Origin of the sequence: Pseudomonas multiresinivorans (assembly GCF_012971725.1) — a bacterium.
Classification (GTDB): domain Bacteria; phylum Pseudomonadota; class Gammaproteobacteria; order Pseudomonadales; family Pseudomonadaceae; genus Pseudomonas; species Pseudomonas multiresinivorans.
Map to the genome: position 1 here is coordinate 2,532,713 of NZ_CP048833.1, position 461,373 is coordinate 2,994,085.

Annotated in this window: 375 protein-coding genes (2 of these 375 only partly in view); 195 read left to right on the top strand and 180 right to left on the bottom strand. The window is 64.9% G+C overall.

The window, feature by feature from the left end; translation table 11 throughout:
• On the bottom strand, window positions 1–1,178 hold the 5' portion of the coding sequence (gene gabP, locus G4G71_RS11860; protein WP_169937857.1) for a GABA permease. 235 nt of this gene lie to the left of the window's left edge; only the first 1,178 of its 1,413 coding nucleotides appear in the window; its start codon is at window positions 1,176–1,178; the stop codon falls past the left edge of the window.
• Window positions 1,179–1,584: 406 nt separating this feature from the next.
• On the opposite strand from gabP, the gene G4G71_RS11865 reads away from it, so the two are divergent.
• A complete protein-coding gene (locus tag G4G71_RS11865; protein WP_169937859.1) occupies window positions 1,585–2,244 on the top strand; it encodes a glutathione S-transferase family protein in 660 nt (219 codons plus the stop codon).
• 51 nt (window positions 2,245–2,295) lie between these two features.
• Here G4G71_RS11865 and G4G71_RS11870 read toward each other — a convergent pair whose 3' ends face one another.
• From G4G71_RS11870 to G4G71_RS11895, 6 genes are all read right to left on the bottom strand, one after another.
• On the bottom strand, window positions 2,296–3,654 hold the full coding sequence (locus G4G71_RS11870) for an ATP-binding protein (RefSeq protein ID WP_169937861.1): 1,359 nt from the start codon (window positions 3,652–3,654) through the stop codon (window positions 2,296–2,298).
• A complete protein-coding gene (locus G4G71_RS11875) occupies window positions 3,630–4,295 on the bottom strand; it encodes a response regulator (RefSeq protein WP_169937863.1) in 666 nt (221 codons plus the stop codon). The genes G4G71_RS11870 and G4G71_RS11875 overlap by 25 nt, the downstream gene beginning before the upstream one ends.
• 97 nt (window positions 4,296–4,392) lie before the next feature.
• On the bottom strand, window positions 4,393–4,827 hold the full coding sequence (locus G4G71_RS11880; RefSeq protein ID WP_169937865.1) for a hypothetical protein: 435 nt from the start codon (window positions 4,825–4,827) through the stop codon (window positions 4,393–4,395).
• Between the two features lie 28 nt (window positions 4,828–4,855).
• A complete protein-coding gene (locus G4G71_RS11885; RefSeq protein ID WP_169937867.1) occupies window positions 4,856–5,623 on the bottom strand; it encodes a COG4705 family protein in 768 nt (255 codons plus the stop codon).
• A gap of 294 nt (window positions 5,624–5,917) precedes the next feature.
• Complete coding sequence (locus G4G71_RS11890) at window positions 5,918–7,411, bottom strand: aldehyde dehydrogenase family protein (protein ID WP_054907889.1); 1,494 nt, start codon at window positions 7,409–7,411, stop codon at window positions 5,918–5,920.
• 411 nt (window positions 7,412–7,822) lie between these two features.
• Window positions 7,823–9,496, bottom strand: coding sequence for an MFS transporter (locus G4G71_RS11895; RefSeq protein WP_169937869.1), 1,674 nt, complete (start codon window positions 9,494–9,496; stop codon window positions 7,823–7,825).
• A 489-nt stretch (window positions 9,497–9,985) separates the two neighbouring features.
• On the opposite strand from G4G71_RS11895, the gene ccsA reads away from it, so the two are divergent.
• The 5 genes from ccsA (at window position 9,986) to peaD (ending at window position 17,106) form a co-directional block, all read left to right on the top strand.
• Window positions 9,986–12,169 (top strand): cytochrome c biogenesis protein CcsA, encoded by a 2,184-nt coding sequence (ccsA, locus tag G4G71_RS11900; protein WP_169942619.1) that lies wholly within the window; start codon window positions 9,986–9,988, stop codon window positions 12,167–12,169.
• 340 nt (window positions 12,170–12,509) lie between these two features.
• Entirely contained in the window at window positions 12,510–14,081 is a 1,572-nt protein-coding gene (gene peaA, locus G4G71_RS11905) for a quinohemoprotein amine dehydrogenase subunit alpha (RefSeq protein ID WP_169937871.1), read from the top strand.
• Between the two features lie 76 nt (window positions 14,082–14,157).
• Entirely contained in the window at window positions 14,158–15,588 is a 1,431-nt protein-coding gene (gene peaB, locus G4G71_RS11910) for a quinohemoprotein amine dehydrogenase maturation protein (protein WP_169937873.1), read from the top strand.
• A gap of 1 nt (window position 15,589) precedes the next feature.
• On the top strand, window positions 15,590–15,913 hold the full coding sequence (gene qhpC / locus G4G71_RS11915; RefSeq protein WP_015477047.1) for a quinohemoprotein amine dehydrogenase subunit gamma: 324 nt from the start codon (window positions 15,590–15,592) through the stop codon (window positions 15,911–15,913).
• A gap of 59 nt (window positions 15,914–15,972) precedes the next feature.
• Window positions 15,973–17,106 (top strand): quinohemoprotein amine dehydrogenase subunit beta, encoded by a 1,134-nt coding sequence (gene peaD / locus G4G71_RS11920; protein ID WP_169937876.1) that lies wholly within the window; start codon window positions 15,973–15,975, stop codon window positions 17,104–17,106.
• Between the two features lie 67 nt (window positions 17,107–17,173).
• Here the strand turns inward: peaD and G4G71_RS30110 are convergent, their stop codons facing one another.
• Window positions 17,174–17,311 (bottom strand): PSPA7_2676 family Cys-rich small protein, encoded by a 138-nt coding sequence (locus G4G71_RS30110; protein WP_338110205.1) that lies wholly within the window; start codon window positions 17,309–17,311, stop codon window positions 17,174–17,176.
• A 336-nt stretch (window positions 17,312–17,647) separates the two neighbouring features.
• Between G4G71_RS30110 and G4G71_RS11925 the strand changes: the two genes are divergently transcribed.
• A complete protein-coding gene (locus G4G71_RS11925; protein ID WP_169937878.1) occupies window positions 17,648–18,454 on the top strand; it encodes an SDR family NAD(P)-dependent oxidoreductase in 807 nt (268 codons plus the stop codon).
• Window positions 18,455–18,698: 244 nt separating this feature from the next.
• Here the strand turns inward: G4G71_RS11925 and G4G71_RS11930 are convergent, their stop codons facing one another.
• The 4 genes from G4G71_RS11930 to pbpG form a co-directional block, all read right to left on the bottom strand.
• Window positions 18,699–19,265 (bottom strand): TetR/AcrR family transcriptional regulator, encoded by a 567-nt coding sequence (locus G4G71_RS11930; RefSeq protein ID WP_169937880.1) that lies wholly within the window; start codon window positions 19,263–19,265, stop codon window positions 18,699–18,701.
• 209 nt (window positions 19,266–19,474) lie between these two features.
• On the bottom strand, window positions 19,475–20,608 hold the full coding sequence (locus tag G4G71_RS11935) for a thiolase family protein (RefSeq protein ID WP_169937882.1): 1,134 nt from the start codon (window positions 20,606–20,608) through the stop codon (window positions 19,475–19,477).
• 21 nt (window positions 20,609–20,629) lie between these two features.
• On the bottom strand, window positions 20,630–21,106 hold the full coding sequence (locus tag G4G71_RS11940; RefSeq protein ID WP_082450599.1) for a PaaI family thioesterase: 477 nt from the start codon (window positions 21,104–21,106) through the stop codon (window positions 20,630–20,632).
• 223 nt (window positions 21,107–21,329) lie between these two features.
• Window positions 21,330–22,259, bottom strand: a complete 930-nt coding sequence (gene pbpG / locus G4G71_RS11945) for a D-alanyl-D-alanine endopeptidase (RefSeq protein ID WP_169937884.1) — start codon at window positions 22,257–22,259, stop codon at window positions 21,330–21,332.
• A 504-nt stretch (window positions 22,260–22,763) separates the two neighbouring features.
• Here pbpG and G4G71_RS11950 point away from each other — a divergent pair.
• From G4G71_RS11950 to G4G71_RS11980, 7 genes are all read left to right on the top strand, one after another.
• Complete coding sequence (locus G4G71_RS11950; protein WP_169937886.1) at window positions 22,764–24,443, top strand: AMP-binding protein; 1,680 nt, start codon at window positions 22,764–22,766, stop codon at window positions 24,441–24,443.
• 51 nt (window positions 24,444–24,494) lie between these two features.
• Window positions 24,495–25,511, top strand: coding sequence for an AraC family transcriptional regulator (locus G4G71_RS11955; RefSeq protein ID WP_169937888.1), 1,017 nt, complete (start codon window positions 24,495–24,497; stop codon window positions 25,509–25,511).
• 81 nt (window positions 25,512–25,592) lie between these two features.
• Window positions 25,593–27,740, top strand: a complete 2,148-nt coding sequence (locus G4G71_RS30315; protein WP_169937890.1) for a methyl-accepting chemotaxis protein — start codon at window positions 25,593–25,595, stop codon at window positions 27,738–27,740.
• Window positions 27,741–28,019: 279 nt separating this feature from the next.
• Window positions 28,020–29,684 (top strand): acyl-CoA synthetase, encoded by a 1,665-nt coding sequence (locus G4G71_RS11965; RefSeq protein ID WP_169937892.1) that lies wholly within the window; start codon window positions 28,020–28,022, stop codon window positions 29,682–29,684.
• An 18-nt stretch (window positions 29,685–29,702) separates the two neighbouring features.
• Window positions 29,703–30,473 (top strand): 3-hydroxyacyl-CoA dehydrogenase, encoded by a 771-nt coding sequence (locus tag G4G71_RS11970; protein WP_169937894.1) that lies wholly within the window; start codon window positions 29,703–29,705, stop codon window positions 30,471–30,473.
• A gap of 13 nt (window positions 30,474–30,486) precedes the next feature.
• The gene (locus G4G71_RS11975; protein ID WP_169937896.1) at window positions 30,487–31,671 is read left to right on the top strand and encodes an acetyl-CoA C-acyltransferase; all 1,185 of its coding nucleotides are present in this window, start codon (window positions 30,487–30,489) and stop codon (window positions 31,669–31,671) included.
• 10 nt (window positions 31,672–31,681) lie between these two features.
• Window positions 31,682–32,809: an acyl-CoA dehydrogenase family protein gene (locus G4G71_RS11980; RefSeq protein ID WP_045208133.1), complete on the top strand. Its 1,128-nt coding sequence runs from the start codon at window positions 31,682–31,684 to the stop codon at window positions 32,807–32,809.
• Window positions 32,810–33,069: 260 nt separating this feature from the next.
• Here G4G71_RS11980 and G4G71_RS11985 read toward each other — a convergent pair whose 3' ends face one another.
• A complete protein-coding gene (locus G4G71_RS11985) occupies window positions 33,070–34,002 on the bottom strand; it encodes a LysR family transcriptional regulator (protein WP_024765514.1) in 933 nt (310 codons plus the stop codon).
• A gap of 166 nt (window positions 34,003–34,168) precedes the next feature.
• Between G4G71_RS11985 and G4G71_RS11990 the strand changes: the two genes are divergently transcribed.
• Window positions 34,169–35,398 carry an acyl-CoA dehydrogenase gene (locus G4G71_RS11990; protein WP_169937898.1) on the top strand — a complete coding sequence of 410 codons (1,230 nt, stop codon included), beginning with the start codon at window positions 34,169–34,171 and terminating at the stop codon, window positions 35,396–35,398.
• Between the two features lie 216 nt (window positions 35,399–35,614).
• Here the strand turns inward: G4G71_RS11990 and G4G71_RS11995 are convergent, their stop codons facing one another.
• From G4G71_RS11995 to G4G71_RS12005, 3 genes are all read right to left on the bottom strand, one after another.
• On the bottom strand, window positions 35,615–35,815 hold the full coding sequence (locus G4G71_RS11995) for a hypothetical protein (protein WP_169937900.1): 201 nt from the start codon (window positions 35,813–35,815) through the stop codon (window positions 35,615–35,617).
• Entirely contained in the window at window positions 35,781–36,824 is a 1,044-nt protein-coding gene (locus G4G71_RS12000) for a TerC family protein (RefSeq protein ID WP_169937902.1), read from the bottom strand. Before G4G71_RS12000 ends, G4G71_RS11995 begins: the two co-directional genes overlap by 35 nt.
• Before the next feature lie 201 nt (window positions 36,825–37,025).
• The gene (locus G4G71_RS12005; RefSeq protein WP_169937904.1) at window positions 37,026–38,408 is read right to left on the bottom strand and encodes a substrate-binding domain-containing protein; all 1,383 of its coding nucleotides are present in this window, start codon (window positions 38,406–38,408) and stop codon (window positions 37,026–37,028) included.
• Window positions 38,409–38,605: 197 nt separating this feature from the next.
• On the opposite strand from G4G71_RS12005, the gene G4G71_RS12010 reads away from it, so the two are divergent.
• The 4 genes from G4G71_RS12010 to G4G71_RS12025 all read left to right on the top strand — a co-directional run bounded on the left by G4G71_RS12010 (window position 38,606) and on the right by G4G71_RS12025 (window position 44,022).
• A complete protein-coding gene (locus G4G71_RS12010; protein ID WP_169937906.1) occupies window positions 38,606–38,848 on the top strand; it encodes a hypothetical protein in 243 nt (80 codons plus the stop codon).
• A gap of 143 nt (window positions 38,849–38,991) precedes the next feature.
• Window positions 38,992–41,613 carry a hypothetical protein gene (locus G4G71_RS12015; protein ID WP_169937908.1) on the top strand — a complete coding sequence of 874 codons (2,622 nt, stop codon included), beginning with the start codon at window positions 38,992–38,994 and terminating at the stop codon, window positions 41,611–41,613.
• 236 nt (window positions 41,614–41,849) lie between these two features.
• Window positions 41,850–42,473, top strand: coding sequence for a response regulator transcription factor (locus tag G4G71_RS12020; protein WP_169937910.1), 624 nt, complete (start codon window positions 41,850–41,852; stop codon window positions 42,471–42,473).
• Window positions 42,474–42,810: 337 nt separating this feature from the next.
• Window positions 42,811–44,022: a hypothetical protein gene (locus G4G71_RS12025; RefSeq protein ID WP_169937912.1), complete on the top strand. Its 1,212-nt coding sequence runs from the start codon at window positions 42,811–42,813 to the stop codon at window positions 44,020–44,022.
• Between the two features lie 57 nt (window positions 44,023–44,079).
• On the opposite strand, the gene xthA is transcribed toward G4G71_RS12025, so the two are convergent.
• The gene (gene xthA, locus G4G71_RS12030; RefSeq protein ID WP_054907912.1) at window positions 44,080–44,892 is read right to left on the bottom strand and encodes an exodeoxyribonuclease III; all 813 of its coding nucleotides are present in this window, start codon (window positions 44,890–44,892) and stop codon (window positions 44,080–44,082) included.
• A 130-nt stretch (window positions 44,893–45,022) separates the two neighbouring features.
• Between xthA and G4G71_RS12035 the strand changes: the two genes are divergently transcribed.
• From G4G71_RS12035 to G4G71_RS12055, 5 genes are all read left to right on the top strand, one after another.
• The gene (locus G4G71_RS12035; RefSeq protein WP_169937914.1) at window positions 45,023–45,670 is read left to right on the top strand and encodes a GNAT family N-acetyltransferase; all 648 of its coding nucleotides are present in this window, start codon (window positions 45,023–45,025) and stop codon (window positions 45,668–45,670) included.
• 80 nt (window positions 45,671–45,750) lie between these two features.
• A complete protein-coding gene (locus G4G71_RS12040; protein ID WP_420825994.1) occupies window positions 45,751–47,478 on the top strand; it encodes an autotransporter assembly complex protein TamA in 1,728 nt (575 codons plus the stop codon).
• Window positions 47,479–47,492: 14 nt separating this feature from the next.
• Entirely contained in the window at window positions 47,493–51,158 is a 3,666-nt protein-coding gene (locus G4G71_RS12045) for a translocation/assembly module TamB domain-containing protein (RefSeq protein ID WP_169942623.1), read from the top strand.
• Between the two features lie 127 nt (window positions 51,159–51,285).
• Entirely contained in the window at window positions 51,286–54,003 is a 2,718-nt protein-coding gene (gene mgtA / locus G4G71_RS12050; protein ID WP_169937916.1) for a magnesium-translocating P-type ATPase, read from the top strand.
• Window positions 54,004–54,103: 100 nt separating this feature from the next.
• Window positions 54,104–54,904: a substrate-binding periplasmic protein gene (locus G4G71_RS12055; protein WP_240964909.1), complete on the top strand. Its 801-nt coding sequence runs from the start codon at window positions 54,104–54,106 to the stop codon at window positions 54,902–54,904.
• 2 nt (window positions 54,905–54,906) lie between these two features.
• Here the strand turns inward: G4G71_RS12055 and G4G71_RS12060 are convergent, their stop codons facing one another.
• Both G4G71_RS12060 and G4G71_RS12065 read right to left on the bottom strand, forming a co-directional pair.
• The gene (locus G4G71_RS12060; RefSeq protein WP_169937918.1) at window positions 54,907–55,374 is read right to left on the bottom strand and encodes a thermonuclease family protein; all 468 of its coding nucleotides are present in this window, start codon (window positions 55,372–55,374) and stop codon (window positions 54,907–54,909) included.
• Between the two features lie 67 nt (window positions 55,375–55,441).
• Window positions 55,442–56,434: an aldo/keto reductase gene (locus tag G4G71_RS12065; RefSeq protein WP_169937920.1), complete on the bottom strand. Its 993-nt coding sequence runs from the start codon at window positions 56,432–56,434 to the stop codon at window positions 55,442–55,444.
• Between the two features lie 115 nt (window positions 56,435–56,549).
• Here G4G71_RS12065 and G4G71_RS12070 point away from each other — a divergent pair, with 115 nt between their 5' ends.
• Together G4G71_RS12070 and G4G71_RS12075 are read left to right on the top strand one after the other, a co-directional pair.
• Window positions 56,550–57,449: a LysR family transcriptional regulator gene (locus tag G4G71_RS12070; RefSeq protein WP_169937922.1), complete on the top strand. Its 900-nt coding sequence runs from the start codon at window positions 56,550–56,552 to the stop codon at window positions 57,447–57,449.
• Between the two features lie 152 nt (window positions 57,450–57,601).
• Window positions 57,602–58,423: an alpha/beta fold hydrolase gene (locus G4G71_RS12075; protein WP_169937925.1), complete on the top strand. Its 822-nt coding sequence runs from the start codon at window positions 57,602–57,604 to the stop codon at window positions 58,421–58,423.
• A gap of 44 nt (window positions 58,424–58,467) precedes the next feature.
• Here the strand turns inward: G4G71_RS12075 and G4G71_RS12080 are convergent, their stop codons facing one another.
• From G4G71_RS12080 to G4G71_RS12150, 15 genes are all read right to left on the bottom strand, one after another.
• On the bottom strand, window positions 58,468–59,409 hold the full coding sequence (locus G4G71_RS12080; protein ID WP_169937927.1) for a hypothetical protein: 942 nt from the start codon (window positions 59,407–59,409) through the stop codon (window positions 58,468–58,470).
• Window positions 59,410–59,821: 412 nt separating this feature from the next.
• The gene (locus G4G71_RS12085; protein WP_169937929.1) at window positions 59,822–60,172 is read right to left on the bottom strand and encodes a VOC family protein; all 351 of its coding nucleotides are present in this window, start codon (window positions 60,170–60,172) and stop codon (window positions 59,822–59,824) included.
• A 39-nt stretch (window positions 60,173–60,211) separates the two neighbouring features.
• Window positions 60,212–60,721: a hypothetical protein gene (locus tag G4G71_RS12090; RefSeq protein WP_240964910.1), complete on the bottom strand. Its 510-nt coding sequence runs from the start codon at window positions 60,719–60,721 to the stop codon at window positions 60,212–60,214.
• Window positions 60,722–60,856: 135 nt separating this feature from the next.
• The gene (locus tag G4G71_RS12095) at window positions 60,857–61,501 is read right to left on the bottom strand and encodes a methionine ABC transporter permease (protein ID WP_169937933.1); all 645 of its coding nucleotides are present in this window, start codon (window positions 61,499–61,501) and stop codon (window positions 60,857–60,859) included.
• Entirely contained in the window at window positions 61,494–62,555 is a 1,062-nt protein-coding gene (locus G4G71_RS12100) for a methionine ABC transporter ATP-binding protein (protein WP_169937935.1), read from the bottom strand. The genes G4G71_RS12095 and G4G71_RS12100 overlap by 8 nt, the downstream gene beginning before the upstream one ends.
• 218 nt (window positions 62,556–62,773) lie before the next feature.
• A complete protein-coding gene (locus G4G71_RS12105; protein ID WP_169937937.1) occupies window positions 62,774–63,571 on the bottom strand; it encodes a MetQ/NlpA family ABC transporter substrate-binding protein in 798 nt (265 codons plus the stop codon).
• A 39-nt stretch (window positions 63,572–63,610) separates the two neighbouring features.
• Window positions 63,611–65,008: an LLM class flavin-dependent oxidoreductase gene (locus G4G71_RS12110; RefSeq protein WP_169937939.1), complete on the bottom strand. Its 1,398-nt coding sequence runs from the start codon at window positions 65,006–65,008 to the stop codon at window positions 63,611–63,613.
• Window positions 65,009–65,225: 217 nt separating this feature from the next.
• Window positions 65,226–66,443, bottom strand: coding sequence for an SfnB family sulfur acquisition oxidoreductase (locus tag G4G71_RS12115; protein WP_169937941.1), 1,218 nt, complete (start codon window positions 66,441–66,443; stop codon window positions 65,226–65,228).
• Between the two features lie 9 nt (window positions 66,444–66,452).
• Complete coding sequence (locus tag G4G71_RS12120) at window positions 66,453–67,688, bottom strand: SfnB family sulfur acquisition oxidoreductase (RefSeq protein ID WP_169937943.1); 1,236 nt, start codon at window positions 67,686–67,688, stop codon at window positions 66,453–66,455.
• A 177-nt stretch (window positions 67,689–67,865) separates the two neighbouring features.
• The gene (locus G4G71_RS12125) at window positions 67,866–68,636 is read right to left on the bottom strand and encodes a MetQ/NlpA family ABC transporter substrate-binding protein (RefSeq protein WP_054907928.1); all 771 of its coding nucleotides are present in this window, start codon (window positions 68,634–68,636) and stop codon (window positions 67,866–67,868) included.
• Window positions 68,637–68,764: 128 nt separating this feature from the next.
• Window positions 68,765–69,430, bottom strand: a complete 666-nt coding sequence (locus G4G71_RS12130) for a methionine ABC transporter permease (protein WP_169942627.1) — start codon at window positions 69,428–69,430, stop codon at window positions 68,765–68,767.
• A complete protein-coding gene (locus G4G71_RS12135; protein ID WP_169937945.1) occupies window positions 69,430–70,803 on the bottom strand; it encodes an LLM class flavin-dependent oxidoreductase in 1,374 nt (457 codons plus the stop codon). The genes G4G71_RS12130 and G4G71_RS12135 overlap by 1 nt, the downstream gene beginning before the upstream one ends.
• Before the next feature lie 10 nt (window positions 70,804–70,813).
• Entirely contained in the window at window positions 70,814–72,037 is a 1,224-nt protein-coding gene (locus G4G71_RS12140) for an SfnB family sulfur acquisition oxidoreductase (protein ID WP_169937947.1), read from the bottom strand.
• A gap of 491 nt (window positions 72,038–72,528) precedes the next feature.
• The gene (locus G4G71_RS12145) at window positions 72,529–73,008 is read right to left on the bottom strand and encodes a YbaK/EbsC family protein (protein WP_169937949.1); all 480 of its coding nucleotides are present in this window, start codon (window positions 73,006–73,008) and stop codon (window positions 72,529–72,531) included.
• Window positions 73,009–73,080: 72 nt separating this feature from the next.
• Complete coding sequence (locus G4G71_RS12150) at window positions 73,081–73,728, bottom strand: hypothetical protein (protein ID WP_169937951.1); 648 nt, start codon at window positions 73,726–73,728, stop codon at window positions 73,081–73,083.
• Between the two features lie 248 nt (window positions 73,729–73,976).
• Between G4G71_RS12150 and G4G71_RS12155 the strand changes: the two genes are divergently transcribed.
• Both G4G71_RS12155 and G4G71_RS12160 read left to right on the top strand, forming a co-directional pair.
• A complete protein-coding gene (locus G4G71_RS12155) occupies window positions 73,977–74,402 on the top strand; it encodes a YciI family protein (protein WP_169937953.1) in 426 nt (141 codons plus the stop codon).
• Window positions 74,403–74,419: 17 nt separating this feature from the next.
• A complete protein-coding gene (locus tag G4G71_RS12160) occupies window positions 74,420–74,836 on the top strand; it encodes a VOC family protein (RefSeq protein ID WP_054907933.1) in 417 nt (138 codons plus the stop codon).
• 89 nt (window positions 74,837–74,925) lie between these two features.
• On the opposite strand, the gene G4G71_RS12165 is transcribed toward G4G71_RS12160, so the two are convergent.
• Window positions 74,926–75,972 (bottom strand): helix-turn-helix transcriptional regulator, encoded by a 1,047-nt coding sequence (locus tag G4G71_RS12165; RefSeq protein ID WP_169937955.1) that lies wholly within the window; start codon window positions 75,970–75,972, stop codon window positions 74,926–74,928.
• A gap of 111 nt (window positions 75,973–76,083) precedes the next feature.
• Here G4G71_RS12165 and G4G71_RS12170 point away from each other — a divergent pair, with 111 nt between their 5' ends.
• Window positions 76,084–77,832, top strand: coding sequence for an amidohydrolase (locus G4G71_RS12170; protein ID WP_169937957.1), 1,749 nt, complete (start codon window positions 76,084–76,086; stop codon window positions 77,830–77,832).
• Window positions 77,829–78,752 (top strand): CobW family GTP-binding protein, encoded by a 924-nt coding sequence (locus G4G71_RS12175; RefSeq protein WP_169937959.1) that lies wholly within the window; start codon window positions 77,829–77,831, stop codon window positions 78,750–78,752. The genes G4G71_RS12170 and G4G71_RS12175 overlap by 4 nt, the downstream gene beginning before the upstream one ends.
• A 145-nt stretch (window positions 78,753–78,897) precedes the next feature.
• On the opposite strand, the gene ppnP is transcribed toward G4G71_RS12175, so the two are convergent.
• Together ppnP and G4G71_RS12185 are read right to left on the bottom strand one after the other, a co-directional pair.
• Window positions 78,898–79,179, bottom strand: a complete 282-nt coding sequence (ppnP, locus tag G4G71_RS12180) for a pyrimidine/purine nucleoside phosphorylase (protein ID WP_024765480.1) — start codon at window positions 79,177–79,179, stop codon at window positions 78,898–78,900.
• A gap of 111 nt (window positions 79,180–79,290) precedes the next feature.
• Complete coding sequence (locus G4G71_RS12185) at window positions 79,291–79,842, bottom strand: 3'-5' exonuclease (protein WP_024765479.1); 552 nt, start codon at window positions 79,840–79,842, stop codon at window positions 79,291–79,293.
• A gap of 103 nt (window positions 79,843–79,945) precedes the next feature.
• Between G4G71_RS12185 and G4G71_RS12190 the strand changes: the two genes are divergently transcribed.
• Window positions 79,946–80,818: an NAD(P)-dependent oxidoreductase gene (locus G4G71_RS12190; RefSeq protein WP_169937961.1), complete on the top strand. Its 873-nt coding sequence runs from the start codon at window positions 79,946–79,948 to the stop codon at window positions 80,816–80,818.
• Between the two features lie 72 nt (window positions 80,819–80,890).
• On the opposite strand, the gene G4G71_RS12195 is transcribed toward G4G71_RS12190, so the two are convergent.
• Window positions 80,891–81,232 carry a DMT family protein gene (locus tag G4G71_RS12195; protein WP_045208042.1) on the bottom strand — a complete coding sequence of 114 codons (342 nt, stop codon included), beginning with the start codon at window positions 81,230–81,232 and terminating at the stop codon, window positions 80,891–80,893.
• Window positions 81,233–81,302: 70 nt separating this feature from the next.
• On the opposite strand from G4G71_RS12195, the gene G4G71_RS12200 reads away from it, so the two are divergent.
• The 3 genes from G4G71_RS12200 to G4G71_RS12210 all read left to right on the top strand — a co-directional run bounded on the left by G4G71_RS12200 (window position 81,303) and on the right by G4G71_RS12210 (window position 84,562).
• Window positions 81,303–83,552 (top strand): alpha-glucosidase, encoded by a 2,250-nt coding sequence (locus tag G4G71_RS12200; RefSeq protein WP_169937963.1) that lies wholly within the window; start codon window positions 81,303–81,305, stop codon window positions 83,550–83,552.
• A 25-nt stretch (window positions 83,553–83,577) separates the two neighbouring features.
• Window positions 83,578–83,832 carry a YkgJ family cysteine cluster protein gene (locus G4G71_RS12205; RefSeq protein ID WP_054907940.1) on the top strand — a complete coding sequence of 85 codons (255 nt, stop codon included), beginning with the start codon at window positions 83,578–83,580 and terminating at the stop codon, window positions 83,830–83,832.
• Window positions 83,833–83,956: 124 nt separating this feature from the next.
• Window positions 83,957–84,562 carry an START domain-containing protein gene (locus tag G4G71_RS12210; RefSeq protein WP_089285750.1) on the top strand — a complete coding sequence of 202 codons (606 nt, stop codon included), beginning with the start codon at window positions 83,957–83,959 and terminating at the stop codon, window positions 84,560–84,562.
• A gap of 265 nt (window positions 84,563–84,827) precedes the next feature.
• Here G4G71_RS12210 and gltA read toward each other — a convergent pair whose 3' ends face one another.
• Complete coding sequence (gene gltA, locus G4G71_RS12215) at window positions 84,828–86,111, bottom strand: citrate synthase (protein ID WP_045208034.1); 1,284 nt, start codon at window positions 86,109–86,111, stop codon at window positions 84,828–84,830.
• Window positions 86,112–86,466: 355 nt separating this feature from the next.
• Here gltA and sdhC point away from each other — a divergent pair, with 355 nt between their 5' ends.
• From sdhC to G4G71_RS12270, 11 genes are all read left to right on the top strand, one after another.
• Window positions 86,467–86,853: a succinate dehydrogenase, cytochrome b556 subunit gene (gene sdhC, locus G4G71_RS12220; protein ID WP_162483999.1), complete on the top strand. Its 387-nt coding sequence runs from the start codon at window positions 86,467–86,469 to the stop codon at window positions 86,851–86,853.
• Window positions 86,847–87,215: a succinate dehydrogenase, hydrophobic membrane anchor protein gene (gene sdhD, locus G4G71_RS12225; RefSeq protein WP_024765472.1), complete on the top strand. Its 369-nt coding sequence runs from the start codon at window positions 86,847–86,849 to the stop codon at window positions 87,213–87,215. The genes sdhC and sdhD overlap by 7 nt, the downstream gene beginning before the upstream one ends.
• A 3-nt stretch (window positions 87,216–87,218) precedes the next feature.
• Window positions 87,219–88,991 carry a succinate dehydrogenase flavoprotein subunit gene (sdhA, locus tag G4G71_RS12230; protein WP_054907941.1) on the top strand — a complete coding sequence of 591 codons (1,773 nt, stop codon included), beginning with the start codon at window positions 87,219–87,221 and terminating at the stop codon, window positions 88,989–88,991.
• 11 nt (window positions 88,992–89,002) lie between these two features.
• Window positions 89,003–89,710 (top strand): succinate dehydrogenase iron-sulfur subunit, encoded by a 708-nt coding sequence (locus G4G71_RS12235; RefSeq protein WP_024765470.1) that lies wholly within the window; start codon window positions 89,003–89,005, stop codon window positions 89,708–89,710.
• A gap of 249 nt (window positions 89,711–89,959) precedes the next feature.
• Entirely contained in the window at window positions 89,960–92,791 is a 2,832-nt protein-coding gene (locus G4G71_RS12240) for a 2-oxoglutarate dehydrogenase E1 component (RefSeq protein ID WP_054907942.1), read from the top strand.
• 42 nt (window positions 92,792–92,833) lie between these two features.
• A complete protein-coding gene (gene odhB / locus G4G71_RS12245; RefSeq protein ID WP_054907943.1) occupies window positions 92,834–94,066 on the top strand; it encodes a 2-oxoglutarate dehydrogenase complex dihydrolipoyllysine-residue succinyltransferase in 1,233 nt (410 codons plus the stop codon).
• Window positions 94,067–94,147: 81 nt separating this feature from the next.
• Window positions 94,148–95,584, top strand: a complete 1,437-nt coding sequence (gene lpdA / locus G4G71_RS12250) for a dihydrolipoyl dehydrogenase (protein ID WP_169937965.1) — start codon at window positions 94,148–94,150, stop codon at window positions 95,582–95,584.
• Between the two features lie 159 nt (window positions 95,585–95,743).
• Window positions 95,744–96,910: an ADP-forming succinate--CoA ligase subunit beta gene (sucC, locus tag G4G71_RS12255; protein ID WP_015477516.1), complete on the top strand. Its 1,167-nt coding sequence runs from the start codon at window positions 95,744–95,746 to the stop codon at window positions 96,908–96,910.
• Entirely contained in the window at window positions 96,910–97,791 is an 882-nt protein-coding gene (sucD, locus tag G4G71_RS12260; protein ID WP_038803160.1) for a succinate--CoA ligase subunit alpha, read from the top strand. The genes sucC and sucD overlap by 1 nt, the downstream gene beginning before the upstream one ends.
• A gap of 483 nt (window positions 97,792–98,274) precedes the next feature.
• Window positions 98,275–99,588 (top strand): branched-chain amino acid transport system II carrier protein, encoded by a 1,314-nt coding sequence (gene brnQ / locus G4G71_RS12265; RefSeq protein WP_169937967.1) that lies wholly within the window; start codon window positions 98,275–98,277, stop codon window positions 99,586–99,588.
• A 232-nt stretch (window positions 99,589–99,820) separates the two neighbouring features.
• Window positions 99,821–101,035 (top strand): tyrosine-type recombinase/integrase, encoded by a 1,215-nt coding sequence (locus G4G71_RS12270; protein ID WP_169937969.1) that lies wholly within the window; start codon window positions 99,821–99,823, stop codon window positions 101,033–101,035.
• 29 nt (window positions 101,036–101,064) lie between these two features.
• Here G4G71_RS12270 and G4G71_RS12275 read toward each other — a convergent pair whose 3' ends face one another.
• Window positions 101,065–101,949 (bottom strand): hypothetical protein, encoded by an 885-nt coding sequence (locus G4G71_RS12275; RefSeq protein WP_169937972.1) that lies wholly within the window; start codon window positions 101,947–101,949, stop codon window positions 101,065–101,067.
• A gap of 284 nt (window positions 101,950–102,233) precedes the next feature.
• Here G4G71_RS12275 and G4G71_RS12280 point away from each other — a divergent pair, with 284 nt between their 5' ends.
• The 6 genes from G4G71_RS12280 to G4G71_RS12305 all read left to right on the top strand — a co-directional run bounded on the left by G4G71_RS12280 (window position 102,234) and on the right by G4G71_RS12305 (window position 107,933).
• Window positions 102,234–102,431: a helix-turn-helix transcriptional regulator gene (locus G4G71_RS12280; RefSeq protein ID WP_084358945.1), complete on the top strand. Its 198-nt coding sequence runs from the start codon at window positions 102,234–102,236 to the stop codon at window positions 102,429–102,431.
• Between the two features lie 213 nt (window positions 102,432–102,644).
• On the top strand, window positions 102,645–103,826 hold the full coding sequence (locus G4G71_RS12285; protein WP_169937974.1) for an SIR2 family protein: 1,182 nt from the start codon (window positions 102,645–102,647) through the stop codon (window positions 103,824–103,826).
• On the top strand, window positions 103,823–105,625 hold the full coding sequence (locus G4G71_RS12290) for an ATP-binding protein (protein ID WP_169937976.1): 1,803 nt from the start codon (window positions 103,823–103,825) through the stop codon (window positions 105,623–105,625). The genes G4G71_RS12285 and G4G71_RS12290 overlap by 4 nt, the downstream gene beginning before the upstream one ends.
• Before the next feature lie 421 nt (window positions 105,626–106,046).
• Complete coding sequence (locus tag G4G71_RS12295; protein ID WP_169937978.1) at window positions 106,047–106,709, top strand: inovirus Gp2 family protein; 663 nt, start codon at window positions 106,047–106,049, stop codon at window positions 106,707–106,709.
• A 262-nt stretch (window positions 106,710–106,971) separates the two neighbouring features.
• Complete coding sequence (locus G4G71_RS12300) at window positions 106,972–107,370, top strand: hypothetical protein (protein ID WP_169937980.1); 399 nt, start codon at window positions 106,972–106,974, stop codon at window positions 107,368–107,370.
• Window positions 107,371–107,546: 176 nt separating this feature from the next.
• Window positions 107,547–107,933 carry a hypothetical protein gene (locus G4G71_RS12305; protein WP_169937982.1) on the top strand — a complete coding sequence of 129 codons (387 nt, stop codon included), beginning with the start codon at window positions 107,547–107,549 and terminating at the stop codon, window positions 107,931–107,933.
• Between the two features lie 196 nt (window positions 107,934–108,129).
• Here G4G71_RS12305 and G4G71_RS12310 read toward each other — a convergent pair whose 3' ends face one another.
• Window positions 108,130–109,185, bottom strand: coding sequence for a hypothetical protein (locus G4G71_RS12310; RefSeq protein WP_169937984.1), 1,056 nt, complete (start codon window positions 109,183–109,185; stop codon window positions 108,130–108,132).
• A 205-nt stretch (window positions 109,186–109,390) separates the two neighbouring features.
• Between G4G71_RS12310 and G4G71_RS12315 the strand changes: the two genes are divergently transcribed.
• From G4G71_RS12315 to G4G71_RS12350, 8 genes are all read left to right on the top strand, one after another.
• Window positions 109,391–110,203, top strand: coding sequence for an SH3 domain-containing protein (locus G4G71_RS12315; RefSeq protein WP_138527024.1), 813 nt, complete (start codon window positions 109,391–109,393; stop codon window positions 110,201–110,203).
• A gap of 1,020 nt (window positions 110,204–111,223) precedes the next feature.
• A complete protein-coding gene (locus tag G4G71_RS12320; protein WP_169937986.1) occupies window positions 111,224–111,853 on the top strand; it encodes a response regulator transcription factor in 630 nt (209 codons plus the stop codon).
• A gap of 7 nt (window positions 111,854–111,860) precedes the next feature.
• Window positions 111,861–114,323, top strand: a complete 2,463-nt coding sequence (locus G4G71_RS12325; protein ID WP_169937988.1) for a response regulator — start codon at window positions 111,861–111,863, stop codon at window positions 114,321–114,323.
• Between the two features lie 76 nt (window positions 114,324–114,399).
• Window positions 114,400–116,193 carry an ATP-binding protein gene (locus G4G71_RS12330; RefSeq protein ID WP_138526958.1) on the top strand — a complete coding sequence of 598 codons (1,794 nt, stop codon included), beginning with the start codon at window positions 114,400–114,402 and terminating at the stop codon, window positions 116,191–116,193.
• Between the two features lie 198 nt (window positions 116,194–116,391).
• Window positions 116,392–116,781, top strand: a complete 390-nt coding sequence (locus G4G71_RS12335; RefSeq protein ID WP_169937990.1) for a response regulator — start codon at window positions 116,392–116,394, stop codon at window positions 116,779–116,781.
• Window positions 116,782–117,081: 300 nt separating this feature from the next.
• Window positions 117,082–117,960: a tetratricopeptide repeat protein gene (locus G4G71_RS12340; protein ID WP_169937992.1), complete on the top strand. Its 879-nt coding sequence runs from the start codon at window positions 117,082–117,084 to the stop codon at window positions 117,958–117,960.
• 63 nt (window positions 117,961–118,023) lie between these two features.
• Entirely contained in the window at window positions 118,024–123,777 is a 5,754-nt protein-coding gene (locus G4G71_RS12345; protein WP_169937994.1) for a YadA-like family protein, read from the top strand.
• 50 nt (window positions 123,778–123,827) lie between these two features.
• Window positions 123,828–124,268, top strand: coding sequence for an outer membrane protein assembly factor BamE (locus tag G4G71_RS12350; protein ID WP_169937996.1), 441 nt, complete (start codon window positions 123,828–123,830; stop codon window positions 124,266–124,268).
• Between the two features lie 315 nt (window positions 124,269–124,583).
• Here G4G71_RS12350 and G4G71_RS12355 read toward each other — a convergent pair whose 3' ends face one another.
• From G4G71_RS12355 to G4G71_RS12385, 7 genes are all read right to left on the bottom strand, one after another.
• Window positions 124,584–126,182: an arylsulfatase gene (locus tag G4G71_RS12355; RefSeq protein ID WP_138526222.1), complete on the bottom strand. Its 1,599-nt coding sequence runs from the start codon at window positions 126,180–126,182 to the stop codon at window positions 124,584–124,586.
• Between the two features lie 42 nt (window positions 126,183–126,224).
• Complete coding sequence (locus G4G71_RS12360) at window positions 126,225–127,127, bottom strand: SDR family oxidoreductase (protein ID WP_169937998.1); 903 nt, start codon at window positions 127,125–127,127, stop codon at window positions 126,225–126,227.
• Window positions 127,124–127,564 carry an acyl-CoA thioesterase gene (locus tag G4G71_RS12365; protein WP_138526224.1) on the bottom strand — a complete coding sequence of 147 codons (441 nt, stop codon included), beginning with the start codon at window positions 127,562–127,564 and terminating at the stop codon, window positions 127,124–127,126. Before G4G71_RS12365 ends, G4G71_RS12360 begins: the two co-directional genes overlap by 4 nt.
• 4 nt (window positions 127,565–127,568) lie before the next feature.
• A complete protein-coding gene (hisD, locus tag G4G71_RS12370; protein ID WP_169938000.1) occupies window positions 127,569–128,852 on the bottom strand; it encodes a histidinol dehydrogenase in 1,284 nt (427 codons plus the stop codon).
• 30 nt (window positions 128,853–128,882) lie between these two features.
• Window positions 128,883–130,187 carry an MFS transporter gene (locus tag G4G71_RS12375; RefSeq protein ID WP_169938002.1) on the bottom strand — a complete coding sequence of 435 codons (1,305 nt, stop codon included), beginning with the start codon at window positions 130,185–130,187 and terminating at the stop codon, window positions 128,883–128,885.
• Between the two features lie 55 nt (window positions 130,188–130,242).
• Window positions 130,243–131,265 (bottom strand): LacI family DNA-binding transcriptional regulator, encoded by a 1,023-nt coding sequence (locus tag G4G71_RS12380; RefSeq protein WP_138526227.1) that lies wholly within the window; start codon window positions 131,263–131,265, stop codon window positions 130,243–130,245.
• Window positions 131,266–131,398: 133 nt separating this feature from the next.
• Entirely contained in the window at window positions 131,399–133,192 is a 1,794-nt protein-coding gene (locus tag G4G71_RS12385) for an acyl-CoA dehydrogenase (RefSeq protein WP_169938003.1), read from the bottom strand.
• Window positions 133,193–133,449: 257 nt separating this feature from the next.
• On the opposite strand from G4G71_RS12385, the gene G4G71_RS12390 reads away from it, so the two are divergent.
• The 10 genes from G4G71_RS12390 (at window position 133,450) to G4G71_RS12435 (ending at window position 149,275) form a co-directional block, all read left to right on the top strand.
• Window positions 133,450–136,107 (top strand): winged helix-turn-helix domain-containing protein, encoded by a 2,658-nt coding sequence (locus tag G4G71_RS12390; RefSeq protein WP_169938006.1) that lies wholly within the window; start codon window positions 133,450–133,452, stop codon window positions 136,105–136,107.
• Window positions 136,108–136,358: 251 nt separating this feature from the next.
• Entirely contained in the window at window positions 136,359–137,501 is a 1,143-nt protein-coding gene (locus G4G71_RS12395; protein ID WP_138526229.1) for an acyl-CoA dehydrogenase family protein, read from the top strand.
• 31 nt (window positions 137,502–137,532) lie between these two features.
• Window positions 137,533–138,678: an acyl-CoA dehydrogenase family protein gene (locus G4G71_RS12400; protein WP_138526264.1), complete on the top strand. Its 1,146-nt coding sequence runs from the start codon at window positions 137,533–137,535 to the stop codon at window positions 138,676–138,678.
• Between the two features lie 56 nt (window positions 138,679–138,734).
• Window positions 138,735–140,555, top strand: coding sequence for an SDR family oxidoreductase (locus G4G71_RS30320; RefSeq protein ID WP_138526230.1), 1,821 nt, complete (start codon window positions 138,735–138,737; stop codon window positions 140,553–140,555).
• 85 nt (window positions 140,556–140,640) lie between these two features.
• Window positions 140,641–141,753, top strand: a complete 1,113-nt coding sequence (locus G4G71_RS12410; RefSeq protein WP_138526231.1) for a thiolase C-terminal domain-containing protein — start codon at window positions 140,641–140,643, stop codon at window positions 141,751–141,753.
• Between the two features lie 77 nt (window positions 141,754–141,830).
• Window positions 141,831–143,528 carry an AMP-binding protein gene (locus tag G4G71_RS12415; protein ID WP_169938008.1) on the top strand — a complete coding sequence of 566 codons (1,698 nt, stop codon included), beginning with the start codon at window positions 141,831–141,833 and terminating at the stop codon, window positions 143,526–143,528.
• A 149-nt stretch (window positions 143,529–143,677) separates the two neighbouring features.
• Window positions 143,678–144,856: a lipid-transfer protein gene (locus tag G4G71_RS12420; RefSeq protein ID WP_138526233.1), complete on the top strand. Its 1,179-nt coding sequence runs from the start codon at window positions 143,678–143,680 to the stop codon at window positions 144,854–144,856.
• Window positions 144,857–144,866: 10 nt separating this feature from the next.
• On the top strand, window positions 144,867–146,081 hold the full coding sequence (locus G4G71_RS12425; protein WP_138526234.1) for an acyl-CoA dehydrogenase family protein: 1,215 nt from the start codon (window positions 144,867–144,869) through the stop codon (window positions 146,079–146,081).
• A 15-nt stretch (window positions 146,082–146,096) separates the two neighbouring features.
• Window positions 146,097–147,272 (top strand): acyl-CoA dehydrogenase family protein, encoded by a 1,176-nt coding sequence (locus tag G4G71_RS12430; protein WP_138526235.1) that lies wholly within the window; start codon window positions 146,097–146,099, stop codon window positions 147,270–147,272.
• Window positions 147,272–149,275, top strand: coding sequence for an alkyl/aryl-sulfatase (locus G4G71_RS12435; protein ID WP_420825995.1), 2,004 nt, complete (start codon window positions 147,272–147,274; stop codon window positions 149,273–149,275). Before G4G71_RS12430 ends, G4G71_RS12435 begins: the two co-directional genes overlap by 1 nt.
• Before the next feature lie 54 nt (window positions 149,276–149,329).
• Here G4G71_RS12435 and G4G71_RS12440 read toward each other — a convergent pair whose 3' ends face one another.
• The 3 genes from G4G71_RS12440 to G4G71_RS12450 all read right to left on the bottom strand — a co-directional run bounded on the left by G4G71_RS12440 (window position 149,330) and on the right by G4G71_RS12450 (window position 153,364).
• On the bottom strand, window positions 149,330–150,391 hold the full coding sequence (locus G4G71_RS12440) for an NAD(P)-dependent alcohol dehydrogenase (RefSeq protein WP_138526236.1): 1,062 nt from the start codon (window positions 150,389–150,391) through the stop codon (window positions 149,330–149,332).
• An 80-nt stretch (window positions 150,392–150,471) separates the two neighbouring features.
• Window positions 150,472–151,929: an acyl-CoA reductase gene (locus tag G4G71_RS12445; protein WP_138526237.1), complete on the bottom strand. Its 1,458-nt coding sequence runs from the start codon at window positions 151,927–151,929 to the stop codon at window positions 150,472–150,474.
• A gap of 4 nt (window positions 151,930–151,933) precedes the next feature.
• On the bottom strand, window positions 151,934–153,364 hold the full coding sequence (locus G4G71_RS12450; RefSeq protein WP_138526238.1) for a hypothetical protein: 1,431 nt from the start codon (window positions 153,362–153,364) through the stop codon (window positions 151,934–151,936).
• A gap of 381 nt (window positions 153,365–153,745) precedes the next feature.
• Between G4G71_RS12450 and G4G71_RS12455 the strand changes: the two genes are divergently transcribed.
• From G4G71_RS12455 to G4G71_RS12465, 3 genes are read left to right on the top strand one after another with little or no spacing between them, the layout of a single operon-like run.
• The gene (locus G4G71_RS12455; RefSeq protein ID WP_138526239.1) at window positions 153,746–154,897 is read left to right on the top strand and encodes an iron-containing alcohol dehydrogenase; all 1,152 of its coding nucleotides are present in this window, start codon (window positions 153,746–153,748) and stop codon (window positions 154,895–154,897) included.
• Window positions 154,894–155,328: an acyl-CoA thioesterase gene (locus G4G71_RS12460; RefSeq protein ID WP_138526240.1), complete on the top strand. Its 435-nt coding sequence runs from the start codon at window positions 154,894–154,896 to the stop codon at window positions 155,326–155,328. Before G4G71_RS12455 ends, G4G71_RS12460 begins: the two co-directional genes overlap by 4 nt.
• Before the next feature lie 59 nt (window positions 155,329–155,387).
• Entirely contained in the window at window positions 155,388–156,074 is a 687-nt protein-coding gene (locus tag G4G71_RS12465; protein WP_138526241.1) for a TetR/AcrR family transcriptional regulator, read from the top strand.
• A gap of 61 nt (window positions 156,075–156,135) precedes the next feature.
• Here the strand turns inward: G4G71_RS12465 and G4G71_RS12470 are convergent, their stop codons facing one another.
• Both G4G71_RS12470 and G4G71_RS12475 read right to left on the bottom strand, forming a co-directional pair.
• Window positions 156,136–157,500, bottom strand: coding sequence for a DUF1329 domain-containing protein (locus G4G71_RS12470; protein ID WP_138526242.1), 1,365 nt, complete (start codon window positions 157,498–157,500; stop codon window positions 156,136–156,138).
• 15 nt (window positions 157,501–157,515) lie between these two features.
• Window positions 157,516–159,330 carry a DUF1302 domain-containing protein gene (locus G4G71_RS12475; protein ID WP_138526243.1) on the bottom strand — a complete coding sequence of 605 codons (1,815 nt, stop codon included), beginning with the start codon at window positions 159,328–159,330 and terminating at the stop codon, window positions 157,516–157,518.
• Between the two features lie 401 nt (window positions 159,331–159,731).
• On the opposite strand from G4G71_RS12475, the gene G4G71_RS12480 reads away from it, so the two are divergent.
• From G4G71_RS12480 to G4G71_RS12510, 7 genes are read left to right on the top strand one after another with little or no spacing between them, the layout of a single operon-like run.
• Window positions 159,732–160,919: a lipid-transfer protein gene (locus G4G71_RS12480; RefSeq protein WP_138526244.1), complete on the top strand. Its 1,188-nt coding sequence runs from the start codon at window positions 159,732–159,734 to the stop codon at window positions 160,917–160,919.
• 58 nt (window positions 160,920–160,977) lie between these two features.
• Window positions 160,978–161,418 carry a MaoC family dehydratase N-terminal domain-containing protein gene (locus G4G71_RS12485; RefSeq protein ID WP_138526245.1) on the top strand — a complete coding sequence of 147 codons (441 nt, stop codon included), beginning with the start codon at window positions 160,978–160,980 and terminating at the stop codon, window positions 161,416–161,418.
• Between the two features lie 10 nt (window positions 161,419–161,428).
• Window positions 161,429–161,848: a MaoC family dehydratase gene (locus G4G71_RS12490; RefSeq protein ID WP_138526246.1), complete on the top strand. Its 420-nt coding sequence runs from the start codon at window positions 161,429–161,431 to the stop codon at window positions 161,846–161,848.
• Between the two features lie 29 nt (window positions 161,849–161,877).
• On the top strand, window positions 161,878–162,705 hold the full coding sequence (locus G4G71_RS12495) for an SDR family NAD(P)-dependent oxidoreductase (RefSeq protein WP_138526247.1): 828 nt from the start codon (window positions 161,878–161,880) through the stop codon (window positions 162,703–162,705).
• Between the two features lie 53 nt (window positions 162,706–162,758).
• The gene (locus G4G71_RS12500; RefSeq protein ID WP_169938010.1) at window positions 162,759–163,337 is read left to right on the top strand and encodes a DUF2889 domain-containing protein; all 579 of its coding nucleotides are present in this window, start codon (window positions 162,759–162,761) and stop codon (window positions 163,335–163,337) included.
• A gap of 57 nt (window positions 163,338–163,394) precedes the next feature.
• Complete coding sequence (locus tag G4G71_RS12505) at window positions 163,395–164,792, top strand: DUF1254 domain-containing protein (protein ID WP_240964911.1); 1,398 nt, start codon at window positions 163,395–163,397, stop codon at window positions 164,790–164,792.
• Window positions 164,793–164,814: 22 nt separating this feature from the next.
• Entirely contained in the window at window positions 164,815–165,834 is a 1,020-nt protein-coding gene (locus G4G71_RS12510) for a DUF1254 domain-containing protein (RefSeq protein ID WP_138526250.1), read from the top strand.
• Between the two features lie 55 nt (window positions 165,835–165,889).
• Here G4G71_RS12510 and G4G71_RS12515 read toward each other — a convergent pair whose 3' ends face one another.
• The 4 genes from G4G71_RS12515 to G4G71_RS12530 form a co-directional block, all read right to left on the bottom strand.
• Window positions 165,890–167,266 (bottom strand): DUF1329 domain-containing protein, encoded by a 1,377-nt coding sequence (locus G4G71_RS12515; protein ID WP_138526251.1) that lies wholly within the window; start codon window positions 167,264–167,266, stop codon window positions 165,890–165,892.
• Window positions 167,267–167,283: 17 nt separating this feature from the next.
• A complete protein-coding gene (locus G4G71_RS12520) occupies window positions 167,284–169,050 on the bottom strand; it encodes a DUF1302 domain-containing protein (RefSeq protein ID WP_138526252.1) in 1,767 nt (588 codons plus the stop codon).
• Window positions 169,051–169,103: 53 nt separating this feature from the next.
• Window positions 169,104–169,493 (bottom strand): c-type cytochrome, encoded by a 390-nt coding sequence (locus G4G71_RS12525; protein ID WP_240201628.1) that lies wholly within the window; start codon window positions 169,491–169,493, stop codon window positions 169,104–169,106.
• Window positions 169,494–169,701: 208 nt separating this feature from the next.
• The gene (locus tag G4G71_RS12530; RefSeq protein ID WP_138526253.1) at window positions 169,702–171,150 is read right to left on the bottom strand and encodes an arylsulfatase; all 1,449 of its coding nucleotides are present in this window, start codon (window positions 171,148–171,150) and stop codon (window positions 169,702–169,704) included.
• 205 nt (window positions 171,151–171,355) lie between these two features.
• Here G4G71_RS12530 and G4G71_RS12535 point away from each other — a divergent pair, with 205 nt between their 5' ends.
• Complete coding sequence (locus G4G71_RS12535) at window positions 171,356–172,366, top strand: AraC family transcriptional regulator (protein ID WP_138526254.1); 1,011 nt, start codon at window positions 171,356–171,358, stop codon at window positions 172,364–172,366.
• Between the two features lie 42 nt (window positions 172,367–172,408).
• On the opposite strand, the gene G4G71_RS12540 is transcribed toward G4G71_RS12535, so the two are convergent.
• The 8 genes from G4G71_RS12540 to G4G71_RS12575 all read right to left on the bottom strand — a co-directional run bounded on the left by G4G71_RS12540 (window position 172,409) and on the right by G4G71_RS12575 (window position 184,406).
• Window positions 172,409–173,881: a flavin monoamine oxidase family protein gene (locus tag G4G71_RS12540; protein WP_138526255.1), complete on the bottom strand. Its 1,473-nt coding sequence runs from the start codon at window positions 173,879–173,881 to the stop codon at window positions 172,409–172,411.
• A 132-nt stretch (window positions 173,882–174,013) separates the two neighbouring features.
• Window positions 174,014–174,787 (bottom strand): SDR family NAD(P)-dependent oxidoreductase, encoded by a 774-nt coding sequence (locus tag G4G71_RS12545; RefSeq protein WP_138526256.1) that lies wholly within the window; start codon window positions 174,785–174,787, stop codon window positions 174,014–174,016.
• The gene (locus G4G71_RS12550) at window positions 174,787–175,971 is read right to left on the bottom strand and encodes an acetyl-CoA C-acyltransferase (protein WP_138526257.1); all 1,185 of its coding nucleotides are present in this window, start codon (window positions 175,969–175,971) and stop codon (window positions 174,787–174,789) included. Before G4G71_RS12550 ends, G4G71_RS12545 begins: the two co-directional genes overlap by 1 nt.
• 50 nt (window positions 175,972–176,021) lie before the next feature.
• On the bottom strand, window positions 176,022–178,133 hold the full coding sequence (locus tag G4G71_RS12555; protein ID WP_169938012.1) for a 3-hydroxyacyl-CoA dehydrogenase NAD-binding domain-containing protein: 2,112 nt from the start codon (window positions 178,131–178,133) through the stop codon (window positions 176,022–176,024).
• A 34-nt stretch (window positions 178,134–178,167) separates the two neighbouring features.
• Window positions 178,168–179,970, bottom strand: a complete 1,803-nt coding sequence (locus tag G4G71_RS12560; RefSeq protein ID WP_138526259.1) for an acyl-CoA dehydrogenase — start codon at window positions 179,968–179,970, stop codon at window positions 178,168–178,170.
• Window positions 179,971–180,399: 429 nt separating this feature from the next.
• Window positions 180,400–182,823 (bottom strand): TonB-dependent siderophore receptor, encoded by a 2,424-nt coding sequence (locus G4G71_RS12565; RefSeq protein ID WP_138526260.1) that lies wholly within the window; start codon window positions 182,821–182,823, stop codon window positions 180,400–180,402.
• Between the two features lie 96 nt (window positions 182,824–182,919).
• The gene (locus tag G4G71_RS12570; RefSeq protein WP_138526261.1) at window positions 182,920–183,894 is read right to left on the bottom strand and encodes a FecR domain-containing protein; all 975 of its coding nucleotides are present in this window, start codon (window positions 183,892–183,894) and stop codon (window positions 182,920–182,922) included.
• On the bottom strand, window positions 183,891–184,406 hold the full coding sequence (locus tag G4G71_RS12575) for a sigma-70 family RNA polymerase sigma factor (protein WP_138526262.1): 516 nt from the start codon (window positions 184,404–184,406) through the stop codon (window positions 183,891–183,893). Before G4G71_RS12575 ends, G4G71_RS12570 begins: the two co-directional genes overlap by 4 nt.
• A gap of 335 nt (window positions 184,407–184,741) precedes the next feature.
• Here G4G71_RS12575 and G4G71_RS12580 point away from each other — a divergent pair, with 335 nt between their 5' ends.
• Window positions 184,742–185,335: a hypothetical protein gene (locus G4G71_RS12580; protein WP_169938014.1), complete on the top strand. Its 594-nt coding sequence runs from the start codon at window positions 184,742–184,744 to the stop codon at window positions 185,333–185,335.
• Between the two features lie 146 nt (window positions 185,336–185,481).
• Here G4G71_RS12580 and G4G71_RS12585 read toward each other — a convergent pair whose 3' ends face one another.
• From G4G71_RS12585 to ccoN, 5 genes are all read right to left on the bottom strand, one after another.
• Window positions 185,482–186,480, bottom strand: coding sequence for an NAD(P)H-dependent flavin oxidoreductase (locus tag G4G71_RS12585; RefSeq protein WP_169938015.1), 999 nt, complete (start codon window positions 186,478–186,480; stop codon window positions 185,482–185,484).
• A 330-nt stretch (window positions 186,481–186,810) separates the two neighbouring features.
• Window positions 186,811–187,671, bottom strand: a complete 861-nt coding sequence (locus G4G71_RS12590) for a LysR family transcriptional regulator (protein WP_017516353.1) — start codon at window positions 187,669–187,671, stop codon at window positions 186,811–186,813.
• A 48-nt stretch (window positions 187,672–187,719) separates the two neighbouring features.
• Window positions 187,720–188,853, bottom strand: coding sequence for an HPP family protein (locus G4G71_RS12595; protein ID WP_138526747.1), 1,134 nt, complete (start codon window positions 188,851–188,853; stop codon window positions 187,720–187,722).
• A gap of 139 nt (window positions 188,854–188,992) precedes the next feature.
• Window positions 188,993–189,196, bottom strand: a complete 204-nt coding sequence (locus G4G71_RS12600; protein ID WP_138526748.1) for a hypothetical protein — start codon at window positions 189,194–189,196, stop codon at window positions 188,993–188,995.
• Window positions 189,197–189,206: 10 nt separating this feature from the next.
• Window positions 189,207–190,652, bottom strand: a complete 1,446-nt coding sequence (gene ccoN / locus G4G71_RS12605) for a cytochrome-c oxidase, cbb3-type subunit I (protein ID WP_138526749.1) — start codon at window positions 190,650–190,652, stop codon at window positions 189,207–189,209.
• Between the two features lie 369 nt (window positions 190,653–191,021).
• On the opposite strand from ccoN, the gene G4G71_RS12610 reads away from it, so the two are divergent.
• Window positions 191,022–191,393: a DUF6306 domain-containing protein gene (locus G4G71_RS12610; RefSeq protein ID WP_037007937.1), complete on the top strand. Its 372-nt coding sequence runs from the start codon at window positions 191,022–191,024 to the stop codon at window positions 191,391–191,393.
• Window positions 191,394–191,540: 147 nt separating this feature from the next.
• On the opposite strand, the gene G4G71_RS12615 is transcribed toward G4G71_RS12610, so the two are convergent.
• A complete protein-coding gene (locus G4G71_RS12615) occupies window positions 191,541–192,164 on the bottom strand; it encodes a Crp/Fnr family transcriptional regulator (protein ID WP_240964912.1) in 624 nt (207 codons plus the stop codon).
• 226 nt (window positions 192,165–192,390) lie between these two features.
• Here G4G71_RS12615 and G4G71_RS12620 point away from each other — a divergent pair, with 226 nt between their 5' ends.
• The 6 genes from G4G71_RS12620 to G4G71_RS12645 all read left to right on the top strand — a co-directional run bounded on the left by G4G71_RS12620 (window position 192,391) and on the right by G4G71_RS12645 (window position 198,432).
• Entirely contained in the window at window positions 192,391–193,302 is a 912-nt protein-coding gene (locus tag G4G71_RS12620; protein ID WP_169938017.1) for an ABC transporter substrate-binding protein, read from the top strand.
• Between the two features lie 10 nt (window positions 193,303–193,312).
• Window positions 193,313–194,065 carry an ABC transporter permease gene (locus tag G4G71_RS12625; protein WP_138526751.1) on the top strand — a complete coding sequence of 251 codons (753 nt, stop codon included), beginning with the start codon at window positions 193,313–193,315 and terminating at the stop codon, window positions 194,063–194,065.
• The gene (locus tag G4G71_RS12630) at window positions 194,058–194,747 is read left to right on the top strand and encodes an ATP-binding cassette domain-containing protein (RefSeq protein WP_138526752.1); all 690 of its coding nucleotides are present in this window, start codon (window positions 194,058–194,060) and stop codon (window positions 194,745–194,747) included. The genes G4G71_RS12625 and G4G71_RS12630 overlap by 8 nt, the downstream gene beginning before the upstream one ends.
• Window positions 194,744–195,187: a CopD family copper resistance protein gene (locus G4G71_RS12635; protein ID WP_138526753.1), complete on the top strand. Its 444-nt coding sequence runs from the start codon at window positions 194,744–194,746 to the stop codon at window positions 195,185–195,187. Before G4G71_RS12630 ends, G4G71_RS12635 begins: the two co-directional genes overlap by 4 nt.
• Before the next feature lie 28 nt (window positions 195,188–195,215).
• A complete protein-coding gene (locus G4G71_RS12640) occupies window positions 195,216–197,330 on the top strand; it encodes a TonB-dependent receptor family protein (protein ID WP_169938019.1) in 2,115 nt (704 codons plus the stop codon).
• Between the two features lie 706 nt (window positions 197,331–198,036).
• Complete coding sequence (locus G4G71_RS12645) at window positions 198,037–198,432, top strand: DUF4280 domain-containing protein (RefSeq protein WP_169938021.1); 396 nt, start codon at window positions 198,037–198,039, stop codon at window positions 198,430–198,432.
• A gap of 6 nt (window positions 198,433–198,438) precedes the next feature.
• On the opposite strand, the gene G4G71_RS12650 is transcribed toward G4G71_RS12645, so the two are convergent.
• The 10 genes from G4G71_RS12650 to tssB all read right to left on the bottom strand — a co-directional run bounded on the left by G4G71_RS12650 (window position 198,439) and on the right by tssB (window position 210,474).
• A complete protein-coding gene (locus G4G71_RS12650) occupies window positions 198,439–198,984 on the bottom strand; it encodes a toxin-antitoxin system YwqK family antitoxin (protein WP_169938023.1) in 546 nt (181 codons plus the stop codon).
• Window positions 198,985–198,994: 10 nt separating this feature from the next.
• On the bottom strand, window positions 198,995–200,995 hold the full coding sequence (gene tssI, locus G4G71_RS12655) for a type VI secretion system tip protein TssI/VgrG (protein ID WP_169938025.1): 2,001 nt from the start codon (window positions 200,993–200,995) through the stop codon (window positions 198,995–198,997).
• 38 nt (window positions 200,996–201,033) lie between these two features.
• A complete protein-coding gene (locus G4G71_RS12660; protein ID WP_169938027.1) occupies window positions 201,034–201,543 on the bottom strand; it encodes a hypothetical protein in 510 nt (169 codons plus the stop codon).
• A 500-nt stretch (window positions 201,544–202,043) separates the two neighbouring features.
• On the bottom strand, window positions 202,044–204,593 hold the full coding sequence (tssH, locus tag G4G71_RS12665) for a type VI secretion system ATPase TssH (RefSeq protein ID WP_169938029.1): 2,550 nt from the start codon (window positions 204,591–204,593) through the stop codon (window positions 202,044–202,046).
• Window positions 204,593–205,606, bottom strand: a complete 1,014-nt coding sequence (tssG, locus tag G4G71_RS12670; RefSeq protein WP_169938031.1) for a type VI secretion system baseplate subunit TssG — start codon at window positions 205,604–205,606, stop codon at window positions 204,593–204,595. The genes tssH and tssG overlap by 1 nt, the downstream gene beginning before the upstream one ends.
• Window positions 205,570–207,396, bottom strand: coding sequence for a type VI secretion system baseplate subunit TssF (gene tssF / locus G4G71_RS12675; RefSeq protein ID WP_169938033.1), 1,827 nt, complete (start codon window positions 207,394–207,396; stop codon window positions 205,570–205,572). Before tssF ends, tssG begins: the two co-directional genes overlap by 37 nt.
• A complete protein-coding gene (gene tssE, locus G4G71_RS12680; protein WP_169938036.1) occupies window positions 207,380–207,808 on the bottom strand; it encodes a type VI secretion system baseplate subunit TssE in 429 nt (142 codons plus the stop codon). Before tssE ends, tssF begins: the two co-directional genes overlap by 17 nt.
• Window positions 207,809–207,820: 12 nt before the next feature.
• Window positions 207,821–208,318: an Hcp family type VI secretion system effector gene (locus G4G71_RS12685; RefSeq protein ID WP_169938038.1), complete on the bottom strand. Its 498-nt coding sequence runs from the start codon at window positions 208,316–208,318 to the stop codon at window positions 207,821–207,823.
• Between the two features lie 70 nt (window positions 208,319–208,388).
• Entirely contained in the window at window positions 208,389–209,876 is a 1,488-nt protein-coding gene (tssC, locus tag G4G71_RS12690) for a type VI secretion system contractile sheath large subunit (protein ID WP_169938040.1), read from the bottom strand.
• Between the two features lie 25 nt (window positions 209,877–209,901).
• Entirely contained in the window at window positions 209,902–210,474 is a 573-nt protein-coding gene (tssB, locus tag G4G71_RS12695; protein ID WP_169938042.1) for a type VI secretion system contractile sheath small subunit, read from the bottom strand.
• Window positions 210,475–210,699: 225 nt separating this feature from the next.
• On the opposite strand from tssB, the gene G4G71_RS12700 reads away from it, so the two are divergent.
• From G4G71_RS12700 to tssA, 5 genes are read left to right on the top strand one after another with little or no spacing between them, the layout of a single operon-like run.
• Window positions 210,700–211,155, top strand: coding sequence for a type VI secretion protein (locus G4G71_RS12700; RefSeq protein WP_169938044.1), 456 nt, complete (start codon window positions 210,700–210,702; stop codon window positions 211,153–211,155).
• A 56-nt stretch (window positions 211,156–211,211) separates the two neighbouring features.
• Complete coding sequence (gene tssK / locus G4G71_RS12705; protein ID WP_169938046.1) at window positions 211,212–212,546, top strand: type VI secretion system baseplate subunit TssK; 1,335 nt, start codon at window positions 211,212–211,214, stop codon at window positions 212,544–212,546.
• 15 nt (window positions 212,547–212,561) lie between these two features.
• Window positions 212,562–213,332 (top strand): DotU family type IV/VI secretion system protein, encoded by a 771-nt coding sequence (locus G4G71_RS12710; protein ID WP_169938048.1) that lies wholly within the window; start codon window positions 212,562–212,564, stop codon window positions 213,330–213,332.
• Entirely contained in the window at window positions 213,329–217,153 is a 3,825-nt protein-coding gene (locus G4G71_RS12715) for a type VI secretion protein IcmF/TssM N-terminal domain-containing protein (RefSeq protein WP_169938050.1), read from the top strand. Before G4G71_RS12710 ends, G4G71_RS12715 begins: the two co-directional genes overlap by 4 nt.
• The gene (gene tssA, locus G4G71_RS12720; RefSeq protein WP_169938053.1) at window positions 217,150–218,208 is read left to right on the top strand and encodes a type VI secretion system protein TssA; all 1,059 of its coding nucleotides are present in this window, start codon (window positions 217,150–217,152) and stop codon (window positions 218,206–218,208) included. The genes G4G71_RS12715 and tssA overlap by 4 nt, the downstream gene beginning before the upstream one ends.
• A 190-nt stretch (window positions 218,209–218,398) precedes the next feature.
• On the opposite strand, the gene G4G71_RS12725 is transcribed toward tssA, so the two are convergent.
• On the bottom strand, window positions 218,399–219,415 hold the full coding sequence (locus tag G4G71_RS12725) for a PNPOx family protein (protein ID WP_169938055.1): 1,017 nt from the start codon (window positions 219,413–219,415) through the stop codon (window positions 218,399–218,401).
• Window positions 219,416–219,600: 185 nt separating this feature from the next.
• On the opposite strand from G4G71_RS12725, the gene G4G71_RS12730 reads away from it, so the two are divergent.
• Window positions 219,601–220,617 carry an AraC family transcriptional regulator gene (locus G4G71_RS12730; RefSeq protein WP_169938057.1) on the top strand — a complete coding sequence of 339 codons (1,017 nt, stop codon included), beginning with the start codon at window positions 219,601–219,603 and terminating at the stop codon, window positions 220,615–220,617.
• A gap of 147 nt (window positions 220,618–220,764) precedes the next feature.
• Here the strand turns inward: G4G71_RS12730 and G4G71_RS12735 are convergent, their stop codons facing one another.
• Window positions 220,765–221,751 carry a slipin family protein gene (locus tag G4G71_RS12735; RefSeq protein ID WP_169938059.1) on the bottom strand — a complete coding sequence of 329 codons (987 nt, stop codon included), beginning with the start codon at window positions 221,749–221,751 and terminating at the stop codon, window positions 220,765–220,767.
• 568 nt (window positions 221,752–222,319) lie between these two features.
• Window positions 222,320–222,826, bottom strand: coding sequence for a hypothetical protein (locus tag G4G71_RS12740; RefSeq protein WP_169938061.1), 507 nt, complete (start codon window positions 222,824–222,826; stop codon window positions 222,320–222,322).
• A gap of 209 nt (window positions 222,827–223,035) precedes the next feature.
• Between G4G71_RS12740 and G4G71_RS12745 the strand changes: the two genes are divergently transcribed.
• The 3 genes from G4G71_RS12745 to G4G71_RS12755 are packed head-to-tail and all read left to right on the top strand — an operon-like array spanning window position 223,036 to window position 223,813.
• Entirely contained in the window at window positions 223,036–223,278 is a 243-nt protein-coding gene (locus G4G71_RS12745; RefSeq protein WP_169938063.1) for a hypothetical protein, read from the top strand.
• Complete coding sequence (locus tag G4G71_RS12750; protein WP_169938065.1) at window positions 223,268–223,468, top strand: hypothetical protein; 201 nt, start codon at window positions 223,268–223,270, stop codon at window positions 223,466–223,468. Before G4G71_RS12745 ends, G4G71_RS12750 begins: the two co-directional genes overlap by 11 nt.
• Window positions 223,469–223,507: 39 nt before the next feature.
• Complete coding sequence (locus tag G4G71_RS12755; RefSeq protein ID WP_169938067.1) at window positions 223,508–223,813, top strand: hypothetical protein; 306 nt, start codon at window positions 223,508–223,510, stop codon at window positions 223,811–223,813.
• Between the two features lie 13 nt (window positions 223,814–223,826).
• Here G4G71_RS12755 and G4G71_RS12760 read toward each other — a convergent pair whose 3' ends face one another.
• On the bottom strand, window positions 223,827–224,228 hold the full coding sequence (locus G4G71_RS12760) for a response regulator (RefSeq protein ID WP_169938069.1): 402 nt from the start codon (window positions 224,226–224,228) through the stop codon (window positions 223,827–223,829).
• 96 nt (window positions 224,229–224,324) lie between these two features.
• Window positions 224,325–224,630, bottom strand: a complete 306-nt coding sequence (locus tag G4G71_RS12765; protein ID WP_169938071.1) for a hypothetical protein — start codon at window positions 224,628–224,630, stop codon at window positions 224,325–224,327.
• Between the two features lie 382 nt (window positions 224,631–225,012).
• Here G4G71_RS12765 and G4G71_RS12770 point away from each other — a divergent pair, with 382 nt between their 5' ends.
• Complete coding sequence (locus G4G71_RS12770; protein ID WP_240964913.1) at window positions 225,013–233,523, top strand: glycoside hydrolase family 94 protein; 8,511 nt, start codon at window positions 225,013–225,015, stop codon at window positions 233,521–233,523.
• 7 nt (window positions 233,524–233,530) lie between these two features.
• On the opposite strand, the gene G4G71_RS12775 is transcribed toward G4G71_RS12770, so the two are convergent.
• Window positions 233,531–234,268, bottom strand: a complete 738-nt coding sequence (locus G4G71_RS12775) for a Crp/Fnr family transcriptional regulator (protein ID WP_045217844.1) — start codon at window positions 234,266–234,268, stop codon at window positions 233,531–233,533.
• A gap of 337 nt (window positions 234,269–234,605) precedes the next feature.
• Between G4G71_RS12775 and G4G71_RS30230 the strand changes: the two genes are divergently transcribed.
• The gene (locus tag G4G71_RS30230; RefSeq protein WP_420825996.1) at window positions 234,606–234,812 is read left to right on the top strand and encodes a hypothetical protein; all 207 of its coding nucleotides are present in this window, start codon (window positions 234,606–234,608) and stop codon (window positions 234,810–234,812) included.
• A gap of 320 nt (window positions 234,813–235,132) precedes the next feature.
• On the opposite strand, the gene G4G71_RS12785 is transcribed toward G4G71_RS30230, so the two are convergent.
• Entirely contained in the window at window positions 235,133–235,342 is a 210-nt protein-coding gene (locus G4G71_RS12785) for a cold-shock protein (RefSeq protein ID WP_045217843.1), read from the bottom strand.
• Window positions 235,343–236,338: 996 nt separating this feature from the next.
• Between G4G71_RS12785 and G4G71_RS12795 the strand changes: the two genes are divergently transcribed.
• Both G4G71_RS12795 and G4G71_RS12800 read left to right on the top strand, forming a co-directional pair.
• On the top strand, window positions 236,339–237,496 hold the full coding sequence (locus tag G4G71_RS12795; protein WP_169938073.1) for a hypothetical protein: 1,158 nt from the start codon (window positions 236,339–236,341) through the stop codon (window positions 237,494–237,496).
• 856 nt (window positions 237,497–238,352) lie between these two features.
• A complete protein-coding gene (locus tag G4G71_RS12800; protein WP_169938075.1) occupies window positions 238,353–239,213 on the top strand; it encodes an SDR family NAD(P)-dependent oxidoreductase in 861 nt (286 codons plus the stop codon).
• A 202-nt stretch (window positions 239,214–239,415) separates the two neighbouring features.
• Here the strand turns inward: G4G71_RS12800 and G4G71_RS12805 are convergent, their stop codons facing one another.
• From G4G71_RS12805 to ddaH, 4 genes are all read right to left on the bottom strand, one after another.
• Entirely contained in the window at window positions 239,416–239,844 is a 429-nt protein-coding gene (locus G4G71_RS12805; protein WP_169938077.1) for a hypothetical protein, read from the bottom strand.
• A 229-nt stretch (window positions 239,845–240,073) separates the two neighbouring features.
• A complete protein-coding gene (locus tag G4G71_RS29945) occupies window positions 240,074–240,259 on the bottom strand; it encodes a helix-turn-helix domain-containing protein (RefSeq protein WP_338110207.1) in 186 nt (61 codons plus the stop codon).
• 164 nt (window positions 240,260–240,423) lie between these two features.
• On the bottom strand, window positions 240,424–241,839 hold the full coding sequence (locus G4G71_RS12815) for a basic amino acid/polyamine antiporter (RefSeq protein ID WP_169938079.1): 1,416 nt from the start codon (window positions 241,837–241,839) through the stop codon (window positions 240,424–240,426).
• A gap of 121 nt (window positions 241,840–241,960) precedes the next feature.
• On the bottom strand, window positions 241,961–242,725 hold the full coding sequence (gene ddaH, locus G4G71_RS12820) for a dimethylargininase (RefSeq protein WP_169938081.1): 765 nt from the start codon (window positions 242,723–242,725) through the stop codon (window positions 241,961–241,963).
• A 199-nt stretch (window positions 242,726–242,924) separates the two neighbouring features.
• Between ddaH and G4G71_RS12825 the strand changes: the two genes are divergently transcribed.
• A complete protein-coding gene (locus G4G71_RS12825) occupies window positions 242,925–244,313 on the top strand; it encodes a sigma-54 interaction domain-containing protein (protein ID WP_169938083.1) in 1,389 nt (462 codons plus the stop codon).
• Between the two features lie 124 nt (window positions 244,314–244,437).
• Here the strand turns inward: G4G71_RS12825 and G4G71_RS12830 are convergent, their stop codons facing one another.
• Both G4G71_RS12830 and G4G71_RS12835 read right to left on the bottom strand, forming a co-directional pair.
• Window positions 244,438–246,171 (bottom strand): ShlB/FhaC/HecB family hemolysin secretion/activation protein, encoded by a 1,734-nt coding sequence (locus tag G4G71_RS12830; protein ID WP_169938085.1) that lies wholly within the window; start codon window positions 246,169–246,171, stop codon window positions 244,438–244,440.
• Window positions 246,172–246,173: 2 nt separating this feature from the next.
• Window positions 246,174–250,217, bottom strand: a complete 4,044-nt coding sequence (locus G4G71_RS12835; protein WP_169938087.1) for an MBG domain-containing protein — start codon at window positions 250,215–250,217, stop codon at window positions 246,174–246,176.
• A 368-nt stretch (window positions 250,218–250,585) separates the two neighbouring features.
• Here G4G71_RS12835 and G4G71_RS12840 point away from each other — a divergent pair, with 368 nt between their 5' ends.
• Window positions 250,586–251,062, top strand: coding sequence for a hypothetical protein (locus G4G71_RS12840; RefSeq protein WP_169938089.1), 477 nt, complete (start codon window positions 250,586–250,588; stop codon window positions 251,060–251,062).
• Window positions 251,063–251,470: 408 nt separating this feature from the next.
• Here the strand turns inward: G4G71_RS12840 and G4G71_RS12845 are convergent, their stop codons facing one another.
• From G4G71_RS12845 to G4G71_RS12855, 3 genes are all read right to left on the bottom strand, one after another.
• On the bottom strand, window positions 251,471–253,942 hold the full coding sequence (locus G4G71_RS12845) for a TonB-dependent siderophore receptor (RefSeq protein ID WP_169938091.1): 2,472 nt from the start codon (window positions 253,940–253,942) through the stop codon (window positions 251,471–251,473).
• A gap of 113 nt (window positions 253,943–254,055) precedes the next feature.
• Window positions 254,056–255,012 carry a FecR domain-containing protein gene (locus G4G71_RS12850; RefSeq protein WP_240964914.1) on the bottom strand — a complete coding sequence of 319 codons (957 nt, stop codon included), beginning with the start codon at window positions 255,010–255,012 and terminating at the stop codon, window positions 254,056–254,058.
• Entirely contained in the window at window positions 255,009–255,518 is a 510-nt protein-coding gene (locus G4G71_RS12855) for a sigma-70 family RNA polymerase sigma factor (protein WP_054910656.1), read from the bottom strand. The genes G4G71_RS12850 and G4G71_RS12855 overlap by 4 nt, the downstream gene beginning before the upstream one ends.
• 388 nt (window positions 255,519–255,906) lie before the next feature.
• Here G4G71_RS12855 and G4G71_RS12860 point away from each other — a divergent pair, with 388 nt between their 5' ends.
• Together G4G71_RS12860 and G4G71_RS12865 are read left to right on the top strand one after the other, a co-directional pair.
• Window positions 255,907–257,679: a DUF1302 domain-containing protein gene (locus G4G71_RS12860; protein ID WP_420825997.1), complete on the top strand. Its 1,773-nt coding sequence runs from the start codon at window positions 255,907–255,909 to the stop codon at window positions 257,677–257,679.
• Between the two features lie 10 nt (window positions 257,680–257,689).
• The gene (locus tag G4G71_RS12865; protein WP_169938093.1) at window positions 257,690–259,048 is read left to right on the top strand and encodes a DUF1329 domain-containing protein; all 1,359 of its coding nucleotides are present in this window, start codon (window positions 257,690–257,692) and stop codon (window positions 259,046–259,048) included.
• 45 nt (window positions 259,049–259,093) lie between these two features.
• Here G4G71_RS12865 and G4G71_RS12870 read toward each other — a convergent pair whose 3' ends face one another.
• A complete protein-coding gene (locus G4G71_RS12870; RefSeq protein WP_169938095.1) occupies window positions 259,094–260,284 on the bottom strand; it encodes a citrate synthase in 1,191 nt (396 codons plus the stop codon).
• Window positions 260,285–260,407: 123 nt separating this feature from the next.
• On the opposite strand from G4G71_RS12870, the gene G4G71_RS12875 reads away from it, so the two are divergent.
• From G4G71_RS12875 to G4G71_RS12885, 3 genes are read left to right on the top strand one after another with little or no spacing between them, the layout of a single operon-like run.
• Window positions 260,408–261,772: an acyclic terpene utilization AtuA family protein gene (locus G4G71_RS12875; protein ID WP_169938097.1), complete on the top strand. Its 1,365-nt coding sequence runs from the start codon at window positions 260,408–260,410 to the stop codon at window positions 261,770–261,772.
• A gap of 3 nt (window positions 261,773–261,775) precedes the next feature.
• The gene (locus G4G71_RS12880; RefSeq protein ID WP_169938099.1) at window positions 261,776–262,087 is read left to right on the top strand and encodes a DUF4387 domain-containing protein; all 312 of its coding nucleotides are present in this window, start codon (window positions 261,776–261,778) and stop codon (window positions 262,085–262,087) included.
• A gap of 31 nt (window positions 262,088–262,118) precedes the next feature.
• Complete coding sequence (locus tag G4G71_RS12885) at window positions 262,119–263,414, top strand: CitMHS family transporter (protein WP_169938101.1); 1,296 nt, start codon at window positions 262,119–262,121, stop codon at window positions 263,412–263,414.
• 111 nt (window positions 263,415–263,525) lie between these two features.
• Here the strand turns inward: G4G71_RS12885 and G4G71_RS12890 are convergent, their stop codons facing one another.
• From G4G71_RS12890 to G4G71_RS12920, 7 genes are all read right to left on the bottom strand, one after another.
• Entirely contained in the window at window positions 263,526–264,881 is a 1,356-nt protein-coding gene (locus G4G71_RS12890; protein ID WP_169938103.1) for a DUF1329 domain-containing protein, read from the bottom strand.
• 14 nt (window positions 264,882–264,895) lie between these two features.
• Window positions 264,896–266,746 carry a DUF1302 domain-containing protein gene (locus G4G71_RS12895; RefSeq protein WP_169938105.1) on the bottom strand — a complete coding sequence of 617 codons (1,851 nt, stop codon included), beginning with the start codon at window positions 266,744–266,746 and terminating at the stop codon, window positions 264,896–264,898.
• Between the two features lie 113 nt (window positions 266,747–266,859).
• Window positions 266,860–267,876 carry an MBL fold metallo-hydrolase gene (locus G4G71_RS12900; protein ID WP_169938107.1) on the bottom strand — a complete coding sequence of 339 codons (1,017 nt, stop codon included), beginning with the start codon at window positions 267,874–267,876 and terminating at the stop codon, window positions 266,860–266,862.
• Between the two features lie 51 nt (window positions 267,877–267,927).
• Window positions 267,928–269,829 (bottom strand): acyl-CoA synthetase, encoded by a 1,902-nt coding sequence (locus tag G4G71_RS12905; protein ID WP_169938109.1) that lies wholly within the window; start codon window positions 269,827–269,829, stop codon window positions 267,928–267,930.
• Complete coding sequence (locus tag G4G71_RS12910) at window positions 269,829–270,782, bottom strand: fumarylacetoacetate hydrolase family protein (protein ID WP_169938111.1); 954 nt, start codon at window positions 270,780–270,782, stop codon at window positions 269,829–269,831. Before G4G71_RS12910 ends, G4G71_RS12905 begins: the two co-directional genes overlap by 1 nt.
• A gap of 75 nt (window positions 270,783–270,857) precedes the next feature.
• Window positions 270,858–271,961 (bottom strand): VOC family protein, encoded by a 1,104-nt coding sequence (locus G4G71_RS12915; RefSeq protein ID WP_169938113.1) that lies wholly within the window; start codon window positions 271,959–271,961, stop codon window positions 270,858–270,860.
• 79 nt (window positions 271,962–272,040) lie between these two features.
• The gene (locus tag G4G71_RS12920; RefSeq protein WP_169938115.1) at window positions 272,041–272,655 is read right to left on the bottom strand and encodes a TetR/AcrR family transcriptional regulator; all 615 of its coding nucleotides are present in this window, start codon (window positions 272,653–272,655) and stop codon (window positions 272,041–272,043) included.
• A gap of 253 nt (window positions 272,656–272,908) precedes the next feature.
• Here G4G71_RS12920 and G4G71_RS12925 point away from each other — a divergent pair, with 253 nt between their 5' ends.
• From G4G71_RS12925 to G4G71_RS12950, 6 genes are read left to right on the top strand one after another with little or no spacing between them, the layout of a single operon-like run.
• On the top strand, window positions 272,909–274,534 hold the full coding sequence (locus G4G71_RS12925) for a bifunctional 3-(3-hydroxy-phenyl)propionate/3-hydroxycinnamic acid hydroxylase (protein WP_169938117.1): 1,626 nt from the start codon (window positions 272,909–272,911) through the stop codon (window positions 274,532–274,534).
• Entirely contained in the window at window positions 274,531–276,177 is a 1,647-nt protein-coding gene (locus G4G71_RS12930) for an FAD-dependent monooxygenase (RefSeq protein ID WP_169938120.1), read from the top strand. Before G4G71_RS12925 ends, G4G71_RS12930 begins: the two co-directional genes overlap by 4 nt.
• Before the next feature lie 2 nt (window positions 276,178–276,179).
• Window positions 276,180–276,560, top strand: coding sequence for a hypothetical protein (locus tag G4G71_RS12935; RefSeq protein WP_169938122.1), 381 nt, complete (start codon window positions 276,180–276,182; stop codon window positions 276,558–276,560).
• A 30-nt stretch (window positions 276,561–276,590) separates the two neighbouring features.
• Window positions 276,591–277,664 carry an amidohydrolase family protein gene (locus G4G71_RS12940; RefSeq protein WP_169938124.1) on the top strand — a complete coding sequence of 358 codons (1,074 nt, stop codon included), beginning with the start codon at window positions 276,591–276,593 and terminating at the stop codon, window positions 277,662–277,664.
• Window positions 277,665–277,679: 15 nt separating this feature from the next.
• Window positions 277,680–278,873, top strand: a complete 1,194-nt coding sequence (locus G4G71_RS12945; RefSeq protein WP_240964915.1) for an amidohydrolase family protein — start codon at window positions 277,680–277,682, stop codon at window positions 278,871–278,873.
• Between the two features lie 4 nt (window positions 278,874–278,877).
• The gene (locus G4G71_RS12950) at window positions 278,878–280,107 is read left to right on the top strand and encodes an NADH:flavin oxidoreductase/NADH oxidase family protein (protein ID WP_169938126.1); all 1,230 of its coding nucleotides are present in this window, start codon (window positions 278,878–278,880) and stop codon (window positions 280,105–280,107) included.
• A gap of 6 nt (window positions 280,108–280,113) precedes the next feature.
• Here G4G71_RS12950 and G4G71_RS12955 read toward each other — a convergent pair whose 3' ends face one another.
• Both G4G71_RS12955 and G4G71_RS12960 read right to left on the bottom strand, forming a co-directional pair.
• Window positions 280,114–280,761 carry a TetR/AcrR family transcriptional regulator gene (locus G4G71_RS12955; protein ID WP_054908504.1) on the bottom strand — a complete coding sequence of 216 codons (648 nt, stop codon included), beginning with the start codon at window positions 280,759–280,761 and terminating at the stop codon, window positions 280,114–280,116.
• 64 nt (window positions 280,762–280,825) lie between these two features.
• The gene (locus G4G71_RS12960; protein WP_169938128.1) at window positions 280,826–282,406 is read right to left on the bottom strand and encodes a bifunctional 3-(3-hydroxy-phenyl)propionate/3-hydroxycinnamic acid hydroxylase; all 1,581 of its coding nucleotides are present in this window, start codon (window positions 282,404–282,406) and stop codon (window positions 280,826–280,828) included.
• A 383-nt stretch (window positions 282,407–282,789) separates the two neighbouring features.
• Between G4G71_RS12960 and G4G71_RS12965 the strand changes: the two genes are divergently transcribed.
• Window positions 282,790–283,002 (top strand): hypothetical protein, encoded by a 213-nt coding sequence (locus G4G71_RS12965; protein ID WP_169938130.1) that lies wholly within the window; start codon window positions 282,790–282,792, stop codon window positions 283,000–283,002.
• A gap of 93 nt (window positions 283,003–283,095) precedes the next feature.
• On the opposite strand, the gene G4G71_RS12970 is transcribed toward G4G71_RS12965, so the two are convergent.
• Window positions 283,096–283,839, bottom strand: coding sequence for a class I SAM-dependent DNA methyltransferase (locus G4G71_RS12970; protein ID WP_169938132.1), 744 nt, complete (start codon window positions 283,837–283,839; stop codon window positions 283,096–283,098).
• 628 nt (window positions 283,840–284,467) lie between these two features.
• Between G4G71_RS12970 and G4G71_RS12975 the strand changes: the two genes are divergently transcribed.
• Together G4G71_RS12975 and G4G71_RS12980 are read left to right on the top strand one after the other, a co-directional pair.
• A complete protein-coding gene (locus G4G71_RS12975; protein ID WP_240964916.1) occupies window positions 284,468–285,853 on the top strand; it encodes an APC family permease in 1,386 nt (461 codons plus the stop codon).
• A gap of 209 nt (window positions 285,854–286,062) precedes the next feature.
• Entirely contained in the window at window positions 286,063–287,163 is a 1,101-nt protein-coding gene (locus G4G71_RS12980) for a M14 family metallopeptidase (RefSeq protein ID WP_169938134.1), read from the top strand.
• Window positions 287,164–287,170: 7 nt separating this feature from the next.
• Here the strand turns inward: G4G71_RS12980 and G4G71_RS12985 are convergent, their stop codons facing one another.
• Window positions 287,171–288,079 (bottom strand): LysR substrate-binding domain-containing protein, encoded by a 909-nt coding sequence (locus G4G71_RS12985; RefSeq protein WP_169938136.1) that lies wholly within the window; start codon window positions 288,077–288,079, stop codon window positions 287,171–287,173.
• 158 nt (window positions 288,080–288,237) lie between these two features.
• On the opposite strand from G4G71_RS12985, the gene G4G71_RS12990 reads away from it, so the two are divergent.
• The 6 genes from G4G71_RS12990 (at window position 288,238) to mrdA (ending at window position 295,675) form a co-directional block, all read left to right on the top strand.
• Complete coding sequence (locus G4G71_RS12990) at window positions 288,238–289,536, top strand: NAD(P)/FAD-dependent oxidoreductase (protein WP_169938138.1); 1,299 nt, start codon at window positions 288,238–288,240, stop codon at window positions 289,534–289,536.
• A gap of 66 nt (window positions 289,537–289,602) precedes the next feature.
• Window positions 289,603–290,700, top strand: a complete 1,098-nt coding sequence (locus G4G71_RS12995) for a polyamine ABC transporter substrate-binding protein (protein ID WP_169938140.1) — start codon at window positions 289,603–289,605, stop codon at window positions 290,698–290,700.
• On the top strand, window positions 290,697–291,965 hold the full coding sequence (locus tag G4G71_RS13000) for an NAD(P)/FAD-dependent oxidoreductase (RefSeq protein ID WP_169938141.1): 1,269 nt from the start codon (window positions 290,697–290,699) through the stop codon (window positions 291,963–291,965). The genes G4G71_RS12995 and G4G71_RS13000 overlap by 4 nt, the downstream gene beginning before the upstream one ends.
• 52 nt (window positions 291,966–292,017) lie before the next feature.
• A complete protein-coding gene (locus G4G71_RS13005) occupies window positions 292,018–292,917 on the top strand; it encodes a DMT family transporter (RefSeq protein WP_169938143.1) in 900 nt (299 codons plus the stop codon).
• A gap of 51 nt (window positions 292,918–292,968) precedes the next feature.
• On the top strand, window positions 292,969–293,367 hold the full coding sequence (locus G4G71_RS13010) for a heme-binding protein (protein WP_169938145.1): 399 nt from the start codon (window positions 292,969–292,971) through the stop codon (window positions 293,365–293,367).
• Window positions 293,368–293,782: 415 nt separating this feature from the next.
• Entirely contained in the window at window positions 293,783–295,675 is a 1,893-nt protein-coding gene (mrdA, locus tag G4G71_RS13015) for a penicillin-binding protein 2 (protein ID WP_169938148.1), read from the top strand.
• 38 nt (window positions 295,676–295,713) lie between these two features.
• Here mrdA and G4G71_RS13020 read toward each other — a convergent pair whose 3' ends face one another.
• From G4G71_RS13020 to G4G71_RS13040, 5 genes are read right to left on the bottom strand one after another with little or no spacing between them, the layout of a single operon-like run.
• Window positions 295,714–295,935 carry a formate dehydrogenase subunit delta gene (locus G4G71_RS13020; protein ID WP_169938149.1) on the bottom strand — a complete coding sequence of 74 codons (222 nt, stop codon included), beginning with the start codon at window positions 295,933–295,935 and terminating at the stop codon, window positions 295,714–295,716.
• Window positions 295,932–298,844 carry a formate dehydrogenase subunit alpha gene (fdhF, locus tag G4G71_RS13025; protein WP_169938151.1) on the bottom strand — a complete coding sequence of 971 codons (2,913 nt, stop codon included), beginning with the start codon at window positions 298,842–298,844 and terminating at the stop codon, window positions 295,932–295,934. Before fdhF ends, G4G71_RS13020 begins: the two co-directional genes overlap by 4 nt.
• Window positions 298,841–300,400, bottom strand: coding sequence for a formate dehydrogenase beta subunit (locus G4G71_RS13030; protein ID WP_169938153.1), 1,560 nt, complete (start codon window positions 300,398–300,400; stop codon window positions 298,841–298,843). Before G4G71_RS13030 ends, fdhF begins: the two co-directional genes overlap by 4 nt.
• A complete protein-coding gene (locus tag G4G71_RS13035) occupies window positions 300,394–300,876 on the bottom strand; it encodes a formate dehydrogenase subunit gamma (RefSeq protein ID WP_169938155.1) in 483 nt (160 codons plus the stop codon). The genes G4G71_RS13030 and G4G71_RS13035 overlap by 7 nt, the downstream gene beginning before the upstream one ends.
• Window positions 300,877–301,044: a hypothetical protein gene (locus G4G71_RS13040; protein ID WP_169938157.1), complete on the bottom strand. Its 168-nt coding sequence runs from the start codon at window positions 301,042–301,044 to the stop codon at window positions 300,877–300,879.
• 217 nt (window positions 301,045–301,261) lie between these two features.
• Here G4G71_RS13040 and G4G71_RS13045 point away from each other — a divergent pair, with 217 nt between their 5' ends.
• The 5 genes from G4G71_RS13045 to G4G71_RS13065 all read left to right on the top strand — a co-directional run bounded on the left by G4G71_RS13045 (window position 301,262) and on the right by G4G71_RS13065 (window position 306,115).
• Window positions 301,262–301,627 carry a c-type cytochrome gene (locus tag G4G71_RS13045; protein ID WP_169938159.1) on the top strand — a complete coding sequence of 122 codons (366 nt, stop codon included), beginning with the start codon at window positions 301,262–301,264 and terminating at the stop codon, window positions 301,625–301,627.
• A 16-nt stretch (window positions 301,628–301,643) separates the two neighbouring features.
• Window positions 301,644–303,038, top strand: a complete 1,395-nt coding sequence (locus tag G4G71_RS13050; RefSeq protein WP_420825998.1) for a D-arabinono-1,4-lactone oxidase — start codon at window positions 301,644–301,646, stop codon at window positions 303,036–303,038.
• A gap of 85 nt (window positions 303,039–303,123) precedes the next feature.
• Window positions 303,124–304,332, top strand: a complete 1,209-nt coding sequence (locus G4G71_RS13055; protein WP_420826011.1) for a DSD1 family PLP-dependent enzyme — start codon at window positions 303,124–303,126, stop codon at window positions 304,330–304,332.
• 189 nt (window positions 304,333–304,521) lie between these two features.
• Window positions 304,522–305,565, top strand: coding sequence for an AraC family transcriptional regulator (locus tag G4G71_RS13060; protein WP_169938163.1), 1,044 nt, complete (start codon window positions 304,522–304,524; stop codon window positions 305,563–305,565).
• 97 nt (window positions 305,566–305,662) lie between these two features.
• Entirely contained in the window at window positions 305,663–306,115 is a 453-nt protein-coding gene (locus G4G71_RS13065) for a universal stress protein (protein ID WP_169938164.1), read from the top strand.
• Between the two features lie 34 nt (window positions 306,116–306,149).
• Here the strand turns inward: G4G71_RS13065 and G4G71_RS13070 are convergent, their stop codons facing one another.
• The 9 genes from G4G71_RS13070 to G4G71_RS13110 form a co-directional block, all read right to left on the bottom strand.
• Window positions 306,150–307,463 (bottom strand): LLM class flavin-dependent oxidoreductase, encoded by a 1,314-nt coding sequence (locus G4G71_RS13070; RefSeq protein ID WP_169938166.1) that lies wholly within the window; start codon window positions 307,461–307,463, stop codon window positions 306,150–306,152.
• Between the two features lie 7 nt (window positions 307,464–307,470).
• Complete coding sequence (locus G4G71_RS13075; protein WP_169938168.1) at window positions 307,471–309,798, bottom strand: TonB-dependent receptor; 2,328 nt, start codon at window positions 309,796–309,798, stop codon at window positions 307,471–307,473.
• Window positions 309,799–309,951: 153 nt separating this feature from the next.
• The gene (locus tag G4G71_RS13080) at window positions 309,952–311,004 is read right to left on the bottom strand and encodes an AraC family transcriptional regulator (protein ID WP_169938170.1); all 1,053 of its coding nucleotides are present in this window, start codon (window positions 311,002–311,004) and stop codon (window positions 309,952–309,954) included.
• 276 nt (window positions 311,005–311,280) lie between these two features.
• Window positions 311,281–312,954, bottom strand: a complete 1,674-nt coding sequence (locus G4G71_RS13085; RefSeq protein WP_169938173.1) for an arylsulfatase — start codon at window positions 312,952–312,954, stop codon at window positions 311,281–311,283.
• Between the two features lie 262 nt (window positions 312,955–313,216).
• Window positions 313,217–314,116, bottom strand: a complete 900-nt coding sequence (locus G4G71_RS13090) for an acetoacetate decarboxylase (protein WP_169938175.1) — start codon at window positions 314,114–314,116, stop codon at window positions 313,217–313,219.
• A 152-nt stretch (window positions 314,117–314,268) separates the two neighbouring features.
• Window positions 314,269–316,764, bottom strand: coding sequence for a TonB-dependent siderophore receptor (locus G4G71_RS13095; RefSeq protein ID WP_169938177.1), 2,496 nt, complete (start codon window positions 316,762–316,764; stop codon window positions 314,269–314,271).
• A 108-nt stretch (window positions 316,765–316,872) separates the two neighbouring features.
• Complete coding sequence (locus tag G4G71_RS13100) at window positions 316,873–317,814, bottom strand: FecR domain-containing protein (protein ID WP_169938179.1); 942 nt, start codon at window positions 317,812–317,814, stop codon at window positions 316,873–316,875.
• Window positions 317,811–318,296 (bottom strand): sigma-70 family RNA polymerase sigma factor, encoded by a 486-nt coding sequence (locus tag G4G71_RS13105; RefSeq protein WP_169942643.1) that lies wholly within the window; start codon window positions 318,294–318,296, stop codon window positions 317,811–317,813. The genes G4G71_RS13100 and G4G71_RS13105 overlap by 4 nt, the downstream gene beginning before the upstream one ends.
• 287 nt (window positions 318,297–318,583) lie before the next feature.
• Window positions 318,584–321,382, bottom strand: coding sequence for an ATP-binding protein (locus tag G4G71_RS13110; protein ID WP_169938181.1), 2,799 nt, complete (start codon window positions 321,380–321,382; stop codon window positions 318,584–318,586).
• 464 nt (window positions 321,383–321,846) lie between these two features.
• On the opposite strand from G4G71_RS13110, the gene G4G71_RS13115 reads away from it, so the two are divergent.
• On the top strand, window positions 321,847–322,257 hold the full coding sequence (locus tag G4G71_RS13115) for a helix-turn-helix domain-containing protein (RefSeq protein ID WP_169938184.1): 411 nt from the start codon (window positions 321,847–321,849) through the stop codon (window positions 322,255–322,257).
• Window positions 322,258–322,436: 179 nt separating this feature from the next.
• Window positions 322,437–323,066, top strand: a complete 630-nt coding sequence (gene ycaC, locus G4G71_RS13120; protein ID WP_054908536.1) for an isochorismate family cysteine hydrolase YcaC — start codon at window positions 322,437–322,439, stop codon at window positions 323,064–323,066.
• 595 nt (window positions 323,067–323,661) lie between these two features.
• Here the strand turns inward: ycaC and yghU are convergent.
• Entirely contained in the window at window positions 323,662–324,498 is an 837-nt protein-coding gene (gene yghU, locus G4G71_RS13125; protein ID WP_169938186.1) for a glutathione-dependent disulfide-bond oxidoreductase, read from the bottom strand.
• Window positions 324,499–324,752: 254 nt separating this feature from the next.
• Here yghU and G4G71_RS13130 point away from each other — a divergent pair, with 254 nt between their 5' ends.
• The 7 genes from G4G71_RS13130 to G4G71_RS13160 all read left to right on the top strand — a co-directional run bounded on the left by G4G71_RS13130 (window position 324,753) and on the right by G4G71_RS13160 (window position 333,731).
• A complete protein-coding gene (locus G4G71_RS13130) occupies window positions 324,753–326,291 on the top strand; it encodes a sugar ABC transporter ATP-binding protein (RefSeq protein WP_169938188.1) in 1,539 nt (512 codons plus the stop codon).
• Window positions 326,284–327,306, top strand: a complete 1,023-nt coding sequence (locus tag G4G71_RS13135) for an ABC transporter permease (protein WP_169938190.1) — start codon at window positions 326,284–326,286, stop codon at window positions 327,304–327,306. Before G4G71_RS13130 ends, G4G71_RS13135 begins: the two co-directional genes overlap by 8 nt.
• A gap of 28 nt (window positions 327,307–327,334) precedes the next feature.
• Complete coding sequence (locus tag G4G71_RS13140; RefSeq protein ID WP_065327432.1) at window positions 327,335–328,390, top strand: substrate-binding domain-containing protein; 1,056 nt, start codon at window positions 327,335–327,337, stop codon at window positions 328,388–328,390.
• A gap of 11 nt (window positions 328,391–328,401) precedes the next feature.
• Window positions 328,402–329,085, top strand: a complete 684-nt coding sequence (locus tag G4G71_RS13145; RefSeq protein WP_169938192.1) for a molybdopterin-dependent oxidoreductase — start codon at window positions 328,402–328,404, stop codon at window positions 329,083–329,085.
• A gap of 369 nt (window positions 329,086–329,454) precedes the next feature.
• Window positions 329,455–331,836: a TonB-dependent receptor plug domain-containing protein gene (locus G4G71_RS13150; protein ID WP_169938194.1), complete on the top strand. Its 2,382-nt coding sequence runs from the start codon at window positions 329,455–329,457 to the stop codon at window positions 331,834–331,836.
• 60 nt (window positions 331,837–331,896) lie between these two features.
• Window positions 331,897–333,273, top strand: coding sequence for an APC family permease (locus G4G71_RS13155; RefSeq protein WP_169938196.1), 1,377 nt, complete (start codon window positions 331,897–331,899; stop codon window positions 333,271–333,273).
• Window positions 333,273–333,731 carry a DUF3574 domain-containing protein gene (locus G4G71_RS13160; protein ID WP_169938198.1) on the top strand — a complete coding sequence of 153 codons (459 nt, stop codon included), beginning with the start codon at window positions 333,273–333,275 and terminating at the stop codon, window positions 333,729–333,731. The genes G4G71_RS13155 and G4G71_RS13160 overlap by 1 nt, the downstream gene beginning before the upstream one ends.
• Here the strand turns inward: G4G71_RS13160 and speE are convergent.
• Both speE and G4G71_RS13170 read right to left on the bottom strand, forming a co-directional pair.
• Entirely contained in the window at window positions 333,716–334,582 is an 867-nt protein-coding gene (gene speE / locus G4G71_RS13165) for a polyamine aminopropyltransferase (protein ID WP_169938200.1), read from the bottom strand. The two genes, G4G71_RS13160 and speE, sit on opposite strands and share 16 nt — an antisense overlap.
• A complete protein-coding gene (locus G4G71_RS13170; protein WP_169938203.1) occupies window positions 334,582–335,040 on the bottom strand; it encodes a DUF3574 domain-containing protein in 459 nt (152 codons plus the stop codon). The genes speE and G4G71_RS13170 overlap by 1 nt, the downstream gene beginning before the upstream one ends.
• Window positions 335,041–335,478: 438 nt before the next feature.
• Here G4G71_RS13170 and G4G71_RS13175 point away from each other — a divergent pair, with 438 nt between their 5' ends.
• On the top strand, window positions 335,479–335,994 hold the full coding sequence (locus tag G4G71_RS13175; protein WP_169938205.1) for a hypothetical protein: 516 nt from the start codon (window positions 335,479–335,481) through the stop codon (window positions 335,992–335,994).
• A gap of 69 nt (window positions 335,995–336,063) precedes the next feature.
• Here the strand turns inward: G4G71_RS13175 and G4G71_RS13180 are convergent, their stop codons facing one another.
• From G4G71_RS13180 to G4G71_RS13215, 8 genes are all read right to left on the bottom strand, one after another.
• Window positions 336,064–336,660: a helix-turn-helix domain-containing protein gene (locus G4G71_RS13180; RefSeq protein ID WP_169942645.1), complete on the bottom strand. Its 597-nt coding sequence runs from the start codon at window positions 336,658–336,660 to the stop codon at window positions 336,064–336,066.
• Between the two features lie 36 nt (window positions 336,661–336,696).
• Entirely contained in the window at window positions 336,697–336,858 is a 162-nt protein-coding gene (locus G4G71_RS13185) for a hypothetical protein (RefSeq protein ID WP_169938207.1), read from the bottom strand.
• A gap of 106 nt (window positions 336,859–336,964) precedes the next feature.
• Entirely contained in the window at window positions 336,965–337,711 is a 747-nt protein-coding gene (locus tag G4G71_RS13190; RefSeq protein ID WP_169938209.1) for a UTRA domain-containing protein, read from the bottom strand.
• Between the two features lie 8 nt (window positions 337,712–337,719).
• Window positions 337,720–338,313: a nicotinamide riboside transporter PnuC gene (gene pnuC, locus G4G71_RS13195; RefSeq protein WP_169938211.1), complete on the bottom strand. Its 594-nt coding sequence runs from the start codon at window positions 338,311–338,313 to the stop codon at window positions 337,720–337,722.
• Window positions 338,314–338,324: 11 nt separating this feature from the next.
• A complete protein-coding gene (locus G4G71_RS13200) occupies window positions 338,325–340,496 on the bottom strand; it encodes a TonB-dependent siderophore receptor (protein ID WP_169938213.1) in 2,172 nt (723 codons plus the stop codon).
• Window positions 340,497–340,608: 112 nt separating this feature from the next.
• The gene (locus G4G71_RS13205) at window positions 340,609–341,484 is read right to left on the bottom strand and encodes a sulfurtransferase (protein ID WP_169938215.1); all 876 of its coding nucleotides are present in this window, start codon (window positions 341,482–341,484) and stop codon (window positions 340,609–340,611) included.
• Between the two features lies 1 nt (window position 341,485).
• Window positions 341,486–342,631, bottom strand: coding sequence for a phosphotransferase enzyme family protein (locus G4G71_RS13210; RefSeq protein WP_169938217.1), 1,146 nt, complete (start codon window positions 342,629–342,631; stop codon window positions 341,486–341,488).
• A complete protein-coding gene (locus G4G71_RS13215; RefSeq protein WP_169938219.1) occupies window positions 342,628–343,548 on the bottom strand; it encodes an ABC transporter substrate-binding protein in 921 nt (306 codons plus the stop codon). Before G4G71_RS13215 ends, G4G71_RS13210 begins: the two co-directional genes overlap by 4 nt.
• Before the next feature lie 291 nt (window positions 343,549–343,839).
• On the opposite strand from G4G71_RS13215, the gene G4G71_RS13220 reads away from it, so the two are divergent.
• Entirely contained in the window at window positions 343,840–344,916 is a 1,077-nt protein-coding gene (locus tag G4G71_RS13220; RefSeq protein ID WP_169938221.1) for a sigma-54 interaction domain-containing protein, read from the top strand.
• Here the strand turns inward: G4G71_RS13220 and G4G71_RS13225 are convergent, their stop codons facing one another.
• From G4G71_RS13225 to G4G71_RS13255, 7 genes are read right to left on the bottom strand one after another with little or no spacing between them, the layout of a single operon-like run.
• The gene (locus tag G4G71_RS13225) at window positions 344,917–346,056 is read right to left on the bottom strand and encodes an LLM class flavin-dependent oxidoreductase (protein WP_240964917.1); all 1,140 of its coding nucleotides are present in this window, start codon (window positions 346,054–346,056) and stop codon (window positions 344,917–344,919) included.
• Window positions 346,046–347,086, bottom strand: a complete 1,041-nt coding sequence (locus G4G71_RS13230) for an LLM class flavin-dependent oxidoreductase (protein ID WP_169938225.1) — start codon at window positions 347,084–347,086, stop codon at window positions 346,046–346,048. The genes G4G71_RS13225 and G4G71_RS13230 overlap by 11 nt, the downstream gene beginning before the upstream one ends.
• A complete protein-coding gene (locus G4G71_RS13235) occupies window positions 347,083–348,111 on the bottom strand; it encodes an LLM class flavin-dependent oxidoreductase (protein WP_169938227.1) in 1,029 nt (342 codons plus the stop codon). Before G4G71_RS13235 ends, G4G71_RS13230 begins: the two co-directional genes overlap by 4 nt.
• On the bottom strand, window positions 348,108–349,139 hold the full coding sequence (locus G4G71_RS13240) for an LLM class flavin-dependent oxidoreductase (RefSeq protein ID WP_169938229.1): 1,032 nt from the start codon (window positions 349,137–349,139) through the stop codon (window positions 348,108–348,110). Before G4G71_RS13240 ends, G4G71_RS13235 begins: the two co-directional genes overlap by 4 nt.
• Window positions 349,136–350,080, bottom strand: a complete 945-nt coding sequence (locus G4G71_RS13245) for a 5'/3'-nucleotidase SurE (protein WP_169938232.1) — start codon at window positions 350,078–350,080, stop codon at window positions 349,136–349,138. Before G4G71_RS13245 ends, G4G71_RS13240 begins: the two co-directional genes overlap by 4 nt.
• On the bottom strand, window positions 350,077–351,411 hold the full coding sequence (locus G4G71_RS13250) for an LLM class flavin-dependent oxidoreductase (protein WP_169938234.1): 1,335 nt from the start codon (window positions 351,409–351,411) through the stop codon (window positions 350,077–350,079). Before G4G71_RS13250 ends, G4G71_RS13245 begins: the two co-directional genes overlap by 4 nt.
• Window positions 351,412–351,467: 56 nt before the next feature.
• The gene (locus G4G71_RS13255; protein WP_169938236.1) at window positions 351,468–353,915 is read right to left on the bottom strand and encodes a TonB-dependent receptor plug domain-containing protein; all 2,448 of its coding nucleotides are present in this window, start codon (window positions 353,913–353,915) and stop codon (window positions 351,468–351,470) included.
• 412 nt (window positions 353,916–354,327) lie between these two features.
• Between G4G71_RS13255 and G4G71_RS13260 the strand changes: the two genes are divergently transcribed.
• Window positions 354,328–355,320 carry a P1 family peptidase gene (locus G4G71_RS13260; RefSeq protein ID WP_169938238.1) on the top strand — a complete coding sequence of 331 codons (993 nt, stop codon included), beginning with the start codon at window positions 354,328–354,330 and terminating at the stop codon, window positions 355,318–355,320.
• Window positions 355,321–355,405: 85 nt separating this feature from the next.
• Here the strand turns inward: G4G71_RS13260 and G4G71_RS13265 are convergent, their stop codons facing one another.
• Entirely contained in the window at window positions 355,406–356,773 is a 1,368-nt protein-coding gene (locus G4G71_RS13265; RefSeq protein ID WP_169938240.1) for a tetratricopeptide repeat protein, read from the bottom strand.
• 341 nt (window positions 356,774–357,114) lie between these two features.
• On the opposite strand from G4G71_RS13265, the gene G4G71_RS13270 reads away from it, so the two are divergent.
• Genes G4G71_RS13270 through G4G71_RS13300 form a run of 7 tightly spaced genes read left to right on the top strand, consistent with a single transcriptional unit; the run spans window position 357,115 to window position 364,745 of the window.
• Window positions 357,115–358,635, top strand: a complete 1,521-nt coding sequence (locus G4G71_RS13270; protein ID WP_338110209.1) for an ABC transporter substrate-binding protein — start codon at window positions 357,115–357,117, stop codon at window positions 358,633–358,635.
• Entirely contained in the window at window positions 358,632–359,624 is a 993-nt protein-coding gene (locus G4G71_RS13275) for an ABC transporter permease (protein WP_169938244.1), read from the top strand. Before G4G71_RS13270 ends, G4G71_RS13275 begins: the two co-directional genes overlap by 4 nt.
• On the top strand, window positions 359,621–360,448 hold the full coding sequence (locus G4G71_RS13280; protein WP_169938246.1) for an ABC transporter permease: 828 nt from the start codon (window positions 359,621–359,623) through the stop codon (window positions 360,446–360,448). Before G4G71_RS13275 ends, G4G71_RS13280 begins: the two co-directional genes overlap by 4 nt.
• Window positions 360,445–362,055 carry a dipeptide ABC transporter ATP-binding protein gene (locus tag G4G71_RS13285; RefSeq protein ID WP_169938248.1) on the top strand — a complete coding sequence of 537 codons (1,611 nt, stop codon included), beginning with the start codon at window positions 360,445–360,447 and terminating at the stop codon, window positions 362,053–362,055. Before G4G71_RS13280 ends, G4G71_RS13285 begins: the two co-directional genes overlap by 4 nt.
• The gene (locus tag G4G71_RS13290; protein ID WP_205896264.1) at window positions 362,052–363,260 is read left to right on the top strand and encodes an LLM class flavin-dependent oxidoreductase; all 1,209 of its coding nucleotides are present in this window, start codon (window positions 362,052–362,054) and stop codon (window positions 363,258–363,260) included. The genes G4G71_RS13285 and G4G71_RS13290 overlap by 4 nt, the downstream gene beginning before the upstream one ends.
• Window positions 363,253–364,101, top strand: coding sequence for an alpha/beta fold hydrolase (locus tag G4G71_RS13295; protein WP_169938250.1), 849 nt, complete (start codon window positions 363,253–363,255; stop codon window positions 364,099–364,101). The genes G4G71_RS13290 and G4G71_RS13295 overlap by 8 nt, the downstream gene beginning before the upstream one ends.
• A gap of 17 nt (window positions 364,102–364,118) precedes the next feature.
• Window positions 364,119–364,745 (top strand): methylthioribulose 1-phosphate dehydratase, encoded by a 627-nt coding sequence (locus G4G71_RS13300; protein ID WP_169938252.1) that lies wholly within the window; start codon window positions 364,119–364,121, stop codon window positions 364,743–364,745.
• Here the strand turns inward: G4G71_RS13300 and G4G71_RS13305 are convergent.
• The 4 genes from G4G71_RS13305 to G4G71_RS13320 all read right to left on the bottom strand — a co-directional run bounded on the left by G4G71_RS13305 (window position 364,742) and on the right by G4G71_RS13320 (window position 370,679).
• A complete protein-coding gene (locus tag G4G71_RS13305) occupies window positions 364,742–366,211 on the bottom strand; it encodes a sensor domain-containing diguanylate cyclase (protein ID WP_169938255.1) in 1,470 nt (489 codons plus the stop codon). The genes G4G71_RS13300 and G4G71_RS13305 overlap by 4 nt on opposite strands.
• Before the next feature lie 226 nt (window positions 366,212–366,437).
• A complete protein-coding gene (locus tag G4G71_RS13310) occupies window positions 366,438–368,963 on the bottom strand; it encodes a TonB-dependent siderophore receptor (protein ID WP_169938257.1) in 2,526 nt (841 codons plus the stop codon).
• A 211-nt stretch (window positions 368,964–369,174) separates the two neighbouring features.
• On the bottom strand, window positions 369,175–370,149 hold the full coding sequence (locus G4G71_RS13315; protein WP_169938259.1) for a FecR domain-containing protein: 975 nt from the start codon (window positions 370,147–370,149) through the stop codon (window positions 369,175–369,177).
• On the bottom strand, window positions 370,146–370,679 hold the full coding sequence (locus G4G71_RS13320) for a sigma-70 family RNA polymerase sigma factor (RefSeq protein ID WP_169938261.1): 534 nt from the start codon (window positions 370,677–370,679) through the stop codon (window positions 370,146–370,148). Before G4G71_RS13320 ends, G4G71_RS13315 begins: the two co-directional genes overlap by 4 nt.
• A gap of 409 nt (window positions 370,680–371,088) precedes the next feature.
• On the opposite strand from G4G71_RS13320, the gene G4G71_RS13325 reads away from it, so the two are divergent.
• The 3 genes from G4G71_RS13325 to aguA all read left to right on the top strand — a co-directional run bounded on the left by G4G71_RS13325 (window position 371,089) and on the right by aguA (window position 374,666).
• Entirely contained in the window at window positions 371,089–371,994 is a 906-nt protein-coding gene (locus G4G71_RS13325; protein WP_169938263.1) for a hypothetical protein, read from the top strand.
• Window positions 371,995–372,420: 426 nt separating this feature from the next.
• Window positions 372,421–373,308: a LysR substrate-binding domain-containing protein gene (locus G4G71_RS13330; protein WP_169942649.1), complete on the top strand. Its 888-nt coding sequence runs from the start codon at window positions 372,421–372,423 to the stop codon at window positions 373,306–373,308.
• Between the two features lie 242 nt (window positions 373,309–373,550).
• The gene (aguA, locus tag G4G71_RS13335; protein ID WP_169938265.1) at window positions 373,551–374,666 is read left to right on the top strand and encodes an agmatine deiminase; all 1,116 of its coding nucleotides are present in this window, start codon (window positions 373,551–373,553) and stop codon (window positions 374,664–374,666) included.
• A 67-nt stretch (window positions 374,667–374,733) separates the two neighbouring features.
• Here the strand turns inward: aguA and G4G71_RS13340 are convergent, their stop codons facing one another.
• Window positions 374,734–375,915: a GGDEF domain-containing protein gene (locus tag G4G71_RS13340; RefSeq protein ID WP_169938267.1), complete on the bottom strand. Its 1,182-nt coding sequence runs from the start codon at window positions 375,913–375,915 to the stop codon at window positions 374,734–374,736.
• Between the two features lie 217 nt (window positions 375,916–376,132).
• On the opposite strand from G4G71_RS13340, the gene G4G71_RS13345 reads away from it, so the two are divergent.
• Window positions 376,133–376,396: a hypothetical protein gene (locus G4G71_RS13345; RefSeq protein ID WP_169938269.1), complete on the top strand. Its 264-nt coding sequence runs from the start codon at window positions 376,133–376,135 to the stop codon at window positions 376,394–376,396.
• A 155-nt stretch (window positions 376,397–376,551) separates the two neighbouring features.
• On the top strand, window positions 376,552–377,949 hold the full coding sequence (gene hemN, locus G4G71_RS13350; RefSeq protein WP_169938271.1) for an oxygen-independent coproporphyrinogen III oxidase: 1,398 nt from the start codon (window positions 376,552–376,554) through the stop codon (window positions 377,947–377,949).
• A 58-nt stretch (window positions 377,950–378,007) separates the two neighbouring features.
• On the opposite strand, the gene G4G71_RS13355 is transcribed toward hemN, so the two are convergent.
• Window positions 378,008–379,396 carry an aldehyde dehydrogenase family protein gene (locus tag G4G71_RS13355; RefSeq protein WP_169938273.1) on the bottom strand — a complete coding sequence of 463 codons (1,389 nt, stop codon included), beginning with the start codon at window positions 379,394–379,396 and terminating at the stop codon, window positions 378,008–378,010.
• 106 nt (window positions 379,397–379,502) lie between these two features.
• Between G4G71_RS13355 and ptrR the strand changes: the two genes are divergently transcribed.
• Window positions 379,503–380,387, top strand: a complete 885-nt coding sequence (gene ptrR / locus G4G71_RS13360; protein ID WP_169938274.1) for a putrescine utilization regulator PtrR — start codon at window positions 379,503–379,505, stop codon at window positions 380,385–380,387.
• A 255-nt stretch (window positions 380,388–380,642) separates the two neighbouring features.
• Complete coding sequence (gene fabF, locus G4G71_RS13365; protein WP_169938276.1) at window positions 380,643–381,914, top strand: beta-ketoacyl-ACP synthase II; 1,272 nt, start codon at window positions 380,643–380,645, stop codon at window positions 381,912–381,914.
• Between the two features lie 138 nt (window positions 381,915–382,052).
• Here fabF and G4G71_RS13370 read toward each other — a convergent pair whose 3' ends face one another.
• Window positions 382,053–382,841 (bottom strand): AraC family transcriptional regulator, encoded by a 789-nt coding sequence (locus G4G71_RS13370; protein ID WP_169938279.1) that lies wholly within the window; start codon window positions 382,839–382,841, stop codon window positions 382,053–382,055.
• Between the two features lie 143 nt (window positions 382,842–382,984).
• Between G4G71_RS13370 and G4G71_RS13375 the strand changes: the two genes are divergently transcribed.
• On the top strand, window positions 382,985–383,338 hold the full coding sequence (locus G4G71_RS13375) for a VOC family protein (protein WP_169938282.1): 354 nt from the start codon (window positions 382,985–382,987) through the stop codon (window positions 383,336–383,338).
• Here G4G71_RS13375 and G4G71_RS13380 read toward each other — a convergent pair.
• Window positions 383,308–384,198 carry a LysR family transcriptional regulator gene (locus tag G4G71_RS13380; RefSeq protein ID WP_169938283.1) on the bottom strand — a complete coding sequence of 297 codons (891 nt, stop codon included), beginning with the start codon at window positions 384,196–384,198 and terminating at the stop codon, window positions 383,308–383,310. The two genes, G4G71_RS13375 and G4G71_RS13380, sit on opposite strands and share 31 nt — an antisense overlap.
• Before the next feature lie 141 nt (window positions 384,199–384,339).
• Here G4G71_RS13380 and G4G71_RS13385 point away from each other — a divergent pair, with 141 nt between their 5' ends.
• Together G4G71_RS13385 and G4G71_RS13390 are read left to right on the top strand one after the other, a co-directional pair.
• Window positions 384,340–385,872 carry an MFS transporter gene (locus tag G4G71_RS13385; RefSeq protein ID WP_169938285.1) on the top strand — a complete coding sequence of 511 codons (1,533 nt, stop codon included), beginning with the start codon at window positions 384,340–384,342 and terminating at the stop codon, window positions 385,870–385,872.
• Window positions 385,873–386,025: 153 nt separating this feature from the next.
• The gene (locus tag G4G71_RS13390; RefSeq protein WP_024763757.1) at window positions 386,026–386,280 is read left to right on the top strand and encodes a hypothetical protein; all 255 of its coding nucleotides are present in this window, start codon (window positions 386,026–386,028) and stop codon (window positions 386,278–386,280) included.
• Between the two features lie 29 nt (window positions 386,281–386,309).
• On the opposite strand, the gene G4G71_RS13395 is transcribed toward G4G71_RS13390, so the two are convergent.
• Window positions 386,310–386,891: a sugar O-acetyltransferase gene (locus G4G71_RS13395; protein WP_169938287.1), complete on the bottom strand. Its 582-nt coding sequence runs from the start codon at window positions 386,889–386,891 to the stop codon at window positions 386,310–386,312.
• Between the two features lie 199 nt (window positions 386,892–387,090).
• Between G4G71_RS13395 and G4G71_RS13400 the strand changes: the two genes are divergently transcribed.
• From G4G71_RS13400 to G4G71_RS13430, 7 genes are all read left to right on the top strand, one after another.
• A complete protein-coding gene (locus G4G71_RS13400) occupies window positions 387,091–387,948 on the top strand; it encodes a MurR/RpiR family transcriptional regulator (protein WP_169938289.1) in 858 nt (285 codons plus the stop codon).
• Between the two features lie 2 nt (window positions 387,949–387,950).
• Window positions 387,951–388,592 carry a cysteine hydrolase family protein gene (locus tag G4G71_RS13405; protein WP_169938291.1) on the top strand — a complete coding sequence of 214 codons (642 nt, stop codon included), beginning with the start codon at window positions 387,951–387,953 and terminating at the stop codon, window positions 388,590–388,592.
• A gap of 15 nt (window positions 388,593–388,607) precedes the next feature.
• Window positions 388,608–389,948 (top strand): glutamine synthetase family protein, encoded by a 1,341-nt coding sequence (locus tag G4G71_RS13410; RefSeq protein ID WP_169938293.1) that lies wholly within the window; start codon window positions 388,608–388,610, stop codon window positions 389,946–389,948.
• The gene (locus tag G4G71_RS13415; RefSeq protein WP_169938295.1) at window positions 389,932–390,675 is read left to right on the top strand and encodes an N-formylglutamate amidohydrolase; all 744 of its coding nucleotides are present in this window, start codon (window positions 389,932–389,934) and stop codon (window positions 390,673–390,675) included. Before G4G71_RS13410 ends, G4G71_RS13415 begins: the two co-directional genes overlap by 17 nt.
• Before the next feature lie 113 nt (window positions 390,676–390,788).
• Window positions 390,789–392,132: an APC family permease gene (locus G4G71_RS13420; protein WP_037011583.1), complete on the top strand. Its 1,344-nt coding sequence runs from the start codon at window positions 390,789–390,791 to the stop codon at window positions 392,130–392,132.
• A 156-nt stretch (window positions 392,133–392,288) separates the two neighbouring features.
• Window positions 392,289–392,771 carry an Lrp/AsnC family transcriptional regulator gene (locus tag G4G71_RS13425; protein ID WP_024763763.1) on the top strand — a complete coding sequence of 161 codons (483 nt, stop codon included), beginning with the start codon at window positions 392,289–392,291 and terminating at the stop codon, window positions 392,769–392,771.
• A gap of 310 nt (window positions 392,772–393,081) precedes the next feature.
• Window positions 393,082–394,143: an ornithine cyclodeaminase gene (locus G4G71_RS13430; protein ID WP_169938297.1), complete on the top strand. Its 1,062-nt coding sequence runs from the start codon at window positions 393,082–393,084 to the stop codon at window positions 394,141–394,143.
• A gap of 3 nt (window positions 394,144–394,146) precedes the next feature.
• Here the strand turns inward: G4G71_RS13430 and G4G71_RS13435 are convergent, their stop codons facing one another.
• The gene (locus G4G71_RS13435) at window positions 394,147–395,085 is read right to left on the bottom strand and encodes a LysR substrate-binding domain-containing protein (RefSeq protein WP_169938299.1); all 939 of its coding nucleotides are present in this window, start codon (window positions 395,083–395,085) and stop codon (window positions 394,147–394,149) included.
• Window positions 395,086–395,215: 130 nt separating this feature from the next.
• On the opposite strand from G4G71_RS13435, the gene G4G71_RS13440 reads away from it, so the two are divergent.
• Window positions 395,216–396,799, top strand: a complete 1,584-nt coding sequence (locus G4G71_RS13440) for a zinc-binding metallopeptidase family protein (protein ID WP_169938301.1) — start codon at window positions 395,216–395,218, stop codon at window positions 396,797–396,799.
• A 138-nt stretch (window positions 396,800–396,937) separates the two neighbouring features.
• Here the strand turns inward: G4G71_RS13440 and G4G71_RS13445 are convergent, their stop codons facing one another.
• The 5 genes from G4G71_RS13445 to G4G71_RS13465 all read right to left on the bottom strand — a co-directional run bounded on the left by G4G71_RS13445 (window position 396,938) and on the right by G4G71_RS13465 (window position 402,010).
• Entirely contained in the window at window positions 396,938–397,171 is a 234-nt protein-coding gene (locus tag G4G71_RS13445; protein ID WP_169938303.1) for a hypothetical protein, read from the bottom strand.
• A gap of 15 nt (window positions 397,172–397,186) precedes the next feature.
• On the bottom strand, window positions 397,187–399,223 hold the full coding sequence (locus tag G4G71_RS13450; RefSeq protein WP_169938305.1) for a pyridoxamine 5'-phosphate oxidase family protein: 2,037 nt from the start codon (window positions 399,221–399,223) through the stop codon (window positions 397,187–397,189).
• 55 nt (window positions 399,224–399,278) lie between these two features.
• Window positions 399,279–399,902 carry a glutathione S-transferase family protein gene (locus G4G71_RS13455; protein ID WP_169938308.1) on the bottom strand — a complete coding sequence of 208 codons (624 nt, stop codon included), beginning with the start codon at window positions 399,900–399,902 and terminating at the stop codon, window positions 399,279–399,281.
• 297 nt (window positions 399,903–400,199) lie between these two features.
• Window positions 400,200–401,102: a LysR family transcriptional regulator gene (locus G4G71_RS13460; RefSeq protein ID WP_240964919.1), complete on the bottom strand. Its 903-nt coding sequence runs from the start codon at window positions 401,100–401,102 to the stop codon at window positions 400,200–400,202.
• Window positions 401,099–402,010: a LysR family transcriptional regulator gene (locus G4G71_RS13465; RefSeq protein ID WP_169938310.1), complete on the bottom strand. Its 912-nt coding sequence runs from the start codon at window positions 402,008–402,010 to the stop codon at window positions 401,099–401,101. Before G4G71_RS13465 ends, G4G71_RS13460 begins: the two co-directional genes overlap by 4 nt.
• Window positions 402,011–402,200: 190 nt before the next feature.
• Here G4G71_RS13465 and G4G71_RS13470 point away from each other — a divergent pair, with 190 nt between their 5' ends.
• Window positions 402,201–403,085, top strand: a complete 885-nt coding sequence (locus G4G71_RS13470) for a DMT family transporter (RefSeq protein ID WP_169938312.1) — start codon at window positions 402,201–402,203, stop codon at window positions 403,083–403,085.
• Window positions 403,086–403,175: 90 nt separating this feature from the next.
• Here G4G71_RS13470 and G4G71_RS13475 read toward each other — a convergent pair whose 3' ends face one another.
• Complete coding sequence (locus tag G4G71_RS13475) at window positions 403,176–403,346, bottom strand: hypothetical protein (protein ID WP_164488274.1); 171 nt, start codon at window positions 403,344–403,346, stop codon at window positions 403,176–403,178.
• Between the two features lie 282 nt (window positions 403,347–403,628).
• On the opposite strand from G4G71_RS13475, the gene G4G71_RS13480 reads away from it, so the two are divergent.
• Complete coding sequence (locus G4G71_RS13480; protein WP_024763772.1) at window positions 403,629–403,838, top strand: cold-shock protein; 210 nt, start codon at window positions 403,629–403,631, stop codon at window positions 403,836–403,838.
• Window positions 403,839–403,920: 82 nt separating this feature from the next.
• Here the strand turns inward: G4G71_RS13480 and G4G71_RS13485 are convergent, their stop codons facing one another.
• Window positions 403,921–404,310: a response regulator gene (locus tag G4G71_RS13485; protein ID WP_169938314.1), complete on the bottom strand. Its 390-nt coding sequence runs from the start codon at window positions 404,308–404,310 to the stop codon at window positions 403,921–403,923.
• A gap of 215 nt (window positions 404,311–404,525) precedes the next feature.
• On the opposite strand from G4G71_RS13485, the gene G4G71_RS13490 reads away from it, so the two are divergent.
• Together G4G71_RS13490 and G4G71_RS13495 are read left to right on the top strand one after the other, a co-directional pair.
• Complete coding sequence (locus tag G4G71_RS13490) at window positions 404,526–405,143, top strand: LysE family transporter (protein WP_169938316.1); 618 nt, start codon at window positions 404,526–404,528, stop codon at window positions 405,141–405,143.
• A 140-nt stretch (window positions 405,144–405,283) separates the two neighbouring features.
• Window positions 405,284–406,228, top strand: a complete 945-nt coding sequence (locus tag G4G71_RS13495) for a Dyp-type peroxidase (protein WP_169938318.1) — start codon at window positions 405,284–405,286, stop codon at window positions 406,226–406,228.
• Window positions 406,229–406,232: 4 nt separating this feature from the next.
• Here G4G71_RS13495 and G4G71_RS13500 read toward each other — a convergent pair whose 3' ends face one another.
• Window positions 406,233–407,138: a LysR family transcriptional regulator gene (locus tag G4G71_RS13500; protein ID WP_169938320.1), complete on the bottom strand. Its 906-nt coding sequence runs from the start codon at window positions 407,136–407,138 to the stop codon at window positions 406,233–406,235.
• A gap of 175 nt (window positions 407,139–407,313) precedes the next feature.
• On the opposite strand from G4G71_RS13500, the gene G4G71_RS13505 reads away from it, so the two are divergent.
• Both G4G71_RS13505 and G4G71_RS13510 read left to right on the top strand, forming a co-directional pair.
• Window positions 407,314–408,063, top strand: coding sequence for an SDR family NAD(P)-dependent oxidoreductase (locus tag G4G71_RS13505; RefSeq protein WP_169938322.1), 750 nt, complete (start codon window positions 407,314–407,316; stop codon window positions 408,061–408,063).
• A gap of 118 nt (window positions 408,064–408,181) precedes the next feature.
• Window positions 408,182–408,940 (top strand): class I SAM-dependent methyltransferase, encoded by a 759-nt coding sequence (locus G4G71_RS13510; RefSeq protein WP_169938324.1) that lies wholly within the window; start codon window positions 408,182–408,184, stop codon window positions 408,938–408,940.
• Window positions 408,941–408,952: 12 nt separating this feature from the next.
• Here the strand turns inward: G4G71_RS13510 and G4G71_RS13515 are convergent, their stop codons facing one another.
• Window positions 408,953–409,651 carry a phytanoyl-CoA dioxygenase family protein gene (locus tag G4G71_RS13515; RefSeq protein WP_169942653.1) on the bottom strand — a complete coding sequence of 233 codons (699 nt, stop codon included), beginning with the start codon at window positions 409,649–409,651 and terminating at the stop codon, window positions 408,953–408,955.
• Window positions 409,652–409,836: 185 nt separating this feature from the next.
• On the opposite strand from G4G71_RS13515, the gene G4G71_RS13520 reads away from it, so the two are divergent.
• The 10 genes from G4G71_RS13520 to G4G71_RS13565 all read left to right on the top strand — a co-directional run bounded on the left by G4G71_RS13520 (window position 409,837) and on the right by G4G71_RS13565 (window position 426,251).
• The gene (locus G4G71_RS13520) at window positions 409,837–410,616 is read left to right on the top strand and encodes an efflux RND transporter periplasmic adaptor subunit (protein ID WP_169938326.1); all 780 of its coding nucleotides are present in this window, start codon (window positions 409,837–409,839) and stop codon (window positions 410,614–410,616) included.
• A complete protein-coding gene (locus G4G71_RS13525; protein ID WP_169938327.1) occupies window positions 410,613–411,932 on the top strand; it encodes an efflux RND transporter periplasmic adaptor subunit in 1,320 nt (439 codons plus the stop codon). Before G4G71_RS13520 ends, G4G71_RS13525 begins: the two co-directional genes overlap by 4 nt.
• Window positions 411,933–414,026, top strand: a complete 2,094-nt coding sequence (locus tag G4G71_RS13530; protein WP_169938329.1) for a site-2 protease family protein — start codon at window positions 411,933–411,935, stop codon at window positions 414,024–414,026.
• Window positions 414,016–414,825 carry an aspartyl/asparaginyl beta-hydroxylase domain-containing protein gene (locus tag G4G71_RS13535; RefSeq protein ID WP_240964920.1) on the top strand — a complete coding sequence of 270 codons (810 nt, stop codon included), beginning with the start codon at window positions 414,016–414,018 and terminating at the stop codon, window positions 414,823–414,825. The genes G4G71_RS13530 and G4G71_RS13535 overlap by 11 nt, the downstream gene beginning before the upstream one ends.
• Window positions 414,825–415,787: a sulfotransferase family protein gene (locus tag G4G71_RS13540; RefSeq protein WP_169938331.1), complete on the top strand. Its 963-nt coding sequence runs from the start codon at window positions 414,825–414,827 to the stop codon at window positions 415,785–415,787. Before G4G71_RS13535 ends, G4G71_RS13540 begins: the two co-directional genes overlap by 1 nt.
• A 230-nt stretch (window positions 415,788–416,017) precedes the next feature.
• The gene (locus G4G71_RS13545) at window positions 416,018–416,500 is read left to right on the top strand and encodes a GNAT family N-acetyltransferase (protein WP_240964921.1); all 483 of its coding nucleotides are present in this window, start codon (window positions 416,018–416,020) and stop codon (window positions 416,498–416,500) included.
• Window positions 416,501–416,511: 11 nt separating this feature from the next.
• A complete protein-coding gene (locus tag G4G71_RS13550; RefSeq protein WP_169938335.1) occupies window positions 416,512–416,820 on the top strand; it encodes a DUF6916 family protein in 309 nt (102 codons plus the stop codon).
• Window positions 416,821–416,887: 67 nt separating this feature from the next.
• Entirely contained in the window at window positions 416,888–417,496 is a 609-nt protein-coding gene (locus tag G4G71_RS13555; RefSeq protein WP_240964922.1) for a phage tail protein, read from the top strand.
• An 80-nt stretch (window positions 417,497–417,576) separates the two neighbouring features.
• Complete coding sequence (locus G4G71_RS13560) at window positions 417,577–424,701, top strand: DUF4347 domain-containing protein (protein WP_169938337.1); 7,125 nt, start codon at window positions 417,577–417,579, stop codon at window positions 424,699–424,701.
• Window positions 424,702–424,763: 62 nt separating this feature from the next.
• On the top strand, window positions 424,764–426,251 hold the full coding sequence (locus tag G4G71_RS13565) for a TolC family protein (RefSeq protein WP_169938339.1): 1,488 nt from the start codon (window positions 424,764–424,766) through the stop codon (window positions 426,249–426,251).
• A gap of 88 nt (window positions 426,252–426,339) precedes the next feature.
• Here the strand turns inward: G4G71_RS13565 and G4G71_RS13570 are convergent, their stop codons facing one another.
• Complete coding sequence (locus tag G4G71_RS13570; RefSeq protein ID WP_169938341.1) at window positions 426,340–427,314, bottom strand: DMT family transporter; 975 nt, start codon at window positions 427,312–427,314, stop codon at window positions 426,340–426,342.
• A gap of 105 nt (window positions 427,315–427,419) precedes the next feature.
• On the opposite strand from G4G71_RS13570, the gene G4G71_RS13575 reads away from it, so the two are divergent.
• Both G4G71_RS13575 and G4G71_RS13580 read left to right on the top strand, forming a co-directional pair.
• On the top strand, window positions 427,420–428,319 hold the full coding sequence (locus G4G71_RS13575) for a LysR family transcriptional regulator (protein ID WP_169938343.1): 900 nt from the start codon (window positions 427,420–427,422) through the stop codon (window positions 428,317–428,319).
• A gap of 209 nt (window positions 428,320–428,528) precedes the next feature.
• Window positions 428,529–429,455, top strand: coding sequence for a cation diffusion facilitator family transporter (locus G4G71_RS13580; RefSeq protein WP_054908899.1), 927 nt, complete (start codon window positions 428,529–428,531; stop codon window positions 429,453–429,455).
• 45 nt (window positions 429,456–429,500) lie between these two features.
• Here G4G71_RS13580 and G4G71_RS13585 read toward each other — a convergent pair whose 3' ends face one another.
• The 6 genes from G4G71_RS13585 to G4G71_RS13610 all read right to left on the bottom strand — a co-directional run bounded on the left by G4G71_RS13585 (window position 429,501) and on the right by G4G71_RS13610 (window position 433,147).
• Window positions 429,501–429,977: a hypothetical protein gene (locus tag G4G71_RS13585; protein WP_169938345.1), complete on the bottom strand. Its 477-nt coding sequence runs from the start codon at window positions 429,975–429,977 to the stop codon at window positions 429,501–429,503.
• Between the two features lie 112 nt (window positions 429,978–430,089).
• Window positions 430,090–430,608: a hypothetical protein gene (locus tag G4G71_RS13590; RefSeq protein WP_169938347.1), complete on the bottom strand. Its 519-nt coding sequence runs from the start codon at window positions 430,606–430,608 to the stop codon at window positions 430,090–430,092.
• A gap of 91 nt (window positions 430,609–430,699) precedes the next feature.
• Window positions 430,700–430,999, bottom strand: coding sequence for a hypothetical protein (locus tag G4G71_RS13595; RefSeq protein ID WP_169938349.1), 300 nt, complete (start codon window positions 430,997–430,999; stop codon window positions 430,700–430,702).
• A 34-nt stretch (window positions 431,000–431,033) separates the two neighbouring features.
• Window positions 431,034–431,429, bottom strand: coding sequence for a hypothetical protein (locus G4G71_RS13600; RefSeq protein ID WP_045214467.1), 396 nt, complete (start codon window positions 431,427–431,429; stop codon window positions 431,034–431,036).
• On the bottom strand, window positions 431,426–432,013 hold the full coding sequence (locus G4G71_RS13605; protein ID WP_037008977.1) for a hypothetical protein: 588 nt from the start codon (window positions 432,011–432,013) through the stop codon (window positions 431,426–431,428). Before G4G71_RS13605 ends, G4G71_RS13600 begins: the two co-directional genes overlap by 4 nt.
• Window positions 432,014–432,238: 225 nt before the next feature.
• The gene (locus G4G71_RS13610) at window positions 432,239–433,147 is read right to left on the bottom strand and encodes an alpha/beta fold hydrolase (RefSeq protein WP_169938351.1); all 909 of its coding nucleotides are present in this window, start codon (window positions 433,145–433,147) and stop codon (window positions 432,239–432,241) included.
• 604 nt (window positions 433,148–433,751) lie between these two features.
• On the opposite strand from G4G71_RS13610, the gene G4G71_RS13615 reads away from it, so the two are divergent.
• Window positions 433,752–433,946 (top strand): hypothetical protein, encoded by a 195-nt coding sequence (locus G4G71_RS13615; RefSeq protein WP_169938353.1) that lies wholly within the window; start codon window positions 433,752–433,754, stop codon window positions 433,944–433,946.
• Complete coding sequence (locus tag G4G71_RS13620; RefSeq protein ID WP_169938355.1) at window positions 433,943–434,278, top strand: low molecular weight protein tyrosine phosphatase family protein; 336 nt, start codon at window positions 433,943–433,945, stop codon at window positions 434,276–434,278. The genes G4G71_RS13615 and G4G71_RS13620 overlap by 4 nt, the downstream gene beginning before the upstream one ends.
• 436 nt (window positions 434,279–434,714) lie before the next feature.
• Here the strand turns inward: G4G71_RS13620 and G4G71_RS13625 are convergent, their stop codons facing one another.
• The 5 genes from G4G71_RS13625 to G4G71_RS13645 form a co-directional block, all read right to left on the bottom strand.
• The gene (locus tag G4G71_RS13625; protein WP_169938357.1) at window positions 434,715–435,545 is read right to left on the bottom strand and encodes an alpha/beta fold hydrolase; all 831 of its coding nucleotides are present in this window, start codon (window positions 435,543–435,545) and stop codon (window positions 434,715–434,717) included.
• Window positions 435,546–435,883: 338 nt separating this feature from the next.
• Window positions 435,884–436,573, bottom strand: coding sequence for a type 1 glutamine amidotransferase domain-containing protein (locus G4G71_RS13630; protein ID WP_169938359.1), 690 nt, complete (start codon window positions 436,571–436,573; stop codon window positions 435,884–435,886).
• Window positions 436,574–436,579: 6 nt separating this feature from the next.
• On the bottom strand, window positions 436,580–437,524 hold the full coding sequence (locus G4G71_RS13635; RefSeq protein WP_169938361.1) for an NAD-dependent epimerase/dehydratase family protein: 945 nt from the start codon (window positions 437,522–437,524) through the stop codon (window positions 436,580–436,582).
• Between the two features lie 36 nt (window positions 437,525–437,560).
• The gene (locus G4G71_RS13640) at window positions 437,561–438,565 is read right to left on the bottom strand and encodes an acetoacetate decarboxylase (ADC) (protein WP_169938363.1); all 1,005 of its coding nucleotides are present in this window, start codon (window positions 438,563–438,565) and stop codon (window positions 437,561–437,563) included.
• 224 nt (window positions 438,566–438,789) lie between these two features.
• Complete coding sequence (locus G4G71_RS13645; RefSeq protein WP_169938365.1) at window positions 438,790–439,386, bottom strand: phospholipase D family nuclease; 597 nt, start codon at window positions 439,384–439,386, stop codon at window positions 438,790–438,792.
• Between the two features lie 455 nt (window positions 439,387–439,841).
• Here G4G71_RS13645 and G4G71_RS13650 point away from each other — a divergent pair, with 455 nt between their 5' ends.
• The 3 genes from G4G71_RS13650 to G4G71_RS30050 all read left to right on the top strand — a co-directional run bounded on the left by G4G71_RS13650 (window position 439,842) and on the right by G4G71_RS30050 (window position 442,130).
• Window positions 439,842–440,864, top strand: coding sequence for a GlxA family transcriptional regulator (locus G4G71_RS13650; protein ID WP_233297724.1), 1,023 nt, complete (start codon window positions 439,842–439,844; stop codon window positions 440,862–440,864).
• 116 nt (window positions 440,865–440,980) lie between these two features.
• Window positions 440,981–441,904 (top strand): 2-hydroxyacid dehydrogenase, encoded by a 924-nt coding sequence (locus tag G4G71_RS13655; protein ID WP_169938367.1) that lies wholly within the window; start codon window positions 440,981–440,983, stop codon window positions 441,902–441,904.
• A gap of 100 nt (window positions 441,905–442,004) precedes the next feature.
• Window positions 442,005–442,130, top strand: a complete 126-nt coding sequence (locus G4G71_RS30050) for a hypothetical protein (protein ID WP_256233810.1) — start codon at window positions 442,005–442,007, stop codon at window positions 442,128–442,130.
• 3 nt (window positions 442,131–442,133) lie between these two features.
• Here the strand turns inward: G4G71_RS30050 and G4G71_RS13660 are convergent, their stop codons facing one another.
• Entirely contained in the window at window positions 442,134–442,976 is an 843-nt protein-coding gene (locus G4G71_RS13660) for a LysR family transcriptional regulator (RefSeq protein WP_169938369.1), read from the bottom strand.
• A gap of 106 nt (window positions 442,977–443,082) precedes the next feature.
• Between G4G71_RS13660 and G4G71_RS13665 the strand changes: the two genes are divergently transcribed.
• Window positions 443,083–443,574 carry a DinB family protein gene (locus tag G4G71_RS13665; protein WP_169938371.1) on the top strand — a complete coding sequence of 164 codons (492 nt, stop codon included), beginning with the start codon at window positions 443,083–443,085 and terminating at the stop codon, window positions 443,572–443,574.
• 36 nt (window positions 443,575–443,610) lie between these two features.
• On the opposite strand, the gene G4G71_RS13670 is transcribed toward G4G71_RS13665, so the two are convergent.
• Complete coding sequence (locus tag G4G71_RS13670) at window positions 443,611–444,822, bottom strand: MFS transporter (RefSeq protein WP_169938373.1); 1,212 nt, start codon at window positions 444,820–444,822, stop codon at window positions 443,611–443,613.
• Between the two features lie 201 nt (window positions 444,823–445,023).
• Between G4G71_RS13670 and G4G71_RS13675 the strand changes: the two genes are divergently transcribed.
• From G4G71_RS13675 to G4G71_RS13685, 3 genes are all read left to right on the top strand, one after another.
• Window positions 445,024–445,719: an alpha/beta fold hydrolase gene (locus G4G71_RS13675; RefSeq protein WP_169938375.1), complete on the top strand. Its 696-nt coding sequence runs from the start codon at window positions 445,024–445,026 to the stop codon at window positions 445,717–445,719.
• A 54-nt stretch (window positions 445,720–445,773) separates the two neighbouring features.
• Window positions 445,774–446,166: a GFA family protein gene (locus tag G4G71_RS13680; protein WP_169938377.1), complete on the top strand. Its 393-nt coding sequence runs from the start codon at window positions 445,774–445,776 to the stop codon at window positions 446,164–446,166.
• A 129-nt stretch (window positions 446,167–446,295) separates the two neighbouring features.
• A complete protein-coding gene (locus tag G4G71_RS13685) occupies window positions 446,296–448,218 on the top strand; it encodes a tyrosine-protein phosphatase (protein ID WP_169938379.1) in 1,923 nt (640 codons plus the stop codon).
• 219 nt (window positions 448,219–448,437) lie between these two features.
• On the opposite strand, the gene G4G71_RS13690 is transcribed toward G4G71_RS13685, so the two are convergent.
• The gene (locus tag G4G71_RS13690) at window positions 448,438–449,427 is read right to left on the bottom strand and encodes an AraC family transcriptional regulator (RefSeq protein ID WP_169938380.1); all 990 of its coding nucleotides are present in this window, start codon (window positions 449,425–449,427) and stop codon (window positions 448,438–448,440) included.
• A 202-nt stretch (window positions 449,428–449,629) separates the two neighbouring features.
• Window positions 449,630–451,138 (bottom strand): winged helix-turn-helix domain-containing tetratricopeptide repeat protein, encoded by a 1,509-nt coding sequence (locus tag G4G71_RS13695; protein WP_169938382.1) that lies wholly within the window; start codon window positions 451,136–451,138, stop codon window positions 449,630–449,632.
• 105 nt (window positions 451,139–451,243) lie between these two features.
• Here G4G71_RS13695 and G4G71_RS13700 point away from each other — a divergent pair, with 105 nt between their 5' ends.
• Complete coding sequence (locus tag G4G71_RS13700; RefSeq protein ID WP_169938384.1) at window positions 451,244–451,459, top strand: DUF1127 domain-containing protein; 216 nt, start codon at window positions 451,244–451,246, stop codon at window positions 451,457–451,459.
• A gap of 362 nt (window positions 451,460–451,821) precedes the next feature.
• The gene (locus G4G71_RS13705) at window positions 451,822–457,032 is read left to right on the top strand and encodes an autotransporter domain-containing protein (RefSeq protein ID WP_169938388.1); all 5,211 of its coding nucleotides are present in this window, start codon (window positions 451,822–451,824) and stop codon (window positions 457,030–457,032) included.
• 30 nt (window positions 457,033–457,062) lie between these two features.
• On the opposite strand, the gene G4G71_RS13710 is transcribed toward G4G71_RS13705, so the two are convergent.
• On the bottom strand, window positions 457,063–457,548 hold the full coding sequence (locus G4G71_RS13710) for a GFA family protein (protein ID WP_169938390.1): 486 nt from the start codon (window positions 457,546–457,548) through the stop codon (window positions 457,063–457,065).
• 130 nt (window positions 457,549–457,678) lie between these two features.
• Here G4G71_RS13710 and G4G71_RS13715 point away from each other — a divergent pair, with 130 nt between their 5' ends.
• The gene (locus G4G71_RS13715) at window positions 457,679–458,578 is read left to right on the top strand and encodes a LysR family transcriptional regulator (protein ID WP_054907133.1); all 900 of its coding nucleotides are present in this window, start codon (window positions 457,679–457,681) and stop codon (window positions 458,576–458,578) included.
• A 3-nt stretch (window positions 458,579–458,581) separates the two neighbouring features.
• On the opposite strand, the gene G4G71_RS13720 is transcribed toward G4G71_RS13715, so the two are convergent.
• A complete protein-coding gene (locus G4G71_RS13720) occupies window positions 458,582–459,763 on the bottom strand; it encodes an iron-containing alcohol dehydrogenase (RefSeq protein WP_169938391.1) in 1,182 nt (393 codons plus the stop codon).
• Window positions 459,764–459,881: 118 nt separating this feature from the next.
• Window positions 459,882–461,373 carry the 3' portion of an APC family permease gene (locus G4G71_RS13725; protein WP_169938393.1) on the bottom strand. 14 nt of this gene lie beyond the right edge of the window, so the window shows 1,492 of its 1,506 coding nt (coding positions 15–1,506); its start codon lies beyond the right edge, outside the window — the gene reads right to left on this strand; it ends in the stop codon at window positions 459,882–459,884.

Consider the following 461,373-nt stretch of genomic DNA (forward strand, 5'->3'; position numbering starts at 1 on the left):
AGGATGCCGCGCATGCGCAGCTGCGACACGGCGATGGCCAGGTAGACGAGCAGGGCGATGGAGCCGGAGCTGGCGAGCAGGAACTCGAACAGCCGCCCTGGCGCAAAGAAGTTGAGCAGGGTGGTGAACATGCCGATCAGTGTGCTGGCGATCACCGCCGCACGCGGCACGCCCGCCGCCGAGGTGCGCTGGATGAAGGCCGGGGCGTCGTTGCGGCGGCTCAGCGAATAGATCATCCGCGAGGCGATATACACCGAGGAGTTCAGGCAACTGGCCACGGCGACCAGCACCACCAGGTCCATCAGCAACTGCGCGTTGGGGATGTGCAGGAGCTCCAGGGTGCGCTGGTAGGAACCGATCTCCACCAGGCGTGGGTCGTCCCACGGCACCACCGAGATGATCACCAGGATCGACAGCAGGTAGAACACGCTGATGCGCCAGATCACCGAGCGCGTGGCCTTGGCGATGTTGCGGCTGGGGTCGCTGGATTCGGCGGCGGCGATGGTCACCGCCTCGGTGCCGATGAAGCTGAACAGGGTGGTGATCAGCGCGCTGAAGATCGCCGTCCAGCCGTTGGGCATGAAGCCGCCGTGCTCGCCCATCAGCCTGTGCAGGCCGCTGACCTCGCGCCCCGGCAGCAGGCCGAACAGCGCTGCCGCGCCGAGGCCGATGAAGGCGACGATGGCGACCACCTTGAGCATGGCGAACCAGAATTCGAACTCGCCGTACTTGGCGACGCTGAACAGGTTGGTGACGGTGAGCAGCAGGGTCATCGACAGGGCGAAGACCCAGGTCTCGACCTGCGGGAACCAGTTGTTGAGGATGACCCCGGCGGCGATGGCCTCGATGGGGATGACCAGCACCCAGAACCACCAGTACAGCCAGCCGATGGTGAACCCGGCCCAGCGGCCGATGGCCTGGTCGGCATAGGCGGAGAAGGAACCCGTGTCGGGGCTGGCCACGGCCATCTCGCCGAGCATGCGCATCACCAGCACCACCAGCAACCCGGAGAGTGCATAGGCGACGATGGCGGAAGGGCCGGCCGCGGCGATCGCGTGGCCGGAGCCGACGAACAACCCTGCGCCGATGATTCCCGCGATGGAAAGCATGGTCACGTGGCGGGGCTTGAAGCCCTGCACCAGATCGCCATTGGTGCCTTTTGCACTGGGAGCACTCATCTGTCGGCCTTTTCTTGAAATTGTTCTTATGGGAGTAGCGAGGTCGGCGCGATGGCACTTGCAGGAGCGAATCTAGCCACCCGGCCGGTGGTTCCGCTCCTGGCGGGATCAGGGGATGGCTGGGGAAGGGGGCCGCTGCCGGCAACGCGCATCACGCGGGACCCAAGCTAAGGCAGATGGGCAGGCGGCGAGTTGCTCGAAATCGCCGCGGGCATGATCAAAAACGACATGCCGGCGGGGTAGAGAGTGGCCATGAGCTGCTCTGGGACGAAGGTTCCGCACCGGGGCAGCAGGGGAGTCGAAGCCAGCGAACCGGATCGGCGGTCAGCGTTTCAGCGGCTTGAGGCTCGCCTGGCGGCATTCGGGTCTAGGCTGAGTACTTTCGTCTGCCTCAGGTGATCCAGCCATGTCCCTTGTGCTCTTCGGCCATCTCTTTTCCTCCTACACGCAGAAGGTGCTGATCGCGCTGTACGAGAACGCCACGCCCTTCGAGTTCCGCGGCCTGGGCCCGGATGAGCCGGACAACGGTGCGCACTGGCTGCGCCTGTGGCCGCTGGCGAAGTTCCCGGTGCTGCTGGACGGTGAGCACAGCGTCGCCGAGACCAGCATCATCATCGAGTACCTCCACTTGAAGCATCCCGGCCCGGTGCGGCTGTTGCCGGACGATCCGCTGAAGGCGCTGGATGTGCGCTTCCTCGACCGCTTCTTCGACTGGCACGTGATGACCCCGGTGCAGCACGCCGTGCTGGGGGCCATGAGCGGTGAGGCGAGCAAGCGCGCCGAAGGCCTGGCCCACGCGGTAAGCAAGCTCGAACTGGCCTACGCCTGGCTGGAAGAGGAACTGGCCGGGCGCGCGTGGGCGGCGGGCGACAGCTTCAGCCTGGCCGACTGTGCAGCGGCGCCGTCACTGTTCTACGCCGACTGGACCCATCCCATCGGCGACCGCTACCCGACCCTGCGTGGCTACCGCTCGCGCCTGCTGGCGCGCCCGTCCTTCGCCCGCGCGGTGGAGGATGCGCGACCTCTGCGGACACTGTTCCCGCTGGGAGCGCCGGATCGCGATTGAGTACGGTGCGCTGCTTCGTTCAGGCCTGGGAGGATTCGCGCGCTCGGGCTTTCAGTCCGCTGCGAGGGCAAAGCTCAGGGTGACGCTAAGACCGGTTTTCGCCTTGGCGTCCGTATAGCCCAGTTGCACCACGGCTCCCAGGCGTTCGGCAATGGCCCTGACAATGGACAGGCCCAGGCCTGAACCTATTTCGGTGTTGCCCAGCGTGCGATAGAAGGGGTCGAAGACTCGTTGCCGTTCGGCTTCGGCGATACCCGGCCCTGTGTCGCTGACCCGCAGCAGGACGGCCTGCGGTCCGCGCAGGACGGCCAGGTCGATGCGGCCGCCTTGCGGTGTGTAGCGAATGGCGTTGTCGACCAGGTTCTTCAGCATCGTCGAGAGATCCATCTCGCTGACGGGCAGGCAGGCGTCCTCGCCGGATTCCAGGCCGATATCCAGGTCCTTGGCCCTGGCCAGTGGCAGCAGGTCCTCGAGTACGCTGCGATACACCTGGTGCACGGAGGTCGCTGAGGCCGGTTGCGTCGCGGGAGCCTGGGCGCGGGCGAGGCTCAGCAACTGGTCGACGAGGTTCTTGCTTCGCTCGAGGCCCCTTCGCAGTTGCGCCAGCCGCTCGCGGGCGACATCGGACATGTCCGCGACACCGAGGCGTTCTGCCTGCAGCGAGAGCGCGGTCAAGGGAGAGCGCAGCTCGTGGGCGGCATCGGCGACGAAGCGGTGCTGAGTTTCCAGGCTGTTACCCACGCGGCCCAGCAAGCGATTGATGGCATGTACGAAGGGCCGGACCTCGGTGGGCAGCGCCGACTCGTTCACCGGGTGCAATTGTTGCTCGTCGCGCTGGTCGATTTCCTCCGCCAGCCGGGCGATGGGACGAAACAGCTTGCGCACCAGGTCGGCGACCACCAGCAGCAGGATCGGGAACAGTACCAGCAGGGGAAGCAGGCTGCGCCAGGCGCTCTCGCGGGCGTCCTTGTCGCGGCTGCCGGTTTCCTGCGCCACGGCGATGCGTTCGCCCGCGGCGGTGGTTTTCACCAGCACGCGGAAGGACTCGCCGTACAGGTGCTGGGTCGACAGGCCATCGGCAAGGTGGGTCGACAGCGGCAACGGCAAGGTGGTGTCGGAGTCGCCACTGGCCTTGCTGCCGTCGGCCAGGTACTGGACGACGATGCGCGACTCCTCGTCATCGCCCCTGGTGGAAATGACCTCGTCGGGGTAGCGCAGCGTCATGTGCTGGCGCTCGAACAGCTCGGCAACGTGGCGCAGGCTGTTGTCCTGGATTTCCAGGGCTTCATCGAAGGCCGAGGCGAAGGCGAAGACGCCGGCGACGACTGCCACCGCCAGGATGGCCAGCGACAGGGCGATGGACAGGCGTAGCTGTACCGACTCGTTCAGGCGCCTTTTGAAACCATCCATCCCATTCCCCTGACGTTCTTGATGACATGGCTGCCCAGCTTGCGTCGCAGCGAGTGGATCAGGAATTCGATGGCATTGCTTTCCACCTCGTTGCCCCAGCCGTACAGGCGATCCTCCAGCTCGCTGCGCGAGAGGATGGCGCCGGGGCGGATCAGCAGCGCCTGCAGGAGGCTGAACTCACGGTTGGAGAGTGCCACCTCGGCGTGCTCGGCGGTGCTGGCATGCTTGTGGATCGGGTCCAGCGAGACCACGCCATTGCTCAGCAGGGGGCTGGCGCTGCCTCCCTTGCGGCGCATCACCGCACGCATGCGGGCCAGCAGTTCGGCCAGTTCGAAGGGCTTGAGCAGGTAGTCGTCGGCGCCGCCGTCCAGCCCGCGCAGGCGGTCATCGAGGCTGTCGCGGGCGGTGATGATCAGCAAGGGCACCGGGTTGTCGTGGGCACGCAGGCTGGCCAGCACCTCGAGCCCATCCTTGCCCGGCAGGCCGAGGTCGAGCAGTACTTGGTCATAGTGCTGGCTGGCGAGCGCGCTCAAGGCGCTCAGGCCATCCTGCACCCAGTCGGTGGCATAGCCCGCCTCATTCAGCGCGGCCTGGATGGCGTCGCCGATCATGGTGTCGTCTTCGACCAGCAGTACCCGCATGTTCTTCTCCGCAGTACACGGGCGCGGCCTCCCGGAGGAGGCCGCGTTGGGATTGAAGCACCTGTGTGTGCTTTTCGCGATGGCTTTCGCGCTCTGCTCAGGCTCTGCCTTGCAGTCTGTTGAAGGTTTTCATCAGGGCGTCCATCGTCGCCTTGCAGTTGGCCGCTTGCGGGCTGCTGGCGCGCAGGGCCGAGAGCGATTGGTCGATGGCATCGTCGAGGACATGCCAGTCGGCGGCGGCGCGTGGCTTGAGGCCGGCTTCGGCGTTGTCCCAGGCCAGTTCCAGGTCCTTGATGCGCAGCTTGGCGAGTGCCAGGTCGCCCTGGTTGACCAGGCCGGCGACATCCTGGGCAATGCTCTGGAACTCGGACAGATCGCCCAGCTTCGAGGCGGTGCTCTGGCCGGCGCCGAGCTGGCTGCTGGCGGCAGAGGCCGGGGCGTCGGTGGATTTTGAGCAGGCCGTGGCCAGGCCGAGCAGGGCGATGGCACAGACGATGGCGGTTTTACGGACAAACGAGTCGAGACGAGACATGGGAGCTCCCGGATGATCGGTGAGTGGTTTATTGAGCGATGCTTTTCTGGCTGTTGCTGCTGAACTGGGCGACCGCGACCAGGATCAGGATGACGCTGAGGAACAGCGCACTGGTCCACGTGGCTCCCATGCCGAGGCCGCCGTAGGTCTTGGCCTGAGTCAGCAGGTCGCCCAGCGAGGCGCCGAAGGGACGGGTGAGGATGTAGACGATCCAGAAGCACAGCACGGCGTTGCCGCCCAGCCTCCAGACGATGGCGGTGGCGGCGATAAGCCCGGCGAAGACGAACACGCCCAGGGTGAAGCCGAGCCCCAGGGCTTCGGTGGCCAGGTCGCCGGCCGCGGTGCCGAGGGCGAAGGTGCACAGCACGGTCGTCCAGTAGAACAGCTCGCGGCGCGGGGTGACGATCTGCTGGATCGACAGGTTGCGCTCCAGCGCGTACCAGACGGCGAAGTTGACCGCCAGCAGCAGCGCGAACACTGCTGTGCTGAGGTACAGGCTGACGCCGAGGACATCGGTGAGCAGGTCGGTGATCTGGGTACCGACGATGCTCACCAGCACCACGCTGAGCCAGTAGATCCAGGGCGTATAGGCTCGCGTGCGGAGCTGGCCGAACAGCGCGGCCGCCAGCAGCAGGGCCATGCCGATGCTGGTGGCGGCCTGGCCCAGCCCGGCATCGACTGCGAGGAAGTCGGCGAAGGTTTCGCCCACCGTGGTGGACATGATCTTGATCACCCAGAAGGCCAGGGTGACCTCGGGGACCTTGTTGAGCCAGGCGGCGGTTGTTGGCTGGTTCATGGGCGTGTGCATCTCCTTGGCTGCCGTGTGTCGGCGTGGGGAGAAGGCTACGGCGAGAAACTTAGCTGGGACTGAGGGCGATCATCGGCGCAAAAAAATCCCCCGGTCGCGGGTACGACCGGGGGATGCAAGACCCGCGCAGGGGGTGCGCGGGCGAGGTAGACGGTTTCGCTTGCGTAGGAGCGGACTTTGTCCGCGATCGTTTCCCGGCGGCTCCGGGCGTGGGTGTGGCACATCGCGGACAGAGTCCGCTCCTACGCTGCCTTCACTAGCTGGCGCTGAGCAACAGGCCGATTACAGGCGGATCAGTACCGACTTCAGCTCGGTGTAGTGCTCAATGGCGGCGGCGCCCATTTCGCGGCCGAGGCCGGACATCTTGTAGCCGCCGAAGGGCAGCGCCGGGTCCAGTGCGCTGTGGCAGTTGACCCACACCGAGCCGGACTTGATGCGCGGCACCATGCGATGCACCGCCGCCAGGTCGTTGGACCAGACGCTGGCGCCCAGGCCGTAGGGGCTGTCGTTGGCCAGGCGCAGGGCGTCCTCGATGTCGTCGAAGGGCATGGCGACCAGCACCGGGCCGAAGATCTCTTCCTGCACCAGCGGGTTCTTCTGGTCGACGTCGACGATCACCGTCGGCTTGACGAAGTAGCCGGGGCCGAATTGCTCGCCGCCACAGGCGATGGTGGCGCCCTTGTCGCGGCCCAGCTCGATGTAGTCGAACACGCGCTTCTGCTGCTTGGCAGAGATCAGCGGGCCCATGTCGATGCTCGGGTCCAGCCCGTTACCCAGCTTCATGCCGTTGGCGATGCCGGCGATATCGGCGACCACGTTGTCGAAGTGCTTGCGCTGCACGTACAGGCGCGAGCCGGCGCAGCAGACCTGCCCCTGGTTGAAGAAGATCGCCTGGGCGGCGCCGGCCGCGGCGGTGGCCAGGTCGGCGTCGGCCATGACGATGGTCGGCGACTTGCCGCCCAGTTCCAGGGTCACGCGGGTCATGTTGTCCATGGCCGCCTTGCCGATCTGCTTGCCCACCGGGGTGGAGCCGGTGAAGGTCAGCTTGTCCACCAGCGGGTGGTGGGAGAGGGCGGCGCCCGCGGTGATACCGGTGCCGGTGACGACGTTGAACACGCCGGCCGGGTAGCCCGCTTCAAGGACAAGTTCGGCGAGTTTCAGCGCGGACAGCGGCGTCTCGTCGGCGGGCTTGAGCACTACCGAGCAGCCGGTGGCCAGCGCCGGGCCGAGCTTCCAGCAGGCCAGCAGCAGCGGGAAGTTCCAGGCGACGATGGCGCCAACCACGCCGACGGCTTCGCGGCGGATGTAGCCGTGGAAGTCGCCGTCGGGCATCAGCGGCATGGACACGTCCACGGTGCTGCCTTCGATCTTGGTGGCGTAGCCGGCCATGTAACGCAGGAAGTCGATGGCCAGTTGCACGTCCATCACGCGGGCGACGGCGGCGCTCTTGCCGTTGTTCAGGCACTCGAGTTCGGCCAGCAGGTCGGCGTCGCGCTCCATCAGGTCGGCGAGCTTCCACAGCAGGTTCTGCCGCTCGCGCGGGCGGGTGCGGGTCCAGGCGGAATCGTCGAAGGCCTGGCGCGCGGCGCGTACGGCGCGGTCCACGTCATCGGGAGTGCCGGCTGGCACCTGGCAGAGCACTTCGCCGGTGGCCGGGTTGCGCAGGTCCATCAGGGCGCCGTCGCTGGCGGAGGTCCAGTCGGCGCCGATGAGCATCTTCGGCGCGCGCTGCAGGAAGGCGCGGGATTCGGGCTTGATGGGCAGGGAAGCGAGCATTGCGGTGGCCTCTTGTTGTCTGTTCCAGGAACGTTGAGGCGGGATATCGCAACGGCTGTGCCAAGGCAGTTATTTCCATTTAACTAATTGAAATTTAAATAATTATTTTATTTATGAATGACGACGAAGTGGAGCTGCTGTCGCACATTGCGACAGCAGTTGAGACGTTTGGGGAGGCGTTTTTAGAGGGGTGGGGCTGGGCATGCCCTCTCCCTAACCCTCTCCCTGAAGGGAGAGGGGACTGGCCTGGAGCGAAGCGTGGCCGCGGTACTTTCCTGCTGACACGCTGCTTTTGCTGGGGTGCGATAGCGCGTAGCCGCCGGGAATCACGGCAGCCAGAACGGCACGAACACCCCCTCTCCCTTCAGGGAGAGGGCTGGGGAGAGGGGCTCTCCGGCGTGGCACGACAGATCAGTGGGTGATATCCCGATCCTTGGTCTCCGGCAGGAACAGGATGCCTAGGATCGCCGTCATCACCGCAATGACGATGGGGTACCAGAGCCCGTAGTAGATGTCCCCGGTGGCCGCCACCATGGCGAAGGCGACGGTGGGCAGGAAGCCGCCGAACCAGCCGTTGCCGATGTGGTACGGCAGCGACATGGAGGTATAGCGGATGCGCGTCGGGAACAGCTCCACCAGCCACGCGGCGATGGGGCCGTAGACCATGGTCACGTAGATCACCAGGACGGTCAGCAGCACCAGCATCATCAGGTGGTTGATCTTCGCCGGGTCGGCCTTCTCGGGGTAGCCGGCTTCCTTCAGCGAGGCGGCCAGTTGCGCGGTGAAGACTTCGGACTGCACCTTGAAGTCCGCCGCAGGCATGCCGGCGCCTTCGAAGCTGGCGATGATCTTGTCGCCGATGTGCACCTGGGCCACCGCACCGCTTTCAGCCTTGATGTTCTCGTAGGGAATCGCCCGCTTCGCCAGCAGGCTCTTGGCCATGTCGCAGGAGCTGACGAATTTGGCCTTGCCCACCGGGTCGAACTGGAAGGCGCAGGCATTCGGGTCGGCGACCACGGTCACCGGGTTCTTCTCCTGGGCGGCGAACACGTCCGGGTTACCGAACTGGGTCAGCCCATGGAAGATCGGGAAGTAGGTCAGCGCCGCGAGGATGCAGCCGGTCATGATGATCTTCTTGCGGCCGATGCGATCGGACAGGCTGCCGAAGAACACGAAGAACGGCGTGCCCAGCAGCAGGGAACCGGCGATCAGCAGGTTGGCGGTCTGCGGGTCGATCTTCAGCGTCTGCAGCAGGAAGAACAGCGCGTAGAACTGCCCGGTGTACCAGACCACGGCCTGGCCGGCGGTACCGCCGAGCAGCGACATGATCACCACCTTGAGGTTGTCCCAGCGGCCGAAGGATTCGGTCAGCGGTGCTTTCGATGCCTTGCCTTCTTCCTTCATCTTCAGGAACACCGGCGACTCGGCGAGTTGAAGGCGGATGTACACCGAGATGATCAGCAGCAGGATCGACAGGAGGAAGGGAATCCGCCAGCCCCAGGCCTCGAACGCCTCGGTCCCGAGCACGGTGCGGCAGGCCATGATCACCAGCAGCGAGAGGAACAGGCCCAGCGTCGCGGTGGTCTGGATCCACGAGGTGAAGAAGCCCCGCTTGCCCTTGGGCGCGTGCTCGGCGACGTAGGTCGCCGCGCCGCCGTACTCGCCGCCCAGCGCCAGGCCCTGCAGCAGGCGCAGGGTGATGAGGATGATCGGCGCAGCGACGCCGATGGTGGAGTAGGCCGGTAGCAGGCCGACCACGGCGGTGGACACGCCCATGATGACGATGGTGATGAGGAAGGTGTGCTTGCGCCCGATCATGTCGCCCAGGCGGCCGAACACGATGGCGCCGAAGGGCCGCACCGCGAAGCCGGCGGCAAAGGCCAGCAGGGCGAAGATGAAGGCGGTGGTTTCGTTGACCCCGGCGAAGAAGTGCTTGGCGATGATCGCCGCCAGGGAGCCGTAGAGGTAGAAGTCGTACCACTCGAAAACGGTGCCCAGGGAGGAGGCAAAGATGACCTTGCGCTCCTCCTTCGTCACTCCGGTGGAAGGCGCGTTGCCCGCGGACGGGCTGTATGTCTGTGCCATGTTCGTCTCCGTCTTGTTGTTGTGTTGGGCCGGAGTCCCTCAATACCGTTACCGCACTCGAGCCCAGGGCTGATGTCAGGTCGTACGGATTGCGCGAAGCTTGAATACAGGCAGCCCTGCGGCAAGTCGCAAGGTCAATGAGAAGCATAATCGGCCTACCGCGGATATCCACTGGCCATCACCGGCAAAGCCCCGGCTGGCGCGGATTGGCGCCTGTTCTGGACAAGCGGTGGGAAGTGACGCGTCTGGCTGGCGCTTTTCTCGGGGGCGATATTCGATGATGGCTTTCTGCCGTTAGACCATCGTCTATAACGGGTGGAGCTGTCTCAGGCTGCTACAGCTGTCGCGATCTGCCACGCCGCATTGCCCATTGCGTGAGCGCAGCCTGCTGTTTCACAAGGGTTTTCCCCCCTGGCACGTAACGTGAAGAGCGCTGGGTTTCGCCAAGCGCCGCGTCGGCGCTGCACAAGGAGGCCTGGCTTGAAGAGGATGCATCTGTCGTTGCCGTGGATGGCGGGGTTGCTTGCCGCCGCGTTGACCTGCCTTTTGCTGTGGTTGCTGCCCGGCATGGGCAACGCTTTGCTCTGGGCGCTGGCGGGCCTGATTGCCCTTGGCGCCATCCGCCATGAATGGCGAGGGCTGGCTTGGCCGATTGCCGTCGGTGCTCTCTGCGGCGCCTGCCTGGCGCTGGCATTGCACCTGGTGGCCGACCACTTCCAGCTGCGTTATGCGTGGCTCTACAGCAGTGCGGCGCTGCCAGCCTACCTGAAGTTTTCCAACCTATGGGGTGGCGACGAAGGCACGGTGCTGCTGCTGGCGACCTTCTGCATGGCGATAGCCCTGAAAAGCGCCGCGCTGCCCGGTTGGGCGGGGCGCGGCATGGCGTTGATCGCTGCCTGGTATGCCGCCACCGCCGCCTGGCTCGGGCCGTTCAGTACGACGCCGGGGGACTGGCTGGCGGCGCAGCCGAGCCAGGGCATGAACGCGCACCTGCAGACGTTCTGGATGTCGTTGCACGCGCCGCTGATTCTCTGTGCCTACGCCTGGGTGCTGGCGCCGGCCGGTGCCGCGCTCGAAGCGCTGGGGCGAGGCGGGCACGCCTACGCCTGGGTGATGCCGCGCTACAGCCGTCGTGCCTGGCTGATCCTCAGTGCCGGTATCGGCGTCGGCATGGCCTGGGCCATGGAGGATTTCACCTACGGCCAGCTGTGGCACTGGGACCCGGTGCAGACCTCGGCCTTCATCATCTGGGCGCTGCTCGGCGCAGTGCTGCACGGCGCCCGCCGCTGGCGCGCGGACGGCTCCTACGCACGGCTGTTGCCGGCGCTCAGCCTGCTGGCGGCGGCCATGGCCTGCGGCGCCATGGCGGTGACCCGCAGCACGGTGCTGGCCAGCTCGCACCGCTACATAGGTACCACGTCGTGGCTCAGCCATCTGGCGTTGGCGGCGATACTGCTGGCCCTCGCGACGTTCCATCTGCTGGCCGGATGGCGGGCGCGCAACGGGACAGGGCGGCGGCGCGGGGCCTCGGACTGGACGCTGGACGTCGCCATCTACCTGTTCGCCGGCACGGGCCTGCTGGCCCTCGGCGCGCTGCTCCAGGCGCATCTCTACGAATGGCTGGGGAAGGAGCGGCCGAGCGAGCTGAAACCCTTCTTCGAGACGCTGACCGCCTGGGCCACCACCGCCGAGATGGACAGCCTGCGCCGCGCCTTCGACCAGTGGGACGTCAACGGCTACGGCCTGGCGCACTGGGTTGTGCCGCTGCTGGCGGCGCTGGGCCTGATGGGCGGCTACAGCTTCCTGCGTCGATGTGGACGACCGCGGCTGGCGCTGCTGGCGACCGCCCTGATGGCTGCCGTGATGCTCTGGACCGGTTGGCGCGGCGGTTGGCTGAGCGACGGCTACAACGGCGACGGCATGCTCTCGCAGAACATCGTACGGGTGCTGCCGTGGCTGGATGCAGCGCTGCTGGGGGGCGCCTTCCTGATGGGCAGTTGCCTGCTGTGGGGCGCGCAGAGCCTGTGGCGCAGCCGACGTGTGGGTAACCTGCGCTACAGCGGCGGGCTGGCGCTGGTGCACGGCGGCGCGGTGATTGCGCTGGTGGGCGGGCTGGCCGCCACGGCGCTGAACAGCTACCAGCAGATCAGCATCCCGCCGGGCACGTCCTTCAAGCAGTGGCACGCGGTGATCGGCGGCATGCAGATGCGCGTCTCGCCGGATTCCAGCCGCCCGGATTTCTCCGGTTACCACGCGGTGGCCAAGGTCGAGCTGCGCGACGGCGAGCGCACATTGGCCGGCCACGCGCTGTTCCAGGACAGCCGCGGCAACCCGCCGGCCTACCAGGGCCCGGTACGCCAGCTCTGCGAAATCCTCGACTACCACTACGCGCGCTTCGCCTCGGATCGCGGCTACGTGCTGCATCCCTTCATCGTGCGTGGCTGGAGTGGCGACCTGCAGATCTGGGTGCCGGCTTCCGCAAGGCTGCTCAAGCAACCCGGTGACGACATCGAGAGCGTCGTGGTGGTCCGTCGCTTCCCGTTCCTCTCGCTGGTCTGGATCGGCCTGCTCACCATGCTGTTCGGCGCCCTGATGCTGCCGGCGGGCGGCACTTTGCGCAGGCAGGACCATACTGCTTCGCAGGGTGTCTCACAGGCGCTGTCTCAGAGTTAGACAGCAATCGCGAAATGTGACGTCGCAACCCCGGTGCCACCCGCCGGGCGTGCCGGAAAACCGAGCCGAAAGCCTGATTCGGCGGGGTTTGCGCAGTAGTGGCACACAATCTGCAAAACCGCTTTGAAGAGCTCGCTCTTGGAATCTGCTTACGATCTTGCGAGCTAGGGCAGAACAAGGCGAAATCGATTGAGGGAGCGGAGTTTACTCGCCGTAAATGAGCATCTCGAGATCGATTTCAACGCAGTTATGCCGACGCGCAGCAGATCGCAAGCAGGTTCTTAGCCCATCGGTGGGCGCCAATAACCAACAAGAATACCGAGGAGGCCTGACCTTGAAGATGACACGACTTCGGCACTATCTGGGTGCCGGAACCCTGGCCGCACTGGCCCTTGCGCTGCACCAGACGGCCCAGGCCGCACCCGAGGGCCAGGCGATCATCAACGCCAAGTGCCAGGCGTGCCACACGCCCGAAGGCAACAACTCCCTCAGCCGCATCAGCCACCAGCGCAAGACCCCTGAAGGCTGGCTGATGAGCATCGGCCGCATGCAGGTGATGTACGGCCTGAAGATCACCGACGAGGAGCGTCGCGCGGTGGTCAAGTTCCTCGCCGACAAGCAGGGCCTGGCGCCCAGCGAGACCGATGGCGTGCGCTACGCCCTGGAGCGCCGGCTGAACACCGTCGAGACATTCGATACCAACTTCGAACAGATGTGTGCCCGTTGCCACTCGGCCGCGCGCATCGCCCTGCAGCGTCGCCCGGCGGCGGAGTGGGAGAAGCTGGTGAACTTCCACCTCGGTCGCTGGCCATCGCTGGAGTACCAGGCACTGGCTCGCGACCGCGACTGGTTCGACCTGGCGAAGAAGGAGATGGTCCCGGAACTGGCCAAGCGCTTCCCGCTGGAGGACAAGGCCTGGAGCGACTGGCAGAAGAACCGGCCGAAGGCCGAGGCGCTGGCCGGCGAGTGGAGCTTCGCCGGGCACATGCCGGGCAAGGGCGACGTCGCTGGCAGCATGAAGGTCAGCAAGGACGGCGACGACGCGTTCAAGGTCAGTGTGAAAGGCCAGTACGCCGACGGCACGCCGTTCAACGGTGACGGCAGCGCGGTCCTGTACAACGGTTACGAATGGCGCGGCGCGGTAAAGGTCGGTGACGTCACCATGCGCCAGGTATTTGCCGCCCTGAACGGCCAGATGCAGGGCCGCATGTTCGACAAGGCCCACGACGAGCGCGGCCTGGACTTCGTCGCCGCGCAGAACGGCACCAGCCGCGTGCTGGGCGTGCAGCCGGCCTATCTGAAGGCCGGTGCCGAGACTGAAGTCAGCGTCATCGGCAGCGGCCTGAAAGGCAAGCCGTCGTTCGGCCCGGGCGTCGAGGTGGTGTCGGTGGTTTCCGAGACCCCCGAGCGCGTGACCGTGAAGGTCAAGGCTGCTGACTCCGCTGCCGTCGGCGAGCGCGATGTTGCCGTGGGCAGCGCCAAGGGCGGCAGCTTCGCGGTGTACAAGGACATCGCCGAAGTGAAGGTGGTACCGGAGTTCTCGGTATCGCGCGTTGGCGGCAATGGCGGCTCGACGCCGAAGGTCCAGGGCAGCTTCGACGCCGAGGCCTGGGGCAAGGGCGCCGATGGCAAGCCGTTCCGCATCGGCGTGTTCCCCGCGCAGTGGTCGGTGGAACCCTTCGATGATCGCGCCAAGGAAGACGAGGACGTGAAGTTCGCCGGGGTGATGGACGCCGACAGCGGCATCTTCACGCCGGGCGACGCCGGCCCGAACCCGGCGCGCAAGATGATGACCAACAACGCCGGCAACCTGAAGGTGATTGCCGCGGTGGACGACGCCGGCCAGTCGCACAAGGGCGAAGGGCACATGATCGTCACCGTGCAGCGTTGGAACAACCCGCCGATCCCGTAAACCTCGGGCTCGGATGAACTGAACGCGTGAGTCCCGCCTTCGGGCGGGCACATTCCAAGAGTTCCGGGAGGTCGCCATGGGCGCCATCTTGAATCTGGTCGAACGCAACCTGCACGAAGTGCAGGTCGACGCCGACCGCCTGTTGTTCCATATCCCCAGCTCCTCGCTGTTCGCCAGCGACGAGCTGACCGGCGGGATCATCGACGCGCTGCGCGGGCATGCCTGCTCGCCGGACGAGTTGACCCAACGCCTGGCCGGGCGCTTCGGCGCCGAGGAAATCGACGAGACCCTGCGCGAGCTGATCGCGCTGGAGCTGGTCAGCGACGGCTCGCCGCTGACTCCTGAAATCGGCATCAAGAAGGTTGACCGCACCGCGCTCAACACCGTGGTGCTGAACGTCAACACCGGCTGCAACCTGAGCTGCACGTACTGCTACAAGGAAGACCTGGACAAGCCCTCCGCCGGTAAGAAGATGGGCGCGGAAACCGCCGAGGCTTCGGTGGAAATGCTGATCCAGGAGTCCCCCGACGAGCAGCGCTACACCGTGGTGTTCTTCGGCGGCGAACCGCTGTCCAACCGCCCGCTGATCGAGCACATGGTCGCGTACTGCGAGCGCCGTTTCGGCGAGCTGGGCAAGACGGTGGACTTCGTCATGACCACCAATGCCACGCTGCTCACCGAGGAAATCGTCGACTGGCTCAATGCTCATCGCTTCGGGCTGTCCATCAGCATCGACGGACCGAAGACGGTGCACGACCGCAACCGCATCACCGTGGGCGGGCAAGGCACCTATGACGTGGTGCGGCGCAAGGCCGACATGCTGCTGTCGCGCTACAACGCGCGGCCGGTCGGCGCGCGGGTGACGCTGACCACTGGCGTCACCGATGTCGAGACTATCTGGAACCACCTGTTCAACGAGATGGGTTTTGCCGAAGTCGGTTTCGCCCCGGTCACCTCGGGCGATATCAGCAGCTACAACCTCACCGGGGATGAGCTGAAGGCGGTCTTCGCCGGCATGAAGGCCCTTGGCCGGCGCTACCTGGACGAGGCGCTGCAAGGGCGCAACATCGGCTTCTCCAACCTGCACCAGCTGATCACCGACATCCACGAAGGGCAGAAGAAGGCCCTGCCGTGCGGCGCCGGGCTGAAGATGCTGGCGGTGGACCACAAGGGCGAGCTGAACCTGTGCCACCGCTTCACCGGCTCTTCGCTGCCGACCTTCGGCAACGTGCATGAAGGGGTGAAGCAGGCCGAGCTGAACGAGTTCCTCTCCCAGCGCCTGGACCGTACCGACACCGGCTGCGCCAGCTGCCACATCCGCAACCTCTGCTCCGGCGGCTGCTACCACGAGAGCTATGCGCGCTACGGCGACCCGGCGCACCCCACCTACCACTACTGCGAACTGATGAGGGACTGGGTCGATTTCGGCATCGAGGTCTACAGCCGGATCATGGCTTCCAACCCCAGCTTCATCGACCGCCACATCACTCCGCGGAAGGCGCACTGACATGAAACATCTGAAAGCGATCAACACCAAAGCACAGAAGCTCGAACAGGCCGCCGCCGAGGATCGCATCGAGGACGTGGTGGCGATGAACTCCGTGGCCGGTTGCGCGGCCACCACCGACCCGGGCTGGGAAGTCGACGTGTTCGGCGGCGTGTCCTCGCTCTGCCAGCCGATGGAAGCGGACCTCTACGGCTGCTCCGACCCTTGCTGGTGGCCGGCCCAGGTGCCGGACATGATGAGCACCTACCCCGACTGGAACAAGGATGCCCAGGCCTCGGCCGAGAACTGGCGCAACCTCGGCACCGTATTCCCGGACGACAAATGACCGGACTGACGAATATCGGCCCAAAGAGCATGGACCAGAAGAACAAGAGGAAAACCTGCATGTCCAGAAAAGCATTCGCCGCCGCGCTCGGCGGCCTCTCGCTGGCCTGCGCGCTGCAAGCCGTCGCCGCCGATGCCGGCGCCGACACCGGCAAAGCGCTGGAAAGTGGCCACGAGTACCTGATCAGCACCAACTACCCGAACAACCTGCACGTCATCGATATGCAGACCGACAAGCTCTACAAGACCTGCACGATCCCCGGCGCCTATGGCCCGGGCATGACCCAGCTGTCGCCGGATCGCAAGGTCGCCTACATCCTCAGCAACCACTACGCGGACATCTACGGCATCCAGCTCGATGACTGCAAACCGGTGTTCCACGCCACCATCGCGCAGAAGCCGGGCGAGAATGCGCGGGCGATGTTCTCCATGACCGTCAGCCACGACGGCAAGGAGATCTACGCCATCGCCAACCCGACGCTGATCCTTGCCGAGCACTACGAAGTACAGCAGCCGCGCCTGCAGGTCTACTCGGTGGCCGACGGCATGGGCGCCAAACCGGTGCGCACCTTCCCGGCGCCGCGCCAGCTGACCATCATGCAGAGCGGCGACGACGGCACCCTCTACGTGGCGGGCCCGGACATCTACAAGGTGGACGTGAAGACCGGCAAGTTCGACGTGATCATTCCCAGCCGCAACTGGAAGCGCCCCAACTACGCGCCGCCAGATGTGCTCTACGTGTGGAACCAGCAGACCTACCCGCGTGACTTCTCGCTGCTCTACACCACGGCGAAGTTCAAGGACGCCAAGCAGGACATGGCCACGGCCGATTTCCTCTATGGCTTCTTCAACATCGACCTGGCCACCGGCAAGACCGAGACCGTCGATTTCGGCCCGGTCACCGAGGTGTACTTCAGCGGTATTCGCTCGGCCAAGGACCGCAACGTCATCTACGGCGTGCTGAACCGCCTGGCCAAGTACGACATCAAGGAGCAGAAGCTGGTCAAGGCGGCGAACCTCGACCACTCCTACTACTGCCTGTCGACCAACAAGGCCGGCAACAAGCTGTACCTGACCGGCACTCTGAACGACGTGGCGATCTACGATGCCGACAGCCTGGAGCGCATCGGCGATCTGAAGCTGCCCGGCGGCGACATGGCGATCACCACCAGCCAGGCGTTCGTCGCCAACTGATCTTTATTGAGCAACACCCGATGCCCGGAGCAGCTGCGTGCTCCGGGCATTTCTTTTTGGGCCGACTTCAGATTTCCGGCTCGGGGCTCAAATAGCGCTGGGCACCGCAGCGCGTGCAACGTTGGCAAACCATCGGCACATGGCCGACCTCGGTCAGAGTCCCTTCATCCCAGACGCATCCCAGGAAAAAGCAGCGCAATCGCATGTGTCCTCCTCCGGCATTGCCGGTGTTGAGACAGGCAGAAAGGTGCAGGGTGGCTCCCGGTTTGTTCTTGTGTGGAGACGCCCGAGAGCCTCTCGCGAGCGCTCTAGAATGGGCAATCTAAACCGCCGGAAGGCTGTTGGCCGCGGCGTGCGTGAGTTCTGCCGATTTCCCTACCACTCGTCACCCTTGTGAGGAGGGTGTTGACAGGTAATATTATGAGCATAATATTCAACTTCAGATGACGGTCGACATTCAAATCGAGCCGGACATTCCAGACGGCCTGCGGGCCCTCACATCCCTTGCATGCGGGCGAGTCGCCCCACTGGAGAAAGAACCATGAATGCCAAATCCGAACTGGGCCGCGCACTGATCACCGGTGCTTCCTCCGGCATCGGCGCCACCTACGCCCAGCGCTTCGCCGCCCAGGGCTATGACCTGCTGCTGGTGGCCCGTGACCAGCAACGCCTGGAAGCCCTGGCTGCACGGCTGGGCGAGGAGTACGGCGTTTCCGTGGATGTGCTCAAGGCCGACCTCACCCGTCGCGAGGATCGTGCCCGCGTCGAAGCGCGCCTGGCCGAAGACAGCAGCATCAGCCTGCTGCTGAACAATGCCGGTGTCGCCATCAATGGCACCCTGCTGGAGACCGACCTGGACCGCCTGGAAAGCATGATCGAGCTGAACGTCACCGCCACCGCGCGCCTGGCCGGTGCTGCCGCCAAGGCCTTCGCCGGGCGCGGGCGCGGCACCATCATCAACGTCGCCTCGGTGCTGGCCCTGGCGCCGGAACTGTTCAACGGCAGCTACAGCGCCACCAAGGCCTTCGTGCTCAACCTGACCCAATCCATGCAGCAGGAACTGGCGCCGCAAGGCCTGCGCATCCAGGCCGTGTTGCCCGGCGCCACCCGCACCGAAATCTGGGACCGCGCCGGCACCGATATCTCCGCACTGCCAGCGGAGATGCTGATGGACGTGAACCACATGGTCGACGCCGCGCTGGCCGGCCTCGCCCTGGGCGAAGTGGTAACCCTGCCGGCTCTGCCGGATGCGGGCGAGTTCGACGCCTTCACCGCCGCGCGCCTGAAGATGGCGCCGAACCTGTCCCGCAGCGCGCCTGCGCAGCGTTATGGAGTTGCAGTGGGCTAACCGAGTAACTGAGTGGCGAAAAGCTTGCCCCGGCCTTGCGCCGGGGCTTTTTTATGCGCGCGAGATAGCTCGCTCCTACAGGTGCCTGATTCCCCGGCGCAAAGCTGTCACACGTAGGAAGGGTGGGGCGCAGGGGCGTAGGGCGAATAACCTGGAACAGGTTATCCGCCGGCCCTTTAACGGCGGATAACGCTGGCGCGTTATGCACCCTACAAAAGCGCCATTCGCACCTGCTGTGGGAGATTCACTCCGCCGCGCCAATCTCCCGCTTGAGGTGCCGGCGGGTGCTGTCCAGGATTCGCTCGGCCAGCTCGGTGTCCGCCACGCTGCGCGACAGCACCAGCGCGCCAATCAGTGTGGCGAGCAGGGCGACGCTTTCGTCCTCGGCATGCTCGCTGGGCAGCGCCTGCTCGATGGCTTCGATGCGCGCCTGGACGATGGCATCCGTGGTGGCGCTGGCATGCCCGCGGGCGCCCAGCTCGGCGGAGATGGTCGGCAAAGGGCAGCCCTTGCCCGGCGTGTTGCGGTGGCCGGTGGAGAGGTACTGGTCGATGAAGCCGGGCAGCGGGTCGTCCTTGGCGAACTGCTGGTCGACCACCGGGCGCAGTTGCTCGGCGGCCTGCTGCAGGGCGATTTCCACCAGCTCGTCCTTGGACTTGAAGTGCGCGTAAAAGCCGCCGTGGGTCAGGCCCAGCGCCTTCATCAGCGTCTGCAGGCCGGTGGCGTCGACGCCTTCGCTGCGAAAGCGCTGCGCCGCCTCGTTGATGATGCGTTCGCGGGTCAGGGCCTTGTGGTCTTCGGAGTAACGCATGACCGGGTGTCTCCTGCGGTGCATGGAATGCTGGGTGACATTCTAACGCAGGGTGGGCGAGGGGAGGTGATTCAGGGCAGATAGGGCATGCGCCGAAGGCAATCGCGGACGGAGTCCGCTCCTACGCCAAGGTTTGGTATCTGCGTAGGAGCGGACTCCGTCCGCGATGTCTTCACCCAGCGCCAGAGCGCTCTTTGTACGCCCTACGATCAGCGAACAGCTTCCAGCAACGTCGCCACACCTTGCCCGCCACCAATGCACTGGGTGGCAATGGCATAGCGCCCGCCGGTTTCCTTCAGCAGCGCCGCCGCCTTGCCGGTGATGCGCGCGCCGGTTGCTCCCAGCGGGTGACCGATGGCCAGGGCGCCGCCATGCAGGTTGACCCGGTCGATATCCAGTTCCAGCCCGCGCAGGCAGGCCAGGGCCTGGCTGGAGAAGGCTTCGTTGATCTCCACCAGGTCAATGTCGGCCATGCGCAGACCCGCGCGGTCGAGCAGCTTGCGGGTGGCATAGAGCGGGCCCATGCCCATGATTTCGGGCGGGCAGCCAACCACGGCGACGGCTTTCACCCGCGCCAGGATGTCCAGCCCATGGGCACGGGCGAAGTCTTCGCTGCACACCAGCACAGCCGCTGCGCCATCGGTGAGGGGCGAGGCGGTGCCGGCGGTGACGCTGCCGCCGAACGCCGGTTTGAGCTGCGCCAGCGCCTCCAGGTTGGTGCCGGGGCGGATGCAGCCATCCTCGTTGACCACGCCATTGGGTGTGTCGATGGGCACGATCTCCGCGGCCAGCAGCCCTTGTTCACGGGCACGGGCCGCCTTGGCGTGGGAGTCCACCGCCATGGCTTCCTGGTCGACGCGGGAAATGCCGAAGCGCTCGGCGACGATTTCCGCTGTCTGCCCCATCGGCATGTAGGCCTGCGGGAATTCGGCCAGCAGGTGCGGGTTGGGTGACAGGTTGAAGCCGCCCATGGGCACGCGGGTCATGGATTCCACGCCGGCGCAGATGAAAGCATCGCCTGCACCGAGCTGGATCTGTCCGGCGGCAAAATGAATGGAGGTCATGGACGAGCCGCAGAAACGGTTCACCGTGGCGCCGGCCACGGTTTCCGGCAGCCCGGCGAGGAAGCTGGTGATGCGCGCGATATTCATGCCCTGTTCGGCCTCGGGATAGGCGCAGCCCATGATCAGGTCCTCGATCAGGCTGGCATCCAGGCCGCTGCGTTGTACCAGTGCCTTGACGGTCTGCGCGGCGAGGTCGTCCGGGCGTACGTCGATCAGCGCGCCCTTTTTGGCGAAGTGGAACGGGGAGCGGGCATAACCCGCGATCACTACGGAAGTCATGGTCGGTCTCCTGAACAGCTGTCAGCGCCCGAGGATCAGGCAGGTGGTGGAACCGGTGGCGTAGAGCTTGCCGTCCACGTCGTAGAGACGGCCTTCGGCCAGGGCGGTGGAGCGGCCGACATGCACGATCGTGCCCTCGGCGCGGATCGGTCCGGTGTCGCGGGTCAGTGCACGGATGTAGCTGATGCGCAGGTCGGTGGTGGTGTAGCCCAGGCCCGGTTCGAGCATGGTGTGCACCGCGCAGCCCATGGCCGAGTCCAGCAGCGTGGCCGCGTAGCCACCGTGCACAGTGCCCAGCGGGTTGTAGTGGCGCATGTCCGGGGTGCCCTGGAAGATGAAGCGGCCCTGACTCCATTCCAGCGGGACGAAGCCGATCAGCGCGTTGATCGGCGGGGCGGGCAATTCGCCTGCTCCGATGCCGTCGAAGAATTCCTGGGGCGTCTTGCCGCGCAGTTCCTGCAGGGCAATCACGCCGGGCTCGGCCAGGCGCTGGCGCATTTGCGCGGCCGTCGCTTCCCAGGCGGCAATCTTCTGTTCACGGGTCAGTGTCAGTTCGGTCATCGCGGGCTCCAGCACTTCGATTAAATATTACGGTAATCATACTAGCATTGAATGATGATCGGCATATAAGTGACGGAAGCGCCATCCAGCATGGCTGAAACGACAGGAAAAGGGGGAAGGAGAGGGCGCTGGCGGAGCGGACTCCGCCAGTGCGGGGGCTTTACTCGGCGGTGGCGGTCATGCTGGCGGCGCGGGCCTGGCTGCGCTGAGCCTTGTATTGCAGGGCGACGGCAGGCACCGGCGAAGCGACGCCGGTTTCCACCCAGCGGCGGATGCGACCGGCGTCGGCCACGTGGGTGCGTTTGCCGAAGGCATCGAGCAGGGCCAGGGCGACCGGGCGGCCGTTCATCATGGTAACCATCACCAGGCAGTGGCCGGCGTCGTTGGTGAAGCCGGTCTTGGTCAGGCGGATGTCCCACTTGCCGTTGCGCACCAGCGGGTTGGTGTTGAAGAAGCTCAGCGAATAGCTGGGCTTGCTGAAGCGCGCATCGCTGGTCGCCGTGGTGCTCAACTGGCGGATCTGCGGGTAGGTGTAGGCAGCCTTGGCCAGGCGGATCAGGTCGTTGGCGTCGGAGACGTTGTGGATCGACAGGCCGGTGGGTTCGACATAGTGGGTGCTGGTCATGCCGAGGGATTTCGCCTTGGCGTTCATGGCCGCGACGAAGGCCCTGGAGCCGCCCGGGTAGTTGTGCGCGAGGCTGGCGGCGGCGCGGTTTTCCGAGGACATCAGCGCCAGCAGCAGCATGTTCTGGCGGCTGATCATGCTGCCCAGGTGGACGCGGGAGAACACGCCCTTCATCTCGGCGGTCTCGGAGATGTCCACGGGGATCAGCTCGTTCATCGGCAGCTTGGCGTCCAGGGTGACCATCGCGGTCATCAGCTTGGTCACCGAGGCGATGGGCACTACCAGGTTGGGGTTGCTGGAGTAGAGGGTCTTGCCGTTCTCCAGGTCGACCACCAGTGCGCTGCCGGAGGCGAGCACGAGTTCTTTGGGGGAGGCCGTCTTGGGCGTGGCAGCAAAGGAGTTCGATGTACAGACAACAGCGGCGCAGGCAAACAGCAGGCTCAGTATCGAACGACGAGTAGTCATGGATGTGATTCGCAAGCGTTGAGTGGGAATTTGTCTACATCCATGTAGGCATTTTCGTCGAATTCTACTGCAAGGCCTGCGCTAGCGCACGTGGCGCGGGGCGTCTCAGTTTGCGACAGCCTGAGACGTATCCACGGTGTCCAGGCAAGGCCACGAATGATGCAGGCAGCGGCGGCGGGGCTGCCTGCCCGAGCTGTTGCGAAATGCAACCGCGGCGGCTGCGTGGCCAACCTCCGAAACTCTTCTCAAGGCCCCGCCAGCTATGGCTTTCAGGCCGAATGGCACGCTTTGTGAGTGGCTATCCTGAATGATGCGGAGGCGCCCGCCGACATCGCTCTGCCGATGGTCGGGGTTGCGTTTACCTTTACGTTAACGTAAACATGCTCCGTCGCCCGCGACCGGTCAGTCAGGCCGGCGGGGTAGGTTGGCTCTCGGTGCTTTGGCACCGCTGCCAGAGCCGATCGTTCAGCGTTGATCCCAGAACAAGCACAACAAGGGAAAGCCATGAACCACCTGAGTTACACCCGCGGCCCCCAGGACAAGCCACTGCTGGCCATGACGGTCGGCGCCGCCTTCGACGCCACGGTCGAACGTTTCCCGCAGCGCGAGGCCCTGGTCGTTCGCCACCAGAACCTGCGCTACACCTGGGCCGAGCTGGCCGAGGTGGTCAATGGCATCGCCCGCGCTTTCCTCGCCCTCGGCCTGCGTCCCGGCGACCGTATGGGCATCTGGGCGCCCAACTGCGCGCAGTGGTGCGTCACCCAGTTCGCCAGCGCCAAGGTCGGCGCCGTACTGGTCAACATCAACCCGGCCTACCGGGGCAGCGAGCTGGAGTACGCGCTCAAGCAGTCCGGCTGCCGCTGGCTGGTGTGCGCCGATTCGTTCAAGACCTCCGATTACCACGGCATGCTTGCCGACCTGCTGCCTGAGCTGGGGCAGGGGCGGCCGGGCGAGCTGTCCAGCGACCGCCTGCCGGAGCTTCGTGGGGTGATCAGCCTGTCCGATTCGGCGCCGTCCGGCTTCCTGCGCTGGAGCCAGCTGGAGCCGCTGGGCCGTGGCACGTCCGCCGCCGAGCTGGCCGAGCGCCAGGCGCTGCTGCAGTTCGACGAGCCAATCAACATCCAGTACACCTCTGGCACCACCGGTTTCCCCAAGGGCGCCACGCTCAGCCACTACAACATCCTCAACAACGGCCTGATGGTCGGCGACAGCCTCGGCCTCACCGAGCACGACCGCCTGGTGATCCCGGTGCCGCTGTACCACTGCTTCGGCATGGTGATGGGCAACCTCGGCTGCCTGACCCACGGCTCTACCATGATCTACCCCGCGCCCAGCTTCGAGCCCGAGGCAACCCTGGCGGCGGTGGCAGAAGAGAAGGCCACCGCGCTGTACGGCGTGCCGACCATGTTCATTGCCGAACTGGATCACCCGACCCGCCACGACTTCGACCTCTCCAGCCTGCGCACCGGCATCATGGCCGGTGCTACCTGCCCGATTGAAGTCATGCGTCGCGTGATCGACGAAATGCACATGGCCGAGGTGCAGATCGCCTACGGCATGACCGAGACCAGCCCGGTATCGCTGCAGACCGGCCCGGAGGACGACCTGGAAACCCGCGTCACCACCGTCGGCCGCACCCAGCCGCACCTGGAAAGCAAGATCATCGACGCCGACGGCCGCATCGTCCCGCGCGGCACCATCGGCGAACTCTGCACCCGTGGCTACAGCGTGATGCTCGGCTACTGGAACAACCCGCAGGCGACTTCCGAGGCCATCAGCCCGGCGCGCTGGATGCTCACCGGCGACCTCGCCGAGATGGACGAAGCCGGCAACGTGCGCATCGTCGGGCGCAGCAAGGACATGATCATTCGTGGCGGCGAGAACATCTACCCACGCGAGATCGAGGAATTCCTCTACACCCATCACGCCGTGGCCGACGCGCAGGTGATCGGCATTCCCGACGAGAAGTACGGCGAGGAACTGGTGGCCTGGGTCAAGTTCCACCCCGGCCACAGCGTCGAGGAGGAGGACTTGCGGGCCTTCTGCAAGAACGCCATCGCCCACTTCAAGGTGCCGCGCCACTTCCGTTTCTGCGACGAGTTCCCGATGACGGTGACCGGCAAGATCCAGAAGTTCCGCATGCGCGAAATCAGCATCGACGAAGTGCGCGCCAAGCGTGGCTGATCGTTCGACACCGTCCTGCGCCCGGGCGCGCGTTCCTGACATCAGGGCGCCATGGGCGTAGAGAAGGGCACTATCTCCATCCGCCTGGTCAGCGAAGCGCTGGCCGAGTTTCGTCGCGCCGGCCGCGACGACGGGCCGCTATTGGCCGCCGCCGGCATCGCCCCGGAGCTGTTCGGCAAGCCCTACGCGCGGGTTTCCAGCCAGGCTTACGCGCGGCTCTGGCTGCGCCTGGCGAAGGAGATGGACGACGAGTTCTTCGGCATGAATGCCCGGCGCATGAAGTCCGGCAGCTTCAACTTCATGGCTGCCGCGGCGATCCGCGAGCCGACCCTGGAGACGGCGATGAATGCCGCGCTGCGCTTCATGGGCCTGGTGTTCGATGACTTCACGCCGCGCCTGGTGCGCCAGGACGGCGTCGCCTCGATCACCCTCGACGAGCCTGCAAGCTCGGCGCCGCGCGCCTTCTGCTATTTCACCCTGTGGTTGATGCTGCACGGCCTGGCCTGCTGGCTGGTGGGGCGGCGCATCCCGATCCTCGCCATCGAACTGCGCTGCCCGCAGCCGGATTTCATCGAGGACTACCGGGTGATGTTCAGCGACAACCTGCGTTTCGCCCGCCGCCAGTCGCGCCTGCTGTTCAACGCCGAAGCGCTGGAGCTGCCGGTGCGCCGCGACGAGCGCGAGCTGCGGCGTTTCCTGGGTGGCGCGCCGGCCAACATCCTGGTGCGCTACCGCGACCCGCAGAGCCTCGCTGCACGTACCAAGGCCTACCTGCGCAGCCTGAAGTTCGAGCGCTGGCCGGACCTCGACGCACTTGCCAGCCACTTCTACATGGCGCCCTCGACCCTGCGCCGCAAGCTCGCCGCCGAAGGGCAGTCCTACCAGGCGCTCAAGGACCAGCTGCGCCGCGACCTCGCCATCGCACGGCTGGACAGCGGCGACGGCAACTTCGCCGATCTCGCCGAGGAACTGGGTTTTGCCGACACCAGCGCCTTCTACAAGGCCTTCCGCAAATGGACCGGATCGACGCCCGGGCAATACCGCGCGCTGATCCGCCAGGAGCCCTGAAATTTAAGGGCCCGGCTCAAGTAGCCGCCTTACAGGCCGATAAAACCTCAAAGAATTGCTTGTTGCTCAAGGACGCCAACCATGCCCCTGTCCCGCCTCTCGATCCAGTGGAAGATCACGCTGCTGACCGGCCTCTGCCTGCTCTGCATCGTCTGCCTGCTGGTCGGCCTCTCGCTGTTCCGGATGAACCATGATGCGCAACTGATCAAGGCGGCCAACGCGGACATGCTCAAGGACGCGGCCAAGTCGCGGATGCAGGCGCGCAGCGAGCAGCAGGCGGAGATCATCCAGCGCTTCTTCACCGACGTTTACCACTTCGGCAACCAGTTCTCCCGCCAGGTCAGCCAGCTGCGCGAGCAGTCGACCAAGCACGGTGCGGACACCGCGGCGGTACGCAAGGACCTGAACCAACTGGTGCGCGATGGCCTGAAGAGCAACCCGAACCTGCTCAGCCTCTACGTGGTCTTCGAACCCGATGCGCTGGACGGCCAGGATGCCAACTTCCACGACCAGGCCGACGCTGGCAGCAACGAGAAGGGGCGCTTCGGTGCCTACTGGGCGCAGAAGGCTTCCGGCGAAATGACCGGCCTCGCGGTCACTGAGGACATGATCGCCGACACCTCGGTGATGCTCGACGGCAGCCCGTTCAACACCTGGCAGCTGTGCCCGCTGCAGACCCGCAAGGCCTGCGTGCTAAACCCCTATTTCGACAGCGCCTCGGGTACCAAGGTGCTGATGACCACCGTGACTTTCCCGCTGATGGATCAAGGCAAGGTCATCGCCGTGATCGGTATCGACATCAGCCTCAGCCGCCTGCAACAGCTGGCTGCCGATGGCGACCGCCAGCTCTACGACGGCGCCGGCAGCGTCAGCATCGTCAGCCCGGCGGGCCTGCTCGCCGGCTACAGCAGCGACGAAGCGCTGCTCGGCCAGCCGCTGGAAAAGGCCATCCCCGGCCAGGCCGCCGAACTGCTGTCGCTGCAGGCCAGCGGTCGCCCGCAGGTGCTGGAGAAGGATGGCCAACTGCGCGTGCTGGAACCGCTGCTGCCGATCCCGGACGCCACCAAGCCCTGGGCCGTGGTGCTCGACGTACCGCAGGACGTGCTGCTGGCTCCCGCGCTGCAACTGCAGAAGCAGCTGGATGAGCGCAACTCCAGCGGCGCGCTGTGGCAGACGATCTTCGGCCTGATCGCCGCCATCGTCGGCCTGCTGCTGGTCTGGCTCACCGCCCGCGGCGTGACCCGGCCGATCCTCGGCGTCGCCGCCATGCTGCGCAACATCGCCAGCGGCGAAGGCGACCTGACCAAGCGCCTGGACTACGCCGGCAAGGACGAACTGGGCGAGCTGGCCGGCTGGTTCAACCGCTTCCTCGACAAGCTGCAGCCGATCATCCGCGACGTGAAATCCTCGGTGCACGACGCCCGCGCCACCGCCGACCAGTCCTCGGAAATCGCCAGCCAGACCAGTGCCGGCATGCAGCAGCAGTTCCGCGAAGTCGACCAGGTGGCCACCGCCTCCCAGGAGATGAGCGCCACCGCCCATGACGTCGCCAACAGCGCCGCCATGGCCGCCGATGCCGCCCGTGGTGCCGATGGCGCGACCCGCGACGGTCTCAACGTGATCGACAACACCACCCGCCTGATCGACGAACTGGCCAGCGACATGAGCAGCGCCATGAGCCAGGTCGAAGGCTTGGCGGCGAGCAGCGAGCAGATCGGTTCGGTGCTGGAAGTGATCCGCGGCATCGCCGAGCAGACCAACCTGCTGGCCCTCAACGCCGCTATCGAAGCGGCCCGTGCCGGTGAAGCCGGGCGCGGCTTCGCGGTGGTCGCCGACGAGGTGCGCAACCTCGCCAAGCGCACCCAGGATTCGGTGGAGGAAATCCGCCAAGTCATCGAAGGCCTGCAGAACGGCACCCGCGACGTGGTGGGCGCGATGAGCAACAGCCATCGCCAGGCGCAGGACAGCGTGTCCCAGGTCGAGCAGGCCGTGGCCGCTCTGAAGCGCATCGGCGATGCGGTGGGCGTGATCACCGACATGAACCTGCAGATCGCCAGCGCCGCCGAGGAACAGAGCGCGGTGGCCGAGGAGATCAACCGCAACGTGGCGGGGATTCGCGATGTGACCGAGTCGCTGTCGAGCCAGGCGCAGGAATCGGCGCAGGTCAGCCAGTCGCTGAACAAGCTGGCGAACCATCAGCAGGGCTTGATGGATCAGTTCCGCGTCTAAGGAAGCCAACATCCGATCGCCAGTTTGCAGCAGGCGCTCGAATCGTAGGATGGCGTGGAGCGCAGCGATACCCATCGGCCCTGTGCCGGCAGCATGGGTATCGCCTAGGCTCCACCCATCCTACTGGGTGACGCCTTAAACTCTTGTGTCGATACCCACGTCCAAGCACTGGCTGTCCAATCCGCTCATCCAGATTGGCGGCTTTCGACATTGCCCGCGCCCGCCTGCGGCGGGAACATCAGGGGAACTCCAACAAGAACAAACCGGGAGTCCCCAGTGATGCGTTCCCATTCCGCCGCCGCTGCCGAATTCGATTACCGCGCCACCGCCGATGCTACCCTGGCAGGCAACCTCGACGCCCTCAACGCCTGTGTCGAATGCTGCGACCGCCACGCCATCCCCGGCCGCATCGCGCTGTTCTGGGAGGGCAAAGACGGCGACAGCGCCTCCTACACCTTCACCCAGCTGAAAGAACTCTCCGGCCGCTTCGCCAGCTTCCTGCACAGCCTTGGCGTGCGCCCCGGCGATGTGGTGTCCGGCATGCTGCCGCGTACCCCGGAACTGCTGATCACCGTGCTCGGCACCTGGCGCCTGGGTGCGGTCTACCAGCCGCTGTTCACTGCCTTCGGGCCGAAAGCCATCGAGCATCGCGTGAAGCTGGCCGGCAGCAAGGTGGTCGTCACTGACGGCGCCAACCGCAGCAAGCTGGACGAAGTACCCGACGCGCCCACACAGGTGACCGTCGGCGGGCCGAAGGGGCAGGGCATCCGCCATGGCGACTACAGCTTCTGGGCCGAACTGGAGCGCCACTTGCCGGACTTCGAACCTGTCCTGCGCAGCGGCGAAGACACCTTCCTGCTGATGTTCACCTCCGGCACCACCGGGTTGGCCAAGCCGCTGGCCGTGCCGCTGAAAGCCATCGTCGCCTTCGTCGGCTACATGCGCGATGCAGTGGGCCTGCGCGAGGAGGATTCGTTCTGGAACCTGGCCGATCCAGGCTGGGCCTATGGCCTCTACTACGGCGTTACCGGGCCGCTGGCCATGGGACACCCGATCACCTTCTACGAAGGCGCGTTCACGGTGGAGAGCACCTGCCGCATCGTGCGCAAGTACGGCATCACCAACCTGGCTGGCTCGCCCACCGCGTACCGCCTGCTGATCGCCGCTGGCGAGGCAGTGTCCAAACCACTCAAGGGGCGACTGCGCGCGGTGAGCAGTGCCGGCGAGCCGCTGACCCCGGAAGTCATCCGCTGGTTTGCCAGCGAGCTGGGCGTGACCATCCACGACCATTACGGCCAGACCGAGCTGGGCATGGTGCTGGCCAACCACCACGAACTGGAGCACCCGGTGCACCTGGGCGCTGCCGGCTTCTCCATCCCCGGCCATCGCGTGGTGGTGCTGGACGAGCAGGGCAACGAACTGCCCGCCGGCCAGCCCGGCACGCTCGCCATGGATCGCACGCGCTCGCCGATGATGTGGTTCGCTGGCTACCAGGGCATGCCGACCAAGTCTTTCGTCGGGGACTACTACCTCAGCGGCGACACTGTTGAGCTGAACGCCGATGGCAGCATCAGCTTCGTCGGCCGCGCCGATGACCTGATCACCACCTCCGGCTACCGCGTCGGCCCGTTCGACGTGGAAAGCGCGCTGATCGAACACCCGGCAGTGATCGAGGCGGCGGTAATCGGCAAGCCGGACCCGGAGCGCACCGAGCTGGTGAAAGCCTTTGTGGTGCTCTGCTCGTCCTACCGGCCGGGCGCGGAGCTGGCCGAGGAACTACAACAGTACGTGCGCAAGCGACTGTCGGCGCACAGCTACCCGCGGGAAGTGGAGTTCGTCGACGAACTGCCCAAGACCCCCAGCGGCAAGATCCAGCGCTTCCTCCTGCGCAACCAGGAGATCGCCAAGCAACGCGAAGCGGCCGAGAAAGCGGCAGCTCACTAAGTACAGCGGAGAGACTTCATGCAGATCCAGAACAAGGTATTCCTCATCACCGGCGGCGGCTCCGGCCTCGGCGCCGCCACGGCGAAACTGCTGGTGTCCGCAGGCGCCAAGGTAGTGCTGGCCGACATCAACGCCGAAGCCGGCGCGGCCCAGGCCGCCGAGCTGGGCGAAGCCAATGCGCGCTTCATCCGCACCGACGTGTGCAGCGAGGCGGACGGCAAGGCCGCCGTGCAGCTTGCCCTCGATGCCTTCGGTGCGCTGCATGGGCTGGCCAACTGTGCGGGCGTGGCGCCGGCAGAAAAAGTCATCGGCCGCAACGGTGTGCACGGGCTGGACAGCTTCACCCGCACCATCAATATCAACCTGATCGGCACTTTCAACATGCTGCGCCTGGCCGCCGAAGCCATGGCGCAGAACCAGCCGGACGCCGGCGGCGAGCGCGGCATCATCATCAACACTGCCTCGGTGGCTGCCTTCGACGGGCAGATCGGCCAGGCCGCGTACTCTGCCTCCAAGAGCGCCGTAGTCGGCATGACTCTGCCGGTCGCCCGCGAACTGGCGCGCTCGGGCATCCGCGTGATGACAATCGCCCCCGGCATCTTCGAGACGCCGATGATGGCCGCCATGCCCCAGGAAGTCCGTGACTCTCTCGGCGCCAGCGTGCCATTCCCGCCGCGCCTCGGCCGCCCGGATGAATACGCCGCGCTGGCCCGCCACATCATCGAGAACAGCATGCTCAACGGCGAAGTGATCCGCCTCGACGGCGCCATCCGCATGGCCGCGAAGTAAGAGGAGATAGCTCATGAACGATCCCATCGTTATCGTCAGCGCCACCCGTACGCCCATGGGCGGCTTCCTCGGCGACTTCAAGGACGTCACCGCCGCCACCCTCGGCGCGGCCGCGATTCGCGCCGCTGTCGAACGCGCCCGCCTGGGCGCCGAAGAGGTGGACGAAGCGGTGCTCGGCTGCGTGCTCTCCGCCGGGCAGGGCCAGGCGCCGGCGCGCCAGGCAGTGCTGGGCGCGGGCCTCACGCGTGGCACGCCGTGCTCCACGGTGAACAAGATGTGCGGCTCGGGCATGAAGGCCGCGATGATGGCCCACGACTCCATCCTCGCCGGCAGCGCCCGCGTGGCTTTGGCCGGCGGCATGGAGAGCATGTCCAACGCGCCGTACCTGCTGGAGCGCGCCCGCAGCGGTTACCGCATGGGTCACGGCAAGGTGCTTGACCACATGTTCCTCGACGGCCTCGAAGATGCCTACGACAAGGGCCGCCTGATGGGCACCTTTGCCGAAGATTGCGCCGAGAAATACGGTTTCACCCGCCAGCAGCAGGACGACTACGCCATCGCCTCGCTGACCCGCGCGCAGAAGGCCATGAGCGAAGGCCGCTTCGTCGAGGAAATCGTCCCGCTGACCGTCAAGGCCGGCAAGGAAACCCGCGAAATCAGCCAGGACGAACAGCCGCCCAAGGCGCGCCCGGACAAGATTCCGACCCTGAAACCCGCCTTCCGCGACGGCGGCACGGTAACCGCCGCCAACGCCAGCTCCATCTCTGACGGCGCCGCCGCGCTGGTGCTGATGCGCCTGTCCGAAGCCGAGAAACGCGGCCTCACGCCGCTGGCCGCGATCCGTGGCCACTCGTCCTTCGCTGACGCGCCGAACCTGTTCCCGACCGCTCCGGTAGGCGCAGTGAACCGCCTGCTGCAACGCACCGGCTGGGCCATCGGCGATGTCGACCTGTTCGAGGTCAACGAAGCCTTCGCCGTGGTTGCCATGGCCGCCATGCGCGAGCTGGATATTCCCCACGACAAGCTCAACGTCCACGGCGGCGCCTGCGCCCTCGGCCACCCCATCGGTGCCTCTGGCGCGCGGGTTATCGTGACCCTGCTGTCGGCGCTCAAGCAGTACGACCTCAAGCGCGGCGTGGCCTCGGTGTGCATCGGCGGCGGCGAAGCCACGGCCATTGCGGTCGAGCGCCTGGCGTAAGGAGCCAACCATGATTCCCAGTGAAGAAGACATCCAGATCCGCGACGTTGCCCGACAGTTCGCCCAGGAGCGGCTGAAGCCCTTCGCCGCCGACTGGGACCGTGAGCACCGTTTCCCCGCGGAAGCGATCAAGGAAATGGCCGACCTCGGCTTCCTCGGCATGCTGGTGGCGGAGGAGTGGGGCGGCGCGCAGACCGGCCACCTGGCCTACGCCATGGCGCTGGAAGAGATCGCCGCCGGCGACGGCGCCTGCTCGACCATCATGAGCGTGCACAACTCGGTGGGCTGCATGCCCATCGCCAAGTTCGGCAACGACGAGCAGAAGCGCCAGTTCCTCGTGCCCCTGGCGCGTGGCGAAATGATCGGCGCCTTTGCCCTGACCGAGCCGCAGGCCGGCTCCGACGCCAGCTTCCTCAAGACCCGCGCGCGCCGCGACGGCGAGCACTACGTGCTGAACGGCAGCAAGCAGTTCATCACCTCCGGCAGCCATGCTGGTGTAGTGATCGTCTTCGCAGTAACCGATGCGGCGGCGGGCAAGAAGGGCATCAGCGCCTTCATCGTGCCGACCGATACGCCCGGCTACCGCGTGGTGCGTGTCGAGGACAAGCTCGGCCAGCATGCCTCGGACACCTGCCAGATCGCCTTCGACGATGTGCGCATCCCCGCCAGCTACCGGCTGGGCGAGGAGGGGCAGGGCTACGCCATTGCTCTGGCGAACCTGGAAGGCGGTCGCATCGGCATCGCTTCGCAAGCCGTCGGCATGGCCCGCGCCGCGTTCGAATACGCCCGTGACTACGCCCACGAGCGCGAGACCTTCGGCAAGCCGATCATCCAGCACCAGGCCGTGGCTTTCCGCCTGAGCGACATGGCCACCGAGATCGCTGTCGCGCGACAGATGGTCCACCACGCCGCCAGCCTGCGCGAAGCCGGCTTGCCGTGCCTGACCGAGGCCTCCATGGCCAAGCTGTTCGCCTCGGAAATGGCCGAGCGCGTGTGCTCCGCGGCAATCCAGACCCTCGGCGGTTATGGTTATCTGCAGGACTACCCGGTGGAACGCATCTACCGCGACGTGCGCGTGTGCCAGATCTACGAAGGCACCAGCGACGTGCAGAGGCTGGTGATCGCACGGAGTCTTTGAAGGGTTCGCCGGCAGACCCCGGCCTGTTCGTTGGACAGGCACTTCGGCAGGGCGGGGTCTGCAGGTGACTTGTTGGACCTGACGCCTTCGCTTTTTGTAGGAGCGAGCTCGCTCGCGAACCGCCCAACCGACGAGCTACCGGCAAGCAATGTTCGCGAGCAAGCTCGCTCCTACAAGGTTGGTCACGGCATGTGACGCCAGCGGCTACACAGGATGGCGTGGAGCGAAGCGATACCCATCAATGGGCATCGCCCCAGGCATCAGGCGCGCTCCGCCGCCTCGCGCGCCTCGCGTGCCGTCACCTGCTGGCACAACTCGATGATCTGCTCGCGCATCCAGCGGTTGGCCGGGTCCTGGTCGGTGCTTTCGTGCCAGTACAGGTGGGTTTCCAGCTTCGGCACGTCATTCACCGGCAGGTCGACGAAGTGCAGGCCGTGGTGGCGGGCGAAGCGCTCGGGGACGGTGACCACCATGTCGGTCTGCTGCACCACGGTGGAGGCCATCAGGTAGTGCTGCGAGCGCAGGGCGATCTTGCGTTGCAGCCCCATCTTGCCCAGCGACAGGTCGACGTAGCCCAGGCCGCTGCGGCGGCTGGAAATCTGGATGTGAGCCACCGACAGGTATTCCTCCAGCGTCACCTTGTCCTTGGCCAGTGCATGGCCCTGGCGCATGGCGCAGACGTAGCGGTCTTCCATCAGTTTGACGTGGCGCACCTGCGGGTCGGTGTTCAGCGGCGCGTCCACGGCGAAGTCCAGGCGGCCGGCGGCCAGCTCCTTGGTGGTTTCGCGGCGCTTGGAGAGGAAGCTCTCGATGTGCACGTTCGGTGCCTGGCGGCGCAGGCGCTGGAACAGCGGCGGCAGGACGATGGCCTCGGTGAGGTCGGTCATGCTGATGCGGTAGGTCTTGTTCGCCTGGGTCGGGGTGAAGGTACGGCTTTCCTGCACCGACACGCGCAGCAGCTGCAGCGCGTTGCGCACCGGGCCAATGATGTTCTGCGCCATGGGGGTGGGCACCATGCCCTGCGCGGTGCGCACGAACAGCGGGTCGTTGAAGGTTTCGCGCAGGCGGGCGAGGGCGTTGGAGACGGCGGGCTGGGTGATGCCGACTATCTGTCCGGCGCGGGTCAGGTTGGCTTCGGTATAGATCGCGTCGAAGACGATGAACAGGTTCAGATCGACCTTGCTGAGGTTCATTCCAGGGCTCCCGCTTGTCATTGTTTTGGCCCGATCATACCCGAACCTGCGCCCAGGTCCATATGGGTTATGAATGTTCATCGATTCGGATAATAGGCTGGGTAAATTCTTCCCGCTGTTCTAGCATCACTCCACACAAACAACCGCCGCCAGAAGGTTAGCCCCCATGGATTTCGCTTATTCCGCCAAGGTTCAGGACCTGCGTGAGCGCCTCACCGCGTTCATGGAAGCCAACGTCTATCCCGCCGAGAGGGTGTTCGAGGAGCAAGTGGCCCAGGGTGACCGCTGGCAGCCCACGCAAATCATGGAAGACCTCAAGCTCAAGGCGAAAGCCGAAGGCCTGTGGAACCTGTTCCTGCCGGAGTCCGAGCTGGGCGCTGGCCTGACCAACATGGAATACGCACCGCTGGCCGAGATCATGGGCCGCTCGCTGATCGGCTCCGAACCCTTCAACTGCGCAGCTCCCGACACCGGTAACATGGAAGTGCTGGTGCGCTACGGCTCCGAAGAGCACAAGCGCACCTGGCTGGAGCCGCTGCTGCGTGGCGAGATCCGCTCCGCCTTCGCCATGACCGAACCGGGCGTGGCTTCTTCCGACGCCACCAACATGCAGGCCAACGCCGTACGCGACGGTGACGAGTGGGTCATCAACGGCCGCAAGTGGTGGACCTCCGGCGCCTGCGACCCGCGCTGCAAGATCATGATCTTCATGGGCCTGACCAATCCGGACGCGCCGCGCCACCAGCAGCACTCGATGATCCTGGTGCCCACCGACGCCCCCGGCGTGAAGATCCTCCGTCCTCTGCCGGTGTTCGGCTACGACGATGCTCCGCACGGCCACGCCGAAGTGCTGTTCGAGAACGTCCGCGTGCCCTACGAGAACGTCCTGCTCGGCGAAGGCCGCGGCTTCGAGATCGCCCAGGGTCGCCTTGGTCCAGGCCGTATCCACCACTGCATGCGCTCCATCGGCATGGCCGAGCGCGCGCTGGAACTGATGTGCAAGCGCTCCGTCAGCCGCACCGCCTTCGGCAAGCCGCTGGCACGCCTGGGTGGCAATATCGACCACATCGCCAACTCGCGCATCGAGATCAACCAGGCTCGCCTGCTGACGCTCAATGCCGCGTACATGATGGACAAGGCCGGCAACAAGTTTGCCCAGAGCGAGATTGCCCAGATCAAGGTCGTCGCGCCCAACGTCGCCCTGCAGGTGATCGACCGCGCCATCCAGATGCACGGCGGCGCCGGCGTCTCCAACGACTTCCCCCTGGCCTACTGGTACGCCATGCAGCGCACCCTGCGCCTGGCCGACGGTCCGGACGAGGTGCACCGTGCCGCCATCGGCAAATACGAGATCGGCAAGTACGTGCCGCGTGACGCGCTGCGTAGCAGCCACTGATCACAAGCACTCATGAAAAAGGCCCGCTGATGCGGGCCTTTTTCATTTGCGGGCGTCATGCCGTGTGTAGGAGCGGACTCCGTCCGCGATAGGTTTCCGGCGGCTCGGAGCTGGCCAACTGCACATCGCGGACGGAGTCCGCTCCTACGCTCGAATCAGACGCCGGTCGTGCTCGACTCACAAAGCACAAGACCAGCTTGCGCTGGCCCTGTTCATTCACTGATCCGGTGACGGCTCCGGTCCATCCGCCTGGCTCTGCTGCGTCAGCAACCACTCCCGGCGAGTGTGCAACTGGGCGGCGAAGGCTCGCGCGGCGGCTTCATGGGGAAATCGCAGCGCGCGACGACCGAGACGGACCTGCCAATAGGCCCCGCCGCGAAACTCAACGGCTTCGATCCTCACCTCCAGCGCTTGCATGGATCCTCTCCTGGCTGACGATTTCCAGCGGTTCCTCGCTGGTCCGGCGCGTCTTGAGCAAGGATAGCAGTATGCCACCCGCCAAAAGGCCGAAGGTTACGCCAAGGGACAGGGCGGCGGGAACCTTGCCGATGAATCCGTGCAGGAAAATCTTCGTGCCGATGAACACCAGGACCAGCGCCAGGGCGTACTTCAGGTACACGAAGCGGTGGATCATCGCCGCCAGCGAGAAGTACAGGGCGCGCAGGCCGAGGATGGCGAAGATGTTCGAGGTGTAGACGATGAACGGGTCCTGGGTGATGGCGAAGATCGCCGGCACGCTGTCCACGGCGAACACCAGGTCGGCCAGCTCGATCAGGATCAGCGCCAGGAACAGCGGGGTGGCGTAGCGCACCAGCTTGCCCGTGGCATCGGGTTTCATCACGAAGAAGTGATGCTCATGGATGGTGTCGGTCATGCGGATGCGCTTGCGCAGGAACTTCAGCACCGGGTTGTTGGCCAGGTCAGGCTCTTCGTCGTGCTTGGCGAACAGCATCTTTACGCCGCTGAACAGCAGGAAGGCGCCGAACACGTACATGATCCACTCGAACTCCTTCACCAGCGCGGCGCCCAGGCCGATCATCAGCGCGCGCATGACGATGGCGCCGAGAATGCCCCAGAACAGCACCTGGTGCTGGTAACGGCGAGGGATGCCGAAGAAGCCGAAGATCATCGCCATGACGAACACGTTGTCCATCGATAGCGACTGTTCGACGAGGAAGCCGGTGTAGTACTCCACCGCGCTGGTGGCGCCGAACTCGTACCAGACCCAGCCACCGAAGGCCAGGCCGCAGGCGAAGTAGCCGGCAGAGAGCATCAGGCTCTCGCGCACGCCGATCTCGTGGTGATCGCGTTGCAGGACGCCCAGGTCGAGTACGAGGAGAAGAATCACGATGGCCAGGAAGGCCAGCCAGAACCAGGTGGCGGTTCCGAGGAATGGTTCGGTTAAAAAGGCGTGCAGAGCTGTCATTTGGCCCCTCCCTTAGTGTCGTTGTCGAAAAGTGACTCCGACATGGCGGTTGGCAACCGTCAGAGGGGCCCGGCGTCACTGGCGGGAAAATAGCAGAGCGCCCGCCAGAGACAAGCAAAGGAACGTAACAAGTTCCTACAGTATTTCCAGACCGGGCGATCAGCTTCCTTCAGACAGTCTAGACGCTGATCGCCAGGGGAATCAGTAGACCCAGACTTCGACGCGGCGATTCTTCACCCGACCGTCGTTATCGCTGTTGGCTGCCACCGGCAGGGCATCGCCCATCCCGCTGATCTCGCGGAACATCACGCCTCCCTTGGCCAGCTCACGACGCACGGCCATGGCGCGCAGCTTGGAAAGCAGTTCGGCGCGCGCCGGGTCCTGCTTGGGATCGCCGAAACCGACCAGCACCGCCTGCTTGTTCATCTTGCCGGCCTGCTGAAGGTAGGCGAGCAGACGGTCGATATCGCGCTGTGCCTTGTTGTCCAGGGTGGCGCTGCCCTCGCGGAAACGGAAGTTCACCGACAGGCGCTCGGCGTCACGGGCCAGGGCCTGGTAGTTCTCCGGCATGCTGGCACGCGGCGCCATCTTCACCGCCTGTACACGCTGGCCGACGAAGCCGCTGGCGCTGACCAGGGCCTGGCCCTTGTCGCCCTGGGCGAACTGCAGCAGGGCGCGGGCCCAGCGGTTTGGCTCCTCCGGCTTCATGTAGAGGAACAGGCGGCGCGACAGCGGATAGTCTTCGGTGGCGATCAGTGTGGTCGATGGCGGCATGGCCTGGGAGTCGCCGTCGGCAATGCGCAGCGCCTTGGCATTCTGGACGGACGACAGGCCGACGAAGCCAATGCCCTGCGGGTCCTTGCTCACCTCGGTGGACAACTGGTCGCTGGATTCGAAGCGCTGGACACCACTGGCCAGCGCCTTGCCGTGACTCGCAAGGACAAGCTCCTTGAAGGTATCGAAGGTGCCGGAATTGTCGTCGCGGGAATACAGGCGAATGGCACCGCCGCGCCCGCCGATCTCTTCCCAGGTCTTCACCTCGCCGGAAAAGATCTGCGCCAGTGTATCGGTGGTCAGTTCATCCAGAGGGTTGGCTGCATTGACGATGATCGCCAGACCATCGATGCCGATCACCTGTTCGGCCTTGGCGCTGCGCAGGTTGCCCGACGCCGAAAGGCCTGCGGCTTCGGCGTCCTTGATCGGGCGCGAGGCGGCTGCCAACTCGGCACTGTTGTCCTTCAGGGCGACGAAGCCGGTGCTGGAGCCGTGGGCCGCCAGGTCGACGATCGCCTCCTTGCCATCCTGGGTGCGACCGATGATGCGCTGTTCGTTCTCCGCCTTGCCCGGTTTGGCACTGACGTCGCTGTAGCCCTCGCTGACCAGCAGGCCTTTCACCAGCTCCGGCAGCAGGTGCGCACCGATGGTGTTGGAGCCCTGGATGCGCAGTACCGGCTCGCCGCCCTGGGACGAAGGCAGGGCGGCGAACGCCGACCAGGGGAACGCATAGCAGATGAAGGCGATGGTGAGCCAGGCGATGGTCACGGGCCAGGGTTGGGCGTCGCTGGGGCTCGACTTGTACTGCATGGGTCAACTTCCATTTGAGGCATCGTTGGCGCGGCAGATTAAGTCGGAATCATTGCATCGATATGACGCTTCTCTTCGACGCAGAGCGCTTTTCGATGGCTTCGGACATGACTGGTGGCTTGTCGGAGATTTCCGATTTCAGCTCCGTGCGGGCAGGGTTATACAGGTTCCCCCGTACGAGGACGCCGGAGGACAAGATGGGCGAGATTCTCGATTTTTCGTCACTTCTGATGAAGCTGGTGCTCATCCTGGTGGTGGTGCTGATGGCCACCACCCTGGTTGTGGCACCGGAATCGATGATGGATAACGCGTCCCCGGCGCTGTGGCTGGTCGCCCCGCTATTTGTCCTGACGACGATACTGGACCTGGCCGGCGCTCTGCGTCGGAACCCGAGGGGCAGCCTCACTCAGAAGCCATCGCACGACTTTCATCGCAGTTGATGGCTTTGCTGCCGCGGAAACCACGCAGATCCGGTGAACCGGTGATAGGAAAATTCTCCCGGTTCATCAGGATTACCTGATAACGCCAGTTTTCCGGCCAAGCGAAACTTGCGCGGTTTTAACATCCCCGCCGGAAACTAATCATGACTCACTCCCATAGCGCACCAACGCCGGTTGGCCCCGAGCATCCCGTCAGGCTGATTTCGCTGGCCGTACACAGCGCCTCTGCAAAACATTGGGGGCGCCCGTGGCTTCGGCGAACATTGAGTGTGATGTATCCGCGGGAGCTGACCTTCAAGGGCATCAGGCTGCCGACTCAACCAATGCAATCATGGCTGCACCTGGTGGCAAGGGCCGGGTTGTTGAAGCGGCGCAAGGCCGAGTCTGCAGGCAGCCGTCAGCGCGAGGCCGCGAAACCGCCGGTACAGACGCCGCAGGCCACTTCGGTGTTGGCGGAACTGGCCTTCGAGTGGGGTTCGGAGATGGTTCCGGATTTCGCACAGTTCGCCCGGTTGTCGCGATTGAAGAGAGAGCAGGAGCAGGCTTCCGTTGATGGCGGCGAGGGCGTGTCCGACTCTGCCGGCGATCAGGAAGCGCTGGATGGCCTGCCCGGTGGCGCAGATGCCATTCTCGGCAACGCCTCAATGGATGCCGTGCTACCAGATGTTCTGGACGCGGACTTCCTCGATCCCGCAAGTAGCACGAAGCAGGCCGATGAAAAGGTCGGAGAGGCCACGCAACGTGCGGAAGGCGCTGCCGCAGGACCAGTTGAGCAGCAGGACTCCGACGGCACAGTCCAACTGCAAGCCATGGAGTCGCCATCTGCCACTGCCGATGGCATAGCACCAGCCCCAGAGTCGGTGCCGCTGCACTCGACGATCGAGCCTGCTGACTCGGTTGCGCCCACGGCGTTGGACGGCATCGAGAACATTGCGGCTGGCGCGTCGGAAGAGCTCTCCGGAGATGAATCTACAGCGCGCGAACCGGCCATGCCGGTGTTGCCGGAGCCGGAAGAGCGCGCCGAGCGCGAACCTGCTATCGCCGAAGTGCACGAGTCCGCCGCAGCTGAACCTGCCGCGCCGATGTCCGAATCGACTGCACAGCCGGTCCGGCAGGACGCCGAAATGGCGGCCAGCGCCCCTTCTGTTGAAGCCGAGGTGCCCGCTTTGGTCGAACAGTCCGCGCCAGATGCCTCGGGCATGCTGGAGCCGGTCGAGGCCCCGCGAGCCGAAACCACTGCCGTCGAAGAGCCTGCGGTGGACGGGCCTTCTCTCGAATGGCAGCCGGTTGAAGTATCGGCAGGTGTCGACCTCGAAGAGCAGATCGACGAGGAGCATCCCGAGTTTGTGCTGCCTGTGCAGGATTCGAGCGAGCCTTCCGAGCTTTCCACCGTAGATGCGACCCGTGCCGATGTACCGGACACGCCTGAACTGCAGGAGTCCGTCGAGCACAGAGTCGAGCCGATGGAGATGTCCCCCGAGGCAGCCGACGTACCGGCGGTGCTGCATGAGGTGGCTGTGGATCTCGAAGCGTTGCCGATGGCTGCAACAGATCCGTTGGCGTCACCCGAACCGTGGGTAGCAGCCGATGTCAGCGCCATGGATCTGGAGTCGTTGGACGAAGCGCCTCCGGCTGTGCAGGAAGCCGCTGGCTCGGACGAGCGTTTCGAGCAGGAACAGGACGCGCTGGCGGCAGCCGTCAGGTTCCAGAAGACCCTGGCCTCGGGCGGTCAATCCGAGCGCTTGATGGCGGAGCCAGCAAGGCACGAGGAAACCACCCATGGCGAATCCGGTTACAGCGCTGTTGAGACTGACGTAGCTCTGGAACCGATTATCGCGAGCCTTGAGGACGCGCTGGCAATGCTGGCGGCTGCCAGCGCCGATCACGACCAGACGCACAGACAGCCGTGGGACTGCGATGACGAAGTGCCGGAGTTCGTGGGCAGTGGCTCGATCGATGTCGCGGCGGCGAAATCCACCCAGTCGACCGTGCCCCCTGCAGTTCTCGCAATCGAGGCCGGGACATTGGCTGACAACTACCTTGAGGCGGCGGTGCTTCAGGGAATCTTTATCCAGAAGGAAACTGAAATGACCCAGATGCACGATGAGTTACCTGAGGCCGATGTGCAGGAAACGGCTGCCCCGGTAACCTCGGTGGAATTGCAGGAAGTATCGGCTGCGCTGAATGTCCCTCAGCTTGAGGCCAACCCGGAAGATGTCCTGTCCGACGTCCAGAGTACCCTGAACTCCCTGGCCGGCATGGCCCAGGGACTGACCCAGCAGAAGCAGGCTGCCGGCCGCCTGCAGGAAGAGCTGGAGGCCTGGAACAACCAGTTGCAGGAACGCGAGCGCCTGGCGGGTGACAAGGAGGAGCGTCTGCTGCAACTGGAGAACCACCTCAAGGAGGCCAAGACCAATCTGGATCGCATGGCCGCCGAGAACAATCGCCTGCTGGCCGAGCGCAGCGAAGCGCTGAAGGAACTGGCCCAGACAGTCGATATGCGCGACAAGGCGACGCTCAAGCGTGCCGAGTCCATCCAACTGGAGCAGCAGCGCATTGCTGAGCAGGCAGCCAGCCTGCGCGGGCGTGCAGGCGAGTTGGATGAGCGTGAAAGCGCACTCAAACGCAAGACCGAGGAGCTGGTGGTACGGCTCAAGCAGTTGCAGAGCGCCAAGGATAAATTCAGCACCATCGTCAAGAGCTTCAACGAGACGGTGCAGTTCAACAGCACTTTGTCGGCCATTTCCAAGACGGTTACCGAGTGACCAGGACGGCCGGTGGGGCGCAAGCCCTGCTGGCCGAGAAGCTGCCACAGCGGGTGCGCTGTCGCGTAGGGCGTTGCCGAGACCCGGATTGGTCCGTCTGCGTTCATGTGACAGCCACGAACTCCGGTGCGGCAGTCATTCAATGACTGACCTTCTGCGGGAACGACAGAGTCGGCGATTTCTGCCGATTCGGCATGTCGGACCCGGCCCGTGGGGCCTTCGCTACAAGGAGGAACATGGCCCGCGTAGTTTTCATCGAACCTTTGCGGCGCGACTTCGTCGCGCTCCGCCGGTTTCTGCTGGACCACGGTCATCAGTGCGACGTCCATTTCAAGTTTGCACGCCAAGCCTTGAGCGGTCTGGATGTCAGCAACTGTGATCTCCTGGTGGTGACCCTGGAGTTGCCGGACATTCATGGCATGGAACTGGTCACCATGCTTCGGCGAGAAGGCCGACTCAAACCGTCTACTCCGGTGCTGGTCTGCTCCAGCCTGGGTTCGCCACTGAATATTCAGCGCGCGATTCGCGTCGGCGTGTCGGGGTTTCTGCTGACGGATGACCGTCCAACCCTGATCGGCCGGGCTGTCGACGCCGTGCTGGCGGGCGGGAAGATATTTCCCGAGCACGAGCGTTTGCCGCTGGAGCGCGATCCCAGGCTGGAATCAGCGCTGGCTCTGCCCACCCACCTGGTGGCTGTGCTCTATGGCTTGCGCAGGGGCTGTTCGGTCGCGGTGCTGGCGGACGTCCTGGCATTGTCGGGAGCGAGCATCGGCCAGCACAGGCGGCAGCTGATGCGGAAGCTCTCCGCCACGACCCTGGAAGAGCTGTTCAGTATCAGCGAACAGATCGGCCTGCTCTAGACGCGTCGGTGCGCTCGAACCCTCTGCCGGATCCTGAATCCGGTAGATGTGTTGCGGTAGGAGTTAGTCGAACGATTCGTCTTGCCTTACATAGTTTTCCTTCGTCCATGCAGGAAATTACTGACATTCGCGCCGACGTTGGGCTGTGAAAATCCTTCTCGCAACCTGTCCTGGTCTCAAGCTATCAAGGTAGAGCGGGGCAGCCCATCGGTTCATCCAGTCGGCCTGATTGCCGCTACTTTCGAAGCGGCATCACCATCCAGTTCCTGACCTTGCTCGAACAGTCGAGTGACCTTCCGGGACAGTGGGGCTGACCACCCTCAGGGTAGGACGTTTCATGACTTCAGATGAGAAGCTGTACGAAGGACATCAGGAGGGGGGGGTGTCTGTCACGACCGCCACTCAGCCGTCCGAGCTGGACAGCACATTTCTTTCCCCAGCGATCGAGGAGGACCTGTCCGGGCTCCTGCCTCCTTTGCCTGCCCCCGCTGAAGGCATGGTTCGCCCTGTTGTTTCGGTGGGGTACATCCCGATCCATGTCAACGCCGCGGCTGAGATCGGGGAATCCGCTACCCCTCATTCCGTAAAGGCTTTCGAAAACCTGGAGCGGGATCTCGACGATCTGGCCTCAGCCTGCTCGGGGTTGGGCCCAGTGGAGCCGAGTTGCTCCGACTCCATCGAACCGTTGCCGATGATCGCCGACGAAGCGTCTCTCCGCCCGGCGGTCAACGAAGCCGAAGCCGGCGCCACTCTGCTCGACTCGCTCCAGCTGCCGGCCTACGGGCATGACGACGAATGCGATGCGGCTGACGCAGCCATCATTTCGCCCGCCGGCCAGCCGGCCTCCCACATTTCCAACGAGGAATCTTCCACCATGAATGCCCAAGCCCAACCCGCCAGCTCCGGAGCCGCAAATGCCCAGGCGTCCGTGGAGTCCGCCGTGACTGTGCGCCAGTCGTCCTCCCTTGAAACCGATGGCGTCCTGCACGATGTGCAGTCCACGCTCGATTCCCTGGCGGGTATGGCGCATGGCTTGTCGCAGCAGAAGATGGAGATCGTGAAAATGCGCGAGGCGCTCGAGGAGCGTCGTCTGGCGGCGCTTGAGCGTGAGCGTCAGTTGGTCGAGCGCGAGGAGCGCCTGAGCCAGCAGGAGCAGCGTCTGCAGGAAGAGAAGCACGGTATGGAGCGTATTGCCGAGCATAATGCCGCCGTACTCGCGGAGCGTAGCAGCGCGCTGCAGGCTCTCGCGGAAACAGTCGACAGCCGCGATCGTGCGACGACCAAACGTGCCGAGGTCCTGAACCAGGAGCAGCAAAGTATCGACCGTCAGCTGAATCAGCTGCGCGCTCGGGTACAGGAGCTGGATGACCGTGAGGTGGGGCTGCAACGCCAGGGTGCGGAGCTGTCTGATCGGTTCAAGCAACTGCTCGATGCCAAGGAGCGTTTTGGCGCCATCGTCAAGGGATTCAACGAAACTGTCCGCTTCAATACGACCTACAGCGCGATCAGCAAGACTGTCGGAACCGGTGCGGAAGAGGCCCAAGCCTGAAGCCGAGCCTCAGAATGAAAAAGCCCGGCCAATGCCGGGCTTTTTCGTCATTGCGGTTTACTTGAGCTGCAGCCAGATCGGCGCGTGGTCCGAGGGCTTTTCCATGCCGCGGATGTCGTAGTCCACGCCGGTATCGGCAATGCGCCCGCGCAGGGCCTCGGAGGCGAGGATGACGTCGATGCGCAGGCCGCGCTTGGGGGTGTCCTCGAAGCCGCGACTGCGGTAGTCGAACCAGCTGAAGCGGTCGTCCACGCTCGGGTTCTGCAGGCGGAAGCTGTCCACCAGACCCCAGCCCTTCAGGCGTGCCAACCATTCGCGTTCTTCCGGCAGGAAGCTGCACTTGCCGGTCTTCAGCCAGCGTTTGCGATTCTCTTCGCCGATACCGATGTCGCAGTCTTCCGGCGAGATGTTGATGTCGCCCATCACGATCAGTTGCTGGTCGGGCTGGAAGCGGGTTTCCAGCAGGTCCTGGAGGTCGGCGTAGAAGCGCTGCTTGGCCGGGAACTTCACCGGATGGTCACGGCTCTCGCCCTGTGGGAAGTAGCCGTTCATCACGGTGATCAACTGACCCTGGGCGTCCTTGAAGGTGCCCCAGATGAAGCGGCGCTGGGATTCCTCGCCGTCGTTGGGGAAGCCGCGCTGCAGTTCCAGCGGCTCCTGACGGGAGAGCAGGGCGACGCCGTAGTGGCCTTTCTGACCGTGGTAGTGCACGTGGTAGCCGAGGGCTTCGATTTCCTCGCGGGGGAACTGCTCGTCGGCGACCTTGGTTTCCTGCAGGCCGATCACGTCCGGCTGGTGGCGCTCGATGATCGCCTGGAGCTGGTGGGGACGTGCGCGCAAACCGTTGATATTGAAAGAGACGATTTTCATCCTGGGCGCCCTGGCAAAAGCACGATGCTAGCCCAGGTGGACGGACCCTGGCGACCCCGGCGAGGCGCTGCTAGGGTTTTTGTGGCTGGACTCATAACCATAAGAAGAACTCACAAGAAGAGGCGTCCGCATGCCTGATACCCTCGCCGAAGTCCGTCTGCTGGACGGTAGCTACAGCCGTGAAGTCCGCTCGCTGCTGTACCACGCTTATCGTCACGAGCCCACTTTTGCCTACCTGTTCGAGTCCGATCGCCCCGGATTCGACCAGCGCGTGCGAGCCACCGTCCGTGAGTTGGTCAATCAGCATTTCCTCGAGGAATTGCCATCCATCGGGCTGCTGCTCGAGGACCGCCTGGTGGGCGTCGCGCTGATCGTTCCGCCGCAGCGCCGGCTGGATGTCACTGAAAGCTGGTTCTGGCGGATGCGCATGTTGCTCACGACGGGGCTGGGTTGTACTCGGCGCTATCTGGACTACCACGCCGCCGTGATTGGCTGCCTGCCCCCGGGCCCGTACCACATCCTGCCGCTGATTGGCGTGCACCCGGAGTTCCAGGGCAAGCACCTGGGCGAACAGCTTCTCGATGCGCTGCATGCCTGGTGCGCCGAGGATGGCGGCTCACAAGGGCTGGTGCTGGATACAGGCAACGCACGGTACCTGGAGTTCTATCGGCGCCATGGCTACGAGGAACTCGGTGAAGTTGCCCTGGGACCGATCCGCGAGCATGTCCTGTTCCACCCGAATGTCGGGCGCGAGGCGGCAACGGCATCTGCGGGATAGGCCGACGGTCAGTCGCTCAGACGTTTCCTACGCTCTAGGGTGAGGCATTGCGGGGAAAACCCGTGCTAGCATTTCGCGCCATGAGAGTTGTCCAAGGATTGCTTGGGCTGCTGCTGGTAATGGCCTTCTGCTTGCAGACGGCGCTGGCGGTCGAAGCCCATCTCGACGTTCGTGTCACCCCCGCCAACGCTGCGCTCAAGGCCAATATCGAGGCCTATGTGGGCAGCCTTGGCGAGCGTGATCAGGCGGCCCTGCAAAGATTCCGGCGCAATGCCGTGGAGCAGGCGCAGAAGGCCGCCCAGGCTTTGGGTTACTACCAGGCGCGCATCCGTGGCCGGGTGACCGATGACAAGGTGCCTACGCTGCGGATCAATGTTCGGCCGGGTGAGCCTGTTCACCTGCGCAATGTGACGGTGCGAGTCGACGGGCCGGCCGCCAAGCTCAAGAACTTCCGCGTTCCCGGCGGGGATTCCCTGAAGCCTGGTGCGCAGCTCAACCACGGTGCCTACGAAGACGCCAAGCGGCTGATCCAGAACCAGGCTTCGCGCTTCGGTTTCTTCCGCGGGCAGTTCACCCAGCAGCAGTTGCGCATCGACCCAGAGGCGGGTGTGGCGGATATCGAGCTGGTCTACGCCAGCGGGCCGCGCTATCGGTTGGGCAAGGTCGATTTCGCCGGCGATTTCCCCTTCGACGAGGACCTGCTGCAGCGCATGGTGCCGTTCAAGGAAGGCAGCGACTACGACTCCGAGCAGATCGCCGATCTCAACCAGGCTCTGCAATCCAGCGGCTATTTCGATGGCGTGCGGGTCGACGCTGCACCGACCAATGCCGATGGCGAAGTGGTGCCGGTGCACGTTCACCTGGAAGCGCGCAAGCCGCGCACCATGGGGCTTGGCCTCGGCTTCTCGACGGACGTCGGACCGCGCGCACGAGCGACCTGGACCCGTCACTGGGTCAACCCGCAGGGCCACAGCCTGGGCTTCGAGGCGGAAGTCTCGGCGCCCCGGCAGAACGTCGGCGCCTGGTACGAGATCCCGCTGGACCCACCGCTCACCGACAAGCTGCGCTTCACCAGCGGCTATCAGTACGAGGACCTGGTAGACACCGAGAGCAAGCTGCTGACCCTCGGCGGCGAGTGGCACCACAAGCTCGACAGCGGCTGGCAGCGGGTCGTCTCGCTGAACTGGCAACGTGAAGAATACAAGCTGGGCGACGATTCGGGCCTGAGCAGCTTCCTGATGCCGGGGATCGGCTACTCGATCCTCGAAGCCGACAACAAGATCGACCCCGGCAAGGGCTACCGCCTGCAGTTCGAAGTGAAGGGCGCCAAGGAAGGGCTGCTGGCGGACGCCGACGTGGCACACATCAACGCCATGGCCAAGGGCGTGACCAGTTTCTGGGGAGGGCAGCGCTTGCTCGGACGCATCCAGGTCGGCGGCATCGCCACCAACGACTACAGCGCGATCCCGCCGTCGCTGCGCTTCTTCGCCGGCGGTGACCAGAGCGTGCGTGGCTACGACTACCAGACGCTGTCGCCGAAGAACTCCGACGGCGACCGCATCGGTGGCCGCTACATGGTCGCCGGCAGCGTCGAGTACCAGTATCCCATCGCCGAGCGGTGGCGCATCGCGGCCTTTGTCGACCAGGGCAACTCGTTCAACTCGCTGGACTTCCCCTCGATCAAGACCGGCGTCGGTATCGGCATCCGCTGGATTTCCCCGGTCGGCCCGCTGCGCCTGGACCTCGCCGACGGCCTGGACGAAGACGGCGGCATTCGCCTGCACTTCTCCATGGGACCTGAACTATGAGTCGCGCGGGCTGGATGCGCGCGCTGCGCTGGAGCCTGGGCGGCCTGCTCGGGCTGATTCTGCTGCTGGTTATCGCCGTGGCTGCCTTGCTTGGCACTCCAGCCGGCAGCCGCGCGGTGCTGAGTTGGGTACCGGGCCTGAACGTGGATGGATTCGACGGTCGCCTCGCCGGTGGTTTCAGCGCCAAGCGCCTGGAATGGAGCGATGGCGCAACGCATCTGGTGCTCGATCAGCCACAGATCGACTGGTCGCCCGCCTGCCTGCTGCGCATGACCCTGTGCCTGCACAAGGTGGTGGCCAACGAAGTGCTGCTGACCCTGCCGCCAGGCGAGCCGAGCGAGTCCTCCGGTCCAATCGAGCTGCCCGACCTGAGCCTGCCGCTGTCGCTGGAGCTGGGTGACATCCGTATTGGTCGCTTCCTGCTGGATGGACAGGAACAGCTGCGCGACGCCGAACTCGCAGCACACTGGGACCACGAGGGCCTGCATATCGACTCGGTAAAGCTCGCCCGCGATGGCCTCAACCTGTCGCTCAAGGGCTTGCTGAAACCCACACAGGGCTGGCCGCTGGAGGCCGAGGGCAGTCTCGGCCTGCCGGCGCCGGGCGAGCAACCCTGGACCCTGCAACTGCAGGCCAGTGGCGAGCTGATGGGCCACCTGAAGTTGCAGGCGCAGAGCAGTGGCTACCTGAATGGCACCCTGGACGGTGACCTGCAGCCGCTGGCGGAGAACCTGCCGGCCACCGCACTGGTGACTGCCGACGGCTTCAAGGCGGACGCCTCGCTGCCCGATACCCTGACGCTGAACCAACTGCGCCTGAACGCCAGCGGCAACCTCAAGGACGGCTACCAACTGGCCGGCGCTGCCGTGCTGCCCGCCGAGGAAAGCCCGGTGGTACTGACCCTGCGCGGCCGTGTCGACGCCCAGGGCGCGGATATCGCCGCGCTGGACCTGAGTGCCGCCAAGGACCAGCGCGTGGCGTTGACCGGCCGGCTCGACTGGAAGGATGCCTTCGCCGCCAACGCTCAGCTCGACTGGCTCGACTTCCCCTGGCGCCGCCTGTATCCGGCCATCGACGAGCCGCCGGTGAGCGTGCACACCTTCAAGGCCGAAGTGAGCTACAGCGAGGGTGCCTACCTGGGCAACTTCGACGGCGCCTTCAAGGGGCCTGCCGGCGATTTCACCCTGGCCAGCCCGGTGTCGGGCAACCTCTCGGAAGTCTTCCTGCCGTCGCTGAAACTGGTGGCGGGGCAGGGCAGGGCTGAAGGGCACCTGAAGGTCGGCTTTGCCGACGCGGTTACCTGGGATGCGGCCCTCGACCTGTCCGACCTCGACCCAGCCTACTGGCTGGAGGAGATGCCGGGCCGCCTTGGCGGGCCGCTGCGCAGCAAGGGCTCGCTCAAGGGCGAGGCGTTGAACCTTGATGCCAACCTCGACCTGCAGGGGCGCCTGCGCGGCCAGCCAGCCATTTTCAAGGCTAATGCTGCGGCGGCCGGGCAGGCGTGGAAGGTCGACGGACTGACGCTGCAACTGGGCGACAACCGCATCAGCGGGCAGGCTGCGCTGGACCAGCGGTTGTCCGGGCGCCTGGATATCGCGCTGAATCGCCTGGGCCAGTTGTGGCCGCAATTGTTCGGCAAGGTCAGCGGCCAGCTCGATCTCGCCGGCACGCTGCAGGCGCCGCAGGGGCAACTCAAGCTTGACGGCCAGCGCGTCGCCTACGCTGACCAGAGCCTGCGCACGCTGGACCTGACAGCCTCCCTGGACGCCGCCCAGCGCGGCAGGGTCAACCTGACGGCCCAGGGCCTGCGCAGCGGCGATACGGATTTCGGTGTGCTCAAGCTGGACGGCAGCGGCGACCTCAAGCGCCAGCAGCTTGCCCTGAACCTGCAAGGCAAGCCGGTGGCGCTCGACCTCGGCCTGGACGGCGACTGGAACGGCAAGGACTGGCGCGGGCGCCTCGCGAAAGGCGATATACAGAGCGGCGGCCAGGACTGGCGCCTGCAGCAACCGGCGCGCCTGGAGCGTCTGGCAGACGGGCGCATCAACCTTGGCGCCCATTGCTGGGCCTCCGGCCCGGCCAGCCTGTGCATGGAAGACCAGCGCCTGATGCCCGACCCGCGCCTGCGCATGCACCTGCGCGAGTTTCCGCTGGACAGCCTGGCACGCTGGCTGCCCGAGGACTTCGCCTGGAAAGGCAAGCTCGACGGCGATGTGCAGCTCGACCTGCCCGCCAGCGGTCCCAACGGTTCCGTCCTGATCAATGCCAACAACGGCACCCTGCGCATCAAGGAGCAGGAGGAGTGGGTCGACTTCCCCTACCAGCGCCTGCAGCTGGAGAGTCGGCTGACGCCACGGCGCATCGACACCAGCCTGCAGTTCCAGGGCGACAAGCTCGGCAGTCTGCAGGCCCAGGTCCAGCTCGATCCGCGCCCGAAGAACAAGCCGGTCAACGGCACCTTCAGCCTCAATGGTCTGGATATCTCCCTGGCCCGGCCGTTCGCGCCCATGGTGGAAACCCTGAAAGGCCATCTCAATGGCAGCGGGCAGATTTCCGGTGGCCTGCTGGCGCCCCGGGTGGACGGCGAACTGCGCCTGAGTGACGGCGAAATCTCCGGTGGCGATCTGCCGACTCGCTTCGAGCAGCTGCAGGTCACCGCGCGGATCGCCGGCGAGCAGGTCGACCTGAGTGGAGACTGGAAGGCGGGAGAAAATGGCAACGGCAGCCTGTCCGGACGCATCGCCTGGGCCAGTGGCCTGGATGTTGACGTGAAGCTGCGCGGCAATCGTCTGCCGGTCACCGTGGAACCCTACGCCAACCTGGAGGTGGAGCCCGATCTCAGTGTGCAGATGGCGGGTGAGAAGCTCGCGGTTTCCGGTTCGGTGCAGGTGCCGCGTGGCGCCATCACCATTCGCCAGTTGCCGCCGTCCACCGTCAAGGTCTCCGACGACACCGTGATCGTCGGCGCGAAGCAGGAACCCAGGAGCGCACTGGCGCTGAACATGGACATCGACGTCAGGGTCGGCAGCGACAAGCTGACCTTCAGCGGCTTCGGCCTGAATGCCGAGCTGGCCGGCCAGGTGCACATCGGCGACAACATGGATACCCGCGGCGAGCTGCGCCTGAACAACGGCCGCTACCGCGCCTACGGCCAGAAGCTGACCATCCGCCGCGCGCGGCTGCTGTTCGCCGGGCCCATCGACCAGCCGTTCCTCGATGTCGAGGCGATCCGCAAGGTCGACGACGTGGTTGCCGGCCTGCGCCTCACCGGCAATGCCGAGCAGCCGCGCAGCGAGGTGTTCTCCGAGCCCGCCATGAGCCAGCAGCAGGCGCTGTCCTACCTGGTGCTGGGCCGGCCGATGTCCAGCGGCGAGGACAGCAACATGCTGGGCGAGGCGGCCCTGGCGCTCGGTCTGGCGGGCAGTGCGCCATTGACCGGCGAGGTGGCGCAGAGGCTGGGTATCCAGGACTTCCAGCTGGACACCGAGGGCACCGGCAACAGCACCAGCGTGGTCGCCAGCGGCCAGCTCTCCGACCGTCTCAGCCTGCGTTATGGCGTGGGTGTATTCGAGCCGGCCAACACCATCGCGCTGCGCTACCTGCTGAGCAAGAAGGTCTACCTGGAGGCCGCCAGCGGCTTGGCCAGTTCGTTGGACATCTTCTACAAGCGCGACTTCTGAGTGCAGTCGGCAGCGTTGCTGCCGACTTGTCTTCTCCCGCGTCCTGCCAGCCTTCATGGCCCCTTAAGGTAGCCAGCACAGACTTCTCCCGCCGCCGGACGACGTGGCGCACAAGGGGAGAGTCATCATGCGCCTGGACCTCATCAGGACCCACCTGCTCGAATTCATCAACAAGGGCTTCCCGGCCCGTCAATTGCGCCGGCTGGCCGCGCGCGACCTGCTGCGGGGCTCCGCCGTCGGGCGCCAGGCTCCCAATGCGCTGGCCGCGACCCTGCTGGAGTGGTCCGCGCTGGAGTCCGCCTCGGTTCTGGAGCGCCTGGAAAGCCGGCGCGAGGGCCTCAGCGAAACCGAGGCAGAGGAACGCCGCCAGCGCGACGGGCTGAACGAGGTCGACCAGGACCGGCCCATCGGTGCCTGGATGCACCTGTGGTACTGCTACTGCAATCCCTTCAACCTGCTGCTCACCGTGCTGGCCACCATCTCCTGGCTCACCGAGGACGTCGAGGCCGCCGTGGTGATCGGCAGCATGGTGGCTATTTCCGCGTTGCTGCGTTTCATCCAAGAGAAGCGCTCCAACCGGGCCGCTGAAAAGCTCAAGGCGATGGTCAGCAACACCGCCACGGTATTCCGCAGCGCCGAGGACGATGGCCCCGCGCTGCGCGTGGAGGTGCCGATCCGTCAACTGGTGCCCGGCGACGTGCTGTGGCTGTCGGCCGGCGACATGGTGCCGGCGGACGTGCGTTTGCTCAGCGCCAAGGACCTCTTCGTTGGCCAGGCTGCACTGACCGGCGAATCCCTGCCGGTGGAGAAGTTCGCCCAGCTGCGCGATGCCCGCCAGGGCAATCCGCTGGAGCGCGACAGCCTGTGCTTCATGGGCACCACGGTGGTCAGCGGCTCCGCTCTGGCGGTGGTGATTGGCACCGGTACGCGCACCTACTTCGGCTCCCTCGCCGAGCGGGTGATCGCGAGCGATCCGACGCCGACGGCCTTCCAGACCGGGGTGAACCGCGTCAGCTGGCTGCTGATCCGCTTCATGCTGGTGATGGCGCCGGTGGTCCTGCTGATCAACGGCTTCACCAAGGGCGACTGGCTGGAGGCCGCGCTGTTCGCGCTGTCCATCGCCGTCGGCCTGACCCCGGAAATGCTTCCGATGATCGTCACCTCCACGCTGGCCAAGGGCGCGGTCGTGCTCAGCCGGCGCAAGGTGATCGTCAAGCGACTGGACGCCATCCAGAACTTCGGTGCAATGGACATCCTCTGCACGGACAAGACCGGCACCCTGACCCAGGACCGCATCGTCCTCGAACGCCACACCGACGCCTTCGGCCAGGTGCAGGACCGCGTGCTGCAACTGGCCTTCCTCAACAGCCACTACCAGACCGGCCTGAAGAACCTGCTGGACGTCGCCGTGCTCGAGCACGTCGAGCTGCGCCATGCGCTCAAGGTGGACAGCCGCTTCCGCAAGCTCGACGAGATTCCCTTCGACTTCGCCCGCCGGCGCATGTCGGTGGTGGTCAGCGAACGCGAGGACAACCACCTGCTGATCTGCAAGGGCGCGCTGGAAGAGGTGCTGGCGGTGTGCGAATCGGTGGAGACCGCCGAGGGTATCGAGCCGCTGACCGGCGCTCGCCTGGACAGTATTCGCGCGGTGGCTGACGAGCTCAACCAGGAGGGCTTGCGGGTGGTCGCGGTGGCCACTCGCGAGTTGCCGCCGACCCGCGATACCTACGGCGTGGCGGACGAGAGCCGGCTGTGCCTGGCCGGCTACATCGCCTTCCTCGATCCGCCCAAGGAAACCACCGCTCCGGCGCTGCGTGCACTGGCACAGAACGGCGTGGCAGTGAAGGTGCTGACCGGAGACAACGACCGGGTGAGCCTCAAGGTCTGCCGTGATGTGGGCCTGGTGGTCGAGGGCGTGCTGCTCGGCCCGCAGCTGGACGAGCTGGACGATACTGCGCTGGGCGAACTGGCCGAGCGCACCACGCTGTTCGCCAAGCTCACCCCCAGCCACAAGGAGCGCCTGGTGCGCGTGCTGCGCGAGCGCGGCCACGTGGTCGGCTTCCTCGGCGACGGCATCAACGATGCTCCGGCGCTGCGCACGGCGGACATCGGCATCTCGGTGGATTCGGCGGTGGACATCGCCAAGGAAGCCGCCGACCTGATCCTCCTGGAAAAGAGCCTGATGGTCCTGGAGGAGGGCGTCATCGAAGGTCGCCGCACCTTCGCCAACATGCTCAAGTACATCCGCATGACCGCCAGCTCCAACTTCGGCAACGTGTTCAGCGTGCTGGTGGCCAGTGCCTTCATTCCGTTCCTGCCGATGCTGCCGCTGCAGCTGCTGGTGCAGAACCTGCTCTACGACCTGTCGCAGATCGCCATTCCCTTCGACCATGTCGACGACGAACTGCTGCGCAAACCGCAGCAATGGAACCCGGATGGGCTGGGGCGTTTCATGGTGTTCTTCGGGCCGATCAGTTCGATCTTCGACATCGCCACCTTCCTCGTGCTCTGGCATGTGTTCGGTGCCAATGCGCCTGAGCACCAGACGCTGTTCCAGTCCGGCTGGTTCGTCGAGGGGCTGATCTCGCAACTGCTGGTGGTGCACATGATCCGCACCCGGCGCATTCCCTTCCTGCAGAGCCGCGCCGCCTGGCCGCTGCTGGGCATGACCCTGGTGATCGTCGCGGTGGCGATCTTCCTGCCCATGGGGCCGCTGGCGCACTCCTTCCGCATGGAGGCGTTGCCGCTGGGTTACTGGCCTTGGCTGGTGGCCATCCTGCTGGGCTACATGGCGCTGACCCAGGCGGTGAAGGGCTGGTTCGCCCGGCGCTACGGCTGGCAGTGAGCGAAACGGGACGAACGTGCGAACCCGATCACCGCTGGCCACGCGGGCATCGGGTTCAATACACTGAGGTGTCCGTCTTCTCCCGCTGTGAGTCGAGATATTGCCGTCGCGAGCCGTTCGCCTGCCGTTGCTCCTGCGTGTGCGCTTCAAGCGCCTGGTCCTGCTGGGCCTGGCGCTGGCCAGCGTGCCGCTGGCTGCCTGCGAAAAGTCACTGCGTTGGGATGACGACCCGCCATTCAGCATGCAGTTGCCCGACGGCAGCGTCGGCGGCCTCTACGTTGAACTGAACCGCGCCGTGCTGGAGCGCTTGGGTTGCCAGGTGCGCATGGTCAAGCTGCCCTGGGCGCGGGCGCTGAAGGAGCTGGAGCTGGGCCGTCTCGACGTGTTGCCCGGCGCCTTCCGCAAGCCTGAGCGCGAGGCCTACGCGTGGTTCTCCGGTGAGGTATTGCCGCCGTCGCGCAACATCCTCTTCGTCCGGCGCGGCTTGCCCCAGCGCGACAGCCTGCAGCAGCTGTCCGATCTGGCCGGCAGCGACTTCCGTCTCGGCGCACAGATCGATGTGTCCTACGGCGAACCCTTCCGCCAACTGATGGCCGATCCGGACTACGCCGCGCGGGTGTTCTTCAACCCAAGCCGCAGCAACCTCTGGCATATGGTCGACAAGGGGCGCATCGACGGCATCATCGCCGACGAGCACAGCGGCCAGTATGAGCTGCAGCAGCTGGGCCTGGCGCGGCGCATCGAGCCCACGGGCGTGGTGGTATCAGCGGAGTCCGCGGAGGTCGCGTTCAGCAAGCGCACCCAGGACGAGGATTTCGTCCGTCGCTATGCGCAGGCGCTCAAGACCCTGGTGGAAGAGGGCGAGGATCGGCGCATCCTGCAGCACTATGTCAGCAATTGACCTCAGGGCTTGCGCCAGAGGTTGATTCGGCGCGCCTTGGCTTCGTGTTCCTCGAACTGGTACTGGCCGACTTCCTCGGGCGTCTGCGCGTCGCTCTGCCGCCAGCGTGCGAGGCCGATGCTCAACTGGGCGCGGCCGATATCCAGGGTGTGGCCGCAGTTCGGGCACTCCGCCGGAGTGACCCACACCGCCGCGCGAAGGCTGCCGTCGGCCAGCGGTTCTGCGTGCTTGAGGGTGGCGCTCTTGCCCAGGGCAAGCTGTACCAGGGCTGCGCGGGAGCGTTGGCCGAAGGGCTCCTCCAGTTCCGGAGCGGTCACGCCGCGCAGGTGGATGGTAGTGTCGCCACCGTCCGCGCGCTGGCAGGTCAACTGGTCTCCGCTGAAGACGGCCGTCACCTGGCATTCCTCATCCGCGTGGGCGGCGAGGGGAAGGAAGGATAGTACGAGCAGTGCGGCGGGAACGAATCGCATGGAGCCTCCGGTGGACCCCGTCAGCATAACCGCTGCGAGCGTCCACCGGAGCGCCGCTGCAGAGCTTTTACTGGATCAGCGCCATCACCTGTTCGCTGTAGCGCCCGCCAGCGGCCGCGCCGGCCGGGAAGATCGCGTCCAGTTCGAGCAGCTCCGCCTGGGTCAGCGCCAGGTCCACGGCGGTGACGTTCTCCTCCAGGTACTTGCGCTGCTTGGTGCCGGGGATCGGCACGAGGTGTTCTCCCTGGGCCAGCACCCAGGCCAGCGCCAGTTGCGAGGGTTTCACGCCGCGAGCGGCGGCCAGTTCAGCGACCTTGTCCACCAGCCGCAGGTTCTTCGCGAAGTTCTCCCCCGTGAAGCGTGGGCTGGAGCGGCGATAGTCGTCTTCGGCGAAATCATCGGGGCTCTTCAACGCGCCGGTGAGGAAGCCCCGGCCGAGGGGGCTGTAGGGCACGAAGCCGACTCCCAGGCGCGCACAGGCGGCCAGCACGCCGTTCTCCTCCGGGTCGCGGGTCCACAGCGAGTACTCGCTCTGCAGCGCGGTGATCGGGTGGACCCGGTGCGCGCGCTCCAGTGTTTCTGCCGAGGCTTCGCTGAGGCCGAGGAAGCGCACCTTGCCGGCCTTCACCAACTCGGCCATGGCACCGACGGTTTCCTCGATGGGTACCTTCGGGTCGACGCGGTGCTGGTAGTAGAGATCGATGTGGTCGGTGCCCAGGCGCTTCAGGCTGCCTTCCACGGCCTGGCGGATGTACTCCGGGCTGCCGTTGGCGCCGCGTACCTGCGGCTGGTCCGGGGTGCGCACGATGCCGAACTTGGTGGCAAGGAAGACCTGCTCGCGCTTGCCCTTCAGGGCGCGGCCGAGCAACTCCTCGTTGGTGTGCGGGCCATAGATGTCGGCAGTGTCGAGCAGCGTGACGCCCAGCTCCAGCGCGCGGTGCAGGGTGGCGATGGATTCGGCTTGGTCGCTGCCGGTGGTGTAGAAGTCGGACATGCCCATGCAACCGAGGCCGATGGCGGAGACGATGGGGCCTTGCGGGCCCAGGCGGCGGGTTTTCATGCGGGATTCTCCAGGAGAGGAAAGGGGCAGGACCATTCTTGTTGTTTGCCAGACATGGATAAACCGGCAGATTGCGGTTTAACTATTCGGCCCGGATGAATAATCGGAGTGCGCCATGGACCGCTTGCAGGCCATGCAGGTCTACATCCGCATCGTCGAACTCAAGGCCTTCGGCAAGGCGGCGGACAGCCTCCAGCTGCCGCGCGCCAGCGTGACCCAGCTGATCCAGCAGTTGGAGACGCACCTGGGCGTGCAACTGCTGCGCCGCACCACCCGGCAGGTGAGCGTCACCGCCGACGGGCAGGCCTACTACGAGCGCTGTGTGCGCCTGCTGGAGGATCTGGAGGAAGCGGAGAACTGCTTCTCCGACTCCCCCGACAACCCACGCGGCAAGCTGCGGGTCGACCTGCCCAGTTCGCTGGGGCGGCTGGTGGTGATCCCGGCGCTGCCGGAATTCTGCCGACGCTACCCGCAGATCGAGCTGGAGCTGAGCCTGAACGACCGCCAGGTGGACCTGGTGCGCGAAGGCGTGGACTGCGTGCTGCGCGCCGGAGAGTTGCCGGATTCCAGCCTGGTCGGCCGGCGTATCGCCGAACTCGAGCAACTCACCTGCGTGGGGCGCGCCTACGCGCAAGAGTTCGGGCTGCCCGAGCACCCGCAGCGGCTCGAAGGGCACTTCGCGGTGAACTACCAGTCGGCCTCCAGCGGGCGCATCTTCGACCTGGAGTTCCGCTTCGACGGCCAACTGTGTACCCAGCGGTTGCCCAGCCGGATCACGGTGAACAACGCCGATGCCTACATCGCCGCCTGCCGGGCCGGCTTCGGGATGATCCAGGCGCCGCGCTACCACCTGCGTGAGGGCCTTGCCAGCGGCGAGTTGGTGGAGGTGTTGCGCGATTGGCAGCCGCCGCCGCTGCCAGTGAGTGTGCTGTATCCGGTGCGGCGGCAGATGTCGCGGCGCTTGCGGGTATTTTCCGACTGGCTCGGCAGGCTGTTCGAGTCCGGCATCGGCTGAGTCGCAGGCGGCTGCCGTCGCTCGTCGGAAAGCCGTCTGCCTGGGCTGCCGGCGTCACCGCGCTGTCTATGCTCAAGGCCGCCGTAGAGCGGTTCGTAGTCGCTGGAGTTGCGGCGTTTCTTTTCAACCAATCCCTGAAGGAAACGACCCAAATGAGCATCGTGAAAGCGAAAGATGGCACCGAAATCTTTTACAAGGACTGGGGCAGTGGTCAGCCGGTGGTGTTCTCCCATGGCTGGCCGCTCAATGCCGACGCCTGGGACGCGCAGATGCTGTTCCTGGTGCAGAAGGGCTACCGGGTCATCGCCCATGACCGGCGCGGCCACGGCCGTTCGGGCCAGCCGGCGAACGGCAATGACATGGACACCTACGCCGACGACCTGGCGGCGGTGATCGATGCACTGGACCTCAAGGGCGCAACCCTGGTCGGCCACTCCACCGGCGGCGGCGAGGTGACACGCTACATCGGCCGCCACGGCACGAAGCGGTTATCCGGCGCGGTGCTGATCGGCGCGGTGCCGCCGCTGATGCTCAAGACCGCGGCCAACCCTGGCGGCTTGCCGATCGACGTGTTCGATGGCATCCGCAAGGGCGTGAAGGAAGACCGCTCGCAATTCTTCAAGGACCTGGCGGTGCCGTTCTACGGCTACAACCGGCCCGGCGCGAAGCAGTCCCAGGGGGTGATCGACAATTTCTGGCTGCAGGGCATGACCGGCGGGCACCTGGGGCAGTACCTGTGCATCCACGAGTTTTCCGAGGTGGACTACACCGAGGACCTGAAGAAGATCGACGTGCCGGCGCTGATCCTCCACGGCGACGACGATCAGATCGTGCCCATCGATGCGGCTGGCCGGCGCTCGGTGGAGCTGGTGCAGAAGGGCGAGCTGAAAGTCTACAAGGGCGGGCCGCACGGCATGTGCACCACCCTGGCCGACCAGGTCAACGAGGACCTGCTGGGCTTCCTCAATCGCTGAGGCGAGGCGGCCGGGGCCGATCGGCCCCGGCATTGGGCGGCGCTTCAGCGTTCGCTGGATTGTCCGCCGACGGTCTTGCTGATGGCGCTCAGCGCCGTATTGAAGCGCACCGTTTCGTTGAAGCTGCGGACGATGGCACTGAAACGCTCCTTGGCGTCCACCAGTTGCTTGAAGCGTTCGGTCAGTTCGTTGTCCTTCTGTTGCAGCATCGTTTCACGTCCATCCAGTTCGGTATGGCGCACGCGCATCTGGGCGAGCTTGCGCTCCAGCTGTTCCTGTTCGGCCTGCAACACTTCGGCACGCTTGGCGGTCGCACGATCGCGGCTGTCGACGGACTCCGCCAGCGATTGCAATGTGGCGCTGCGTTCGGCCAGTGTGGCGGCCTGCTGCTCGCCGAGCCGGGTCAGGGCGGATTTCTCCTGCTGCAGGCGTTGCTCCCATTGGCGCAAGGTATCTTCGCGCTCGTTGAGCAGGCGTTCGCGCTCATCGGCCTGTTCATGGCGCGCGTCCAGTACCTCGCGCTCCTTGATCGAGTCCAGCCGTTGCTGCGACAGCCCCTGGGCCATTCCGGCCAGGGAATCGAGGGTGCTCTGCACGTCCTGCAGGACATTCTCGGTATCGCTGGATTGTGGGGATACCGCTGCCGCCAGCAATTGATCGGCCGGGCTGAGCGAGCTGTCCGGAATGGTGCCGGCCGCTCCGCCGGGCTTGCCGGTGGCACGGTTCGCTTCCCTCTGCAGCGTTTCATCGAGATGGTCCAACTGGGCCAGGGTGTGCTGCGCACTCTGCTGCTGTTTCAGGGCGTAGTCGGTGGCGCCGGGCGAATAGCTGGAGGTTTGGCCGGGAGCCGTGCCCAGGGCGTCCGGCAGTTGACCGGGCGGCAGGTCGTAGAGTTGCGACAGATGATCATCCGGGTTGGCGAAGGGGCGCTGCGTGTCGGGTCGGCTGGCGCCATCAACGGGGTCCTTGGAGTTGCGGATACTCATGGTGGTCTCCTGGGGCTGTTCCTTCGAGTTGCCCGTCGGCATCCGGGGGGAAGGGCTGGGGCGTGACGCGAGCAGGCCGCCCAGGCGGGCGGTGAACTGACGAACACGGGTCATGACGGGAAGCGCCTGGGGCGAAGCCGGCGCCAGGGTGTGGACCTGCGCCTGCAATGGCACGGACGGCGCGGATGATGACGATTCCAATGGCTCTGGCATGGCGGTGCTCACGCAGGATGCTTGCGCTGAGGCGGGCTTCGGACTGCGCGGTGTTCGGCTGCTGCGCGGTCCTCTGTCGGGGCAGGCGCGTCGACCGTGCTGCATGGGAGCAAACCTGCGCCAATGCAGTTTAGGTCCTGGTCGGAGGTTTGCCGGACGAAGCGGGTTTTCGACCGGGCGAGTGACGAACGGTTGGCCGTCAGCAGTGCTCCAGCACGTTGAGCAGCGTTCCCAGCGGATCGCGCAGGAAGAATCGACGCACGCCCCAGGGCTCCGTGGTCAGCGGATAGACGATCGCGTACGCGGCAGCCAGGGCACGCTGATGGACTTCGTCGAGATTGTCCACTTCGATGGACAGGTCCGGCACTGGTGTGCCGGAGCCGCCTTCGCTGGCCAGGCTGACCTGCGCCAGGGTCGACTCGCCGCTGGCGAGCGTCAGAATCCAGCCATGGTCCATCACGATTTCCAGATCGAACAGCTCGCGGTAGAAGCGGGCCACCTCGGCAGGTTTGCCGGTGGCGAGGTTGGCGACGATGCGGCGGACGGTCATGGCGGCGCTCCGGAAGGATGACGCCGCCAGCATAGACCCTCAGTGCGCCGGGCGTGCCGGCGGCATGCGGCGACGGTGGATGCGGTAGAACTGGTAGAGCACGCCGATGAAGAAAACCAGTAGCGCGATCATCACGGCAGTCTGCACCGGCGGCGAGTCCGGGCCCTGGCCGATGGGGTTGGAGGGCGGCAGCCGCGACAGCGATTCGTTGAGCGTCGGGATCATCATCAGGAAGAAGCTGAAGCTCATCGCCGCCGTTTCCAAATATTCACCCAGGCCGCCGAGTGCGCCGACGCGCTGCGCATAGCTACCCACTGCAATGGCGACCAGGCAGAGGATGCCGATGGCGTGCCCTGCGTTGAAACCGCCGGTGCTGGAGAGCCCGAATGCCGTGAGCACGCCAAGGATCATTCCGTAGACATACCACCTGCCGACACGGCTGCGCGGGTCGATGCGCCCTGCCTGATAGAACGCCCAGATGCCCGCAACAAGGGGCACCAGGCTGATGGCGGTATGCACGATACCGAGGGTTGAAAGGGGGTTGGCCATGACGAACGTCTCCGCAGTGAGCACAGGGACGCCACGCATCCACGAACTGTGCCGGGGCACGGAGGGGCGGGTGTGTTGTCAGGTTAGACGCAACCCGCGGGGGAGCAGGGCTGTGGCGGAATCAGCCGACGAACGTCACAGGCGCTTGTTGAGGCAGCGCGCCAGGCGGTCGCCGCCGAACTGGATCAGCGTCACCAGCGCCACCAGCAGGATGATCACGGTGAGCATCACCTGGGTGTCGAAGCGCTGGTAGCCGTAGCGGTAGGCCAGGTCGCCCAGGCCGCCGGCACCGATGGCGCCGGCCATGGCCGAGGAGTTGATCATGGTCACCAGGGTAATGGTGAAGCCGGCGACTATGCCCGGCCGCGCCTCGGGCAGCAGCACGTTCCAGATGATGTGCCGGGGCTGGCAGCCCATCGCCTGCGCCGCCTCGATCAGGCCGTGGTCGACCTCGCGCAGGCTGACTTCGGCGATGCGTGCAAAGAACGGCGTGGCGGCGATGGTCAGCGGTACCACGGCGGCCCACACGCCGTAGCTGGTGCCGACTATCAGGCGGGTGAAGGGAATCAGCGCGACCATCAGGATCAGGAACGGAATCGAGCGCAGTACGTTGACCACGCTGCCCAGGCCCCGGTTGACCAGGCGCGCCTGGAAGATTCCACCGGGGCCGGTAGTGACCAGCACCAGGGCCAGCGGAATGCCCACCAGCAGGACGATGGCCGAGGACGCGCCGATCATCATCAGGGTATCGAGCAGGCCTTGCAGCAAGCGATCAGGCATGGGTGAGCACCTCCAGGCGATCGGCGACGTCGCGGGCACGTTCGAGCAACTCGGGAGCGGTGGAGGAAGGGGCGGAAACGCTCAGCAGCAGGCGACCGAGGGCGCGGCCCTGGATGCGCTCGATGCCGCCGTGCAGCAGGCTGATGCGGCTGCCCAGGGCCTGGGCGATGGCCAGCAGGTCCGGCTCCTGTTCGCGCACGCCGGTGTAGTGCAGGTCGAGGATGACTTCGTTGTCCGACGGCTGCTCCAGGCGCGCCAGCAGGTCCGGCGGCAGGTGCTGCTGCAGCGAGCCGAGCAGGGTGCGGCTGACTTCGTGCTGCGGGTTGCCGAAGACTTCCCAGACATCGCCCTGTTCGACGATCCGCCCACGTTCGAGTACCACCACGCGGTCGCAGATTTCGCGGATCACCGCCATCTCGTGGGTGATCAGCACGATGGTCAGGCCGAGGCGGCGGTTGATATCGCGCAGCAGCGCGAGGATGGCCTGGGTGCTCTCCGGGTCCAGCGCCGAGGTGGCTTCGTCGCAGAGCAGGATTTCCGGCTGGTGCACCAGCGCGCGGGCGATGCCGACGCGCTGCTTCTGCCCGCCGGAGAGTTGTGCCGGGTAGGCGTGGCGCTTGTCTTGCAGTCCCACGAGCTGCAGCAGTTCGTCCACCCGCTCGGCGATGCGCGCCTTCGGCACGCCGGCCACGCGCAGGGGCAGGGCGATGTTCTGCGCCACCGTCTTGGCCGACATCAGGTTGAAGTGCTGGAAGATCATGCCGACCCGGCGGCGCAGGCCGACCAGTTGCTGGGCGTCGAAGGCGCCGATGTCCTCGCCGTCGATCAGCACCTGGCCGACGCTGGGATTTTCCAGGCGGTTGAGGGTGCGGATCAGCGAGCTCTTGCCGGCGCCGCTACGGCCGATGATGCCGAACACTTCGCCACGGCGGACGGAGAGTTCGATATCGCTGAGCGCCTCTACCGGGCCATGGTGGCCGGCGTAGGTCTTGCCCAGTCCGCGCAGGGCGATGTGCTGGGTGGCGAGTTCGAGGTTGCGGTTGAAGCTGACCATGGTGGGGGCCTGTTCTGGAGTTTGGAGCGGGGCTACTGCCCTCTCCCTAACCCTCTCCCTGAAGGGAGAGGGGACTGGTTCGGTGTATTCGGGAATTTGGGCTTTTGGCCGGAGGCACCGGCGTGGCACCAATGTTCGGTGTGCTGCGGACAGCTCCCTCTCCCTTCAGGGAGAGGGCAGGGGAGAGGGCTATCGTTGGCGGAGACGTTTCCGGTGCATTAATTCCAGCCCGGCTGGTAGAGCGAGCCGTGGGCCTTGTCCAGCGCGGCGCGGACCTGCGGCGAGTGCTGGTAGAGATCGACGAACTGCTTGAGCCGGCCGTCCGGGTCCTTGTAGTCATCGCGGGTGACGAACTGGATGACGTACTCCTTGTTCTCGATACCGTCGAACAGCAGCGCGCTGTTCGGATCGATAGTCCCAGCGAGACGGATGTAGTGCGGGTAGCCCTGGGCGAGGTCGACGTCGTCCAGCGCGCGCACCAGTTGCACGGCTTCCAGCTCGATGATCTGGATGTGCTTCGGGTTGGCCACGATGTCGTCCAGGGTCGCCTTGTAGCCCACGCCATCCTTGAGCTTGAGCAGCCCGGCTTTCTGCAGCAGCTGCAGGCCGCGGCCGCCATTGATCGGGTCGTTGGCGATGGCGACCTTGGCGCCTTCGGGCAGGTCGGCGATGGCCTTGTACTTGGTCGAATAGAGGCCGACGTTGTTGATGATCCCCGGCGCAAAGGCCTTCAGGTGCAAGCCGCCCTCGCGGTTGGCGTTCTCCAGGAAGGGCGTGTGCTGGAAGTAGTTGGCGTCGATGTCGCCATGGTCGAGGGTGATGTTCGGCGCGTTCCAGTCGGTGAATTCCACCAGCTCGACCTTCAGCCCTTGCTGGGCGGCTTCCTTCACCGCCACTTCCAGCGGCGGCGCGAAGGCGGCGGTGGTGCCCAGGCGCAGGGTGTCGGCGGCCTGGGCGAGGCCGGCGGCGAGGAGGCTCAGCGAGAGGCCGAGGGTGAGCTTGAAGCGTGCATGCATGGCAACGAGTCCTTATGGGTTTTAGAGCCTGACGGCCTTTTAAAGAGAGAAGGCTGGAGTCGCTCCAGTGGCGGTTGCCTGGCGATAGCTCGCGCCGACGTGCCGCGCGGGCAGTCGGGCGCGGCCCGCGCCGAAGAGTTTTTCCCGCAGGGTGCCGTCGGCGTAGGTGGTCTTGTAGGCGCCACGGTTCTGCAGTTCGGGCACGACCCATTCGATGAAGTCGGCGTAGCTTTCCGGCTCCACGGTGCGGGTCAGGTTGAAGCCATCGAGCCCGGCATCGTTGATCCAGCCCAGCAGCTCATCGGCGACCTGCACCGGATCGCCCACCAGTGTGGTGTAGCGACCGCCGAGGGCCAGTTGCTCCAGCAACTGGCGCACGGTGGCGTCGGTGCGGGCGACGGTCAGGGCCCTGGTGGCGGACTCGATGGCGTTGGTCTTCTCGTAGCGGATCGGCTCGTCCAGCGCATAGCGCGAGAAGTCGATGCCGGTGGTGCTGGCGAAGTGTGCAAGGCCCGCCTCGGCGCTGGCGAAGCGGCGGTACTCGGCGAGCTTGTCGCGCGCCTCGGCCTCGGTCGGCGCGACGATCACATTGATGCCCATGAACACCTTGATGTCGTCCGCCCGACGGCCCGCGTCTACCGCAGCCTGGCGGATGCGGTTCACCAGCACGCGGGTGGCCTCACGGGTCTGCGCCGAGACGAACACGCACTCGGCGTGGCGTGCTGCGAAGGCGAGCCCGCGGTTCGACGCGCCGGCCTGGAACAGCAGCGGCGTGCGCTGCGGTGAGGGCTGGCTGAGGTGGTAGCCCTCGACGTCGAAGAACTCGCCGTGGTGGCGGACCTTGTGCACCTTGCCCGGTTGGGCGTAGACGCGGCGCTGGCGGTCGGCGATTATCGCGTCGTCTTCCCAGCTGCCTTCCCAGAGCTTGTAGAGCACCTCCAGGTACTCGTCGGCGCGGTCGTAGCGGCGGTCGTGGTCGATCTGCCGGTCCTGGCCCATGGCGCGGGCGGTGCTTTCCAGGTAGCCGGTGACGATGTTCCAGCCGACCCGGCCATCGGTCAGATGGTCGAGGGTGGAAAGCCGCCGGGCGAACGGGTAGGGCGCCTCGTAGGTGAGGTTGGCGGTGACGCCGAAGCCCAGGTTCTGCGTGACGCCGGCCATGGCCGAGACCAGCATCAGCGGGTCGTTCACCGGCAGCTGGATGGCTTCTTTCGCGGTGAGCTCGATGCCGTTCTGGTAGACGTCGTAGACACCGAGGATATCGGCCAGGAACAGGCCGTCGAACAGGCCTTTCTCCAGCAGGCGGGCAAGGTCGGTCCAGTGGCTGAGCTTGTTGAAGTCCGTCGAGCGGTCGCGCGGGTGGGTCCACAGGCCGTGGTTGATATGGCCGACGCAATTCATGCTGAAGGCGTTGAGGAGAATCTGTTTCTGGCTCATGGGAAATCCTCGCTGGCAGAGGCCCTGTAGGAGCGAGCTTGCTCGCGAACCATCGGGCGCTCGGGCTGTTCGCGAGCGAGCTCGCTCCTACTCGAAACCCACCCGGTCTGCTGCGGATTGCTTTCGTAGGAGCGGACTCCGTCCGCGATGGGGCGCACAGTGGGGGCTGATCGCGGACGGAGTCCGCTCCTACGGAAAACCGGTATGGCGCAGGGCATCACAGCGTCCCCCGGCGCGGCGGCAACTGGCCGTTGAGGTAGTAGTTGCCCACTGCGTAGTACTTCCAGCGCGCCGGGTCGTGCAGGGTGTGCACGCGGGCGTTGCGCCAGTGGCGGTCCAGGCCCAGTTCGGCGAGGCTGGCGCGGCTGCCGCCCAGTTCGATCAGCTTGCTGCCGGCCAGCAGCGAAACCTCTGTAGTGATCGCCCGCGCCTCGGCCACGGCGATAGAGGCGGCGGCCACGCTTTCGGCGGTCGGCTCGGCGGTGGCTGCGTCGAGCACCCGGCCGGAGCGGTCCAGCAGCGCTTCGGCGGCGTGCAGGCGGATCGCCAGGCGGCCGACTTCGTTGATCGCCAGCGGATCATCGCTGGCCTTGTCGACCCCCGAGTCGATCCACGGCCGCGCCTTTTCCCGCAGGAAACTGAGTGCGTCTTCATAAGCGCCCCGAGCGATGCCGACATCGATGGCCGCATGCAGAATCTGCGCGTAAGGGCCAACGGTGGTCGGGCGTTCGAAGGCTGCCTGGAACGAGACGATGTCGTCCTCACTGACCTGCGCGCCATCGAACACCACGCTGCCGCTGCCGGTAGTGCGTTGGCCGAAGCCGGACCAGTCGTCGATGATCTCGACGCCCGGAGTGTCGCGCCGGATGAAGGCGAACTGCTGCAGGCCATCGTCATCGATCACCAGCGTCGGAATGCGCTGCGCATAGAGCGCGCCGGTGCAGTAGAACTTGCGGCCGTGAATGCGCAGGCGTCCGTCCTCGCGCTTGAGGCGCGTGGTGCGGTCATGGGCGGTACGGGTGCCGATCTCCGCCAGCGCATTGCCGAAGCGCACGCCGGCCAGCACCTCGGCGAACAGGCGGGCTTTCTGCTCGTCGTTGCCATTCACCCGCAGCAGTTCGACGGCGTAGAAGTGGTTCTGCGGAATCTGCCCGAGCGAACCGTCGGCAGCGGAAATGATGGCGATCACCCGGGCCACGGTGACGCGGGAGACGCCCGCGCCGCCATACTCGCGCGGTACGGTGATGCCCCACAGGCCGGAGCGGCTGAAGCGCTCGAGCTCGTCCCACGGCAGGCGCCGCTCGCGGTCGCGGGCGATGGCGTCTTCACGGAAGTCGTCGGCCAGGGTACGGGCGACGTCGAGCGCTTCGTCGTCGCTGCGGATGATATGGACGGGATTGGCCAGCTCTGGGTTAGACAAAACGATGCTGTTCATCGGCGCTCCTCAGATCCAGGAATGACGCGCGGGGCGGGCGCCGTTGAGGTGGTAGGCGCCAACCGCCTGGACCTTCCAGCGCACCGGGTCGTGCAGGGTGTGCACGCGGGCGTTGCGCCAGTGGCGGTCGAGGTTGAATTCGGCGAGGGTGGCGCGGCTGCCGGCCAGCTCGAAGAGCTTCTCGCTGGCGGCCAGACTGATCTCGGTGGTCAGCACCTTGGCCTCGGCCACGGCGATGGAGGCGCGGGCGGCGGATTCGTCGTCGATGGGACGCGCGCTGACTTCGTCGAGTACGTGGCCGGCGCGTTCCAGCAGTGCTTCGGCGGCGTGCAGTTCGACTTGCAGGCGGCCGATTTCGGCGATGGTGAAGGGCTCTTCGCTGGCCTGCTCGACGTTCGCGTCGATGAAGGGGCGAGTGCGTGTGCGGATGAAGTCGATGGCGTCTTCCAGGGCGTTGGCAGCGATGCCGGCGTCGATGGCGGCCTGGATCAGTTGCGAGACGGCGCCCTGGATGTTGGGGATGTCGGCCAGGCGTCCGTTGTGGATCACCAGGGATCCGGCGACGGGTGCGTTATCCAGCAGCACGGTGCCGCTGGCGGTGGTGCGCTGGCCGAAGCCGGACCAGTCGTCGACGATGCGCAGGCCATCCACGCCGCGTTCGACGAAGCCCATCACTGCACGACCTTCCTCGTCGATAGCCTTCACCGCTACCCAGTGGGCGAACAGCGCGCCGGTGGAGTAGAACTTCTCGCCGCTGACGCGGAAGTTGTCCCCATCGCGCAGCAGGCGCGCCTTGAGTTCCAGGGTGTTTCTGGTGTTGCGCTCGGGCCCGGCATTGCCGATGCGCCGGCCGTTGAGCACGCCGCCGAACAGCACGCGCTTCTGTGCCTCGCTGGCGACGCTGTCGATGACGTTGAGCAGGCCGAACTGGTTCTGCGGGATCTGCCCCAGTGCCGGGTCGGCGGCGCAGATCACGCGGAAGACTTCGGCGACGGTGGCGTAGGAGACCTGGGCGCCGCCGTACTCTCGGGGGATGCTGATGCCGCCAAGGCCCAGGGCGGTGAAGTGTTCCAGTTCGCTCCAGGGCAGCGCGCGCTCGCGGTCGCGGGCGGCGGCTCCGGGTTTCGCCAGGCGGGCCACTTCGTGGGCGGCGTCGATGGCCTGGGCGTCGTTGCTGATACGGCGCGCCGGGAGTAGCCGGGGCGCCTGGTCACGAAGGTCCTTGGGTGCGGATTCGTTGGTCATGCGGTTTCCTGTGGTTGCGGAGCAGGGAATTCCCTCTCCCTAACCCTCTCCCTGAAGGGAGAGGGGACTGTCCGTGTGCGTTGAAGCGGATGCGTCAGCCGGCGGGCTTTTGGCTCCCTCTCCCGCTTGCGGGAGAGGGCGGGGGAGAGGGGCTCTCTACCCGCGCCTGGGCCTCGATCAGAACGCCGGCGCGATCTCGCCCTTGTAGCGGGTCAGGATGAACTGGCGGACTTCCGGCGAATTCAGCACCTTGGCCAGCTTCTGGATGCCCGGGTCCTGGATGTTGTCCGGACGGGCCACCAGGAACTCGGCGTAGAGGTCCTTGCCCTTCTCGACGATCAGCGCGCTCTTGGTGTCGATGCCGGCTTCCAGCGCGTAGTTGGCGAAGATGAACGCCAGGTCGACCTGCTTCACCGCGCGGGCCAGCAGCGCGCCTTCCAGTTCGCGGATCTTCAGGTGCCTGGGGTTGTCGGTGATGTCGCGCTCGGTGGACTGCGGGTTGCTCGGGTCCTTGAGCTTGATCAGGCCGCTCTCGGCCAGCAGCACCAGGGCGCGGCCGGTGTTCACCGGGTCGTTGGGGATGGCCACGCTGGCGCCGTCGGGCAGCTCGGCGAGGGACTTGTACTTGGTGGAGTAGGCGCCGAACGGCTCGATGTGGATGCCCACCACCGGCACCAGGTCGGTGTGGCGGGTCTTGTTGAAGTCATCGAGGAACGGGCGGTACTGGTAGTAGTTGGCGTCGAGGTTCTTCTGCGCGAGTTGCAGGTTGGGCTGGATGAAGTCGGTGAAGACCTTGATGTCGAGGTCGACGCCTTCCTTGGCCAGTTCCGGTTTGACGAACTCGAGAATTTCCGCGTGCGGCACCGGGGTGGCGCCGACAACGAGTTTCTCCCCCGCGTGGGCGGAGAAGGCGACGACGGCCGCCAGAATGGCGATGGCCTTTTTCATGGGTGTTGCTCCTTGGGGCATTAGTGGGTGGGCCGTCGTGGTGTGGACGTGGGGCCTTGGTGGCAGCGGGGCCCGGCTGCCGGCGGGTGTTCTGGGTGCCGCTCCCGGAGAGGGAGTGGGCGGGGAATTCAGCGTCGGGTGTAGCGCGCCACCAGGCGGTCGCCGCTCATCTGCAGGGCCTGCACCAGCAGGATCAGCAGGGCGACGGTGATGATCATCACGTCGGTCTGGAAGCGCTGGTAACCGAAGCGGATCGCCAGGTCGCCGAGGCCGCCGCCGCCGATCACGCCGGACATCGCCGTGTAGTCCACCAGCACGATGGCGGTCACGGTGACGGCGGCGATCAGCCCGGTGCGCGCTTCCGGCAGCAGGGTGTGCCAGATGATCTGCCAGGTGCTGGCGCCCATCGCCTGGGTGGCTTCCACCAGGCCGCGGTCGACTTCGCGCAGGGCGGTTTCCACCAGCCGCGCGAAGAACGGCGTGCAGCCCACTACCAGCGGCGGAATGGCGCCGGGCACGCCCAGCGACGTGCCGGTGACCAGCGTGGTGACCGGGATCAGCACGATCAGCAGGATGATGAACGGCAGCGAACGCAGCATATTCACCACCACCGACAGCGCGCGGTACAGGCCGGGTCTGGCATGCAGCTGGCGCTTGCCGGTGAGGTACAGCAACACGCCCAGCGGCAGACCCAGCAATACGGTGAAGGCCAGCGCGCCGCCGAGCATGGCGAGGGTGTCCAGGCAGGCCTGGCCGAGGTCGTGCCAGTCGAGGTTGCGGAACCAGCCGTCCATCATGCGCGGCCCCTGCGCAGCCTGGCCGCGCGGTGCGAAGCGCCCAGGCGGTCGCCCTGGCCGAACAGCTTGTTGCGCAGCGTGCCCTGTTCGTACTCGCGCTTGAACAGGCCGCGCGCCTGTAGTTCCGGCACCAGCAGGTCGACGATGTCGACGAAGGTTTCCGGCGCCACCAGGCTGGAGAGGTTGAAGCCGTCCACGTCGGTTTCCTCGACCCAGGCCTGCAGCTGGTCCGCCACGGTCTGCGGCGAACCCACCAGCAGCGGGCCGTCGCCGCCCAGGGCGCAGTAGTCGGCGATTTCGGCTGCCGTCCACTGGCGCTCCGGGTCGGCAGCGCTGAAGGCGTCCACCGCGGACTGGATGGCGTCGCTCTGTACGTGGCGCAACACCTGGTCCGGCGCGTACTGGCCGAAGTCGATGCCGGTCCAGCCGGAAACCAGCGCCAGGGCGCCTTCGCGGTCGCTGTACTGGCGGTAGTCTTCCAGCTTGGCCAGCGCTTCGGCATCGGTCGGCGCGACGATCACGGTGAGCTGGTTCAGCACCAGTACGTCGCCGGGTTGGCGGCCGGCTTCCACGGCGAGGCGGCGCAGGTCGGCCACCTGGTCGCGGAGGATGTTTTTGGTCGGCGCGGCGACGAACACGCACTCGGCGTTGCCCGCGGCAAAGGCCTTGCCACGGCTCGACGCGCCGGCCTGGTACAGAACCGGCGTGCGCTGCGGCGACGGCTGGCTGAGATGGAAGCCGGGCACCTCGAAGTGCTCGCCCTTGTGCTCGATGGGGTGGACCTTGCGCGGGTCGGCGTAGACGCCGCTCTTGCGGTCGGCGACCACGGCGTCATCGTCCCAGCTGGCTTCCCAGAGCTTGTAGCAGACCTCCAGGTACTCGGCGGCCAGGGCATAGCGCTGCTGGTGGTTGAGCTGCTGCTTCAGCCCCAGGTTGCGCGCGCCACTGTTGAGGTAGGAGGTGACGATGTTCCAGCCGGCGCGGCCACGGGTCAGGTGATCCAGTGTGGACATGCGCCGGGCGAACGGGAACGGGTGCTCGAACGACACCGAGGCGGTGATGCCGAAGCCCAGGTGCTCGGTGGCCGCGGCCATGGCCGGGACGATCTGCAGCGGGTCGTTGGCCGGCACCTGGGCGCCGGCGCTCAGCGCGGCGTCAGCGTTGCCGTGGTAGACGTCGTAGACGCCCAGCACGTCGGCCAGGAACAGGCCGTCGATCCTGCCGCGTTCGAGGGTTTTCGCCAGTTCGATCCAGTAATGGATGTCGGTGTAGCGCGCGGCCTGCTGGTCGCGCGGGTGGCGCCAGAGGCCGGGCGAGAGGTGGCCGACGCAGTTCATGGCGAAGGCGTTGAGGCGAATCTGCTTGCTCATGGCGATGGCCTCAGTTCCAGTCGTGGCGCGGCGGGCGCTTGTCGTTGAGCAGCCAGTTGCCGACCAGGTGGTACTTCCAGCGCACCGGGTCGTGCAGGGTGTGCACGCGGGCGTTGCGCCAGTGGCGGTCGAGGGCGTGGCGGGCGAGGGTGGAGCGGGTGCCGCCCAGCTCGAACAGCTTGTTGGAGGCGTCGATGGCGACCTCGGTGGTCAGCACCTTGGCCTTGGCCACGGCAACCGAGGCTCGGGCCACGCTGTCTTCGTCCGGCGCCGGGCGGGCGGCATCCATCACTTTGCCGGCACGTTCCAGCAGAGCGTCGGCGGCTTCGATACGGATGCCCAGTTCACCGACCTGAATGATGGTCAGCGGGTCTTCGCTTGCCTTCTCCACGCCGGCGTCGATCCACGGGCGCGCCTGTTCGCGGACGAAGGCGATGGTGTCGCGCAGCGCGGCGCGGGCAATGCCGGCATCGATGGCGGCGGTGGTGAGCTGCGCGAACGGGCCGGCCAGGGTCGGCACGTCGTAGGAGCGGTGGGTTGGGAAGACGTTGAACGCCGGCACACGCAGGCCTTCCACCAGCACGGTGCCGCTGGAGGTGGTGCGCTGGCCGATGCTCGCCCAGTCGTCGACGATCACCAGCCCCGGCGTGCCGCGTGGGACGAAGGCGAGCTGGGCATTGCCCTGTTCGTCCAGGCCCAGCACGCCGAGCCAGTGGGCGTAGAGCGAGCCGGTGCAGTAACCCTTGCGACCGTCGAGCACGACATGGTCGCCGTCGCGGCGCAGGCGGGTCTGGATGTCCTGCACGGTCTTGCCGCCGGTTTCCGACAGTGCGTTGGCGAAGCGGTTGCCCTTGAGCGCGAGGTCGAAGAAGAAGCGCTTCTGCTCGTCGCTGCCCTGCAGGCGGATGTCCTCCAGCAGGCAGTAGTGGTTCTGCGGAATCTGCCCCAGCGACGGGTCGGCGGCGGAGATGATGGCGATGACTTCCGCGAGCGTGGCGTAGGACACCTCGGCGCCGCCAAAGGCACGCGGCACGCTGATGCCCCACAGGCCGCTGTTGGAGTAGACCTCGACCACTTCCGGCGGGACTTCGCGGTTGCGGTCGCGCTCGGCGGCGCCTTCGAGCAGGAAGGCGGCAACCTTGTGGGCGACGTCGATGGCCTCGGCGTCGGAGGCGATTACCTGGGCGTTCGGCTCACGGATGTCGTAGTGGGCGGACTCGGGGAGTTGGGACATGGCAGTACAGCGACCTCGGGGCAGATGAATCGGCCCGGTGTTCGGGCCTGTCTGTCCAGGTCATTGCACAAGCTGTGCCGGAATTTAAAAGTCTTGTAAATCAATGGTTTGGTGTTTTTCGCCAACAGTTGAGGCGCTGGGCAAACAGCAAAGTGTTGGGCGGGTGTTGCTGTGGCAACAGTGGTGGGGCAGGGGATATACCTTGGCGGATCGGAGCGGCCTGACGCCAATCGCGGACGGAGTCCGCTCCTGCGAGATGCTTCTGCGCTTGGGTCGGCCCTCACCCTAACCCTCTCCCAAAGGGAGAGGGGACCGTTCGGTGCAGGATGAAACTTCGGCGTCAACGGGCACGGACGGCTCCCTCTCCCTTCGGGAGAGGGCTGGGGTGAGGGGAAAGTATCGGCACGGATTCACCGGAAGAAGACAGTTGCTCCTACCGAGAATTTCCATCGGGTGCAGGAGCGGACTTCGTCCGCGGTGGGTCGGCAAACCTAAGCGGGTTGATCAACCAGCTCCTGGCAGACATCGATCCAGTCCGCCGCCACCAGCTCCGCCATGCGCTGCGGCCCGATCCTCACAGCGCTGTGCACCGCGCCGGCCGCCGGCAGCACCTCATCGAACGCCTGCAACGACACATCGCAATACACCGGCAACGGCGTCGCCAGGCCGAACGGGCAGACCCCGCCTACGGGGTGGCCGGTCAACTCCACGACTTCCTCGGCGCCGAGCATCCTGGCCTTGCCGCCAAAGGCTTCCTTGAGCTTGCGGTTGTCCAGCCGCGCATCGCCGCGTGCTACCACCAGCACGGTGCGTTCGCCGACGCGCAGGGATAGCGTCTTGGCGATGCGGCCCGGCTCCACGCCGTGGGCCTCGGCGGCCAGGGCGACGGTGGCGGTGCTGGTTTCCAGCTCGATGATGGCGATGTCGGGGGCTTTCTCGGCGAAGAAGGCGCGAACCGATTCCAGGCTCATGGGGCAATGCTCCGTGTCGTGCGAAAAGGTCTGAATCTAAGAAGCGCGGAGAAGACTGTCCAGCCCGGAAGGTTAGCGCCCGATGAGCAGGGTTTCGATGTCCGGTACGCGCAGCGCCTGCTCTGCGCATACCAGCGTCAGGCGCGCGGCGAAGACTCGCAGTTCCCGGTCGGCAGCGTGCACGGCGCGGGTCAGTTCGCTTAGCGGCACGGTCACCGAATGCAGCGGCGGCGGTGGGGAAAAGCCTTCGCCCGGTCCGTTGAAGTCAAAATTGGCGGATTGGTTCTGCAGGCTGATATGGGGCGAAGGGTGGCCGCTGTAGAGGTAGGCACCCTTGCCGGCGGCGATGCGCTTCCAGCTGTGCAGGTCGCCCAGGTCGCTGCAGCACTGCGGGAACAGGACATCGAGACTGCCCATCCGCAGTACATAGCCGCCGGGCAGGGGTTGAATCTGTTTCCAGTCCCCCGAGCCCGTCAGCCCCTCTTCACAGTGCAGCCGTATCAGGCGCGAAATGTCAGCATCGCTCAGCTCGGCGATACGGTGGAGTGCGCTACCCGGCCGGTAGGGCCTGAGGCTCGGGTCGAAGCCGCTGGCCCTCAGATTGCGCTCATGAAAGGCCCGCCAGCTTTCCACGTGCTCCCAGTACGGCCCCTCGGTCGGCACCGGCACGGAGTCGACCAGGTAGAACAGTTCGATGACGGGAATGAGCTGGACCTGCATGGGGGCGCCCGGAGTTTTCCGAACGGCACGTTCTAATGGCGTTGGCCCTGGGCGTCCATAGCGAATTTTCCCATTTCGCCGGCTGCAGGCCTTGGCGCGACCTATGCTCAAAGCCCCCGTAGCACCCCTGAGAATATTTTTGCGTGGGCTGTCGATTCGCCGTCACGCCCTTCGACTATTCGTCAGGAACCGGATGAAACCGGCCGCCACGCTGGCAATTACAAGAGAATGACAAGAGGAGAAAACCCATGCGTTTCATGGTGATCGTCAAAGCCACCGCCGACTCCGAGGCGGGTGTGATGCCCAAGGAAGAACTGCTCGCCGCCATGGGGGCGTTCAACGAGGAACTGGTCAAGGCCGGGGTGATGCTGGCGGGCGAAGGGCTGCACCCCAGCGCCAAGGGCGCACGGGTGCGCTTCGATGGCGCTTCGCGGCAGGTGATCGACGGCCCGTTCGCCGAAACCAAGGAGTTGATCGCCGGCTTCTGGATCATGCAGACCGCGTCGCTGCAGGAGTGCATCGACTGGGTCAAGCGCTCGCCCAATCCCTTCGATGGGCAGTCCGAGATCGAAATCCGGCAGATCTTCGAGGCCGAGGACTTCGGCGCCGAATTCACCCCGGAACTGCGTGAGCAGGAAGAACGCCTGCGCGCCGAAATCGCCAGCAAATCCTGAATCTGGAGGACACCGCCATGTTGATGAATGCCTACCTGGTCTTTGACGGCAACTGCGAGGAAGCCTTCCGTTATTACGCCGAGGTGCTGCGCGCCGAGCTGCCGGCGCTGATGCGCTTCTCCGATGCGCCGGGCTGCGAGGACATGCCCGAGGCGCTGAAGAACCGTGTCATCCATGTTCGCCTGGAGGTGGACGGCCACGTGCTGATGGGCTCGGATGCCTCGCCCCAGTGCGGCCAGTACGAAGGCGTGAAGGGCGTTTCGATCACCCTCAACGTCGACAGCAAGGCCGAGGCGCGGCGTCTCTTCGACGCCCTCGGCAAGGGCGGCAAGGTCACCATGCCGCTGGACCAGACGTTCTGGGCCGAGCTGTTCGGCGCGGTGGAAGACCGCTTCGGGGTGCCGTGGATGATCAATTGCGAGAAAGAAGCCTGAGTGCGCCTCGATAATCCGTAGGGCGCATAACGCGCCAGCGTTATCCGCCGTGGTGTTGCCGGCGGATAACCTGTTCCAGGTTATGCACCCTACGGCTGCTCCTTCCCACCGTTGGCGCGGAACCGCTCCGGTGTCGTCCCGGTAAACCGCTGGAATGCCCGGTGGAAGCTGGTGACGTGTTCGTAGCCGAGCAGGAAGGCAATCTCCTGCAACGCCATCCGGCTGGCCAGCAGATAACGCTGGGCCAGCGCCATCCGCACCTCCAGCACGATGCCCTTGAAGGTCAGCCCGTGCTCGCGCAACCGGCGTTGCAGCGTATGCGGCGGCAGGCGCAACCAGGCGGCGGTCTGCTCCAGGTCCGGCAGGGGGATGCGCGCGTTCTGCAACAGGTAGTAACGCACATCGTCTGGTAGCGCCGGGCCGCGTTCGAAACTGGCCAGCGTTGCCGCTCCCTGGGCCTGGCACAGCTGGCTCACCGAGGGGTTGGCGGTGGAGAAGGGTTGGTCATGGAATGGCTTCGGCATCCACAGCTCGGCCTGGCCGGCATTGAAATGGCAGGGGCCGGGGAATATCTGGCGGTACAGCGCCGCATGGGCCGGCGGCGGGTAGGGCAGGTGCAACTGCATGTCGGCGCAGTGTTCCAGGTCCGGCAAGCGCTGGCACAACCAGCGCCAGGTACTGCTCAGCCATTCCTCGCAGAGCGCGATGCGCTCTACTTCACTGAAAGGCGGCAATTGCAGCGTCAGGCGAATGTGCTCGCCGACTTCCTCGCGGTGGGTGTGGATCGGGTGCGGCATCAGGCTTGACGGCTGGCCGAGGGAGATGTCCCAGGAGCGCCGCAGGTTCGCCGCGCTGATCAGCGCGTAGCCGATCACTCCCAGGTCATAAAGGTTGTAGCGCTGGCCCAGGCGCAGGTAGAAGTCGCTCGGGCCGAGCAACCCGGCGGCCTGCTGCAGCAGGCGATAGTAGCGGGCGAAGTTCATCTCGGTGGCTGCCGCTTCTCCGCTCGGCGGCAAGCCCAGGCCGCCGAGCAGGGGAGCCACGGGCGGCAGGGTGGGGCGAGCGCGCCATTCGTCTAGGAAATGGCGGAACAGCTGGCGCGCGGCGTAATCGATGTCGAAGGAAGCGGTGGGCATTCGCGCGATCAACCTGTCTTTTAATGCTAGTGAGTTGTCATCTTGTGCTAGTCAATGGCTGAAAGTCGAGCCCTATACTGCCCCCACGGACAAGAACAACAAGGGCATCCCATGACCGCTCCGGACCGCTTCCGCTCCTCCAATTCCCCCAGCGACCGCTTCGCAGAACTGCTGCTGCACAACGGCCGCTTCTACACCCTCGACCCCGCCCAGCCCTGGGCCGAGGCCGTGGCCGTCCGCGATGGCCGGCTGCTGGCGGTAGGCCGGCGCGAGGACATGGAGCACCTGATCGGCCCGGACACCCTGGTGCGTGATCTCGAAGGCGTCTTCTGCATGCCCGGCCTGCACGACATGCACACCCACCCGGACCTGGCGCTGGCGCCTCGCTACGCCGACGACCTCGACGTCGGCATCGAGGACCCGACTCCGGAGCAACTGGCGAAAGCGATCCGCGACTATGCCGACAGCCACCCTGGCGATGGCTGGGTCTACGGCCAGTACTGGGTGCGTTATACCTTCCGCGAGGCCGGGCTGAAGCCGGGCCGCGAGTGGCTCGACAGCATCCTGCCGGATCGCCCGGTGGCACTGCTCGACCGCATGTGGGGCACCATGATGGTCAACTCTCGCGCCCTGGAGCTGGCCCGCATCGACGCCAACACCCCCGATCCGCGAAATGGTTACCTGGAGCGTGACGAGCTCACCGGCGAGCCCAACGGCCTGATGATCGACGGCGCCTACGCGCTGATCCATGCCGCCATGCCGCCGACCCCGGCCAAGGTGCTGCGCCAGGCTTACCGTGATGGCGTGCACTTCCAGAGTTCGCGCGGGGTCACGGCGGCAAAGTACGTGCACGTCTGCGAGAGTCGCCTGGATGCCCTCAAGCACCTGGACGACGCCGGCCAACTGACCCTGCGGGTGGAAGCAGCGATCAGCTGGCAGGACGATATCTTCCCGGTCCGTCGCCGCTGGGAACTGCTCAGCGGCGAACGCCACTACTACCGCAGCGCACGGTTGTCGGCGAACGCGGTGAAATTCCACTTCGACGGTACCGTCGAACCGCGTTCCTCCTTCCTTATTACGCCGTGGCCGGGCGAGGAGGCCTGGCGCGGCAAGCTGAACCTGACCCCGGAGCACATCACCGACATGGTGGTGGACATGGATCGCCGTGGCATCCGTGTGATTGCCCATTGCACCGGCGATGCGGCGTCCGACGTGTTCCTCGACGCGGTGGCCGAAGCGCGCCGGCGCAACGGCTTCAGCGGCATACGCCACCAGTGCGCGCACAGCACCATCCTGCATCCGGGCAACCTCAAGCGCTTCCGCGAGCTGGAGGTGATCGCCGAGTTCTCCCCGGCGGCCTGGTACCCGACGCCCTTTGCCAGCGGCGCGCGCTCCGGCTACGGTGCGGACCGCCTGAAGCGCATCTACGACTTCAAGGGCGTGCTGGCCGCTGGCGGCATCGCGGTGTTCGGCACCGACTGGCCGGTGGCATCCATCGACCCCTGGCTGGCGCTGGAAACCCTGGTCACCCGGCAGAACCCGTGGAACGACGACCCGGCCTGCTTTGGCGAACCGATCAGCCTGGAACAGGCGATCCGCGTGGCGACCCTCAACGGCGCCTACGCCATGGGCCTGGAAAACCTCACCGGCAGCCTGGAGGCGGGCAAGTCGGCGGACTTCATCGTGCTCGATCGCAACCTCTTCGAGCAGCCGGCTCGCAACTACATCCACCGCACCGAAGTGCAGCTGACCTTCGTCGAGGGTCGGCCGGTCTACGACCGCCTCGGCCAGTTCGCCGACACGCCGCTGGCGGCTGTCTGGCAGGGCGAGCCGCCGCGCATCGAAGGCGTCAACGCATGAACGCCGCGAGCATCCCGGTGACGGTGGTTGCCGGCTTCCTCGGCGCCGGCAAGACCACGCTGCTGCGCAACCTGCTGGAGCGCTGCGAAGGTCGGCGGCTGGCGGTGATCGTCAATGATTTCGGCGAGTTGAACATCGACGCCGGGATGATCGCCGAGCAGACCGAGGCCGTGTACAGCCTGGAGAACGGCTGCATCTGCTGCTCGGTGCAGGACGACCTGCTGGCGCAGCTGGAACGGCTGGCGAATATGCACCCGCCGCTGGAACAGGTGGTGATCGAGTGCAGCGGGGTGTCCGACCCGCAGCGCATCGTGCAGACACTGGGCTACCCGAAGCTGCGCCGGCGCCTGCACCTGGATGCGGTGCTGACCGTGGTCGACGCTGCCCGTCGTGAGCCGCTCGAAGGCGAATATGCGCGGCTGGAACGCATGCAGGCGGCCGCCGCCGATCTGCTGCTGCTGAACAAGTGCGACCTGCTCGAAGCCGATGAGCTGGCCGCCCAGCGCGAGCGCTTCGGCCGTGGCGCGCGGGTGCTGGAAACCATCCAGGCGCAGATTCCCGATGAGCTGCTGCTGGGCGAGCCGTCGCGCAAGCTCCGGCCGCATGGGCAGGAAGGTGTCGACCATGGCGATCTGTTCGACAGCTGGAGCTGGCAGGGCGATGAAAGCTTCGACGGCGTGCGGCTGAAACACTGGCTGGAGACATTGCCGCACGGGTTGCTGCGCCTCAAGGGACTGATCCGTCTGAAGGGGCAGGGTGATGTGCAGTGGCTGCAGTATGTGGGCGGGCGCTATCAACTGCGCCCGGCGACGGCGGCCGAGGCGGCGCAGGGATCGCGGCTGGTGTTCATCGTCGAGAAGGATGCGGGGCTGCGGGCTGATCTCGCGGCTGGCCTGCGAGCCTGCTTTTGCCCGTCGTAGGAGCGAGCTTGCTCGCGAACATTTTCCCGGCTGCCGCGCGGTTGGGCGGTTCGCGAGCAAGCTCGCTCCTACAGGTTTGATCCACCCTGTACGCGGGCAATAAAAAACCGGCCACCAGGGCCGGTTTTTCATGGAACAGCCGAACTCAGCGGTATTCGCAGAGGTAGGCGGTGTCCTGGGCGACTTTCAACTGGAACTTGCTGTTGGCCGGCACGGTGAAGTTGCTGCCGCCTTCGAAGGTTTCCCAGCTGTCGCTGCCAGGCAGCTTGACGGTCAGCGCGCCGGCGACGACGTGCATCACCTCCAGCTGGCTGGTGCCGAATTCGTATTCGCCGGGAGCCATCACGCCGATGGTGGCGGGGCCTGCGGTCATGTCGAAGGCGATGGATTTGACGGTGCCGTCGAAGTACTCGTTGACCTTGAACATGGGCTTCTCCTGCTAGAGGGGTGAAAAAGGGCCCGCCAGTATGCCCAAGGGCGCAGGCCCCGTCACTAGAGCGGCGCAGGCGACCGTACGGTCAGTGAATGAAGCCTTCTTTCAGCCGGCCACCGGCAGTGTCAGCGGCAACAGGCGGGCGGTATTGCGGGCGTCCTCCAGGGCGCGGTGCGGCTGTCCCTGGAAGTTCAATCCGGCCAGGTGCAGCGCGGCATTCAGACCCACCGGCCGCTTGAGCTGGCGGGCCTGGGCGAAGCGCTGTTTGAGGTTGACGTGAGGAACACGGGCCAGGTGGCTGTCCAGGTTCTGGCGGCGCCATTCCAGTTCCAGCTGGTGGCGGTCGTAGTCGCCCCAGCTGGTCCAACCGGCCAGGCGCGGGCGGTGCTGGGCCAGCCAGCGCTCGAATTGCGGCCAGACCTCATGCAGGGGCGCGGCGGCATCGACGTTGGCCTGGGTAATGTGGGTGAGTTCGCGACAGAAGGCAGTCAGCAGCGGTCGCCGTTGCGGGCGCACGAAGCGCTGGAAGTGATCCAGCTCGCGGCCGTCGGCCTCGGCCACCAGGCTGGCGCCGATCTCGATGATTTCCATTTCCTCGACCGGCCAGCCGCCTTCCTCGGTGGTGGCTTCCAGGTCGATCACCAGCCAGTGGGGCATAGTCGGTGCTCGTGGTTGGGTTCGAATCGAGTATGGAAGGCGTTTGCGGGGCCGGCAAACCGCTGTGCTAGGCTGACCGGCTACCAGGACAAGGGGGATCAAGATGGCGAAAGTGGCATTCATCGGTCTGGGTGTGATGGGCTATCCCATGGCCGGGCATCTGGCGCGCGAAGGGCATGAGGTGTGCGTCTACAACCGCACCGCGAGCCGCGCGGCCCAGTGGGTCAGGCAGTTCGGCGGCAGTTCGGCGGACACTCCGCGCGGGGCCGCGCAGTGGGCTGATTTCGTGATGTGCTGCGTCGGCAACGATGACGACCTGCGCAGCGTGGTGCTGGGCGAGGACGGCGCGTTGGCCGGTATGCAGCCGGGCGCCGTGCTGGTGGACCACACCACCGCTTCGGCCGAAGTGGCCCGCGAACTGGCCGTGGCGGCGGCGGAGCGCGAGCTGGGCTTCCTTGATGCGCCGGTCTCCGGCGGCCAGGCTGGCGCCGAGAACGGTGCGCTGACGGTGATGGTCGGCGGCGATGCGGACCTCTATGCCCGCGCCGAACCGGTGATTGCCACCTACGCGCGCATGGTGCGGCGCATGGGCCCGGTGGGCAGCGGCCAACTGACCAAGATGGTCAACCAGATTTGCGTGGGCGGCTTGCTGCAAGGGCTGTCCGAGGCGCTGCACTTCGCCCAGAGCGCCGGCCTCGACGGCATGGCGGCCATGGAAGTGATCAGCAAGGGCGCGGCGCAATCCTGGCAATTGGAGAACCGTCATCAGAGCATGCTGGAAGGGCGCTTCGATTTCGGCTTCGCGGTGGACTGGATGCGCAAGGACCTGGGGATCGTGCTCGACGAGGCTCGCCGCAACGGCGCGCAACTGCCGGTCACGGCGCTGGTCGACCAGTTTTACGCCGAGGTGCAGGCCGCCGGTGGCGGGCGCTGGGATACCTCCAGCCTGATCACCCGCCTCCAGGACTCGCCCTAGTCCTGACCCGCTCTATTCCCCGCAGGTGGCGCCATCGGTCGCAGAGATCGTCGTGCGCCGCTGATGCCCGCCTCAGGCGCGGAAGATAAAGTACACCGCGCCCAGCAGGCACAAGCCGGCCCACAAGTAGTCGAGCTTCAGTGGCTGCTGCATGAAGTACACGCTGAACGGCACGAAGACCGCCAGCGTGATGACCTCCTGCATGATCTTCAGTTGCCCCACCGACATCACCGTGTAGCCGATGCGGTTGGCCGGTACCTGCAATAAATACTCGAAGAGTGCGATGCCCCAGCTGACCAGCGCCGCGATGATCCACGGCTTGCTGCTCAGGGTTTTCAGGTGGCCGTACCAGGCGAAGGTCATGAACAGGTTGGAAAGCGACAGAAGAAACGCGGTTTGCAGCCAGACCGGCATGGCAGAGGCTCCAGAGAGGGACTGCGCCTGAGCCTAGTGGAGCGCCGCGCGACAGCCAAGGGGCGGAGATTTGATCAGGTTCGTATTGCGGGGAAGCGCGGCGCTGTTGGTGCTGGGGTTGCTGGCGTTCGGCGGCTGGAAGGGTTGGCAGTGGTGGCAGCAGCGGCCGGTATGGGCGCAGCTGACGGTGGCGCCGTCCATGGCTGCCGGGCAGAACTGGACGCTGGGCGACTATCGCCTGGAGTGGGACGGCGAGTCTTTCGCCCTGCGCGCGGGTGAGCATCCCGCACAGACGCTGTGGCAGACCCATGGCGGATTCCTCGCCGCCGGCATAGGGCGCGTAGAGGCCGAAGAGCACCGTGGCGCGATGTTCGTCCACGAACACCGCGAGTTGCTGTGTCGCCAGCAACAGTTGGATGCCGTTCGGGGCGGCCCGGATGAGCTGCTGATCTCGGGGAAACTGGGTTGCGACGATGGTCGACAGGTGCCTTACAGCGTTGCACTGCGTGCCGATGGCGGGCGCGGCGTGCTGATGGATGTGAGCCTGGATGACCCGGCGCTTAACCGTCTCTATCTGGCTTGGGCGCGGGAGGCCGACGAGCAGTTTCACGGCTTCGGCGAGCAGTTCCCCCGTTTCGACCTGAGCGGGCGCCGTCTGCCGATCCTGGTGCAGGAGCAGGGCGTCGGGCGCGGTTTGCAGCCGATCACCCTGGCTGCCGACCTGACCAACCGCGCCGGTGGCGATTGGTGGACCACCTACGCGCCGGTACCTTTCTACCTCACCTCGCGCCTGCACGGCTTCTTCAGCGAGGCGTCGGAGTACCAGGTCTTCGACCTGCGCGACGACCAGCGCGTGGCGCTGGAAGTGCACGCTGGCAAACTCAAGGCGCACTTCTATAAAGGCAGCAGTCCCAAGGCACTGATCGAGGCACACACCTCGGTAGTCGGGCGCATGCCGCCGTTGCCGGCCTGGACGCAGCAGGGGGCGATCCTCGGGCTGCAGGGCGGCACCGAGCGTGTGCGTGGCATCGTCCACCAGCTGGAGCAAGCGAAGGTGCCGCTGGCCGGCGTCTGGGTGCAGGACTGGGTCGGCCAGCGCACTACCAGTTTCGGCAAGCAACTGTGGTGGAACTGGGTACTCGATGGTGAGCGCTATCCGGGCTGGTCGGCGTTCAATGCCGAGCTGCGGGCCAAGGGGATTCGCAGCCTGGCGTATGTGAATCCCTTCCTGGTGGACACGGCGGAGAAGGGCGGGGCGACCCGCAATCTCTACCAGGAAGCGCTGGAGCACGGCTACCTGACTGTGGACGCCCAGGGACAGCCCCTGCTATTGCAGAACACCAGCTTCAGCGCCGGGCTGGTCGACCTGACCAATCCTCAGGCCGCTGAATGGCTGCGCGGAGTGATGCGAGAGGAAATGCTCGGCGCCGGCTTCTCCGGCTGGATGGCGGACTTCGGCGAGGCCTTGCCCTATGAAGCGAAGCTGGCGTCCGGTGAGCCGGCCGCGGCGCTGCACAATCGCTATCCTGAGCTGTGGGCGAAGCTGAACCGGCAACTGGTGGACGAGGAAGGGCCAGGTGAGTTGCTGTTCTTCATGCGCTCCGCCTACAGCCGCAGCCCCGGCCTGACCACCAGCCTGTGGCTGGGTGACCAACTGGTGACCTGGGATGCCAACGATGGCCTGCACAGCGCGCTGTTGGGATTGCTCTCCGGGGGCATTTCCGGGTTCAGCCTGAACCACAGCGACACCGGTGGCTACACCACCATCAGCAGCCCGATCCGCGACTACCACCGCAGCGAGGAGCTGCTGCTGCGCTGGACGGAGTTTTCCGCCTTCACCAGCCTGCTGCGCACCCACGAGGGCAATCGCCCGGACGACAACGTGCAGGCCTACAGCACACCGGCTGCTGTGGCGCAGTTGCAGCGCTTCGCCACGGTATTCCGCGAGCTTGCGCCCTATCGCCAGCGCCTGATGGACGAGGCGGCGAAGCATGGCTGGCCGCTGGTGCGCCCGTTGTGGCTGGAATTCCCCGCTGATCCGGCCAGCTTGGCGGAAACGCCGACGAGCTATATGCTCGGCGACCAATTTCTGGTGGCCCCGGTGCTGGAGCCCGGCGTGCAGCGCCTGAGCGTGGCATTGCCCGAGGGCCGCTGGGTGCACCTGTGGAGCGGCAGTACCTTCGGAGTGGCTTCCGGCGGGGCGGTCGAAGTGCCCGCGCCGATCGGCGAGCCGGCGGTGTTCTACCGCGCCGGTTCCGCCGATGGCGAACACCTGGTGGCGGCGCTGCGCGAGCAGGGGCTGCTGCGCTCCAACCCATGATCAGCGAGTCGAGAGTTCATCAACCATGCAATGCCGTATCGGCTGTGGCGCCTGCTGCATAGCGCCGTCGATTTCCTCGCCCATCCCCGGCATGCCCGATGGCAAGCCGGCGGGGGTGCGCTGCGTGCAACTGGATGAGCGCAATCTGTGCAAACTATTCGGCGACTCACGGCGTCCAAAGGTCTGTGCGGCCTTCGATGCGGACGCCGATGCCTGTGGCAGCAGCAACGAACAGGCCCTGCAGATCCTCACCGAGTGGGAACGCATCACCGCCGCCTGATGTGACTTGGAAGTCACGATTTCGCGGTCCATACTGACGCCCCGATCCGCTCAAGACCGCGGATTGCGACAGGGCGCCGGCAATTGCCGACCCCACGAGACCAAGAATAAAGAGAGGTAAGACGATGCGTGGTGTATTGCGTATGACCCTGCTGGCCACTGCCGTGATGGGCTTTGCCGGTACTGCCCTGGCGGAAGACTGGAAGCTGGAGAAGGAAGACGACGGTGTGAAGGTCTTCCTCAGCCCGGTCGCAGGTTCCAAGTACAAGGCTTACCGTGGCGTCGTCGACATCAAGGCCGATGTGGCCAAGATCAACGCCCTGCAGGAAGACGTGGCCGGCTCCTGCAAGTGGATCCACGCCTGCGCCGAAATGCGCCTGCTGAAAACCGAAGGCGACAATTCCTGGACCTACTCGAAGATCGACATGCCCTGGCCGGTGACCGGCCGCGACGTGGTGATCCACGTGACCACCGAGAAGACCGCTGACGGCGGCCTGATCCGCCATCTCAAGGCCGAACCGACCTATATCCCGGAAGAGAAAGGCGAAATCCGCGTGCCGAAGCTGATCGGCGAGTGGAAGCTGGTGCCCAAGGGCGCCGGTGTGACCGAGGTGACCTACCAGGTGCAAACCGAACCGGGTGGCAGCATTCCGTCCTGGCTGGCCAACAGTTTCGTGGTCGATGCGCCGATGAATACCCTGAAGGGCCTGCGCAGCGCTGCCGAGAAGTAATCGGCGCTGTCGTTCCCTTTCGTGAAGAAGCCGCCCTCGGGCGGCTTTTTCGTTCCTGTAAAAAAGGGGCCGTGATCGCGGTTACGTACATTGCGTGATCCTGCAATCGTGTGCCGGCCGGCTCTTCGTAGGAGCGAGCTTGCTCGCGAATGGGGTTTCCGGCCGCATTGGCGTCAAGGGGTTCGCGAGCAAGCTCGCTCCTACAGAAAAGCCGTGGCAATAAAAAGGCCGCCCGAAGGCGGCCTTTTCATTCGCACCGTAGCGATTAGCGGGCCTTGAGGTCCACGAAGTCGCGCTGGGTGGCGCCGGTGTACAGCTGGCGCGGACGGCCAATCTTGTACGGGCCGGAGAGCATTTCCTGCCAGTGCGAGATCCAGCCCACGGTACGTGCCAGGGCGAAGATCACGGTGAACATGCTGGTCGGAATACCGATGGCCTTCAGGATGATGCCGGAGTAGAAGTCCACGTTCGGGTAGAGGTTGCGCTCCACGAAGTAGGGGTCGTGGCGGGCGATTTCTTCCAGCTTCATGGCCAGTTCCAGCTGCGGGTCGTTGATACCCAGCTCCTGGAGAACCTCGTCGCAGGTCTGTTTCATGACCTTGGCGCGCGGGTCGAAGTTCTTGTAGACGCGGTGGCCGAAGCCCATCAGCTTGAACGGATCGTTCTTGTCCTTGGCCTTCGCCACGAACTTCTCGATGTTCGATACGTCACCGATCTCGTCCAGCATGCGCAGAACGGCTTCGTTCGCACCGCCGTGAGCCGGTCCCCACAGGGCAGCGATGCCCGAGGCGATACAGGCGAACGGGTTGGCGCCCGAGGAGCCCGCCAGTCGCACGGTGGAGGTGGAGGCGTTCTGCTCGTGGTCGGCGTGCAGGATGAAGATGCGGTCCATGGCCTTGGCCAGCACAGGGCTGATCGGCTTGGTCTCGCAGGGGGTGTTGAACATCATATGCAGGAAGTTCTCTGCATAGTTCAGGTCGTTGCGCGGGTACATCATCGGCTCGCCCTTGGAGTACTTGTACACCATGGCGGCGATGGTCGGCATCTTGGCGATCAGACGATGCGCCGAGACTTCCCGGTGCTTCGGATTATTGATGTCCAGGGAGTCGTGATAGAAGGCGGAGAGGGCACCGATCACGCCGCACATAACGGCCATCGGGTGCGCATCACGGCGGAAACCGTTGAAGAAGGTCTTCAGCTGCTCGTGAACCATGGTGTGGTTCTTGATGGTGCCGACGAACTTCTCTTTCTGCTCGGCAGTGGGCAGTTCGCCGTTGAGCAGCAGGTAGCAGGTTTCCAGGTAGTCGGACTTCTCGGCGAGCTGTTCGATCGGGTAGCCGCGATGCAGCAGTACACCTTTATCACCATCGATGTAGGTGATCTTCGACTCGCAGGAGGCGGTGGACATGAAGCCGGGGTCGAAAGTGAAGTGACCCGTGGAGGTCAGGCCCCGCACGTCGACAACATCGGGACCCAGCGTGCCGGAGAGGACAGGCAGTTCGACGGGGGCAGCGCCCTCGATGATCAACTGCGCTTTTTTGTCAGCCATGATAGGCCTCCTATTTATGCTTGAAATCATCTGTACGACCCCCCACGCAGGGCCCGCACCACTATAGAGAGATAAATCCGAATGTCAATTTGCACAATCGGAGAAGTTTGGCTCCTCCAAGCCCCTGTTTTGCCGGAAAAATTTGCCTGTTTACGCCTTTTATGGGGGTGCGGCAATTAGTCCTTAGGTGGAGGTCTTTCCGTTGTCATTAGGGGCCTAACTGTCTATACTCGGCGACCAGCCGCCAAGGGCCGTCCGGCCTAGCTTGATTGGTGGTTGTCACTCCCGAAGGTGATGGGTACCTGACAAGTGCACCTCCCGACAACTAGCCCTGATCCATAGAAGGGCTCTCAGTGTGAAAAAAGCCGTGAATAGCAAACGACCCGTAAACCTAGACCTAAGGACCATCCAACTCCCTATCACTGCTTACACGTCGATTCTCCACCGTATCTCCGGCGTCATTCTGTTCGTGGGCATCGCAGTGCTGCTGTTCGCACTGGATCGTTCCCTCGCATCCGAAGACAGCTTCGAGCAGGTGAAGGCGTGTCTGACCCATCCGTTGGTCAAGCTTGTGATTTGGGGCCTGCTGTCTGCGCTGCTGTACCACCTGGTAGCCGGTATTCGTCACCTCGTCATGGACGCAGGTATTGGCGAAACACTGGAAGGCGGTAAGCGTGGTTCGAAAATCGTCATCGCTGTCGCAGTGGTGCTGATCGTTCTGGCGGGGGTATGGGTATGGTAACTAACGTCACTAACTTGTCGCGTTCGGGTCTCTATGACTGGATGGTCCAGCGCGTCTCCGCGGTCGTTCTCGCGGCTTATGTTCTCTTCCTGCTGGGCTTCCTGATCGCTCACCCAGGTATCACCTACGCCGAGTGGCATGGTCTGTTCTCCCACAGCCTGATGAAGATCTTCAGCCTGTTGACGCTGGTTTCCCTGAGCGTGCACGCCTGGGTCGGTATGTGGACCATCACCACCGACTACCTGACTCCGATGGCGCTGGGCAAGTCCGCGACCGTCGTGCGTTTCCTCGTCCAGGCGGTATGCGGCATGGCCATGTTCGCATTCTTCGTCTGGGGTGTGCAGATTCTCTGGGGTAACTGATCCATGGCTAGCATTCGTACTCTTTCCTTCGACGCCATCATCGTTGGTGGCGGCGGCGCCGGCATGCGTGCCGCACTGCAACTGGCCCAGGGTGGTCACAAGACTGCCGTGGTGACCAAGGTCTTCCCGACCCGTTCGCACACCGTATCCGCCCAGGGCGGCATCACCTGCGCCATCGCTTCGGCCGACCCGAACGACGATTGGCGCTGGCACATGTACGACACCGTCAAGGGCTCCGACTACATCGGTGACCAGGACGCTATCGAATACATGTGCTCCGTCGGCCCGGAAGCCGTGTTCGAACTGGAACACATGGGCCTGCCGTTCTCCCGTACCGAGCAGGGCCGCATCTACCAGCGTCCGTTCGGTGGCCAGTCCAAGGACTTCGGCAAGGGTGGCCAGGCTGCGCGTACCTGCGCCGCGGCTGACCGTACCGGTCACGCCCTGCTGCACACCCTCTATCAGGCCAACCTGAAGAACGGTACTTCCTTCCTTAATGAGTGGTACGCGGTCGATCTGGTGAAGAACCAGGACGGTCATGTGGTTGGCGTCATCGCCATCGACATCGAAACCGGCGACACCGTTTATATCCGCTCCAAGGCCGTGGTCCTGGCCACTGGCGGTGCCGGCCGTATCTACGCCTCCACCACCAACGCCCTGATCAACACCGGTGACGGTATCGGCATGGCGCTGCGCGCTGGTGTGCCGGTGCAGGACATCGAGATGTGGCAGTTCCACCCGACCGGCATCGCCGGCGCTGGTGTACTGGTCACCGAAGGCTGCCGCGGTGAAGGCGGCTACCTGATCAACGCCCATGGCGAGCGTTTCATGGAGCGTTACGCTCCGAACGCCAAGGACCTGGCCGGCCGCGACGTGGTTGCCCGTTCCATGGTCAAGGAAGTGATCGCCGGCAACGGCGTGGGCCCGAACAAGGACCACGTACTGCTGAAGCTCGACCACCTCGGCGAAGAAGTTCTGCACAGCCGCCTGCCTGGCATCTGCGAACTGTCCAAGACCTTCGCCCACGTCGACCCGGTTGTCGCTCCGATCCCGGTCATCCCGACCTGCCACTACATGATGGGCGGCGTTGCCACCAACATCCATGGCCAGGCCCTGACCACCGATGCCAACGGCAACGAGCAGATCATCGAAGGCCTGTTCGCCGTAGGCGAAGTTGCTTGCGTATCGGTACACGGCGCCAACCGCCTGGGCGGCAACTCGCTGCTCGACCTGGTTGTGTTCGGTCGTGCCACCGGCCTGCACCTGGAGAAGGCGCTCAAGGATGGTATCGAGCACCGCCAGGCTTCCGAGTCCGACCTGGAATCCGCTTTCAAGCGCCTGAACGGCGTGAACGAGCGCACCAGCGGCGAAGAAGTCGCTCCGCTCAAGCGCGAGCTGCAATCCTGCATGCAGAACTACTTCGGTGTGTTCCGTACCGGCGAGTACATGCAGAAAGGTATCGCTCAGTTGGCTGATCTGCGTGAGCGTATCGCCACCGTCAAGATCAACGACAAGAGCCAGGCATTCAACACGGCGCGTATCGAAGCGCTGGAACTGCAGAACCTCCTCGAAGTGGCCGAAGCCACTGCGATTGCGGCAGAAGCCCGCAAAGAGTCCCGCGGCGCGCATGCCCGTGAAGACTTCGAGGAGCGCGATGACGAGAACTGGCTGTGCCACACCCTGTACTTCCCGGGTGAGAAGCGTGTAGCCAAGCGTGCCGTCAACTTCGCGCCGAAAACTGTTCCGGCATTCGAACCCAAGGTTCGTACTTACTAAGGGTGCCCGCCATGTTGCAAGTGAGTGTTTACCGCTACAACCCTGAGAAGGACGCTGCACCCTACATGCAGGACTTCCAGGTCGATACCGACGGCAAGGACATCATGGTCCTGGACGTGCTGGCTCTGATCAAGGAACAGGACGAGGGCTTCTCCTATCGTCGTTCCTGCCGTGAAGGCGTGTGCGGTTCCGACGGTATGAACATCAACGGCAAGAACGGCCTGGCCTGCATCACCCCCCTGTCGGCCGCTGGCCTGAAGGGCGGCAAGCTGGTTCTGCGTCCGCTGCCGGGCCTGCCGGTCATTCGTGACCTGGTCGTCGACATGCGCATCTTCTACAAGCAGTACGAGAGCGTGAAGCCGTTCCTGCAGAACAAATATGCAGCTCCGGCCATCGAGCGTCTGCAAAGCCCGGAAGAGCGCGAGAAGCTGGACGGTCTGTACGAGTGCATCCTGTGCGCCTGCTGCTCGACCTCCTGCCCGTCGTTCTGGTGGAACCCCGACAAGTTCCTGGGTCCCGCCGCGCTGCTGCAGGCCTATCGCTTCCTGGCCGACAGCCGTGACACCGAAACTCAGGCGCGCCTGGCGAGCCTGGATGACCCGTTCAGCGTTTTCCGCTGCCGCGGGATCATGAACTGCGTGAACGTTTGCCCGAAGGGTCTGAACCCCACCAAGGCAATCGGTCACATCCGTAACATGCTGCTGCAGAGCGGCACTTGATCTGCGGGCCTCGCGCCCACAGATCATGAAAGAGCGACACCTGTGCCGCCGGAACATTGTCCGGCGGTACAGTCCTTAGGACCCAAGCCCACAAAGCGGGGGTCCTGTATTGAAAACGTATATATGACCAGCAGGGGCATCCGGGCTGGTACCCGGACTATCTGCGGGAATCGGTGGCTTGAAGTCGCTGTGTTTGACTTCGCGCCAGAGGTTCCACAGGTGGAGTCCCCTTACCGAGGGTGACCAAGCATGCACGAAAGCGTAATGCAGCGGATGTGGAACAGTGCCCATCTATCCGGTGGAAACGCTGCCTACGTCGAAGAGCTCTACGAGCTCTACCTGCACGACCCGAACGCTGTGCCAGAAGAGTGGCGCACGTACTTCCAGAAGCTTCCTGCCGACGGCAATCCTGCCCCCGACGTTTCGCATTCCTCTATCCGTGATCATTTCGTACTCCTGGCCAAGAACCAGCGCCGCGCCGCGCCTGTTTCCGCTGGCAGCGTAAGCACCGAGCACGAGAAAAAGCAGGTTGAAGTCCTGCGTCTGATCCTGGCATACCGTCTGCGTGGACATCAGGCAGCATCGCTCGATCCGCTGGGTCTCTGGGTGCGTACCGCTCCCTCCGACCTGTCGCTGGAACATTACGGGCTCACCGCTGCAGACCTCGACACTACTTTCCGGACCGGTGAGCTCTACATCGGCAAGGAAGAAGCGACCCTGCGTGAAATCATCGATGCGCTGAAGCAGACCTACTGCAGCACCATCGGCGCCGAGTTCATGCACATCGTCGACTCCGAGCAGCGTCACTGGTTCGCCCAGCGCCTGGAAAGCGTCCGTGGCCGTCCGACGTACTCCGCCGACGCCCGCTCCCACCTGCTCGAGCGCCTGACCGCTGCCGAAGGCCTGGAAAAATACCTGGGCACCAAGTACCCGGGCACCAAGCGCTTCGGCCTGGAAGGCGGCGAGAGCCTGATCCCGATGGTCGACGAGATCATCCAGCGCTCCGGCTCCTATGGTGTGAAGGAAATCGTCATCGGCATGGCTCACCGCGGCCGTCTGAACGTCCTGGTCAACACCCTGGGCAAGAACCCGCGCGAGCTGTTCGACGAGTTCGAAGGCAAGAAGCTGGTCGAGATGGGCTCCGGTGACGTGAAGTACCACCAGGGCTTCTCCTCCAACGTCATGACCACCGGCGGCGAAGTCCACCTCGCCCTGGCGTTCAACCCCTCGCACCTGGAAATCGTTTCCCCGGTGGTCGAGGGCTCGGTACGCGCCCGCCAGGACCGTCGCAAGGACGGCACCGGCGACAAGGTCGTGCCGATCTCCATCCACGGTGATGCCGCCTTCGCGGGGCAGGGCGTGGTCATGGAGACCTTCCAGATGTCGCAGACCCGTGCTTACAAGACGGGCGGCACCATCCACATCGTGATCAACAACCAGGTGGGCTTCACCACCAGCCGCCAGGACGATGCTCGTTCCACCGAGTACGCGACCGACGTGGCCAAGATGATCCAGGCGCCGATCTTCCATGTGAACGGCGACGATCCGGAAGCGGTCCTGTTCGTGACCCAGCTGGCCGTCGACTACCGCATGCAGTTCAAGCGTGACGTGGTCATCGACCTGGTCTGCTACCGCCGTCGCGGCCACAACGAGGCCGACGAGCCGAGCGGCACCCAGCCGCTGATGTATCAGCAGATCGCCAAGCAGCGCACCACCCGTGACCTGTATGCCGATGCGCTGATCGCAGCCGGCGTGCAGACCACCGAGCAGGCCCAGGAGAAGGTCGACGAATACCGCGACGCTCTCGACAACGGCCAGCACGTGGTGAAGAGCCTGGTGAAGGAGCCCAACAAGGAGCTCTTCGTCGACTGGCGTCCGTACGTGGGCCATGCCTGGACCGCGCGACACGACACCCGCTTCGACCTGAAGACCCTGCAGGACCTCTCCGCCAAGCTGCTGGAAACCCCGGACGGCTTCGTCATGCAGCGTCAGGTGCAGAAGATCTACGAAGACCGCGCGAAGATGGCTGCCGGCGGCATGCCCATCAACTGGGGCTTCGCCGAGAACCTGGCCTACGCCACCCTGCTGTTCGAAGGTCACCCGGTGCGCATGACCGGTCAGGACGTCGGCCGCGGCACCTTCTCGCACCGCCACGCGGCGCTGCACAACCAGAAGGATGACTCGGTCTACATTCCCCTGGCCAATCTGTTCGAAGGTCAGCCGCGCGTCAGCCTGTACGACTCCTACCTTTCGGAAGAAGCAGTACTGGCATTCGAATACGGCTACGCCACCACCATGCCGAATGCACTGGTGACCTGGGAAGCCCAGTTCGGTGACTTCGCCAACGGTGCACAGGTCGTGATCGACCAGTTCATCACCAGCGGCGAAACCAAGTGGCAACGTCTGTGTGGTCTGACCATGCTGCTGCCGCACGGTTACGAAGGCCAGGGTCCGGAGCACTCCTCCGCGCGCCTGGAGCGTTACCTGCAGCTGTGCGCCGAGCAGAACATCCAGGTCTGCGTGCCGACTACCCCGGCGCAGGTCTACCACATGCTGCGCCGTCAGGTGATCCGTCCGCTGCGCAAGCCGCTGATCGTGATGACTCCGAAGTCGCTGCTGCGTCACAAGCTGGCCATCTCGACCCTGGAAGATCTGGCCGACGGTTCGTTCCAGACTGTGATCAACGAGATCGACAGCCTGGATCCGAAGAAAGTCGACCGCATCGTGCTGTGCAGCGGCAAGGTCTACTACGACCTGCTGGAGAAGCGTCGCGCCGAAGGTCTCGAGAACATCGCGATCGTTCGCCTCGAGCAGCTGTATCCCTTCCCGGAAGACGATCTGGCCGAGGTGCTGTCGCAGTACAAGAACCTCAAGCACATCGTCTGGTGTCAGGAAGAGCCGATGAACCAGGGTGCCTGGTTCTGCTCGCAGCACCATATGCGTCGTGTCATCGCCGCGCACAAGAAAGGTCTCAACCTGGAATACGCGGGCCGCGAAGGCTCGGCAGCTCCGGCTTGCGGCTACGCTTCGATGCACGCCGAGCAGCAGGAAAAACTGCTGCAGGACGCCTTCACCGTTTAACGCCAACGCGCAGTTGATACCGAATTTAAGGAAACACACATAATGGCTATCGAAATCAAAGCCCCAACCTTCCCGGAATCGGTTGCCGACGGCACCGTTGCAACCTGGCACAAGAAGGTCGGTGAAGCCGTCAAGCGCGACGAACTGATCGTCGACATCGAGACCGACAAGGTCGTGATCGAAGTGCTGGCCGAGGCTGACGGCGTCCTGGCAGAGATCGTCAAGAACGAAGGCGACACCGTTCTCTCCAACGAACTGCTGGGCAAACTGAGCGAAGGCGGTGCCGCCGCTGCCGCTCCGGCTGCTGCCTCGGCTCCGGCTGCTGCACCTGCAGCCGCTGCACCGGCCGCTGCTGCCGCTGGCGACGACAACATCCTCTCGCCGGCTGCCCGCAAGCTGGCCGAAGAGAACGGCATCGACCCGAACAGCCTGGCCGGTACCGGCAAAGGCGGTCGCGTCACCAAGGAAGACGTCGTCGCTGCCGTTGAAGCCAAGAAGAACGCCCCGGCCGCCGCTCCGGCTGCCAAGGCTGCAGCTCCGGCTGCAGCTGCTCCGGTGTTCGCCGCTGGCGACCGCGTCGAGAAGCGTGTTCCGATGACCCGCCTGCGCGCCAAGGTTGCCGAGCGTCTGGTCGAAGCCCAGTCCTCCATGGCCATGCTGACTACCTTCAACGAAGTCAACATGAAGCCGATCATGGACCTGCGCAACAAGTACAAGGACCTGTTCGAGAAGAAGCACAACGGCGTTCGCCTGGGCTTCATGTCCTTCTTCGTCAAGGCCGCCACCGAAGCCCTGAAGCGCTTCCCGGGCGTCAACGCCTCGATCGACGGCAACGACATCGTCTACCACGGCTACCAGGACATCGGTGTGGCAGTTTCCAGCGACCGCGGTCTGGTCGTGCCGGTTCTGCGTAACGCCGAGTTCATGAGCCTGGCCGAGATCGAGAACGGCATCGCCACCTTCGGCAAGAAAGCCAAAGACGGCAAGCTGTCCATCGAAGACATGACCGGTGGTACTTTCACCATTTCCAACGGTGGCGTATTTGGATCCCTCTTGTCGACTCCGATCGTCAACCCGCCGCAGACCGCCATCCTCGGCATGCACAAGATCCAGGAGCGCCCGATGGCCGTTAACGGTCAAGTGGTCATCCTGCCGATGATGTACCTGGCGCTGTCCTACGATCACCGCATGATCGATGGCAAGGAAGCGGTCAGCTTCCTGGTCACCATGAAGGATCTGCTGGAAGACCCGGCTCGCCTGCTGCTGGACGTCTGATACGTCAATTCACACGACGGCCCCGTACTACACGACGGCCCCGCAAGGGGCCGTCCGCTTCACCGGAATAAGGATTGAGACATGAGCCAGAAATTCGACGTGGTTGTGATTGGTGCAGGCCCCGGCGGCTACGTAGCCGCCATCCGTGCTGCCCAACTCGGCCTGAAGACCGCTTGCATCGAGAAGTACATCGGTAAAGAGGGCAAGGTCGCTCTCGGCGGTACCTGCCTGAACGTAGGCTGCATTCCGTCCAAGGCCCTTCTGGACAGCTCCTGGAAGTACAAGGAAGCCAAAGAAGGCTTCGATGTCCACGGTATCTCCACCGGCGGCGTGAAGATGGACGTTCCGGCGATGATTGCCCGCAAGGCCAACATCGTGAAGAACCTGACCGGCGGCATCGCCACCCTGTTCAAGGCCAACGGCGTGACCTCCTTCGAAGGCCACGGCAAGGTCCTGGCCAACAAGCAGGTCGAAGTGACCGGCCTGGACGGCAAGACCCAGGTTCTGGAAGCCGACAACATCATCATCGCCTCGGGCTCCAAGCCGGTTGAAATCCCGCCGGCCCCGCTGACTGAAGACGTGATCGTCGACTCCACCGGCGCCCTGGAATTCCAGAGCGTGCCGAAGAAGCTCGGTGTGATCGGCGCTGGCGTCATCGGTCTGGAACTGGGTTCGGTCTGGGCTCGCCTGGGCGCTGAGGTCACCGTCCTGGAAGCCCTGGACAAGTTCCTCCCGGCTGCCGACGAGCAGATCGCCAAGGAAGCTCTGAAGACTCTGACCAAGCAAGGTCTGAACATCCGCCTGGGCGCTCGCGTCACCGGTTCGGACGTGAAGAAGAAGCAGGTTACCGTGACCTTCACCGACGCCAACGGCGAGCAGAAGGAAACCTTCGACAAGCTGATCGTGGCCGTGGGCCGTCGCCCGGTGACCACCGACCTGCTGGCGGCCGACAGCGGCGTGACCCTCGACGAGCGTGGCTTCATCTTCGTCGACGACCAGTGCAAGACCAGCGTTCCGGGCGTCTTCGCCATTGGTGACGTGGTCCGTGGCGCCATGCTCGCGCACAAGGCCTCGGAAGAGGGCGTGATGGTTGCCGAGCGCATCGCCGGCCACAAAGCCCAGATGAACTACGATCTGATTCCGTCGGTGATCTACACCCACCCGGAAATCGCGTGGGTCGGCAAGACCGAGCAGCAGCTCAAGGGCGAAGGCGTCGAAGTCAACGTCGGCACCTTCCCGTTCGCTGCCAGCGGTCGCGCCATGGCTGCCAACGACACCGGCGGTCTGGTCAAGGTCATCGCCGATGCCAAGACCGACCGCGTACTGGGCGTCCACGTGATCGGCCCGAGCGCCGCCGAGCTGGTACAGCAAGGCGCGATCGGCATGGAATTCGGCACCAGCGCCGAAGACCTGGGCATGATGGTCTTCTCCCACCCGACTCTGTCCGAAGCGCTGCACGAAGCGGCCCTGGCAGTGAATGGCCACGCCATCCACATCGCCAACCGCAAGAAGCGCTAAGGAACGGGACCACGGCGGGGAGAGTGGCAGTCTTTTGCGAGGGGCTGTCCCCGACCCGCCGGATCGTTTCTCCCCCGAGGGGGACTCGGTCACAGGTGGCGTGGTGCCACGAGCGCCGCGCCGAATGCGCAATACCCAAGACGAAAACGGTAGACAAGCATGAATCTCCACGAATATCAGGGTAAGCAGCTGTTCGCTGAGTACGGCCTGCCCGTATCCAAGGGCTTCGCCGTCGACACACCCGAAGAGGCCGCAGAAGCCTGTGAAAAGATCGGTGGTACCGAGTGGGTCGTCAAAGCCCAGGTACATGCCGGTGGCCGCGGTAAAGCGGGCGGTGTGAAGCTGGTCAAGAGCAAAGAGGACGCCAAGGCGTTCGCCGCCAACTGGCTGGGCAAGCGTCTGGTGACTTACCAGACTGACGCCAATGGCCAGCCGGTCAGCAAGATCCTGGTGGAATCCTGCACCGACATCGACAAGGAGCTGTACCTCGGCGCCGTTGTTGACCGTTCCAGCCGTCGCATCGTCTTCATGGCCTCCACCGAAGGTGGCGTGGACATCGAGAAAGTTGCGCACGAGACTCCCGAGAAGATCCTCAAGGCCACCATCGATCCGCTGGTTGGCGCTCAGCCCTACCAGGGTCGCGAGCTGGCCTTCCAGCTGGGCCTGAAGGGCGACCAGATCAAGCAGTTCACCCACATCTTCGTGGGCCTGGCCAAGCTGTTCCAGGACTACGACCTGGCGCTGCTGGAAGTGAACCCGCTGGTGATCAAGAAAGACGGCAACCTGCACTGCCTGGACGCCAAGATCAACATCGACTCCAACGCCATGTACCGTCAGCCCAAGCTGCGCGCCATGCACGACCCGTCCCAGGACGACGCTCGTGAGGCCCATGCGCAGAAGTGGGAACTGAACTACGTCGCGCTGGAAGGCAACATCGGCTGCATGGTCAACGGCGCTGGCCTGGCCATGGGCACCATGGACATCGTCAACCTGCACGGCGGCAAGCCGGCCAACTTCCTCGACGTTGGCGGCGGTGCCACCAAAGAGCGCGTGACCGAAGCGTTCAAGATCATCCTGTCCGACAGCAACGTCGCTGCCGTTCTGGTGAACATCTTCGGCGGCATCGTTCGCTGCGACATGATTGCCGAAGGCATCATCGGCGCCGTGAAAGAAGTCGGCGTGAAAATCCCGGTTGTCGTTCGTCTGGAAGGCAACAACGCCGACCTCGGCGCCAAGGTCCTGGCCGAAAGCGGTCTGAACATCATCGCGGCGACCAGCCTGACCGACGCTGCCCAGCAAGTCGTCAAGGCCGCGGAGGGTAAGTAATGAGCGTCCTGATCAATAAAGACACCAAAGTCATCTGCCAGGGCTTCACCGGCTCGCAGGGTACCTTCCACTCCGAACAAGCCATCGCCTACGGCACCAAGATGGTTGGCGGCGTGACCCCCGGCAAGGGCGGCACCACCCACCTGGGCCTGCCGGTGTTCAACACCGTCAAGGAAGCCGTGGAAGCTACCGGCGCTGACGCGTCGGTCATCTACGTTCCGGCTCCGTTCTGCAAGGACTCGATCCTGGAAGCGGCCTTCGGCGGCATCAAGCTGATCGTCTGCATCACCGAAGGCATCCCGACCATCGACATGCTGGAAGCCAAGGTCAAGTGCGACGAGCTGGGCGTACGCCTGATCGGCCCGAACTGCCCGGGCGTGATCACTCCCGGCGAGTGCAAGATCGGCATCATGCCGGGTCACATCCACCTGCCGGGCAAGGTAGGCATCGTGTCGCGTTCCGGCACCCTGACCTACGAAGCCGTGAAGCAGACCACCGACGCCGGCTTCGGCCAGTCCACCTGCGTGGGCATCGGTGGTGACCCGATCCCGGGTTCCAACTTCATCGACATCCTGAAGCTGTTCCAGGAAGACCCGAAAACCGAAGCCATCGTCATGATCGGCGAAATCGGTGGTTCGGCTGAAGAAGAAGCGGCTGCCTACATCAAGGCCAACGTGACCAAGCCGGTGGTGTCCTACATCGCTGGTGTTACCGCACCGCCCGGCAAGCGCATGGGCCACGCCGGCGCCATCATCTCCGGCGGCAAGGGCACTGCGGACGAGAAGTTCGCCGCCCTGCAGGACGCTGGTGTGAAAACCGTGCGTTCCCTGGCCGACATCGGCAAGGCCCTGGCCGAGCTGACCGGCTGGCCGGTCAAGTAAGCGCCTCGCTTACTCAACCGTCCGTCCACAGAGGCCACCTTCGGGTGGCCTCTGTCGTTATGGCTGCGTCTGACAAAGTGTCGTTCAGGCGACATCGCCGATCATTGCGCGGACGATCTGACGTATGTCAGTGCAGCTCATCGGAATAGATCGTTAGGCTAGCAACTATATGAAGCGTCGCGTTCCCCACAAGGGAGGGCTCGCTCACCGTCAATTCCTACCCGGAAGCGACGGCGATTCCTGACCGTCAAGGATGGCGGGATAACCAGAATGCAGGAGCAAACGGGCCACGAGCCCATGGAAAACCTCTGCTATCGGACTTCCAAGAACAACTCTCCGTACCGATGACAGCAGCATCACAGGATGCGCAGGCTCGCCCCGAGTGAGTCGGCCAGTCCCGTTCGATGCGGCTTTGTCACGTCCGTACGGCGTGCGTGCCTTGGGAGACCACAAACCCGCTAAAGCACTGTGGTATTTCCCTTCATGAAAGTCTTGAAAGGCCAGGACGTCCTGGCATTGGGTTTTATGACCTTCGCGCTGTTCGTCGGCGCGGGCAACATCATCTTCCCGCCGATCGTGGGCCTGCAGTCGGGGCCGCACGTGTGGATGGCCGCGCTGGGCTTCCTGATCACCGCGGTCGGCCTGCCGGTGATCACCGTTGTCGCGCTGGCAAAAGTCGGCGGCGCAATGGACACCCTGAGTCACCCGATCGGCCGTGTGGCTGGTGGCCTGCTCGCGGCTGTCTGCTACCTGTCGGTCGGGCCGCTGTTCGCCACCCCGCGTACCGCCACCGTCTCCTTCGAAGTCGGCCTGGCACCGCTGACCGGGGAGGGCGCTCTGCCGCTGTTCCTCTACAGCCTGGTGTACTTCCTGGTAGTGCTGGTGATCTCGCTGTATCCGGGCAAGCTGCTGGATACCGTCGGCCGCTTCCTCGCGCCGTTGAAGATCATCGCCCTGGCCGCTCTGGGCATTGCAGCCTTCATGCTTCCAGCCGGCCCCATCGGCGTTGCTGAACCGGCCTACCAGGCCGCAGCGTTCTCCCAGGGCTTCGTCAATGGCTACCTGACCATGGACACCCTCGGCGCTCTGGTCTTCGGCATTGTCATCGTCAACGCGATCCGCTCCCGTGGTGTGGATTCGCCGCGCCTGATCACCCGCTACGCCATCATTGCCGGCCTGATCGCCGGTGTCGGTCTGGCGCTGGTGTACATCAGCCTGTTCCGCCTGGGCTCGGGCAGCCATGACATTGCCGCCGGTGCCGCCAACGGCGCTGCCGTCCTGCACGCCTACGTGCAGCACACCTTCGGCTCGCTGGGCAGCACCTTCCTCGCCGTGCTGATCGCGCTGGCCTGCCTGGTCACCGCTGTGGGCCTGACCTGCGCCTGCGCCGAGTACTTCTGCCGCATCCTGCCGCTGTCGTACCGCAGCCTGGTGGTCATCCTGGCTGGCTTCTCGCTGCTGGTGTCGAACCTGGGGCTGACCAAGCTCATCCAGTTCTCCATCCCGGTGCTGACTGCCATCTACCCGCCGTGCATCGTGCTGGTAGCGCTGAGCTTCTGCGCCAGCCTGTGGCGCTCGCAGACGCGCATCGTTGCCCCGGTGATGGTGATTTCCTTCGTCTTCGGCATCATCGACGCGCTCAAGGGCGCCAAGCTCGACGCCTGGATGCCGGCCTGGATGGAGCAACTGCCGTTGGCCGAGCAGGGCCTCGCCTGGCTGATCCCCTCGGTCGCCATGCTGGCCGTGATGGTGGTGATCGACCGCCTGCTGGGCAAACCCCAGGAAGCCATGGCCTGATCCCGCCGTATTGAACCTCCAATGAAAAAGGCCGCCCACAAGGCGGCCTTTTTATTGTCTAGAGAAATCTACTAGGGTCTTTTGTTGAATTTAAAACATATTAAAAATCAACGATTTATGATTTTTTCTGTCTAGAGAGATCTACGGAAGGTTGACTGGTTCTACGTGAAAGTGGGGGAATATATGGGGGAATTTATCCCCCTTTTGATGCACGTGAAGGGAGTAGGGCGTCGTGGGAAAGCTAACCGCCAAACAGGTCGAGAACCTATCGGTTCCAGGCACATATGAAGACGGGGAGGGCTTACGCCTCTTCATTCAGGCGACAGGTCGCAAGTCTTGGGTATTTCGCTTCCAGCTCAATGCGCGGCGCCGCGAAATGGGGCTGGGAGGCTTTCCGCAGGTGAGCCTCAAAGATGCTCGCCTTGCCTGCAGTGCATTTCGAATACAGCTCAGTTCAGGAGTAGATCCGCTCGCCGCGAGAGATGCTGAGCGGGCAGCCCGAAAACTAGCTCAGCAGGAAACCAGGCTAGGCGAGAAGTCATTCGAGACAGTCGCCCGAGAATACTTCGAAGCACACAGCGGTGCTTGGTCGGAGCGTTGGCGTAAGGGCTGGATTCGTAAGCTGGAGCATTACGCGTTTGATCGGATCGGTACTTCAGCTCCTAAAGATGTGCAGACTGAAGATGTGCTGAGCATTCTGCGTCCGATCTGGGCGGTTAAAAGTCGGACTGCGGATGAAGTCCGCTCCCAGATTGAGCAGATTCTGGATGCTGCGAAGGCGCGAGGTCTTCGTAGTGGTGAGAACCCGGCGCGTTGGAAGGGGCACTTAGAGAATCTACTCAGCAGGTTGGAGAAGAAAAAGGCTCGAACATGCGAGCGCTTCATAGCTTTGAATTGGAAGGATGCACCGAAGCTCATGCATCAACTCGACGAGCTTCGAGTACGCAATGCTCAAGCGCTGCAGCTGCTTCTACTGACCGGCGCACGCAGTCATATGGTTCGATTTGCCAGGTGGGAAGAGTTTGACCTGGTAGAGCGAGTCTGGAGGCTGGACGAGTCCCGCATGAAAACTCGTCAAGCATTCGCCATTCCTCTGTCCGAAGAAGTTCTACGGCTACTTGAGGCGATCCCTAGAATTAGCGATTCCCAGTACCTCTTCCCTGGGCACGGAAGGTCAGGGGTCATGCATGGAAATGCTATGCGGGACTTGCTGCAAGAGGACCTTGCTTATCGGGGCGTGACCTGCCACGGTTTTCGCTCAACATTCCGCGACTGGGCAGGGGAATGCACCAACTACCCTAGGTACATCTGTGAGCTCGCGTTGGCGCACGATGAAAGGGGCGCCGTTGAAAGCTCCTATTCCCGATCTGATTTCCTTGAGAAGCGTCGACCGCTGATGGCTGATTGGGCCAAATACCTTTCGAGCTTTCAGAGCCCTGGCGCGTAACCTCAAGGAAATTGCCTGGGACGCTTAGGTTACTGATCTATTCCTCTCAGCACGCGAATCTGCTCCTTGAGATACAGATCCTTCTCATCTTCCATCTGCAAGAGGATTTCCAGGACACGGGCTCTAGAGAGCTCGTGATCTTTGGAGAATCTGTCGAGTCGCTTGATCGCCTTGTCGCTCAGGATGAAGTTGTACTGCTTCTTACCCTTCGCTTCTTGGCGCCGAATTTTCTGCCTCCAAAGCCGCCTGACCGTCGCGATGCAATATTTCCTCTCAACGTCGCTCCAGGTCCATGCGTCTGAGGCGATCAGCAACTCTTGCAGGGTCTTCGGAACAGGTTCGGGAAACTCCTGCTCAGGTTGGTGTTTCCTCACCCATTCGACTACGTGCCGGCATGCTCCTGCTTCATTGGCTTCTTGAACCCAGCTGAGCTGCTTGTCCAACCGCGTTTGTTCGTCCCAATCCTGTTTCAGGCCAATAACCAGGGACTCCTTATCCCTGGGCGCCGAACCTGAGCAGTCGATCTTGGCTACCAGCATCTCTCTCTCCGTGAGCGCTGAAGAATAGATATCTGGAGTGCGAATGCGCTTGTCGCGGTTAAGCCGATGTTGGATCCAGGCCAGTTGACGCTTGCAGTCCGATATCCAGGTTATGTGCCCCTCCGAAACCATCTGACGGTTTTGGTCGACAGCGATTTCCTCTAGTGAGAGCCGAAAGCTCTTGATGCTCTCCGCCATCTGCTCGGACATGGTTCTCGGATTCAGCGCCTCACTGCGATAGAGCGCTTTTCCGCGCAGAGCGAGATAGAACCAAAGCCAGATGTCGTCACGGCGCTCGTGGGGTGCCTTTCCGTGAGGGCTGGATGGAGGTATGTCGATGGTGAAGTCGGAATTGAGAGGAGAGCGGCGGGTCATGACTTCCTTGCCTTGGTGAAAGCTTCTAGCTGCGGAATAGAGCCGGAATAGATGGTTTGTAGATGTGGTGTAGAAGGATTCTAGAAGCTGCCTAGATGCCGCTTTAATAAGACATATCTGGAATTCCGGGGCTTTCAGCTGTATTTCGTCCATATCTGTTCTACAGCCAGTCTTCCTCATGGGGATGCTGAAGCCCGTTGCGGCCGCCAGGGCGTGCCCAGGATCGGCCCGGTCATTAAAAACGAGACCTGCCAATCCTCTGAACGAACACCAGGAGCCCGTTCATGAGGATCATCCGTTTACGAGAAGTCATGGCTACGACCGGTCTGGCCAGGTCGACCGTCTACAAGTACATCAGCGAGGGGGCCTTCCCTAAGCCGGTGTCATTAGGGGAGAGGTGTGTGGGGTGGGTCGAGGAAGAGGTGCACGATTGGGTGATGGAGAAAATTGAAGAGCGTGACGCTGCTTTGAGAGTTGCGTGAGAGAGCGGCAAGGCATAAACGCCGTGACTGGCTGTGTCCAGTCACGGCGTTTATGCCGTTGGGATGAGTGACCGTAGGGAGGCTTCTAGGGCAGCAACTGGGCATTATTTGTCTTTCGCGCAGGAGTCATTAAGGCCTTTCGTGGTGGCACTCTGCTTGCTGCGAGAGGTATCGTCTCTCAGCGCCATTCTGCGCAGCCAAGGAGGACAGGCAGTGATTTCTATCGGCGACATCTACAACCAAGACATCAACTTCCTCTTCGGATCAGGAGCTTCGTTCGGCCTGCTCCCAACCCTCCAACTGCAGGTACAGACTGGTGAGGGTAACTCGCGCTACACGCTGGAAGATCTAGCCACCAAATTTGAGCATGAGGGCGACGAGCGCTTAATTCCGCTGTTCATGCATTACTACGCCAGTTGTATCCGTCCGGCCGAGGAGCTCAGCCTGGAACAGGCAGTGGCCGAAGAGGCAGGCGCCACGGTTATCAAGAACTACCGTACCTTCCTAACGACAGCGCTCGAAATGGTAAAACGTCGCAAAGCGCTGGATCGTCGTTGCAATGTGTTCACCACGAACTATGACGGTTGCTTCCCGCTCGTGGCCGACGTGCTTATTAATGAGGGCCACATTGATTTCGTATTGAATGATGGTGCACGAGGGTTCACGCGACGCATCCTACAGGCCCGAAATTTCGGGTCTTACCTTTGCCAGGCCGGTGTTTTCGGCCGTCACCAGAGCAGCATCCCTCAAATCAATCTGATCCATTTGCATGGGTCGGTCTATTGGAGCAAGTTGGACTCCGCGATTCAGGTCGGCTACGACCTATCTAGCCGCCAGGAACTGCTAGACGCTGACGCTATGGCGTTGCTGCAGCCATTTTCGGCTGCACTTAATAATCCTGCATCGACACTTGCCGATGTCCCAGTCCCAGATTTCACCGATGATGAGTTGGACGCTTTTTGGGACAAATATAAGCGGATTCCAATCGTGAACCCGACGAAGTGGAAGTTCCACGAGACGGTCTACGAGGAGCATTACTATCAAATGCTGCGGCTGCTCAGTTATGAGCTTGAGAAGCCCAACGCCGTGCTCATCACCTTCGGGTTCTCGTTTGCCGACGAGCACATTCTCAACCTCGTCATGCGCTCTCTTTCCAATCCGGGACTGCAGGTATTTGTTTGCTGTTACAGCCAGTCCGGGCACGCCGAAATGGAGGAAAAATTCAAGGGCAACCGTAACGTCAAGTGCCTGATGCTGCAGAATGGAGTGATGGACTTCACTGCGTTCAATGAACAGGTATTGGCTTGGCCGGAGGCTACTGCTTTTGCATCGGCTACCCCCATAGCTCCAGCAGCTATTCCTGTGGCTGATGCAGACCTCGAGAACCTGATATGAGTATTCGCGTTGGCGAGGTCATCGCTGTCCATGGAACGAAATTGGTTCTGAAGATCGACGAACAGTCGAGCAAGGAAACCCTGTTCTATGAAGGAAAGAAATACAAGGGAGTCTCAATCCGCGAATACCTATCCATCCAGCGCGGTTTCCGCGACATCATCTGCATTGTCGAGGGAGAGTATCTGGACGAAAGCCGCACTGAGATGCATGACGGCCGGCAGACGATTGTGCGGAAGGTAGAGGCTAGGCCGATTGGATACTTCGATCATACTGGCTTCACTCAAGGCATCAAGTATCTACCGATGATCCAGGATACGGCTTACCTGCTTCCGGAGGAAAAGATCAGGTCTATTTTCGATCGCAAGGCGGACAGCGATTTCAGGATTGGGACCATGCTGAAAGAGGAAATCACGGTTGGGTTGCCGTGGAGGCGACTCTTCAATAGCCATATCGGCATCTTCGGCAATACCGGAAGCGGCAAGTCAAACACTCTGGCAAAGCTCTACACCGTTCTTTTCGATCAAAAGCTGCCTCTCATCAGAGGTAAGAGCCGTTTCATTATCTTGGATTTTAATGGTGAGTACGGCGGCGATCAGCTCGTGGCTGCCGATGACAAAACCGTCTACCAGTTGTCCACGCTTACCGCTCCAGATCTGAACGATCCCGCTTCCAGGTTTCCACTGGCGACGCAGGAGTTCTGGCAGCTTGAGACTATGGCTCTGCTCTTTCAGGCTACCCCGAACACGCAAAGGCCCTTCCTCAACCGTGTCATCGCAGGTTGGGAGCGCTATGGAGCCATTCCAGGGTCACTCGCGAATTATGCGAAGCTGATGTTCCGAAAGTCGTTCTGCGCCGGAGAGGTTAAGACGGCGACGCTGGATTTGATGCGTACCGTCTCGCGGCTCATGGGAAACCAGCAGGTGCAGGACATGCTGGCAGACGTAGCCTGGCACCGCCTTGGCGGGCGCTTCACTTACGATGGGAGGTTCATAGGTACCGATGGCGCGCAATACGCGGCTGATATCGCTCCAATCGTAGAAACACTGGATGCCGCAGGCCTCGACGAGTTTGACCAGCTTGTGCTGCGCGTCAACCTGCAGCTGATCTCAGATCTGAACGCTGGATACGTGCAGTTTGAGCATATTCAGCCGCTTCTGAAGCGCGTCGAGTCTTCACTTGCCAACCTGCGCAAAGTGTTATCTGTTTCAGATGTGGCACCCGATGGGCACCTGCTCACGGTCATCTCGATGCGCCGCTGCAACAACGAAATTAAAAAGGTTCTGCCCCTACTGTTCGCGAAGCACTACTACAACAGTCACAAGGCCACGGTCACCAATCCGCCCGACCGAACTATCCATCTCATCGTCGACGAGGCGCACAACATTCTGTCCGACCAGTCTGCGAGAGAAAGTGAAACCTGGAAGGATTATCGGCTCGAGCAATTCGAAGAGATCATCAAGGAGGGGCGCAAGTTTGGGATGTTCATCACCATCGCTAGCCAGCGCCCTGCGGACATATCGCCCACCATTGTTTCGCAGCTGCATAATTTCTTCATTCACCGTTTGGTGAATGACCGCGACCTATATTTGGTCGACAACACTATTTCCACCCTGGATTCTTTGTCTCGCAGCCTCATCCCGGGCCTCTCGCAAGGGTGTTGTGTGGTCACTGGTACCGCTTTTGAGCTGCCAATTGTGATCCAGGTGGACCGGCTGCTAGATGGTAAACAGCCAGCCAGCGAGGATGTCGATCTCGACAGACTTTGGAGTGATGCCTTGGCAGTTGGGGCGGAGGAATAGAGCCAGTCGCAGCGACAATGGTGCTGCACAACCTCCTCTCACAGGCTGTAGCGGTCAACCAAGAACAGTTGCTGGGCGACTGTTTCTGGCCGTTGGCTGCAAAATCAGGATGTGATTGATATATTGCCGGAGTGACGAGAACTGAAAAATTTCCAATCGACATTGGGGCTTTAGCTTCAGTCTGTCCGAGGTCATTGAGGGCTGAGTTCTCGGTGCGGGTAATATGCTTTATAGCCATCTATCAATCCCGCCATTCATCGCTCCCCCATACGCTACTCGTCTACCTCCCGCTACCTACATATCAATCTCAAACCATCCCAACCCAGCTCATCCATCCAATCACTAGGTCTTTTCTAGCCATCGACCAGTAGAAAGTTACTCCCCGTGCAGAGGATATGAACCTCACACAGGAGCAGCCTTCATGCCTCGTCATCCCAGCAATACCAACCTCCACCTGCATCAAATCAGCACCTTCCAAGGCCTGCCTGTCATGGCTGAGAAAGGGCCCTTCATCGAGCAGTACCTATCGCGCTTGCACAGCGCCATTGAGCGCTCCCTGAGGCAGTACGCCAGGGTGTTTGCCTTCAGAGTGGATCTCCGCCTACCACTGTCCATCGAGCTGCCTGACTACGCTTGTACGAACGAGGTCATCAGTCGGTTTCTGGAATCCTTCAAGGCCAAGATCGAGCATGATCGACAGAGGGCTCGTGCTCGGCACCGATACGCTCATGACAGCAAGGTCCGATACGTCTGGGCCAGAGAGGAGAGCAGGGGAGAGCGACCGCATTACCACCTGCTGATCCTGCTCAATGGAGATGCTTACTTCACAGTCGGCAGGAAGACCTCATCTGAGCAGAACATCTTCCATCGTCTGCAGCAGGCATGGGCCAGTGCGCTGGGGCTCAGCGTGGAGGAGGTGAGTGGCCTGGTGGAGATACCGCGAGCGGCTGGATACCTGGTTAGTCGAGCTGCTGGTGATCATGGAGAGCTAGCTAACCTTTTCCGTCGAGCGAGCTACCTCTGCAAGGCTGCTACGAAGAACTATGGGGATGGTCAGCATGGATTCGGATGCAGTCGTGGATAGCTGGATTCCAGACACGTCTTATATCGACTTTCATCTTTGGTCGATCCAATGCACCTGCCTCATTCCTGTTCGCATGGATGGGGTAGTTGGAGCAAGTCGCTTGCCCTGAAAGGCATCGTCCGGATGCTTCAACTCTTGCGATGGAGCGCGGTGGTTGACCGTATCGAGACGGGGCGAGGACGCCTGGTTTTCGGACTGGTTGGTTCGTAGAAATTAACCCAGTTGGCTCCTGGTATGACTAAAGCCAGCTAGGTGCATTTCCATGACGAGTCACACCGCCATCCTCTCTGATTTCTTGCTCCGGGCAGAGATCAGGCGCCAGATTGAGCGTTTCGTTGAGGCTGTTCGATCCAGTAGCGAGCCGGCTTACCGCGTCTTGCACGATGATTCTGGTGATCCTCTCTATCGCCCGACATCGCTCGCCATTTCAGCCGTTCAGCTAAAGCAGATGCACGATTTCATCATGGAGCTCGAGGGGGAGGTGGCGGGCGAGGCTCTACGAGCGTTTCAGAATGCCTGTCGGTGCGTGGGGCTTGAGTTTAGTCCCTTGGTGGGCATGGTCTGTCTGAGCGAAGACGAAAGTCGCTACCTATGCTCCGAGGAGTCGCTGAACTGGTTCGTGGAGTGTGTTCGAGCCTACTCCGATGCCGCACAAGGGTGAGCGCATGGGGCACAAATCGGGGTCAGCTTCCGACCCATAGCGGACATGAAATGTCCGAGACTGATCGCCTCTGCACAGCATTGATTGCGACGTGTCGGCACTGCGCGGCAATTTCTTTGGCCGAAATTACATGTGCGTGATGTAAATTCTGCCTTTGCGCGCAGCAGGAGAAACTCATGCCAAAATTTCTGCCGAAGGGTGAACTTCAGGCGCTTTCGTTGAAAGCAGAAGGGGACGGTTTAACGCTGAATGATCTTTCTACCATTGGCGATAAATTTGGCGCTGCTCCGCAAGACTTGCTGAATGAGCTATCCGTCTGGGTTGCGGAAAACTATCTGCAGGGATCGTTGGATTTTGACTTTTGCGACAGCGTCATGAACGGGATCATAAATGCCGTGGTTGAAGTCGGCATGACCAGTGAGCTACCTCAACCCGCTTTCTCGCTATATCAAGCGTTTGATCAAGGCGAATGGATTCGCAATAGTGATTCACCGGAAATTGACCCCAGTGAGAAATACACAAGGCCGATGATCCTCGAAATATTGCGTGTCCTTAAAGACTAGATCGCTCGTATCGGCTTTTTTCGCTTCTAAGTTGAAGGTGTAACTGGATGGAACGTCCGCTACTGGCCGATAGCCGCCGCAGGTGAGGGCAGCTCCCGACCTAAAGCGAACACCTCAGAAGTCGGCTTTCAGGGTGGCGTTGGCGTTGGCGTAAAGGTGATCATCATCCAGGATCACTGAGGAGATGCAGCCTTGGTTATCTGTCCATTGAACTCTCAAGAGCCGGAGCCTGATCTTTCCCGCCGGTCAGCTCGAGTGGGCGAGGAAGGGCGGCTTGAAGTGCAGCAGCAACCTCCGCAAGCTCTTTCCCCTCCAGGGCCTCTACTAACAGCGCCAGTTGGGACGAAATTGCTTTGAGCTCCTTCACTGGCCGCTCAAGTGGCCTTGCCGGGAACAAGCGCGCAGTGTCCGGCGCTGTGAGAGCAACCTCGTCTTCCTTCGTCTGAAAGTGAGCGACAAACCCTAAGCCTCGCTTCAGTTTGTCGAACCCTTCAGCAGCGGCCTTAAAGTACGTTTCCTGCTTGCCACGCCACGCCGCAAGGGTGTGTAGCTTGTTGTTGAATCTGAGTTCGCCATCGTCAGAGACCGTAATGGCGTCCATCCAGTGGTTCCTCGGTCGGAGAGCTCGCTCCGTCTCTAACCAGCCCAGGATCTCCTTGCGGATTTGACTGCCATGTTCCGCCAAGTTGTGGACCCTCAGCAGCAGGTTCAGGGGGAATCCGTCGATGCGGTGCCCTGGGTGGTTGTTCGCCTCCAAGTCCTTGCCCAGCGCCTGTAGGTAATTGGCTAATGGCCGAACTACCAGGCTGGCCAAGACGGTACCGCTGTCTTCCCACTCCACCCATTCACTCAGTTTGGCCTGGACAGTGAAGTATGTCTGCGGAGTATTAGGGACGTCGTTGAAGAAGGCCTCGGTGGCGGCTTCCATTTCCGCTGATGTGACCTTTACCAAGTGCGACTCGCCGAGCATGGAGCAGACAGGACAGATCATGCCGGCTCGAGTGGCCACGAGCACTCCGGGAGGGGAGGATCCGATGTGCGGGTGGCGCCCATCAGTATGGTTCTCACAGAGCCCCGGAGAGGCCGCCTCCGCACCGAGCAGGTACAGCTGGCGCAGGGTGAGGTGTATCACCTGGTCTTCGTCCAATCTTTCGAGAGTGTTTGTAGTCGGTTGTTGCATATCATTCCCTGGTTGGTTGCCAGTGCCGCAATCCATCAGCAACATCCAGAATGTCACTTTCTGGGTGAGCATGGAAACCGCCTCGGTACGAATACTGATGTTCAACACCAACCTAGTGGGCTGTTGCTGATCCTGTGCCTTTTGAGGCTTATTCTCTGCAGTACCGAAATCATGCAATGGGTGAATCGCGAGAGGTTTCGATACTGTAAGCCCCACTAGTAATCACTTACCGACCGGCTGCAAAAAAACTAAGCCCCCCACCGGAGGAACATAGACCATGGAGGGTGCCAGCTCAGCATTTGCAGAATTGCTCGCCGACGACCTTGCCTCGCTCGCGTCACTTGGTGACCGCCAGGCGACTATCGCCACTCTGCTCAGAACTACAACATCTACGGCAGAGGGGCGTCAGCGTTTTCTGGGCCTGGACGCAAAGTTCATGCTGGGAGACTTGGCATTCACCCTTCGTGATCTCGCACCAGCAGCGCATGACCGCCTTAGTTCGACCCTAGGCCCACACCAGAGCAAGCTGCAGAGCGAACTGGGAGCCGAATCTGTAGCGCTAATTTGGTCGATCACCTCGATGGCCAGAAGCGTTATCGCTGTCGATAGAGTCGCAGATGCCTTTGCTGCCAACGATGCGCAGCGAGACGCAATCATGGCGTTTGGGCTCGAGTGGTGGATGAAGCAGCTCAGTCCTCAGGCTGCGCTCAAGTCTTGGTATGTAATCAAGAAGCTCTTCCCCCCTGAAACGTTGCCCGCATTACTGCTGTCGCTCTGCTCTGTTGCTCTTCAGGTAGCCACCCCCGATGACAAAACTCCGGCTCAAGCGGATGACAATATCCGCGAGGCGCGGGAGATTGCGGCGAAAGTTGGGGGAGTTGAAAAGCTCGTTGTGAAGCCGCTCAATGTTCGGCTTGGCCCTGGTAAGAAGTACCCAAAAATCGATAGTCCGCTTGCTCCTGGCTCCATCGTCTCCGTCGTGAAGGAGACCTCTGATGGGTGGACATTTGTCCGCCGGCATGGAACTGCGGGAGATACTGGGGGCTGGGTGGCGTCGAAGTTTCTAAAGGATGTTCCAGAGGTCGACTAGGAACGCTTGAACATCGGGTGCTCGTCACTCACTCACGACCCTTGGGTGTACACCATACAGCCGTTCAGTAGCCAGAAGCGGAAGTCTCGGATGCACGCCATGGCCAGAGTTGCCCGTGACGAGGGGCAGCTACCGGCCAGAGGCGGACGGCTGCCACCGACCAGCTGAAAGCTGAGCTTTACTCCATTCGCTCACTTGGAAATCGCGAACCCGGATATCAGATGGACTTCCTTGAAGACTTCATACTCAACCATCTGGCACTGGACTCGGACGGCCGCAGGTGTGGAGGTACTACCTATTAACGGATAGGCTAGGCCCGATCAGCTATGTTGACCCGGCTGGGGGCAAAGGCGCTAATGAAATTGAGGGGCACTCTGGCGATCTGATACCGCGCGAATTCTAGAGCGGGTTTCTGAACAGATTCGAGTCTGGGATTGGGTCGTGCAGACTAGAGTTTGATCGACACGCTTCGCACCACTTAATTCAATAACAATTTCATAGCTGAGTCGCTTATATATTTTACTGAAACGATTCCTGCGCTTGCCAAGAAGATCCGAGCATACGCTGTAAGTCTTTGTGACAGTGATCCAAGAAGCTCGAGGTACGGGTTCGCCCTAGTCAATATGCTCGCTGATACCATCCTCCGATCATACTCAGCGACTACTCCCGACTCAACGCTCTAGTGACTGAGTTATAGGATACTTGCCGGCAACCTAACTCAGTAAGCGACTGGATCATTAGTGGTTTTCGTCACTCATCATGCCCATGCTAGGGCATATCGGCGTGCGGCAGGAGCTCCACTAAATATTGAGTGGAGCCGTTTCGTACAACGCCATTCCTGGATAGTTTTGTTCCATGCAAGCACCGTAACCGTGCTCTATTGCTCAGGATGCATGTAGGAATCCATAGATTTTCTTGTAGGAATTCGCCTTTAGTGTGGTAGGGCATATCTGAATCTATCGACAAAAAAAACTTCGGACATATTGTGGGCGCCGTTAGAACCCCCTTGCGGTGAGTAAGATGAGCAGCGTTCTTGTCGTAGACGACCATCCGATGATTCGGCTGGCCGTTCGTTCAATCCTCGAAAGAAATGGCTTTGACGTGGTAGGCGAGGCAGAGAATGGAGTCGAAGCTCTGGTTAAACATCGAGAGCTGGCTCCAGACTTGGTGATTCTGGATATTCGTATTCCGAGACTGCAAGGATTGGAGGTCATCCGACGCATCGTGGGCACCGGACTCAACACCAAGATTTTGGTGCTCAGCAGTATGCCCGCAGAGATACTCGCCAAACGATGCGAAATGGCAGGTGCCTCTACGTTCGTCTGTAAGAAGAGCGGTCTGGAGGACCTCTTGCAAGGCGTTAAATCAACTTTGAGTGGATACAGCGATCTGCCAGCGCACAGTAGATTTGACGAACTACGGGTGACTGACCCACAGCGCGGGGATTATCGGAAGATGGCCAGCCTTACTGACCAGGAAGTAATGGTCATGCAATACTTGGCCGCAGGCACTAGCGCAGCAGAAGCTGCTCGCGAAATGATGCTAAGCGTTAAGACTATCAGTACTTATAAATGCCGATTATTAGCGAAGCTTGGAATTACGGACATAGTGCAACTGCAAGAATTTGCAAAACGTAATTCTCTCGTGTGAGCCTGAAATGAAAACCTTCTATTTGATAGTTATCCTGCATGGGAGCTTGATTCTGTTTGGATGTTTTCCGGAAGCGAGCACTACTAGCGTCAGCGTGCTAGGAGTTGGCTCCTTATTTGGCTCCAGCGTGTTGAGGGCAAATATCAATGAAGCGGGCACACCCTGGCAGCTCGACGAGCCGATAGTTCAAGGTTCGGTCCGTTCAATCAATAGCTTGAATCTCCGCGATGCTCAGACTCACATAGTTTCAAAAGGGCGCCTAGCGGAAAATCTCGGTGCGGCATCGACATCCGTCTCTCTTCCTGAACCGCAAGTCGCTCCAGGCCGATCATCTGTGGTGCTGAATGAGCGGCCGACCACGAGTGTTAGCTTCCTCACTCGCTGGATAGCCAGTCTCAAGTCGATCACCGACCTCTGGAACGGCTATCAGGATCAGTTGGTCAGAGTCTTCTGGGGCGCAATAGCGATCCTTCTCGGCGTATTGATGTGGAACTGGCGGTTATTGACCAAGATGCGAAGCCGAGCGGTATCGCAGCGGGAACTGATCGATCGCCTCGAGTTCAAGCGCGCGATGATCGACGGCATTCCCCATCCCATCTCTGTGCGCGACCGTGCCGGTCGACTGGTCACCTGCAATCGCAACTTCCTTGAGTACACCGGCATGATCCGGAAGGAGGCGCAGGGCACGCGCTTGACTGACAACAAATGGTTGTCAGAAACGGATGCGCAGAAGCTCCATCAGGAGTACCTGACGCACATGGATCAAGCGCAAAGCCTGTCGAGAGATCGGGTCTGGCTTGTACGCGGAGAAAGGCGAGAAGTCCACCATTGGGCCACGCCTTATCGCAATGGCGGAGCAGAGATTGCGGGTCTGGTTTGTGGCTGGATCGATGTGACCGAGCGCGAGCGCCTTCACCATGAAGTCCAACTAGCCAAGGATCAGGCGGAAGAGGCTAATCGCGCCAAAAGTACCTTTCTCGCCACAATGAGTCATGAGATTCGCACGCCCATGAACGCGATCATCGGCATGTTAGAACTCGCCCAGATGAATCCCCAGGAGAGGGCGCGCGATGACGGAAACCCAATTGAAGTCGCCTACGACTCCGCCAAAGGGTTGCTGTTGTTGCTCGGCGACATTCTGGATGTCGCGAAGATTGAAGCAGGGCACCTGGCGCTGGTGCCTGAACGCGCCAGTCTGCGCGAATTGGTGGAATCGGTAGCGCGCGTCTTCGAGGGGCTTGCGCGGCAGAAGGGACTGCAGCTCAGGCTGGAAATGCTGTTGGACGGCATCGGTGACGTGATGATCGATCCGCTTCGTTTCAAGCAAATCCTCTTCAACCTGGTGAGCAATGCAATCAAGTTCACCGATGTCGGCTTCGTCCATATCGAAGTTCGAAGTGAGCCTTTGGCAGACGAGCGCATCATGCTCCATATGGCCGTCAAGGACAGCGGCATAGGCATGACGGGAGACGAGTTGGCGCATGTCTGCGAACCTTTCCAGCAGGCGCTGGCGGGGAGGGCTTCGCGGGGAGGAACCGGGCTCGGACTGACGATATGCCGCACTCTCGCCGAGATGATGGGTGGGTGTCTGTGCATCGAGAGTTTGTCGGGGCAGGGGACGACCGTCAGCGTGCAATTGCTTTGCAGTGTGCTTGCGCCCTTGAGCAACGCGGCCGTCTCGGCGTGTCCGCCGCAGAGTGCGTCAACTCCGATGAAGATTCTGATCGTCGACGATCACGAGGCCAATTTGTTACTTCTGTCCCGACAGCTAGACCACTTGGGACACCAGGTGGTCGTAGCCGACAATGCTCGAGATGCGCTGACGTCTTGGCAGGCCGGCGACTTCGATATGGTGATCACGGATTGCTTCATGCCAGACATCAGCGGATATGTACTGGCCGGCAGTATCCGCGATATCGAGCGGGAGAGGAAAGCACCCCGCTGTACCATTCTGGGCCTTACTGCGAATGCCCAGCCCGATGAAGTACAACGTTGCCGCGATGCAGGCATGGACGACTGCCTGTTCAAGCCAATCGGCCTACAAGAGCTTCGCTCCTATCTGCAGCGCAGAGGTGGAACGGCTGTCCAGAGCGCGCTCGGTGCCTTCGACCACAACGCGGTGCTGGCTATGTCGTGCAACGATCCGGCGTTGGTTGTGGACCTTCTCCAGCGCCTGCACAGTGCGAACGGCAAGGATCTGACGCAATTGGAGCCGCTGCTGCAGCGCCGTGATCTAGTGGCGCTGGCTGATCTTGCTCATCGAATTCGCAGTGCTGTGTCGCTGATCGGAGCGGCCGGGCTGTTCGAGCGACTCATTGGACTCGAACGCGCCTGCCGAAAAGATGCGCCCCAGGACGAGCTGCAAGCGCGCCTGCACGATGTACTCGACGAGATGCATGCGCTACAGCATCAATTGAAGCTGGCCATCGATGCCGGTAAGCACCTGGAAAGCGGCCTCGCTGGCGCATAGTCCCTGAAGCGGTGACCGGCGGCTCGCGTATGGACCGCTACTCTAGTCGTAACATCACCTATCAGGACGGCAGGTCATGAGTACGGTAATGATCGTTGATGAGCATCCGATTGCAAGGCATGCCCTGCGTTTGCTCATTGAAGCGGAAGGTCACACGGTGGTGGCGGAGTCTGGCAATGGCACTGAGGCGCTTGACCTCGCACGCCGGCTCCGGCCGAGTCTGCTGCTGCTGGAACTGGCCATTCCTGGTCTAGGGGGGCTCGAGACCATACAGCGTCTCGCCCGTCAGGCATCAGATGTCAAGGTACTGGTAGTGACAGGACAAAGTACCGACTATTTTGCCGCTCGCAGCCGTGAAGCAGGGGCGCTCGGCTTCATCAGCAAACAGACCGATCTCGAGCAAGTAGGCATGGCTGTCAAGGCGTTGCTGAACGGACATACTTATTTCCCGCGCGACTCCGTTCAGGCACTGCCGAATCTGTTGCCCGATCAGGTGGGATCCAATCCGCTGAAAGCCTTGTCCGCGCGTGAATTGACGGTTCTGCAGATGCTCGCCAAAGGATTGGCCAACAACACGATCGGCGAGCAGTTGCTGCTGAGTGAAAAAACCATCAGCACCTACAAGGCGCGTGTCATGCAGAAGTTGCGCGCCAGTTCCATGTTGGAGCTGCTCGACATTGCTCGCCGTCACGGCCTCGTAGACGCCACTGCATTCAGCAGCGACGTTGCCGTGCCGGAACTCCTGGATACTGCAGCGCAGGGAGAGTTGAACCTGCTCCGGGCAATAATCGATGCGATGCCTCACGCCGTCAGTTTTCGCGATGTGGAAGGGCGTTTGGTCACCTGCAACAACCAGTATCTCGAACAGCACTCGCTCAAACTGGAGAGCGCAGTCGGTAAACGGATCTACGAGACGGGCGAGTTGCCCGCCAAGCATGGACATTATGTTCATGACCGGCTGATAGCCGCGATGAAGCAGGGGCAGCCCTACACGGCAGATGTCTGTTTGAGCTTGCAAACGGGCGAGCGGGTGCTTCGCCACTGGGGCAAGCCCTACCGAGACAGTGAAGGCACCTTGCTGGGGTTGATATGCGGCAACGTGGATATAACCGACCTGGACAGCAACCTGATCGATCTCAGGAGCAGCAGTCGCCGCCTTGAGGTTGCCGTGCAGGCCAAGGGGCATTTCATGCAGTGGGTGACCGACGAAATGGCCGCTCCGCTGAACAGAATCGCGGCCATGCTGAATCTTGCTATCGCCCCTCAGGACGCCGACAAGCAAGCAGAGGCGCTGGATATTGCCCAACATGCAACTCAAGGTCTGCAGAAGATGCTCAGCGACTTCCGAGATTACTTGCGCCTGGAAGCAGGGAGGCACCCGTTGGTACCGGAGGCTGTCGATATTGAGGCGTTGACCCGGAAGCTTGTCGAGGAGTTCAGGCCCGCCGTTGTCGAACGTGGTCTAACTCTCGGGCTTGATACTTCCGGGACCCTCCATCCCTGTGTCTGGCTAGACCCGACGGCGTTTCGCACCATAACGTTGGCCGTCTTGGACAATGCACTCAAGTTCACCGACCAAGGCAGCATCGAGGTGCAGCTTCATAGCATTGGCCAGGGGCAGGGCTTGGTCAGTGTCGAGCTAAGGGTGCGTGACACCGGCATCGGCATGTCGGCAGATGCACAGGCACGCTCGTTCGACGCCTTCAATCAGCATCTGGACGACCTGAATATTCGACGCGGGGGCAGTGGAATCGGCCTGGCGCTGTGCAAGCGACTGGTCGAGCAGATGAATGGTGAAATCCAACTGAGCAGCAGTCCTGGAGATGGGACCACGATTTCCGTACATCTGATGTTGCCCAAGGCGAGTTGATATCCAACGTCTAGCACTGATTTTAATTAGTAGTCAGCGTGTTCCTACTTTTCAGTGGGCTGGTTCCGATACAGATTTATGAGGCGAGATCCTAGAGTGATGAGGCTCTTCATACTTTTGGGTACTCTCATGTTCGGTACTTCAGTCAGGGCGTTGGTGTTGTGCGGGAACTCCGGGCGCCAGATAACGTTCAGTGCCATGCTCAATCGTCTCGGGATATTTCGGATGGCATTGTGTTCGAATGTCGAGGAGCTTCAAAAGGCGTGCGCGCGACATCCATCTTTCGACCTGTTCATTATTGAGGATTTCACTCCGGGAATTGAGGAGTTGCGTCGCCTGGAAAGCATGAGTAGGGCCGGAGATTTCTCTCAGGTTATTCTTATGGGAAATCATACGTCGAATGAAAGGGCTCAACTCTTCAAATGGGCATGGGCACATCATGTCGCTCTGCTCGATGTCATCGAGAAACCGATATCAGTGGCGAGATTGCGCGAGGCATTAGACCGTTTGGTGATTGCCGTTGACCCTTGCAATATCAACTCCACCGCCGTCATATCTTATCCTTTATTCGAGAGCGCGTCCCCATAACGCAGTGACATTTCTCATGACCAAGCCGCCAGGGTCGCCGAGAGCATATCTGCGGACAATTACCCAGGATGTCTGCCGGGTGATACCCAATTGATTTTAGAGTGAAATACCTCGGCCTCGACGCGGAGAGGATATTGAAATCAAGCTGTCTGTAACGGATTGGAATAACAGGTTTATTGATGTTGACTGAAAAGCCATAAGTGAATGTCGATTCCTACACGGCGCTACTCTAATTCTGATACCAGATAGAAACTTTCCTAAATAAGCTACACGCATCTTCAATTAGCAGCGTTTGTAGTCATGAAAACCTCCTACTTCACCTTCGGACCTCAGGAGAGTGGTTCGCGTTACTGCCAAGGATCGCCGATAAAAACTCGCCATACTCGTTTGATTGTTTATATCGTTTCGACCGTCTGCAGCGTCTTCGTTAATTTCCTGGTTACCTGTATTGCCATGAGCGGCGTTGCTTTTGCTCAGAACAATGCCAACGACCTGGTACGTCAGACACAGCAGTTGCTTCTGCGCGGTGAAATCGCTGCTGCAAAAGCGACGTTGCAGCAAGTCGCGAAGAATGATCAAGAGGCACCTTCGGTCATTTTCGAGCAGGCATTGCTCGATGACGCGGAGGGCCGACATGAGCAGGCCCGCAAAAACTATGACCACCTGCAAGCCGGGCCGTTGGCAAATGCTGCCGCAGTGCCTTCCGCAGTAAACCTCGTCGCCGTTGGCCAATTCAAACAAGCCGGCAAAGCCTTCAAGCAACTGAGCGCGAGCCAAGACTCATACGTCGCCGGTTATGCCCAGCTTTGGCAGCTTTGGCTGGCCGCGCGGACACGTGAAGGCAGTTCGGCTGTCCATCGAGCAAAACTCGCCGAAACCGCATCGCGCATACGTGCCGCGTCGCCTCAGCAGGAGGCCATCGGCCGGCTATACGCCGGCGAGGGCAGCGTCGGCGCGGTCTTCACCGCCATTGACGGGATGAGCTTCAGCGACCCCTTGCAGCGGCGCAATGCGCGCAGCGAGGCAGCGTTCTTCGCCGGTGGCTATCTGCAATACGTCCGTCGGGATTATCCCGCTGCGATGCGCCTGTACCAGCAGGAGCTGTCGCAGCCTGGCGCCTCGATTGAGCGACCTCTGCTTGCTAAGGCGCTGGCCTCGCTGCCCGTCTCAACTCGCTAACTCCCCAGATTCCCTTTTCCCTAATGAAATCCGGCCCTCGTGGGTCGGGCGGAGTTTTTCGCCATGAACAAAGTCTATCGGTTGGTCTGGAACGCCACGCTCAACGCGTGGGTGGCAGCAAGTGAAATCGCCAAGTCGCACCGCAAGGGTGGCGGCCTGGCGGGCCGAGTGGCCGCCGCTGTTACGGCAGTAGTGCTGGGGCTATCGGGAGGAGAGGCCATGGCCTACACCGTGGACCCCAGTTCCGTGGTGAACCTGGGGGCTGTGGCAGACGATGGCGGAAACTCGAAGAATACCGCGTTGGGTAGTGGTGCCGTAGCGAATGCGGCCGGGGCCGGTGGAAGTACTGCTGTTGGCAGCGCTGCTAGCGCTACCGGACTCAACTCGACGGCAGTTGGTCAGAAGAGCTCCGCAGTAGGTGCGAGCTCGGTAGCGATCGGCGACTCTGCAGTCGTGAGCAATCAGTTGGGAGTCGCAATTGGCGCCTTGTCCAACGTCAGTGCCGACTACGCAATTGCCATTGGCGACGCGGCTTCCGCGAGCTCGGCTTTCTCCATCGCGATGGGTTGGCATGCAATAACCGGCGCGAGTCTGATCTCTGGCAGCAGTGGCCAGGGTGCAATTGCGATTGGCGATAGCGCGAAGGCTGCAGGCGATGGTGCTGTCACGCTCGGCTACAACGCTTCCAGTGCAGACAGTGGCGCAGCTGCAGTGGGCTACGGTGCCAACGCTGGCGCAAGTTATTCGAGTGCATTCGGATCAACCGCGCAGGCAACCAATGGCGATGCTACAGCGCTTGGTGCAGGTGCCAACGCAACAGGGGCCGCTGCAACCGCCGTCGGTCGAATTGCCAAGGCCGGCGGTAACGCTTCGGTGGCAATTGGCTACGGACCGAGTGCTTCGGGGTATACATCATTCGCGGGCGGTACGCAGAGCAATGCGTCAGGGGACTACTCCAACGCTTTGGGTTACCTTGCGCAAAGTACCGCTAGCGGCTCGATTGCAGTGGGTACCAAAGCCAATGCTGCCGGGACCAATTCAGTGGCACTCGGCCGTGTGGCTTCCGCTAGCGTGGATTCTGGCATAGCGCTGGGCGCATCCTCAGTCGCCAGCACAGCTTCGGGGGTAGCAGGGTACGTGCCCGTCGGTGCGAACGCAGCGCAGTCTGCAGCGATCAATTCGACAAAGAGCACCTATGGCTCTGCGTCGGTGGGCGACGCTGCCAGCAATGTATACCGCCAGATTAATGGTGTGGCTGCCGGTACGCAGAACAGCGACGCAGTCAACGTGGCCCAGCTGAAAGCTGTGCCGATAGCGCACTACTACAGCGTCAATGACAGCGGCACTGCGGGTAGCAACTACAACAACGATGGCGCCTCGGGAGTCAACGCGCTCGCGGCTGGCATCGGAGCGACGGCAACTGGTTCCAGTGGCCTTGCCATGGGCAACTCAGCAAAGTCCACCAACAACGACACCATTGCAATAGGGCACAACGCTGTAGCGTCGAGCGCGAACCCGGCGCATTCCGACATGGTCGCCATAGGCCTGAGTGCCAATGCCTCCAGCGATCATGCCCTGGCTATCGGTACCTCTGCATCCGCGACGAGCAACAACACAACTGCAGTGGGCGTGTCCGCCCTGGCGAGTGGGCCTGCAGCTACGGCATTGGGGCATTCCAGTAGTGCCAGTGGCTCCTACAGCACGGCAATCGGCTCGGGTGCCAATGCGTCCAAGGGCAGCGCGGTCGCTATCGGCTACGGATCGAAAGGGGCCGGCGACAATTCCGCAGCGATTGGTTATCAGGCTGCAACGTCGGCGACCAATGCCCTTGCCATTGGTAACAGCGCTAATGCGCAGACCGGGGCGACCAGTGGCATTGCCATTGGTAATGCGGCGATGGTTTCCGGTGGAGCCGTCAATGCGGTCGCCCTGGGTAGCGGAGCAACAACTTCCGCTGTTGATGGGGTCGCCCTTGGCGCGGGCTCGGTGGCCAGCACTGCTGCCGGTGTGTCGGGGTACGACCCGTCAACCAAATTGGCATCCAGCGATACCAGCGCTACCTGGAAAAGTACGCTTGGCGCAGTCAGCGTGGGCGACGCATCTAAAGGCAAAACTCGCCAGATCACCGGTGTTGCTGCCGGCCTGGTGGGCTCGGACGCTGTCAACGTGGCCCAGTTGATGGGCGCCACAGCCGATGCAGTGATGTACGACGACAGCACTCATAACACCATTACCCTCGGCGGCGACACTTACGACAACAGCACCCACTCCGGCGGTACCTCCATCACCAACGTGGCCAACGGTGTGAAGGACAGCGATGCGGTCAACGTCTCGCAACTTAACGACCTGGCCAATACTCCGATCACCTTCATCGGCAATACCGGCTCAGTGGATAAGAAACTGGGCGAAGCGTTCGTTATTCAGGGCGCTGCCACTACTGCAGGTTCTTACTCGGGTGCCAACCTGAAGACCGAAGTGGATGCCAACGGCAACCTGCAACTGCAGATAGCCGACAACGCTGTTTTCGACTCGGTGACCACCGGCAATACCACCATCAGCAACGACGGTCTGACCATCGTCGGTGGCCCGAGCGTGACCACCGTTGGAGTCGACGCCGGCGGCCTGAAGATCACCAACGTGGCGCCAGGAGATGTCAACGCCGGATCCACTGACGCGATCAATGGCTCTCAGTTGAATGCGACCAACCAACAGGTGGATCAGAACACCACCGACATCAGCAACGTCACCACCAACATCAACAACGGCACAATTGGTCCGGTGCAGCGCACGGGCACGGACCAGCTTTCGCTGATTGCGGCCGGTGGCGATGCCTCGGCACCGGGCGTCGCGCAGGTGTTGAACAACGTGGCGGACGGGGCAATCAACTCGGTCTCCACCGACGCGATCAATGGCTCGCAACTGTATGACTTGGCCAGCTCCACGGCCAACGCGTTGGGCGGTGGTTCTGCGGTCAACGCGGATGGTTCGATCTCGGCTCCGACCTACTTCGTGGATGGCACGACCATAAATAATGTCGGTGACGCGATCACCAACATTGATGGTCGTGTAACGCAGAACACCATCAACATCACCGCTCTGCAGCAGGATGCGCTGCAGTGGAACGGCAGCCTGGGAGCCTACGACGCCAGCCATGGCACCGCTGATCCGCAGAAGATCACCAACGTTGCCGCGGGCGAGCTGAGTGACACCAGTACCGACGCGGTAAATGGCTCGCAGCTGTACGCGACCAACCAGCAGGTGAACCAGAACACCACGGATATAAGCAACGTCACCAACAGCATCAACAACATCAACAATGGGGTGGCCGGCCCGGTGCAGCGCACGGGTACGGACCAGCTTTCGCTGATTGCGGCCGGTGGCGATGCCTACGCGCCGGGTGCCGCTCAAGTGCTGACCAACGTGGCGGCGGGTGCGATCACTGACACCTCCACGGATGCGATCAATGGTTCGCAGCTGTTCGCGACCAATCAGCAGGTGGACGCCAATACCACGAACATCTCCAACCTCGATGGTCGTGTGACCAACGTGGAAGGTGACGTCACTACGTTGCAAGGCGATGTGACCAACCTGGGTGATCATGTCGAGAACATCTACAACACCGGCACCAAGTACTTCCACGCCAACTCCACGGGTACCGATTCGATGGCCTCGGGTGTGGATTCAGTGGCCATTGGCATGGGCGCGATTGCCAGCCACGACGGCAGCATCGCTCTGGGCGCCGGTTCCATTGCGGACGGCAGCACCCTGGATAGCGAAGCCTACCTGGTGGGAGGCAAGGCGAGCGGCGAGGTCAACATCGGCGAGCGGCGTATCACCGGCCTCTCGGCGGGGGCGGAAGACGCCGATGCTGTCAACGTGGCCCAGTTGAAAGCCATCACTTCCAGTTCGGTAGCCGATGCGGTGATGTACGACAACAGCACCCACAACAGCATCACCCTGGGTGGCGACAGCTATGACAACAGCACGCACATCGGTGGCACCACCATCACCAACCTGGCCAATGGGATGAACGACAGCGACGCGGTGAATGTGTCTCAGCTCAACGAGACCAATACCCAGGTCGCCAACATCGATAACCGCGTGACCAATGTGGAGGGTGATGTCACCACGCTGCAAGGCGATGTGACCAACCTCGGTGACCACGTCGAGAACATCTACAACACCGGCACCAAATACTTCCACGCCAACTCCACCGGCACCGACTCAGTGGCCTCGGGAGTGGACTCGGTAGCCATCGGAATGGGAGCGGTTGCCAGCCATGACGGCAGCATCGCGCTGGGGGCGGGCTCCGTTGCCGACGGCAGCACCCTTGGGAACCAGGCCTACCTGGTGGGCGGTACCGCTACTGGCGAAGTCAACGTCGGCGGGCGTCGTGTGACCGGTCTGTCGGCCGGTGCAGAGGATACCGATGCGGTCAACGTTGCCCAGCTCAAACAGGTCTCCGGGGCGGCCACCGAGGGGGCGGTCAAGTACGACCTGAATGGCGATGGCACCATCAACTACAACAGCGTGACGATGGGTGGCAGCACCTACAACAGCGTGACCAGAACCGGCGGCACCAAGATCACCAACGTGGCGCGCGGCGTTGATGACAGCGACGCGGTGAACATGTCCCAGCTTAACGAGACCAACGCTCAGGTCACCAATATCGACGGTCGCGTCACCACCATCGAGGGCAGCATCACCAACATCAACAATGGCGGCGGCATCAAGTACTTCCACGCCAACTCGGCCAAGGCCGACTCGGTTGCCAGTGGTGCCGATTCCATCGCCATCGGTCCGAATGCCCAAGCCAGTGGCAAGGGTTCCATCGCCATGGGTGACGGTGCCAGTGCCACGGCGGATGGCAGCGTGGCCATGGGGCAGGGCGCCAGCGACAACGGCCGCGGTGCGGAAAGCTACACCGGCAAGTACTCCAACGCGGCCAACGCCAGCGTCGGTACCGTCTCCGTGGGCAACGCTGCTACAGGTGAAACCCGCACGATCAGCAACGTCGCCGATGGCAAGGAGGCCACTGACGCCGTCAATCTGCGTCAGCTCGACGGCGCCGTGGCGGAGTCCAAGCAATACACCGACGACTCCATCCACAACGTCAACACCGAGATCGCCAATGTCACCACTAATGTCAGCAACCTCGACAACCGGGTGACCAAGGTCGAAGGCGATGTGACCAACGTGCAGAACGGCACCGACGGCATGTTCCAGGTGAACAACACCAGCCGGCTGCCCAAGCCGAAGGCAACCGGCAGCGATTCGGTCGCCGGGGGCGCAGGCGCCGAAGCGGTGGCTGACAACAGTACCGCCATTGGCTCCAACGCCAAGGCCAAGGGACGCAACTCGGTTGCCATCGGCGCCAATTCGGTGGCCCAGCGCGACAACAGCGTTTCGGTGGGCAGCGTCGGTGCGGAACGGCAGATCACCAACGTGGCTGCCGGCAGCGCCGATACCGATGCGGTGAACGTTGCCCAGTTGAACAAAAGTGTCGGTGACATCACCAGCAACACCAACGCTTACACCGACTCGGTGGCACGGGGCCTGCGCAAGGATATCGACGAGCTGGACAACGACCTCAGCGCCGGCATCGCCGGAGCCATGGCCATGGCCAGCCTGCCGCAACCCTACAGCCCGGGGGCCAGCATGGCGGCGGCCGGCGCAGGTACCTATCGGGGCCAAGGTGCGGTGGCGGTGGGTGTCTCGCGCATTTCCGACAATGGCAAGTGGGTGACCAAGCTGCAAGGCAGCACCACCACCCAGGGCGATGTCGGGGTATCGGTCGGCGTCGGTTACCAATGGTGAGTTTTCACTTCCAAGCCCGGCTTCGGCCGGGCCTGCCTCAGGAAATCAACATGAATACTTTCAATGCCACCGCCGTACGCACCCTGGTCATGACTTGCGCCGGCCTGCTACTCGGCGCCTGCGGCTCCTTCAGTCAGGTAGACGATCAGGGCCACAGCGCCGCGCCCAGGTTCCCATCTGTCAGCGAGTCCTACCGCCCACAAGGCAGCTACGCGGATCTTGAAAATCTGTCGAAGATCCAGCCGGGCATGAGCAAGGGGCAACTTTACGAGTTGCTCGGTGCGCCGCATTTCAGAGAAGGACTGCTCGGTGTTCGCGAGTGGGACTACATCTTCCGCTTCCGACGTTCCGGCCTGGCTGACCAGGTATGCCAATACAAGGTGCTGTTCGACAAGGAGATGCAGGCGCAGAGCTTCCTGTTCTCGCCGGCCGATTGTCTTGATCAGCTGAAACCGGTCGTCGGGTCTGTGGCGCCACACTCAGATCGATAGCGCGAAGACTTCAGCCGTGCTTCTCAAGGCGTGCTCTATCCAGAGTACCGATGGCCGTACACCGACAACGAGTACGGCCAATGGTCCCGTAAGCCTCTCAGGTGTCTATCGGCAGTATTAATCGTCATTCAGAGTCCAGTTGCTGGGTACCACTCAATATCTGCTTCTGACTGATGGCTGCCGCTGAACGGCGACAGCCATCACACCAAACCTGTGAGAGGTAGCGGAAGGCCGCCGTGGCTTGGGTATTTTTGAGAGCCTGGCTCCCACTAGCATTGGCGGTGTATCGCTGCTGGAGTGGCTTCCTATGTCGATTCATGGGGCCTTCTTCTGTGCCTGCAACGTCTCCTGAACCAGATTAGAGCGATCGAACGATCGGGGAGATTGCACGGGTGGATAGTCAATCAGCGTCTTCAGGTGCGCGCTGACCAGTTCGCCCATCGGGCCAGCGATCCAGGAGGACTTCTGGATCAGGTGGCCATAGGAGTCCTTGCTGTCGTAGCTCTCGAAGGGGTCGCTGCGCAGGTTGAACATCAGCGGAGCGAAACGCGGCAACACCGGGGCGTAGTAATCCTCCTTGGTGGAGAAGTGCAGCTTCCACGGCCCCATCCTCACCGCGGTCAGCTTGCCTTCGATGTAGTAGAGGATGCTGGTGCGCTTGCTGTCCGGCGACTTGCCGGTCCAGTAGTCGAGGTTGTCGATGCCATCGATGTACTGTTTTTTCTCGGTCTTCATTCGTTCAACCACATCGGGCACGCCGGCGATACTGGCAAAGGTGGTGAACATGTCCTGGTGTGCCTGGATGCCATGGAGGATCTGCCCTGGCTTCACCACACCTGGCCAGCGCAGCATGGAAGGCACACGGACGCCGCCCTCGTAGGTGGTCATCTTCTCGCCGCGGAACGGTGTGGTCGCGCCATCCGGCCAGGACGAGTGCTCGGGGCCATTGTCGGTGGAATACCAGACAACAGTGCTGTCCTCCAGGCCGTTTGCCTTGAGGAAGTCGAGTACCTGGCCGATGTCGTGATCATGCTGAAGCATGCCGCTGCCCTGGGCATCCTCTTCGTGAGTGTACTTGGCCGCAGCGTGGCGCCATTGCTCGTTGAGATGCGTATAGAGGTGCATACGGCTGGTGTTGAGCCAGACGAAGAATGGCTTGTCGTCCTTCTGCGCCTTGCGCATGAACTCGATTGCCCGAGGAATCACCTCGCCGCCGTCGAAATCTTCCATGCGTGCCATGGTCAGCGGTCCAGTGTCCTCGATGGTCTGTTTGCCAACACGACCGAATCGCGGGTCTACCGTCGGATCGTCCTTGTCGCTGGCAAAGGTGTGGAGAACGCCACGGGTCTGGAACTTCTTCGCGAAGGCTTCCGGTCCGCCGGGATAAGTGCTGGCGAAGTTCTGGTAGTCGACATACTCGCGCTGCTCCTCGGTATTGAGGTGGTACAGGTTGCCGTAGAACTCGTCGAAGCCATGCACCGTGGGTAGGTTGGGGTTGTTGTCGCCCAGGTGGTTCTTGCCGAACTGGCCAGTGCGATAGCCGACCTGTTTCAGGACTTCCGCAAGGCTCGGCGAGGCCGCCTGCAGGCCGAGCTTGTCGCCCGGTTGCCCCACGGTGGTCATGCCGGAGCGGATGGGGTACTGCCCGGTAATGAAGGCCGCGCGGCCGGCAGTACAGGAAGGCTGCCCGTAATGGTCGGTGAAACGGATGCCGGCCATGCCGATGCTGTCGATGTTCGGCGTGGTATAGCCCATGGTGCCCATGCCGTAGGCGCTCACGTTCTGCCAGCCGATGTCGTCGCCCCAGATCACCAGGATGTTGGGCTTGGCCGGCCCGGCCTGGGCCAGGGAACTCGCCAGTAGAGTTGCGCAGACGCTCAGTAGGGTAATCAGCCACTTGATGGGATGAATCATGATCAGCCTCGTTATTGTTCTGGAGTTGAATGGAACGATGTTTCAGCTGCGCAGGGACTCGACCAACTGGCGGCGTAGCTCCGGGTGCTCGGCGAAGGGGTCGGGCGGGTTACGCTGCTCGACGATGGCTTCAAGGCGGGCGCGCACCGCCCCCATGGCATGTGGGTGCGAGTAGATGTAGAAATCGCGACGGCCGATGGCCTCGAAGGTCAGCCTGGCAATCTGCTCGGCACTTACCCGCCCGGCGCCGGTGGCCTTGCGGTTCTGCTCCATGGCGGCCAGCTGGGAACGGGTGGGTGCCGTGGCATCGCTGAGCTCGTTGGGTCGGTTGCGGGCGGACTGGCTGATACCGGTCGGTACGAAGTAGGGGCACAACACCGAGCAATGAACCTGATCGCCGACCAGGGCGAGATCGTGATAAAGCGTCTCGCTGAGCGATACCACCGCATGCTTGCTCAGGTTGTAGACGCCCTGGGCCGGCGCATTGAGCAAGCCGGCCATCGAGGCACTGTTGACGATATGCGCCTCGTAGGCCGCGTCGGAGGCAGCTGCCGCCAGCATCAAAGGGGTGAAGATGCGTACTGCATGGATCACGCTGCGGACGTTCACACCCAGCACCCAGTCCCAGTCCTTCTCGCTGTTCTCCCAGACCAGGCCGCCGACCAGCACTCCGGCATTGTTGAACAACAAGTGGACCGCGCCGAACTCGGCCAGCGCGCCGTCAGCCAGGGCCTGAACCTGATCGGCACGGGAAACATCCGTGCGCAGGCCGATGACACTGGCTCCGCGCTCCCGCAGTTCGGTGACCGTTGCATCGAGCGCATCGGCCTGGATGTCGGCCAGTACCAGCTTCATGCCCAGCTCGAAGCCTCTCTCGGCAAAAGCCTTGCCCAGCCCTGATGCTGCTCCGGTGATCACCGCCACGCGCCCCTCGAAGTCGATCATGGCGCCACCTGGATGCTTTCCAGGGCCTGGCGCAGCGCCACCGGCAGCGCTACCGGACGCCGCGTCACACGGTCGACGTAGACGTGCACGAAATGCCCCTGTGCCGACGCGTCGCTATTGTCATTGGCGAACAGGCCAACCTCGTAGCGCACGCTCGAGGTGCCCAGGTGCGTGACCCGCAGGCCGGCCCGCACCAGATCGGGGAAGGCGATGGAGGAGAAGTAGCTGCAGGTGGTTTCGACCACTAGACCAACCGTTGGGCTCTCGACGAAGTCCAGCAGGTCGCGCTCCAGCAGCCAGCCATTCACCACGGTGTCGAACCAGCTGTAGTAGACGACGTTGTTGACGTGGGCATAGACGTCGTTGTCCATCCAGCGCGTGGTGATGTCGCGGAAATAGCGGTAGTCAGTGCGCTCATTCGGTGTGGGTTTGCCCATGGCATCAGGCCTCCTGCTTCAGGCGGCGCACGCGGATGTCCGCCTGCTCCTTGTGCCCGGACATGTGCTCGTAGCCGCAAAGGCGCGAGCAGTATTCGCCGACCATCACGCTTGCTGCGTCGGTGAGCACCCGCTGGTAGGTATGGGTCTTGATGAACTTGCCGACCCACAGCCCGCCGGTGTAGCGCCCGGCCCCCATGGTCGGCAGTGTATGGTTGGTGCCGATCACCTTGTCGCCGTAGCTGACATTGGTGCGGTGGCCGAGGAACAGCGCGCCGTAGCGGGTCATGCGGGCGTGATACCAGTCCGGGTCGCGGGTCATCACCTGTACATGTTCCGAGCACAGGCGCTCGGCGACCTCCAGGGCTTCCTCGTCGCTGTCGCACAGATGGATCTCGCCGAAATCGCGCCAGGCCACGCTGGCGATCGGCGCGGTGTCCAAGCGCGACAGTACCTTCTCAATGGCGGCCGGCAGTTCCTCGGCGATCTGCCGGCTGGTCGTGATGCAGTAGGCCGGTGAGGTTGGGCCGTGCTCGGCCTGGCCCAGCAGGTCAACGGCGACCAGTTCGGCGTCGACACTGTCGTCGCAGATCACCAGGGTCTCGGTCGGGCCGGCGAACAGGTCGATGCCGACGCGCCCGAACAATTGGCGCTTGGCTTCGGCGACATAGGCGTTGCCGGGGCCGACCAGCATGTCCACCGGCTCGATGCTTTCAGTGCCGATGGCCATCGCCGCTACAGCCTGTACGCCACCCAGGCAGTAGATCTCGTCCGCGCCCGCGAGGTGCATGGCTGCGACGATCTCGGGGCAGGGCTGGCCTTCGAACGGCGGCGCACAGGCGATCACGCGCTTCACCCCGGCCACCTTGGCCGTCAGCACGCTCATGTGCGCGCTGGCGATCAGCGGGTACTTGCCGCCGGGGATGTAGCAGCCCACCGAGTTGACCGGGATGTTGCGATGGCCGAGCACCACGCCCGGCAGAGTTTCCACCTCGACATCGTGCAGAGAGTCCTTCTGCACCTGGGCGAAACGGCGGATCTGCGCCTGGGCGAAGCGGATGTCCTCGAGCGTCTGCTGCGGCAGGCCGGCGATGCAGGCGGCGATCTGCTCCGGCGTCAGGCGGAAGCTGCTCGGCGTCCAGCGGTCGAACTTGCCGGAATAGTCGCGCACCGCTGCGTCGCCGCGCGCCTCGATGTCGGCGAGGATGGCTTCGACGGTGCTGCGCACCTGTGCCTGGTCGGAGGCCTTGGCCTGGGCCGACTGGCCTTTCTTGAGTTGTTGGATCATTTAGGGCTCCTATGGGCAGTGGTCGCCGCCTCAGGCGGCGCGAAGAGGGATGGCGGCCGGTCGCACAACCGTCAGGACGATGCAGGTGGCCAGCAGGTAGAGCCCCATCACGAACAGCAGGCTGTAGCTGGTGCCGCCGCTGGCGGTATTCAGGGCGGTAGTGATCGGCGGGCTAATGGCGCCGCCCAGGTTGCCGATGCTGCTGATCAGGGCGATGCCGGCAGCTACCGAGGCGCGCGGCAGGTACTCGGATGCGAGGGCGAAGAACACCGGCGTGACCGCGGCGATCCCCAGGATCGCCAGGCACAGGCCGGCCAGGGAGATGCCCAGCTGACCCTGGCCAAGGGTGATGACGAGCAGGCCGGTCATGGCCGTCAGCGCCCCGAAGCCGAAGTGCCAGCGCCGTTCGCGGTGGCGATCCGAGCTGCGGCCGAGCAGCAGCACCCCAGCGATGGCGAAGAGTTGTGGAACGGTGGCGTACACGCCGATCTGCAAGACGTCGGAGACGCCCCAACTGCGAATCAGGGTCGGGGTCCAGAACACCATGCTGTAGGTACCGGCGACCATCAGCAGATAGACCAGCGACAACGCCCAGACCTTGAAATCGCCTAGAAGGCCAAGCAACGAGCCATGGCGAGCGCTGCCTGGTGCCTCGGCCTGCTCGTCGAACTGCTGGCGCAGCCGGGCCTTTTCATCAGCGCTCAGCCAGTTGGCCTGTTCGGGGCGGTCGACCAGCACGTACCAGGCCAGCAGGCCGAGCAGCGGGGCAGGCAGACCCTGCAGGAGGAACAGCCACTGCCAGCCATGCCAATCGTTGGTGCCGTGCAGGTACTTCATGATGGCGCCCGACAACGGGCCGGCAACCAGCGCGGCGATGATGGCGCCAAGCAGGAACACGGCGATCATCCGCGCACGCCGTGCCGGCGGGTACCAGTAGGTCAGATAGAGAAGGGCGCCCGGGGTAAAGCCGGCTTCGAACGCGCCCAGGAGGAAGCGCAGGACGTAGAACTGCAAGGGTGTGCGCACGAACATCATCGCCATCGCCACCAAACCCCAGCAGACCATGATGCGCAGGAGCGTGCGGCGCACGCCGACCCGTTCCAGCATCAGGTTGCTCGGTACCTCGAACAGCAGGTAGCCGATGAAGAACACCCCGGCGCCCATGGCATAGACGGTATCGCTGAATGCCAGCGTTTCCTTCATCTGCAACTGCGCGTAGCCGACGTTGATCCGGTCTAGGAAGGCCACCACGTAAGCCACCAGCAGCAGCGGCATAATCCGCCAGCTGATCTTCAGGTACATCGCGTTGTCGTCCTGGGACACTTGTGTGTTCATGCCTGTCTCCTTGTTGTCGTTGTTGGGTAGGCGTGACGGGAAATGCGATGAAGCTTCAGGCGCTGGAGCGCAGTACCAGGCGCCCTGGCACCTCGCGCAGCGCATCGGTGAGGCTGCCGTTGGGGCGCCCTGTGCCGAGCAGCTCGATGGCGCAATCGATCATCCTGTCCAGCGGCTGGTGCACCGTGGTCAGTGAGTGCTCCGGATAGGCCGCGTCGCGGATGTCATCGAAACCGACCAGCGCCACGTCCTCCGGGACCCGCAGGGATGTGTTCTGGCGAACGTGGGCGAGTACGCCGAGGGCCATCACGTCGTTGGCGCAGAACACCGCGTCGATGGCGGGCGCGGTTTTGCTGAAAAGCTGGCCGGCGGCTTGTCGTGCGCCGTCGTACGTGTAGCCACCCGCAATGCAGGCAACGAGCTGTTGGCCGTGCTCCGCGAGGCCCTGCTTGAACCCGTACAGGCGGTCGGTGGTGGTGGAAATTCCAGGGTCACCGGAGACGAATGCGCAGGCTCGGCGACCGCTGCCGGCCAGGTAAACGGCGACTTCGCGGCCCATGCGCTGGTTGTCACAGCAGACCGACCAGACGCTCGGGTCTTCCACACGCCGGTTGAGGAACACCACCGCGATGCCTTGTTGCGCGCAGAGTTCGGACATGCGCGAGGAGAGCTTCGCGGCGGTCACCACGATGGCGTCGACCTGGTACTGCAGGAGTTGCGGCATCGACTGGTCGGCATCGCCGCCCGGCGGCACGACGAACATCAGCAACTGCCGGCCTTCCTGGCGCAGGCGCAGGGCAAAGGTTTCAAGTAGTGCCGGGTAGAAAGGATTGCCCAGACTGCCGATCACCAGCGCGACGATGCCAGTCTTGCGCCGGTTCAAGGAGCGAGCGATGGCGTTAGGTCGATAGCCCAGCTCATCGGCGATGGCGAGGATTCGCCCGCGTAGTTCAGGCGATATCCGCGAGTGTTCGTCGAATGCGCGCGTGATGGTGGAGGTCGCCACGCCCAGGCGCACGGCGAGGTCTTTGGCGGTGGTCCGCGTGGTCGCGGAAGGGGGCGGGGTGACGCGCGACATGAGCGATTCCAGTGGCCGTGCAACCGTGTGCACACATGGCCTGGATGCTACCCGCGCCCTTCGGGGGACGAGACCTCCCCCCTATGAGGGGGGAAGCCATGCAGCGACCGCAAGGCGGGTTTCAGGTAGCGGATCAGAAGCTCTCGTCGTCCATCTCCAGTGCCGACTCGCCGCCGTCGGTGAGCACCCGCGCCAGACCGTCCGCCGTGGGTAGCAGGTGGCAGGCATAGAACTGCGCCGTGTGCAGCTTGGCGCGATAGAACGCGGGATCGCCCGTGCCGTCCTGCAGGCGCTGCCAGGCCACAAGGGCTGAACTGGCCAGTTGCCAACCACCAGCTACCAGACCGAACAGTTGCAGGAAAGGCACTGCGCCGAGGGCAATCTCGCGTGGTTGCTGGTCGTGGCGCTGGACGATGCAGGACACGCCACGCTCCAGGGCGTCCAGCGCCAGGTCGAGCGCATGGCCGATCGGCTCCAGGGCGTCCTCGCTGCGCGGCAGGCGACGGGCGCAATCGCGCATCCGAGCAATCAGCGCCAGTGCCGCGACACCGCGATCCCGTGCGATCTTGCGGCCGACCAGGTCATTGGCCTGGATGCCGGTGGTGCCTTCGTAGATCGTTGTGATGCGGGCATCGCGTAGGTGCTGGGCTGCGCCGGTTTCCTCGATGAAGCCCATGCCACCATGGATCTGCACGCCCAGCGAGGCGATGTCGATGGCGTTCTCCGTGCTCCAGGCTTTGACCACCGGGATCAGCAAGTCGACGAAGGCCTGCTGTTCCCGGCGCACCTCCGGATCCGGGTGGCCGCTGGCGACGTCCATCGCCAGAGCGACCTCGTAGCCCAGTGCACGCATCGCTTCGACGCGGGATTTCATCGACAGCAGCATGCGGCGCACATCCGGATGGCGGAGGATTGCGACCTTCTCGCGGCTCGCACTGCCCAGTTCGCCACCCTGGCGGCGCTCGCGGGCATAGGCCAGGGCGCGCTGATAGGCCCGCTCCGAGAGACCAATGCCCTCGATGCCGACCGAGAACCGCGCAGCGTTCATCATGCTGAACATGTATTCCAGGCCGCGGTTTTCCTCGCCTACCAGCCAGCCGACGGCACCGTCGCGGTCGCCGAAGGCGAGGACTGCGGTGGGGCTGCCATGGATGCCGAGCTTGTGCTCGATGGACACGCAGCGCACATCGTTGCGCGCATCCGGCTTGCCCGAGGCGTCGAGCAGCACCTTCGGTACTAGGAATAGCGAAATGCCCTTGACCCCCTCGGGCGCACCAGGAACCCGTGCCAGGACCAGGTGCACGATGTTCTCGGTGAGATCGTGCTCGCCGTAGGTAATGAAGATCTTCTGGCCGAAGACCCGATAGGTGCCGTCGCCGTTGCGTTCGGCACGACTGCGCACGGCGGCGAGGTCGGAACCGGCCTGCGGCTCGGTCAGGTTCATGGTGCCGGTCCACTCGCCGCTGATCAGCTTCGGCAGCCAGGTTTCCTTGAGTGCAGCGCTGCCGTGCAGTTCGACGGCCTCGATGGCGCCGCGGGTGAGCATCGGGCAGAGGCCGAAAGCGACGTTGGCGGCGTTCCACATTTCCTCCACCGCTGCCGACAGCAGCCGGGCGATACCCTGGCCACCGAACTCCGGCGAGCAGGAGAGGGCATTCCAACCGCCTTCGACAAATTGCTCGTAGGCATGCTTCCAGCCATCGGCGGTGCGCACGGCCCCGTCATTCCAGCGCGCACCCTGGCGGTCACCGACACTGTTGAGCGGCGCCAGAACACCACTGGCGAAGCGCCCGGCCTCGGCCAGAATGGCCTGGGCTAGGTCGCTGCCGATCTCTTCCTGGCCAGGCAGCGCCTGGAGGCGTGCGAGCAGGCCGAGATCGTCGAGGATGAATTGCATGTCGCGCAGGGGGGCTGAGTACTCGCTCATGGTGGGACTCCGGGGGATAAGGTGGCCGGAATTGAATCCCAATCCATCGCCCGACGGCCCCCACCCCGCTGGGGTGGGCTCATTGGTCGGATCGCCTATCGCCTGGTGTGGCGCAGCGGGTAATGTCTCTCCCCGTAGCGAGGGGGGTGTGCTTTGCGCGGAGGGGGGGCAATATCGATCCCGGTACACCCGAGGCTCCTCGCGTCCATGATGCCGGGCAACGGCGCGCCAGTTATGCAGAAAGGCCAAGAATAACAATGCATCCAGACAAACTGCTCGTGACCACCAAGCTGGCGCCGCCGCGCGTCAGTCCTAACGCCATCACCCGCCAACGCCTGCTGGAACAACTGCAGCGCATGGAGCATTGCACCGTCGGTGTGGTCATCGGCGGTCCCGGCTTCGGCAAGACCACCCTGCTGGTGCAGTGGCGGCAGACCATGCTCAAGGCGCGCGCCGAGGTGGCCTGGTTGACGCTCAGCACCGAAGACCGCCACCTGGCTTCCTTTTTCGTCTACCTGCGTGCGGCGCTGAACCACCTCGGTATTGCCCTGGAAAACGACATTCCGCTGGAAGGTGCCAGTGGCGAGTCCCTCGATGGCCTGGTTGCAAGCATCGTCGAAGGCGCCGCAGCAGTCAGCAAGCAGCTTTACCTGGTGCTGGACGACTACCACCTGGTGAGCGACTCGCGTGCCCATCGCCTCGTCCAGCGCCTGCTGGACCATTGCCCGCAGAACCTGCATTTCATCATTGCCTCGCGCGCCGACCCGCCCTTGAGCCTGAGCCGCCTGCGCCTGCAGGACCAGGTGCTGGAGCTGGATTGCGCGGGCCTGCCGTTCGACCTCGCGGAAACCCGCAGCTTCCTCGAAACCAACCTGCCGTCGCTCAAGTTGAGCAGCGAAGAGTCCCACCTGATCCAGGACCTCACCAGTGGCTGGCCCGCCAGCCTGCAACTGATAGTGCTCCTGCTGCGCGCCCGCCCGGAGGCACGCAACAGCCTGCGCGACCTGGGCTGGATGTCCGATGACCTGCAGACCTACCTGGCCGAAGACGTGATGGTGCATTTGCCTCCCGAGCTGGCCGGCTTCATGGAACGGGTCAGCTTGTGCCGGCGTTTCAATGCATCGCTGGCAGCGCACCTGACCGGCCACGACAATGCAGGCGAACTGCTGGCGCGAATGGAGGAAGAGAACCTGCTGGTGTTCCGCATCGTCGGTGACGACCGCCAGCCGTGGTACCGCTTCCACCCCCTGTTCGGTGAATTCCTCGCCGCGCGCCTGGAGCGCCGCGATCCCACCCTGGTCAATGACCTGCATCGTCGCGCTGCACGCTGGTTCGCTGAGCGCAAGCTGCTGGCCGAGGGACTGCGACATGCGACCGAGAGCGGTGATCTGGAGTTCGCAGCCGAAGTGGTGGAGCGCTCGGCGCCCACCAGTTGGGGCCTGGACCAGGTCGGGCCGTTGCTGCGCCTGCTCGACCGATTGCCCCAGGAAACCCTGTTCAGCCACCCGCGGCTGTTCTTCCGTGGCTGCCTGGCCTATGCGTTGACCGCCCGCCCGGCCAAGGCCGAGTCCTGGCTCGAGGAGTACAAGCGCAGCGGGGCCAGCCAGGAAGGAGACTTGCTCCAGCACTTGCGCCTGGTCCAGGCGTCCATCGCCATTCAACGTGATCGCACGGATCAGATCGTCTCGGTTCTGGAGGGGGCTGAGCGCTTCGACGACGATTACTCGGTGGTCCGCTATGGCCCTTCGGCGTTGCTGGCCATCGCCTACGCGGCGGAGGGCCGGCACATCGACGCCTTGCGCTACCTGGACGAACACCCCATCGCCGAGGCCGACCGAAACGATGAGATGGCCCTGGTGGTCGAGGGTGCCCGTACGCTCTGCCACCTGCTGGAAGGGCGCATGGCGGATGCCCTGCGCGTCGGCCAGGACCTGTTCTCCCGATCGGTGTCCGCCCATGGCCACCGGTCCGCCAGCGCTTACCTGTGTGCGGCCTCGCTGGCCGTGGTGTACTGCGAACTCGACCGCATCGACGAAGCGCGCGAAGTACTCGCCAACCGCGTTGGCCTTCTGCAGTGGGCAATGCCCGACACCATGATCCGCGGCACTATTTGCCGCGCCCGTCTGGACCTCCTGCAGGAATCCGCGGTGGCTGCCCTGGCGTTCCTGGAGCGCCAGGAACGGCATTTCCGCAGCATCGGCCTGGAGCGCGGAATTGCCCACAGCCTGGCCGAGCAGCTGCGTATCCGTCTGCTGGAGGGTGACGGCGATGGTGCACAAGCCTGCTTCTCCCGCCTGGAACCGCTGGAAATCACGCATCAGGGCGAGAGGGGCTTCCTCAGCGAAATCCCCATGCTGGTGCAACTGTCGCGCGGGCGCCTGGCACTGGCCGCTGGCGAGCACGAACTGGCGCAGACGGCACTGGAGGCGGTGCGCGAGTACGCCCAGGCCCTGGGGCGTGGTCAGCTGGAAGTCACTGCATTGTTGCTGATGGCATTGGGGCGCAGCGCACAACGCCAGCAAGTGGCAGCCGAGTCCCTGCTGGTCGAGGCGCTGCAACTGGGGCGGCGTGGCGGGCTAGTGAGGACCTTCGTCGATGAAGGGGCCGGGGTGGTCAAGCTGCTCTCCACCCAGCGTGCCCGGCAGTCCTCCCAGGGCGATGTAACTGCATACCTGGACGACCTGCTGGCGCGTTTCCGCCGTGAGGAGGTGACCGATCGCGCCTCGCTGTCGCCCCGGGAGCTGGCGATCATCCAGCTGGTGGCTCAGGCGATGTCGAACAAGCGTATCGCCCTGACCTTGAACATTTCCCAGGAAACGGTGAAGTGGAACCTGAAGAACGTCTACGCCAAGCTTGGGGTTTCCAGCCGTTATGACGCCATGTCCTGGGCGCGCAAGCATGGCCTGATCCGCTGAGATCAATGGCCCCACCGGGTATGCGAGCGGTGCGTGGCCGCTTGATACCCGGTGGTCCATCGTAGCCGCAGCATAAAGCCTTCTTGTCCACCGTTCGCCCCTTGTATCGAGGGGGCTCGCCCGAGTCTTCGTCACCCCCCCTCGAAGTGAGGGTGGGGGAGGGGGTACAACCCCTCCGGCCCCGCACCTATCGTCACCTCAAGCCAGCCGCGCCCAGCGCAGCCCCATATCGGCACCGAGGAGACGCCCGCATGATCCCCCGCACGTTGTTCGAGCACGAGCACGAAGAGTTCCGCAACACCGTCCGCCGCTTCCTGGCCGACGAGTGCGTGCCGCACCATGAATACTGGGAGGAGCAGCACCGTGTTCCCCGTGAGATCTGGTCGCGCGCTGGCGAGCTGGGCATGCTCAACGCCACCACGCCGGAGGCCTACGGTGGGCTGGGTCTGGACCGGCGCTTCTCGATGATCGCGGTCGAAGAGGTGGCCCGCGCTGGCACGTCGGGGCTGAACGGCTTCAACGTGCACGATATCGTCGCCGGCTACTTCATCAACTTCGGCACCGAAGAGCAGAAGCATCGGTGGTTGCCGTCCATGGCCACCGGCGAAGTGATCTCCGCCGTAGCGATGACCGAGCCGAATACCGGCTCTGACCTGCAGGCGGTGAAGACCCGCGCGGTGCTGGACGGTGACGAATACGTCATCAACGGCGCCAAGACTTTCATCTCCAACGGTACCAACTGCGATGTGATCGTGGTCGTCGCCCGCACCGGCGACAGCGGCAAGGGCTCCCGCGACCTGTCGCTGATCCTGGTCGAGGCTGAGCGCGCTGGCGTGGTCAAGTCCAAGCCGCTGCGCAAGGTCGGCCTGCACGCCCAGGACACCACCATGGTGTTCTTCGAGGACGTCCGGGTGCCCAAGGACGCGATCCTCGGCGGCGTGCCGGGCCAGGGTTTCATCCAGCTCATGAAGGAACTGGCCTGGGAGCGCCTGAGCATCGGCATCCTCGGTATCGCCGCGAGCCAGGCCGTGCTGGAGCAGACCGTCGATTACACCCGCGGTCGCTCGGTATTCGGCAAGCCGATCATTGACTTCCAGAATTCGCGCTTCCGCCTCGCCGACCTGAAGACCGAGATCGCCATTGGCCAGGCTTACGTCGACCGCTGCATGGAGCTGTGCCTGCGGCACGAGCTCAGCAGCGAGGCGGCAGCCGCCGCCAAGCTCTGGGGCACCGAACTGTATTCGAAGGTGGTCGACCAGTGCCTGCAACTGCATGGCGGCAATGGCTACATGCTCGAGTACCCGGTGGCACGCCACTACCTCGACAGCCGCGTCAACCGCATCTACGGCGGCGCCAACGACATCATGCGCGAACTCGTCGCGCGAACCCTTTAAGCCTGCCGTTAGGAGTCCACCGATGAGCCCATTGATCCCGCGCACCCTGTTCGAGCAGGAGCACGAGGCCTTCCGCGACACGGTACGGCGCTTCCTTACCGAGGAGTGCGCGCCGCATCTTGAGCAGTGGGAGGAGCAGCATCGCGTGCCGCGCGCCATCTGGGAGCGCGCCGGCGAGCTGGGCATGCTCAATGCCACTACGCCCGAAGCCTATGGCGGCCTCGGCCTGGACCGGCTTTTCTCGATGATCGCCACCGAAGAAATCTATCGCGCCGGGCTGTGTTCCGGGCTGATCGGCTTCGGCGTGCACGATATCGTTGCCGGCTACGTGGTCAACTTCGGCAACGAGGAGCAGAAGCAGCGGTGGCTGCCGAGGATGGCCGCCGGTACCGCCATAGGCGCGGTAGCGATGACCGAGCCGAATACCGGCTCTGACCTGCAGGCGGTGAAGACCCGCGCAGTACTGGACGGTGATGAGTACGTCATCAACGGCGCCAAGACCTTCATCTCCAACGGCACCCAATGCGACCTCGTCGTCGTGGTGTGCAAGACCGGCGATACCGGCAAGGGCGCGCAGGACATCTCGCTGCTGCTGGTGGAAGACGGCCGCCCCGGATTCAGCAAGTCCAAGCCATTGCGCAAGGTCGGCCTGCACGCCCAGGACACCACCATGCTGTTCTTCGAGGATGTCCGCGTACCGAAGGAAAACCTGCTCGGTGGCATTCCCGGCCAGGGTTTCGTGCACCTGATGAAGGAACTGGCCTGGGAGCGCCTGTCCATTGCCATCAGCAGCATTGCAGGTGCCCAGGCAGTGCTCGAACAGACCCTCGACTACACCCGCGGCCGCACGGTGTTCGGCCAGCCGATCTTCGATTTCCAGAATACCCGCTTCCGTCTCGCCGACCTGCGCGCTGACCTGGCTCACGGGCAGGTCTATGTCGATCGCTGCATGGAGCTGTGCCTGCTGCACCAACTGACCCCGGACGCCGCAGCCTCGGCCAAGTTGTGGTGCTCGGAGCTGTACACCCGGGTGGTCGACCAGTGCCTGCAGCTACATGGCGGCAACGGCTACATGCTCGAGTACCCGGTGGCTCGCCACTACCTCGACCACCGCGTGCTGCGCATTGCCGGTGGCGCCAACGACATCATGCGTGAGCTGGTCGCACGCACTCTCTGATCCCCTGGCCCGGCCGGGAATAAACGACAAGAAAGAGCTATCCAAGGAGAACGAACGTGTCACAAGAACTGCGTTTCGACGGCAAAGTCGCCATCGTCACCGGCGCCGGCAATGGCCTCGGTCGTGCCCATGCGCTGCTGCTGGGCTCCCGCGGCGCCAAGGTCGTGGTCAACGATCTGGGCGTCACCACCGAAGGCGTGGGCAGCTCTTCCGCCGCAGCTGACGCGGTAGTGGAGGAAATCCGCGCCCTGGGCGGCGAGGCCGTGGCCGACTATCACTCGGTGACCGAGGGCGACAAGATCGTCGCCACCGCTCTGAAGGCGTTCGGCACCGTCGATATCCTGATCAATAACGCCGGCGTGCTGCGCGACACCTCGTTCCACAAGATGACCGAGGAGCAGTGGGACCTGATCCAGGCCGTGCACGTCAAGGGCGCCTTCCTACTGACCCACGCTGTGTGGCCGATCATGCGCGAGAAAGGCTACGGCCGTATCGTCATGACCTCCTCGGGCGCAGGGATCTTCGGCAACTTCGGCCAGTGCAACTACTCCACCGCCAAGGCGGGGCTGATCGGCTTCGCCAACTCTCTGGCCATCGAAGGCGCGAGCAAGAACATCCGCGTCAACACCATCGCCCCGATCGCCGCATCGCGCATGGTCATCGCCAGTGGCATCTTCACCGAGGAGATGCAGGCCAAGCTGCGCGTGGAGGACGTTGCGCCGCTGGTGGGTTGGCTGTGCCACGAGGATTGCCAGGACAGTGGCGAACTGATCGAAGTGGGTGGCGGCTTCCACGCCAAGTACCGCTGGGAACGTTCGCAAGGCCGCTTCCTGCACACCGACGGTCTCAGCCCGGAGCTGGTACGTGACAACTGGGAGCGCATCGGTCGCTTCGACGAGCACGCTGTGCACCCGGCGAACGGCGCGGAAAGCTTCAAGGAACTCTTCGAGCGCATGGACACGGCGGCCACCAAGGGCGGCAACCAATTCATCGACATGGAAGTGGCCGGCAAGGCCGTTTCCTACTTGGAAACCGAGTACGACCAGAACGACGCCGCGCTCTACGCGCTGGCCGTGGGCGCCGCCAAGGACCCGCTGGATCGCGCTGAACTGCGCTACGTCAACGAATTCGTCGGCGACGAGTTCCGCGTCCTGCCGACCATGGCCGTGCTGCCGGCCACTGAGGTGTTCCTGCGCGCCGCCAAGTCCGGCGAGCCGCAACTGGAGGGTCTCAACGTGCCGTTCGGCAAGGGGCTGCACGGCGAGCAGTACACCGTCATGTACCGCCCGCTGCCGCCGGCCGCCAAGCTCAAGCACACCATGCGCCTGAAGACCGCGATCGATAAAGGCAAGAGCACCGTCACCGTTCTGGCCATCGAGACCACCGACGAGCACGGCACGCCGCTGTTCTACAACGAGGTCACTGGTTTCTATCCGGGCGTACCGGGCGCCGGGTTGGCGAAGGTCGCCAGCGAAGAGGTCAACGTACCGCCGGCCCGTGAGCCCGACATCGTGCTGTCCGACAAGACCGAGGTGAACCAGGCGCTGCTGTACCGCCTGTGTGGTGACTGGAACCCGATGCACGTCGATCCGGATTACGCCGCCAAGGCGGGCTACGAGAAGCCGTTCCTGCACGGCCTGTGCACCTTCGGCTATCTCGGCCGCCACGTGATCAAGGCGTTCTGCGACAACGACTCGCGCCTGTTCAAGAGCGTGCGTGCGCGCTTCGCGGCCATCGTCATGCCTGGCGACACCCTGGAAACCCGCATGTGGCGCGAGTCGCCGACGCGGATCATTGTCGAGATGCGCGCCGTGGAACGTGACGTGGTGGTGCTGAAGAACGCCGCTGTCGAACTGTTCGAGCAGGTGCCGGCGTAACCGGCGATGGGGGGCACTGCGGTGCCCTCCATCGGCTTCGGACCGCCGCTCTGGCGGCGGTTCCCGTCTCAGGAGAGACCAACAGATGAATCGTCGCGTCAATGTGATTGGCGTTGGCTTGACCCCGTTCCGCCTGGCGGGCGCCAGTGGGGCCGGCGCGGACTCGGCCGTTGCGGTCGTGCGCCTGGCCCTGGCGGACGCGGGGATCGATTTCGCCCTGGTCGGCGCGCTTTACTGCGCTGCCGCCGGCGCGGCGCCCCATGCCGGGCAGGAAGCCTGGCGATCGCTGGGGCTGACCGGCATCCCCGTGTTCAACCTGCAAAGCGACGGCGCCGGGGGGGCCAGCGCATTGTTGCTGGCGCGCCAGGCGGTGGAGACAGGTGCGGCCGAATGCGTGCTGGTACTCGGCGTGGAGCCGGCCATGGCCCATGCCGCCAGCGCTGAAGTCGCCCTGGGCAATGCGCTGCATGGCGCTGCTGCCGAAGAGTACCTGGCGCGCTACGCTGCGCGCCGCGAAAGTCTGGCGATGCTGGCGGTGAAGGCCCGTGAGCACGCCGCTCGCAATCCCGACGCGCTGCTGCGCGCCCCCCTCAGCCTGGAGCAAGTCCTGCTCGAACCGCAGACTTTCGGCCCGCTCAGCGCCTCGCAGTGCTGCACTCCCGCCGAGGGCGCCGCCGCGGTGGTGCTGTGCTCCGACGCATTCGTCCGCAAGCGCGGCAACAAGCGCGCGGTGCGGATTATCGCCCAGGCGCAGTGCGGCGAACTGACGGCAGGGGCCTGTGGGGAGACGGCAATCCGTGCGGCAGGCTATGACATCGCCGCGACCGCCGCCCGCCTGGTCTATGAGCGCGCCGGCCTGGGGCCGGAGGAAATCGACCTGTGTGAACTTCAGGACGCCACCGGCAGCGCCGAGCTTCTGCTGTATGAGGCCCTGGGTTTCTGCCGCGAAGGTGACGCGGAGAAGCTCATCGAGGATGGCGACAACACCTATGGCGGCAATCTCGTGGTGAATCCGTCCGGCGGCTTGCTGGGCCGGGGGCATGCTCTGGGCGCCAGCGGGCTGGCACAATGCGTCGAGCTGGTCCGCCAACTGCGCGGTGCCGCCGATACCCGCCAGGTGCCGGGCGCGCGCTACGCGCTGCAGCACAGCCAGGGCGTGCAGGGCGACGCTGTGGTGACCCTCTATGCTCGCGACTGAGCGCGCTATCGGGAAGGACCGTCAAGAACAATAATCCGAAGGGCGCGCCTGCGCCCTCAAGTCCGTAGGACCCCGCAATGAACGATCAACAAGAAAAACCGACATTGCTACAGCGCTTCCTGCACTGGGAACGCCTTATGCCTGACGCCCCCTACCTGCACCAACCGCAAGGCCAGGGACACAATGAAAGCTACAGTTGGCACGCGGTAGGCGAACAGGCCCGGCGCATGGCCGCGTACCTGCAATCGCTGGATCTGCCCGCGCGCTCCAGCATCGCTATCCTCGGCAAGAACAGCGCGCACTGGATCATCGCCGACCTGGCGATCTGGATGGCCGGGCACGTCAGCGTTCCGCTGTACCCCTCAGCCAACCGCGATACCGTGGCATATGTACTGGAGCACGCCGAAGTGCGCCTGTTGTTCCTCGGCCACCTGGACGGCGGCGCCGCGGGCTGGGATAAACTGCGCGACAGCGTGCCGGCGAGCCTGCCGGTGATCGAATTGCCATTGCTGGCAATTGGCGAAGGGCAATCCTGGCAGTCCCTGATGGATACCTGGGAGCCGTTGCAGACGGTGGCGCAAACCCGGCGTGCTGACCTGGCCACCATCATCTACACCTCTGGCAGCACCGGTCGACCCAAGGGGGTGATGCACACCTTCGACAGCATGTGTTCCAGCTGCGAATCGACTGTTGGCATGTATGCAGGCGGAGCTGGCGTGGCGCCGACCGACCGGCTGCTGTCCTACCTGCCTCTGGCGCACACCGCCGAGCGCGCGGTGGTCGAAGCGCTGTCGTTGCTCAATGGCTGCCAAGTGTTCTTCAACGAAGGACTGGAGACCTTCGCCGACGACCTGCGCCGGGCGCGGCCGACCATCTTCATGTCGGTGCCGCGGCTGTGGGGCAAGTTCTACCACGGTATCAGCGAGCGCATTCCACAGTCAGTGCAGCAGGCTGCCTTCGCCGATCCGCAACGCAGCGAGGCGATGCGTCAGCAGATCCTCGGCGCGCTCGGACTGGACCAGGTGCATACCGCGCTGTCCGGCTCGGCGCCGCTGCCAGTCGCAGTGCTGGAGTGGTATCGCCAGCTCGGCCTGGAGCTGCTGGAGGGCTACGGCATGTCGGAGAACTTCGGTTGCTCCCACTTCAACCAGCCTGGCGAGGTACGTGTCGGCTACGTTGGTTCGAGTGTGCGCGACGTGCAGTGCAGGATCGCCGAGAACAACGAGATCCTGGTGAAGAGTCCAGGACAGATGCTCGGCTACTACAAGGAGCCGGAGCTGACCCGCGACAGCTACACCGAGGACGGTTTCTTCCGCACCGGTGACCGTGGCGAACTGGACGAAGCGGGACGCCTGCGCATCACCGGGCGGGTGAAGGAACTGTTCAAGACCGCCAAGGGTAAGTACGTGGCGCCTGTTCCGATCGAGGCACGCCTGGGCAACAACGAGCATGTGGAGGGTGCCTGTGTTACCGGCGTTGGTCTGGCGCAACCGGTGGCGCTGATCAATGTCTCGCCGGACACGCGTAACGCGCTGGCTGCCCCGGAACGGCGGGCGACTCTGGAAGCCGAGCTGGAAGCCTTCCTGGAATCGACCAACCAGCAGCTGGAAGCGCATGAGCGGCTGGCCTGCCTGGTTCTGGTAAGCGAACCCTGGAACGTCGACAACGGCCTGCTGACGCCGACCCTCAAGATCCGCCGCAACCTCATCGAAGAGCATTACCAGGCGCGCCTGGACGCCTGGTGTGCGAGCCGTCGCGCGGTAATCGTCGAGTAACTCCAGCCCCCTCTTGCCGGCCCTTGCGGGGCCGGCGAGCCCCTCGCCACTCCCCCTGACACGGGGGGCTCAGCGCCTTCCGTGATCCTCCCTACCATGCCGGTACAAGCAAGGCACGGTGAAACCGGGCCACCATGGGAGGAATGGAAATGACGAACAAAGTCGTGGTCGCCGGAGTCGGCATGATCCCCTTCACCAAGCCGGGGGCGAGCCTGAGCTACGACCTGATGGGCGCCCAGGCCGCGCGCCTGGCGCTGGAAGACGCGGGGGTGAAGTACAGTGCCATCCAGCAGGCCTATGCCGGCTACATCTACGGCGACTCCTGCTGCGGTCAGCGCGCGCTGTACCACGTCGGCCTGAGTGGCATCGCACTGTTCAACGTCAACAACAACTGCTCCAGTGGCTCGACCGCATTGTTCCTGGCTCGCCAGGCGATTCAGAGCGGCGCCATCGACGTGGCCCTGGTGCTGGGCTTCGAACAGATGAATCCAGGCGCGCTGAGCAGCCACTACAGCGACCGGCCGAACGCCGCCGACCCCTTCATCGAACGCTGCGACGCGCTTCTGGACGTCGCCGAGTTGCCCACCGCGTTGCGCATCTTCGGCGGTGCGGGGCTGGCTCACATGCAGCGCTTCGGCACGCCGCTGCAAAGTTTCGCGAAGATTCGCGCCAAGGCCAGCCGGCATGCCACGCGCAACCCGCTGGCGGTGTTCCGCAAGGAAGTCAGCCCCGAGGACGTGCTCAACGACCAACTGCTCTGGCCGGGCGTGATGACCCGCCTGATGGCCTGCCCGCCGACTTGCGGGGCCGCCGCCGCGGTGCTCTGCAGCGAGGACTACGCGCGCCGCCATGGTCTGGATGCGCGGGTCTGGATCGCCGCCCAGGCGATGACTACCGACGACGGCCGCAGTTTCGAGGAAGACCTGCGCTATGCCGCCGGCTACGGCATGGCTCTGAGCGCCTCGAAGCAGGTCTACGAGGCGGCCGGCATCGGCGCGGAAGACATCGACGTGGTCGAGTTGCACGACTGCTTCGCGCACAACGAACTGGTCACCTATGAAGGCCTCGGCCTGTGCCCCGAAGGTGGCGCAGCGAAGTTCATCGACGACGGCGACAACACCTACGGCGGCCGCTACGTGGTCAATCCGTCCGGTGGCCTGCTGTCGAAGGGTCATCCGATCGGCGCTACCGGCCTTGCCCAGTGCTACGAGCTGACCCAGCAACTGCGCGGCAATGCCGAGCAGCGCCAGGTCGAGGGCGCCCGCGTGGCACTCCAGCATAACGTCGGGATCGGCGGCGCCTGTGTCGTCACCCTGTACCGCAACTGAGGAGGCCGCCATGGATTTTCTTCCCGACGCCGGCCTTGACCAGTTCCGCCAGGAGATCCGCGAGTTCCTGCGCCTGCACCTGCCGGCTGAACTGGCGGGCAAACCGAGCTCCAGCATCCGTTCCGCGCTGCCCGACCTGGTGCGCTGGCAACGCATCCTCGATGAGCGCGGCTGGGGCGCGCCGTACTGGCCGAAAGAGCATGGCGGCACCGGTTGGAGTGTGCTGCAACGCCTGGTTTTCGACGAGGAATGCGTTGCTGCCGGTGCACCAACCCTCGACGGCTTCGCGCACAAGTTGCTCGGGCCGGTGATCAATCACTTCGCCAGCGCCGAACAAAAGGCCGCGCAGATTCCACTGATCCTCAAGGCCGAGCGCCTGTGGTGCCAGGGCTTCTCCGAGCCGGGCTCGGGCTCGGACCTGGCATCGCTGCGTACCCGCGCCGATCTGGATGGCGATCACTACGTGATCAATGGTCAGAAGATCTGGACCAGCTATGCCCACCAGGCCGACTGGATCTTCCTGCTGGTGCGCACTGACTCCAGCGCCCGCAAGCAGGCCGGCATCAGCTTCCTGCTGGTGGACATGAAGACCGCGGGCATCACCGTACGACCGATCCACAGCATCGACGGCTGCCATCACCTCAACGAGACCTTCTTCGACAACGTCCGTGTGCCGGTGACTAACTGCATCGGCAACGAAGGCGATGGCTGGAAGATCACCAAGTTCCTGCTCAACAACGAACACGCCACCGCCGCCGACCTGCCGATCCTGCGCCGCTACCTGATGCAACTGCGCCAGTTGGCGCGCAGCCTGCCGGCAGGTGACGGGTGGCTCGGCGAACAGACAGGGTTCGCCCGGCAACTCGCAGGTTTTGAGGCCGAGGTCGATGCGGTCGCCATGCTGGTCAAGCGCGTGGCGGCGATGGAGCAAGCCGGCGACCACAGCCCGGCGGCCCACGCCCTGGGGTCGATCCTGAAGGTGCGCGGTACCGAACTGCAGCAGCGCATCACCGAGTTCATGGTGCAAGCGCTGGGTGACTTCGGCGCCATCGCCTATCCGACTCCTGAGGATCAGCCCGAGGACCCGCCCGGCGCGGAACTGCCGCAGGAAGCGCTGGCCCGTGGCATCGCCATGGAAATGTTCTTCCGCCGCGCCTCGACCATCTACGGCGGCACCAGCGAGGTCCAGCGCGGGATCATCGCCAAGATGCTGTTTCAACTCTGAACGGGCCCAGCAACCATGAATTTCGAACTTTCTTCCGAGCAGCAGATGCTGCAGGACAGCGTGCGCCGCTTCATCGACAAGGAGTACAGCTTCGAGGCTCGCGTCGCCCGCCTGCAGGCGGGTGAAGGCAGCGATTCCAGCTGGACTACCTTTGCCGAACAGGGCTGGCTCTGTGCCGCACTTCCGGAGGTCCATGGCGGCCTTGGCGGCAACATTGTCGACAGTGTGGTGATCGCCCAGGAACTGGGTCGCGGACTGGTCCTCGCGCCTTATGCCGGCTGCGCCGTGCTGGCCGCGCAGACCCTGGTCGCCGCGGCAGCACCTGAACATCAGAAGCGCTGGTTGCCGGCCCTGGCCGATGGCTCCGCACGGCTGGCCCTGGCTTATGCCGAGGTGCAGACCCGTGGGCTAGTTGAGGGGCAACGCGCTAGCGCGAAACGCCATCCTGGCGGCTATCGGCTGAACGGCCGCAAGACGCTGGTAATGGGCGGCACGCAGGCCAATGCGTTCATCATTTCCGCGCAGGCGGAGGAGGGCTGCACGCTGTTCCTGGTGGAGGCTGACCTCCCAGGTCTGGGCCTGATCCCGGTACCGCTGCACGACGGCAGCTGGGTGGTGGAGTTGCAACTGTCGCAGGTCGACGTCAGCGAAGCCGCCGTACTGGGACGACCGGGCGAGGGCCTGGCTGCGCTGCGCCAGGGCATGGCCCAGGCCACTGCCTGCCTCTGCGCCGAGCTGGTGGGCGGCATGGAGCGGGTCATCGAGATCAGCGCTGACTATCTCAAGGTGCGCCAGCAGTTCGGAGTACCCATCGGCAGCTTCCAATCCCTGCAGCATCGCATGGCCGACATGGCAGCTCAGCTTGAGCTGGCACGATCGGCCTTGTTCGTCCTGCTCGATGCCATCGACAACCCGCAGATCCACGACCTGCAGCTGCGCACCTCGCAGATCAAGGCGCAGGTCGGCCGCGCGGCTAAGTTCGTCTGCGGGCAGGCCATCCAGTTGCATGGCGGGATCGGTACTACCGAGGAGTGCAGCGTCGGCCACTACTTCAAGCGCGCGGTAGTCGCAGACCTGCTCCTGGGCAGCGCTGACAGCCATGAAGCTTACTGCACCCAGCGGCAGCAGGCGGCCCTCGCGGACGCTGCCATGTCGGCGACGATGAATTCAATGACTTACGGAGAACAATAATGATTTCCCTCACTACCTCGGGCATGTGCCGCCGAAATGCCCTGGCGCTCGCCGTCCTGTTGGCATGCACGGGTATGGCCAGCGCAGCGGAGGCGGACAACGGCCCGGCCCTGGCAAAACCGGCCAGCGCGGCGACCCGTGCCAGCAACGCAGCAGTGCTGCAGGCACTACCGTTCACCGACCGGCAGGACTACGAAGACGCCAGCCGCGGCTTGGTCGCTGCATTCTCCGGTCAGATCAGGGACGCCAACGGCAAGGTGGTCTGGGATACCCACCAGTACGACTTCCTCAACGCCGAGCAGGCCCCGGATTCGGTGAACCCGAGTCTCTGGCGGATGGCCCAGCTCAACAGCAACGCCGGGCTGTTCCAGGTTGCCGAGCGCCTCTACCAGGTGCGCGGGATGGACCTGGCGAACATGACGATTATCGAGGGCGACAAGGGCCTGGTGATCATCGATCCGCTGATGACCAGCGAAACGGCGCGCGCCGCCCTCGACCTGTACTACCGTAATCGCCCGCAGCGTCCGGTGACGGCGGTGATCTATACGCACAGCCATATCGATCACTTCGGTGGCGTTCGCGGAGTCATCGACGAGGCCGATGTGGTCGCCGGCAAGGTGCAGGTGTACGCGCCAAGCGGCTTCATGGAAGAGGCGGCGAGCGAGAACGTCTTCGCCGGCACCGCGATGTTCCGCCGTGCCCAATATCAGTCAGGCGGCCTAGTGCCGCGAGGGGACAAAGGGCAGGTGGATACGGGTATCGGCAAGGGCGGCCCAACCGGCGGCAGCATTGGCCTGATCGCCCCGACCGTGCTGATCGACAAGTCCAATCAGCAGGTGCGCGTCGATGGCATCGACATCGAGTTCCAGCTGACCCCCGGCAGCGAAGCGCCGGCGGAGATGAACCTGTACCTGCCGCAGATGCGCGCGCTGTGCATGGCCGAGAACGCCACCCACACCCAGCACAACATCCTCACCCCACGGGGTGCGCTGGTACGTGACGCCAAGGCCTGGGGCCGCTACCTCGACGACAGCCTGGTGCGCTATGGCGACCGTGCCGACGTGATGTTCGCCCAGCACAACTGGCCGACCTGGGGCGGCGAGCGGATCCGCACGCTGCTGGCCGACCAGCGCGACATGTATACCTACATCAACGACCACACCCTGCACCTGCTCAACCAGGGCCTGACCCCGACCGAGATTGCAGCAGCGATGCAGAAGCTGCCGGGCGACCTGGAACGCAAATGGTATAACCGAGGCTACTACGGCTCGCTCAGCTTCAATTCGCGTGCGGTGTACCAGCGCTACATGGGTTTCTATGACGGCAACCCGGCCAACCTAGACCCCTTGCCGCCGCAGGACGCCGGTACTCGCTATGTCGAGGCGCTGGGTGGCGCGGAGCACGTGCTGGAGCTGATGCGCGCCGCGATGGACAAGGGCGATTACCGCTGGGCGGTAGAGCTGGGCAACCACCTGGTTTTCGCCCAACCGGACAATCGTGCGGCCCGTGACGCACAGGCCGACGCGCTGGAACAGCTGGGCTACCAGGCCGAGAGTTCGTTATGGCGCAACATGTACCTGTCGGCAGCCGTCGAGCTGCGCAATGGAGTGCGCCAGGCGAGCCTTCGCAAGCCTTCGGCAGATTTGGTCAAGGCGCTGGAGCCGTCGATGTTCTTCGACTACATGGCGGTGCGCCTGAATGCCGAACGGGCGCAAGGCCACGACATGCAATTGAACTGGACCTTCACCGATCGCAAGCAGAGCTTTGCCCTGACCCTGCGCAACGGCGTGCTGACTTATCGCGAGCACAGTAGCCACGTGCACCCCGATGCAGCGCTGAGCATCGACAAGGCCACGCTGGACCGCATCAGCCTCAAGGAGCTGGATTTCCCCTCCGCACTCAAGCAGGGCTTGGCCAAGGTAGAGGGAGACCCGCGCAAGCTGGGCGAGCTGATGAGCCTGCTGGATGCCTTCACGCCGGACTTCAATATCGCCACGCCCTGATCGTTGCAGGCAAAACAAAGGCCACCCCACGGTGGCCTTTTTCATTTCTGCCAATCAGCGCTGCGCGTCACCTTGCAGGCTGCCCATGTCGATCACGAAGCGGTATTTCACGTCGTTCTTCTGCAGGCGCTCCAGAGCCGTGTTGATATCCTGTATGGCGATGGTCTCGCACTCCGGCAGGACCTGGTGCTCGGCGCAGAAGTCCAGCAGCTCCTGAGTGGCCGGCAGGCCGCCCATCAGCGAGCCGGCGATGGACCGGTCATTGATCATCAGCAGCGCACCGTGGATCGGCTCCAGCGGCTCCAGCGCGCCGATCAGCACCAGCTTACCGCCACGGGCCAGCAGCATCAGGTAGGGATTGACGTCGTGCCGGCTGGGAATGGTGTCGAGGATGATGTCGAAGCTGGCGTAGGCAGCCTTCATTGCGGCCGCGTCCTTCGACAGCAGCACGTGCTGGGCACCCAGCGCGCGGGCGTCGTCGGCCTTGTGCGGGGATGTTGTGAGCACCGTCACCTCGGCGCCCATCGCCCGCGCCAGCTTGACCGCCAGATGACCGAGCCCGCCCAGGCCGACCACCGCGAGGCGGGTGCCAGCTTGCACGGCATATTTGCGCAGTGGCTGCCAGACGGTGATGCCGGCGCATAGCAGCGGCGCGGCCCTGGCGGGGTCGAGCGACTCCGGCAGGCGCAGGACGAACTTCTCGCGCACCACGATGGATTGCGAGTAGCCGCCGTAGGTCAGGTCGCCGCTGATTCGATCCTTGCCGTTGTAAGTCGGGGTGAACATCGTCGCGCAGAGCTGCTCCTGGCCTTCCTCGCAGGCCGCGCAGTGCTGGCAGCTGTCGACCATACAGCCGACCGCCACGCTGTCGCCTACCTGGTAGCGGCTGACCGTCGGGCCCACGGCGGTGACCCGGCCGATGATCTCGTGGCCCGGAACACAGGGAAACACGCTGCTGTTCCAGTCGTTGTGCAGGTAGTGGAGATCCGAGTGGCAGACCCCGCAATGGCTGATGGCAATCTGCACGTCATCGTCGCGCAGGTCACGGCGTTGCAGGCGCGTTGGTGCAAGTGGGGCGTGGGCCGCGTGGGCGGCGTAGGCGAGGCAATGGCTCATGGATTTCTCCGGGCAGGGGATGCGTGTGCCCGGCTTGCCGGGCACGCTGGATTCAAAGGGTGAGAGTCAAGGGGGGAGAGTCAAAGGGAAGGGCGCAGCCAGGGCGCAGCGGTAGTTTCCGGCGAGGCGATCTGGTTGGAGATCCACTTGCCCATGCGTCGCATCGGCTCAATGGCATCCTGCGGCGCCTGCCATTTCATCGCCGCCGCATAACCCAGCGAGACGATGCGCTGGGCGCCATACAGCGGCAGGATGTTCTTCAGCTCGTCCTTGACCGCTTCGGGATAGACGCCGACGGTCTGGGTGTAGGCATCCACTGCATCCAGCACCTCGTTCAGCTCGTCGACGGGGACCAGGTTGGCGGTGCGGTCATCGAGCAGGGTGGCAAAGGATACGGGCTCGGGCAGCTGCGAGCAGATGATCGCGCCTTCGCCGTCCTGGCCGCCGATCACTCGGTACCATTCGTCATCTAGACGCAGCGCGTCGACGTGTGCCTTCAGCCCCTGGTCGTAGCGCTTGGGCGCAGTGCTCAGGGTATTGGGTAGCGTCTGCAGCGCATCGTAGACATAGCGGCCGAAGGTGTTGAGCCGCTCCAGACCTGATTCGTCGGTGCCGCTCTGCACGTAGATGACCCGCGCGCAGACACAGCCTTTCTGGTTCAGCGCGCCGATATCGGTGGCCAGGCGCAGAGCCGCTTCGCGCATGCACACTTCGCTGGCGAAGGTGTCCTCGCCGATTACACTCGCGCTGCGCTTCGGATCGAGGGAGATCAGCTCCAGACCCGGCTGGATGTAACGGGTTACATGCTTGAGTGAGGCGAAGCCACCCCAGGCGACGATCTTCTCGATGTTCTGCGGCTGGTAAAGGCGTTGTTCCAGGGACTGGTCGCCACCTTTCCAGTAGGCGACCGACAGGTGTTTGGTGAGCGGGTGCTCCGGCGCCATCTCGACCATGGTGCGGGCGATGGCCAGCGCGGTGAACGGGTCGTTGGACGGTGCCTTGATGATGGCGTCGCTGCGCAGCACCATGTTGCGCAGGATGGTCACCAGCGACAGTGGGGCGGCATTGCCGGCGACGATGTGCAGGGTGCGGGAGCCGAAGCAACGGGTCTCGAGTTCGGTGCCATCGAGCAGGCGCTGGTGGACCCAGCCTTCGAGGTACTTGATGCCGACGGTGCTTTCGACCATTTCCACGATGAAGTTGCGGTCCAGGTACTGACGCAGGCTCATGTAGGCTGCCTTGACCATGGTCGGGGTCACCGGCGCGGTCTGGTAGGAAAGTTCGCAGGCTTCCTGGAGAAAGGGGTTGGTCGACAGGTCAAGTCGCTCGGCCAGGGCGCCGGCGTAGTCGAGGATGTCCTCGAAGCTGAGCTGGTACAGATCGGCCAGCTTGGCTGGATTGCCCAGTGGCAGCCTGTCGATGTACTGGTGTGCATCCGGGGTCAGGAAGCTCAGGTCGCCGCCACGGCCACCGACTTCGATCAGGTTGTCGGTAATGACTTCGCCGCGAATGATCATCGGCGCAATGGGTTTGCTCATCGGCTTAGCCCTCAAAGGAATTCAGGAAGTCCATGGCCTCGCGGTGCGAGTTGTCCGACGCGGCGCAAGTGATCTTGTCGTCGCCGCCGTTTTTCTCGCTGTAGCGCTGGATCGCGCCGACCACGTAGCGGCTGGGCCGGCCGCAGGTGCAGGGCTGGTCCCATTCGACGGTGATTTCGTCACCGGTGATGAACCCCCCCCAGTGCACATCGGCGCCCAGGTCATAGAAGGCCGCACGGCCGGTCTGCTGCCCGCTGCGCGGTAGCGGCTTGCTGGTCTGCGGATCGAGCACGAAGGGGATCACGGTGTGGGCGAAGTGGTAGTTGCCCTGCTCGCAGCGCAAGTGCGAGCCGCTGACCACTTCGGACATGGCGTAGGACTCGTTGATGCGCCGCGCACCGGTGAACCGCAGCACCTCCTCACGCCAGCCTTCAGGCTGCACCACGCCCTTGGCTCCACCGGTGGTGGCGATGTAGGAGTCCGGATGGAATACGCCTTCCAGCCCCCGTTCCAGACCGGCCTTGGCCATGTTGTGCAGCAGGCTCCAGGTGCCGCCGATATACACCCGCTTGCCTTGCAGCTCGCTGGCCATGCGGTCGAAGAAGGTGGCCAGGTGCTGGGGCATCTGCGCCTGCTGTTCGTCGAAGGACTTCTTCTTGGCCAGCAGGGCCGGGTTGATCACCAGCCGATCGAGGGTGCCGCGTGCTTGCGCCGCACGAACCTTGGCACCCAGGTGCAGCACGTCGCTGGAGAGGGTGTCGGGATAGGCGGCATGGAAGTTCGCCTCGCTCGGTAGCAACTGCTGCATCAGCGCCACGTTGCCGCGCAGATGACTCAGGTAGCCATTGCGGTAGTACGGGTAGGCAGTGTGCATCTCGGGGCGCGGTGAATCGGGGCCCTGCAGGCTCCAGGCGAACATGCTGCGCACCGCGCAGGCCTTATCGAACTCGCGGGTACTGTTGGGCAGGAAGGAGAGGGTGCCCGAAGTACCTGAGGTATGGCTGATGCACAGCTGCGGCAGTGCCGCATCCATGGTCTCGAACCAGTCGTCGAGTCCCTGACAGGCACTGACGTCCACGGCGCAGATCGCCTCGCCGATTTCGGGTGTAACCAGCTTGGCCAGCCATTTGTTGATCGCGGCGAAGTTGCTCTTCTCCAGCAGCGACGGCGGGTAGGACTTGAACACCGTATGCTCGAAGAGCAACGGCACCACATCTTCAAGCGTATCGATGCGCTCCAGCCCTTCGCCATCGGCCAGTTTCTTCAGCACCGGAATTCGTCCGCGCAACTGGGCGAAACGCAGCTTCAGTCCTGCGAGTTGCAGGGCATCGACCTCTTCGCGCGGCAAGTGGCTCCAGGTCTGGCAGGAATGCCCAGCAAGGGCGACGGGATCGTTCAGCAGCAGCTGCGTTCTTTGTTCCAGCGATGCAGTCATCGATTGACTCGCTACTCCAATGACAGGGCCGGCGAGGGGCGCCGGAGCGTTTCGACAAGGCGGCGGCCGGGGCCGGCAGGGGCCGAATCGAGGGGCCAGTATAGGGACGAAAACTGCCCATCACGTTCCGGATTCGGCGTTCCGATGGTGTGGTTAACTTGTTGTTTTATAAGGAGTTATCAAGAGATTAAAAATCGCTTCCAGGAGCATTCTGGATTCGCCGATCAAGTGTCCTGTACGCCATGAATGCCCCTCCCGAATGAGGGGGGACCGATGGCGTGTCGAGGTCCCTATGCTGGCTGTGGGAGCGGGGATCGCCGTCCGGCGCCGACACGCCTCGGCGCCTTCGCAAAGCGACAGACCAGCCGGAACGAAGACACCATGGCGACGCTGACTTTCAATACGACTCCATCCATTCACATCGAGCGCGGCGCGTCCGCGCGATTGGCCGAACGTGTGCGCAGCATGGGCTGCCGCTCGGTACTGCTGGTCACTGATCCGGGCGTCCTGGGCGCCGGACTGCTGCAGCCAGTGATTGACGATTTCGCCCGCAGTCAGCTATCGCTGCGCGTGTTCGCTGAAGTCCAGGCCGACCCGCCGGAGAGCGTGATCGAGGCTGCGGTATCCACGGCGCTGGAATGCGAGGCCGATTGCGTGATCGGTCTGGGCGGCGGTAGCTCTCTGGACGCTGCGAAGCTGGCGGCACTGCTGGCGCGCAGCGGCGAGTCGCTGGCTTGCGTCTACGGCACCGAGGTGGCGCGCGGGCCCCGCCTGCCGCTGATCCTGGTGCCGACCACGGCGGGTACCGGCTCTGAGGTGACCGCGGTATCCGTGGTCACCAATGGCGACGGGCAGAAGAGCGTGGTTATCTCGCCCTTGTTGCTGCCGGATCTCGCGGTACTTGATGCCGACCTGACTATCGGCTTGCCGTCGCATGTCACGGCGGCCACCGGGATCGATGCGATGGTCCATGCCATCGAGGCCTTCACCAGCCGCCACCGCAAGAATCCGATTTCCGATTGCCTGGCGCGTGAAGCCCTGCGCCTGCTGTCTGGAAGTATCGAGCGCGCGTGCAGCAGCGGTGCAGATATCCAGGCCCGCGAAGACATGCTCATGGGCGCCTGCCTGGCCGGCATGGCGTTCGCCAATTCGCCGGTGGCGGCGGTGCATGCGCTGGCCTACCCGTTGGGTGCGCGCTTCCATGTGCCTCACGGCCTGTCCAATTCGCTGATGCTGCCCGGTGTGCTGCGCTTCAACCAGGACGCTGCGGCGCCTCTCTATGCCGAACTGGCGGATATCGTCCTGCCGGGGCTGGAGGGTGACGCTCGAAGCAGGACACAGGCGCTGATCGAGTACTTCACCGACCTGCCGCTACGCCTGCGTTTGCCGACCCGCCTGCGTGAAGTCGGGGTAGCTGAGAATGACCTGGAGGGGTTGGCCGAGGATGCGCTGAAACAGGGTCGCCTGCTCGCCAACAACCCGCGCGAGGTCAACCTGAATGCGGCCCTTGCACTGTATCAGGCGGTACTGTGAAGCCGGCAGGGCGCCCGCGTCGGGCCGACTATGTGCGTTTCTACCCGGTGACCACGCGCTGGGGCGACCATGACTCCTATGGCCATGTGCATAACGTGGTCTATTACTCCTTCTATGATTCCGCGATCAGCCAGTTCCTGGTGGAAAGCGGCACGCTGGATATCGGGAACAGCCCGGTGATCGGGCTGATCGTGGCCTCGAACTGCACGTACTTCGCATCGATCACCTTTCCCGAGCGGGTCAGCATCGGGTTGCGTATCGTCCACCTGGGGCATAGCAGTGCGCGTTACGAGCTGGGTGTGTTCCGTGAAGACGAAGACGAGGCCTGCGCCTGTGGCGAAGTGGTCTACGTCTATGTCGACCGTGAGAGCCGCAGCTCGGCGAGCATTCCGGGTGCGGTCCGTCGCGAGTTGTCGACCCTGATCGTCTGAAGCGCCTTGGCACCGTGCAGCCTCGGCGCGGTGCCAAGTCAGCCGGAGGGCTGGAAACCATGGGCAAACCGCCGAAAGACCAGGAACACCACGATGCGGATCCTGCGCTGATACCGCTGGGCATGCCGCCGCAACCGCGCAAGCAACCGCGACAGGCGCGCTCCATTGCCCTGGTGGAGGCGCTCAAGCAGGCCGGGCGGCAGATTCTCGAGGAAGAGGGCCGCGAGGCCCTTACGGCTCTGCGGCTCGCGGATGTATCCGGAGTGGCCATCAGCTCGATCTACGAATACTTTCCGGCGATGGAATCGCTGATTGCCGCGGTGTTCGAAGATTACCGCCGCGAGGCGGGCGAGCAGTTGCTGGCCGCCATCGATGCCCTGCCCGAAGCGGCGACGTTGCTCGACGGGTTGCTTTTGGTGCTGCGTAGGGGGCTGGCGGTGCATCACCGCAAGTCCTGCCTGGACCCGGACTTCAGCGAGCGGGTGACCCGCTACGACGAATTGGTCCGCCTGGACTTGGTGGACTCCCGGCAATGCTGGTCTGCCGGCGCGACGCCTGCGCTGTTCGAGCGGTTCGCGGCGCAAATCCGCGTGAAGGACCGTGAGAAGGCACGGTTTTTCGTGTACCAGACACTCCTGACCCTGCCACGGGCCATGCGCCTGGAGCGCCCGCACTACCTGGTGGAAGACGAGAGCGCCGCGATGATCGCGCGGATGCTCCACGGGCTGCTGACCAGCGAAGCTTAGCGACCGCAGCAGAAACGACACGCCCCGCAGAGCGGGGCGTGCGTAGTGCAGCAGATCTGACTCAGCGGATGCCGGCGTTGCGCAAGGCGGCAGGCGTGAAGTCGTTGGTGGTGAACTTCTGGTCGTACTGCGTACCCTGCTTGGCCTCGTTGATCAGGCCCAGCACCACGTAGCGGCCGGCGATCAGGTCATACAGCGTCTGCGCGGCATAGCTGGCGATGCCGTGCTGGTAGTCGCTGACCAGATGCCCTTCGGCGACGCGCCAGAGTTGACCACGGCTGTCGTAGTGGTCGACCCCAACCAGCGCCCAGCTGTCCTCGTCGAAATACATGTGGCGCTTGGCGTAGATGTGCCGCTCGTTGGGCTTGAGCGTCGCCTCGACCTCCCAGACGCGGTGCAGTTCGTAGCGGGTCAGGTCCTGGTTGATGTGGCCCGGCTTGATGATGTCGGCGTACTTCACCGACGGTGACCAAAGCCGGTAGTTGTTGTACGGGATGTACATCTCCTTCTTGCCCACCAGTTTCCAGGTGTAGCGATCCGGCGAGCCGTTGTAGAGGTCGGTGTTGTCCGTGGTGCGCATGCCGTCCGCAGCGGTGCCTGGGCCGTCGTAGGCAATCTCGGGGGCGCGTCGCACACGGCGCTGGCCGGCGTTGTAGGTCCAGGCCTGACGCGGGTCCTTGAGCTGGTCGATGGTCTCGTAGGCGAGGTTGACCGTGCCGGTCAGGCGCGCCGGGGAAATCACTTCCTGCTTGAAGTAGTACAGCGTATTGGCCGTCTTCGCCGGATCGGCGTCGGGCAGGTACTGCGGCAGCCCCATGGTTTCGCGGAAGCCGACCAGCATGTAGTCGCCTTTGGCCTGCGGAACGGCCTGGGCGGTGGTGCGCTGGTAGTTGGTGCCGCGATAGCGCGTCTCGTGGTTCCACACGACCTCGACGCCGCTCTTGGGAATCGGGAATGCGTAGTTGCGTGCGGTGAAGTGCGCCAACCCGTTGCCATCGTTGACCAGCTCGGTCGAGGTCGCACTGGTCTTCGCCGCGTCATACAGCGCCTGTGGGTTGGAGACGCTCCGGTGGCTGGGGTAGACCGGAATGCGGTAGGTATCCGGGTAACGCTTGAACAGCGCGAGTTGCCCTTCGCTCAGCTTGTCCTTGTACTGCGCGGCGGTGGCCGCGGTAATCACGAACAGCGGCTTTTCCTGAGCGTAGGGATCACCCAGGAAACCATTCTGCACGGGAGCGGCGTCAGGCTTCAGGCCACCGGTCCAGGCAGGGATGCTGCCATCGGCGTTGCCTTCCTTCTGCGCGCCAAGTGGCGTGAGGGTGTTTCCCAGTTCCGCGGCTTCCTGTGGTGAGACAGCCGCCATGACGCTGGAGGCCAGCAGGGTCAGCGCCAGTGCGCCAGTGCTCATCAACATCGAGTTTTTCATGATCGGATACCTGCGTCAGAAGTTCACGCCGAAACTCAGGGCGACGAAATCGCGGTCGGTCTGGGTGTTGAAGTGGCCGCCGAAGTAGTCGGTGTAGGCGAGGCTGGCGGTGTAGGTGTTCAGGTAATCGGCGTTGAGGCCGACACTGATTGCTTTCTGGCCTTCCTCGAAGTTCGGACCGTAGCCGCTGACGTCCTGCGACCAGGCCAGGTTCGGCGCGAGGTTGATGCCGGCGAACACGTTCGGGTAGTCGAGCTGCGCACGCAGGCGATAGCCCCAGGAGCTACTGGTGTAGAAGCCGTTGTCGTTGCATTCCTGCTGCGGGTTGCTGGCGTTGGCCGTGCCCACCGCGCTGCCCCGGCAGACGGCCTGGTTGGACAGCTGGCCGGCGCCGAACACCGGGTTGCGGCCGAAACGGATGTCGCTGCCGTCGGCGTCGCCGACACCGCCGATGTGGTTGTAGCCGACCTCGCCGACGACGGTCAGGCGTTCGGCAGCCAGGACCTGGTTGAACAGCTTGGTGGCGGTGAGCTGTGCCTGGGTGACCGGCATGCGCTTGTAGCCCGGGATGTCGGCGCCGGCGCTCAGGCGTTGCTCGCCGCTGACGTAGATCGGCGACGCCGCGCTGCCCAGGGCTGCGAGGTTGAGGTCAGCGGTGTTGATCTGCAGCGGCATGTTGGGGCGGAAGCTCAATTCGCCGCCCAGCGACACGCCTTCCAGGTTGGTGGCGAAACTCAGGCCGTAGAGGCGGATGTCCTCGGGGTAGTCGATGTAGTAGCGCGCGCTGCGGATGGCCGCCAACTGGTTGGACAGGTTGGTGGCGGTGGTCAGGCTGAGCACCGGTGAACGGCTGTGGTAGTTCATCGCGTAGGCGGCGAACTCGGTGTCGTTGAGCTCCGGCACGAACCAGCGCAAGGCGATACCGTATTGACCGCCGTCGCGGGCGTCGTGGTCCTTGCTGCGCGGAATGTAGGCATCGTCGGTACCGCCACGCACCAGCGTGGCTGGGCCGCCGGTGTTGTTCGCCTGGCCAGGGGCGAGGTCGTCGCCGGTCACCACCAGGCGGTCGTAGCAGCCGGCTGCAATGCCATCCACGCCGAAGAACGTGCCGCAGTTGTCGACGACGGTGTGATCCCACTCGATCTGATAAAAGCCCTCGGCGGTGAGGTTCTCCGTCAGACCCTGGGACAGGTAGAACATGTTCACCGGTACCAGGGCTTCCTTGACCTCGGAACCGGGCCGGCGCAGAGCGGCCACGTCCACCGGGTTGATCGAACTGATGCCGTTCTGGATGAAGGTGCTCTCGCCCCAGTTCACCACCTGTTTGCCCAGGCGCACGTTGCCCGGCAGATCGCCCAGGTTGTAGTTGTGGTAGACGAACGCATCGAGGAACTGTCCACCCTTGGTCCGCGCGGCCTCGTCGCGACCCTTGTCGTCGATGTCGTAGAAATGCTGGTTGCCGTCGGCCTGCTCGAAGTCGTACCAGTACTTGCCGCGCAGGAAGGCGCCGCTGTCGCCGTACCTGAGCTCCAGGTCATGAATGCCCTTGAAGATGGTCGAGAAGTTTTCCCCGGAGCGGAAGTTCAGACGGCCATCGTCGGCAGTGCGCGAGGCGGCCTTGCCCTTGGCGCCCTGGGAGTTGAAGTTGGAGATGAAGTTCGGGTTGGCGCCTGTGGTGGACCAACTGCCACCAATGGACAACGACGAGTCGAACTTGCCCTCGATTTCGCCGATGTTGAAGTCGACGGCGGCAGCCTGCGTGGCCACGCCAAGAGCGACGGCGGCGGCGAGCAGGTGCGGTTGGAAGACTCCGGTTTTTCTTATTGTCATGCGGTTCTCCAGTGCGTGTTTCCCCGACATCGGAAGCGGCCAGGAGCCCATCCGACGCGGGAATTGACAGTGCCGGGGCGGCTGACGGTGAGGTGGTTTGCGCGGCTATTGCGCCCCGGCTGCTGTGGCTTGCGCCGTCCTACGACGGCGAGCTCATCCTGTACCTGCCGGGTGGCTACCTCCTCCCCTCGGAGGGGCGCAATCCCCCCTCCCTGATGGGGGGGGGACCAGCGAGAGTGCCTGGAGCGCGTTCCAACGGTTCCCCCCTCGTCGGGAGGGGGCGCCATCGGCGAGGGGAGGGGATGGCGCCCCGCATGCACTGCGCAACCATCGAATCCAGCCTGGCCTGTTCGCCGCATGCCGCGGCGGCTGGCCACCGTCCAATGACTCTGGAGAGAGTGATGTCGCAGAAAACCTACGTCGCCGGTGTCGGCATGATTCAGTTCGCGAAGCCCGGCGCCAGCGCCAGCTACATCGAGATGGGCGCCCAGGCCGTGCGCCTGGCCCTGCAGGACGCCGGAATCGACTACCGCCTGGTGCAGCAGGCTTATGCCGGCTACGTCTACGGCGACTCCACCAGTGGCCAGTCGGCCCTCTATGAAGTGGGCCTGACCGGTATCCCGGTGCTCAACGTCAATAACAACTGCGGCAGCGGCTCCTCGGCACTGTGGCTGGCGCGCCAGGCGGTGGAAAGCGGCGCGGTGGACTGTGCGCTGGCCTTCGGCTTCGAGCAGATGCAGCCTGGCGCCCTGAAGGACCATTGGACCGACCGCCCGGCCACGGTTGGCAAAGGGTGCGCGGTGGCCGACATCGTCTTCCCCGAAGGCGCCGGCATGCCCAACGCACTGCGCTTCTTCGGTGGCGCGGGCCTGGAGCACATGCAGAAGTACGGCACGAAGATGGAAACCTTCGCGGCGATCCGCGCCAAGGCCAGCCGCCATGCGGCGAACAACCCGCTCGCGGTGTTCAAGAAGGTGGTCAGCGTCGAGGATGTGATGGCCGACCAGGTCATCTTCCCCGGCGTGATGACGCGCCTGATGGCCTGCCCGCCGACCTGCGGCGGCGCCGCGGCGATCATCGTCTCCGAGCGCTTCGCGAAAAAGCATGGCCTGCGCACCGACGTCACCATCCTTGCCCAGTCCCTGGTGACCGACCAGCCCGAGGCCTTCGACCCGCCGTCGATGATCAGCGCGGTAGGTGTCGGCATGACCCGTCAGGCTGCCAACGAGGTATACGAGAAAGCCGGCGTCGGCCCAGAGGATATCCGTGTCTGCGAACTGCATGACTGCTTCGCCCAGAACGAGCTGCTGACCTACGAAGGTCTGGGCTTCTGTGCCGAAGGCGAGGGCGAGAAGTTCGTTCTCGACGGCGACAACACCTACGGTGGCCGCGTGGTCACCAACCCCTCCGGCGGCCTGCTCTCCAAAGGCCATCCGCTGGGTGCCACGGGCCTTGCGCAGTGCTACGAGCTGACCAACCAGCTGCGCGGCACCGCCGGCGCACGCCAGGTAGAAGGCCTGCAGCACGCCTTGCAGCACAACCTGGGCCTCGGCGGTGCGGGCATCGTCACCCTGTTCGGTCGCGGCTGACGGCTCGGACGCCCCCGCCGCACAGGCGCGGGGCGTCTCCTTGCGGAGGAAATAGCAGATGCCAGACAAGAGCCTGATCGGCCGGTCACTGGGCGTCACCCAGGCCGAAGTGGAGAAGGGGCGCCTGCGCTTCTTCGCCAAGGCCATCGGAGAAACCGACCCGGTCTACACCGACGAAACCGCTGCACGCGCGGCCGGCCATCCCTCGTTGCCGGTGCCGCCCAGCTTTCTCATGTGCCTGGAGTGCGAAGGACGCGATAGCGATCATATCGTCGAGGACATCTTCGGCTTCGACCTCGGCCGCATCCTGCATGCCGAGCAGGGATTCGTGTACCACCGCCTGGCGTTCGCCGGCGACCTGCTGACTTTCGACACGCGGGTGGTCGACGTGTACGAGAAGAAGGGAGGAGCGCTGACTTTCGTGGTCCAGGAAACCCGCGTCACCAACCAGCGCGGCGAGCATGTTGCGGACATCCGTTCGTCCCTGGTGCAACGCTGAGGAGAGAGCCATGCAGCAACCCTGTTACAGCGACCTGCAGGTCGGCGACGAAATTCCGCCGCTGTCACTTCCAGCCGTTGATCGCACCACGCTGGCCCTGTACGCCGGTGCCTCCGGCGACCACAACCAGGTGCACATCGACCTCGATTTCGCCCGTCGCGCGCGTCAGCCCGACGTTTTTGCCCACGGCATGCTCTCGGTCGCCTACCTGGGCCGAATGCTCACCCGCTGGGTCCCACAGGCGCAGATCCGCGCGCTGTCAGTGCGCTTCACCGGCATTACCCAACTGGGCCATGTCCCCTCCTGCCGGGGACGGGTCATCGACAAGTACGAGGCCGGCGGTGAATGCCTCGTGCGCCTGGCGCTGCGCTGCAGCAACCAGTACGGCGAAGACAAGCTGATCGGCGAGGCCGTCGTCGCGCTGGCCTGACTCCAATGACAAGAAACAAGGAAACCCCGATGAAGAAACTCGAAGGCAAGGTGGCGCTGGTCACCGGCTCCGGCCGTGGCATTGGCCGCAGCGTCGCGCTGAAACTGGCCCGCGAGGGCGCCCGCGTGGTCGTCAACGATCTCGATGCGGCCCCGGCCGAGGAGGTCGTCGCACAGATTCGTAGCGAGGGTGGCGACGCCGTTGCCTGTATCGGCAGCGTCACCGCCGTGGACTTCGCCGATCGTTTCGTGAAGACCGCCATGGATGCCTACGGCACGCTGGATATCATCGTCAATAATGCCGGCTACACCTGGGACAGCGTGATCCAGAAGATGAGCGACGAGCAGTGGTACGCCATCATCGACTGCCACATCACCGCGCCATTCCGCATCTTGCGTGCCGCCCAGCCGATCATCAGCGCCCTGGCCAAGCAGGAGGCAGCGGAGGGCAGGGTGGTCAACCGCAAGGTGGTGAACATCTCCTCGGTATCGGCCGCCGGCAACCCGGGCCAGATGAACTATTCCACCGCCAAGGCCGGCGTGCTGGGCATGACCAAGGCCCTGTCCAAGGAGTGGGGGCGCTACAAGGTCAACGTCAACGCCGTGGCTTTCGGCCACATCGAGACCCGCCAGACCCAGCCGGTGGAAGGCGATCCGACCTTCATCGACATCGAAGGCCGGCAGATCAAGGTGGGTATCAGCCCAGCGACCGTCGAGGCCTCGAAGACGCTGATCCCACTGGGTCGTCCGGGTACCCCGGACGAAGCGGCCGATGCGGTGTACCTGTTCTGCATTCCGGAGTCCGACTATGTCTCCGGGCAGGTCCTGGTCTGCGGTGGCGGCCTGGGCACCGTGTAAATGACAGGGGCGCCACGGCGCCCCTGGTCTTTTGCTCAAGCGGAGAAATTTCCATGCAAGACTCACGACCGCCACGTCGCCTGCTGCATGACCGCCAGGTGCAGTGCCGTGGCTACCAGCGCGAGGACGGGCTGTTCGAAATCGAAGGCTGCCTGATCGACACCAAGAGCGAAGAGACACAATTCATCTACGGCAAGGTGGCTGCCAGCGGCGTGCTGCACCAGATGCGTCTGGTGATGGTGCTGGACTGGGACCTGGTGATTCACAGCGTCGAGGCCTTCAGCGAGCAGGCTCCGACCCCCGAATGCGGCCAGGTGACCGAGGCTTACCGCGCACTGGCAGGGGTGCGCATCGGCGCTGGTTTCAAACGACGAGTCGCCGAACGGGTTGGCGGAACCGTCGGTTGCACGCACCTGACCGAACTGCTCGGCCCCATGGCCACCACTGCCATTCAGACGCTCGCACCCCTGCAACAGAAACGCCTGCGTGAACGTGCAGCCGCCGATCCGTCGTTCCAGATGCCAACCCATTGGGTCCTCAATACCTGCCATGCCTACCGCGAGGAGGGCGAGGCTGCCCGGCGGATTCGTACCTGGAAACCGAACGGTCCGGCTATCGATCCCGTGAAATAGAAAGATTCAAGCCTTCCCACCATGCCGGTCGTCGCTGGCCGGCTCCAGGAGACGAACGTGAACAACAAGAAACGTCCCTTTTTCCTCATTGCCTTGCTGCTGACGGCGTTCTCGGGCGCCCACGCAGCAGCACCATCGCCGCAGGAGGCCCGGGCCATCGCCAGGGATGCCTATATCTACGGCTTCCCATTGGTGGACAACTACCGGGTGCAGTACACCTATTTCCAGGACCGCCAGCATCCGGAATTCAAGGCACCCTGGAACACTCTGCACAACACCGCGCGCATCTACACCCCGGAAGACAAGGCATACCCGACGCCCAATGCCGATACTCCGTACTCCCAGCTCGGCGCCGACCTGCGCCGCGAGCCGCTGGTACTGACCCTGCCGGCAATCGAGGACGGGCGCTACTACTCGGCGCAGTTCGTCGATGCCTACACCTACAACTTCGGCTACGTCGGCAGCCGCACCACTGGCAATGGTGGTGGGCGCTTCCTGCTCGCCGGGCCGGACTGGGACGGCGCTGTACCGCCGGGCATCGATCGCGTATTCCGCTCGGAAACTGAGTTCGCTTTCGTCTTCTATCGCACTCAGCTCAAGGGGACTGACGACCTGGAGAATGTCAAGCAGGTCCAGGCGGGTTACAAGGTGCAGACGCTCTCGGCGTTCCTTGGTCAGCCTGCGCCGCCTGCCGTACCGCCGGTGGACTTCCGTGTGCCGCTCAGCGCCGAGGCGGAGCGCAGCAGTCTCGAGTTCTTCGAGCAGCTCAACTTCGTGCTCGGGTACTGCCCGACTCATCCATCCGAGAAGGCTCTGATGGCCCGCTTCGCCAGGCTGGGGATAGGTTCGGGCCAGCATTTCGATGCGGACAACCTGCCGGCGGACTTGCGGGAAGCGATCAAGGCAGGCATTGCCGACGCCTGGCGCGATTTCGACGCCCTGGGCCAGCGCGTGGCACGCGGCGAGGTCGCCACCAGCAATTTCCTCGGCAGTCGCGCCTTCCTGGGCGACAACTACCTATATCGGATGCGGGCGACGGTCACCGGGCTGTACGGCAATGACAAGGAGGAAACCCTCTATCCGCCGTTCTACCTAGACAGCAGCGGCGAAAAACTGGATGCCTCGCGGCATCGCTACACCTTGCGCTTCGCTCCCGGCCAACTGCCGCCAGTCAACGCCTTCTGGTCGCTGACGATGTACGACTCGGCTCGATTGCTGGTGGCCAACCCGCTGAATCGCTATCTGATCAACTCGGCGATGCTGCCAACGCTGCAGCACGATGCCGATGGCGGCCTGACCCTTTACATCCAGCACCAGCCGCCGGCTGGCGCGCTGCAGGCGAACTGGCTACCCGCTCCCGACGGGCCGTTCTACATCGCCGGTCGGCTCTACTGGCCCAGGCCTGCAGCGCTCGACGGCCACTGGCAGGCTCCCCGCGTGCAACGCATTGACTGAATACAACAACAAGGAAACCGCAATGTCCGCATTCAAGGCCACTTTCCTGGCCCTGGCGGTCGCCACTGCCCAGGCGCCCGCGCTGGCCGCCGAAACGACGGTGACCATCGACAACTTCACCCGTGCCGAGTCGGCGCGCTTCTTCGATCTGACCGTCAAGCGCGGCGGTTTCGGCCAGTTCGTGCACAACGCCGCACTGGTGCCGATCGACAGCCAGGTGATTGTCCGCCCTAACCGCGACACGCTGTATTCCTCGGCGGTGTTCGACCTCGACGCCGGCCCGGTGAGCATCACGCTACCCGATGCCGGCAAGCGCTACTTCTCGCTGGTCGCCTATAGCCAGGACCAGTACACCTCACCGATGGGCTACGGCGCTGGCACCTATCGCTTCGATCGCCAGCAGATCGGCACGCGCTATGTGCTCGTCGGTATCCGTACTCTGGTCGACCCCACCGATGCCAGTGACCTGCAGGCTGCCCATGCGCTGCAGCAGCAGGTACGGGTGAGCCAACCGGCAGGGCCCGGACGCTATGAGGAGACCTCGTGGGATGCAGCCAGTCAGCAACGTGTTCGCACTGCGTTGCTAGGCCTGGCGGCGACCCTGCCGGACTCGCGCGGCATGTTCGGCGCGCGCGGCCAGGTCGATCCGCTGCGGCACCTGATCGGCAGTGCCTCGGCCTGGGGCGGTAACCCGGAGCGCGATGCGCTGTACCTGAATGTCACGCCGGAGCGAAATGACGGCACCACGCGCTACGGGCTGACGGTCGGACGGGTACCGGTGGATGCCTTCTGGTCGATCAGTGTGTACAACGCCGCAGGCTACTTCCAGGCCAACCCGCAGAACGCCTACACCCTGAACAACCTCACGGCCAAGCGCGCCGCCGATGGTTCGGTGCAGGTGCTGTTTGGCGGTTGCGATGGCAAGCAGGCGAACTGCCTGCCGATCACTCCGGGCTGGAACTACATGGTGCGTCTGTATCGTCCCCAGGCCGAGTTGCTGGACGGCAGCTGGAAGTTCCCCGAGGCGAAGCCGTTGCCTTGATCTGCAAACCTGAAGCGGGGCCCGCCGGGCCCCGCTCTCCAGGTGCGGCGCTGACTCAGCGCAGACCATCGTTGCGCAAGGCAGCGGGGGTGTAGTCGAACGCCTTGGCGGTGAACCCGTACTGGGTATTGCGCGGTTCCTCGTTGCGCAAGCCCACCACCATGTAGCGTCCCGACTGCAAGTCATACAGCGTTTCCGCCGCCGCGTAGGAGGCCTGTTGGTCGTAGCGATAGAGGATATGCCCTTCGCCGACGCGCCAGAGCTGGCCGCGGCCGTCGTAGCGATCTTCCTCGACGATCTGCCAGGTGTCTTCGTCGAGGTAGAAGTGCCGCTGTGAGTAGAGATGCCGGGCGCCGGGCTTGAGCGTGGCGACTACCTCCCAGACCCGGTGCAGCTCATAGCGCGTATGGTCCTGGTTGATGTGTCCGGCCTTGACGATGTCGTCGTATTTCAGCTGCGGCGACTCCAGGCGGTAGCTGTTGTAGGGAATGTACATCTCCTTCTTGCCAACGAGTTTCCAGTCGTAGCGGTCCGGCGCGCCGTTGAACATATCCAGGTCATCGGAAGTGCGCAGGCCGTCCGAGGCCGTGCCCGGGCCGTCATACGCCAGCTGTGGCGCGCGTCTTACTCGGCGCTGGCCAGCGTTATAGACCCAGGCCAGGCGCGGCTCCTTCACCTGGTCGATGGTTTCATGCACCACTGCCACGGTGCCGGCCAGGCGTGCCGGCGCGGTGACCCACTGCTTGTAGTAGTAGAGAAGGTTGTCCGTTTCGTCCTTGGGCAGGCCGGAAATCTGTGGCGGGAAGACCTGCTCCTCCTCGAAACGCACCGGGGTGAAACCGCCGTTTTCCTGGGGAGTTGCCTGGATGTAGCTGCGCTTGAAGCTGCCGCCCAGGTAGCGGGTGACGTGGTTCCACACCACCTCGACGCCGTTCTTCGGGATAGGGAAGGCGTAGTAGCCCGTGCTGGAGAATTCGGCCAGACCGTTGCCATCATTGATCGACTGGGTCTTGAGCGCGCTCTGCTTGGCCAGGGCTGCGATCTGCTGTGGAACCGCGGCACTGCGGTGGGTCGGATACACAGGGATCCGGTAGCTGTCCGGGTAGCGCTTGAGCATCGCCAGCTGGCCGACGCTGAGCTTGTCCTTGTACTGCTCGGCGTTCGCAGCGGTGATGACGAAAAGCGGCTTTTCAGCGGCGAAAGGATCACTGAGGAAGCCGCCGGCATCCACTTGCCCCGCGCTCTTCGGCAGGCCGCCGGTCCAGGCGGGAATGCTGCCGTCGGCATTGCCTTCCTTTTGCGCGCCAATCGGCGTCAGCTTGGTGCCCAATAGTTCGGCTTCCTGAGGGCTGACGGCCGCCATCACGCTACTGGCCAACAGTGAGAGTGCGACTGCAAGGGTACCGGTTTGCATCAGTTTGCGGTTTTTCATGCTGCTCGTTTTCCTGTTCAGAAGTTCACGCCGAAGCTCAGCGAGACGAAGTCGCGGTCGACGTTGGTGTTGAAGTCGCCGCCGAAGAAATTGGTGTAAGCCAGGCTGGCGGTGTAGGTGCTGCGGTAGTCCGCGTCGACGCCGACGCTGATGGCTTTCGATCCCTCGTTGAACACCGGGCCGTAGCCATGCACGTCGTGACTCCAGCCCAGGTTGGGCTTGAGGTTGATGCCAGCGAAGACGTCGCTGTAGTCGAGCTGGGCGCTGACCGTGTAGCCCCAGGAGGTCGCGCTGTAGTAACCGTGGCGCGAGTTGGTGACATCGCCGTACACCGAGTCCCGGCCGTAGCGCTGGCGGTCCAGGGATTCCAGGCCACCGATATGGGTGATGGCCGCCTCGCCAACCAGCACCAGGGACTCCGCGCCAAGCATGGGGTCGAAGATGTGCAGCAGGGTGCTCTGCAGCTGGGTCACTTCCTTGCGCTTGTAGCCTTCGTTGACCTGACCTTCGACGCTCGGAACGGTGGGCTCCGCGGCGGCGCCGGTCAGTGCGGTGTAGACCGGGTTGAGTACCGCAGCGCCGACGTCGGTGCCGTTGATGTCGACGGGAGCGTTGGGGCGGTAGCTGATCTCGCCGCTCCAGGCCGTGCCGGTGGGCAGGGTGGTGGCGAAGCTGGCACCGAACAGGTGGATGTCTTCTGGGTAGGTCAGGTAATAGCTGCTGTTGCCCAGGGTGCTGGCGATGGCCAGCTCGCCGCTGGGATCGGCGGCGAGCAGGGCATCGAGCTGGCCGACCACGCCCTTGGCTGTGCGGGTGTTGGCGAAGGGAATCCGCGAATGGTAGTTGAGGTAATAGACGCCGTACTCCGCGCCATCGTCGAGCCAGTGCATGGCCAGGCCATACTGGCCGCTGTCGCCGGGCTCGCGGTTCTTCTCCCGCGGCACGTAGACGCCTTCGCGACCGTTGACGCCGAAGCCCAGGCCAAGGGCGGCCGCCTGGGCTTCGAGCGCCTCTGCATCGGCGAAGCCCACGGTCATGTTGGTATTGCAGCCCTTGGCGACTACATCGCTGCCGAAGAAGGTGCCGCAGTTGTCGAAGGCGTAGGGCTTCCACTGCAACTGGTAGAAGCCCTCCACGCTCACCTTTTCGTTCACGCTCTGCGAGACATACAGCGCGTTGACCGGAATCAGCCCTTCCTTGAGTTCCGCGCCGGGGCGGCGCAAGGCGGCGACATCCAGCGGGTTGATGGCATTGATCGAGTTGCCATAGAAAGTGCTTTCGCCCCAGCTGATGACCTGCTTGCCCAGGCGCACGTTACCTGGCCGCTCCGCCAGCTCGTATTTCTGCGAAACGTAGGCGTCGAGGAACTCGGCACCGGAGGATCGCGAGGCCATCTCGCGGCCGTGGTCGCTGATTTCCTTGAAAGGATGGTTCTCATCCTTCAGCTGGAAGTCGTACCAGTACTTGCCGCGCAAGAAGAAGCTGGTGTCGTCGTAGGTGAGCTGCAGGTCGTGCACGCCCTTGAAGATTTTCGAGAAGGCGTCGCCCTTGCTGAAATTCAGGCGCCCGTCATCACCGGTGGACGAGTGACCGGTTCCGCCGTTGCTCACGTCGATCAGTTTCTTGTCGGGGCTGGCCGTCGACCAGCTCTCGCCGATGGACAGACTCGAGTCGAACTGGCCCTTGATCTCGCCCAGCGTGAAGGCGGCTGCGCCGGCCTGGCCGGCCGCGGCGAGGGAGACCGCGCCGGCCAGCAGGCAACGGGTGAAGGTGTTGGCGTGCATTGATTGTTTTCCTTGTTGTCATGCCATACGGGTGAGGAAGTGCAGGTAAAGGCTCAGTGCTGTTGCTGGAGGAAACACAGCAGGGCCTGGCGATCGGCTGGATTACGGATGCCGCCGAAGGCCATTGCCGTACCGGGGTAGAGTCGGGCGGGGCTGCTCAGCCACTGGTCGAGGCGTTCCAGCGACCAGTCGGTACCGGCCGAGGCCAGGTCGGCCGAATAGGTGTAACCGGCAACCGAACCGACTCGCCGGCCGACCACGCCGGAAAGGTGCGGGCCCACGCGGTCCTCGCCGAGGGCATGGCAGGCGCTGCACTTGTTTTCGAAGACCCGCTGGCCGGGGGTGGCATCGCAGTTGGCGGCCTGCGCAAGGTCAGCCAGGAGCAGTGCTCCCGCGAACAGACTGGTCAGAGCCAGTGGTGAAAGGTTTCTGGGCATTGTCATCAGGGCTCTGCGCGCCTTGGCGCGCGACAGGAGGTTCAGGGGAGTGCGGCGCTGTGAACGCCGTTGCCTGAAAAATCGCAGTTCCGGTGCCCGGGTGGATCGCTGAAGCACGCCACCGTCTTGTCATTGGGTGCCAATTTGCGGAGGCGACGTGCAGGCAAAAAAAGACCGGGCAAAGCCCGGCCCAAAGGAGCAGCACCTTCTCGGTTCAGCGGGGAGGCTGATAGGGATCAGGACTGCCGGGGGGAATCGGCGGGTACTGCTTGAGGCTGGCATTGAGCGCGCCGATCATTTTCATTACCGGGTGAGCGACCCAGGAATTGGTGGCGGCGACGTTGTGCTCTTCGCGCAGGTCAGTCAGCAGATTGATGATCTTGGGTACTGGCAGCTGCTGAGGCGGGTCGTACATGTTTTCCTGCCAGATGAAATGGACCTTCCAGTTGCGCCACTTCACCGCGTACAAACGCTCGCCCACATAGGCCGGAACACTGTCACGCGCGGAGTGCGGTTGCTGCCCGGTGAGGAAGGGCAGTTGGTCGACCCCATCGATCGGGCGGTCACTGGGCAGCTCGGCGCCTGCTGCATGCCCCAGGGTGGTGAACAGGTCGGATATCTGCACTATGTCGTTGCTGACCATGCCAATGGGCGCCTTGCCAGGCCAGCGGAGGATGAAAGGTGCGCGCAGCGAGGCCTCCATGGCAGTGAAGTAGGTGCCGCGCCAGGGACCGTTGGCGCCTTCCCACGGGCTGGTCGCCTCGCCACCGTTGTCGCTGGTGAAGATCACCAGCGTGTTGTCGGCCACACCGGCCTCGCGCAGCGCATCAAGGATGCGTCCGGTGTTGTCGTCCATCTCCGCCAGACCATCGGCCCAGGAGCCATTACCGGTGCGCCCTTCGAAAGCCGGATTGGGCATGACCGGCATGTGTACGAGTGAGTAGGGGATGTAAGCGAAGAACGGCTTGCCTACCTTGGCGTTGCGCTGGATGAAGTCGGTTGCCCGGCGGGTGATCTCGGCATCCAGGGTGCGTCGTGTCTGCAAGGTCAGCTCTGCCACTTTCTTCGCTGGCTCGCCCGCACGCGCCTCGTAGATGTATTGCGGTGGCACCAGCGACGGGCTCAATCCCTGCTGGCTGCCAATGGCCGGCGTCAGCCCCTCCATGTGATCGGAGCCGGACCACATCGCTTCATCGTAGGTGCGCGGCACGCCGTACCATTCGTCGAAGCCCTGGTGTGTCGGGAAGCGCGCTTCGCTGCTGCCCAGATGCCATTTTCCCCAGATACCGGTGGCGTAGCCACGCCTGGACAGGACTTCGGCGAGGGTTACCTCCCACAGGGTGAGCCCATCCGGCGCTCCGCCCGAGGGGATGCGAGAGGTACCGGAGCGAATCGGATAGCGGCCGGTCATCAGGGCCGAGCGCGACGGTGTGCACTGCGCCTCGACGTTGAAGTTGGTCAGGCGCACCCCCTCTGCAGCGAGCTGGTCGATCCGCGGAGTCGCTGCACCGCGCAGGACGCCACCGCCATAAGCGCCGAGCTCGCCATAGCCGAGGTTGTCCATCAGGATCAGCACGATGTTCGGCTTGTCGGTGGACGAAGCGAGTGCCCAGGGGCAGATCAGCGTGCAGACGAACAGGCACAGCAGCGACTGGCGGGTCATGGCGTTCCTCGGGATGGCTTGCCGGATGAGGCCAAACGATCCCAGAACGGGGGGTATGCATATCGTCCTTGCGTGTCAGCATATTGTCCTTGCACGCCAATCGACGAAGTGCCACTGCTCTTTATCCGGGCGTGAGGGACAATGAAATGACAGCGAGGAACTGCCTCGCACTGGCCATGACAAGAACAACAACGAGCGACGCCTCATGTCTCGATTGAAACACACCATCTACGCCGAGGCCTTGCTGCAGACCCACGCGGCGATGTTTCGGCCTTTTCTCGCAGCGGCAGGGCTGGGGGAGGGCGTGCTCGACCACCCCGAGCGGCAGATTCCGCTGAGCAACTACGTGCAGCTGCTGGAAATCGCCGCCAGTGAGCTGGACCCCGCGCTGGGCCTCAAACTCGGTCTGGGCCATTTCAACACCACGCCTAACGCGACGTTGTTGGGCGGTTTCGGTCATGCGATCCGCGCGGCCGCCAACGTGCGTGCGATGCTCGACTTCGCGGAGCGCTACCTGGTCGTGCATGCGCAGGCCAACGAAGTGAGCTGGTCGACACTCGGCGAGCACCTGGCAATCCGCTACCGGATCAGCGACCCGAGCATCACCCAACGCCGGCAGGACGCCGAATATGCCTTCGGCGCGCTCTACAACCGGATACGCGAGGTCACGGGCGGCAAGTACGAGGTGTGCCGCGTCGATTTTGCCCACGAGCAACCGGACGACATCAGCGAGCACCTGCGGTCGTTCCCCTGCCAGGTGCGTTTCGGCCAGCCGGATAACCTCATGCTGTGGCCTGCGGCAATGCTCGACGAGCCGCTGCTGAGCGCCGACCCCCGGCTGTTCCAGGCCTTGCAGCCGGGCCTGGAAGAGGCCCGCCGGCAGCGCCTGGCTGATACTGACCTGACCGCTCGGTTGGGACTGGCGATAGAGACGTGCCTGGGAAGTGGCATCAACCTGGATGACATCGCCGGCCAGCTGTGCATGAGCAAGCGCACCTTGCAACGTCGCCTGCGCGAGCTTGATCTGGAGTTCAACGATCTGGTGGAAGAGATTCGCCAGGCCCTGGCAGTGGACCTGGTGCGTCGCTCCCCGGCCAACCTCACGGAAATTGCCACGCGGCTGGGTTACAACGAGTCCAGCTCCTTCACCCGCGCATTTCGCCGCTGGACCGGCTTCACGCCGCGGGAATTCCGCCAGCAGGCCGCACGCGGTTGAGTTCCCAGTGATCGCCTTGTACAGGCGATCACCGGGCGTGCCTCAGCCGAGCAGCTTGTGCGCCCGCAGCGCCGCTTTGCCACCGGCGGCAATGGCGCCATCGATGAAGCCGCGCCAGCCTTCGCCATGGTCGCCCTGGCCGAACAGCACGCGGCCGCGATCCTGCTGGAAGTGGTCGTAGTACTTGCCGAACCACTTGGGCTTGTAGCTGCAGTAAGTGCCGAGGGAGTAGGGGTCGAGGGTCCATTCGTAGCCGTAGCACTCTTCAACCTGCATGCCAGGGAAGAAACCATCGACGACTTTCTGCACCGCGTCGCGGTCCTGGATATCGAGCTTTTCCGGGTCGCTGCCGAAACCGACGAAAATCGTGTGGTCCTCGGCCTTGGCATAGGTCACCAGCAGGCTCAGCGGCTGGTGCGAGTCAGCGATGCCGAGCATCTTGCCTTCCACCGGCAGCTTGCCACGGGTCTTGATGAAGACTTTCACACCACTACCGGAGTGACGTTCCTTGGCGGCCTCCACCAGCGCCGGGTCCAAGGCAGGGGAGAAGCCAATACGCGGCAGAACGTTCATCGGCACGGCCACGATGACCGCACCGGCACTCAGGGTTTCACCCTGCTGCGTGGTGATCAGCACGCGGTCGCCCTTGTCCTCGACGTGCTTTACCGGGGTGGACAAGCGGACCTCGGGCTTACCTTCCTCGAGCATGGCGTTGATCAGGCTGATCGTGCCGTCCTTGAAGCTGTAGTGCCCCAGCGAATCGATGAACAGCGACAGGTCCCAGCCGGGCAGAGACCACCAGCGCAGGGCATCGACATAGGAGGCCTTGTCGCTGGAGGTATGGGCGGCGCCGCCGACATAGGCATCGACGATGGTGCGCTGCAGCGGGGTGAGCTTGAGCGCGTCGTAGCGGTCGGCCGCGGTCATGGCATCGGCGGCGCTGATCGCCTCCCAGGTGTGGGCGGCATCGTACGGCCGCTCCCACATGCGCCGGCCTTCGGCAAAGTAGGCCTGAACCGCCTCGGCGACGGTCACCAGGTCTGCGCCCTTGAGTTCAACGCCCTGGCCTTCGTGCTGGACGTAGATGACCTGTTTGTCTTCAACGAAAGGCTCAGGCGTTTCCTTGAGCTGCAACCCGTAGCGCTGCACTTCGCTCCAGACGAAAGGCTGCGTCCAGTGGATCCAGGTACCGCCGAGCTCGATGTGGTGCCCGGCGAACTGGCTGCTGAAGGTTCTTCCGCCGAGACGGTTACGGGCTTCCAGCAGCAGAGTGCGGTAGCCCTGCTTGCGGCTGTCGCGCGCGGCGGTAACGCCGGCAAAACCGCCACCAATGACGATAACGTCGTAGTCGCAGTCCTTGGCACGCAGCGGGCGCGCAGTGTCCTGCGTCGCTGCTAGCGTGGCGTTCGCGCCAAGTGCCGCCACTGCTCCGGCAGCGCTGACCACTCCAGCGTTACGGATGAAGGAGCGGCGACTGACGCCAGTGGGTTGCTCGTCTTGCGGAATATCGTGCATTGCAGGCCTCGTTGTCATATAGGGGGCGCCTTGCAGGCGCCGTGACGAAACGATGGCAGTTGAGGGGCGTGGGCATATCGCTCGAAGGCGCCAGGCTTTTGCCTTCCGGCGCCAACCCTGCTTCGAGCCTCGTCAGAGCGAACCGACCAGTTGCCCGCCGTCCACGGCAATCACCTCACCGCTCATGTAGGCGCCGGCCTCGCTGGCCAGCAGAAGGAACGGGCCTTCCAGTTCCGCCAACTGGCCCAGGCGGCGCAGCGGTACGGCGTTGCGGATGTAGGCCTGGCCTTGTTCGCTGTCGAAGTAGGTATCGTTCATCTCGGTCTTGAAATAGCCCGGTGCGAGAGCGTTGACGCGTATGCCGTGGCGCGCCAATTCCAGTGCCAGAGACTTCGTCAGTTGCACCACGCCGGCCTTGGCCGCGCAGTAGTGGCTGTAGCCCGTCCCGACACGCAGGCCGAGCATCGAAGCGATGTTGACGATACTGCCCGATACGCCTGCACGCACCATGCGCTGGGCGGCGCACTGTGCCACGCGCCAGACGCCATCGAGGTTGGTGGCGAGCATCGCGCGCCAGTCTTCCTCGCTGATCTCCAGGGCGCGCTGGCCATTGCCGATACCGGCGTTGTTGAGCACCACGTCGACCACACCGAAAGCCTTCTCGGCAGCGGTGAAGGCTGACTCGACGCTTTCCCGGCAGGTGACGTCCATGGCGACCGCGATGGCACGCCCTCCCTCCCAGCCCAGGTCGGCAGCCAGATGTTCGAGGCGATCAATGCGCCGCGCCGCGAGTACTACACGGGCACCAGCCTGGCTGGCGACTCGCGCCAGGTGCGCGCCGATACCGCTGGAGGCACCGGTGACCAGCACGGTCCTGCCAGCCAGAGAGAACAGATCATCCCGCATCACAGCACCTCGAACAGGCCGGCCGCACCCATGCCGCCACCGACGCACATGGTCACCACTACGTACTTCACCCCACGGCGTTTTCCTTCGAGCAGGGCGTGCCCAACCATGCGAGCGCCACTCATGCCGTAGGGGTGGCCGATGGCGATGGCGCCGCCATTGACGTTCAGGTTTGCGTTGTCGATGCCCAGCCTGTCGCGGCAATACAGCACCTGGCAGGCGAAGGCTTCGTTCAGCTCCCACAGGCCGATCTCGTCGACTTTCAGGCCGTGCTGCCTGAGCAGTTTCGGCACCGCGAGCACGGGGCCGATTCCCATTTCCTCCGGCGCCAGGCCGGCCACCGCGATGCCCCGATAGATGCCCAGCGGCTGCAGGTTGCGTTGCTCGGCCAGGCGCGCATCCATCAGCACGCACGCACTGGCGCCATCAGACAACTGGCTGGCGTTGCCGGCGGTGATGCTGCCATTCTCGATCACCGGCCTGAGGCCCTGGAGATCGTCCAGGGTGGTCTGTGGGCGATTGCCTTCGTCACGCCGCAGCTCCATCTGTTCCAGGCTGGTGACGCCGCTGGCCTTGTCAACGACCTGGCGAGTCACGCTGACCGGGACAATCTCGCCTTCGAACAGGCCGGCCGCCTGGGCGGTGGCCGTGCGCTGCTGGGATTGCAGCGCATACTCGTCCTGCGCCTCACGGCTGATGTTGTAGCGCAGCGCGACCAGCTCCGCGGTGTTGAGCATCGGCATGTAGGCACATGGCTCATGCTGCAGTACCTGGTTGTCATGGAACTCGCCGACCCATTGCATGTGGCGGTTCTGCACCAGGGAAATGTGCTCCTGGCCGGCGCCGATGGTGACCTGCATGCCATCCACCATGATCTGCTTGGCAGCGGTCGCGATGGCCATGAGGCCCGAAGCGCACTGGCGGTCGAGGGTCTGGCCGCTGACCGACAGGGGCAGCCCGGAAGCCAGCGCACTCATGCGCCCCAGGTTCCAGCCAGCAGTGCCGGCAGGCATGCCCGTCCCCAGCACAAGATCTTCGATTTCGCCGGCATCGATACCGGCACGTTCGACGGCCGCACGGATGGCGAAGGCGGTCATGGTCGGTGCTGTGGTGGCGTTGAATGCCCCGCGAAATGCCTTGGCGATAGGCGTGCGGGCAGTGGAGAGAATCACGGCTTCTTTCATGGGCTGATCCTGAGGCGAAGGGGCGACGGCCGCCCAAGGCGGCCGTGCAGTCAGATTTTCTCGATGCGGGTCTTGCCGGCTGCAACCAGGCGCTCCAGCAGCGGCGCAGGCTGGAACCAGCGCTGGCCATAGGTGCCGAGGCTGTCGCGATAGCGGTGGATGCCGTCCAGCACCTTGTCCAGGCCGAGTTGCTCGGCATAGTGCAATGGCCCGCCAACCCAGGCGGGGAAACCGTAGCCGTTGGTCCACACCAGATCGATGTCGCCAGCGCGCAGGGCAATGCCTTCGTCGAGCAGCTGAATGCCCTCGTTGATCAGCATGAACAGGCAACGGTCATGGATTTCCGCATCGCCAATCAGCCTGCGCTCGACTTGCAGTTCACTTGCCAGGCGTTCAGCCAGGGCTACCACTTCATCATCGTCACGGCGCTGGCGGCCTTCGTAGAGATAAAAACCGCGGCCAGTCTTCTGTCCGTAGCGTCCCAGGGAGTAGAGCGCGTCGCCGACTCGGTAGTAGCTCGCGTCGTCGGCGAAGGCCGACCGGTTGGAGTCACGCACCAGGAAATTCACGTCGATCCCGGCCAGGTCGGTCATCGTCAGCGCGCCCATGTTCAGCCCGAGGTCGGTGAGAACACCGTCCACCCGCGCCGGCGTCGCGCCTTCGAGTACCAGCCGGTGTGCCTCGCGGTTGTAAGGTTCGAGCATGCGGTTGCCGATGAAGCCGAAGCACACTCCGGAGACTACCGCCACCTTGCCAATGCGCTTGGCCAGCCGGAGTGTGGTCGCCAATACATCGGGCGCGGTTTCACGGGCGCGCACCACCTCCAGCAGCCGCATCACGTTGGCCGGACTGAAGAAGTGCAGGCCGATCACGTCCTGCGGTCGGCGCGTCACCGCGGCGATGGCATCGACATCGAGACTGGAGGTATTGCTGGCGAGAATTGCGCCGGGCTTGCATACCTCGTCAAGAGTGCGGAACACCTGCTGCTTGATCTCGAGCTTCTCGAACACTGCCTCGATCACCAGGTCGGCATCGGCGATATCGGCGTAGTCCAACGTGCCGACGAGCAGTTGCATGCGTTGCTCCAACTGTTCGGCATTCAGCTTGCCACGCGAGACGCTGCTCTCGTAATTGCGGCGAACGTTGGCCAGGCCGCGCTCGAGAGCTTCAGACTTCTGCTCGAGGACCACGACGGGAATGCCGGCGTTGGCAAAGTTCATCGCGATGCCGCCACCCATGGTGCCGGCGCCGATCACCGCGACCTTGGCGACTGGCCTCAGGGCGATATCCTCGGCGATACCGGGAATCCGACCTGCCTCGCGCTCGGCGAAGAACAGGTGCCGCAGAGCTGCCGATTGCGCGGAGTCCTCGGCCTGCTTGAACAGTGCCAGCTCTCGCTCCAGCCCTGCCTGCAACGGCAGAACGCAAGCGGCTTCCACCGCGGCAAGCACCAGGCGCGGTGCCAGGCGGTTCTTCCAGCGCGGTTCATGGGTTTGCCGGTACTGCTGGAAAAAGTCCTCCGCCACGCTCGCGGCAGGCTCGGCGAAGGGTGTCTGCGGGCGGGCCGGGGCCGGGTCGCCCAGCAGATCAAGGGCAAAGGCGCGAGCGGCTTCGACCAGTGTGTCGGCACTGGCGGCGAGTCGATCCAGCAAGCCCAGTTCCAGAGCCCGGTTGGCGTCGATTGGCAGGCCGGAAATCATCATGTCCAATGCTGGCGCGACGCCGATCAGACGCGGTAGACGCTGGGTTCCCCCAGCGCCGGGCAGCAAGCCCAGGCTGATTTCCGGAAGGCCCAGGCGCAGTGAGGGTTCGCCGATCCGGTAGCCGCAGGCGAGGGCGAGTTCCAGTCCGCCTCCCAGTGCCAGGCCGGACAACGCGGCAATCAGCGGCTTGTCCAACTGGGTGAGGCGACTCAGCAGATCGGGCAACGAGGGCGCAGCGAACGACGCCGCGCTGCCGAACTCGCTGATGTCTGCGCCCGCGCTGAACAGTTTGCCGTCGCCATGCAAAATGATCGCGCGCACGCTCGCATCGCTTGCGGCACGCTGGCAGGCATCGAGGACAGCGGCGCGTAATGTCTGGCCGAGGGCGTTGACTGGCGGGCGGGCGAGTGTGATGAGGGCCAGGCCGTCCTCGACCTGATAGCGGATCAATGAATTCATCGTGGCTCCGGGAAGTGGTGATAGGGAAGGGGACTCAGAACCAGGCGTCACGCATGTCCAGGCTCACGCGATTGCCGGCCAGCAGCAGGCGTGACTGGGCTTCCAGTGGTGCCAGTTCCCAGTCCATGAAGTAGCGTGCCGCCTGCAGTTTGCCCTGGTAGAAATCGACCTCAGGGCCCTGTGCGCCGGCGGCGAGCGCGCGGCCGGCGAGCAGCGCCATGCGCAGCCATAGCCAGCCGACGACCACTCGACCGAACAGGTCGAGGTAGACGGTGGCGTTGGCCAGCCCGTGCCGGGGGTCTTCGGCAACTTGTGCCTGCAGTTCGCGGGTGACGTCTTCGAGATGCTGCAAGGCTTCGCCCAGCTGTGCCGCCAGGGGCGCACAGACAGCGTCGGTAGCCGCATCGGCCAGAGTGACGTAGGCGCGGTCGAGGAACAGCCGGTAACCGTCGCCGCCGCGCGGGCCAAGCTTGCGCCCGAGCAGGTCGATGCCCTGGATCCCCTCGGTGCCTTCATGAATCGGGTTCAGGCGGTTGTCGCGGTACAGCTGCTCCATCGGGTATTCGCGGGTATAGCCGGCACCGCCCAGTACCTGGATGCCGATATCAGAGGCTTGGGTGGCGTAACGCGAAGGCCAGGACTTGACCATCGGCGTCAGCAGATCCAGCAACTCGCCAGCGTCGCTGCGCGCCTTCGTGCACGGCGCGGTATGCGCGTCTTCCACCAGGCTGCTGGCGTACAGGCACAGCGCAAGACTGCCCTCGGCATAGACCTTCTGCTGCAATAGCATGCGGCGCACGTCGGCGTGCTCGATGATACGGACCTGGGGAGCGTTTTCTGCCCTGGCACCGGGCAGGCGCCCCTGTGGTCGCTCACGGGCATAATCTAGGGCATGGTTGAAGCTCTGGTAGCCGAGGCTGGCGGCGGCCAGCGCCACGCCGATGCGCGCCTCGTTCATCATCTGGAACATGTAGCCCAGGCCCTGCTTGGCCTCGCCGACCAGATAGCCGACGGCGCCTTCGCCTTCACCGAAATTGAGCACCGTCGAGGTGGTGTTGCGGTTGCCCATCTTGTGCAGCAGGCCAGCCAGCGCCACATCGTTGCGTGCGCCCAGGCTGCCGTCGGGGTTGACCAGCCGCTTCGGCACCAGGAACAGCGAGATGCCCTTGGCGCCGGCCGGCGCGCCGTCGATGCGGGCCAGGACCATGTGGACGATGTTCTGGGTCAGGTCGTGGTCGCCGCCGGAGATGAACATCTTCTGCCCGAACACGCGGTAGGTCCCGTCACCAACCGGACGCGCGGTGGTGCGCAGGTCGCCTAGCGCAGAACCTTGCCCAGGCTCCGTCAGCGCCATGGTGCCGCTGAACCGGCCATCGAGTAGCGGCGGCAGGAATCGCTGGCGCAACTCGTCGGCGGCGAAGCTCTTCACCAGGTTGCCAACGCCGATGGTGAGAAAGGCGTAGGCGGTGGTTCCCACGTTGGCAGCATTGAAATAGGCCATGCAGGCTCGCAACAGCACTTCCGGCAACTGCAGACCGCCATCGGTGGCGTCATGGTGCGCGGCGCCAAAGCCGGCGGCTGCGAAGGAGTCCCAGGCTCTACGGGTGTCTTCCAGCAGGTGTACCCGTTGCCCGTCGAAGGTCGGCTCCTCGGCGTCGGCGCTCTGGTAATGCGGGGCAAAGTACTCGAGCGCGATGGTCCGCGCGGTGTCCAGCGTGGCGCGGAATACTTCGATGTCATGCTCGGCGTAACGGGGGCGTTGCAGCAGCGCCTGGCTGTCTAGCAGCTCGTACAGCAGGAATTCTATATCGCGTTCGTTGAGCAGTCCGGCGGCCATGGCGTCCTCATCCAGAGTCGCCCGCAGACTCCGTGATGGAAGAGCGGGCGGTGATGGACGAAGTGAAACGCGAACATGCCGGTCCTCACACCCCCAAGGGTGGCCTTGCAGCCCCTCCCATTGTGAGGGGAGGGGTGGCGACCTGAGAGACTGTCGCGCTAGTGGTAATTCCAGGACCTTGAGGTGTTTATTGGTGAACCAGTCTGTGTGCCCGTCAATGTGCGCACCGTCCTGCATTAGCACTCGCTGACTGTTTTTGATACGAGCGTCAGCTATGGGGCAGAAGGTGCCTCGCTCAGAAGTCAGCTTCCGACCCAATGCGGACGCTCATAAACGCCCGCGCACGGTTACAAAGCAACCCGGCCGAAGCTTGAAGCCAATGTTGCGATCTCGCCGCAACCCGTTGGGCTACGGCGAGGCTGGAACACCTCAGTTCTCGTATCGCAGGGTGATGGCGAAGTTGCGCGGCTCGCCGTAGTAATTGCCCAAGTTCGAGTTATAGATCGAGGCGTAGTATTTCTTGTCGAACACGTTGTCGAGATTCAGTTGCGCACTCAGGTTGCGGCTGATCTGGTAGTTGGCGTTCAGACCGACTAGGTTGTAAGCGCCTTGCTCCACGTTGCCCAGGTAGACCTTGCTCTGATGGTAGAGGTCGCCGCCCACGCGCCAGTCGCTCAACTCTCCGGGAAGACGATAGCTGCTCGCCAGTTTGAACAACCGCTGGGGGGCGGTTTCAGTTGCATAATCAGTGCCCTTGCGGGCACCAGCTACATATTCGGGGTGGCTGTAGGTGTAGCCCACTACCGCATTCCAACCCTTGAGAATCTCGCCAGACACCTCAGCCTCGAAACCGCGATTGCGTACCTTGCCGCCTTCCTCATAGCAGGTTGAGGTACGCCCCGGCCCGCAAATACGTGCTGCGCCAGTAACCGCCTGGGGCATATGGCTTTGGTCGACCTGGAAAACCGCCAGCGAGGTATTGAGCAGCCCGTTGTAGAACTCGTTCTTAAGGCCTATTTCGTAGTTATTTCCAGTGATCGGGTCGAGCAGCTTGTTGTCAATGTCGTAGTTGTTTTGAACCTGATAGATCTCGGTGTAGCTGGCATAAACCGAGGCGCTGTCAGTCAGGTCATAGACCACACCGGCGTAGGGAATGACTTTTCCGTCTTCCTTGAAGCGGTCCTCATAGTCGGCAGAGGCGTAGTCGACCCAGCTGAAGCGGCTGCCAAGGATCACATGCAGGTCGTCGGTGGGGTTCAACCGGGTGGCGGCATACACTCCCTTGTCCTTGCGCACGTTACGGTACTGGATGCGCTCATAGCCATAGGTGGGCGAGGCCACTTGCGAAGGGGCGAAATCAAGAATCTCGACCACGCTTGGGTTGTTGTTGTAGCGCGATTCGTTGATGAAGCGATCCTTGCGTGCGTTAGCGCCGAATACCAGTTCGTGGCGTTGGCCAAGCAGGTAGAACGCGCCGTTCAGCGCCGCATCGAGGCTGATTTGCTCGTCGTCGTATTTGGTGTCGTTGGTGAACAGGCGGAACTGGTCATTACCAATGTTGTTGCCGTAGAGCCCAAGGAAATCTGCATTTGACCAGGTCAGGTTGGTATTGACCGTCAGCTTCCAGTCATCGTTGAAGGCATGCTTGATGTCTGCGAATACGGTGCGATTTATTTTGTTCAGGTGGGCCCAGCTCGGCGCAAAGGAGCTGGAGCGCGACAGTGGATAGAAGCTGCCATTGAGTTGCGTGGGAAGACCGCCCCAGTCATAGCCACCGTGATAATCCTTTTGCAGCACGGTACCCAGACTTACGGTAGTGGCTTCGCTCAAGTCGGCTTCACCAATGGCGTAAAAGAGCTGGTTCTCTTTGTCAGCGCGATCTACAAAACTGTTGCCGGCGTTGTACAGCAGCACTGCTCTGGCGCGCAGTGTTCCCTGTTCGTTCAACGGCCCGCCCACGTCGATCTGGCTGTGGTAGTTGTCCCAGGAGCCAGCGCCGATTTCGGCTTTGAACTTGTAGGTGTCCGTTGGGCGCTTACGCACCAGGTTGATGGCTGCCGAGGGGTTGCCAGCCCCCTGCATCAGACCGTTTGCGCCGCGAACGAACTCTACACGGTCGTAGATTGCCATGTTGTTCACCGAGGTCACATCCATCGAGTAACTCTCGGAAATACTCGTTGGCACGCCGTCGTATTGCAGGTCGTTTACCTGGAATCCACGAGAAAAGTAACGCGAGCGCTCGGTGCCAAAGTCCTTGGCTGTGCTGATGCCGGTGGCAGCCCTGGCAACGTCCTCCAGAGACTGCATATTCTGATCGTCCATTTGCTGGCGCGTGACGACGCTGACCGACTGTGGCGTTTCCCGCAGCGAGAGGTTCAGCTTCGTCGCGGTGCTGGAGCTGCCGGTGGTGTAGGAGCCGGTGCCTTCGGTCACCGACCCCGGGGACAACCCCGAGATAGTCAGAGGTTCCATTTCCAGGGCACCTTCGGCGGCGGGAATGGGCTGGATCAGCCAATTGCCGCCGGCGCTCCTTCGAGCTGCCAGCCCACTGCCGCTCAGCAGCTGATCCAGGCCACTCTGTACGTCGAATTCTCCATGCAGCGCTGGCGCCTGCTTGCCCTGGGTCAGTGATGGATCGAAAGGCAGCGTGATCCCGGCAGCCTGGGCAAACCCGTTCAGAGAATCCTCCAGCGCGCCGGCGTGTAGGTCGTAGCGATGAGTCCCGTTTTGATCAGCGTGCACGCCGATGCTGGCCAGTGACACGACGGCGGTGCTGCTGAGGAGAATGCCGCGAAGGGTGAGGGCGAGGGTGGTGCGACGCAATGCTCGCGACGGCGAGGAAAGGGATGGCATGGACAACAAGCTCCTTGGCAATGGCAGTGTGTTTTCTTGTCTGCCGAAGGGCTCGGAAAAAACCGTAATCGTTATCGAGAATTTTTTGCATTGAGCTCAGCGAGCGACGATGCGAATCCACAGCGGCGTGAAGCGCTGGACGCGCAGCGGCATCGAATCGGCGAGGGCGTCGAGGACGTCATCGATGCTGTCGAGCTGGAATACGCCGGAGACCTCCAGCGCAGCAATCGACGGGTCGCAGCTGAGCCATCCCTGGCGATAGCGCCCTAGCTCCTCGATCAGGTCGGCCATGCGCATGCGCTTCGCCACAAGCTGGCCGCGTGTCCAGGCGCTGGCATTCATGGTGCTGTGTTCGACCCGTCGGGTGCCTGAGCCGAAGATCAGGTATTCCTCGCCCGCCAACACCCGGATCGGCTGTGCGTCTGCGCGATGGATAGCGACGATCCCGTCCTCGACCCGCAAGCGCGTTCCTTCGGCTTCATCGCGCACTGCAAAGGCGGTGCCGATGGCCTGTAGTCGAACATGGCGGCTCTCCACCCATAGGCTGCGATAACCCGCCGGTGCCTCGCTGTCCTTGCCCGAGTCGATGAAGATCTCGCCGCGCAGCAATGCGATCATCCGGCGCTGTGCGGTGAAGCGCACGTCCACCGCGCTGGAGGTATTGAGCTGCAGACGAGTGCCGTCGCTCAGGAGGAACTGCTGATGCTCACCAACACCGGTGACGTAGTCCGCCCCCCAGGTTGCTAGCGGGCGCTCACGCAGTCCCCAGCCACTGAGGCTGCCGATTGCCACGCCAAAGCCCAGCACCTTGAGTGCCTGGCGGCGGCCGTGACGCTTGCCCTGCAGGCGTTGCAGGATGTCCAGTGCGACACCGCCGGGTAGTTCGGCCATGCGTCCGAAGGCCGACTCGCTGGACTGCAAGGCTTGCCAGGCGGTTTCGTGAATAGGATCTGCCTGCCGCCAGAGCAGGCAGGCCGTCTGCGTTTGCTCGTCCGCATAGCCCGATTGCAGACGCACCAGCCAGCCGATGGCCTGGTCGAGTACTGCGTCCGGCAGTTCCCTGGTGCTCATTGCTGTGCCAGAAAGCAGTGGCGAATGGCGGTGGCCATGTACTTCTCCACTGAGCTCAGACTCACGTTCAGGCGCTCGGCTATTTCTTTGTAGCCCAGGCCCTCGAGCCGTGACAGCAGAAACGCGTTACGTACCTTCGGCGCCAGGCCATCCAGTACCGCATCGATTCGCGCGAGGGTCTCCAGCAGGATCAACTGCGACTCTGGGGAGGGCATCTCCGCTTCGGGGAGATGGGCAATGGCTTCCAGATAGGCCTTCTCGACGCGCTGACGGCGCACCCGGTCGATCAGCAAACCGCGGGCGACGACGCTCAGCCAAGCACGTGGCTGCCTGACTTCCTGCAGTTGCGTTGGCTTGCCGAGCAGGTGGACAAAAGTGTCGTGGGCCAGGTCGGCTGCATTGTCTGCGTGGCGCAGGCGTTTGCGCAGCCAGCCGAGTAACCAGGCGTGGTGATCGAGATACAGCGAGTGAATGTCGGCGTGATGGACGCTGGGAGCGGGCGGAGATGTCAACGCGAATCCTTGCGTGATAACGGCTTGCAGATGCGAATTTGTCGCATCTTAAGTGGGCGTTATCCAGACGGCAAGAAGGACGGTTACTGGAAATAGGGAGATGGGGACGCGTTTGGGCTTTCCGAGACTGGTCGATCGCCCTAGCTGAAGAGGGTCTGAGATCGACCCAAAGCTGACTATTAAAATCAATATCCGGCTACCAGCGCAGAGCCACGCCCTAGTAATGCTCTGGGCTCGACCAAGGATGTGCACTAGGATTGCAACGCCGTACGAGAGAGTCATCGAGGACGATGGTCGGCTCCTATAGCCGAGCGCTCATTCAGGGAGGATGGCAATTGAAGATCAATAAGGGGTTGGCGATGGCATTGGCCTGCTCATTTGGAACAACCGTAAGTGCCGATGAGCTTTACGAGTTCTTCTCCATCGAGTGCATGCCGGAGCTTCGCGCGTTGCGAATATCGTCGGTAGCCATCTGGAATATCCCTGAGCAGGTTTGGCCAAATGCGCCTATTCAAGACGACCGAGCCGCGTGGCTTAAGGCGAATTGGGCGCTTCACGAGCAAGCTCTGCGTAGGCTGGAGCGGGAGCGGAACCTATATGTGTTTGGCCAAATGTACGGGATGGCGCAGGGCGATCCGATTCAATGCTCGCTACCCGGACTGCACATCAGCATAGATTCGGAGAAGATAGAGCGCCCGGATGATGAAATGAAAGGAGTCACTCGGGGGAATCCACGGATAGTTGCAAGCTGGGCCAATGGGAAGGAAGCGTTCACTGCTCGCCTCTCTCCTGGGGATGATCTGCAAGTATCAGCAGATGAGTACGCCTTGACGATCCTGTACTGCAAACCGGTGGATGCTGGCTCGCCTGTAACCCAAGAAAAACTACACCGCTGCGTAGAGCGCTTCGAACTGCCTAAAGGCGACTGACCCCTCCTTCCAAATGCGGGCCTGCGCCTGACGTTGATCGTCCGCTTCTGGCCGATTGTTGCCTCTGAGGAGAGGCCGCTTCTGGCCGATTGCCGCCCCTGACTAGAGGCAGCAATCGAAGCTGAGCTTGAACTCCATGCTTTCGATCACCCGTTGCACCTCAGATCTTCAAGGCGCCGCATCGCATGACGCGCATCATCAAGCACTGAATCAAAAATGGCTTCCACGCTTTGCACAGCGTTAGCAAATACGATCGATGGGCCGCAATCGAGCATGCCTTGGTGGCTATCCCCTGTCTTGTAGGCGTGAGTGGTTAGCGTGCCCATGACGTGAGGGCGATAGCTTTCGAAATCGCTCGCTCCCGCCGCGTCCAATGCTGCAACAGCCTTGGCGCTGTCGTTGTTCAGGACTCGGTGATGTTGCCGCAAGCCGGTCTTCACGATGATGCTTTCTGTGCCGTCGCTCTGAACCAGTCGTTCCTTGTACTGGCGGTGAATCCACAGCTCCTCGGCTACCAGCATTCGCGACCCCATCAGGATTGCATCGGCTCCCATCATCAGGGTCGCCGCCAGTTGTCTTCCTGCACCGATCCCACCACCGATAACCACAGGGATGGAAACCTCTTTCGGTGCGTGGGCGGCTTGAACCATGCTGCTGATGCCGTAGGTTCCGGGATGGCCGCCGCAATCATTGCCAACTACGATTACCGCGTCCACGCCAAGACGCGCGGCTGATCGCGCGTAGCGAACCGCCGGAACCTTGTGCAGAACCTTGATACCCGCTTCTCGCAGCGCTGGCAGGACTTCCTCGGGGCTTCCACCTGAAGTCTCGACACAGAGCACTTCTTCCTCGGCAAGAATCCTCATCTGCTGCCGCAAGCGCTCAGCTGCGTTGGCCTGGCCAGAAAGGTAGAGGTTCACCCCGAATCCTTTTCCCGAGGTGAGGCTACGACACCGACGAAGTTGCTCCCGGAATTCGTCTAGATCGGAAAATCCGGCAGCAACCACAAATCCCATCCCGCCTGCGTTGACCACAGCCGCGACGTAGCTCGCGTCTGAGGCGCTGGGGCCCATACCGCCGCAAAGAATGGGATGACGGATACCAAGCATCTCGGTAATGCGAGTTCTGAACAGCTGATTACGCATTGGCACTCCGGTTCGGCGAAGAGCATGGACAGGCGACGTGAGCCGCCCTGGGAGGGGTGAATGGTGTTCCCGAAACGCTCGACTTGATCTAAGGTCGGGGTCATTCTTATAGCTGAACAGATGTTCAGCAGTAAAGGCCGCGATGGCCGTCCGCCAAGGGCGCTCGTAAGTCCTTGCTTAAGCTCGCTGGGGAAGCCCAATGGCTTCGCGCATGTGCAGAGCGCCGGATATCTGAAATAGGTGAGTAGGAGTTCCTGCAGAGGCGAGCCTGCCTGTCGTGGCTTTTCGGGAGGATTTTTGATGGGCCCTGCTCCTGTGGCGGCCGGTACGTCAAATCATCGGATCCCAACGCTGTGACCAGTCCGGGTCCTGCGACACCACCTCGCGCAGCAGCTCGAACGCCTGCTGCAGCGCCTGCGAATCGCGGTCCCGCGAATACACCAGATAGGTCGGGTAGCTGAACTCCGGCGCCTTGGGCACCCGGCGCAGCACCTTGCGGTCCAGGTAACTTTGCACCACCCGCGTGCGGAAATAGCCCGAGCCACCGTTCTCCAGGATGTACTGCAACGCCAGCGGGCCGAGGTTGAACGACACCGGCGCCTTGGACAGTTCCGGCAGGGCACTGTCGTGTTGCTGGCGGAAGCCTTCGCCCCAGTCGATGTAGACGTAGGGCTCGGGGTTCTGCGCACGCACCAGGATCAGTTTCTCCTCCAGCAACTGCTCCACCTGCATCCCCGGCCAGTAGGTTGGCTGGTAGACCAGGGCTGCGTCGAGCACCCCCAGCTCGAGCTGGCGCAGCAGGCTGTGGCCGTCGCCGATCTCGGCGCGTACCGCGTGGTCGCCGATCGCCTGGCGGATACGGCTGACCCAGCGCAGCATCAACGGGTTGCAAAGGCTCACTTCGCCACCGATGTGCAGCACGTTGTGGATGCCTTCGGGCAACGGCAGGTCGCGCTGGGCCGCCTCCCAGGTCTGCAGGATCTGGTTGGCGTAGGTAACGAAGGCCTCGCCGTCCGGCGTCAGGCGTGCACCGGCGCGGTTACGCACGAACAGCGTGCAGTTGAGATGCGCCTCCAGCTTCTGCACTCGTGCGGTGATCGCGGTCTGGGTGACGTGCATGCGTTCGGCGGCGGCCACGAAGCTACCGTGGCGGACGATTTCCAGGAAGGTACGGGTGAGGTCGATGTCCATGCGGAGGCTTCTGCGCGATTTAGTCGGCCAGTGTAACGGAAAGGTCGGTCAGCCCAGATGACTGAGCAGGTCGCGTTCCAGGGCGGCGATCAGGTCGGTCTGGGTGATCACGCCCACCAGTTCGCCGCGCTCCAGTACCGGCAAACAGTGCAGACCCTGGTCGGAGAGCAGCGGGATCAACTCCACCGCATGGGTGTCGGCATCCACGTGCAGCACCGGACTGGTCATCACTTCGCCCAGCAGACGGTCGCGGCGCAGGCCGATGCCGCCGAGCAGTCGCTTCCACCAGACGCCCCTGGGCACCAGGAGGTCGATCAGGCTGACGATGCCCACCAGCCGGCGCTCCTCGTCAAGGATCGGCAAGGCCTTCAGGTGGTGCTTCACCAGCAGGCGCAGGGCGTGACTGAGCGGGGTTTCCGGCGAAGCGCAGATCAGGTCGCGGGACATCACCTCCCGCGCGCGGGTCTCGCCCATGCTGCGGCGCAGGGCATGTCGCTCGGTACTGCGCACCAGGCGTTCCAGGTCGTCGCGGGTGATGTCGACGAAGGAGCCCAGTTCGTCCAGCGCCTGGTCGAGGTCGGCGGCCTGGATGCCGACTCGCGCGCCGGGCGCCGGGTCCTGGGTCTGGTGGTTGTCCGGCGCAAAGCTTCGGCGGCGCGGGTAGGGCATGCGCGTGAGGTTGTTGAACAGCAGGGCCAGGAGCACCAGGCAGAGGCCGCCGCTGATGGCCGGCAGCGGCGCCGTCCAGCTGGGCTCGCCGGGCAGCGGCGAGGCGAACACCATGCAGAAGGCCAGCGCGCCGCCCGGCGGATGCAGGCAGCGCAGCGGGTACATCAGCAGCAGGCTAAGCCCAAGGGCGAGGGCCGCGCTGGCGATGCCGGCGGGCAGCCAGAAACCGATCAGCAGCGCCACCAGTGATGCGCACAGGTAGCTGCCGATCACCGACCAGGGCTGGGCCAGGGCGCCGGAAGACACGGCGAACAGCAGCACTGCCGAAGCAGCCCAGGTTCCGGCGAAGTGCAGGGCCACCGCGGAGCCGAACAGCAGGCCGCAGGTGGCGGCACTGAGCAGGAAGCCCAGGCTGGCGCCTAGCGAGGCGCGCAGCCATTCGCGCGGGCGGGTGTGGGGAATGTCGGGCAGGTACGCGGCGGCGCGGTGCCGCCAGCCGGTGAGGGCGGGCATCGGTAGGTCCGTGGAGCGAAGTTTGAAAAAAACGGGCTCTCGCGGGGAAGAGCCCTGCAAGGTGCCAACATCGGCACTCAGGGAGGCCCCGTCCATGGGGCTGGGAAACCAGAAGGCTGGAAAACAGGAGCGCTGGAGATCAGGCGCGCATTCGGTACGGTGGTGGTGGCTCCGGCAGGGGCTGGACGATCCGCTCGCAGTGCCGGCCGGTGGCCGCGCTCATGCGCCGCGCGGCATCCGGGTCGTCGGCGAAGGGCAGCAGCGCCGCTTGTTCGCCGTCGCAGCGGCAGGTCCGCCAGCAGGCGGCTGTACAGGCGATCGGGCCGATCAGGCTCAGCAGCATCGTCGAGTCCTCAGGCCGCAGCCGCTGCGAGATTCGACACCGGCTTGCCGGAGCGCACTGTGGCCCAAGTGTTCCACGCCATCAGCAGCATGCCGCTGGCGAAGGTGGAACCGCCGATAAGCCGCACGATGTAGCCCGGATGGCTGGCAGCCAGCGCTTCGACAAAGGAGTAGGTCAGCGTGCCGTCCTCGTTCACCGCGCGCCACATCAGGCCCTGGGTGATGCCGTTGACCCACATCGAGGCGATGTACAGCACGGTGCCGATGGTGGCGAGCCAGAAGTGCGCGTTGATCAGCCCAACGCTGTGCATCTGCTCGCGGCCGTAGAGCTTGGGAATCATGTGGTAGAGCGCGCCGATGGAGATCATCGCCACCCAGCCCAGGGCGCCGGCATGCACGTGGCCGATGGTCCAGTCGGTGTAGTGCGACAGCGAGTTCACCGTCTTGATCGCCATCATCGGTCCTTCGAAGGTCGACATGCCGTAGAAGGCCAGCGACACCACAAGGAAACGCAGGATCGGGTCGGTGCGCAACTTATGCCAGGCACCCGAGAGGGTCATCATGCCGTTGATCATGCCGCCCCAACTGGGCGCCAGGAGGATCAGCGACATCACCATGCCCAGGCTCTGCGCCCAGTCGGGCAAGGCGGTGTAGTGCAGGTGGTGCGGGCCGGCCCAGATATACAGGGTGATGATCGCCCAGAAGTGCACGATGGACAGGCGATAGGAGTAGATCGGCCGCTCGGCCTGCTTGGGCACGTAGTAGTACATCATCCCGAGGAATCCCACCGAGAGGATGAAGCCCACCACGCTGTGGCCGTACCACCACTGGATCATCGCGTCGGTGGCGCCCGAGTAGAGCGGGTAGGACTTGAGCAGCGTCACCGGAATCGCCAGGTGATTGACCACGTGGACCATCCCGGTGACCACGATGAAGGCACCGTAGAACCAGTTGCCGACGTAGATGTGGCGTACCTTGCGGCGGGCGATAGTGCCGAAGAACAGGTAGGCGTACACCAGCCAGAGAAAGGTCACCCAGACGGCGATGGGCCACTCCATCTCGGCGTATTCCTTGGACGTGGTGATGCCCAGCGGGTAGCTCACCAGCATCGACACCAGGCTCGCCTGCCAGCCCCAGAACAGCAGGTTGGCCAGGCTGTCGGAGATGATCCGCACGCGGCAGGTGCGTTGCACCACGTAGAAGGAGGTAGCGAACAGCGCGCTGCCGCCGAAGGCGAAGATCACCAGGTTGGTGTGGATCGGCCGGATGCGCCCGAAGCTGGTCCAGGGCATCTCCAGGCTCAGTTGCGGCCACACCAATTGGGCGGCGATGAACACGCCCATGAGCATCCCGAGGATGCCCCAGCCCAGGGTGGTGAGGGTGAAGCGGCGAACGATGTCGTAGTTGTATTCGGCGTCGCGGGAGGTGTGCTGATCGAGGGGTATCGCGCTGTCCATCTTGATTCCGTCGTACTCCGGTTGACTGGCGGCTCCCTGCCCGCACGAATGCGGCAAGGCGAACTAGGCAGTTAGGAGGCAATTCGCCGCAGGGAGCCCGATCAGTCTGAACAGACGCGATGGATGCAACAAACGAATAATAATGCTGCATAAGTGCAATAACTTTGATCTTAAGGTGGGGTGTTGGCATGCGGCGGCTCTGCAATGCCTTGTCCGGGATCAACGCCGACGAGCGACGCAGCGGAAATGAAGAGGTACAGCGCAAGCTGGATGCATTCGAGAAATTGCAGCGTCAGTGCAATTCAATTCATTTAAAACCACTTCATGAGGCAGTCTAGGATGGGCTCTCGCCAAGACCTGGAGGGCTTCATGTCCGACGAACTGATTGACTGGTTGCAGACGCTGATGCGCGCCGAGCGTGCCGGTGCGCGGGTGATGCTCGACAGCCTGCGGCAGGCCGAGGAGTTGGTGGCACGTAATCGCCTGGAGCATCTGCATCAGGGCGAGGCGGAAAGCTGCCGGCGTCTGCGCCGATGCCTGGAACGCCTGGGTGTCACGCCCGATACCGGCGTCGGTGACTTCCACGCCAGCGCCATGGCCATTGATGACTTGGAACTGCGCTTCGACTTCATTGGCCGCGGCCAGCGCTGGGTCGCCCGGCAGATAACCCAGCGCCTGCCGGAGATCGACGAGCCCTGGCTGCGCGAGGAGTTGGAGGCGGTGTTGCGGTTGCATCGGTGAATTGAGCGCTGAGATTATCCGCGATGCCTTGCGGGATCGGCTCGCGGCGAAAACCAACCATGCTGAACATGGTGCGCGTTCCATCGCTGCGTGCCTTTCCAGGCTGCTACCCCGACCAGTTGAAGCGATAGCCGAAATCCGGCCCGCTCAGAAAGAACGTACTGCCGGGCTGGCCAGGTCCTGCAAGTAGGTGAGGTCGCACAGCAGCCATTGCCGGAGTCGCCCCTGGATGCGTCCGGCCTGCTGCCAATCGGACAGCAACCGGCTGAGTGATTCCGGGCGAATACCCAGGTGTGTGGCGAGCTGGCGCTGACTGATCGGCAGGTTGAGACGCTCGCCTTGGCGACGGTGCAGGCCGAGCAGATAGGCGGCCAGACGCTGGGAGGCGGAACTCGCCGTCAGCCAGTCGACCTCGTTCACCTGGCGGTAGAGGCGCAGGCTGAGGTTTTCCAGCATGCGCATGGCCAGCGGCGGATGATCCTCGCAGGCCTTGCGCAGCGCATTGCGGCTCAGTCGGAAGAACTCGCCGCTGCCCTGGCTGCGGGCGTTCATCGGGTAGCGGCCGTGAGGCATGAACATGGCCGCTTCAGCGATCAACTGACCTTCGCGGAACAGGTGGAAGACGCGCTCCTCGCCATCGCAGGTGAAGCGCAGCATTTCCACACAGCCACGCCGTACCAGCAGGAAATGCTCGGCAGGGTCGCCTTCGCGGAACAACAGCCTGCCGGCTTCAGCGCGGAGCAAGGTTGCCGACTCACACAATCCGGCCATGAGGGCGTCCGGCAGGTCGGAGAACTGGGGGAGGGCGCCCAACAATCGCAGGCATTCACCACGATCTGGCGCGAACTTAACATTTGTCATTCGTGATGAGCGTGCGGGCTGCAATGATTTGTGAATGAAGATAAGACTTATTCGCATATCAATCAATCGGAGGCTACCGCGCCTCTTCCTTTCACTTGCACTGGTCGCCGGCACCTGCCTGGCGTCCCCGGCCGGCATGGCCCGGGAAAAGGTTTTGCGGTTGGGTGGCCCCGGCGCGGTGGTCAGCTTTCCGCTGCTGCACATGGTGGAAACCAATGCCCTGGCGGAGTACGCCGAGCGCGTCGAATTCCACCTCTGGCAGAACCCCGACCAGCTGCGCGTGCTGCTGGCAAAGAACGAACTCGACTACAGCGCTGTCCCGGTGAACCTGCCGGCGCTGATGGCTGGGCGCGGGCAGCACGTGCGGCTGCTCAACGTCTCTGTGTGGGGAATCATCTGGCTGGTGAGCCGCGACCCTCAGGTGAAAGGCTTCGCCGACCTGGCCGGCAAGGACGTGGTGCTGCCTTTCCAGCGCGATCTGCCGGCGATCCTGATCGATGAGCTGTTGCTCAGCCATGGCCTGAAGCCGGGCAAGGACCTGACGCTGCGCCCGGTCCGCGACGGCCAGGACGCCCAGGCGCTGCTGCTGGCCGGTCGCGCCGATCACGCCCTGCTGGTGGAGCCGGCGGTGTCCCTGCTGCTTTGGCGCAACCGCAGCAAGGGTGGGGCGCCGCTCTACCGTGTGCAAAGTCTGGAGAGCGCCTGGAAGCAGGCCTTCGCTCAACAGCCTGAACTGCCTCAGGCAGGACTGATGAGCAGCCCGCAGCGCGCCGAGGACGGCGAGTTGGCGCGCGCAGTGGAGGCCGCCTATGCCGAGTCCGCCCGCTGGTGCAGTACGCAGCCGCGGGACTGCGCGGAGCTGGTGCATCGGCACCTGCCGCACTTGCCGGTGGAGGCGGTCGAGGAGTCCATCCGCGTCACGCGCCTGGACAGTGTTGCCGCCAGCGTCGCACGCGGGCCTCTGGAGGCGCTGTTCGGCCTGATCGCCGAACGCCATCCACAGGCCATCGGTGGCTCCATGCCATCTGCGAGCTTCTATGGGCCGTGAGATGAGTCGAATGACTTCCCGACGCTGGGCCGTGCTGGGTGGCGCCTTGTTGCTGGTGGGCTGGCAACTGCTGGCGATGCGCCTGGGCTCGCTGCTCATGGCAACTCCCGGGCAGACGCTGCAAGCCATGGCTCGCCTGCCTTTCGAGGCCGACTTCCGTCTTCATGCCGGCGCCAGTCTGCTGCGCATCGTCCTGGGTGTTGGACTGGGTTGCCTGCTGGGCTTCTGTCTGGGCCTGCTGGCCGGGCTGGACGCTCGTGTACGCGGTCTGCTGGAACCCCTGCGCTGGCTGTTGATGTCGGTGCCGCCAGTGGTGGTCGTGGTGCTGGCGATGCTGTGGGTCGGCCTGGGCTCGGCCATGGTGGTGCTGATCAGCGTGTTGATGCTGGCGCCGGGCATGTACGTGAACACCGTCAAGGGCATGCAGATGGTTGACCGCGGCCTGCTGGAGATGGCGCGGGTCTACCGCTTCAGTCCCTGGCAGAAGTTGCGGCGGCTCTATATCCCTTCATTGACCGCGCCGCTTGGAGCGGCACTGTTGATCGCCACCTGCGGCGGCGTGCGCCTGGTGGTGATGGCTGAAGTGCTTGGCGCGGAAAGTGGAGCCGGTTTCGCGCTGGCTAACGCGCGCAGTACGTTCGACAGCGCCGGGTTGTATGCCTGGACTCTGCTTATCCTGCTGTTGGTCGCCGCACTGGAGTTCCTCCTGCTGCAGCCGCTGCAGCGGCGCATGGGCCGTTGGCAGGAGGCCGCCCATGCTTGAGTGGTACGGAGTCGATCTGCGGCTGGGCCAACGGCGTGTACTCGCCGACGCTTCCCTGCGCCTGCTACCCGGTGAGCGGGTTGGCATTCTCGGGCCCAGCGGCGCCGGCAAGAGCAGCCTGTTGCGTCTGGCGGCCGGCCTCCTGAGGCCCCATCGGGGGCGAGCGGACAACGGATTCCGTCATCCCGTACTGGCATTCCAGGAGCCGCGCCTGCTGCCCTGGTGCCGGGTTGCGGAGAACCTGGAAATCCCCCTGCGCGCCATCGGCCACGACCGTACGACGGTGCGTCGGCTGGCCAGCCTTTGGCTGGAGCGAGTCGGCCTCGCCGGCCACGGGCGCGCCTGGCCGAATCAATTGTCCGGGGGCATGGCACAGCGCGTTGCCCTGGCGCGCGCTTTCTCGGTTGAGCCGGACCTGCTGCTGCTTGACGAGCCATTCAGCGCGCTGGACCCGGCGCTGCGCGAATCGCTGCTTGATCTTTGCCGCGACTGGTTGACCAGCTCGGGTGCGGCCTTGCTGTGCGTCAGCCACCACCCCGGCGAACTGGTCGGCCTCGTCGAGCGCTTCGTGCTGGTCAACGACGGCTCGCTTCGTCCGTTCGACCTCAGTGGACACACCGCCGATCAAGCGGCGGCGGTCCTTCATCAGACCCTGCTGGCCCTGGAGATACCCGCGCCATGATTTATCCGATCCTGCTGACCTTGCACCTGTTCGCCGCGCTGATGTTCATCGGCACGGTGTTCTTCGAGGTGCTGATCTTCGAGAGCGTGCGCAAGTACGTGCCGGCTGCGGTAATGCGCCAGGTGGAGCAGGGCATCGGCAAGCGTGCGCGGCGGCTGATGCCCTGGGTGTTGCTGGTGCTGTTCAGTGCCGGCCTGGGCATGGTCTGGACGCGCTACCTGCCGCTGCTGGCAGACCCGCTGGCGTCCTCCTTCGGCACCTTGCTGAGCCTGAAGATCGTCCTCGCCCTGAGCGTACTCGGGCACTTCTTCACCGCCATGTTCCTGCTCTACAGCGGGCGCATGAACTCGACGTATTTCCGCCGGATTCACCTGAGTGTCTTCAGCCACATGGTCGGCATCGTGCTGCTGGCCAAGGGCATGTTCTACCTGAGCTGGTAAGCCAGATTTCGTGCAGACGGAGCTTGTCATGAGTCGTTGCTTGTCCCCCAAACGCCACTTCCCTTCGAAAATCTCATTTCCCCTGCTGGCCCTCGGCCTGCTGCCGCTGGCGGCGTTGGCGGAAGATCGCATCGAACTGGAGCCGATGCAGGTCAGCGGGAAAAGCCCCGCGCCGGTCAGCGTTTCGGCGCAGACCGAAAGCGAGCGCCTGGCCCGCGTGCCCGGCGGAACCAATCTCGCCGAGCCGCAGCAGGAGACGCGCCTGGCGACCCTGCGCGACGCGCTGGACTACCAGCCCGGCCTGGTGATCCAGGACTTCTTCGGCGGCACCGATCAGCCGCGCCTGAATATTCGCGGCTCGGGTATCCAGAGCAACCCGGTCAACCGCGGCGTGCTGTTGTTGCAGGACGGCCTGCCGCTCAACGAGGCGGATGGCTCCTTCATCATCGGTCTGCTGGAGCCGCGCAACGCCTCGTGGATCAGCGCCCGACGCGGTGCAAACGCCGGCAGCCCCGGTGCGACTGCCCTGGGTGGCGAACTGGAGTTCAACTCGCTGACTGGCGCCGACGAAGCCGGACGCGTCCGACTGGAGACCGGCAGTGTCGGCCGCCAGGGCCTGCAGGCCGCCGCCGGGCTGGATGGAGGCGGGCACGATGCGCGGGTGAGCGTCAGCCATGACGAGTACGATGGCTATCGTCATCACTCCGCTTCCCTCCGCACCGTGGTGCAGAGCAACTTCGGCCTAGACCTGGGCAACGGCGTTCAGAACCGCAGCTACCTGTCCTATAGCGACCTGACCTTCGAGATCCCCAACGTCATCACCAAGGCGCGTCTGAAGGACGACCCACGCAGCGTGCTGGGCGACGGCAACACTGGGCAGGACCGCCTGCTCAACGTCTACAAGCGCGATCCGCACCGCGACACCCAGCAACTGCGCCTGGCCAACCGTACGCAGTGGAGCGGGGCGGGCTGGCAGCAGAGCTTCGGTGTCTACGGGCAGAACACCCAGGACGACTTCACCGACCCGCTCAGCCACACCCTGACCGACAGCGATACCCTCGGCGCACAATGGCTTATCGAAGGCGAGCAACGCCTGTTCGGCTATCGCCTGGGCGCCAGTTGGTCCTACAGCGACATGACGCGCGAGCTGTATGCCAACAATCCGCAGAACGGCAGCCGCATGCAGCGCTTCGGCAACTTCGACCTGGAGGCGTCCAACCTCGATCTGCTGCTCGGCTTGGACTGGCACCTGGCGCCGGACTGGACCTTGGTCACCGAGGTGAAGTGGAGCGATGTCCGCCGTGATGCGGACTCGCGTGACGGCGCTGGTCATCTCGACCAGGGCTGGGACTTCGCCACGCCGAAGATCGGCCTGAACTGGACGCCCAGCCCCGACTTGCGCTGGTACGCCAACATCAGCCGCAGCCACGAAGCGCCGACATTCTGGGAAATCGTTTCCGCCGAAGTCTCACCCGCGGCCCCCGCGGCGGCACAAGCGCAGTTGGTCGACCTCGACGTGCAGCGCGCGACCACGTACGAGATCGGTGGCACCGGTCGAATCGCCCAGACCGACTGGAGCCTGACGCTGTACCAGAGCGACGTGGAAGACGAGCTGATCTCCACCAGCGATGCCTACGGAGTGAAGGTGGGAACCTACAACTACGGATCACGTACCCGCCACCGCGGTGTCGAGGCGGGGCTGAACGGCCTGCTGCCGACCTCGGCCAGCATCGGCGGCGACCTGGCCTACCGAGTGGCCTGGACCTTCAGCGACTTCCGTTTCCGTGGCGGCGAGTTCCAGGGCAACCAGATCGCCGGCGTGCCGCGTCAGCTTTGGGCGGCGGAACTGCTCTACCGGCGCGGCCCTTGGAGCGTCGGACCGAACCTGCGCTGGCTGCCGCAGGACACTCCGACCGACCACGCCAACACCCGCAACAACTATCAGGATTCCTACGCGCTCTGGGGGCTCAAGGCCAGCTATAAGGCCCGCGAAGGACTGAGCGTCTACGTGCAGGGCGACAACCTGGCGGACAAGACCTACGCGAGCAGCTACGTGATCCGCAACCGTGCCGATGCCAGCCAACCGACCTTCCTCAGTGGCAACGGGCGCAGCCTGAGTGTGGGGGCGGCGTACGCCTTCTAGGATGGCTGTCTGCGGTGCAAAGAACCGTGGCGAGGGTGGTGGCCTTTCACCGTTATCAGAAAATACCGAGCAGATTTGGCGAAATTGTGTGGCTCCTGGTCATACACCAGCCGGGCTGCACCCGTGCCAACCCGACGGCGATGCTGGATTGGTTCTCTATCTTCGGTGTGGGCTATTCCGGAGGAGGAGGCGAACGTCTGTTCGGCGCATCCGATTGCGCTGACCAACGTGCTGCGACTCATTGGGATCCTGATGGTAAGGCACTGCGGTGGTCCATGGGTTCGATACATGGGTGATCTGAAACGCAATCTCCGTAGCGGGCAGGATTGTCTCAGTCGAATCGAGGGCAAAACCTAGGTCAAAGATGCCCGGCTACGCGATGTGCAACCGGGCATCAGCCAAGTCATGATGTCCTTGTGGCTGGCGCACCGGTTTCTTGTAAGGTCGGAACGCTCCGAGAGCTTGGATGAAACCGCTACGCCATGGCAGCGAGACGAGCCTGAATCGACATTCTCCTGCTGCTCAACTTGTCTTTGTGGATGTCCGCTCCTGGCCGAAAGTTGACGTTAAGAAGCAGCATCAGCCAACCTTGATCAGCCAAACAAACCTGCCCCGGGCATAGTGTTCATGCGGGATACATTTCACTGGCTTATCTTCCAGTGCGACTCAGGGAAGATTGCAAGGTGAAGATAGGAGAGGTGAATTCATGGGCTGTCCTCAGGTCTGCAGCGGCGCGACGTTGCAATGCAGTTTCGGCGTCGCTCCGTCGGTGTTCAACGTACTGCCGGTCAATCGCACCCTCTCCAGCGGCATGCCAGCAGCCAACCTGCAGGATCACATCCCCCTGCTGAACATCCTGCCCTTCGGCCTGTGCACCAGCCCAGCCAATCCGACGGTGGCCGCCGCTACTGCAGCCGCCCTCGGCGTACTGACGCCTATGCCCTGCATTCCGGCCACCGCCGCGCCGTGGATACCCGGCGGGTCGCCCACGGTGTTGCTGGGCGGCATGCCGGCGCTGGACGCCAACGGCACGCTGATGTGCAACTGGGGCGGGGCGATCAAGGTGGTGTTTCCCGGCCAGGTACAGATGCTGATTCCCTGAAACCGCTCAGGCCTCGCTAGCCTCGCCACGGCTGCCCAGCCACCAGCGCAGCCGCGAGATTGGCTTGCCATTCTCGTCCAGCGGACGGCCATCTTCGGCATAGGCGCGAGGCCGATCCAGTGGGGCTCCTTTGGCATAGCGGCTCTCCTGCGCAAGCTGGCCGTTGCCGTGGAAGCGGCGAAACGGGCCCTCCTGTACACCTTCGCGGTAGAAGGCCTGTTCGGCGAGCGTGCCATCAGCGAGATAACTGCAGGCTTCGCCATGCATCACGCCGTCGCGGTAGCCCACCTTGCGCTGCAGCCAGCCTTCGGTCGAGAAGAAGCGAGCCTCGCCCTGCATGCGTCCGCGTACGTAGGGCAACTGCGCACTGACCTGGCCGTTCGGGTGGTAGAGCGTGCTGGTGCCGTGCAGTTCGCCTTCGCGATAGTCCAGGCTGGCCTGCGGTCGGCCGCGCTCGCTGATGCGCAGCGGGCCTTCCAGCCCGCCGTCCTGCAGGCGGCCCTGCAGGGTGCTGTCGCCGCGCTTGAGGTCGAGGGTTCCGCTGTTGGCCATGTCGTTGTCCTCAGTTGACCTTCACCAGGCCGCCCTTGAGGGTCAGCATGCCGCCGCCGTCCACCGTCTGCTCGGCGGCTGCCTTGTTGGTAAGGCTGACGCCAGCGTCGTTGGTCAGGGTGGTGCCGGCCTTGTTGGTGAGGGAGGTGCCCGCCTGGTTGGTCAGGGACGTGCCTGCCTTGCAGGTGACCGAAGTGCCGGCCTGTGCGGCGAGATCGGCATCGGTCTTCAGCGTCAGGCTGCCGCCACTCTGCAGGGTGAGGGTGCCGCTGACCTTGATGGTCAGGTTGCCGTCCACCGTCAGCTCAAAGTTGCCGCTCACCTGGTGGCTGTAGTTGCCGCCGGTGCTGTGGGTCTGGTCGGCGCCGACCTTCACCGTTCGGCTGTCCTTCACGTCCAGCGTGTCGCTGCCGGTCTGGATGGTCACGCTGCGCTTGCCCTTTTCCAGGGTGATGGTCTCGTCGCCTTCCTTCACCGTGCGGGTGCGGGCGTTCTGCACCGTGAGGGTCTCGTCGTGGCCGATGGTGGCGGTGCTGTCGTTGAGCACGTTCACCCTCATGTCCTTCTGCGCCTGCAGGAAGACTTCCTCGGCATCCTTCTTGTCCTCGAAGCGCAGCTCGTTGAAGCCACCGCCACCTTTGGACGAGTTGGTCTTGATGCCGGACTGTGTCTGGTTCTCCGGCAGCGCATAGGGCAGGGCGTTGTCGCCGTTGTAGACGCAGCCGGTCACCAGCGGACGGTCCGGGTCGCCGTCGATGAAGGTGACGATCACCTCCTGTCCGATGCGAGGGACGAACTGCATGCCGAAGCCCTTGCCGCTCCAGGGCAGCACCACCCGCACCCAGCAGGACGAGGCCTCGTCATTCTTGCCCTGCAGGTCCCAGGGGAACTGGATCTTGATGCGACCGTACTGGTCGGTCCAGATTTCCTCGCCGGCCTTACCCACCACCTTGGCGGTCTGGGTGTGCATGCGCGGCTTGGGCGTGGTGCGGGGAGGACGGTAGGCAGTGGACTTGGGGATGGCCTCGAAGCGATTGCGGTAGTGCTCGTGGTCGGCCTCGTGGGTCACCGAGGTCAGTACCCAGTCGATATTCAGGCTGGCGTCGTCATGCCCGGTCAGGGTGAACCAGTGCCCCGGCACCAACCAGCGGCAGTCGCTCTCGCCGATCAGCCGCTTCTCCTGGCTGCGCAGGCCGTCCACGCGCTGCTTGGTCAGCGCATCGCCCCGTGCCTTGGCGGTGTAGCCGCCGGGGTGTTCATACTGCGCGCGCGGCCCGGCCTCGGCCTGCGCTTGGGAATAGAGCGAGGTGGCGGGCGTGGTGAACTCATAGTCGGTGGTGCTGTAGGTCCCGGCCACCGCTTGCATGCAGTACTGAGCTGCGCGAATGCCGTGCAGCTCGCGCACGCCGATCTCCTGGCCCAGGTACGGCACCTTCGGCCCGTTGGGGATGGACGGGAACGCGTCGTTGCTGTCCGCCAGCACCAGCGTGTGCTTGCCCTCTTCGTGGGTGAAGAACCAGAAGATGCCTTCTTCCTCCAGCAGCCGCGAGACGAAGGCGAAATCACTTTCGCCGTACTGCACGCAGTATTCGCGGGGCTCATAGCTGCCCGTCAGCGACAGCTTGAAGTCGGTGAAGCCGTGGGCCTTGAAGATCGTGGTGACGATGTCGCTGGTGGGGAGGTTCTGGAACACGCGGTTGTTGCTGGCCAGGGTCAGCCACCAGAGCCAGGGCCGCAGAATCAACTGGTAGCGGTCGGCGGTGGCGTCGGCGGGCAGTTGGTGGAGTTCGGCGACCAAGGCATCGAGAGGGCGTTGCTGAGTGTCGTTGTGAATGACGAGAGTTGCTCGTGAGCCAATGAAGTTGTTTGGGATCAGACTTGTAAAAGCGTACCCATGGGCGGCAAGATGACGAAGCCGATTCAGGCTCTCCTCACCAGCCAAATATTGAGGGTATAGGACGCCGGAGAACGCGGTGATAAGCGCAAAGCTGGCGTTAGCGTCTGAAGGCATGATTCATGTGGCTCTCTTCAATCTATTGGGCTTGAAATCTATTCCATAATAAGTATGTAAAGACCGAAGTCATCTTTGAAGCTTAAAATGAACGCTTGTGTTTCGTTTAGGATTTCCAAGGCTGTCTGTCGATGATTGGAAATACTACCAATACCTATGACGAGGGATGTGAGGCTATTGCACCCGAAACTTATCAGGGTTTTGACCAGAGGGTTTTCCTCGAGCTTCGACTTGTCTGAGAGTAGAGCCTGGACCATGGTCATCCCTGAAGTGAGGCCGGTTTTCAGGGACTCGGCTTTCAATTCGATGGCGTAGCCTCTCGTATTCAGCTTGCATAATATATCGAGCGATTTACGGCTGGCATCATAATTCTGTTCTCGGACGACAAGGCCGGACTTCGATTTCAAATAGATCGCCAGTTCAACCTGTAGCCATATCTCCCATTGGGCATTTGTGTCCATGGCGCTCTTGATACGCTCAGAAATGGTACTTGAGGCAGCCCAGTTCATGAGTTCCCCGCAAAAGGTTATGGCTTCGTTGCTAGGCATACTTTACTCCAAATATGCTGTTATCAAGGTTATTTCTGGGTCAGTTGATCATTTCGCAAGTGTCGATGTCGTAACTGAATTCCGAAATTATAAGTTGACGGACGCTGATTCGAAGCCCACCCTGAACGGTTGATACGATGCCGTTAATCAGATCGACGACTTTCTGGTTTCCCGAAAAATTAGAGCCATGGGTTGCGTGGGACTTATTGGTTATGTTCCATCTTGAGCAGAAGTCGACTCGCATTTTTCTCGCGTCACTGATATTGATTATTTTTATAAGCTCTGCGGAAAGCGGGGACTGCTGGCGAACGCCATGCATTTTTTTTGGAGGGGTGCAGTTGCACATGATGGGGCTTAGCAGTTCCGGTCCTATATAGGTCTTGAAGCATCCTAGGCACTGGTATTTGTAAGTGGGCATGCTCTCTCCTGATCATTTTTCATCCTGTGTGCCAACCGGACACGGTTCATTGTTGTCCGCAGTTGCACAAGTGCATTGACTGTCACTCCAGCACCCACTCCGCCAACTTCCCCGTCACTTCTGCCATCAACACATTCTCGATATCCCTTGCCCCCGCCGAGCTGCACTTGGCGAGCACTGCCTTGACGATTGCCTGGTCGAAATCGAACTGCTTGCCGGTTGCCGCCTTGTAGCGCTCGCGCAGTTTCTCCAGCTTGGCGATCACGATGCCTTCCAGCGTCGCTTCCTCCAGCGGGCGGTAGGGCACCACCGTCATGCGCGCCAGGAAGGCGGCACGGAAGGCTTGCAGCAGCACCTTGCGCAGTCGCTCGTCGAAGACGGGCGTAGCGATCTGTTCGGGTGGGGTGTCCAGCAGCAGTTCGGCGCCGACGTTGCTGGTGGCGAGGATCACGGTGTTCTTGAAGTCCACCACCAGGCCGGTGCCGTCTTCCATCACGCCCTTGTCGAAGACGTTGTAGAAGGCTTCCAGTACATCCGGGTGGGCCTTTTCGATTTCATCCAGCAGCACCACCGAGTAGGGGCGGCGGCGGACGGCTTCGGTAAGTACGCCGCCGGTGCCGTAGCCGACGTAGCCGGGCGGGGCGCCCTTGAGCTGGCTGACGGTGTGGGCTTCCTGGTACTCGGAAAGGTTGATGCTGATGAGGTTGCGCTCGCCGCCGTAGAGGGCGTCGGCCAGGGCGTAGGCGGTCTCTGTCTTGCCCACGCCGGTGGGGCCGAGCAGGAGGAACACGCCGACCGGCTTGGCCGGGTCGGTGAGCCCGGCGCGGTAGGCCTGGATGCGCTGGGCGATGGTGCCCAGCGCGGCTTCCTGGCCCATCACCCGCTGGCCCATGCGCTGGGCCAGGGTGCGGATGGCGTGGGCTTCGTCGGCGAGCATCTTGCCCACCGGGATGCCGGTCCAGCCGGCAATCACCGCGGCCACGGTCTTCGAGTCGACCTGTTCGGGCACCAGCGGATCGTCTTCGCGAATAGCGTCGAGGCCGGCTTCCAGGCGTGCCAGTTCGGCGGCCAGGTGATCAATGCGGCCGTCGAGTTCTTCGTCGGGCTTGGCGGCGTCGGCGCTCTCGCTCAGGGTCAGCAGTTCATGACGCGATCGCAGCAGTTCGCGTACCGCCTCGCGTTCTTCGCCCCAGCGTTTTTCCAGGGCGCGGATGGATGACAGGTTGCCCACCGATTCCTGCTCCAGGCCGGTGATGCGCGCGCTGTGGTCCAGGCCGGTAGCTTGTTCGCGGCGCAGGCGTTGCAGCTCTTCCTCCACCGCCAGTTCGCGGTGGCGCAGGTTTTCCAGGGCCGGCGGTACGTCATGCTGGGCCAGAGCGACGCGGGCGCAAGCGGTGTCCAACACGCTGATGGCCTTGTCCGGCAACTGGCGGCCGGAGATGTAGCGGTGCGAGAGCTTCACCGCGTCCTGAATGGCCACGTCCAGTACCTGCACGCCGTGGTGCTGTTCGAGCTTGGCGGCGACGCCTCGCAGCATGTCCACGGCGGTGGCCTCGTCGGGTTCCTCGACCTGCACCAGCTGGAAGCGCCGGGCCAACGCGGGGTCCTTCTCGAAGTACTTCTTGTATTCCAGCCAGGTGGTGGCGGCCAGGGTGCGCAGCTCGCCACGGGCCAGGGCCGGCTTGAGCAGGTTGGCGGCGTCGCTGCCGCCTTCCGCGCCGCCGGCGCCGATCAGGGTGTGGGCTTCGTCGATGAACAGGATGATCGGCTGTTCGCTGCTGCGCACTGCGTCGATCACGCCTTTCAGGCGCTGTTCGAACTCGCCCTTGACTCCGGCGCCGGCCTGCAACAGGCCCAGATCAAGCACGCGCAGGATCACGCCTTGTAGCGGAGGCGGCACTTCTCCGGCGGCGATGCGCAGGGCCAGGCCTTCCACCACGGCGGTCTTGCCAACTCCGGGGGCGCCTACCAGGATCGGGTTGTTCTGCCGGCGGCGCAGGAGGATGTCCACGCATTGGCGTATCTCCCCGTCGCGCCCGACTATGGGGTCGATGCGCCCGGCGTGGGCGTCGGCGGTGAGGTCCTGGGTGTACTGGTCGAGCACACTGTCCAGGGCCGCTGCACTGGCGGGTTTTGCCTTGTCCGGGGCGCGGGCACCGGCGGGCTGTTCGCGGGAGCCTTCCGTCCACTCCAGGAGTTTCTCCCGCAGCGTCTCGTGGGGAATACGCAGCAGTGACGAGGCGCTGTTGAGCAGCAGGGCGCGGCGTTCCTCGCGGTCGAGCAGGGCGAGCAGGAGCAGCCCGGAACGGATCGCCGGCTGGCCGAGCACGCTGGCTTGTACCACTGCGTCTTCCAGCAGGCCGATGGTCTGCGGCGAGAGCGCCGGGGTGCGCGTGCTGCCGATGCGGAACAGCTCCAGCGCGGTGTTGATCTCGCCGACCAGCTGGTCGCGCTCAAGGCCGAAGCGCGGAAGCAGACGGGCGAGGTCGCCGCCGTCGATGTCAAGCAGCTCCAGCAACAGGTGCTCGATCTCGACGTAGTGGTGGGTGCGTTGCAGACAGCGCTGCGCGGCGCGCTCCAGGGCGCGGCGGGATTCGGGGTTGAGGCGGCCGATCAGGCTGGCGAGGTCCATCAGGGCATCTCCGCGTGGCGCAGGGTCAGGTCGATGGGTTGTATGGCGCCGCCGCTGCGGCGCAGGCCGGTGTTCCAGTTCAGTCGCGGGCCATTGCCATGTCCCAGGGCCAGCGGTCCGCTGGCGCGCACCAGCAGATGCAGGCGGCAGTCCAGGTCGGGACCGAAGTACAGCGCGCAGAGGTGGGCCAGCAGGGGGTAGGCGATGCCGTCCGGGAAGAAGTGCCGCGCGGTGGCTTCGTCCAGCGGGCCGAGGCGCAGGTGGAAGCCGGCGTGTTCGTCCCACACGCGGGTGCCGGCGATGGCGTCGCGGCCAAGCCCGAGGTTGGTGCCGCCGCGTTGCAGCACGCTGCGCCGTGCCGGCGGAATCTCGCGCCAGGCGCCGGCGTAGGCCTCGCACTCGGCGGGGAGTCCGAACTGTTCGCGGAGCATGGCGGCGAATCCGACCAACGAACGGCGATTACCCGAGAAGTGCGCGCTGCGGGCGAGCACGCTGGCGTCGGGCAGCGCGCCGCGCTCATGCAGGCCCGCTGGCAGCAAGCCCACCAGGGCCCGCAAAGGGCGGCGCAGGGGAGCGGCGGCAGGAGTCTGGAAACCTACGGCCAGCCGGTGTTTGCGCAATACCCGGTAGAGCAGGCTGAGCAAGCGGTGTTGGAACAGGTCGAGGAATTCCGCGGGGGCGTGGTCCTTCTGCCGGGCGCGTTGCTGCAGCCATTCCTGGTAGGCGTAGGGCAGGGCGCCGTCGGCACCGCCGAGGCCGAAGATGGAGGTGCTAAGCAGCGGCCGGCCATCCTCGTCATCCAGGGCGTCGATCTGGCTGGGGGCGAACACCGGCGTCAGTGGGCCCCGCAGGCGCAGCGCTTCGGCGTCCGGGCGGCTGCCGTGACCCAGCGGCGTGGCCTGGGGCTGCTCGTGTTCGAGCAGCAACAGCGCCTGCAGCCACTCGAAGCGGTGCGGCTCAGCGCGCAGGCGCCGGCTCAGAGAGTGATGGGCTGGCCGGCCTGGGGCTGCCATCGGCAAATCTCCTGATCCGATTGCACCAGCACCGTACGCACGAAGCGGTTGGCATTGGCGTAGAGCGAGAAAAACTGCGCGAGCACGGCGCCGAACAGCACTGCGCTGGCGCCTACGAAGGCCTGGCGTTCAAGATGCACGCGAACCTCCAGGCCATTACGCCAACCGCGCCAGGCATCACTGCCGACATGGTCGACCACGCGGGTGCAGTCCAGTCGGGCCAGCCCCTCGATCTGCCGGGCGGCCAGCTTGTCTTCGCTGAAGTCGTGCAGCGTGAGGATTTCCCGCAGGGCATCGAGGGCCTGCGGGCCCTCCACCAGCGACAGGTGGTTGAGCGTGAGCTGCGAGACCAGTTGCCAGCGCGAGGGGCCATCCAGAGCCGGCTGGCATTGCCGGCTCGGAGCGCGCAGCAGGCAGGCGCGGGCCACCGGGCCGGGGCGCTCGAAGGCCAGCTCGGTGCCGGCTGGCAGGTACTCGGCCAGGCTGCGATTGGTGCATAGCAGCTCTGCGCTGAGGCTGTACTGGGGCGTTTCTTCGAGGGGTTGCAGGCCGGCGTCTACCAGGGTCAGCAACAGGTCGCTGCCTCGCCGGTTGGGCGTCATGCCTTCGACCCGGCGCGCGTGCCAGTAGAGGCCGAATGCGCCGGGACGGTGCTGGGTGCCGTGATAGGGCGCGACCTCGACCACGCCCAGCGGGGTGCTGGCACGCAGGGAGCGGATGCTGTGGATTTCCACCGAGTTCTCGCGGTGGGCGTCGGCGATCAGGCGGTACTCGCTGCGCGTGCCGTCCGGCCGCAGTGGCTCGGAGGTACGCGGGAACAGGTTGATCGCCGGTACGCATCCCAGCGCCAGGTCGCTGGCCTGCAGGGTCAGGCGGGCGGGCGCGGGGCGGTTGAAGAGAACATAGAGATAGAGTTTCTCGCCGCTGGCCCGTAACCCTTGGAGCGGCAGGTCGAAGAAGGCGAACTTGTCGGGGAAGGCGAAGTACTCGGCGAGCAGGCGCAAGCCGGGATGCACGCGCTCATCTTCCGGCAGCAGGGCCTGCTCGGCGGCGAAACCGACCCTTTGCGGCAGGCCGGAGAGGCGTTGTGGTTCGGCGCCCTCGGCCTCGGCGATGAGGCCGCAGGCGTGGGCGCCGAGCAGGTCGTAGAGGGCGGCCTTGGCGACGGGGTTGGCGGTCAGGTGAATGCGCAGGGTGTCGATGTCCAGCGCGGCCCAACCGTCCTTGTCGAGGCAGCGCAGGTCCAGGCGCAGGGCCCCGCGCACGCCGGCGCTGCCAGTGGCGGCCTGGGCTTCCTCGGCGCCGAGCAGCACGACTTCCTCGATGCGCAATGGCCAAAGGGTGACTTCGTCGGTGGTGCGCCAGTGCAAGGTCTGGCCGCGCAGCTCCTCGGGCAGTTCGATGCGATCCTGGCCCGGTACGCTGACGAACAGCGGTGTTCCGCGCGGCAGGTGGAATCCGGCACTCAGCTTGCCCTTGGTCGGGTCCGGCTCGAAGCGCACCACGGCGCAGGAGGGTAGGGGGCGCAGGGCGAGGGGATAGAGTTGTTCCAGCAGTGCGTCGCTGAACTGCGCGTAGTCGTCGTCCAGGCGTCGTTGCAGGCGTGCGGCAAGCAGGGCGAAGCCTTCCAGCAGGCGTTCGACGTGGGGGTCGCCGCACTCTCCGGGGCCCAGTTCCAGGCGGCGCGCCACCTTGGGATAGCGCGCCGCAAAACCGGCGCCGGCGTGGCGCAGCCAGGTCAGTTCGCGCTGGTAGTAATCCAGCAGTTCGGCATCAATCGAGTCGCTCATGGCGTACTTCCAGTGTTCCGCCAACGGGAATGAGTTCGAACAGAAGGGGCGCTCGGCCAGTGTCCTGGCGCAGGTTGCCGAGCAGGCGTACGCGCAGGCGCTGCGGGTGCTGAGGATCGGCGTCGACCACGACTTCGCTCAGCCCCAGGCGTGGTTCGAAGCTGGTCACCGCACGGCGGATTTCACGGGCCAGGTGCAGACGGTCGGCTTCGCGTCGGGCCTGCAGGGCCGTCCAGTCAGCAATGCCGTAAGCCAGAATGCCAACACCGTTGCCCGCGGGACTGCGGCTGTTGAGCAGACGCGACAGCTCCTGCGCGACCGAGGCCGCGAGGGCTCGCTGGTCGAGTGCCGGTTCCGCCTCCCCGGCTTCGGAGAGACGGTCCAGCAGCGGTGGCCGCGCGATGCCGTGCAAGGCCCGGCTTCCTTAACTGGCCAGCTTGTTGGCGGCCATGTCCCAGGTCGAGGCGGCGGTGCCTTCCTTGCTGCCGTCGTCCTTTTGCGCCGTGAGCTCCCATTTGATCTTGGTGAAGTTCAGCGACATCGTTTCCACCGGTTTGCCACCGGCACCTCCGCTGACGCTGACGTTCGACAGCACGACGTTGCTCAGGGTGTAGGTGATGAACGGCATAATCTTGCCGTCGCCTTCGGCGGCGTTGCGGCCGATGGTCAAGGTGGCGGTGGGGATGGCCTTGCCGGAGCAGCAGTATTCGTTAAGCGTCGGGGTCGAGGTGTCGACGAACTTGGTCAGGGTGAATTCGCCGATATGCGGCTTGCCGGAGGTGCGCTCCGAGTTGCTCACGTCGTTGGTCACCTGCATGGCCACGTTGTGGCTGTAGGACATGATCTCGATTTTGTTTTCGAAGCCGGACAGCAGGCTGTCACCTTTGATGTCGTCGCCGAGGTCGAGAAGAATCGCATCCATGGTGGATATCTCCGCTGCAAGAAAAAGGATGTAAGGCGAAGGGGCCGCCCGCGCGGGCGGCCCCGCTGGCTCACGCCGCTACCGGCGGCGGCAGGCTGGCTACCAGGCGGATCGAGGCGGTCAGTTCTTCCAGCTGGAAGTGCGGCCGCAGGAACACGGTGGCGCGGTAAACGCCGGGCTTGCCGGCGACCTCGCTGACATCCACGCGCGCCTCGCGCAGCGGGTACTGCGCCTTGATCTCCTGCGGGGCGTTGTCGTTGATCAGCACGTAGTCGGCGATCCAGTTATTGAGGTAGGTCTGCACGTTGTCGCGGGTCATGAAGCTGCCCACCTTGTCGCGCATGATCACCTTCAGGTAGTGGGCGAAGCGCGAGGCCGCCAGCACGTACGGCAACATCGCCGAGAGCCGCGCGTTGGCGTTGGCCTCGTTGGTGTTGTACAGGCGCGGCTTGTTGGTGGACTGGCCACCGAAGAACACCGCGAGGTCGGTGTTCTTCTTGTGGCACAGGGCGATGAAGCCCAGATCATTGAGCTCCTTCTCGCGGCGGTCGGTGATCGCCACCTCGGTCGGGCATTTGAGCGACAGGTCACCCGCCTGCGTGCGGAAGGTATGTGCCGGCAGGCCCTCGACGGCGCCGCCGCCTTCGCTGCCGCGGATAGCCGCGCACCAGCCATACTTGCTGAAGGCTTCGGTGATGCGTTGGGCCATGACCCACGCCGCATTGCCCCAGAGGTACTTGGCGTGGTCGGTGCCGTCCACGTCCTCGATGAAGTTCATGCCTTCCACCGGTAGGGTTTCCGGACCGTAGGGCAGGCGCACCAGGAAGCGCGGCAGGGCCAGGGAGACGTAGCGCGAATCCTCGCTCTCGCGGAACGAGCGCCACTTGATCAGCTCCAGGCTCTCGAAGACTTTGCTCAGGTCACGCGGAACCGCCAGCTCGGTGAAGCTGCCCATGTCGAACAGGCGTGGGCTGGCCGCAGCGATGAAGGGTGCGTGGGCCGCGGCGGCGACGTTGGAGAGCTTTTCCAGCAGGGCGATGTCTTGTGGGTGGCGGCCGAAGGAGTAGTCGCCCACCAGCAGACTGAAGGGGTGTCCACCGAAGGTGCCGTACTCCTCTTCGTAGATCTTCTTGAACAGCGCGCTCTGATCGAACTCGACGGCCTTTTCCAGGTCGTTCTGCAGATCCTGCTGGCTGACGTTGAGCAGGCGCAGCTTGAGGCGCGAGCCGGTCTCGCTGTTCTGTACCAGTTGGTGCAGGCCACGCCAGGAGGATTCGAGTTGCTGCAGCTCGGGATGGTGCAGGATCTGGTTGAGCTGGGCGCTGATCAGTTCGTCGATGCGACCGATGCGCTCGTTGATCATGGCCACGGTGTCCTTGCTGACGGCCATGCCTTCGTCGAGGACCTGGGTGGCGAACTCCGCGAGCATGTCGCGGGCATACTCCTGCTGGCTGTCATCGTGGGCCATGCGGCCATCGGCGATGATGCGGTCGAGCAGGTCGAGGGTCTGGGTGCTGCCTTCGGCGCCTTGCGCCGCGGCGGAGCTGGGTTTGGCCATTGCTGTGCTCTCCTTGCGGGCGGGATCAGGCTTGCGGTTCGGCAGGTGCTTCGCCTTCGTCGGCGGCGGCCTGGGCGGTGTCGTTGGCGGCGCCGGCATCGGCGGTCACCGGGTGAGTCGCGCGGATTTCCTGCAGGCCTTCGGTGTTGCTCACCACGTCCTGCAGCAGCTGGTCCAGCTCATCGTTGCCGTCGAGCTTGGTGAGCAGGTCGCGCAGGCGCTGGCGGGCCTCGAACAGACGGCGCAGCGGCACGACCTGATTGACGATGCTGACTGGGTCGAAGTCGTCGATGTGCTTGAAGTTCAGCTCGACATTGAGCCGGCTGCCATCGTTGCTCAGAGTGTTGTCGACCTGCAGCGCCACGCGCGGTCCGATGGACGCGAGCACGGCGTTGAAGTTGTCACGGTCGATCTCGGTGAAGCGGCGCTCGCCGAGCTTGGGCAGGGGAGTGACCGGCTTGCCGGAGAGGTCGGCAAGGATGCCCACGACCAGCGGCAGCTCCTTCTTCTCGATGGCGTTGCCGATTTCCACGTCGTAGGTGATCTGGACCCGGGGAGGGCGCACCCGATCCAGTTTGTGCTGCGTGCTTTCTGCCATGCTGGCGAACTCCACTGCGTAGGAGACGGGCACGCCGCAGCGAGGTCGCTGTCGTCGCGCTCCTTGGCTGGACCACACGACAGGAAAGGGGAAATGCGATACAGGCCTGTCCTTGGCGATCCCATCTGGGCTCGTTGTCCACGAGCTAACCAAGCAAGCTAGATCAGGTTGCTAAAAACGCAAATCCGAAAATAATCTCTGACAGACATTTCACAAGGACGTTTCATGAAGTCGACGAAAGCCTGCCTCTGTGCTGTGCTCCTGGCAGTTCTCGGAGGCTGTTCCTGGTTCGGTCCGAAGGTCGATGTCGACCGTCTGACCCTCGACGTCGCGAGCAAGGCCAATGGCGATTCGCCCATCGCCGTGGACTTCGTTGCGGTGCAGGATGCGGACCTGCTCAAGCTGCTGTCGGCGATGAGCGCCAAGCAGTGGTTCAGCGACCGCGAACAGTACCGCCGCGACTACCAGAAGCAGCTTTCGGTGTGGAGCCTGGAGCTGGTGCCCGGGCAGTTCATGGAGGCCAGAGAATTCCCCTTGGCCGGCAAGCCGGCTTCTGGACTTTTGGTCTTTGCCGGCTATAACACTCCCGGCGCCCATCGTATGCGCCTGGATCAGCAGCCCAACGTATGGCTGCGTTTCGACAGCAGGGAGATGCGCTTGCTGAGTGCCGAGGAGCACTGAACCACCGCCTTGCGGGGCGGGCCCATGACAATCCAGGACGTCGAAGGGGGAGTGGCGTGAGAGTTCTGCCTGACGCAGTTTGTTGGCACGAAGGGATGCAGTTGCTTCCCCAGCACTTCCAGCTCCAGGGACTGCGCGCCGAAGTGCTGTCCGCGCGCCTGGTCCATGCGGCCAATCCCTGGTTCTGGGGACTCGAGCACCTGGAGCTGGACCCTTCCGCCCTGAGCACCGGCGTGGTGCGTATCCTCGCGCTGGAGGCGATCCTGCCCGATGGCCTACCGGTCAGCCTGGGCCAGGGCGATACCCTGATTTTCGACGCTACGGCTGCCATCGCTGCGGCCCCCGACGCCAGCATCACCCTCTATCTCGCACTCAGCCCGCTCGCCCGTGGCGGCCAGGTGTTGCCGCTTCAGGGCCGTCTGCAGTCTTCCAGCGGACCGGCGGTGCCGGACCTGGCCAGCGGCGAGAATCCCGAGCCTATCGTTGTCTGGCGCCCGGCGTTGCGCCTGGTGACCGAGGCGCAGCGCGCCGACTCGGTGTGCCTGCCGCTGCTGCGCATCGGCAAGGACGCCGGTGGTTTCGTCCGCCTGCCTTACGTGGCGCCGACTCCGCGCATCGCGCCGGCGTCGATGCTCGGGCAGGTGCTGGTGGCGCTGTGTGCCCATACGCGGGAGAAATGCGTGTTTCTCGCCGGCCGCCTGCGCCAGGCGCAGCAGGCAGAGAACACCGAGGACAGCCAGGAAATCCGCCGCCAGCTGGCCGCGCTCTGGGCACGTCTGCCGGAGCTGGAGGCCGCGCTTTACAGCGGCACAGCGAGCCCGGCGCAGCTGCATGGTCTGCTGTGCGGCATGGCCGGCAGCTGGAGCGTGCTCGACCCACTGGGCGGTGTCCCGGCGTTCCCGACCTTCGATTTCAACGAATTGCTGCGAACCTTCAACCCGGTGATCGAGTGGCTCGAAGTCACCCTCGGGCGAGTTCGCGCCGGCTACCGCAGCCTGGCCTTCGAACGGGCGGGCAAGGACTTCGCCCTGGCCCTGCCGGACCTGCGTTCGCCGGTCCAGCGTCTGGTCATCGGCCTGCGCATGCCGCCGGGTTGCGGCGAGGAGCAGGCCCACGAGTGGCTGTCACGCTGCATCGTCGCCTCCGAGGCGAGCCTGGCCATACTCGGCCGCCAGCGCATGTCGGGGCTGGAACACCTGCCCATGAGCCGTGCCGAACAGATCGCCTACAGCGTGGGGGAAGACACCCACCTGTTCGTCGTGCAGGCAGAGGGTGACTGGTTCGACCCCGCCCAGCGCCTGTGCCTGCGGACTGCCTCGGCAGGTAGCGGCGGGAGTGGCAGTCCCTGGCAGGTCATGCTGTTCATCGTGGACGGCGCCAGCGGCGCCTGAGGCAGGGAAGCGAATATGCTTGAAGGGAATCAGGCGATCTACCCGCCGTCGTTCGGCGAGGCACCCTTGAGTGGTGCTTTCCAGACCGCCTGGCTGGAGTGGCGCAGGCGCTGGGAAGAGCTGCGCGAATCCACCGGCGAAGAAAGTGCGGCCCTCGAGCGGGTCGCCGACGAAGCCCAGGCGGTGGTGCGTCGCCTGTGGCGCAGCGCCAATGCCAGTGTCGGCGATGCCGCCGGCGAACAGGTGAAAGGCATGGTCTACGCCTTCGTCGCACTGCTCGACGAAAGTCTGCTGTTCGATCCCTGGAATGGCCAGTCGGCGTGGCAGGAGCGGCCATTGGAATCCCGCCTGTATGGCACGCGTAACGCCGGGGAGCGTGTGCCTCAGGCTATTCATCGCCTGCTGGATACCCGCGCACCGGGCACGCGTGATCTTGCCAACGTCTACCTGCAGTGCCTGCTGCTGGGCTTCCACGGCAAGTTGCGTGGCCCGAAGGGCGAAGCTCTCCATGAGAAGTGGCGGCACGCGCTGTTCACCCATGCCTGGCAGCGTGACGCCGAGGTGCCGGCGCTGCTGGAGACCTTGGCGCGCCCGGCCGCTGCAGCGCCCCTGCGGCTGCCACTGCGGCGCGCACTGCCCGACGGCTTGCGCCTGACGCTGATGGTTTTCGCCGGCGTCCTCCTGCTCATCGTCATCGGTCACTGGCTGTGGAGCGACGTGCGCGGTGAACTGGCGCCCTTGCTCGACCTGGCCTGTGCGGCCGCCTTCCCGGAGCTGGTGGCTTGAGCGGCTGGCTGGTGCTTGCCCTGCTGTTGCTGCTGGTGGTGGCACTGGTGGCCGTGGGGTTCCTCTGGCTGCGCAGCAAGGGCGGCGAAGCCGTACGCACCTTCTACCTGACCGTACGGCAGATGGAGCAGGACCACGATGTCGCCGATCGCTACGACGTGCCCTGGTATCTCCTGCTGGGCGACCCGCTGCTGGGCGAGCGCCTGGCCGCGGACTGGAGCCTGGCTCCGGTGAACCGCCCGTCCTGGTTCGGCCGCTGGTGGGCCGACCAGGACGGCGCCTTGCTGGCGGTACCGCAGGCCCTGTTCATGCCGGAAGAGGGTGTACCCTCGGCGCTGCAGCCCTGGCGCCGGCTGCTCGGCCTGCTGCTGCGGATGCGTCCGCGTCGTCCGCTGGACGGCGTGATCTGGGCGGTGCCGGCGGAGCGTCTGCTGGACCCGGCCAGTCTGGCCCAGGAGAGCATCCAGCTGCGTCGGCGCTTCAACGATCTGTTGCAACGGCTGGGGCTGAGCCTGCCTGTGTACGTGGTGGTGACCGGGCTGGAAGAGCTCGATGGATTCGCCGAACTGCGCGCGGCCCTGCCTGCCGAGGTTCGCGAGCGACCGCTGGGCTGGGCCTCGCCCCTGCAGGCGGATGCGGCCTGGCAGGGTGAGCATCTGGAGCGCGGCTTCGATCAGGTATTGCAGGCGTTACAGGCGGCAATACTCGAAGCGGGCGTGCTCAAGGGGCAATTGAGCGAGGAGCTGTATCGCTTCCCGCAGGCGCTGGAGAGACTGCGCGAAGGCTTGCGGCAGAGACTGGAACCGGTCTTCCAGGGAAATGCGCTGGGTGAGGCGCCGCGCCTGCGAGGCCTGTACTTCAGCGGCGCGTACCGCATGGCCCCCAGTGCTGACGACTGGGTGCTCTCGGCGCGGGAGGAGGCACCCGCACAACTGCTGTTCACCCAGCATCTCTGGCAATTGCGCCTGCTCGCCGAGCGCGGGTTGGCCCAGGCTGTTCCGCGCGTCCTGCGCCTGCGTCAACGCTCGCAGCGCGTGCTGGGGGTGGTGGCTGGCGTGATCGGCATCTGCTGGCTATTGGGAATGCTCTGGGTCTGGCACGTGGATTCCCGCGAGGCGCAGGTGCTGGGGCAGCGCATCCTGTCCATGCAGCGCGGGCAGGGCGAAGCCGAAGCGGCCGGAGTATCGCCGGAAGAGGCCGCCCGGCAACGCTTGCAGGCCTACTGGGCGCTGCTGCAGGCTGCACCGCGCTGGCACTTCAGCTCGCTGGTGTACCCGAGCTCCTGGTTCTCCGGTTTCGACGAGCACATGGATGGACTGCTGCGCGACCTGACCCGCCGCGAAGTGCTGATGCCCTTGCAGCAGGCGCAGGCTGCCGAGCTGGCCCGACTGCGCGCCATCCGCAGCAGCGAACGTCGCGCCAACGTGCAGAGCGACAGCCCGGAGCAGTGGCCGAACTTCGTTGCTGCTCGCGACTTGGCGCAAGGCGTGCTGGCATTTGAACAGCGCAACCGCTGGTACACCGAGCTGCGCGCCGGCACCTCGAAGAATGTGTTGGAAAGCCTCGGCAAACTGGGTGAGCAGGCTTACGGGCTGACACTCGAACCGGGCTCCCTGCGCAACGCTGGTTACCTGCAGTCGGTGCTCGGACAGGGCATTCCCGATGCTCCCGCGCCGATCGATCCTGGGCCCCGCGAGGGCCAGTTGGCACGCAACTTCGACGATCTGATGAGTCTCTGGCTCGACCAGTTCTTCCTCGCCGACAACTTCGTGCGCCCGGCCGGCTTCCTACGCCTGCACCTGAACGAACTCAAGGCACGACAGGGCAACAGCCTCGAGGAACTGGAAGAGACCGCCGCGCAGATCGATGCGCTGCGCAACATGGTGGTCCTGACCAACGCCGCCTGGAGCCACGGCAATGCCCAGGAGATCGTGCCGGGCTTTCGCGCGATGCTCGACGACGTGCGTCAGTCCTACCTGCTCGGCCCCACGGCGGAAGCCCGGGTGACCAGCCAGGCCAGCAAGCTGCAGCGCGCCTTCCACGACCAGTGGATATCCGCCGCCGGCTCCCGCGACAACCTGTTGCAACTGCAACCCGGCGGTACCCTGGCTTTGCAGGAGCATGTGGTGGCGCTGGGCAGCACCATCGATTCGCTGCTGCGCCAGGACTTCGCCGGCACCGCCCTGCGCCAGCAGACCCAGGACAGCGACCCGCGCCGCATGGGCAATCTTGATGCTCATGCGCTGAACGCTGCTCTGGCGTACTACACCAGCTATCGCAAGTACAGCGAGCAGGAGCAGGCGAGGATACCTGCCGAATATCGCGATGCTCTCGCCGAGAGTGCTAATGCCGCGGCGGCAAGTGCCATGTGGAGCAGCCTGACGCAGTCCGCTCCCTCCAGCGGAGTGCCTTCGAAGAACACCTTCGACGTTCCCCTCGAGCCCGCCGAGCAGGTCCGCGAGGCCTTGGAATCCCTGCAGCGAAGTGATCTGGCAAACGCGCTGGACATGCACTTGACCCGTGGTGCGCTGGCCGATGTCGATGGAGTACTGAAGTCCATCGATACGCTGCCCCTGTTCCGGGTTCGCTCCGAGGTGTCCAGCTGGGACGGCACGCGTAACTTCGGTCTACAGCTGTACCGTTCTACCGATACCCAGGACCTCAAACGCAGCCTTACCCAACAGTTCGAGACCATGCTCGCCTTGAGCGAAGAGCACGCGCCTGCGCTGACCTGGCTGCGTGACCGCGGCAATCTCGGTTTTGCCGATGCAGATAAGGTACGGCGCTTCGCCGACCTCAGCGACGAGCTGATCAAGTACAAGGCGCAGAACCCGACCAGCTCGCCGATGTTGCTCGACCAACTGGTGACGCGCGATTTCGTGGAAATGGACGCCGCCAGCTGCGGCAAGATTCTGAACACCTCCGCGCTGGTGCCTGGGCAAGGCGACGTGGCGCGCTTTACCCGCGGGCTTCACAGCCAGGCACAGCAACGCTGCCTGGAACTGCAGCAGAAGGATGCCGCCCAGGCGTGGGCCGCCATCGCTGACTACTTCAATCAGTATCTGGCCAACCGCTTCCCCTTCGCCTACAGCCTGCAGGCGGAGGACGCTGATCCGGCGCGGGTACAGCATCTGGTGGAGCTGCTCGACCAGAACCTGGGGCGAGCCCAGGAAGGCCTCAAGCTCAGCCAGTCGGTCGATCGGGTAGCGGCGGCAGATTTCCTCCAGCGCCTGCAATTGGCCAAGGCCTGGATGGGGCCGCTATTCCAGCGCGACAAAGGCGGGGCGCAGGGCGTCGACCTCGACGTGCGCTGGCGAACGGACCGCGAGGCCGAACGTGGCGCCGACCAGGTGATCGCCTGGACGCTCTACGCGGCAGACCGCCCGCTGACCTTCCCCGGCAGTGACGGCCAGCGCCTGCACTGGAACGTCGGCGAGCCGATGAAGTTGATGTTGCGCTGGGCCAAGGACAGCCCGCAACGACCGGACATCGACCCGCAACAGGCGAGCATGGCCGTCGCGGATCTGGAAGTGGGCTGGGAATATGGCGGCCCCTGGGCGCTGATGCGCCTGCTGCGGTCACACCTGATCCTGCAGCGCCAGCCCAGCGCCGACTACACCGACTTCCCGCTTGCGTTGCAGGTGCCGGTTCGCATGCCGAACAGCCGCGAGCCCGAGGCGCGGATGTTCCTGCGTATTTCATTGATGACCCAGGACGCCAAGCAACCGCTGTCCGTCCAGCCCTTGCCCGTACGCGCACCGCGCACGCCCTTCAGCGGCATCGGCGTGGCGAACTTTGCCGGCGTCCAGGAGTTTCCATGATTTCAGACGAGACGCTGCAAGCGCTCCTGCAACCTCTTCCGGGTGATTCGCCGTGCGGAGAATCGCTGCGCCATGACCCGCTGATGGATCGCCTGCGCGAGCTACGCCGCGAAGAAGATACTGCGCTACCGGCCGGCGTCTGGCAGGCCGAGCCCAAGCGCGCAGACTGGTTGGCGGTGGCGGCGCTGGCCGAGGAGCTGCTGGCGCGGAGCAGCAAGGACCTGACCATCGCCGGATACCTGGGGGAGGCCTGGATCGTTACCGATGGCCCAGCTGGCCTCGCCGCGGCCCTGGGTCTACTGGCCGATCTTTGCGATGCGTTTCCTGAGCAACTGCACCCGCAGGCCACCGACGGTGACCAGGAGTGGCGCGCGGCGCCGCTTGCCTGGTTGGCGCGGCGCTACACCGAGCTGCTGCTCACGCGTGTGCCGCTGTGCAGCGGCTGGCCACAGACCACTTTGCATGGATGGCAGGAGTTGCAGCGACGGCAGGTTCAGGTCAGTGACAACAAGGTCGACAAGGTGGCGGCGGAGAGTGCGCGGCAGGAGCAGAAACGGCTGAACGAATCGATCCGCAGTGGGGCGGTGAATGGTTGGGCGGCGACGCTGGCCCAGCTGGGCGGCGCGGCCGGTCACCTGCGACGTCTGGATGCCTGGTGTGACCGTCAGCTCGGAGATGCGGCACCGAGCCTGCATCAACTCGCCGCGTCCATCGACGCGTTCAGCAATGTCATCCAGGGATGCAACGCCATGGCCCCGCAAGATTTCGCACCCACCACCGCAGTCGAGACTCCCTCCGAGCTAGAGTCGGCTCCGCTGTCATCATCCAGCTCGCTTCCCATCGGCGGCGCTCCGCAGAGCCGCGAAGAAGCCTACCGGCAGCTCACTGCCATCGCCGAGTACCTGGCGCGCACCGAGCCTCACAGCCCGGTGCCCTACATCATTCGCCGGGCGGTGGAGTGGGGTGGCATGCCGTTGAGTGCACTGATGGACGAGCTAGTCCACGCTGACCCAGAGGCTCGTAGAGTGTGGATCATGCTGGGGGTACTGCGTTAGACCCTGACTTGGATCTGTTCCGCGTGGATGACCTGAACCGGCCAATACCAGCCGGTCGTATGCTTACATGACCGGTTAGAGCAGAACCTCGCTGGAAAGCGCGACGGATTCGGATGCTGACGGACAGCAATAAGCATCCGGCTGGGCAAGGTACAGAAGGGCACTTAAGCCGTAGCCTACGCCCCTCGCCTCAGTAGAGATGGCGCAGGTCATGCTTGACCACCGCATCGACCACCAGGCTGGTGGCCTTGCCCAACAGGCCCGTACCGTTCATGTGCTCGGACAGCATCTTGGAAAAGGCTGGAATCTGCCTTTCGTCCAGGTGTGTTGCGCGATCCCACAAGCCCGCGGCCAGCAGTTCTGGGCAGTGCTGGAAGCGATAGCGCTCGACGTTCACGATGGTAGCGACCCGAGGTGGCTTGCCGTTGATTGCCAGTGGGGCGAGCAAGTTCGCGTCGTTGCTCAACCAGGCGCGCCCGGCCACGGATAAAACCGTGTCGGCGCCGGGCTGAAGGAAGGACAGGCGCAAGGCGCCATCGGCGAGGATATTGCTCAGGCTGCAGGCAACCTTGTTGCCCGGGCGTTCTGGCACCAGAAGAGTGTGGTGATCCAGTACCTGGACGAAACCGGCCGGATCACCTCGTGGCGACATCTCGGTGGCATCGGCTTGGCGCTGCGTGAGCATCAACAGGTAGGGCGATGCGGCGATGAAGGCCTGTGCCGTCTCGGACAAGGCCTGCCCGGTGTCAGATACAAAGGGCCTGGCGTGCTCTCTGGCGCGCCAGAAATCGGCGCGTACCTTGGCTCGCGAGCAGTGCAGGAACAGCGCCTCGGCGCGAAACTCCAACAGCTTTCCGGCCCGCAGGGTGCCCCGGCCATTGGCACGCAGGCTGAAGCCCACGCCGGGCAGGACGAAGTACAGGCTGCAGGCCAATTCCTCTATCGGCTGCTGTGGGATCGCCTTGTCTGCCGGCCAGGGCAGCAGGATGTCCTGGCCCTCGGCCCGTACCACTGGATGGTGGCGCAAATCGAGGTACTCGATATCCAACCGCGGGTCGGCAAAGCCGACCGCGCAAACCGCTGCCTGGCGGATCATCAGCAGGCAGTACTCGTCCAGGCTGCGTTGTAGGCGTTTGTGCATCATCGCCGGTGGTGGTGGAATCAGTGCGCGCAAGGCGGATAGCGATTCGATTCTGTGCTCGGGCATAGCAGGTCTTCCTGTGCCATGGTCGTGTCGTCGATGCTAGGCAGTCCGATGACGGCTGGCCATGGCTCTGCGGTTCAACCTGCATGGCTTCTGGTTGCAACCTGCACTTGCCAGGCCGATGGCTGGCCGCCGCTCTGCACCGTGCGTTAGAGTCGTTACCTGCGCAACTACCAAGAGCAAGCCCGATGGTCAGAAGTACCACCGTATCGGCCGTCGCAGTGCTGGATCTGCACGACCAGTTGCTGCATCTCGGCGTGGTCACTGAAACCCAGTTGCGGGAAGCCGGGGTGGAGGGTGCCAAACTTCTCGACCAGGGGGCTGCGGCATCGCCGATCCAGGAGCAGCGTGTCGACGAGACCCAGTTACTGGCGCTGTGGCAGCTCGCCGCGAACAACACGCAATTGCCGCATATCGGCCTGTTGATCGGGCAGACCTTCAACCCTGCCACGCATGGCGTACTGGCTAGTTGGTTGTGCCAATGCAGTCGGGTGAGCGAGGCGCTGGAAGTGTTCCAGCGGCATATCGCGCTGATGAACCCTTCGGAGAGCTGGCAGTACAGTGAAACGGCAGATGCTCTGGTGCTGGATATCACCTTCGCCCCCGGCAAAACCTACCCGCAGGCCGCCATCGAACGCAGCATGAGTGCAGTGCTGCGCTGGAGCCGGGAGATGACCGGCGTAGAGTTGCGGCCTCTGGCCTGCGAGTTCGCTTTCCCATCCCCGGTCTACCATGCGCACTATGTCGAACTGTTCGGCAGCGAGCTGCGCTTCGACAGCGAGAGAAACAGCCTCCACCTGCCGCGCGACTTTCTGCAGCATCCCATTCTCGGCGCCAGCGACTACCTGCGACAGATGCTGGAGTCTCGTGCAAGGGCGACACTCGCACAGCTGCAAGACGCAGATACGCTCGCCGGCATGGTGCGTCGCTTGATTCTCGCAAGCCTGCCCGAAGGCATGAGCATCGAGCCAACCTGCCAGGCGTTGCACGTCAGTCGCACCACGCTCTACCGACGCTTGAAGGAAGAGGGCACCAGTTTCAGCGCGCTGGTGGCGGAGGTACGTCGCGAGTTGTCCGTGGAGCTGATTCGCCAGGGGCTGCCCGTGGCGACGGTCAGCGAGCGGCTGGGGTTCAGGGATACCAGTACTTTCCACCGTGCCTTCAAGCGCTGGTTCGACCGCCCTCCGGGAGCCTTTCGAGACTAGCGATGGGCTGGCCGCTTTCGGCGTCGATGGCGCGTTAAGCGAGGTGATTGAATTGCCCCTGAAAAAGTAGGCACCTGCGAACCTCAATGCAGGAGACTGGCCTGCTGCGAATCAGTCCGCTACTGGCCGGAAGCGGACAAATCCTGTCTAAGGAACGGCTGCATCAACCCGTTCGGCGTGCACGCCTGCTGTGCTGCGTTCATCCTGGCTGCGCCCCATCGTTGATGGTCTGTCGATGTTCGCCTGCACATTGACTCGCGGACTCTCATGCGAAGGTTCGTCGCTGGCATGGATCGTACCGGCCTGGGTGGCCACCGCAGCTGCGACGGCGACGGTCGGATTCATGCTGTCGACCATGGAGCTGGGAATGAGGATGGTGGTTCCGCGCTCCTTGGTGGTCTCGTAGATGATGTTCATTGCGCGCAACTGCAGGGCCGTAGGCTGACCGGCATAGATCGTGGCTGCTTCCACGAACCGTCCGGCGATTTCCGCTTCTGCGGAGCCCAGGATGATTCGCGCCTGCTTCTCGCGTTCGGCCTGCGCCTGGCGTGACATGGCGTCCTGCAATGCCACCGGGATGGCCACGTCGCGGATCTCCACCGAGCCGACGGTGACACCCCATTCCTGGGTCTTTTCACCAATCTCGCGGCACAACTGCTGATCGGAGCTGCGTCGATCGGATAGCAGCGCGGCCAGCATCGACGAGCCGATCATTTCCCGCAGAGAAGTCTGTGCTACCCGGTCGATGGCCTGCCGGTAGTCGGTGATAGCCAGTGCCGCTTTGCGGGCGTCGTGCACGTGCCAGAAGATGATGGCGTCGACGTTCACCGGCACTGTATCGCGGGTCAGTGCCTGCTCGGCATTGAACGCCGTGGTCTGGATTCGCTCGTCGATCACAGCGACGACGCTGTCCAGGACCGGAATGATCATGAACAGTCCGGGCCCGCGCACGCCTTGCAGGTTGCCTGCGCGCAACACGACGAATTTCTGCCAGGTATTGGCCATCTTGAGGGACAGCGAGACGACCAGTGCGCACACCAGCACAACGATGCCCACAACCGAGTGGCCAAGGTAGATAAGGACGGCACCGATGGCCGTCAGAACCATGACGATGAAGAGGGTGATGGGGTTCATGGTGTCCTCCTGCATTCAAGCGCAACGCTCATTTGAAGATTGCGCCTGAGGCGTTCGTCTGTCTGTGCGCTAGACCACTGGAGCAATCCGCTGGGAAGGGCCCCGCGAGCACCGCCGGTCTTTGTGAGGGGCTAAGCGCGCTTGCGTACCGACGCCAGGAGTTGCGACCTGCCATGGTTGCATTCCGTCAACACCGAGCTGGCCTGGCGTTTAGGCACGTCCTGGCGATCAGCAGTGATCGGCTCACCAGAGGTCGCCATGAAAAAACAACCGGGAACAGTTCCGGATAGCCCGTCGCCAGCCGGTGGGGGTGTCAGGCCCACACTGCCGGGCGGTGAATATGGCTCTCCCGCCGAGCGATATTCATTTCGAGATCGCGACAAGAAACAGCCGACGCTGCCGCCCTCGGTTGATCCGGCTGAAGACCTATCACAGGCTCCGCACAAGTCTCCGGGCGATCCCTCGGAGGAGTAGTTCCCGCCGAGCGTGCGATGGCGAACGGAGGGCCATCCTGACGCTGTTGTCCGTCGGCTGCCCGGAGTCGGCCGCTGCGTCGTCATGTGCCAACTCAGACCAGGCTGATGTCCATGTGCGCACCGACTCCGGGCGCTCTTTCGATGACTTCGAAGGCGCGCAGGGTTTCGCGCGCCGAGTGGGTCTCGGCAAGCAGAACGACATTTCCTGGCAGGAGGGTGTACCCGAAGGGATGGTCGTCCTGGCTGACGTTCGCCGAAGCGCCGATTGCCGCGCCCGCCAGCCCTCCCACGACAGCACCCCAGCCCAGCAACTCGAGCAGCGGCGAGCCGCCGAAGAGGCCTGCTCCGGCGTTCGTCATGGCGATTGCGAGCAGCGCACTGACCAGCAGGCCGAACAGCGTCCCGACGGCAACGCCCTTGATGACCTGCCTGAAGGGGCGCCGCTTCGCGCGCAGGCGCCCGGAGGGCACCAGTTCCTGGTTGTCGAATATGCGCACTCGATCCAGACGAATGCCTAACCCCAACAGGTCCTGTTTCGCGCAATCGGCCTGTGATCGTCGGGTGAACACACCTGAGACCTGATGGCAATAGTGGGTCATGGTTGTTCTCCTGCAGTGCGACCTTTCGAACCAGTTTCCAGCATCCGCGAAGCCAAGGCGTCGGTCCGTCTGTTAACGCACGTACCGGTGCCCGTTATTGGGTGACCAGCGCAAGTGGGCTACCGCACCGACAACCTGGTGAAAGGTTGTCATTGTCGCTCCCTCCACACTCTGCATGGTGCAGGAGTGGGAAGCGCGGCGAGGCGACCATGAACCAGACAGGCAAGCAAGGCCCCCATGGCGGGGCCGCTGAACCCAAGGGGAAGACTCATCCGCAAGGCAGACGCAACGAAGCGCCGCGTCTGCCGGGCTCAGATAACTACTCCAATCCGAAGACCAGAGCGGAAGCGGTACTCCAGCAATCGCTGGAGGTCGATTCTGCTGGAAATCCGACCCATCGACCGGAGAAGGGCACGAAGCCCGGCCGCGCCGGAGATGTTCATGACCAGTGATGCGCCATCGATGGATGACTACAGAAAACGCAGTGTGGCGGCGGGTCTGCGGCGCCAATGGCGGCATGCGGTGATTCTCTGCAGGAGGGCATGGCGTCAGCTGTCCATGACGACACACCCTGTGCCGCAGGCCAATCGCCAGATCAGGGTGAAAGAAACGCCGGTGGTTCGGCGCAAGCCGCGTCGTTGATCGCGCAACTGCCGGTTGCGATGGAGGTCACCAGAGCCCATGAACAGATTGTCACTGATCGATGCCGGGAAAATGCTCGACACCTGGCTTCCGGGATACTCATGTGCACTCTCTCGCTCCGCCATGGGCTCCATCAGTCTTCAGCTCATGTCCTTGCTGCAGGGGGAGGGAATTACGTTCGTGGGCATCGGCCAGCATTGCCTGCAAGGCGCGCAAGCGCTGAGAACGCTCAGTCAATCGTTGCAGGGAGAGCTGGCCCTCGTCTTCACCCCGCCTGCAGAGGAATTACAGGTTTTGGCACGCAGAGTTGCCGAGGATGAGAACCTGGACTTCGAGTGTCAGTAGCCGTCGATTGCAATCAGGGCTCCTCCTCACCACCAGGTGTCCTTCGTTCCAGGAGCGCACGAAGAGTGCCCTCGAGCGTTGCGAGGTCCCATGGCTTGGCCAGGAACGTCGAGTTCTCGGGCGGCTTTCTGCGCTCCGGCCCATTGAGTCCCGAGGTGATCACGACGGGCGTCGAGGGACAGTGCCGCAGAGAAAATCTGGCAACGTCGTAGCCGTCGAGCAGCCCGACCATCTGAATGTCGGTGATGATCAGATCGACCCGCGTGTCCGGCTGCTTCAGGTACTCGATTCCATCTTCGGCGCTGGAGAAGGCGGTGACCTGCGCGTCGAGAAGATTGGCCAGGATCTGCGTCATCAGAATGCGGACGGTCAGCTCGTCCTCCAGCAGGAGGATGTGCGGTGAAATACTGCCCATGTCGTTGTCATCCAGTCCAGGTTGCCAATGCTCGAAAGCTCCCGTGGGACAGGGAGCGCTCGGCCATGTGATCCTCTGCTGGTGTGCGGGCGCCCATCATGGCTTGCCACCAATATCCCCGGGCAAGCTCGGCGCCTGGTCTTCCGTACGGGCTGATGTGGCCGCGGTTTCCTTCGGCAATGTGGCCTCTATCTGATGCGGCGCCTCCACTCCCAGTTCCTCCAGCATGGGTAGCAACTCGGTGCAGAACTGCTGCAACTGGGTCTCGGAGAGCGCCGCAAAGCCATGGGCGAGGATGTAGCGGGCGATCACATCCTGTGGACTGTCCGGCGTGAGCGCCGATTGCGCGATCAGATGGCGCAAGTCCTCGTAGAACCGTGCATTGATGTCGTTCGATTCCATGACAGTCACCTCTTCAGCGGACTAGGGAATTGCCCTGAGACGTATCGGCGCTCGGGGGCTGGACGTGCATTCGATGCATGGAACGGAACCAGCGTTTCCTGTGGGGGAGGCAATGACACAGGCCATTGATTAGACGACCTGCCTTTCATTGGAATAGTGCGATAAGAATGATCAATGCGCCTGGCAGGCACCGAGCCGAGCCTCAGGCGGCCGTTAAGTGCGCAACCGCACCGACGTCGTAGTCCTGGTCTGCGAAGGTTGGAGTCAGGCATGCCCCACTTCAGGAGCCTCCGGGTACCGACAGAGGGGGCTTTCTCTGTACGTGCCACCCTGGCGCTCGTGTCGACCTGCCAGGTTTCCGCCGCACTTCCGGAGCATTGCCATGATGTCGCTCCATTTCCAGGCCTTGCGCCGCGGCCGATCGAAGCCTCCCTGGGACAGTCTGGTACCGGTTCGCGAAGAACTCTTCGGCATCGAACGGCTCGAACAGCACGCGCAGAGCCTGGCCCTGGCACAACAAGTGACGGATACGCCAAGGCGTGTACTGCCGTTGCATGTGCGCCTGGATGACAACGCCCGTGTCCTGCTGGCTGCCTACCGAGCCAGCGCTGTCGAGTTGGAAAGGGGCAATGGTGTGGTACCGGCTGCCGAGTGGCTGCTGGACAATTACCACATCGTCGAAGAACAGATCCGTGAGGTCCGCGACGACCTGCCGCCTGGCTACTACCGGCAGTTGCCCAAGCTCGCCGATGGACCGTTCGCCGGCTACCCGCGGGTCTTCGGCCTGGCCTGGGCCTTCGTGGCGCACACCGACAGCCACCTCGATGTGGAACTGCTGCAGCGCTTCATCCATGCCTACCAGCGAGTCCAGCCACTGACCATTGGCGAACTGTGGGCGGTGGCGATCACCCTGCGCATCGTCCTGATCGAGAACCTGCGGCGCCTGGCCGAGCAGATCAGCGCTGGCCGCATAGCCCGTGCCGATGCCGATGCCCTGGCCGAGCGCCTGCTCTCGCCAGGGCACGCTCGCTCGGCGCTGGAGGCGGATATCGCCGCGCGCTCGACCGGTCCGCTTTCCGAGGTGTTCTCCGCCCAACTGGCCAAACGCATGCGCGACCAGGACCCGCGCACGACACCGACACTGGGTTGGCTCGAAGAGCGCCTCCACGAACAGGGCGTCAGCGTCGAGGCGGCGGTCCAGCATGCGCAGCAGCGCCTGGGCGCCTCCAATGTCACAGTGCGCAATGTGATCACCAGCATGCGCCTGATCTCCGATATCGACTGGGCACAGCTGTTCGAGAACGTCAGTCTGGTCGACGCGCGGCTGCGCGACGGCAGCAACTTCGCTGCCATGGACTTTCCCACTCGTAACCTCTATCGCAGCGCCATCGAACAGTTGGCGCGAGGCTCTTGCCTGGACGAGCTCCAGGTGGTCGATCACGCCCTGGAGGCTTGCCGTCAGGCTGTGGCCGATCATTCGGAAGGTGAAGACCCCCGCCGTGAATTCGATCCCGGATTTCATCTGATTGCTGAAGGCCGCCCGACGCTGGAGCGCGCCATCGGCTTCAGCCCGACGCTGCACCTGCGCCTGAATCGCTTCAGCGTGCGCCTGGGCATGGGCGGCTACATCGGTGCCATCGGCCTGCTCAGCCTGGTGCTGCTGGGATTCGTATTCCATCTGCTGAATCAGCCTGCGCCCTCCTGGGGCTGGATGCTGGCCTTCCTGGCCTGCCTTTGCGTTCCGGTGACCGAAGTGGCCACGGCACTCATCAACCGCTTGGTGACCTGGAGCTTTGGCGCGATCACGCTGCCTGCGCTGGAACTCCTGGCCGGCGTGCCACAGGCGTTGCGCACCGTTGTGGCGGTGCCGACCTTGCTGACCACCGAGGCCGATCTGCTGGAGCAGATCGAGCGGCTGGAGGTCCACCATCTCGCGGGTATCGGCGGTGACCTGACCTTCGTGCTGATTCTCGATGGCGTCGACGCGCCACAGGAGGTCCTGCCCAGTGATGCACCGCTGCTCGCTGTTGCGGCTGCGGCCATCGACCGCCTGAATCGGCATTACGGCCAGGGGCCCGGCGGCCAGCGCTTCTTCGTGCTGTTTCGCAGGCGCTGCTTCAACCCTGCCGAGGGCTGTTGGATGGGCTGGGAGCGCAAGCGCGGAAAGTTGCATGAACTGAACCGGCTGTTGCGCGGCGCCACCGATACCAGCTTTGTGGCGATTGCCGGAGAGCCGCCGCGAGTGCCGAGCGAGGTACGCTTGGTCATCACCCTCGACGCCGATACTCGCCTGCCCCGCGAGGCGGCCCTGCGCCTTATCGGCAAGATGGGCCACCCGCTGAACCAGCCGCGCTTCGATGCCCTGCAGCAGCGAGTGATCAACGGCCACGCGGTACTCCAGCCGCGGGTGACGCCATCGCTGCCGATGGGCAGGGAGGGCTCGTTGTACCAGCGCGTCTTTTCCGGACCGGCAGGCATGGACCCCTACGCGGCGGCGGTGTCGGACGTTTATCAGGATCTGTTCGGCGAAGGCTCCTTCACCGGCAAGGGGATTTATGACGTCGATGCCTTCGAGCGCGCGATGGCCGGCCGGGTCGCGGACAATCGACTGCTCAGCCATGATCTCTTCGAAGGCATCTTCGCCCGCGCAGGGCTGGCGTCGGATGTCGAGGTCGTCGAAGAGTCGCCGTCGCGCTTCGATGTGGCGAGCAGGCGCATGCACCGCTGGACCCGCGGCGACTGGCAGCTATTGCCGTGGATGCTCGGCCACTGGCGCGGGCCGCAGGCGATGCCCTTGATCGGCCGCTGCAAGATGCTCGACAACCTGCGCCGGTCGCTGGTCGTGCCCTTCGCCCTGGCCAGCCTGCTACTCTGCTGGTGGCTGCCATTGCCGCAGGCACTGCTGGCCGCGACGCTGGTCATTCTGACCCAGGCGATCCCGCCGTTACTGCCGATCTACTGCGCGTTGCTGCCAGCGCGCTCCGGTGTTCGATTACGCAGCCACTTCGCCATGCTCGGCGCCGACTTCCGTCGTGCGTTGCTGCAGATCCTGCTGTCGCTGGCCTTCCTGCCAAACGATGCCTGGAGCATGGTCGATGCCATCCTGCGCACGCTTTGGCGGATGTACGTCAGCCAGCGCAACCTGCTGGAGTGGACCACTGCCGCACAGTCCTCACGCAAGCCGCGCCCTGGCTGGCTCGGCAGCTACCGGCAGATGGCCGGCGGGACGGCCCTCGCCGCATCGGCCGGCATCACCGGGTTGGCATTGCAGCCGGCGAACTGGTTGCTGATCCTGCCATTGACCCTGCTCTGGTTGAGCGCGCCTCTGCTCGCCTTCTACAGCAGCAGGCCCACGCAGCCGTCGCGTCGTTCGGGCCTGGAAGAGGATGACGCAACCGCACTGCGCCTGTGCGCACGGCGAACCTGGCGCTTCTTCGAGACCTTCGTCACGCCGGCGGACAATCTGCTGCCGCCGGACAACTTCCAGGAGCAGCCCAGGCCTGTGCTGGCTCACCGCACCTCGCCTACCAATATCGGCCTCTACCTGCTGTCCGCGGTGGCCGCTCGCGATTTCGGCTGGGCCGGCGGCCTGCAGACGCTGGAGCGCCTGGAAGGCACCGTGGCAGTGCTGGAGAAGCTGCCGCGCAGCCACGGCCATTTCTTCAACTGGTACGGAACCCGCGACCTGCGAGCCCTCGAACCGAGGTACCTGTCCTCGGTGGACAGCGGCAACCTGGCTGGGCACCTGATCGTGCTGGCCAACGCGTGCGAGGAGTGGCGCGCCAGCCCGCTGGTGGAGGAAGCCCGCCAGGGCCTGCTCGACACCCTGCACCTGGCACGGCAAGCCGTCGCAGCGCTGCCGCTGGCTGAAGATGTCGCGTTGCTGCAGGTGAAGGACGACGTGCGGGAGATTCACCGGGCCCTCACCGGCCCACAGTCGCTCGACGCCTTGCTGCCCGCCCTCGGGCACCGCGCGGAAAAGGCCGTGCGTTGCGTCGCGGGCCTCGCGCCGGCTGGCGAGGAGGGCGGCGACCTGTCGTTCTGGTTCGACGCACTGCGCAGGGCCTTCGCCGAGCACAGCCGAGACCGACGGCATGGCGATGAAAAGGCATTGGACCGACGCCTTCAGGCCCTGGCCGATACGGCGCGCCGGCTGGCTCTGGAGATGGATTTCGGTTTTCTGCTCAACCAGGAGCGCAAGCTGCTGTCCATCGGCTATTGCGTGGACGACAACCGCCTGGACCCCAGTTGCTACGACCTGCTGGCTTCCGAGGCGCGCCTGGCCAGCCTGTTCGCCATCGCCAAGGGCGATCTGCCGACCCGCCACTGGTTCCGCCTGGGCCGCACGGCCACGCCGGTGCCCGGTGGCTCGGCGCTGATCTCCTGGTCCGGCTCGATGTTCGAGTACCTGATGCCCTCGCTGGTCATGCGGGCGCCGGCCGGCAGCCTGCTGGAGCAGACCAACCGCCTTGTCGTGGCGCGGCAGCAGGCCTACGGGGCCGCGCTGGGCATCCCCTGGGGCATTTCCGAATCGGCCTACAACGCCCGCGATCTGGAATTCACCTACCAGTATTCGAACTTCGGCGTGCCGGGACTTGGTCTCAAACGCGGGTTGGCCGAGAACGTAGTCATAGCGCCCTATGCCACGGCGCTGGCGACCATGGTCGATGCGCAAGGGGCGCAGCGCAATTTCGATCACCTGACGGCTGTCGGTGCGCTCGGCCGCTATGGCTTCTACGAGGCTCTGGACTTCACCCGCTCACGCCTGCAGGACGGGGAAAGCGTCGCCATCGTCTGCAGTTTCATGGCCCACCACCAGGGCATGAGCATCGTCGCCATCGCCAATACCCTGCAGCACGGGCGCATGCGCTGCCGCCTGCATCGCGAGCCGATGATCCAGGCCAGCGAACTGCTGTTGCAGGAGCGCGTCCCGCGCGATGTGGCGCTGGGGCATCCCCGTGCCGAGGAAGTTACGGTAGCGCCCAGCGACACCATTGCCGATGCGTCCACGCTGCGCCGAGTCGATGCAATGCTCGATGGGCCGCCGATCACTCATCTGCTGTCCAACGGTTGCTACGCATTGATGCTGACTGCCAGCGGTGGCGGCTACAGCCGCTGGGGAGATATCGCAGTGACGCGCTGGCGCGAGGATGCCACCTGCGACGACTGGGGCAGTTTCATCTTCCTGCGCGACCTGCAGAGTGGCGCACTGTGGTCGGCCACGGCGCAGCCTGGCGGACAACCGGTTGAGAATGGCGAGGTACTGTTCGACGAGGACCACGCCGAGTTCATCCAGCGCGACGCCGCGCTGCTGACCAGCCTGGAAGTACTGGTGTCCGGAGAGGACGATGGCGAGGTACGGCGGGTGTCGCTGACCAATCATGGTCGCCGCGCACGCGAAATCGAACTGACTTCCTATGCCGAAGTGGTGCTGGCAACGCCGGCAGCCGATGGCGCGCATCCGGTGTTCTCGCGGATGTTCGTGCAGACAGAATACCTTGCCGAGTTCGGCGCCCTGGTCGCCACGCGACGCCTGCGCTCGCCGGACGATCCGTCGATCTGGGCGGCCCATTTCGCAGTGGTCGAGGGCGAGGTGATCGGCGAGACGCAGTATGAGTCCGACCGCGCCCGCTTCCTCGGCCGTGGCCGAACCCTGCGGGAGGCGCAGGCAGTTCTGGGCCACCGTGCCCTGGGCAACTCCCAGGGCAGCGTGCTCGATCCGATTTTCTCCCTCCGCCTGCGCCTGCGGGTGGCGCCTGGCAAGGTTGCACGGGTGGCATTCTGGACACTGGTAGCGAGTACCCGGGAAACCTTGCTTGACCTGATCGACAAACACCATGAACGCAACGCCTTCGAACGCGCCAAGACCCTGGCCTGGACCCAGGCCCAGGTGGAATTGCGCGACCTGGGCATCGATGCCGAGGAGGCCGCCGATTTCCAGCGCCTGGCTGCGCCGATTCTCTATGCGGATTATCGCTGGAGGGCACCGCAGGAAGCCCTCCGGCGCGGCGCAGGGCGCCAGTCCGGGCTCTGGCCGCTGGCGATTTCCGGAGATTTGCCGATCGTCCTGTTGCGCATCGACGAAATCGACGATCTGTCGCTGCTGCGGCAGCTCCTGCGCGCCCGCGAGTACTGGCGGATGAAGGGCCTGGACGTTGACCTGGTAATCGTCAACGAACGAGCCTCGTCCTATGTCCAGGATCTGCAGACCGCCATCGAAACCGCCGTACGCAGCAGCCCCTCGCGTCAACGCAGCGAGGGCCAGGCCTCGCGCGGCGCCGTGTACACCTTGCGCGCCGACCTGATGACCGTGGAGGCACGGGAACTGCTGAACGCCGTGGCGCGGGTCAACCTGCTGGCGCGCCGGGGCTCCATCGCTGCCCACCTGGGGCGTCTGCCGCCGGCCAAGCCGCGGCCGTCTGCCGCCCGGCATGCACCGGCGGCCTTGCCGCTGCTGCCCGCGACCGAGGGAACGAGCAGTGATGAGCCGCTGGAATTTTTCAACGGACTGGGCGGCTTTGCGTTGGGCGGGCGCGAGTACCACATCGTTCTGAACAATGGCCATACGACCCCGGCGCCGTGGATCAATGTGATCGCCAATCCAGCGTTCGGCTTCCAGGTCTCGGCGGAAGGCAGCGGCTACACCTGGGCCGGCAACAGCCGGGACAATCAGCTCAGTCCCTGGTCCAACGACCCGGTCATCGATCCTGCAGGTGAGGCTTTCTACCTGCGCGACGAAGACAGTCTGGCATTGTGGGGCGTTACCGCCCGGCCGATCCGCGACGCAGGCTTGTACCGCGCCGCCCATGGTTTCGGCTACAGCCGGTTCAGCCACACGGCCCACGGTATCGAGGCGCAGCTGCTGCAGTACGTGCCGCTGGATGACCCGCTGAAGATCTCGCGGCTCACACTGCGCAATACCTCCGGCCGGCCGCGCCGGCTATCGGTGACGGCTTATGTGGAATGGGTACTGGGTACCGCGCGCGGAGCCTGTGCCCCTTCCATCCTGACTGGGGTGGATGTCGACAGCGGCGCGCTACTGGCACGTAACCCCTGGAGCATCGCTTATTCCGAGCGGCTGGCTTTCGCCGACCTGGGCGGGCGGCAGAGCAGCTGGACCGCCGATCGCAGCGAATTCATCGGCCCTGCCGGTAGCCTCTCGGCTCCTCGGGCGCTGCTCGGCGCCGCGGCGTTGTCGGGCGCCACTGGCGCTGGCTTCGATCCTTGCGCTGCCCTGCAATGCATCGTCGAGCTGGGTGTCGGCGAGTCCGTGGAAGTGCTGGCGTTGCTGGGGCAGGCCGGATCGGACGAAGAGGTTCGTGGTCTCGTGGAGCGATATCGCAGCATCGATCTCGATGCGGTATTGGCCGATGTGACACGGCACTGGCAGCAGCGGCTGGGCGCAGTCCAGGTGCGCACGCCTGATCGCGCCATGGACCTCATGCTCAACGGCTGGTTGCTCTACCAGACGCTGGCGTGCCGCATCCATTCCCGTTCGGCGTTCTACCAGGCCAGCGGTGCTTATGGTTTCCGTGACCAGTTGCAGGATGGTCTGGCGCTGTCGTTCGCCTGCCCAGAGCTGACCCGCCACCACCTGCTGCGGGCCGCCGGGCGCCAGTTCGTCGAGGGTGATGTGCAGCACTGGTGGCTGGAACAGACGGGGCAGGGAGTGCGCACGCGAATCTCCGATGACCGGGTCTGGTTGGCCTATGCCTGTGCCAGCTATATCGAGTCATCCGCGGACCTTGCGGTGCTCGACGAAATGCTGCCTTTCCTCGAAGGGCCACAGCTGCATCCTGGCGAGAGCGATACGTTTTTCCAGCCGATGCTTGCGGAGGAGAGCGCCTCGCTGTTCGAGCACTGCGCTCGGGGCCTGGACCAGTGCCTGGAGATGACCGGCGGCCACGGCCTGCCACTAATAGGGAGCGGAGACTGGAACGACGGAATGAACCGTGTGGGCGTCGGCGGGCAGGGCGAAAGTGTGTGGCTCGGCTGGTTGCTGTTGCATACCCTGGAGCGCTTCGGTGCTCTGGCCGAGGGGCGTGATGAGGTGCGGTGCGTGCGCTGGCGGAAACATTCGGCGGCGCTGCAGCTGGCCTTGGAGGAGCATGGCTGGGATGGCCAGTGGTATCGCCGAGCGACTTTCGACGACGGCACCTGGCTCGGTTCGGCGGCCAGTGACGAATGCCGGATCGATTCCATCGCCCAGTCCTGGGCGGTGCTCTGTGGCGGCGCGAATCCCGAGCGCGCAGCCACTGCCATGGCTTCGCTGGAGCGCTGGTTGATCCGTCAGGATGAGGGGTTGGCCTTGCTGTTCACTCCACCCTTCGATCAATCGCCGCGCGATCCTGGCTACATCAAGGGATATCCGCCGGGCCTGCGCGAGAACGGCGGGCAATACAGTCATGCGGCGATGTGGAGCATCCTGGCGTTTGCCCGTCTCGGTGAGGGCGACAAGGCGGCCGGGCTGTTCTCCCTGCTCAACCCGATCAACCATGCACGTACCGCAACAGAGGTGGAGTGTTACAGGATCGAACCCTATGTCGTCGCGGCCGATGTCTATTCCGTTGAACCCCATGTCGGGCGTGGTGGCTGGAGCTGGTACACCGGCTCCGCTGGCTGGATGTACCGTGCCGGGGTGGAAGGGATTCTGGGGCTCCGGCGCGAGGGTGCAAGTCTGCTCATCGATCCGTGTATTCCGCTGGACTGGCTGGGGTTCGACGCCAGCGTGACGGTGGATGGTTGCCATTACAGCATCGTCGTGGCCTCGGCCGGGACGCACTGCCATGGCATCCAGCGCGCGCTTCTGGATGGCCGTTCACTGGTCTGCGGCGAAAGCCCGGTGCGGGTGCCGCTGGCGGTTGGCGAGCATCGCCTCGAGCTGTTCCTGTAACCTCGTGTCACTCCGCCGCATGGCCTGGACGACGGGGGACGTAGGGTAGCAAGCGGTCGGTTTCCGCCTTCACCACCGCGTAACACTCGCAACTCAATGCCTCCAGGCGCGGGCGGTCCAGCACGGTGATCCGCCCCCGGCTGTACTCGATCACACCTTGCTTCTGCAGTTTGCCGGCCGCTTCTGTGACGCCCTCTCGCCGTACACCGAGCATGTTGGCGATGAGCTCCTGGGTCATGATCAGCTGGTTGCCGGGCAGGCGATCAAGGGACAGCAGCAGCCAGCGGCAGAGTTGCTGATCGATGGAGTGATGGCGGTTGCAGACTGCCGTCTGGGCCATCTGAGTGATCAATGCCTGGGTATAGCGGAGCAACAACATGAGCATGTCGCCGTGGCGACTGAACTCGTCCTTCATCCGTTGCCCCGCGAGCCGGTAAACGCTGCCGGCGCTTTGCACGATAGCGCGGCTGGGGGTGCTCTCGCCGCCCATGAAGACGGCTATACCGACCAGCCCCTCGTTACCGACCACGGATATCTCGGCCGATGCACCACTTTCCATCACGTACAAAAGCGAAATGATGGAGTCGGTGGGGAAGAACACGTAACGCATCGCATCACCGGGTTCGTAGATCACCTTGCCCAGTTCCAGGCGTTGCAGCTCCAGATGGGGGAAGAGGCGTTCCTGAACCTCTCGGGGGAGTGCGGCCAGTAAATGGTTCTGCGCGGGGGAGGGAGTCTCTCGCATGGCGGCCTCCTCACGGGGCGTATCGCGACTATTCAAGCATACAATTTCAGGCCTTTGCCGGTGGTGCAAAGTTCCCTATCGCACAGACCGGGCTCCTATTTGCGCGCAGCCTGGAGCTTGCGGTGGCGGATGCTGATCTGGCGCCTTGTACGACCCTGTCATCGCATCGTTCCAGGGTGGGCGTGAACATTGAAGATCTCGATTCCTGCGGTATTTACGAGGGCGATAACGGCATAGTCGCCGATGACCATTCCTGCCCCGGCCGGGCGCAGATAGGCTCATCGGGAGTGACAACTGCAACTCCGAGGATGAAGGCCTTGGCGGCCTCAAGGAAATCGTGCTGGATTCGCAAGGTGGGCAAGTTGCCTGTGCCAATCTGTCGTTTGGCGTATTCACGGAGATGGGAGAAAAACGGTTTGCAGTTCCATGGAGTCTCTTGGGGCTGGATACGGCGAGCAAGCGCTTCGTGCTTGATGTGGGCCAGGGCCGCCTCAGCAGCGCACCGGGGTTCGTCTGGCCGTGCCCCGCCTTTTTGTTAGATTGAAGCCGGTCAGGTGGTTTCTAATCAGCGGATTGGGAATATATTCGAGATTGACTGGGAGTTTACCCGCTTGAGTGAGTCCATGATCACGGCGACACATTCAAGTTGTTGTCTGATTCTGGCGAGACTCTCCCTGTTCGTAGAAGATTCGGAACTGACTTCTTCTGTCGCAAGATCATTTATCGCCTGTGTCAGGCAACTGCTTGCAATATTAAGGGTTTGCCCAAATCGCTTTTCTTTCATGTCGAATCCCCGCTATTTCCCTGTGAGTCGCATGGCTTGAACCCAATGAGAGACCCCGCAGTTAGCGGGGTCTGGGGATTTCATAGTACTTTCACCTGCTCGGCCTGATCACCTTTAGGGCCAACGCCCACCAGGAAGCTCACGCGCTGGCCTTCATCCAGTGACTTGAAGCCTGGAGTGTCGATTTCTCGAAAATGGACGAATATGTCCGGCCCCATCTCGGGGGTAATGAAGCCAAAACCTTTTACTGCGTTGAACCATTTTACGGTTCCATTCTGACGAATAGCCATGATGATCTCCACGGGAATGGCTGCAGAGTGAAGTGGCCGAGGAGATGGGCGTCATGCATCAAGACGGAGCCGCTAAACACGGCAGGGGAATTGAAGTATACAGTGGGCGGGGAGGTTTGCAGGGTTTTCAAGATGAATTCGAATTATTCGGATGAATGGTCTGCTGGGTGCATGTCGATATTGAAATGATATTTTTCATGGGATTTTTATTTGGTCTTTCTGTTTTTTTGGATTTTGTTGGGATGTTGGCTAAAGGTTTTGATGGTCCCAGTTACGGGGATGTTTTCCTGAAGGGATTAAGCTTGGCGGAAAAGATACCCGATACAGATTCATTCCAGCCAGTTGAGTGCATATGAACAAGGAGTCCTCCCGTAGCGAGTCAGGCTGCAGCATGGCATATGGTTGGCACTGCCCCATGGTGCCGGACTCTTTCAGTTGATTGCCGGGAGTTGCGTTACGCAGGCGGTCGGCACCCAGGCGGATGCATGGTCAAACCTCGGTCTGCTCCGCCATCTCCAGAGCATCATCGACCTCGATACCCAGTTGCCTTACGGTACTCTCAAGTGTGGTACGGCCAAGCAGCACCTGCACTGCTCGCAGGTTCTTTGTTCTGCAATAAGCCTCGCGGCACACAGCGGAGTTCTCGCTAAAACGGGTTGGGCTGATTTTGGTAGGGCTGCGCATGGTCTGAAGCGGTCAACCAGCCGCGCCCCTGCTCGATTCGAATCGAGCGACAACCTCCGGCGCCGCCAATCACTACCGTAGGCAACACTTCCAGTCCCCAGCCGGCTGCGTCGGAGCGCTCCCGCGGGGCCGGCGTTCAGTCGCAGCTGGGAATCACTCAGTCGCCTTGCTTTACGTCGCCTTCATTCGTTTGGATGATGCCAGTCTCCCCAGGCCCGCTTATCCTCCGACTCGATTCGCCGGATGGTACCGGGCGGCTATTTTGAGCGCAGGTTCATACTGACTCGCGATCGGGGCCTGACGTGTGCCGAGTTGGATAAGGTGCAGCTTTCGCAAGGTGGAGAAATGGGGATAGCGCGGAGTTTATTTTCTGGGATTACTCTTTTCCTGTTATCTGGGCTCGTCTGTGCATCTGAACCTGCAAAGTTTCCCGCTCCTGCATTCATGGTTCGTTTTGGCGAGGGCTTTAGTGTGTCGAATGCGCACGTGATCTCCAATATGCCAAACGAAACAAACCAGTTCGGCATGGGGATGTGCTACAGCCACGCGGCGACGGGGGTGCTCAATTATTATCTGTGCAAGTACGATAAATTGGATTGCTCCAAGGCGCCGCCGGAGTCTCTGGCGTCCGCACTGGATATGGCACGTTTTACCTCTGATACCGGCGATGATGAAATCGAGTATTCGAGCTCTTATCAGGGGATTCAGGAGGGTGGGTCGCCGGCAAAAGTGTTGCAGGCGGCGACGATCCTGGTGGGGAATGTTGCCAGCCAGGCGTGTTTCAATGAAAAGATGATATTTGGCGACCTGATTATTGAAGACAAAATTGCCAGTGAAGAGGAAATTGCAAGGCAACGTAAGTTCTTATCTGGTTTTTCCAGTTTCTATGAAAAATACAGCAAGAGTGGCTTTGATGAGGCCAGCCTTCCGGAGTCGGTCGTCAACGAGGCATCCCTGCTTTACCAAGCGAAGGACCATGATCTCGAGGCGACGCGTAGGCGTATCGTGAGAAGTCTGGAGGAGCAGAGTTTCGACCGTTTCTTCGCGCGATTTGTTTATCCGAGGGAGTGTGCTCGCGCGAAGAATCGGGTTTTTTTCGAGTATCAGAATCGAGCTGAGTTTCACTATTACCCCGTTAAAGGCCAGAAGTTTACTTATAAAGGAATGATGCGCGAGATCAGGAACGCCATTGATAAAGGCAATCCTGTCGTGGTGGGCGGTGCATGTCTGCTCGGGCTAAAGGGGAAAAAATGCCCGGGAGACTTGCATGCCTTGATTGTCTATGGTTATGCCACCTTATGCGATCCGGCAGGGAATTGTTATGAGGGTTTGAAGTTCCAGAATAGTTTTGGCCCGAAGATGCAGGAATTTGAAAGGGCCAACTGGTTTTCAGCGAAGGAGTATTATGCTCAGTCGATCCCCAGTAAATCAGACTTGGCCTGGCTAGAGATTGAGGAGAAACGCAAATAGTTTGTTGCGTGTCGTCGCAAGAACTTGATAGCGAAACCAGCCTCCATCGACGTCCGCCTCTGGCCGATTGGTCCTTCTGATGTGGAGGCTGCTACCGACACAAGGCGGATGTTTCGGGAGTCGAGCTAGAGGAGCTTGGCCACGAAGAAAGCCTTGGCGGCGATGTACATCGTCCATAGGACGTAAATGCCTGCAGCGATCAGCGCGATAGGCCGCATCCAGAAAAGGCCCTTCGGTCGCGCTGATCTCAGCACTGCATGGAAGCCGAGCAGAGCCGTGCCCAGGCAGGGAACAGACAGAGCCAGCCAGGAGAGGACGCGCACTACTGTCGTTGCCGGAATGGAAAGCTCGACGCAATGGCCTTCAGCACTACCAGGGCGAGAATACTGAGAACATTCCCAGCGACGGCCGCTGGGACGAACATCAGCCAGAAAGCTTTGCCCAAAGACCGATTCCCCGTTGGCTGTTCGGGGTTGCTCTTTGCGCTATCCGGGGTGCAATAGGGATTGAGCATGTCGTTACGCCTCCTTGCGCATGCAGCGACTATAGCGTTTTCGAGCCTGCCATAGCTTCCGCTTCTGGCGGCCAGCATTCAGGGAATCCATGAGAGGCGCAGGACCTTGCCGCCAAGCAGCGGGGCGCGAGGTCAGTGGCATCCCGTCCGTGCCCGAGTCAGCCGAGCAGCTCAATAGCTGCTTGTTGTGCCCGGCGGTTATCTGAAACCGGTACCTCGGAATGCAGCCGACACCCGGCGGACTTGTTCATGGCCCCGGAGCCAGCGCTTTGGCCTGCTCGGACATGGGGCGAGCGACACGGCGCGCACTAGACTGCGGCTACCCAACAGAAGGAGTGGCACATGACTTTCAACCACCAAGTGGTCTGGATCACCGGGGCATCCTCCGGCATTGGCGAGGCGTTGGCGCGCCTGCTGCTGCAACAGGGCGCGCGCGTCATCCTCTCCGGCCGGCGCGAAGCCGCGCTGCAGGCCGTTGCCGAGCAGGCGCCGCAGCGTGCCCTGGTCCTGCCCTTCGAAAGTACCGACTATGCCGCGCTGCCACAGGTGGTCGAGCAGGCCTGGGCCTGGCAGGGTCGTATCGACTGCCTGATCAACAATGCCGGTATCAGCCAGCGCAGCCTGGCCGTGGATACCCGCTTCGAGGTTTACCGCGAGCTGATGGAAGTCGACTACCTGGCTCCGGTGGCCCTGACCCAGGAGCTGTTGCCGCGCCTGGTCGCTCAGGGAAGCGGTCAACTGGCCGTTGTCAGCTCCGTGGCTGGCAAGGTCGGTGCCCCACTGCGCACTGGCTACTGCGGTGCCAAGCATGCCGTAATCGGCTACTTCGAAGCCTTGCGCGCCGAAGTCGAACAGGCCCATGGCATCAGGGTCAGCGTGATCCTGCCTGGTTCGGTGCGCACCGGCGTGGCGGTCAACGCGCTGGGTGGTGACGGCGCCCGTCGCGGTCGCTCCGACGTCAATATCGATAACGGCATGCCAGCCGATGAAGCCGCGCGGCGCATCGTCGAGGGGCTGGCCGCGGGCCTGCGCAACATAGAAGTGGCGGAGGGCACCGAGAAGCTCGCCCTGCAATTGCGAAGCGCAGATCCTGAGCGTCTGTTCGCGCTCACCGCCGCCGAAGGCGCGCGCCTGGCAGAAGAACGTGCCCGCAACGGCAGTGCCGATATCGACCCGGGAGCTGTGCAGCGCCTGGGTAGTTGAAGTCCGCTATCGCGAAGAAAAAAGCCCGGACTTCTACCGGGCTTTTTTCTTTCGTGGCGTCAGGCGTGCCCTGAATATGGCCTGCAAACGGGGCAACTCAGTTTCACCCGCGGCGGGGCTGCCGGCTCAATGCTGACCGGTATCGCAGCGGCGGACTTGCAGTTTCGATCACCCCACCTTTCAGGCAGCGCAATTGCGCAGACTACTTTTTCGGGTACGAGAACGAATAGGAGTTGCAGGCATCTCCCACGCTTTTCCAGGTTTTGAAATCGGTGATGATGTTCTGGGAATTGAAAGTCAGTTCCAGACGGCACTCTTTACCGTAATTCTCCTGATAGGAGTGCGGGGTCACCGTCACGCTCCCGGCTGTCGGGCCGGCTGACAATTCGTTATAGCCCTGGGTGCGGGTGAATTGTTCAGCGTAAATCCAGCGGGCGACCGAGTTGTTCTGGTCGTCCTTCACCACATCGGTGGGCTTGCCGAAAGTATCCACGGCTTCCTGCAACGGGCGTCCTTTCCAGTCGCCCGCATCCATGATGTCCGGGATGCTCTGGAAGTAGTGGCCACACCCTGCGAGCAGGCTGAGGCTGAAGGTGAGCGTGCCGGTAAGCAGAATCGATTTTGCAGACATGTACGATCCTTCGTCAGTTGTGGTTTATCGCCGGTGGTTTGCGCTGAAGTCTACCGAGTGCGAGCTTCCCAGGTAACCTGCCGCGGCAGGCAGCTCCTGAAAATCGACCTCGCCTCGCGTTCCCCGCGTGCCTCCGGCAGAGGACTGACGCTGGCTATCCGGGCAGGGAGCAATGAGCGCCGGTGAAGTCCGCTTGTGGCCGAAAGCCGACTCGCTCAGAAAGAGCGTACTACCGGGCTGGCCATATCCTGCGGTAGGTGAGGTCGCACGGTAACCATTGACGGGGCCGACCCTGGATACGCCCGGCCTGCTGCCAATCGGATAGCAGCCGACTCAGAGATTCCGGGCGAATGCCCAGGTGGGTTGCGAGCTGAAGCGGGCTAATGGGCAGATTGACGCTCGCCCTGCAGACGATGCCGGTCTAACAGTCAGTCAGCCAAGCGCCGGGAAGCGGAGCTTTAGCCTCGCCAATTTGTGCGAGCGGCCAATCAATTTCGCCGGGTCATTCAGTGGCAGGAGTAGAACGGTCGGTCGTCGCGCCAGTATCAAGGATGCTGCCGTACACGACCAACCATTGAGCTAGAGACCAAGGCGGCCGCTGCTGACCATCCACAGGGCGATGGCTGCCAAGCCCAGAACCAGCACGCTTGCGATTTTCTCCCCGGCATTGCTGAAGCGTGTCAACCCACGCTGGCGGCGGGCGCGGATGAAGAAGCCTAGCCCCGGAGCGTAGAGAATCATCGACAGCAGCAGATACTTCAGGCCGGCGGCATAGATCAGCCATACACCGTAGAAGGTGCCCAGCGTTGCCATTACCAGCAGCAGCGGCCGAGGTTGCCGCAAGACCTGCTTGAGGCAGAAGCCGGCGCATAACAGATACGGGATGAGCGCCATCGAGGTGGCCAACTGGATCAGTGCGTTGTAGCCGGAGGCGTTGAAGAATGCCACCAGCAACAGCAGCGATATCAGCGAATTGGTCAGCCAGAGCGCCGGTGCTGGCGTGTCTGCCGCGTTGGTCCGGCCAAACAGCGCCGGAGCAGTGTTTCCCTTGCCGCGGCTGGCCAGGTAGAGCATTTCCACCGCCAGCAGGGTCCAGGCCAGCAGTGCGCCGGTCACCGAGACGATCAGCCCGAGGTTGATCAAGGTGGCGCCCCAGGGGCCGACCGCCGCGGCCATTACCTGCGCCATCGATGGATTCTTCATTTGCGCCAGCTCGTGCTGCGGTACAACTCCCAGCGAGAGCACCGAGACACAGACCAGCAACAGCAGGGTGATGACGAACCCGATCAGCGTGGCGCGGCTGACGTCGGCCATACGTTTCGCATGGCTGGCATAGACGGTTGCGCTCTCGATGCCGAGGAACACCCACACGGTGTACAGCATGGTGGTCTCGACCTGGCGGACGATGCTGCCCAGTGCCGGATTGCCCCAGAAGTCGATGCGAAACACGTCGACGCGGAAGGCCAGGGCCGCACAGAGGATGAACAGGCCGATAGGTACGATCTTGGCCAGGGTGACTATGGTGTTGGTGAGGGCAGCGTTGTGCACCCCGTGCAACACGAAGGCGTGTACCAGCCAGAGCACCGTCAGTTCGCCGACCAGCGCCTGCCAGGTGGTGCCATCACCGAAGAAGGCGAACAGGCCGAACGATCCCAGTGCGCTGAACAGCACCACCAGGTATCCGGCGTTACCGACCCAGGCGGAGATCCAGTAGCCCCAGGCGGCGTTGAAGCCCAGGTACTCGCCGAACCCTTCGCGAGCATAGCCATAGACGCCGTCGTCCAGATCCGGGCGGGTGCTGGACAGCCATTGGAATATGCGGGTCAGTGTCAGCATTCCGATGAAAGTGATTGCCCAGGCGATAAGGATGGCGCCGGCACCGGCGCCCTCGGCCATATTCTGCGGCAGGCTGAAGATGCCGCTGCCGATGATGCCGCCCACCACCAGAGCGGTGAGGGCCGGCAGGCCCAGTCTTGCTTGATTCGAGTTGGACATCTTGCGCCTCCGAGACAGCTGTCGATGTCGCGTGGCGACTCCTGCCGACACGCTCACGGCCGCGAAGGGAGGGGCCCTCGCAGGTATCGACGGGCCGTGTGGCCCGTCGATACGGCGCGGTTCAGAAGCGCAGTGACATGCAGCTGACGCCACCGTCGATCTTGCGGTACTCGGAGGTGTCCACCTCAATGACCTGATAGCCGAGGTCGGCGATCTTCTGCCGGGTCTGAGGATAGCCAGCGGGCATGATCACCCGCTCGTTGACCCAGATGCAGTTGGCCGCATAGGCCTCTTCATCGGGGATCGCGATGATATTGAGGTGCTGGAAGTCGGGCTTGCTGATGAACTCGCCGGCGGCCAGCAGGTTGCCGTGCTCCAGGTAGGCGAGGCCGGTCTTCAGGTGCAGGACCTTCTCCAGGCGGACCACCGAGCCGCTGAGGCCATGCTTTTCGAGAATGGCGATCATCTGCCGCGCACCTTCTGCATTGGTCCGCGCCGACTCGCCAATGTAGAAGTGCTCGCCAACCATCATGATGTCGCCCGCTTCCACGGTGCCGGGGGCCTCGATGCGTTCGACGCGGCCGGGATAGAAGCGCTGGATGGTCTCTTCGATGATCCGGGTCTCGCCGCGCCGGGACTCGGCGCCTGGGCGAGTAATGATGGCGCAGCGTGAGGTGCATAGCACCGGATCCTCGACGAATACCGAGTCGGGGAAACTCTCGTCCGGCGGCAGCAGGGTGATATCCACCTCGCAGGTCTGCAGTGCGCGGATGTAGGCGTTGTGCTGCTCCAGGGCGGCCGCGTAGTCCGGTTTGCCGAGGTGGGCGGAGGTCAGGCCGTCGACAAGGGAGCGTGCAGGCGTACGGGCAATGATGTGCTTGAACATGGTGAATCCTCTTGCGGGTGTATGCCGAAGACGGTGCAAGTCATGCGCCAGTCTGGAGGACGCCATGGGCGGCGAACTGGGTGATCGCGCAACGCATTTCCTGGCGCTCCGTTGACTGGGAGCAGCATCGACGACTCGCCTTGCGGCGAGATTGGGACAGATGTCGAATAATCGATGCACTGGAAATCAAGGAGTGGCCATGGGAAGTGTCGAGAAGTCGTCGATTTCCAATCGAAATGAGGAATTGAACTGGCTGGTGCGCTGCCTGGCGCCGATTTTCGATGGGCTGCGGCAACCGGTCACGGTCGTCGATCAGTCGGGAAACTACGTCTATTACAACCGGGCGAGTGGTGCGCTGGACGGGTTAGACCCGCAGCAGGTTCTGGGCATGCATGTGCTGCAGAGCGTGCCCTGGCTGAAACCGGAGCAGAGCACTCTGCTGCGTTGCCTGGCGGAGGGACAGCCCTCCATCGATACCATGCAGGCCTATGTCGGTGCTGGTGGAGAACTGTTGCAGTACCGCCACCGGGCCATTCCACTGCATGGCCGCCAGGGCGATTTGGTCGGTGCGATGGAGGTGGGCGAGGTGGTCGCCGATGCGTTAGTCGCAGGAGGAGAGGACGGCCCAGCCATTCTCAGCGTCGCGCCGTGCATGTTGCAGCAATTGCAGCGACTGGAAGTGTTCGCGGCGACCGACCTTCCCTTGCTGGTACATGGCGAGACCGGTACCGGCAAGGAGCTCTTCGCGCGTCGCGCCCATGCTCTCAGTCCTCGCCGTAATGGCCCGCTGATCAGCCTGAACTGTGCCGCCATCCCGGAAACCTTGCTGGAGAGCACATTGTTCGGCACCACCCGTGGAGCCTTCACGGGTGCCGAGAATCGCAAGGGCATGTTCGCCCTGGCAGAGGGCGGCACACTGTTTCTCGATGAGATCAATTCGATGCCGCTGGGCATGCAGAGCAAGCTGCTCCGGGTTCTGCAGGACGGCAGTTTCCTGCCCTTGGGTGGTCTCACCGCCCAACGGGCGGATGTTCGCCTGATCGCCGCAAGCAACCAGGCACCGCGGCAGGCGATTGGCGAGGGGCGGCTGCGCGAGGATCTCTACTACCGGTTGAACGTTGCCTGCCTGAGCATTCCGCCTCTGCGTGATCGCCCTGGAGATGTCGAACTCCTGGCTCGACTCTTCGTGCGGCGTGATGCACCCAGTCTCAATCCGAAGGTCACCAGCCTGGGCGCCGCCGCCTTGGCACGTTTGCAGGCCTGCGCCTGGCCGGGCAACGTGCGTCAGCTGGAGAATGCCATTCGCCGCAGTCTGCTGCTGCATGACCAGGATGGCGCAGAGCTCGACGAGATCATCTTTGCCGACGATGAGGTTGATCATCCTGCTTTGCCCGCTTGCGAGCCGTGCCCGTCCGGCAGCGGAAGCTTGCGCGAAAGGCTGTCGGAGCAGGAGCGCAACCTGATTGCTCAAGCTTTGCGCGAGGTGTCCGGCAATCTTTCCCTGGCTGCCAAGCGCCTGGGAGTTCCCCGAACGACGCTCCTGGGGCGGATGCGTCGCTTAGGCTTGCAGGCCTCTCGAGAACATTGATAGAGCCACCTCGCCAGTCCAATGCCACGGGCTTGGCGAATATTTGGTCTGTCCCGGACTGAGTGGACACTGACTTAAGTCCACCGCAAGGAGTGTTCATGACCCAGTGCCGCCGGCGATTCAATCAGAAGAGCTTCAGGAAGTTCAGGTAGAAGCGCGGGGCCTTGCCGTTGTCATCGTCAAGCTCCTTGGCCGAAACGGAGCGGGTCAGCGGGAACGCAACCTCGGGAGAAATGTAGGTGTCCTTGAAGACATTCAGGTGCGCGCCGATACCGGTGGAAGAAAGGCTTTCCGTGCTCACCCAGCTGGGGTCTTCACTCCAGACCTTGCCGAAGTCCCAGAACGCGTAGTACTGGGTCGGCACGGCGTAATCCCTGAAGGTATGGATGCGGTTGTACTGCAGCTCGGTCTTCACCGCGAAACCGCTATCACCGGTAATCTCAGACGGGTCGTAACCACGGCCGAATTCACTGCCGCCCACGCCGAACTGCTCGGGGCTGAGCAGCGGCTGGCCGAAGGACGTCTGCGCTGTGGCAGCAAAGTAGAGGTTCAGGCCGTCCATCAGTCTCGACAGGTCCTGCAGGCGCTGAGCATCTACCTGAAGCTTGGTGAAGTCGGTCTGGCCGTCCTCGCGTGAGGGATTGAGACGACTCTCGCTGCTCGCTCCCATGATTGCCAGCCCCTTGCTGATCTCGCTCTTGACCAGGTTCTTGCCGCCGTAGGCATCGAACCAGTCGTAGCTGGCGCCAAGGCGCAGAGCACGGATGCGGTCCTCGCTGGAGGGTGGCAGGTTCTTGTCATCCAGGTATTCGGAGGTGCCGTTGTAGTAGGTGAAGGCAGCCGAGGTCTTGAGTGTCTCGTCGCGCTGGCGAATCCACGGCCGGGTGATGCGCACGGCGAAGGTGTCGCCGGAGCTGTTGGCATTGAGGAAGGAGTAGGTGTCGGCGTGGCCGTCGTTATGCTGGGCGAGGAAGCTGATGACATCCCCTTGGCTGCCGACCGGCAGTTCGTACTGGCCCTCGAAGAAGGTCATCTTGTTGCCTTCCAACGATTTGCCGGCGCGGATGCCAAGGTGGTCGCCGTGTCCGGTGAGGTCGTTCACACCGACGCCACCGTAAATCTGCCATGGTCCGAAGTAGCGGCTGTCTCGGTTGTCGAAGCCGAAGAAGCCCTCGTACTTGCGCAAGGCGTTCTCGACGAGCAGGTCTGTGCCGCTTTCCACTGGCGATGCCTGCAGCGTGCCGCGGCTGTCGTTACCGGAAACATCGTTCATCAGCAGCAGGTTGCGCTCGATGGTCCGGGCGGTCGGCGGGGTTTCCTGGCGGATATTGTCCGCGTAACGAGCCAGTGCCTTGTTGCTGGGGCCGGTGAAGCTGACCTGGTTCACCTTGCCCTCGAAGACCTGGAGTACCAGATTGCCGCCTTCCAGGCGTTGGGCCGGCACGATGGTCCGGGCCAGGAGGAAGCCGGCCTTGCGGTAGCGTGCGGTGATGGTATCGGCGACGGCGTGAATCTCGGCCAGATTGACCTCATGGCCCTCCAGGCGCTTGAGCAGCGAGTCGAAAGTGCCTGCCGGATAGCTGTTGGCGCCCACCAGCGTCACGCTGTTCACCGGAAAGCGGGTGTCGGGCAGCGCCTCCAGTTCCTGCGCTGCGGGCTCGGGCGTAACGACGGTATCGGGCATTTCCAGGGTGCCGGGCATCTCGGTGGGCGGAGTGCGGATGCCCGCCTTGTCGGGCATTTCCACCCGCCCGGGGTTGAGCTGGCCCAGCGGCGCGGCCTGTATCTGGCTGGTGAGCATCAGGGCGGACACTACCGCGATGGCCAGACGATGCAGAGAAGATGCATGCGATTTCATGATCATTTACCTCCCTTGCCGGGTGCCTGCAGGTCATGCGGGATCACGCTGCGGTTCCAGTCCGGGACGATGAGCTTGCCGTCCTTGAACAGGCTGTTGGCGTAGGTGAGTACGTCGCGCAGGTCTGGCGTGGTGCTCTGCTGGTTGCCGTAGGAACGCGGCTTGCAGATCAGCTGGACGGAATAGGTGCGCGCGACGGCGGGCGAGACGGTGTAGTTGGCGGAGACGGCGCTGGGGGACTCCAGCGCGTCGCAGCGGGTGTTGCCGGGTGACTGTGCGGTGATCGGCAAGGCCATTGGTGGAGTACCGGGCACCGCCGGGTCCACGGGCTCGACCGGTGCCACCGGGCCGCTGATGGTCAGCGTGCCCTCGCGGAACACCACCCTGTAGTTGCTGCCCGCGCTGAACGAAGTGTCCTGGCCGATGGCGTAGCTGCCGATTTCTTCGCCGGGGGCTCGGCTCAAGCTGCCCGTCGCGATATCCGCGCTGTCACCATTCTTCAGGCCGCTGACTCGATGGGTCAGTTGCGGGTCGGCCTGTCCCCGCGTCTTCGACTTGTCGTCCGCGCTCACCACCAGTTGGGCCGGGGTGATCTGCAGGGTGCCGTCCTTGAACACCAGGGTGTAGTTGCCGCTGGACAGCGCCAGGTTGCCCTGGCCAATGGCGTAACCCTGCGGGCGGACGTTCTCGCCGGCCGCCCGTTGCAGGTCGCCGCCGTTGAGCACGGCGCTCGCCTGGTCGCCATTTTTCAGTCCGCTCACGGAGTAGGAGGGCGTTGGGTCGGCGTCACCATAGACCTTGCTCTTGTCCTGGGCGGCCACCTCCAGCGACGCCGGGGTGATGTGCAGGAGATTGCCTTCGTAGGTGATGCGGTAGTTCCCCGAAAGGCCGGCCACGCCACCCTGATGGATGCCATAGTCGCCGACATTTTCGCCAGCACTGCGGGCGAGGTTGCCGCTGACCAGGTCGGATGCGTGCTCGCCGAGTTTCTGCCCACTGACCTGATACGTCAGGGTCGGGTCCTGGTCGCCGTAGACCTTTGACTTTTCATCGGCCTTGACCTTGAGTTCCGCCTGTTCGACGGTCAGCGTGCCCTTGTTGTCCTCGATCCGGTAGCGCCCCTGGGAGCGCTCATCCGCCGTGATCTGATTGGTGATGTCGTAGCCGCCAGGTTTCACATCGCTGGTCGCAGTGGCGGTCGTGCCCGGGGTGCCCACCTGGATGCCGCCGCGCCCCAGTTGCTGGTTCACATAGTCGTCGATGCCTTTCACGGCCTGGGCGTTGCTGTCATGACGGGTGGTCTGGGTGAGCGCCGGATTGGCATCGCCGTACTCGCGGGACTTGTCTTCGGCGCTGACGCTGAGCGTGGCCTGGGCGGCATGATTGAGGATCACGCCCGGCTCGCCGGTCTTGTCGACGGTCTCGTAGAAGTGCACCCGACTGCGTTCGAGGGCCTGTTCGCCGGAAGCGAGCGAGGGGCCGTTGGTGTCGGCCTTCTGCAGCCAAGGCGTGTCGTTGATCAGGTTCGATATCAAGGCATCCAGGGAGGCGACCTTGCTGCCGAGATCGACGATGAGCTGTTGGCTCCTGCCGTCCTGGGCGTTGTGCTGGATTTCCTTCTGGTCGCTTGCGCCCTGGATGGCCGAGTACGAGTCCACGCCCCAGCCGTGCTCGTGCAGCGTGGAAACGACCTGCAGCCCGCCATTGGCGCCGAAGGTGAACCCCACAGGCAGCGACGTGGAGGATTGCGTGCCATCGGTATCGATACGAATGACTCTGGAAAGGCTTGGGGCGGCGGCGTCGGGCGTGATCTTCCAGGTGATGCCCGCCGAGTCCTTGAAGGTCAGGCCGCTGACCAGGTAGTCCGAGCTGTCGAGGTAGTTCAGCAGCACGGCCGGGTCGATTTCCTTGTAGCCGCCCTTGCCGTCGGGGGTGACGTAGCCAGTGGCTTCGAACACCAGGTAGTCGAAGGACGAGCCGTCCTGGGTTTTCAGCGTCACCGAGCGGGTGTTCGCGCCCCAGGTCTGGGACGGGTCCGCCACGACGTCCTGATGACCGCGGTAGACCAGTTGCTGTGCGGTCACGCCCGTCAGGCTTTCGCCGGAGTAGGGCGCGGTGACGGTGCCGGTAGTGGTCGTGCCGCTGGCATTGGTCTGGTTGAAGCGGAACACGCCGTTGCTGGCCTTGCCTGCCAGTGTGCCGGCGTAGTTGAGGTTGCTCTCCATCCGCACGCTGGCACCTTCCAGGGCGACCTGCTTGCCCATCAGTGCAGTGCCTTCCTGCTGGATGATCGAGGCGACGTTGGAGGTGCGCAGCCAGGCGATGCCGTTGCCGACATCGATGATTGCCCGCTGGCCGTAGTCCGGGCCGATGTTGTTCAGGCGGATGTCGCCGGTGGCGGCGATGAACAGGTTGCCGTCCTTGAGCAGGATCGGCGCGTTGATATGCACCGAGCCGCTGTCGCTGCTCAGGTCGGTGCCTTCGTAAGATTTGCCCTGCACGGGATTACCGGTGGCGATCAGTGCCAGGGTGCTGGGCTGGCCATTGCCGTCCTGGCCGATGTTGGTGGCCACGATGGCGGTGTTGATGTTGATGCGCTGGCTGGCCGAGACCTCGACATTGCCGCTGGCCAGGCCGTTGACGATGGCGCTGGCGGCGACGTTCCACAGGTCGGCGGTGCTGGGCCCGGTGGCGGAGCCGTTGCTCACGCCCGTACCCGCGTCGGCCTGGGCATCGCCGACGATGTTGACGGTCGCCGGATCGAGCAACCAGGTGCCTTTGACGGCGCCGCTGGTATCGACCCTGGCGTCGCTGGTGACTCGCAGCTGCTGGCCGGAGGTTTCCACCATGCCGCCTTGCTGCTGGCCCCTGGCGCTGGCGTTGCCGGCGAAGTGGGTGTTGCCGTCGCTCCAGACGACGACCTGGCCGCCCTTGGTCTGGCCATCGGCACGCAGCTCGGCACCTTTGGAAATGCTCGTATTGCGGGCTCGTTGTTCGCTGCCCTTGCCCTGGTAGCTACCGCCGACCAGCACCTTGCCGCCGACCCCGCCGGCCGCCGAAGCGTCGATCTTCGCCGTGCCGGCGACACTCACTTCATCGCCCAGCACTTTCACGGTGCCGCCATTGACGCCCTTGGCACTGAGCGAGCCGCTGACCTGGGTCCGCGCCGCGCTGCCCAGGACAATGGTTCCGCCGTCGTTGCTGACCGAGTTGGCGGCAACACTGCCCGAGACGTTGATCACCGAATCGAGGTGCTTCGCTGCGCGGGCGGCGCTCATGGCGACGACGCCGTTGCCTACGTCGATCTCGCCACTGTGGGTGACGCCACCGCTGACGTCGCCATTGACGCTGGTGGCGTCGCCCGGCTCGCCGTTGATACCGATGCTCAGCAGGCCGTCGCCGTGGAAGTCAAGCGTGGCCCTGGGGCCGGTGGCCAATTGCACGAGGCCTTTCTTCGCCTGGATGATGCCGGCGTTGTTCACCTGGGCGCCGAGCAGGGCGACCATGCCGTTGTCGTGGACGGTGATCCTGCCCTGGTTGGTGACGTTGCCGGTCAGCTGGACATCCAGCTTGCCGGTCTGGGCGAACAACCTGGCCTGCTCGTCGGTGAGGAAGCCGGCGCTGGCCACCAGCGCGCTGGCGGAAATATGCGCGTTGGGCCCGATCATCAGCCCATTGGGGTTGACCAGGATCAGCTGGCCATTGGAAGTGACCGCACCGTAGATCTTCGACGGGTCGGTACCGATCACCCGGTTCAGCGTCACGGACTTTCCGTCCGGCTGGTTGAAGGTGATCCTGTGATCCGGGCCGACGTTGAAACTTCGCCAGTCAATGGCGGTGCGGGGGCCGGATGTCGTGACGTCGACGCCGTTGCCCTGGCTGGAGATGGTGGCCTGGCCACCGATGACCTTGCCGCCCTGGGGCAGGTTGTCCGCCATTCCGGAAAGCGACAACGAAGACCCGAGAGTGGCCAGTGCGACCGCCACAACGAGGCGTTTCAGGCGAAGTGATGGGTGTGCGCTTGCGTGCACTGCACGGCTCTTCATGGCGACTCTCCTGGAGTTTTTCTCTAGGGGAGATCATTCGCCGTGGCCCGGTTGCGGGTAATAGTGCTTCCGCGCGATGCGTTGTAGTGCGTCCCTGATGTTGATTGGGCAGGGTGGTCGTGATTGATGGTGATAGGCGTGCTCGGGGCTGTGTTAAGCGTCTCGACGTCGATAACGCCGAAGGGCCGATAATGCCGGCCGTATTTCATCCCGAGTTCGAAGAGATCGCGTACAGCTTGTTTAATGGCTGCAAGTGTCCGGCTCTGGCCGACAACTACCTCAGGAATGCATGCCGGGAGGTATGCTGGCCTTTTGCCGCAGAATAATGCACCGTTGCCACTTCTGAAGATCTCCAAGGACTACCCCAAGTGAGCAGCACTCGATTCGTAGGGAATGCGAAAGAGCTGAAAAGCGCCCTGAACGACAAGGCCGACAATATCGTGATCACTGATCGCAAGCTCGCTTTGGCAGTGCGCGTGATCAAGTCAGTGAGCTACACGAAGCTTGCATTGATAGCAGGCGGCGCGGGGGTAGCCGCCGTTGGCTTCTGGAATCCTGTGGGGATCATCTCTGGTGGTGTTGCCGGAGCTGGTGGTTTGGCGGCCTTTGCAGCTGCTGCAGGTACGGTGGGTGCTGCCGGTATCAGCGGCGGTGCAGCGGCAGTCGCCGTTGCTGCCATAGCCACGGTTGGCGTGCTCGGGCTGGCGGCGATGGTCATGCATAAAGACTACGCGCTGACGATCGAAGGTGGCGCCAAGGGAAAAGCCACTACCGCTGACGACAAGCCCGATGTGAATGGAAAGCTCTCGTTCAGCATGGCCCTGAAGCGCAACGGCAGCAGTTAGTTTCCGAGGGGGATAGCTGTCCGGTGGGAGCGTCCGTTAGCGACCTTTTGCGGGCTTCAGCAATGGTTGACCGCTCCAGCAGAGCCTTGATGTGAACTCACAAGGGCAGTTTGGGCCACGGCTTTGCGGAAGCCGTAGTGCAACGCCTCAAAGGTCCGCACCGACTTGCGTGCAGCCCTTGGGGCGACTACCCACCATGCTTCGATTGCCAGGGACGAGCCATGGCCATCGGGACCTGTCGATCCAATGTGAAGGTCGACATTCTGCGATTTCCTTCAACGGTCATGGCAGCCTGGATCGCGCGGGTACTCGTGGTGGATTGCGCAGTCATTGGATCCAGCCAAGCTTGGGGGAACGGCAATCCCTTTCCGTAGAATCGTCAGGAGGGATTGCCGCTACCCACTCACCTCAGAAGTCGGCTTTCAGGGTGACGGTGTAGTTGCGTGGGTCGCCGTACTGGTTACTCGCATTCAGCCAGCCGATGGAGGAGTAGTACTTCTTGTCGAACAGGTTGTTGCCGTTCAGGGCGACGCTGAAGTTCTTGTTGATCTGGTAGCCCAGGCGCGCGTTCCAGATGGCGTAACCGGATTGCTTGATATCGCCGACGCCACCAGTGCCACCGAAGTTGGTGTTGTAGTTCTCGCTCTGGATGCTGGCGCCCGCACCAGCGGTCCACTGGCTGAGTTCGCCCGGCAGGTTGTAGTCACCCCAGAAGCGCAGCAGGTGGCGCGGCGTGTAGCTGTTGAAGGTGGAGCCGGATGACGAGGTGCCATCGCCCGGATCGTTGAGGAACTTGGTCGAGGTGTAGGTATAGCCGGCAAACAGTTGCAGGCCCCTGAGCACTTCGCCGCTGATCTCCGCATCGAAACCTTCGGCGCGAACCTTCCCGCCGTCCACGTAGCAGTTGTCTTCGCCGTTCTGCCCGCACTCCGAGGCGTAGTCATATTGCGCCCGGTTTTCCTGGTCCACGCGGAAGATCGCGAAGCTGGTGTTCACGCGCCCATCCATCAGTTCGCCTTTCAAACCGATCTCGTAGTTCGAGCCTTCGATGGGCTTGAGCGGGGTGCTGTCCTGGGTCAGCTCGGTCTGTGGCTTGAAGATGTCGGTGTAGCTGGCGTAGACCGACCATTGATTGTTCAGTTCGTAGATAAGGCCGCCGTACGGAGTGAACTCGCCGGTCTCCTTCGAATGGGCTGGAGCGGGCGAGAAGGTGGTGAAGCGGCGCAGTTCATAATCGTACTTGTAGTTGCTGGTTCGCCCGCCCACGACCAACGTCAGCGGCTCCGCCAACTTGTAGCGTACGACGCCATAAAGCCCGTTCTGGCGAATCCTGCCTTCGGAGGCGCCGGCGTAAGTGGTGCTCAGCATTTCTTCTTCGGTTGGTTCGCGCGGGGAAACCGGGTTGTAGATGTTGATCGGCCCGAGGTTGAGCAGACCTCCCTGCACATCGTCGGTCTTCAGGTCGCTGGCGTTGGCGCCGACCACTACCTGGTGTTCCAGGTCGAAGGCGCGCCACTTGCCGGCGAGGTTGATGTCAGCGCCCTTGTTGATGTTTTCGAAGTCGTACAGGTAGGCGCGCGACTGCATGCCGTCACCGGTGGCTGGGTCGACCGCCCCCCGGCCGAAGCTGTAGAGGATGTCGTTGGTCTCGCGGATGTAGCTGCCCGAGGCATTCAGGCGCCAGTCATCGTTGAAGTCATGGGTGACGTCGGCGAAGTAGGTCGTCTGCTTGTTGTTCCATTTGTTCCAGTCGGCGCCGGTGAAGGTGGAGCGGCCCGCGTGCACCGCACTGCCATCCTTGTTGCGCGGCAGACCACCGAAGGACGGTGTCGAGTGCAGGTCTTCCACGCTGGCGCCGGCGGCTACCTTGGTATCGTCGGTCAGGTCGTATTCGAGAATCCCGTAGAGCACGTTCTTGCGGCTTTCCGCCGTGTCATAGAAGTAATCCCGATCCTCGTGGGCGGCCACCAGGCGACCCCGCAGCTTGCCATCGGCAGTGAGCGGAGAACTGGCATCGATGCTCTGCCGGTAGCTGTCCCACGAGCCGGCGCTGGCGGTGAGGGACAGCGACGGCTCGGCCTTCGGGCGTTTGCGCACGAGGTTGATGGCCGCGCCGGGGTTGCCGCTGCCCTGGAGCAGGCCGTTGGCACCACGCAGCACTTCGACGCGGTCGTACAGCAACGTATCGGAGGTGAAGCTGCTGCCGATGGCGTAGTAGCGGCGATCGAGCGGGACGCCGTCGTACTGGATGGTTTCCACCTCGAAACCGCGCGAGTAGATGTACTTGCCGCCAGAGGGGCTCTGGTAGGTAGTGATGCCGGTGGTTTTCTCCAGCACCTGGTCCAGGGTGTCGAGGCGCTGGTCGTCCATCGCCTTGCGCGTGATGACGGTCACCGATTGCGGGATGTCCTTCAGTCGCTGGGTGGACTTGCCGATCGTGGCTTCGTTCGAGGTGTAGGAGCCGGAGCCTTCCGTCGTTGGTCCCAGGCCCTGGCCGGTAACGACCGTGTCGCTCATTTCCAGTGCTGTCGGAATGTCCTCCAGCACGTAGCTGCCACCCTGATCGACCGCGCGCAGGCCGGTGCCGGCAAGGAGGGTGGCGAACCCGGCCTCTCTCGAATAGCTGCCATGCAGGCCGTCCGATTGCCGGTTGGCAGTCTTGCTGGCATCGAACGAAAGCGCTGCTCCGGCCTCGCTGGCGAAGCGGCTGAGCACTTCGGTCAGAGAGCCTGCAGCGATGTCGTACTGCCGGACGCTCTGCACTGTGCCGGACGATACCGGCTCTGCGGCCTGGATGGCGGGTACGCCCACGACGGCGACGCTGAAGAGGGCCGCCTGCACATGGATGGCGAGCCGATGGCGAACGAACGGATACAACATGGTCTCTCCCCGGTAGTGGTGACCAAGTGGGTCACTGATGCCGGGAAAGCCGAACCAGGGACGAAGAAAGTGCACGGTGTTCAGAATTATTTTTTGCCGGCGTTCTGACAGCGTCAGCTGCGCGGAATCACGGTTACCCAATACCCCGTGCGATACACCGCCGTGACGGGGAAGCTGCGCTCCAGGGATCGCAGCGCGAGGTCGGTGTCATCCAGGGGGAAGGCTCCGGAAATGCGCAGGCCGCTGATACGCGGGTCGCACCTCAGCCAGCCGTGGCGGTAACGTCCGAGTTCGTCCAGCAACTCTCCCAGCGGGCGGTCGATCGCGATCAGGCTGCCCTGTTCCCAGGCACCCACCGAGGCGCTGTTGGCCTGCACGGGGCCGATGACTCCGGAGGCGACGCGGGTATGCTGGCCTGCCTCCAGGCGCAGGGCATTGCGCTGTCCCGGAACAGTCACTTCGACGGCTTTTTCCAGTACCGCCACATCGGTACCGCCACTCCAGCTGCGCACGGTGAAGCGAGTCCCGAGTGCGCGCACGCTGGCATCGGGGCTCTGCACGCGAAATGGCCTGTCGAGGGTATCGCTGGCGGTGCTCACCAGCACCTCGCCGGCACGCAGGATTATCAGGCGCTGGTTTGCGTCAAAGCGCACATCCACCGCGCTGTCGGTGTTGAGCAGCATCTGGCTGCCGTCCGCCAGGGTGAAAGCGCGGCGCTCACCCACTGCGGTCCTGTAGCCGGCGGTGAAGCGTTGACGCGTATCGCTGCGCCAACCCAGGGTGGCCAGCCCGCCCAGAGAGGCGAGCACCACGACACTGCGCAGCACCTGGCGGCGCGACGCTCCGGCCGAGGACAGGGTTGCAGCAGCCAGGCGACCCGGTACCCGGGCCATCTGCAGGTTCACCGATTCGATGCGCTGCCAGGCGCGCTGATTGATCGGGTCGGCCGCCAGCCAGCGCTGCCAGGCTTGCTGGTCGCTGGCAGCAGGCGATTCATTGGCGAGTCGTGCATACCAGCGTGCTGCTTCGCTGATGGCCTCGCGCTCATTCGGTCTGAGGGCATCGTTCACGAGAGACCCGCCATGGCCAGGCAACAGTGTTCCATGGCCTTGGCCATGTACTTGTTGACGGTGCGGATGGAGATGCCCAGTCGCTCGGCAATCTGGCTGTAGGTCAGCCCTTCGAGCTGGGACAGGATGAAGGCCTGCCGGGTCTTTTGCCCCAGGCCATCCAGCATTCGGTCGATTTCCGTCAGCGCTTCGAGGAGCAGGGCCTGCTCTTCGAGGGACGGCTGGACCGCCTCGGGCAGCAGGGCCAGCGCATCCAGGTAGGCACGCTCCAGTGAGCGACGGCGGTACAGGTCGATCACCAGTCCCCGTGCGATGGTCTGCAGGTAGTGCCTGGGTTCGCGAATCACCCCGGCGCTCTTGGCCATCAGCACGCGCACGAAGGTGTCCTGCGCCAGGTCGGCCGCATCGGCGGAGTCGTTGAGGCGCTGACGCAGCCAGCCGCGCAGCCAGCCGTGATGGTCGCGGTACAGCATCCCTACCGACTGCAGCGACGAATCTCCCTGCATTGCAATCCCCTAAGAACAATTTGCAAACGACAATAGTTATCAAATATACGGGATGTGGCAGTGCTTGAAAACTGCATTCCGGCGAGTGTCCGATTCTGGCTGGAAGCCTCCCTTCGCTTGTCTCTGATTTCCATCGATGGCCGGGTGCCTTGCGTCACCACAGGCTCCTCAGTCTGCATCCCTCGCTTCGGGTACCCGCTCAGGTTGACGAAATCCGTACAGATTTACATCCCTCAATTAATTGATTAGGTTCGTCTTGCATTGCAGTTGATCAATATATTGATAGTTAATCAATATATTGTCGGCGACCTCGCCCTGGGCTGCTGTGCTGTGCCGGTCATCAAGAACCGGATTCTGCTTCCATAAGCACAATAACAAGGTGGAATACGTGGAAAGAACCTACTACCGCCGGCGCCTGCCAGCCGCGCTCGGCAGCCTCGTCCCTGCTTTGCTGGCATCCGGTGCCCACGCGGTGACTTTCGAACTCGGGGAGGTTCAGGGCCAGTTCGACTCATCGCTCTCGGTGGGTCAGAGCTGGGCGATGAGTGACCCCAACCCCAACTTCATCAGCAAGGCAAACGGTGGCCGTGGGGACTCTCAGACCACGGATGACGGTCGACTGAATTTCAAGAAGGGCGATACGTTCTCCAGGATCTTCAAGGGCACCCATGACCTGGAGTTGAAGTACGGGGACTGGGGTGGCTTCCTGCGCGGCAAATACTGGTACGACTTCGAACTCAAGGACGGACACCAGCGTCTGTATGACATCCAGGATAACGGCCGCGACCAGGCTGCGCGCTCCTCCGGGGCACAGTTCCTCGATGCCTTCGTCTACCGGAACTACGAACTCGCCGGTCAGCCGGGGTCCATGCGGCTGGGCAAGCAGGTGGTGAGCTGGGGCGGCAGCACCTTCATCCAGGGCGGCATCAACAGCATCAACCCGCTGGATGCCAACGCGCTGCGGCGGCCTGGCTCCGAGTTGAAGGAAGGGCTGATTCCTGTGCAGATGATCTATCTGCAGCAGAGCATCAGCGATGCCGTCAGCGTCGAGGGCTTCTACCAACTGAAGTGGCAAGGCACGGTAGCCGACAACTGCGGGACCTTCTTCGCCAGCTCCGACCTGCCGGCAAAGGGCTGCGACGACCGTTATGTCCTCCAGGGCAAGGACATCAAGCCCGGCACTTCAGACAACAGCGGGCAGAACGGCAACACGATCTTCCTGCCGCGCGGGCCGGACCGCGAGCCACGCGACGGTGGTCAGTACGGCCTGGCGTTGCGATGGTTCGTGCCGGAGCTCAACGACACCGAATTGAGCTTCTACTGGATGAACTATCACAGCCGGTTGCCCATCGGCAGCTCGACCATGACCACGGCCAACCCCTTCACGGCGCCGCGTTTCGGAGCCGCCTCGGCGACCTACTTCGTGGAGTATCCCGAGGACATCCGCCTCTATGGCATGAGCTTCAGTACCAACATCGCCGGCGCCGCCGTGGAAGGCGAGATCAGCCATCGGCCGAACATGCCGCTCGGCTTCGATGACCTGATCTACGCGACGCTGCGCCTGTCGCCCATCGTTCCGACACCCATCGAAAACTCCGGCATCCCCGGCGACACCATCCATGGCTACAAACGGGTGCCATTCACTCAGGTCCAGACCACGGTCACCGAGACCTTTGACCAGGTCCTGGGGGCCAGCCGGCTCACGCTGGTGGGGGAGGTTGGCTACAACCACATCTCCGGCATCGACGACGGCACCTACGGGCACCTTCGTTACGGTCGCGCCAGTCCGTTCGGCCCCGGCGAGTACTACGGCGCCGACGGCAGCAACCTGTGCACCACGTTGCTCAGTGGCCGGCCGGAGTACTGCAACAGCGATGGCTTCTACACCCGCAACTCCTGGGGCTATCGCCTGCGCTCCGCGCTGACCTACAACGGCGTCATCGGTGGACTCGACCTCACCCCGAACCTGTCCTGGTCCCATGACGTCCAGGGCTATGGGCCGAACTTCACGGAAGGGGGAAAGGCCGTCAGCGTCGGCCTGAACGCCGTCTACCTGTCCAAGTACAACGCCAGCATCAGCTACACCGACTTCTTCGGTGGCAAGTACACCACCAACACCGATCGAGACTTCCTGAGCGTCAGTTTCGGCGTCAGTTTCTGAGGAACAAGAAATGAGAAATGCCATTCCGGCAGCGGGTCTGCTGTCTTTCTGCCTTTCGCTCGTCAGCCCACTCTCTCTGGCCGCCGTGGATGCGGCCAAGGCGGCGCAGCTGGGCTCAACGCTGACGCCGGTTGGTGCCGAGCGCGCGGGTAATGAGGCGGGGACTATCCCCGCCTGGACCGGCGGTCTTGCACCTGATGCGGGGCAAGTCAGGGACGGATCTCACGGCAACCCGTTTGCCGGAGAGAAACCGCTATTCGTCATCACACCTGCGAACCTGGATAGCTACAAGGGCCAGCTGACTCCAGGCCAGCAGGCGATGTTTCAGCGTTACCCGCAGACCTATCGCATTCCGGTATACGCCAGCCATCGTACAGCGGCCTGGCCGGACAGCGCCTATGCTGCCGCGAAGCTCAATGCAACGCACACGCAGCTTGTTGCCGGCGGCAACGGCCTGAAGGATTACCAGGCGCCCCTGGCATTTCCTGTTCCGCAAAACGGCCTTGAGGTGATCTGGAACCACATCACGCGCTACCGCGGCGGCAGTTTCGATCGCGAGACCAGCAGCTACCTGGTGACGCCCAGCGGCGATTACTCCTGGAAAACGGAGCGCGATCGCCTCGCCTACAGCAACCAGCTCACCGACTACGATCCGGAGCGCTCGAAGAACATCCTGTACTACTTCACTTCCTTGAATATCGCACCTGCGCGGGATGTCGGCGATGTGCTGCTGGTTCATGAAACCCTCGACCAGGTTGCCGAGCCCCGGATGGCCTGGCAGTACAACGCAGGCCAACGACGGGTTCGCCGCGCTCCCCAGGTTGCCTACGACAGCCCCGGCCCGGGCAACCTGCGCACCAACGATCAGCTCGACATGTTCAACGGCTCGCCGGACCGCTACGACTGGCAACTGGTCGGCAAGCGCGAGTTGTACGTGCCCTACAACAGCTTCCGCCTCGCTGACCCCGCCAATACACCGGACCAGTTGGTGCAAAAGGGGCATATCAACCAGGATCTGACCCGCTACGAACTGCACCGGGTATGGGAAGTGATAGCGACCCTGAAGGCCGGACAACGCCATGTCTACGCCAAGCGCCATCTGTTCATCGATGAAGACACCTGGACCATCCTCGAAGCCGATCACTACGACAACCGCGGGACGCTGTGGCGGGTATCGGAAAACCACACGCTGCCTTTCTATGACCAGAAGGTGGTGATCAGCGCGGGTGAAATGACCTATGACCTGACCTCCGGGCGCTACCTTGCCAACGGCATGTTCAACCAGATCAAGGATGCCTATCGATTTGGCCTGAAGGCGAAGACTTCCGACTTTACGCCTGCAGCTCTGCGCACCATCGGCATACGCTAGCAGCCGAGATAGAGGCCCGCCTTGAAGAAGGCGGGCCTCGTCGTTTCAGTCTGGCAGGTTGCCGGTATAGCGGGCGCGCGGGCGCAGCAGCGGGTGCTGGTGGTACTGCTCGCTGGCGTGAGCGATCCAGCCAATGGCACGACCGACACCAGCAAGGGCGATCTCCTGGCCCTGCAGGCCCAGTTTCCGTCCGACGAAGGTCAGCAGGAGAATGAAGTCCATCGGCTGCCCGGTCAGCTCTTCGGCAACCGCGGCGGCTCCCAGCAGGCTGCGGAACTCCGCATCCCTGGCGAATAGCCTGTGCAGGCTCTGCAGCAGGAAGGATGCCCGCGGGTCACTCTCGCCATGCTGGTTGGAGCCGAAGCCCAGGATGGAGCCGTCCTCGCGGAAGCGCTGGACGATTGGGTCGGCGGGGTTGCGGGCCGTGCAGATGTCATCCAGCAGGCGCGCTACCGATTCATTGCGACCATAGGCGAGGTGCCGGCCCCGCGATGAGGCGATTCCTACGATGGCGGCGTAGTAGGGCGTGATGCCGGTGTTGGCGGCTGCCCGGACGCTGTAGGTGGTCGGATCAAGTTCATGGTCGATGGAAAGGATCAGTACCTGGCGGATCAGGTCGGCCAATGCTTCATCCACGCCCAGTGATTCCGCGATGAAACGATGCAGGGGGCGCTCATCCGGAGCCGCTGCGCCGACCAGCAAGGCCGCAAACCAGCGTACGACATCGACGCCGGTGCGGGCATAGCCGTCGACCGACAGGTCGTGGGCGCGCGGGTTTTCCCGTTCCAGCATGGGGAAGAGCGCGACCAGCTTTTCGCCGACGGCGAGATCACTCACAGCCTTGAGAAGCGCGCCGGTCCCTTTCGGTCGACGGGGAACAGGGGAAGCGAATGCTCCCGCTGACTGCCACATCAACTCGGCCACTTCCTCGACACTGGAACTGGCAGCCAGCTGCGTAACGTCCTGCCCCCGGTAATACAGCCCCTTGTCCGTCAGCAGCGTGATCGAACTCTGCGCGCCGACGCGCGGTGTATCGCTGCCAGCTCCGGCAGTTGGCTTGAGCTTGCGCAGGCGTTCGATATCCGCGGCCCAGTATTTACGGCTGCGCGAACCGTCGACCTTGATCGAGCGGATGTTCTTCCGGCTGACATAGGCATAGAGGGTCGGAAGGCTGATACCGAGCGCTGCGGCGGCCTCGTCGGCGCTGAGGTAGAGATCGTCTTCTGGGGTGGACATTCCGGCCTCGGGTTGATGGATTTTGTACAGATTTACTATTTATGAGGCTCTATATATCTTGCTGTCAACATCAACAGAATACATATATTGATCAATGTATGTGTTCGCCAGACGGAGACACGCATGGAAATTCGTGTTCTGGCGCCAAACGGCGCCGTGGGGACCGGCTTCAAGGAAAGCTCGCTGGAGCGTGGCATCTCGCTCGCTCCTCATGTGATCGCCTGCGACGCCGGTTCGACCGATTCGGGGCCGGCGTATCTGGGGAGCGGCAAGGCAAGGCTTTCGCGCGAGGCTTGCAAGCGTGACCTGCGCCTGCTTCTGCTGGCCCGCGACAAGCTGGATGTCCCGCTGATCGTAGGGTCCTGCGGCACCAGTGGCCGTGATGCGGGGGTCAACTGGATGGCCGAGATCGCTCTGGAGATCGCGGACGAGGAGGGAATCAACTTCCGTCTGGCACTGATCTACTCCGACCAGGACAGCGAGTACCTGAAGCAGCGCCTGGCCGATGGGCGGATCCAGGCGCTGCAACCGGCACCGCCGCTCGACGACCACGTCATCGAGCGCAGCCATGTCGTTGGCATGATGGGCACCGAGGCGCTGTCGGAAGCACTGGACGATGACGCTCAGGTCATTCTTGCCGGACGAGCCAGCGATTCCGCGCTGTTTGCCGTGGTTCCGGAGCGTCTCGGCGCAGACCGCGGGCTGATCTGGCATGCGGCAAAAACCATCGAGTGCGGAGCAGCGTGCTGCGTCACACCGGCCGCAGACGGCCTGATGGCTTACATTCGCGAGGACCACTTCGAGATCGAGCCGCTCGATCTGCAGGCGCGCGTCACTCCGCTCTCCATCGCTGCGCACACGCTCTACGAGAATGCCAACCCCTTCCTGCTGACGGAACCGGCCGGCACTATCGATACCGAACACGCGGTCTACACCGCCACCAGCGAGCGCAGCGTGCGGGTCAGCGGTTCGCGATTCCTTCCCGCGCAGCGCTACAGCATCAAGCTGGAAGGCTCGGAGCCCGCGGGCTTCCAGTCGGTGATCATTGGCGGCATCCGTGACCCGAAAATCTTCCTTGGCCTGGACCGGCTGATCCCGATGGCCAAGCAGTACTTCCAGCAGCGCATAGCGCAGCTGTTCGATGGCCGGCTGGGGCCTGAGGACTACGACATCAGCTTCCGCAGCTATGGCCGCGGCGCCGTGATGGGCGAGCTGGAGGTGGAACGCGATAGCGTGCCGATCGAGGTCGGGGTGCTCATCACCATCACCGCGCCTACGCAGGAACTGGCGAGCAAGATTGCGACCTTTGTCAGCCACGTCAGCGCGCACCTGCCGGTGCCTGGCTACGAAGGCATTATCAGCACCATTGCCTATCCGTTCTCGCCGCCTTACCTGGAGCGCGGTCCCATCTACCGCTTCAGCCTCAACCATGTGCTGTTCCCTGATTCCCCCGGCGAAATGTTCCGTCGCAAGATGATCGAGGTGTAACCCATGTCCCAGCTCTTCGAGCTCTGCAGCCTGATTCGTTCCAAGAACGCCGGCCCGTTCATGCTGACTTTCGACCTGATGTTCGCGTCAGCGGAAAACTATCAGCGCGCCAAGCGTACTCAACCAATCACGCGGGACCTGATCTCGCGGCTCTATCGGCAACGCGAAGAAGACATCACGCTGGTGTACCACGATGCGGCGCAGGCGATAAAAATCTCCTTCCCGCGGCCCGTGTTCCAGGGTGAGCTGAACGACAGCGATTGCTATGGCGGCCAGCAGTACGTGCCGCTGATGAGCATCACTGTCGCCGAGTGAAGACCTTGGTTTCTCACAACAAGAATAAGGAATGAACATGGCCTGGGTCGGTTTTGCCATGGTGTTGACCTTCATGTACCTGATCATGAGCCAGCGGCTGTCTGCCGTCGTGGCGCTGATTCTGGTACCGGTCTGTTTTGCAGTTGCCTGCGGCTTCGGGCCGCAAACCGGTGTCATGGTGCTCGATGGGGTGCGTCAGCTCGCTCCCACGGCGCTGATGCTGATGTTCGCGATTCTGTTCTTCTCGATCATGTACGACGCCGGGTTGTTCGAGCCGGCAGTTCGGCGGATCGTGCGTGCCGTGGGAAATGACCCTTTGCGGGTCAGCGTCGGGACAGCAGCCTTGTCGGCTCTCATTTCCCTCGACGGCGACGGCTCGACAACAGTACTGGTGGTTGTCACATCCATGCTGCCGGTCTACCGCCGCCTGGGCATGAATCCGCTGATCATCGCAACGCTGGTCCTGCTGACCAATACCTCCGTCAACCTCGTGCCCTGGGGCGGTCCTACCGCACGTGCGGCGAGCGCCTTGCATGTGGATGCGATGCAGGTATTCCACGGTCTGATTCCCACCATGTTCGCCGGCATCGCCTTTGCTTTCCTGGCAGCGGTCTGGTTTGGTCTGAAGGAACGCAGGCGCCTCGGGTGGACGCCGGAATCAGGCGCCGGGAATCTTTCCGAGGAAATCCTGGCGGAGGTGCGCGATACCCACCGACCGAAGCTCTTCTGGGTCAACCTGGCGCTGACAGTCGGTCTGGTGGTATCGATGGTGCTTGGGCTGGGGCCGCTACCGGTGCTGATGATGGTCGCCTTTGCTCTGGCGCTGCTCATCAACTACCCGAGCCTGGACCAGCAGAAAGCGCGGATCGCCGCCCATGCCGAGAATGTGCTGAATGTACTCGCGCTGATTTTTGCCGCCGGCGCCTTCACCGGCATTCTCGCCGGTACCGGGATGGTGGACGCCATGTCCGGCAAGTTCCTGGCGGTGGTTCCCGAAAGCGCAGGTCCGTACCTGAGCCTCATCACGGCCTTTGCCAGTCTGCCGTTCACCTTCTTCATGTCCAACGATGCGTTCTACTTCGGCATCCTGCCGGTACTGGCGAAAAGCGCGGCGCAGTACGGGATCGATCCGATCCTGGTGGCTCGCGCATCGGTCCTGGGATTGCCGGTCCATGCGCTCAGTCCATTGGTAGCAGCCGGCTACCTGATGAGCGGGTTGCTGAAGGTGGAGGTTGGAGCGCTTCAGCGGTTCTCACTCAAATGGGCGATCTGCAGCTCGTTCGTTCTGATCGCTGCTGCCTTGGTGAGCGGAGCCATATTTTCCTGAGGGGAAATCCTGGCCTGCAGTTCTGCGGTGAGTGCAGCAAGGCTGCCCACCTGGCGACAGGGAGCGTCGGGCCGAGGGGACGTCAGTCCACGGCCCGGCCCGACGCAGGGATCAGCGGATGCCCTGGTTGCGCAGCGCCGTCGGGGTGTAGTCGACACTGCTGGCCCTGAAGCCGAATTCCACCTGGGATTTTTCCTGGTTGGTCAGGCCCGAGACCAGGTAGCGGCCATTGATCAGGTCGTAGATGGCTTCCACGCCCAGCCAGGGAATCTGCTTGTCGTAGAGCGGCGTCATGAAACTCTCGCCCACGCGCCAGAGGGTGCCGCGGCCGTCGTAGTGGTCGGCGAGCACGGCCTGCCAGGTGTCCTCATCGAGGAACAGCACACGGCGCGCGTAGATGTGCCGCTCGCCGGCGCGCAGGGTGCCTTCGACCTCCCACACGCGGTGTTTCTCGTAGCGCACCAGGTCCTGGTTGAGGTGGCCGGGTTTTACCAGGTCGTCATAGCGGTGGGCGGTGGAGTCGAGGGCGAAGCTGTTGTAGGGCACGTAGATTTCCCTCTTGCCCACCAGCTTCCAGTCGTAGCGATCCGGCGCACCGTTGAACATGTCCAGGTTGTCCGCCACGCGCAGGCCGTCCGAGGCCGGGTAGGGGCCGTCGTAGGCGATCTGCGGGGCGCGCCGCACGCGACGCTGGCCGGCGCTGTAGACCCAGGCCATGCGCGGCTCGCGGACCTGGTCGAGGGTCTCGTGGACCAGCACCACGTCACCGGCCAGCCGTGCCGGCGCGGTGACCAGCTGCTTGTAGTAGAAGAGGACGTTGTTGTCCTTGTCCGGGCTGTAGTCGGTGAGCTGGTCGCGGTAGCTGAACTGCTGCTGGAAGTAAGTGGGCGTGTAGGTGCCGTTGGCGGTGGGCGTCGCTTGCACGTGCAGGCGTTGCGCGCTGCCGCCGCGGTAGCGGGTGATGTGGTTCCACAGCGCCTCGACGCCGCTCTGCGGAATGGGGAAGGGGATCGCCGTCTGGAAGTCCTTCAGGCCGTTGCCGCCCTCGACCAGGCTGGCATGCCGCGCATTCGCGGCCACGGCTTGCACCACCGTCGCCGGGTAGGTAGCCGAACGATGCGCGGGATAGACGTTGAGGTGGTAGTCCGGATAGCGCTTGAGCATCGCCTGCTGGCCGGGCGTGAGGTTCGCCGCGTACTGCGCCATGTTCTGCGCGGTGATGCTGAACAGCGGTTTGTCGGCGGCAAAGGGATCACTCAGGCGCCCGTCCGCGCCACGGCTGCCGGCGTTGGTCGGCAGGCCGCCGTCCCAGGCGGGAATGCTGCCGTCGGCATTGCTGGCACGCTCTGCGCCCAGCGGTGTGAGGGTGCTGCCCAGCTTTGCCGCTTCCGCTTCGGGAACGGCGGCCTGGAGGTTGAAAGGCAGGGACAGGAGGAGCAGGGAAGCGCACGCAAGTTTCTTGTTCATCGGGTTCTCTCCGCTTAGAACGACACGCCAAGGCTCAGGGCAAGGAAGTCCCGGTCGGTATTCACGTTGTACTTACCGCCGAAGAAGTTGGTGTAGGAAAGGCTCATGTTGTAGGTGTTGAGGTAGGTGCTATCGACGCCGACGCTGATCGCCCGCGCGCCCTGGTTGAAGCCCGGTTCCGGGGCATAGCCGTGGACGTCGTGGGACCACGCCAGGTTGGGTCGCACCGTGGCGCCGTCGATGAGGTCGGCGTACTCCCAGATCGCCCGCGTCTGGTAGCCCCAGGCGGTGCTGGTGACGAAGCCCGAGTCGTTGCAGTACTGCGGCGTGACACTGTTGCCGGTGCACAGGCTGTTGTCCGGGTACAGCGCCCCCTGGCCGAACACCGGGCTGCGGCCGTAGCGCAGCTCGTCGTCGCCGCCCAGGCCGCCGACATGGGTGACGCCGATCTCGCCGATCAGGGTCAGGCGGTCGGCGCCCATCACCTGGTCGAAGAAGTGCGTCGCGGTGACCTGCGCCTGGGTCACTTCCTTGCGCCGGTAGCCCTTGAGGATCGCGTCGTTGGCCGGTGCCGGCGCGTCGCCGTAGACCGGTGTGAGCGCCGGTATGCCCAGGGTCGAGGTGACCAGGTCCACCGGGTTGATCTGCACCGGCATGTTCGGCCGGTAGCTGATCTCGCCGGCCAGGGTGGTGCCGGTGGGCAGGCTGGTGCTGAAGCTCAGGCCGTAGAGCTGGATGTCTTCGGGGTAGTCGGCGAAGTACTGGGCGCTGCCCAGGCGATAGGCCTGGGTCAGCTGCTGGCCGGCGCCGCTGCCGATCACCGCGCCGCAGAGGGCATCCGGAATGCCGAGGTTGCCGCACAGCTGCGGGGCGAAGCCCAGGTCGGCCGCGTGCGGGCCGCTGCGTACGCTGAGGTATGGCTGGCGGCTGTGGTAGTTGATGAAGTAGCCGGCGAACTCGCTATCCAGCTCCGGGGCGAACCAGCGCAGGGCGGCGCCCCACTGGCCGTCGTCGCGTGCTTCGCGGTCCTTGCCGCGGGGGATGACGATGCCTTCGTCGGTCAGGTTGATCCCCGCTGGCGCCAGGGCCTGGACCGCCAGCGGGTTCTGGTTGATCACCGGGCCGGCGGCCAGGCCGTTGCAGCCATCGGCCATCACATCGGTGGTGGAGAAGAAGGTGCCGCAGTTGTCGATCACGGTCTTCTGCCATTCCAGTTGGTAGAAGGCCTCGGCGGACAGGTGCTCGCTGAAGTTCTGCGAGACGTAGAACATGTTCACCGGGATCAGGCCTTCCTTGATCTCCGAACCAGGGCGGCGGAACGCCGCGACATCGATCGGGTTGATCGCGTTGATGCCGCCCTGGATGAAGGTGCTCTCGCCCCAGCTCACCACCTGCTTGCCCAGGCGCACGGTGCCGGGCAGGTCGCCGATGCTGTAGTTGTGGTAGAGGAAGGCATCGAGGAATTCGGCGCCGGAGGCCTTGGCGCCTTCCTCACGGCCGTGGTCGTCGATGTCCTTGAAGTGCAGGTGCTCGTCCTTGAGCTTGAAGTCGTACCAGTACTTGCCGCGGACGAAGGCACCGGAGTCGCCGTACTTCAGCTCCAGGTCGTGGATGCCCTTGAACACCTTGGAGAAGGTGTCGCCCTCGCGGAAGTTGCGTTTGCCGTCGTCGGAGCTGTGGCTGTGCAGCAGGCCGGCGTCGGCATTGCGCATGGCCCAGCTGGCGCCGACCGAGAGGCTGGAGTCGAACTGCCCCTCGATCTCGCCGAGGGAGAAGGTGAAGGCCTGTGCGCCGTCGCCGTAAACGGCCAGGCCGATGGCGGCGGGAAGCGCGAGCAGGTGCAAGGCGGGTGATCTGCGGTTCATCTGAAACGACCTCTTGTTGTTGTTCTGTCGTCTGCCGGCCCTTTTTCGGGCACAGCGGGGCCCCGCTGGCCCGCGGCGTGCGGGCCAGTTGATGAAGGTGGTGGTGGAAGGCGCTAGAGGCTCAGGTCGAGGGCGTCCTCCCCGAGCGTGATCTCGCCCGAATACTCATCGGCCATGCCGCTGACGAACATCCGTCTGGCGAGGAAGTTGTCCGGGGCCGGGATCAGGTGGGTGAGCAGCAGATGGCGCACGCCGGCGCGCTGGGCCATGCGTGCCAGCTCCAGGGTGTCGGCGTGGTAATCGAGTACGCGCACGGCTTGCTGTCCACGGTCCTTCTGCCCGGTGCGTTCGAGCGCCGCGGCGCCCTCGTGCACCAGATGCGCATTGATCGCCTCGTGCACCACCAGGTCGGCATCGCGCATGGCTTCCAGGTAGCGCTCGCTGACGCGGGTATCGCCGCTGATGAACAGCTTCCTGCCCTGGTAGCGCAACACGTAGCCGTAGGCGGGCTCCACCGGATGGTGGTCGACGCGGTAGGTATCGATGGTCACGCCGCCCTGGTCATAGACGCGCACCGATTCCTGTCCCTCGGCGATCTCCACCCGGCGCGGCTCGGCGAATGCCAGGCGTCGGTCGGTGGCAGGCAGGGCATGGGCGCTGCGGTAGCTGGCGTCCTGGGCATAGGCCATGGCCAGTCCCTCGACAACCTGCTCCACGCCGGTCGGGCCGTAGACCACCAAGGGCGTCTGCCGGCCGTAGATCCAGCTGTGGTTGATCAGCGCACCCAGGCCGTTGAAATGGTCCGAGTGCCAGTGGGTGATGAACACCTGGTTCAGTGCCTGTATCGGCACGTGGCTGGTCTCCAGGTTGCGCATGGCGTTTTCGCCGGCATCGAAGAGGAACAGCCGGCCGCCAGCGGCCACCAGGGTGCAGGCCTGGCCGCGGGTGGCATTGACCTGCGGCGTGCCGGTGCCGCAGAGGATGACGCGAATGGCATTGCCGCCCTGGATCAGGGACTGGTCGGTGTGGTCCTTGACCATGGCATCCAGCGCCGCGTGCTGGATGCGTTCGCAACCGGGCAGGGCGAGGACGAGCAGCAGGGCAAGGGCTCGGGACAGTCGGGGTCGCATGGCACTTCCTTCGTCTTGTTCTTGTTGTGTGTGCGAGCGCTGTGGTCGGGCTCAGCCGTGCCAGTCAACCGCGAAGCTGTAGCGGCCCAGCGCACGGGCCAGTTCATCGCGCCCGGAGCCGGCGCGAACCTGTGCCACCAGTCCGCGACGGGCGTCCTGCACCACCTCCACGGCGATGCCGGCCAGGCCCTGGTTGTCCGCTTCCTGGCGGATCACCCGGGCGATTTCGCGTTGCTGCAGCACGGGCTTGAAGATCTTGCCCACCGGCGTGACCGGCAGGGCGTCGAGAATCTCGATGCGCTTGGGCACTGCGGCGCGTTCGCTGATCCGCTGGTTGGCGAAGTCCAGCAACGCAGCACTGTCGGCACGTTGGCCGGCGGCGAGCTGCACATAGGCCACGGGAATCTCGCCAGCGTGCGGGTCGGGGCTGCCCACCGCCGCCACCAGGGCCACTGCCGGGTGCGCCTGCAGCGCTTCTTCGATCTGCTTCGGGTCGATGTTGTGGCCGCCGCGGATGATCAGTTCCTTCTTGCGCCCGGTGAGCCAGAAGTAGCCCTGGGCGTCCTGCCGCCCGAGGTCGCCGGTGTTCAGCCAGCGCCGCCCGCCGATGTCGATCCACAAGCCCTTGTTGTGGCTGTCGTCGAGGTAGCCGAGGAACACGTTGGGGCCGTGGATGGCGATCACCCCGACCTCGTCGGTCTCGGCATCGCGCATGTAGGCGCCCTGATCGTCGAGGATCACCGCACGCATGTCCTGGTAAGCCAGGCGCAGGCCGATGGAGCCGATCGGTCGTTCGCCGTCGGGCGGGTTGCTCGATGAAACGCACGCGCCCTCGGTGAGACCGTAGCCTTCGAGGATGCGCACACCGACCACCCGCTCGAACTCGCGGAACAGCTCCACCGGCATCGGCGCTGCGCCACACAGTGCGTACTGCAGGCTGGACAGGTCGTGGCCGGCGACGGGTTGCTGCAGCAGGGCCGAATAGACGGTCGGCACGCCGGAGAAGAAGTTGATGCCAAAGTGCTGGACCATTGCCCAGAAGGCCGGGATCACGCCCTCGCCGCGATAGCCCTGGGGCGTGCCGATGATCACCCGGTCGCCATGGGTCCAGGGCATCAGCCCGGTCACCAGCTGGCCGTTGACGTGGAACAGCGGCAACCCGCAGAAGATCACCTGGCCGGGCTGGCGCGGCTGCATGTTGGCGGCCATCGCCCAGGCGTTGAAGACTTCCGAGCCGTGGCTGCGCCGGGCGATCTTCGGCAGGCCGGTAGTGCCGCCGGTGCAGAAGTAGGAGGAGGGTTCTTCCGCGCGGATCACGCGGCCGCTGCTGAGCTGTTTGCCATTCTCGCGGCGCATTGCCGTGCGCAGGTCATGGATGCGCAGGCGCGGGTGGCGCTGGCGTTCGCGCCGGGCCATCCAGCGTAGCGCGAGGGATGCCACGGTGCCGACGTAGGGCGCCATGCTCACCCAGAGCACATCGCGCACGCCGGACAGGCTGTCGAGCTGGCTGGCCAGCTTGGGCCACAGGTCGCTGCCGGGCGTCGGCGCCAGGGTCACCACCAGCCTCGCATTGGCGGCGCGCAGCAGGTCGCCGATCTGTGCGGCCTCCAGCAGCGGGTTGATCGCCAGGACGATGCCCGCGGCCTCGCCGCCCCAGATGACGAAGTGGGTTTCCGGCAGGTTCGGCAGGAGGAACGCGACCACGTCCTTCGGCCCGATGCCGAGCCGGTGGAAGGCGTTGGCGGCGCGGGTGATGTCGGCGAACAACTCGGCGTAGGTCCAGTCGTGGGTGCGACGGAAGTCCTTTGCTTCGAGGAAGAAGCTGAGCGCCGTCGACGTGCCGTATTCGCCGGCGCAACGGCGCAGCGCTTCGTAGGTGCTGGCGGGCAACTCGCGGCGTGCCAGCGCAACGCTCTCCAGCGCCTGGATATCGGCGAGGGTCTGCACGGCCATCAGGCTTGCTCCACCACGCGGTTGCGCTGCACGCCCAGGTCGACGACGCCGTCGGCGCTGCGGATGCTCGCCTCGACCAGGTCGCCGGCCTTGAGGTACTGGCTGCGCCCCGCCTGCGTCTTGAGGAAGGCCTTCCACTTGATGTGCTCGGGCAGCAACGCGGCGATGCGCTGCTTGGCCGGCGAGGGCACCGACAGCGCGCAGCCGGCCGGCGTGCCGGTGGCGATCAGGTCGCCGGCAGCGAAGTCCTGCACCCCGGACAGCTCGCTCAGGGTCTCCGCCGGGCCATGCACCAGGTTGGCGGTACTGTCGCTCTGGCGCACCTCGCCGTTGACCGTCAGGCGCAGCCGCAGGTCCTTCAGGTAGCCCATGTCGTTCTTCTGCAGCAGGCACAGGTACGGGCCGACCGGGCCGAAGGTGCGGAAGCTCTTGCCCTTGTAGAACTGCATCTGCGGGATCTGGATGTCGCGCGCCGAGTAGTCGTTGACGATCACCACGCCGGCGATGAACTCGTGCAGGTTGGCGTCGTTGACCGCGACCTTGCTGGTGATCTCCCGGCGCAGCACCAGGCCCAGCTCGATCTCGTAGTCGAGGAAGCGCACCTGGCGCGGTTTGATCAGGTCGCTGTCGGCGGCGACGATGCAGCTCTGCGCCTTGGTGAATATCATGTTGAAGTGCTTGGCGTCCGGGTCCATGCCCGACTCGATCATGTGCTGCCGATAATTGGCGCCCTGGCAGACGAACTGCTGGTCGCGGGTGATCGGCGAGAGCAGCTTGACCGCTTCCAGCGCCAGTTCGTCGCCTCGCAATGCCGCTAGTTCCTCGACCTGAACGTGCCGGATCAGCTCGCCGGTGCTGGCGTAGCGGCCGGGCAGGGGGCTGATGCGGCCCTGGCGCAGGACGCCCCAGCGGGTTTCGTTCTGGTGTTCAAAGCGGACAAGGTGCACGGGCATGGCAACGACTCCTGGTACGGCGGTGGGCCGCGTCGGGGCGGCGATTGTTGTTGTGCTTGTGGTTGTGCGGCGGGCCTAGCCGAACATCCGCGCCAGCGTGATCAGCTTGCGCACTGTCAGGTCCGGGCTGTGCCGCAGGTTGTGCAGCAGGATGCGCAGCTTCTGCAGGTTCATCGCCGGCTTGGTGAAGCTCTTGGGCATGCGCTGGCCCCATTGCGACATGGCTTCGGGGCTGACGCCGTGCAGCCCGGTGGGGCGCTCGGCGGTGAACAGGTCGCCGTCGCAGTAGTGCTCGTGCTTGTCGCCCCAGGGGTCCTGCCAGTAGTCGAAGATCTGGCTGCCAAGGATGTGCCGGCCCATGCCCCAGGCATGCTTCCAGCCGCGCTCGCGCAGCACCCGCTGGCCCATGCCGACGGCGTCGGCATCCACCACTTCGTAGGCGCTGTGGCTGTAGGCGGCCATGAAGCCCTGGGCCAGCGCCAGGGTGTGGTGGTCGGCCGGCGTGTCGCCCAGGTCCAGGCGCAGGAAAGCCACCGCCGGGGAGCCATCGGGCAGTACCTGCACGTCGCTGGGGATGAAACCGAAATGCTCCGTGTACCAGCCGGCGGTGGCCTGATAGTCGGCCACTTCGAGGACCACGTGGCCGAGCTTGATGATGTCCGGTGGGGCCACGGGCGGGCGCTGGGTGGCGTTGATCCGCGGTGCCTCGTCGACCTGATTGAGCGGCAGCGCCAGGCGGTGAGCCAGCGCGCTGGCCGGCTGCTGGCCGTGGATCGCCTCGACGACGAAACCGGAGGGGTCACGCAGGCTCACGCTTTCGCCGCCGCCGGGTGCAGTCGACTGCTGGATTGGCGATGCGCCCGGCAGGCGCGCCAGTCGCTGCAGGTCCTCGCGCGACTCGACGGCCAGGCCGAAGCCGACGAAGCGCGCCTGCGCCGCCCGTTCCACACGATAGCAGTAGGGCGCCGGGCCGGTGCCGCGCAGGTACAGGCAGTCGGCATCGCGGCGCGCCAGGGCCAGGCCGAAGTCGCCGAGAAAGCGCTCGGCCTGCTCCAGGTCCGGACGTTCGAAGATCAGGTGGGCCAGCGCGCGAGCCCTGACCGTTGGCCGCGGATGACGCGCCGGCTGCGGCGTCGCCAGGGCGGTGGGCTGGCTTGCGGAAGGGGGCTGACGGCTCATGCTTGTTGTTCTCCGTGGCTTTCGTCAGGCAAGGCTTCGCCATCGCCCCTGAAAAGGGGCGTTGGCAGGTTCGGGTGGATCAGTCCGCGGGTGGCAGCACCGGCAGCTCACCGGTGGACAGGCTGCGCGCTTCCTCCGGCGCCACGCCGAGCGCGCGCAGGGTCAGTTCGGCAGCGTCGCTGCCGGCCTGGCGCCAGGTGCGATGTCCCTCCAGGACCAGGAACATCGAGCTGAGCACGGCGCCCGCAATCATCGAAATCGCCGAAGGCAGCTGTTCCTCGCGGAAGCTGTAGCGGCCATTGGCGAGCCCGCTGAGCAGATCGGCGGTCGGTGGGCCGAACCACATGCCGCGCAGCGATTCATTGCTCATCGAGAAGCGGCTGATGAAGGCGCCCCAATGGGGCTCTTCATGGGCCCGGCGAATGAAGAAGCGGATGCCGTTGGCCAGGCGCAGGGCCGGGTCCGAGGTCTCGCCGAAGCTCTTCACCACGCGCTGGTGCATCTCCGCGGCCAGGTGGCTGGCCACGTGCTGGAAGAGGTCATCGATGGACTGCAGGTTGTTGTAGATCGTGCCCCGGGCCACACCGGCCTCCTGGGCCAGGTCGCTAATGTTCACCTGGCTCGCGCCCTTCTCGGCGAACAGGCGCAGGGCGGCCTGGTGGATACGGCGTTGTACGGGGTTGAGGGTTTCCATGAAAAGACGGCTCCAACGTCAAGCTTGGGCTGATTGAACACGTGCGTTCAAAATAAGTCAACAGGGTCTATTGAACGTCATTTTTCCTGCCTTCCCCGTGGATTCTCCCGTCTTTCGCGCCTATCCGGCGCTGTAGCGATCCTTTGGAAAGGCTCTGGCCGGAGAGTTTCAGTGAGGAATACTGATCTCCAGTTGACTGAATTGAACACTAGTGTTCAAAATGATTCGGCGATGTATTCCTCTGGAGCGAGCAATGCAAGAGTCCATAACAACAACGACAACCTGCGACGTGATCATCGTCGGTCTCGGCCCCACCGGGGCGGTGCTGGCCAACCTGCTGGGCCGCTACGGCTGGTCCGTGGTCGGCCTGGAGCGCGACGAGGACCTTTACTACGCCCCGCGTGCCGTGCACTTCGATGACGAGATCATGCGCATCTTCCAGTTCGCCGGCCTGGCCGACGACATCGGCCGCACCAGCGAGTCGTTCACCGACATGGAGATCATCCTGCGCCCCGGGCGCAAGCCGGTTACCCGCTCGCGCATCGGCAGCCAGGACCGCCGCTATGGCCATCCCGGCGCCTGGTGGTTCCACCAGCCGACCCTGGAGCGGCATTTCCACGACGGGCTCAAGCGCTATCCCAATGTCACCCCGGTGTACGGCTGCCGCGTTACCGGCGTCGAGCAGGACGCCGAAGGCGTGCGCGCCACCGCCGTGCAGCGTGACGGCAGCGAGCGGGTGTTCCAGGGGCGCTACCTGATCGGTTGCGACGGTGGCAAGAGCTTTGTCCGCCGCGAGGCCGGGCTGCGCCTGGAGTCGGCCGACTTCGACGAAGCCTGGGTGGTGGTGGATACCAAGACCCGTTCCGGGGAGAAGGATGCGCTGCTGCCGGCCAACCACTCGCAGGTGTGCAACCCGGCGCAGCCGGTGACCTACGTGCCCATGGCCGGCCCGTACTACGAATGGCAGTTCATGGTCACCGGCGGCAAGTCCGAGCGCGAGGCCACCGATCCCTATCTGGTGCGCCAGCAACTTCGCGACTTCGTCGACCTCGACAAGATCGAGATCACCCGCATCGCCTACTACAAGTTCCACGGCCTCTGGGCCAACGACTGGCGCAACGGCCGGATCATCCTGGCCGGCGACTCGGCGCACCAGATGCCGCCGTTCCTCGGCCAGGGCATGTGCTCTGGCGTGCGCGACGCGAGCAGCCTGTGCTGGCGCCTGGACATGGTGCTGCGCGGCGCCGCGCGGGAGAAACTGTTCGACGACTACGAGGCCGAACGCTCGGCCCATGTGCGCGAGATCATCAATGGCGCGATGTTCCTCGGCAACGTCATCCAGACCCGCCACCGCGGTGTGGCCTTCCTGCGCGACTGGCTGCTGTTCCGCATCGCCGGCCTGCTGCCTTTCGCCAACAAGGCGTTCGCCGACAAGGCCAACCGCAAGAAGCCGCTGGCCGCCGGTTTCTGCGGCTGGGGGCACCGGCTGTCCGGTCACCTGGCCCTGCAGCCGAAAGTGTTGCGGGACGGGGAGGACGAGCGGCTGCTGCTCGACGAGGCGCTTGGCCACGGCTTTGCCGTGCTCGCCCGACGCGGTTGCCTCGACACCCAGCGAGCGCAGCTGGAGCGCCTGGCGCAGCAGGTGGACCTGCGCGTGCTGGAGTTCGCCGAAGACCCGTCCGGCCCGGTACTGGGCGACCCCAGCGGCGCGCTGCAGGACTGGTTCGACGAAGCGGACATGGACTTCGTGCTGATCCGCCCCGACCGCTATGTCTTCGATGCCGGCCGCGCCGACCAGCTGGGGCGCGTCGCCGAGCGCTTCCTCGCCGGCCTGTCGCTGGTCCGCCACAGCAATCAATCCCAAGGAGTGGCGGCATGATCGACACACCCGTTCTCATCAGCGGCGCCGGCCCGGTCGGCCTGACCCTGGCGCTGAATCTCAGCCGCCTGGGGATTCGCTCCGTGCTGCTCAACGATCGCCGGCAGACCACCACGCATCCCAAGCTGGACGTGGTGAACTGCCGCTCCATGGAAATCTTCCGCCAGCTGGGCCTGGCCGAACGCATCCGCGCGGCCGGCAACCCGACCGACGCCAACCAGTATTCGGCCATGGCGGCTTCGGCCAGCGGGCCGTTCTACAGCGTGATGTCCGACCGGCACCTGATCTACCAGCCGGTCAGCCAGGCGGAGCAGGCCATCCGCGCCTGCCGCGACGGCAGCCTGCCGCTGGAGTCGATGCAGCGCATCGCGCAGATGCACCTGGAACCGGTGCTGATGGCGGAAGTGGAAGCCGACCCGAACATCGAGCTGCGCATGGGCTGGCGCCTGTATGGCTTCGAGCAGGGCTCCACCGGCGTGGTAGCGATGGCCCATGAAGTGGATAGCGGCGAGGCGCAGCAGTTCTTCGCCCAGTACCTGATCGGCTGCGACGGGCCCAACAGCCGCGTGCGCAACTTCCTCAACATCGATTACGACGGCACCCGCGACCTGGTCGGCGAACTGTTCATCATCCACCTGCGCTCCGATGAGATTGCCGGGCTGTTCCCCAACAACCAGCCCTACTGGCATACCTGGCTGACCCGGCCGGGCTTCGCCGGTCTGCTGGTGTCGCCGGATGCCAGCCGCAATGACTACGTGCTGCACCGGCCCTTTGCGCCGCGCCCCGGTGAGTCGCTGGAGAGCGTGGTGGACGCCGCCCTCGGCACCCGGCTGCGCTACGAGATCGTCCAGTCCGGCCCGTGGCGCCCGCAGTTTCTGGTGGCTCGCTCGTTCGGCCGGCAGCGCGTGTTCATTGCCGGCGATGCCACCCACCAGTTCATGCCCACCGGTGGCCTGGGCATGAACACCGGGGTGGCCGAGGCGCACAACCTGGCCTGGAAGCTGGCGGCCTGCCTGGCCGGTTGGGGCGGTCCGCGCCTGCTGGAAAGCTACGAGGCGGAGCGCCTGCCGGTGGCCCGGCGCAATCGCGAGCACGTGAAGAAGTGCGCGGCGGCGACCTTCGAGGCGCAGATGCGGCGCGACGATGCGCTGCTCGCCCAGGGGACGGCAGGCGATGCCGCGCGGCAGGAAGCCGGGCGCGAGTTCGAGCGCAAGGTCTCGCGGCTCTACGAATCGCTGGGCGTGGAAATCGGCTACCGCTACCACGGCTCGCCGGCGATCGAGCCGGACACCGCCAGCGAGCCGGCCTACGAGGAAGTTCGCTACACGCCCACCACCTGGTCCGGCGCGCGGCTGCCCAGCGCGTTCCGCGAGGATGGCACGGCGCTCTTCGATCAGCTTGCGCTGGGTGGCTACACCCTGCTGGCGTTCGACGCCGAGGCCGAAGCCTGCGCGCCGTTGCAGGAGGCGGCGCAGGAGTGCGGCGTACCGCTGAACGTGCTGCCGATCCACGAGAAATACCTGGCGACCCTGTACGAGCGGCGCTTCGTGCTGGTGCGGCCTGACCAGCATGTGTGCTGGCGCGGCGACAGCCTGCCGGTCGATTGCTACTCGCTGTTCAACCGTCTGCGCGGAGCCCGCTGACCATGAGCCTGTTCATCGATTCACTGAAACTGCGCCTGCTGCTGTTGGCGTCCATCCCGTTGCTGCGCCGCGCCGAACGCCGCTCGGCGCGCCTGCGCGAGCTGTTGCATGAGGACTCCTTCGTGCTGCAGATCCGCACGGCCGATGGCGTCGGCGGCTACTACCGGCTGCGCGGCGGGGTGCTCAGCCTGCATCGCGGCGAACACCGCCGGCCGGACTTCACCCAGTACTGGCAGCGCAGCTCGGATGCCCTGCGGGTGATGCTCAGCCGCGACGAGACCGACATGCTGCGCGCCGTCGAAGGCGGGCAGTGCCAGCTGCAGGGGCGCTTCGCAGTAGCCCTGTGGTTCAACGAGGCGATGAAGATTGCCCGTGCTGCCTGAACCCTCCCGGATCACACAAGGACAACAACAATGACGATCCAACAAGGTCGAATCGACGTGCACCACCACATCATCCCGCCGGCCTTCGTCGAGGTCATGGCGAACAAGGGCCTGGACATGGTGGCCGGCGCGCCGCTGCCGAAATGGTCGCCGCAGAAGTCCATCGAGGTGATGGACCTCAACGGCATCCAGACCGCCATCACCTCGCTGTCAGCGCCGGGCGTGCATTTCGGCGGGGGAGTGGAGCAGGCCCGCGAGCTGGCGATGCGCTGCAACGACTTCGCCGCGCAGATGCGCAGCGATCATCCGGGGCGCTTCGGCAACTTCGCCGTGCTGCCCACGCCGTTCACCGAGGCGGCGTGCCGCGAAGCCATCCGCGCACTGGATGAACTGAAGGCCGAGGGTGTGGTGCTGCTGGGCAGCACCGATGGCGTGTTCCTCGGCGACGCGCGTTTCGACGAACTGATGGCGGAACTGGATCGCCGCGCAGCCATCGTCTTCGTGCACCCGAACATGCACGAAAGCAGCGAGAAACTCGGCATCGCTGCGCCGGGTTTCCTGGTCGAGTTCCTCTGCGATACCACCCGCGCGGCGGTGAACCTGATCCTCACCGGCACGCTGGAGAAGTACCCGCGCATCCGCTGGATCCTCGCCCATGGCGGTGGCTTCCTGCCCTACGTGGCCTGGCGCGTGTCCCTGGCCAACGCCCTGCCGCAATTCCAGGACAAGGCGCCACAGGGCGTGATGACCTACCTCAAGCGCTTCTACTACGACACCGCGCTGTCGCCGTCGCGCTACTCCATGGCAGCGCTGAAGGAGCTGGTGGCGCCCTCGCAGATTCTTTTCGGCAGCGATTTCCCCTTCGCCCCGGCACCGGTCACCACATTGACCTGCCAGACCCTGGAGGAGAACCCGTTGTGGTCGAACGAGCAGCGCTACGGCATCAATCGTGGCCATGCATTGAGCCTGTTCCCGCAGTACCGCGAAGCGCAGGAGCAGGTGGCCGCGGCGCCGATCTTCAGTGGCGAATCCTTCGGCAGCCGGGTGAAGCGCAGCCTGACCCGGCCGCTGGGCGCCTACGTCGAACGTGTGCGCAGCCGCTGATCCGGGGGGAAACGCATGAATCGCCGAGAATTCGTGATGGGCGCCGGCGTACTCGCCAGCGCCTCGTTGCTGGCCGCTGAACTGCCAGCCCTGTCGCCGACAGGTGCTCCCTCCGATGCTGTTGCGCCCGCGCAGCGCCCGTCGCCACTGGCGCCCGGCCGCATCGACGTGCACCACCACATCCTGCCGCCGTTCTACGCGGAAGCGTTGCGTCGCCAGGGGCTGGACAAGGTGGCGGGGGTGGCCTTGCCGGAATGGTCGGCGCAGCGTTCGCTGGAGCTGCTCGACGGGCAGGGGCTGCAGACCGCAATCACCTCGATCTCGTCGCCCGGTGTCTGGTTCGGCAACGACCGTGCCGCCGCCGAGCTGGCGCGCCGCTGCAACGAATTTGCGGCGGAACTGTGCCAGCGGCATGCAGGGCGTTTCGGCAGCTTCGCCTGCGTGCCGCTGCCGGCCACCGAGGTGGCGTGCAGCGAGGCGCTCCACGCGCTGGATGTGCTCAAGGCCGATGGCCTGGTGCTGCTGGCCAGCAATGACGGCGTGTTCCTCGGCGATGCGCGTTTCGACGAGTTGATGGCCGAGCTGGATCAACGCGGGGCGACGGTTTTCCTCCACCCGAACCTGCACCCGAGCAGCCAGACGCTGGGGTTGGCGGCACCGGGTTTCCTGCTGGAGTTCGTCTGCGACACCACGCGGGCGGCAGTGAACCTGATCCTCAGCGGCACGCTGGAACGCTATCCGCGCATCCGCTGGATACTCGCCCACGCCGGTGGCTTCCTGCCGTATGCGGCCTGGCGGGTGTCGTTGGCCAACGCCTTGCCACAGTTCGCGGAGCAGGCGCCGCTGGGCGTGATGACCTACCTTCGGCGCTTCTATTTCGACACTGCGCTGGCACCGGCCGCACCGTCCATGGCGGTACTGCGCGAGTTGGTCGAGCCCGGCCAGGTGCTGTTCGGCAGCGACTTCCCGTTCGCGCCGCAAGCGCTGGTGGCCGAGCAGGTCAGCACGCTTGCCGCCAGCCGCGTCTGGAGCACGGCGGATCTCGCTGGCATTGGTCGTGGGCACGCGTTGAGCCTGTTCCCGCGCTTCGCCGCACCGGGCGAAGCGGTGGCCGTTGCATTGCCGTATGAATCCGAGTCGACCTTGCACTGGTTGGGACGCAGCGCCGGCAAGCCGTTCGCCGCCCTGGCCCAACACCTGAAGGACTGAAGCCATGAGTCAATTGTTCGAGCCGCTACGTCTGCCCAATGGCCAGGTGATCCGCAACCGCATCGCCAAGGCGGCGATGGAGGAAAACCTCGCCGATGCCGACCACGCGCCCGGCGACACTTTGTTGCGTCTGTATCGAAGCTGGGCCGAAGGCGGTGCCGGGTTGATCATCACCGGCAACGTGATGGTCGATCGCCGCGCGCTCACCGGCCCGGCCGGCGTGGTGCTGGAAGACGAGCGCCTGCTGCCGCGCTTCCGGCGTTGGGCCGAGGCCTGTCGCAGCCATGGGGCGCACGCCTGGATGCAGATCAACCATCCGGGCCGCCAGTTGATGGCCGATCTGGGCCAGCCGGCCCTCGGGCCTTCGGCCATCGCCGTGGATATTCCCGGCCTGAAGAATGTCTTCGCCCAGCCGCGCGCGCTCACCGGCGCGGAGATCGACGGGCTGATACAGCGCTACCTGAATGCCGCGCTGCTGGCCGAGCGCGCCGGTTTCAGCGGGGTACAGGTACACGCTGCACACGGCTACCTGTTCAGCCAGTTCCTCTCGCCGCTGAGCAACCGGCGCGAGGATGACTGGGGCGGCAGCCTGGAAAATCGTGCGCGCATCCTGTTGCGTACGGTGGAAGCGATCCGCGCGCGGGTAGCGCCTGATTTCTGCGTGGCGGTGAAGCTCAATTCCGCCGATTTCCAGCGCGGCGGTTTCGCCGCGGAGGATGCCGAGGCCGTGGTGCGCCTGCTCAACGACCGGGGCGTGGACCTGGTCGAACTGTCCGGCGGCAGCTACGAAAGCCCGGCGATGCAGGGGCAGACCCGCGACGGCAGCACCCTGGCGCGGGAAGCGTACTTCCTGGAGTTCGCCGAGCGTATCGCCGCCACGGCACGCATGCCGTTGATGGTCACGGGAGGCATCCGCCGGCGGGAGGTCGCCGAGCGCGCCTTGCAGGGGGCGGTCGCCATGGTGGGGATGGCCACGGCCCTGGCCGTCGATCCAGCCCTGCCCAGGCGCTGGCAGGCCGGCGAGGGCGCGCGGGTCGAGCCGATAGTCGTGGCGTGGAAGAACAAGGCCTTCGCCGCGGTGGCAACCCAGTCGGTGGTGAAGAAACAGCTGGTGCTGCTCAGCCAGGGGCGCCCGACCAATCCGCGCACTTCGCCGCTGCTGGCGTTGATCGGCAACCAGTTGAAGCTGCGCAAGCAGTCGCGCCGCTACCGGCGCTGGGTCGCCCAGGGCTGACGCGGGTCAGCCGCCCTGCGGCAAGGGCAGGGCGGCGATCTTCGAAGCCCTGGCGGGGGTGGCGCCCAGGGCGCGCAGGAGCATTTCGCTGAGCAGCACGTCCTGGCCTTCGGGTGCCCGACCCTCGAGAGTGGCGCGGATGGCCCCGGTGGCGCCGGCAATCACCAGGTCCAGCGCCACATCTTCATCGGCATAGCTGAAGACGCCTTCGGCCAGGCCGCCGCGCAGGTCCTCGCGAACATGGTTGGCCAGCGTCGAGTGCATGGCCTGGTCGTAGTGGATCACCCGCAACAGCGCGCTGGCCCATTGCGGGTCGGACTGTGCGTGCAGGACGAACATGCGCACGCCGATCGCCAGCCGCCGGGAGCCGCTGGAAATGCCGGCGCTGAGCTGGCTGATGGTCTCGGAGAAGTCGCCGGCCAGCGAGATGCCCACCGCCTCGGCCAATTCCTCGCGTGTCTTGAAGTAGTTGTAGATGGTGCCGGTGGACACCTGAGCCTCGGCGGCCAGGTCCTGGAACACCGTTGCGGCGATGTCCTGCCGGGCGAATACCCGCAGGGCTGCATCGAGCAGGCCCTGGCGGGTTCGCGCGCGTTTCTTGTGGCCGCGGGTGAGCGGTTCGCTGTGGTCTTCGCAGGGGGGGCGGTCGGTCATGGCTGGTCGTCGGCTGCGGGGCTGCGGCGATGATACGGGAAGCCCATGGCCGACCGGTACCCGCTCATGCCCGCAGCAGCGCCTGGCAGTGCTGCAGCAGGTCGCCAGCCTGCTCGGGGCGGCACTGGTGCATGATGATGCGGTCTGGCCGCACCACCGCCAGGGCCGGGCCCGGCCAGGGCGTCAGCAGGGCACCGTCGAGGGTCTCGGCGAAATCCGCACGGCTGTCGTCGCGGGCATGGCCGATCTGCAGGAAGCTGCCGCCCAGTTCCAGCCATTGCCTCTGCTGCGTGGCGTCGAGCCAGCGGCGCGGATCGGTGCCCAGCCCGACCAGTTGCAGGTGATCGCCCAGCAACTGGTCGCTGAGGCAGATGCGCCCCGCATGGCGGACCCAGGCCTGCGGAAACAGCCCGCCGCTGGCCAGCCGGGCGCGCCGCGGGCTGCGTATGAACAGGCCGCGGCGGAAGCGGTGCCTGGGCTTGATGTCCAGGTCCTCGAGGTGCCGCCGTGCCGCCGGGATGATCCGCAGGGTTTTCATGAACCCGTGGATCAGGATGGCCGCCAGGGCATTGCCGGGCATGACCAGGCGGCCCATGAGCTTGGCCAGGTCGATCATCTCGCGGGCATGGGGCTGGCGTTCCTGGTCGTAGCTGTCGAGTATTCGCGGCGTGGCACGCCCCTGGAGGACCCAGGACAGTTTCCAGGCGAGGTTGGCCACGTCGCGCAGGCCGGCCACCAGGCCCTGGCCGACGAAGGGCGGTGTAATGTGCGCGGCATCGCCGACGAGGAACACCCGGCCCTGCTGGAAGCGCTCGCAGCAGCGGGCGTGGAAGCGATAGACAGCCTGGCGCTCGATCTTCAACTGCTGGGGCTCGATCCAGGGCGCCAGCAGGGAGCGGATGCGTTCCTGGTCTTCCATCTCGTCACGGGTTTCGCCGGGGCGCAGCATGAACTCCCAACGTTCGCGGCCGCCGGGAGCGGGCATGTGCGGCGTCGGCCGGCGGTGGTCGCAGAGGAACTCGACGTGGTCGATGGCTTTTCCCTGGCGCGCGCCGGCATCGACGATCAGCCAATCCTCCGAGTAGCTCTGACCGTTGAACTCCTGGCCGATCAGCCCACGCACCCGCGAGCTCGCACCGTCCGCGCCGACGAGGTAGCGGCAGCGAACCGGGTGCGACTGGCCGTGCTCATCGAGCAGGGTGGCGGTAACTCCGCTGTCGTCCTGGGTGAAATCCTGCAGCTCCAGGCCGCCCCGGCAACGCAGGTTCCCATAGCGCTGCGCCTGCCGCCGCATCGCCTGCTCCAGGTCGGGTTGGTAGAAGGTCACCAGCTTGTGGTGGCCGTCGATGCGGCCGCTGGTATTGGCCTGGCCGAACTGGCCGACGATGGGGCAGTGCATCTTCACCTGGGGAATCACCACCGTCTCGAAGGCATCCTCCTCCAGCCCGGCGAGCTGGAGGATGCGCAGCGCTTCGTTGTCCAGGGCAATGGCGCGCGGCATGGGCAGGATGTCGTGGGTCTTGTCGATCACCAGGCTGTCCACGCCGTAGCGGCCCAGCAGGGCCGCCAGCGTGGCGCCGACCGGGCCATTGCCGACCACCAGCACGTCGACCGATTCGGGGAGGAACTCATTGTTGTTATGCATTGGGAGATCCGGGTCCGTGGGGGTTAGCCCGGATCCTGCTGATCCGGGTGGAGCGGAATCTATCAAAAATGACGAATACGTCAATATTGGTTATTTCATCATAAATTCCGCCGAAGCAATCGAGTGCCGGACGAGCGAGGGAGGAGGTGCCTGGAGGAGGCCGCGCTATCCGCTTCGGTTCCCGAACCGTCAGCGTCGACCGACTGGTAGTCGTTGTTCGTCATTCAGGGCGATTCAGCGCACCGGGATCGCTTGCAAGCGCAGTCCGCCGTGCGGCGATGCAGCCCTGCCGATGGGCAACTACAGTTGCCCATCGAGGGCGATACCGACGAAGGGGCTTCGGACCTTTGCTCAGAATGAAAAGTCACCCGTCGTGCATTCTTGTGAGGTTCGACTTCAGCCGTGGAGCCTATACGGCGCGCAGCCTGATGGTGATGGTCATCAAGGCGATCGAGTGCGGCCTGGCGGTGGATACCGGCAAGACTCAGGGCCTGCCCACGACCACCCAGCCCATCACCAACTCCTACAAGGAGTTCCTGGGCGGCGCCTACGGCCATCTCACCGGCAACTTCACGCCGGTGGGCAAGATCCGCTGACGATCCGCCACGCTGGCCGGCGGCGTGGTTGCGCGTTTTCTTGTCGACCTGCCGGCACAGTCGCTCTCGCCGCGGCGAACGCCATGGCCCTCGTCAGCGCTTCACGCAGACGAACAGCGCGTTGCCCGAGCTGCCGGCCCAGGGTGTGATCCGTTCGTAGTCATGCTCGAACACCTGGACCTCGAAGAGCGGCTCCAGCAGTCGCCGCAACTCGGCGAAAGTCAGCGCGACCATCGCGTGTTCGTCCTGCCAGGCCTGGGTCTCGCCGGCCGTGGTCTTCTCGATGCTCAGGCGCAAGGCCTGGCGCTCGCCCGCGCCGCTGTAGTACCAGCCCGAGCCGAAGGTGAACTGGCTGCCCTCGTGTTCCACCGAGTGGCGGACGAAGGAGCGGTTGTCGATCAGCCCCTTGTCCACGCTGTTGAAGCAGAACACGCCGCCGTTCGCGAGGGCTTCGTGCACGCTCGAAAGGCATGCCTGAAGCTGTTCCACGCCGGGGTTGTAGTGGATCGAGTAGAGGAAGCAGGTGATCAGGTCCAGCGGTTCCTCGGCGTGGAAGCTGGCCATGTCCTGCCGGCTGAAGTGCGCCTCGGGGCAACGCTGTCGGGCGATATCCAGCATAGGCTGGTTGATGTCCAGGCCGGCGCTGCGGTAGCCGAAGTCGAGGAAGTGGCGCACGTGCGGCCCGGTCCCGCAGGCGAGGTCCAGGTGCCGGCTTCCCTGGTTGCCGAACAGCTGGTGCAGGCGGCGCACGCAGTGGCTCTGCGCCTGATAGTCGATGTCGGCACACATCAGGTCGTAGTAGGAGGACAGGTCGGTGTACAGCGCGTTGGAGGACATAGGCAGCCAGGGAAAGGGTTCGCCGCAGGTTTGGGCGCGGCATGGTACATCAGCCGTGGCCGATCCCTGCGGAAATCGGACTGGCGTGGTCGACGAGGCAGGCGTCATGGCGAGCATCCGGCGCCTGTATCGGGTTGCCCGGGCTGGCGCCCAGCCACTCCGTCGGATAGCGGTGCCGGCCGCCGGGTCCGCAATGCACGGCCATTTTTTTCATTGGCCCCGAAAATATTTTTACTAATTTTCCTCCGCGAAAAGCTGAAGCACCATGCCGCCCCATTCCAACAACAACGTCCTTCGAGGCGGCCAGCAGGAGTGCCCAGGTGCAAGCGTTCAACGAGTGGCGACAGTGTTTTGCAGCACGGACATTCATCGATGACGCACTGAACGGCGCCCCTCGGCTCGCAACGCGAGAGGGTGCTGTTGCCACGCACCGTCTCCCGGCTTCCCTGGCCCCGCAAGCTTGCCGGGCCGCCCCGATCGACCCCCGCTGAGTTCCTCCGGCAGCGGCTGCCCGAGGCTTGGCTTCGGCTGAGGTCACCGGGCATTCGACCGCTGCGCAGGAAGCCTCGACCGGCATCACGCCGTTCCAGTCCAACGAGCCCAGAGGCTCGCAGTCCATGAGTCAGCCATGAAAAAAACAACAAGCGCTTCCGCTACGTCCTTGCCTGCCCATCAAGCCCATCACCCATCGCCGTCGTCGCGCAGTTTCCGCAAGTCGCTGGGCATCCCGGCGCTGGTGCTGTTCGGCCTCGCCTACATGGTGCCGCTGGCCGTCTTCACCACCTACGGCCTGGTGACCCGGATGAGCAAGGGGCATCTGCCGACGGCCTATCTATTCACCCTCGCGGCCATGCTGCTGACCGCCTACAGCTATGGACGCATGGTGCAGGCGCACCCGTATTCGGGGTCCGTCTACAGCTACACGCGCAACACCTTCGGCGCGGCCTTCGGCTTCATGGCGGGCTGGACGCTGCTGCTGGACTACATCTTCCTGCCGTTGCTGAGCTACCTGCTGATCGGCATCTACATGACCGACTACTTCCCCTCCGTACCGCTTTCGGTGTGGATCCTCGGGTCCATTGCGCTGGTGACCCTGCTCAATCTCGTCGGCATCGAGTCGATCACCCGGGTCAACTGGGTGCTGATCGTCGCGCAGATGGTTTTCGTGGTGGTGTTCATTGCGCTTTCGCTCAGTCACCTCAGTGCCCAGCCTGAGCCGGTGGCGCTGGTCCAGCCGTTCTATGACGAGCACTTCAGCCTGCCGCTGGTGATGTCCGGTGCGGCGGTACTGTGCCTGTCCTTCCTCGGCTTCGATGCCGTGTCGACCATGGCCGAGGAAACCCCGGAGCCGCGCCGGCAGATTCCCGCAGCGATCATGCTGGTGACCCTGATCGGCGGCGTGCTGTTCATCGTCATGGCCTACTTCGGCCAACTGGTGTTTCCCGAGTGGCAGGCGCTCACCGACGCCGATTCCGCGGCGCTCGACGTGCTGCGTCGGATCGGCGGCGAGTGGCTGGTGACCTTCTTCACCGCGACCTACGTGGCGGGCTGCTTCGCCTCGGCGATGGTGTCCCAGGCGAGCGTCTCCCGCGTGCTCTTCGCCATGGGCCGGGACGGGGCGATTCCCCGTGTATTCGGCAAGCTGGTGACGAAGAAACGCGTGCCGGCGAACGCAATCATCCTGATCAGCCTGCTGTCGCTGATCGCCCTGTTCGTCACCCTGGATACCGTCGCCAACATGATCAGCTTCGGCGCGCTCTTCGCGTTCTCGGCGGTCAACCTGGCGGTGATCAAGCACTACCTGATCGATGAGCGCCTCACCGGCAAGGGCAACTACCTGCGCTACGGGGCGCTGCCGGCCGTGGGCTTCCTCAGCACCATCTGGCTCTGGTCGAGCCTGTCGGGGATGTCCTTCCTGATCGGCTTCGGCTGGATGTGCCTGGGGTTCATCTGCCTCGCCAGTGCGACGCGGATGTTCCAGCAGCAGCTGCCGGACCTCAACATGGCGGAGTGATGACGAGGCGCATGGAGGCCAGGCGCGGCCTCCATGCCGGGCTGCCAAGAAGCCGGCCGGTACTGGTGAATGGTGGTGGCGTCGCGCTCGGCGCGAGTGGCGCTGGCATAACCAGCCTCAATGCTCATGTGTAGAGATCATTACTCCGCGCCGCCGCGCTGATGCATCCTGCCGACCGTCAGATGCCCCACGAAACGGCCGGAGTCTCCATGCACGCATCGTCATATTTCTCCCAGAGCTACGCCCAGGCGCGCAGCAGGTTCCTCGACGCCTGCGCGGCCGCCGGCCTGCTGGTGGAGTCCCATGTCCATCCACTCACCGGGCGCGATGGCGAGACGCTGGCGCTGGACGTCGCCCGCGAAGGCGCGCCCGATGCGCAGCGGCTGCTGATCATCAGCAGCGGCTGCCATGGCGCCGAGGGTTTCTGTGGCTCCGCTGTGCAGAGCGCACTGCTCGCCGACACCCAATGGCGCGAGCATGCGCTGCGCCACGATTGCGCGGTGCTCTACCTGCATGCCGCCAACCCCCATGGCTTTTCCTGGTGGCGCCGCTGGACCCAGGAGAACGTCGACCTCAACCGCAACTTCCGCGACTTCACCCAGGCGGCCCCGGAGAACCCCGGTTATGCACGCCTGGACCCGGTACTCACGCCCCGTCGCTGGCCGAGCCCGTTGGGGCGCCTGCGGCTGCTCGGCTATGCACTGCGCCATGGCCGCTGGGAATTGCAGCGGGCGATTTCCTCCGGCCAGGCCAGTCATCCCGATGGGCTGTTCTTCTCTGGCACTGAGCCGACCTGGAGCAATCGCACCGTGCGCCATGTGCTGCGTCAGCATGGCCGGCAATGCCGCGAAATAGCCTGGATCGACGTGCACACCGGCCTCGGCCCGACCGGCTACGGCGAGTACATCTACTCGGGTGATCCGCGCCCAGCAGCTTTGCTCCGCGCTCGCGCCTGGTGGGGCGAGGAGGTGCGCTCCACGGAGGAGGGCAACAGCGTGTCGGTGAAGCTCAGCGGCAAGCTGGTCCACGCGGCATTCGAGGAGTGCCCGCAGGCGCTGCTGATCTCCATGAGCCTGGAGTTCGGCACCGTGCCCGGCTCGCAAGTGCTCGAAGCGCTGCGCGCGGACCAGTGGTTGCACCGGAACCCCGGTGCGCCGGTGGCAAAGGCGCAACGGATCAAGCAGCAGCTGCGGGATGCCTTCTACGTCGACACCGATCAGTGGAAACAGGCCGTGCTGGCTCGCGCGCGGGATACCGCCTGGAAAGCGGTGGAGGGCCTGTGCAGCGAGATTCCACGAGAGCTGGCCTGAACTCGGGTCAAGCTTGCAACTGGTTGCGCTGCTCCTCGAACCAGTCGAGCACCGGCTGGCAGGCCGGGTGGGCGGCGCCGCTGTCGCGCAGCCACAGGGCGTAGCGGCCGCCGGTCTTCAGCGCCTCGCCGAAAGGCACGATGAGGTCGCCGCGCTGCAGGGCGTCGTGGGCCAGCATGCGATCGGTCATGGCCACGCCCAGGCCGCGGGTGGCGGCGTCCAGTGCCAGGTCGTCGAGGTTGAACAGCATGTGCTTGAACTGCGCCGGTGGTGGCGCGGCCTGGGCGCGTAGCCACTGCGGCCATTCCAGGCCGCCGCTGGAGGCGTGGATCAGCGGATGGCGGGCCAGTTCCTCCAGTGAGCGCGGCGGCTCCTGGCCGTCGTCCAGGCGCGGGGCGCAGACCGGGATCAGGTATTCGTCGTACAGCGGGGTCAGCGCACGGCCCTGGGGGTCGCTGCCGCTGGGCAGGTAGAGCACGTAGGCGTCGCAGTCGCCGCCATCGTCCACCACTTCGCCGCCCACCGTCTCGATGGACAGGCACAGCTCCGGGTGCCGCGAGTAGAAGGAACTCAGGCGCGGCAGCAGCCAGCGTACCGCCAGCGAGACGAAGATGCGGATGCGGAAGGGCCGGTCCGCCGAGGCCGGGGCCAGGCGTTCCTCCAGGCGCAGCAACTGCTGCAGCATGCCTTCGGCCACCGTGTACACCTCGCGGCCGGCGTCGGTCAGCGCCACCTTGCGGCTGGTGCGGTCGAACAGCGGCACACGGTAGTACTCCTCCAGTTGCTGGACCTGCCGGCTGATGGCGCTCTGGGTCAGGTGCAGCTGTTGCGCGGCCGCTGTGAAGCTGCCGGATTCGGCAACGTGCACCAGCGCTTGCAGTGCCTGCAGGGAGGGAACGCGCAGCAGTCTGTCCATGAGTCTTCCATTCGCAATCTATGCGTTTTGAGAATACAAGGATGAAAAATGAGCGTTGGTGCGCTCAGCGCTACTGCCCGTAGATTCTGGTCATGACGCGCCATCGGGGAAATCGCTTGGATACGCCCGGCGCATGGATTGTGAAGGAGTGCCGGGCAATGAACAATCACTGCGGCTGGATCGACCTGGCGGGCGAATTGCCTGCGCGGCCGACGCTGAGCGGAACCCAGCGGGCAGACTGGCTGATCATCGGCGGCGGTATCACCGGACTGTCCGCCGCTCACACGCTGGCAGCGCGCTTTCCGCAACAGCGCGTGGTGCTGCTGGAGCGCCAGCGCATCGCCCAGGGTGCCTCCGCGCGCAACTCCGGTTTCGTCGTCGCCCACGAGTTGCCCGCGGCCAGCGAACGCCTGGGGCAACCCGGCCATGCCGCCTACCAGGTGGCCTCGCGCATTGGCATCGCGGCAGCGCAGGAGGTCCGCCAGCGCATCGCCGAACTGAACATCGACTGCGAGCTTTACAACGACGGCTATCACTTCGCCGCGCACCGTCCCGAGCACCTGGGCGACATCGACGGCATCCTTGCCACCCTGGCTGCGGTCGGCGCGAACGCTCGCTACTACGAAGGCGCAGCGCTGGAGCAACGGCTCGGCAGCGCCTTCTACGCGCGGGCCATCCATTGCGCGGGCGGCAACGCGCTGCTGCAACCGGCGCGCTACGTGAAGGGACTGGCCGACAGCCTGCCGGCATCGGTGGACATCTTCGAGCAGAGCGGCGTGACCGACCTGCGCCGCAGCGGTCAGGGTTGGGTGGCACGCACTGCGCAGGGCGAGGTCCAGGCTTCGCAGGTGCTGGTCTGCCTGGGCGCATTCATCGCCCGCGCCGGTCTGCACGACAGCGGCGCCTTCCCGCTGGAACTCAGCGCCAGCATCACCCGCCCGCTGGATGAGCCACGCTGGCAAGCGCTGTTCGGCGAGCGTCAGTGGGGCGTGCTCGCGCCGTTGCCAGGTGGCGGCACTGTGCGCCTGCTGCCTGGCCGCCGACTGCTGATCCGCAATACCGTCGAGTACCGCCATCGCGACCTCGACAACCGCGCGCTGGCCGAGCGCCGTCGCCGCCATCTCATCGGTTTGCAGAAGCGTTTCCCCGGCATCGTCGACGCCGATATCGCCTACAGCTGGACCGGCCACTTGAGCGGCACCCGCTCCGGCGAGCCGTATTTCGCCCGCGTCGACCAGGGCCTGCATGCCGTGGCCGGCTGCAACGGTTCCGGCGTGGCGCGCGGCACCCTGTGGGGCCGCCTGCTGGTGGAAATGACGGTGGGCGACAGCTCGCCGGTGCTGGCCGATGTGCTGGCGCAGGCCACTCCCGGCTACCTGCCGCCCAGCCCGTTCTTCGATATCGGCGCCTCGCTGCGCATGGCCTGGGAAGTGCGCCGCGCGCGCGCCGAGGCCTGATTCATCGCTTTACCCACGCACGACACTCCATAACGACCAACTGCAAAAACAAAAACCGAGGGCAGCATGATCAACCGATCCACGACACTGGCCAGCCTGACGCTGGCGGGCCTCACCCTGGCCGCAGGGGCCCAGGCGGCGCCGACCGTCACCATCGCCAACTGGAGCAGCTACATCGCCGACGACACCCTGGCGAACTTCACCAAGCAGACCGGCATCCAGACCACCTACGACCTGGTGGACAGCAACGAGACCACCGAAGCCAAGCTGATGACCGGCGCCAGCGGCTACGATCTGGCCAGCCCGTCCAACCACTTCCTGCCGCGGCTGATCAAGGCCGGCGCCATCCAGGAACTGGACAAGAGCAAGCTGCCCAACTGGAACAATCTCGACCCCAAGCTGATGAAGATCCTCGAGGTCAGCGATCCGGGTAACCGCTACGCCATTCCCTACCTCTGGGTGACCGTGGGCATCGGCTACAACGAGGACAGGATCAAGGCCATCTTCGGCAACACCGATGTCACCCGCAGCTGGCAGCTGCTGTTCGACCCGAAGAACGCGGAGAAACTCGCCCAGTGCGGCATCGCGGTGATCGACAACGCCACCCAGATGGTGCCCATCACCCTCAAGGTGCTCGGCCGCGACCCGGCGAGCCAGAACCCGGACGACTTCAAGGCGGCCGAGGCGGCGCTGCAGGCGATCCGCCCGTCGATTCGCTACTTCCACCAGTCCAAGTACGTCAGCGACCTGGCCAACGGCAACATCTGCGTCGCCATCGGCTTCAGCGGCGACGTGCTGCAGGCCATGACCACCGCCCAGCAGGCCGGCAACGGCGTGAAGATCGGCTACAGCCTGCCGCGCGAAGGCAGCACCATCGCCGTGGACACCGTGACCATTCCCAAGGGCGCGCCGCACCTGGACAACGCCTACGCCTACATGAACTACCTGCTGCAACCCGAGGTAATCGCCAACATTACCAACGCCGTTCAGTACCCCAACGGCAACGCCGCCGCGAGCCAGTACGTGAAACCGGAACTGCTTGCGAATCCGGCCGTCTATCCGCCGCAGGAAGTGCTCGACACCCTGTTCCCGATCAAGACCCTGTCGCCCTCCGGGATGCGCATGAGCACCCGCCTGTGGACCCGAGTGATGAGCGGCAAATGACCCAGCCCAACGACCTGCGCCGCCACGCCCTGGTGGTTGGCGCCGGCGTGGTCGGCCTGGCCACCGCGCTGCAACTGCAACGCCGCGACTTCCGCGTGACCCTGCTGGACCGCAATCCGCCGGGCCTGGCCACGTCATTCGGCAACGCGTGCACCTTCGCCACCTACTCGGTGGAGCCGGTGGCCACGCCCGGTATCTGGCGCAAGGCGCCGGGCATGCTGCTGCGCCCGGACAGCCCGCTGGCGATCCGCCCGGCCTATCTGCCACGCATTGCGCCGTGGCTGCTGCGGTTCCTGGCAGCCTCGCGGCGTGATCGCGTCGAAGCCATCGGCCACGATCTCAATACCCTGCTGCGCCCTTGCATGGAGGCGTGGCAGGGGTTGTTCGATGCGGCCGGCGCCAATGACCTGATCCGCCACGATGGCTCGCTGTATATCTTCGAGGAGCATGAACGCAGTGACGCCCAGGCCATGGTGGATTACCACCGGCGCTTCGAGGTGCCGATCCGCTTCGTCGAAGGCGGCGAGTTGCGCGAGCTGGAGCCGGCGCTCAACGCCCGCGCCAGCTGCGCGGTGGAGCTGCCGGGCGTGAGCCGCACGCTTGATCCGTACGCGCTGAGCATGCGCCTGTTCGAGCGTTTCGTTTCCATGGGCGGCGAGTTCCGTCGCGGCGAGCTGCTGGGCATCGATCCGGCCGGGCAGGGCAGGGACGCGGTGCAGGCGCAACTGACGACCGGCGAGCGGCTGGCCGCCGACCGCGTGGCGCTGTGCACCGGCGCCTGGTCGCGCACGCTGGTGGACCAATTGGGCGATGCCGTGCCGCAGGACACCGAGCGCGGTTACCACGTGCTCTTCGGCCATGCCGGGCAGGTGCTCAATCGCCCGGTGTGCTGGGGCGCCGGCGGCTTCTACATGACGCCCATGGCGCAGGGCCTGCGGGTGGCCGGCACGGTGGAATTCGCCGGACTGGAGGCGCTGCCGAGCCCGGCGCGCTACCGCTGCCTGACCCGTGGCGCGCGGCGCTTCCTGCGCCTGCAGCACGAGCCGGTGTCGCAGTGGATGGGCTTCCGCTCCTCGGTGCCGGACAGCATGCCGGTGCTCGGCCCGTCCCGGCGGCTGCCGCAGGTGTTCTACAACTTCGGCCACGGCCACATCGGTCTGACCCTCGGCGCCATCACCGGCCAGTTGCTCGCCGAGCAGGCCAGCGACGTCGTCACCAGCGTGCCGGTGACGCCCTTCCTCGCCAGCCGCTTCAGCACGCGCTGAAGCGCCGGCATTCACCACGGACATCTACCCCGAACAAGAAGGAGAACACGACATGCCCCAGCTGACCCTCGTCGCCCCTCGCAGCCATGTCATGCGCAGCGTGGGCCTGATGCTGTTGTCGATGTTCTGCTTCGCCGTGGTGGATGCACTGGCCAAGGTCGTGGCGCTGAAATACCCGGCCAACGAAGTGACCTTCTTCCGCATGGCCTTCGGCGTGCTGCCGGCCTTCCTGCTCTGCCTGCGTGGGCGGCCGCTGGTGCAGCGCTGGCGGCAGCTGGACGTGCGCGGGCAGAGCATCCGTGCGGTGACTTTGCTGGGTTCGTCCGCGCTGTTCTTCGCCGGGTTGCCCTATGTGCCCCTGAGTGAAGCTATCTCCATCGCCTATTCCGAGGCGCTGCTGGTGATAGTGCTGGCGCCGCTGCTGCTGGGCGAACGCCTGCTGCCGCGCAATGCGCTGGCGGCGGTGCTCGGCTTCCTCGGCGTGCTGATGGTGGTCAAGCCCGACAACGCCGAAGCCAGCCTGGCCGGTCCGGCGCTGCTGGTGGCCAGCGCCTTCTTCGGCGCGCTGTCGATGATCCAGATACGTCGCATCCGCGAGACCGACGACTCCACCACCACGGTGCTGTATTTCACCGTGGTCGGCACGCTGGTGACCGGCGCCACGCTGCCGTTTTCCTGGAGCACGCCGAGCCTGCCGGACCTGGGGCTGATGCTTGCCCTCGGCCTGTTGGCGACGCTGGGCCAACTGCTGTTCACCATCGCCGTGCGCCGCGCCCACGCGGCCACCCTGGCGCCTTACACCTACACCAGCATCATCTGGGCGAGCCTGCTCGGCTACCTGATCTGGGGCGAGGTGCTCAGCCTGCTGTCGTTGGTCGGCATCGTGCTGATCGTCGGCAGCGCGGTGGTTGTGGCGGTGCTGGAGCAGCCGCCGGAAGGCTCGGTGGTCTGATTTTCCAGGCTTCCCACTTGGCGCTGCGCGCCGATTCACAAGAGAGATTTCATGCAACAGAAAGCCGTACTCGACCAGATCGACGTCACCCGCATCGTCGCTGCCGCCACCGACGAAGCCCGGCGCCAGGGCTGGGCCGTCTGCATCGCCGTGGCCGACGACGGCGGCCACCCGCTGGCGCTGGTGCGCCTGGATGGCTGCGCCCAGGCCAGCGCCTATATCGCCACCGAGAAGGCCCGCAGCGCGGCTATCGGCCGGCGCGAGACCCGCGAGTACGAGAACATGGTCAACGGCGGCCGCACGGCCTTCCTCAGCGCGCCGCTGCTCACCTCCCTGGAGGGCGGCGTGCCGATCCTGGTGGGCGGGCAGGTGGTGGGTGCGGTCGGCGTTTCCGGCGTTCGCGCCGAGCAGGACGCGCAGGTCGCCAGGGCGGGAGTTGCCGGGCTCTGAGGTAGGCGTTGGCATCGCTTGCGGGAGCAGGTCATGCGTGCTCCTCCTGCTTGGCGCCGGCATTGCCATTTACGTGGGAGCAATCGTCTTCTGCCGGGAAGTCCATACCTGCGTATCCCCTCTCCCCAGCCAGGGCTAGGGAGAGGGTAGGCCCTCGCGCTAGCGCTCCACTTACAGGCGAGCTTTCCGGGATCGCGAGGGCAACGCCTCGACTACCGGTCAGAATCCGGCCTGTCGGTCTGGTACCATGCCGCGCCGGCCTGCCAGACGACGCGTGATTGCACCGCGCCAGGTGCTGCCGGCTTCTTCCGTCCAACTGCGCTGCAAACAGGCCGCATCGATCGGAAAGCCCCCGCGCTCGGCGTGGTTGAGCCGCTTTTCCGCAGGATCGATGGGGACCTTCTGGAATCTCCCGATGCACGACCCGATCAAACTCAAGGACCACCAGCAGGAGTCGACGCTGGTCAACCGCCGGCTGATCGCCTGCGGCGCGTTGGTGGCCCTGATGAGCGTGACCCTGGTGGCGAGGATGTACTTCCTCCAGGTCACCGACTACGCGACCAACGCCACCGTCTCCGAGAACAACCGTATTCATGTGCTGCCGATTCCCCCGGAGCGCGGGCTGATCTTCGACCGCAATGGCAAGGTGCTGGCCGAGAACCTGCCCAGCTTCAACCTCACCCTGACCCGCGAGCGCGCTGGCAATTCCGAGGCGGTGCTCGATCAGGTCACCGATATTCTTCACCTGAGTGCCGAGCAACGCCTGCAGTGTGACAAGGCCCTGAAGAAGAGCCGCCATCCCTTCGAACCGGTCACCCTGCTGCATGAGCTGAGCGAGGAGCAGATCGCCCTCATCGAGGTCAATCGCTACAAGCTGCCGGGCATCGATGTGGATGCCGAATTCGTCCGTCACTACCCTTACGGCGAGCATTTCGCCCACTCGGTCGGCTTTGTCGGGCGGATCAACGAGCGCGAGGCCACCCGCCTCGACAGCACCGAGTACCGCGGCACCGAGTACGTCGGCAAGACCGGCGTCGAGCACTTCTATGAATCGCAGCTGCATGGTCATGTGGGCTACGAGGAAGTGGAAACCAACGCCCAGGGCCGCGTCATGCGGGTGCTGAAGAAGGTTGCGCCGGTGGCCGGGGAGAACATCGTGCTGGGCCTTGACGTGGACCTGCAGGTCGCCGCCGAGAAGGCCCTGGGCGATCGCCGTGGCTCCGTGGTGGCGCTGGACCCGAACACCGGCCAGGTGCTGGCGATGGTCAGCAACCCGAGCTTCGACCCGAACCTCTTCGTCAACGGCATCAGCTCGGCGCAGTACGCCGAACTGCGTGATTCCATCGACCGGCCGCTGTTCAACCGGGCGCTGCGCGGCCTCTATTCGCCGGGCTCGACCATCAAGCCGGTGGTGGCCATCGCCGGGCTTGATACCGGCACCATCACGCCGGCCACGCGGGTCTTCGATCCGGGCTACTTCCAGCTGCCCAACTTCGACCACAAGTACCGCAACTGGAACCACAGCGGCGATGGCTGGGTCGACCTCGACACGGCCATCAAGCGTTCCAACGACACCTACTTCTACGACGTCGCCCACAAGCTCGGCATCGACCGCATGCACGACTACCTGAGCCGCTTCGGGCTCGGCAGCAAGGTCTCCATCGACATGGCCGAGGAATCCGCCGGGCTGATGCCGTCCCGCGAATGGAAACGCGCCACCCGGCGCCAGGCCTGGTTCCCCGGCGAGACGGTGATCCTCGGCATCGGCCAGGGCTACATGCAGGTGACGCCGCTGCAACTCGCCGAGGCGACCTCGCTGATCGCCAGCAAGGGCGCCTGGCATCGGCCGCGACTGGCCGAGTCGGTGGGCGGGGAAGACGTTGTCGATGCCAATCCCATGCCCAACATCCACCTGAGCAATCCCCGTGACTGGGATGCGGTGAACTACGGCATGCAACTGGTCATGCACGATCCGGGCGGTGGCGCGCGCGCCGCGGGGCAGGGCGCGCAGTACCGCATCGCCGGCAAGAGCGGCACCGCGCAGATCGTCGCGATCCGCCAGGGCGAGCGCTACAACCGCCTGAAAACCCAGGAGCGCCACCGCGACAACGCCTTGTTCGTCGGCTTCGCCCCGGCCAGCGATCCGTCCATCGTGGTCTCGGTGACCATCGAGAACGGCGAGGCCGGCGGCCGCGTGGCCGGGCCGGTGGTGCGCGAGATCATGGACGCCTGGCTGCTCGACCAGGACGGCAAGCTCAAACCGCAGTACGCGGTCCCAGCGGAGACCGCGTCGGGCAAGCACGCCTGAGGCCGTGCCAGCAGCCCGGTCCGCGCACCGGGCTTCGGCTAAACCTGTGCGGTCGCCTCTGCCAGTGCCGCTCGCACCAGGGGATGCAGTTCATCGCCCGGATTCTGCTCATGCCAGGCCTTGATTTCGCGGCGCATGGCGGGTGTCCAGAAGTTCTGCAGGTGTTGCTGCACGCCGCGCACCGCCAGCTCGTGGTCCGACTCGGTGGAGAAGTACTGGCCGATCTGGTTGGCCATCTTGATCAGGTTCTCGACGCTCATCGACGGACCTCGGCTTTCTCGTTTTGCGCGGCTTGGGCGGCTTGGGCATGGCGGCGCTCCTTGAGCAGGCGGCGTTGTTCGTCGCTGAACGCCTGGTAGCGCTTCTGCCATTCCGAAGGCTGGAACACGCGCACCACTTCCACCGCGGTGACCTTGTATTCCGGGCAGTTGGTGGCCCAGTCGGAGTTGTCGGTGGTGATCACGTTGGCGCCCGATTCGGGGAAGTGGAAGGTCGTGTAGACCACGCCCGGCGCTACCCGCTCGCTGACCTTGGCGCGCAGCACCGTCTGCCCGGCGCGGCTGCCGATGCCAACCCAGTCGCCGTCGTTGATGCCCCGGCTCTCGGCGTCGCTGGCGTGGATCTCCAGGCGATCTTCCTCGTGCCAGGCGACGTTGTCGGTGCGCCGGGTCTGGGCGCCGACGTTGTACTGGCTGAGGATGCGCCCGGTGGTGAGCAGCAGCGGGTAGCGGGCGTTGACCTTCTCTTCCGTGGGCACGTAGCCGGTGAGCATGAAGCGCCCCTTGCCGCGCACGAACTGCTCGATGTGCATGGTCGGCGTGCCATCGGGTGCAGCGTCGTTGCACGGCCATTGCAGGCTGCCGTGGCGGTCCAGTTCGGCGTAGCTGACGCGGGTGAAGGTCGGTGTCAGGCGGGCGATCTCGTCCATGATCTGCGACGGGTGCTGGTAGTCCATCGGGTAACCCAGGGCGTTGGCCAGGGCGACCGTGGCTTCCCAGTCGGCCTTGCCGCCCAGCGGTTCCATCACCTTGCGTACCCGCGAGATGCGCCGCTCGGCGTTGGTGAAGGTGCCGTCCTTCTCGAGGAAGGAGCTGCCCGGCAGGAACACGTGGGCGAACTTGGCGGTTTCATTGAGGAAGATGTCCTGCACCACCACGCATTCCATGGCGGAGAGGGCTGCGGTGACGTGCTGGGTATTCGGGTCGCTCTGGGCGATATCCTCGCCCTGGCAGTAAAGCGCCTTGAAGGTGCCGCCCAGCGCCGCTTCGAACATGTTGGGAATGCGCAGGCCAGGGTCGGGCTGCAGGGTGACACCCCAGGCCTGTTCGAACTGGCTGCGCACGGTCTGGTTGGAAATGTGCCGGTAGCCGGGCAGTTCGTGGGGGAAGGAGCCCATGTCGCAGGAGCCCTGCACGTTGTTCTGCCCGCGCAGCGGGTTCACCCCGACGCCCTCGCGGCCGACGTTGCCGGTGGCCATGGCGAGGTTGGCGATGCCCATCACCGCGGTGCTGCCCTGGCTGTGTTCGGTGACGCCCAGGCCGTAGTAGATCGCCGCGTTGCCGCCGGTGGCGTAGAGGCGGGCGGCGGCGCGGATTTCCTCGGCGGGCACGCCGCACACGGGGCCGAGTGCTTCCGGTGAGTTCTCCGGCAGGCTGACGAAATCGCGCCAGCGGATGAAGTCGCTGGCCTCGCAGCGTGCATCGACGAAGTCCTGCTTGACCAGGCCTTCGCTGACGATGACGTGGGCCAGCGCGTTGAGCATGGCGACGTTGGTGCCGGGGCGAAGTTGCAGGTGCAGCTCGGCGCGGGCGTGGGGCGAGTCGACCAGGTCGATGCGCCGGGGGTCGATGACGATCAGCTGTGCGCCCTGGCGCAGGCGGCGCTTGAGCTGCGAGCCGAACACCGGGTGCGCGTCGGTAGGGTTGGCGCCCATTACCAGCACCACGTCGGACTGCATTACCGAGTCGAAACTCTGGGTGCCGGCAGACTCGCCGAGGGTCTGCTTCAGGCCGTAGCCGGTGGGCGAGTGGCAGACCCGCGCACAAGTATCGACGTTGTTGTTGCCGAACGCCGCGCGCACCAGTTTCTGTACCAGGTAGGTCTCTTCGTTGGTGCAGCGACTGGAGGTGATCCCGCCGATGGAGTCGCGCCCGTATTTTGTCTGGATGCGGCGGAATTCGCTGGCAGCATAGGTGACGGCCTCGCCCCAGCTGACTTCCTGCCAGGGGTCGCTGATGTGCTTGCGGATCATCGGCTTGGTGATGCGATCCGGGTGCGTGGCGTAGCCCCAGGCGAAGCGGCCCTTGACGCAGGAGTGGCCGTGGTTGGCCTGGCCGTTCTTGTCCGGGACCATGCGCACCAGCTGGTTGCCCTTCATCTCGGCGCGGAAGGAGCAGCCCACGCCGCAGTAGGCGCAAGTGGTGATGACGGCGCGCTCGGGCTGGCCGATTTCGACCACGCTCTTTTCCATCAGCGTGGCGGTGGGGCAGGCCTGCACGCAGGCGCCGCAGGAGACGCATTCGGAGTCGAGGAAGTTCTCGCCGCCGGCCGCCGCCACACGGGACTCGAAGCCACGCCCCTCGATGGTCAGGGCGAAGGTGCCCTGGGTTTCCTCGCAGGCGCGCACGCAGCGGTTGCAGACGATGCACTTGCTCGGGTCGTAGTCGAAGTAGGGGTTGGAGACGTCCTTGGCATCCTTCAGGTGGTTGGCGCCGTCGTAGCCGTAGCGCACCTCGCGCAGGCCGACCTGGCCGGCCACGGTCTGCAACTCGCAGTTGCCGTTGGCGGAGCAGGTCAGGCAATCCAGCGGGTGGTCGGAGATGTACAGCTCCATGACGTTGCGGCGCAGGCCCGCCAGCTTCGGCGTCTGCGTGCGCACCACCATGCCCTCGCTGACCGGCGTGGTGCAGGAGGCCGGGTAGCCGCGCATGCCGTCGATCTCCACCAGGCACATGCGGCAGGAGCCGAAGGCTTCCAGGCTGTCGGTGGCGCAGAGCTTGGGAATGCTGGTGCCCAGCAGCGCGGCGGCGCGCATCACTGAGGTGCCGGCAGGGACGCTGATTTCGCGGCCGTCGATGCTCAGGCTGACCTGCACGTCGCTCTCGCGGGCGGGGGTGCCGAGGTCGATGTCACTCGTGCTGGACGTGGCAGGGTCGAAGAAATTGATCACGAGTCGGCCTCCGAAGTCGCCAGACCGAAGTCGGCGGGGAAGTGCTTGAGGGCGCTGGCTACGGGGAAGGCGGTCATGCCGCCGAGGGCGCAGAGCGAGCCGTATTGCATCGTGTCGCAGAGATCGGTGAGCAGCCGCGCCTGTTCCTCGCGGGCGCTGAGGTCGGTGGCGGCGATCAGCCGGTCGACCACCTCCACGCCGCGTGTCGAACCGATGCGGCAGGGCGTGCACTTGCCGCAGGATTCCTCGGCGCAGAACTGCAGGGCGAAGCGTGCCATGCGCGCCATGTCGAGCGTGTCGTCGGCGACCACCACGCCGCCATGGCCGAGCATGGCGCCGACGGCGGCGAAGGCTTCGTAGTCCAGCGGGGTGTCGAACTGCGAGGGCGGCACCCAGGCGCCCAGCGGGCCGCCAACCTGCGCGGCCTTCAGCGGTCGGCCGCTGGCGGTGCCGCCGCCGTAGCCTTCCACCAGCTCGCGCAGGGTCAGGCCGAAGGCACGTTCCACCAGCCCGCCGTGGCGAATGTTGCCCGCCAACTGGAAGGGCATGGTGCCCAGCGAGCGGCCCATGCCGAAGTCGCGGTAGTACTGCGCGCCCCTGGCCAGGATGATTGGCACCGAGGCCAGGGTAAGCACGTTGTGCACCAGCGTCGGCAAGCCGAACAGGCCCTGCAGCGCGGGCAGTGGCGGTTTGGCGCGGACCACGCCGCGTTTGCCTTCCAGGGAATCCAGCAGGGCGGTTTCCTCGCCGCAGATGTAGGCGCCGGCGCCGACCCGCACTTCCAGCTCGAAGGCGCGGCCACTGCCGCAGACGTCCTCGCCGAGGTAGCCGGCTTCGCGGGCGATCCTCAGGGCGAGGTTGAGTGTCACGATGGCGTCCGGGTACTCGGAGCGCACGTAGATGTAGCCCATGCTCGCGCCGACGGCGAGGCCGGCGATGGCCATGCCTTCGATCAGCAGGAAGGGGTCGCCTTCCATCAGCATGCGGTCGGCGAAGGTGCCGGAGTCGCCTTCGTCGGCGTTGCATACAACGTATTTCTGCGGGCCGACGGCGTCACGCACAGTGCGCCACTTGATGCCGGCGGGGAAGGCCGCGCCGCCACGGCCACGCAGGCCGGAATCGAGCACGGCGGCTACGACGTCGGCGCCGTCCATGCCAATGGCACGGGCCAGGCCGTCGAAGCCGCCATGGGCGCGGTAGTCGTCCAGCGACAGCGGCCGGGTGATGCCGGCGCGGGCGAAGAGCAGGCGCTGCTGGGTCTTCAGGTAGGCAATCTCTTCCACCAGTCCCAGGGCCAGCGGGTGGCGTGCAGGGTCGTCGGCCAGCGCATCGAAGAGGGACGGGACATCGGCTGCCGCCAGTGGACCGAAGCCCAGGCGGCCTTCGCTGCCGTCCATTTCCACCAGCGGTTCCAGCCAGTACAGGCCGCGGGAGCTAGTGCGCTGGATCTCCAGCGGAATCTGGCGGCGCTCGGCTTCGGCGACCAGGGCGTCGGTCACCTCATCGGCGCCCACCGCGCGGGCCAGCGAATCACAAGGGATGAACAGCTTCAACATGCGGCGTCCTCCCGGCAACCGTTCACCAGCTCGCGCAGGCGTTCGGCGGTGAGGCGCGCGTGCACGCGGCCGTCCAGTTCCAGGGCCGGCGAGCAGGCGCAGGCGCCCAGGCAATAGACCGGGCGCAGGGCGATGCGGCCGTCGGCGCTGGTGCCGTGGTCGTCCAGCCCGAGCTGTTCGCGCAGTTGTGCGGCGAGGGCTTCGGCGCCGCGGCTCTGGCACGACTCGGCGCGGCACAGGCGCAGCGTATGGCGGGCCGGGGGCGCGGTGCGGAAGTCGTGGTAGAAGCTGATCACCCCGCGCACCTCGGCGACGCTGAGGTTCAGGGCGTGGGCGATTTCGGGGAGGGCATCGTCGGGGATGTAGCCGACGCAGTCCTGGATGGCATGAAGCACTGGCAGCAGGGCGCCGGGCGTGGCTTTCAGGCGTTCCAGGACATCATGGATCAGGGGCAGGTGAAGCGAATCATGAGGCATTCAGCGCACCTCGATATCGCGGATGCCTGCCATGGGCGGCGATCCGGAATCCTTCGGCTGCGGCGCACCGGCCACGTCACGGGCTGCGTGGCTGTTCGGGGCGCCATTGTTATTATCCGGCCAGGCATCTGGGCGCGCCTGGTCCTCGACAGTATGGAAGCTTGCCATCCCTTGTGTTCAAGGATTGCACCGCAGCGACCCTGCGCATCCTGAAACCGACAGACCCTTAAACCGACAGACTGCCGAAACGGCCACGCTGTCCGCTCAGAGCCCCCTTGTTGGCCGGCAAAGCCCTCGGTGGCGAGCGGTGCTCGACTTAACCTGCTGGCTGCCCATGACAACAAGAATCCGCGCCGTTCCCGCGCGCGGGAAGAAGGGGAGCACCATGCATAAACCCGCAACGGCCTGGCTGCCGGTTGCCCTGCTGGCCCTGGTCGGCCTGCTCGGCGGCTGTGGCGATGACGCCGCGCCGCCTACCCGCAACGCCGCCGCCCTGGCACCTGCCGATCCCGCGCTGGCGAAAATCTATGACAGCAGCTGCAAGCTCTGCCACGCCAACCCGGCGTCGGGAGCACCGCTGGCCGGTGATGCGAAAGCCTGGCAGCCCCGGGTCGCCCAGGGCGCGGACAGCCTGCTGGACCACAGCATCAATGGTTTCAAGGGCATGCCGCCGATGGGCATGTGCATGCAGTGCTCGGAGGACGAGTTCCTGGCGCTGATTTCCTTCATGTCCGGCCAGTCGGTCCGGTAAGGGCGGGGTTGCTTCGATGCCTATTCATCTTACCCGTCGCCAGCTCCTGCACAGCGCTGGCATTGCCGGCGCGTTCGCGGCGCTGTCGAGCAGCCCGCTGGCCGCCGAACTGGCCCGCGCGCCGCGGCTGATACCCTGGCGCAACTGGTCCGGCGGGCAGAGCTGCCTGCCCGCGGCGCGCCTGGCTCCGCAGAGCCTCGACGAACTGGTACAGGTCATTCGCCTGGCCGAGGGCAAGGTGCGCCCGGTGGGTTCGGCGCACTCCTTCAGCGCCCTGGTGCCGACCGACGGCACGCTGGTCTCGCTGGCCTACTTCAACGGCCTGCTCGGCCACGATGCCGACACATTGCAGGCGGAATTCGCGGCCGGCACGCCAATGTCGCTCATGGGGCCGGCACTGAAGGAGATCGGCCAGGCGCTGCCGAACATGGCGGACATCGATTACCAGACCCTGGCCGGGGCGATCTCCACCTCGACCCACGGCACCGGGGTCGGCTTCGGCTCCTATTCCTCCCGCGTCACCGGCTTGCAACTGGTGACCGCCAGCGGCGAGGTGCTGGACTGCGACGCCCAGCGCCACCCCGAGGTGTTCAACGCCGCGCGGGTATCCCTCGGCGCCTTTGGCATCGCCACCCGCGTGCGCCTGCAGAACCGCCAGGCCTATCGCCTGCGCGAGCGGCAGTGGGTGGCCAGCACCGAGGAATTGCTGGAGGACGTGGAGAAGAACACCCGCGAGAACCAGCACTGGGAAATGCAGGTCATGACCCATTCCGACTACGCGCTGTCCATCGCCCTGAACGAGACCACCGACCCGGCCACGCCGCCGCTGGACCCGGCCGAGGAGGGTGGCAACCAGTTCGTCAGCATCATCGAGAACCTCGACAAGTACGGCAGCGACTTCCCCGCCGCGCGGCGCTTCCTGCTCAACAGCCTGCGCCATGTCGCCAGCTTCGACGACCGTGTCGGCGACTCCTACGACATCTACGCCAACGTGCGCAACGTACGCTTCAACGAGATGGAATATTCGGTCCCGGCGGAACACGGGCCGGCCTGCCTGCGCGAGATTCTGAAGAAGATCAACGACAAGGACCTGCGCACCTGGTTCCCCATCGAATACCGCTACGTGAAGGCCGATGACATTCCGCTGAGCATGTTCGAAGGCCGCGACAGTTGCTCCATCTCCGTGCACCAGCACTACAGCATGGACCACCACAACTTCTTCGCCGCCATCGAACCGATCTTCTGGAAGTATGCCGGCCGGCCGCACTGGGGCAAGCTGCACACGCTCAACGCGCGCACGCTGCAACCGCTCTACCCGCGCTGGAAGGAATTCACCGAAGTGCGCCGCGAGCTGGACCCGCAGGGCAAGTTCCTCAATGCCCACCTGTCATCGATCCTGGGCGTGGCCTGACAAGGAAGAGCAACCCATGAAACGACGCAATTTCATCGTCGGTGCGGCCGGGGCGGGAGTTCTGCTCGCGGGCGCCGGTGCCTGGCTGCGACCGTCCGACCACGGCGCGCCTTACGACGACTACTTCGCCCGGCTGAACCGCGAACTGCGCGAGCACGGGCCGATGCGCCCGGTGATGCTGATCGACCTCGACCGCCTGGACCACAACGTCGACGTGGTGATGCAGTCGGTCGCCCGCACCGGCAAGCACCTGCGCGTGGTGGAGAAGTCCCTGCCGTCGCCGCAGTTGCTCGACTACATCGCCCAGCGCGCCGGCACTCGGCGGATGATGTCGTTCCACCAGCCGTTCCTCAATCACGATGCCGAGCGCTTTCCCGATGCCGACCTGCTGCTGGGCAAGCCACTGCCGGTCGGCTCGGCACAGCAGTTCTACGAGGAACTTCGCGGCCCGTTCGACCCGACGAAACAGCTGCAATGGCTGCTCGACACCCCCGAGCGCCTGCAGCAGTACCTGGCGCTGGCGCAAGGGCGCAACACCCGCCTGCGGATCAACATCGAACTGGACGTCGGCCTGCACCGTGGCGGTGTGGCGGACCACGCGACGCTGGACAGGATGCTCACGATCATCGGCGCCAACCCGCAGCACCTGGAGTTCGCCGGGTTCATGGGCTACGACCCCTTCGTCGGCATGGGCGTGCCCGAGGTACTGGGCTCCTCCGAGGAGCTTTTCGCCAAGGTCATGACGCTCTACGACGGCTTCGTCGACTACGCGCGCACCCGTCATGCGCCGCTGTGGAAGCCGGGGCTGACGCTCAATACCGCCGGCAGCCCCAGCTACAAGATGCACGAGAACGAACGCACCAGCACCGAGGTGTCGGTGGGTTCGGCGCTGGTCAAGCCGACCCACTACGACCTGCCATCGCTGGTGGACCACCAGCCGGCAGCCTTCATCGCCACGCCAGTCATCAAGAGCACCGGCCCGGTGCGGATTCCGGCGCTGGACGACAAGTCGGCACTGTTCTCCTGGTGGGATACCAACCAGCGCGAGACCTTCTTCGTCTACGGCGGCAACTGGATGGCCGAACCCGAGTCGCCCAGGGGGTTGCAGTTCAACGGCCTGTACGGGCGCAGCTCGAACCAGGAGATGGTCAACGGCTCCAGCGCCGTGAACCTGAAAGTGGACGACCAGATATTCCTGCGCCCGACCCAGTCCGAGTCGATCCTGCTGCAGTTCGGCGACCTGCTGGCCATACGCGGGGGGCGCATCGTCGAGCACTGGCCGGTCTATAGCTGAGCGGCGCAGCGTTGACATTGGGCGGGCGGCAATGGGCCGTCCGCCCGCGCCAGCGGGGCATTGCGCGAGGTTGTCTGTAATATTCTGTTACGCCTGCTCTTGGCGAGCCTGCGAAAGCGTTATGATGCGGCCAACGTGCGCCGCCCACATGACAAGAATCGCCGGCGCCTCCGCTCGAGAGCAGCCTACATGCCCAGCACAAGCATCGACGCGCAATTCGACCTGGCCCTGGTTTCACCTTTCCTGCTGCAGACCCTCGCCGAAGTCGCCAGTGACCAGGGAGTGAGCAGCGAGCGCCTGTGTCGCGGGCTCGGCTTTACCGCCGAGGAGCTGCAGGACCCGGCGCAGCGCGTCACCTACCGGCAGACGGTGGCGATGATCCAGCGAGCCCTCGCGGCGCTGCCCGAGCGTGGCCTGGGGCTCTTGGTCGGCCATCACAACGTGCTGGGTACCCTCGGCCTGCTTGGCCACGTACTGTCCCTCTGCAAGACCCTGCGCGACGCTTTCGAGTTGGGCCGGCGCTTCCAGCACACCACCGGCGGCATAGCGCTGTGCAACCTGATCGAGGGGCCCGAGGAAAGCTTCATCGAAGTCGAATGCCGGTTGCCCTACGCCGACATCCAGGTGTTCGCCGTGGAAGAGTTCTTCGCCAGCCTGCTGGTCTACAACCGCACGCTGATCGGCCCCCAGTTCCAGCCCCTGCGCTTCGAGTTCACCCATGCCGCGCCGGCCTACGAGGCGGAGTACCGCCGGCTGCTCGGGCCGAACCTGCAATTCGGCTGCCTGCACAACCGCGTGGTCATTGCCAGCCACTGGCTGGACGTGCAGTTGCCCAGCCATCACCCGGTCGCGCTGCGCCAGGCGCTCAGCCTGCTGGAGGCGGAGTACGCCCAGGTGCAGCAGAAGACCGGCCTGCTGGAAACGGTGGAGCGCGCCATCGCCCGCGACCTGGCTAACGGCAGCCCCATCGACAAGGTTGCCGGTGAGCTGAACATGAGCAGCCGCACCTTGCGTCGCCGCCTGAGCGAGCACGGGTTGAGCTTCGACGCCCTGCAGGAACAGGTGCGCCACGCGCGCGCCATGAGCCTGCTGAACAACCCGGAAATGCCCATCGAGCGCATCGCCGAGGCGCTTGGCTACAGTGATGTGCGCGGCTTCCGCCGGGCCTTCAAGCGCTGGACCGGGCAGAGCCCTTCCGCCTGCCGCGACGAAGTGGCCGCAGCGGCGACCTGAGCGCGCGCGGACCACGGCGAAAGCATTGATGCGGCACAAGGGGATTGCCCGCCGGCAACGTTAAGGTGGGCTGACCAATCCTTGGGAGGTACCCACCATGTATGAACATGTCCTGGTAGCAGTGGATGGCAGTCCGGTTTCGCTCCGCGCCGTGGCCGAAGGCGCGCGGCTGGTCCGCATGAGTGGTGGCGAGCTGCACGTCATCACCGTCATCGACCGCCCTCTGGCGCACCTGCCTTACTACGCCAAGTACTACGACACCGAGGCGCTGCACGCGGCTGCATTGAAGGCCGCCGAAGACATTCTCGGCAAGGCGCGGGAAGTGGTTGCCGAGTACGCAGTGCCCGCCAGCTTCGAGCAGGTCGCCATGGAAAGCGTGGGCGAGGAGGTGGCCGACCGCATTGAGGCCGAGGCTGAGGCGGTCAAGGCCGACGCCATCGTCATGGGCACCCACGGCCGCCGCGGCGTGCAGCGCCTGATGCTGGGTAGCGTGGCCGAGGGCGTGCTGCGCGCGAGCACGCGTCCGGTGCTGCTGGTCCGCGAGCAGTAATCCCGGCGGCGCAATCGCCGCCGGCTTCTCCTGTCTACCGACGCTCGGGACGGCGCAACCCGAGGTGCTCGCGCAATGTGCTGCCGCGGTATTCGCGGCGGTACAGCCCGCGCTTCTGCAACTCCGGCACCACCAGCTCGACGAAGCCGTCCAGGCCGTGGGGCAACAGCGGCGGCATGATGTTGAAGCCGTCGGCGGCGCCGGCGCTGAACCAGGCTTCCAGGTGGTCGGCGATCTGCTTCGGATCGCCCACCAGCGTGCAGTGCCCGCGTGCGCTGGCCGCCCGCAGGTAGAGCTGGCGCAGTGTCAGGTTCTCCCGGCGCGCCAACTCGACGAACAGGGTCTGCCTACTTTTCATCGCGTTGCTGGGCGGCAGCTCCGGCAGCGGGCCGTCCAGCGGGAAGCGCGACAGGTCTAGGCCGCCCGCCATGCCTGAGAGCAGGGCAAGGCCCAGCTGCGGTTCGATCAGCTCCTGCAGTTCCGCCTGGAGATCCTCGGCTTCGCTCTGAGTCCGCCCGATGACGGGCGAAATGCCCGGCATGATCTTCAGCTCGTGGGCTTCACGTCCATATCCAGCCAGACGTCCCTTCAGGTCGCTGTAGAAGGCGCGGGCGTCTTCCAGCGTCTGCTGGGCGGTGAACACCACTTCGGCGGTTCGCGCGGCCAGGGCCTTGCCGGGCTCCGACGAACCCGCCTGTACCAGAACCGGGTGCCCCTGCGGCGAACGCGGCTGGTTCAGCGGGCCGCGCACCCGGTAGTAGTCGCCGTGGTGGGCCAGGGTTCGCAGCTTTTCCGCGTCGAAGTAGCGCCCGCCGAGCTTGTCGCGCAGGAAGGCATCGTCGGCGAAGCTGTCCCACAGGCCGCGTGCGACGTCGATGAATTCCTCGGCGCGGGCGTAGCGGTCGGCGTGCTCGAAGTGCTGGTCGAGGCCGAAGTTCTGCGCTTCCTGGTCGGTGGCCGAGGTCACCAGGTTCCAGCCGGCGCGGCCACCGGACAGGTGATCGAGCGAGGCGAAGCGGCGCGCCAGCAGGTAGGGGTCGTTGTAGCTGGTGGAGACCGTGGAAATCAGGCCGATGCGCTCGGTGACCGAGGCCAGCGAGGCGAGCAGGATCAGCGGGTCGAATACCTCGCCAAGAGTGGTGTGCGCGGCCAGTTCATTGCTGCCAAGCAGGGCGAGGTTGTCGGCGAAGAAGATCGCGTCGAACAGGCCGCGTTCGGCAGTCTGCGCCAGGCGGCGGAAGTGTGCGAGGTCCAGGGCTCCCGTGGGGGCCAAAGGGTGGCGCCAGGCGGCCAGGTGGTGACCGCTGCCCATCAGGAAGGCGCCGAGGCTGATCTGTGTCTGGCTCATGTTCACCTCAGAAGTCGTAGCGCAGGGTCACGCCGGTCACACGCGGCTGGCCCGGATAGCCCACGTACAGGCCGTTGGAGGAAGCGATGACCGCCTGGTAGTACTCCTTGTCGAAGGCGTTCTTCACCCACAGGGAGGCATCCAGCAGCCCGTCGCCAACTTCGTGGCGCAGGCCCACCGAGAAGTTGGCCAGGCCGTAGCCGGGGATTTTCGACAGGCTGGAGTTGTCCAGCGTGCCTTCCGCTTCGGAGCGGTAGGCGTAGCTCGCGGTGACGTAGGGCTCGAAGCGGTTGTCCAGCTGCCACTTGTATTCGCCGTTGAGGTTGGCGATCCAGCGCGAGGCGCCCATCACCCGTTCGCCGGAGAGGTCGCAGGTGGTCGGTGCGTCGGGCTGGCTGCTGACCTCGGCGGGGCAGGGGGCGTCCTTGAACGACAGGTAGGTGACGTCGTTGAACGAGCCGTTGAAGTTCAGCGTCAGGCCGCGCAGCGGTAGTGCGGTTGCCTCGAACTCCAGGCCGCGCGAGCGCAGGTCGCCGGCATTGGCGAGTACCTGGTAGCCGGTGACTGAGCCCGCGGGCTGGTAGTAGGTGGTGGCCTGGTAGCCGGTGATGCCGGTCCAGAACAGGTTGGCGTTGAGCTGCAGGCGCCGGTCGAAGAGAGTGCGCTTGAGCCCCAGTTCGGCATCGTTGGCGCGCTCGGGGCCGACCAGCAGGGAATCGGCGCCGGCGCTCGGGGCGCTGCCGACCGTGAGGTTCACCCCGCCGGATTTCTCGCCATGGGACAACGAGGCGTAGCCGAGCAGGTTGTCGTCGAACTTGTAGCTCAGGCTGAGCAACGCCGAGGGCGCAGCGTTGTGCAGGCTGAGGTCGCCGGAGTCGTAGGCGCCGGCCTGGCTGGCGCGGATCGCCGCCGGAACGCCGCTGACCGCGGCTCCGCCTTCGGGGGCATAACGCTGCACCTGTGCCTGCTTCTCTTCATAGGTGCCGCGCAGGCCGAGGGTGAAGTCCAGCTTGTCGGTCAGGTGCCAGGTGCCCTGGGAGAACAGCGCGAAACTGTCAGTGTCGATCCAGCCCTTGCTGGTGCTGCTGACGTTGTTCAGCGCGTTGAGGTTGGCGCCGATCAGGTTGAGGTCGGCCAGCGGGCCGAGGTCGACGAAATAGCGGTTGTTCAGGCTCTGGCGGAAGGCGTAGGCGCCCACCACGTAGTCGAAGGCGCCGCCGGTGGGCGAAGCCAGGCGGATTTCCTGGGAGAACTGGCGGTCGTGGATTTCGTAGCCCAGGTCGCGGATCACCGGCACGTCCAGCTCGTCCGAATCGTTGGCCGGGTTGAAGTGCCAATAGCGGTAGGCGCTGATCGACGTCAGCTTGTAGCCGCCATTGAGGTTCCAGTTGGCCTCCACGGAACTGGCGTTCTGGTGGACGCTGACGTTCTGCCGGCCATCGATGTTGGATTTGCCCAGCACCGGATGAGCGCCGACCAGCGCGGCACGGCGCCAGAACTGGCTGGAGCCGCCATAGATCACGCCGCTGCCCTGGCTGGAATTCTCGCTGTTGTACTCGTTGATCCAGCGCAGGTTGAAGTCGTCGTTGGGCTGGAACAGCAATTGGCCGCGCATGCCCTCGCGCTCGCCGCCGAGCAGGGTGCGACCGTCGGCCAGGTTGTTCAGGTAGCCGTCGTCGCGGGTGCGGTAGAGCGACAGGCGTCCGGCGAGGGTGTCGGTCAGCGGGCCGGAGAAACTGCCCTTGCCCTGGAAGTAGCCGTTTTCGCCGCCGGAGGTTTCGATGCTGCTCTCGGGGGTGAAGGTCGGCTTGCGCGTGGTGATGTTCAGCACGCCAGCGGTGGTGTTCTTGCCGAACAGGGTGCCCTGCGGGCCGCGCAGCAGGTCGAGTTGCTCGATGTCCATCAGGTCGAACACGGCCATGCCGGGGCGGCCGAGGTAGACGTTGTCCAGGTAGATCCCGGCGGAACCTTCCAGGCCGTCGCTGGCCGGGTTGTTGCCGATGCCGCGCACGGCCAGGCTCGACTGGCGCGCGTGGATGTAGGCGACGTTCACGCTGGGCAATGCCTGCTGCAGGTCCTGGATCTTGTAGATGCGCTGTTTGTCGAGGGTGTCGCCGCTGAGTGTGGTGATCGGTGTCGGCACGTCCTGGGCGTTTTCCTCGCGGCGGCGGGCGGTCACGGTGACCGTCTGCAGGGCATCGGTAACGGCTTGGCCGTCGTTGCCGACGGCGCTCTGCTCATCGGCGGCGGCATTGCCAGCGGCCAGCAGCAGCGCCAGGGTCAGTGGGTGCAGCGCCAGGCCGGTGCGGCTGGCGCTCGAAGGGAGTCTATGCATGGCTTGTCCTTGCAGCAGGGCCGTGGCACGCACGGCTGGAAGTCGGCGGAGCGGGGGCTGGTCACCCCTCTGGTCGCCGATGCTAGGCAAGCGCGCTCGAAGACGATGGGCTTTGGCGGACAATCCATGGTCCGCCGCAGACAGATACCGGTCTCACAGGGCCAGGGCGAAGCCACCGGTTGGCCGGATGGCAGGCGGTGACTCGGCCAGGCCCAGTTCGCCCTGGCGCCATTGCCCTGGGCTCTGGCCGGTCCAGCGGCGGAATGCGCGGTTGAAGCTGCTGGGCTCGTTGAAGCCCAGCCGGTAGCAGACTTCGTTGACCGAGCAGTGAGGCTGGCGCAGGTGCGCGAACGCCAGTTCACGGCGTGTTTCCTCCAGGAGCTCGGTGAAACTGGTGGCATGACGCAGCAGGTGGCGATGCAGGTTGCGCGTGCTCATGCCCAGTTCCTCGGCGACCAGCCCCTGCTGGACTTCGCCGCTGGGCAGTTGGCGCACGATGGATTGGCGGACCTGCTCGGGCAGGTCGTGGCCGGACAGGCGCTTGAGGTAGCTGTTGAGGCTGCCATCGAGGATCTGCGCCAGCTCGCGGTTACCGCTGCGCAGCGGGATTTCCAGTAGCGCCGGGTCGTAGTCCACGGCGTTGTGTGCAGCATCGAAGACCAGGCGCTGGCCGAAACGCGCTTCCCAGGCGTCGGCGTCGATGGGGCGGGGCCGCGCCAGATGCACGCAACGCACCACGCCCAGGCCCCAGATCGGAGTGGCATGCCGTAGCCCGGAAGCGAGCAGCGCCTCGGTGGCCATCTGTTCCACCTGGGCGCGGGGAATGCGTCGGTACACAAGCCGGCAGACGCCGTTGCCGCGTTCCAGGCTGACCTGGCCGGACGTGCTTACAACGGGGGAAAACCGCACCACGCGCTCCAGCGCCTCGCCGACGGTGGCGCTGCTCTGCAGGGCGAACAGCAGGCCGTGGAAATCCGTGGGCAGGCTGTGTGCGGCCACCTCCAGGCCGAATGCCGGGTTGCCCGTGGTGCGCTCGACAGCACGCCAGAGGGCACTCATGCGCTCCAGGGGAATGCGCAGGTTGGCATCCTGCAACTGTGCCTGGTCGATGCCGGCGGTGCGCAGCAGGGGGCTGGGATCGTGTCCATTGGCCTGCAAGGCGCGGGCAATGACCTGGGCCCAGGTGGCGATGGTGTCGGCGTGCATGTGCGCTACTCGGCTGGCAACGGCCCGGCGCCGGTCTGCGACGGTCGTTTGCGGCGTTCGGAGCGCCATCATGGCGAGTTTTATTTAGCTCATGAAGGAATTGTTTTTGTTATTTAAATAACCGAAATGACTAAGAAGTAACGCGCTTCCCGCTCGCTGCGACGGCGCGTGGGCTGATGACAGGCGCCCTCGCTGCGATGCTTTGCCGGCATGGGAAATATGCCCGGAGGGCAGGGCCGTGCAGTCCCCGCCTGTCGATGGCCGAATCGGCTTCGCTCACAGGGTTCTTGGCTGGCGCGTGAAGATGCGCAGCAGGCCGCGCCCCAGTTCGCGCAGCAGGCGGCCGGCGAAGCTGAAGTCGAGCACGCCGGTTTCGTCGACGTAGCGTTGCCATTGCTCCACCAGAGCGCGCAGGCGCTCCGGCTCCCGCTCCGCCAGGTCGTGGATTTCGCCGGGGTCGCGCGTGAGGTCGTAGAGTTGCCAGCGGCCGGGGCCGTCCGGCTTGGGAATGTACAGCGCCTTCCAGCTGCCCTGGCGGACGGCGCGGGCGCGGAACAATTCCCACCCGGTGGTTTCGTCCTGCCCGTGCGGCTCGGCCTCTTCGCCCTGCAGGTAGGCCAGCAGCGAGCGGCCACGAATCGGCAATACTTCGCGACCCTGGTAGTGGCTGCCCGGATGGCGGGTTCCGGCCAGCTCGAGCAGGGTCGGCACGATGTCCATCACCGTGGCGAAGGCATGGCTGATGGTGCCCTGCAGGCGCAGCCCCGGCCAGGTGATGAAGGCAGGTACGCGAATGCCGCCCTGGCTGGTGAACAGTTTGAATTGGCGTGAAGGGGCGGTGGCCGCCTGGGCCCAGCGCGGGCCGTACCAGACATAGGAATTGGCCCGCCCGACGTTCTCCAGGCTGTTGTCGTAGTGCTTGCCGATGAAGCGCTGGGCGCGTTTGCCGACGATGGGCAATGCCTCCAGCGCGGCACCTTCGGCGCCATTGTCGGAAAGGAAGAGGATCAGCGTGTCGTCCAGCTCGCCGCTGGCCCGCAGGCGCTCGACGACCCGGCCGACGTTCCAGTCCAGACGATCGACCATGGCGGCGTAGACCTCCATGGCGCGGGCGGATTGCTGCCGGCCGCTTTCGTCCAACTCATGCCAGTTGGGCGTGTCCGCCACTACCGGATGAGCTTCGACCCCTTCGTCGATCAGCCCCAGTTCCTTGAGCCGGGCAAGGCGTTGCTCGCGCAGAACGTCGGGGCCGCCGTCGTAACGGCCCTTGTACTTGGCGATCAGGTCGTCCGGCGCCTGCAACGGAAAGTGCGGAGCCGAGAATGGCAGGTAGGCGAAGAAAGGCCGGTGATCGTCCGCCGGGCGTTCGCTCAGGTAGTCGAGCAGGCGGTCGGTGAAGGCGTCGGAGGAATAGAAGTCCTTTGGCAGTTCGCTCAGCGGTTCCAGGCCGTTGCGGTAGGTGCCTTCGACCGCATGCAGCAAGCGCGGCATCTTCTGCGGTGGCACGTCCGGCGACCAGCCGTAGTGATTGTGCGCCGCTCCTTCGAGGATGAACGAGCGCTCGAAGCCGCGCGCCGCCGCCGAGGTTTCCGCCGTTCGGCCCAGGTGCCATTTTCCCGATATCAGCGTGTGATAGCCGGCGTCGCGCAGCAGTTCGGCGAGGCTCACCACGCGCTGGTTGAGGTGGCCCTCATAGCCGGGGTTGCGGCGGATGGTTTCGTCGCTGAACTCGGCCATCGCACCAATGCCGGCGAGATGGTGGTCGGTGCCGGTCAGCAGCATCGCGCGGGTCGGCGAGCAGGCCGAGGCGGCATGGAAGTCGGTGAGCCGCAACCCGGCCGTGGCCAGGGCATCGAGGTTCGGTGTGTCGATCTCGCCGCCGAAGGCACCGAGGTCGGAGAAACCCAGATCGTCGGCGACGATCAGCAGGAAGTTCGGGCGTTTGCTCATGGTCGTCTCGCGCAGGTTGGGCGGTGCGTCGTGGAGTGGGTGCGATGGACGCTGCGCAGCCCGTTCCCTGGTTTGAAGGTTGTTCCGGGGAATTCCTTTTCCGGCATATCGAAGTGAATTTCGATGCACTTAAGCGATAAGAGCGCCCATTAAGGACGCCCTTTTGCTCGCACGCCATTGCCTTCGGCGAATACTTTTCATGCCTTTGCGGCATTGCCTATGGCGACCGCCGCTAGCTGGATTGCCGATGCGGTGGCACCCGTCAGTGCGGCGTTTGCAGTGGCATTGGCAGGTGCAGGACGATCTGCGCGTCCTTCACCACATCCAGGCGCAGGATGCGCGATGCCCCCAGGCCATCCAATAACTGGCTGAGCGGGCCGCCATGGCGGGTGAACTGGACATTGCGGGGCAGGAGCCTCTGCGCATAGGCAAGGGTATTGCTCTGCACACGGGTCTGCTGCCAGCGGCCATCGACCTGATGGACCATGGTGGTGGTGCCCAGGCGCGATTGCGGGGCGACGATCTTCATTGGCGGCAGCGGGGCCTTCAGGCTCAGGTCTGGTTTGTTGTCGGGCCCCTGGATGCTGGCGGCCACTTCGCTGTCGATCCTCACCTGGATGCCGGTGCGCCACTTGGGCAACTGGTAGCCGTGCACCCCGCGTACCCGCGCGATCTCGGTGGAGACTGGCAAGGCCAGCACATGGGCGACGAAGCTGCGCCGGCGCATCGAGTCGAGCAGTTCGAGGGCGTGGCTGCCGGTGGCGCCTGGCCTGCGGATGACGATGGCGACCGAGACCTCGTCATACGGATCGTTGTCACACACCGAGTAGGAGAAGAAGGTGAGCGCCACCAGTCCGTGGCCGGGCAGGGCGCGCAGAGGCTCCAGCGGCGCCGGTAGCGTCGCGCGCAAGCGATCGATGGGCGCCAGGAACAGCAGTTGGATGCTGCTGGTGCGGTAGTAGAAGTTAGGTGCCCAGGTCGGCCCGACGCGCGAGGCGACCAGTTGCTTGGGAATGCGCCGGAAGTAGTCGATGTTGCCGGCGGCGGGGTCCTTCGCCACCTGGTCCAGGTCCGGGTTCATCCGGTAGCGGTCGTAGTAGCCGCCTTCGATCACTTCAACGCTGTGCGAGCCGAACTCGACTTCCTTGAACTTCGCCTTCATCTGCTTGACCTTCTGGTGACCCTGGTGGAACCGCCCGGCGTGATGGCCGGGCGGCTGTCGAGGGTTACCCTAAGTTTAAAGTTAACTTTAATGTCAAGCTGACTTCCGCCAGCTCGCGAAGCGATGCCGGCAGGCAGGACGCAGCGCAGCTCTCAGAAGTCGTAGCGGGTGCTGAGCATGACGTTGCGGGGGTCGCCGTAGTAGCCGCTGTAGAAAGTGGTGTCGAGCGCGCTCAGGTACTTCTCGTCGAACAGGTTGTTGACGTTGAGCGTGGCGGAAAGCTGGTCCGTTACCTGGTAGCGGGCCATCAGGTCGAACACCGCGTAGTCGTCCTGCTTGGCTTTCACCGTGCCCGGCAGGCCGCTCGGTGTGGCGGTGAAGTGGATGCCGCTCTGCCAGTTCATGCCGCCGCCGACGGTGAGTCGATCCAGCTCGCCGGGCAGGCGGTAGGTGCTCCACAGCTTGACTGTATTGGCCGGGCTGACGGTGTTGATGCGCTCGCCGTCGGCGTCCTTGGTGATGCTGTGGTTGTAGCTGGCGCTGAGGTTCCAGTCGGGCAGCAGTTCGCCCTGCAGCTCCATCTCGAAACCTTTGGTGGTGGCGCCGTTTACCGCGCGATAGGCCGCGGTGGTGGTGCCCGGCACGACCTGGCCGGGGTCCACCTCGGCCAGGTTGTCCTGCTTGATGACGAAGGCTGCGACGCTGGTGTTCAGGCGCCCGCCGAAGTACTCGCTCTTGAAACCGACTTCGTAGTTGTCGCCCTCGCGCGGTTTCAGCGTGGCACCGTCGCGGTCGCGCACGCTCTGCGGCTTGAAGATGCTGGTGTAGCTGGCGTAGACGGAGTGGATGTCGTTGAGGTCGTAGACCACCCCGGCATAGGGCGTGACTACGCCGCTTTCCTTGTATTTGGTGAGGCGGTTCGAGGCCGGCGTCAGCGCGTAGCTCAGGTCGTAGGTGTAGTCGTAGTCGCTGCTGCGCGCGCCGAGGATCACCGAGAGGTCGTCGGTGGGACGCAGGCGGGTCGCGAAATAGGTGCCGCGCTGGTAAATGGTGGTGTCACCGTCGTAGAGCTTGCCCAGCGAGGTGTTGGGTTTCGCGGTGTAGTTGTCCCAGGTGTAGAAGTTGACGTAGCGGCCTTCGACGGCAGTGCCGCGCAGGGGGCTGTGGCGGTTCTCGTACTTGGAATAGTTGTAGCCGACGATGGCTTCATGCTCGCGGCCGAACAGCTCGAACGGGCCCTTGGCCTGGAGGTCGACGCCGGTCTGCTTCTGCCAGGTACTGCCGGCGCCGCCATACAGGCGCACGCCTTCGCCGCTGGCCTTGTTGGGGAAGCCCCAGCTGGCGGTGGCCAGTTCGTAGTCGCTGCGGTCGATGTACATCTGGTTCAGCGAGGCCTTCAGCGACCAGTCGTGGGCGAGCTTCTGCTCCAGGCTGAAGAAGCTGTTGAGGGTGTTCTGCTCGTTGGAGCTCCAGCGCGCCGCACTGTTGGTGGAGCGCGAGAAGTCGGTCTGCTCGCCGTTGCTGTAGAACAGCGGGAAGGCTACGGAGGAGGAACCCTCGGGCTTGTTCTTCTGGTAGTCCATGCCAACGGTCAGCAGGGTGCTGTCGGTCAGGTCGGCTTCGAGGATGCCGTAGTAGACCTCGCGCTCCTGGTGGTAGTGGTCCATGAAGCTGTCGTTCTGCTGGTAGGCCAGCACGCTGCGGCCGCGGATGTTGCCGGTGGGGGTGAGCGGGCCGGACAGGTCGACCTCGCCGCGGTACTTGTTCCACGAGCCGAGGCCGCCGCTGATGTGCCCCTGGAACTGCTGCGTGGGGCGCTTGCGCACCATGTTGATGGTTGCCGACGGGTCGCCCGCGCCGGTCATCAGGCCGGTGGCGCCGCGCAGTACTTCCACGCGGTCGTAGATCGCCATGTCGGCCAGGCTCTGGGCCGAAACCTGGCTGACGATATCCAGCGTGGTGGGGATGCCGTCGAACTGGAAGTTGTCGACCGAGTAGCCCCGCGAGTAGATGTTGAAGCGCTCGCTGCCCAGGTTCTGCACGGTGATGCCGGGTGTCTGTTCCAGTACTTCGGGCAGGCTGGCGAGGTTCTGGTCGTCCATGCGCTGGCGGGTCATCACGCTGACCGACTGCGGCGTCTCGCGCAGGGACAGGTTCATCTTCGTCGCGGTGCTGGAGCGGCCGGTGGTGTAGGAGCCGGTGCCCTCGGTGGTTTCGCCCAGCTGCTGCCCGGTGATGTCGGTGGCGTCCATTTCCAGCACGTCATCGCTGCCGCGCGGGGTGAGCAGGTAATCCCCTGAGTCACTGCGCATCACCTTCAGCCCGCGGCCAGCGAGCAACTGGGCGAATCCCTGCTCCAGCGTGTAGCTGCCGCGAAGGCCCTGGCTTTGCTTGCCGCTGGTGAGGCCGGCGTCGAACGACAGCACGATGCCCGATTCGCTGGCGAAGCGGCTGAGCACAGCGCCCAGCGGGCCCGGCTCGATGGCGTACTGGCGCGCGGCGGATTCCGCGCTGGCCTGGCTGCCGGCGTTCAGCAGGGGTTGGAAGAGGCCGACCTGCAAGGTCAGGCTGGCGCCGAGGATGGCGATGGCCAGCGGTTTGCGGGGCTGGGGCACGCTGCGGAAAAGGGGGCGGGTGGCGCGGAACATGAAGACTCCTTCGGATGCCTTGAGGCTGTTTTGCAGAAGGAGTCGTGCGAGCAGATGCAAATCGACAATCGGCAATGAGAATATTTTTCGAAAAGGTTCGGCCGTGCGTCAGCCGCGAGGTTGCACGCGGACCCAGAAGCGCGTGCGCGTCTCGAGCCGAACCGGCAGCGCCTGGGCGATGGCGGCCAGCGCGCGGTCGGTGTCGTCCAGCGGGAAGGCGCCGGAGAGCCGCAGGCCGGCCACTTCCGGCGAGCACTGGATGAATCCAGGCCGATAGCGCTGCAGTTCGACCAGTGCATGCTTCAGGCTCCAGTCGTCGATCACCAGGCGACCGTTACGCCATTCGGCCTGGTTTTCCAGGACCGGGTGCGGTTGTGGCAAGGGGCCGTTGCCGAAGTCGAGGCGGTCGCCGGCCTGCACGATGAATTCGGCGCGAGTCGGATCATTGCGCACGGCGACGGCGTGCTCGAAGACGTCCAGTTGTGTGTGGTCGTCGTACTGGCGAACGCTGAAGCGCGTGCCCAGGGCACGCATCTCGCCCTGGGCGCTGCGGACCTTCAGCGGGCGCGGATCCTTGGCCGTCTGCAGCCAGATTTCACCGGCGCGCAGGATGATCAGGCGCTGGCCGGCGTCGTAGCGGATGTCCACGGCGCTGGCTGTATTCAGGGCGATCCGTGTGCCGTCGTCGAGGGTCAGGTTGCGGCGCTCGCCGGTACGCGTGCGCACATCGGCCATCCACACCGGCATCTGCCGGTAGCCGGACCAGGCAACGCCAGCGCTGCCGACACCCAGCAGCAGGCCCTTGAGCACGGTGCGCCGATCCAGGCGCGGCTCGCCTGCCAGCAGCGTGTGCCGCGCCAACGGCCCGGGGAGCCCCTGGAGTTCCGCCTGGAAGTTCTGCAGGCGCTGCCAGGCCCACTGGTGCAGCGTGTCCTGCTGGTGCCAGGCGTGCCACTGGTTCTGAGTTTTCGCGCAGCCTGGCGCAGCGCCGAGGCGCGCGTGCCAGTGCGCGGCGTCGCGCAGGGCCAGTCTTTGCTTCGCGGCGTTCATGCTTCGGCGTCCAGGGCGAACAGCAGGCATTGCTCGGTGGCCTTGGCCATGTACTTGGTGACCGAGCTGACCGAGACACCGAGGCGCTGGGCGATCTGCGCGTAACCCAGCCCGTCGAGCTGGGCAAGCAGGAACGCCTGGCGCACCTTGTAGCCCAGGCCGTCGAGCATGGCGTCGAGCTGCAGCAGGGTTTCCAGTACCAGCAGTTGCTGTTCGGGTGAGCAGGCCAGCAGTTCCGGCTCGAGGGCCAGGGCTTGCAGATAGGCCTGTTCCAGACTGCGCCTGCGCAGGTGGTCGATCATCACCCGCTTGGCTACTGTGGCGAGGAAGTGCCGGGGCTCGCGCAGCGGATGAGCGACGGTGCCGGTGAGCAGGCGCAGGAAGGTGTCGTGGGTGATGTCCGCGGCTTTATCGCGGTCGACCAGGCGCTTGCGCAGCCAGCCAGTGAGCCAGCCACTGTGGTCGCGGTAGAGGCTGTCCATCTGCTGGTGCAGCGGCGAGGGCGGCAGAACTCCGGACACCACGAACTCCCTGTCGGATTTTTGCGGATAAGAATTAATCGCAATTGTAGGCGGCGAGCGCGAGCTTGGGAATAGGGAATGCGGCGCAGCCTTGCTTCCGACTTTTTTGCAGGGGCGAGCCTGCCGGCGGGTCGTCCTGACGCGAGCCTTGCCGGAGGATCGCGGAGAAGCTCCGCTCTTACGAAAACGGCTTTGCTGTCGACCTGCCGGAGCCCTCGTCTGTGAACACCGCAGTGGCGGTGCCATCGTCAGCGTCCGTTGACGACCTCAAGGCACCGGCGAGCCCGGCGCTGGTCCGGTAAGTCGAAGCCCTCGGTGAAGCGCTGGTAGATCGGGGCCAGCAGTTGGTGCGCCGGTTCCTGTTTACCCTGAGCGTTCCAGAGCTCCGCCAGGCAAGTGGCCGAGCGCAGCTCCCAGGCCTGCGCGCCTTGCTCCTGCGCCAGCACCAGAGCGCGGGCCAGCAGGGTTTCGGCGCCAAGGAGGGATTCGCGGTCGCCGCGCTGCAGCAGGGCCACAGCCTCGTTGCGCAGGATTTCCGGCGCGCACCAGCCTGCCGCGCCAGTGCGTGCGCGCATCAGCTGCGCCTGGTCGGCGGGAAGGGTGCGCCCGCCGAGGGTCTGCACTATGTCGCGCACCAGGCCGACGGCGGGCGTTGCGGCGCTGGCCGCTTCGTCGAGCTGCATGGCCCACGCGTAATGCCTCGCCCAATCGGTGAATAGCGGGACGCGATGGCGCTCGGCGACTTCGATCATCTGCCGCACGCGTTGGCGGGCCTTGTCGAACTCGCCGTTGTAGAAGGCGATGACGCAGCCAGCCACGGCCAGGCTGTAGGCGATGGAGGCGCTGTGATTCATCTCGCAGGCCAGCTCGATGGCCTGTGTCGCCATGCGCTCCGCCTGCTCGGGCAGGCCGCGCAGCCACAGCGTGCGTGCCTGGGTGGCGAGGGAGGCGACCTGCTGGTCGTACTGCACGCCCAGGCACGGGGCGAAGCGATTGGCCCGGCGCTGCTGCTCCAGACGCTGCAGCACTGCTTCGCCGACGGCCTGGGCGTGCACCTGACTCCCCGAGTAGTGCAACGCCAGCACCTTCAGGCGCAGGGCGCTGGTGGCGAGCATCTCGCCGTGGCCGTCGCTCAGCCGGTCGAAATGCAGGCTCTGCTCGGCCGCCTGCTGATACTGGCCGGCCCACAGGAGCACTGCCAGGCCACCGGACAGAGCCGTCAGTTCGCCGTTGCGGTCGCCGATCTGGCGGGCGAGGAAGCGTGCGTTCTGGAAGGCTTCGTTCGCCTGGCTGTCGCGCACGTCGTGGTAGGTCGTATTGCCCAGCGCCAGTTCCAGGCGCATGGCCAGTTGCAGCGACGAAGTGGATTCGGCGCTGAGCAGGCCGAGCGCGGCGCTCACGTAGGGGCCGTATTCGTGTAGCAGCGACAGCTCCTGCCAGAGCGGCGACGAGCTGGCGGCGAGATGGATCGCCAGGCTGTGCCGGACTTCAACGTGGAGGCCCCAGTCGAGGGCGGCGCGGACATCCGCGAGCCACGGTGAATGCTGTTTCAGCCAGCCCTGGGAGGCCGACCTTTCCCATTCGTTCTGCGCGGCCTGCATCGCACGCTGGCAGAGCTCCAGATGGCGCTCGCGGGCCTCGTGCAGTTCACCGGCGCACTGGAGTTTCTCCAGTGCGTAGAGACGGGTCGGTTCGAGCAGCCGGTAGGTGACTTCGTCGCTGCGAATCTCGGTGGTCAGCAGCGACTTGGCGGTCAGGTGGTTCACCAGCAGGAAGGCCGCGCCGAGGTCCGTCGGCTGGCCGAGGACGGCGGCGATGGAGTCCAGCGTGAAGCTGCCGCGAAAGACGCTGAGGCGGCGCAGGCAGGACTGCTCTGCCGGGCCCAGCAGCGCGTAGCTCCAGTCGAGCATCGCGCGCAGGTGTTCGTGGCGGCTGGGGGATTCATCGGACTGCAGCGGAAGGTCCAGGTAGCCACCCTGCAGCAGCGCATCGATGCTGCCATCGGCCTGGCCCAGGTGGCCGGCTGCCAGTTCCAGGGCCAGCGGAATGCCCTCCAAGCGCCGGCAGATTTCGCCAACCCGGGGCAGGTCTTCGGCGCGGAATTCGAAGTCCTCGTGGGTCTCGCGGGTACGCTCGATGAGCAGCGCTACGGCGGGGTAGGCGAGGGCGTCTTCGACGCTGCCGACCTGCGCAGGCGGGCAACTGAGTGGCCGCAGCGGCAGGATGTGCTCGCCGGTGGCGCGCAGGCTTTCGCGGCTGGTGACGAGGATGTGGATCTGCGGCGCGTGGCGCAGCAGGCATTCCACCAGATGCGCGGCGGCCTCGACCAGGTGCTCGCAATTGTCGATGAGCAGCAGCATCTGGCGGTCAGCGACCTGGGCGCAGATATGCTCCAGCGATTCGCCCGCCAGCCCCGGAATGCCCAGCGCGCAGGCGAGGGTGCTGTTCAGCGGCCGGGCGTCCTGCAACGGGGTGAGGTCGAGCATGCGAATGCCATGGGGATACCGGCCGATGAAGCGCTCGGCGGCCTGCAGGGCGAGGCTGGTCTTGCCGATGCCGCCGCTGCCTACCAGGCTGATGCAGCGGCGTCGCGGCAACTCGGCGACCAGGCGCTCCAACTCCGCCTCGCGGCCCAGTAGGCGATTGCGCCGGGGCGGCAGGTTGTGGTCCGCCGACTGCACGTCGCCCGGGGCGGGCGTTGACTGCGCTGAGATGGTCAGCGGCTCGACGAAGCTGTAGCCGCGCAGCGCCACCGTGACGATGAAGCGCCGGCCGTTCTGGCCGTCGCCCAGCGCTTTGCGCAGGGCGGTCATGTGCACCCGCAGGTTGCCTTCGTCGATGTCCTGGCCGGGCCAGGCGCGAGCCAGCAGTTCGCCCTTGCTCACCACCTGGCCGGCGCGCTCCAGCAGCGCCAAAAGGATGTCCAGTGCACGCTGGCCCAGGCGCAGCGGGCGGCCGGCCTCGAGGATCATGCGTGAGGTGGGAAATATCTGGTAGGGGCCGAAATGAAGCACGGTTTCGACCGTCGCCACGGGCTCGGGAGTCATCGTCTGGTCGTCGCTTTCGCACGCTGGGGCAGGTTCCGCGCCGGCCCAGGTGCTGGACCTGGTGGCACATGTCCATCGACTCTGCGGTCGATTGGCCATTCTTTTCGTGAATGACATGCAGGGTAAACGACGGTTTGCCGTTGGACCATCCTGCGCCAGGCAGCCTGCTTCGGGCAGTTTGCTTAATAACGATTAACGCCGCGTTCGCCCCGGCATCGCCTTTCGGGGGTACGGCGTTGCGTGCTGCCTTGCCTCGCAAACCACGCCGGACAAGGCTTGGCGAGCGTCAGTCGGGAGCTTCCGCGCTGATCGCGAGCGACTACGCGGGCGATGGAAAATCCGCATCCCGGCCTTCGATCCGCCGCTTTTTCGCTCCCACGGGTTAATGCCGTTTAACCAGCTTTAACTCGCCGCCGCCCCTGCGCCCACAAAAAATGGCCACCAGACCGCAGGGGAGGGACAGCATGCTTCAGAGACTGATCGGCCAGATGCCAGTGGACGCGCCAAAGCGTGATCTTGCGCCCTGGCAGCGCGAGCGTGCTCAGGCCTTGCTGCTCAAGCATCTGGACAGCGGCATCGCGGTGAGCGACCTGGCCGCCGCCTGCGCCCTATCGCGCAGCGATTTCACCCGCAAGTTCAAGGTCGCCACCGGCCACTCGCCCCAGGCATGGATGCGCATGCTGCGTGTGGAGAAGGCCAAGCAACTGATGCGCGAATCAGCCTTCCCGCTGGCGGAGATCGGCCTGCAATGCGGCTTCTGCGACCAGGCGCATTTCTGCCGGATCTTCTACCGCATCGAAGGCGTCACGCCCTTGAGCTGGCAACGCCAGTTCTTCCATGAGGAACACCATTCGACCTGGCGGCACGCGGGCTAGCCCGAATCCCCAGCGGCGCTCCATGTGTTTATCGTTCTGTAAATGGAACGCTAGAGGCGATTTTTGCCGTCTGGTGGAGCAATGGTGTCGAAATTAATCTCTCTTCCCATGCAGTGACGCACTGCAAGACCACTTCCCGGCAACGCCGGTCCCACTGAAAGCAAATCGAGGATTTCACCATGACCAACGCCACCTACAACCGCCTGGACAAAGACAATGCCGCCGTACTGCTGGTCGATCACCAGGCCGGTCTGCTCTCACTGGTCCGCGACATCGATCCGGACAAGTTCAAGAACAACGTCCTCGCCCTGGGTGACCTGGCCAAGTTCTTCAACCTGCCGACCATCCTCACCACCAGCTTCGAAACCGGCCCCAACGGCCCGCTGGTTCCCGAGCTGAAAGCGCAGTTCCCGGACGCGCCCTATATTGCCCGCCCCGGCCAGATCAACGCCTGGGACAACGAGGACTTCGTGAAAGCGGTGAAGGCCACCGGCAAGAAGCAGCTGATCATCGCCGGCGTGGTGACCGAGGTCTGTGTGGCGTTCCCGGCGCTGTCGGCCCTGGCGGAAGGTTTCGATGTGTTCGTGGTGGCGGATGCGTCCGGCACCTTCAACGAGATGACCCGCGATGCGGCCTGGCGCCGGATGGAAGCGGCTGGCGCGCAGCTGATGACCTGGTTCGGCGTGGCCTGTGAGCTGCACCGCGACTGGCGCAACGACATCGAAGGGCTGGCGGCGCTGTGCTCGAATCACATTCCGGATTATCGGAATCTGATGACCAGCTACAGCGCGCTGACTGCCGGCAAGTAATTCTCCCGGCACAACGAAAAGCGGAGCCTCGCATGGGGCTCCGCTTTTTCTTTTGTAGGAGCGAGCTTGCTGCGGCACGGTGCCTGTTCGTAGGAGCGGACTTTGTCCGCGATGAGTCTGCCTCGCGCCTTGGTTTCCCGCGTCGCTTCGGCGTGCGCGCAAACTTCCTGTTTCGCCCCCTCGGGCGACCTCCTTTGGCAAACGCCCCAAAGGAGGCAAAGGTCTTGCCCCGGACATCCGGTTTTTCGCTTGGGGCGAAAAATTCCCTCGTTGAAGCGGAGTTTCAGGGGCACGCGCTGACGGGCCATCCCTGGCCCGACATCGCTCTCGCGACATCCATGTCGCTCAACCCCTGAAACTCCGCTTCAACGAGGCCTCCTGAACGGGGCGTTCGGAGCGTGCGGATGTTTTTCTGGAAGACTTCTCAAGCCAGAGCCAGAGCGCGGGGTATGGAGTTCCTGTAGGAGCGAGCTTGCTCGCGAACCTTTGAACCGGGGGCGCTGGCTGGCCAATTGCGGACGGGGTCCGCTCCTACAAAAACATCAGGCTAGGTAGGAGCGGACTCCGTCCGCGATCCGCAGGAGGGGGCGGCCCATTACCGCTTGAAGTCCTCCGCACTGTGCCGCTCCGGCAACGCATCATCGCCCCAGGTGCGGTTCACCCGCCGTCCGCGCTGTACTGCCGGGCGCGCGGCGATTTCGTCGGTCCAGCGGCGCACGTGGGTGTAGCTTTCCACGTCGAGGAACTCGGCGGCTTCGTATACCTGGTTGTTCAGCAGCGCGCCGTACCAGGGCCAGATCGCCATGTCGGCGATGCTGTATTCGTCGCCGGCGATGTAGCGGTTTTCGGCCAGCTGGCGGTCGAGCACGTCGAGCTGGCGCTTGACCTCCATGGCGTAGCGGTTGATCGGGTATTCGTACTTCTCCGGCGCGTAGGCGTAGAAGTGGCCGAAGCCGCCGCCGAGGAAGGGCGCGCTGCCCATCTGCCAGAACAGCCAGTTCAGCGTCTCGGTGCGCTTGGCCAGGTCTTTGGGCAGGAAATGCCCGAACTTTTCCGCCAGATAGACCAGGATCGAGCCGGATTCGAAGATGCGCAATTCCGGCTCGACGCTGGTGTCCAGCAGGGCCGGGATCTTCGAGTTCGGGTTGATCTCGACGAAGCCGCTGCCGAACTGGTCGCCGTCGCCGATCCTGATCGGCCAGGCGTCGTACTCGGCTTCGGTCACGCCCAGCTCCAGCAGTTCCTCGAGCAGGATGGTGACCTTCACGCCGTTGGGCGTGGCCAGCGAATACAGCTGCAGCGGGTGCTTGCCGCGTGGCAGTTCCTTCTCGTGGGTCGGGCCGGCGATGGGCCGGTTGATGCTGGCGAAGGCGCCGCCGTTGCTCTTGTCCCAGGTCCAGACACGGGGGGGAGTGTAGGTATCGTTCGCCATCTCGAGTGCTCACCTTGTGGGTTGAATGCGTGGATGCTACCCGCCCGATCTGCGTCGCGTCAGCCGTTTTTCTCGGGCTGCTGTTGCTGGGCGAACAGTGCGCGGCGCCTCGCTCGGGCAGTTGTTAGCATATGCATAAACGATATTAAAAATAAGTTGATGCATAGTTTGAGATTATAAAAGAATCGCCGCTCAGTCCAACGGCGAAGCTCTGAAATGACGCTCTCGCTCTTTCGCGTCCTATCGAGAGTCCCATGTCTGCCCAGCCCGCATGCGCTGCATTCTTCCGCCTCGAAGGCGTCGGCAAGTCCTTTGGCGAGAACCGCGTGCTGGTCGACCTGGACCTGGAAATCCGCCCCGGCGAGGTGCTTGCCCTGCTCGGTGCCAACGGCGCGGGCAAGTCGACGCTGGTGAAGATTCTTGCCGGTTCTCACAGCCACGATGCCGGACACTTGCTGATCGATGGCGAGCCGGTTCGTTTCGCTTCGCCCCAGGACGCCCGCCGCCACGGCATAGTCGCGGTGCACCAGCAGGTGGAGCAGGGCGTGGTGCCTGGCCTGAGCGTCGCGGAGAATCTGCTGCTGGACGAACTCTGCGGCGCCACCGGTTCGTTCCTTTTCCGCCCGGAAGAAGCGTTGAAGCGCGCCGCTGAAATTGCTGCCGCGCTGGAACTGCGCCTGCCGCTGCAGGCGCCCATCGAAACCCTGGGTACTGCCGAACGGCAACTGGTGATCTTGTCCCGTGCGCTGGCGCTAAAGCCACGCCTGCTGATCCTCGACGAGCCCACGGCATCTCTGTCGACCCTCGAGGTCGAGCGCCTGTTCCATCTCATCGACCACCTGCGCGAGCGCGGCGTGGCGATCCTCTACATCTCCCATCGGCTAACGGACTTGCAACGCGTGGCGGACCGCGCGCTGGTGCTGCGTGATGGGCGCCTGGTAGGCGAATTCGAGTCGCCGCTGGACCTCGCCGCGGCGGTCGAATCCATGCTCGGCGCCGCGTTGGGAGAGGTCCAATTGCAGCCTTTGCAGCGCGGCGCGACGGTGTTGTCCCTGCACAAGTGGCAGCTTGACGAAGGCAGTACCGCCTTCGACCTCGACCTGCATGAAGGCGAAGTGGTCGCCCTGACCGGCCTGCTCGGCGCGGGCAAGAGTGAGATCGCCGAAGTACTGTTCGGCTTGCGCCGGCAGCACGCTGGATCGATCCGCCTCGATGGCCGTGACTGGCAGCCGCGCTCGCCGCGCGAGGCCATCGCCGCCGGCGTGTTCTTCGCCGCCGAGGACCGCGCGCGCAACTCGCGGGTACCGGGCTTTTCGGTGCGCGCCAGCATGACCTTGCCATTTCTGCGCAGCTTTACGCGCCTGGGTTTCATCGACAGCAACGCCGAGCGCACCAAGGTGGCCGAGCAGATCGAAGCGCTCGGCATCAAGGGCCCCGGCCCTGAACATCCCCTGGAGCTGCTCTCCGGCGGCAACCAGCAGAAGGTTATTCTTGCCCGTTGGCTGCTGGGGCAGGGCCGGGTGCTGATCCTCGACGAACCCTTCCAGGGCGTCGACGTGCGCGCCCGCCGTGACATTGGCCAACGTATCCGCGCCAGTGCCGCCGGCCGCGCGACCCTGGTGATCTGCAGCGACCCGGACGAAGCCCTGGAAATCGCCGACCGTATCCTTGTCGTGCGCGACGGCGCGGTGGTCGCCGAGCTACCCCGGCAGGATCTGCAACGCAGCGAGATCGTCGCCCACCTGGCGCCAGCCCAATTCCACTCTTCACGCCAAGGAGCCGCGCGTGTCTAGAACTGCAGTGGGCAGCCCGGCGACGTCCTCCGTCGCACGCCTGCTCGACTTCCTCATCCACTACGCGCTGCTCCTGCTGCTGGCTGTGCTGGTGCTGGTATTCGCGCTGCTGGAGCCGGCTTTCCTGCGGGTCGGCAATCTGTTCCTGGTGTTGCAGTCGGTGTCCATTGTCGCGCTGCTCGCCCTGGGCGTGACCCTGAGCATGGCCGTGGGCGGGCTGGACCTGTCCATCGGTGCAGTCGCCGCGCTGAGCCTGATGACTGCCAGCTATGTGATGGTGGTGCTGGACTGGGGGCCGCTGGCGGCAATCCTCATCAGCCTCGGCCTCGGCACCCTGGTGGGGTTGCTCAACGGCTGGCTGATCGTGCGCATGCGCGTGCCGGACATCCTCGCCACCCTGGGCAGCATGTTCCTGGTGGTCGGTGTGCAACTGATCCCCACCGGCGGCCGCTCCATCGCCGTCGGCATGACCCTGCCCAACGGCGACGAAGCGCCCGGCGCCTTCTCCAGCTGGTTCCTCGCCCTTGGTCGCGCCCAGCTGTGGGACCGCGTGCCGGTACCCGTGGTGGTGATGCTCGGCTGCGCGCTGCTGGTCTGGCTGTTCCTCGAACGTACCCGGCCGGGCCGGCTGTTCTATGCCATCGGCGGCAACGAGCAGGCCGCGCGCCTCGCCGGTGCGCCGGTGGAGCGCTACAAGCTGCTCGCCTACGTGCTCTCGGCGCTGCTGGCCTCGCTGGGTGGATTGCTGCTGGCGGCGCGTCTCGGACGCGGCGATGTCAGCTCCGGCAACGGGCTGGTGCTCGATGCCTTGGGCGCCGCTTTGATCGGCTTTGCCGTGCTCGGCGCGCAGAAGCCCAATGCCTTCGGGACGCTGGTGGGCGCGGTGCTGGTCGCGACCCTGCTCAACGGCCTGACCATGCTCAACGCGCCGTACTACGCCCAGGACTTCGTCAAGGGTGCGGTCCTCGTTTCGGCCTTGATGTTCACCTTCGGTCTGGCCCGGCGCGGGCGCTGATCACCTACCTTTTTCGGAGATTCAACGGATGAAGTTCACCCCCGCCAAGTCCCTGCGCGCGCTGTTCGCCGCCGGGCTGTTATTGTCCGGCGCAGCGACCGCCGAAGCGGCTGGTCTGCCCGGCGCGCCGGCACCTTTCGACAAGGGCGGTGTGCAGATCGCCCTGGTCGGCTACCTGTTCTCCGGCGACTTCCCCGAAGCCTACCTGCGCGGCGTGGAGAAGCAGGCCAACGCGCTGGACGTGAAGTTGCGCGTGTTCGATGCCCGCCAGCAGGCGGCCACCCAGCGCGAGATGCTGGAGCAGGCCATCGACCTGGGCGTGGACGGCATCATCGTTCAGCTCGGCCTCGCCGAGACGCTCAAGGATTCCATCGACAAGGCGCTGGCCAAGGGCATCAAGGTGGTCACCTTCGACGTCGACGTGAACGATCCGCGCATCACCCGCGTCGAGCAGGATCACCGCGAGCTGGCGCGCCTGGCGCTCAAGCAGGTGCTGCAGGACAACGGCAAGGCCTTCGAGGCTGGCTACGTGTACATCGACGGCTTCACGCCCATGGAGCGCCGCGACGAAATCTGGCGCCAGGTGAAGGCCGAGAACCCCGGCATCGTCGAGAAGGCGCGCTTCGGCACGCTCAACGCGCCGATTGCCAACTCGGTGGCCGACCAGGCCAGTGCGGTGCTGCGCGCCAATCCTGGCATCAGCGTGTTCTTCGCGCCCTTCGACGAGTTCGCCAAGGGCGTGAAGATCGCCGTGGACGAAGCCGGCCTGGGCAAGCAGGTGAAGATCTACAGCGCCGACATTTCCACCGCCGACATCCAGATCATGAAGGAGGAGGGCAGCGCCTGGAGCGCCACCGCCGCGGTCAACCCGGAAGTGGCCGGGGCCATCAGCGTGCGCAGCCTGGCGCTGCGTATCGCCGGGGAGAATCCGGGCGAGCAGGTATTGGTGCCGCCGACCCTGATCACCCGCCAGCAATTGCTCGACCTGGACGTGAAGAACGTCCGCGACCTGGCACGCAAGGTGCCGGCCTTCGGCGAGGCGCAGAAGGTCGCGCAGGCGCCGTGGATTCCGTTGGCAAACTGAGGGCATCGGGGATGCACGACAAGGCCAGGCGCCTGCAGAAGGCACGCTCGCCGGCGGGCGACCCGCGTTACGGCGAACGCTTGCCGCCGGGACAGGTGCTGACCGAGCGCTTCCCGATTCTCCATGAAGGCGAGGTGCCGGAGTACGAACGTGAAACCTGGCGCCTGCGGCTCACCGGCGCGTTGTCTTGGCAAAATCCTGGGCCGCAATCGCTGGAGCTGAGCCTCGACGACCTGCTGGCGCTGCCGCAGCGCGAGCTGGTCTGCGACATCCATTGCGTCACGCGCTGGTCGAAGTTCGATACCGCGTGGCGTGGCGTGCACCTGGCCGATCTGCTCGATCATTACGGCGTGGCGCCGGCCGGGCAGTTCGTCATGGCCCATGCCGACCACGACTACGAGACCAACCTGCCGCTGGCAGAACTGCTGCGTCCGGACAGCCTGCTCGCCACGCACTACGCCGGCGAACCGCTGACCCCGGTGCATGGCTGGCCGCTGCGGCTGGTGATCGCCGGGCGCTACTTCTGGAAGAGCGCGAAGTGGTTGCGCGAGCTGAAATTCAGCGACACCGACCGGCCCGGGTTCTGGGAGCGAAACGGCTTCCACAACGAAGCCGACCCGTTCCGCGAGGAGCGATTCTCCGGCGCGGCGCTGGATATTCCCGAGGATGAATGGACGCGAAAAGCCTTCGACTGAAGGCATGCACTGTTGACCTGGCAACACTGGCCGATGTTGCTCGGCGAACACCGTAACTGGTTATAACCAAAGCATTTTTTATTCGTTTAAAAGCATTCTGCCACTAGCTAGGATGACGCCTTCCCCATCGGGTCAGGGATGACCCGCGATACCGAGAGCCGCGCCTTTTCGCTCATCACGAAGAGAGACCGGCCGTGACACCTGGAGCGTTTTCCCGAGCACTGTTTTCTCCACCCTGAGGGGAACAGTCGCTCGCGGTTTCCGGACTTCCGACACCAACCGCTCAAGTCAAAAGAACCCAAAAAGCGGAGTTCCGGACTCGCCGCCAACGGCGAGTGGCGCTCTTTAAGCGAGACAGGAGTATTTCGCGTGTTATCCCGTTCCCTTATTGCCGTTGCGGTGGCCTCGGTCATCGCCCAGGCCTCCGCGCATGCCGACGAAAGTTCGTCGACCCCCGAGGCCACCACCAAGCTGGAGACCGTGCTGGTCACCGGCGCCCGCGGAAACAACCGCACCCTGTTGGATTCCCCCGTACCGGTGGACGTGCTCACGGCGCAGGACCTGCAATCCACCGGCGCCGTCGGCGGCGAACTGGGCCAGGCCCTGGCGACGCTGCTGCCGTCCTTCAACTTCCCGCGCCAATCGAACTCCGGTGGCGCCGACCACGTGCGCGCCGCCCAGCTGCGCGGCATGAGCCCGGACCAGGTGCTGGTGCTGATCAACGGCAAGCGCCAGCACACCTCGGCGCTGGTCAACGACTCCTCGAAGATCGGCCGCGGCACCGCGCCGGTGGACTTCAACTCGATCCCCATCAGCGCCATCAAGCGCATCGAAGTGCTGCGCGACGGCGCCGGTGCGCAGTACGGCTCCGACGCCATCGCCGGGGTGATCAACATCATCCTCGACGATGCCCCCGAAGGCGGCGAGGTAACCACCAGCTACGGCGCCTACCACACCCACCAGGACGCCATCGGCAAGACCACCACCGACGGGCAGAACTCCTATACCGCGGCCAAGGCCGGCACCCGCCTGGGCGAAGACGGCTTCATCCGTGGCGGCGCCGAGTTCATCAACCGCGAGCCGACCAACCGCGCCGGCTACGATGGCTTCGCCGACACCCCCGGCCAGCGCAACTACGTGATGGGCGATGGCCTGGCGCGCGACGTCAACGCCTGGTTCAACGGCGACCTCGCCCTGGGCGGCGGGAAGCTCTATTCGTTCGGCCTGTACAACGAGCGCCACACCACCGGCGCGGAGTTTTACCGCTACCCGGACGAGCACCCGGAGATCTACCCCAACGGCTACCTGCCGCAGTCCCTGGGCGACAACACCGACCTGTCCGCAACAGTCGGCTACAAGGGCCTGATCGCCGAGACCTGGGATTACGACGCCAGCGTCACCCACGGCCGCAACCGCTTCGAATCCTCGACCCGACGCACCCTCAACGCATCGCTCGGCGAAGACACACCGACCCGCTTCGACACCGGCGACTACGAACTGCGCCAGAGCGTCGCCAACCTCGACCTCAGCCGCGAGCTAAGCCTTGCCGGGCGGCCGTTCGTGCTTGCGCTCGGTGGTGAATACCGCTACGAGAACTACATCACCACCGCCGGCGACGAATCCTCGTACTACGGCGTCGGGGCGGATGGCGCGGCGGGCCTGCGTCCCAGCGAAGAGTCGGACATCGACCGCAACGTCTTCGGCACCTACGTCGACCTGTCGGGCGACCTCACCGACCAGTTCTTCGTCGATGCCGCTGCGCGCTGGGAGCGCTACGACGACGCTGGCAGCAAGCTCACCGGCAAGCTCAGCGGGCGCTACCAGTTGACCCCGGTGCTGGCCCTACGCGGTGCGGCGTCCACCAACTTCCGCGCGCCATCGCTGGCCCAGGTCGGCTTCCAGAACACCACCAGCAACTTCGGCGACGGCGGCACGCTCACCGACATTCGTGTGCTCTCGGTGAACGATCCGATCGCCCGCGCGCTCGGCGCCGAGAAGCTCGACCCGGAGACCTCGAAGAACTTCAGCCTGGGCCTGACCGCGCAGCTCAATGAACGCTTCGACCTGTCCTTCGACGTGTTCCGCATCGACGTCGACGACCGCATCACCCTGTCCCAGCGCATCGGCAGCGACGCCATGGAGCAGTTCATCCAGGACAACTTCGGCGTGGCCGGCGTGCATGACGTGAACTTCTTCACCAACGCCGCCGACACCCGCACCGATGGCGCCGAGCTGGTACTCAACTACCACCAGCCCTTCGTCGGCGGCCAGTTGGGCGTGACTACCGCGTACACCTACAACCACACCAAGGTGCGCAGCACCAAGGCCACTCCGCAGCAGCTCTCCAACCTGGGCATCGGCGAGGACGCGCTGGTGGGCGTGGAGGAACGCAACACCCTGACCGACGCCGCGCCCCGGGATCGTTTCATCCTCACCACCACCTGGAGCGATGCGCAGTGGAACCTGCTCGGCCGCCTGACCCGGCAGGGCGAGACCACCCGCGTGTTCGACTTCGGCGATGGTTACCACCCGGAGCAGACCTACGGCGCGGTGTGGCAGCTGGATGCCGAGGTGGCCTACAAGCTCACCCCGCAGTTCAGCCTGGCGGTGGGCGGCAACAACCTCACCGACAACTACCCGGAACGCTCCAGCTCCGAGATCAACTACGGCGGCAACCTGCCGTACGACGTGCTCTCGCCGATCGGCTCCAACGGCGCGTACTACTACGCCCGCGCGAGCTATTCGTTCTGATCCGCTCTTTTGAAAATCCAGGGGCCGCATCGCGGCCCTTACTACTTCCGGAGCCGATTCATGGCTGACAACTTCGCCGCTGACAAGCCGGCCGGCCCGCGCCGGCACCTGGGCGCCGTCCACGCGCTGCTGCTGACGCTGGGCATGGTGATCACCAGCGACATTCTCAAGACCGCGCCTACCGTGGCGCTCAACGTCGGCCAGGAGCACTTCTACCTGGTGTGGATTCTCGGCGGCTTGCTGTCGATGGTCGGTGCCCTGTGCTACGTGGAGATGGCCTCGGCTTTCGCCCATCCCGGTGGCGACTACCACTTCCTCGAACGCGCCTACGGCCAGCGGGTGGGCTTCCTGTTCGCCTGGTCGCGCTTCGCCATCCTGCATACCGGCTGGATCGCGCTGATGGCCTTCCTCTTCGCCGATCACTTCAGCGCCTTGCTCGGCCTCGGCCAGTTGGGCAACGTACTGCTGGCCGGTGGATTGGTTGCCGCGCTGGTGGCGTTGAATCTCATCGGCTGGCGGGTGAGCTTCGGCACCCAGGCCGGCCTGGTGGTACTGGTCGCTGCCGGCTTTCTGGGGATCGTCGGTGCCGGCCTGTGGCTGGAGTGGCGCGGCTTCGTGCCGCCCGTTGCGCCGCCGGTGGAGCCGGAGCAGGTTGGCGTGGCCGGATTTTCCGCCGCGCTGATCTACGTTTTCCTCGCCTTCGGTGGCTGGAGCGATGCGGCCACGCTGTCGGCCGAACTGCGCGACAACCGCCGGGGCATCTTCACTGCCATGCTCGGCGCGCTGGCGGCCCTGCTGCTGATCTATCTGGCGCTGAACTGGGCCTTCATTCGCGGGCTGGGTTTCGATGGCCTCGCCGCCAGCGGTGCGCCGGCGCTGGAACTTCTCGGGCTGGCCTTCGGCGCGCCGGGTATCGGCCTGATCATGGCAGTGGTGGTGGTATCCGCCGTCGCCAGCATCAACTCCACGCTGATCGTCGGCAGCCGTACCACCTACGCCGCCGCCAGCGATGTGCCGGCGCTGCGGGTGCTCGGCCGCTGGGACGTGCGCCACGGCGTACCGCGCGCCGCACTGCTGGCCGAAGGGCTGGTGGCGCTGCTGTTGATCGCGGTCGGCGGCTGGAGCGGCCACGGCTTCAACACCATGGTGGAGTACATGACACCGGTGTACTGGCTGTTCCTCAGCCTGAGCAGCGTGGCGCTGATCGTCCTGCGCCGCCGCCACCCGGAAGTGCCCCGGCCGATCCGCGTGCCGCTCTACCCGTGGCTGCCGCTGGGCTTCCTCGCGGTGTGCCTGTACATGCTGTATTCCAGCGTCGCCTTTGTCGGCTGGGGCGCGCTGCTCGGTGTGGGTGTACTGGCGCTGGGCGCGGTGCTGCAACTGCTGCTGCGTTCGCGCACGGCGCTGTCTGCCAGCTGGCAGGAGGAGGGCGCCTGATGCGCGGGAAACGCTTGTGGCGCAATGGCGCCATCGTCGTGTTGCTGGCAGCGCTGATCGGCCTGTGGTTGAACGAGCCGGCAGCCAATAGCGCCAGCGGTGGCGAAGCCATCGGCCGGCGCATGCTGCGCACCGAGCTGTACCTGGAAGCGGTGGAACTGTCGCAGTGGGAGGACTTCCTCGCCCGCGAGGTGACGCCGCGCTTCCCCGATGGCCTGAGTTGGCTCGACCTGCATGGCCAGTGGCGCGGCCCCAGCGGCGGGCCGGAGAAGCTGCCGTCGCGGATGCTGATCCTCATCCACGCCGACAACCCCTACACCCGCCAGGCCCTGGCGCAGATCGGCGCGGACTTCAAGCAGCGCTTCGGTACCGCCGTGCTGCAGGTCAGCAGCCCGGTGCGCGCCCGCGACCCGGACTGGACGCCGCAGCGCCTGGACAACCCTCAGTTGTCGCGCTGAAGCCCGGCCTCGATCAGGTCGAGCATGTAGCGCGGCAGGGCGAACGCCGCCTGGTGTACCTCGGGGGTGTAGTAGCGGGTCACCAGGCCGCTTTTCGCAAAGCGCTGGCGCAGGGTTTCCAGGTCGGTGCGGCGAACCTTCTCGCTGTTCGACGCCCAGCCGAAGGCCATGCTGCCGCCGATGTAGGTCGGCACCGCGGCATGGAAGAAACCCCAGTCGGCGAAGTTGTCCGCCAGCCGCCGCGCCGTGCCGCCCAGTTCCTCAGGCTGGAGGAAGGGCACGCCATTCTGCGTGGCAAGGATACCGCTGGCGCCCAGGCGTTGCTGGCAGTTGCGGTAGAAGGCGTCGGTGAACAGGCTTGCCGCGGGGCCGCCCGGATCAGTCGAGTCGCAGAGGATCAGGTCGAAACTCTCGCGGCTCTGCGCCAGGTATTCCAGGCCGTCGGCGTAGATCAACCGCAGGCGCGGATCGTCCAGCGCGCCGGCCGAGTGATTCGGCAGCAGCTCGCGGCACAGCTCGACCACCTGCGGGTCGATCTCCACCGCGACGATTTCCTCGATACCGGCATGCCGCACGATCTCCCGCAGGATGCCGCCATCGCCCACGCCGATCACCAGCACGCGGCGCACTGCGCCATGGGCGAGGATCGGCACATGGGCGAGCATCTCGTGGTAGACGAACTCGTCCGCCTCGGTGGTCTGCACCACGCCATCCAGCGTCAGCACGCGGCCGAAGAGTCGATTGCGGAATACCTGCACGGCCTGTTGGCCGGTGTTGCCCTGGTAGATCGGCTCATCGACGCTCAGCGCCTGCGCGTAACCCTCGTATAGCGTTTCGCGGAATTCGCTCATCAGAAGGACACCTGAGCCGGTTGCGACAGCCGCAGCACGGAAAGGTCGCCGGTGATGCGCTTCCACGCCAGGCGGATCGCCTCGATGTCCTGACCGCGCGCGGCAGTGTCTTCATGCAGGATGACGATGACCTTGGTGCTCAGCCGCTCCGGCGCCGGCGCGCCGTGGTCACGCCACTGGCCGTAGGCATCGTAGGCGGTGAAACCGTCCGGGAATCGCGGCGTTACTTCCTGGTCGAGGAATTGTCGCCAGCGCTGCTCGCTGATCTTCTCCTTGCCGTCCTCCTGCCCCAGCGCGAAATACAACTCGGTGCGCAGCCACTGCGCCTGCGCCGGCCGCGTGGGGTCGCCCTGCAGAGTGGAAGTGGAAGGGTTGGTGGTATGGACAGAAGGAGCGGGCGGGGTGGCGCAGCCAAACAGCGCCAGGGCGAGGCTGGCGGCGAGCAGGTGGCGGAGCATAGGACTTCCTTGCGATGGGATGACAGTTGGACCAAACCGCCACTATAGAAGCTCGTCTGTTATTTCCTTAAATATTAAAAACGCATTCTCATATACCGGAATTCGAGACTCGTGAATTGCCATGGAAGCGCTCTAGGACGCGGATATCCGCCCGAAGCGAAGTTTTTGAGAGCTGGTTAGATTCAATATTCACTACGGTTCTTTGCTAAGCACTGGATGGGATATCCATGTTGCCGAAATTCACTTCGAGGGTTCTTTTAACGCCGTTAAAACGTCGCAATTGAAACCATGACGAACAACACCGCCATTATCGAATCAGAACCGAGAGAAGGCACGCCAGAAACCTCCGTTTCCCCGCCATCTTGTTCCGCCGCCGCGCCTTCCTAGAATCGGCCCCATTCGCAGCACTTCATTCCAATCGATTCAGGGAGCTCCACCATGATGAACGCCATGCAGATGCCGATGAACACCAACGCCATGATGCCGATGATGGGCATGCCGATGATGATGGCGACCATGGAGTGCGAGATGCTCGACGACGGCATGATGTGCCGCATGAAGCCGGCCATGGGCATGGAAATGGCCATGTTCCGCAACAGCGCCGAGATGATGGCGATGATGATGAACTGCGGCATGCCGATGATGATGCACTGCGGCAACCTGATGATGATGGGCATGTCCCAGCCCGCCATGGCCATGATGCCGATGATGGGCATGATGAACCCGATGATGTCGATGCCGATGATGGGTATGAACATGGGCATGCCCGCCATGAAGTGCATGATGGAGTGCTCCATGCAGGGCGACATGATGATGTGCAAGATGATGCCGATGCAGGGCATGAGCATGGACATGCTGAAGAACTGCTGCATGCTGATGAACAAGATGATGGAGTGCGGCATGCCGATGATGATGAGCTGCAACGGCATGCCGATGATGTGCTGCACCTGCTGATCGCTGGGTGCTGAAATGAAAAGGCCCGGTGGGGGAACCCGCCGGGCCTTTTGCTTTTTGCCTGGCGACTCAGTCCAGTCGTTCGGCGTAGGTGGTGACGAGGTAGGCGACGGCCTCGCTATCTGCCGGATTGCGGTAGCTGTGCGGCTGGTCGGCGTAGAACAGGATGGAGTCGCCGGTACCGAGGAGGAAGCGCTCCTCGTTCACGCTGATTTCCAGCACGCCCTGGGCGACTACCAGGTTTTCCTGGGTGCCCGGCGCATGGCCGGTGGAGTGTTCGGTGGCCAGGCCCTTCAGGCGCAGTTCGTAGAATTCCACCTGGCGCGAGACGTCGAAGGGGAACAGCGCGCGGCTGACGAAGGCGCCATCGCCGCTGACCAGGCGTTTGCTGTCGCGCGCGGGCAGCACGGCCACGCCTTCGAAGGCGCGGTCGTCGAGGAAGGCGGCAACCGAGACTTTCAGGCCCTGGGCGATCTTGCACAGCACCTTGATCGACGGGACGCTACGGCCGGACTCGATCTGCGCGAGCATGGTGCGGCTTACGCCGCAGAGGCGGGCCAAGCCATCGAGGGAGAGGTTGCGCTTGGCGCGCAGGCGCAGCAGGTTGCTGGCAACCCGCTCGCCGATGGGGTCTTCGGTGGTGCCGGGCGTGGCGTCGAACTCCACGGCCGGCAGCTCCGTGGAAAGCGACAGGCCCACGGGTCAGGCCTCGCGGCGGCCGCTGTCGCGGCTCTGCTGGACGATCTGCAAGGCGTCGTAGCCGGCACGCTGCGCGTACAGCATCCACATCAGCTCAGCCTGGCAGCGTGCCTGACGGCGCGTGCGGTGGCGGGCGAGGTCGATGATGTTGTCGGTGCGATCCATGGCGGCTCCGAAAGGCTTTGAGACAAGCCGGTTGCGGTGAAGTTGGAGCTAGCCTAGCCGTGATTCTATTAGAACCAGAAATACTGAATTTGCATTTGGTAATTACTTATTCAGCTATAAGCAGCCGCGATGGGAAATCTGCCTGGACCGCCACCGACACCGCATCCGGCCGCCAGAATTCCTGGTCGAATTCCACCAGCAGGCCGTCCTCGGCGTAGTTCAGGCGCTCCAGCACCAGGTTGCTGGCGCCGGAGGCCAATTGCAGCAGCTCGGCCTGGTCATCGTTGACCGTGCCCAGGCGCAGGTTCAGCGTGCAGCGCGTCTGCACCTTGCCGAAGCGCTCGCGCAACAGCGTGGTCAACGAACGATCCAGCCGCGCATCCAGCAACTCCGGGCACCAGCTGGCGAGCAGGGTGTTGATCTCCACCAGCACCGGGCGGCCATCGATCAGGCGGCGGCGGTGCAGGCGGAAGACGGGTTCGTCCGGTGACGGCAGATTCATCCGCGCGGCCAGCCAGGCGCCGGCGCGGCGGCGTTCGGCGCTCAGGCATTCGGTGAGCGGCTCGCGGCCCTGCAGGCGCACGTAGTCCATGAAGCTGACCAGCCGCGTCGGGTCGTAGTCGATGCGCGGTGGGCTGAGGTACCAGCCGCGGCGGTTCTCGCGGTAGATCAGGCCCTCGGTTTCCAGCTGTTGCAGGGCCTGGCGCAAGGTCACTCGGGTGCATTCGAAGCGCTCGGCGAGGTCGCGCTCGGGCGGCAGTTTCTGCCCGGCGAGGAAGCGCCCCTGGGCGATGTCCGCGGCCAACTGGTCGCGGATGCGCGCGTAGTGCGGCGGGATGGCCTGGTAGAGCATGGCGTTTCTCAGGAGTTGCCGGCCAGTGCCGGAGCGCTGGGCGGTTCGTCATGCAGCTCGCGCTGCCAGGCCAGCAGGCCGTAGATCGCCAGCACCACGAAGCCGGCGTAGAGCCCGGCGGTGAGGTACAGCGCCTTGTAGAGGAAGACCCCGGTGTAGAGCACGTCGAGGATGATCCACAGCCACCAGCTGGCGACGTATTTGCGCGCCGCCCAGAAGCTCGCCACCAGGCTGAAGGCGGTCAGCGCGGCGTCCATCCAGGGCAGGGCGGCGTCGGTGTGGGTGTGCATCGCCCAGCCCAGGGCGAAGGCCCCCACGGCACCGGCCAGGCAACTGGTGACAGCGGTGGAGAGGGGCAGGCGTTCGACGCGCACCTTGCCGTGGTCGCTGCCACCCTTGCTCCACTGCCACCAGCCGTAGAACTGCAGCACCACGAAGACCAGTTGCAGGAGCATGTCGGAGTAGAGCTTCACGCTGAAGAAGATCCAGGCGTAGAGCAGCACCGCCACCACGTTCACCGGCCAGCACCAGCGGATGCGCCTTGCAGTGAGCCAGACGCCGAGCACGTTGACGATCACCGCGATGATTTCCAGAGCAGACATTCGCGCTTACCTCAGAAGTTGACGCTCGCCGTCAGGCGAGCCGTGCGCGGCGCACCCTGGAACAGGTAGCCGTCGCCGAAATATTCACCGACATCGCGCCAGTAGCGCTTGTCGAACAGGTTGTCGACGCTCAGCCGCAGCACGGTCGGGTAGTCGCCGATGCGGGTGCTGAAGCGTGCGCCGGCGTCATACACGGTGTAGCCGCCGACTTCTACTGCGCCATCGCGGTCAGCATATTTGGCGCCGCTGTAGCGCGCCGCGCCCAGCAGCGAAAGCCCCGGCACTTCGGCCAGCGCATAGTCCGCCTGCAGGCTCGCGCGCAGGCGCGGGACGTTGATCGCCTGGTGGCCTTCGTAGTCGTCCGTGCCGCTGTTCACCACCCGCGAACGGATCGCCGCGAGGCTGCCGCTCAATTGCAGCGCGGAGGTTACCCGGCCACTGGCGGACAACTCCAGCCCGCTGTTCTTCTGCTGGCCCTGCTGCACGTAGGTGAAGCTGCCGTCGCCGTTGGGCCGGGCAAACTGGTAGGCCTGGTGGATCTGGAACAGCGCGGCGCTCCAGTCGAAGCCGGCCAGCTCCTGCTTGATGCCGAACTCGACCTGGCGCGAGGAGGTGGGCGCCAGGGTGTCGCCGGCGTTGCTGGCAAACCAGGGGGCCTCGCCGCCCAGGGACAGGCCCTTGCTGTAGCTGCCGTAGATGGAGATGTCCGCACGCGGCTTGAAGATCACCGCGCCGTTGGGCAGGAACTCCGCGCGGCGGGTATGCCGGGTGGTGTCGCCCTCGCTGTCGAACGTGCGCTCGTCCAGGCGCACCTGGCGCCCGCCCAGCACGACCTGCCATTGGTCATTGAGGGAGATGCGGTCGCTGGCGAACAGGCCATACTGGCGGCTGTCGAGGTGGCGGTAGCTGTGGCCGGGCTCGCCGTCGAAAGGCTCCACGGCGCCGATGCCGGTGTAGATGTTGCCGGTGCCGACCCACTCGTTGAGCTCCGGGCGGCTGTCCAGAACACGGCGGAAGGCCGAGGTGCCGACGGTCAGCTCGTGGCGCAACCAGCCGGTGGCGAACTGGCCGTGCAGGGCGGCTTCCAGTTCGTCGTTGCGGCGGGTGTCGTCGGGGCTGCGGAAGTCGTAGAGATCGTAGTCGCCTTCGGGGCTGAAGTAGTTCGGTACGGCGGAATCGGCGCAGCTGGCCGCGCCGTAGCAGCCCCAGGGGAAGGCGCTGTAGTCGTCGATCACCACGCGGCTGCGCGAGGCGCTTAAGGTGCCGGTCCAGGCGTCGTCGAAGCGGTACTCGAAGCGCGTATTGAGGTTCAGCGATTCGATGCGCACCGGGTCGGCCCAGCTCTGGTAGCCGATGCGGTCGTGCGGGTCGATGTCGTGGGGCAACTCCGTACCGCCGAGCAACTGGTAGCCGGGTGCCGAGGGCTGGCGACGGTTCTGGTATTCGGCGTCGAATTGCCAGAGGGCGTTGGGCGAGAGGTTCCAGTCCAGTGCCAGGGAGGCGAAGTCGCGTTGGCCGTCGGTGTGGTCGATGTAGGAGCGCAGGTCGTCGTGGGCGAGGTTGACCCGCACGCCAATCGTCTGCTCGTTATCCAGCCAGGCGCCGACGTCGGTGGCGACGTAGCGGCCACCCTCATCGTCGGTGCCCAGCGTCACCGAACGCACGTCCTGCGGGCGCTTGGTGACGTAGTTGATCACGCCGCCGGGCTCGGACACGCCGCTCTGCAGGCCGGACAACCCCTTGAGTACTTCGACCTGCTCCTTGTTCTCCAGCGCCACGTTCTGCTCGCCGGTGATGGTGCGGCCGTTGATCTTGTAGCTGCTGGCGGCGTTGAGCGAGTAGCCGCGGATCTCGAAGTTCTCGTAGTAGCCGACCGGTGCGTAGGCCTCGCCGGTGGAGGCATCGTTCTTCAGCACATCGCTGAGCAGGCGCGCCTGCTGGTCCTTGAGCAGCGCCTGGTTGAACACCGAGATGGACGCTGGCGTATCCAGCAGCGGCGCCTCGCCAAAGCCGCCGACCGACGCGCGGCCGCTGGCGTAGCTCTCGGTGTCGTGGCCGATCACCGTCACGGTGTCCAGGGTCGTGGCGTCTTCGGCGTGGCCTGGGCCGCTGGCCAGCAGCACGGCCAGGGTCAGCAGGCTGAGGGGAAATCGCGTGCGCGCGGGGCGCGGCAGGTACTGCATGGAACGCTCCTGAAAATCGCCGGGGCGTGCGCCGGGAATGCACGGGGCCGAGCCCCTCCCGCGCGAAACGGATGGCCTTGGATGTAAAACGTGAGTGCCCGCGAACGGGCGGTCAGGCCGGAGCTGCTCCGGTGGTCAATGGCAGGGTTGGCTCTGCGGCCCACTCCTGCAGCGAGCCGTCGTAGATCGCGACTCGGGTTTCCCCGGCCAGCGTCAGGGCGAGGGCCAGGGCGGCGGCGGAAATGCCGCCGCCGCAGTAAAGCAGCAGCGGCGCTTCGGCCTGTCGCAGCCCGGCAAGGGCCTCACCTAGAGCCGCACCGCGCCGGTAGCAGCCGTCGTCGTCGAACAGGCTGCGCGCGGGCAGGTTGGCGCTGCCGGGAATGTGCCCACGGCGGGCATAACGGGTGACGGCGCTGCCGTCGAAGAGGGCGGCGGACAGGGCGCAGACCAGCGTGCCAGGAGACTCTCCCGCGACGACTTTCTCGACGTCGTGGCGGTCGATCCAGAAGCCGTCCCGGTACTTCGCCGGGGCCGACAGCGTCCCGTTTCCCGCCTGGGAAGATTCGCCTTGTTCCAGCGAATATCCGGCGGCGATCCAGGCACGTAGTCCACCATCCAGCACGGCTGCATCAATGCCCAGGCTGCGCAACATCCACCACAGGCGCGCAGCCCAGAAACCGTCGCTGCGGTCATAGATCACCACCAGCGAGTCGTCGTCGACGCCGAGTGCCTGCAAGGCGTCCTGCGCCACTTGCGGATCGGGCAGGGCAAAGCTGAAGGACGCTTGCGGATCGGCCAGCTCGTCCAGCAGGTCGGCATGGCGTGCGCCGCGAATATGCCCAGCGAGCCATCCGGCGTGGCCGCTCTTTACGCGATAGTCGCCATCGAATTCGGGGGCCGCCAGTTCCACGCTGGCGTCCAGCAGGCACAGGCGCGGATCGTCCAGCGCGGCGGCCAGCCAGTGCGCGGTGACCAGAGGTTCGCTCATCTCATTTCACCTTCGCGGCCAGTTGGCGAATGTGATTGAGCAAACGCTGCCCTTCGGCTTCGAGGAACCAGCGGGTGTGGCCGATCAGGTAATTGTCATAGGCCAGCGAAGCGCTCTCGGCCGAGCCGAGGATGCCGTGGAAGTAGATGACCTCGGACAGCGCAAAATCCGCATGTACCAGCGGCAGCAGCGCAGCCAGGGCAAGCATGTCGTCGCGGCTCAGCGGGCGCACGCTGGCGTAGCCCTGCAGCAGGGCGTCCAGTGCATCGAGGTCGGCGACGGCGGCACGGCCCTGGTCCAGCTCCAGCCAGGGCACCAGGTTGCGCTCGATGGCGGTGGCCAGGTCGAACAGCGCGAAGCTGCGGTCGCTCAGGCCGAAGTCCAGCACTGAGACCACCTGCGCCTTCGGGCCTTCCTCGCTCCACAGCAGGTTCGATGCGTGCCAGTCATTGTGAGTCCACAGTGCCGGCTGGCGTTGCAGGTAGGGCAGCAGCTCGCGTTGCAGCGGCAGGTGCAGCTCGCTCAGCGTGTCTTTCCAGGGGCGCGCCTGCAGGTACTCCGCGAGGGCGGGTGCCTGGGCGAAGGTCGCTTCGATGGCGGCCAACGGGTCCGGCGCGCCGAACAGCTCGAGGTTGCTGACCAGTACACCGGCGCTGCGTGAGGGCGAGGCGAAACTTTCGGCGGCGCGGTGCAATTTCGCCAGCGCGGCGCCAGCGGCAAAGGCATGGGCGTTGTGCTGGAATGGCGTCCAGGACAGCGCGTCGCGGTACAGGTCGAGGCCTTCCGCCTTCTGGTGGACTTCATAGGTCCAGCCGTCGCGCTCGATGGCGCTGCGATCGTGCCGATCCCGCAATACCTGCGCGACCGGCGCGCCGTTGCGGGCCAGGTGATCGAGAAAGGCGTGTTCTTCCGCCAGCCAGTCAGCCGTGCGCACGCTAGGGTGGTGACGCTTGACGAACAGCGGCCCGCTGGCGGTCTCCACCAGCGCGGCGGCGGAGAAAGGCCGCGGGCTGTGCCAGGTGAGGCGGGCTTCGTCGCCGGCCTGCGGGAAGTCTTGCAGCAGCGCGGCGACCTCCGCTTCGGTCAGCGCCGGCCAGTCGGCTTCCACCGGCTCCAGGCCCATGCCATGGCTCAGGCGTTTCGTCATGCTGGGTTCTCCACTTGCCAGGCATTGCTGGTGGCGCCGCGCCAGATTTCCGGGTCGCGCAGCACACCATAGTCATGCAGCCACTGGGCATAGGGCTGCAGCAGTTCTTCGCGCTGTTCGCCCCAGCGGCCCTGATGCAGCCAGCTGGGCGCGATGCGCCGCAGGGATTCTGCCAGCATCTCGCGGGGAAAGTAGGGAATGGTGCGTTCGTAGACCGGTAGTGCGGTCTCTGGCTCCGCTGCTGCGGCGAGAAAACCGCGCGCGGTGACAGCGAGGAAACGCCGGGTGATCTCCGGATTGGCATCGAGCCAGTCCTCTCGCGCGCCCAGCAGATAGCTGTGGTAGGGCGGGGCGCCGATCTCGTCCACCGGCAGCACCACGCGGCGCTCATCGGCGATGGCGCTGGGCAGCAGCGCTTCCCAGGCCCAGTAGCCGCCGAAACTGGCATCGGCCAGGCCGGCGGCCAGGTCTTCGGGGCGCAATTCGCGGAAGCCGGCGTCCACCAGTTCCACCGCGTCCGGGTCGCCGCCGTCCTGGCTCACCAGGTGGCGCACCATGGCCAGGCCGCGTGGCGTCGGGTTGAGCGCCAGGCGCTTGCCCTGAAGGTCGCGGGGGCGACGGATGCCGCTGTCGGTGAGGGTCTGGATCGATTCCAGGCCGCGATGATTGATCGCCGCCACGCCGATCAGTGGCTGGCCGAGTTCTCGGCGCACCAGCAGGCGATTGCTGGGGAACACGCCGAACGCGGCGCCGCCGCGCAGCAGGTGGGCGAGAGTGTCGCCGTGGTAGGGGTCGTGCACCACCAGTTCCACGTCCAGCCCCGCCTCGCGGTACCAGCCGCGTTCACGGGCGAGGTAGAAACCGGCCGAATTGGGCCAGGGGTGGAAGTACTCAAGCATGACCCGCAAGGCAAACATGGAACCCTTCTCCGAAACGGCCAGCGGCCGATGACTGCGATGGGGCGTATTCCAAGGCAAATGAATTGGTATATACCAATATGAATTTCACTGGTTTTTATAATAAAAAGGAATAAAAAGGCCCGAGGCGGGCTGTAGGAAAGCAAAGGGACGAGGAAACCGGGAAATTTGCGCGAATCGCTCTGGCGCGGGCATTAAGGGTTATGACCTCATGCGATTTAGATATTTATGGTTATAAAGAGTCGGCTATAAAGTAACGGCTTCTTCTAAGTCACGGCGCAAGCAGGACCCATGAGCCATTCCCCCTGGGGCGCGATGCCCGTGCTGACCTTGCCGCAGGGCGAGAAGCAGCCGCTGTCCATTCGCGCCAAGGCGCTGGTGTTCTCCGATCCGCGCTCGCGCCAGTTGCTGGAGTTCCTCGATCGCGTCGGCCCCAGCGAGGTGCCGGTGCTGATCAACGGCGAGACGGGCACCGGCAAGGAGTTGGTGGCGCGCTACATCCACAGCGCCAGCGGGCGCAAGGGCGCGTTCGTCGCGGTGAACTGCGGTGCGATCAACGAGAACCTTGCCGAGAGCGAGCTGTTCGGCCACGAGGCCGGGGCCTTCTCCGGCGCCACCGGGCGCCGCGCCGGCTGGTTCGAGGAGGCCGACGGCGGCACCCTGTTCCTCGACGAGATCGGCGACCTGCCGATGCCGCTGCAGGTCAAGCTGCTGCGCGCTTTGCAGGAACAGGAGATCGTCCGCGTCGGCTCGCGCAAGCCGATCAAGGTGGATATCCGCCTGGTCACCGCCACCAACGTCGACCTGGAGCAGGCGGTGGATGCCGGTAATTTCCGTCTCGATCTGTTCTACCGCATCAACGTCGCCCAGGCGCGCGTGCTGCCCCTGCGCGAGCGCCCGCTGGACATCATGCCGCTGGTGGAGCACTTCCGCCGGCTCTACGCACAGCGCCTGAAGATCGCCGAACCGATGTTCTCCGAGGCCGCCGTCAGCGCGCTGCTGGACTACGCCTGGCCGGGCAACATCCGCGAGCTGGAGAACGTCGTGCACCTGGCGCTGCTGGTGGCGGGGGAAAAGGTGGTGCGGCCCGAGCACCTGAAGTTTTCCGCCGCGCTCTCCGGCCAACGCATGGGCGCGGGAGCGCCGACCGGGCTGCCGCAGGAGATCATCCGCGACCAGTTGCAGCGTCTGTTCGAGGTGCCGGGGGAAACCCTGCTGCACGATCTGGAAGATCTGATCGTCCGCGAGTCCTTCGCTCACTGCGGTTTCAACCAGCTGCGCACAGCGGTGCTGCTGGGCATCAGCCGCAACGCCATGCGCACGCTGCTGGTCAATCACGGCCTGCTCAAGGGCCGCGTCAAGGCCTGATCAGTCGCGGCGTCGCTGGCGGGCAGTGGCCGCGGCGGCATCGCGACGCAGCAGCGGCAATAGTTCCTCGCCCAGGTGGATCGCCTCTTCCAGATGCGGATAGCCGGAGAGGATGAAGGTATCCACGCCCAGTTGGTGATACTCCTCGATGCGCTCGGCGACTTCCGCGTAACTCCCCACCAGCGCGGTGCCCGCGCCACCGCGCACCAGGCCGACACCGGCCCAGAGATTCGGCGAGACCTCCAGGTCGCGCACACCGTGCGCGCGGCCCTGGGTCAGGCTGATCTGTCGCGATTGCCCCACCGATTCATAGGCTGCCAGTTGCTGCTGGGCGCGCTCGATGGCATCGCGGGGAATTTCCTCCAGCAGGCGCCCGACATGGGCCCAGGCCTGCCGTGAGTCGGCAGCGGCAAACACATGCAGACGCAAGCCGAAGCGCAGCTCGCGGCCGTGCACGGCCGCCAGCTCGCGCATGCGCAGGATGCGCTCGCGGATCATCGCCGGTGGCTCGCCCCACATCAGGTAGCTCTGCGCGTGGCTGGCGGCGATGCGCTCGGCCACTTCCGAAGCACCGCCAAAACAGATCGGCGGCAACGCCGCCTCGTGCGCGATGGGCACCGGGCTGCCGGTGCGATAGTAGCGCCCGTGGTGCTCGCGCCCGGCCCAGGTGGCGCGGAACACGTCGAGGAATTCAGCGCTGCGGGCGTAGCGTTCGTCGTGCTCGAGGAAGTCGCCCAGGGCGCGCTGCTCGAAGCGGCTGGAGCCGCTGACCAGATGCAGCAGCAGGCGGTTGTCGCTGAGCTGCTGCAAGGTGGCAGCCTTGTGCGCGGTGTAGGCGGGTAGCTCGACGCCGGGGCGCAGGGTCAGCAGGAACTTCAGCCGGCGCACTTCCTGGACCATCAGCGCGACGATCAGCCAGGGGTCTTCGAAGCCGCTGGCGGTGGGTACCATGATGCCGTCGAACGCTGCCTGCTCGGCGGCACGTACCACCTGGCGAAGATAGTCCAGGGTCGGTGTGCGCTCGCCCTGCTGGAACAGCCCGACCTTGGGCAGGCCGCTGCTGGTGAGGTGGTGTCCGTCGCCGTTGGTGGGCAGGAACCAGTCGATTTCGATGCTTCGGCGTTTGGGGTCAGCGGCCAATCCGGGTGTCCTTTTCAGCTTCGTTGCGCAGCAGCGGCAGGACCCGTTCGCCGAAGCGCAGGACCTCGCGCACCGCGTTGGGCGCATGCAGGATGATCTGGTCGAGGCCGACGCCGTGCAGCTCGCGCAGGCGGCCGGCGACCTGGGCGTAGCTGCCCACCAGCACAGGTGATTCGCCGGGCGCGGGCAGCCACAGGTTGGGGTGAATTTCGCCGCGTCGGGCCGGGTGCTCGGCGCGCTCGGCCAGCAGTTCGACCACGGCCGCATCGGTGCGCCGGCGCTTGCCCTTGGCGGGGGCGGCGAAGGCTTGTGCCTGCCGGCCTGCTTCGTCCCACGCCTGCTCCTCGCTGTCGCGGGCGATGATGCCGAAGCTGGCGACTTGGCTTAGCGACCGGCCGACACGGCGCGCGGCCTGATTCAGGCGCGCGATGGTTTCGCCCAGCTGCGCGACGCTGCCGCCCGGCACGACGCAGACGTCCGCGCGGCTGGCGATGCGCTCGGCGCCGAGTGTCTCGTCCAGCAGCAATGGCGTGGGCGGCAGGTCGCGCAGGCCGAGGCCGGCGTTCTCCAGGTGGAAGTAGCGGCCGTTGTGGTCCAGCGGCGTGGCCGGAGCGTGCAGCAGGCGTTGCAGGATGTCCAGGAACTCGTCGATGCGCTCATGGCGCTGGTCGCGGTTGAGCACTTCGCCAAAGGCCCGGCGCAGGCTGCCGCGGTCGCTGTCCGGCAGATGCAGGCGCACGCGCCCGGCGGACAGTGATTGCAGGCTTTGCAGCGTCGCCGCCAGCGCGGCCGGGAGCGTGGCTTCCGCTGGCAGGGTGAGGGTCAGGCCGAGCCGCCGGGTGTGCGCGCAGAGCGCCGCGGCCACCATCAGGCTGTCCGGCTGGCTGGGCCCGCCGGGCAGGTAGAGGTCGTCGAAGCCGGCATACTCCAAGGCCTGGGCCAGCTGTACCCATTCCGACGGTTGCGCCTGCCAGTCCAGCCCTCGCCGGGTGCCGCTGGTGCAGAGCTTCCAGGCGAAGCGCAGGCTCATCCGGCGACCGCCAGGCGCTCACCGGCAGGCGTCCAGCCCAGCGCCGGGGCAATGTCCCGCGCCAGCTGTTCCAGGCGACGCAACACCTGGGCCTGGCTGGAGCTTTCCGACTGGACCACGGCTATGAAGTAGTCGGCGTAGGGCAGCAGCGACGGGTCGTCGCGCACGCTGGCGATGACTTCCTCGGGGTGGCCGTGGTGGACGTTGAGCAGGCGTAGGTGGCTCTCCAGGTCAGCGGCCTCGTCGATCAGCCCTTCGCGAATCAGCCTGGGCACGTGCAGCTCGATGTCCGGCGCGAGTTCCTCGCGGGATTGGTTCTTGTCCTCGGCCGGAAACACCGCGCGGACTACGCCGATGCGCGGCCGCCGCGTCTGCTCCTGCCAGGCGCTAAGGTAGGCGTCGGCCAGGGGTTTCTGGACCGTCAGCGGGTCGTGGGTGGCGGTACCCAGCAACAGGCCGTTGCCTTGCTCGGCGGCGTACACCGCACCGGCTTCGCTGCCGTGGGAATGCCAGAGCCGTTCCCGCAGCCCGGCGGCCGGCGGGTGCAGGCGAAGCTGCGCCTCACCCGGCAGCGGCGCGCCGAGCAGGGCGGCTTGCAGAGCGCGCTGGGCCTGCTGGAAATCCTCCTGGCGGCGCTGGGCGTCGCGGCCGAAGGCGTTGAACATTTCCAGGTTCGCGCCGCCGCTGCCCAGGCCCAGCTGCAGGCGGCCGCCCGATAGTGCGTCGAGTACTGCGGCGTCTTCGGCCAGGCGCAGGGAGTCTTCCAGCGGCAGGGTGACCACCGCCGTGCCCAGCTCGATGCGCCGGGTACGCGCGGCGATGTTGGCGAACAGCAGCAGCGGCGAAGGCAGCTGGCCGAAGCCGCCGCTCAGGTGGTGCTGGGCGATCCAGCCACCGTCGAAGCCCAGGGCTTCGGCGAACTCGAACTGCTCCTGCAGGTCGCGGTAGACCTGGCGCGGGTCGCTGCCGAAGGCGTGGGTGAGGAAGCCGAGCTTGAACGGCTTGCGTGGCTTCAGTGTGCTCATGCCGGGATCTCCTGTGCGCTGACGCGCTGTTGGCGCGGTTGCCAGCCCAGTGCGGGGGCGATGTCGCGGGCGACGGTTTCCAGGTGGCGCAGGGCTTCGGCGAAGCCAGTCGAGGTGGTCTGCACCTGGACGATCAGTTGGTCATCGGCGCCCAGCGGTGCTTCCGCGCGCAGCTGCTGGGCGATCTTTGCCGGGTCGCCGTGCAGCACGCCCAAGGCATCGAGCACCGCTTCGAAGCCTTGGGCCGGGTCGGCGTGAGCGATGCCGATACGCCGCTGGCGCTCGACGTAGGTGAGGATGTCCTGGCGCAATGTTGTGCCTTCTGCGGCGGCATCGCGGCCGGGGAAAACGGCGCGCACCAGGGCCACGCGCGGTGATCCGCTGTGGGTGGGATTCCAGGCCCGGCGGTAGCGCTCGATCACCTGCAAGCGCGGCTCGGCGCCGGCCGTGGGGTTGGGCGCGAGGATCAGCCCGTTGCCGCGCGCGGCGACCTGTTCGACGCGCGATGTGGCTTCCCACAGGCGCTGCTCCAGTCCGCTGGCCGCAGGGCGCAGCACGCGGCCCTCTGCGTTCAGCGGCTCACCAGCCAGGGCCTGGCGCAGGCGTTCCAGGCGCTGGTCGTACTGCGTGTGGCGGCCTTCCAGACTCTGGCCGAAGGCGGTGAAGCTGTCCGGGTCGAAGCCCGCGCCCAGGCCCAGTTGCAGGCGGCCCTGGCTGAGCAGGTCGAGCACTGCGGCGTCCTCGGCCAGGCGCAGGGCATTCTCCTGGTTGAGCACAATGATGCCGGTGCCCAACTGGATATGCCGGGTGCGTTCGGCCGCCGCGCTGAGCAGCACCAGTGGCGAAGGCAGGCGGCCGTTCTCGCTGGCGAAGTGGTGCTGGGCCAGCCAGCCGCTGTCGAAGCCCAGTTCCTCGGCGGCCTCGAACAGTTCCAAGGTCTGCTGGTATAGGCGCGGCTCGAATTGCGGGGCGTACACGCGGTTGAGGAAGCCCAGGCGGAAGCTGCTGTGGGGAGTGCGGCGGGTCATGGCTTTTGCTCCGTGAGAGTGGCCTGGCCCAGCAGCGGCATCAGCGCGGCACCGATGCGCTCGCTGTCGGCCGGTGCGCCGGGCAGGGCGTTGAACGGGCTGAGGGTGAGGTAGCCCTTGGCGACCCACACCGCTTCGTCCTCGGCGTTGCTCGCATCCGGTGGCGGTGACCAGGCGAAGCCGATGCCTGGCTTGCCGGCCATCTTCGCGTCGAGCTTGCCGAGGTCTTCGGTGTAGAGGGCGTGGAAGGGCACGTAGCTGCCGATGCGGGTCAGCCGCGCGCCCTGGAGTTTTTCCAGCGGCGGCAGGTTGAGGTTCAGGCCCACGCCCTTGGGCAGCAGCGCACCGTCGGGCTGGCGGTGCTCGTCCAGCGCGTCCACCAGGCGGGTGACGATGGCGGCGATGCGCGGGCTGTCCTGTTCCTTCAGGTCGGCGCTGACGGCGAGTGCAGGCACGCCGGAGAGCACGGCGACGCTGGCAGCATTGAAGGTGCCCGAGGCATTGTTGAGGGCGCCGAGGTTGTTGCCGGGGTTGGGGCCCACGATGACCAGGTCCGGGTGCGGCAGGACTTTTTCCAGCCCAAGCAACACCGCCATCACCGGCGTGCCGCTGATGCGGATGTCCACCTCCTTGCCTGCGCAGCTATCGGTTTCGCAAACGCCTTTCTCGATGGTGGTGAGGTAGTAGCTGTCGGGATAGGCCGGGTCGTCGTCGCGGCCGACCTGCGTCTCGCGGCCGAAGAAGAACGCGCCGCCGCGTGCGCTCTGGTCGCTGTAGGGCGCGGCGATGCGCACGGTGTGCCCGTCGGCCTTGAGCGCGGTGTACAACGCGCGGATGTTCGGATGGCGGTAGCCGTCGTCGTTGCTGAGCAGGATGTTCAGCGCGAACGCCGGCTGTGCGAGGGCGCAGCCGGCGGCCAGCAGCAGGGGCGCGAACCTCATGCCGCGCTCCCGGCGAAACGATTGGCCGGGCGCGCCAGGCCAAGGTTCTCGCGCAGGGTCGCGCCCTCATACTCGCGGCGCAGCAGGCCGCGCTCCTGCAGCAGCGGCACCACCTCGTCGACGAATACCTCGATGCCGCCCGGCAGGTATGGGAAGAACACGTTGAAGCCATCGCAGGCGCGCGCCTGGAACCAGGCGTCGAAGGTGTCGGCAATGTCTTCGGCGGTGCCGATCACCGGGTTGCCACCGGCCAGGCGTAGGTACAGCTGACGAATCGTCAGGCCCTCGTTGCGCGCCAGTTCCAGCACCTTGTCGCGGCGGCTGCCGCGCTGGCCGACCGGGGTTTCCGGCAGCGGGCCGTCGAGGTCGTGGGCGGAGAGGTCGATGTCCTCGCCGAGAGTGTCGGCCAGCAGGCGCAGGCCGAGCACCGGGTCCACCAGGCTCTGGAATTCCTCGAACAGCTCGCGGGCCTCTTCGCGGGTGCGGCCGATGAAGGGCGTGATGCCGGGGAGGATCTTGATGCCGTTCGGGTCGCGGCCCAGCGCGGCGGCGCGTTGCTTCACGTCGGTGTAGAAAGCCTGGGCGGCGGGGATGGTCTCGGCCATGGCGAAAATCACCTCGGCCACCCGCGCGGCCAGCGCCTTGCCGGCATCCGAGGCGCCGGCCTGCACCAGCACCGGGTGCCCCTGGGGCGGGCGCGCCACGTTGAGCGGGCCGCGCACCGAGAAGTACTCGCCCTTGTGGTCGAGCACATGCAGCTTGGCCGGGTCGAAGTACTGCCCACTGGCCTTGTCGCGCAGGAAGGCGTCGTCCTCCCAGCTGTCCCAGAGGCCCTTGACCACGTCGTGGAATTCCTCGGCGCGGCGGTAGCGCTCGGCGTGGTCGATGTGCGCTTCGCGGCCGAAGTTCCAGGCCTCGTCGGAGACCACCGACGTCACCAGGTTCCAGGCGGCGCGGCCCTTGGACAGGTAGTCCAGCGAGGCGAACTTGCGGGCGATGTGGTACGGCTCGTTGTAGCTGGTGGTGGCGGTGGCGATCAGACCGATGCGGCTGGTGACGGCAGCCAGTGCGGCCATCAGGGTCAGCGGCTCGAAGTGTTCGCCGCGCGCGGTGCGACTCAGGGCGTCGAGGTGATGGCCCCAGAGGGCGACCACGTCGGCGACGAACAGCGCGTCGAAGCGGCCGCGTTCGGCGGTCTGTGCCACCTGCTTGAAGTAGTCGAAGTCCAGGCTGGCGTCGGCCTGCGCCTTGGGGTGGCGCCAGGCGGCGACGTGGTGGCCGCTGTTGGCGAGGAAGGCGCCGAGCTTGAGCTGGTCGGTGCGGCGGGTCATGTCGTGTCTCCCGTTCGAGGCGGGCGCCGCGAGGGCGCCCGCTGGCTTGCGCCGGGTCAGAAGTTGTAGGCCAGGCCCGTGTACCAGTAGCCGCCGGTGGTGCCGTAGGGCGAGAAGTTGCCGTACGGGAAGGCGCCGGAGGTGCTGGGCAGGTTCGTGCGGTCGGGGTAGACGTTGAACAGGTTGTTGGCCCCGGCGGTGAGCGTCAGGTTGCGGGTCAGGTGGTAGTCGACGTTGAGGTCGGTGATCCACTGCGGGTCGAAGGTGCGGTCGTAGACCTCGGCGGTGCCGTACTGGGTGTACTCGCCGTAACGGGTCAGGTTCAGGCTCACGTCGAACTGGCCGATGCTCCAGTCGGCGCCCAGCAGCAGGCGCGATTCCGGCTGGCCGTGCTTGAGGTTGCCCTGGCGCTGGCGGTCGTAGCCGCCGTCCGGGCCGAGGGCGGACTGGGCCACGGAGGAGGCGTGGATCTTGTCGATCTCGGTGGTGTTCCAGTTGAAGCCGGCGTTGTAGCGGATGCTGCCGTAGGCACCCAGTTCCTGGCGGTAGTCGCCGACGATGTCGACGCCACGGGTGGTGGTGTCCAGGGCGTTGGTGAAGTAGGTGACGTACTGGTTGGGGTTGAGCCCGGCGTCGACCAGGATGTCGCGGATCGCCGTGGTGCCGCCCAGATAGCCGGTCTGGGCGATGCGGTCGCGAATCTTGATCTGGTAGGCGTCGATGGTCAGGCTGCTGGCCGGGGTCGGCTGCAGGGTCAGGCCGACGCTGTAGTTGGTGGATTTCTCCGGCTTGAGGGTGGAGGCGCCCAGGGCCTTGGCCACATCCGAGTCCACTGCCACGTTGCGGTAGTCCAGCAGGTTGCCGTTGACGCTGCTCTGCGAGGTCGAGCTGTAGATCTGCTGGGCCAGCGATGGCGCGCGGAAGCCGGTGCTGGCGGTACCGCGCACGGCCAGGATCGGCGTCAGCTGGTAGCGGGTGGAGAGCTTGCCGTTGGTGGTCACGCCCGAGCCATCGTTGTAGTGCTCGTAGCGCCCGGCGAGGTCGACGTGCCACTTGTCGGTGAAGTCCTGGCCGATCTCGCCGTAGCCGGCGTAGCTGGTGCGGCCCTTGGAGGCGGCGTCGGCCGGGGTGGTGCCGGCGCCGGAGATGGTGCCGGGGGCGATCAGCGCGCCGTTGGCGCCGTACTGGTAGTCGCCGTAGCCGTAGGAGGCGTACTCGCCCTTGCCGATCTTGTAGTTCTCGTAGCGGTGTTCCAGGCCCCAGGAAACCTGCGTGGGCTTGGCCAGGCCCAGGTCGAAGGCGCGGGTCAGGTCGAGGTTGCTGGTCCACTGGCTGAAGGTCTTCACGCCGGTGTCGACGTTGGTCGGCGAGTCCGCGCCGTAGCTCAAGTTGTAGGTGTCGGTCAGCGTGGCGCGGGCATGGTCCTGACCGTAGGTGGTGGAGAGGTCGTAGTCCCAGCCGGCCGCCTCGCCCTTGCCGCCGAAGGCGAACTGGAAGTCGTTCTCGATGAACCGCAGGTCGTCCTCGATGCCCTCGGGGTAGGGCGTCGGGATGCCGTTGAAGCTCGCCGGCTGGTGGAACGCCAGCGGCTTGGACGACTCGCGGTTGGTGTAGGTGGAGAAGGAGTACAGGGTCAGCGCGTCGTTCACCGGCAGCTCGGCGTTGTAGCCCAGGCTGAAGTTCTCCACCTTCGGCAGGCCGGTGCCGTAGTAGGTGTGCTGCAGGCTGGTGTTGCCGGCGGAGTCGGTATAGGGCGCGTTGTCGGAGCGGTCGGAGACGTTCTGGTGCTTGTAGTCCAGGGCGAGGTTGACGAAGCCTTCGTTGCCCAGTTCGAAGCCGATGTTGCCGCTCTGCCGGGCGGTTTCGCCGTCGCCGTTCTCGTAGTTCTGCCCGTAGGTGGTGGCCAGTCGGCCGCCGTGGTCGGTCTGCTTGAGCACCACGTTGATGACCCCGCCGATGGCGTCGGAGCCGTACTGCGCCGAGGCGCCGTCACGCAGGACTTCGACGTGGTCCACCAGGGCGGTGGGGATCATGTCCAGGTCCACCGGCTGCGAGCCGGAGTTGAGGTAGGTGCCGTTGTTGAGCAGCGCGCTGTTGTGCCGGCGCTTGCCGTTGACCAGTACCAGCACCTGGTCGCCGTTGAGGCCGCGCAGGCTGATCGGGCGCACCACCGAGGTGGAACCGAAGCCGGAGGAGGCCGGCAGGTTCAGCGAAGGCAGAACGCGGCTCAGGGCACGGGTCAGGTCGCCCTGGCCGGTGGCTTCGAGTTGCTTGCTGGAGATGACGTCGACCGGCGCCGGGCTGTCGGCCAGGGTGCGCGCCTGCCCACGGTTTCCGACCACCACCACGGTGCTCAGGCGATTGTCGGCGCTGGTCTTGCCGGTTTCGGCGTCGGTGTCGGCGGCGAGCGCCGGCAGGGCCTGGGTGATGGCGAGGAACAGAAGGCTATGGGTGAACAGCGTGCGGGCGGTCGATATGCTCCGGGCACGGGTGACTGCGGTCATGGTTACGCTCCAAGGTTTTCTCCCGGCTGGCGCCCGTCTGGGTGGCCGCTGCGGGTTATCGTGTCGACGGCATCGGGGCCGCGTTGGCGAACGGCTTGTTGCTGGGAGTGACTGGTCGCGTTCAGTCGGAAGGCAGGCTCAAGCTCATGACGCTGACAAGGCAAGCGCTGTGCCAGCCTGGAAAGGCCTTGTGTTTCATGGGCTTGCGCGGCGCGCCGGAAATTCCCTGCTGGGTTTGCAGCAGCGCCGCTCCAGGCTGTTGATTTTCCCCCAGCCAGTGACGGTGGGCTGGTGCGCGGCGACGTGATGCTGCATTTGCAGCAATGGGCACGCAGGCTGTTTCGGGTTTCTGACGGGCGCTGGCACAGGCCTTGCTCTGACGCTGCTTTCCCTTGTCTGCCTGGAGAGACGCATGCCCAGACCCGGCCCGCGCAACCTGATCACCGATATTCCCGGCCTGCTGGTTGGCCACGCCACCGATGAACGCGTGCGGAGCGGCGTGACCGTTCTACGCCCGAACGGCGTATGGACCGCCAGCGTCGACATTCGCGGCGGCGGCCCCGGCGGGCGCGAGTCCGCCGCGCTGGAGCCGGAGAACATGGTGGGGCAGTTGCATGCGCTGGTGTTTTCCGGTGGCTCGGTGTTCGGCCTGGGCGCGGCCGATGGCGTCAGTGCGGAGCTGTCGGCGCGCAATATCGGCCTGCACCTGAAGGCCGGCTCGCCGGCGATTCCCATCGTGCCGGCGGCGGTGCTGCATGACCTCGCCAACGGCGGCGACAAGGGTTGGGGTATCGACCCGCCGTACCGCGAACTGGGCCGTGAGGCACTGGCCAATCTGGACGTGGAGTTTGCCCTTGGCGCGGTGGGGGCCGGGCGCGGCGCCATGGCCGGCGTATTGCCCGGCGGGTTGGGCTCGGCCTCGCTGGACCTGGGTGACGGCCTGCTGGTGGGGGCGCTGGTAGTGGCCAACCCCATCGGCAGCGTGTACATGCCCGATGGCGAAACCTTCTGGGCCTGGCCCTGGGAGCAGGGCGGCGAATTCGGCGGGCGCGCCCCGACGCAACGCATGGATTGCAGCGAGCCGATGCCGGAGCTGTCGCGGCTGGACTCCATGGGCCGCCTGCAGGCCGGCGCCAACACCACGCTGGCAGTGGTGGCGTGCAACGCGCGGCTGAGCACCGCCGAGTGCAAGCGTCTGGCAATCATGGCCCAGGACGGCATCGCCCGCGCGGTGCGGCCGGCACACTTGCCATTCGATGGCGACAGCCTGTTCGCCATGGCCTCGGGCGAGGTCGAACTGGTGGAGGGTCAGCGCCGCCAGGTGGAGCTGTCGCGCATCGGTTCGGCCGCTGCTGATTGCGTGGCGCGGGCGATTGCGCGGGGTGTTTATCTGGCGCGTTCCTGAGTCCGGTGCGGGCCGGATGCCGATCGCGGACGGAGTCCGCTCCTACGCCAGCCCGTGGCGCCGGTGCAGGAGCGTTGTCGGTGACTCATCGGGCGCCAAGTACCCGCGTCACCCGGCGGGCCGCGCGCGCCGCTTCCTGCGGTAGGCCGAGTGCCATATAGACCTTCTCCAGATGGCGGTTGCCGGGTACGTCCAGCGCGTCGTAGCGGCGCCGCAACTCCAGCGCCTGTTGTGCCGCCAGCCAGTCGCCGGCGCGCAATTGTGCATCCAGTTCGATCAGCGCAAAGAGGTCGCGCTGGGCATGGCTGCCGCCGATCTCGCCCAGGCGCGGCAAGGCCTGGCCCAGCCGCCGCGCCGCCAGCGCGTATTCACCACGGGCGTGGGCATAGAGGCCTTCGGCGGCGGGCAGGGTGACGTCAGCCCACGCTGTGCGGCTGAAGTCCGGGGCATTACGCGCCTGCTGGCGCAGGGCTTCGAGCAGTCCGCCGGCTTCCTCCTGCCCGGCGCGGGCCAGGCCGTAGAGGTACTGCAGGCTGAGGAAGGGTTGCACGACGTCTGCACGGCGTTCGCGCAGGTAAGGCAACAGCGCTTCCCAGCGCGGGCCGACGTCGATGCCGGCGAACTCCAGGCGGGCCAGCAGCGAGACCGCGCCGATCTGGTCCTGGGAGTATTCGGGGAAGATTCCCCAGACGTGCTGGTCGTAGATATCCAGCACGCGCTGTTGGTTGCCGCGCGCCAGGTGGAACAGCGCCAGGTGCCACCAGTTGTGGGTGTACATGAAGGAGTTGAGCCCTTGCCAGCCGGCGCTGGCTTCTTCGAGGAACTGCGTGCCTTCCTCGATGCCGCCACGGGTCAGCAGCACATGGGCGAGGGCGTGTTGCGCCCAGGGCTCGCCGGGCAGCAGTTGCAGGGCGTAGCGCGCCGCCGCTTCGGCCTCCTCCAGCAGATGGCACTGCTCGTAGGCGAAGGCCAGCATGCCGTAGGCCTGGGGCACCTCAGCCGCGCCTTTCACGGCCTTCAGGGCGATGCGCAGCATGGCCGGGAAATTGCCGCGGTTGAATTCGAAGTACTGGTTGAGCTTGGCCGCCAGCAGGTCGCGCGGGTGCTCATCAACCAGCAGTTCGCTCAGGCGCAGCGCCTCGGGCAGGTCGTCTGCGCTCCAGGCCGCGAGTAGCGCGGTGTAGCGCTCGGCACGGGGAATCCCGGGGCCGGCCGCCCAGGCCCGCTGCAGGTAGCGCGCGGCCAGGCTGGGTGCCTGCGGCGATTCGGCGAACATCATCAGCAGGCCGGCGAAGGCGTTGGCCAGCACCGAGGCCGGGTCTGCGTCGGCGCCGGCGAGGATATTTTCCGCGCGGGTCTGGTAGGCGAGTACGCCGCCGGTGAAGTCATCGATGGTCTGGCGGGTGTCTTCGCGCTCGCTGTCGATGGGGTTGCCGAGGTAGTCCTGGGTCATGCGCTGCTGCTCCAAGTAGAAGATACAGGCTAGTCGCAAAGCCTGTGCCAGTCGCGCAGGCCGCGCCGTGCGTGGGGCAGCGCAGCAGCGGCTGCTGCTTTTCAGGCAATGCGCCGGCGGCACTGTGTGATTTGCACCAGCCGCTGCGCGCCGAAGCGCCGCAGGCCCCGTAGCGGCGGGCCGGCGGAGCCATGGCACAGCGCTTGCTCAAGCCCCTGGCAAAGCCGATTCGCGGCGATGATCCTGCAGGAGCTTCCATGCCCACTCCCATTTCCCGCTTCGCGCCCCGGCGCCCCCGTCATGCCCTGCTGCTCGCCGGCCTGCTGGCTGCTGGCCTGGCCATGGCGGGCGCCGCCGTGGCGGAACCGACCCGTGGTGGCCAGCTCGATCTGGTGGCGCAGCCTGAGCCGCCGTCACTGTCCCACGCGGTGGTCAGCCACGTCGCCACGCAGTACGTCGGCGGCAAGATCCTCGAAGGGCTGATCACCTTCGACACCGATCTCAAGCCGCAGCCAGTCCTGGCGCGCAGCTGGACGGTATCGCCGGACGGCCTGACCTACACCTTCGAGCTGCAGCCCGGGGTGAAATGGCACGACGGCGAACCTTTCAGCGCCGAGGACGTGGTGTTCAGCTTCAACGACTTCTACCCGGAAGTGGACAAGCGCATCGCGAGCATCTTCGGCGAGTACGTGGAAAGCGTGCAGGCCAAGGGTGCCGAGCAGGTGGTGTTCCAGCTGAAGAAACCTTTCTCCCCGCTGCTCTCGGCCCTGGGCAGCGGCCTGCGGCCCATCGTGCCCAAGCACCTGTATGCCGGCACCGACTACCGCAGCAACCCGTATAACCTCAAGCCGGTGGGCACGGGGCCGTTCGTGTTCCAGGAATGGAAGCGCGGCGCCTACATCCGCCTGGCGCGCAACCCGGACTATTGGCACAAGGGCCTGCCGTACCTGGACGGCATCGTCTACCACGTCATCCCCGATGCGGCTGCCCGCGCCGCCGCCTTCGAGCGCGGCGAGGTACAGGTGCTGCGCAGCGGCGACGCCGACTACGCCGACCTCAAGCGCCTGTCGCAGCTGCCGGGCGTGGCGGCCTCGGAGAAGGGCTACGAGCTGTATCCGGGGCTGGCCTTCCTGCAGATCAACACCCGCAAGCCGGGCCTGGACAACCCCAAGGTACGCCAGGCGATCCTCTATTCGCTGAACCGCCAGTTCATCGTCGACAACATCTTCTTCGGCACCGGCCGCGTGGCTGCCGGCCCGTTCCTTGGCGCATTCCACGACCCCAAGCTGCCACAGTACGGCTATGACCCGGCCAAGGCCAAGGCGCTGATCGCCGAATCCGGCGTGGACGTCAGCAAGCTGCGCGTGCGCCTGCTCAACGGCGAGAAGGGTGGCGCCTGGGAGCGCCTGGCCGAGTACACCAAGCAGGCGTTGCAGCCGCTGGGCATCAAGGTACAAGTGGCGACCTCCGATGCCGCCACCTGGTACCAGCGCGCCAGCGACTGGGACTTCGACCTGACCTACAACTTCATCTTCCAGATCGGCGATCCCTACCTCACTACCGCCTACCTGTACCGCACCGACTACATCCTCAAGACTTCGCCTTTCGCCAACATCACCGGCTACAGCGACGCCGCTGCCGACGCGCTCTGGCAGCGCATCGCCAACACGCCCGAAGGCCCGGACCGCCAGGCCGTGTACGGCGAGCTGGAGCGCAAGCTCAACGACGACCTGCCGATCGCGCCGATCTTTGAGATGCGCTTCCCCACGCTCTACCAGCAGCGCGTGCACAACCTGATCCGCAGCGCCACCAGCCTCAATGACAGCTACGCCGAGGTTTACCTGGAGCCCGCCAAGCAATGAATGTGCTGTTGTACGCCGGCGCGCGGCTGGGGCGTGCGCTGGCTCTGATCGTCGCGGTGCTGGTGGGCGCCTTCCTGCTGCTGCGCCTTGCGCCGGGCGACCCGGCGCTGCTGATGGCGGGCGAGGCGGGCAGCGATGACGCCGACTACATCGCCCGGTTGCGTGGCGAGATGGGCCTGGACCTGCCGCTGCCCGTGCAGCTGTGGCGTTACCTCGCGCAGATCGCCCACCTCGACCTGGGTTACTCCTACCGCAACCAGGAAAGCGTCTGGCAACTGATCGCCGAGCGCTTGCCGGCCACGCTGCTGCTGATGGGCTCGGCCTTCGCCCTGTCGCTGACGCTGGGCATTACCCTCGGCGTCCTCGCCGCTCGCAGCCAGCAGGGCAACGGCCGGCTCGATCGCTTCATCGGTCGCGCCGTCTGGGTACTGTTCGCCACGCCGCCGTTCTGGCTGGCGTTGTTGCTGGTGCTGCTGTTCTCGGTGCAGTTGGGCTGGCTGCCGGCCTTCGGCATGCAGAGCGTTGGCGCCGACCTGAGCGGTTGGGACTGGTGGGCGGATCGCCTCGCTCACTTGCTGCTGCCGTGCCTGTCGCTGAGCTTCCTGTCCCTGGCGATGTACGTGCACCTGACCCGCAGCGCCATGCTCGACATCCTGCCCCAGGAGCACGTGCGCCTGGCTCGCGCCAAGGGACTGAGCGAGGGGCGCATCCTTATTGCCCACGTGTTGCGCAATGCACTGGTGCCGGTGGTGACCTTCGCCGGCCTGCAACTCGGCCAGTTGGCCAGCGGCGCGTTGCTGATCGAAGTGGTCTACGCCTGGCCGGGCATCGGCCGGCTGCTCTACGACGCCCTGAGCCAGCGCGACTATGCGCTGCTGCTGGGGGTGTTCCTGGTTATCTCCTGCCTGGTAGTGGCGTTCAACTTCCTCACCGATCTGCTCTGCCGCCTGCTGGACCCGCGCATCGGCGCGGCGGGGGAGGTGCGATGAAAGCTCTGCTGCGCCCCGGCGCCATTCTCGCCGCCGGCTTCCTGATCCTGCTCGCCGTGTCGGCACTGCTGGCGCCCTGGCTATGCTCGGCCTCGCCCTGGGAGATGCTGGCGCGGCCGCTGATCCCGCCGTTCAGCGACGCCGGCCACTGGCTGGGCACCGACATGCTCGGCCGCGACATCGCTACCGGGCTGCTCTACGGTGCGCGTACCTCGCTGACCGTTGGGCTGCTGGCAACGCTGGCGACCCTGTTGCCGGCACTGCTGATCGGCGCCACCGCCGGTTACTTCGGCGGCTGGATCGACGAGCTGCTGATGCGCATCGCCGAGTGCTTCCAGATCATCCCGCAACTGGTGCTGGCGGTGGTCCTGGTGGCCCTGATGGAGCCCTCGGTGGGCTCGGTGGTGCTGGCCCTGGCACTGGTGGCCTGGCCGCCGGTGGCGCGGTTGGTGCGCAGCGAATTCCAGAGCCTGCGTCAGCGCGAGTTCGTCCAGGCGGCGCTGGTGCTGGGCCAGTCGCCGGTGCGCATCGTCTTCGTGCAGATACTGCCCAACGCGTTGTCGCCGTTGCTGGTGAGCCTGACCTTCATCCTCGCCGCCGCCATTCTCACCGAAGCTGCGCTGGCCTTCCTCGGCCTGGGCGACCCGGAAGCGATGAGCTGGGGCTACATGATCAACGCCTCGCGCAACCTGCTGCGCGAAGCCCCCTCGATGAGCCTGCTGCCGGGCGTGGCGATCCTGCTCACGGTGCTGTCCGTGCAGCGCGTCGGCGAGGCGCTGCGCGAAGCCGTGCAGGCACCGGGAAACCAGGGAGGACGCCCATGAGCGGCAAACTGCTGGAGGTGCGCGATCTGCGCATCGACCTGCCGGCGGGCGGCGACCGTGCCAGCGCGGTGAGCGAGCTGTCCGTCGATCTTTCGGCCGGCGAAGTGCTCTGCGTGGTGGGCGAATCCGGCTCGGGCAAGTCGATGCTGGCCAATGCCATCCTGCGCCTGCTGCCGGCATACCTGAAGCCGGTGGCGGGTAGCATTCGCTTTCGCGGCGAGGACCTTGCCCGGCGTAGTGACGAGGGCATGCGCGAGCTGCGCGGCAAGGACATTGCCATGGTCTTCCAGGAGCCCATGAGCGCGCTCAACCCGCTGCTGAGCATCGGCCGGCAGATCGACGAGAGCCTGCGTGCCCACGGTGTCGCACCAGCGGCAAAGCGCCGCGAACGCGTGCTCGATCTGCTCGGCTACGTCGGCCTGCCGGAGCCACAGAGTCTCTATCACGCCTATCCCTTCCAGCTCTCCGGTGGGCAGCGCCAGCGGGTGGTGATCGCCATCGCCCTGGCGCTGGAGCCGGCGTTGCTGATCGCCGACGAGCCGACTTCGGCGCTGGACGTCAGCACCCAGGCGCAGGTGCTCGACCTGCTACGACGCATCCGCCGCGAGAAAGGCATGGCGGTGCTGCTGATCACCCACGATTTCGCCGTGGTGGAGGCCATCGCCGACCGCGTGCTGGTGATGGAAAAGGGCCGCGTCGTCGAGCAGGGGACGCTGCGCCAGGTGCTGGATCATCCGCAGAACCCGTACACGCGCCAGCTGCTGGCTGCGCTGAATCCCGGTCAGCGCGGCCCACGCCGTTACGATGAGACCGCCGCGCCGCTGCTGGAGGTGGCCGGCCTGCACAAGTACTACGACAGCCGCCAGGGCCTCTGGCGCCGACGCCGGGTCACCGCGCTGGCGGATGCTTCGTTCAGCCTGCGCCCCGGTGAATGCCTGGGGATAGTCGGCGAGTCCGGCTCGGGCAAGACCACCCTGGGCCGTGCCCTGGTGCGTCTGCTGCGACCGGACGGCGGACGGATCCTGCTGCGCGGCCAGGACCTGGCATCGCTGTCCCAGCGTCGCCTGCGCCCGCTGCGCCAGCAAGTGCAGATGGTCTTCCAGGATCCATTTGCTTCGCTCAACCCGCGCCAGCGCGTTGGCCGGCAGATCATGGCCGGGCCGCTGGCCCATGGCGTTCCCGCCGCCGAAGCGGAGCGTCGCGCGCGGGAGCTGCTGCGTCAGGTCGGCTTGCCGGAGGCCGCCTTCGAGCGCTACCCGCGTGACTTCTCCGGCGGGCAGCGCCAGCGTATCGGCATCGCCCGCGCCTTGGCCTTGCAGCCCAAGGTGCTGGTGGCTGACGAGTGCGTATCGGCGCTGGACGCTCTGGTGCAGCAGCAGGTGCTGGAACTGCTGGAAAAGCTCCTGCGCGAACTGGGCCTGAGCCTGGTATTCATCACCCATGACCTGCAGGTGGCGGCGCGCCTGTGCGACCGCATCGCAGTCATGCAGGGCGGACGCATCGTCGAACTGGGCGATGCGCAGCAGGTGCTGTGTGCCCCGAGGCATGACTACACGCGTCGGCTGCTCGCCGCGCATCCGCTTCGCGACCTGGAGGAGCCCGCATGACGGCGCCGCGACAGATGGCGCTGGGCGCTTTCCTCATGGCCACCGGGCATCACCTGGCGGGTTGGCGGCATCCCCGCGCGCATGCCGGTGGCGGGTTGGATGTCGGGCATTACCAGGCCCTGGCGCGCACCGCCGAGCGCGGCTGCTTCGATGCGATCTTCCTCTCCGATACCCTGGCCATGCTGCCCGGAAGGCTGGATGCGCTGAGCCGCATGGCGCGCACCGAGCACTTCGAGCCGCTGACGCTGCTGGCGCATCTCGCCGTCAGCACCCGGTACATCGGGCTGGTGGCGACTGTCACTTCGTCCTACAACGATGCGGCGAACGTGGCGGATATCTTCGCCACCCTCGAATCCCTCAGCGGCGGACGCAGCGGCTGGAACCTGGTGACTTCGAGCAACGCCGAGGAGGCCGGCAATTTCGGCCGTGACCGTCACTTCGAGCATGCCTGCCGCTACCACATGGCCGAGGACTTCCTCCAGCGTGTTCGGGAACGCTGGGCCGCCCGTGGCGTGGCGCCGGTGCAGGTACTGGCCGGTGCTTCGGAGGCCGGCAAGGAGCTGGCGGCGCGGCAGGCCGAAGTGCTGTTCACCGCGCAGCCGGAACTGGCCGGCGCCCAGGCCTTTTACCGTGACATCAAGCTGCGGGTGGCGCGCCACGGCCGTGATCCGGACGCACTGAAGGTGATGCCCGGCGTGCTGCCGATCCTCGGCGCCAGCCGCGCGCAGGCCGATGAGCGCCGCGCGCAGCTGCAGGAACTGGTGCAGCCAGTGGTCGGGCTGTCGCTGCTGTCGGACGTGGCCGGTGGGTTCGACCTGTCGCGACTGCCGCTGGATGGCCCGCTGCCGGAGTTGCCGCCGACCGAGTCCGGCATCAGCCGCCAGCACCTGCTGCTGGAACTGGCTCGCCGTGAAGGCTTGAGCATTCGCCAGCTGTACCAGCACATGGCTGACGCCCGTGGCCATCGCGTGGTTGCTGGCACTGCCGCGGACATCGCCGACCAGTTGCAGGAGTGGTTCGAGTCCGGCGCGGCGGACGGTTTCAACATCATGCCGCCTTACCTGCCCGGCGGCCTCGACGATTTCGTTGCACAGGTGGTGCCCCAACTTCAGCGTCGCGGTCTGTTCCGTCGGCGCTACAGTGGCAAGACCCTGCGCGACCACCTGGGCCTGGCCCACAGCAAGGAGACTGCCGAACATGGCTGAACACTGGACGCAAGCACTGCCGCTGGTGCGCGGCGAGCGCGTGGAAATCCGCCCCGGCCGGCACATCAGCCTGGCGTACAGCAAGGGGCATCGTCACCCGCAGACCGTGGTGTTCTTCGCCCACGGGGGCGGTGGCAACAAGGACCAATGGCGCGAACAGTGGCGTGAGCTGGAGGCCGAAGGCTACAGCCTGGTGGCCTGGGACCTGCTCGGCCACGGCGCCAGCGACAAGCCGCGGCGCGCGGCGGACTACGCCTGGGATGAGCTGGTGGCCGATCAGGTGGCGGTGCTGCGGCGCCATGCCGGTGAGCGCAACATCCTCGCCGCACATTCGTTCGGCACCGGCCTCAGCGTCAGCAGCCTGCTGGCCTTGCAGGCCCAGGGGCAGGGCGCGCTGATCGACTCGGCGCTGCTGCTGGGCACCCAGCTCAGCCGCCCGCTCGGGCGCGGCGGCCTGCTGTCGCTGCCGGCGTGGCTGCTGGAGTGGTTCCGCCCGGTGTTGTCCAGGGGCTTCCGCGAACGCGCCTGGCACGCCGACGCCGATCCGGAACTGATCGACTACGAAGAACAATTGACCCGCAGCAACCGCCTTGATGTGTTCAAGGCACTGGTGAGCCAGGCCGAGTGGCTGCCGGAAAACGAGCTGGACCGTTTGCTGCTGCCGATCCGCATCCTCTCCGGCGACAGCGACGGGCTGACCCCCGCCGAGCGCGCTCGCGCCCTTCACGAGCGGCTTACCCGATCGCAGTTCGAGATACTGGAGAATTGCGGTCACCAGCTGATGCTGGAGAAGCCGCAGGTCGTCAACCACCACTTGCGCGAACTGCTCGCCGCCTCTTGATACGGACCTGTACTGACATGACCGATACGCGCCAGCAACTCACCCGGCAGATCATCGATGCCGGCCGTTTCCTCTACGGTCGTGGCTGGTCGCCGGCCACCAGCAGCAATTACTCGGCGCGCCTGGCCGCCGACCGTGCGCTGCTGACCGTTTCGGGCAAGCACAAGGGCCAGCTCGGCGAGGACGATGTGCTGGAGACCGATCTGGCCGGACACAGTCTCGAACCGGGCAAGAAGCCCTCGGCGGAAACCCTGCTGCACACCCAGCTCTACGCCTGGCGCCCGGAGATCGGCGCGGTGCTGCATACGCACTCGGTCAACGCCACGGTGCTGTCACGCCTCACTGCCGGTGACCGCCTGGAGCTGCAGGACTACGAATTGCAGAAGGCCTTTTCCGGGGTTACCACCCACGAGGGCCGAGTCACTGTGCCCATCTTCGACAACGACCAGGACATCGCCGGCCTGGCAGCCAAGGTGCAGCCCTGGCTGGACGCGCACCCGGATTGCCCCGGCTACCTGATTCGCGGTCATGGCCTGTACACCTGGGGCGCACACATGAGCGATGCGCTGCGCCAGGTGGAGGCGTTCGAGTTCCTGTTCGAGTGCGAGCTGAAGGTGCTGAGCCTGCGAGGCGCTCGAAGCTAGGACGATTCGACCTCGGCGGGGTGGAAGCCGACCACGCGGTTGCGTCCACCATTCTTTGCCTGGTAGAGCGCGCTGTCGGCAGATTGCAGCAGCTCGGCCCAGTTGGCCGGGCTGAAGCGCGAGGTGCTGGCCACGCCGATACTCAGGGTGAGTACGCCCAGCGGGCCGTGTTCGTGTGGTACGGCGAGCCCCTGCAGGCTGGCGCGGATTTGCTCGGCCAGCGCCAGGGCGTCGGCCTCTTCGCTGTCGCCCAGCAATACGACGAACTCCTCGCCGCCGAAGCGCGCCGCACAATCGGCTGGGCGCCGGGTCCACTCGGCGATCACCTGGGCCACGGTCCTGAGCGCCGCATCGCCGGCGGGGTGACCGTAGTGGTCGTTGTAGGCCTTGAACTTGTCGATATCCATGAGCATGACCGACAGCGCCGCACCGCTGCGCTGGTAACGCGACCACTCGTGGCCGGCGCGCAGGTCGAAGGCGCGGCGGTTGTTCAGCCCGGTCAGCGGATCGGTGCTGGCCGCCATCTGCAACTCGGCTTCCTTCCGGTCGCGCTGGCGCATCTGGCGCAGGGCGATCAGTGCCAGGCCGATCACCGTGCCATCCAGGGCGAGACCCAGCAGGGCGATCAATCCGCCGCGCCAGTACCAGTCCTCGTAGATCTCGCTGGAGGGCAGGGCCACGCTGAACACCAACGGGTAGCCCTCCACGGGGCGGAAGTCGTGCCAGCGTTTGACGCCGTCGCTGCCGCGGTCGAAGAAGGTTTCCTCGCCGCTGGCCAGGTAGTGTTCCAGCGCTCCGGCCAGGGTCCCGGTGGGCGGTGAGTCGGGCCAGCGTGCCAGCAACGTGCCGTCGCGCATGTGCAGGCTGACGGTGCCGCCTTCGCCCAGGTTGAGGCCGCTGAATAACTCGCGGAAGTAGCTCAGTTCCAGATTGGCGCCGACCACGCCGGCGAAACTGCCGTCCTCGTGCTCCAGGCGTCGGCTCAGGGCGATGCTGTTGCGGGCGTTGCTGGAGTAGGGAATGTAGGGGTGGCTGATGAGCAGCTCGTTTCCGCTCGCCTCGCGCTGCGCCTGGAAGTACTCGCGCCGGGACAGGTCGATACGCCCGGGGATTTCCTTGCCGAAGTTGAAGGTGGCTATGCCCTGGGCATTGGTGATGAACATCGAGCCCATGCCATGGGTCGGTGCGGTGTAGTCCTCGAGCAGCGATTGGCGTACCTCGCCGGAGAGTGCGCGCACCTCGGGCTCGGAATGGGCATGCACGACTGCTTTCAGGCTCATGTCGTAGAGGTCGAGATTGCGCTGGATATCGCGTTGCACCAGCAGGGCGATGTTGTGGCCATTGGCACTGGCGACTTCCAGCGCGTCGTGGCGCATTTCCAGGATGGCCCAGAGCGACAGGGCGCTGATGGCGGCAGTCAGGCCCAGGCTGCTGGCCAGGATGGTGCTGGAGCGGTGGATCGGCATGCCGGTGTCCATACGAAGGCGCAAGAAGAGGCGGCCGCGCGGCAGCGCGTGCCTCAAGGCATATAGCAGCAATCTGCCGGGTTGTCCGGGCACCGGCGCGGGCATGCAGCGTTTTTCGGGCCAAAAAAAATGCTGCCTGGAACAGGCAGCATTCATGGGTCACGCACCATTGGTGACTGGGTTCAGTCTGCCGGCGCGAGATTAAGCTTTGATGAAGGCGCGATCCTCAGTATGTAGCGCGCACGGTCAGCATGAAGTTGCGCGGGTCGCCGTAGACGTTGCCGTAGGTCGAGGTTCCGACCGTCTGGTAGTACTTCTTGTCGAACAGGTTGTTGCCGTTGAGTGCGACGTTCCAGTGTTCATCGAGCTGGTAGTCGACCAGGGCGTTCCACACCGCGTAGCCGCTTTGCTGGTAGTCGAACGGCACGTTGCTCTGCACCACGTTGCCATTGCCGTCATAGGTGGAGGCGGTGCCGCTGACCTTGGTCGCGCTCTGGATATCGACGCCGCCGCCGACGCGGAACTTCGACCAGTCGCCCGGCAGGCGGTAGGTGGTGAACAGCTTGGCCATGTGCTTGGGCGTGACGGTGCTCAGCTGGCCCCCGGCGGTGCGGTTCTTGTTGAGGTTGAGGGTGTAGCTGGCCATCAGCATCCAGTCCGGCAGCAGCTCGCCGGAGATTTCCATGTCGACGCCCTTGCTGGTCACCTCGCCGCCGTTGACGTAGCAGCAGTTGCCGCCGAACAGCACGGAAGTGGCTTCGTACTGTGGGTCCAGCACGGCCTGGTCTTCACGCTTGGTGTAGTAGAGCGCCACGCTGGTGTTCACTGTGCCGCCCAGCAGCTCGCCCTTCAGGCCGGTTTCGTAGGTCTTGCCGGTCATGGGGTCGAGGGTGCTGCCGCTGCCCAGCGGGCCGGCCATGAGGTTCTGCTGCGGCTTGAAGATTTCCGCATAGCTGGCGTAGGCAGCCCATTCGTCGGTGAGGTCGTAGACGATGCCGCCGAAGGGCGTGGTCCTGGTCGGCTCGCGCATGTCCACACGCGACTGCACGCCCCACACACCATTAGCCAGGCTCTGGTAGGTCTGGTCGAACTTGTAGCGCTGCACCCGCGCGCCGAGGATCAGGTGCAGAGGGTCGGCCAGCTGCAGGCGCAGGCTGGAGTAGAGGCCGTACTGGGTCTGGCTATTGGGGCTGTAGTCGCGGGTAACGTCCGGACGCACGCCGGGGTCGGTCCAGGGTGTGGAGTTCGGGTCGAACACGTCCACCGCGCCGCCGGCGCTGGCAAAGCGCGGCGTGCCCTGCCAGCGGCTGTCGATGTCCTGGTAGTCGCCGCCGACGGTCAGCTGGTGGTTCAGGCCGAACAGGCTGAAGTTGCCCGAGACGTTGGCGTCCCAGAGGTCCTGCTCGCTCCACTGGGTGATCCAGGTGCCGTAGCGGGTGACGCCGGCGCCGGTCACCGGGTTCACCGAGCCCAGGGTGGTGGCGTTGTTGGTCTCGATGGTGTCGTAGATGTTGGTGTAGCTGAGGTTGAGTTTCCAGTCGTCGTTCAGGCGATGGTCGAGCTTGGCGAAGTATTCGCGGGAGAAACCGTCGGCGTAGGCCCAGGTGGTGGACAGCCCGGTATGCCGCGGCAGGCCCAGGTCGACGCCGTTGCTGTAGCGCGGCACGGCATTGGCGGTGCCAGTCTCGTGGACCTTGTTGAAGCGCAGGCCGGCGGTGAGCATGGTGTCATCGGTGACGTCGGCTTCCAGCACGCCGTAGAAGATCGGCTTGTCGGTGGCGCGGTTGTCTGTGAAGTACTGGCGGTCCTGGTAGGCCACTACCGCGCGCCCGCGCAGCTTGCCGTCGAAGCCCAGCGGGCCGGTGACGTCGAGCTCGCTGCGGTAGTTGTCCCAGCTGCCGGCGGAGGCGCTGAACTTGAGCTGGTAGGTGTCCAGCGGGCGCTTGCGCACCAGGTTGATGATGCCGCCAGGGTCGCCGGTGCCGCCGAACAGCGCGGAGCTGCCGCGCAGCACTTCGACATGGTCGAACTCGGCCATGTCGTAGACGTTGGAGGAGTAGAACGAGCCGGCGGTGGTGCCCAGCGCCATGGGCGCGGCGCCGTCGAGCTGGATGTTCTGGATGGCGAAGCCGCGCGAGTAGAAGTCCTGGATGCGGAAGGTGTTGCTCTGCACGGTGACGCCCGGCACCGCCTTCATGGCGTCGTTGAGGTCGGCGATCTGGCGGTCGTCCATCAACTGGCGAGTGAGCACCGAGATCGATTGCGGGGTTTCCTTCAGCGAGGTCGGGGTCTTCGAGCCGACGCTGGTCAGGCCCGGCGTGTAGCTGCCGGAGTTCTCGGTGGCCTGGCCCATGCCCTGGCCCATGATGGTGGTGTCGCTCATTTCCAGCGCGGCGTCGTCCTGCGGGATCAGCACCAACTGGTAGCGGTTGCCGTTGCGCTGCGCGGCGAGGCCGCTGCCCATGAGCATCAGGTCCAGCGCTTCCTCGGCGCTGTAGTGGCCGCGCACGGCCTGGCTCTGGCGGTCGCGGGTCAGCTGGGCGTCGGTGGCCAGCAGCAGGCCGGTCTGCGCGGCCAGTTCGTTGAGCTGGCGGGCGAGGGGGCCGGCGGGGATGTCGAAGTTCTGCCGCTGAGCTTGCTCGGCGATGGCGGTGGAAGGCGCCGAGAGTGGGCCGACGGTGGCCAGGCTCAGGGCAATGGCGAGAAACAGGGGATGCTTTTTGCTCGGGAAGTGCTGGTCTTGGCGTGACATTCCGGTTCCTTGGCGTCCGGTTATTAGGGGTGTTTCCTAGTAATCCGAAGCAGGACGGAAAATCGGAACCATTCTCGAAAACTTTTTTCTCGGGCGCGAAACCTGAATTGGCGGATGCGTCGGCAGTTCGCGAGCAAGCTCGCTCCTACAGCTGGGGTTGGGTTCTTCGTAGGAGCGAGCTTGCTCGCGAACCGGGGCTCGACTCGGTTGCCTAGCGGCGCGGTACCACCGTCACCCACCAGTCGAACCGCCGCTGCACACGCACCGGCAATGCATCTTCGAGCTGCGCCAGGGCCTGGTCGGTATCGGCCAGCGGGAAGCTGCCCATGACGCGCAGCTGGGCCACCGCAGGGTCGACACCCAGGTGCCCACGCCGGTAGCCGCCCAGTTCCTCAATGAACTGCGCCAGGGGCATGTCCTCGGCCAGCAGCAGGCCGCGGCTCCAGGCTTCGCGGCGAGCTTCGGCACGGGTCAGCGCACCGGCCTCGTGGGCATCGAAGATGACGCCCTGGCCCGCCTTGAGGACGAGGCTGGCGCCGCTGTCCTGCAGGGTCGTGCGCACGGCGCCCTGGTAGACGTTGAGCTGCGTGCGAGGGCCGAGCTCGCGCACGCTGAAGCGCGTGCCCAGCGGTTGCAGCAGGCCAGCACGGGTGCGTACCTGGAAGGGACGGCTGTCGCCGTGCCCGGTCTCGATCAACACTTCACCGGCGTACAGCACCAGCTCGCGGCGGCCGTCGTCGAAGTGCACGTCCAGCGCGCTGTCGCTGTTGAGCCAGAGTTGCGTGCCGTCGCTCAGCCGTTCGCTGCGGCGCTCGCCGATCGCCGTGCGGTACTGCGCGCGCCAGGCGTGCAGGCTGTCGATGGGGTTGGCGCGCCAACCCAGCCAACCGAACACGCCGGCGCCCGCCAGCACGCTGAGCTGGCTGAGCAGCCGGCGGCGCGTCTGCTTGCCGTTGCGCAGGATGGCCAGCGTCCGGTGCGCTGCGGGGCCTTGCTGCTGGATGCCAGCGAAGCGCTGGCTGATCCGTTCGATGTAGCTCCAGGCCAGGCGCTGCGCCTCGCCCTGGTCGAGCCAGCGGCGCCATTGGGCGTGCAGCTCGGTGTCGTTGGGTGCCTCCTGCAGGCGCGCGAACCAGTCGGCGGCGCTTTCCAGCGTGGCGTGGTCGAGGCCGGGTTTTGCGCTCATTGCAGCACTCCGTCGAGTTCCGCTTCGAGCAGGGCGCACTGGAACATGGCCTGGGCGATGTACTTGGTCACGCTGCGCACGGAAACGCCCAGCTCCTCGGCGATTTCCCGGTAGCCCAGGCCATGCAGCTGCGACAGGCTGAAAGCGGCGGCGACCTTGGATGGCAGGCGCTCCAGCAGATCCTGCAGCTGGCCGAGAGTTTCGAGGATGATCGCCTGGTGTTCCTGGGACGGCCAATGGCTTTCCGGCACCTGTGCCAGGGCTTCGAGCCAGGCCTTTTCCAGTTGCTTGCGGCGCCAGAAGTCGACGCACAGGTGCAGCGAGATGCGGCTCAGGTAGGCGCGGGCGTGCACGTCGCTCTCGAACTCCCGCGGCTGCGCCAGCAGGCGTACGAACACGTCCTGGGCCAGTTCGGCGGCGTCGCTGGCGTTGCCCAGGCGGCGGTTGATCCATTGCTGGATCCAGCCGTGGTTCTCGCGGTAGAGGCTGGCCACTTGGGCGCGGTGGGCGCAGGCGATGGGTCGTGTCATGGGAGGCCAGGCGAGAATCTGTGCAAATGCGAATTATTATCAAAATAACCGAATGCAATGCCCTAGGGCAACAAGGATCAGGGAGGAGTGTCGATGGGTAAACGGAAGACTTCAGACAGGCCGGAGCAGGCGAGCTCATGACGATGCGCACGGTGTGGGGGTTACCGGCAGGTTCGTTGACACTCATTTGGGAGACGCTATCTTGCAATGGCGGCAAAATAACATCACAGGGAGTGAGACAATAATGCGCCTCGCGATACTTGGACTGATGCTTCTGGGATTAGGTGGATGCTCCACTCAGCAAGAGGAAGATTCAAAATGGGTCGGGTTGTCGGAAGGCCGTTATGTTGATCCCACGACGAACAGGTTTGACGACCGATACACCAGGTCACCCGCCTCGACCTCTTGCTTGACCACCGGCCAAACCTTTGAGCTGAGACTTCAGAGTTTCGTCGTTGGATGGGAATTCGATGGCACCTTGGAAAAGCTGACGAGCAATCCGGGGAACGAGTTGGGCGTCTTCATTACCGTCAATAAATCCAGGCCTGGCACGGGCGCTGTCGTAGCGGCTCCGGCACCGCCTGTTGCTCAACCGCCCGCCGTAGCGAAGCCTGCCGTGCAACCACCTGTTGCTGCAAAACCTGTCGCCCCCGCAGCCCCTGCACCGGCGGTTCCAGCCGTGGCTGCTGTTGTGCCGGTTGCCGCTCCGGCAGTCGTACCGTTGGCGGTTACTCCGCCGGTCATTGCTCAGGCACAGGAAGCAACCAAGGCCACCCCTGTACAGGGAGGGACGCAGACCAACCCGGTCGAGCGGCGTCTTGTCTACGTGACCGACTCCACATTGCCCAGGACTGATATGAACGGTGCGAACCTGTTGGTCTACAGCGACACCTATGACGGGTCGGATTACACCATCAGTTTCGAGGTCGTCGAGTTCGATGCAGATGGGTTCGATCAGTTCGCCGGCATTGCCAGGGAGCTGGCAAAGGCAGCGCAGGAATCGGGCATCTCTGCAAACCTTCCATACTCTGCGTTGCTGACCAAGGTCGGCACGGCAATGTTCAATTCCATCAAGAGAAACGACAAAGTCGCCTTCTACAAGACCAGCCTGCTGCCGTGCGATTCGGTGGTCGGTGATCAGAAGTCGGTGTTCTTGAAGGCGGGTGAGTTCGGGGTGGTTCGTGTGCCCCAGGAAAACCACATCGTGGATTGGAGTGACCTGGCTTTCGAGCCCAACACCAACCGGGTGAAGTTCCCTGACTCACGTGCGGACTCCATATCGTACATGCTGTTCAGCGTCTATCGGCGCAAGTGAGGCAGGATGCGTCGCAGTGGCGTTCCCGGTGCGCTCGCATCAGCTTGGACCAGCACACCCTTGCGGTGTTATCCGAGGCAGGTGTTCGCTCTTGAATGCAGGTGATGTGCCAGATTCGAAATGGATGTCCGGGGCCGGTCCAGTCGCTTGCCCGGCACGGCCAGTCGAGGCGTCGAGCTCCAGCGCTCAGGTCCTCAGGGCGCGCCGATGCTCGATGGGTGACATGCCGGGCTCGCGGGGTGCGCGCGGCGGAGCGAGGCGGTGCGGTTGTAACCCGGTTCTGGACGATCCAGGCGATAGGCAGATCGGACTGGCTGGCCTGAAATGAATGCTGCCCATGAAGAGGGCTGCGGTACGCTGCCTTGCGCTGGGCGCGGCGTCTCAGTCAGCATGCCGGCCGCCATTTTTCGAATAGACACCATGCCCATGCGCCGCCTGCCTTCACTTACCGCCCTGCGTACCTTCGAGTCCGCCGCCCGCCACGCGCATTTCGGCCGCGCCGCCGCCGAGCTGTGCGTCACCGACAGTGCGGTCAGCCACCAGATTCGCCAGCTGGAAGAGCAACTGGGGGCGACGCTGTTCGAGCGCCAGGGTCGCCAGGTGCAGCCCACTCCCCAGGCGCGCCGCCTGCTGCGCAGCCTGCAGCAGGCCTTCGAGCTGATCGGCACGGCGTGCGACGAGCTGCGCGACCCCGGATCCCAGGCCCAGCTGCATGTGGCGGTGACGGTCGAGCTGGCGCAGAAGTGGCTGGTGGGCAGGCTGGCGGATTTCGCCGAGCGCTACCCGGAGATCGTCCTGCACCTGCACGAACAGCCGCTGGAGGCTCCGGGGCCGGCGGCGGAGATCGACCTGGCGATCACCTACGGTACCGGCCCGGTAGACGCGAGCAGCTATTTCGTGCGGCCGCTGCCGACCCTGCAGTTCTTCCCGGTGTGCAGCCCCGGCCTGTTCAACCAGTCGCCGCTCAAGCATCCGCGTGACCTGGCGCGGCATTGCCTGCTGCACGACGACCAGGACGGTAAGTCCTGGACTGCCTGGCTGACCACTCATGCCAGCGACATCCGCCCCAGCCGGCACGTCTACCTTGGCCACGCCGGGCTGACCATGGAGGCGGCGGTGCGCGGGCAGGGCGTGGCCATCGGCGACAACCTCACCAGCGCCGAGGACCTGGCCAGCGGCCGGCTGGTCCGGCCCTTCGCCGCGCAGATCACCTCCCTGGGGCAGTACGCCCTCGTCTGCGAGCGCCTGCGCCTGGAGAAGCCGGCGGTGGCGGACTTCATCGAATGGTTTACCGAGCAGCTGGTTGATAGCTGATGTGAGAGGGGATCGCGTAGGAGCGGACTCCGTCCGCGATCGACTGACCGCCGCTCCAATGTGCCAGGCAGCTGGGCGGGACCATCGCGGACGGAGTCCGCTCCTACGTCGCATGGAAATTCATCGTTTGTTGGAGCGAATGATGAATCCAGTTCAGGTATTCCGCGAAATTCATCATTGGTTTCCACCGCACTGGGCCGGCAACCTTGGGCCATTCCCCTCCCTGACTCCGGAGCGCCACGATGTCCCGCACCCACTCGACAATGCCCAAGGCGGACGGCTTCCGCCTGCCCGGCGAATTCGAACCCAAGGCCCGCTGCTGGCTGGGCTGGCCGGAGCGGCCGGACGTCTGGCGCAACGGCGGCAAGCCGGCGCAGAAAATCTGGGTCGAGGTGGTGACGGCTATTGCCAGCAGCGAGCCGGTCACCGTCTGCGCTTCCGCCGCGCAATACGCCAACGCCCGGCGCATGCTGCCCGAGCAGGTGCGGGTGGTGGAAATGACCTGCAACGACACCTGGTTCCGCGACAGCGGCCCGGCCTTCCTGGTGAATGACGAAACCGGCGAGATGCGTGGCGTGGACTTCCAGTTCAACGCCTACGGTGGTCTCGACGGCGGCCTCTACTACCCCTGGGACAAGGACGACCAGATCGCGCAGAAGATCCTCGAGATTGAAGGCTTCGACCGTTATCGCGCGTCGATCATCGCCGAGATGGGCAGCATCCGCAGTGACGGCCAGGGCACCCTGCTGACCACCGAGCAGTGCTTGCTCAACCGCAACCGCAATGCTCACCTGGGCAAGGAGGAAGTCACCCGCCGACTCTGCGACTACCTGGGCGCCGAGCAGGTGATCTGGCTGCCCCGTGGCTGCAAGTTCGACGAAACCGACGGCCACGTCGACGATCTTGCCTGCTTCGTGCGGCCCGGCGTAGTGGTGATGCAGTGGACCGACGACCGCGACGACCCGCAGTGGGAGATTTATCAGGAGGCCTACGACGTGCTGTGCAGCGCCCGCGATGCCCGCGGCAATGCGCTGGAGGTGCACAAGCTGCCGCAGCCGCGGGTGCTGGAGTGGACCGCTGCCGAAGCCGAGGGGCTGGACCAGGTCGATGGCAGTTTTGATCGCCAGGAAGGCACGAAGATCTGCGCGTCCTACATCAACTTCTATACCGGCAATTCCGCCATCGTCATGCCGTTCTTCAATGACCCCAACGACCGCATTGCCCAGGGCGTGCTGGCCGAGCTGTTCCCGGAGAAGCGCGTGATCGGCATCGACAACTCGCGGGAAATCCTCCTGGGCGGCGGCAACATCGGCTGCATCACCATGCCCCAGTACGCCGCATCGGCGCGCCGCAGCTGAGTCGTTTCAGAGAAACGCCACAGTGCTTGCGCAGCTGTGGCGCTGAGGGCTCATCCTGCTCCGAACATCAGCCCAGCCGCAGTGGATCGCCGCCAGCCAGCGTGCGGTCCATCAGGCGGATGCTGTCGCGGCCGCCGCGCTTGGATTCATAGAGCGCGGCGTCGCCTTGCTCGATCAGCGCGGCGAGGCTGGCCGGCGGCTGGTCGAACAGGTTGGCGCCGATGCTCAGGGTGACGGCCTGGGGCGTGGCAAAGTTCTGCGTGGCTGTGGTCTGGAACTGCTCGCGCAGCTTGTCGGCCAGCGCCATCACCTGTTCGCCGCCGACATTGCTCAGCAGGATGACGAACTCGTCGCCACCCAGGCGCGCCGCCACGGCCCGCTCGGGGAGTGCCGCGCGGATCATCTCGCTGAGCGCCACCAGCAGGCGGTCGCCGGCGGTGTGTCCGTGCAGGTCGTTGACCTGCTTGAAGTTGTCGATGTCGATCAGCAGCAGCGCGCCGGGGCGCTCGGGGCAGATTTCCTCGAACACGCGGGGCGCGCGCATTTCCAGGGCACGGCGGTTGTACAGGGCGGTCAGCGGGTCGCGTGCGGCGAGGCGGGCGATGCGCTTTTCGCGGCGGTAGCGTTCGGTGCCGGTCATCGACAGGGCGATCAGCATGATCGCCATCGCGCCCTCCACCAGGGAGATCTGGATGATCTCGCCACGGAAGGCGGCGAGGTCGATCAGCGTGCCGGGGATGATCACGGTCGCGCCCTTGGCCAGGTAGAAGGCGCCATGCACCAGCATCACATAGCGCAGCTGCACCGCACCCACGCTCAGGGACTTGCCGTGGGGCCGCAGCAGGTAGCTGGCGCGCAGGGAGAGCAGGGCGACCAGCCAGGAATTGGCCAGCAGCATGAGCTTGGACCACAGCGGGCCGCCGTCGGGTAGCGCCAGCAGCGCTATCCAGGTGAGCGGGACGAGCAACCAGCCCCGTGAAAGCCGTGCTTCGGTGAACTTCGCCACCCCGCTGAGGAAGAACCAGTGCGCCAGCACCAGCAGGCCGTTGGCGAACCAGACGCCGACCAGCAGATAGCCGCTCATGCGCAGCAACGCGAGGGTGGAACCGAGGGTGATGGTGGCGAAACCGGCGCTCCAGTAGAGCAGCGAGCGTTCGCGCACGCTGCGCCATTCGATGGCCAGATACAGCGCTGCGGCCGCCGCTAGGGCGACCGAAATAGTCAACATGGTGGGTGGATCGAGCGCCATTTCCTGAACCGTACTGCACTTGCGGTAAAAAACGTGATTGTAAGCGCCCTTGCTGGTTTTCCGGTATGTCGGCCGGGTGCTTCCGGTCGGGTTTGCAGCCGTTCTGTCGCGTCTGGAAAGCGCTTCTTCCGCTTTTGTCGGATTGCCGAAGCGGCCACTGGCCATCAGACTGTGCGGATTCGTGAGTATTCGCTGTGGGGCTGGGAGGCCCGAAGCCATGGAAAAACCGACACGCCGGCGCTGGAGTCCGCTCTGGTTCCTGATCGTTGCCGCCAGTTACCTGATCGCGATCCTGTTCACCGTGGCCCTGGCGGGGCTGGGATGGATCCTCTTCTCCGGCGGGCTGGACATGACGGTGGTGAAGGAGCGCCGCTACCTGCTGCTGGGCAGCGGCGGGTTGATGCTGGCGGTGTCGGCCTACATCCTGCTGATGTCGATTCCCACGAGCTTTCTCTCGACCATCCGCCGCGAAGGCTCCTGATCCTGCGCCAGCGGTCGGATACTGGCGTGAGAATGCTGCGATATGCCTGACTGGATGGAAGTCTTGATCCTGCGCAGGGAGCGCTCCCGCGGGCAGGTGTAAGGTTGCCGCGCGACTCGCAGCGTCAGACTGCCAGCGCCTCAGGAGCCCGTGTCATGCCCGAATCGATGAGTTTCAACCGCGCGCTGGTGGAGAAGTACGACCGTCCCGGCCCGCGCTATACCTCCTATCCCACCGCGCCGCAGTTCCATGGCGCCTTCGCCGCCGACGACTACCGGGCGGCCGCACAGCGCAGTAACCATCGCGGCAACGAAAGCGCGGCCAAGCCGCTCTCGGTGTACATCCACATCCCGTTCTGCAAGAGCCTCTGCTACTACTGCGCCTGCAACAAGATCATCACCCAGAAGACCCACCGCGCCGTGGAGTACCTGGAGTACCTCAAGCGCGAGATCGCCCTGCAGGCGGCGCTGTTCGACGGGTCGCGCAAGCTCACCCAGCTGCATCTGGGCGGCGGCACGCCGACCTACCTGACCAGCGAGCAGCTGGGCGAGGTGATGGGCAGCCTGCGGGAGCATTTCAACCTCGACGAGAGCGATGCCCACGAGTTCTCCATCGAGGTCGACCCGCGCACCATCAGCCGCGAACGCATCGCCGAGCTGCGCGCCCAGGGTTTCAACCGCCTGAGTTTCGGCGTGCAGGATTTCGACGAGCAGGTGCAGCAGGCGGTCAACCGCGTGCAGAGCGAACAGCAGGTCTTCGACCTGGTACAGGCAGCCCGCGAGGCGCGTTTCAAGTCGGTGTCGGTGGACCTGATCTACGGCCTGCCGCTGCAAACGGTGGAGAGTTTCGACACCACGCTGAGCAAGATCATCGCCCTGCGCCCGGACCGCATCGCCGCCTACAGCTACGCCCACCTCCCGGAGCGGGTGCGCGCGCAACGGCTGATCCGCCGCGAGGACATGCCGCCGCCCGAGCGCAAGCTGGAGCTGCTGGAACTGACCATCCAGCGGCTGACCGAGGCGGGCTACGTCTATATCGGCATGGACCACTTTTCCCTGCCGGACGACGAGCTTACGGTCGCACGCAACAACGGCACCCTGCAGCGCAACTTCCAGGGTTATTCGACCCACGCCGACTGTGACCTGATTGCCCTGGGCGTCTCGTCCATCAGCAAGGTCGGCGATACCTACGGGCAGAACGTGAAGGAGCTGTCGCAGTATTACGCGCGGCTCGACCAGGGCCTGCTGCCGGTGCACAAGGGCTACCGCCTGACTGACGACGACTGCCTGCGCCGCGAGGTGATCAGCGCGCTGATGTGCCATGGTCGGGTGGATTACGCGCCGCTGGAGGAGAGCCACGGCATTCGTTTTGGCGAGTACTTCGAAGGGGCGTTGCGGCAGTTGCAGGAGCAGGTTGGCGACGGCCTGATCGAACTGCACGACGATGCGCTGGTGCTGCTGCCCCAGGGGCAACTGATGATGCGCAGCGTGGCCATGGCCTTCGATGCCTACCTGGGCGGTGGGCAGCAGGAGCGTTTCTCGCGCACGATCTGATACCACAACCGGATGCAGAACGGCCCGCCTTCGAGGCGGGCCGTTGCGTTTTCGGCGCTTAGCGGCGGTCGACCCACACGGTCTGCGCGTTGCAGAACTCGCGTACGCCGAAGTGCGACAGTTCGCGACCGAAGCCGCTCTTCTTCACGCCACCGAAGCCGACGCGGGGATCGCTGGCGCTGTAGCCATTGATGAACACGCCACCGACATCCAGCTCGGCGGTCATCTGCCGTGCACGGGCGAGGTCGGCGGTGAACACCGTGGCAGTCAGACCAAAATCGCTGTCGTTGGCCAGCTCCAGCGCATGACGGGCGTCCTTCGCGCGGATGATCGAGGCCACCGGGCCGAACAGCTCTTCGCGGAACGAGGTCATGTCCGGGGTGACGTCGGCCAGCACGGTGGGCTGGTAGAAGTTGCCTGCGCCGTCGACCTTGCCACCGCCCAGCAGCAGGGTGGCGCCTTCGGCCAGGGTGCGCTGCACCTGGTCGTCAAGCTCGTCGCGCAGGTCGAAGCGGGCCATCGGGCCGACGTAGGTCTGCGCCTGGGTCGGATCGCCCATCACCAGTTCGCGGGCGGCAGCGACGAAGCGCTCGGTGAAGACGTCGGCGATGCTGTCCTCGACGATGAAGCGCTTGGCCGCGGCGCAGACCTGCCCGGAGTTCTGGAAGCGCCCGGCGACGGCCGCCTTCACGGCGACATCGAGGTCGGCGTCGGCAAGCACGATAAAGGCGTCCGAGCCGCCCAGTTCCAACACGCACTTCTTCAGCGCAGCGCCCGCCTGGGAGCCGATGGCCGAACCGGCGCGCACGCTGCCGGTGACGGTCACGGCGGCGATGCGGTCGTCGCGGATGGCCTGGGAGACCAGGTCGTTACCGACGTTGATCACCTCGAACACGCCTGCCGGGAAGTCCGCCTGCTGGAACGCCTGCAGCATCAGGTAGGCGCTGCCCATGACGTTCGGCGCATGCTTGAGCACATAGGTGTTGCCCGCCAGCAGCGCCGGCACCGCGCCACGCAGCACCTGCCAGATCGGGAAGTTCCACGGCATCACCGCGAGGATCGGGCCCAGCGGGCGGTATTCGATCCAGGCGCGCTCGTGCTCCACGCTGGTCGGCTCGGCGGCGAGCATCTGCGGACCATTGGCGGCGTACCAGTCGCACAGGCCGGCGCACTTTTCCACTTCGCCACGGGCCTGGGTGATCGGCTTGCCCATCTCGGCGGTGATAGTGGCAGCGAAAGCGTTGGCATTGGCGCGCAGGGCCTGGCCGAGACGCACCAGGGCGGCGGCGCGCTGCTCGATGGGCGTGCGCTTCCAGCCGGCATAGCCTTGGGCTGCGCGGGCCAGGGCCTGCTCCAGGGCCTCGGCGGATTCGAAGGCGTAGCTGTCGATCACCTCGCCAGTGGCGGGGTTGCGGGAGATCGCGTGGGTCTGCGGGGTGACGTTCATGGCTCGCTCCTGAGGGTGAGTGGGCGGGATGGAGCCAGTGTCGCGTTGAATGATGCTTATGAAAACTGAATAATAATGACGATTACACTCTCGATTGGAGAATGAAATGGATCTGGTCCAGCTGGAAATCTTCTGTGCCGTGGCGACCCACAAAAGCATCGCTGCCGCCGCCCAGGCCATGCACCGGGTGCCGTCCAACCTCACCACGCGGATCAAGCAGCTGGAAGCAGACCTGGGTGCCGACCTGTTCATCCGCGAGAACAATCGCCTGCGGCTGTCCCTGGCCGGGCACGACTTCCTCGTCTACGCCACGCGCATCCTCGGCCTGGTGGAGGAGGCGAGGGTGGTGGTCTCCGGCAAGGAGCCCACCGGGCGCTTTCCCATCGGCTCGCTGGAGAGCACCGCGGCAGTTCGCATCCCGCGCCTGCTGGCGCGCTACCACCAGCAGTACCCGAAGGTAGAGCTGGACCTTTCCACCGGGCCTTCGGGCGAGATGATCGACGGAGTGATCGCCGGCGAACTGATCGCGGCCTTCGTCGATGGGCCGATCAGGCATCCGGCGCTCGAGGGCGTGCCGGTGTTCGACGAGGAGATGCTGGTCGTCGCGCCGTCTCACCATGCGCCGATCCGGCGCGGCCAGGACGCCGATGGCGAGATGATCTACGTATTCCGCGACAACTGCTCCTATCGCCATCACTTCGAGCGCTGGTTCGCCGCCGATGGTGCGGCGCCCGGCGCCATCCGCGAGCTGGAGTCCTACCACAGCATGCTCGCCTGCGTGAGCGCCGGCGGCGGCCTGGCGGTGATGCCGCGCAGCATGCTGAGCAACATGCCCGGCAGCGCCTCGGTCAGCGCCTGGCCCATGGCTGGCGACTTCGCCCGCCTGAACACCTGGCTGATCTGGCGCAGCGACTCGCGTTCGCGCTCGCTGGAGCTGTTCCGCCAGTTGGTCGACGAACAGGCGGCGGCGCTGGACATGGCCGGTGCGTGAGGCCTGACGCGCCGGTCGAGGCCGTTTCGCCGCCAGCATGCAACCGCCGGCAGCGCGGCTCGGCGGCGGGGGCCGGGGCGTCAGCGGCTGGATGCGCCCGGCATCAGCTCCCGGCAGGCAGGTCCTGGTTTTGCCAAGCCGATATCGGGATCTTCACCGCACGCTTCAGGAAGTTTCAGTCTGGCCGCGGCTGCCATGACGATCAAAGCTGCCCCGCATCGAATGGGAGCAGTCAGCGAGCGGAGCGGAATCGTCATGAACAAGCGCATCGTCGTCACGGGAATGGGCGCGGTCACCCCGCTGGGGTGCGGCGTGGAGCTGGTCTGGGATCGCCTGTTGTCAGGCAAATCTGGGATCAGGGAGCTGCCGGAATCATTGGTCGGCGATCTGCTGGTGCGTATCGGCGGCCAGGTACCCGGCCTGGAGGAAGATCCCCAGGGAGGATTCGACCCCGGCCGGGTGCTCACGCCCAAGGAGCAGCGCCAGGTGGACCGCTTCATTCTGCTCGCGCTGGCAGCCGCAGCCGAGGCACTGGCGCAGGCCGGATGGCAGCCCGACACGCGGGAGAAGCAGGAGCGCAGCGCTACCATCATCGGGACTGGCACCGGAGGGTTCACGGCCATCGCGGAAGGGGTCCGGCTGTCGGACTCCAAGGGGCCACGGCGGCTGTCGCCGTTCATCGTGCCTTCATTCCTGTGCAACCTGGCAGCCGGCCAGGTCTCCATTCGCCATCACCTGAAGGGCCCGCTGGGGGCGCCGGTCACCGCCTGCGCAGCAGGGGTACAGGCCATTGGTGACGCTGCCCGCATGATCCGCGCCGGTGAGGCCGACCTGGCCCTGTGCGGCGGAGCCGAGGCCGCCCTGCACCGCGTCAGCCTGGCCGGGTTCGTCGCTGCGCGGGCGCTGTCGAGCGGCTTCAATGCCAACCCGACCTGCGCCTCGCGGCCCTTCGACGGAGCGCGGGACGGCTTCGTCATGAGCGAGGGCGCCGGCCTGCTGGTCATCGAAGAACTCGAACACGCCCTGGCGCGGGGAGCGACGCCTTTGGCCGAGCTGGTGGGCTATGGCACCAGCGCGGATGCCCACCACATCACCTCGGGCCCGGAAGACGGCGATGGTGCGCAACGGGCCATGAGAAATGCCCTGCAGCAGGCGGGCATCACCCCGGAGCGGGTCGGGCACCTGAACGCCCATGCCACCTCGACGCCCATCGGCGACAAGGCCGAACTGGCCGCGATCAAGGCGGTTTTCCAGGGAGTGGCTTCGCCGATCATCAGTGCCACCAAGTCGTCCACCGGGCACCTGCTGGGCGCGGCGGGAGGCATCGAAGCGATCTTCAGCATCCTCGCCCTGCGCGATCAACTGGCGCCGGCGACGCTCAACCTGGACAACGTCGATCCCCTGGCCGATGGCTTGAACATCGCCACCCGCGCTCCTCGCGCGCTGGACACCGAGTACGCGCTATCCAACGGCTTCGGTTTTGGCGGTGTCAACGCCAGTGTGCTGTTCCGGCGCTGGCCGAACTAGCGATTGCCGGCCGGGCTATTGCGTCCCGGCTGGATACAGCCCCGTTTCAACAGGGGGCCTCCTTCGGGAACGCGCGCCTATGCCTATCGAAGGGCTCCAGCGGCGAGGGGCACTCGATCGGTGCGAGCGGAGGTTTGCTCAGGGAGCCCTGGCTGCTGGCTGCGCAGTCGTCTGGTAGCTGCTGGGTGCTACGCCCAGGCTGCGACGGAACATGCTGGAGAAGGCGCTCGGACTGTCGTAGCCCAGCTCCAGCGCCACGCGGGTGACGGGCGTGCCGGCGGAGAGGCGGGTGACGGCGGCCAGCAGGCAGGCCTGCTGACGCCAGGCGCCGAAGGAGAGGCCGGTCTGCTGGCGGAACAGGCGGCTGAAGGTGCGCGTGCTGCAGTGCAGCTCGGCGGCCCAGGCATCCGCCGTAACGCCGATGTCCGGCGCCCGCAGAAAGTCGCGGCACAGCTCTGCCAGACGCGGGTGTGCCGGCAGCGGGGCGAACAGCGGCAGGCTCGGGGCCTGGCGCAGCTCATGGAGCAGCAGGCGCAGAAGGTCGCCGTCGCGGCCGTCCTCGTCGTGCAGCGCCGGCACTTCGACACTGGCCAGCAGCAGCTCGTGCAGCAGCGGCGAAACGGTCAGCGCCTGGCACAGCAGCGTGTCGCGCACCGGCACCCGCGGGTCGATGTACAGGCTGCGGGTGCTGACGCCGCGCATCAGCACCCGGTGCCGCTTGCCGGCGGGAATCCACACGCCGCTGTAGGGCGGGATCACCCAGGCGCCGTCCTCGGTTTCCACCTCCATCAGGCCGCTCATGCCATAGAGGAACTGCGCGCGCCGATGGGAGTGCGGCTGGAGCAGGGTGCCGAGCGGGTAGTCGGTGCCGATGGCGAGTACGGCGCGGTCGACGTCGTCGACGCTGGCAAGGGGAATGTTGAGCATGGCGGCGGGCTTGGCTGGGTTGCGATGATTATTCGTCAATCCACGTAAAATGGCCAACGGCGCTGCGGCTGACTGGCGCGGCATGTTCTGCATGAAGGAATTTGCCGTAGGATCAGGCGCTCATGACTTGCCAGGAGGCGACTATGGGGTTCCGCGGAAACGACCGTCAGATCGACAACATCGAGTTCAACGTCAGCGATATCGCGCGCAGCAAGGCCTTCTACGGCAGCGCCTTCGGCTGGACCTTCACGGACTACGGCCCGACCTACAGCGAATTCAGCGACGGTCGCCTCACCGGCGGCTTCACCACCGGTGAGCCGGTGCGCCCCGGCGGCCCGCTGGTGATTCTCTACGCCGATGACCTTGCGCAGGCCCAGGCCCGCCTGGAGGCCGCCGGCGCCACCATCAGCCGCGCGACCTTCGCCTTCCCCGGCGGACGGCGCTTCCACTTCATCGACCCGGACGGCTACGAGCTGGCGGTGTGGTCGGCGGACTGAGCCCTGACCTGCTCGATGTAGCGCCGGGCGACCGGTGATTTCTCGAAACGCCGGTACAGCAGCGACAACCACGAACGCGGCCGGCAATCGGCGAGCGGGCGGTAGTTGACCCGCGGCAGTTGCACACGGCGCACCACCGACTCGGGGACGATGGCGATGCCGCGGCCGAGCGAGACCAGCGCAATCACCGCGACCAGACTGCCGGGCTGCTGGCCGAGGCGCGGAGAGAAACCGCCGGCGCTGGCGACCTCCAGGGTGCCGGAGATCTGTTCGGGCAGGATGAAGGTTTCGTCGCTCAGCCGGGCGGCGCGAATCTCCGGCAGTTCGTTGAGGCGCGAGGCGGCGGGCAGGGCGAGGATGAAGCCTTCTTCCTGCAACGAGATGGCTTCCAGCTCTTCCGGCAGGTTCATCGGCGAGCGTACGTAGGCGAGGTCGAGGGCACCGTCGCGTACCTGCGCCGGCAAATGCGCCATGGGCCCTTCGCTGATGTCGAGGTCAACGCCCGGCGAGGTACGGGTGAACTGCTCGACATGCTGTTGCAGCACACCGGAATAGGCCGCCGAAGCCACGTAACCCACGCGCAGATGCCCGGTTTCACCCCGGCCGGCGCGCTGCGCGCCGAGTTGCGCCGCATCGAACTGGAGCACCGCAAGTTCGGCTTCACCCAGCAGCGCCTCACCCGCAGCAGTCAGGCGCACCTCGCGTTGGCTGCGCTGGAACAGCAGCACGCCCAGTTCCTTCTCCATGTCCTGGATCTGCCGGCTGAGGGTTGGCGGGGCGATGCCCAGCTGTTCGGCCGCACGGGTGAAGTGGCCGTGGCGGGCGACACTGAGGAAGTAGCGGAAATGGCGGATTTCCATGTTCGTTAGTCGCAGGCTAATGACGAAGGCCGCCATGGCTAACAAGCCCGGCGCGCGTGGGCGTTACCGTGGGGGCAACACTACAAGGCCGCAAGCGTCAGAGCAAAGATCGGCTGCGCGGCCGCCGCCGGAAGCCTTGCCATGTCTGAACGTCCCTCCGCCCGCTTCACCCTGCTGACCGCTTCGGCGGTGTGCTCGCTGATCATCCTCGACACCAACATCGTCGCCGTCTCGCTGCCGAGCATCGCCCGCGACCTGTCCGGCTCCTTCGCCGATATCGAATGGGTGGTCAGCGCCTACCTGCTGGCCTTCGCTGCCTGCCTGCTGCCGGCCGGCAGCCTGGCCGACCGCTTCGGCCGGCGGCGCATGCTGCTGCTCGGGCTGGTGCTGTTCGGCGCGGCTTCGCTGGCCTGTGGGGCCGCGCCGAGTCTGCTGTTCCTGGATATCTCCCGCGCCGCCAAGGGCGTCGGTGCGGCCTTGCTGCTGACGTCGGCGTTGGCCGCGATCGGCCACCGTTTCCACGAGCCGGAAGAGCGCCTGCGGGCCTGGGCCTTCTGGGGTGCGTGCATGGGCGCCACCATTACCTTCGCGCCGCTGCTGGGCGGGGTGATCTCCGCCACCCTGGGCTGGCGCTGGATCTTCTACCTGAACCTGCCGCTGGTGGTGCTGCTGGGAGGGATGGCGCTGCGCAGCATCGAGGAATCCCGCGACAGTGCCGCCGCGCGCCTCGACCCGCTGGGTAGCCTGACCTTCGCCGGTGGCCTGGGTTACCTGATCTGGGCGTTGATCGACGCCAACCGCGTCGGTTGGGACAGCCCGCCGACGCTGGCGCGCCTACTGCTCAGCGCCGGCCTGCTGGGCCTGTTCGTGATGGTGGAACGCAGCCAGGCGCGGCCGATGATCGACCTGCGGCTGATGCGCAGCGGGCGCTTCATCGGCGCGTTGCTCGGTATGTTCGCCTACGCCGCCTGCGCCCAGGTGATGATGACGCTGCTGCCGCTGTACCTGCAGAACGGCCTGCAGCTCTCCGCTGTCGCGGCCGGTGCCGGGATGCTGCCCTTCGCCGTGGCTATGCTTCTGACCCCGCGCCTGGGCATGCGCCTGAACAGCCGCTTCAGTCCGGCGCAGGTCTTCGCCCTGGGCCTGGTGCTGGTCGGCGCGGGCAACCTGCTTTGCGCACTGGCGGCCGGGCAGGGGGAGTACTTGCCGTTCGCCCTGGCCAGCCTGGTGCTGGGAGCCGGCGCCGGGCTGCTCAATGGCGATACACAGAAGAACATCATGGCCTGCGTGCCCCGTGAACGCACCGGCATGGCCTCGGGCCTGAGCACCACGACGCGCTTCGCCGCCATCGTGCTGGCCATCGGCATTCTCGGTGGCGTGCTGTCCGCACGCAGCGCCCAGTTGCTGCGAGATGTGCTGGCAACGGCGGCGCCTACGCAGTTGGACAAAGCCGCCGAGATGGCGACCCGTGCAGCGGCTGGCGACTTCAGTGCCGCGCTTTCGGTGGTGGACCCGGCACTGCGCGACGTGCTGGCACCCGCTGTGCGCCAGGCCTTCATCGGCGGGTTCGAGAGTGTGCTGCTGGTGACAGGTATAGCGGCGCTGGTGTTTGCCGTGATGGTTGGCACGCTGCTAGGTCGGCCGATGCCGGTCCACGAGTCGGTGCCCGCTTGAAACGGCCGTTTGTCCGCTAGCGGGCGGGAGGGCGGTGGTTGCCGGAACTGTCGTTCGCCCGGCCGGGTCAGGAATCAGGGAGAGTGCGCGTTGTGCGCCTCGTCTCCGCCACTCAGCGCAGAACGGGCCATCCGCGGCCAAGGGGAGAACCGCATGCAGCAGTCAGTCGAGCCGGAATTCATGGCGCCCAGTGAATACCTGACTTCCACGGGCGTTGCCGTGTTGATGTCGCCGCGCTACATCGCCCCCGGCAAGGTGGGCGAAGTGCTGCTGTCGCTGGCGAAGGTTCCGGCTGGCGTCTCGCCGCTGGATGTGGTGGTCGGCCCGTGGGAGTCCCACGAAGAGGCGTTCCAGGCGTCCCACGACGCGGCGGAGCGCTGGGTCGAGCGCCTCGACCACGACGCCTGAGGGAGCGCCGCGCACTCCGGCTGTACCCGTCAGCGGTAGCGCTGGCGGTCGGCCTCGGTGATCGGGCGAATCACGCGCGCCGGATTGCCGGCCGCCAGCACCCCTTCGGGGATATCGCGCACCACCACAGCGCCTGCGCCGATCACGCTGTTCGCGCCGATGCTCACGCCGGGCAGGATGTTCACCCCTGCGCCGATCCACACGTTGTCGCCAATGCTCACCGGGTGCGCGTACTCCAGGCCCTGGTTGCGCCGCTCGGCGTCCAGTGGGTGGCCGGCGGTGTAGATGCCGACGTTGGGCGCAATGAACACGTCATTGCCGATGCTGACCTTCGCGCCATCGAGGATCACCAGGTTGACGTTGGCGTAGAAGCGCGCGCCGATCTCGATGTTGAAGCCGTAGTCGCAGTGCAGCGGGCCTTCGATGACGAAGCCCTCGCCAATGCTGCCAAACAGCCCTTTGAGAATCGCCTCGCGGCGCGCCCGGTCGTCCGGGTGGCTGTGGTTGAAGTCGAAGAGTTTCGCCTTGGCCTCGGCGCGCTGGCGCAGCACCTGCGGGTCGTGATTGGCGTTGTAGAGCAGCCCGGCGGCAGCTTTTTCCAGCTCGTTCATCAAGGTTGATTCCTGGCGGCTTTGAAGGCGTTCGACGTCCTGGCGAACGCGCCGGTTCCCTTTGCGGAAAATGGCATGCGCGGCTCTGCGTCGAGCTGTCGATGGGCGTGCCCAGGTTTGGTAGTGAATACTACAGAAAATAGATATTGAAAGTTTCTGGAGCGCATTATACAAATTGGCCACAACAAGAGGCGCACCCATGCTCACACTCAAAGACCGCCTGAACACCCCGGAAGTCGAACTCACCAAGGCCGAGCGCAAAGTCCTCCGCGCCTTGCTCGACGACTACCCGCGCAGCGGCCTCGGGCCGATGTCGCGCCTCGCGCGCCAGGCCGGCGTCAGTGATCCGAGCATCCTGCGGCTGGTGAAGAAGCTCGGCTTCAGCGGCTACAGCGACTTCCAGAACGCGCTGATGGCCGAGGTGGATGACCGCCTGCGTTCGCCACGCACCCTGCTCGCCGGGCGCCGCGAAGGCATGAGCCGCGACGACGTCTGGTCCAATTATCTCAGCGACGCCAGCGAAGGCATCCAGCGCACCCTGGCCCTCACCCAGGCCGACGACGTCCGCCTGCTCGCTGACTGGCTGCTCGATCCCAAGCTGCGCATCCTCTGCCACGGCGGCCGCTTCAGTCGCTTCGTCGCCGGCTACCTGGTGGCGCACCTGCGCATGCTGCGCAGCGGCTGCCTGCTGCTGGACGACGGCGCCGCGCTGCCCGACCAGTTGGGCGACATCGACCGCCAGACGCTGGTGGTGGTGTTCGACTACCGCCGCTACCAGGCCCAGGCGCTGGGCGTGACCCGTGCGGCCAAGGCCCGTGGCGCACGCGTGGTGCTGTTCACCGACATCTACGACTCGCCGCTGCGCGAGTTCGCCGACCTGATCATCAGCGCCCCGGTGGAGTCCCCGTCGCCCTTCGACACCCTGGTGCCAACCATGGCCCAGGTCGAAGCGCTGATCGCCAGCCTGGTAGCGCGCATGGACGGCCAGCTCGACGAACGCCTGGAAGGCATCGACCACCTGAGAGCTGCCTTCGGCAGCCACATCCTTGAGGAATGACCGTGTTCAGCTTGCCCCACCAATCGCCCCGTGACCTGCCGTTCACCCCCGGCCAGACCGCCATCCTGTTCGTCGACATGCAGAACGCCTGGGTCATTCCCGGCCGCGATGCCCATGTCGATCCGCAGACGCACCGCTACTTCTACGACCGCGTCGAGGCGAGCGTGATACCCAACCAGCAGCGCCTGCTGGCGGCCATGCGCGAGGTTGGCGGGGAAGTGCTGCACACCATCATCGAGAGCCTCACCGCCGATGGCCGCGACCGTTCGCTGGACCACAAGCTCTCCGACATGCACCTGCCCAAGGGCAGCCCGGACGCCCAGGTGATCGATGCCCTGGCGCCGCGGGAAAACGAGATCGTCCTGCCGAAGACATCCTCGGGCGTCTTCAACTCCACCGCCATCGACTACGTGCTGCGCAACCTCAACACCCGCCACCTGATCATCTGCGGTGTGGTCACCGACCAGTGCGTGGACATGGCCGTGCGCGACGCCGCCGACCGTGGCTACCTCGTCACCCTGGTGGAAGACGCCTGCGCCACCCACACCGCCGAACGCCACCAGGCCTGCCTGGAAGCGATCAAGGGCTACTGCTGGATCGCCGACACCGACAGCGTGCTGGCCCGCATCGCCGCGCTGGCCTGAGGCCGGGAGAACGCCATGAGTCAGAACAATAACAATCCCGCTCCGATGCGCCTGACCAGCTTCGTCACCACCGACCTCTGCGGCATCACCCGCGGCCGCTCGCTTCCCGAATCGGAAGTCGCCGATCAACTGGCCACCGGCTGTGGCTGGGTGCCCGCCAACAGCGCGCTGACGCCCCAGGACATCATCGCCGACGACAACCCCTGGGGCAGCCATGGCGACCTGCGCCTGCTGCCCGACCCGAGCAGCCGGGTGCGCCTGGAAAACGGCCCCGATTCCCAGGCCGCGCCGCTGGATTACCTGCACGGCGACCTGGTGACGACTACCGGCGCGCCGTGGCCAGTTTGCCCGCGTACGCTGCTACGCGAAGAGATCGCCCGCTACCGCGAACTGGGCCTGCAAGTCACCGCCGCCTTCGAACACGAATTCAACCTGCTCGGCCTGCCGGACGAGCATGCCGCCGCCTTCTCCCTGCAGGCGCAGCGGCAGACCGGCAACTTCGGCGGTTGGCTGATGAGCGCGCTGGAGCAGATCGGCGCCGAGCCGGAAATGTTCCTGCCCGAGTACGGCCGCAACCAGTACGAGGTCACCTGCCGGCCGACCCAGGGCGTTGCTGCTGCGGACCGCGCGGTGAACGTCCGCGAAGTCACCCGCGAGATCGCCCGCCAGTTCGGCTGGCGCAGCAGCTTCACGCCGCTGCTGGCGCCCGGCGCCGTGACCAACGGCGTGCACCTGCACCTGAGCCTGCAACGCCTGGATGGCACTCCGGTGTTCTACGACGAGGCCGCGCCGACCAACCTGTCCAAGCTTGCCGAACACTGGGCCGCCGGCGTGCTGCGCCACTTGCCGGCGCTGTGCGCGTTGACCGCACCGACGACGGTGTCCTACCTGCGGCTGAAGCCGCACCACTGGAGCGCCGCCTACGCCTGCCTGGGCCTGCGCAACCGCGAAGCTGCGCTGCGCATCTGTCCGGTGGTGGATATTGGCGGCAAGCCCAAGGCGCGCCAGTTCAACCTGGAATTCCGCCCCATGGACGCCACCGCCAGCCCGCATCTGGCCATGGCCGCGGTGCTGATCGCCGGGCGCCTGGGCATGCAGCAGGAGCTGCCGCTGTCGGCGGTCACCGATGTCGACCCGCACAGCCTCAGCGATGCGCAGCGCGAGGAGCTGGGCATCAAGTCCCTGCCTGGTTCGCTGGAGGAGGCCCAGCGCCTGCTGCTGGCCGATACCGAACTATGCGCCCAGTTGCCGCCGGCCCTGCTGCAGACCTACGTCGCCATGAAGCGCCAGGAACTGGCCCTGACCCGCGAACTCAGCGAAGAACAACTCTGTGAATCCTATGCAAAGTTCTACTGAATCCGGCCTCTACCGGCGCCCGCCGTTCGAGATCGTCAACCCGCAGGGCAAGAGCCCGGTGCTGCTGGTCTGCGAACACGCCAGCCGCTACATCCCCGAGGAGCTGGCGCAACTGGGCCTGGATGACGCGGCGGCCGCCGAGCACATCGCCTGGGACATCGGCGCGCTGGACCTGGCCCGCGAGCTGTCGGCGCGCCTGGACGCCACGCTGCTGGTGGCCAACTACTCGCGCCTGCTGATCGATCTCAACCGGCCGCTGTCCGCTCCGGATGCGATTCCCGAGCACAGCGAGATCTACCCGATTCCCGGCAACCGCAACCTGACCGCGGCGGCCCGGCAGGAGAGGGTGGCGCGCCTGTTCGAACCGTTCCACCAGCAACTGACCGCGCTGCTCGACGAGCGCCTGGCCGCTGGCCGGCCGACTCGTCTGGTGGGCGTGCACAGCTACACCCCGAGCTATCGCGGCGAGCCTCGCCCGTGGGTCGCCGGGGTGCTCTACGCCAAGGCCGAAGCCTATGCCCAGCGCATGGTGGCGGGGCTGCGGGAGAGCGGCGAAGAGATCGGCGCCAATCAGCCCTATGTGATCGACCCGCTGGAGGACATGACCGTCCCGGTGCATGGCGACGAACGCGGCGTGGACGCCGTGCTGATCGAAATCCGCAATGACGGACTGCGGACCCCGCAAGGGGTGGAAGCCTGGGCGACACTCCTGGCTCCCTGGCTCTGAGGACCCCAACCCGGCTGGCTCCGTTCGACTGGCCGGGCAGGTTCTGAAAACAACAACAATTCAGCGCATGAGCGCCGAACCCTTACAGCTGCCGTTCCCAGAGGAAGTGCCCCGTGGCTATCGAACAGTTCGGATACAAGCAACAACTCCGCCGCAGCCTGACGCTCGGCGACCTGGTGATCTACGGGATGATCTTCATGATCCCGATCGCGCCCTTCGGCGTGTACGGCTGGGTCCACGCGGACGCCCACGGCATGGTGCCGATGGCGTATCTGGTGGGCATGGTGGCGATGCTCTTCACCGCGCTGAGCTATGGCGCGATGTCCCGCGCGTTTCCCATCGCCGGCTCCGTGTACTCCTACGCCCAGCGCGGCATCCACCCCAACGTCGGCTTCATCGCCGGCTGGGTCCTGCTGCTGGACTACCTGCTGATCCCGCCGCTGCTCTACGTGTTCAGCGCGCTGGCGCTGAACCACCTGTTCCCGGCGATTCCCAAGCTTGCGTTCATGCTGATCTTCCTGGTGTCCGCCACGCTCATCAACCTGCGCGGCATCACCCTGGCGGCCCGCTTCAACCTGCTGTTCCTGATCGCCGAACTGGTGGTCCTGGCGATCTTCCTGGTCGTTGGCTACCAGGCGCTGCAGGGTGGCATGGGCAATGGCCGGCTGACCCTGGAACCGCTGCTGCAACCGGAGCATTTCAACCTCGGCCTGGTGATGAAGGCGGTGTCCATTGCGGTGCTGTCGTTCCTCGGTTTCGACGCGATCTCCACCCTCGCCGAAGAGGTCAAGGGCGACCCGGCCAAGCAGATCGGCCGCGCCTCGTTGATCGCGCTGTTCGTCATGGGCGCCATCTTCATTGTGCAGACCTGGCTGGCCACTGACCTCGCCGCCGGTATGACCTTCAAGTCGGCGGACACCGCCTTCTACGAGATCGCCGAAGCGGCCGGCGGCAGCTGGCTGTCCACGCTGACCGCAGTGGCCACTGCGCTGGCCTGGGGCGTGACCGTTTCCATCACTTCGCAGGCTGCGGTTTCCCGTCTGCTGTACTCCATGGCTCGCGACGGCAAGCTGCCGCGCGTGCTGGCCAAGGTGCATCCGAAGTACCAGACCCCGCACATCAGCCTGTACCTGGTGGGCGTGCTGTCGCTGGGCATCGGCATCTACTTCCTCGACTCGCCGGACGTGCTCACCTCGCTGGTCAACTTCGGTGCGCTGACCGGTTTCTGCCTGCTGCACATCGCGGTGATCAACCACTACTTCATCCGCCAGAAGAGCGGCCGGGTGCTGCGCCACCTGGTGTTCCCGCTGGTGGGGCTGGTGATCATCGCCTACGTGCTGTTCAGCATGAGCCGCGAAGCGCAGGAGCTGGGGGTGGGCTGGATCGCCATCGGCCTGGTGTACCTCGCGGTACTCAGCCGACGTGGCAACGGCAGCGAGCTGGCGCGGGAAATCTGACCGGGTGCGCCGTGCTGTCGCAGACGGCACGGCGCACTTTGACAGACGGCGGGGCGTGCCCCATAAAGATCCGGGTCGGTGGCGGGCAGTGCCTGCCCCGACTGCTTTCGCCGGGGCAGGGAAGCCGGCATGACTGACCAATCATCGCGAAGCATCATGAGCAGGAAAGATCAGGACAGCCCCTTCACCCTGGACCGCATCGACGAGGAGATCATCCGCATCCTCCGTCACCAGGGCCGCATCACCTACGGCAAGCTGTCCGCCCTCGTGCACCTCACCCCGCGCCCCTGCCAGGAGCGCGTCCGCAAGCTGGAGCGACACGGCATCATCCGTGGCTACGGCGCCGTCATCGACGAGCAGAAGATTTCCGCCGGGCTCTCGCTGCTGGTACTGGTCGCACTGTCGAACCAGAGCGGCCGCAGCGCGCAGAAGGCCTTCGAGGCCCGCGTCATCGCCTGCCCGGAAGTGCTGCATTGCCAGCTGATCAGCGGCACCTTCGACTACAGCGTGCGCATGCGCTGCCGCGACATGGAGCACTACCGCGCGCTGACCGAAACCTGGCTGAACGACGAGAGCCTGCACATCGACAAGCTCGTCGCCCATCCCGAGCTGACGACCATCAAGGAATCCGCTAGCTAGCACTTCGGTGCCCCCTCCGGCGGCGCCAGTTCCTTGGGTTTCCCGCCTGCAATATCGGCCTGTCGAAGGCTGCTAAACGCACAGCCGAATCGGCTGTCGCCGCTCGCCAATACAGCCGGATCGGCCGGCGCGGGCCCGTATTACAGCCGGGATTTCACCCCGGCGAGTGGGAAAATCGTCTTGCCCCTCTCTGACGTGCAGACCTGTTCCAGGGCCTCTGCAACCTTGTTGTGCCCGCTGTTCGAGATACGGCGGAGGTGGGCTGCAGTCCAATCAGAAGACGCCAATCACAACAATCGGAGGTCCCACCATGACCCGCTTCGTCGACGTCCCCACGATGTCCCAACTGGTCCAGCAGATCGGTGTCGCCCGCTTCATCGGCGAACTCGCCGACACCATCGCTCAGGATTTCGTGCGTTGGGAGTCCTTCGACAAATCCGCCCGCGTCGCCAACCACTCCGAGATCGGTGTCATCGAACTGATGCCGGTGTCCGACACCGCCCGCTATGCCTTCAAGTACGTCAACGGCCACCCGCAGAACACCCAGCGCGGGCTGTTCACCGTCATGGCCTTCGGCGTGCTGGCCGATGTCGAGACGGGTTATCCGGTGCTGCTCTCCGAGCTGACCGTGGCCACCGCGCTGCGCACCTGCGCTACTTCGCTGATGGCTGCCCGTGCCTTGGCGCGTCCGAACTCGCGACGCATGGCGCTGATCGGCAACGGCGCGCAGAGCGAATTCCAGGCGCTGGCCTTCCACCACCACCTGGGCATCGAGGAAATCGCCGTCTACGACATCGATCCGCAGGCCACTGAAAAGCTGATCCGCAACCTGTCGGATTTCCCCAACCTGAAGATCATCCGCGCCGGCTCCACCGCCGAAGCGGTGCGCGGTGCCGACATCGTCACCACGGTGACCGCCGACAAGGCCTACGCGACCATCCTTACCCCGGAGATGATCGAACCGGGCATGCACATCAACGGCGTGGGCGGCGACTGCCCCGGCAAGACCGAACTGCACGCCGATGTGCTGCGCGCCGGCAAGGTGTTCGTCGAGTACGAGCCGCAATCGCGCGTCGAGGGCGAAATCCAGCAGATGCCGGCGGACTTCCCGGTAACCGATCTCTGGCGCGTGCTGGCCGGCCAGGTCGCCGGGCGCGACAGCGCCGAGCAGGTGACCATCTTCGACTCGGTCGGCTTCGCCCTCGAGGACTATTCCGCGCTGCGCTACGTGAACGAACAGGCCAGCCGCCTGGACCTCGGCGAGCGCATCGACCTGGTGCCGTGGAGCGAGGACGAGGACAACGATCCCAAGGACCTGTTCCGCTACACCCGCTCCGGCAAGGCGCGCAAAGGGCTGCGCCGCATCGCCTGACGCTCAGCGCGCCTCTTCGGGAATCGCCAGCGGCGGCCGGCTGAGGTCGCTGGCGCTCTGCGTGGTGGCGGCGACACGGGCCTTGAGCCATTGGCTGAAGGCCTTCACCACCGGGCGCTCGGCCTTCACCGGGTCGGTCACCAGGAAATAGCCCCGGCTGGACTGGATGGTGATGTCGAACGGGCGCACCAGCAGGCCACGCGCCAGTGCATCGCCACTGAGCAGGTTGTCGCCGATGGCCACGCCCTGGGCGGCAATGCAGGCGGCGATGGTGCAGGGCGCGTCGGCGAACAGCACGCCGGAGCGGTGGTCGATGGCACTCGCGCCCACGGCGCCCAGCCACAGGCGCCAATCGGCGAAATCGTTCATGTGCAGCAGCGTGTAGTGGGCCAGGTCCGCCGGCTGCGTGAGGCCGCCGCGCGAGTGGATCAGGCGCGGGCTGCACACCGGGAAGAAGTGCAGGGCGACCAGTTGCTCCACGGTCTGGTTCGGCCAGTCGCCGCTGCCGTAGGCGATGAACAGGTCGGCATCGCTGGCGCTGGTGTCCTGCGGCACGCGCGGCGTCACCACGTGCAACTGCACCTGCGGGTACTGCGCGAGGAAATCCCCCAGGTGCTGGCATAGCCAGTAGGTGGCGAAGCCGGGGTTGCAACTCACGCACAGCGGCCCGCTGACCTGCTGCTCGTCGAAGCTGCTGCCGGCCAGCTGCACCTCCGCGAGGATGCGCTGCACGTCGCGCGCATACCTCTCGCCCCGATAGGTCAGGCGGATGCCGCGCCCGGTGCGCTCGGTCAGGGAGAAGCCCAGGCGTTCCTCCAGCGTGGCGATGCGGTGGCTGACCGCGCTGCGGGTGAGGTTCAGCTCCGTGGCGGCGGCGGACACGCTGCCCAGCCGGGCCACGGCATCCAGCGCGCGCAGGGCGGTCATCGAAGGAAAGTGCATGGGCGATCCAATTCTCGATTGGTGAAACTATCCGGACATGGGGTGGCGAAATCCTGCGCTTGTTGCAAATTCCGCTTCACCAATACTAGGCCACACGACAACAACAACAGGCAACGATGAGGAAGCCGCCATGTCGAAATTCAAGGCCTACGTCCAGCAGTGGATCGACGAGCACCGCCAGCAGCTGTCCGACTGGCACCAGGTGATCTGGCATTTCGCCGAGCCGGCCTTCCGCGAGTACAAGTCCTGCGCCTGGTACGTGGAATTGCTGCGCCGCGAAGGCTTCACGGTGGAAGAGGGCAGCGGCGGCATGCCCACGGCCTTCGTCGCTACTTTCAGCAACGGCGACGGGCCGATCCTCGCCACCTACGCCGAATACGACGCGGTGCCGGGCAACTGTCAGGCGGCGGCGACCAGGCCGATGCCGCGCGAGGGACTGTCGAAATACGCGCCCGGCCATACCGACCCGCATTCCGCGCTGGGCATCAGCGCCCTGGGCGGCGTGCTGGCGGCCAAGGCGGCGATGCTGGAATTCGGCATCCAGGGCACCATCAGGTTCTTCGGCGAGCCGGCGGAAAAGCTGCGCGCCTCCAAGCCCGTGCACGCCGCCAAGGGCTACTACGACGACCTCGACGCCGCCGTCAGCTTCCACCCCACCTACATGCTGCCGCTGAACAACACCACCACCTGGGACACCCACTGCGGCATCGCCTACTCGTACATCTACACCTTCACCTGCGAAGACCCGCAGAACTGGATTGCCGCCGACCGCTACAGCCCGATCCCGCAGAACCACCTCGCGGCTCGCGCGCCGGGCGCCAACGATGCGCTGGTGCACTTCTACACGCTGAACGAAAGCCTGCGCCGCTCGACGTTGCCGTTTACCGGGCTGTGGAGCTTCAACGAGGCCATCCTCACCGCCGGCCAGGCCACCGCCGACAACCTGCCGCCGCACATCTCGCAGATCCAGTACCTGCTGCGTTGCGACTCCATCGAGCAGGCCGAAACCATCTCCACGGTGATGGACAACAACGCCGCCGCCGCGGCCATGGCTACCGGCTGCCAGTGGAAGAAGACCTGGGTCTGCAAATCCCGCGGCGGGCTGGCCAACCACGCACTGGCGCAGGCCTGCTACGACAACCTCGCCGCCATCGGCGCGCCGAGCTGGGGCGAAAAGGCCATCGCCGTGGCGCGGGAAATCCAGGCGAACCTCGGCCTTGACCCCATGGATGAGCCCTTCCTGCCGGCCACCCAGGCGCTGATCGAGCCGCAGGAATGCGAGCGGCAGATGCGCCTGCAGATGCCGGCGTGGCAGAAGTACCTGACTTCCGACGATTACCCCGAATACACCTGGCACTGCCCGACCGTGCGCCTCTACGTGGCCCGGCCGATGCTCAGCGCACCCGTGGGCTTCACCTATCCGGACTGGGTATCCAACGCCCTGGGCGGCATCCGCGAGACCATCGACCCGATGATCGACGTGGCGTCGAAAACCATCGGCAGCACCTTGATCGAGCTGTTCACCGATGCCGAACTGCTGGCCGAGGCGACCCGCGAGTTCAACCAGCGCACCGGCGGCGGTATCGGCGGCGAGCAGTGGCAGGCGCCGCTGCTGCCGAGCGACTTCAAGGTCCCGCACCGATTCCGCTGGCCGGAATACATCCGCACGGTGCGCGGCGAGGAGTGGTGGATTCCGGCGCGGGAAGACGAGTGATCAGCGCCGACCCGATCTCCCAAACCCGACGGGAAACGCGGCCGCAGGATGGCTTTTTGTAGGAGCGAGCTTGCTCGCGAACCGCATTCCACCCAAGCGTCGGTGTGAGCGCAAGGTTGTTCGCGAGCAAGCTCGCTCCTACAGGGACTTCGCCGAGATAGGGGCGCGTTTGAGCCAGCGCACCAGCGCCGCGCCGAACTCCACGGCGCGCGACCGCGACGGACAACCCGGCGACGAAAGCAGTTGTGGCAACAGGAAGCCCACTTCCGCCTCGTTGGGCCCGCAGAAACCCGGCCCGGCCGACTCGACGACTTCCTCGTCCCAATGCGGAAAGCGCGCGCTCCCACCCTCGAATGAATTCAGTGTGTTCATGATCGACTCACCTCCCTAGAGGTCCAGCACCAGCGGTTGCACGCCGCTCTCGTCCTGCGCCGGGATGGCGCAGCAGATCAGTGCGCTGCCGGCTTCGGGCAGTTGCGCCGGCGGGTTGGGGTAGTGCACCTGGCCGCTGACGATCCTCGTCCGGCAGGTGCCGCAGGAGCCGCCCCGGCAGCTGAAGTCGGGCGAGAGTCCGCGCGCTTCAGCCAGCTCCAGCAGCGTGCCGCTGTCGGGTTTCCAGCGCGCTTCCTTGGCCGAGCCGGCGAAGTACACCGGCACGGGCTCGGTGGCGGCAGGCGGCTGCACCAGCACAGGTGCCTGGCCGTCGCCCCGGCGCTTGAGGGTCGAGGGGCCGAAGGTCTCGGCGTGGATGCGCGCGTCGGCGATATTCAGCCCGCGCAGGCCGTCGTAGATCGCCTGGGTGAATTCGCCGGGGCCGCAGACATAGAAGTCGTAATCGTCCAGCGGCAGCCGGGCCTTGATCGCCTCGATATCCAGGCGCCCGGCCTGCTCGAAGTCGCGGCCGAGCACGGCTTCCGATTCGGGGCGGCTGAGCGCGCGATGGACTTGCAGTTGCGGCGTGCGCTGGCGCAGTTCGGCGATTTCCCGCTGGAACGGTAATTGGCCCAGCGTTCGCGAGGACTGGAACAGATGCACGCGCCGCGCCGGGCTCGCCGCCAGTTCGCGCAGCATCGAGAGCAGCGGGGTGATGCCCACGCCCGCGCCGATCAGCACGACCGGGCGTGCGCTGTCGCCCTTCAGGGTGAAGCTGCCCATGGGGGCGCGGACCTGCAGGCGGTCGCCCAACCGAACCTGCTCATGCAAGTGACGCGAGGCCGGCCCTTGGGCCTTCACGCTGATGCGCAGTTCGCCGTCCGACGGCGCGCTGGACAGGCTATAGGTGCGGATCAGTGCCTGTTCGCCGATTGCCAGGCGTACCGGCAGATGCTGGCCTGGCGCGAAATTCACGGCGGTGCCGGCCGGCGGTTGCAGGTAGAACGAGCGAATGTCCTCGCTTTCCTGCTCCACGCGCAGCACCTGCCAGTCCTGCCACTGCTGGCGCTGCTCGCGCTCCTGCAGCTTGGCGTCGGCCTCGGCCCAGGTGCCGGTCATCAGGCTGGTGGGCGAGTACTCGCGGAAGCTCCAGCGCAGCGCCAGGGCGCTGCGGCGCAGCACGGCGTGCTCTACGTCCAGCGTCCACAGGCGCTCGGCGCCTTCGAAGGCGGCCAGCAGCGGGCTGTCGAAGAGGATTTCGCTACGGCCATGGACCTGCAGCACGTCGCCGCTGGCGAAGTCGACGAAGAGCAGCCCGGCCTGCGGGTTGGCCTGCAGGTTGCCCAGGGTGTTGAAGTGCAGGTTGCCGGCGTAGTCGGGGATGGTCAGGCGGTTGCCCTCGACCCGGACGAAGCCGGGGCGGCCACCGCGGTGGGAGACGTCCACCGAGCGCTCGCCATCCTCATGCTGCACGTAGCTGGCGACGAAGAAGGTGTCGGCGTTGCGGACGATAGCGGCCAGCTCCTCGTTCAGCGCCCCGAAGTCCTCGCGCGGGGCACGCTGGCTGTAGCGCTGTTCGTCGCGGCTCCAGTCGCGTTTCTGGATGTACTGCGGGCAGTTGCCGAAAGAGTGCTCGACGGCAACCGTCAGCAGGCCGCCGTCGACCTCGCGGAGGACGCCATTCATGCGGTTGCGCCGCCGGGTGTGCAGCTCGATGCCCAGCAGGCCGATGGCGTTACCGGCCTGCAGGCCGCTGACGGCGGGGTCCTGATCGTCGGGGACGCTGTCGAGCTGCAGGCTTTTCGGATCGGGCGAGGTGATGAAGCCTTCCGCGCCTTCGAGCAGGGTCGCCCAGGGCCGGCCCTGGTCATCCACGGCGCCGACGATGATGAACGGCAGCTGGTGGTAGAACTCGCGGTGCTGGTCGGGCATGTAGTCGCGGATGACTTTCTGGCCGTGGACCTCCATGCGCTCGGCGACGCCGACGCGCTCCTGGATCGCCTTCTCGCCGGCGTGCCAGGGGGAGCTACGGTGTTTGGGCAACTGGAACATGACGGGCACCTCGCAGCGAAGGTGCCGCCGGGTCAGCCCGGCGGCGAGGGTTGCATCAGGCCTGCAGGCCGATGGCGGTGCGCTGCATCGGCACGAAGCCGGGCAGCGCTTCCACGCGGGCCAGCCAGGCGCGCAGGTTCGGGTACTCCTGCAGGGACACATTGCCCTCCGGCGCGTGGGAGATGTAGGAGTAGTTGGACACGTCGGCGATGGTCGCCTCGTTGCCAGCCAGGAACGGCGTTCTGGCCAGCTCCAGCTCCATCACCTGGAACAGCGCGTGGGCACGGGTGATGACTTCCTGGGCGTTGAAGGCCGCGCCGAACACGGTGACCAGCCGCGCGGCGGCGGGGCCGAACGCCACCTGCCCGGCAGCTACCGACAGCCAGCGCTGCACGCGGGCGGCGCCTTGCGGGTCTTCCGGCAGCCAGCGGCCGTTGCCGTATTTTTTCGCCAGGTAAACGAGGATGGCGTTGGAATCGGCGACGATGACGCCTTGGTCATCGATCACCGGCACCTGGCCGAAGCTGTTCAGGGCGAGGAAGTCCGGGTGCTTGTGCGCGCCCTTGGCAAGGTCGACATCGATCAGTTCGACGGGCAGTTGCAGCAGCGAGAGCATCAGCTCGATGCGATGGGCGTGGCCGGACAGCGGATGGCGGAAGAGCTTGATGGTGTGGGACATGACGGTGACTCCTTGGCTTGTGTGGGTAGGCAGCGCGAGTCGGTCGGTGGCGGGTTGCTCGAGCTGATGGGTGAATGCTGCGCTCGAAGGCCGGCGCGCAGAATCCCCAGGGCCGACAATCCAGCGTTTCAGAATGCGGAAGAATGGGACAGCGGGTGCAGCCGTTACCCTGGGTCCGCAGTGGCGATGTTCGCGAGCAAGCTCGCTCCTACAAGGAAACGCCGGAGCTGACCTGTAGGAGCGAGCTTGCTCGCGAACCGCCCAGAGCGCAGAAGGGAGAATGGGACACTGCTTGCTTCAGCCGCGCAGCGCCGGATGCGCCCGCAAGCGCGGCACCGCGAAGTCGAGGAAGGTGCGCACGCGCGCCGCCGCACGGCGGCCTTCGCGGTAGATCAGCTGTACCGGCAGGTCGGGCGCGGCATAGTCCTGCAGCACGACCTGCAGCTGTCCGCTGCTCAGTTCGGCATGCGCCTCGTGGCTCATGCAGCGGGTCAGCCCGAGCCCGAGGCTGGCGGCGCGGATCGCCGCGGGGGTGGTGCTGCAGGCGAGCCGCGGGACCAGGCGCACCGAGCGCGCCGCGCCGTGGTGACGGAAGCGCCACTCGCTGATCGCTCCCAGGCTGCCGGGAACGATGATGTGGTGCGCCTTGAGGTCTTCCGGCGCCTGCGGCACGCCATGGCGCGCGAGGTATCCAGGCGACGCGCAGATCACCGGTCGCACCGTGCCCACCGGCAGGGCGAAGCCGGAGGAGTCGGGCAGGGCGCCTATCACCAGGGCGACGTCGATACCATCTTCCAGCAGGCGCGGCAGGTCTTCCCGGTGCCGGCTGACCAGGCGCACTTCAGGAAAGGCGGCCAGGTAGTCCAGCGCGATGGGGGCGAAGATCCGGTCGGCCAGCAACAACGGCAGGGAGAGGTTCAGTTGGCCGGCCGGGTGCGCCTGCAGGCCGCCGAGCGAGCCCTCTGTGTCCTCGATGTCCTGGAAAATCTGCCGGCAACTGGCGGCGAACGCTTCGCCACGCGGGCTCAATTCGATTCCCCGCGGGCCGCGCAGCAGCAGCTCGCACTGCAGGCGCGACTCCAGCGCGGCAATCAGGCGCGTCACCGTTGCGCTGGAGAGCTGCAACCGGCGAGCGCCCGCGGCGAGGCTGCCGGAGCGCGCCACGGCGTCGAACGCCTGCATTTCCCGGTAGCGACTCACGGCTTCGCCGCTTGCAGCGCCGGGTTGGCGCGCAGCCGCGCGGCGCAGTGGTCGACGAAGCTGCGGACCTTCGCCGGCAATCGCGCGCCGTCCTGGTAGAGCAGGTGGATGGGCAGCGGCGCGGTGGCGAAGGCATCCAGGACGATCTCCAGCTCGCCGCGTGCCACGGCCTCGGCGGCCTGGTACGAAAGCACGCGGGTGTAGCCTGCGCCCAGGCGCGCGGCGTGGATGGCGGCGTTGTTCGAACTGACCACGAAGCGCGACGGCGGGCGCAGGGTCAGCGGTCCGTCCGCGGTGACGAACTGCCAGTCGGTGAGCAGCACGCTGGTGGCAGCCATCACCACCGGTGCATCAACCAGTTCACTGGGGTGCAGCGGCCGGCCGTGGCGGTCGAGGAAGGCAGGGGAGGCGCAGACCACCGGGCGGATTTCGCCGACCCTCAATGCGGTCAGGTTGCCCTCGGGCAACTGGCCGATGCGCACGGCGACATCGATACCCTCGTCGAGCATGTTCACCACGCGGTCCACCAGCAGCGCGTTGACCGTCACCTCGGCGTGGGTATCCAGGTAGCTGGCGACCAGCGGAATCAGGTACAGCTCGCCGAACAGCACCGGGGCGGTCACCGTCAGGTTGCCGCGCGGGCGCAGGGCGCTGCCGGAGGCCAGCTCCTCGGCATCCTCCAGTTCCTGCAGGATGCGCCGGCAGTCTTCGACATAACGCTGGCCGGCCTCGGTCAGCCGCACGCTGCGCGTGCTGCGGGCCAGCAGCAGGGTGCCCAGGCGCTTTTCCAGCGCGGCGATGGCGCGGGTCACGCTGGGCGGCGAAAGGCCCAGTTGCCTGGCGCCGGCGGCAAGGCTGCCGGCTTCGGCCACGGCCAGCAGCACTGTCATTTCCTGAAACCTGTCCATGGATCACCGTTGTCGCCTTGAGCGGGTCGCCAGACTGTAGAGGGAAGCCGCGCGGGATTGAAGTGCCGGTGGCCTGCGGGCGACATCGGCGTGCTTGCCAGCGCCGCCTGGCTTGACCACGCCCCGGCCGCTCCGGCACAAGCGCTGGAGGCGCCCGCAGCGAGGCGCCACCGCCTGCGAGCCTTCCTCCATGACCAGCAAGACCACGGCCACCGCGCTGGCCGCTACCAGCAACCCACGCCTGGGTATCGGCCTGTGCCTGCTGTCGATGCTCATCTTTGCCTGCCAGGACGGCATCACCAAGGTGCTCGTCCGCCACCTGCCGGTGAGCGAGCTGGTGATGGTGCGTTACTGGGTTTTCGTGCTGTTCGCGCTCGTCGTCTGCCGTTCGCAGGGTGGCGTGCGCCAGGCTGCCCGCAGCGCCAGCCCCTGGCAGCAGGTGGTGCGCGCGTTGCTGGGCGTGGGCGAGATCGCGCTGTTCGGCCTGGCGCTGCGCTACCTCGGTTTGGCCGAGACCCACGCGCTCTATGCGGTCTTCCCGCTGATGACGCTGGGCCTGGCGCGGCTGCTGCTCGGCGAGCGGCTGGTCGGCCGGCAATGGCTGGCGGCGGCTGTCGGGTTCGGCGGCACGCTGCTGATCCTGCGTCCCGGCATGGGAGTGTTCGAGCCGGCGGCGCTGATTCCGCTGGCGGCGGCGCTGACCTTTGCCTTCTTCAACATTCTCTCGCGGCGCATCAGCCAGACCGACTCCTTTGCCACCACCACGCTGTACATGGCAGTTGCCGGAGCGCTGTCCGTAAGCGCGGTTGGCTTGCCGGCCTGGGTCACGCCAACGCCTCACGAAGCCATGCTGATGTCGATCGTCGCCGTCTCCGGGGTCGTCGCGCAGTTGCTGCTGATCCAGGCGCTGAAGTACGCCCAGGCCTCAACGCTGCAGCCGTTCAACTATTCGCTGCTGGCCTTCGCCACGCTGATCGGCCTCATCGTCTTCGGCGAGGCGCCGACCGCCTGGACGATCACCGGTGCACTGCTGATCCTGCTCGCAGGCTTGTTCTCGATAAGGCCGGCGGCCTAGTCCCGAGGTGGTAGGCCAGCCCGAGCCTGGCGCACAAATGACAAGGCCGTATCGAAGGATACGGCCTTTTCTGTGCTGCCCGTGGATCAATCAGGCGTCAGGCTTCCTGGGCTTGGCGAGAGTGAATTCGGCGCGCTTGTAGGGTTCGGTCCGGCCATGCTTGCCCGCAGGGATTTCCTGGATCTCGCCGCCTTTTGAAAGAAATGCTGAGATTTTCTTATCCAGCTCCGATCGTTTGCTTTTCGTCTCTGACTCGGACATTCGGTCACCTGAGGTGATGAGCCACCTGGCTGGCGGCTAGCGGACACTATACCCACCTCGACCGGTGAATACCGACCGCCCGGCCGATTTAAGCATTTTCATGCGAAATCGCTACTTATTCCCTGCCAGATCTGTATGCTGAGCCTCTGCCTGCTCGGTTTAGCGGCACCGTCCGATGTTTTGTCTTCTTGATTCTCCATCTCTGCGGCCCCCTCTTCACTTCGCATACAGTCACGCCAGGCATGTCGCATGGCCTGATTTCCTTTTGATTGGAGATTCATCATGGCAACTCGCCAAACCGGTACCGTTAAATGGTTCAACGCCGAGAAGGGCTTCGGCTTCATCACCCCGGAAAGCGGCGCGGACGTCTTCGTCCATTTCCGTGCCATCGAAGGCACCGGCTATAAGTCGCTCGACGAAGGCCAGGTCGTGACCTTCAACGTCACTGCCGGCGCCAAAGGCCCGCAGGCCGAGCAAGTGCAAGTGATCTGACCGATCGTTCGCTGAAAAAGCCCCGCTGATGCGGGGCTTTTTTGTTTCTGCCGCCAGGTGCGCTGCGCTGGCCGCTGCCGATTCAATGGCGTGTTCCCAGCGCCTCGTCGATGAGGCCGGTCAGCGTCGGAAGGTCGAACGGCTTGTCCAGGAAGCGGCAGGCGGGATAGTCGTCGCTCCATGCGCCGCCGGACATGATGATGATCGGAATGGCGGGAAACCGTCGGGCGACCTGCCGTGCCAGCTCGGCGCCATCGATGCTGCCGGGCATGGAGATATCGGTCAGCAGCAGTGCCAGTTGCCCGGGGTTGCCGTTGATCCAGGCGAGCCCGTCGTCGGCATTGCCCAGGACCACGGCCTCGATCCCGTGATCCTCCATGGCCATGCCCAGCATCCTGGCCAGGTTCGAGTCGTCATCGAGAATGAGCACATAGCTGGGAGGAGCGGAGGGTGGGCTACCGAGCTTGTCCATGCGATGTCTTCCTGCGTGGGTGTGTGCGGTAGAGGGCCCGGCCGGCAATGCGTTCAGATTACCTGAGCAGAAGGTCGGCCCGCCGACCGAAGGCTCTGCGGCGGGGAGCGCGGAGGCTGGAAGTGGTCGCTCTCTCGGCGCAGGTCAAAACCCTAGGAGGCGGGTGATAGACTCGGCGCTCAACTCAGTCTTGACCTGCCCCAGGAGCCTTCCTCATGTTCGGAGTGACCGATTACGGCGCCTTCCTGATCGCCTTCGTGGTGCTCCTGGCCATCCCCGGCCCCGGCAACTTCGCGTTGATCACGGCGACCGGCAAGGGCGGCGTGAGGGCAGGGTTGGCGGCCACCTGCGGGGTGATACTGGGCGACCAGGTGCTGCTGTGGATGGCGGTGGCGGGGGTAGCGACGCTGCTCGCCACTTACCCGACTGCCTTCCATGCGGTGCAGTGGCTGGGCGCAGCTTACCTGGCATGGTTGGGCCTGCGCATGCTGCTGAGCAAACCAGGCGATGCACCGCGGCAGAGCCGCATGGACAACGGCCACTACCTGCGCCAGACCATGCTGATCACCTTGCTCAATCCCAAAGCCATCGTGTTCTACATGGCCTTTCTGCCGTTGTTCGTCGATCCGGTGAAGCACCAGGGGCTGGTGACTTTCGCCTTCATGGCGGCGACCGTGGCGGTCGTGACCTTCCTCTACGGGCTGGTAGCCGTGCTGCTGACCCACAGGCTGGCCGAGCGTATGCGCGCCAACCCGCGTGTCGCCAATCTGCTGGAGCGGCTGGCGGGGGCTTGCCTGCTCGGTTTCGGTATCAAGCTCGCGGCGATGCGCTAGGGCGTAGCAGAGCATCCGCTGTCTCGAAGGGCCGGCTCGAAAGCCCGGCCCTTTGTCATGCGCAGCCCGCATTGTCATCGCGGTAGGCGACCTGCTTTGATAACCCATCTTCCCAACCCCGATGGCGGCGAATGGAAACCATGCTCAACGAATCCCCCGTACCCCAGGCAGTCGACAGCCCGATCACCCGCAGCGCGATCTTCCTCGTTGCGACGTTGATGCCGGGGAAGGACTGGAGCCCGGTTCGAGCCCTCTGCGAGGACGTGGCGGCGCTGGTGCGCTCGGTCGGCAAGCGCGTGCCGGCGGGCAACCTGTCCTGCGTGGTGGGTTTCGGTTCGGCGGCCTGGGATGCACTGTTCGGCGCTCCGCGTCCGGCGTCCCTGCATGCCTTCCGCCAGATCGGCACAGGCGAGCGGGTCGCCGTCTCCACGCCGGGCGATCTGCTGCTGCACATTCGCGCCGAGCAGATGGACCTCTGTTTCGAGCTGGCGTCGCAGCTGGTCGCGCGCCTGGGCGAGGCGGTCACGGTGGTCGATGAAGTCCAGGGTTTCCGCTACTTCGACATGCGCAGCATCATCGGTTTCGTCGACGGCACCGAGAACCCGGAGGGGCGCGAGATTCCGCACTTCACCCTGATCGGCGACGAAGACGCGGAGTTCGCCGGCGGCAGCTACGTCCTGGTGCAGAAGTACCTGCATGACATGGCCGGCTGGAACCAGCTTCCCACTGAAACCCAGGAGCGCATCATCGGCCGCACCAAGCTGGCCGATATCGAACTGGCCGACGACGTGAAACCGAGCTGCTCGCACAGTTCGCTGACCACCCTGGAGAAGGACGGCCAGGAAGTGAAGATCCTGCGCGACAACATGCCGTTCGGCAGGCCCGGGGCAGGGGAGTTCGGCACCTACTTCATTGGCTACGCCCGCTCGCCGGCACCGGTGGAGGAAATGCTGGAGAACATGTTCGTCGGCCGCCCGGCCGGCAACTACGATCGCCTGCTGGACTACAGCAAGGCGGTGACGGGCAGCCTGTTCTTCGTGCCCTCGGCCGACCTGCTCGAAGCGCTGGCAGACAGGGCGCCCTGAGCGCTCAACCGGCAACCCGCGGCGGGAAGCACTCCACCAGCCAGTCGATGAACACCCGCAAGCGGTGAGTGACGTAGCGGTTCTGCGGGTAGACGACGTGGAAGGGATAGGGCGGCGGGCGCCAGTCCGCGAGGATTTCCACCAGCGTGCCGTCGCGCAGGGCTGCGCCGGCGGCGTAGGAGAAGGTCTGGATGATGCCCAGGCCGGCGACGCAGGCAGCCAGGTGCGCGTTGCTTTCATTGACGCCGATGCGGTGCTCGATTTTCAGCTCGCTGCGTTCGCCGTCGCGCTCGAAGCGGAAGGGCACCGCGCGACCGTTCTGCGGTGACAGGTAGCTGACCAGCCCGTGGCCGTTGCGCAGTTCCTCGGGGTAAGCGGGGATGCCGTTGTGGCGCAGGTACTCGGGCGAGGCGCAGGTGACCATGGTCGCGTGGCCGATGCCGCGCGCCACCAGCGACGAGGCGTCCAGCGCGCCGCCGCGGATCACGCAGTCGACGTTGTCGCCGATCAGGTCCACCGAGCGGTCGGACACGCCCAGGTCGATGCGTATGTCCGGGTAGCGCTCCAGGAAGTCCGGCAGCAGCGGTATCAGTACGTCCCGCGCGGTCGAGCCGCCGACATCGATGCGCAGATGGCCGCGTGGCTTGCTGCGGGCAATGTTGAAGGACGAGTCGATGTCTTCCAGGTCACGCAATACGCGGCTGGCCTTGGCGTAGTAGTCCTGGCCTTCGGGCGTCACCGTGACGCGCCTTGTGGTGCGTTGCAGCAGGCGGACGCCCAGGTGCGCCTCCAGCTCCTGCACCAGCTTGCTGAGGGTGGCGTTGGGCATGTCCAGCGAGTCGGCGGCGCGGGTGAAGTTGCCGGCTTCCACCACGCGGGCGAAGGCACGGATGGCCTGGAGCTGGTCCATGGGAGTTCCTCTAAGGGGATCGCCTGATTATCCATGGGTATGGATAGTCATTCCATTGTATGCGCTTTTTCCATCAATTGCCGGGCCCTAGAGTAGCGCCATGCCTCACCGCAAAGCCGCGCCAGATGCCGGCCAGGAGGCAGAACCCTCAACTCGCAAAGCTCAGGAGCTCATCATGAACAAGTCCCTCACTGGTAAAGTTGCACTGGTCACCGGCGGCAGCACCGGCATCGGCCTCGGCGCCGCACAGGAACTCGCCGCGCAAGGTGCCCGCGTCTTCATCACCGGCCGCCGCCAGGCCGAACTGGACGCCGCCGTTGAAGCCATCGGCCCGGCCGCCACGGCCATCCGTGCCGACGCCTCGGTGCTCGCCGATCTCGATGCGGTGTACGCGCAGATCGCAAAAACTGCCGGCCGGCTGGATATCCTCTTTGCCAACGCGGGCGGCGGCGACATGCTCCCGCTGGGCGCGATCACCGAGGAACACTTCGACCGAATCTTCGGCACCAACGTGCGCGGCGTGCTGTTCACCGTGCAGAAGGCATTGCCGCTGCTGGTCGATGGCGCGTCGGTGATCCTCACCTCGTCCACCACTTCGATCCAGGGCACTGCCAACTTCAGCGTGTACAGTGCGAGCAAGGCCGCCGTGCGCAACTTCGCCCGTTCCTGGGCGCTGGATCTGAAGGACCGGGGCATTCGCGTCAATGTCGTCAGCCCCGGCCCGGTCCGCACTCCCGGCCTGGGCGACCTAGTGCCCGAGGAAGCGCGCCAGGGCCTGTTCGATGCGCTGGCCAGCCAGGTACCGCTGGGCCGGCTGGGCGAACCTCGCGAGATTGGCAAGGCGGTGGCCTTCCTGGCCTCGGAGTCGGCCAGCTTCATCAACGGCATCGAGTTGTTCGTCGATGGCGGCATGGCGCAGGTCTGACCATGCAATGGGCTGGGCAGGGCGTGCGTCCTGCTGCGGCCTGTGTGGCTCTGGTGTGCTGGCCCGTTTGCCCTTTACAGTCGCGGCAGGCCAGTTTTCAAGACAGGAGCCGCCAGCCATGAACGACACGTCAACCGACCTGCGCAACTGGTTCGACCAGGGCGGCCAGGCCTACGCGCGCTTCCGCCCCGAGTACCCGGCGGAGCTTGCCTCCTGCCTGGCCTCGCTGGCTCCCGACCGGGCGTTGGCAGTCGACGTGGGGTGCGGTAGCGGCCAGCTGACCCGGCAATTGGCCGAGCATTTCAGCTCGGTCGTCGGCTTCGATCCCAGCGCGGAGCAGATTGCCCATGCCGCGCCCCGCGCGAACCTGAGCTATGCCTGCGCCCAGGCCGAAGAACTCCCGCTGGCCGACCACAGCGCCAGCCTGATCACGGCGGCACAGGCCGCGCACTGGTTCGACCTGCCGAAGTTCTACGCCGAGGTCCGGCGAATCGCCGAACCCGACGCGGTCCTGGCGCTGATCAGCTACGGCGTGCTGCACCTGGACGGCGATCCGGGCAAGCGTTTCGAGACTTTCTACTGGCAGGAGATCGGCCCTTACTGGCCCGCCGAGCGCAAGCTGGTGGACAGCGGCTACGCGACCCTCGATTTCCCCTTCGCCGAGTTTCCGGGGCCGGAGATCGCCATCCGCCTGGAATGGACCCTCGACGAGTTCCTCGGCTACGTCTCCACCTGGTCGGCAGTGCGCAGCGCCCGGGAAGCCGGGCGCGAAGACCTGCTGCAGCACTTCGCCGCCGACCTGGCCGAGCGCTGGGGCGACCCTGCAGCGCGGCTTGCGGTCAGTTGGCCGATCAACATGAGGATCGGACGGGTGTGAAGTCTCCGTCACTCAGCGGTGTGCGCATGACCTCGCAGCGCTTTGTCCGGCGATTGCCGGATCGAAGCGCTCGCTCGTGTCCATACGGACATTGCGCAAGGCCAGCGTCTCCAGATGCGCTGCGTAGAGGGAGTCCGAGCGGTAGCTGATCAGGATCGTGCGGCGGCGGGCACCGTTGGTGTTCAGGCTGCCTGCGTGCACCAGGTCGACGTCGAAGACCAGAATGTCACCGGCCCGCCCGCTCAGATGCACGGAAGCGGACTCATCTTGGAAGTCGAGCGGCGGCGCTGCGGGAGCGGGCCGATGGCTGCGGGGAACGATCCGGGTGGCACCATTTCCCTGAGCGAAGTCATCGAGAAAGGCGAGGGCGCTGACCATGTCGCCCGGACGCCGGGCCGACAGATCGCGATGCAGTTGTTGATGACCGCCGCCGGGCAAGGGCTCGCGCCCTTCGACCTGGGCGAGGAAGAAGCCCTCGCCGATCAGCATGCCCGCTGCCGACAGCAGTTGCGGCAGCCGACACGCCGCCTGCACGGCCGGCTCCAGGTCCATCTGCGCATGGCGCCAATCCATTCCGCGGGGCACCGGCCATTGATCCGATGGCAGGACATTGGCGTCGAAAGCCGCACGCAGCTCTTCGAGCATCGCGTGCGGGATCACCTGGCGCAGCAGCGCGTAGCCCTCCCGGTGTAGTTGTGCCTGATCCAGCATGGTTTGGTCCATTTCCCTCTCGTCCATGATCGCGGCCCCAAGGGCCAGTCCAGAGCGTCTGCTGCTTGCCGCCGGCATTTCATCGGTGCCGGACGGCTGCCTAGCGTACGAAGGATTTCTGCTACGGCCAATATCCGGCGCTTGCGGAGTACCGTAGACTCCCGCGATCTGCCGGGGAGACCACTATGCATAAAGGGATTTGGCTGGGTTTGGGGTTGTCGTTGTGCGCGTCGGGGGCAGCCCATGCGGCGCAGCCCGATCAGGACGACCCGCTGCTGTCGAGCCCGTCGGCGTCCAGCGGGGCCGGCGATGTCCGGGGCATCCTGCGCGCGCGCGACCAGGCGATGCTGTCCAGCGAGCTGGCCGGGCGCATCCTGGAGATGCCCTTCGCCGAGGGGCAATCCTTCCGCAAGGGCGATGTGCTGGTCCGTTTCGATTGCTCCGCGTACCAGGCCCAACTGAACGCCGCACAGGCCGGTGCCAAGGCGGCCAGCGAGCAACTGGCGCACAACCGCCAACTGGCGGCGCTCAATTCGGTAGGGCGCTTCGAAGTCGCGCTGGCCGAGGCCAAGGTTGCCGAAGCCCAGGCTCAGGCTCAGGTCTACCAGGTCCAGGTGCGCCGCTGTGCGCTCACTGCTCCCTACGACGGCCAGGTCGTACAGCGCAAGGCGCAGCCTTTCGAAAGCGTCAGTGGTGGTGCGCCGCTGCTGGAAATCGTTGATAACCGCAGCCTGGAAATCCGCCTGCTGGTGCCCTCACGCTGGGTCGCAAGGCTGAAGGCGGGGCAGTCCTTCACCTTCGTTCCCGATGAAACCGGCCAGCCGCTGCAGGCCGAGGTAAAGCGCCTGGGCGCGCGGATCGACGAGGGCAGCCAGATGCTGCCGCTGATTGCCACGCTGCCGGCCGAGACCAAGGGCCTGCTGGCCGGCATGAGCGGGACGGCACGCTTCGCGGAGACGCCATGAACGCACCGCAGGTCGGCCTGGCCGAGCGGCTCTTCGCCCAGTTCCTCGAGCTGGAGCGCCAGGCCCGCGCAGCAGGAACGGTCGAGCAACTGGCTTATCACATCGTCAACGACGGGCAGGCACTGTTCGGCTACCGCCATGCGGCGCTGCTGATCGCGGGCAAGGTGCAGGCGCTGACCGGCATCAGCGTCGTCGAACCCAATGCGCCCTTTGTCGCCTTCGTCGAGCAGGCCTGTGCCCAACTGCAGAGGCTCGGCGCCCTGGACAAGCCACAGCGCGTCGACTTCCAGGCCCTGGGTGCGCAGCAGCAGGCTGACTGGCAGGCGCTCTCCGCCGGAGACGTCTTCTGGCTGCCGTTGGCGGACCAGCAGGGGGCTGCCTTTGGCGGCCTCTGGCTGGCCCGCGAGCAACCGTGGAGTGAAGCGGAGCAGGCGCTGCTGGTGCAACTGGGCGATGCCTACGCCCACGCCTGGAAAGCCCTGCAGCCGCGCAAGCCCTGGCGAGCGCGTTGGCCGAAGAAGAAATTGTCGATGATCGCCGCCGGGCTGTGCCTGTTGCTGCTCGTACCCGTGCGCCAGTCGGTACTGGCGCCGGCTGAGGTCGTCCCGCTGGACGGCCAGGTCATCGCCGCGCCGCTGGACGGAGTGATCCAGCAGGTGCTGGTCAAGCCCAACCAGACGGTCAAGGCCGGCGACCTGCTGGTGCGTTTCGACGCCACCACCCTGCAAGCGCAGGCGGACGTGGCCGAGCGGTCCCTCGGCGTGGCCGAGGCCGAACTCAAGGCCAACTCGCAACGCGCTTTCTCCGACGCCGAATCAGGCGCCAGGGTCGATCTGCTGGCGGCGCGAGTGGAGCAGAAGCGCGCCGAGCGCGACTACGCCCGCGACCTGCTGGCACGCGCCGAAGTGCGGGCGCCACGCGACGGCATCGCGGTATTCGCCGACGCCGAGCGCTGGACCGGAAAACCGGTGCAGACCGGTGAGCGCCTGATGGAGCTGGCCGATCCGCGCCAGGCCGAGCTGCGCATTGACCTCGCGGTGGCCAATACCATCCGCCTGGCGCCAGAGGCGGAGGTCCAGCTATTCCTCGACAGCGATCCGCTGAACCGCCATGCCGCCCGCCTGTCACGCAGCGCTTATGAGGCCCAGCCCGTCGCCGGCGGGCAACTGGCCTACCGTCTGGACGCGCGCTTCGACTCCGCGCCGCCGCGGATCGGTCTGCGCGGTACCGCCAAACTCTATGGCGAGCGAGCGCCCATCCTGCTCTACGTGTTGCGTCGTCCCCTGGCGGCGCTTCGTCAGACGGTGGGCTTCTAGATGGTATTGCCGGCGCTGCGCGCCGACTTGCAGCTATCGCCAGGCGCCCCGGCGCTGGATGGTTCGCCGCAATGGACACTGGCCGACCCGCTGCGCGGGCGCTACTTCAAGCTTGGCGTGGCGGCGATGCGCCTGTTGCGCCACTGGGCGCTGGGTGATCCGCAACGGGTGCTGCGAGCGGCCAACAGCGAAGGTGGGGATCTGCTGGGCGAACAGGAGTTGCAGCAGTTGCTCACATTCCTCCGCCAGCAGGACCTGATCAGCTCGGCCGACGGCGAGCAGCGTAACAGCTACGGGCAGAAGGCTGCGTTGCAGCGCCACGGGCTGTGGAAATCGCTGCTGCACCAGTACTTGTTCTTCCGAATTCCGTTGTGGCGGCCGGATGCCTTCCTCAACCGCGCCTGGCCCTGGTTGGCCCGCCACGGCGGGCCGCTGCTGCGGATCGGCCTTCCGTTGACCCTTGGCCTGGGCCTGTTGCTGGTGGCGCGCGACTGGGATCGTTTCCTCGCGACCTTCCCGCACCTGTTCAGCTTTGGCGGTGCCCTGGCCTTCGGTGTCGCGTTGCTGTTCGCCAAGCTATGCCACGAGTTCGGCCATGCGTTCATGGCCAAGCGCGCCGGCTGCCGGGTGCAGAGCATGGGCGTGGCGTTCATGGTGATGTTGCCGTTGTTCTATACCGACGTCAGCGACGCCTGGCGTGTCAACGATCGGCGCTCGCGGCTGCTGATCGGAGCGGGAGGCGTACTGGCCGAGCTGACGCTGGCCTGTATCGCGCTACTGGCCTGGTCGCTTCTGCCGGACGGGCCTCTGCGTACTTCAGCCTTCATGCTTGCCAGTGCGACCTGGGTCACCACCCTGCTGGTCAACCTCAATCCATTCATGCGTTTCGACGGCTACTTCCTGCTCAGCGATCTGCTGGGCGTCGAGAATCTTCAGGGACGAGCCTTCGCCTTGTGCCGCTGGCGTCTGCGCGAGGCATTGTTCGACTACGGCGATCCGATGCCCGAGCCCTGGCCTGACGGACTGCGGCGGCGCCTTTTACTGTGGGGGTACGGCTCCTGGCTATGGCGCGCGGTGCTGTTCCTGGGGATCGCGCTGACGGTCTATCACCTGTTCTTCAAGGTGTTGGGCATCTTCCTGATGCTGGTGGAACTGGTGTGGTTCATCGGCCTGCCGATCTGGCGCGAATTGCGCGAGTGGTGGCAGCGGCGCGATCAGGCCCAGCCTGGACGCCTTTTGCTGGGCGCCGCCGGGCTGGCGGCGCTGCTGCTGGTACTGCTGGTGCCCTGGCGTGGCAGTGTGGAGATTCCCGCGGTGCTGGAGGCTACGCGCGCGTCGGCGCTCCACGCGCCGCTGGCGGCCATGCTGAAGCGGATCGTGGTAAGCGACGGACAGAGTGTGGCCGCTGGCGAATTGCTGCTCGAACTGGAGTCCCCTGATCTCGCCGCGCGGCAGAGCATTACCCGTCGGGAAATTGAAATCACCCAGCTGCAATTGCGGCGCCAGGCTGGCCGAAGCGAGACAGCTGCCGATATAGGTGTTCTGGAGCAGCGCCTGGCCGAAGCGGTGGCCGAGTACCGCGGCCTGGCTGCGCAACGCGAGCGTCTGGAAATCCGCGCGCCTCATGCCGGAGTAGTGCGGGACCTGCTGCCCGAACTGGTTCCCGGTCTCTGGTTGTCCCCGAGCCAGGTACTGGCGCGAGTCGTGGAGCCGAGTGTGCGCCTGCGCGGTTACGTCGCCGAGCAGGCGGTGTGGCGGGTCGAACCTGGAGCGGTGGGCCGCTTCGTTGCTGACGATCCATCGCGCCCGGCGCTCCCGGTGCGCCTGGAGTCGGTGGATGCTACCGGTACTTCGCACCTCGACCTGGAAGCCCTGGCTTCCGACCGCCAGGGACCCATCGCCGTCCAGCGCGACGGCGAGGGGCGCGCACAGCCGGTTCAGGGGCAATATGCCGTGCGGCTGAGTGCGGACCAGGCAGTCGAGCTGACGCAGCCGGTGCGCGGAGAGGTGGTGCTGGACGCCAACGGCGAGTCGCCGCTCAGCGCCATCTGGCGAAGGTTGGCGGCCCTGGGAGTGCGTGAAAGTGGCTTCTGACTTCTGCCTGCCGGCCTGCGCCCGGCTGCCGTTGCGTTTCTCGACTCAGGGGCTGGAGGCTGCCGTGGCTGCGTTGCCGGCCAGCGCCTGGGTCACTCATTTCAACACTGCGTACCATACCGGAGGCTGGAGCGGCATCAGCCTGCTCGCCCCGGAGGATTCGAACCACGCGCTGTCGGCGGGGCAGGGCAGTGGCACGCAGCCGCCCTGCGCGACACGCTGGTACGGCCCGCCCTGGCAGGAGCTGTTGCGGCGCATCGAGATGCCTGTGCGTTGCGCCCGCCTGCTGCGCCTGGAAGCGGGTAGCAGCATCCGTGAACACTGCGATCCCGACCTGGGCGACCCCGATGGGGATGTGCGCTTGCACCTTCCCATTCTCAGTGGACCAGGAGTCGAGTTCCTGCTTGAGGGGCAGGTGGTGCCGATGGCGCCGGGAGAATGCTGGTTCCTCGACCTGGCACGGCCGCATCGGGTGGAGAATGTCGGCGAACAGGCGCGGGTACACCTGGTGGTCGACGCCCGGCGTAATGACTGGCTGCGCCGGCAGATCACCAGCGGATTACAGGATACCCCCGCGTGCCGGCCGGCATGTTCGACCCTGGCGTTCGCCGAATTCCGCCGCCAGCTGGAGCGCCGCGCGGACCTTGCCGCGGCGCTGCGGGACCTTCAGGACCCCCGAGACTTCTGCGAGCGCGCAGTGGCCCTCGGAGCCGGGCTCGGGCTGCGCTTTCAGGATGACGATGTCCGTGCGGCCATGCGCCAAGGGCGTCAGGCCTGGCTGGATCAACGGAGTTACTGATGGACGGGTGCGATGACTGGAAAGGCTGGCTGCCGATTCGGGTGTTCGCTGCGGGAGACGACTGGCGGGTCGACTGGTGCTGGTTCGGCTCCACGCCGTTAAGCGAGCCATTCTTCAGTGACAGTGTGCGCCGGGCACTGCGGTTGCCGTTCAACCAGGCGATGCGTCGGGAAAGCTCGCTGGACGCCATGCGTCAATGGCGCGAAGCAAGTCCCGGTGTGGCGCCGAGCCTGTTCATCCATCATGCCTCGCGATGCGGCTCGACCCTGCTGGCGCAACTGCTTGCCAGCGACGAGAAGAACATCGTCGTCTCCGAGGCTCCGGCGTTGGACACGCTGCTGCGCGCTGGGCTGCAGGCTCCGGAGCTTGCAGCCGAAGCGGGCGAGGGCGTGCGTGGGTTGCTCAGCGCCTATGGTCAGCGGCGCCTCGGCACGGAGCAGGCCCTGGTGGTGAAGCTCGATGCCTGGAATGTTTTCCAGGCATCGAGCCTGCACCAGCTGTACCCCATGACGCCGAGCCTGTTCGTCTATCGAGATCCGCTGGAAATCGTCGTCTCGCACCTGCGCCAGCCCGGCATGCACATGGTGCCGGGACTTCTGGGTGCGATCTCTCTGGACTCGTCCGGGGCACTGACTGGAGTCGACAGAATGGCCCGGCACATTGGGCAGATTCTGCACGGCGGCCTGCGGCTCTGCCGTGAGTCGGGGGCAGTGCCAGTGAACTACAGCGAACTGCCGGGTGCGGCCTGGCATCGGCTGGCGGCTCTGTTGCGCGTTGAGGCGGGGGACAGGGAGCGCCTGCAGGCGGTGGCAGCCTCGGACGCCAAGCAGCCCGGCATGGCCTTCAGCCCGGACAGCGAGCGCAAGCGTGCGGCTGCAGACGAGGTGGTGCGAGCGGCGGTGGAACGCTGGGCGAGGGCGCCCTATGTGGCCCTTGAGGCCCTGCGCCTGCAGGAGGCGTAAGGGCGTTGTCGTAGGGGAAATAGTCAGACTGATCGAATTCAGACAATAGTTTGCGAAAAGACTGGTTAGTTGTGTTGGAATCAGGTGGCAACTTGCCTTCAGCATCAGGTAGTCTTGCAGCTAATTGCGTGCGCGATTCAATAACAAAAGGGTGTAGGTGGCTTCCCGGGCTGCCGTATGAAAGGACTCAAAGCACCATGACTTCACTCGCGTTGAGGTTTCATCCCGCCGTGGACGCTGACTTGGCGTTCCTGCGCGCCCTCTATGCGAGCACCCGCTCCGCTGAGTTGGCCCAGGTAGCCTGGGAGCCTGCCACCATCGATGCCTTTCTCACCCAGCAGTTCGACGCCCAGCACCACTACTACCAGGCGCATTTTCCCGACGCCGAGTATCTGGTGATCAAGGCGGACGCCCAGTCCGTCGGCCGCGTCTACCTCCACTGGGGCGCCACCCAGCTGCAGATCATCGACCTTGCCCTGCTGCCCAGCCATTGCGGCCAGGGAATCGGTACCCGTGTGCTCGGGCAGTTGCTCGAACGCGCTGATGCACAGGGCCTGAGCGTCGGCTTGCACGTAGAGAACTACAACCCGGCCCTGCGCCTGTATACCCGCCTGGGGTTCGTCGTGGCCGGCGAAAACGGCGTCTATCTCAAGCTGCGCCGGTTGCCCCGCGCCGTGCCGCAGGCCATCGCGCCTGCCGACGTCCTGTCGTGAAGGAAAACTCCATGTATCCGATGCCCACCCAGCATGACCTGCAGCAGGCGCAAGGTTCGCGCTTCCAGTTGTGGATTGCCCCGGATCAGGCCCTGGACGTCGAACTGCTCGAGGTGCTCGTCGGTAATCCGATGAGCTCCGAGTACGAGAGCTTCAGCGCCGCTTTCGCCCTGCCCGAGCAGTGGGACCTGCCCCAGGCGCTGTACCGCCTGTCCCCACCTGGCGAGGAGGGCTGGCTGCTGCTGTTGACCCCGGTGCAGCCTGCTGCCGATCGCCGCGCGGTGCTCCAGGCGGTCTTCCATACCCGCAAGGCGGAGTAGCGACCCATTCCGGCGGCTGTGAGCCTGGCCGTCATTTCCAGCGATTGGTACCAAGGAGAGGCAATACGTGGACCCCTTTATCGGTGAGATCAAGATGTTCGGTGGCAACTTCGCACCGCGTGGCTACGCATTCTGCCAGGGACAGCTCATGTCGATCGCGCAGAACTCAGCATTGTTCTCGCTGCTGGGCACGACGTACGGCGGCGATGGTCAGGTCACGTTCGGCCTGCCCGACATGCGCGGCCGCAGCCCCGTCGGCCAGGGGCTAGCCCCCGGTCTCGGGCCGATCAACCTGGGCCAGGTCGGTGGTGTCGAGAACACCACGCTGACTACCAACCAGATGCCGCAGCATTCGCACACCGTGACATTCGGTTCGCCGCTGACCGCCACTGGCCAGGCCGCGATCCCGGCTGCGTCGGCCAGCACGGCGACCCAGGCAGCTCCGGGCGCGACCACCGTACTCGGGCCGATCGCCGCAGGCGGCCGCCCGGGCACGCTGTACTCCACCACGGCGGCGGATACTACCCTGCAGCCCTTCACCATCACCTGCAGCGGTAACGTACCGAACGGGACTGCCAGCATTGCTGGCGGTAGCCAGCCTTTCTCTGTGCGCAACCCCTACCTGGGCATCAATTTCATCATTGCGTTGGAAGGGGTCTTCCCGTCGCGCAACTGATCGCTCGTTTTCGACCGTAAAAGCAGTAAACAGTGGAGCGGGGCGCACCCGCTCCCGACCAAGAGCAGTGGAGGTGGGTCATGTGGTGGAACAAGGCGAAGCGTGCAGTACCGGTCAAGGCACCGGTGAAGCCGGCCCTGGCAATGGCGCTGGAACCGCGCATGCTATTCGACGGTGCCGTGGCCGCCACCATGGCCGAGGCCGCTGATGCCAAACCGACCGCCGACACCGCCGCGAAGGACGCCCAGGCGCATCCGGCTCAGGACAACAGCGCCCACGACGCGAGCAAGGACACACTCTCCACCGTCCCCGCCGGCACTTCCGACCACCGCCAGGAAGTGGTGTTCGTCGACGCCAGCGTGAAGGGTTACCAGCAACTGGTGGCCGGCCTCAAGCCGGGTACTGAAGTGGTGGTGCTCGATGCGAACAAGGACGGCCTGCAGCAGATCGCCGATTACCTCCAGGGCCGCTCCGGTATCGATGCGGTCCATATTCTCAGCCACGGCGACGTGGGCAAGGTCCAACTGGGCAATACCTGGCTGGATGGCTCGAGCATCGCCCTGCGCAGTGACCTGCTGACCAGCATCGGCCAGGCACTGGACAAGAACGGCGACATCCTCCTGTACGGCTGCCAGGTGGGCGCCGACGGCGCGGGCCGCTCCTTCGTCGACCAGTTGGCCGATGCCACCGGCGCCGACGTCGCCGCCTCCAACGACATGACCGGCGCCACTGCGCTGGGCGGCAACTGGGTACTGGAAGTCAGCCACGGCGCCGTCGAGGCGGCGGCGCTCGACGTGGGCGACTTCCGCGGCCTGCTGGTGAGCTTCAATGACGACTTCAGCACCAACACCGGGCAAACCGCTTCCTTTACCCGAGTACTGGGCGGCGTCAGCTACACCTATACCTTCACCAGTGCGGGGGACGGCGGCGACACAGCCTGGGAAAACCTCTATGGGGAGGGCAACAGCGCGTCGATCAACCTGCTGTCCGCCAGCCCAAACACCGGAACCACCGAGGTGTTTACCATTGTTCGCACCGATGGTGCCGATTTCACCTTCACCAGCATCTACCTGAATAACGGCGCCGGCGAGACCGTCACTGTCGCGGGGTACCGCGATGGTGTACTCGTCGGGACGGCGCAGACCGTCTTGATGGGGCAGCAGAGGACTCTGAGCTTCGGTGGCATCCGCGTCGACGAAGTGCGCATCAGTGGCAGCGATTTCTTCAACACCAACATCGACAGTTTTGCCGGCGACCCTGTTCCGCCGAGCACTGCCCCGACGGTGACCGCTACCGCCAGCAACCCCAGCTTCACCGAAAACGGCGCCGCCGTGGACCTGTTCAGTGGCGTGGTCGCCGCGAGCAACGATGCCGGCGAGACCTTCACCGGAATGACGCTGCGGGTGACCAACGTCAGCAATGGTGCCAGCGAGTTCCTGAACATCGGTGGCGTCGACATCGCGTTGAGCAACGGCAGCAGCGGCACAATTGCCGGCATCGGCAGCTATAGCGTGAGCCTTTCCGGTGGTACGGCACTGATCACCCTGAGCAGCCTGTCGCGCGATAACACGCAGATGGCGCAGCTGATCGACGGCATCACCTACCGCAACAGCAGCGATAACCCGGGCAGCGCCACCCGTGCCGTCACCGTCGTGACGGTGACGGACAGCGGGCCGAACAACAACAGCGCTTCGCCGAACCTCACCTCGAGCGTTGCCGTCAGCCCGGTGAATGATGCACCGACGCTGAATCCCGCAAACAATTCGGTGGGTTACACCGAGGGTGGCAGCGCTGCTGTGCTGGTGGGCAGCCTGGTGCTGGCCGATGCCGACAGCACGACCTTCCAGGGAGCCACGGTCATCATCAGCGATTTCCGCTCGGGTGATGTGCTGTCGGTGAGCGTTTCCGGTGGCTTCTCGGCGACCTACAACGGCACGACCGGTGTGATGCAGATCAGCGGCAGCGGCTCGCTGGCCTCGTTGCAGGCCGTGCTGCGTTCGGTGAGCTATTCGTCTTCTTCGGACGACCCCACCTTCGGCGGTACCGACATTACTCGCCAGGTCAACTTCACCGTGACCGACGCCGAGGGCGGCACTTCCAACCTGGCCACTGCGCAGGTAACGGTGACCGCCGTGAACGACGCTCCGACATTGTCCGGTGGACCCTACGCGTGGGCCGGCACCAGCGAAGACGCCACGTCGAGCGCGGTCAGCGTGTCCTCGCTATTGTCCGGCGTGAGCTACGCCGATGGCGATGGCCCGAACAGCGGCATTGCCATCATCGCCAGCACCGGCAGTGGCGACTGGCAATACTCCACCGATGGGGTGACTTGGACCCAGGTGGGCAGCGTCAGCGGCACCAGCGCCCTGATGCTGTCGGCCACCACCCAGTTGCGCTACGTGCCCAACGGGCAGAATGGCGAGACGGCGGCGCTGTCGTTCCGTGCCTGGGACGGGAGTGTCGGCATCGCTTCCACTAACGGTGTGCGCAGCACGAGCGACACCAGCACCAATGGCGGCAGTACCGCGTTCTCCAGCGGCACGGCTCAGGCGATGCTTATCGTCAGCAGCGAAAACGATGCGCCCGTGTTGACGCCGACGGCGCCCACACTCACTGGGCTGACCGATTCCGACATCGACAACGTCGGCCAGGCTGTCTCCAGCTTCCTCGGCAGTGTCAGCGACGTCGACAACGGGGCACTGACGGGCATTGCCATCACCGGCCTGAACGCCGGTAACGGCACCTGGCAATACAGCGTGAATGGCGGTGCCAGCTGGCAGAACGTCGGAGTGGTCTCCCTCAATTCGGCGCTGCTGCTGCGCAGCATCGACCGCGTGCGCTTCGTGCCGGACGGCATCAATGGCACCAGCGCAAGCATCACCTACAGAGCCTGGGACCAGACTGACATCACAGCCGGCCTGCAAGGCACCAAGGCCAATGCAACCGGCGCAGGTGGCGGCTCGCCGTACTCCATTGGCAGCGACACGGCATCCATCACCGTTACAGCGATCAACGATGCGCCGCTGATCACCGCCAGCGGTGGCAGCGCCGCGTTCGTCGAAGGCGCTGACGTCGCTTCGACTCCGGTGGTGATCGACAGCGGCCTCACGGTGACCGACGCCGACTCGCCTTTGCTGCAGGGCGCCAGGGTGCAGATCGCCGGCAATTTCCAGATGGGTGAGGATGCGCTCGGTTTCACCAGCAATCCGGCTACCATGGGCGACATTGTCGGCGTCTATGACAGCACCACCGGCACCATGATCCTGAGTTCCGCCGCCGGCGCCACCGCCGCGCAATGGCAGGCGGCGCTGCGCTCGGTGACCTACCGCAACAGCTCGGACACCCCGAACACCTCCACCCGCAGCGTCAGCTTCAGCGTGCATGATGGCCAGCTCGAGAGTGCCGTGGCCACGCGCACGGTGACCGTGACTGCCGCCAACGACGCCCCGCAGCTCAGCCTGCCGGGTGTAATCAACCTCCTTGAAGATTCCTCCCACAGCATTACCGGCATAACCATCTCCGACGTCGATGCGGGCTTGGGCAGCGTTCGGGTCACTTTCACGCTCCCTGCCGGCAGCGGCACCCTGAGTGTGGCGGTCAGCGGTACGATCGCAGTTGGCACGGCGCAGAACAGCGTGATCCTCACCGGTCGGGTCGACGACATCAACGCTTACCTTGCCGGGAATAACCTGACCTATACGCCGCAGATGAACTACTACGGTAACGTCACCCTTGAGGTCAGCGTGACTGACCTGGGTAACAGCGGTGGCCCAGCGCAGACCAGCAGCGGCAGCCTGACGCTGCAAATCGAAGGGGTGAACGATACGCCGAGCACCCCCGTGGTGCCGTCCTCCCCAGTGAGCGGCAGCGAGGACGTACCCCTGGTGCTGACCGGCATCAGCTTCGCCGATGTCGACGCGGGTTCAGGTCTGGTCCAGGCAACTTTCAGTGTACCTGCCGGCAACGGCACCTTCAGTGCGCTGGCGGCAGCCGGCGTGACGCTGACGGGCTCGGGCACCAACTCGCTCGTGCTCAGTGGCACTCTGGCCGATATCAACGCTTTCGTCGCCAGCGGCTCGCTAAGCTACCTTTCGGCAGCCAATGCATCGGGCACTGTCAGCGTGACGGTCAGCCTCGACGATCGCGGCAATACCGGTACGGGCGGCAACAAGATTGCTACGACCACCTTCAACCTGGCCATCAGCCCGGTGAACGACGCCCCGGTGAACAGCGTGCCGGGTTCCCAGACCGTCCTTCAGGACCGCCCGCTGGTGTTCAGTACCGGCCTGGGCAATCGCATTGCGATCAGCGACGTGGACGTTGGCGCCAGCGATGCGATACAGGTGACCCTGACGGCGAACAACGGGACTGTCTCCCTGGCTGGCCTGGGCGGCCTGACGTTCCTTGCCGGCAGTGGAACGGGTGACGGCACGATGACCTTCGTCGGCAGCCTGGCCGACGTCAATGCTGCGCTCGAAGGGCTGATCTTCCAGCCGAACCCCGGCTATCACGGCAGCGCGTCGCTGCAGATCGTCAGCAGCGACCAGGGCGCAAGCGGTACCGGCGGGGTGCAGAGCGACACCGACTTCATCCTGATCACGGTAGATCAGCCCAACCCGCGAATCGTCAGTGTCAGTGCCGGCAACCCGGATGGCACCTACAAGGCGGGCGACCTGATTCTGGTTCATGTCCAGTTCGACCGCTCGGTCTACGTCAACCTCAGTGGCGGACTCCCCAGCCTGTTGCTGGAAACCGGCGCGCTCGATCGCAACGCGATCTATGTGAGCGGCTCGGGCAGCAACATTCTGACGTTCCAGTACCTTGTGCATGTTGGCGACATCAGCCCCGATCTCGATTTCCAGAGCACCTCTGCGCTGCAACTCAACGGAGCGGTGCTGGCCAATGCCCAGAACGATCAGGCAATCCTGACGCTACCGACCAAGGGCGGCGCGGACTCGCTCGCTGGCCGCAGCGATATCGTGATCGATGGTGTGCCGCCGACGATCATCAGTGTCAGCGTGCCGCCTGATGGCAGTTATGTGGCGGGGCAGAACCTCGATTTCACGGTGAACTTCAACGAGAACGTCGTCGTCGACACCAGCGGCGGCACGCCGCGCATCGCCGTGACTCTCGATACTGGCGGCACCGTCTTCGCCCAGTACCTCAGCGGCAGCGGCAGCAGCGCGCTGGTGTTCCGCCTGGTGGTGGGCAATGGTCAACTCGATACCAACGGCATCAGCCTTGGCTCGTCCATCCAGGCCAATGGCGGCACGCTGCGCGACTCTGCCGGCAACCACATCAACACTGGGCTGAACAGCGTGGCGAGTACCTCCGGCGTGCTGGTCGATGCCGTGGTGCCCACGGTCGGCAGCGTCAGCGTGCCGGTCGGTGTTCCCTACAACGCCGGCGATACCCTGACCTTCGTGGTCAACACCAGCGAAGCGGTGCTGGTCAATGGTGCCCCGAAGCTGGTCCTGGACATCGGCGGCCGCACGGTGTTCGCCGACTTCGTCGCCGGCTCCGGCAGCTCGACCCTGGTGTTCCAGTACACCGTGCAGGCCGGTGACAACGACGCCGACGGCATCAGCGTGAGCGGTCTTTCCGCCAACGGCGCCACCCTGCGCGATGCCGCCGGCAACGGCATGAGCCTGACACTGAACAACGTCGGCTCCACCAGCGCTGTCATCGTCGACACCGTGACGCCGACGCCCAGCGCCATCGTCACTCTCGACCCGTCGCCGACCAATGCCGGCAGCGTGCGCTACACCGTGACCTTCAGCGAGAACGTCAGCGGCGTGGACCTGGGCGACTTCGCCCTGGTCGGCACTGGCACCGCCGCAGGCAGCCTGAGCGGTCTGCAGCAGATCGATGGGCGCACTTACCAGATCACCGTCAGCGGCGTATTGGGGACCGGTACCCTGGGCTTGAACCTCAATGGCAGCGCAACCGGCATTGTCGACGCGGCGGGCAACCCCCTCAGCGGTGGCCTGGTCGGCGCGGTGTACAGCGTCGACCGCGATGCGCCGACCATTACCGCGGTCAGCGTGCCGCCGGGCGGGCTGCGCAACGTCGGCAACACCCTCGAATTCGTGGTGCAGACCAGCGAGGCCGTGGTGGTGGACGGCTCGCCGAAGCTGGCCATCGACATGGGCGGGCGCACTGTCTATGCGGACTACGTCAGCGGCTCGGGCAGCAACAGCCTGGTGTTCCGCTACACCGTCCAGGCCGGCGACAACGATGGCGACGGCATCCAAGTCACTGGGCTTTCCGCGAATGGCGGTTCCCTGCGCGATGCTACCGGCAATGCGCTGAACCCGTCCCTGAACGGCGTCGGCGACAGCCACGGCGTGCTGGTGGACACCCGCGCGCCCACGGCGACCGGGGTCGTGCGCCTGGACCCGTCACCCACCGGCGCGAGCACGGTGAATTTCCTGGTGACCTTCGACGAGGACGTCAGCGGTGTCGACGCCGGCGATTTCTCCCTGGTGACCAGCAATTCCGCCAGCGGCAGTATCGTCTCGATCGTGCAACTGGACGCACGAACCTACCGCGTGACCGTCGGCAGCGTGAGCGGGCAGGGCAGCCTGGGCCTGACGGTCAACGCCGGCGGCATCAATGATGCCGCCGGCAATGCCCTGGGCAGTTCCCTGCGCGGCGACAGTTACGTGATCGGCTCGCTGTCCGATGGCGATCCGGAGTTCCGCATCACCACGCCGCCCGTACCGGCTACGCCGTCGCCGACACCGTTGCAGCCCAACGTGCCGGTGCTGGTCACGCCGCAAGGCACTTCGCCGGTGTTGCCGCCCTCGCTGTTCCAGAGCGAAGGTGCCGGTGGCCTGCCGCCGCTGGGCAATATCTTCGTGCAGAACGGTGCGCCGTCGCAGAGCTTCATCGCCCAGGCCTTTGGCAGTTCGTCGTTCGGCGATGGCGGTGGCAAGGGCTTCCTGGGCTTCGGCGGCGGCGATGCGGGGGTATTCGGCAGCAGCACGCTGGCGGGCATCTTCGATCGCAACGGCAGCGACGAGAACACGCCGCTCAAGGCCTTCGACCGCCGCAGCGGGGATATCGACCAGGGTATCCGCGGCGTCTTTGGCGCGCCGAGCCTGGCGCAGCAGCTGGAGCAGATCCACGAATCCGAACAACAACCAGTGCGTGAGCTGGCCTGGGCGCTGGGGCAGGTTGCCCAGGGCCGCGACGCATCCTGATCAGCACATCTAAAAGCAGAACAAGCACAGGAACGAAGCCGTAACGAGGGGGACGGCCAGGGATGAAAAAACACACAACTTTGCTAGGGATCAGCTTGTTGGCGCTTGCCGTGTCGGGCTGCGCCGTTACTACGCAACCCATCGACCGCAGCGTAAGCGAGCAACGTGCCCGCGACGACCTGCGGGCTATGTTCAAGGATCAGGAGCCGCTCAGTGGCTCGCTGACCCTGCACGAGGCCATGGCCCGCGCGGTGAAGTACAACCTCGAGTCGCGCCTGAAGGTGATGGAAGAGGCGCTGTCGCGCCGACAGCTCGACCTCGCTACCTTCGACATGCTGCCGCGCATGGCGCTCGAAGCGGGTTACGCGGGACGCAACAACCAGAGCGCCTCCAGTAGCCAGAGCGTGCTGACCAACACCCAGTCGCTGGAACCTTCCACCTCGCAGGACCGTGACCGCGATGTCGCCGACCTCACCATGGTGTGGAACGTGCTGGACTTCGGCGTCAGCTACGTCAGCGCCAAGCAGCAGGCCGACCAGCGCCTGATCGTCCAGGAGCGCCGGCGCAAGGTGGTGCAGACCATCATCCAGGATGTGCGCTCGGCCTATTGGCGCGCCGTCGCCGCGCAACGCCTGCTGGATCGCATCGACGCGCTGATGGCGCGGGTCGACAGTGCGCGCAAGGACAGCCAGCAGATGAGCCAGCAGCGCATTGGCGATCCGGTTCAGGCACTGGGCTACCAGCGTGCCCTGATCGAGGCCAGCCGCCAGCTGGAAGAGCAGCGCCGCGCGCTGTCCCTGGCCAAGACCGAACTGGCGACGCTGATCAACCTGCCGCTGGGCACCGACCTGACCCTGGCAGCGCCGGAAGGCTACGATGTGCCGGAGTTGAAAGTGGGCATCGAGCAACTGGAGCAGCAGGCCCTGGCGAGCCGCCCGGAACTGCGCGAGCAGGACTACCAGGCGCGTATCAGTGCCGCGGAAACCCGCAAGGCCATGCTGCGCCTGCTGCCGGGCCTGGAATTCTCCGCCGGTGGGCACTACGACTCCAACAGCTTCCTGGTCAACAACCGCTGGGCCGACTACGGCGTGAAGGTCACCTGGAACCTGTTCAACGTCCTGTCCGCCCCGGCAGCCATCGATGTCGCCAAGGCCGGCGAAGACGTCAACGTGGCGCGTCGCCAGGCCATGTCGATGGCCGTTCTGGCACAGCTCTACGTGGCCAACGCCAACTACAACGAGGCGCGCCGGCAGTTCGTCACCACCCAGGAACTGGCCAGCCTGGATAACCAGATCGTCGGCCAGTTGCGCAACCGCCACCAGGCGCAGGGCATCGGTGAACTGGACCTGATCCAGGGCGAGCTCAACGCCCTGCAGGCTGACCTGCGTCGTGACCTGGCCTATGCCGAGCTGCGCAACAGCTACGGCCAGGTGTTCGCCTCGGCCGGCGTCGACCCGCTGCCCAGCAATGCTCCGGACACGAAGCTGAGCACGCTGGCCAATGGTCTGGCCGAGAAGGAACACCAGCTCGATAGCGGCAACGTGCAGTAAGACGCGGGTGAGGCACTGGTGCGCCAGGTGAATGGCGCACCAGTGCACGAAGCCACGGTGTCAGCGCGCAGGTCGGCAGCGGATACGCTCAACCTGCTGCCTTGCAATCCTCGGCCTGCGCTTTCGGCGCAGGTTGAGGCGCAGCCGCCTTGGCACCGGACAACCGCGACACCCCGAACAACACCAGTGCCAGGCCGGCCAGTTGGTAGATCGAAATCGCCTCGCCCAGCAGGGCCCAGGAGGCGAACACGGTGAGTACCGGCCCCAGGTTGCCGAATGCCGCCGCGTGGGTGGCGCCCATGCGCTGGATGGCCAGCGCCATCCAGTAGATCGGCAGCACGGTGGAGATCAGTGCCATCAGGGCGCCGTAGAGCCACACCGAGCCGGGCAGGGTTACCAGCTGCTGCGCGTCGCCGGTCACCGCGTAGTGCCCCAGCACCATTACCGACGAGGCGATGCCGGCCAGCGCGGCCAGGCGCATCGAGCCGACACGCTGGATCACCGCGGCGGTGCCGATGTAGTACACCGCGTAGGTCACGGCGCTGGCGAAGACCCAGATGGCGCCCAGCAGAATCTGCCCGCCGCTGCCTTCCACCTTGATGTCGTGCACCAGTGCAATGCCCAGGCCGAGGTAGCACATGGCCATGGCTACAAGGGTGCGCGAGCCTGGGCGTTCGCGGGTCATGGCCATCTGCAGCAGCAGGACCAGCGTCGGGTAGGTGAACAGGATCAGCCGCTCCAGGCCCGCGCTGATGTATTCCAGGCCGTAGAAGTCGAACAGACTCGACAGGTAATAGCCGACCAGCCCGAGCAGCAGAATGCGTACGCCGTCAGCCAGCGAGAGCCGTGCCTGTTGCGGCCCCCGGCTGAACCACAGCAGCCAGAGGAACAGCGGCAGCGCCAGCCCCATGCGGATGGCCAGCACCGTGATCGCATCCACGGGCGCGGCCGCATAGGAGAGCTTGACGAAAACCGCCTTGAGGCTGAAGCCGGTGGCGGACAGCACGGCGAAGAACACGCCGTTGTGCAGGCTGCGCTGATACAGGGAAGTCAGATTGTTCATGTCGGCGGGAACGCAGGGCAGGAGAAAGGCATTATTCTAGGGAGAAGGCTGCGCCGCTAGAATCCTGGATTGGCGAAGATTGCTTTCACCTGTGGAGAACGCGAAGTGCATTTTGATCTTGCCGATCTGCGCCTGATCGCCGCCATCGCCAGCACCGGCAGCCTGAGCAAGGCAGCGGCCTCGGTGCCCGTGGCGGTCTCGGCGGCGAGCAACCGCCTGCGCCAGTTCGAAGAGCGCTGCGGGCTTTGCCTGTTCGCCCGGCACAGCGATGGCATGACGCTGACGCCGACCGGCCGCCTGGTGCTTGAGGCCAGCCAGCGCGTGCTGAAGGAGGCACGGCAGCTCAAGGACACCCTGCAGGAGCTGGGCGGTGAACGGCGCATCACCTTGCGCCTGGCGGCATCCACCGTCGCCAACAGCACCTTCCTGCCCACTGCGCTGGGGCCGTTCCTGGCGGATTATCCGGAAGTGGACCTGCAACTGATCGAGCAGAACAGCAAGGATGTGTTGCTCGCGGTGCGGGACGGCTCGATCGACATCGGCGTGTATGACGGCAACCTGCCCACCGCGGGCCTGCTGTCGCTACCGTTCCGCAATGACAAGCTGGTGCTGCTGGTGCCGCGGGATCACCCGCTGGCCAGCCAGCACCTGCCCAGTCTGCGCGACGCGTTGAGCTTTCCCTTTGTCTGCCTGCCGGCCGAGCGCGCCATGCAACGCTTCGTCGAGGCGATGGCGGTACGCAATGCGCTGCCGCTCAAGGTGCGCGTGCGCGCGCCGAGCTTCGATGCCATCGCCCAGCTGGTCGCCCAGCGAGTGGGCGTGGCCATGTTGCCGGAGGCTGCCGCGACGCGGCTGGCGCAGGAATTGCCGACGACGCTGGTGGCCCTCGCGGACCCCTGGGCCACCCGTGAGCTGCGCCTTTGCGTTGCCGACTGGGATGCCCTGTCGTCCCACGCCCGGCAATTGGTGACCTACCTGATGAACGAAGGGGCAGCGCCGTCCTAGGTCGAGGCTGCGCCGCCCCGGCGGAAATGGCGGCAGCGGGGGCGTGCTGGTGGCGCCGACCCCTTGCGACGTTGCATGGGCACATTGCCGGGGCGCCAATGGCCGTGGCCAGGCCCCTGGCGTATAGTCGCGCCCCCAGCGAAACCGCCAGGGCCGGCCAGGCCGGCTTCCGGCGACGCAACCATCGAGGCGCGAGGAGCACGCCAGCAATGAAAACAGAACAGGGCATCCTGCGGCTTTCCATCATCGTGACCGTGCTGTTGGCCGGTTTCGGTATTGTCGTCGGCCTGCTTTCGGGATCCTTCTCCATCGTCTTCGATGGTGTCTACTCGCTGGCCGACGCCAGCATGAGCGGCCTGGCGCTGATGGTGGCGACACTGATCCGCCGCCACACCACCGAGGGCGACGCCAGCCGGCGTCTGGCCGAACGCTTCAACATGGGCTTCTGGCACCTGGAGCCGATGGTGCTGGCACTCAACGGCACGCTGCTCTGCGGCGTGACGCTGTATGCGCTGATCAACGCCATCGGCCGGCTGCTCAGCGGCGGCCATGCGCTGGAGTTCGGCTTCGCCATTCTTTATGCGGCGGTCGCCACCCTGGTCTGCTTCGCCCTGGCGGCGGTGCAGTTCCGCGCCAACCGGCGCATCGGCTCGGACTTCGTCGCCCTCGATGCCAAGTCCTGGGTGATGTCCGGCAGCATTTCCCTGGCCTTGCTGATCGCCTTCCTGGTCGGCGACCTGGCGACCGTGAGCGGCTACGCGCAGATCGGCCCGTATGTCGACCCGGCGGTGCTGGCGCTGATCTGCCTGGTGATCCTGCCGATTCCGTTCCTGACCATTCGCCAGGCGCTCAAGGACATCCTGCTGGTCACCCCGCCGGAGCTGAAGCAGCACGTCGACGAGGTCGCCGCGCAGATCGTCGCGCAGCACGGCTTCCTGGCGTACCAGGCCTATGTCGCCAAGGTCGGGCGGGCACAGCAGATCGAGCTGTACTTCATCGTCCCGCCGGGCTGGCCGGCGCAGACCCTGGACGAGTGGGACCGACTGCGTGACGAGATCGGCGAGGCCATTGGCGGCGAGGGCCCGAACCGCTGGCTGACCATTGCCTTTACCACCGATCCGCTCTGGACCCGCTGAGCCTGACCGGGCTGGCGAGCGCGCCAGCCCGTTGGTTTGCCGGCCTCAGGCCGTGGTATTCACCGACGTGCCGCTGGTGCCGCTGCCGGACTCGGTCAGCGCTTGCGAATAGGCGGCGGTAGCCGCTGCCACGGCCGCCGAGGCGGACGACACACGCGCTTGTGCAGCCTGGGCGGCGATCTGCTGGGCCTGTTTTTCTTCCTCGGTCTGGCCGCCGCCCTGGCTGGCCTTGGCAAGCTCCTGCTCGGCTTCTTCCAGTTCCTTCTGCGCCTGCTCCATGGCCTGCTTGAGTTTTTCCAGGGTGGTGTCGGAGCTGCTGTCCGAGCCGCCGCTTGCCGCGGCGCCACCGGCACCTGCCGCTCCGCCCGCGCCTTGTGCAGAACCACTCGCCCTGGTCTGGCGGGTACTGGTGGCATCGGTGGTGGTGCTGCCTTCGCCGCTCGCCGCTGAGGTCGAGGTGGAAGCAGTCGAGGCAGTGGAATAGCGAACGTTGGTGGCGCTGACGGCGCTGATGGTGGTCATGGCGAGGCTTCCGCTGAGGATGGTTATCCGACAGTGGCGGCCGCCGCGCAGCGAAATTTAGCGTGGTTTGTTATCGACTTGGTATCAGGCCTGGTACGACCTTGCGGCGGTGTCAGTGCTGTTCCACCAGTCGAGGCGTCTGCGAGCCTTCCAGGGACAGGTGGATCACGCCGGCGCGGCTGGGGAAGTTCGGCGAATCGTCGTCGGTGTTTTCCATTACCGGGATATCGATCAGCGTGCGCTGGCCCGTGGGGTCGCTGACCAGCCTGGCATTGAGTGCCTCGATCGAGCGCCAGCCACCGCCGCCGACCTGCATGGCATCCAGCAGGCTGTAATGCTCCTGGCCTTCCTCGTTCGGGGTGGAGGTGAAGACCGCGAGGTACTGGTTGTAGTTGTTACCCATGTCGAAGCCTTCGACGGTGAAGACCGCCAGGGTCAGCTCGCTGCCGTTGCCGGCCTTCAGGGTCTGCACCCGGGTGGCCTCGGGGTAGCCAGTGGCGAAGCTGTCCTTGTACAGCTCGACCAGGCGGCCGACCTGTTCTTCCAGGGGCTTCGGGACGGGCGCTTGCTCGGCGGCGTGGGAGACGGCGCAGGCCAGCAACAGGCTGGCGGGCAACAGGTGCAATTTCATTGCAGAAACATCCGTGTGACGGTTGGAGCGCGGCCGGCCGGCATCGAGGATGCCGACCTTCGCAGGAGCACAGGAGGAGGGTGACAGTCGCTCAGTTCCTGGGCACCCAGTCCCCGATCTGCGAGCAGGAGTAGGTGTTGGAATAGTCGTAGTAGCGCTGCATGGGCGCGCTGCTTTCGTAGCTGCCGCACTGGTAGACCGACGTGCCTTTCTGCAGGATCAGGAAGTGGATCTGGGTGACTCGCCCCGGCGCCACGTAGGCCGCCTTCACTTCATACCCGCTGCGCAGCAGCTCCGTCACCTTGACCTCTTCGGCAGAAGCCTGCGAGCTGATGGCCAGGAGACCGAGCAACGGAAATGCGGCTTTCGCCAGGTAGTTCATGCTTGGCATGGTTTCGTCCCTTCCTTGGTGGGGAAGCCTGGGCTCAGGCTTCCGGCTTCAGCGCGATGCCGCCGCAATTGCCGCGGGTCAGCAGGTAGTCCACCTGCCGGGCGCGATTGATGGCGACACGGATTTCGCAACTGGCGGAGTGGACCACGTCGCCCCAGTACTCGGTATGCACCAGTTGGCCGTTCTGCGGGCCGGTGTAGGTGCCGAGCGCTTCACGCGAGACGTAGGAAGTATCGCGGCGGTAGATCAGCACGACCCAGTCGTTCTCCGGCGCAAGGCCAATATCGCTGGGTGCGCCGAAGTGGTCGATGGCATCGCCGGCCGGGCGGCCCTTCCAGTAGCTGCGGGCCTGTGCTTCGGGCAGGGTGGGAATGGCGGAGCAGCCGCCGAGCAGGATGGCGATCATCCCGAGTGCCAGTAGTCCTTTCATTGCACGCCCTCCTTGGCCGGTGCGTTCTTGACGGGCATCTGCTCGAAGCCCTTGTCGACCATCTGCAGGATCAGGTTCTTGGCGTGCTCACGGTTCTGCAGTTGGAACAGGCCAGGGGCGGCCGAGACCAGCTGCGTCATGGGCATCTTGCCCAGCGGGTACATCTTCTGCTCGACGTGTGCATCCGGCTTGCAGAGGAAGTCGCGGCTCTGGGCGATCCACGCCTCAGGCTTCTTCTGCCATTCCTTGGAGACCTTCTTCGGACGGATGTCGTTGTAGAACTTGTCGTAGTTCTGCGCGCCGTTGAGGCGCACGCGATTCTTCGCGCAGTCGACCTCGACGTCATAGGCGGTAAAGGTCGGCTTGGCGCCTTCCTCGTAGAACTGATAGACGCCCAGCGAGCGCACGCCGTTCTTGCGGTCGTAGATGTTGGCGGGGTCGCCATCGATGACGAAGATTTCGTTCTTGTAGAGGCTGCCCTGCTGGTGAATCAGCCAGAAATCGCCAGAGGGGCCTTCCGCTTGCGCGGCGAGCGGGCTGCAAAGCAGCAGGGCAGGCAGCCAGGGCCTGAGGGGCTTGAACATGAGCGGACATTCCTTTGCCGTTGTGATCGCCGGGGCACAGCGCACCCTGGCGAAAGAAGGGTAGGAATCTAGTGGCGCAGTAGGAGAGGGTCAACCTTGCTATCGGATTTCTGTGACGAGCGGCAGCGAACTTTCTTTGTTGACCATGCGCTGATGGGGAAGGCTTGGGGCCGCTGAAACGTCCGGCATCAGGCGCTAGATGCCGGGCTCTTCATGGCGTGGATCTCAAGGCGAAATGAATTGACGAATGGCCTGGATCGTCGGGGCTGGCGCCTCTTCCATCAGCCAGTGCCCGGCGCCCGGCACCACCACTTCGGTGACGTTGTCGGCAGCATTGCGCATGACGATGGCTTCGTTGGCGCCGAAGGATTTTTCACCGCCGACGGCGAGTACCGGCATCGTCAGCCGCGTTTTGTTCGACGCCTCGTTGTCCACCGCGTCCTGGCGAATGCTGCGGAACTGGGCAAAGGCGGCATGCATCGCGCCGGGACGGGCGTAGAGCTTGGCATAATGCTGCCGGGTCGCTTCGTCCACCTTGTGCGGATCGCCGGCGAACTCGTTCCAGAAACGGTCCAGGTAAATGCGCTCGCGTCCTGCCACCAGCCGTTCCATATCGGGGCCGCCGAAGTCGAAGTGCCAGAGCATCGGCGAGCGGACGATCTCATTCCACGGCGCGATGCCGGGGACGGGAGCGTCCATCACCACCAGGCGCTCGGTCCGCTGCGGATAACGCGCCGCATAGGCATAGGCCACCATGGTGCCGATGTCATGGCCGATGACCACCGAGTGCTCGATGCCCAGCGAGGCCAGCACCGCCCGCACATCTGCGGCCTGGGTCTTCTTCTCGTAGCCGCTGGCCGGAATCGACGACAAGCCCATGCCACGCAGGTCCGGCACGACGACGGTGTGGTCCTTGGCCAGGTCCGTGGCCAGCGGCGCCCACATGTCGCCGGTATCGCCGAACCCGTGCAGCAGCACCACCGCCGGCCCGGTTCCGCCGACGCGTACATGGATGGTCGCGCCCTCTACGGCGACCTCCTGGGTGCGAAAGGAGGAGGGGAAGGCGGCTATCCCCGCCTGGGCCGGAACGCTCAAGGTCACCAGCAGGGACGCGGTCAGCAGGGTACGGATCATCGTGATCTCTCCAGGAGTGTCGACTGGAGGAGCGTAGTTCGGATTGCGATGGATACACGGACCGGTACTGCCGCACGGCTGTCACGCAGATTACGGCTCCCGAGGGGAAGACCACTGTTCCCCGCACCGGCCTCGTCTCCCTGGCAGCGCCAGGGCTCGGAGAACATGATCCTCGGTGTCGCTCTGGGACTGTTCGTCTACACACTCGCCATCCTCATGGCCGAAATGGCCGTGGACTGCCGGAAGCGGCCAGAAGAGGCAGCTGTGCTGAGGTGATTCGAGCAATCTGGCCGAAGCTCTACGCATAACGAATCGCTGCGTACACGCCCACCTGTGCAGGTAGGTCCGTTCTGGCGGGCAGTTGCATGGAACGATGCAGCCAGTGGCTGCGGCCTGGTGGCGGTGTTGGCGTCCATTTGCTACGGGCAGCAATCGGCCAGTAGCGGACTGTGGCAGCAGGTGAACAAACAACTACCTGATCGCTATGCGCCCCGCTTATAACAACGGCACTCTCGTCCCCTGGCCTACGCCAACATACTCCCCTACCATACGCTCACCTCGTATTGCCGCGGCTGCTGACCCCGGTGCTCACGAGGAAACCACCATGCAAAGAACCCGAGCCTGGAGACGCCAGCAGGCCCGTAAACACGGCAAGACCTACACAACACAACCACCTGCATTCAAGCTGGAAAAGCACTGGAAGTTGCTGTACGGACGCGCCGAAAAGCTGAAGAGGGCACGCCAGCTCGGTATGTGCTATCCCGTTCGCTCCACTCGCCAGTTGCTGGATCAAGGATGACCAACCTTCTGTTCATTTGCAGTCGTAACCAATGGCGCAGCCCCACTGCGGAAAGTATGTGGCGTCGCCGCGCAGGCTTCGCTGCCCGCTCGGCAGGTACCAGCCCGAATGCACGCAGGCCCGTCAGCCCGGCGGATATCCGCTGGGCCGATGTCATATTCGTCATGGAGCGCAAGCACCAGCAGCGGCTGCAGGCGGAGTACTCACGCCTGCTTGAACACAAGCGATTGCACGTTTTGGATATTCCCGATGACTACCGCTACATGGCCCCTGAACTGATCACCATCCTGGAAGACACCGTAACGGCCTGCCTTAATGAGGGGGAGTTATGATGACTCTTGAACCAACCAAACAATGCAAAATCTGCGGGCGCGCGCTCGATTTATCAGGCGATCCACTTTCAACCGATTGCGGCGATGATTGCTGGGGGTGCGTCGGAGAAGTCGAAGCCGATATGGGTTGTCCGGAGTCGCTTGAACAGGTACGCGAGGAATTTGAGGCAGGGCTCCGTCCAGCTTGGATCGATCCAGCTAAACCTTGATATTGCTAGCATCGGAATGTCCGCTATGGGTCGGTAGCGGCCTCTCGTCAGGGGCAGCAATCGGCCAACAGCGGACAAATGAGGCTGAAACTGCGATCTTCGCACTAGTGGAGCGATGCTCCGGTTAAAGGCTCTGACCGTCGCTCCGACGGCTAATTAAACGGAACGCCATGCCGTCGCGCCCATGGAAAGGAAGGGAGCCAGAAATACCTGGCTCCCTGGCGCGGTTAGCCGCGAATGAACGCCAGCAAGTCTGCGTTGATTGTCTCAGCTTCGGTGGTTGGCATCCCGTGGGGGAAGCCAGAATAGGTTTTGAGAGTCCCGTTCTTGAGCAACTTTGCTGAAAGCGGCCCGGAATCCTCGTAGGGTACGATCTGGTCGTCATCCCCATGCATCACCAGCACGGGAATGGTGATGCTCTTGAGATCTTCCGTGAAGTCCGTCTGGGAGAATGCCACGATTCCGTCATAGTGAGCCTGGGCACAACCCATCATGCCTTGGCGCCACCAGTTCCAGATGATGCCTTCGGAGGGTTTCGCACCCGGGCGGTTGTAGCCGTAGAACGGCCCGGCCGGCACGTCATAATAGAACTGGGCGCGATTGGCCTTGAGCTGGGCCTGAAGGTCGTCAAACACCTCCTTGGGCAGGCCGCCAGGATTGCTCTGGGTCTTGACCATCAGCGGAGGAACCGCGCTGATGATCGCGGCCTTGGACACACGGTCCTCGCCGTGACGGGCGATGTAGTGGATGACCTCTCCGCCGCCGGTCGAGTGGCCCACATGTACCGCCCCCTGGGTACCAAGGTGATTGACTACCGCGGCCACGTCGTCAGCGTAGTGGTCCATGTCATGTCCATCCCACACCTGGCTCGATCGTCCATGCCCGCGGCGATCGTGAGCAACGACTCGGAAGCCGTTCGCCACGAAGAACAGCATCTGGGCGTCCCAGTCGTCGGCACTGAGCGGCCAGCCATGATGAAAGTGGATGACTGGGGCGTTCCGGGGGCCCCAATCCTTGTAGAAGATCTCGACACCGTCTTTGGTCGTGACGTATCCCATGTTCGTGTCTCCGGATTATGTGTAGATCGATGAACCGGCGCCTGCAGACGTGCTGTGGCCGGGAGCGTTATTCCATCCGTCGGCCGGAACGAGAGGCGAAAATCGCCCCAGACTGACTCTGCAGCGATACCACTACGCCCCTTGTACTGGCTGCTCCGCAGCGTGCCGTCCGATGCACGAACGACCGCCACCATGCGGAGCCTCCTTCGCGTCAATCACAGCGGCAGCGTTACCTCCGAAATTGCGCGTCCGACTACTACGCACCGCTGTTCGGTTATTCCAGGAGCAAAACCCTGCTGAGGGTTCATCGGGTCTCCAGGGCCAACAATTGGTTGTCTTCAGGCGCTCAGTACTGAAATGACCCGTTTGGCAGTGACCTTGGCTGACTGAGGGTTCTGCCCTGTCACCAGGCGGCCATCCACCACAGCCTTCGGCGTAAAGGGAACCAGCGCCTTATCGAATCGGGCGCCACGTCGCTTCATCTCTTCCTCGGCGTTGTAAGGCACCTGTTTGGCCACCCCTGCCAGGATCTCTTCCATCCAGGTAAAGCCGGTCACGCGTCGCCCTGCGACGAGCAACGAGCCGTCCGATAGCCGAGTGTTCAAAAGGCCGCAGTAGCCATGGCATACGGAGGCAACGATGCCTCCATGCTCATAGATCTCGCGGGCGAGTCGCTGCAGCCCTTCATCATCCGGATAGTCGTACATCACGGCGTGACCGCCGGTGAAGTAGATCGCATCGAAATCCTTGCCGCGTAACTCTCCCGGCGAGGCGGTGTGCGAGAGCAACGCCATGCTGGCGGGGTCAGCCAACCAACGTTTAGCGGAGGCATCGGCGTTCGGCCATTTGAGCGAGCGTGGCTCCAGAGGTATTGCTCCCCCCTTGGGGCTTACCAACTGCTGCTCGTAGCCCTGGGCAGCAAAGAGGTCGTAAGCGTGAGAGAGCTCCGACAGCCACAAGCCGGTTGGCTCGTCGGGATTGTCGAAGTGAGCCACGTTGGAGACGACATGGAGAATGCGACGGGGCATGACGGTCTACCTTTCAAACGGATTCGGGCTGGATTCTGCAAAGAGCTGCTCGAGCCCTCGGCGATAAGTGGTCACCTGGAACTCCGGGAAGCGCCGCTTGAATTTCGCCGAGTCGAACAGGTTGTCGCGCTCATAGCGCGGCAGTAGCTCGCGAAGTTCGCGGACCTGCCGGGATAGCAGGCCGGCGGCTATCAAAGTCCACTTGCCGAGCACTCGATAAGAGGGCTCACGACCGACTAGGTCGGATGCCGACGCCACGATCTGTCGGTAGGTCAGGCGATCATCGTCGCAGGGCAAATGCCAGGTTTGCCCGAACGTGTCCGCGGCGTTACCCAAGGCCGCCAGCGCGCGGCTCGCGTCGGGAGTCCAGATGAGCGTGCGCCGGGTGTCGTCGCGCACCGGCACTCGCGGCGTCTGGCCCAACTTGATCTTGTCGATGACCAACGTATTGGTAATGCTCTGCGTCTTGTCAGGACCGTAGAACTCGGGGGCTCGTCCGATAACGACGGGGATTTCGCCCCGTGCCGCCTCCTGCAGGACCATCGACGCCATCGCAGCACGCACCTTGCCTTTGCGGCCTAGGGGTTCGAATACGGATGCTTCGGTCAGTACACGGCCATCCTGCGGGTACATGTAGGTGTTGTCGAAATAGACGAACTTGGCCTTTGCTGCTCGGGTCGCATCCAGCGCGTTCTTGAGCATCGTTGGAAACTGCTCTTCCCACAGCCGCGTATCCGGCGGCAGCCCCGCAGTGAAGTAGACGATGCTGCTACCCTCTACCGCCCTGGCAGCCTGGCCGGCATCAAGCAGGTCGGCCGGCACCAGGGAGTCGGAGTCGTTGACCTTCTCTGGTCGGCGGCTCACAAGTCGCAGATTTGTTGTATAGGCGCGGTTAAGCTCTCGCGCCAGTTCCACCGCAATCTGGCCGGTGGCGCCCAAGATGGTCTGCATGCGATTTCCTCACTTGGCCCTGGGAACCCGCAACACTCAATCGCGCGGCAGCATCGTCTGCAGCGGTTCCGGCGCATACAAGGCACTCTGGAACTGCGGCACATACTCGTACTTCAGCATCGACCCAAGTTTCAGTGACTTGATGTAGGTCGACAGGCTGCCGTCGCTCAGGCTCAGCTTGACGGCGTCCGAGCTTGTCGTGGAGGCATGGCGCAGCTGCCGGGAGACCGCATAGCCGTAGCTGAGCTCTGCCTTGTGATCGAGATTAGTGAAACTGTTGGTGACCAGTTCGACGTCCTGCGACAGATCAGCAAGCTTCGCTGTTTCCAGGGTCACGTCGACCTTGCCGGTCTGGCTATCGCTGATGCTCACCACCACCGATTTGTCCGTCTCACGATAGTCGATAGGTGTCAGCCATTTGGGCAGGTTGTAGCCGACCACGCCGCGCACTCTGGCCAGCTCGGTGTTGACCGGCAGCTTCAACACATACCCCCACAGGTCCCTGCTCATCGACTGGCTGATCAGGCTGATGGGCCCCAGGTTGCTGCGGCCTGGCTTGTTGGTGACGATGGACAAGGCAATTTCGTTGTAACTGTCGTTGTCGCAGTAGTGATAGGCGTAGGCAGTCAGCGCCACCAGACCTCGGCCAGGCCAGATCTGCAGTGGCTGCACCTGCTCCAGGACCTTGGCGGGCATCAGACCCCGGAGTCTGTCCAGATCGGCTGTGAAGACCACGGTGACCCGGCTGTTGTTGTAATAGAAATTCGGGGAATAGGACTCAAAGCCCATGTCGACCTTGGTCTTTGTCAGGGTCTTGAACCAGCTCAGGTCGATATCCGGAGCCTCCTGAGCAATCACCGAGAGTGGCGGATTGGAGTGGTAGCGATCGTACAATCCCCCTTTCACGACAGGGATGACTTGCCCGGCAATCGTCGTGGCGGCCTGGGCGGCCGCTGGATCGGTTGGTTGTGAAGCCCAGGAAGGCACCGCTATGGCGGCGCTAAGAAGGCCACAAGCAAGGGCAAGTGAAACAGGTTTCATATCGAAGGTCTCCGCGTGTTGGGCTGGCTCCGCCAGAGGAGGCAGCATCTGTGCACCGACTCAGTTGGCGGTGTCTGTGCGGAACCCTAAGATTAAAGTTAGCTTTAAGGTCAAGGAGCTTTGAGAGTTATTAACGGCGCGATGAGAGAGAATAAGAGCGATGAATGACAAGCGTCTGGTTGGTTGGGGACCATGCAACGCTGCCAATGGGCAAGCCCAATAGTCTAGAAGTTCACGTCCGCTATGGGTCGGTAGCTGCCCTCAGCAACGGCAGTAATCGTGCTATCTGCGCCCGCGCAGTTCGCAGGGTACGGCTCGCCAAGGTCCCAGCGCGATTGCCAGTGCTCGATGTATTGCCGGGAGACTTCCGGCATCCCCTTGATGACCACAACATTCTCGGAGTTGGTCATTTCGGCCGAGGGGGCAAAATTGAATGACCCTGTCTCGACCGTCGCTCCATCGACGATGATGGTTTTGTCGTGGTGAAGGTGAAAACGGTCGTTGGTGCGCAGCGCGACGCCATTGTGAACCACCAGGTCCATGGCCTTTCTGCTGGCCGCGCCCAGGTTTCGTCGCTTGTCGATCACCACTTGCACCCTGACGCCGCGCTTGGCAGCGTCAACCAGCGCCTGGGCGATGTCTTCCGCCTGGAACGCGTATGCGAGCATCTGGATGCTTTCCTGCGCATTGCCGATTGTTTTCAGGACCAACACCCGTGCTGAGCCTTCAGGAGAAAAACCAACCTGCACGGACGGCTCTCCCCAGGAGGGCAAAGCAATGCCAAGCAGCAATATCGGCGCGATGACGAGAATTTTGTACATGTTGCGCACCTGGCCCGGAAAGGCTTTGTGTTGCATGGACTGGATACTGAACGGACATCCTCGGCGCCCCTCATGCCACCTGGCGCGCTTCGCTGCACGCTGAAGAATACCTTCGGCAAGCTAGCCATCAAGCAGCCGTCTTCACTACATAGCAGAACAACGACTGTCCCAGAACGTCTGCTATGGTCGGCAACTGCCGATCACCCGCGGCAGTGATCAGCCAGAAACGCTCATGAGAATTCCGATTGAAGCGCCCAGCGGAGAAGGTGATGGCGGCGTGCAGAGCAGGGCGCCTGCCGTTGCGGTTGCGGGCGTGCCTGGCTCTTGTGCACGGAAGCGATGGCTGTGCCTGGGGGCGTTTGTATAATTCGCTTCCATAGGAGGCAGGGCCGGCTCCGGATCGGGGCGCGCGGTTGATTGCCCCTGCCAACAGCAATTCGCAAAGGTACGCAGCAGTGGAAAGACGCCAGTTCAGCGAGTCGATGCAGGGGCAGAACCTGCGCTTCGTCGATGACCGCAAAGGCGAGCCGCAGCGGCAGCGCAAAGTCGGTTTCGTGTTGCTGGAGAACTTCTCGCTGCCGGCCTTCACCCAGGCGCTGGATACCCTGGTCACCGCCAACCTGATTCGCGAAGGCGCCTTTGCCACGCGCACCTATAGCCTCGATGGCGAGGCGGTGACCAGCGATCTCGGGTTGGTGATCTGTCCGGCGGCTGCGCTGGAAGGCAGGTACCTGGACATGGATCTGCTGGTGGTTTGCGGCGGCCTGCGCACGCCGCTCAAGGACATGCCCGGCCTCAGCCGCCTGCTGCAACTCGCCGACGAGCGCGGCATCGCTCTGGCCGGCCTGTGGAATGGCGCATGGTTTCTCGGAAAGGCCGGCCTGCTGGATGGTCACCAATGCGCGGTACACCCGGAAAATCGCGCCTCGCTGGCGGAGGTTGCGCGTAACAGCGTGGTCACTGCCGAGAGCTATATCCTCGACCGCAACCGCCTGACCGCTGGCAGCCCGACCGGTGCCTTCAACCTGGTGCTGGAGTGGATCCACAACCTGCACGGGCGCGAGCTGGTGGAGGGCATCGTCGATATCCTCGCCTTCGAGGAATCCCGTTACCGTCGCACCCGCCCGGCATTGCACGAGAAGATGACCCAGCCGCTGCGCGACGTGCTCAACCTGATGAGCGCGAACATCGAGGAGCCGCTCAGCACGGATCAGCTCTCCGAGTGCGTGGGGCGCTCCAAGCGTCAGCTGGAGCGGTTGTTCCAGGAGCAGCTGGGCACCTCGCCGGTGCGCTATTACCTGGAGCTGCGCATCACGGAAAGCCGCCGCCTGCTGCAGCATTCGGACCTGTCGCTGGTGGAGGTGGCATTGGCCTGCGGTTTCGTTTCGCCCAGCCATTTCAGCAAGTGCTACACCTCGTTCTTCGGCCATTCGCCGTCCAAGGAAATGCGCTTCGGTTGCGTGCGTTCCGCCAAGTAACGCAGGCGCCTGACGAGTCAGTCTGCGTGCCCGCAGTATCTTGTCGGTGGTGTTCCTCGCGCAGGTCGGCTGGTTAACTGGCCGGACGTGCAGAGAACAAGAGTGAGGAACAGGACGTGATTTTTCTTTACAACGCCGAACCCGAACACGCGGAAAAATGGCGGGCCCTGCTGGCCGCCCAGGTGCCGGACCTGGAGTTCGTCGAAGGCTTCGAGGCGGTCGACCCGGCGCGTGTCACCTACCTGCTGACCTGGAAGGCGGTCGCCGATATCGAGCGTTACACCAGCCTGCGCGTGCTGTTCGCGGCCGGCGCCGGGGTGGACCAGTTCGACCTGTCGAAGATTCCCGAATCGGTGGCACTGGTGCGCATGGTCGACGAGTCCCTGGCGGACATCATGGCCGAGTTCGTGGTGATGTCCGCGCTGGCGCTGCACCGCGAGATGCCGGCCTACCGCGCCGCGCAGGCGGCGCAGGTGTGGGAGCCGCTGAGCATCCTCCCGGCCTCGACCAGCCGGGTTGGCGTGATGGGCCTCGGCCAGTTGGGCCAGGCATGCCTTGCGCAACTGCGCCACCTGAAATTCCGGCTGCTGGGCTGGAACCGCTCGGAGCGGAACATCGACGGGGTGAAGACCTACACCGGTCCCGGGGAGCTCGCAAGCTTCCTGTCCCAGTGCGACATCCTGTTCAACCTGCTGCCGCTGACCGACAGCACCCGCGGCATACTCAACCGCGAGACGCTGGCGCAACTGCCCAGGGGCGCCGGACTGATCAACGTCGGCCGGGGCGAACATGTGGTGGAGGCCGACCTGGTCGCGGCACTGGACGCGGGGCAGATCGGCGCGGCGATTCTCGACGTATTCCAGCAGGAGCCGCTGCCCGAAGGGCATCCGCTGTGGTCGCACGCGCGGGTGTGGGTCACTCCGCACATCGCCAGCACCATGCAGGTGGAAGGCGGTGCGGCGGTCGTGGCGAAGAACATCCTGCGGGATCTGCAAGGCAGCGAATTGCTGCACACCGTGGATCGCCAGGCGGGCTACTGAGGCGTTTCGCTTATCGCTGAAATAGCCGGCGTGCGCTGTTTGCCGTGGGCGGCACTTTCGATACTGGCGGCTCCCAACCGTCGTTCAGGAAGTGCCGTTCATGGACCAGGAACCGCTGCAAGCTCGTGACTTCGCCTTCATCCACTTCGCTGCCGTCGCCCTCTGCGGCTCGCTGATCGTCGCCCTGGCGCTGTTCCTGGCGCGGCTGGGCGTGCTCCTGCACTAAGGCTCAGGCAGTGATGGCCTGGCTCAGTGCGCCGATCAGCACGCGTGTCTGGGCGTCGCGATGGGCGCAATAGAGCACCACGTCGCGGGGTGGTAATTCAGGCAGGCCGAAGCGCTCGCGCACATCGACGCAGCCCGCCGGCGCCATGCGCTCGACCATGGCGCCAATGCCGATACCGGCCGACACCGCCGCACCGATGGCCAGAATTCCCGAGCCGACAAAGGCTTCGCTCCAGCTGCGGTTATGCCCCTGCAGCGCGCTGCTGACCATGCTGCGCATGCCGCAGGGCGCCGGCTGGATCGCCAGTGGCAGCGGTGCGCCATCGTCCAGTTCGAACGACTCGGCGGCCATCCAGCCGAAGCGTTCGCTGCCGATCACCTCGCCGTCCTGGCGGCGGTTGTCGTGGCGCAGGATCAGTGCGATATCCAGCGCGCCTTCCTCGTAGCTCTCCAGCATCTGCCGCGAAGTGCCCAGGCTGAAGGCCACGATCACCTCCGGATCGGCTTGTGCCAGACGCTGGAGCCAGTGGCTCAGGTCGGCCCCGAGGATGTGATGGCTCACGCCAATGCGCAGGGTGCGGCGCGGCGCATCGAAGCAGCGCAAGGTGTCGTCGTAGCTCTGCAGCAGGCGGCGGGCGCTGGCAATGAACACCGAGCCCTGGGCGGACAGGGTGACGCGGCGCGGTGTGCGCTCCAGCAGGGCGCGGCCGAGGGATTCTTCCAGTCGCTTGATCTTCAGGCTGATCGCTGCCTGGGTGGTGCCGGCGACCTCGGCGGCGCGGGTGAAGCTCTTCAGGTCGGCGACCAGCAGGAAGGCGCGGATGGCTTCTATATCGGGGGTTTTCATGGCAGCGAATCGTCCTTGGGGCTGTCGTCATTCTGGCAGCTGGACCGGCACAACCCAAGCCCCGGATGCGCTACAGTGCCGCCTTCGCCACTGACGAGGAATCGCGATGCTGACCCAGGCCTTCGCCTACAAGTGCTGGTCGGACCTTCGGGCACTGGACGCTATTGCCCAGATCGACGCCGGGCGTTTCCCCGAGGAGCATGCCTTCGCGCTCCAGCAACTCAACCACATGGCCATCGTCGAGGACCTGTTCCGCGCACGGCTGAAGGGCGAAACGGACCCGCATCCGGCCACCAATACCCAGGTGGTGCCCGGTTACGACGAGCTGCGCGAGCGCCTGCTGACCTCCGGCCAGTGGTACGTCGAGCAGCTCGCCGCGCTGACCCCGGAGCAGGGGCGCGAAGTCATTCGCTTCCGCTTCACCGACGGCCGCAACGGCAGCCTGACCCGCGAGGAGATGTTCTTCCACATCCTCAACCACGCGACCTACCACCGCGGCTCCATCGCCCGCGCACTGGACCAGGCCTGCGTGGCGCACCCGGCTGACACCTACACGGTGTTCGTGCACGCCACCGAACCAGAGCGCCGGGAGGACTGATCCAGCCAGCGCGCCAGGTTCGTAAGGCGTAATGCCTCAGGCCTTTTTGGTGGACGGCAGCAGGATGGTGATGCAGCCCATCAGCGGCAGGAACGAGCACAGCGTGTAGACGTACTCGATGCCGTGGATGTCGGCCAGGTGGCCGAGGAAGGCCGCGCCGATGCCGCCGAAGCCGAACATCAGGCCGAAGAACACCCCGGCGATCATGCCGACGTTGCCCGGTACCAGTTCCTGGGCGTAGACCACGATGGCCGAGAACGCCGAGGCGAGGATGAAGCCGATCACCAGGCTGAGGATGCTGGTCCAGAACAGGTCGACGTAGGGCAGCGCCAGGGTGAAGGGCGCGACACCGAGGATGGAGAACCAGATCACCGCCTTGCGGCCGATGCGGTCGCCCACCGGGCCGCCGAAGAAGGTGCCGGCGGCAACCGCGCCGAGGAAGCCGAACAGGTAGAGCTGCGAGCTGGCCACCGAGAGGTCGAATTTCTCGATCAGGTAGAAGGTGTAGTAGCTGGTGAAGCTGGCCATGTAGAAGTACTTGGAGAACACCAGCAGTGCCAGCACCACCAGCGAGGCGGTTACGCGGCCCTTGGACAGGCCATGGGTGGCCACGCCGCCCGCCTTGAGCTTGAACAGGCTGAGGTGGTTGCGGTACCAGCGGCTCAGGCCCCAGAGCACGCCGACGAGGAACACCGCGAACAGGCCGAAGTAGGCCACGTGGCCCTGACCGTACGGGATGATGATGGCCGCCGCCAGCAAGGGACCGAAGGCGCTGCCGGCATTGCCGCCGACCTGGAAGGTGGACTGCGCCAGCCCGTAGCGCCCGCCGGAGGCCAGCCGTGCGATGCGTGAGGTTTCCGGGTGGAAGGTCGAGGAGCCGATGCCCACCAGCGCCGACGCCAGCAGGATGGCGTGGAAGCTGCCGACGAAGGCCAGCATGAGGATGCCGATCAGCGTGCAGACGCTGCCCAGCGGCGCCAGCCAGGGCTTGGGGTGGCGATCGGTGTGATAGCCGACCCAGGGCTGCAGCAGCGAGGCGGTCAGCTGGAAGGTCAGGGTGATCAGGCCGACCTGGGTGAAGCTCAGGCCATAGTTGGCCTTGAGCACCGGATAGATCGACGGCAGCACGGCCTGGATCAGGTCGTTGGTCAGGTGGGCGAGGGCACAGGCGCCGATCACGCGCATCACCAGCGGGCTGGCCTGGCTGGCCACGGTCGGCGTGGCCAGGGGGGAAGCAGTGGTAGACATGGGACTCCGGGGCAGCAAGGGAGGGCGCGCGGGCAGGGCGCCGGGTTCTTCGAGTTGGGTGGCCTATGCTAGGCGCGCTGCTGGCAGCTGTCTCACGCGATCCGGACGACGAATATCGCGAAACGGCCAAATCGGCCCGTCGTGCGCTGGATCGGCTATGCTCGCAGCCCTTCCCGAGGTCCATTCCGCCAGGTCTGCTGCATGTCGTCACCCGTCCCTTTGCGTGTGCCCTTCCAGGGGCGCGAGCTCCACGCCGATACGCTGAGCGGCGACTCGCCGCTGCACCTGTTCGGCATTCACGGTGGCGGGGCCAGTAACCGTTCGGTGTGGGATGGCCTGCGTCAGTCGTTGTGGCAACGCGGCGTAGGTTCGACGGCGCTGGACTGCGTCGGCCACGGCCAGACCGGCGGGGTCTTCGCCGAATCCTCCCTGCAACGTCGCAGCCACCAGGCTCGCTCGGTCATGGCCAGCGCTGGGGTACGACCCACGGCGCTGGCCGGCATCAGCATGGGCGCCTACAACGCCCTGCGCCTGAACGAAGAACTGGACGTGCAGGCGCTGATCCTCATCGTCCCCGGCATCTACACCCCCGAAGCACACGAGGTGCCGTTCGGGCCGGATTTCTCGGCGATCATCCGTCGACCGCGCAGCTGGGTGGACAGCGACGCCTGGGACATCCTCGGGCGCTTCCGTGGCCACCTGCTGGTGATCGCCGGCGAGCAGGACAGCGTGATCCCCCTGGAAATCCCCGAGCGCCTGCACGCCGCCGCCACCCGTGCCAGCCGGCGCGAGCTGCTGGTGGTGCCGGGTGCCGGGCATAGCGGGTTGTTGCCGGTGCTGCTGGACAATCGGCAATGGCACGGGTCGCTGCTGGAGTGTGTTGGTCTGGAGGACTGAACGCCCCGCGGATGACAGAGTCACAATCATCCCAGCCTTGCGAGGAGGTGCAGCATGGACAAGGTTACCGGCGGTTGCCTGTGCGGCAATCTGCGGATCGAAGCCACGGGTCAGCCCTATCGGGTCGGCATCTGCCATTGCCTGGATTGCCGCAAGCACCACGGCGCCCTGTTTCATTCATCGGCGATCTTCCCCGAGAGCGCCGTGCGCATCGAAGGCGAAACCCGCGAGTACGACGGGCGCTTCTTCTGCCCGCGCTGCGGATCTTCGGTGTTCGGTCGCAGTGCCGACGAGGTCGAGGTGAGCCTCGGCGCGCTGGACGCGCCGGGCCAGTACCAACCCACCTACGAGCTGTGGACCTGCCGCCGCGAGAGCTGGCTGCCGGCGTTCCCTTCGATGCACCACTACGAGCGCGACCGTGAGTCTTCCGGGCGCCGGGAAGACTAGCCGCACGGACAGAAAACGCAGCTCGCGGACAGATCGCGCGCCCATTTGCGCCGGGCGCGGAACTGTCACATTCGAGTCCCGAGCGCCACCGATAGTAGCCCCGCCAACAAAGCTCAAAGAGGCTACATCGTGTTCCATCGTGCTCTGCTTTCCCTGTCCCTGCTCAGCCTGTCCATCGCCTGTGCCAACGCAGCCGAGACCTACAACCTGGACACTCCGCGGCTGACCGGCATCGATAACTTCCGCGATCTCGCCGGCACTACCACCGCCTATACGACGACCAACGACGGCGTGATGCGCTCCGGTGTGTTCTACCGCTCCAACGCCCTGACCCCGAAGGGTAATGACCTGGCGATCCTCAACAGCCTGGGCATCAGCAATGTCTACGACCTGCGCACCCCCAGCGAGATCGCCGGCACGCCGGATACCCTGCCTGCCGGGGCGGCTTACCAGAACATCGACATTATCGGCAGCACCACCTCCGGCGCCAACGTCACCAACATCTCCTTCAGCAGCGCCGCCCAGGCCGTGGCCATGATGGAAGAGACCAACCGCGCCTTCGTCAACGACGCCGGCATGCGCGGCCAGTTCACCGCGCTGTTCAACGAACTGGCTGCCGCCGACGGTGCCGCGCTGTTCCACTGCACCGCCGGCAAGGACCGCACCGGCTGGACCGCCGCGGTGCTGCTGAGCATCGCCGGGGTGGACAGCCAGACCATCATGGAAAACTACCTGGCCACCAACGACTACACCGCCGCGCGGGTCAAGGCGACCCTGGCGATGCTGCCGGCAAGCATGGCGGCCATCTACGAGCCGTTGCTGGGCGTGCAGGCCAGCTACCTGCAGGCCGGTCTGGACGAGGTGACCGCTGAATACGGCACGATGGACAACTACCTGAAGGAAGGCCTCGGCCTGTCCCAGGAAACCCTCTACGTGCTGCGCGGCAAGATGGTCTACTACAGCACCCTGCCTGGCGTCGCAGGTCTTTCCGGCAACGCGGCCGCCGGCGCGCAGTTGCTGACCCAGCTGCAGAACAGCAGCCTCTCCGGTGACTACACCGCCTACAACTACTACCTGCAATCGGCCATCGACGCCGGCACCCTCGGTGGCGTCGAATCCACCGTTGGTGGCCAGGTGCATGCCGACGCGGCCAGCTACCTGCTGCGCCAGGACGCGCTGATCGACCGCGCCGCCGCGCCTTATGCCAGCGGCGTCGACCTGAAAACCGGGCAGACCCGCCTGTGGACCACGGCGCTGGCGGGCTATCAGGGCAACTCCGCCACCTCCAACGCCGAAAGCAGCAGCGAGCACACCCAGGGCATGTTGGTTGGCGTCACCCAGCGCTTCTCCGAGCAGCTCAGTGGCAACGCCGGCTTCGGCTACAGCAAGGGCAGCGTTGATGGTGCCGGCGGTGATGTGGACACCGACCTGACCTTCGTCCGTGGCGGCGCACGCTTCGCCCTCGATGGGCTGGAGCGGGGCTTGTTCGTCGACGCCGACCTCAGCTACGGCTGGCTCGACTACGACAGCAAACGCGATATCGGTGGCGGCCTGGGCAAGGCCAAAGGCGACACCAGCGGCAATCTGAGCGGCGCCAGTGCCGCGCTGGGCTACCGCACGGCGGTGTCCACCGTGACCCTGGAGCCGAGCATCGGCCTGCGCTACAGCCACCTTGACCTCGACGGCTTCCAGGAAAAGGGCAGCGAGCTTGCGCTGGATGTCGACGATATCAGCGAGAACCGCCGCAGCGCCTACGCCAACCTCAAGGCCTCGTTCGCCCCAGTGCCCCTGGGTGGTGGCTGGCAGATGGTGCCGGGCCTGGAGGTCGGCTACGACCATGCGCTGGGCGACTACAAGGTCGACAGCGAAGGCCACCTGCTGGGCTTCGATGTTTCCCAGCGCGCGGCCTTCGACAACCGCGACCAGTTCAACGGCGCGTTCAGCCTGACCGCCAGCCAGGGCGAGTTCAGCGTCGGCGCCGAAGTCGGCGCGCTGGGCGGCAGCGGCAGCCACGGTGCCAGTGGCAGCCTGAAGGCCAGCTACCAGTTCTGATCGGTGGCAGCCTAGGTAAGCGGCCCGTCGCGGAATACGCGGCGGGCCGTTTTGCTTTCGAGCCAGTCGGGCGGATCTGCATTGCCGTGTTGGTGGCGATGTTCGCGAGCAAGCTCGCTCCTACAGGGTTTCGAGCTCTTCGTAAGAGCGAGCTTGCTCGCGAACCGAGCTGGCTGGAGCCTTGCCGGCGAGCGTTAAGAGCAGGGTGCGCTGGCTTCCCTAGGCAGGCGTCGACAGGTTCCTGCGCAAATCCGCCGGGCTCATGCCGTAGGCGCTCTGGAAGTACTGGCAGAAGCGCCCGACGTTGCTGAAGCCCAGGGCCAGGGAAATCTCGCTGACCGATTGCGAACCGTCCTGCTGCAGCGCGTCATAGGCGCGCTGCAGGCGCACCTCGCGCTGGTAGGCGACGATGGAGCTGCCGACGAAACGGCGGAAGCCTTCCTGCAGGGCGCGCAGGCTGACGTTGCTCAGCTCGGCCAGGTCGCTGCCGCTGACCAGGGCGTCCGGATGTTCCTGGATATAGTCCATGGCCAGTTTCACGTGGCGCGGCGCGATCTGCGGGGCAGGGCGCCTGAGCGCGTCACTGTAGTTGTGCGGCCAGATTTCCAGCACCGAATCCACCAGCATTTCCTGCAGGCGTGCCGGCATCAGCGCGCTGGAATTGATCAGCAGGTCGAACTCGCTGCCGGTGGCCATGGCGACGATCGCCTTGATGCCCTGGAAGGCCTCGTTGCTCAAATCCACCCGTGGCTGGAAGCGCACCTTGTGGGTGATCGGCCGGCCCAGCAGCGTTGCCAGTCGGCGCGCGAACAACGAGCGGCGCACCGACAGGCCGTGGTGTGCGTGGCCATCGATGAAACCCACCGAACGTACCGAAGCCTTCTCCATGGCCAAGCCGACGCTCGGCAGGCCGACGCTGTCGCTGGACTGGTTGAAGACGACGCGCCCAGCGCTGGGGAAGATGAAGGTGATCTCGTCGTCGAGGTCCGGCATCTCGGTCAGCAGGTCGCCGCGAAAGCTCAGCCGGCGAAAGCTCACGCCTTCATAGCGGCCATAGGCCCCGCCGATGGCGATAGGCTTTTCCGGGCGCGGCATACCCGAATAGAGGTTGCCGAACAGGCGCGTGTAGAGTTCGCCAAAATCGTCGGCGCTCATGTTCTCCGAGCGGATCAGGAACTGCTTGCGGGCGGGGTTGGTGTCTACCGTCATGGTCTGTCTTCTGGCAGCGCCGGGGCGAAAGGTGGGCGAACACGTTAGCCGGTAAGGGTTACAACTGCGTGTCGACGGCCGTGGCGCCCTCCTGTCGCAGACCTGACTCGACGCCAACTCCCGGGGCTCATGGAAAGGCGATGCCTGGCGTAGGGCGTATAACGCTCCCAGCGTTATCCGCCCTACGGGGCCATGCATGGGGTCAATCCGGCAGGCCGGCCAGGCGGAAGCCTTCGACGAAGTGCATGCGCACTGCCGCGTCACGCAGGGGTTCGGTCTCCACCCAGTGGCGGATGCTGAAGTTCGGATTGCCCACCAGGAATAATTCGGTTTCCGCGCGGGCCTCGTCCAGCCGGCCGAGTTGCGCGAGGCTGGCGGCGAGGAAGCGCCGCGAGCTGCTGCGGTAGGTTTCGTCGCGGCGCAGGGTCTGGATGGCGCCCTGGTAATCGCGCGCGGCGTACTGTGCCTGGCCGAGGGTCAGGTAGTACCAGCCGGCGGGGAAGGGGTTGAGGCGAAAGGCCCGGCGGATGTGCTCCAGGCCTTCGTCGATGTGCCCGGCCAGGACCGTGACGTCGGACAGCGCCGCCCAGGCGTCCGCATCGTTCGGGTCGAGTTCGATGGCGCGCTGGAACTCCCGGTCGGCTTCGGCGTACTGCCGTTCGTACGTCAGCAGGTAGGCCAGGCTCCAGCGGCAGCCGGCGTCATTGGGGTCGATGGCCACGGCCTCGCGCGCCCGCTGCAGTGCCGTGTCGCGCTCCGCCTGGGTGGGGCCGCCGCTGTGTATCCAGCCCATCCAGTGGTTCATCGCCAGCCAGCGACGCGCTTCCGCGTACTGCGGATCGAGGGCGATGGCACGGCTGAGCATCAGGTGTGCTTCGCGCGCGGCCAGCGGCGAGTCGTCCATCAGCTGGCGGGCGCGTACGCACAGTTCGTAGGCCTCGATGTTCCTCGGGCGATTGCGGGGCAGGGGTGTGCGCAGATGGCCGAGCAGGGCCTGGACGATGTGCCCGGCGACCTCGTCCTGCACGGCGAAGACGGCCTCCAGTTCGCGGTCGAAGCGCTCCGCCCAGAGCTGTTCGCCACTGAGCGCATCCACCAGCTGGGCGTTGATCCGCACACGGGCATCGGCGCGGCGCGCGCTGCCCTGGAGCAGGTAGCGCACGCCCAGTTCTCGGGCGATCTCGCGCACGTCCATGGCCTTGCCCTTGTAGGCGAAGGCCGAGGTGCGGGCGATCACGAACAGGCCGGAAACCCTCGACAGCTCGGTGGTCAGGTCCTCGGTCAGGCCGTCGACGAAATAGTCCTGCTCGGCGTCGGGGCTGCCGTTGACGAAGGGCAGCACGGCAATCGAAGGCTCATCCGGCAACGACAGCGACGCACGCGGCGCCTCGACCAGGCGCTCCACGCTTGCGCTGAAGCGGTAGCCGACGCGGGGCACCGTGGTGATCCAGCGGCTGCCGTCGGGGGCCTCGCCCAGCACCTTGCGCAGCTGGGCGATCTGCACCGTGAGGTTGCCTTCCTCGACCACCAGGCCCGGCCAGGCGGCGTCCATCAGTTCGGCCTTGCCGAGGATTTCACCCGGACGCTGGAGCAGGGCGCTCAGCAGGTTCAGCGCACGGAACCCAACGGCCACGGGAACGTCGTTGCGCTTGAGCGTGCCACTGGCGCCGTCGAGCACGAAGGGACCGAAAGCCAGACGCGATTGCTGCATGCCGCCCCCTTTGCAAGTTTTTGGAAGTGTTTGGCGTCACTTAAGGACGGCTTGCCGGGCGCTCTCCATGCTTGACCCATGAGGTCCGAGTCCATGGAGGCTGTCATGAACGATACTCCCCGCCTGCTGCTGTCGGAAGCTCCGCCGCGGCACTTCAGCCCGTCGGCCGTGCTCGAACTGCTGGCGCTCTGGCAGGCCCGTGCCCGACTTCGCCAGCAACTCGCCGTGATGGCCAGGGCCAATCCGCACCTGATTGAGGACATCGGCCTGACGCGGCGCCAGGTGGCGACGGAGATCGCCAAGCCGTTCTGGCGGGCGTGAGGGCTGACGCAATTTTCCTGAACGATAGTGCAAGATTTTTCCTACAAGTTAGTGGCAGTCTGCTACCCTCGCGGCCAATCGATCACCACTGCGTCAGGGTGTCGCATGCTCGGCGGGGCCAAGCCTTGCCGTTCGAGCGCCGGGTCCAGGCCGCGTGGTGTATCGGTCATCACCCATAACAAGGACGACAAGCGTGATCCTGCGATGCGCTACACCAGGGAGGGTGCGATGCATTCTCCTGCGTGCTTTTCCGCATCTCGACTCCTGCGCCGCCATCGCGGCGGTGAAGGTCACGGCTGTCCGTTCCGTGTTGGCCACCGGGTCACAGAACCCGGAGCGCCGTTTACCTTGAGGAGCAGGTCTTGAATCACATCTACCGGCTGGTATGGAACCGTCGGCTGGGCGCCTGGCAGGCGGCGTCGGAGCTGGCAACGCAATCGCGCGGTGGGCGTTCGTCAGTGGGCGGGGTGGCGAGCCGTATTGCCGTCTGTGGGGCGGCGCTCTTCGCGCTTTCCGGGTTGAGCACGGCGGTGCAGGCAGGTTGCACGCAGAGCTCCCCGATCATGGTCAGCTGTAGTGGCGCGGCCAATCCGCTGTTGCCCCATTACGGCAACGCTGCGGACAACCTTGATGTCACCGTGGCGGCGGGAGGCTCGCTGGGCGTCCTGTTAGGCAGCGGCGGCACCGCGCTGCAGTTGACGGGCAATAATGTGACGTTGAGGAACTACGGCATTATCGATCCGAGCGCGCTGGGGCCCATCGCCATCCAGTCGACGGGAGTGGTCGTGGGTAACGCCAACGGAAGTATTGTCACCATCAGCAACTCTGGAGTCATTGCTGGAGCACGGGGCCAGGAGAGCGCCTCGACGAACACCCTGAGCGGCCTGGCAATGCTCGTGCAGAATGGCAGCGGTGGTACTACCCAGGTGATCAATACGGGAATGATCATGGCCCGTTCGATTGATGGCGTGCCGCAGGCGGACGGGGATATGGCGGCTATTGCCATCGTCGGCGGCAGCGCAGTGGATTTCGTCAACGACCAGGGTGCGACCATCTCCGGCCGCGTCGCACTGCAGTCCCCCGGGATCCTTGGCGTCGGTAACCGCTTCGCCAACGCCGGAGAAATCCGCGGCAGCGTTTACCTGGGCGCCGACGGCCGCAATACCTTCACCGCCGTGACAGGCTCGTCTATCACTGCCGGAGGCAGCACGACGGATACCATCCCCGTCGATGGCATGAACGGCTTGAGCTTCGCCAAGGCCGGCACGGTCGAGGCGGGTGGCTACAACAATACCCTGGTGCTGCAGAACGTCCTGCCTTCGGCCGGGACCGGGTCCGGAACAGCGGGTTCGGGTTCGGCTTCTGGCGACACCTATCTGAATTTCCAGGATCTGCGGGTCAACAGCGGCGCCTGGACCCTGAGCGGCAGAGCGCTGGTGCCAGGGGCGTCGGTGGAGCTCAACGGCGGCGCAGTGATCCTGGCGACCGGCACCGAGTTGGGTCAGGGTGACATCCAGGCCAAGGGCGGCACGCTGATCAGTTCGCTGGGTGACGTGACGATGAGCAACCCGTTCATTCTGGGCCTGGGCGGGCTGACGCTGGCGGGGACCAACAACTACACCCTCAGCGGCAGTATCGGCGGCACGGGTGGCCTGAATATCACGGCTCCGGTGGTCTCCCTGAGTGGGGTGAACGCCGGCCTTTCCGGCAATATCCAGGTCGGCGCCAGCTCGACCCTGGTGGGGAACACGGACAGCATCAGAGGCAACCTCGTCAACAGCGGCACCGTAACCTTCAACCAGTCTTCCAATGGCACCTATTCCGGCGCAATGTCCGGCACGGGAGCGTTGGTCAAGTCCGGCACCGGCACCTTGACACTCAGTGGCAACAATACCAGCAGCGGTGCCACCAGAGTTGCCGCCGGTACATTGGTAGTTCACCCTGGCGGACTGTCGAGTGGGGCCCTTAGCCTGAGCAGCGGAACCGTACTGGACCTGGGCCAGGCCGGCCCTCAGACGGTGGCAGCGCTGAGTGGCGTTGGCGGCTCTATTTTGCTGGGCACGAGCGCACTGACCGTCGATAGCAACCTTTCCACGACTTATCTGGGTGATATCTCTGGTTCGGGGCAGTTGCTGAAGCAGGGATCGGGCGAGCTGACGCTCATCGGCAACTATCTGGCCGGTAGCCTCACCGTCAACGGCGGAACGCTGGCCCTTAATACGATCAGTAACCCGAGCCTGATGGCCACGGTGAATACCGGCGCCACGCTGAACCTGTCGTCGCAGCCTGGCCAATCCCTGGGGTCGTTGGTTGGCGGCACTGGCAGCGCAGTCAGGCTGGGTGCCAGCACCCTGTCCCTGGCATCAGGCAATTACGCAGGTGTCATCAGCGGTGCGGGCGGGCAGTTGAACAAGGTGGGCAGCGGCGCCCTGACCCTCAATGGCATCAACACCTACACCGGCGGCACCCAGATTACGGGCGGCAGTTTGCTGGTCGGTGACAGCAGTCATGCATCGGCGCGCGTCGAGGGGCCGATCTCCGTTTCCAGCGGCGCTTCGCTGGGTGGCTTCGGCACCGTGGCTGGCAATGTCGATGTGGCCTCGGGCGGTCATCTTGCTTCGGGTGCCCCTGTCGGGGTGTTCACCATCGACGGCGACCTGACCCTGCGCCAGGGTAGCCAGGCGGACTTCAGCCTGGGTGCTTCCGGTGGATTCTCGACGCCGGGGGCCAGCCACAGCGTCTCGGTGACCGGTGACCTGAATCTGCAGGGTGCCCAGTTGAACCTGACCAATGCGGGCGGCTATGGCCCAGGCATCTACCGGCTGTTCGACTGGGGCGGCACACTGACCATGAGCGGCGGCGGCCTCCTTCCACCGCCGGGGCCGACCCTGCAGATCCTGAATGGCGCCAGGCAGATCAACCTGATCAATCCGGCCAGTCTCTCGCTCAACTTCTGGAACGCCGATGGCCTTGCCAGCGCATCGCAGATGGGCGGCGGCTCCGGCGTCTGGTCGCAGGCCGGTGCGAACTGGACGGACGCCACGGGCAGCACCACCGCGTGGCGCAATCCCAACGATGCGTTCTCCATCTTCGGCGGTGCGGCCGGCACGGTGACCGTCGATAACAGCAGCGGCGCCATCGCGGCGCAGGGTATTCAGTTCGCCAGCGACGGCTATCACCTGGTCGGCGACAACCTGGCGCTGACCGGCGCCACACTGGGCGCCCTGGGCGAAGTGCGGGTCGGCGACGGCAGTCAGGTATCGAGCGGCTGGACAGCGTCTATCGACAATTCGCTGTTCGGCGCTGGTATCGACAAGACCGGGCTGGGCACTCTGGTGCTCAATGGCGCCAACAACTACAAGCAGAGCACGCGTCTGAGCCTGGGCACCCTATCGGTTTCCAGCGACGCCAACCTCGGCGCGTCCTCCGCCAATCTCGACTTCGAGGGTGGCACCTTGCGCGTCACCGGCAACGGTTTCCAGAGCACGGCGCGCGACGTCGTGTTCGGTGCGGCCGGTGGTGGTCTGGACATCGCTGATGCCGACAACACCTTCACCCTCGGCCAGGAGCTTTCCGGCGGCGGCGCACTGACCAAGCTCGGCGACGGCACCCTGGTGCTGGGCGGCAACAACAGCTACACCGGTGGCACGCTGGTGAAGGCGGGCACGCTCATTGGTTCGGCGGGCAGCTTCGGCAACGGCGCGATCGTCGACAACGCGACGCTCGTGCTTGACCAGACCAGTGACGCCACTCTGGCCAACGCGATATCCGGCACGGGCTCGCTGACCAAGACCGGCGCTGGCAACCTGACCCTGGGCAGCAACAGCTACAGCGGCGGCACACTGATCAGCGCGGGGATGCTCACCGGCTCGGTCGAGAGCTTCGGCAGCGGCGTCATCACCAACAATGCACGGCTGATCCTGGATCAGGCCAGCAACGCCAGCTTCGCCAACGCCATGTCCGGCAGCGGCAGCCTGGTCAAGCGCGGAGCCGGTGCCCTGGTGCTGGAGAGCGACTCCAGCGTCGGCGGCGGCACCCAGGTGGAAGACGGGCGTCTGGTCGTCGGCGGGAGCGCGGGCTCCACTGCGAGCTTGACCAGCAACGTGGGCGTCTCCGGTGGCGCTACGCTCGGTGGCCATGGCGTTATCGATGGCAACGTCACCCTCGCCGATGGTGCGAAGTTGGCGCCGGGCAACTCCATCGGCACGCTGACTGTGGATGGCGACGTAACCTTGGGCGCCGGCTCGACCCTGGAGATCGAGAACGCCCCGGACGGCAGCACCGACCGCCTGGTGTCCACCGGTACCGTCGCTCTGAACGGTGCGAACCTCAGCGTCCTGGCCGAGTCCGGTACCTGGAAGCCCAGTTCCAGCTACGCCATCATCCAGGCTGCCGCGTTGCAGGGCACTTTCGCCAACGTCACCAGCAACCTGGCATTCCTCGATCCATCGCTGCAGTACTCGGCCACTGGCGTCACCCTGGTGATGGAGCGCAACGACACCACCTTCGTTTCCGTGGCTCAGACGGGCAACCAGCGGGCGGTGGCCGGGGTCATCGACTCCGCTGTTGGCAAGGCGCTCTGGAGCGAGATGTCCGGGCTCAGTGCCGAACAGGCGCGGCGTGCCTATGACAGCCTGTCCGGCGAGATGCATGCCAGCGCGCGGACGGCGCTGTTCGACGACAGTCGTCAGGTGCGCGAGGCGCTCACCGACCGTCTCTATGAGGCACGCCAGAATGGCGCCGGTAACGCTCTGGGCGTCTGGATCAAGGGCTACGGCGGGGCCAGCGACAGCGACGCCAACGGCGATGCCGCCAGCCTGGACCGCAACAGCCAGGGCATGCTGGTTGGTGCGGACCTGGCGCTGAACGACACCTGGCGCCTGGGCCTGGCCACAGGCTACGGCACGGCTGACCTGGACGTCGATGCGCGGAACTCCTCGGCCGACGTCTCCAGCACCACCCTTGCGGCCTACCTGGGCGGCCAGTGGGATGCCCTTGGCCTGCGCCTGGGCGTGGCGCGCACCTGGAACGATCTGGACACTCGCCGCGATGTGACGGTGGGCAGCCAGCAGCAGAAGCTCAAGGCCAGCTACGACGCTGATACCACGCAAGTGTTTGGCGAGCTGGGCTACCGCCTGCAGCTCGCCGAGCTGGAGCTGGAACCCTTCGCGGGCATCGCCCATGTCGAGGTACACAGTGACAGCTTCAACGAGCATGGTGGCGAAGCCGCGCTGCACGGTGGCAGCGAAACCGATCGGGTCGACTACACCAGCCTGGGCCTGCGTGCCAAGGCACCGCTCGGCACGTTGTTCGATCGCCCGCTGGCGCTGACCACCAGCCTGGCCTGGCAGCACGCGCTGGATGTGCCGGAGGACGAGAGCCGGATGACCCTCGGCGACTACGGCAGCTTCACCGTCACAGGTGTCCCGCTGGCACGCAATACTGCAGTGGGGCGTGTCGGCGTCAACCTGCAACTGGCGCCGCAGGCCAGTGTCGAGCTGGGATATTCCGGCCAGACCGGCGACGGTAGCCGCGACAATGCGGCGCGACTGGGGGTGAACATCGCCTTCTGAGTCATGCCGGGGCGCGGCAGCGCGCTCCGGTTACCGCTCCAGGCCCAGCCGCTGGTGCCACTGGGCGATGGACTCCTGCGGGTAATTGTCGAACTGCAGGTCATGCGGCGTGGCCTGCACTTCGACCCAGCTCGCCTTCGAGCGCAGCAGCAGGTGGGTGTGCTCGGGTGGCACGGGCAGCGGGGTGTCGATGGCGGAGGCGAAGGGGTGGATCAGTTCCGGCCATCGCGCGTCGTACAGCCACAGGCCGCTGCCGCACAGGCTGCAGAAGTGCCGTTCGGCGCCACTGGTACGCGTGCGCTGGCCTTCCTCGCGGAGCTTCGCGTGGTAAATGCTGATGTGCTTGCGCCCGCGGACCTTGAGGGTGGCGGCCTCGCCGCCAAGGTTGATCGCATAGCCACCGCCGCCCTGGGTCTTGCGGCAGATCGAGCAGTAGCAGCGCTGGTAAGGGTAGGGATGGGCGCTGTGCAGGCTGAAGTGCACGGCGCCGCAGTGGCAGGAACCTTCGAGCAGCATGGCTTCTCTCCATCAGGGATACCTGAGCAGGGACTCGCGGGCACGCCGGGGATTCCATCGGATCGCACCAGCGGGACTGGCCGTGCCCCGTGCAGTAGACTAGCCGCCCGCCCAGCGCCGGACTCTGCCCATGCTCAGGAATTTCACCGACCTCGATCTGCGCCTGCTGCGCATCTTCGCCTCCGTGGTGAAGTGCGGCGGCTTCACCGCGGCGCAGGCCGAGCTGAACATGAGCCAGTCGAACATCAGCATGCACATCGGCAGCCTGGAGAAGCGCCTGGGCTATCGGCTGTGCGAGCGTGGCAAGGGCGGTTTCCGCCTGACCGCGAAAGGGCAGCGGATTCTCGAGGCGTCCCAGGCGATGTTCGACGCCATCGGCCTGTTCCGCGACCAGGCGCAGGCGCTTTCGGGCAAGCTGGTGGGCGAGCTGTACCTGGGGCTGGCGGACAACGTCACGACCCTGCCGCAGGCGCGCTTCGACGAGACCCTGGCGGCCTTCCATGGTCGCGAGCAGGACGTGCAGCTGAACCTTTACGTGAACTCGCCCACCGAGCTGGAACTGGCGGTGATCGACGGCCAGCTGGACCTGGCGATTTCCTACTTCAGTCGCGCGCGCCCGACCCTGGATTACCTGCCGCTGTACACGGAGGAGATCGGTGTGTTCTGCGGCGAGCGCCACCCGCTGTTCGCGGCGCATGAGCCGACCCTGGAGCAGATTGCCGAGTACAACTGGGTGCGCCATGGCTTCCTGCCGGCGGACCAGGAGCTGCCGTTCCGCCCCGAACGCAGCAGCGCCACCGCGCATCACATGGAGGCGGTGGCGCATTCGGTGCTGGCCGGCACGCACCTGGGCTACCTGCCGACCCACTACGCGAACATCTGGGTCGAGCGCGGGCGGATGAAGCCGCTGCTGCCGGAGCAGCTCTGCTACGAGGTGACGCACAGCATGATCACCTACGCCGGACGGCCGCGCAGCGAGGCCGCCCGTGCCTTCATCGAGGACCTGCTGAGCGTGCACGGCCTCGGCTAGCCCTCAGGCGAGCACGCCGTTGACCGCGTTGAGGTAGATGCGCGAGTAGTCCTCGGCCAGCAGTGGCAAGGCGTTGGTCTCGGAGGATGAAATGTCCGCCACCGCCTGTTCGCCGACCCACTGAGCATCTTCGCCGTCCAGGCCCAGCTCCCTGAGCGTATGCGGAATGCCCACCGCCGAACGCAGTTCCAGCACCCAGCCCAGCAGGCCTTCGAAGCTTGCTTCCGGCAGTTCCAGATAGCGCGCCAGACGCGTGGCGTCGGCTTCGATGGCCGGGCGGTTGGCCACCAGCAGGTACGGCAGCAGCACGGCGTTGAGCAGGCCGTGGTGCTTGTGGTGCTTGGCGCCCAGGGGGTGGGCCAGCGCGTGCACGCCGCCGAGCCCCTTCTGGAAGGCCACTGCCGCACTGGCCGAGGCCACCAGCATGCCTTCGCGGGCGGCGAGGTCGGTGCCGTTGTGCACGGCGCGCTGCAGGTGCTCCTTCACCAGGCGCACGCCTTCGATGGCAACACCGGCGGACATCGGGTGGTAGAGCGGCGAGAACAGCGACTCCAGGTGATGGGTCAGGGCGTCCATGCCGGTGGCGGCGGTGAGCGACTTCGGCAGGCCGACGGTCAGTACCGGGTCGAGAATCACCGAGCGGGCCAGCAGCTCGCGGTGGCCGACGACTATCTTGATGCCGCGCGCGGTATCGGTCAGCACGGCTTCGCGGCCCAGTTCCGAGCCGGTGCCGGCGGTGGTGGGAATGGCGATCAGCGGCGGCAGGTCGAGGGCGGGGTGATCGCCCAGGGTCGGGTAGCGTTCGATCAGCTGCGACCATTCGAAATTGTGCAGGCCGTTCGCATCGCGGCTGAGCAGGGCGATGCCCTTGGCTGCGTCCAGCGCGCTGCCGCCGCCCAGGGCGATCAGCGAGTCGTGGCCGCCTTCGGCCAGGGCGAGGGCGCCGGCGCAGACTTCCTCCAGCGCGGGGTTGCTGGAGAAACCGTGGAACAGCGCGTAGTCGATGCCGGCGGCTTCCAGGCGGCGGCGCACTTCGTGCAGCGGCGGCAGTTCGAGCATGCCGGGGTCGGTGACCAGCAGCGGCTTGCGCATCCCGGCGAGACGGCAGCGTTCGGCCAACTGATCGAGGGCACCGACGCCGCAGAGGATTTCCGTGGGGTAGTTCCAGTAGTTCAGGGTGGACATTACAAGCTCCGGATTTCAGGCATGGCCTGCCCGTGCCGGCTATTCATGAAGCCAGCGGCGGGAAGGCGGGAAGGTGGGCGCCGGTCTGGACCGGCGCCGATGATTCAGCCGAGCTGGCTCAGCCGACCGCGCGGCCGGCGAAGCTCAGGCTGGTGGCGATGCGGCGGTGCGGCTTGGCGATGAACAGGTAGGCCAGGCCGAACAGGGCGAGGGCGGAGAACACCACGACCACCGCCCAGACCTGGAACCACGGCGCGCCGGGCGGGGCGAGCATCTCCCGCGGCCAGGCCACGTTGATTGCCTCGAACACCAGCCAGACCACGGCGACGATGTTGACCAGCAGGCCCTTGCGGCCGAGCTTCAGCGCGCCCTTGTCCGGGTCCCAGCGGCCGGTCAGGCGGGCGTACAGCGCGCTGGCGGCGACGATCAGGAAGACGAAGAAGAAGCCGCCGCTGCCAAACGCGATCAGCGTACCGACCGCGGTAGCGTTCAGCCCCAGCGCCAGGCCCAGACTGGCTAGCAGGGTGCTGCAGACCATCGCAGCCATCGGTACCTTGCGCTTGTCAACGCGGCGCAGCAGGGCAGAGCCGGGAAGGATTTCATCGCGGGCCATGCCGAAGATGGCGCGGCCGATGTACGTCTGCACCGAGACCACGCAGGCGACGAAGGCGACCAGCACGATGGCCACGAACGGCTGCTCGGCCCAGGCGCCGAAGGCGTCCACCACGGCCGGGGTTACCGGGTCGATGATCTGCCCGCTGACCACGGCGGCCGGGTCCTTGTACGACAGGGTGACGGCGAAGGCGGTGAGCATCACCGTCAGCCCGACCACCAGCATCGAACGCAGGATGGCGCGCGGCGTGGAGACGCGGGCGTCGGTGGTTTCCTCGGAAATCTGCGAGCAGGCATCGAAGCCGAGGAAGGCCCAGCCGCCCACGGCCAGTGCGGTAAGGAAGCCGCTCCAGTAGGTGCCGCCGGAGACTTCCAGGGCATTCAGGCTACTGAACAGCATCTCGAAGGAGTGGTTGCGGAAGAACAGCAGCAACAGCACGCCGATGCCGATGGAGGCGATGGCCTCGGCGAAAATGCCGGCGTTGACGAAGTACTTCAGCGGGTTGATGCCCAGCAGGTTGACCGCCAACCCAAGGGCCAGCAGCGCCGCGCCGCAGAGTACCTGGGCATTGGCCGACGGCGGCTCGCCGGTCAGCAGCAGGCCGAGCCAGAAGCCGCCGAGGTAGGCGACGGTGGTCAGCGAGGCGAGGGCGGAGGCGAGGTAGAGGAAGCCGGTGAACCAGGCCGCACGATCACCGATCAGCCGCCGCACCCACTGGTAGCAGCCGCCAGCCAGCGGGAACTGCGAGGACAGTTCGGCGTACACCAGCGCCACGGTCAGTTGCAGGAGCAGGCACAGGGGCACGACCCATACCCAGGACGGCCCGACGCTCATGGCGCCCAGGGACATCACCGAGTAGATGCCGACGACCGGGGAAATGGTGGCGAAACCGACGGAGAACGACGACCACAGGTTCAACCCGCGGTCCAGTTCCTGGCGGTAGCCGTGGCTGGCGAGCAGGCTTTCGTCGCCGTTGCTGTTGGCAACGGCAGGGTTG

Excerpts from the sequence above, each read along its gene's own strand:
- G4G71_RS11865 (WP_169937859.1), top strand. The coding sequence starts at position 1,585 with ATGTCCCTTGTGCTCTTCGGCCATCTCTTTTCCTCCTACACGCAGAAG.
- G4G71_RS11870 (WP_169937861.1), bottom strand. The coding sequence starts at position 3,654 with ATGGATGGTTTCAAAAGGCGCCTGAACGAGTCGGTACAGCTACGCCTG.
- G4G71_RS11875 (WP_169937863.1), bottom strand. The coding sequence starts at position 4,295 with ATGCGGGTACTGCTGGTCGAAGACGACACCATGATCGGCGACGCCATC.
- G4G71_RS11880 (WP_169937865.1), bottom strand. The coding sequence starts at position 4,827 with ATGTCTCGTCTCGACTCGTTTGTCCGTAAAACCGCCATCGTCTGTGCC.
- G4G71_RS11885 (WP_169937867.1), bottom strand. The coding sequence starts at position 5,623 with ATGAACCAGCCAACAACCGCCGCCTGGCTCAACAAGGTCCCCGAGGTC.
- G4G71_RS11890 (WP_054907889.1), bottom strand. The coding sequence starts at position 7,411 with ATGCTCGCTTCCCTGCCCATCAAGCCCGAATCCCGCGCCTTCCTGCAG.
- G4G71_RS11895 (WP_169937869.1), bottom strand. The coding sequence starts at position 9,496 with ATGGCACAGACATACAGCCCGTCCGCGGGCAACGCGCCTTCCACCGGA.
- ccsA (WP_169942619.1), top strand. The coding sequence starts at position 9,986 with ATGCATCTGTCGTTGCCGTGGATGGCGGGGTTGCTTGCCGCCGCGTTG.
- peaA (WP_169937871.1), top strand. The coding sequence starts at position 12,510 with ATGACACGACTTCGGCACTATCTGGGTGCCGGAACCCTGGCCGCACTG.
- peaB (WP_169937873.1), top strand. The coding sequence starts at position 14,158 with ATGGGCGCCATCTTGAATCTGGTCGAACGCAACCTGCACGAAGTGCAG.
- qhpC (WP_015477047.1), top strand. The coding sequence starts at position 15,590 with ATGAAACATCTGAAAGCGATCAACACCAAAGCACAGAAGCTCGAACAG.
- peaD (WP_169937876.1), top strand. The coding sequence starts at position 15,973 with ATGTCCAGAAAAGCATTCGCCGCCGCGCTCGGCGGCCTCTCGCTGGCC.
- G4G71_RS30110 (WP_338110205.1), bottom strand. The coding sequence starts at position 17,311 with ATGCGATTGCGCTGCTTTTTCCTGGGATGCGTCTGGGATGAAGGGACT.
- G4G71_RS11925 (WP_169937878.1), top strand. The coding sequence starts at position 17,648 with ATGAATGCCAAATCCGAACTGGGCCGCGCACTGATCACCGGTGCTTCC.
- G4G71_RS11930 (WP_169937880.1), bottom strand. The coding sequence starts at position 19,265 with ATGCGTTACTCCGAAGACCACAAGGCCCTGACCCGCGAACGCATCATC.
- G4G71_RS11935 (WP_169937882.1), bottom strand. The coding sequence starts at position 20,608 with ATGACTTCCGTAGTGATCGCGGGTTATGCCCGCTCCCCGTTCCACTTC.
- G4G71_RS11940 (WP_082450599.1), bottom strand. The coding sequence starts at position 21,106 with ATGCGCCAGCGCCTGGCCGAGCCCGGCGTGATTGCCCTGCAGGAACTG.
- pbpG (WP_169937884.1), bottom strand. The coding sequence starts at position 22,259 with ATGACTACTCGTCGTTCGATACTGAGCCTGCTGTTTGCCTGCGCCGCT.
- G4G71_RS11950 (WP_169937886.1), top strand. The coding sequence starts at position 22,764 with ATGAACCACCTGAGTTACACCCGCGGCCCCCAGGACAAGCCACTGCTG.
- G4G71_RS11955 (WP_169937888.1), top strand. The coding sequence starts at position 24,495 with ATGGGCGTAGAGAAGGGCACTATCTCCATCCGCCTGGTCAGCGAAGCG.
- G4G71_RS30315 (WP_169937890.1), top strand. The coding sequence starts at position 25,593 with ATGCCCCTGTCCCGCCTCTCGATCCAGTGGAAGATCACGCTGCTGACC.
- G4G71_RS11965 (WP_169937892.1), top strand. The coding sequence starts at position 28,020 with ATGCGTTCCCATTCCGCCGCCGCTGCCGAATTCGATTACCGCGCCACC.
- G4G71_RS11970 (WP_169937894.1), top strand. The coding sequence starts at position 29,703 with ATGCAGATCCAGAACAAGGTATTCCTCATCACCGGCGGCGGCTCCGGC.
- G4G71_RS11975 (WP_169937896.1), top strand. The coding sequence starts at position 30,487 with ATGAACGATCCCATCGTTATCGTCAGCGCCACCCGTACGCCCATGGGC.
- G4G71_RS11980 (WP_045208133.1), top strand. The coding sequence starts at position 31,682 with ATGATTCCCAGTGAAGAAGACATCCAGATCCGCGACGTTGCCCGACAG.
- G4G71_RS11985 (WP_024765514.1), bottom strand. The coding sequence starts at position 34,002 with ATGAACCTCAGCAAGGTCGATCTGAACCTGTTCATCGTCTTCGACGCG.
- G4G71_RS11990 (WP_169937898.1), top strand. The coding sequence starts at position 34,169 with ATGGATTTCGCTTATTCCGCCAAGGTTCAGGACCTGCGTGAGCGCCTC.
- G4G71_RS11995 (WP_169937900.1), bottom strand. The coding sequence starts at position 35,815 with ATGCAAGCGCTGGAGGTGAGGATCGAAGCCGTTGAGTTTCGCGGCGGG.
- G4G71_RS12000 (WP_169937902.1), bottom strand. The coding sequence starts at position 36,824 with ATGACAGCTCTGCACGCCTTTTTAACCGAACCATTCCTCGGAACCGCC.
- G4G71_RS12005 (WP_169937904.1), bottom strand. The coding sequence starts at position 38,408 with ATGCAGTACAAGTCGAGCCCCAGCGACGCCCAACCCTGGCCCGTGACC.
- G4G71_RS12010 (WP_169937906.1), top strand. The coding sequence starts at position 38,606 with ATGGGCGAGATTCTCGATTTTTCGTCACTTCTGATGAAGCTGGTGCTC.
- G4G71_RS12015 (WP_169937908.1), top strand. The coding sequence starts at position 38,992 with ATGACTCACTCCCATAGCGCACCAACGCCGGTTGGCCCCGAGCATCCC.
- G4G71_RS12020 (WP_169937910.1), top strand. The coding sequence starts at position 41,850 with ATGGCCCGCGTAGTTTTCATCGAACCTTTGCGGCGCGACTTCGTCGCG.
- G4G71_RS12025 (WP_169937912.1), top strand. The coding sequence starts at position 42,811 with ATGACTTCAGATGAGAAGCTGTACGAAGGACATCAGGAGGGGGGGGTG.
- xthA (WP_054907912.1), bottom strand. The coding sequence starts at position 44,892 with ATGAAAATCGTCTCTTTCAATATCAACGGTTTGCGCGCACGTCCCCAC.
- G4G71_RS12035 (WP_169937914.1), top strand. The coding sequence starts at position 45,023 with ATGCCTGATACCCTCGCCGAAGTCCGTCTGCTGGACGGTAGCTACAGC.
- G4G71_RS12040 (WP_420825994.1), top strand. The coding sequence starts at position 45,751 with ATGAGAGTTGTCCAAGGATTGCTTGGGCTGCTGCTGGTAATGGCCTTC.
- G4G71_RS12045 (WP_169942623.1), top strand. The coding sequence starts at position 47,493 with ATGCGCGCGCTGCGCTGGAGCCTGGGCGGCCTGCTCGGGCTGATTCTG.
- mgtA (WP_169937916.1), top strand. The coding sequence starts at position 51,286 with ATGCGCCTGGACCTCATCAGGACCCACCTGCTCGAATTCATCAACAAG.
- G4G71_RS12060 (WP_169937918.1), bottom strand. The coding sequence starts at position 55,374 with ATGCGATTCGTTCCCGCCGCACTGCTCGTACTATCCTTCCTTCCCCTC.
- G4G71_RS12065 (WP_169937920.1), bottom strand. The coding sequence starts at position 56,434 with ATGAAAACCCGCCGCCTGGGCCCGCAAGGCCCCATCGTCTCCGCCATC.
- G4G71_RS12070 (WP_169937922.1), top strand. The coding sequence starts at position 56,550 with ATGGACCGCTTGCAGGCCATGCAGGTCTACATCCGCATCGTCGAACTC.
- G4G71_RS12075 (WP_169937925.1), top strand. The coding sequence starts at position 57,602 with ATGAGCATCGTGAAAGCGAAAGATGGCACCGAAATCTTTTACAAGGAC.
- G4G71_RS12080 (WP_169937927.1), bottom strand. The coding sequence starts at position 59,409 with ATGAGTATCCGCAACTCCAAGGACCCCGTTGATGGCGCCAGCCGACCC.
- G4G71_RS12085 (WP_169937929.1), bottom strand. The coding sequence starts at position 60,172 with ATGACCGTCCGCCGCATCGTCGCCAACCTCGCCACCGGCAAACCTGCC.
- G4G71_RS12090 (WP_240964910.1), bottom strand. The coding sequence starts at position 60,721 with ATGGCCAACCCCCTTTCAACCCTCGGTATCGTGCATACCGCCATCAGC.
- G4G71_RS12095 (WP_169937933.1), bottom strand. The coding sequence starts at position 61,501 with ATGCCTGATCGCTTGCTGCAAGGCCTGCTCGATACCCTGATGATGATC.
- G4G71_RS12100 (WP_169937935.1), bottom strand. The coding sequence starts at position 62,555 with ATGGTCAGCTTCAACCGCAACCTCGAACTCGCCACCCAGCACATCGCC.
- G4G71_RS12105 (WP_169937937.1), bottom strand. The coding sequence starts at position 63,571 with ATGCATGCACGCTTCAAGCTCACCCTCGGCCTCTCGCTGAGCCTCCTC.
- G4G71_RS12110 (WP_169937939.1), bottom strand. The coding sequence starts at position 65,008 with ATGAGCCAGAAACAGATTCTCCTCAACGCCTTCAGCATGAATTGCGTC.
- G4G71_RS12115 (WP_169937941.1), bottom strand. The coding sequence starts at position 66,443 with ATGAACAGCATCGTTTTGTCTAACCCAGAGCTGGCCAATCCCGTCCAT.
- G4G71_RS12120 (WP_169937943.1), bottom strand. The coding sequence starts at position 67,688 with ATGACCAACGAATCCGCACCCAAGGACCTTCGTGACCAGGCGCCCCGG.
- G4G71_RS12125 (WP_054907928.1), bottom strand. The coding sequence starts at position 68,636 with ATGAAAAAGGCCATCGCCATTCTGGCGGCCGTCGTCGCCTTCTCCGCC.
- G4G71_RS12130 (WP_169942627.1), bottom strand. The coding sequence starts at position 69,430 with ATGGACGGCTGGTTCCGCAACCTCGACTGGCACGACCTCGGCCAGGCC.
- G4G71_RS12135 (WP_169937945.1), bottom strand. The coding sequence starts at position 70,803 with ATGAGCAAGCAGATTCGCCTCAACGCCTTCGCCATGAACTGCGTCGGC.
- G4G71_RS12140 (WP_169937947.1), bottom strand. The coding sequence starts at position 72,037 with ATGTCCCAACTCCCCGAGTCCGCCCACTACGACATCCGTGAGCCGAAC.
- G4G71_RS12145 (WP_169937949.1), bottom strand. The coding sequence starts at position 73,008 with ATGAGCCTGGAATCGGTTCGCGCCTTCTTCGCCGAGAAAGCCCCCGAC.
- G4G71_RS12150 (WP_169937951.1), bottom strand. The coding sequence starts at position 73,728 with ATGCAGGTCCAGCTCATTCCCGTCATCGAACTGTTCTACCTGGTCGAC.
- G4G71_RS12155 (WP_169937953.1), top strand. The coding sequence starts at position 73,977 with ATGCGTTTCATGGTGATCGTCAAAGCCACCGCCGACTCCGAGGCGGGT.
- G4G71_RS12160 (WP_054907933.1), top strand. The coding sequence starts at position 74,420 with ATGTTGATGAATGCCTACCTGGTCTTTGACGGCAACTGCGAGGAAGCC.
- G4G71_RS12165 (WP_169937955.1), bottom strand. The coding sequence starts at position 75,972 with ATGCCCACCGCTTCCTTCGACATCGATTACGCCGCGCGCCAGCTGTTC.
- G4G71_RS12170 (WP_169937957.1), top strand. The coding sequence starts at position 76,084 with ATGACCGCTCCGGACCGCTTCCGCTCCTCCAATTCCCCCAGCGACCGC.
- G4G71_RS12175 (WP_169937959.1), top strand. The coding sequence starts at position 77,829 with ATGAACGCCGCGAGCATCCCGGTGACGGTGGTTGCCGGCTTCCTCGGC.
- ppnP (WP_024765480.1), bottom strand. The coding sequence starts at position 79,179 with ATGTTCAAGGTCAACGAGTACTTCGACGGCACCGTCAAATCCATCGCC.
- G4G71_RS12185 (WP_024765479.1), bottom strand. The coding sequence starts at position 79,842 with ATGCCCCACTGGCTGGTGATCGACCTGGAAGCCACCACCGAGGAAGGC.
- G4G71_RS12190 (WP_169937961.1), top strand. The coding sequence starts at position 79,946 with ATGGCGAAAGTGGCATTCATCGGTCTGGGTGTGATGGGCTATCCCATG.
- G4G71_RS12195 (WP_045208042.1), bottom strand. The coding sequence starts at position 81,232 with ATGCCGGTCTGGCTGCAAACCGCGTTTCTTCTGTCGCTTTCCAACCTG.
- G4G71_RS12205 (WP_054907940.1), top strand. The coding sequence starts at position 83,578 with ATGCAATGCCGTATCGGCTGTGGCGCCTGCTGCATAGCGCCGTCGATT.
- G4G71_RS12210 (WP_089285750.1), top strand. The coding sequence starts at position 83,957 with ATGCGTGGTGTATTGCGTATGACCCTGCTGGCCACTGCCGTGATGGGC.
- gltA (WP_045208034.1), bottom strand. The coding sequence starts at position 86,111 with ATGGCTGACAAAAAAGCGCAGTTGATCATCGAGGGCGCTGCCCCCGTC.
- sdhD (WP_024765472.1), top strand. The coding sequence starts at position 86,847 with ATGGTAACTAACGTCACTAACTTGTCGCGTTCGGGTCTCTATGACTGG.
- sdhA (WP_054907941.1), top strand. The coding sequence starts at position 87,219 with ATGGCTAGCATTCGTACTCTTTCCTTCGACGCCATCATCGTTGGTGGC.
- G4G71_RS12235 (WP_024765470.1), top strand. The coding sequence starts at position 89,003 with ATGTTGCAAGTGAGTGTTTACCGCTACAACCCTGAGAAGGACGCTGCA.
- G4G71_RS12240 (WP_054907942.1), top strand. The coding sequence starts at position 89,960 with ATGCACGAAAGCGTAATGCAGCGGATGTGGAACAGTGCCCATCTATCC.
- odhB (WP_054907943.1), top strand. The coding sequence starts at position 92,834 with ATGGCTATCGAAATCAAAGCCCCAACCTTCCCGGAATCGGTTGCCGAC.
- lpdA (WP_169937965.1), top strand. The coding sequence starts at position 94,148 with ATGAGCCAGAAATTCGACGTGGTTGTGATTGGTGCAGGCCCCGGCGGC.
- sucC (WP_015477516.1), top strand. The coding sequence starts at position 95,744 with ATGAATCTCCACGAATATCAGGGTAAGCAGCTGTTCGCTGAGTACGGC.
- sucD (WP_038803160.1), top strand. The coding sequence starts at position 96,910 with ATGAGCGTCCTGATCAATAAAGACACCAAAGTCATCTGCCAGGGCTTC.
- brnQ (WP_169937967.1), top strand. The coding sequence starts at position 98,275 with ATGAAAGTCTTGAAAGGCCAGGACGTCCTGGCATTGGGTTTTATGACC.
- G4G71_RS12275 (WP_169937972.1), bottom strand. The coding sequence starts at position 101,949 with ATGACCCGCCGCTCTCCTCTCAATTCCGACTTCACCATCGACATACCT.
- G4G71_RS12280 (WP_084358945.1), top strand. The coding sequence starts at position 102,234 with ATGAGGATCATCCGTTTACGAGAAGTCATGGCTACGACCGGTCTGGCC.
- G4G71_RS12290 (WP_169937976.1), top strand. The coding sequence starts at position 103,823 with ATGAGTATTCGCGTTGGCGAGGTCATCGCTGTCCATGGAACGAAATTG.
- G4G71_RS12295 (WP_169937978.1), top strand. The coding sequence starts at position 106,047 with ATGCCTCGTCATCCCAGCAATACCAACCTCCACCTGCATCAAATCAGC.
- G4G71_RS12300 (WP_169937980.1), top strand. The coding sequence starts at position 106,972 with ATGACGAGTCACACCGCCATCCTCTCTGATTTCTTGCTCCGGGCAGAG.
- G4G71_RS12305 (WP_169937982.1), top strand. The coding sequence starts at position 107,547 with ATGCCAAAATTTCTGCCGAAGGGTGAACTTCAGGCGCTTTCGTTGAAA.
- G4G71_RS12310 (WP_169937984.1), bottom strand. The coding sequence starts at position 109,185 with ATGCTCACCCAGAAAGTGACATTCTGGATGTTGCTGATGGATTGCGGC.
- G4G71_RS12315 (WP_138527024.1), top strand. The coding sequence starts at position 109,391 with ATGGAGGGTGCCAGCTCAGCATTTGCAGAATTGCTCGCCGACGACCTT.
- G4G71_RS12320 (WP_169937986.1), top strand. The coding sequence starts at position 111,224 with ATGAGCAGCGTTCTTGTCGTAGACGACCATCCGATGATTCGGCTGGCC.
- G4G71_RS12325 (WP_169937988.1), top strand. The coding sequence starts at position 111,861 with ATGAAAACCTTCTATTTGATAGTTATCCTGCATGGGAGCTTGATTCTG.
- G4G71_RS12330 (WP_138526958.1), top strand. The coding sequence starts at position 114,400 with ATGAGTACGGTAATGATCGTTGATGAGCATCCGATTGCAAGGCATGCC.
- G4G71_RS12335 (WP_169937990.1), top strand. The coding sequence starts at position 116,392 with ATGCTCAATCGTCTCGGGATATTTCGGATGGCATTGTGTTCGAATGTC.
- G4G71_RS12340 (WP_169937992.1), top strand. The coding sequence starts at position 117,082 with ATGAAAACCTCCTACTTCACCTTCGGACCTCAGGAGAGTGGTTCGCGT.
- G4G71_RS12345 (WP_169937994.1), top strand. The coding sequence starts at position 118,024 with ATGAACAAAGTCTATCGGTTGGTCTGGAACGCCACGCTCAACGCGTGG.
- G4G71_RS12350 (WP_169937996.1), top strand. The coding sequence starts at position 123,828 with ATGAATACTTTCAATGCCACCGCCGTACGCACCCTGGTCATGACTTGC.
- G4G71_RS12355 (WP_138526222.1), bottom strand. The coding sequence starts at position 126,182 with ATGATTCATCCCATCAAGTGGCTGATTACCCTACTGAGCGTCTGCGCA.
- G4G71_RS12360 (WP_169937998.1), bottom strand. The coding sequence starts at position 127,127 with ATGATCGACTTCGAGGGGCGCGTGGCGGTGATCACCGGAGCAGCATCA.
- G4G71_RS12365 (WP_138526224.1), bottom strand. The coding sequence starts at position 127,564 with ATGGGCAAACCCACACCGAATGAGCGCACTGACTACCGCTATTTCCGC.
- hisD (WP_169938000.1), bottom strand. The coding sequence starts at position 128,852 with ATGATCCAACAACTCAAGAAAGGCCAGTCGGCCCAGGCCAAGGCCTCC.
- G4G71_RS12375 (WP_169938002.1), bottom strand. The coding sequence starts at position 130,187 with ATGAACACACAAGTGTCCCAGGACGACAACGCGATGTACCTGAAGATC.
- G4G71_RS12380 (WP_138526227.1), bottom strand. The coding sequence starts at position 131,265 with ATGTCGCGCGTCACCCCGCCCCCTTCCGCGACCACGCGGACCACCGCC.
- G4G71_RS12385 (WP_169938003.1), bottom strand. The coding sequence starts at position 133,192 with ATGAGCGAGTACTCAGCCCCCCTGCGCGACATGCAATTCATCCTCGAC.
- G4G71_RS12390 (WP_169938006.1), top strand. The coding sequence starts at position 133,450 with ATGCATCCAGACAAACTGCTCGTGACCACCAAGCTGGCGCCGCCGCGC.
- G4G71_RS12395 (WP_138526229.1), top strand. The coding sequence starts at position 136,359 with ATGATCCCCCGCACGTTGTTCGAGCACGAGCACGAAGAGTTCCGCAAC.
- G4G71_RS12410 (WP_138526231.1), top strand. The coding sequence starts at position 140,641 with ATGAATCGTCGCGTCAATGTGATTGGCGTTGGCTTGACCCCGTTCCGC.
- G4G71_RS12415 (WP_169938008.1), top strand. The coding sequence starts at position 141,831 with ATGAACGATCAACAAGAAAAACCGACATTGCTACAGCGCTTCCTGCAC.
- G4G71_RS12420 (WP_138526233.1), top strand. The coding sequence starts at position 143,678 with ATGACGAACAAAGTCGTGGTCGCCGGAGTCGGCATGATCCCCTTCACC.
- G4G71_RS12425 (WP_138526234.1), top strand. The coding sequence starts at position 144,867 with ATGGATTTTCTTCCCGACGCCGGCCTTGACCAGTTCCGCCAGGAGATC.
- G4G71_RS12430 (WP_138526235.1), top strand. The coding sequence starts at position 146,097 with ATGAATTTCGAACTTTCTTCCGAGCAGCAGATGCTGCAGGACAGCGTG.
- G4G71_RS12435 (WP_420825995.1), top strand. The coding sequence starts at position 147,272 with ATGATTTCCCTCACTACCTCGGGCATGTGCCGCCGAAATGCCCTGGCG.
- G4G71_RS12440 (WP_138526236.1), bottom strand. The coding sequence starts at position 150,391 with ATGAGCCATTGCCTCGCCTACGCCGCCCACGCGGCCCACGCCCCACTT.
- G4G71_RS12445 (WP_138526237.1), bottom strand. The coding sequence starts at position 151,929 with ATGAGCAAACCCATTGCGCCGATGATCATTCGCGGCGAAGTCATTACC.
- G4G71_RS12450 (WP_138526238.1), bottom strand. The coding sequence starts at position 153,364 with ATGACTGCATCGCTGGAACAAAGAACGCAGCTGCTGCTGAACGATCCC.
- G4G71_RS12455 (WP_138526239.1), top strand. The coding sequence starts at position 153,746 with ATGGCGACGCTGACTTTCAATACGACTCCATCCATTCACATCGAGCGC.
- G4G71_RS12465 (WP_138526241.1), top strand. The coding sequence starts at position 155,388 with ATGGGCAAACCGCCGAAAGACCAGGAACACCACGATGCGGATCCTGCG.
- G4G71_RS12470 (WP_138526242.1), bottom strand. The coding sequence starts at position 157,500 with ATGAAAAACTCGATGTTGATGAGCACTGGCGCACTGGCGCTGACCCTG.
- G4G71_RS12475 (WP_138526243.1), bottom strand. The coding sequence starts at position 159,330 with ATGACAATAAGAAAAACCGGAGTCTTCCAACCGCACCTGCTCGCCGCC.
- G4G71_RS12480 (WP_138526244.1), top strand. The coding sequence starts at position 159,732 with ATGTCGCAGAAAACCTACGTCGCCGGTGTCGGCATGATTCAGTTCGCG.
- G4G71_RS12485 (WP_138526245.1), top strand. The coding sequence starts at position 160,978 with ATGCCAGACAAGAGCCTGATCGGCCGGTCACTGGGCGTCACCCAGGCC.
- G4G71_RS12490 (WP_138526246.1), top strand. The coding sequence starts at position 161,429 with ATGCAGCAACCCTGTTACAGCGACCTGCAGGTCGGCGACGAAATTCCG.
- G4G71_RS12495 (WP_138526247.1), top strand. The coding sequence starts at position 161,878 with ATGAAGAAACTCGAAGGCAAGGTGGCGCTGGTCACCGGCTCCGGCCGT.
- G4G71_RS12500 (WP_169938010.1), top strand. The coding sequence starts at position 162,759 with ATGCAAGACTCACGACCGCCACGTCGCCTGCTGCATGACCGCCAGGTG.
- G4G71_RS12510 (WP_138526250.1), top strand. The coding sequence starts at position 164,815 with ATGTCCGCATTCAAGGCCACTTTCCTGGCCCTGGCGGTCGCCACTGCC.
- G4G71_RS12515 (WP_138526251.1), bottom strand. The coding sequence starts at position 167,266 with ATGAAAAACCGCAAACTGATGCAAACCGGTACCCTTGCAGTCGCACTC.
- G4G71_RS12520 (WP_138526252.1), bottom strand. The coding sequence starts at position 169,050 with ATGCACGCCAACACCTTCACCCGTTGCCTGCTGGCCGGCGCGGTCTCC.
- G4G71_RS12525 (WP_240201628.1), bottom strand. The coding sequence starts at position 169,493 with ATGACAATGCCCAGAAACCTTTCACCACTGGCTCTGACCAGTCTGTTC.
- G4G71_RS12530 (WP_138526253.1), bottom strand. The coding sequence starts at position 171,150 with ATGACCCGCCAGTCGCTGCTGTGCCTGTTCGTCTGCACGCTGATCTGC.
- G4G71_RS12535 (WP_138526254.1), top strand. The coding sequence starts at position 171,356 with ATGTCTCGATTGAAACACACCATCTACGCCGAGGCCTTGCTGCAGACC.
- G4G71_RS12540 (WP_138526255.1), bottom strand. The coding sequence starts at position 173,881 with ATGCACGATATTCCGCAAGACGAGCAACCCACTGGCGTCAGTCGCCGC.
- G4G71_RS12545 (WP_138526256.1), bottom strand. The coding sequence starts at position 174,787 with ATGCGGGATGATCTGTTCTCTCTGGCTGGCAGGACCGTGCTGGTCACC.
- G4G71_RS12550 (WP_138526257.1), bottom strand. The coding sequence starts at position 175,971 with ATGAAAGAAGCCGTGATTCTCTCCACTGCCCGCACGCCTATCGCCAAG.
- G4G71_RS12555 (WP_169938012.1), bottom strand. The coding sequence starts at position 178,133 with ATGAATTCATTGATCCGCTATCAGGTCGAGGACGGCCTGGCCCTCATC.
- G4G71_RS12560 (WP_138526259.1), bottom strand. The coding sequence starts at position 179,970 with ATGGCCGCCGGACTGCTCAACGAACGCGATATAGAATTCCTGCTGTAC.
- G4G71_RS12565 (WP_138526260.1), bottom strand. The coding sequence starts at position 182,823 with ATGCCATCCCTTTCCTCGCCGTCGCGAGCATTGCGTCGCACCACCCTC.
- G4G71_RS12570 (WP_138526261.1), bottom strand. The coding sequence starts at position 183,894 with ATGAGCACCAGGGAACTGCCGGACGCAGTACTCGACCAGGCCATCGGC.
- G4G71_RS12585 (WP_169938015.1), bottom strand. The coding sequence starts at position 186,480 with ATGCGTAATCAGCTGTTCAGAACTCGCATTACCGAGATGCTTGGTATC.
- G4G71_RS12590 (WP_017516353.1), bottom strand. The coding sequence starts at position 187,671 with ATGGACATCGACCTCACCCGTACCTTCCTGGAAATCGTCCGCCACGGT.
- G4G71_RS12595 (WP_138526747.1), bottom strand. The coding sequence starts at position 188,853 with ATGCCCGCCCTCACCGGCTGGCGGCACCGCGCCGCCGCGTACCTGCCC.
- G4G71_RS12600 (WP_138526748.1), bottom strand. The coding sequence starts at position 189,196 with ATGCTGCTGAGCCTGATCGGCCCGATCGCCTGTACAGCCGCCTGCTGG.
- ccoN (WP_138526749.1), bottom strand. The coding sequence starts at position 190,652 with ATGGACAGCGCGATACCCCTCGATCAGCACACCTCCCGCGACGCCGAA.
- G4G71_RS12610 (WP_037007937.1), top strand. The coding sequence starts at position 191,022 with ATGTCCGACGAACTGATTGACTGGTTGCAGACGCTGATGCGCGCCGAG.
- G4G71_RS12615 (WP_240964912.1), bottom strand. The coding sequence starts at position 192,164 with ATGGCCGGATTGTGTGAGTCGGCAACCTTGCTCCGCGCTGAAGCCGGC.
- G4G71_RS12620 (WP_169938017.1), top strand. The coding sequence starts at position 192,391 with ATGGCCCGGGAAAAGGTTTTGCGGTTGGGTGGCCCCGGCGCGGTGGTC.
- G4G71_RS12625 (WP_138526751.1), top strand. The coding sequence starts at position 193,313 with ATGACTTCCCGACGCTGGGCCGTGCTGGGTGGCGCCTTGTTGCTGGTG.
- G4G71_RS12630 (WP_138526752.1), top strand. The coding sequence starts at position 194,058 with ATGCTTGAGTGGTACGGAGTCGATCTGCGGCTGGGCCAACGGCGTGTA.
- G4G71_RS12635 (WP_138526753.1), top strand. The coding sequence starts at position 194,744 with ATGATTTATCCGATCCTGCTGACCTTGCACCTGTTCGCCGCGCTGATG.
- G4G71_RS12640 (WP_169938019.1), top strand. The coding sequence starts at position 195,216 with ATGAGTCGTTGCTTGTCCCCCAAACGCCACTTCCCTTCGAAAATCTCA.
- G4G71_RS12645 (WP_169938021.1), top strand. The coding sequence starts at position 198,037 with ATGGGCTGTCCTCAGGTCTGCAGCGGCGCGACGTTGCAATGCAGTTTC.
- G4G71_RS12650 (WP_169938023.1), bottom strand. The coding sequence starts at position 198,984 with ATGGCCAACAGCGGAACCCTCGACCTCAAGCGCGGCGACAGCACCCTG.
- tssI (WP_169938025.1), bottom strand. The coding sequence starts at position 200,995 with ATGCCTTCAGACGCTAACGCCAGCTTTGCGCTTATCACCGCGTTCTCC.
- G4G71_RS12660 (WP_169938027.1), bottom strand. The coding sequence starts at position 201,543 with ATGCCTAGCAACGAAGCCATAACCTTTTGCGGGGAACTCATGAACTGG.
- tssH (WP_169938029.1), bottom strand. The coding sequence starts at position 204,593 with ATGGACCTCGCCAGCCTGATCGGCCGCCTCAACCCCGAATCCCGCCGC.
- tssG (WP_169938031.1), bottom strand. The coding sequence starts at position 205,606 with ATGGCAGCCCCAGGCCGGCCAGCCCATCACTCTCTGAGCCGGCGCCTG.
- tssF (WP_169938033.1), bottom strand. The coding sequence starts at position 207,396 with ATGAGCGACTCGATTGATGCCGAACTGCTGGATTACTACCAGCGCGAA.
- G4G71_RS12685 (WP_169938038.1), bottom strand. The coding sequence starts at position 208,318 with ATGGATGCGATTCTTCTCGACCTCGGCGACGACATCAAAGGTGACAGC.
- tssC (WP_169938040.1), bottom strand. The coding sequence starts at position 209,876 with ATGGCCAAACCCAGCTCCGCCGCGGCGCAAGGCGCCGAAGGCAGCACC.
- tssB (WP_169938042.1), bottom strand. The coding sequence starts at position 210,474 with ATGGCAGAAAGCACGCAGCACAAACTGGATCGGGTGCGCCCTCCCCGG.
- G4G71_RS12700 (WP_169938044.1), top strand. The coding sequence starts at position 210,700 with ATGAAGTCGACGAAAGCCTGCCTCTGTGCTGTGCTCCTGGCAGTTCTC.
- G4G71_RS12710 (WP_169938048.1), top strand. The coding sequence starts at position 212,562 with ATGCTTGAAGGGAATCAGGCGATCTACCCGCCGTCGTTCGGCGAGGCA.
- tssA (WP_169938053.1), top strand. The coding sequence starts at position 217,150 with ATGATTTCAGACGAGACGCTGCAAGCGCTCCTGCAACCTCTTCCGGGT.
- G4G71_RS12725 (WP_169938055.1), bottom strand. The coding sequence starts at position 219,415 with ATGCCCGAGCACAGAATCGAATCGCTATCCGCCTTGCGCGCACTGATT.
- G4G71_RS12730 (WP_169938057.1), top strand. The coding sequence starts at position 219,601 with ATGGTCAGAAGTACCACCGTATCGGCCGTCGCAGTGCTGGATCTGCAC.
- G4G71_RS12735 (WP_169938059.1), bottom strand. The coding sequence starts at position 221,751 with ATGAACCCCATCACCCTCTTCATCGTCATGGTTCTGACGGCCATCGGT.
- G4G71_RS12740 (WP_169938061.1), bottom strand. The coding sequence starts at position 222,826 with ATGACCCACTATTGCCATCAGGTCTCAGGTGTGTTCACCCGACGATCA.
- G4G71_RS12745 (WP_169938063.1), top strand. The coding sequence starts at position 223,036 with ATGAACCAGACAGGCAAGCAAGGCCCCCATGGCGGGGCCGCTGAACCC.
- G4G71_RS12750 (WP_169938065.1), top strand. The coding sequence starts at position 223,268 with ATGACCAGTGATGCGCCATCGATGGATGACTACAGAAAACGCAGTGTG.
- G4G71_RS12755 (WP_169938067.1), top strand. The coding sequence starts at position 223,508 with ATGAACAGATTGTCACTGATCGATGCCGGGAAAATGCTCGACACCTGG.
- G4G71_RS12760 (WP_169938069.1), bottom strand. The coding sequence starts at position 224,228 with ATGGGCAGTATTTCACCGCACATCCTCCTGCTGGAGGACGAGCTGACC.
- G4G71_RS12765 (WP_169938071.1), bottom strand. The coding sequence starts at position 224,630 with ATGGAATCGAACGACATCAATGCACGGTTCTACGAGGACTTGCGCCAT.
- G4G71_RS12770 (WP_240964913.1), top strand. The coding sequence starts at position 225,013 with ATGATGTCGCTCCATTTCCAGGCCTTGCGCCGCGGCCGATCGAAGCCT.
- G4G71_RS12775 (WP_045217844.1), bottom strand. The coding sequence starts at position 234,268 with ATGCGAGAGACTCCCTCCCCCGCGCAGAACCATTTACTGGCCGCACTC.
- G4G71_RS12785 (WP_045217843.1), bottom strand. The coding sequence starts at position 235,342 with ATGGCTATTCGTCAGAATGGAACCGTAAAATGGTTCAACGCAGTAAAA.
- G4G71_RS12800 (WP_169938075.1), top strand. The coding sequence starts at position 238,353 with ATGACTTTCAACCACCAAGTGGTCTGGATCACCGGGGCATCCTCCGGC.
- G4G71_RS12805 (WP_169938077.1), bottom strand. The coding sequence starts at position 239,844 with ATGTCTGCAAAATCGATTCTGCTTACCGGCACGCTCACCTTCAGCCTC.
- G4G71_RS12815 (WP_169938079.1), bottom strand. The coding sequence starts at position 241,839 with ATGTCCAACTCGAATCAAGCAAGACTGGGCCTGCCGGCCCTCACCGCT.
- ddaH (WP_169938081.1), bottom strand. The coding sequence starts at position 242,725 with ATGTTCAAGCACATCATTGCCCGTACGCCTGCACGCTCCCTTGTCGAC.
- G4G71_RS12825 (WP_169938083.1), top strand. The coding sequence starts at position 242,925 with ATGGGAAGTGTCGAGAAGTCGTCGATTTCCAATCGAAATGAGGAATTG.
- G4G71_RS12830 (WP_169938085.1), bottom strand. The coding sequence starts at position 246,171 with ATGAAATCGCATGCATCTTCTCTGCATCGTCTGGCCATCGCGGTAGTG.
- G4G71_RS12835 (WP_169938087.1), bottom strand. The coding sequence starts at position 250,217 with ATGAAGAGCCGTGCAGTGCACGCAAGCGCACACCCATCACTTCGCCTG.
- G4G71_RS12845 (WP_169938091.1), bottom strand. The coding sequence starts at position 253,942 with ATGTTGTATCCGTTCGTTCGCCATCGGCTCGCCATCCATGTGCAGGCG.
- G4G71_RS12855 (WP_054910656.1), bottom strand. The coding sequence starts at position 255,518 with ATGCAGGGAGATTCGTCGCTGCAGTCGGTAGGGATGCTGTACCGCGAC.
- G4G71_RS12865 (WP_169938093.1), top strand. The coding sequence starts at position 257,690 with ATGAGAAATGCCATTCCGGCAGCGGGTCTGCTGTCTTTCTGCCTTTCG.
- G4G71_RS12870 (WP_169938095.1), bottom strand. The coding sequence starts at position 260,284 with ATGTCCACCCCAGAAGACGATCTCTACCTCAGCGCCGACGAGGCCGCC.
- G4G71_RS12875 (WP_169938097.1), top strand. The coding sequence starts at position 260,408 with ATGGAAATTCGTGTTCTGGCGCCAAACGGCGCCGTGGGGACCGGCTTC.
- G4G71_RS12880 (WP_169938099.1), top strand. The coding sequence starts at position 261,776 with ATGTCCCAGCTCTTCGAGCTCTGCAGCCTGATTCGTTCCAAGAACGCC.
- G4G71_RS12885 (WP_169938101.1), top strand. The coding sequence starts at position 262,119 with ATGAACATGGCCTGGGTCGGTTTTGCCATGGTGTTGACCTTCATGTAC.
- G4G71_RS12890 (WP_169938103.1), bottom strand. The coding sequence starts at position 264,881 with ATGAACAAGAAACTTGCGTGCGCTTCCCTGCTCCTCCTGTCCCTGCCT.
- G4G71_RS12895 (WP_169938105.1), bottom strand. The coding sequence starts at position 266,746 with ATGAACCGCAGATCACCCGCCTTGCACCTGCTCGCGCTTCCCGCCGCC.
- G4G71_RS12900 (WP_169938107.1), bottom strand. The coding sequence starts at position 267,876 with ATGCGACCCCGACTGTCCCGAGCCCTTGCCCTGCTGCTCGTCCTCGCC.
- G4G71_RS12905 (WP_169938109.1), bottom strand. The coding sequence starts at position 269,829 with ATGGCCGTGCAGACCCTCGCCGATATCCAGGCGCTGGAGAGCGTTGCG.
- G4G71_RS12910 (WP_169938111.1), bottom strand. The coding sequence starts at position 270,782 with ATGCCCGTGCACCTTGTCCGCTTTGAACACCAGAACGAAACCCGCTGG.
- G4G71_RS12915 (WP_169938113.1), bottom strand. The coding sequence starts at position 271,961 with ATGAGCCGTCAGCCCCCTTCCGCAAGCCAGCCCACCGCCCTGGCGACG.
- G4G71_RS12920 (WP_169938115.1), bottom strand. The coding sequence starts at position 272,655 with ATGGAAACCCTCAACCCCGTACAACGCCGTATCCACCAGGCCGCCCTG.
- G4G71_RS12925 (WP_169938117.1), top strand. The coding sequence starts at position 272,909 with ATGCAAGAGTCCATAACAACAACGACAACCTGCGACGTGATCATCGTC.
- G4G71_RS12930 (WP_169938120.1), top strand. The coding sequence starts at position 274,531 with ATGATCGACACACCCGTTCTCATCAGCGGCGCCGGCCCGGTCGGCCTG.
- G4G71_RS12935 (WP_169938122.1), top strand. The coding sequence starts at position 276,180 with ATGAGCCTGTTCATCGATTCACTGAAACTGCGCCTGCTGCTGTTGGCG.
- G4G71_RS12940 (WP_169938124.1), top strand. The coding sequence starts at position 276,591 with ATGACGATCCAACAAGGTCGAATCGACGTGCACCACCACATCATCCCG.
- G4G71_RS12945 (WP_240964915.1), top strand. The coding sequence starts at position 277,680 with ATGAATCGCCGAGAATTCGTGATGGGCGCCGGCGTACTCGCCAGCGCC.
- G4G71_RS12950 (WP_169938126.1), top strand. The coding sequence starts at position 278,878 with ATGAGTCAATTGTTCGAGCCGCTACGTCTGCCCAATGGCCAGGTGATC.
- G4G71_RS12955 (WP_054908504.1), bottom strand. The coding sequence starts at position 280,761 with ATGACCGACCGCCCCCCCTGCGAAGACCACAGCGAACCGCTCACCCGC.
- G4G71_RS12960 (WP_169938128.1), bottom strand. The coding sequence starts at position 282,406 with ATGCATAACAACAATGAGTTCCTCCCCGAATCGGTCGACGTGCTGGTG.
- G4G71_RS12970 (WP_169938132.1), bottom strand. The coding sequence starts at position 283,839 with ATGTCCTCCAACGCGCTGTACACCGACCTGTCCTCCTACTACGACCTG.
- G4G71_RS12975 (WP_240964916.1), top strand. The coding sequence starts at position 284,468 with ATGAAAAAAACAACAAGCGCTTCCGCTACGTCCTTGCCTGCCCATCAA.
- G4G71_RS12980 (WP_169938134.1), top strand. The coding sequence starts at position 286,063 with ATGCACGCATCGTCATATTTCTCCCAGAGCTACGCCCAGGCGCGCAGC.
- G4G71_RS12985 (WP_169938136.1), bottom strand. The coding sequence starts at position 288,079 with ATGGACAGACTGCTGCGCGTTCCCTCCCTGCAGGCACTGCAAGCGCTG.
- G4G71_RS12990 (WP_169938138.1), top strand. The coding sequence starts at position 288,238 with ATGAACAATCACTGCGGCTGGATCGACCTGGCGGGCGAATTGCCTGCG.
- G4G71_RS12995 (WP_169938140.1), top strand. The coding sequence starts at position 289,603 with ATGATCAACCGATCCACGACACTGGCCAGCCTGACGCTGGCGGGCCTC.
- G4G71_RS13000 (WP_169938141.1), top strand. The coding sequence starts at position 290,697 with ATGACCCAGCCCAACGACCTGCGCCGCCACGCCCTGGTGGTTGGCGCC.
- G4G71_RS13005 (WP_169938143.1), top strand. The coding sequence starts at position 292,018 with ATGCCCCAGCTGACCCTCGTCGCCCCTCGCAGCCATGTCATGCGCAGC.
- G4G71_RS13010 (WP_169938145.1), top strand. The coding sequence starts at position 292,969 with ATGCAACAGAAAGCCGTACTCGACCAGATCGACGTCACCCGCATCGTC.
- mrdA (WP_169938148.1), top strand. The coding sequence starts at position 293,783 with ATGCACGACCCGATCAAACTCAAGGACCACCAGCAGGAGTCGACGCTG.
- G4G71_RS13020 (WP_169938149.1), bottom strand. The coding sequence starts at position 295,935 with ATGAGCGTCGAGAACCTGATCAAGATGGCCAACCAGATCGGCCAGTAC.
- G4G71_RS13030 (WP_169938153.1), bottom strand. The coding sequence starts at position 300,400 with ATGTTGAAGCTGTTCATCCCTTGTGATTCGCTGGCCCGCGCGGTGGGC.
- G4G71_RS13035 (WP_169938155.1), bottom strand. The coding sequence starts at position 300,876 with ATGCCTCATGATTCGCTTCACCTGCCCCTGATCCATGATGTCCTGGAA.
- G4G71_RS13040 (WP_169938157.1), bottom strand. The coding sequence starts at position 301,044 with ATGGCAAGCTTCCATACTGTCGAGGACCAGGCGCGCCCAGATGCCTGG.
- G4G71_RS13045 (WP_169938159.1), top strand. The coding sequence starts at position 301,262 with ATGCATAAACCCGCAACGGCCTGGCTGCCGGTTGCCCTGCTGGCCCTG.
- G4G71_RS13050 (WP_420825998.1), top strand. The coding sequence starts at position 301,644 with ATGCCTATTCATCTTACCCGTCGCCAGCTCCTGCACAGCGCTGGCATT.
- G4G71_RS13060 (WP_169938163.1), top strand. The coding sequence starts at position 304,522 with ATGCCCAGCACAAGCATCGACGCGCAATTCGACCTGGCCCTGGTTTCA.
- G4G71_RS13065 (WP_169938164.1), top strand. The coding sequence starts at position 305,663 with ATGTATGAACATGTCCTGGTAGCAGTGGATGGCAGTCCGGTTTCGCTC.
- G4G71_RS13070 (WP_169938166.1), bottom strand. The coding sequence starts at position 307,463 with ATGAGCCAGACACAGATCAGCCTCGGCGCCTTCCTGATGGGCAGCGGT.
- G4G71_RS13075 (WP_169938168.1), bottom strand. The coding sequence starts at position 309,798 with ATGCATAGACTCCCTTCGAGCGCCAGCCGCACCGGCCTGGCGCTGCAC.
- G4G71_RS13080 (WP_169938170.1), bottom strand. The coding sequence starts at position 311,004 with ATGCACGCCGACACCATCGCCACCTGGGCCCAGGTCATTGCCCGCGCC.
- G4G71_RS13085 (WP_169938173.1), bottom strand. The coding sequence starts at position 312,954 with ATGAGCAAACGCCCGAACTTCCTGCTGATCGTCGCCGACGATCTGGGT.
- G4G71_RS13090 (WP_169938175.1), bottom strand. The coding sequence starts at position 314,116 with ATGAAGGCGAAGTTCAAGGAAGTCGAGTTCGGCTCGCACAGCGTTGAA.
- G4G71_RS13095 (WP_169938177.1), bottom strand. The coding sequence starts at position 316,764 with ATGTTCCGCGCCACCCGCCCCCTTTTCCGCAGCGTGCCCCAGCCCCGC.
- G4G71_RS13100 (WP_169938179.1), bottom strand. The coding sequence starts at position 317,814 with ATGAACGCCGCGAAGCAAAGACTGGCCCTGCGCGACGCCGCGCACTGG.
- G4G71_RS13105 (WP_169942643.1), bottom strand. The coding sequence starts at position 318,296 with ATGGACAGCCTCTACCGCGACCACAGTGGCTGGCTCACTGGCTGGCTG.
- G4G71_RS13110 (WP_169938181.1), bottom strand. The coding sequence starts at position 321,382 with ATGACTCCCGAGCCCGTGGCGACGGTCGAAACCGTGCTTCATTTCGGC.
- G4G71_RS13115 (WP_169938184.1), top strand. The coding sequence starts at position 321,847 with ATGCTTCAGAGACTGATCGGCCAGATGCCAGTGGACGCGCCAAAGCGT.
- ycaC (WP_054908536.1), top strand. The coding sequence starts at position 322,437 with ATGACCAACGCCACCTACAACCGCCTGGACAAAGACAATGCCGCCGTA.
- yghU (WP_169938186.1), bottom strand. The coding sequence starts at position 324,498 with ATGGCGAACGATACCTACACTCCCCCCCGTGTCTGGACCTGGGACAAG.
- G4G71_RS13130 (WP_169938188.1), top strand. The coding sequence starts at position 324,753 with ATGTCTGCCCAGCCCGCATGCGCTGCATTCTTCCGCCTCGAAGGCGTC.
- G4G71_RS13140 (WP_065327432.1), top strand. The coding sequence starts at position 327,335 with ATGAAGTTCACCCCCGCCAAGTCCCTGCGCGCGCTGTTCGCCGCCGGG.
- G4G71_RS13145 (WP_169938192.1), top strand. The coding sequence starts at position 328,402 with ATGCACGACAAGGCCAGGCGCCTGCAGAAGGCACGCTCGCCGGCGGGC.
- G4G71_RS13155 (WP_169938196.1), top strand. The coding sequence starts at position 331,897 with ATGGCTGACAACTTCGCCGCTGACAAGCCGGCCGGCCCGCGCCGGCAC.
- G4G71_RS13160 (WP_169938198.1), top strand. The coding sequence starts at position 333,273 with ATGCGCGGGAAACGCTTGTGGCGCAATGGCGCCATCGTCGTGTTGCTG.
- speE (WP_169938200.1), bottom strand. The coding sequence starts at position 334,582 with ATGAGCGAATTCCGCGAAACGCTATACGAGGGTTACGCGCAGGCGCTG.
- G4G71_RS13170 (WP_169938203.1), bottom strand. The coding sequence starts at position 335,040 with ATGCTCCGCCACCTGCTCGCCGCCAGCCTCGCCCTGGCGCTGTTTGGC.
- G4G71_RS13175 (WP_169938205.1), top strand. The coding sequence starts at position 335,479 with ATGATGAACGCCATGCAGATGCCGATGAACACCAACGCCATGATGCCG.
- G4G71_RS13185 (WP_169938207.1), bottom strand. The coding sequence starts at position 336,858 with ATGGATCGCACCGACAACATCATCGACCTCGCCCGCCACCGCACGCGC.
- G4G71_RS13190 (WP_169938209.1), bottom strand. The coding sequence starts at position 337,711 with ATGCTCTACCAGGCCATCCCGCCGCACTACGCGCGCATCCGCGACCAG.
- pnuC (WP_169938211.1), bottom strand. The coding sequence starts at position 338,313 with ATGTCTGCTCTGGAAATCATCGCGGTGATCGTCAACGTGCTCGGCGTC.
- G4G71_RS13200 (WP_169938213.1), bottom strand. The coding sequence starts at position 340,496 with ATGCAGTACCTGCCGCGCCCCGCGCGCACGCGATTTCCCCTCAGCCTG.
- G4G71_RS13205 (WP_169938215.1), bottom strand. The coding sequence starts at position 341,484 with ATGAGCGAACCTCTGGTCACCGCGCACTGGCTGGCCGCCGCGCTGGAC.
- G4G71_RS13210 (WP_169938217.1), bottom strand. The coding sequence starts at position 342,631 with ATGACGAAACGCCTGAGCCATGGCATGGGCCTGGAGCCGGTGGAAGCC.
- G4G71_RS13215 (WP_169938219.1), bottom strand. The coding sequence starts at position 343,548 with ATGTTTGCCTTGCGGGTCATGCTTGAGTACTTCCACCCCTGGCCCAAT.
- G4G71_RS13220 (WP_169938221.1), top strand. The coding sequence starts at position 343,840 with ATGAGCCATTCCCCCTGGGGCGCGATGCCCGTGCTGACCTTGCCGCAG.
- G4G71_RS13230 (WP_169938225.1), bottom strand. The coding sequence starts at position 347,086 with ATGAGCCTGCGCTTCGCCTGGAAGCTCTGCACCAGCGGCACCCGGCGA.
- G4G71_RS13235 (WP_169938227.1), bottom strand. The coding sequence starts at position 348,111 with ATGAGCACACTGAAGCCACGCAAGCCGTTCAAGCTCGGCTTCCTCACC.
- G4G71_RS13240 (WP_169938229.1), bottom strand. The coding sequence starts at position 349,139 with ATGACCCGCCGCACTCCCCACAGCAGCTTCCGCCTGGGCTTCCTCAAC.
- G4G71_RS13245 (WP_169938232.1), bottom strand. The coding sequence starts at position 350,080 with ATGAGGTTCGCGCCCCTGCTGCTGGCCGCCGGCTGCGCCCTCGCACAG.
- G4G71_RS13250 (WP_169938234.1), bottom strand. The coding sequence starts at position 351,411 with ATGACCCGCCGCACCGACCAGCTCAAGCTCGGCGCCTTCCTCGCCAAC.
- G4G71_RS13255 (WP_169938236.1), bottom strand. The coding sequence starts at position 353,915 with ATGACCGCAGTCACCCGTGCCCGGAGCATATCGACCGCCCGCACGCTG.
- G4G71_RS13260 (WP_169938238.1), top strand. The coding sequence starts at position 354,328 with ATGCCCAGACCCGGCCCGCGCAACCTGATCACCGATATTCCCGGCCTG.
- G4G71_RS13265 (WP_169938240.1), bottom strand. The coding sequence starts at position 356,773 with ATGACCCAGGACTACCTCGGCAACCCCATCGACAGCGAGCGCGAAGAC.
- G4G71_RS13270 (WP_338110209.1), top strand. The coding sequence starts at position 357,115 with ATGGCGGGCGCCGCCGTGGCGGAACCGACCCGTGGTGGCCAGCTCGAT.
- G4G71_RS13275 (WP_169938244.1), top strand. The coding sequence starts at position 358,632 with ATGAATGTGCTGTTGTACGCCGGCGCGCGGCTGGGGCGTGCGCTGGCT.
- G4G71_RS13280 (WP_169938246.1), top strand. The coding sequence starts at position 359,621 with ATGAAAGCTCTGCTGCGCCCCGGCGCCATTCTCGCCGCCGGCTTCCTG.
- G4G71_RS13285 (WP_169938248.1), top strand. The coding sequence starts at position 360,445 with ATGAGCGGCAAACTGCTGGAGGTGCGCGATCTGCGCATCGACCTGCCG.
- G4G71_RS13290 (WP_205896264.1), top strand. The coding sequence starts at position 362,052 with ATGACGGCGCCGCGACAGATGGCGCTGGGCGCTTTCCTCATGGCCACC.
- G4G71_RS13295 (WP_169938250.1), top strand. The coding sequence starts at position 363,253 with ATGGCTGAACACTGGACGCAAGCACTGCCGCTGGTGCGCGGCGAGCGC.
- G4G71_RS13300 (WP_169938252.1), top strand. The coding sequence starts at position 364,119 with ATGACCGATACGCGCCAGCAACTCACCCGGCAGATCATCGATGCCGGC.
- G4G71_RS13305 (WP_169938255.1), bottom strand. The coding sequence starts at position 366,211 with ATGCCGATCCACCGCTCCAGCACCATCCTGGCCAGCAGCCTGGGCCTG.
- G4G71_RS13310 (WP_169938257.1), bottom strand. The coding sequence starts at position 368,963 with ATGTCACGCCAAGACCAGCACTTCCCGAGCAAAAAGCATCCCCTGTTT.
- G4G71_RS13315 (WP_169938259.1), bottom strand. The coding sequence starts at position 370,149 with ATGAGCGCAAAACCCGGCCTCGACCACGCCACGCTGGAAAGCGCCGCC.
- G4G71_RS13320 (WP_169938261.1), bottom strand. The coding sequence starts at position 370,679 with ATGACACGACCCATCGCCTGCGCCCACCGCGCCCAAGTGGCCAGCCTC.
- G4G71_RS13330 (WP_169942649.1), top strand. The coding sequence starts at position 372,421 with ATGCGCCGCCTGCCTTCACTTACCGCCCTGCGTACCTTCGAGTCCGCC.
- aguA (WP_169938265.1), top strand. The coding sequence starts at position 373,551 with ATGTCCCGCACCCACTCGACAATGCCCAAGGCGGACGGCTTCCGCCTG.
- G4G71_RS13340 (WP_169938267.1), bottom strand. The coding sequence starts at position 375,915 with ATGGCGCTCGATCCACCCACCATGTTGACTATTTCGGTCGCCCTAGCG.
- G4G71_RS13345 (WP_169938269.1), top strand. The coding sequence starts at position 376,133 with ATGGAAAAACCGACACGCCGGCGCTGGAGTCCGCTCTGGTTCCTGATC.
- hemN (WP_169938271.1), top strand. The coding sequence starts at position 376,552 with ATGCCCGAATCGATGAGTTTCAACCGCGCGCTGGTGGAGAAGTACGAC.
- G4G71_RS13355 (WP_169938273.1), bottom strand. The coding sequence starts at position 379,396 with ATGAACGTCACCCCGCAGACCCACGCGATCTCCCGCAACCCCGCCACT.
- ptrR (WP_169938274.1), top strand. The coding sequence starts at position 379,503 with ATGGATCTGGTCCAGCTGGAAATCTTCTGTGCCGTGGCGACCCACAAA.
- fabF (WP_169938276.1), top strand. The coding sequence starts at position 380,643 with ATGAACAAGCGCATCGTCGTCACGGGAATGGGCGCGGTCACCCCGCTG.
- G4G71_RS13370 (WP_169938279.1), bottom strand. The coding sequence starts at position 382,841 with ATGCTCAACATTCCCCTTGCCAGCGTCGACGACGTCGACCGCGCCGTA.
- G4G71_RS13375 (WP_169938282.1), top strand. The coding sequence starts at position 382,985 with ATGGGGTTCCGCGGAAACGACCGTCAGATCGACAACATCGAGTTCAAC.
- G4G71_RS13380 (WP_169938283.1), bottom strand. The coding sequence starts at position 384,198 with ATGGAAATCCGCCATTTCCGCTACTTCCTCAGTGTCGCCCGCCACGGC.
- G4G71_RS13385 (WP_169938285.1), top strand. The coding sequence starts at position 384,340 with ATGTCTGAACGTCCCTCCGCCCGCTTCACCCTGCTGACCGCTTCGGCG.
- G4G71_RS13390 (WP_024763757.1), top strand. The coding sequence starts at position 386,026 with ATGCAGCAGTCAGTCGAGCCGGAATTCATGGCGCCCAGTGAATACCTG.
- G4G71_RS13395 (WP_169938287.1), bottom strand. The coding sequence starts at position 386,891 with ATGAACGAGCTGGAAAAAGCTGCCGCCGGGCTGCTCTACAACGCCAAT.
- G4G71_RS13400 (WP_169938289.1), top strand. The coding sequence starts at position 387,091 with ATGCTCACACTCAAAGACCGCCTGAACACCCCGGAAGTCGAACTCACC.
- G4G71_RS13410 (WP_169938293.1), top strand. The coding sequence starts at position 388,608 with ATGAGTCAGAACAATAACAATCCCGCTCCGATGCGCCTGACCAGCTTC.
- G4G71_RS13415 (WP_169938295.1), top strand. The coding sequence starts at position 389,932 with ATGCAAAGTTCTACTGAATCCGGCCTCTACCGGCGCCCGCCGTTCGAG.
- G4G71_RS13425 (WP_024763763.1), top strand. The coding sequence starts at position 392,289 with ATGAGCAGGAAAGATCAGGACAGCCCCTTCACCCTGGACCGCATCGAC.
- G4G71_RS13430 (WP_169938297.1), top strand. The coding sequence starts at position 393,082 with ATGACCCGCTTCGTCGACGTCCCCACGATGTCCCAACTGGTCCAGCAG.
- G4G71_RS13435 (WP_169938299.1), bottom strand. The coding sequence starts at position 395,085 with ATGCACTTTCCTTCGATGACCGCCCTGCGCGCGCTGGATGCCGTGGCC.
- G4G71_RS13440 (WP_169938301.1), top strand. The coding sequence starts at position 395,216 with ATGTCGAAATTCAAGGCCTACGTCCAGCAGTGGATCGACGAGCACCGC.
- G4G71_RS13445 (WP_169938303.1), bottom strand. The coding sequence starts at position 397,171 with ATGAACACACTGAATTCATTCGAGGGTGGGAGCGCGCGCTTTCCGCAT.
- G4G71_RS13450 (WP_169938305.1), bottom strand. The coding sequence starts at position 399,223 with ATGTTCCAGTTGCCCAAACACCGTAGCTCCCCCTGGCACGCCGGCGAG.
- G4G71_RS13455 (WP_169938308.1), bottom strand. The coding sequence starts at position 399,902 with ATGTCCCACACCATCAAGCTCTTCCGCCATCCGCTGTCCGGCCACGCC.
- G4G71_RS13465 (WP_169938310.1), bottom strand. The coding sequence starts at position 402,010 with ATGGACAGGTTTCAGGAAATGACAGTGCTGCTGGCCGTGGCCGAAGCC.
- G4G71_RS13470 (WP_169938312.1), top strand. The coding sequence starts at position 402,201 with ATGACCAGCAAGACCACGGCCACCGCGCTGGCCGCTACCAGCAACCCA.
- G4G71_RS13475 (WP_164488274.1), bottom strand. The coding sequence starts at position 403,346 with ATGTCCGAGTCAGAGACGAAAAGCAAACGATCGGAGCTGGATAAGAAA.
- G4G71_RS13480 (WP_024763772.1), top strand. The coding sequence starts at position 403,629 with ATGGCAACTCGCCAAACCGGTACCGTTAAATGGTTCAACGCCGAGAAG.
- G4G71_RS13485 (WP_169938314.1), bottom strand. The coding sequence starts at position 404,310 with ATGGACAAGCTCGGTAGCCCACCCTCCGCTCCTCCCAGCTATGTGCTC.
- G4G71_RS13490 (WP_169938316.1), top strand. The coding sequence starts at position 404,526 with ATGTTCGGAGTGACCGATTACGGCGCCTTCCTGATCGCCTTCGTGGTG.
- G4G71_RS13495 (WP_169938318.1), top strand. The coding sequence starts at position 405,284 with ATGCTCAACGAATCCCCCGTACCCCAGGCAGTCGACAGCCCGATCACC.
- G4G71_RS13500 (WP_169938320.1), bottom strand. The coding sequence starts at position 407,138 with ATGGACCAGCTCCAGGCCATCCGTGCCTTCGCCCGCGTGGTGGAAGCC.
- G4G71_RS13505 (WP_169938322.1), top strand. The coding sequence starts at position 407,314 with ATGAACAAGTCCCTCACTGGTAAAGTTGCACTGGTCACCGGCGGCAGC.
- G4G71_RS13510 (WP_169938324.1), top strand. The coding sequence starts at position 408,182 with ATGAACGACACGTCAACCGACCTGCGCAACTGGTTCGACCAGGGCGGC.
- G4G71_RS13515 (WP_169942653.1), bottom strand. The coding sequence starts at position 409,651 with ATGCTGGATCAGGCACAACTACACCGGGAGGGCTACGCGCTGCTGCGC.
- G4G71_RS13520 (WP_169938326.1), top strand. The coding sequence starts at position 409,837 with ATGCATAAAGGGATTTGGCTGGGTTTGGGGTTGTCGTTGTGCGCGTCG.
- G4G71_RS13525 (WP_169938327.1), top strand. The coding sequence starts at position 410,613 with ATGAACGCACCGCAGGTCGGCCTGGCCGAGCGGCTCTTCGCCCAGTTC.
- G4G71_RS13530 (WP_169938329.1), top strand. The coding sequence starts at position 411,933 with ATGGTATTGCCGGCGCTGCGCGCCGACTTGCAGCTATCGCCAGGCGCC.
- G4G71_RS13540 (WP_169938331.1), top strand. The coding sequence starts at position 414,825 with ATGGACGGGTGCGATGACTGGAAAGGCTGGCTGCCGATTCGGGTGTTC.
- G4G71_RS13550 (WP_169938335.1), top strand. The coding sequence starts at position 416,512 with ATGTATCCGATGCCCACCCAGCATGACCTGCAGCAGGCGCAAGGTTCG.
- G4G71_RS13560 (WP_169938337.1), top strand. The coding sequence starts at position 417,577 with ATGTGGTGGAACAAGGCGAAGCGTGCAGTACCGGTCAAGGCACCGGTG.
- G4G71_RS13565 (WP_169938339.1), top strand. The coding sequence starts at position 424,764 with ATGAAAAAACACACAACTTTGCTAGGGATCAGCTTGTTGGCGCTTGCC.
- G4G71_RS13570 (WP_169938341.1), bottom strand. The coding sequence starts at position 427,314 with ATGAACAATCTGACTTCCCTGTATCAGCGCAGCCTGCACAACGGCGTG.
- G4G71_RS13580 (WP_054908899.1), top strand. The coding sequence starts at position 428,529 with ATGAAAACAGAACAGGGCATCCTGCGGCTTTCCATCATCGTGACCGTG.
- G4G71_RS13585 (WP_169938345.1), bottom strand. The coding sequence starts at position 429,977 with ATGACCACCATCAGCGCCGTCAGCGCCACCAACGTTCGCTATTCCACT.
- G4G71_RS13590 (WP_169938347.1), bottom strand. The coding sequence starts at position 430,608 with ATGAAATTGCACCTGTTGCCCGCCAGCCTGTTGCTGGCCTGCGCCGTC.
- G4G71_RS13595 (WP_169938349.1), bottom strand. The coding sequence starts at position 430,999 with ATGCCAAGCATGAACTACCTGGCGAAAGCCGCATTTCCGTTGCTCGGT.
- G4G71_RS13600 (WP_045214467.1), bottom strand. The coding sequence starts at position 431,429 with ATGAAAGGACTACTGGCACTCGGGATGATCGCCATCCTGCTCGGCGGC.
- G4G71_RS13605 (WP_037008977.1), bottom strand. The coding sequence starts at position 432,013 with ATGTTCAAGCCCCTCAGGCCCTGGCTGCCTGCCCTGCTGCTTTGCAGC.
- G4G71_RS13610 (WP_169938351.1), bottom strand. The coding sequence starts at position 433,147 with ATGATCCGTACCCTGCTGACCGCGTCCCTGCTGGTGACCTTGAGCGTT.
- G4G71_RS13615 (WP_169938353.1), top strand. The coding sequence starts at position 433,752 with ATGCAAAGAACCCGAGCCTGGAGACGCCAGCAGGCCCGTAAACACGGC.
- G4G71_RS13620 (WP_169938355.1), top strand. The coding sequence starts at position 433,943 with ATGACCAACCTTCTGTTCATTTGCAGTCGTAACCAATGGCGCAGCCCC.
- G4G71_RS13625 (WP_169938357.1), bottom strand. The coding sequence starts at position 435,545 with ATGGGATACGTCACGACCAAAGACGGTGTCGAGATCTTCTACAAGGAT.
- G4G71_RS13630 (WP_169938359.1), bottom strand. The coding sequence starts at position 436,573 with ATGCCCCGTCGCATTCTCCATGTCGTCTCCAACGTGGCTCACTTCGAC.
- G4G71_RS13635 (WP_169938361.1), bottom strand. The coding sequence starts at position 437,524 with ATGCAGACCATCTTGGGCGCCACCGGCCAGATTGCGGTGGAACTGGCG.
- G4G71_RS13640 (WP_169938363.1), bottom strand. The coding sequence starts at position 438,565 with ATGAAACCTGTTTCACTTGCCCTTGCTTGTGGCCTTCTTAGCGCCGCC.
- G4G71_RS13645 (WP_169938365.1), bottom strand. The coding sequence starts at position 439,386 with ATGTACAAAATTCTCGTCATCGCGCCGATATTGCTGCTTGGCATTGCT.
- G4G71_RS30050 (WP_256233810.1), top strand. The coding sequence starts at position 442,005 with ATGGACCAGGAACCGCTGCAAGCTCGTGACTTCGCCTTCATCCACTTC.
- G4G71_RS13660 (WP_169938369.1), bottom strand. The coding sequence starts at position 442,976 with ATGAAAACCCCCGATATAGAAGCCATCCGCGCCTTCCTGCTGGTCGCC.
- G4G71_RS13665 (WP_169938371.1), top strand. The coding sequence starts at position 443,083 with ATGCTGACCCAGGCCTTCGCCTACAAGTGCTGGTCGGACCTTCGGGCA.
- G4G71_RS13670 (WP_169938373.1), bottom strand. The coding sequence starts at position 444,822 with ATGTCTACCACTGCTTCCCCCCTGGCCACGCCGACCGTGGCCAGCCAG.
- G4G71_RS13675 (WP_169938375.1), top strand. The coding sequence starts at position 445,024 with ATGTCGTCACCCGTCCCTTTGCGTGTGCCCTTCCAGGGGCGCGAGCTC.
- G4G71_RS13680 (WP_169938377.1), top strand. The coding sequence starts at position 445,774 with ATGGACAAGGTTACCGGCGGTTGCCTGTGCGGCAATCTGCGGATCGAA.
- G4G71_RS13690 (WP_169938380.1), bottom strand. The coding sequence starts at position 449,427 with ATGACGGTAGACACCAACCCCGCCCGCAAGCAGTTCCTGATCCGCTCG.
- G4G71_RS13695 (WP_169938382.1), bottom strand. The coding sequence starts at position 451,138 with ATGCAGCAATCGCGTCTGGCTTTCGGTCCCTTCGTGCTCGACGGCGCC.
- G4G71_RS13700 (WP_169938384.1), top strand. The coding sequence starts at position 451,244 with ATGAACGATACTCCCCGCCTGCTGCTGTCGGAAGCTCCGCCGCGGCAC.
- G4G71_RS13710 (WP_169938390.1), bottom strand. The coding sequence starts at position 457,548 with ATGCTGCTCGAAGGTTCCTGCCACTGCGGCGCCGTGCACTTCAGCCTG.
- G4G71_RS13715 (WP_054907133.1), top strand. The coding sequence starts at position 457,679 with ATGCTCAGGAATTTCACCGACCTCGATCTGCGCCTGCTGCGCATCTTC.
- G4G71_RS13720 (WP_169938391.1), bottom strand. The coding sequence starts at position 459,763 with ATGTCCACCCTGAACTACTGGAACTACCCCACGGAAATCCTCTGCGGC.